The organism is Aliiroseovarius sp. F47248L (assembly GCF_023016085.1).
GTDB lineage: Bacteria > Pseudomonadota > Alphaproteobacteria > Rhodobacterales > Rhodobacteraceae > Aliiroseovarius.
Map to the genome: position 1 here is coordinate 2,763,187 of NZ_JALKBF010000001.1, position 337,712 is coordinate 3,100,898.

Annotated in this window: 341 protein-coding genes, 2 tRNA genes, 1 pseudogene and 1 riboswitch (1 of these 345 running past the window's edge); of the genes and pseudogenes, 193 read left to right on the forward strand and 151 right to left on the reverse strand. The window is 56.8% G+C overall.

From position 1 onward, the window contains the following. Both addA and trxA read left to right on the forward strand, forming a co-directional pair. Positions 1 to 1,271 carry the 3' portion of a double-strand break repair helicase AddA gene (gene addA, locus MWU51_RS13665; RefSeq protein ID WP_247037969.1) on the forward strand. The gene continues 2,101 nt to the left of window position 1, outside the view, so 1,271 of the gene's 3,372 nt are visible here — the last part of the coding sequence; the start codon falls outside the window, past its left edge; its stop codon occupies positions 1,269 to 1,271. Between the two features lie 36 nt (positions 1,272 to 1,307). Further along, positions 1,308 to 1,628, forward strand: coding sequence for a thioredoxin (gene trxA, locus MWU51_RS13670; protein ID WP_247037970.1), 321 nt, complete (start codon positions 1,308 to 1,310; stop codon positions 1,626 to 1,628). A gap of 70 nt (positions 1,629 to 1,698) precedes the next feature. Here the strand turns inward: trxA and MWU51_RS13675 are convergent, their stop codons facing one another. Continuing rightward, the gene (locus MWU51_RS13675) at positions 1,699 to 2,301 is read right to left on the reverse strand and encodes a L,D-transpeptidase (RefSeq protein WP_247037972.1); all 603 of its coding nucleotides are present in this window, start codon (positions 2,299 to 2,301) and stop codon (positions 1,699 to 1,701) included. Between the two features lie 169 nt (positions 2,302 to 2,470). Here MWU51_RS13675 and MWU51_RS13680 point away from each other — a divergent pair, with 169 nt between their 5' ends. Then, positions 2,471 to 2,965, forward strand: a complete 495-nt coding sequence (locus tag MWU51_RS13680) for a CAP domain-containing protein (RefSeq protein ID WP_247037974.1) — start codon at positions 2,471 to 2,473, stop codon at positions 2,963 to 2,965. A 19-nt stretch (positions 2,966 to 2,984) separates the two neighbouring features. Here MWU51_RS13680 and MWU51_RS13685 read toward each other — a convergent pair whose 3' ends face one another. The 5 genes from MWU51_RS13685 to MWU51_RS13705 form a co-directional block, all read right to left on the reverse strand. Beyond that, positions 2,985 to 3,479 carry a L,D-transpeptidase family protein gene (locus tag MWU51_RS13685; RefSeq protein WP_247037977.1) on the reverse strand — a complete coding sequence of 165 codons (495 nt, stop codon included), beginning with the start codon at positions 3,477 to 3,479 and terminating at the stop codon, positions 2,985 to 2,987. A gap of 106 nt (positions 3,480 to 3,585) precedes the next feature. After that, complete coding sequence (locus MWU51_RS13690; protein ID WP_247037978.1) at positions 3,586 to 4,806, reverse strand: class I SAM-dependent RNA methyltransferase; 1,221 nt, start codon at positions 4,804 to 4,806, stop codon at positions 3,586 to 3,588. Next, positions 4,803 to 5,948 carry a CCA tRNA nucleotidyltransferase gene (locus MWU51_RS13695; RefSeq protein WP_247037981.1) on the reverse strand — a complete coding sequence of 382 codons (1,146 nt, stop codon included), beginning with the start codon at positions 5,946 to 5,948 and terminating at the stop codon, positions 4,803 to 4,805. The genes MWU51_RS13690 and MWU51_RS13695 overlap by 4 nt, the downstream gene beginning before the upstream one ends. Beyond that, a complete protein-coding gene (locus tag MWU51_RS13700) occupies positions 5,945 to 6,541 on the reverse strand; it encodes a CoA pyrophosphatase (protein ID WP_247037983.1) in 597 nt (198 codons plus the stop codon). Before MWU51_RS13700 ends, MWU51_RS13695 begins: the two co-directional genes overlap by 4 nt. Next, positions 6,534 to 7,535, reverse strand: a complete 1,002-nt coding sequence (locus MWU51_RS13705) for an Hsp33 family molecular chaperone HslO (RefSeq protein ID WP_247037984.1) — start codon at positions 7,533 to 7,535, stop codon at positions 6,534 to 6,536. The genes MWU51_RS13700 and MWU51_RS13705 overlap by 8 nt, the downstream gene beginning before the upstream one ends. A 72-nt stretch (positions 7,536 to 7,607) precedes the next feature. Between MWU51_RS13705 and MWU51_RS13710 the strand changes: the two genes are divergently transcribed. Further along, complete coding sequence (locus MWU51_RS13710) at positions 7,608 to 8,051, forward strand: NUDIX hydrolase (RefSeq protein ID WP_247037986.1); 444 nt, start codon at positions 7,608 to 7,610, stop codon at positions 8,049 to 8,051. On the opposite strand, the gene MWU51_RS13715 is transcribed toward MWU51_RS13710, so the two are convergent. Further along, positions 8,030 to 9,328 (reverse strand): SpoIIE family protein phosphatase, encoded by a 1,299-nt coding sequence (locus tag MWU51_RS13715; RefSeq protein WP_247037988.1) that lies wholly within the window; start codon positions 9,326 to 9,328, stop codon positions 8,030 to 8,032. The two genes, MWU51_RS13710 and MWU51_RS13715, sit on opposite strands and share 22 nt — an antisense overlap. A gap of 151 nt (positions 9,329 to 9,479) precedes the next feature. Here MWU51_RS13715 and MWU51_RS13720 point away from each other — a divergent pair, with 151 nt between their 5' ends. After that, positions 9,480 to 9,794 (forward strand): Hpt domain-containing protein, encoded by a 315-nt coding sequence (locus tag MWU51_RS13720; protein ID WP_247037990.1) that lies wholly within the window; start codon positions 9,480 to 9,482, stop codon positions 9,792 to 9,794. On the opposite strand, the gene ilvA is transcribed toward MWU51_RS13720, so the two are convergent. Continuing rightward, positions 9,791 to 11,038 (reverse strand): threonine ammonia-lyase IlvA, encoded by a 1,248-nt coding sequence (ilvA, locus tag MWU51_RS13725; protein WP_247037992.1) that lies wholly within the window; start codon positions 11,036 to 11,038, stop codon positions 9,791 to 9,793. The two genes, MWU51_RS13720 and ilvA, sit on opposite strands and share 4 nt — an antisense overlap. A gap of 883 nt (positions 11,039 to 11,921) precedes the next feature. On the opposite strand from ilvA, the gene MWU51_RS13730 reads away from it, so the two are divergent. Continuing rightward, positions 11,922 to 13,145, forward strand: a complete 1,224-nt coding sequence (locus tag MWU51_RS13730; protein ID WP_247037994.1) for an argininosuccinate synthase — start codon at positions 11,922 to 11,924, stop codon at positions 13,143 to 13,145. Between the two features lie 77 nt (positions 13,146 to 13,222). Further along, entirely contained in the window at positions 13,223 to 13,510 is a 288-nt protein-coding gene (locus tag MWU51_RS13735; protein ID WP_247037996.1) for an SCP2 sterol-binding domain-containing protein, read from the forward strand. Here MWU51_RS13735 and MWU51_RS13740 read toward each other — a convergent pair. Beyond that, positions 13,507 to 14,394: a ribokinase gene (locus tag MWU51_RS13740; RefSeq protein WP_247037998.1), complete on the reverse strand. Its 888-nt coding sequence runs from the start codon at positions 14,392 to 14,394 to the stop codon at positions 13,507 to 13,509. The genes MWU51_RS13735 and MWU51_RS13740 overlap by 4 nt on opposite strands. Before the next feature lie 174 nt (positions 14,395 to 14,568). Here MWU51_RS13740 and MWU51_RS13745 point away from each other — a divergent pair, with 174 nt between their 5' ends. The 3 genes from MWU51_RS13745 (at position 14,569) to MWU51_RS13755 (ending at position 18,760) form a co-directional block, all read left to right on the forward strand. After that, positions 14,569 to 15,588, forward strand: a complete 1,020-nt coding sequence (locus MWU51_RS13745; protein WP_247038000.1) for an isocitrate/isopropylmalate family dehydrogenase — start codon at positions 14,569 to 14,571, stop codon at positions 15,586 to 15,588. A 65-nt stretch (positions 15,589 to 15,653) separates the two neighbouring features. Then, positions 15,654 to 16,406, forward strand: a complete 753-nt coding sequence (locus tag MWU51_RS13750; RefSeq protein WP_247038002.1) for a GNAT family N-acetyltransferase — start codon at positions 15,654 to 15,656, stop codon at positions 16,404 to 16,406. Between the two features lie 140 nt (positions 16,407 to 16,546). Beyond that, positions 16,547 to 18,760 (forward strand): NADP-dependent isocitrate dehydrogenase, encoded by a 2,214-nt coding sequence (locus MWU51_RS13755; RefSeq protein ID WP_247038004.1) that lies wholly within the window; start codon positions 16,547 to 16,549, stop codon positions 18,758 to 18,760. A gap of 62 nt (positions 18,761 to 18,822) precedes the next feature. Here the strand turns inward: MWU51_RS13755 and MWU51_RS13760 are convergent, their stop codons facing one another. Further along, on the reverse strand, positions 18,823 to 19,452 hold the full coding sequence (locus tag MWU51_RS13760) for a hypothetical protein (protein WP_247038005.1): 630 nt from the start codon (positions 19,450 to 19,452) through the stop codon (positions 18,823 to 18,825). 279 nt (positions 19,453 to 19,731) lie between these two features. Then, positions 19,732 to 21,993, reverse strand: a complete 2,262-nt coding sequence (locus MWU51_RS13765) for an NADP-dependent malic enzyme (protein WP_247038007.1) — start codon at positions 21,991 to 21,993, stop codon at positions 19,732 to 19,734. A gap of 242 nt (positions 21,994 to 22,235) precedes the next feature. Between MWU51_RS13765 and galE the strand changes: the two genes are divergently transcribed. Further along, complete coding sequence (gene galE / locus MWU51_RS13770; RefSeq protein ID WP_247038009.1) at positions 22,236 to 23,246, forward strand: UDP-glucose 4-epimerase GalE; 1,011 nt, start codon at positions 22,236 to 22,238, stop codon at positions 23,244 to 23,246. A gap of 93 nt (positions 23,247 to 23,339) precedes the next feature. Continuing rightward, the gene (mutS, locus tag MWU51_RS13775; protein ID WP_247038856.1) at positions 23,340 to 25,961 is read left to right on the forward strand and encodes a DNA mismatch repair protein MutS; all 2,622 of its coding nucleotides are present in this window, start codon (positions 23,340 to 23,342) and stop codon (positions 25,959 to 25,961) included. A gap of 39 nt (positions 25,962 to 26,000) precedes the next feature. Here the strand turns inward: mutS and MWU51_RS13780 are convergent, their stop codons facing one another. Next, positions 26,001 to 26,564 (reverse strand): nucleotide exchange factor GrpE, encoded by a 564-nt coding sequence (locus MWU51_RS13780; RefSeq protein WP_247038011.1) that lies wholly within the window; start codon positions 26,562 to 26,564, stop codon positions 26,001 to 26,003. Between the two features lie 10 nt (positions 26,565 to 26,574). Next, entirely contained in the window at positions 26,575 to 27,639 is a 1,065-nt protein-coding gene (hrcA, locus tag MWU51_RS13785) for a heat-inducible transcriptional repressor HrcA (RefSeq protein WP_247038013.1), read from the reverse strand. 72 nt (positions 27,640 to 27,711) lie between these two features. Here hrcA and rph point away from each other — a divergent pair, with 72 nt between their 5' ends. The 3 genes from rph to hemW are packed head-to-tail and all read left to right on the forward strand — an operon-like array spanning position 27,712 to position 30,180. After that, on the forward strand, positions 27,712 to 28,422 hold the full coding sequence (gene rph, locus MWU51_RS13790; protein WP_247038015.1) for a ribonuclease PH: 711 nt from the start codon (positions 27,712 to 27,714) through the stop codon (positions 28,420 to 28,422). Then, a complete protein-coding gene (rdgB, locus tag MWU51_RS13795; RefSeq protein ID WP_247038017.1) occupies positions 28,422 to 29,030 on the forward strand; it encodes an RdgB/HAM1 family non-canonical purine NTP pyrophosphatase in 609 nt (202 codons plus the stop codon). Before rph ends, rdgB begins: the two co-directional genes overlap by 1 nt. After that, a complete protein-coding gene (hemW, locus tag MWU51_RS13800) occupies positions 29,023 to 30,180 on the forward strand; it encodes a radical SAM family heme chaperone HemW (protein ID WP_247038019.1) in 1,158 nt (385 codons plus the stop codon). Before rdgB ends, hemW begins: the two co-directional genes overlap by 8 nt. Here the strand turns inward: hemW and MWU51_RS13805 are convergent. The 7 genes from MWU51_RS13805 to MWU51_RS13835 all read right to left on the reverse strand — a co-directional run bounded on the left by MWU51_RS13805 (position 30,177) and on the right by MWU51_RS13835 (position 37,543). Beyond that, entirely contained in the window at positions 30,177 to 31,058 is an 882-nt protein-coding gene (locus MWU51_RS13805; protein WP_247038021.1) for a ParB/RepB/Spo0J family partition protein, read from the reverse strand. The two genes, hemW and MWU51_RS13805, sit on opposite strands and share 4 nt — an antisense overlap. A gap of 1 nt (position 31,059) precedes the next feature. Then, positions 31,060 to 31,863, reverse strand: coding sequence for an AAA family ATPase (locus tag MWU51_RS13810; protein WP_247038023.1), 804 nt, complete (start codon positions 31,861 to 31,863; stop codon positions 31,060 to 31,062). Next, positions 31,856 to 32,476, reverse strand: coding sequence for a 16S rRNA (guanine(527)-N(7))-methyltransferase RsmG (gene rsmG / locus MWU51_RS13815; RefSeq protein WP_247038025.1), 621 nt, complete (start codon positions 32,474 to 32,476; stop codon positions 31,856 to 31,858). Before rsmG ends, MWU51_RS13810 begins: the two co-directional genes overlap by 8 nt. Beyond that, positions 32,473 to 34,341, reverse strand: coding sequence for a tRNA uridine-5-carboxymethylaminomethyl(34) synthesis enzyme MnmG (gene mnmG, locus MWU51_RS13820; protein WP_247038027.1), 1,869 nt, complete (start codon positions 34,339 to 34,341; stop codon positions 32,473 to 32,475). Before mnmG ends, rsmG begins: the two co-directional genes overlap by 4 nt. Positions 34,342 to 34,371: 30 nt before the next feature. Then, positions 34,372 to 35,661 carry a tRNA uridine-5-carboxymethylaminomethyl(34) synthesis GTPase MnmE gene (gene mnmE, locus MWU51_RS13825; RefSeq protein WP_247038029.1) on the reverse strand — a complete coding sequence of 430 codons (1,290 nt, stop codon included), beginning with the start codon at positions 35,659 to 35,661 and terminating at the stop codon, positions 34,372 to 34,374. Positions 35,662 to 35,689: 28 nt separating this feature from the next. Next, on the reverse strand, positions 35,690 to 36,961 hold the full coding sequence (gene rho / locus MWU51_RS13830; RefSeq protein ID WP_247038031.1) for a transcription termination factor Rho: 1,272 nt from the start codon (positions 36,959 to 36,961) through the stop codon (positions 35,690 to 35,692). A gap of 132 nt (positions 36,962 to 37,093) precedes the next feature. After that, positions 37,094 to 37,543 (reverse strand): CopD family protein, encoded by a 450-nt coding sequence (locus tag MWU51_RS13835; protein WP_247038033.1) that lies wholly within the window; start codon positions 37,541 to 37,543, stop codon positions 37,094 to 37,096. A 397-nt stretch (positions 37,544 to 37,940) separates the two neighbouring features. Between MWU51_RS13835 and MWU51_RS13840 the strand changes: the two genes are divergently transcribed. The 4 genes from MWU51_RS13840 to dnaQ are packed head-to-tail and all read left to right on the forward strand — an operon-like array spanning position 37,941 to position 40,693. Then, complete coding sequence (locus MWU51_RS13840; RefSeq protein WP_247038035.1) at positions 37,941 to 38,540, forward strand: Maf family nucleotide pyrophosphatase; 600 nt, start codon at positions 37,941 to 37,943, stop codon at positions 38,538 to 38,540. Further along, a complete protein-coding gene (locus MWU51_RS13845) occupies positions 38,537 to 39,373 on the forward strand; it encodes a shikimate dehydrogenase (RefSeq protein WP_247038037.1) in 837 nt (278 codons plus the stop codon). The genes MWU51_RS13840 and MWU51_RS13845 overlap by 4 nt, the downstream gene beginning before the upstream one ends. Further along, complete coding sequence (gene coaE / locus MWU51_RS13850) at positions 39,370 to 39,969, forward strand: dephospho-CoA kinase (protein WP_247038039.1); 600 nt, start codon at positions 39,370 to 39,372, stop codon at positions 39,967 to 39,969. The genes MWU51_RS13845 and coaE overlap by 4 nt, the downstream gene beginning before the upstream one ends. Beyond that, positions 39,962 to 40,693: a DNA polymerase III subunit epsilon gene (dnaQ, locus tag MWU51_RS13855; protein WP_247038041.1), complete on the forward strand. Its 732-nt coding sequence runs from the start codon at positions 39,962 to 39,964 to the stop codon at positions 40,691 to 40,693. Before coaE ends, dnaQ begins: the two co-directional genes overlap by 8 nt. 15 nt (positions 40,694 to 40,708) lie before the next feature. On the opposite strand, the gene secB is transcribed toward dnaQ, so the two are convergent. Continuing rightward, positions 40,709 to 41,200 (reverse strand): protein-export chaperone SecB, encoded by a 492-nt coding sequence (secB, locus tag MWU51_RS13860; RefSeq protein WP_247038043.1) that lies wholly within the window; start codon positions 41,198 to 41,200, stop codon positions 40,709 to 40,711. 103 nt (positions 41,201 to 41,303) lie between these two features. Between secB and idi the strand changes: the two genes are divergently transcribed. Then, on the forward strand, positions 41,304 to 41,825 hold the full coding sequence (gene idi, locus MWU51_RS13865; protein ID WP_247038045.1) for an isopentenyl-diphosphate delta-isomerase: 522 nt from the start codon (positions 41,304 to 41,306) through the stop codon (positions 41,823 to 41,825). Here the strand turns inward: idi and MWU51_RS13870 are convergent. Then, positions 41,805 to 42,308: an FxsA family protein gene (locus tag MWU51_RS13870; RefSeq protein ID WP_247038047.1), complete on the reverse strand. Its 504-nt coding sequence runs from the start codon at positions 42,306 to 42,308 to the stop codon at positions 41,805 to 41,807. The genes idi and MWU51_RS13870 overlap by 21 nt on opposite strands. Before the next feature lie 105 nt (positions 42,309 to 42,413). Between MWU51_RS13870 and MWU51_RS13875 the strand changes: the two genes are divergently transcribed. The 3 genes from MWU51_RS13875 to MWU51_RS13885 are packed head-to-tail and all read left to right on the forward strand — an operon-like array spanning position 42,414 to position 44,697. Further along, complete coding sequence (locus tag MWU51_RS13875; RefSeq protein WP_247038049.1) at positions 42,414 to 43,073, forward strand: Tim44/TimA family putative adaptor protein; 660 nt, start codon at positions 42,414 to 42,416, stop codon at positions 43,071 to 43,073. Next, a complete protein-coding gene (locus tag MWU51_RS13880) occupies positions 43,073 to 44,101 on the forward strand; it encodes a murein transglycosylase A (RefSeq protein ID WP_247038050.1) in 1,029 nt (342 codons plus the stop codon). Before MWU51_RS13875 ends, MWU51_RS13880 begins: the two co-directional genes overlap by 1 nt. 2 nt (positions 44,102 to 44,103) lie before the next feature. Next, on the forward strand, positions 44,104 to 44,697 hold the full coding sequence (locus tag MWU51_RS13885) for a Smr/MutS family protein (RefSeq protein WP_247038052.1): 594 nt from the start codon (positions 44,104 to 44,106) through the stop codon (positions 44,695 to 44,697). 3 nt (positions 44,698 to 44,700) lie between these two features. Here MWU51_RS13885 and MWU51_RS13890 read toward each other — a convergent pair whose 3' ends face one another. From MWU51_RS13890 to hslV, 3 genes are read right to left on the reverse strand one after another with little or no spacing between them, the layout of a single operon-like run. Next, positions 44,701 to 45,795, reverse strand: coding sequence for an alpha/beta fold hydrolase (locus MWU51_RS13890; protein WP_247038054.1), 1,095 nt, complete (start codon positions 45,793 to 45,795; stop codon positions 44,701 to 44,703). Between the two features lie 57 nt (positions 45,796 to 45,852). Then, positions 45,853 to 47,160: an ATP-dependent protease ATPase subunit HslU gene (gene hslU, locus MWU51_RS13895; RefSeq protein ID WP_247038056.1), complete on the reverse strand. Its 1,308-nt coding sequence runs from the start codon at positions 47,158 to 47,160 to the stop codon at positions 45,853 to 45,855. Further along, a complete protein-coding gene (gene hslV / locus MWU51_RS13900) occupies positions 47,157 to 47,714 on the reverse strand; it encodes an ATP-dependent protease subunit HslV (protein ID WP_247038058.1) in 558 nt (185 codons plus the stop codon). The genes hslU and hslV overlap by 4 nt, the downstream gene beginning before the upstream one ends. A gap of 97 nt (positions 47,715 to 47,811) precedes the next feature. Here hslV and MWU51_RS13905 point away from each other — a divergent pair, with 97 nt between their 5' ends. Then, positions 47,812 to 48,732, forward strand: a complete 921-nt coding sequence (locus tag MWU51_RS13905) for a hypothetical protein (RefSeq protein WP_247038060.1) — start codon at positions 47,812 to 47,814, stop codon at positions 48,730 to 48,732. Positions 48,733 to 48,735: 3 nt separating this feature from the next. Here the strand turns inward: MWU51_RS13905 and hemH are convergent, their stop codons facing one another. Then, the gene (gene hemH / locus MWU51_RS13910; protein WP_247038062.1) at positions 48,736 to 49,770 is read right to left on the reverse strand and encodes a ferrochelatase; all 1,035 of its coding nucleotides are present in this window, start codon (positions 49,768 to 49,770) and stop codon (positions 48,736 to 48,738) included. 51 nt (positions 49,771 to 49,821) lie between these two features. Further along, complete coding sequence (locus MWU51_RS13915) at positions 49,822 to 50,655, reverse strand: SAM-dependent methyltransferase (protein ID WP_247038064.1); 834 nt, start codon at positions 50,653 to 50,655, stop codon at positions 49,822 to 49,824. Positions 50,656 to 50,670: 15 nt separating this feature from the next. On the opposite strand from MWU51_RS13915, the gene MWU51_RS13920 reads away from it, so the two are divergent. Genes MWU51_RS13920 through MWU51_RS13940 form a run of 5 tightly spaced genes read left to right on the forward strand, consistent with a single transcriptional unit; the run spans position 50,671 to position 53,755 of the window. Then, positions 50,671 to 51,402: a ComF family protein gene (locus MWU51_RS13920; RefSeq protein WP_247038066.1), complete on the forward strand. Its 732-nt coding sequence runs from the start codon at positions 50,671 to 50,673 to the stop codon at positions 51,400 to 51,402. Positions 51,403 to 51,450: 48 nt separating this feature from the next. Further along, a complete protein-coding gene (grxC, locus tag MWU51_RS13925) occupies positions 51,451 to 51,708 on the forward strand; it encodes a glutaredoxin 3 (protein ID WP_247038068.1) in 258 nt (85 codons plus the stop codon). A gap of 3 nt (positions 51,709 to 51,711) precedes the next feature. Continuing rightward, on the forward strand, positions 51,712 to 52,530 hold the full coding sequence (locus tag MWU51_RS13930; RefSeq protein ID WP_247038070.1) for a carbon-nitrogen hydrolase family protein: 819 nt from the start codon (positions 51,712 to 51,714) through the stop codon (positions 52,528 to 52,530). Next, a complete protein-coding gene (locus MWU51_RS13935) occupies positions 52,530 to 52,976 on the forward strand; it encodes a MarR family transcriptional regulator (protein ID WP_247038858.1) in 447 nt (148 codons plus the stop codon). Before MWU51_RS13930 ends, MWU51_RS13935 begins: the two co-directional genes overlap by 1 nt. Beyond that, complete coding sequence (locus MWU51_RS13940; RefSeq protein WP_247038072.1) at positions 52,973 to 53,755, forward strand: GNAT family N-acetyltransferase; 783 nt, start codon at positions 52,973 to 52,975, stop codon at positions 53,753 to 53,755. Before MWU51_RS13935 ends, MWU51_RS13940 begins: the two co-directional genes overlap by 4 nt. Here MWU51_RS13940 and ubiG read toward each other — a convergent pair. Next, positions 53,752 to 54,504, reverse strand: a complete 753-nt coding sequence (gene ubiG, locus MWU51_RS13945) for a bifunctional 2-polyprenyl-6-hydroxyphenol methylase/3-demethylubiquinol 3-O-methyltransferase UbiG (RefSeq protein ID WP_247038074.1) — start codon at positions 54,502 to 54,504, stop codon at positions 53,752 to 53,754. The genes MWU51_RS13940 and ubiG overlap by 4 nt on opposite strands. 56 nt (positions 54,505 to 54,560) lie before the next feature. Here ubiG and pip point away from each other — a divergent pair, with 56 nt between their 5' ends. From pip to infB, 5 genes are all read left to right on the forward strand, one after another. Next, the gene (gene pip / locus MWU51_RS13950; protein ID WP_247038076.1) at positions 54,561 to 55,550 is read left to right on the forward strand and encodes a prolyl aminopeptidase; all 990 of its coding nucleotides are present in this window, start codon (positions 54,561 to 54,563) and stop codon (positions 55,548 to 55,550) included. Between the two features lie 133 nt (positions 55,551 to 55,683). Beyond that, positions 55,684 to 56,268, forward strand: a complete 585-nt coding sequence (gene rimP / locus MWU51_RS13955; RefSeq protein WP_247038078.1) for a ribosome maturation factor RimP — start codon at positions 55,684 to 55,686, stop codon at positions 56,266 to 56,268. Between the two features lie 4 nt (positions 56,269 to 56,272). After that, complete coding sequence (gene nusA / locus MWU51_RS13960; protein ID WP_247038080.1) at positions 56,273 to 57,880, forward strand: transcription termination factor NusA; 1,608 nt, start codon at positions 56,273 to 56,275, stop codon at positions 57,878 to 57,880. A gap of 22 nt (positions 57,881 to 57,902) precedes the next feature. Then, entirely contained in the window at positions 57,903 to 58,541 is a 639-nt protein-coding gene (locus tag MWU51_RS13965) for an RNA-binding protein (protein ID WP_247038082.1), read from the forward strand. Beyond that, positions 58,538 to 61,039 (forward strand): translation initiation factor IF-2, encoded by a 2,502-nt coding sequence (gene infB, locus MWU51_RS13970; RefSeq protein WP_247038084.1) that lies wholly within the window; start codon positions 58,538 to 58,540, stop codon positions 61,037 to 61,039. Before MWU51_RS13965 ends, infB begins: the two co-directional genes overlap by 4 nt. A gap of 81 nt (positions 61,040 to 61,120) precedes the next feature. Here infB and MWU51_RS13975 read toward each other — a convergent pair whose 3' ends face one another. The 4 genes from MWU51_RS13975 to MWU51_RS13990 form a co-directional block, all read right to left on the reverse strand. Further along, the gene (locus MWU51_RS13975; protein ID WP_247038086.1) at positions 61,121 to 61,264 is read right to left on the reverse strand and encodes a hypothetical protein; all 144 of its coding nucleotides are present in this window, start codon (positions 61,262 to 61,264) and stop codon (positions 61,121 to 61,123) included. Positions 61,265 to 61,353: 89 nt separating this feature from the next. Continuing rightward, a complete protein-coding gene (gene mutT / locus MWU51_RS13980; protein ID WP_247038088.1) occupies positions 61,354 to 61,752 on the reverse strand; it encodes an 8-oxo-dGTP diphosphatase MutT in 399 nt (132 codons plus the stop codon). Positions 61,753 to 61,771: 19 nt separating this feature from the next. Further along, positions 61,772 to 63,073 carry a bifunctional glutamate N-acetyltransferase/amino-acid acetyltransferase ArgJ gene (argJ, locus tag MWU51_RS13985; RefSeq protein WP_247038090.1) on the reverse strand — a complete coding sequence of 434 codons (1,302 nt, stop codon included), beginning with the start codon at positions 63,071 to 63,073 and terminating at the stop codon, positions 61,772 to 61,774. Positions 63,074 to 63,091: 18 nt separating this feature from the next. Further along, a complete protein-coding gene (locus tag MWU51_RS13990) occupies positions 63,092 to 63,988 on the reverse strand; it encodes a peptidylprolyl isomerase (RefSeq protein ID WP_247038092.1) in 897 nt (298 codons plus the stop codon). Positions 63,989 to 64,168: 180 nt separating this feature from the next. Here MWU51_RS13990 and secA point away from each other — a divergent pair, with 180 nt between their 5' ends. Together secA and MWU51_RS14000 are read left to right on the forward strand one after the other, a co-directional pair. Further along, positions 64,169 to 66,841 (forward strand): preprotein translocase subunit SecA, encoded by a 2,673-nt coding sequence (gene secA / locus MWU51_RS13995; protein ID WP_247038094.1) that lies wholly within the window; start codon positions 64,169 to 64,171, stop codon positions 66,839 to 66,841. Between the two features lie 87 nt (positions 66,842 to 66,928). Beyond that, complete coding sequence (locus MWU51_RS14000; protein ID WP_247038096.1) at positions 66,929 to 68,488, forward strand: phosphate ABC transporter substrate-binding/OmpA family protein; 1,560 nt, start codon at positions 66,929 to 66,931, stop codon at positions 68,486 to 68,488. A 2-nt stretch (positions 68,489 to 68,490) separates the two neighbouring features. Here the strand turns inward: MWU51_RS14000 and radC are convergent, their stop codons facing one another. From radC to dnaK, 3 genes are all read right to left on the reverse strand, one after another. Next, entirely contained in the window at positions 68,491 to 69,264 is a 774-nt protein-coding gene (gene radC, locus MWU51_RS14005; protein WP_247038098.1) for a DNA repair protein RadC, read from the reverse strand. Positions 69,265 to 69,316: 52 nt separating this feature from the next. Beyond that, a complete protein-coding gene (gene dnaJ, locus MWU51_RS14010) occupies positions 69,317 to 70,459 on the reverse strand; it encodes a molecular chaperone DnaJ (RefSeq protein WP_247038100.1) in 1,143 nt (380 codons plus the stop codon). A 63-nt stretch (positions 70,460 to 70,522) separates the two neighbouring features. Continuing rightward, positions 70,523 to 72,436, reverse strand: a complete 1,914-nt coding sequence (dnaK, locus tag MWU51_RS14015) for a molecular chaperone DnaK (RefSeq protein ID WP_247038102.1) — start codon at positions 72,434 to 72,436, stop codon at positions 70,523 to 70,525. 193 nt (positions 72,437 to 72,629) lie between these two features. Here dnaK and MWU51_RS14020 point away from each other — a divergent pair, with 193 nt between their 5' ends. After that, on the forward strand, positions 72,630 to 73,274 hold the full coding sequence (locus MWU51_RS14020; RefSeq protein WP_247038104.1) for an alpha-ketoglutarate-dependent dioxygenase AlkB: 645 nt from the start codon (positions 72,630 to 72,632) through the stop codon (positions 73,272 to 73,274). On the opposite strand, the gene MWU51_RS14025 is transcribed toward MWU51_RS14020, so the two are convergent. Continuing rightward, positions 73,271 to 74,092, reverse strand: coding sequence for an ABC transporter permease (locus MWU51_RS14025; RefSeq protein WP_247038106.1), 822 nt, complete (start codon positions 74,090 to 74,092; stop codon positions 73,271 to 73,273). The two genes, MWU51_RS14020 and MWU51_RS14025, sit on opposite strands and share 4 nt — an antisense overlap. 132 nt (positions 74,093 to 74,224) lie before the next feature. Here MWU51_RS14025 and cysQ point away from each other — a divergent pair, with 132 nt between their 5' ends. The 7 genes from cysQ (at position 74,225) to MWU51_RS14060 (ending at position 82,180) form a co-directional block, all read left to right on the forward strand. Continuing rightward, positions 74,225 to 75,022: a 3'(2'),5'-bisphosphate nucleotidase CysQ gene (cysQ, locus tag MWU51_RS14030; protein WP_247038108.1), complete on the forward strand. Its 798-nt coding sequence runs from the start codon at positions 74,225 to 74,227 to the stop codon at positions 75,020 to 75,022. A 3-nt stretch (positions 75,023 to 75,025) separates the two neighbouring features. Further along, the gene (locus MWU51_RS14035; RefSeq protein WP_247038109.1) at positions 75,026 to 75,829 is read left to right on the forward strand and encodes a manno-octulosonate cytidylyltransferase; all 804 of its coding nucleotides are present in this window, start codon (positions 75,026 to 75,028) and stop codon (positions 75,827 to 75,829) included. Positions 75,830 to 76,071: 242 nt separating this feature from the next. Next, positions 76,072 to 76,968 (forward strand): UTP--glucose-1-phosphate uridylyltransferase GalU, encoded by an 897-nt coding sequence (galU, locus tag MWU51_RS14040; protein WP_247038111.1) that lies wholly within the window; start codon positions 76,072 to 76,074, stop codon positions 76,966 to 76,968. A 6-nt stretch (positions 76,969 to 76,974) separates the two neighbouring features. Next, positions 76,975 to 78,012, forward strand: a complete 1,038-nt coding sequence (locus MWU51_RS14045) for a glycosyltransferase family 2 protein (RefSeq protein WP_348646743.1) — start codon at positions 76,975 to 76,977, stop codon at positions 78,010 to 78,012. Between the two features lie 40 nt (positions 78,013 to 78,052). After that, a complete protein-coding gene (locus tag MWU51_RS14050) occupies positions 78,053 to 79,063 on the forward strand; it encodes a glycosyltransferase family 2 protein (protein WP_247038113.1) in 1,011 nt (336 codons plus the stop codon). Beyond that, on the forward strand, positions 79,060 to 80,757 hold the full coding sequence (locus MWU51_RS14055) for a beta-1,6-N-acetylglucosaminyltransferase (protein WP_247038115.1): 1,698 nt from the start codon (positions 79,060 to 79,062) through the stop codon (positions 80,755 to 80,757). Before MWU51_RS14050 ends, MWU51_RS14055 begins: the two co-directional genes overlap by 4 nt. 4 nt (positions 80,758 to 80,761) lie before the next feature. Further along, entirely contained in the window at positions 80,762 to 82,180 is a 1,419-nt protein-coding gene (locus tag MWU51_RS14060; protein ID WP_247038117.1) for a sulfotransferase family 2 domain-containing protein, read from the forward strand. A gap of 7 nt (positions 82,181 to 82,187) precedes the next feature. Here the strand turns inward: MWU51_RS14060 and MWU51_RS14065 are convergent, their stop codons facing one another. From MWU51_RS14065 to MWU51_RS14105, 9 genes are all read right to left on the reverse strand, one after another. Further along, positions 82,188 to 82,652, reverse strand: coding sequence for a PTS sugar transporter subunit IIA (locus MWU51_RS14065; RefSeq protein ID WP_247038119.1), 465 nt, complete (start codon positions 82,650 to 82,652; stop codon positions 82,188 to 82,190). A gap of 38 nt (positions 82,653 to 82,690) precedes the next feature. Further along, positions 82,691 to 83,266 (reverse strand): ribosome-associated translation inhibitor RaiA, encoded by a 576-nt coding sequence (raiA, locus tag MWU51_RS14070; protein ID WP_247038120.1) that lies wholly within the window; start codon positions 83,264 to 83,266, stop codon positions 82,691 to 82,693. A gap of 246 nt (positions 83,267 to 83,512) precedes the next feature. After that, on the reverse strand, positions 83,513 to 84,274 hold the full coding sequence (gene lptB, locus MWU51_RS14075) for an LPS export ABC transporter ATP-binding protein (protein WP_091427547.1): 762 nt from the start codon (positions 84,272 to 84,274) through the stop codon (positions 83,513 to 83,515). Then, on the reverse strand, positions 84,274 to 84,768 hold the full coding sequence (locus MWU51_RS14080; RefSeq protein ID WP_247038122.1) for an LptA/OstA family protein: 495 nt from the start codon (positions 84,766 to 84,768) through the stop codon (positions 84,274 to 84,276). Before MWU51_RS14080 ends, lptB begins: the two co-directional genes overlap by 1 nt. After that, a complete protein-coding gene (locus tag MWU51_RS14085; RefSeq protein ID WP_247038125.1) occupies positions 84,768 to 85,391 on the reverse strand; it encodes a hypothetical protein in 624 nt (207 codons plus the stop codon). Before MWU51_RS14085 ends, MWU51_RS14080 begins: the two co-directional genes overlap by 1 nt. 79 nt (positions 85,392 to 85,470) lie before the next feature. Next, positions 85,471 to 86,082, reverse strand: coding sequence for a ribonuclease D (locus tag MWU51_RS14090; RefSeq protein ID WP_247038127.1), 612 nt, complete (start codon positions 86,080 to 86,082; stop codon positions 85,471 to 85,473). Between the two features lie 65 nt (positions 86,083 to 86,147). After that, complete coding sequence (locus MWU51_RS14095) at positions 86,148 to 87,017, reverse strand: DmsC/YnfH family molybdoenzyme membrane anchor subunit (RefSeq protein WP_247038129.1); 870 nt, start codon at positions 87,015 to 87,017, stop codon at positions 86,148 to 86,150. A 12-nt stretch (positions 87,018 to 87,029) separates the two neighbouring features. After that, complete coding sequence (locus MWU51_RS14100; protein WP_247038131.1) at positions 87,030 to 87,761, reverse strand: 4Fe-4S dicluster domain-containing protein; 732 nt, start codon at positions 87,759 to 87,761, stop codon at positions 87,030 to 87,032. Then, positions 87,761 to 90,586, reverse strand: a complete 2,826-nt coding sequence (locus MWU51_RS14105; protein WP_247038133.1) for a molybdopterin oxidoreductase family protein — start codon at positions 90,584 to 90,586, stop codon at positions 87,761 to 87,763. The genes MWU51_RS14100 and MWU51_RS14105 overlap by 1 nt, the downstream gene beginning before the upstream one ends. A 210-nt stretch (positions 90,587 to 90,796) precedes the next feature. On the opposite strand from MWU51_RS14105, the gene MWU51_RS14110 reads away from it, so the two are divergent. The 3 genes from MWU51_RS14110 (at position 90,797) to lpxK (ending at position 94,082) form a co-directional block, all read left to right on the forward strand. After that, positions 90,797 to 91,714: an alpha/beta hydrolase gene (locus MWU51_RS14110; RefSeq protein ID WP_247038135.1), complete on the forward strand. Its 918-nt coding sequence runs from the start codon at positions 90,797 to 90,799 to the stop codon at positions 91,712 to 91,714. A gap of 88 nt (positions 91,715 to 91,802) precedes the next feature. After that, on the forward strand, positions 91,803 to 93,077 hold the full coding sequence (locus MWU51_RS14115; RefSeq protein WP_247038137.1) for a glycosyltransferase N-terminal domain-containing protein: 1,275 nt from the start codon (positions 91,803 to 91,805) through the stop codon (positions 93,075 to 93,077). A gap of 9 nt (positions 93,078 to 93,086) precedes the next feature. Next, the gene (lpxK, locus tag MWU51_RS14120; protein WP_247038139.1) at positions 93,087 to 94,082 is read left to right on the forward strand and encodes a tetraacyldisaccharide 4'-kinase; all 996 of its coding nucleotides are present in this window, start codon (positions 93,087 to 93,089) and stop codon (positions 94,080 to 94,082) included. Between the two features lie 28 nt (positions 94,083 to 94,110). Here lpxK and MWU51_RS14125 read toward each other — a convergent pair whose 3' ends face one another. Next, positions 94,111 to 94,764: a DsbA family protein gene (locus MWU51_RS14125; protein WP_247038142.1), complete on the reverse strand. Its 654-nt coding sequence runs from the start codon at positions 94,762 to 94,764 to the stop codon at positions 94,111 to 94,113. An 8-nt stretch (positions 94,765 to 94,772) separates the two neighbouring features. After that, on the reverse strand, positions 94,773 to 95,303 hold the full coding sequence (locus tag MWU51_RS14130; RefSeq protein WP_247038144.1) for a DciA family protein: 531 nt from the start codon (positions 95,301 to 95,303) through the stop codon (positions 94,773 to 94,775). A 72-nt stretch (positions 95,304 to 95,375) separates the two neighbouring features. Between MWU51_RS14130 and mutY the strand changes: the two genes are divergently transcribed. Together mutY and MWU51_RS14140 are read left to right on the forward strand one after the other, a co-directional pair. Continuing rightward, positions 95,376 to 96,416 carry an A/G-specific adenine glycosylase gene (gene mutY / locus MWU51_RS14135; RefSeq protein WP_247038146.1) on the forward strand — a complete coding sequence of 347 codons (1,041 nt, stop codon included), beginning with the start codon at positions 95,376 to 95,378 and terminating at the stop codon, positions 96,414 to 96,416. A 54-nt stretch (positions 96,417 to 96,470) separates the two neighbouring features. Beyond that, a complete protein-coding gene (locus tag MWU51_RS14140; protein ID WP_247038148.1) occupies positions 96,471 to 97,610 on the forward strand; it encodes an alkane 1-monooxygenase in 1,140 nt (379 codons plus the stop codon). On the opposite strand, the gene MWU51_RS14145 is transcribed toward MWU51_RS14140, so the two are convergent. The 4 genes from MWU51_RS14145 to MWU51_RS14160 all read right to left on the reverse strand — a co-directional run bounded on the left by MWU51_RS14145 (position 97,607) and on the right by MWU51_RS14160 (position 100,853). Then, complete coding sequence (locus MWU51_RS14145; protein ID WP_247038150.1) at positions 97,607 to 98,230, reverse strand: glutathione S-transferase; 624 nt, start codon at positions 98,228 to 98,230, stop codon at positions 97,607 to 97,609. The genes MWU51_RS14140 and MWU51_RS14145 overlap by 4 nt on opposite strands. A gap of 174 nt (positions 98,231 to 98,404) precedes the next feature. Continuing rightward, complete coding sequence (locus MWU51_RS14150; RefSeq protein ID WP_247038152.1) at positions 98,405 to 99,505, reverse strand: site-specific DNA-methyltransferase; 1,101 nt, start codon at positions 99,503 to 99,505, stop codon at positions 98,405 to 98,407. Between the two features lie 124 nt (positions 99,506 to 99,629). After that, positions 99,630 to 100,256 carry a ribonuclease HII gene (locus MWU51_RS14155; RefSeq protein WP_247038154.1) on the reverse strand — a complete coding sequence of 209 codons (627 nt, stop codon included), beginning with the start codon at positions 100,254 to 100,256 and terminating at the stop codon, positions 99,630 to 99,632. 117 nt (positions 100,257 to 100,373) lie between these two features. Then, the gene (locus tag MWU51_RS14160; protein ID WP_247038156.1) at positions 100,374 to 100,853 is read right to left on the reverse strand and encodes a hypothetical protein; all 480 of its coding nucleotides are present in this window, start codon (positions 100,851 to 100,853) and stop codon (positions 100,374 to 100,376) included. A gap of 156 nt (positions 100,854 to 101,009) precedes the next feature. Here MWU51_RS14160 and MWU51_RS14165 point away from each other — a divergent pair, with 156 nt between their 5' ends. Together MWU51_RS14165 and MWU51_RS14170 are read left to right on the forward strand one after the other, a co-directional pair. Continuing rightward, positions 101,010 to 101,294, forward strand: a complete 285-nt coding sequence (locus tag MWU51_RS14165; RefSeq protein ID WP_247038862.1) for a hypothetical protein — start codon at positions 101,010 to 101,012, stop codon at positions 101,292 to 101,294. Next, on the forward strand, positions 101,266 to 101,970 hold the full coding sequence (locus tag MWU51_RS14170; protein WP_247038158.1) for a helix-turn-helix domain-containing protein: 705 nt from the start codon (positions 101,266 to 101,268) through the stop codon (positions 101,968 to 101,970). The genes MWU51_RS14165 and MWU51_RS14170 overlap by 29 nt, the downstream gene beginning before the upstream one ends. A gap of 360 nt (positions 101,971 to 102,330) precedes the next feature. Here the strand turns inward: MWU51_RS14170 and MWU51_RS14175 are convergent, their stop codons facing one another. Further along, positions 102,331 to 103,425 carry a tyrosine-type recombinase/integrase gene (locus MWU51_RS14175; protein WP_247038161.1) on the reverse strand — a complete coding sequence of 365 codons (1,095 nt, stop codon included), beginning with the start codon at positions 103,423 to 103,425 and terminating at the stop codon, positions 102,331 to 102,333. A gap of 367 nt (positions 103,426 to 103,792) precedes the next feature. On the opposite strand from MWU51_RS14175, the gene MWU51_RS14180 reads away from it, so the two are divergent. The 3 genes from MWU51_RS14180 to MWU51_RS14190 are packed head-to-tail and all read left to right on the forward strand — an operon-like array spanning position 103,793 to position 105,009. Then, on the forward strand, positions 103,793 to 104,215 hold the full coding sequence (locus MWU51_RS14180; RefSeq protein ID WP_058249360.1) for a helix-turn-helix domain-containing protein: 423 nt from the start codon (positions 103,793 to 103,795) through the stop codon (positions 104,213 to 104,215). A 4-nt stretch (positions 104,216 to 104,219) separates the two neighbouring features. Then, positions 104,220 to 104,516, forward strand: coding sequence for a hypothetical protein (locus MWU51_RS14185; protein ID WP_039966215.1), 297 nt, complete (start codon positions 104,220 to 104,222; stop codon positions 104,514 to 104,516). Between the two features lie 4 nt (positions 104,517 to 104,520). Further along, positions 104,521 to 105,009, forward strand: coding sequence for a hypothetical protein (locus MWU51_RS14190; protein WP_247038163.1), 489 nt, complete (start codon positions 104,521 to 104,523; stop codon positions 105,007 to 105,009). Between the two features lie 42 nt (positions 105,010 to 105,051). Here the strand turns inward: MWU51_RS14190 and MWU51_RS14195 are convergent, their stop codons facing one another. Genes MWU51_RS14195 through MWU51_RS14205 form a run of 3 tightly spaced genes read right to left on the reverse strand, consistent with a single transcriptional unit; the run spans position 105,052 to position 107,336 of the window. Continuing rightward, positions 105,052 to 106,011 carry a glutathione S-transferase C-terminal domain-containing protein gene (locus tag MWU51_RS14195; RefSeq protein WP_247038165.1) on the reverse strand — a complete coding sequence of 320 codons (960 nt, stop codon included), beginning with the start codon at positions 106,009 to 106,011 and terminating at the stop codon, positions 105,052 to 105,054. Positions 106,012 to 106,023: 12 nt separating this feature from the next. Further along, positions 106,024 to 106,845: a 4,5-DOPA dioxygenase extradiol gene (ygiD, locus tag MWU51_RS14200; protein WP_247038167.1), complete on the reverse strand. Its 822-nt coding sequence runs from the start codon at positions 106,843 to 106,845 to the stop codon at positions 106,024 to 106,026. 56 nt (positions 106,846 to 106,901) lie between these two features. After that, positions 106,902 to 107,336: a DoxX family protein gene (locus MWU51_RS14205; protein ID WP_247038169.1), complete on the reverse strand. Its 435-nt coding sequence runs from the start codon at positions 107,334 to 107,336 to the stop codon at positions 106,902 to 106,904. 136 nt (positions 107,337 to 107,472) lie between these two features. Between MWU51_RS14205 and MWU51_RS14210 the strand changes: the two genes are divergently transcribed. Further along, entirely contained in the window at positions 107,473 to 108,369 is an 897-nt protein-coding gene (locus MWU51_RS14210) for a LysR family transcriptional regulator (protein WP_247038171.1), read from the forward strand. A 405-nt stretch (positions 108,370 to 108,774) separates the two neighbouring features. Here MWU51_RS14210 and MWU51_RS14215 read toward each other — a convergent pair whose 3' ends face one another. The 7 genes from MWU51_RS14215 to MWU51_RS14245 all read right to left on the reverse strand — a co-directional run bounded on the left by MWU51_RS14215 (position 108,775) and on the right by MWU51_RS14245 (position 115,476). After that, complete coding sequence (locus MWU51_RS14215; protein WP_247038173.1) at positions 108,775 to 110,343, reverse strand: relaxase/mobilization nuclease domain-containing protein; 1,569 nt, start codon at positions 110,341 to 110,343, stop codon at positions 108,775 to 108,777. Beyond that, positions 110,340 to 110,807, reverse strand: coding sequence for a plasmid mobilization relaxosome protein MobC (locus tag MWU51_RS14220; RefSeq protein ID WP_247038175.1), 468 nt, complete (start codon positions 110,805 to 110,807; stop codon positions 110,340 to 110,342). Before MWU51_RS14220 ends, MWU51_RS14215 begins: the two co-directional genes overlap by 4 nt. Then, on the reverse strand, positions 110,804 to 111,661 hold the full coding sequence (locus MWU51_RS14225; protein ID WP_247038177.1) for a hypothetical protein: 858 nt from the start codon (positions 111,659 to 111,661) through the stop codon (positions 110,804 to 110,806). The genes MWU51_RS14220 and MWU51_RS14225 overlap by 4 nt, the downstream gene beginning before the upstream one ends. A gap of 445 nt (positions 111,662 to 112,106) precedes the next feature. Next, positions 112,107 to 112,183, reverse strand: a tRNA-Arg gene (locus MWU51_RS14230). 44 nt (positions 112,184 to 112,227) lie between these two features. Further along, on the reverse strand, positions 112,228 to 113,268 hold the full coding sequence (locus MWU51_RS14235; protein WP_247038179.1) for a LacI family DNA-binding transcriptional regulator: 1,041 nt from the start codon (positions 113,266 to 113,268) through the stop codon (positions 112,228 to 112,230). A gap of 95 nt (positions 113,269 to 113,363) precedes the next feature. After that, on the reverse strand, positions 113,364 to 114,143 hold the full coding sequence (locus MWU51_RS14240) for a 3'(2'),5'-bisphosphate nucleotidase CysQ (RefSeq protein ID WP_247038181.1): 780 nt from the start codon (positions 114,141 to 114,143) through the stop codon (positions 113,364 to 113,366). Continuing rightward, positions 114,130 to 115,476: a metallopeptidase TldD-related protein gene (locus tag MWU51_RS14245; protein ID WP_247038183.1), complete on the reverse strand. Its 1,347-nt coding sequence runs from the start codon at positions 115,474 to 115,476 to the stop codon at positions 114,130 to 114,132. The genes MWU51_RS14240 and MWU51_RS14245 overlap by 14 nt, the downstream gene beginning before the upstream one ends. Positions 115,477 to 115,607: 131 nt before the next feature. On the opposite strand from MWU51_RS14245, the gene MWU51_RS14250 reads away from it, so the two are divergent. Continuing rightward, positions 115,608 to 116,363 (forward strand): SDR family oxidoreductase, encoded by a 756-nt coding sequence (locus tag MWU51_RS14250; RefSeq protein ID WP_247038186.1) that lies wholly within the window; start codon positions 115,608 to 115,610, stop codon positions 116,361 to 116,363. Then, positions 116,360 to 116,992: an enoyl-CoA hydratase/isomerase family protein gene (locus tag MWU51_RS14255; RefSeq protein WP_247038188.1), complete on the forward strand. Its 633-nt coding sequence runs from the start codon at positions 116,360 to 116,362 to the stop codon at positions 116,990 to 116,992. Before MWU51_RS14250 ends, MWU51_RS14255 begins: the two co-directional genes overlap by 4 nt. Here the strand turns inward: MWU51_RS14255 and MWU51_RS14260 are convergent. After that, a complete protein-coding gene (locus MWU51_RS14260; RefSeq protein WP_247038190.1) occupies positions 116,989 to 117,321 on the reverse strand; it encodes an HNH endonuclease in 333 nt (110 codons plus the stop codon). The two genes, MWU51_RS14255 and MWU51_RS14260, sit on opposite strands and share 4 nt — an antisense overlap. A 45-nt stretch (positions 117,322 to 117,366) precedes the next feature. Between MWU51_RS14260 and MWU51_RS14265 the strand changes: the two genes are divergently transcribed. Together MWU51_RS14265 and MWU51_RS14270 are read left to right on the forward strand one after the other, a co-directional pair. Then, on the forward strand, positions 117,367 to 118,692 hold the full coding sequence (locus MWU51_RS14265; RefSeq protein ID WP_247038192.1) for a mechanosensitive ion channel domain-containing protein: 1,326 nt from the start codon (positions 117,367 to 117,369) through the stop codon (positions 118,690 to 118,692). Next, positions 118,689 to 119,885, forward strand: a complete 1,197-nt coding sequence (locus MWU51_RS14270) for a TIGR03862 family flavoprotein (protein WP_247038194.1) — start codon at positions 118,689 to 118,691, stop codon at positions 119,883 to 119,885. Before MWU51_RS14265 ends, MWU51_RS14270 begins: the two co-directional genes overlap by 4 nt. Here MWU51_RS14270 and MWU51_RS14275 read toward each other — a convergent pair. The 5 genes from MWU51_RS14275 to MWU51_RS14295 form a co-directional block, all read right to left on the reverse strand. Next, positions 119,861 to 120,451, reverse strand: a complete 591-nt coding sequence (locus tag MWU51_RS14275) for a glutathione S-transferase family protein (RefSeq protein ID WP_247038196.1) — start codon at positions 120,449 to 120,451, stop codon at positions 119,861 to 119,863. The two genes, MWU51_RS14270 and MWU51_RS14275, sit on opposite strands and share 25 nt — an antisense overlap. After that, a complete protein-coding gene (gene holA / locus MWU51_RS14280; protein ID WP_247038197.1) occupies positions 120,448 to 121,473 on the reverse strand; it encodes a DNA polymerase III subunit delta in 1,026 nt (341 codons plus the stop codon). The genes MWU51_RS14275 and holA overlap by 4 nt, the downstream gene beginning before the upstream one ends. Continuing rightward, positions 121,470 to 121,967: an LPS assembly lipoprotein LptE gene (lptE, locus tag MWU51_RS14285; RefSeq protein ID WP_247038199.1), complete on the reverse strand. Its 498-nt coding sequence runs from the start codon at positions 121,965 to 121,967 to the stop codon at positions 121,470 to 121,472. Before lptE ends, holA begins: the two co-directional genes overlap by 4 nt. Continuing rightward, entirely contained in the window at positions 121,954 to 124,497 is a 2,544-nt protein-coding gene (gene leuS / locus MWU51_RS14290; RefSeq protein ID WP_247038201.1) for a leucine--tRNA ligase, read from the reverse strand. Before leuS ends, lptE begins: the two co-directional genes overlap by 14 nt. A 74-nt stretch (positions 124,498 to 124,571) precedes the next feature. Next, on the reverse strand, positions 124,572 to 125,066 hold the full coding sequence (locus MWU51_RS14295; RefSeq protein WP_247038203.1) for a DUF3576 domain-containing protein: 495 nt from the start codon (positions 125,064 to 125,066) through the stop codon (positions 124,572 to 124,574). 295 nt (positions 125,067 to 125,361) lie between these two features. Between MWU51_RS14295 and MWU51_RS14300 the strand changes: the two genes are divergently transcribed. Together MWU51_RS14300 and MWU51_RS14305 are read left to right on the forward strand one after the other, a co-directional pair. Beyond that, positions 125,362 to 126,201 (forward strand): porin, encoded by an 840-nt coding sequence (locus tag MWU51_RS14300; RefSeq protein ID WP_247038205.1) that lies wholly within the window; start codon positions 125,362 to 125,364, stop codon positions 126,199 to 126,201. Between the two features lie 95 nt (positions 126,202 to 126,296). Next, positions 126,297 to 126,950: a YggS family pyridoxal phosphate-dependent enzyme gene (locus MWU51_RS14305; protein ID WP_247038207.1), complete on the forward strand. Its 654-nt coding sequence runs from the start codon at positions 126,297 to 126,299 to the stop codon at positions 126,948 to 126,950. 60 nt (positions 126,951 to 127,010) lie between these two features. Here MWU51_RS14305 and MWU51_RS14310 read toward each other — a convergent pair whose 3' ends face one another. Both MWU51_RS14310 and ribA read right to left on the reverse strand, forming a co-directional pair. Continuing rightward, on the reverse strand, positions 127,011 to 127,499 hold the full coding sequence (locus MWU51_RS14310; RefSeq protein WP_247038864.1) for a L,D-transpeptidase family protein: 489 nt from the start codon (positions 127,497 to 127,499) through the stop codon (positions 127,011 to 127,013). 17 nt (positions 127,500 to 127,516) lie between these two features. After that, entirely contained in the window at positions 127,517 to 128,596 is a 1,080-nt protein-coding gene (gene ribA / locus MWU51_RS14315) for a GTP cyclohydrolase II (protein WP_247038209.1), read from the reverse strand. A 154-nt stretch (positions 128,597 to 128,750) separates the two neighbouring features. Between ribA and MWU51_RS14320 the strand changes: the two genes are divergently transcribed. Then, a complete protein-coding gene (locus tag MWU51_RS14320) occupies positions 128,751 to 129,437 on the forward strand; it encodes a response regulator transcription factor (protein WP_247038212.1) in 687 nt (228 codons plus the stop codon). Positions 129,438 to 129,600: 163 nt separating this feature from the next. Here the strand turns inward: MWU51_RS14320 and MWU51_RS14325 are convergent, their stop codons facing one another. From MWU51_RS14325 to soxR, 3 genes are all read right to left on the reverse strand, one after another. Next, complete coding sequence (locus MWU51_RS14325; protein WP_348646744.1) at positions 129,601 to 129,972, reverse strand: 4a-hydroxytetrahydrobiopterin dehydratase; 372 nt, start codon at positions 129,970 to 129,972, stop codon at positions 129,601 to 129,603. Positions 129,973 to 130,120: 148 nt separating this feature from the next. Further along, the gene (locus tag MWU51_RS14330; protein ID WP_247038214.1) at positions 130,121 to 130,831 is read right to left on the reverse strand and encodes a VIT1/CCC1 transporter family protein; all 711 of its coding nucleotides are present in this window, start codon (positions 130,829 to 130,831) and stop codon (positions 130,121 to 130,123) included. 89 nt (positions 130,832 to 130,920) lie between these two features. Continuing rightward, positions 130,921 to 131,385 carry a redox-sensitive transcriptional activator SoxR gene (gene soxR / locus MWU51_RS14335; protein ID WP_247038216.1) on the reverse strand — a complete coding sequence of 155 codons (465 nt, stop codon included), beginning with the start codon at positions 131,383 to 131,385 and terminating at the stop codon, positions 130,921 to 130,923. Between the two features lie 78 nt (positions 131,386 to 131,463). Here soxR and MWU51_RS14340 point away from each other — a divergent pair, with 78 nt between their 5' ends. The 5 genes from MWU51_RS14340 (at position 131,464) to MWU51_RS14360 (ending at position 134,540) form a co-directional block, all read left to right on the forward strand. Then, positions 131,464 to 131,841 (forward strand): VOC family protein, encoded by a 378-nt coding sequence (locus MWU51_RS14340; RefSeq protein ID WP_247038218.1) that lies wholly within the window; start codon positions 131,464 to 131,466, stop codon positions 131,839 to 131,841. An 87-nt stretch (positions 131,842 to 131,928) separates the two neighbouring features. Next, positions 131,929 to 132,717 carry an exodeoxyribonuclease III gene (locus tag MWU51_RS14345; RefSeq protein WP_247038219.1) on the forward strand — a complete coding sequence of 263 codons (789 nt, stop codon included), beginning with the start codon at positions 131,929 to 131,931 and terminating at the stop codon, positions 132,715 to 132,717. Positions 132,718 to 132,771: 54 nt separating this feature from the next. Next, entirely contained in the window at positions 132,772 to 133,680 is a 909-nt protein-coding gene (locus MWU51_RS14350; protein WP_247038221.1) for a co-chaperone YbbN, read from the forward strand. Positions 133,681 to 133,707: 27 nt separating this feature from the next. Continuing rightward, entirely contained in the window at positions 133,708 to 134,352 is a 645-nt protein-coding gene (locus tag MWU51_RS14355) for an LON peptidase substrate-binding domain-containing protein (RefSeq protein WP_247038223.1), read from the forward strand. Beyond that, positions 134,349 to 134,540 (forward strand): Trm112 family protein, encoded by a 192-nt coding sequence (locus MWU51_RS14360; protein WP_247038225.1) that lies wholly within the window; start codon positions 134,349 to 134,351, stop codon positions 134,538 to 134,540. The genes MWU51_RS14355 and MWU51_RS14360 overlap by 4 nt, the downstream gene beginning before the upstream one ends. A 4-nt stretch (positions 134,541 to 134,544) precedes the next feature. Here the strand turns inward: MWU51_RS14360 and MWU51_RS14365 are convergent, their stop codons facing one another. Continuing rightward, a complete protein-coding gene (locus MWU51_RS14365) occupies positions 134,545 to 135,807 on the reverse strand; it encodes an FAD-dependent monooxygenase (protein ID WP_247038227.1) in 1,263 nt (420 codons plus the stop codon). 48 nt (positions 135,808 to 135,855) lie between these two features. Here MWU51_RS14365 and MWU51_RS14370 point away from each other — a divergent pair, with 48 nt between their 5' ends. The 5 genes from MWU51_RS14370 to MWU51_RS14390 all read left to right on the forward strand — a co-directional run bounded on the left by MWU51_RS14370 (position 135,856) and on the right by MWU51_RS14390 (position 142,536). Continuing rightward, complete coding sequence (locus MWU51_RS14370; RefSeq protein WP_247038229.1) at positions 135,856 to 137,184, forward strand: amidase family protein; 1,329 nt, start codon at positions 135,856 to 135,858, stop codon at positions 137,182 to 137,184. Positions 137,185 to 137,314: 130 nt separating this feature from the next. Beyond that, complete coding sequence (locus MWU51_RS14375) at positions 137,315 to 138,499, forward strand: aminotransferase class I/II-fold pyridoxal phosphate-dependent enzyme (RefSeq protein ID WP_247038231.1); 1,185 nt, start codon at positions 137,315 to 137,317, stop codon at positions 138,497 to 138,499. 12 nt (positions 138,500 to 138,511) lie between these two features. Then, a complete protein-coding gene (locus tag MWU51_RS14380) occupies positions 138,512 to 141,421 on the forward strand; it encodes a DNA translocase FtsK (protein WP_247038233.1) in 2,910 nt (969 codons plus the stop codon). A gap of 60 nt (positions 141,422 to 141,481) precedes the next feature. Continuing rightward, a complete protein-coding gene (locus MWU51_RS14385) occupies positions 141,482 to 141,829 on the forward strand; it encodes a RidA family protein (RefSeq protein WP_247038235.1) in 348 nt (115 codons plus the stop codon). Between the two features lie 104 nt (positions 141,830 to 141,933). Further along, complete coding sequence (locus tag MWU51_RS14390) at positions 141,934 to 142,536, forward strand: outer membrane lipoprotein carrier protein LolA (RefSeq protein ID WP_247038237.1); 603 nt, start codon at positions 141,934 to 141,936, stop codon at positions 142,534 to 142,536. Between the two features lie 7 nt (positions 142,537 to 142,543). On the opposite strand, the gene MWU51_RS14395 is transcribed toward MWU51_RS14390, so the two are convergent. Continuing rightward, entirely contained in the window at positions 142,544 to 143,122 is a 579-nt protein-coding gene (locus MWU51_RS14395; RefSeq protein ID WP_247038239.1) for a transglycosylase SLT domain-containing protein, read from the reverse strand. Between the two features lie 220 nt (positions 143,123 to 143,342). Between MWU51_RS14395 and hspQ the strand changes: the two genes are divergently transcribed. Then, a complete protein-coding gene (hspQ, locus tag MWU51_RS14400; RefSeq protein ID WP_247038241.1) occupies positions 143,343 to 143,669 on the forward strand; it encodes a heat shock protein HspQ in 327 nt (108 codons plus the stop codon). Between the two features lie 7 nt (positions 143,670 to 143,676). Here hspQ and MWU51_RS14405 read toward each other — a convergent pair whose 3' ends face one another. The 3 genes from MWU51_RS14405 to MWU51_RS14415 form a co-directional block, all read right to left on the reverse strand. Continuing rightward, the gene (locus tag MWU51_RS14405) at positions 143,677 to 145,263 is read right to left on the reverse strand and encodes a gamma-glutamyltransferase family protein (RefSeq protein WP_247038243.1); all 1,587 of its coding nucleotides are present in this window, start codon (positions 145,261 to 145,263) and stop codon (positions 143,677 to 143,679) included. Between the two features lie 115 nt (positions 145,264 to 145,378). Continuing rightward, positions 145,379 to 145,861, reverse strand: coding sequence for an ATP-binding protein (locus MWU51_RS14410; RefSeq protein ID WP_247038245.1), 483 nt, complete (start codon positions 145,859 to 145,861; stop codon positions 145,379 to 145,381). Positions 145,862 to 145,874: 13 nt separating this feature from the next. After that, positions 145,875 to 146,222 (reverse strand): STAS domain-containing protein, encoded by a 348-nt coding sequence (locus tag MWU51_RS14415; RefSeq protein WP_247038247.1) that lies wholly within the window; start codon positions 146,220 to 146,222, stop codon positions 145,875 to 145,877. Between the two features lie 101 nt (positions 146,223 to 146,323). Between MWU51_RS14415 and MWU51_RS14420 the strand changes: the two genes are divergently transcribed. The 12 genes from MWU51_RS14420 to MWU51_RS14475 all read left to right on the forward strand — a co-directional run bounded on the left by MWU51_RS14420 (position 146,324) and on the right by MWU51_RS14475 (position 159,068). Further along, positions 146,324 to 147,502: an acetyl-CoA C-acyltransferase gene (locus MWU51_RS14420; protein WP_247038249.1), complete on the forward strand. Its 1,179-nt coding sequence runs from the start codon at positions 146,324 to 146,326 to the stop codon at positions 147,500 to 147,502. A gap of 57 nt (positions 147,503 to 147,559) precedes the next feature. Next, complete coding sequence (locus tag MWU51_RS14425; RefSeq protein WP_247038251.1) at positions 147,560 to 148,015, forward strand: GAF domain-containing protein; 456 nt, start codon at positions 147,560 to 147,562, stop codon at positions 148,013 to 148,015. A gap of 94 nt (positions 148,016 to 148,109) precedes the next feature. After that, positions 148,110 to 148,691 carry an XRE family transcriptional regulator gene (locus MWU51_RS14430; protein WP_247038253.1) on the forward strand — a complete coding sequence of 194 codons (582 nt, stop codon included), beginning with the start codon at positions 148,110 to 148,112 and terminating at the stop codon, positions 148,689 to 148,691. A 10-nt stretch (positions 148,692 to 148,701) separates the two neighbouring features. Further along, a complete protein-coding gene (locus MWU51_RS14435; RefSeq protein ID WP_247038255.1) occupies positions 148,702 to 149,076 on the forward strand; it encodes a GFA family protein in 375 nt (124 codons plus the stop codon). A gap of 24 nt (positions 149,077 to 149,100) precedes the next feature. After that, entirely contained in the window at positions 149,101 to 151,551 is a 2,451-nt protein-coding gene (locus MWU51_RS14440; protein WP_247038257.1) for an FAD-dependent oxidoreductase, read from the forward strand. Between the two features lies 1 nt (position 151,552). Continuing rightward, positions 151,553 to 152,503, forward strand: a complete 951-nt coding sequence (locus tag MWU51_RS14445; RefSeq protein WP_247038259.1) for a helix-turn-helix domain-containing protein — start codon at positions 151,553 to 151,555, stop codon at positions 152,501 to 152,503. A gap of 89 nt (positions 152,504 to 152,592) precedes the next feature. Beyond that, positions 152,593 to 155,040 (forward strand): FAD-dependent oxidoreductase, encoded by a 2,448-nt coding sequence (locus MWU51_RS14450; RefSeq protein WP_247038261.1) that lies wholly within the window; start codon positions 152,593 to 152,595, stop codon positions 155,038 to 155,040. After that, on the forward strand, positions 155,037 to 155,588 hold the full coding sequence (locus MWU51_RS14455; RefSeq protein ID WP_247038263.1) for a GNAT family protein: 552 nt from the start codon (positions 155,037 to 155,039) through the stop codon (positions 155,586 to 155,588). The genes MWU51_RS14450 and MWU51_RS14455 overlap by 4 nt, the downstream gene beginning before the upstream one ends. A gap of 90 nt (positions 155,589 to 155,678) precedes the next feature. Beyond that, a complete protein-coding gene (gene rarD / locus MWU51_RS14460; protein ID WP_247038264.1) occupies positions 155,679 to 156,581 on the forward strand; it encodes an EamA family transporter RarD in 903 nt (300 codons plus the stop codon). Between the two features lie 38 nt (positions 156,582 to 156,619). Further along, positions 156,620 to 157,267: an RluA family pseudouridine synthase gene (locus MWU51_RS14465; protein ID WP_247038266.1), complete on the forward strand. Its 648-nt coding sequence runs from the start codon at positions 156,620 to 156,622 to the stop codon at positions 157,265 to 157,267. Positions 157,268 to 157,346: 79 nt separating this feature from the next. Continuing rightward, complete coding sequence (locus MWU51_RS14470; RefSeq protein ID WP_247038268.1) at positions 157,347 to 158,474, forward strand: beta-ketoacyl-ACP synthase III; 1,128 nt, start codon at positions 157,347 to 157,349, stop codon at positions 158,472 to 158,474. A 66-nt stretch (positions 158,475 to 158,540) separates the two neighbouring features. Continuing rightward, positions 158,541 to 159,068 carry a DUF3833 domain-containing protein gene (locus MWU51_RS14475; RefSeq protein WP_247038270.1) on the forward strand — a complete coding sequence of 176 codons (528 nt, stop codon included), beginning with the start codon at positions 158,541 to 158,543 and terminating at the stop codon, positions 159,066 to 159,068. A gap of 52 nt (positions 159,069 to 159,120) precedes the next feature. Here the strand turns inward: MWU51_RS14475 and MWU51_RS14480 are convergent, their stop codons facing one another. Further along, complete coding sequence (locus MWU51_RS14480; protein ID WP_247038271.1) at positions 159,121 to 160,560, reverse strand: aldehyde dehydrogenase family protein; 1,440 nt, start codon at positions 160,558 to 160,560, stop codon at positions 159,121 to 159,123. 190 nt (positions 160,561 to 160,750) lie between these two features. On the opposite strand from MWU51_RS14480, the gene MWU51_RS14485 reads away from it, so the two are divergent. Continuing rightward, a complete protein-coding gene (locus MWU51_RS14485; RefSeq protein WP_247038273.1) occupies positions 160,751 to 161,404 on the forward strand; it encodes a peroxiredoxin in 654 nt (217 codons plus the stop codon). On the opposite strand, the gene MWU51_RS14490 is transcribed toward MWU51_RS14485, so the two are convergent. After that, positions 161,401 to 162,000 carry a TetR/AcrR family transcriptional regulator gene (locus MWU51_RS14490; protein WP_247038275.1) on the reverse strand — a complete coding sequence of 200 codons (600 nt, stop codon included), beginning with the start codon at positions 161,998 to 162,000 and terminating at the stop codon, positions 161,401 to 161,403. The genes MWU51_RS14485 and MWU51_RS14490 overlap by 4 nt on opposite strands. 89 nt (positions 162,001 to 162,089) lie before the next feature. Between MWU51_RS14490 and MWU51_RS14495 the strand changes: the two genes are divergently transcribed. Continuing rightward, a complete protein-coding gene (locus tag MWU51_RS14495) occupies positions 162,090 to 162,467 on the forward strand; it encodes a hypothetical protein (RefSeq protein ID WP_247038277.1) in 378 nt (125 codons plus the stop codon). Positions 162,468 to 162,519: 52 nt separating this feature from the next. Here the strand turns inward: MWU51_RS14495 and MWU51_RS14500 are convergent, their stop codons facing one another. The 3 genes from MWU51_RS14500 to MWU51_RS14510 form a co-directional block, all read right to left on the reverse strand. Then, on the reverse strand, positions 162,520 to 162,714 hold the full coding sequence (locus MWU51_RS14500) for a DUF2783 domain-containing protein (RefSeq protein WP_247038280.1): 195 nt from the start codon (positions 162,712 to 162,714) through the stop codon (positions 162,520 to 162,522). Between the two features lie 5 nt (positions 162,715 to 162,719). Further along, on the reverse strand, positions 162,720 to 164,330 hold the full coding sequence (locus tag MWU51_RS14505) for an FAD-dependent oxidoreductase (RefSeq protein WP_247038282.1): 1,611 nt from the start codon (positions 164,328 to 164,330) through the stop codon (positions 162,720 to 162,722). A gap of 114 nt (positions 164,331 to 164,444) precedes the next feature. Continuing rightward, positions 164,445 to 165,395, reverse strand: coding sequence for an MBL fold metallo-hydrolase (locus tag MWU51_RS14510; protein WP_247038284.1), 951 nt, complete (start codon positions 165,393 to 165,395; stop codon positions 164,445 to 164,447). 52 nt (positions 165,396 to 165,447) lie between these two features. On the opposite strand from MWU51_RS14510, the gene MWU51_RS14515 reads away from it, so the two are divergent. Continuing rightward, a complete protein-coding gene (locus tag MWU51_RS14515) occupies positions 165,448 to 166,014 on the forward strand; it encodes a DUF2585 family protein (protein WP_247038285.1) in 567 nt (188 codons plus the stop codon). A 15-nt stretch (positions 166,015 to 166,029) separates the two neighbouring features. On the opposite strand, the gene fahA is transcribed toward MWU51_RS14515, so the two are convergent. From fahA to hmgA, 3 genes are read right to left on the reverse strand one after another with little or no spacing between them, the layout of a single operon-like run. Next, complete coding sequence (gene fahA, locus MWU51_RS14520; protein WP_247038287.1) at positions 166,030 to 167,289, reverse strand: fumarylacetoacetase; 1,260 nt, start codon at positions 167,287 to 167,289, stop codon at positions 166,030 to 166,032. A gap of 7 nt (positions 167,290 to 167,296) precedes the next feature. After that, complete coding sequence (gene maiA / locus MWU51_RS14525; protein WP_247038290.1) at positions 167,297 to 167,935, reverse strand: maleylacetoacetate isomerase; 639 nt, start codon at positions 167,933 to 167,935, stop codon at positions 167,297 to 167,299. Then, positions 167,935 to 169,287 carry a homogentisate 1,2-dioxygenase gene (gene hmgA, locus MWU51_RS14530; protein ID WP_247038292.1) on the reverse strand — a complete coding sequence of 451 codons (1,353 nt, stop codon included), beginning with the start codon at positions 169,285 to 169,287 and terminating at the stop codon, positions 167,935 to 167,937. Before hmgA ends, maiA begins: the two co-directional genes overlap by 1 nt. A gap of 194 nt (positions 169,288 to 169,481) precedes the next feature. Between hmgA and MWU51_RS14535 the strand changes: the two genes are divergently transcribed. The 11 genes from MWU51_RS14535 (at position 169,482) to MWU51_RS14585 (ending at position 183,527) form a co-directional block, all read left to right on the forward strand. Next, entirely contained in the window at positions 169,482 to 170,297 is an 816-nt protein-coding gene (locus tag MWU51_RS14535) for a flagellar motor protein MotB (protein WP_247038294.1), read from the forward strand. A gap of 122 nt (positions 170,298 to 170,419) precedes the next feature. Beyond that, positions 170,420 to 171,727 (forward strand): flagellar hook-basal body complex protein, encoded by a 1,308-nt coding sequence (locus tag MWU51_RS14540; protein ID WP_247038297.1) that lies wholly within the window; start codon positions 170,420 to 170,422, stop codon positions 171,725 to 171,727. Positions 171,728 to 171,755: 28 nt separating this feature from the next. Beyond that, positions 171,756 to 173,207: a flagellar hook-associated protein FlgK gene (gene flgK, locus MWU51_RS14545; RefSeq protein ID WP_247038299.1), complete on the forward strand. Its 1,452-nt coding sequence runs from the start codon at positions 171,756 to 171,758 to the stop codon at positions 173,205 to 173,207. A gap of 10 nt (positions 173,208 to 173,217) precedes the next feature. Continuing rightward, the gene (locus MWU51_RS14550) at positions 173,218 to 174,228 is read left to right on the forward strand and encodes a flagellin (RefSeq protein ID WP_247038301.1); all 1,011 of its coding nucleotides are present in this window, start codon (positions 173,218 to 173,220) and stop codon (positions 174,226 to 174,228) included. Next, positions 174,225 to 175,328 (forward strand): flagellar basal body P-ring protein FlgI, encoded by a 1,104-nt coding sequence (locus tag MWU51_RS14555; protein WP_247038303.1) that lies wholly within the window; start codon positions 174,225 to 174,227, stop codon positions 175,326 to 175,328. Before MWU51_RS14550 ends, MWU51_RS14555 begins: the two co-directional genes overlap by 4 nt. Positions 175,329 to 175,686: 358 nt before the next feature. Further along, positions 175,687 to 176,481, forward strand: a complete 795-nt coding sequence (locus tag MWU51_RS14560; RefSeq protein ID WP_247038305.1) for a DeoR/GlpR family DNA-binding transcription regulator — start codon at positions 175,687 to 175,689, stop codon at positions 176,479 to 176,481. Then, positions 176,475 to 177,254, forward strand: coding sequence for an inositol monophosphatase family protein (locus MWU51_RS14565; protein WP_247038307.1), 780 nt, complete (start codon positions 176,475 to 176,477; stop codon positions 177,252 to 177,254). Before MWU51_RS14560 ends, MWU51_RS14565 begins: the two co-directional genes overlap by 7 nt. A gap of 1 nt (position 177,255) precedes the next feature. After that, a complete protein-coding gene (locus MWU51_RS14570; protein WP_247038309.1) occupies positions 177,256 to 178,935 on the forward strand; it encodes a Na/Pi cotransporter family protein in 1,680 nt (559 codons plus the stop codon). A 307-nt stretch (positions 178,936 to 179,242) separates the two neighbouring features. Further along, positions 179,243 to 180,265 carry a putative 2-aminoethylphosphonate ABC transporter substrate-binding protein gene (locus MWU51_RS14575; protein WP_247038311.1) on the forward strand — a complete coding sequence of 341 codons (1,023 nt, stop codon included), beginning with the start codon at positions 179,243 to 179,245 and terminating at the stop codon, positions 180,263 to 180,265. Positions 180,266 to 180,393: 128 nt separating this feature from the next. Next, positions 180,394 to 181,509 (forward strand): putative 2-aminoethylphosphonate ABC transporter ATP-binding protein, encoded by a 1,116-nt coding sequence (locus MWU51_RS14580; RefSeq protein WP_247038312.1) that lies wholly within the window; start codon positions 180,394 to 180,396, stop codon positions 181,507 to 181,509. Beyond that, complete coding sequence (locus MWU51_RS14585; protein WP_247038315.1) at positions 181,509 to 183,527, forward strand: putative 2-aminoethylphosphonate ABC transporter permease subunit; 2,019 nt, start codon at positions 181,509 to 181,511, stop codon at positions 183,525 to 183,527. Before MWU51_RS14580 ends, MWU51_RS14585 begins: the two co-directional genes overlap by 1 nt. A 16-nt stretch (positions 183,528 to 183,543) precedes the next feature. On the opposite strand, the gene MWU51_RS14590 is transcribed toward MWU51_RS14585, so the two are convergent. Beyond that, complete coding sequence (locus MWU51_RS14590) at positions 183,544 to 184,443, reverse strand: LysR substrate-binding domain-containing protein (RefSeq protein ID WP_247038317.1); 900 nt, start codon at positions 184,441 to 184,443, stop codon at positions 183,544 to 183,546. Positions 184,444 to 184,563: 120 nt separating this feature from the next. On the opposite strand from MWU51_RS14590, the gene MWU51_RS14595 reads away from it, so the two are divergent. From MWU51_RS14595 to MWU51_RS14615, 5 genes are all read left to right on the forward strand, one after another. Next, on the forward strand, positions 184,564 to 185,751 hold the full coding sequence (locus MWU51_RS14595; RefSeq protein ID WP_247038319.1) for a 2-aminoethylphosphonate--pyruvate transaminase: 1,188 nt from the start codon (positions 184,564 to 184,566) through the stop codon (positions 185,749 to 185,751). A gap of 17 nt (positions 185,752 to 185,768) precedes the next feature. Continuing rightward, a complete protein-coding gene (phnA, locus tag MWU51_RS14600) occupies positions 185,769 to 187,013 on the forward strand; it encodes a phosphonoacetate hydrolase (RefSeq protein WP_247038322.1) in 1,245 nt (414 codons plus the stop codon). 16 nt (positions 187,014 to 187,029) lie between these two features. Further along, positions 187,030 to 188,478, forward strand: coding sequence for a phosphonoacetaldehyde dehydrogenase (gene phnY, locus MWU51_RS14605; protein WP_247038324.1), 1,449 nt, complete (start codon positions 187,030 to 187,032; stop codon positions 188,476 to 188,478). 76 nt (positions 188,479 to 188,554) lie between these two features. Continuing rightward, positions 188,555 to 189,910: an aspartate aminotransferase family protein gene (locus tag MWU51_RS14610; protein WP_247038327.1), complete on the forward strand. Its 1,356-nt coding sequence runs from the start codon at positions 188,555 to 188,557 to the stop codon at positions 189,908 to 189,910. Beyond that, entirely contained in the window at positions 189,907 to 190,746 is an 840-nt protein-coding gene (locus MWU51_RS14615; protein ID WP_247038329.1) for a DMT family transporter, read from the forward strand. The genes MWU51_RS14610 and MWU51_RS14615 overlap by 4 nt, the downstream gene beginning before the upstream one ends. An 8-nt stretch (positions 190,747 to 190,754) precedes the next feature. Here MWU51_RS14615 and MWU51_RS14620 read toward each other — a convergent pair whose 3' ends face one another. After that, a complete protein-coding gene (locus tag MWU51_RS14620) occupies positions 190,755 to 191,768 on the reverse strand; it encodes a C-terminal binding protein (protein WP_247038331.1) in 1,014 nt (337 codons plus the stop codon). Positions 191,769 to 191,929: 161 nt separating this feature from the next. On the opposite strand from MWU51_RS14620, the gene MWU51_RS14625 reads away from it, so the two are divergent. After that, positions 191,930 to 192,154, forward strand: coding sequence for a hexameric tyrosine-coordinated heme protein (locus tag MWU51_RS14625; RefSeq protein WP_247038333.1), 225 nt, complete (start codon positions 191,930 to 191,932; stop codon positions 192,152 to 192,154). A 15-nt stretch (positions 192,155 to 192,169) separates the two neighbouring features. Here MWU51_RS14625 and MWU51_RS14630 read toward each other — a convergent pair whose 3' ends face one another. Continuing rightward, positions 192,170 to 192,430, reverse strand: a complete 261-nt coding sequence (locus MWU51_RS14630; RefSeq protein ID WP_247038335.1) for a hypothetical protein — start codon at positions 192,428 to 192,430, stop codon at positions 192,170 to 192,172. 63 nt (positions 192,431 to 192,493) lie between these two features. Here MWU51_RS14630 and gph point away from each other — a divergent pair, with 63 nt between their 5' ends. The 6 genes from gph (at position 192,494) to MWU51_RS14660 (ending at position 197,564) form a co-directional block, all read left to right on the forward strand. Further along, the gene (gene gph, locus MWU51_RS14635; RefSeq protein ID WP_247038337.1) at positions 192,494 to 193,150 is read left to right on the forward strand and encodes a phosphoglycolate phosphatase; all 657 of its coding nucleotides are present in this window, start codon (positions 192,494 to 192,496) and stop codon (positions 193,148 to 193,150) included. Between the two features lie 71 nt (positions 193,151 to 193,221). Further along, positions 193,222 to 194,196, forward strand: coding sequence for a phosphate/phosphite/phosphonate ABC transporter substrate-binding protein (gene phnD / locus MWU51_RS14640; RefSeq protein WP_247038339.1), 975 nt, complete (start codon positions 193,222 to 193,224; stop codon positions 194,194 to 194,196). A 65-nt stretch (positions 194,197 to 194,261) separates the two neighbouring features. Next, complete coding sequence (gene phnC / locus MWU51_RS14645) at positions 194,262 to 195,050, forward strand: phosphonate ABC transporter ATP-binding protein (protein WP_247038341.1); 789 nt, start codon at positions 194,262 to 194,264, stop codon at positions 195,048 to 195,050. After that, entirely contained in the window at positions 195,047 to 195,859 is an 813-nt protein-coding gene (gene phnE / locus MWU51_RS14650; RefSeq protein ID WP_247038344.1) for a phosphonate ABC transporter, permease protein PhnE, read from the forward strand. Before phnC ends, phnE (MWU51_RS14650) begins: the two co-directional genes overlap by 4 nt. Then, a complete protein-coding gene (gene phnE, locus MWU51_RS14655; RefSeq protein ID WP_247038345.1) occupies positions 195,859 to 196,674 on the forward strand; it encodes a phosphonate ABC transporter, permease protein PhnE in 816 nt (271 codons plus the stop codon). The genes phnE (MWU51_RS14650) and phnE (MWU51_RS14655) overlap by 1 nt, the downstream gene beginning before the upstream one ends. Next, entirely contained in the window at positions 196,638 to 197,564 is a 927-nt protein-coding gene (locus tag MWU51_RS14660) for an HAD hydrolase-like protein (protein ID WP_247038347.1), read from the forward strand. The genes phnE (MWU51_RS14655) and MWU51_RS14660 overlap by 37 nt, the downstream gene beginning before the upstream one ends. A gap of 143 nt (positions 197,565 to 197,707) precedes the next feature. Here the strand turns inward: MWU51_RS14660 and MWU51_RS14665 are convergent. From MWU51_RS14665 to MWU51_RS14675, 3 genes are all read right to left on the reverse strand, one after another. Then, positions 197,708 to 197,784: transfer RNA gene (locus MWU51_RS14665), tRNA-Arg, on the reverse strand. A gap of 80 nt (positions 197,785 to 197,864) precedes the next feature. Further along, on the reverse strand, positions 197,865 to 198,983 hold the full coding sequence (locus MWU51_RS14670) for a CaiB/BaiF CoA-transferase family protein (protein WP_247038349.1): 1,119 nt from the start codon (positions 198,981 to 198,983) through the stop codon (positions 197,865 to 197,867). Next, positions 198,976 to 200,133 (reverse strand): acyl-CoA dehydrogenase family protein, encoded by a 1,158-nt coding sequence (locus tag MWU51_RS14675; RefSeq protein ID WP_247038350.1) that lies wholly within the window; start codon positions 200,131 to 200,133, stop codon positions 198,976 to 198,978. The genes MWU51_RS14670 and MWU51_RS14675 overlap by 8 nt, the downstream gene beginning before the upstream one ends. 214 nt (positions 200,134 to 200,347) lie before the next feature. Between MWU51_RS14675 and MWU51_RS14680 the strand changes: the two genes are divergently transcribed. Both MWU51_RS14680 and MWU51_RS14685 read left to right on the forward strand, forming a co-directional pair. Further along, positions 200,348 to 202,456: a YjbH domain-containing protein gene (locus tag MWU51_RS14680; RefSeq protein WP_247038352.1), complete on the forward strand. Its 2,109-nt coding sequence runs from the start codon at positions 200,348 to 200,350 to the stop codon at positions 202,454 to 202,456. A 2-nt stretch (positions 202,457 to 202,458) separates the two neighbouring features. Then, complete coding sequence (locus tag MWU51_RS14685; protein WP_247038354.1) at positions 202,459 to 203,193, forward strand: YjbF family lipoprotein; 735 nt, start codon at positions 202,459 to 202,461, stop codon at positions 203,191 to 203,193. Between the two features lie 16 nt (positions 203,194 to 203,209). Here the strand turns inward: MWU51_RS14685 and MWU51_RS14690 are convergent, their stop codons facing one another. From MWU51_RS14690 to MWU51_RS14700, 3 genes are all read right to left on the reverse strand, one after another. After that, a complete protein-coding gene (locus MWU51_RS14690; protein WP_247038356.1) occupies positions 203,210 to 204,643 on the reverse strand; it encodes a mannose-1-phosphate guanylyltransferase/mannose-6-phosphate isomerase in 1,434 nt (477 codons plus the stop codon). Positions 204,644 to 204,770: 127 nt separating this feature from the next. After that, on the reverse strand, positions 204,771 to 204,986 hold the full coding sequence (locus MWU51_RS14695; protein ID WP_247038358.1) for a hypothetical protein: 216 nt from the start codon (positions 204,984 to 204,986) through the stop codon (positions 204,771 to 204,773). A 158-nt stretch (positions 204,987 to 205,144) separates the two neighbouring features. Then, positions 205,145 to 205,783 carry a CAP domain-containing protein gene (locus MWU51_RS14700; RefSeq protein ID WP_247038360.1) on the reverse strand — a complete coding sequence of 213 codons (639 nt, stop codon included), beginning with the start codon at positions 205,781 to 205,783 and terminating at the stop codon, positions 205,145 to 205,147. Positions 205,784 to 205,953: 170 nt separating this feature from the next. Between MWU51_RS14700 and MWU51_RS14705 the strand changes: the two genes are divergently transcribed. The 3 genes from MWU51_RS14705 (at position 205,954) to rfbC (ending at position 208,621) form a co-directional block, all read left to right on the forward strand. After that, on the forward strand, positions 205,954 to 207,288 hold the full coding sequence (locus tag MWU51_RS14705; RefSeq protein WP_247038362.1) for a UDP-glucose/GDP-mannose dehydrogenase family protein: 1,335 nt from the start codon (positions 205,954 to 205,956) through the stop codon (positions 207,286 to 207,288). A 46-nt stretch (positions 207,289 to 207,334) separates the two neighbouring features. Then, positions 207,335 to 207,970, forward strand: coding sequence for a sugar transferase (locus MWU51_RS14710; protein ID WP_247038365.1), 636 nt, complete (start codon positions 207,335 to 207,337; stop codon positions 207,968 to 207,970). A gap of 72 nt (positions 207,971 to 208,042) precedes the next feature. Further along, positions 208,043 to 208,621, forward strand: coding sequence for a dTDP-4-dehydrorhamnose 3,5-epimerase (rfbC, locus tag MWU51_RS14715; RefSeq protein ID WP_247038367.1), 579 nt, complete (start codon positions 208,043 to 208,045; stop codon positions 208,619 to 208,621). A gap of 59 nt (positions 208,622 to 208,680) precedes the next feature. Here the strand turns inward: rfbC and MWU51_RS14720 are convergent, their stop codons facing one another. The 6 genes from MWU51_RS14720 to rfbB form a co-directional block, all read right to left on the reverse strand. Next, on the reverse strand, positions 208,681 to 209,505 hold the full coding sequence (locus MWU51_RS14720; protein WP_247038369.1) for a DUF2793 domain-containing protein: 825 nt from the start codon (positions 209,503 to 209,505) through the stop codon (positions 208,681 to 208,683). A gap of 105 nt (positions 209,506 to 209,610) precedes the next feature. Then, positions 209,611 to 213,483, reverse strand: coding sequence for a hypothetical protein (locus MWU51_RS17105; RefSeq protein ID WP_348646746.1), 3,873 nt, complete (start codon positions 213,481 to 213,483; stop codon positions 209,611 to 209,613). Between the two features lie 170 nt (positions 213,484 to 213,653). After that, positions 213,654 to 214,589, reverse strand: coding sequence for a glycosyltransferase family 2 protein (locus tag MWU51_RS14735; protein ID WP_247038371.1), 936 nt, complete (start codon positions 214,587 to 214,589; stop codon positions 213,654 to 213,656). A gap of 19 nt (positions 214,590 to 214,608) precedes the next feature. Further along, positions 214,609 to 215,487, reverse strand: coding sequence for a glucose-1-phosphate thymidylyltransferase RfbA (rfbA, locus tag MWU51_RS14740; protein WP_247038373.1), 879 nt, complete (start codon positions 215,485 to 215,487; stop codon positions 214,609 to 214,611). A 27-nt stretch (positions 215,488 to 215,514) separates the two neighbouring features. Beyond that, positions 215,515 to 216,363, reverse strand: a complete 849-nt coding sequence (gene rfbD, locus MWU51_RS14745) for a dTDP-4-dehydrorhamnose reductase (RefSeq protein WP_247038375.1) — start codon at positions 216,361 to 216,363, stop codon at positions 215,515 to 215,517. A gap of 24 nt (positions 216,364 to 216,387) precedes the next feature. After that, complete coding sequence (gene rfbB, locus MWU51_RS14750) at positions 216,388 to 217,434, reverse strand: dTDP-glucose 4,6-dehydratase (protein WP_247038377.1); 1,047 nt, start codon at positions 217,432 to 217,434, stop codon at positions 216,388 to 216,390. Positions 217,435 to 217,711: 277 nt separating this feature from the next. Between rfbB and MWU51_RS14755 the strand changes: the two genes are divergently transcribed. The 5 genes from MWU51_RS14755 (at position 217,712) to MWU51_RS14775 (ending at position 223,212) form a co-directional block, all read left to right on the forward strand. Next, positions 217,712 to 218,890, forward strand: coding sequence for a hypothetical protein (locus MWU51_RS14755; protein WP_247038379.1), 1,179 nt, complete (start codon positions 217,712 to 217,714; stop codon positions 218,888 to 218,890). 42 nt (positions 218,891 to 218,932) lie between these two features. After that, entirely contained in the window at positions 218,933 to 219,922 is a 990-nt protein-coding gene (locus tag MWU51_RS14760; RefSeq protein WP_348646747.1) for a glycosyltransferase family 2 protein, read from the forward strand. A 4-nt stretch (positions 219,923 to 219,926) separates the two neighbouring features. Further along, positions 219,927 to 221,165 carry a glycosyltransferase family 4 protein gene (locus tag MWU51_RS14765; protein WP_247038868.1) on the forward strand — a complete coding sequence of 413 codons (1,239 nt, stop codon included), beginning with the start codon at positions 219,927 to 219,929 and terminating at the stop codon, positions 221,163 to 221,165. Between the two features lie 52 nt (positions 221,166 to 221,217). Continuing rightward, the gene (locus MWU51_RS14770; RefSeq protein ID WP_247038383.1) at positions 221,218 to 222,198 is read left to right on the forward strand and encodes a hypothetical protein; all 981 of its coding nucleotides are present in this window, start codon (positions 221,218 to 221,220) and stop codon (positions 222,196 to 222,198) included. Positions 222,199 to 222,279: 81 nt separating this feature from the next. Continuing rightward, a complete protein-coding gene (locus MWU51_RS14775; protein WP_247038385.1) occupies positions 222,280 to 223,212 on the forward strand; it encodes an NAD-dependent epimerase/dehydratase family protein in 933 nt (310 codons plus the stop codon). A gap of 103 nt (positions 223,213 to 223,315) precedes the next feature. Here MWU51_RS14775 and MWU51_RS14780 read toward each other — a convergent pair whose 3' ends face one another. Continuing rightward, positions 223,316 to 224,113: an ABC transporter permease gene (locus MWU51_RS14780; RefSeq protein WP_247038387.1), complete on the reverse strand. Its 798-nt coding sequence runs from the start codon at positions 224,111 to 224,113 to the stop codon at positions 223,316 to 223,318. A gap of 130 nt (positions 224,114 to 224,243) precedes the next feature. Here MWU51_RS14780 and MWU51_RS14785 point away from each other — a divergent pair, with 130 nt between their 5' ends. The 3 genes from MWU51_RS14785 (at position 224,244) to MWU51_RS14795 (ending at position 227,488) form a co-directional block, all read left to right on the forward strand. After that, positions 224,244 to 225,524, forward strand: coding sequence for a sugar transporter (locus MWU51_RS14785; RefSeq protein ID WP_247038389.1), 1,281 nt, complete (start codon positions 224,244 to 224,246; stop codon positions 225,522 to 225,524). Further along, on the forward strand, positions 225,524 to 226,204 hold the full coding sequence (locus MWU51_RS14790) for an ABC transporter ATP-binding protein (protein WP_247038391.1): 681 nt from the start codon (positions 225,524 to 225,526) through the stop codon (positions 226,202 to 226,204). Before MWU51_RS14785 ends, MWU51_RS14790 begins: the two co-directional genes overlap by 1 nt. A 183-nt stretch (positions 226,205 to 226,387) precedes the next feature. Continuing rightward, on the forward strand, positions 226,388 to 227,488 hold the full coding sequence (locus MWU51_RS14795) for a polysaccharide biosynthesis/export family protein (RefSeq protein ID WP_247038393.1): 1,101 nt from the start codon (positions 226,388 to 226,390) through the stop codon (positions 227,486 to 227,488). Positions 227,489 to 227,534: 46 nt separating this feature from the next. On the opposite strand, the gene MWU51_RS14800 is transcribed toward MWU51_RS14795, so the two are convergent. Then, positions 227,535 to 228,443 carry a rhodanese-related sulfurtransferase gene (locus tag MWU51_RS14800; RefSeq protein ID WP_247038395.1) on the reverse strand — a complete coding sequence of 303 codons (909 nt, stop codon included), beginning with the start codon at positions 228,441 to 228,443 and terminating at the stop codon, positions 227,535 to 227,537. A 100-nt stretch (positions 228,444 to 228,543) separates the two neighbouring features. Here MWU51_RS14800 and pncA point away from each other — a divergent pair, with 100 nt between their 5' ends. The 3 genes and pseudogenes from pncA to MWU51_RS14815 all read left to right on the forward strand — a co-directional run bounded on the left by pncA (position 228,544) and on the right by MWU51_RS14815 (position 232,064). Next, positions 228,544 to 229,152 carry a bifunctional nicotinamidase/pyrazinamidase gene (gene pncA / locus MWU51_RS14805; RefSeq protein WP_247038397.1) on the forward strand — a complete coding sequence of 203 codons (609 nt, stop codon included), beginning with the start codon at positions 228,544 to 228,546 and terminating at the stop codon, positions 229,150 to 229,152. Next, positions 229,153 to 230,445 (forward strand): nicotinate phosphoribosyltransferase, encoded by a 1,293-nt coding sequence (gene pncB, locus MWU51_RS14810; protein ID WP_247038399.1) that lies wholly within the window; start codon positions 229,153 to 229,155, stop codon positions 230,443 to 230,445. Between the two features lie 100 nt (positions 230,446 to 230,545). After that, positions 230,546 to 232,064, forward strand: a pseudogene (locus MWU51_RS14815) (alpha/beta hydrolase). Positions 232,065 to 232,112: 48 nt separating this feature from the next. On the opposite strand, the gene MWU51_RS14820 reads toward MWU51_RS14815, so the two are convergent. The 8 genes from MWU51_RS14820 to MWU51_RS14855 all read right to left on the reverse strand — a co-directional run bounded on the left by MWU51_RS14820 (position 232,113) and on the right by MWU51_RS14855 (position 239,523). Beyond that, positions 232,113 to 233,054, reverse strand: coding sequence for a phosphotransferase (locus tag MWU51_RS14820; protein ID WP_247038401.1), 942 nt, complete (start codon positions 233,052 to 233,054; stop codon positions 232,113 to 232,115). Further along, positions 233,051 to 234,328 (reverse strand): aminotransferase class III-fold pyridoxal phosphate-dependent enzyme, encoded by a 1,278-nt coding sequence (locus MWU51_RS14825; protein WP_247038403.1) that lies wholly within the window; start codon positions 234,326 to 234,328, stop codon positions 233,051 to 233,053. Before MWU51_RS14825 ends, MWU51_RS14820 begins: the two co-directional genes overlap by 4 nt. Before the next feature lie 19 nt (positions 234,329 to 234,347). Next, a complete protein-coding gene (arfB, locus tag MWU51_RS14830; RefSeq protein ID WP_247038405.1) occupies positions 234,348 to 234,767 on the reverse strand; it encodes an alternative ribosome rescue aminoacyl-tRNA hydrolase ArfB in 420 nt (139 codons plus the stop codon). A gap of 286 nt (positions 234,768 to 235,053) precedes the next feature. Next, positions 235,054 to 235,674, reverse strand: a complete 621-nt coding sequence (locus MWU51_RS14835) for a queuosine precursor transporter (protein WP_247038407.1) — start codon at positions 235,672 to 235,674, stop codon at positions 235,054 to 235,056. A 72-nt stretch (positions 235,675 to 235,746) separates the two neighbouring features. Next, positions 235,747 to 236,694 (reverse strand): esterase-like activity of phytase family protein, encoded by a 948-nt coding sequence (locus MWU51_RS14840; RefSeq protein WP_247038409.1) that lies wholly within the window; start codon positions 236,692 to 236,694, stop codon positions 235,747 to 235,749. Continuing rightward, positions 236,667 to 237,512 (reverse strand): penicillin-insensitive murein endopeptidase, encoded by an 846-nt coding sequence (gene mepA / locus MWU51_RS14845; RefSeq protein WP_247038870.1) that lies wholly within the window; start codon positions 237,510 to 237,512, stop codon positions 236,667 to 236,669. Before mepA ends, MWU51_RS14840 begins: the two co-directional genes overlap by 28 nt. Positions 237,513 to 237,571: 59 nt before the next feature. Continuing rightward, positions 237,572 to 238,936 (reverse strand): MFS transporter, encoded by a 1,365-nt coding sequence (locus MWU51_RS14850; protein ID WP_247038411.1) that lies wholly within the window; start codon positions 238,934 to 238,936, stop codon positions 237,572 to 237,574. Between the two features lie 56 nt (positions 238,937 to 238,992). After that, positions 238,993 to 239,523 (reverse strand): acyl-CoA thioesterase, encoded by a 531-nt coding sequence (locus MWU51_RS14855; protein ID WP_247038413.1) that lies wholly within the window; start codon positions 239,521 to 239,523, stop codon positions 238,993 to 238,995. A 126-nt stretch (positions 239,524 to 239,649) separates the two neighbouring features. Between MWU51_RS14855 and MWU51_RS14860 the strand changes: the two genes are divergently transcribed. From MWU51_RS14860 to yaaA, 3 genes are read left to right on the forward strand one after another with little or no spacing between them, the layout of a single operon-like run. Beyond that, positions 239,650 to 239,937: a YggT family protein gene (locus MWU51_RS14860; RefSeq protein ID WP_247038415.1), complete on the forward strand. Its 288-nt coding sequence runs from the start codon at positions 239,650 to 239,652 to the stop codon at positions 239,935 to 239,937. Positions 239,938 to 239,996: 59 nt separating this feature from the next. Beyond that, positions 239,997 to 242,042, forward strand: a complete 2,046-nt coding sequence (recQ, locus tag MWU51_RS14865; protein ID WP_247038417.1) for a DNA helicase RecQ — start codon at positions 239,997 to 239,999, stop codon at positions 242,040 to 242,042. A gap of 1 nt (position 242,043) precedes the next feature. Further along, the gene (yaaA, locus tag MWU51_RS14870; protein ID WP_247038419.1) at positions 242,044 to 242,805 is read left to right on the forward strand and encodes a peroxide stress protein YaaA; all 762 of its coding nucleotides are present in this window, start codon (positions 242,044 to 242,046) and stop codon (positions 242,803 to 242,805) included. Here the strand turns inward: yaaA and MWU51_RS14875 are convergent. Together MWU51_RS14875 and MWU51_RS14880 are read right to left on the reverse strand one after the other, a co-directional pair. After that, on the reverse strand, positions 242,802 to 245,021 hold the full coding sequence (locus tag MWU51_RS14875; RefSeq protein ID WP_247038421.1) for an ATP-binding protein: 2,220 nt from the start codon (positions 245,019 to 245,021) through the stop codon (positions 242,802 to 242,804). The two genes, yaaA and MWU51_RS14875, sit on opposite strands and share 4 nt — an antisense overlap. Before the next feature lie 138 nt (positions 245,022 to 245,159). Beyond that, the gene (locus MWU51_RS14880) at positions 245,160 to 245,912 is read right to left on the reverse strand and encodes a cell cycle transcriptional regulator TrcR (RefSeq protein ID WP_247038423.1); all 753 of its coding nucleotides are present in this window, start codon (positions 245,910 to 245,912) and stop codon (positions 245,160 to 245,162) included. 148 nt (positions 245,913 to 246,060) lie between these two features. Here MWU51_RS14880 and MWU51_RS14885 point away from each other — a divergent pair, with 148 nt between their 5' ends. Together MWU51_RS14885 and MWU51_RS14890 are read left to right on the forward strand one after the other, a co-directional pair. Then, positions 246,061 to 246,702, forward strand: coding sequence for a ribonuclease T2 (locus tag MWU51_RS14885; RefSeq protein ID WP_247038425.1), 642 nt, complete (start codon positions 246,061 to 246,063; stop codon positions 246,700 to 246,702). 192 nt (positions 246,703 to 246,894) lie between these two features. Then, complete coding sequence (locus MWU51_RS14890; protein WP_247038427.1) at positions 246,895 to 247,527, forward strand: hypothetical protein; 633 nt, start codon at positions 246,895 to 246,897, stop codon at positions 247,525 to 247,527. A 97-nt stretch (positions 247,528 to 247,624) separates the two neighbouring features. On the opposite strand, the gene MWU51_RS14895 is transcribed toward MWU51_RS14890, so the two are convergent. After that, positions 247,625 to 248,611 carry an NAD(P)H-quinone oxidoreductase gene (locus MWU51_RS14895; RefSeq protein ID WP_247038429.1) on the reverse strand — a complete coding sequence of 329 codons (987 nt, stop codon included), beginning with the start codon at positions 248,609 to 248,611 and terminating at the stop codon, positions 247,625 to 247,627. Next, positions 248,604 to 249,296, reverse strand: coding sequence for a COQ9 family protein (locus MWU51_RS14900; protein WP_247038431.1), 693 nt, complete (start codon positions 249,294 to 249,296; stop codon positions 248,604 to 248,606). Before MWU51_RS14900 ends, MWU51_RS14895 begins: the two co-directional genes overlap by 8 nt. Before the next feature lie 109 nt (positions 249,297 to 249,405). On the opposite strand from MWU51_RS14900, the gene rpsU reads away from it, so the two are divergent. Then, positions 249,406 to 249,612: a 30S ribosomal protein S21 gene (gene rpsU / locus MWU51_RS14905; RefSeq protein WP_091427324.1), complete on the forward strand. Its 207-nt coding sequence runs from the start codon at positions 249,406 to 249,408 to the stop codon at positions 249,610 to 249,612. A gap of 90 nt (positions 249,613 to 249,702) precedes the next feature. Here the strand turns inward: rpsU and MWU51_RS14910 are convergent, their stop codons facing one another. The 3 genes from MWU51_RS14910 to MWU51_RS14920 are packed head-to-tail and all read right to left on the reverse strand — an operon-like array spanning position 249,703 to position 251,674. Continuing rightward, on the reverse strand, positions 249,703 to 250,620 hold the full coding sequence (locus MWU51_RS14910; RefSeq protein WP_247038433.1) for an ornithine cyclodeaminase: 918 nt from the start codon (positions 250,618 to 250,620) through the stop codon (positions 249,703 to 249,705). Then, positions 250,617 to 251,258, reverse strand: coding sequence for an HAD family phosphatase (locus tag MWU51_RS14915; protein ID WP_247038435.1), 642 nt, complete (start codon positions 251,256 to 251,258; stop codon positions 250,617 to 250,619). Before MWU51_RS14915 ends, MWU51_RS14910 begins: the two co-directional genes overlap by 4 nt. A 47-nt stretch (positions 251,259 to 251,305) precedes the next feature. Next, positions 251,306 to 251,674, reverse strand: coding sequence for a response regulator (locus tag MWU51_RS14920; protein WP_247038437.1), 369 nt, complete (start codon positions 251,672 to 251,674; stop codon positions 251,306 to 251,308). Between the two features lie 187 nt (positions 251,675 to 251,861). Between MWU51_RS14920 and MWU51_RS14925 the strand changes: the two genes are divergently transcribed. Genes MWU51_RS14925 through MWU51_RS14940 form a run of 4 tightly spaced genes read left to right on the forward strand, consistent with a single transcriptional unit; the run spans position 251,862 to position 255,321 of the window. Further along, complete coding sequence (locus tag MWU51_RS14925) at positions 251,862 to 252,233, forward strand: DUF1636 domain-containing protein (RefSeq protein ID WP_247038439.1); 372 nt, start codon at positions 251,862 to 251,864, stop codon at positions 252,231 to 252,233. Further along, on the forward strand, positions 252,230 to 253,177 hold the full coding sequence (gene cobD / locus MWU51_RS14930; RefSeq protein ID WP_247038441.1) for a threonine-phosphate decarboxylase CobD: 948 nt from the start codon (positions 252,230 to 252,232) through the stop codon (positions 253,175 to 253,177). Before MWU51_RS14925 ends, cobD begins: the two co-directional genes overlap by 4 nt. After that, on the forward strand, positions 253,174 to 254,091 hold the full coding sequence (gene cbiB / locus MWU51_RS14935) for an adenosylcobinamide-phosphate synthase CbiB (RefSeq protein WP_247038443.1): 918 nt from the start codon (positions 253,174 to 253,176) through the stop codon (positions 254,089 to 254,091). Before cobD ends, cbiB begins: the two co-directional genes overlap by 4 nt. A 45-nt stretch (positions 254,092 to 254,136) precedes the next feature. Next, positions 254,137 to 255,321, forward strand: a complete 1,185-nt coding sequence (locus MWU51_RS14940) for a lytic murein transglycosylase (protein ID WP_247038446.1) — start codon at positions 254,137 to 254,139, stop codon at positions 255,319 to 255,321. A gap of 43 nt (positions 255,322 to 255,364) precedes the next feature. Here MWU51_RS14940 and MWU51_RS14945 read toward each other — a convergent pair whose 3' ends face one another. Together MWU51_RS14945 and smc are read right to left on the reverse strand one after the other, a co-directional pair. After that, complete coding sequence (locus tag MWU51_RS14945; RefSeq protein WP_247038448.1) at positions 255,365 to 255,832, reverse strand: YbjN domain-containing protein; 468 nt, start codon at positions 255,830 to 255,832, stop codon at positions 255,365 to 255,367. Between the two features lie 63 nt (positions 255,833 to 255,895). Next, complete coding sequence (gene smc, locus MWU51_RS14950; RefSeq protein ID WP_247038872.1) at positions 255,896 to 259,351, reverse strand: chromosome segregation protein SMC; 3,456 nt, start codon at positions 259,349 to 259,351, stop codon at positions 255,896 to 255,898. Between the two features lie 203 nt (positions 259,352 to 259,554). After that, positions 259,555 to 259,755: riboswitch (cobalamin riboswitch) on the forward strand. A 32-nt stretch (positions 259,756 to 259,787) separates the two neighbouring features. Here smc and cobW point away from each other — a divergent pair. Both cobW and MWU51_RS14960 read left to right on the forward strand, forming a co-directional pair. Continuing rightward, the gene (cobW, locus tag MWU51_RS14955; RefSeq protein ID WP_247038874.1) at positions 259,788 to 260,858 is read left to right on the forward strand and encodes a cobalamin biosynthesis protein CobW; all 1,071 of its coding nucleotides are present in this window, start codon (positions 259,788 to 259,790) and stop codon (positions 260,856 to 260,858) included. Continuing rightward, the gene (locus MWU51_RS14960) at positions 260,855 to 261,307 is read left to right on the forward strand and encodes a GNAT family N-acetyltransferase (RefSeq protein ID WP_247038450.1); all 453 of its coding nucleotides are present in this window, start codon (positions 260,855 to 260,857) and stop codon (positions 261,305 to 261,307) included. The genes cobW and MWU51_RS14960 overlap by 4 nt, the downstream gene beginning before the upstream one ends. A gap of 7 nt (positions 261,308 to 261,314) precedes the next feature. Here MWU51_RS14960 and MWU51_RS14965 read toward each other — a convergent pair whose 3' ends face one another. Continuing rightward, positions 261,315 to 261,476, reverse strand: coding sequence for a hypothetical protein (locus tag MWU51_RS14965; RefSeq protein ID WP_247038451.1), 162 nt, complete (start codon positions 261,474 to 261,476; stop codon positions 261,315 to 261,317). 64 nt (positions 261,477 to 261,540) lie between these two features. On the opposite strand from MWU51_RS14965, the gene cobN reads away from it, so the two are divergent. Both cobN and MWU51_RS14975 read left to right on the forward strand, forming a co-directional pair. Continuing rightward, on the forward strand, positions 261,541 to 265,239 hold the full coding sequence (gene cobN / locus MWU51_RS14970) for a cobaltochelatase subunit CobN (RefSeq protein ID WP_247038453.1): 3,699 nt from the start codon (positions 261,541 to 261,543) through the stop codon (positions 265,237 to 265,239). Continuing rightward, the gene (locus MWU51_RS14975; protein WP_247038455.1) at positions 265,236 to 265,709 is read left to right on the forward strand and encodes a GNAT family N-acetyltransferase; all 474 of its coding nucleotides are present in this window, start codon (positions 265,236 to 265,238) and stop codon (positions 265,707 to 265,709) included. Before cobN ends, MWU51_RS14975 begins: the two co-directional genes overlap by 4 nt. Here the strand turns inward: MWU51_RS14975 and MWU51_RS14980 are convergent. Further along, complete coding sequence (locus MWU51_RS14980; RefSeq protein WP_247038457.1) at positions 265,706 to 266,020, reverse strand: hypothetical protein; 315 nt, start codon at positions 266,018 to 266,020, stop codon at positions 265,706 to 265,708. The genes MWU51_RS14975 and MWU51_RS14980 overlap by 4 nt on opposite strands. 160 nt (positions 266,021 to 266,180) lie before the next feature. Between MWU51_RS14980 and MWU51_RS14985 the strand changes: the two genes are divergently transcribed. The 3 genes from MWU51_RS14985 (at position 266,181) to MWU51_RS14995 (ending at position 268,434) form a co-directional block, all read left to right on the forward strand. After that, positions 266,181 to 267,386, forward strand: a complete 1,206-nt coding sequence (locus MWU51_RS14985; RefSeq protein ID WP_247038459.1) for a hypothetical protein — start codon at positions 266,181 to 266,183, stop codon at positions 267,384 to 267,386. Positions 267,387 to 267,493: 107 nt separating this feature from the next. Further along, positions 267,494 to 268,102: a cob(I)yrinic acid a,c-diamide adenosyltransferase gene (gene cobO, locus MWU51_RS14990; RefSeq protein WP_247038461.1), complete on the forward strand. Its 609-nt coding sequence runs from the start codon at positions 267,494 to 267,496 to the stop codon at positions 268,100 to 268,102. 20 nt (positions 268,103 to 268,122) lie between these two features. Next, on the forward strand, positions 268,123 to 268,434 hold the full coding sequence (locus tag MWU51_RS14995) for a YciI family protein (RefSeq protein ID WP_247038463.1): 312 nt from the start codon (positions 268,123 to 268,125) through the stop codon (positions 268,432 to 268,434). Positions 268,435 to 268,443: 9 nt separating this feature from the next. Here MWU51_RS14995 and MWU51_RS15000 read toward each other — a convergent pair whose 3' ends face one another. Continuing rightward, complete coding sequence (locus tag MWU51_RS15000) at positions 268,444 to 270,099, reverse strand: thiamine pyrophosphate-binding protein (protein WP_247038465.1); 1,656 nt, start codon at positions 270,097 to 270,099, stop codon at positions 268,444 to 268,446. 82 nt (positions 270,100 to 270,181) lie between these two features. On the opposite strand from MWU51_RS15000, the gene MWU51_RS15005 reads away from it, so the two are divergent. Next, positions 270,182 to 270,727 carry an NAD(P)H-dependent oxidoreductase gene (locus tag MWU51_RS15005; protein ID WP_247038467.1) on the forward strand — a complete coding sequence of 182 codons (546 nt, stop codon included), beginning with the start codon at positions 270,182 to 270,184 and terminating at the stop codon, positions 270,725 to 270,727. An 11-nt stretch (positions 270,728 to 270,738) separates the two neighbouring features. Here the strand turns inward: MWU51_RS15005 and MWU51_RS15010 are convergent, their stop codons facing one another. Next, the gene (locus MWU51_RS15010) at positions 270,739 to 271,779 is read right to left on the reverse strand and encodes an FAD-dependent oxidoreductase (protein WP_247038469.1); all 1,041 of its coding nucleotides are present in this window, start codon (positions 271,777 to 271,779) and stop codon (positions 270,739 to 270,741) included. A gap of 54 nt (positions 271,780 to 271,833) precedes the next feature. Between MWU51_RS15010 and mnmD the strand changes: the two genes are divergently transcribed. Both mnmD and MWU51_RS15020 read left to right on the forward strand, forming a co-directional pair. Beyond that, entirely contained in the window at positions 271,834 to 272,511 is a 678-nt protein-coding gene (gene mnmD / locus MWU51_RS15015) for a tRNA (5-methylaminomethyl-2-thiouridine)(34)-methyltransferase MnmD (protein ID WP_247038471.1), read from the forward strand. Between the two features lie 11 nt (positions 272,512 to 272,522). After that, entirely contained in the window at positions 272,523 to 273,395 is an 873-nt protein-coding gene (locus MWU51_RS15020; RefSeq protein ID WP_247038473.1) for a DMT family transporter, read from the forward strand. On the opposite strand, the gene MWU51_RS15025 is transcribed toward MWU51_RS15020, so the two are convergent. Continuing rightward, positions 273,385 to 275,346: a lytic transglycosylase domain-containing protein gene (locus tag MWU51_RS15025; RefSeq protein ID WP_247038475.1), complete on the reverse strand. Its 1,962-nt coding sequence runs from the start codon at positions 275,344 to 275,346 to the stop codon at positions 273,385 to 273,387. The two genes, MWU51_RS15020 and MWU51_RS15025, sit on opposite strands and share 11 nt — an antisense overlap. A gap of 141 nt (positions 275,347 to 275,487) precedes the next feature. Here MWU51_RS15025 and dapA point away from each other — a divergent pair, with 141 nt between their 5' ends. Continuing rightward, the gene (dapA, locus tag MWU51_RS15030) at positions 275,488 to 276,360 is read left to right on the forward strand and encodes a 4-hydroxy-tetrahydrodipicolinate synthase (RefSeq protein ID WP_247038477.1); all 873 of its coding nucleotides are present in this window, start codon (positions 275,488 to 275,490) and stop codon (positions 276,358 to 276,360) included. 75 nt (positions 276,361 to 276,435) lie between these two features. Next, positions 276,436 to 276,912: an SsrA-binding protein SmpB gene (gene smpB / locus MWU51_RS15035; RefSeq protein WP_242115291.1), complete on the forward strand. Its 477-nt coding sequence runs from the start codon at positions 276,436 to 276,438 to the stop codon at positions 276,910 to 276,912. A 67-nt stretch (positions 276,913 to 276,979) separates the two neighbouring features. Here smpB and MWU51_RS15040 read toward each other — a convergent pair whose 3' ends face one another. The 3 genes from MWU51_RS15040 to MWU51_RS15050 are packed head-to-tail and all read right to left on the reverse strand — an operon-like array spanning position 276,980 to position 280,238. Beyond that, the gene (locus MWU51_RS15040) at positions 276,980 to 278,740 is read right to left on the reverse strand and encodes a bifunctional molybdopterin-guanine dinucleotide biosynthesis adaptor protein MobB/molybdopterin molybdotransferase MoeA (RefSeq protein ID WP_247038479.1); all 1,761 of its coding nucleotides are present in this window, start codon (positions 278,738 to 278,740) and stop codon (positions 276,980 to 276,982) included. Further along, positions 278,737 to 279,357, reverse strand: a complete 621-nt coding sequence (mobA, locus tag MWU51_RS15045; protein WP_247038481.1) for a molybdenum cofactor guanylyltransferase MobA — start codon at positions 279,355 to 279,357, stop codon at positions 278,737 to 278,739. The genes MWU51_RS15040 and mobA overlap by 4 nt, the downstream gene beginning before the upstream one ends. Further along, positions 279,354 to 280,238 (reverse strand): formate dehydrogenase accessory sulfurtransferase FdhD, encoded by an 885-nt coding sequence (locus MWU51_RS15050; protein WP_247038483.1) that lies wholly within the window; start codon positions 280,236 to 280,238, stop codon positions 279,354 to 279,356. Before MWU51_RS15050 ends, mobA begins: the two co-directional genes overlap by 4 nt. A 53-nt stretch (positions 280,239 to 280,291) precedes the next feature. Between MWU51_RS15050 and MWU51_RS15055 the strand changes: the two genes are divergently transcribed. Beyond that, positions 280,292 to 281,008 (forward strand): AzlC family ABC transporter permease, encoded by a 717-nt coding sequence (locus MWU51_RS15055; RefSeq protein ID WP_247038485.1) that lies wholly within the window; start codon positions 280,292 to 280,294, stop codon positions 281,006 to 281,008. Beyond that, complete coding sequence (locus MWU51_RS15060; RefSeq protein WP_247038486.1) at positions 281,005 to 281,334, forward strand: AzlD domain-containing protein; 330 nt, start codon at positions 281,005 to 281,007, stop codon at positions 281,332 to 281,334. Before MWU51_RS15055 ends, MWU51_RS15060 begins: the two co-directional genes overlap by 4 nt. 9 nt (positions 281,335 to 281,343) lie before the next feature. Here MWU51_RS15060 and MWU51_RS15065 read toward each other — a convergent pair whose 3' ends face one another. The 3 genes from MWU51_RS15065 to MWU51_RS15075 all read right to left on the reverse strand — a co-directional run bounded on the left by MWU51_RS15065 (position 281,344) and on the right by MWU51_RS15075 (position 282,650). Continuing rightward, positions 281,344 to 281,940: a hypothetical protein gene (locus tag MWU51_RS15065; RefSeq protein WP_247038488.1), complete on the reverse strand. Its 597-nt coding sequence runs from the start codon at positions 281,938 to 281,940 to the stop codon at positions 281,344 to 281,346. A gap of 34 nt (positions 281,941 to 281,974) precedes the next feature. Beyond that, complete coding sequence (locus MWU51_RS15070) at positions 281,975 to 282,109, reverse strand: aa3-type cytochrome c oxidase subunit IV (RefSeq protein WP_247038490.1); 135 nt, start codon at positions 282,107 to 282,109, stop codon at positions 281,975 to 281,977. Between the two features lie 79 nt (positions 282,110 to 282,188). After that, positions 282,189 to 282,650: a DUF6173 family protein gene (locus MWU51_RS15075; RefSeq protein ID WP_247038492.1), complete on the reverse strand. Its 462-nt coding sequence runs from the start codon at positions 282,648 to 282,650 to the stop codon at positions 282,189 to 282,191. Between the two features lie 149 nt (positions 282,651 to 282,799). Here MWU51_RS15075 and MWU51_RS15080 point away from each other — a divergent pair, with 149 nt between their 5' ends. Beyond that, positions 282,800 to 283,750, forward strand: coding sequence for an NAD(P)-dependent oxidoreductase (locus MWU51_RS15080; RefSeq protein ID WP_247038494.1), 951 nt, complete (start codon positions 282,800 to 282,802; stop codon positions 283,748 to 283,750). On the opposite strand, the gene MWU51_RS15085 is transcribed toward MWU51_RS15080, so the two are convergent. Both MWU51_RS15085 and MWU51_RS15090 read right to left on the reverse strand, forming a co-directional pair. Next, positions 283,747 to 284,790 carry an MBL fold metallo-hydrolase gene (locus MWU51_RS15085; RefSeq protein WP_247038496.1) on the reverse strand — a complete coding sequence of 348 codons (1,044 nt, stop codon included), beginning with the start codon at positions 284,788 to 284,790 and terminating at the stop codon, positions 283,747 to 283,749. The two genes, MWU51_RS15080 and MWU51_RS15085, sit on opposite strands and share 4 nt — an antisense overlap. Next, positions 284,787 to 286,508, reverse strand: a complete 1,722-nt coding sequence (locus tag MWU51_RS15090; protein ID WP_247038498.1) for an acyl-CoA dehydrogenase — start codon at positions 286,506 to 286,508, stop codon at positions 284,787 to 284,789. Before MWU51_RS15090 ends, MWU51_RS15085 begins: the two co-directional genes overlap by 4 nt. A gap of 105 nt (positions 286,509 to 286,613) precedes the next feature. On the opposite strand from MWU51_RS15090, the gene MWU51_RS15095 reads away from it, so the two are divergent. Continuing rightward, complete coding sequence (locus MWU51_RS15095) at positions 286,614 to 287,570, forward strand: L-threonylcarbamoyladenylate synthase (protein ID WP_247038501.1); 957 nt, start codon at positions 286,614 to 286,616, stop codon at positions 287,568 to 287,570. A 7-nt stretch (positions 287,571 to 287,577) separates the two neighbouring features. On the opposite strand, the gene MWU51_RS15100 is transcribed toward MWU51_RS15095, so the two are convergent. Next, a complete protein-coding gene (locus tag MWU51_RS15100; protein WP_247038502.1) occupies positions 287,578 to 288,156 on the reverse strand; it encodes a YqgE/AlgH family protein in 579 nt (192 codons plus the stop codon). Between the two features lie 121 nt (positions 288,157 to 288,277). Between MWU51_RS15100 and MWU51_RS15105 the strand changes: the two genes are divergently transcribed. The 10 genes from MWU51_RS15105 to MWU51_RS15150 all read left to right on the forward strand — a co-directional run bounded on the left by MWU51_RS15105 (position 288,278) and on the right by MWU51_RS15150 (position 297,903). Continuing rightward, on the forward strand, positions 288,278 to 289,099 hold the full coding sequence (locus tag MWU51_RS15105; RefSeq protein ID WP_247038504.1) for a protein-disulfide reductase DsbD domain-containing protein: 822 nt from the start codon (positions 288,278 to 288,280) through the stop codon (positions 289,097 to 289,099). 233 nt (positions 289,100 to 289,332) lie between these two features. Then, complete coding sequence (locus tag MWU51_RS15110; protein WP_247038506.1) at positions 289,333 to 289,560, forward strand: DUF6732 family protein; 228 nt, start codon at positions 289,333 to 289,335, stop codon at positions 289,558 to 289,560. 3 nt (positions 289,561 to 289,563) lie between these two features. Next, positions 289,564 to 290,787, forward strand: coding sequence for a sirohydrochlorin chelatase (locus tag MWU51_RS15115; RefSeq protein ID WP_247038508.1), 1,224 nt, complete (start codon positions 289,564 to 289,566; stop codon positions 290,785 to 290,787). Further along, complete coding sequence (locus MWU51_RS15120; RefSeq protein WP_247038510.1) at positions 290,784 to 291,476, forward strand: precorrin-8X methylmutase; 693 nt, start codon at positions 290,784 to 290,786, stop codon at positions 291,474 to 291,476. The genes MWU51_RS15115 and MWU51_RS15120 overlap by 4 nt, the downstream gene beginning before the upstream one ends. Further along, the gene (gene cbiE / locus MWU51_RS15125) at positions 291,473 to 292,672 is read left to right on the forward strand and encodes a precorrin-6y C5,15-methyltransferase (decarboxylating) subunit CbiE (RefSeq protein ID WP_247038513.1); all 1,200 of its coding nucleotides are present in this window, start codon (positions 291,473 to 291,475) and stop codon (positions 292,670 to 292,672) included. The genes MWU51_RS15120 and cbiE overlap by 4 nt, the downstream gene beginning before the upstream one ends. Next, positions 292,669 to 293,370 (forward strand): precorrin-2 C(20)-methyltransferase, encoded by a 702-nt coding sequence (gene cobI, locus MWU51_RS15130; RefSeq protein ID WP_247038515.1) that lies wholly within the window; start codon positions 292,669 to 292,671, stop codon positions 293,368 to 293,370. The genes cbiE and cobI overlap by 4 nt, the downstream gene beginning before the upstream one ends. Then, positions 293,361 to 295,160: a precorrin-3B C(17)-methyltransferase gene (gene cobJ, locus MWU51_RS15135; protein WP_247038517.1), complete on the forward strand. Its 1,800-nt coding sequence runs from the start codon at positions 293,361 to 293,363 to the stop codon at positions 295,158 to 295,160. Before cobI ends, cobJ begins: the two co-directional genes overlap by 10 nt. After that, complete coding sequence (gene cobM / locus MWU51_RS15140) at positions 295,157 to 295,948, forward strand: precorrin-4 C(11)-methyltransferase (protein WP_247038519.1); 792 nt, start codon at positions 295,157 to 295,159, stop codon at positions 295,946 to 295,948. Before cobJ ends, cobM begins: the two co-directional genes overlap by 4 nt. A 59-nt stretch (positions 295,949 to 296,007) precedes the next feature. After that, positions 296,008 to 297,471, forward strand: a complete 1,464-nt coding sequence (locus MWU51_RS15145; RefSeq protein ID WP_247038521.1) for a deoxyribodipyrimidine photo-lyase — start codon at positions 296,008 to 296,010, stop codon at positions 297,469 to 297,471. A 75-nt stretch (positions 297,472 to 297,546) separates the two neighbouring features. Next, positions 297,547 to 297,903: a hypothetical protein gene (locus MWU51_RS15150; RefSeq protein ID WP_247038523.1), complete on the forward strand. Its 357-nt coding sequence runs from the start codon at positions 297,547 to 297,549 to the stop codon at positions 297,901 to 297,903. A gap of 17 nt (positions 297,904 to 297,920) precedes the next feature. Here MWU51_RS15150 and MWU51_RS15155 read toward each other — a convergent pair whose 3' ends face one another. Continuing rightward, positions 297,921 to 298,472, reverse strand: coding sequence for a L,D-transpeptidase family protein (locus MWU51_RS15155; RefSeq protein WP_247038525.1), 552 nt, complete (start codon positions 298,470 to 298,472; stop codon positions 297,921 to 297,923). A gap of 78 nt (positions 298,473 to 298,550) precedes the next feature. Beyond that, positions 298,551 to 299,723, reverse strand: a complete 1,173-nt coding sequence (locus MWU51_RS15160) for a MalY/PatB family protein (RefSeq protein WP_247038527.1) — start codon at positions 299,721 to 299,723, stop codon at positions 298,551 to 298,553. A gap of 138 nt (positions 299,724 to 299,861) precedes the next feature. Between MWU51_RS15160 and def (MWU51_RS15165) the strand changes: the two genes are divergently transcribed. The 5 genes from def (MWU51_RS15165) to MWU51_RS15185 all read left to right on the forward strand — a co-directional run bounded on the left by def (MWU51_RS15165) (position 299,862) and on the right by MWU51_RS15185 (position 302,815). Further along, complete coding sequence (gene def, locus MWU51_RS15165) at positions 299,862 to 300,383, forward strand: peptide deformylase (protein WP_247038529.1); 522 nt, start codon at positions 299,862 to 299,864, stop codon at positions 300,381 to 300,383. Then, positions 300,380 to 300,877, forward strand: coding sequence for a peptide deformylase (gene def / locus MWU51_RS15170; RefSeq protein ID WP_247038531.1), 498 nt, complete (start codon positions 300,380 to 300,382; stop codon positions 300,875 to 300,877). The genes def (MWU51_RS15165) and def (MWU51_RS15170) overlap by 4 nt, the downstream gene beginning before the upstream one ends. After that, positions 300,874 to 301,773: a methionyl-tRNA formyltransferase gene (fmt, locus tag MWU51_RS15175; RefSeq protein ID WP_247038534.1), complete on the forward strand. Its 900-nt coding sequence runs from the start codon at positions 300,874 to 300,876 to the stop codon at positions 301,771 to 301,773. Before def (MWU51_RS15170) ends, fmt begins: the two co-directional genes overlap by 4 nt. Positions 301,774 to 301,811: 38 nt before the next feature. Then, the gene (locus MWU51_RS15180) at positions 301,812 to 302,051 is read left to right on the forward strand and encodes a GlsB/YeaQ/YmgE family stress response membrane protein (RefSeq protein ID WP_247038536.1); all 240 of its coding nucleotides are present in this window, start codon (positions 301,812 to 301,814) and stop codon (positions 302,049 to 302,051) included. 101 nt (positions 302,052 to 302,152) lie between these two features. Further along, positions 302,153 to 302,815: a hypothetical protein gene (locus MWU51_RS15185; RefSeq protein ID WP_247038538.1), complete on the forward strand. Its 663-nt coding sequence runs from the start codon at positions 302,153 to 302,155 to the stop codon at positions 302,813 to 302,815. 6 nt (positions 302,816 to 302,821) lie between these two features. Here the strand turns inward: MWU51_RS15185 and rnhA are convergent, their stop codons facing one another. From rnhA to MWU51_RS15205, 4 genes are all read right to left on the reverse strand, one after another. Then, positions 302,822 to 303,274 (reverse strand): ribonuclease HI, encoded by a 453-nt coding sequence (gene rnhA, locus MWU51_RS15190; protein WP_247038540.1) that lies wholly within the window; start codon positions 303,272 to 303,274, stop codon positions 302,822 to 302,824. Continuing rightward, positions 303,267 to 303,887 (reverse strand): glutathione S-transferase family protein, encoded by a 621-nt coding sequence (locus tag MWU51_RS15195; RefSeq protein WP_247038542.1) that lies wholly within the window; start codon positions 303,885 to 303,887, stop codon positions 303,267 to 303,269. Before MWU51_RS15195 ends, rnhA begins: the two co-directional genes overlap by 8 nt. Before the next feature lie 27 nt (positions 303,888 to 303,914). Further along, entirely contained in the window at positions 303,915 to 304,865 is a 951-nt protein-coding gene (gene ispH / locus MWU51_RS15200; RefSeq protein ID WP_247038544.1) for a 4-hydroxy-3-methylbut-2-enyl diphosphate reductase, read from the reverse strand. 128 nt (positions 304,866 to 304,993) lie between these two features. Continuing rightward, on the reverse strand, positions 304,994 to 305,554 hold the full coding sequence (locus MWU51_RS15205; protein ID WP_247038546.1) for an NYN domain-containing protein: 561 nt from the start codon (positions 305,552 to 305,554) through the stop codon (positions 304,994 to 304,996). Between the two features lie 100 nt (positions 305,555 to 305,654). On the opposite strand from MWU51_RS15205, the gene folK reads away from it, so the two are divergent. The 11 genes from folK to recO all read left to right on the forward strand — a co-directional run bounded on the left by folK (position 305,655) and on the right by recO (position 314,384). After that, positions 305,655 to 306,251, forward strand: coding sequence for a 2-amino-4-hydroxy-6-hydroxymethyldihydropteridine diphosphokinase (gene folK / locus MWU51_RS15210; protein WP_247038548.1), 597 nt, complete (start codon positions 305,655 to 305,657; stop codon positions 306,249 to 306,251). A gap of 84 nt (positions 306,252 to 306,335) precedes the next feature. Further along, on the forward strand, positions 306,336 to 306,692 hold the full coding sequence (gene rpoZ, locus MWU51_RS15215) for a DNA-directed RNA polymerase subunit omega (protein ID WP_091428052.1): 357 nt from the start codon (positions 306,336 to 306,338) through the stop codon (positions 306,690 to 306,692). Positions 306,693 to 306,725: 33 nt separating this feature from the next. Next, entirely contained in the window at positions 306,726 to 308,864 is a 2,139-nt protein-coding gene (locus MWU51_RS15220; RefSeq protein WP_247038550.1) for a bifunctional (p)ppGpp synthetase/guanosine-3',5'-bis(diphosphate) 3'-pyrophosphohydrolase, read from the forward strand. Positions 308,865 to 308,894: 30 nt separating this feature from the next. Beyond that, positions 308,895 to 309,542: a DUF2062 domain-containing protein gene (locus MWU51_RS15225; protein WP_247038552.1), complete on the forward strand. Its 648-nt coding sequence runs from the start codon at positions 308,895 to 308,897 to the stop codon at positions 309,540 to 309,542. A gap of 43 nt (positions 309,543 to 309,585) precedes the next feature. Next, a complete protein-coding gene (locus tag MWU51_RS15230; protein WP_247038555.1) occupies positions 309,586 to 310,338 on the forward strand; it encodes a pyridoxine 5'-phosphate synthase in 753 nt (250 codons plus the stop codon). 31 nt (positions 310,339 to 310,369) lie between these two features. Continuing rightward, positions 310,370 to 310,783, forward strand: a complete 414-nt coding sequence (gene acpS / locus MWU51_RS15235; protein WP_247038557.1) for a holo-ACP synthase — start codon at positions 310,370 to 310,372, stop codon at positions 310,781 to 310,783. A gap of 109 nt (positions 310,784 to 310,892) precedes the next feature. Beyond that, complete coding sequence (gene lepB / locus MWU51_RS15240) at positions 310,893 to 311,672, forward strand: signal peptidase I (protein ID WP_247038876.1); 780 nt, start codon at positions 310,893 to 310,895, stop codon at positions 311,670 to 311,672. Then, the gene (gene rnc / locus MWU51_RS15245) at positions 311,669 to 312,355 is read left to right on the forward strand and encodes a ribonuclease III (RefSeq protein WP_247038559.1); all 687 of its coding nucleotides are present in this window, start codon (positions 311,669 to 311,671) and stop codon (positions 312,353 to 312,355) included. The genes lepB and rnc overlap by 4 nt, the downstream gene beginning before the upstream one ends. Beyond that, complete coding sequence (gene era, locus MWU51_RS15250; RefSeq protein WP_247038561.1) at positions 312,352 to 313,269, forward strand: GTPase Era; 918 nt, start codon at positions 312,352 to 312,354, stop codon at positions 313,267 to 313,269. The genes rnc and era overlap by 4 nt, the downstream gene beginning before the upstream one ends. Then, positions 313,266 to 313,598 carry a DUF1491 family protein gene (locus MWU51_RS15255; protein ID WP_247038563.1) on the forward strand — a complete coding sequence of 111 codons (333 nt, stop codon included), beginning with the start codon at positions 313,266 to 313,268 and terminating at the stop codon, positions 313,596 to 313,598. Before era ends, MWU51_RS15255 begins: the two co-directional genes overlap by 4 nt. A 54-nt stretch (positions 313,599 to 313,652) precedes the next feature. Beyond that, positions 313,653 to 314,384: a DNA repair protein RecO gene (gene recO / locus MWU51_RS15260; protein WP_247038565.1), complete on the forward strand. Its 732-nt coding sequence runs from the start codon at positions 313,653 to 313,655 to the stop codon at positions 314,382 to 314,384. A gap of 10 nt (positions 314,385 to 314,394) precedes the next feature. Here the strand turns inward: recO and MWU51_RS15265 are convergent, their stop codons facing one another. From MWU51_RS15265 to MWU51_RS15275, 3 genes are all read right to left on the reverse strand, one after another. Next, positions 314,395 to 314,793 (reverse strand): META domain-containing protein, encoded by a 399-nt coding sequence (locus tag MWU51_RS15265; RefSeq protein ID WP_247038566.1) that lies wholly within the window; start codon positions 314,791 to 314,793, stop codon positions 314,395 to 314,397. A gap of 40 nt (positions 314,794 to 314,833) precedes the next feature. Then, a complete protein-coding gene (locus MWU51_RS15270; protein ID WP_247038568.1) occupies positions 314,834 to 315,373 on the reverse strand; it encodes a TetR/AcrR family transcriptional regulator in 540 nt (179 codons plus the stop codon). 132 nt (positions 315,374 to 315,505) lie between these two features. Beyond that, the gene (locus MWU51_RS15275) at positions 315,506 to 317,155 is read right to left on the reverse strand and encodes an acyl-CoA dehydrogenase family protein (protein ID WP_247038570.1); all 1,650 of its coding nucleotides are present in this window, start codon (positions 317,153 to 317,155) and stop codon (positions 315,506 to 315,508) included. 202 nt (positions 317,156 to 317,357) lie between these two features. On the opposite strand from MWU51_RS15275, the gene MWU51_RS15280 reads away from it, so the two are divergent. After that, the gene (locus MWU51_RS15280) at positions 317,358 to 318,125 is read left to right on the forward strand and encodes a sulfite exporter TauE/SafE family protein (RefSeq protein WP_247038572.1); all 768 of its coding nucleotides are present in this window, start codon (positions 317,358 to 317,360) and stop codon (positions 318,123 to 318,125) included. A 60-nt stretch (positions 318,126 to 318,185) separates the two neighbouring features. Here the strand turns inward: MWU51_RS15280 and MWU51_RS15285 are convergent, their stop codons facing one another. Beyond that, positions 318,186 to 319,784: a phosphoenolpyruvate carboxykinase gene (locus MWU51_RS15285; RefSeq protein ID WP_247038574.1), complete on the reverse strand. Its 1,599-nt coding sequence runs from the start codon at positions 319,782 to 319,784 to the stop codon at positions 318,186 to 318,188. Between the two features lie 361 nt (positions 319,785 to 320,145). Between MWU51_RS15285 and MWU51_RS15290 the strand changes: the two genes are divergently transcribed. From MWU51_RS15290 to MWU51_RS15320, 7 genes are read left to right on the forward strand one after another with little or no spacing between them, the layout of a single operon-like run. Then, entirely contained in the window at positions 320,146 to 320,850 is a 705-nt protein-coding gene (locus tag MWU51_RS15290) for a response regulator transcription factor (protein ID WP_247038576.1), read from the forward strand. Between the two features lie 20 nt (positions 320,851 to 320,870). After that, entirely contained in the window at positions 320,871 to 322,649 is a 1,779-nt protein-coding gene (locus MWU51_RS15295; RefSeq protein ID WP_247038878.1) for a sensor histidine kinase, read from the forward strand. Beyond that, the gene (locus MWU51_RS15300; protein WP_247038578.1) at positions 322,646 to 323,095 is read left to right on the forward strand and encodes a serine kinase; all 450 of its coding nucleotides are present in this window, start codon (positions 322,646 to 322,648) and stop codon (positions 323,093 to 323,095) included. Before MWU51_RS15295 ends, MWU51_RS15300 begins: the two co-directional genes overlap by 4 nt. A gap of 9 nt (positions 323,096 to 323,104) precedes the next feature. After that, a complete protein-coding gene (gene rapZ / locus MWU51_RS15305; protein WP_247038580.1) occupies positions 323,105 to 324,013 on the forward strand; it encodes an RNase adapter RapZ in 909 nt (302 codons plus the stop codon). 5 nt (positions 324,014 to 324,018) lie between these two features. Then, the gene (locus MWU51_RS15310; protein ID WP_247038583.1) at positions 324,019 to 324,414 is read left to right on the forward strand and encodes a PTS fructose transporter subunit IIA; all 396 of its coding nucleotides are present in this window, start codon (positions 324,019 to 324,021) and stop codon (positions 324,412 to 324,414) included. Between the two features lie 3 nt (positions 324,415 to 324,417). Further along, a complete protein-coding gene (locus tag MWU51_RS15315; protein WP_247038585.1) occupies positions 324,418 to 324,690 on the forward strand; it encodes an HPr family phosphocarrier protein in 273 nt (90 codons plus the stop codon). A gap of 21 nt (positions 324,691 to 324,711) precedes the next feature. Continuing rightward, positions 324,712 to 325,611, forward strand: coding sequence for a lysophospholipid acyltransferase family protein (locus MWU51_RS15320; RefSeq protein WP_247038587.1), 900 nt, complete (start codon positions 324,712 to 324,714; stop codon positions 325,609 to 325,611). A gap of 18 nt (positions 325,612 to 325,629) precedes the next feature. Here MWU51_RS15320 and MWU51_RS15325 read toward each other — a convergent pair whose 3' ends face one another. Continuing rightward, positions 325,630 to 326,505: a 3-hydroxybutyryl-CoA dehydrogenase gene (locus MWU51_RS15325; protein WP_247038589.1), complete on the reverse strand. Its 876-nt coding sequence runs from the start codon at positions 326,503 to 326,505 to the stop codon at positions 325,630 to 325,632. A gap of 160 nt (positions 326,506 to 326,665) precedes the next feature. On the opposite strand from MWU51_RS15325, the gene MWU51_RS15330 reads away from it, so the two are divergent. After that, a complete protein-coding gene (locus tag MWU51_RS15330; protein WP_247038591.1) occupies positions 326,666 to 327,493 on the forward strand; it encodes a DUF6473 family protein in 828 nt (275 codons plus the stop codon). Positions 327,494 to 327,551: 58 nt separating this feature from the next. On the opposite strand, the gene MWU51_RS15335 is transcribed toward MWU51_RS15330, so the two are convergent. Together MWU51_RS15335 and MWU51_RS15340 are read right to left on the reverse strand one after the other, a co-directional pair. Next, positions 327,552 to 328,478, reverse strand: a complete 927-nt coding sequence (locus tag MWU51_RS15335; RefSeq protein WP_247038593.1) for an FAD-binding protein — start codon at positions 328,476 to 328,478, stop codon at positions 327,552 to 327,554. Next, a complete protein-coding gene (locus MWU51_RS15340) occupies positions 328,478 to 329,236 on the reverse strand; it encodes an electron transfer flavoprotein subunit beta/FixA family protein (RefSeq protein WP_247038595.1) in 759 nt (252 codons plus the stop codon). Before MWU51_RS15340 ends, MWU51_RS15335 begins: the two co-directional genes overlap by 1 nt. A 238-nt stretch (positions 329,237 to 329,474) precedes the next feature. Between MWU51_RS15340 and MWU51_RS15345 the strand changes: the two genes are divergently transcribed. After that, a complete protein-coding gene (locus MWU51_RS15345) occupies positions 329,475 to 329,948 on the forward strand; it encodes a GyrI-like domain-containing protein (RefSeq protein WP_247038597.1) in 474 nt (157 codons plus the stop codon). A 14-nt stretch (positions 329,949 to 329,962) separates the two neighbouring features. Here MWU51_RS15345 and MWU51_RS15350 read toward each other — a convergent pair whose 3' ends face one another. The 4 genes from MWU51_RS15350 to MWU51_RS17155 all read right to left on the reverse strand — a co-directional run bounded on the left by MWU51_RS15350 (position 329,963) and on the right by MWU51_RS17155 (position 332,368). After that, complete coding sequence (locus MWU51_RS15350; protein ID WP_247038599.1) at positions 329,963 to 330,535, reverse strand: cob(I)yrinic acid a,c-diamide adenosyltransferase; 573 nt, start codon at positions 330,533 to 330,535, stop codon at positions 329,963 to 329,965. Beyond that, complete coding sequence (locus MWU51_RS15355) at positions 330,535 to 330,741, reverse strand: twin transmembrane helix small protein (RefSeq protein WP_247038601.1); 207 nt, start codon at positions 330,739 to 330,741, stop codon at positions 330,535 to 330,537. Before MWU51_RS15355 ends, MWU51_RS15350 begins: the two co-directional genes overlap by 1 nt. A 73-nt stretch (positions 330,742 to 330,814) precedes the next feature. After that, complete coding sequence (locus MWU51_RS15360) at positions 330,815 to 331,651, reverse strand: SDR family NAD(P)-dependent oxidoreductase (protein ID WP_247038603.1); 837 nt, start codon at positions 331,649 to 331,651, stop codon at positions 330,815 to 330,817. A 123-nt stretch (positions 331,652 to 331,774) separates the two neighbouring features. Further along, on the reverse strand, positions 331,775 to 332,368 hold the full coding sequence (locus tag MWU51_RS17155; RefSeq protein WP_247038605.1) for an SH3 domain-containing protein: 594 nt from the start codon (positions 332,366 to 332,368) through the stop codon (positions 331,775 to 331,777). A 233-nt stretch (positions 332,369 to 332,601) separates the two neighbouring features. On the opposite strand from MWU51_RS17155, the gene parC reads away from it, so the two are divergent. The 4 genes from parC to MWU51_RS15385 form a co-directional block, all read left to right on the forward strand. Next, complete coding sequence (gene parC / locus MWU51_RS15370) at positions 332,602 to 334,935, forward strand: DNA topoisomerase IV subunit A (protein ID WP_247038607.1); 2,334 nt, start codon at positions 332,602 to 332,604, stop codon at positions 334,933 to 334,935. 3 nt (positions 334,936 to 334,938) lie between these two features. Continuing rightward, entirely contained in the window at positions 334,939 to 336,114 is a 1,176-nt protein-coding gene (locus MWU51_RS15375) for a DUF898 family protein (protein ID WP_247038609.1), read from the forward strand. Next, on the forward strand, positions 336,111 to 337,286 hold the full coding sequence (locus MWU51_RS15380) for a M48 family metallopeptidase (RefSeq protein ID WP_247038611.1): 1,176 nt from the start codon (positions 336,111 to 336,113) through the stop codon (positions 337,284 to 337,286). Before MWU51_RS15375 ends, MWU51_RS15380 begins: the two co-directional genes overlap by 4 nt. 172 nt (positions 337,287 to 337,458) lie before the next feature. Then, the coding region (locus MWU51_RS15385; RefSeq protein WP_247038613.1) for a GTP-binding protein at positions 337,459 to 337,712 on the forward strand (254 nt) is incomplete at its 3' end.

Below are 337,712 nucleotides of genomic sequence, written 5' to 3' on the forward strand. Positions count from 1 at the left end.
GCCGTCAAAAGTTTCTGGCGCGACTGGGGCAAGAGGCTGAAGACGGAATCGACGCCTTGTTGGCGCAGGCCATCGGCTATGAACGATCCGGCACACCCAGCCTGACTGGATTTTTGACCTGGCTTCAAACCGATGAAGTCACAATCAAACGCCAGATGGATTCTGTGGGGCAACAGGTTCGGGTGATGACCATCCATGGGTCCAAAGGGTTAGAAGCCCCAATTGTGATTCTGCCTGATTTGGCCCAGCAAAGGGCGTCATCGATGCCCGCTGTTGCCAAGCTCTCTGATGGTCAGGCGATCTTTTCCCCCAAACAAGAAAACCGAACCGAAGCGATCGAGGCTGTTGCACGCGACTTAAAGGATGCCGAGATCGAAGAGCGCGCTCGACTGCTCTATGTCGCGATGACACGGGCAGAACGTTGGTTGATTCTGGCCGCGGCAGGGGCCATTGGAAAGCCCGACTCCGATGTCTGGTATCGCATCTGTGAAGGCGCAATGACCAAAGCGGCAAGTGTTGATTGCGACTTTCCCACAGGGCCGGGCAAGCGATTTGCGGCAGGCAATTGGCCCGAGCCGACCGTCAACCAAACGCCTGAGCACAAGGATATCACATCCGACTTGCCAGGCTGGTTGACGTCGCGGGTGGACACACCTGTGCTTTCAGCCAAGCCGATCTCGCCCTCCGATCTGGGCGGGGCAAAGACTCTTGCCGGTGAAGACGCTTTTGGCAATGCCGATGACGCAAAGACGCGTGGGCGGCAGATACATCTATTGCTGGAACATCTACCGGGCATTCCGACGTCCCGTTGGAAGGGCACGGCCCGGTTTCTGCTTGGGTCGGGTGACGACCGTGCCTCAGATGCTGAGCAATCTGTGCTTCTTGATGAGGCGGCTGGCGTGCTAACCGCCCCTGAGTTGGCCCCGATCTTCGCCCGTGCCGATTTGGCCGAAGTTCCCGTCACCGCCACGCTTCCACAGTTCCCCGAACGTGTCCTTCATGGGGTAATTGACCGGTTGATAATCTCTGATGATGAGGTGCTGGCGGTGGATTTCAAAACCAACCGCGTTGTGCCCGCATCACCCGAGGACACGCCTAATGGGCTGCTGCGACAGTTGGGGGCATATCGGGCCGTACTTCGCCAGATTTACCCCGATAGAAATGTCAGCACGGCGATCCTGTGGACACAAAGCCGTGAGTTGATGCGTTTCGAGAATGCATTGGTGGATGCGGCTTTCAGGCATCTTGACGCAACCCGTCTGCCTACCTAGGTTCACCACAACATATAGTTTTCAGGAGAACACAACATGGCAACTGTAGCTGTCACCGATGCCACATTCGAGCAAGAAGTTCGCCAAGCGGATCTTCCTGTGATCGTCGATTTCTGGGCCGAATGGTGCGGTCCCTGCAAGCAGATCGGGCCAGCTTTGGAGGAGCTGTCGGCTGAATACGAAGGCAAGGTCAAGATCGTGAAAGTTAATGTCGACGAGAACCCGAATTCGCCCGCACAAATGGGTGTTCGTGGCATCCCGGCCCTGTTCATGTTCAAGGACGGTCAAGTCGTATCGAACAAAGTCGGCGCCGCGCCAAAAGCAGCACTGCAGTCGTGGATCGACGAAAGCGTCTGATTTTCACGCTTGGATCAAAAAAGCCCCGCAAGGTCTGCGGGGCTTTTTCTTTGTCGAGTTCAAACCTGACTCAGATCAACAGAACTTGCGTGCCATTCCTGGCATAGCCAAACAGCTCGGCAATATGCCGGTTGTAAAGCCCGATGCATCCGTTCGACGACTGCCGCCCGATCTTGCGCGTGTCATGCGTGCCGTGGATGCGATAGTATTGCCAGCTTAGATACAATGCGTGCGTGCCCAGCGGGTTGTCCGGCCCCGGTCCCACAAAGGGTGGCCATTCCGGGTTTCGTTTCCGCATCGCCGGGGTTGGCGCCCAGGACGGGCCTTCAACCTTGCGAATGACGCTGGTACGTCCACGGCGGGTCAGGTCTTCTGTCAGCGGCACCGAGGTCGGGAACAGTCGATAGATCGACTGATCTTCGGACCAGTAGTGCAAACAACGCGAGCTGATATCGACCAAGATGGCCCCATTGCGCGTGTTGCTGAAGTAAGGTTGCCAGTTCAGGGCCCGAAAGCTTGAAACGTTGCGTTTCACAACTTCGGTCAGGTCACGTTCGCCCTGCGTCGTGTTTTCAAACTGCGCAAGAGCAGGCGTCGCCAGGCCGCTTGCTGCAGCAATCGTTCCACCAAGGAACGCGCGCCTGCCAAGCTGGGCTTCCGGTGTCTTCCGCATTACTAAGTCTCCAATATTCACTTGTATCGCCGATATATATTGCTTCTGAGCATCAGTCGCAATTCAAACGGATGTTATCGGCTTAATCTCGCAAAGCCGTCATTTGCTACTTGCTAATACTCACGATAGAACGGCACAGATACAATGCTTTTTGGATGAGAGACAGACAATGCGCGTGTTTTTGATGGCAGTTGCCGCTGTTGCGGCCCTTTCTGCGTGTGCTCCGGGTACAGGCGGCACCGGTGGTGGCGTCAACATCTATCGAATCTCGTCTGGTCAGACGTCAAAGGTTCAATATCGGATGCTGGACAGCATCAACCAGCTGCGTCAGGCCGCCGGTGCCCAACCGGTGAAGCTTAATTCACAGCTGAACGCGGCCGCACTGACCCATGCGCGCGATATGTCGGTGCAGAACCGGCCGTGGCACTTCGGGTCTGATGGGTCGTCCCCGATCGACCGCGCCCGCCGTGCGGGATATTCAGGCGCCTATTTAGGTGAAAACATCTCGGAAACTTTTGAGACCGAGCTGCAGACTTTGTCAGCCTGGATGAACAAGCCTGACACGCGCCGGATCATTCTTGACCCACGCGCCCGCGAGCTTGGCTTCGCGTGGCTGCAAGAGCGGAATGGCAAGATTTGGTGGGTCATGGAGATGGGTGGTTAATCCAACTGCCCGTCCACCCTTACGGGTTGATATCAATCACAGTTCCCAATCGGACCATCGTGAAAATCTCGCGCATCTCGTGATTCTTGACCGAAATGCAGCCAGCCGTCCAATCGTCACGCTTCGGGTCTTGAGGGCGTCTGTCACCGTGGATGAAAATCTCTCCTCCCGGCTTGCGCCCGACGGACCGGGCATGCTCCACATCCTGCCGGTTAGGATAGGACACACCGATTGACAGATAGAAGGCGCTTTTCGGGTTGCGCCGGTCAATGACATAGCGCCCCTCGGGCGTCTTGCCATCGCCTTCGTATTTCTTGCGACCCTCGGGCGCAAAACCCAGCCGAATGCGATAGGTTTTCAGGATCTCGGTGCCATGCATCAGATACATTTTACGCGCACCTTTGTTGACGATGATCTGTGTCACCTCCGGCCCGTCATACTTGTATCTTTTCGGGCCGCACGAGGCGACAAAGACCAAGGACAGGACGGTAAGGATCGTTAATACGGCTCTCATTTGGTGTCCCACGCTGCTCGCTTTTTTGCGATTATGGTAGATTAGATTGATCACAACACAAGTGAATTTGCCGTGTAATCACCCTATCGGCGAATCCCTGAATATTTCACGCTTTGGTAAAACTAGCGACCTGTTCGGTGTGTGTAGACCAGCGGAATTGGTCAACAACTTGCACCCAGTCCAACTGATAACCCGCATCCACCAAGGTTTTAGCGTCTCGCGCAAACGTCTGCGCGTTACATGACACCATGGCGATTCGCTTTATCTCGGATGCAGCAAGATGCTTGATCTGCGCTTCGGCGCCCGCGCGGGGTGGATCAATGACAGCAGCATCGAAGCGCGCCAGATCTTCGGCCATTAATGGATTGCGAAACAGATCTCGCACTTCAGCCGAAACATGACGCAGCCCCTGCGCCTGACGCCACCCAAGGGATAGCGCATCCGTCATTGCGGCGTGACCCTCGACTGCGTGTACTTCGGCTGCTTGCGCCAGAGGGAGGGTAAAAGTGCCACAACCGGCAAATAGGTCGATCACCGAACGAGCGCTGCCCACGACCTCGCGTACGCCGTCCAACAAGGCTGCCTCACCCTCGCGTGTGGCTTGCAGGAACGCACCGGGAGGCGGCACAACTGCTGTACTGCCAAACATTTGGATGGGTGGCGTTTCGGTGGCAATCTTTTCGCCGTTCCAGGTCAGACGTGCAAAGCCAAATTCGTGAAGAGCCTGTGCCAAATCAGTCTCTAATCCACGGTCAAACGGCTTACCCTCCGTAACCGACACATCCAACCCCGCAATAGATTGCACAACATTGATCGACAGTTCACCTTTGCGCGATGCACCAAGCATGGTCAGCGCGCCCAAAGCCGGCAGGGCTGCAAGAATATCTGAGTGCACAAGTTGGCAGTTGGTAATCTGGGAGATGGTATCTGACCGGCGCCCATGAAACCCGACAATAGCGCCTTTCTTGCCGCGTTTACCCGACAGAACTGCCCGGCGGCGTGATCTGGCAGGCGACGTTATAATTGGCCTAAATTCGGGCATCAGATCGTGGGCGTCCAACGCGGATTTGACCACACTAACCTTCCAGTCTGCCACGAACTGATCCGTGGCATGCAGCAAAGCACACCCTCCGCACGCGTTGTAATGTGGGCATGGCGCTTTGACCCGGTCAGGTGAGGGCGTCACGATACGCGGCGCCACAATACGCCCGTCCACATTATCGCCCGAGATTTCTTCGCCGGGCAAGCAGCGGGGTGCAAAGACCGGACCGGGCGCAACGCCGTCGCCCAGATGGCCCAATCGCTCGATCACATAGGTTTGCGTCACGACAACAAGTCCTTTCGTTGCAATGTGAAGCCCGACGCGATCCACAGACTTTCCAATCGCCGCAACTCAGCGCCCAGCGCGGGGCCAGAATATATGGGAAGCAAATCGTCAGGTTGAACCGGGAACACGGCATTCGCACCTTCTTCGATCTCGGGCCAAACACTCTCGTCAACCTCACCACCCATCAGCGCAGAACGCAAAAGCACTACGTCTGCGGCGAGGTCTGCCCCATGACGATAGGCCAGCTCGCCCGCCCCCTCCACCGACCCCATCGCATGACGCATCAACTCAAGTTGCTTGCGGTCACGCTTGGACAGTCGAAAACGGTCTGCGACATCGACACCGCCCAATATAGCAAGACGGCGCAGCGGATCAGGTGTGCGCTGCCCCTCCAGATGAACCAAAACCGGCAATGCGCGGGAGTCTGCACCGGGCAGGAGCGCAGCCAGAACGCCGATTTGTGCCATCGTACCAACCGCCGTTGAGGGATCGGGGGCCGCTAACAGCTTCAGCATCTCGACACCAACGCGCTCCCGCGATAGCGTCTCTAACCCATCCATATTTGCCCCAATAGCCGTTAATGCGTCTGCATCCATTCCACCCGCAGCATCGCCATACCAAGCGTGGAAGCGAAAGAAGCGCAGGATCCGCAAGTAGTCTTCACGGATGCGGTCGCCGGGATCATCTATGAATCGCACACGGCGTGCTTTCAAATCTGGCAAGCCGCCCAGCGGATCAATGACCTGACCATCCGGCGCAGCGTACAGCGCGTTCATCGTGAAATCGCGCCGATGCGCGTCATCTTCAAGCCTGTCGGAATAGGCGACCACCGCACGCCGACCATCGGTTTCAACATCCTTACGGAACGTCGTAACCTCCAGCCCTTGCCCATCAGCCACCACAGTGATGGTTCCGTGATCAATGCCTGTCGGGACCGCGCGCGCGCCTGCACCTTCGGCGATTTTCATCACCTGTTCCGGTCGCGCATCCGTGGATAGGTCCAGATCCGAAATGGGTGCCCCCAGCAGATCGTTGCGGACGCAACCGCCCACAAAATAAACTTGGTGTCCAGCTTGCGCGATCATCTTGCATACGGCCTGGGCGGCAGGCGTCGTGATCCAATCTCCGGTGATGCGGGTCATTGTGGCAACCTTTCGGCAAGGGCACGCAGCATCCGCGCCGTCGCCCCCCAGATATAGTAGGGTCCGTAGGGCACAGTTTCATACATCCGCATATTCCCCTGCCACATCCGCCCCTGATGGACATAATTGGCAAGGTTAGAGACATGTTTGAACGGGACGGTGAAGACCTCCTCCACCTCGCCAAGCTCAGCGACGATGTCGAAAGGTTTTGGAACGAAGCCAACCACCGGGGTGACTGTGAAGCCGGTCACCGTTTCGTGTGGCGGCATCTGCCCGATCAGATCAACCTGCTCTGGCGGCAACCCAATCTCTTCATGCGCCTCGCGCAGGGCTGCGGCAACCTCATCTTCGTCACCCGGATCGACTTTGCCACCCGGAAAGGCGATTTGCCCCGGATGGTGCTTTAGGGCCGAGGACCGTTTGGTCAGGATAAGCTGCAGCTCGTCCCCTGATTGGATCAGTGGCACCAAAACACCTGCAGGCCGAAGCTTGCGATTTTTTGGCCGTTGAATATCCGGGTTCAGATCAAAATCCGAACTGCCACTGCCGGATTTGGCAACGGCTTTCCGGACTTTATCCAAGATATCAGTCACTGTTGCTGCTCGGATCAATTGCATCTTTGCCCAGCGTGGCTGGATCAAGGTCATAATGCGCGCCACAGAATTGGCAATCTGCGGTGACGCGCCCATCATCGGTGGTCATGTGTCCAAGATCACGAGCAGAGTAGATCGACAGGCTTTCGCGCACCCGGTCTTCTGAGCATGGGCAGCCAAAACTGATAGCCTGCGGATCAAAGACGCGCGGCGTCTCTTCGTGAAACAACCGCACCAACAGGTCGGTAGGTTGGACGGATGGCCCGACCAGCTCCAACTCTTCCACAGAACTCAGCAAAATATTCGCGCGGTTCCAGTTTTCTGCATCATCATCCGACAACAGATCATTGGCGGACAACAGCCCACCTTCGCCGGACCCACCTTCGCCCGTCACCTGCGAAGAGGCTTTGGGCATATGCTGCAACATGATCCCGCCTGCCCGCCAGCTTTCAGTGCCGCCCGTCCAGGTCGATTTTCCGAAAGTCAGGTGAAACCGCGTCGGCAACTGCTCGGACTGGGCAAAATAGGCTTGCGCGCAATCTGACAGTGACTGACCAGCAATCGGCGTCATCCCTGTATAGGGCTTCTGCTTGCTGCCCTGATGGATCAAAACAGCAAAATACCCCTTGCCGATCTGCGGAAAGCCCGGCGCATCCGATTGCAGCCGATCTTCGTCAAAGCTGGCATAGGCACGGATTTTGGCGGGATCACCTTCTTTTTCAGGTGCATAGTAATCGGTGGCAATCAGCCGGGCTGGACCGTCACCGCGCACTTGCAATGACAGCTTCCACTGCATCTTGATGGTCTGCCCAATCAGCGCAGTCAGCATGGCAGCTTCAGCGACCAACGCTTCAATCGCCGGTGGGTATTTATGTTGCAACAGAATGGTGTCCAGCGTGCCGTCCAGCCGCAAGACCCGCCCGCGAATGTCGCTGCGATCCAGTTGAAAGGGCAGGATGGTGTCATCCCAGGCGATTTGGGTTCCAAGGGTCATGGGGTTTCCTATCGGCGTTCAGCTTGGCATACCGCGTCTATATGGTGTCGGCAACCGAAGGGAAAAGGGCAGATGCGCAGATTTGGCAGGCAGCGGGAACAGGGTCGCAGATACGTGCTGCGGCCGGGCGCATATGCCGTTCTGATTCGTGGCCAAGACATGCTGATTACCCATCAGGCCGCGCCGTTCAACGAATTCCAGCTTCCCGGCGGTGGGATTGATCCGGGTGAATCCGGAATCGTGGCGCTATATCGTGAAGTGATGGAAGAAACGGGGTGGAAGATCGCCGCACCGAAACGACTGGGGGCGTATCGCCGGTTCAGTTATATGCCTGAATACGATCTGTGGGCCGAAAAAGTCTGCCACATCTTCACAGCTCGCCCAGTCCGACGGATCAGCGCGCCGTTAGAACCAGACCATCAAGCCATCTGGACCGATGTCGATACAGCCCTGCGCATTCTGTGCAACGAAGGCGATCGTCATTTTCTCCGCAATCACCTGCGATTGGGCTTGTAAGTGACCATCACGCAAGACAGATCATCACCCAGATCCTGCCCACCCGAAAACGCATCAAGATCCCAGACCAGCGCGTCAAACAAGGTCTCGTTCGTCAGCGCGCTGTTTTTCCTAAGAATGTCCGCAAATCCGGCCTCATCCAGCATAGTGCCAGTGTTGTCCGCACATTCGGTAAAGCCGTCCGAATAAAAAATCAGCCGCTCGCCGGGAGAAAGCGTCAGTTGCTGCCGATCAAATTGTGCATCTGTGATCAGTCCAATCGGCATCCCGCCGTTACCAAAGTAACGTACCTTGTTTTCGGTCGACAAACGCACGGCATTCGGATGACCGCATTGTGACAGTTCGACTGCGCCGGTGTTCAGGTCGAGATATCCGAACAGCATCGTAAAGTAGTGTTCAGACCGTAGGTCATTCAGCAGCAGTTTGTTCAGATCTTTGGCAACAACTTCGGGAGGGCGGCAGCGGTAGTCGCCGCCCGTCCCCCGTTCTAACGCGATGTTATGAGTAGGCGATCCGTCCGAGAAGTAAGACGCCAAACGCGCGGTCAGCAACGCAGATGCGATCCCATGCCCGGACACATCGATGGAATAGAATGCAAGCGTGTCGGGGCCGGCATCGAAAAATCCGACAAGATCACCGCCTACATGGCCACAGGGCTTCAACATCAATGACACTTCAGCCGACCCGAAATCGCGATATTTTTCACGCACCAGAGATTGCTGCATCTTGCGCGCTTCGACCAGATCGCGGTCCAACGAATCATACAATGCTTGAATTTCTGCTAGGGTCGATGTGACCAGCCGGTTCTTATCTTGCAGCTCCCGCTCCATCGACAGGATACGGCCACCTGCATTGATGCGCGCACGCAGTTCGTCCGGGTTTACGGGTTTAGCAAGGAAATCATCTGCCCCAACATCTAACCCCTGCGCCACAGCACCTTTATCTGTCTTGGAGGTCAGCAAAATGAAGTAGACATATCCCCCCCGTGGCATCTGCCGAAATGCGGCGCATAGCTCAAGCCCATCCATCCCTGGCATCATCCAGTCGCTGAGAATAAGGTCAAAATGGTCATGCCGGAGGATCTCCAGCGCTTCGTCTCCGGTTCCGGCTTCGGTCACATCATACCCTTGGCGGGTCAGGGACGAGGTCAGTATTCGACGCTGAGCACGGCTGTCGTCGACCACCAAAATCCGGCGCACCGGGTTCTCGACCACCTGAACAGGGGCCGCGGTTGGAGTTGGTTCATCACACCTTAGATATGCATTTGCGGCGCTCACACTTATATCCCGACCTAGGATTCTCTCTGTCAGAAATGGTTAGTGCTCATGTTTTAACAGCCATTTAACGGGAAAGCTTTATGCGTTCTTTGAAGCTTACTGCTTGTTAACCAGCCACGCGTAGTCTGCACAGATTAGGAAGGAGGTCTTGATGATCAACTGGACCCGCGTGAATGAGTTAAAGGCCGAAATCGGGGAGGATGACTTCGCCGAGGTGGCTGATCTATTTCTGGAAGAGGTGGAAGAGGTGATTTGCCGTCTGAAATCCACGCCAAAACCGGATTTATTCGAGCAGGACATGCATTTTCTGAAAAGCTCGTCATTGAATTTGGGATTTGATCAGCTGTCAAAACTGTGTGGCGAGGGCGAGCGGGAAGCGGCGGCTGGCAACTATGACGCTGTCCCATTGACCCCTGTATTTCAAACCTATGATGCGTCGAAACGGGCCTTTTTAAGCGGTGGTTAAAGCACGAATTCCGCGATGGTTTCGTCATTAGTGATATCAGAATAGACGAAGCCACCCGCGTCCAGTTGGGCATAGAGTGTTTCGAAGTTTTCGGGTTTACGGGTTTCGATACCAATAAGCACCGACCCGAAATTTCGCGCGCTTTTCTTCATGTATTCAAACCGTGCAATATCGTCCTCTGGCCCTAACGCCTCCAGAAAATCTCTAAGCGCACCCGGGCGCTGAGGAAGTCGCAGCAAGAAGTACTTTTTCAGGCCAGCATATCGTTGACTGCGCTCTTTCACCTCGGGCAAACGTTCGAAATCAAAGTTACCGCCTGAGGTCACGCAGACCACAGTTTTACCTTTCACTTCGTCACGCAGATCCTTCAATGCATCTATCGACAAAGCACCGGCGGGTTCCAACACCACGCCTTCGACGTTCAGCATTTGAAGTATCGTTGAACAGATGCGGTCTTCAGGCACTGTCAGAACATGATCAGTCGGAGTGGGTTTTAGCGCGTCAAATGTCAGCCGACCAATTTGGGCAACAGCGGCACCATCGACAAAATTGTTAACCCGATCCAGCTTGATCGGGACACCTGCTTGCAGCGCTGCGGTCAGGCTGGCAGCCCCGGCAGGTTCCACATATCTGATGCGTGTTTGGGGTGAAGCATCATGCAGATATTGGGTGACGCCAGCCGACAAACCACCACCGCCAACCGGCAACAACACCAAATCTGGCAAGCTTGACAGTTGTTCTACAATTTCAGCCGCAACGCTTGCCTGACCTTCGATCACATCAAGGTCGTCAAACGGCGACAGAAAATGCCCACCCGCGTCAGAGCAGAACCGCATCGCTTCGGCCAGAGTGTTGTCAAAATAGTCACCAACAAGGCGGATCTCGACATTATCGCCACCGAATATGCGCGTCTTGTCAATCTTCTGTTGTGGCGTCGTGACGGGCATGAAGATCACGCCGTTTACACCAAAATGGCGGCAAACAAACGCCACACCCTGCGCGTGATTTCCAGCCGATGCGCAAACAAACACATTCGTCTCGGGGGTCTTCGCCAAGACCTTAGCCATCGCATTCAGCGCACCGCGAATCTTATAGCTGCGCACCGGGCTAAGATCCTCGCGTTTCAACCAGATATCGGCCCCGTAAAGCTCGGACAGGTGATCGTTCCGCTGCAAGGGTGTTGCAGGAAACAGCGTGCGCATCAAGTGTTCGGCGCTGTGGGCTTTATCTGTAAACTTGGTCATTCAGTATGTCTGGATCACCCACCGACTATTGGCAAGGCTGATCCAGTGGCGACGCCTTGGAGGTGACAGCTTTCGCCCTTCGATGTAGTGACCGTAAATCGTGGTCACCAAGCTGATCGAAACGATCGAGAGGATCCGTTGGGCAATCATCATCAAGGGCAGCAAGAACATTGCGGCAAAAGCGGTCAGGAAACCCCAAAGAATAGCCTGGTATCGCCCTGACGGATCCTTGGGTCACGTTCCAAGCCGCTGAAAGGTCATGCCGCTACCCCAATGAGGGCGACACAAGCATCGGTGCAAGGCACGTCAAATCGACAATGGCCGCGAAAAAGCAGATGAAGAAGACGATAGCAACCAGAGTGATCTGCCCCGGGGCCGAGTCCGGGTTTTCACTTTACTGTAAGGTTTGTAGCAACAACGACCCAAACACTATTGCACCTGCTGGGAACAAAAAATGTCGGCCGCGGTTGGGACAAAAGCCGAAATCACATAACTGTTGGAGTTCGATCCGCGGAAACTTGGATCCAAGCCGTTACCAGCATGGTGATCAAGCCCAGCACGAGTTGAAAAATCACGCTGCCTTCTGTCTCGAATAACATAATATCCTGTGAGTTAGCCGTTGCCTAAAACGATTTGGCGGTCTTCAGTATCATCAGAACGACAAAGATCCGCATCGCGGCTCCCCATTTTCGTTCGACCATTCCGAAGGAAGGTTTCAACAAAGTGCAACTCTTATTCTCACTACCTCAAGCAGGTTTTTGTCAATCAAGCACATCTTTTTCGGCTCAGTAACACAATCGAAAACACAAACAAACTAATGCAAAACTTGCCCTAGGTTAAGAAACCCGATAAGCGCGCAGCGATATCTTCGAAAGGGAAAACAATGTCTGCGCCCAAGAAAGTTGTCCTGGCCTATTCCGGTGGTCTTGATACTTCGATTATTCTGAAATGGCTGCAAACCGAATATGGTTGCGAGGTGATCACCTTCACCGCTGACCTTGGTCAGGGTGAGGAACTGGACCCTGCCCGTAAAAAGGCTGAGATGCTGGGTATCAAGCCGGAAAACATTCATATAGAAGACCTGCGCGAAGAGTTTGTGCGGGACTATGTGTTCCCGATGTTTCGTGCAAATGCGCAGTACGAGGGGTTGTATTTGCTTGGCACCTCGATCGCACGCCCGTTGATCTCCAAGCGGCTGGTCGAAATTGCTGAAGAGCACGGCGCCGACGCGGTAAGCCATGGTGCCACCGGCAAAGGCAACGATCAGGTTCGGTTCGAACTGGCAGCCTATGCGCTCAACCCAGAAATTAAGGTGATTGCCCCATGGCGTGAATGGGATCTTGGCTCGCGGACCCGTCTTCTGGAGTTTGCCGAGCAGCATCAGATTCCGGTGGCAAAAGACAAGCGTGGCGAAGCGCCTTTCTCGGTTGATGCGAACCTTCTGCACACCTCGTCCGAAGGCAAGATCCTGGAAGACCCTGCCGAAGATGCGCCCGATTATGTTTACCAACGCACCGTGCACCCCGAAGACGCGCCTGACACGCCCGAGTTTATCGAAATTGGCTTTGAAAAAGGCGATGCGGTGTCGATCAACGGTGTGGACATGTCGCCCGCAACGGTCCTGACCGAACTGAACGAATACGGTCGCAAGCACGGCATTGGCCGTCTTGATCTGGTCGAAGGACGTTATGTCGGGATGAAATCGCGTGGAATCTATGAAACGCCCGGTGGCACCATTCTTTTGGACGCCCACCGCGGGATTGAATCGATCACCATGGACCGCGGTGCCATGCACCTGAAAGATGAGTTAATGCCGAAATACGCCGAGTTGATCTATAATGGCTACTGGTTCAGTCCTGAACGCGAGATGCTGCAAGCGGCCATTGACGCCAGCCAAGATCACGTGACCGGCACGGTTCGCATGAAGCTTTACAAAGGCCTTGCCCGCGTTGTGGGCCGTTGGTCGGATCATTCGCTTTACTCAGAGGAGCACGTTACGTTCGAGGAAGATATGGGCGCCTATGATCAGAAAGACGCCGCAGGTTTCATCCAGTTGAACGCGCTGCGTTTGAAACTGATCGCAATGCGCAACCGCCGTTTCAAGTAACCTCGCGCTACGTCATAGTAGACCGAAACTAAACGCCCCCGTATCAATCGGGGGCGTTTTTTTGTTTGGAGACCCTGATGCCACTGACCCCGATTGCCGAAAAGATCAAGCGCGGCCTGAAGAAGCGTCCCTTCGACGAAAGTCTGAAGCTTGATTGTGGTGATGATGGTGTCATCGTGTTGCAAGACGGCGCATTGTTGCGCGACAACATTGACACTACCTGCACGATCTCGATGACCCGTGACAATCTTGAAAAGCTTATGGCAGGGAAGCTCAACCCGGTCAGCGCCTTTGCGATGGGTAAGATTAAAGTATCCGGCGACGTTTCGATAGCAATGCGACTGGGGCAATTACTGAAAGGTTAATCAGAGCCTACTGCCGTCAAAAACGCATTAACTTCGGTCCAGCTTGGCATCGCACCTGCAGTGCCTTGGCGCGTGACCTGAATGGCTGATGCGGCTGATCCAAACTGGATGGCATCAGCGATGGTCATACCCCGATCCAAGGCAGCGACGGTGTTACCGATGAAACAATCACCCGCACCTGTAGTATCAACCGGATCGACTTTGAACGCGTCAACCGAGATGCTTTCCCCAGCCGCACCAATCCGCCACACCGCGCCATTCGCGCCTTTTGTGATCAGAAGATTGGGCACATCAAAGTCTTCGACTGCAGCGCCCAGCGCTTTGGAAAGCTGTTGCGCCTCAACCTCGTTCACGACGAGAAGATCAACGACCGGCAACATCTGGATCGCACGGGGCGCATCAAACGGGGCGGCGGAATAGACCACGAACATACCAAGCGCGCGGGCGGTTTGGGCAGCCTCAAGCGTCAGACCGGTTTCATTTTGCAAGATAAGATAGTCGCCCGGCCTGGCATCGCTAAGCGCTTCGTCGACTTGCGCCCCTGACACCTGTGAATTTGCGCCGGAATAGAGAATGATTAAATTCTCACCATCCGTATCAATACAGATGTTCGCGTGTCCGGTGGCCTCGGATACAGTGTTAACGTTCTCAGTATCGACACCCGCGTCAGACAGCTGAGCCTTGCACCATTGGCCTTCCGCACCGACCGCACCGATATGGCGGACCTGCGCGCCTGCGCGTGCAGCGGCGATGGACTGATTCGCGCCTTTCCCCCCCAACCCAACGCGATAGGACAAAGACGCAAGAGTTTCACCAGGGGTCGGCAGGTGATCCACTTCATAGAAGTGATCGATGTTAATGGAACCCAGATTAAAAATTGCCAATACGCCCTCCCGTTTTAGCACAGCCTATTGCGCTGGACAGCGATCACAAGGGAAAGCTAGGCTGGTCAACAGATACCCAGTGTTTATTCGGGAATATGAATTTGACTTTCTACTTGTATTCCATTGTATACCGTTTAAGTGAGCACTGAACGCGCCCTTAGCCTGGAGGCAACCATGACCACCAAGATCCAAGCAACTCTGATTCCCGGCGACGGTATCGGACCTGAAATCACCAAAGCCGTGACCGCCATTCTTGACCATATGGGCAGCCCATTCGAATGGGACGTGCAGCAAGCTGGTATGGCTGGCATCGACGCATCTGGCGATCCGCTCCCGCAAGACACCATTGACAGTATCCGCCGCACCAAACTGGCGCTGAAGGGTCCGTTGACCACTCCGGTCGGCGGTGGCTTCAAATCGATCAACCTGCAACTTCGCCAAGAGTTTGAGCTGTTCGCGAATGTGCGCCCCACCAAAACCATCAAGACCGATGGACGCTATGACAACATCGATATGGTGATCTTCCGCGAAAACCTGGAAGGGTATTACATCGCTGACGAAGGCTATCTGGAACATAACGGCGACCCGCAGGGCAAGGTTTATTCTACTGGTTATAACACCAAAGACGAAGCGCGCCGGATCACCCGCGCGGCGTTTGAATACGCTGTCGCCAACGGGCGCAAGAAGGTCACCATCGTGCACAAGGCCAACATTCTGAAACTGCTGTCCGGCATGTTTCTGGAGGAAGCGCGCGAGGTGGCGAAGGAATACGAGGGCCGCGTGGAGGTTGATGAACGCATCGTTGATGCCTGCGCGATGCAGATGGTGATGTATCCCGAAGCGTTTGACGTGATCGTCACCACCAACCTGTTTGGCGACATCCTATCAGACCTCGCCGCCGGTCTGGTCGGCGGTCTGGGCTTAGCCCCCGGCGCCAATATCGGCAAAGACGCTGCGATTTTCGAGGCGGTCCACGGCTCTGCCCCCGACATTGCCGGTCAGCAGAAAGCAAACCCCTGCGCCTTCCTGATGGCCGCTGGTCTGATGTTGGAACATGTGGGCCTGAATGCCGACGCAAACCGTCTGAAAAAAGCCGTGATAGAGACTGTTCAAGCCAAGGACCGCGTGACCCCGGATCTGGGCGGCACGGGTAACACCATGTCGATTGCCGATGCAATTATGGACCGTCTTTAAGCGCAATTGACGCGCCTCAAAGACAGCAAATCCCAAACATGCGAGCCTGCAAGAAGGAGGCTCGCATGACCGAACTGATCAGCGTGACAAATGACACCGTCGAGAAACACGGCTTTTTCTGCAAGATGAGCGCGCGCAAGACCAGCGCGTGGAAGCGGAAGCGCGCATGGCTGGCTGACCGGTTTTCAGAAGGGCTGCAACTGCGCCTGCTGGGTGACGGCGAGCGCGGATTTGTCGAATTCATCCCGGCCAAATACGCTTGGCGCGGTATCGATAACGCCGATGATCTGGTCGCCATCCATTGCCTTTGGGTTGTCGGCAAAAGCAAGGGCAAAGGCCACGCGAAGCGGCTGCTCGACGAGGTTGAGGCATGGGCGAAAGACAACGGCTATCGCGGCGTGACCACGCTGACCCGAACTGGGAACTGGCTGATCGACAAGAAAATACTCGCGGGACGTGGCTATACCTCGGTCGATCAGGCGGACCCCGATTTTGACCTGATGCTGAACTCATTTGAAGATAACCCAGCGCCTCGCATAGTTGGTCACTTTGACGAAAAAGCCGCATCCTGCGGTTCCGGCCTGACCGTGTTTCACAGCGCGCAATGCCCGTATCTGGAAGACGCTGTCTGCAACGCAAAAGATGCGGCAGACGAAGCCGGACTACCATTTCAAGCCATCGAACTCACCACCGCTGAGGAGCTTCGGAAGAAAGCCCCCAACCCCTATGTCGTGTTTTCCATCGTCCATGACGGACGCGAGATCGCCAGCCACTACCTGCTGAAAAAACAGATCATGCCGATGCTTGCGTTATCATAGCCGAAATCCGCCCCCTACTCCCGCAAGCCCCTTTGTTTTCGTGGCAATCTTGTGTATGTGGGTGGGGAAATTTCACCAATCACCGCATCGGGGCGCTGTCCCTTCGGTGAAGCCTTCCGCGAAAAAAGAGGTGTCCTGACATGACCGATACATCGCAACCAGACATTCTGTATACCATCGTAGACGAAGCGCCCGAGCTGGCCAGCGCCTCGTTCCTGCCGATCATCAAGCGTTTTGCGTCGGCGGCCGGTGTGACCGTCGGCACCAAAGACATCTCGCTTGCCGCGCGCATCATCTCGGCGTTCCCGGAATACCTGACCGAAGCCCAGCGCCAACCCGATGACCTTGCAGAGCTTGGAAAGCTGGTGAAAACGCCAGACGCGAACGTAATCAAGCTGCCCAACATCTCGGCCTCGGTCCCGCAGCTTGTTGCCGCAGTCGAGGAGCTTCAGGCACAAGGCTATGCCCTGCCCGACTATCCCGAAGAACCCAAAACCGACGACGAAAAGGCCATCCGCGCGCGCTATGATGCGATCAAGGGATCTGCCGTGAACCCGGTTCTGCGCGAAGGCAACTCAGACCGCCGCGCGGCCAAGGCGGTAAAGAACTTTGCCCAGAACAACCCGCACTCGATGGGCGATTGGTCGTCAGACAGCAAGACCAAGGTTTCGTCCATGCCGGACAACGATTTCTATGCCAATGAGAAATCGGCCACCATCACCGCCGATCAGGCAGGTAACGCAAAGATCGAGTTTGTCGGCAAGGATGGCAGCGTTACGGTTCTGAAGGACGGCTGGACGCTGGACGAAGGCACCATCGCGGACGCCACCTTCATGTCAGCCCGCGCGCTGGGCGCCTTCCTGGCGGACGCGATCGAGGACACCAAGAAAGACGGCACCATGTTCTCGCTTCACATGAAGGCGACCATGATGAAGGTCTCGGACCCGATCATCTTCGGTCACGCGGTGAAAGCTTGGCTGGCCCCGGTGTTCGAAAAATTCGGCGACAAGCTGGAGGCGCTGGGCGTCAACCCGAACTCCGGCATGGGCGACCTGCTGGAACGTGTCGAAGGCGACGCCGAGATCATGTCCGCCATCGACGCCCTGACTGCTGAGCGTCCCGCCATGTATATGGTCGACAGTGATAAAGGCATCACCAACCTGCATGTGCCGTCGGACGTAATCATCGACGCCTCAATGCCCGCCGTGATCCGCGCGGGCGGCAAGGGTTGGGACGCGGCTGGCAAGAAAGGCGACACCAATTGCGTGATCCCCGACCGCTGCTACGCGACCGTCTATGACGAGACGATCAACTTCTTCAAGGAAAACGGCAAGCTGGACGTGACCACCGCAGGCGCCGTTGCAAATGTGGGTTTGATGGCGCAGAAAGCCGAGGAATACGGCTCGCACCCCACCACGTTCGAGGCGCCTGCCGATGGCACCATCCGCATCGTATTGGCAAGCGGCGACACGCTGCATTCGCATGACGTTGAGGCCGGTGATATCTGGCGCGCTTGCACCGTGAAGAAGGCTCCGATTGAAAACTGGATCGAGCTTGCGATGGACCGTCAGCGCCTGACCGGTTCGGAAGCGATCTTCTGGCTGGACGCGAACCGCGCCCATGACGCCGAGCTGATCAAATATGTGAAGCCAGCGCTTGAAAAAGCCGGTGTGGCGGACAAGTTCCAGATCATGGCGCCGCGCGAAGCGACCCGCCAATCACTGGAAACCATCACGGCGGGCAAGGATTCGATTGCCATCACCGGCAACGTGCTGCGCGACTATCTGACCGACCTGTTCCCAATTTTGGAGCTTGGCACCTCGGCCAAGATGCTGTCGATCGTGAAACTGATGCAGGGCGGCGGGCTGTTTGAAACAGGTGCCGGTGGCTCTGCCCCCAAGCACGTTCAGCAGTTGGTCGAAGAAAACCACCTGCGCTGGGATTCGATGGGTGAGTTCTGCGCGCTTGGCGAAAGTCTGAATTTCCTTGCTGACGCAAAAGGCAACGCCAAAGCCGGTGTTCTGGGTCGGGCGGCCGAAGATGCCACGCAGGGTATTCTGGACAACAACCGCTCTCCCTCGCGCAAAGTGGGTGAGCCGGACAACCGCGACAGCCACTATTGGTTTGCGCGTTACTGGGCCGAAGCACTGGCTGCGCAAACAGTCGACGCCGAGATTGCGGCTGAGTTTGCACCGGTGGCAAAAGCTCTGGCCGATGGTGAAAGTACCATCTTGGCTGAAATCGCAGCCGCCCAAGGCCCAGCGGCTGACATCGGGGGTTATTACCATCCGAGCGTCGAGAAGAAAGCAAAGGTGATGCGGCCCAGCGCGACGCTGAATGCCATCATCGGCTAACGTTACTGACAAAAATATAAATGCACCCCGTCATTTTGTGGCGGGGTGTTTTCTTTTCTCTATCAGTCCTGGGTCAGCACGTTGGCGCGCAGTAGCTCATCACGATCAGGAAACCAAATGGACCTGTTCGGACTATCGTAGATGCGGGCCGCAAATCCTTCGGTGACGCCCTGCTGAACAAAAAAGGACCTATCGCGCTCCTGCTCGTTTTCGATATCGAACTGCGGCAGTTTGGCTGCGTCCATTAACGCGTAGCCATGAAAGCCCAACTGCGCACCTGAATCAGCGGTGCGTCTTGTCCCGGCTATAAAAACGATCGTGCAGGCCGAGCTGCAATTTTCACCCACATGAGTATCTAACTGGGCTGAAATGATCAGTTTTGCCAACCCTCGTGCCTCGAATATATTGCCGCCAGAGCTGTTTAGGTGAAAAGTGTTAAGACCTTTATCGTCACTCAGTATTGACGCCATCCGCTTGGTGACACCATGGGTCAACGTGCCATTGAACATTACTGCATTCTGGGTCTTGTCGACGGTCAGTTCATATTGCGCGGCGCGCATCCGGTCCATCTTTGCTGAATACAGTTCTTCTTCTGGTAGGGCATTGGCAGCCAGCACCAAACCCCACCACTGCGCCAACATCACCGAAATGGCAACAATCAATGCGATAATTCCACCCCACAGCGGCAGCATCGAGCTGGACCCTGACAGGTTATGTTCTGCCGCCCGAAAGTACCCGACAGACTGCCAGATCAGAATAGTCAGATCGCCGGCAATCGCAGCGAACAGAAAAGCTTTGGGCAAAGGTTGCGCCCAAGTCAGCAAGGCAAGGGAGCCAAAGACACACAGGCGCAACAGAACCCCGCTTACCCAGAACGATTGGTTCAGGGGGTGTTGTCCGCGCCAATGGGTCGTCAGATATCTCATGCCCCACGATAAGGGCACGAGACAAAGACGGTCAAATTGCGGATCCTAGCTTTCGCCCAACCGTGCTGCCGCCAACACCGCCATGTTCAGAATATCATTCGACGTCGAGTTAGTTGAACAAATCTGGATCGGCTGATCAATGCCCGACAGGATCGGGCCAATCACCGTCGCGCCTGCCATTTCCTGCATCAGCTTGACCGAGATCGATGCCGAATGCCGCGCTGGAACCACCAAAACATTCGCAGGGCCCGACAGGCGGCAGAACGGATATTGCGCCAACACATCGGCGTTCAGAGCGACATCGGCGGTCATCTCGCCGTCAAACTCGAAATCAACGCCACGCTTCTCCAGAATCGCAGGCGCTTCGTGCATTTTTTCAGCCCGCTCCGACACCGGATAGCCGAAGGTCGAGAAGCTGACGAAGGCCACGCGTGGCTCAAGCCCCAGACCGCGCGCCACAGCGGCGGCACGCTCGGCGATATTTGCCAAGTCGTCCGCTTCGGGCCATTCATGGACCAGCGTATCGGCAATTAGAACGATCCGTCCTTTGTTCAATACAGCGGTGACGCCTGCGGCGCCATCCGTGGCGCGGGCGTCAAAAACGTGGTTGATCCGATCCAAAATATAGGCCGACTTACGTGTGGCCCCGGTGATCAATCCATCCCCATGGCCATGCGCCAGCATCAGAGAGGCAAAGACATGCCGGTCACGCGCGGCCAGCCGGTGAATGTCATGGCGGTCAAAGCCGTTGCGCTGCAAGCGCTCATACAAAAAGTCTTTATACTGATCCATATGGTCGGTGTTCGCGGCATTGACCACACGCAGCTCGCGCACTGCATCCCCCAGCCCCTCGGCCTCCAGCTTTGCTTTCACATCCTCTTCTCGGCCAACCACCAACGCGCGGCCATAGCCGTTACGCTGATATTGAACCGCTGCCCGCAGCACCTGTGGTGTATCGCCTTCAGCAAACACCATTGTCGCCTGATTCTTGCGCGCCCGTGCTGTGATCCCGCGCAGGATCGAGGCGGTCGGATCCATTCGCGCCTTGAGGCTTTGTTCATAGCCATCCATGTCGATGATTGGTCGGCGCGCAACGCCCGTGTCCATCCCAGCACGTGCAACCGCAGGCGGCACGACATAGATCAAGCGCGGATCAAAAGGCGTAGGGATGATGTAATCGCGCCCGAAGGTCAGCTTCTTACCGTAAGCCATCGCAACTTCGTCCGGCACATCTTCGCGCGCAAGCTCGGCCAGCGCGCGGGCGCAAGCGATCTTCATTTCATCGTTGATGGCCCGTGCGTTGATGTCTAACGCACCGCGAAACAAGTATGGAAAGCCCAACACGTTGTTCACTTGGTTGGGGTAGTCCGACCGGCCGGTGGCAACGATCGCGTCATTGCGCACCTCATGCGCCTCTTCCGGCGTGATTTCGGGATCCGGGTTGGCCATCGCGAAAATTACCGGATTATCAGCCATCGAGGCGACCATATCCTGCGTCACAGCCCCCTTGACCGAAACGCCAAGGAACACATCTGCGCCGCTCATCACCTCTTCCAGTGTGCGCAGGTCGGTATTGGCGGCGTGGGCGGATTTCCATTGGTTCATGCCATCCTTGCGGCCCTGATAGATAACGCCTTTCGTGTCGCAAACGATGCAATTGTCATGCTTTGCGCCCATCGCTTTGATCAATTCGATACAGGCGATCCCAGCCGCTCCGGCCCCGTTCAATACGATCCGGCAATCTTCGATTTTCTTGCCGGAAAGATGCAGTGCGTTCATCAGACCTGCCGCGCAGATCACCGCCGTGCCATGCTGGTCGTCATGAAAGACGGGAATGTCCATTTCTTCTTTCAAGCGCTGCTCGATAATGAAACATTCGGGCGCTTTGATGTCCTCAAGGTTGATGCCGCCAAAGGTCGGACCCATCAGTTTCACGGCGTTGATGAAGGCCTCGGGATCTTCGGTATCCAACTCAATATCAATCGAGTTCACGTCGGCAAAGCGCTTGAATAGAACGGCCTTGCCTTCCATCACAGGTTTCGACGCCAGCGCACCAAGGTTGCCCAACCCCAGAACCGCCGTCCCGTTCGAGATCACAGCCACCAGATTGCCCTTGTTTGTATAGTCATACGCCGTCTGTGGATCAGCGGCGATCGACTCGCATGGCACAGCAACACCGGGGCTGTAGGCCAGTGACAAATCACGTTGCGTAGTCATCGGAACCGAGGGGGTAACCTCAAACTTGCCGGGCATAGGGTCCAGATGGAAGGCAAGCGCCTCTTCCGAAGTGATTTTAGCTTTGGGCATTGGGGCGGCCTTTGTTAAATGATCGTTGTCGGGCAAAGCCTTACAGGGCGTTGGCAGCGGCCTCAACCACTATTGGCGAAATTTTATGTCTTCTGTGTTATTTTTTACGTAATTTTAATGCGCGAAAAGTGCCAGCAGCCGCAACAACAGGAATTTCGACTTGCTCCTAGCGTCGACATCATTCGCTCGTGCTTTTTGGCCCGATCCGGCCTATACCTCGGCCAAGGGTCAAGAGGTTTCACGTGGCACAAAAGATCTTACTCACAGGCGGTGCGGGGTTCATTGGATCTCATACATATGTCGCGCTGAAAAATGCGGGCTTTGATGCGGTCATCCTGGACAACTTTTCAAACGCGCGGCGCGATGTAACGGACCGGCTAGAGGTAATCACCGGCACGCCCGTAACCTGCATTGAAGGTGATGTACTGAGCGAGTCATTGCTGGACCGTATTTTCGCCGATCACGACATCGCCGCTGTCATTCACTTCGCGGCACAGAAGGCGGTGGGGGAAAGTGTCGAAAAGCCGCTGGAATATCTGAATACCAACATAGCCGGGCTGTATGCCCTGCTAAGGTCGATGCGGCGCGCCGAAGTGTTCAGGTTGGTCTTTTCGTCTTCGGCCACGGTCTATGGCCAACCCGACCATCTGCCGGTCAACGAGACCGCGGGGCGCAGTTTCAATAACCCCTATGGCTTTACCAAGCTGGTCTGCGAACAATCGTTAGAACAGATCGCCGCATCAGATGACCGCTGGGCCTTTGGGGTGTTGCGCTATTTTAATCCGGTGGGCGCACATGAAACCGGCCTGATCGGCGAAGACCCAAATGACATTCCGAACAACCTTGTCCCCTATATCGCCAAGGTCGCGACCGGAGAGTTGGCTCGGCTTTCCGTCTGGGGCAACGATTACGACACGCCTGACGGCACCGGCATTCGCGACTATATCCATGTGATGGATTTGGCGAAAGGCCATGTGCAATCACTTGATGCGCTGCTGACGTCGGGAGCGGGGCACGTGGTAAATCTTGGCACCGGTACCGGTTACTCAGTGCTTGAGGTGTTGCAAGCCTATGAACGAGCCTGTGGCCACACGCTACCTTACCGGATCGCGCCGCGCCGCGCCGGCGATGTCGCCTGTGTTTACGGTGATACCCGGTTGGCCAAACAAATCCTGGGTTTCAAGGCGGAATTGGGTCTGGATGAGATGTGCGCGTCAAGCTGGAACTGGGTCGCGCGTCGCAAAAACACCTGATGCCCCTTTCGTCCGGGAAGTGAAGGCCATAGTCTGTCGCAAACCGGATCAGGGGGATCGAAGGTGAGCGATAAGACGGCCAAAGTCACGCCGATGATGGCGCAGTTTCTTGAGATCAAGAAAGGCTATCCCGACGCGCTTCTGTTCTATCGCATGGGCGACTTTTACGAGCTGTTCTTCGACGACGCCGTTGCCGCCGCCGCCGCGCTGGACATCGCACTGACCAAGCGCGGCAAGCATCTGGACCAGGACATTCCGATGTGCGGCGTGCCTGTTCATTCTGCCGAAGGTTATCTTCTGACCCTGATCCGCAAAGGGTTCCGCGTCGCCGTTTGCGAACAGATGGAAAACCCGGCCGAGGCCAAGAAGCGTGGCGCAAAATCCGTGGTGAAGCGTGACGTTGTTCGGCTGGTCACACCCGGCACATTGACCGAGGAAAGCCTGCTGGACGCACGCCGCCATAACTTCCTCGCAGCTTATAACGAAGTGCGCGATGACGCAGCGCTGGCGTGGGTCGATATCTCGACGGGTGCGTTTCGCGTGATGCCCTGCAATCGCACGCGACTGTCCCCCGAACTGGCCCGTTTGGCCCCGCGCGAATTGGTGGTCTGTGACGATCTCAGCGCGGAATTGGATGAATTAGTCTCTGAATCCGGCGCGGCTGGCACCGATTTGGGGCGGGCAGCCTTCGACAGCACCAGCGCGGAAAAACGTCTGTTGGAGCTGTTCAAGGTCGGATCCCTGGACGCCTTTGGCACCTTCTCTCGTGCCGAGATTGGCGCGATGGGCGCCATCGTCGAATACCTCGACATCACGCAGAAAGGGAAACTGCCGCTGCTGCGTCCTCCGGTTCGCGAAATGGCACATGGCACGATGCAAATCGACGCCGCCACCCGGCGCAATCTGGAGCTGACTCACAGCTTGTCCGGCGGGCGGGACGGGTCGCTGTTGTCCGTGGTCGACCGGACCGCGACGGCAGGTGGCGGCCGGCTGCTGGAGCGGCGACTGTCCAGCCCCTCTTGCGATCTGGCGGAGATCCGTGCGCGGCTGGATGGCGTGACATTCTTCAAAGAGGCATCTCGGTTGACCGAAGATGTCCGGGCCGCGCTGCGCAAGGTGCCCGACATCGACCGCGCCTTGTCGCGCCTTGGATTGGATCGTGGCGGTCCACGCGATCTGGTCGCAATTCGCAGCGGGGTCGCCGCGGCGGCAGACATCGCCACGATGCTTTCGGATCAGGATTTGCCCGACAATCTTTCCGGCGCAGCAAGCGCGCTGACCGGGCATGACGCACTATCTCACCTTTTGAATGAGGCCCTGGTCACAGAGCCGCCCCTTCTGGTCCGCGACGGCGGGTTCATCGCGCCGGGGTACGACCCTGATCTGGACGAAGCGCGTCAACTTCGCGACGAGGGGCGCGGCGTGATCGCGGGTATGCAGGCGCAATATGCGGAACATACCGGCATCAGCAGTCTGAAGATCAAGCACAACAATGTGCTTGGCTATTTCATCGAGACAACCGCCACCCACGCGCAGAAGATGCTCGGCGCGCCACTGTCAGAACACTATATTCATCGTCAAACCACCGCCAATGCGGTGCGGTTCACCACGGTCGCGCTCAGCGATATGGAAACCAAAATTCTGAACGCAGGAAATCGGGCGCTGGAGATCGAAAAGCGTCTCTATTCGACCTTGGTTGCGGAAGTATTGACCCAAGCCACCGAGATCGCGAACACCGCCCGCGCCTTGGCTGAGCTGGATGTGGCGGCAGGTTTTGCAACGCTCGCTCGGTCTGAAAACTGGACCGCGCCGAAAGTGGATGACAGCCGCGTCTTCGATGTGCAGGCCGGGCGCCACCCCGTGGTCGAAGCCGCATTGAAGCGGTCCGGCGATCCATTCGTCGCCAATGATTGTCGTTTGTCCGACGGTGAGCGAGATGCCGATATCTGGCTGCTGACCGGTCCCAATATGGCCGGTAAGTCGACCTTTCTACGGCAGAACGCATTGATCGCCCTATTGGGACAGAGCGGCAGTTATGTACCTGCGAAGTCTGCCCATATTGGCATTGTGTCACAATTGTTCAGCCGCGTTGGTGCATCGGACGACTTGGCACGCGGGCGCTCGACCTTCATGGTGGAAATGGTTGAAACCGCCGCAATTCTGAACCAAGCCAACGACAGGGCGCTGGTCATACTGGACGAAATCGGACGCGGCACCGCTACCTATGACGGCTTGTCGATTGCCTGGGCCACGCTGGAACATCTGCACGATGTAAACCAATGTCGTGCCCTGTTCGCCACACATTATCACGAGATGACGCAGCTTGCCGCCAAGCTGGAAGGCGTGGAAAACGCAACAATCGCCGTGAAAGAGTGGGAGGGCGACGTCGTCTTCCTGCACGAGGTGCGCAAAGGCGCGGCGGACCGGTCCTATGGGGTTCAGGTCGCCAAGTTGGCCGGCCTGCCAGACAGCGTAATCGCCCGCGCCAACACGGTTCTGGAGGCGCTGGAAAAAGGCGAGCGCGAAGGCACCGGGCAAAAGGCCGTGATCGACGATCTTCCCTTGTTTGCGGCCACACCCGCTCCGGTGCAAACCGTCGCATGTGGCCCGTCAGACGTCGAGCTGACCCTGGCCGACATTCAACCCGACGGGCTAAGCCCGATAGAGGCGTTGAACCTGCTTTATCAGCTTAAGGAAAAACTAGGCGGCCAATAGAAAACGCCACCGTTTCCAGGGGCGTTCTGTTTGGCTTGTTTATTTCGGCGTCGACGAAACGCCCACCTGCGCGGGGCGCAGTAGACGATCATGCAGCATGAAGCCTTCGCCCATCACCTGAATGATATCACCGGCCTTGGAGCCGGGCACCGGGGCTTCGAACATCGCCTCATGCACTTCAGGGTCGAACTTTTCACCAATCTCAGGTGACAACAGGCGAATGCCGTGTTTCTCAAAAATGTTCAAAAGCGACCGCATCGTCAGCTCGACACCTTCGACCAGCGCCTTGGCACCATCACCCGCATCGCCTGCAGCCTCTAGCGCGCGCTTCATGTTGTCGTACACAGGCAGCATATCGCGTGCCAGCTTCGATCCACCATACTGCTCGGCTTCGCGGCGATCACGTTCGCCACGCTTGCGGGTATTCTCGGCATCCGCCAAAGCCCGCATGAAACGGTCCTTGAATTCATCCCGTTCGGCGCGCAAGGCGGCCAGCTCGTCAACCGGGTCTTCCTCGGTCAAATCAATCTCTACTTCCTCGGTCATCAGCTCTTCGATTGCCGTTTCCAAGTTCTCTACTGCATCATTCTTTGCGTCAGCCATCTCTTCGCCTCTACCTTCGATCCGAGATCATCTTGCCGATCAATTGCGCGGTGTAATCAACGATGGGCACAATCCGCCCATAGTTCAATCGTGTGGGCCCGATGACCCCAACCGCACCAATGATCTTTCGATCAGCGTTCATATATGGTGAAACCACCAAAGAGGAACCCGAAAGTGAGAAAAGTTTGTTCTCAGACCCAATAAAAATGCGAACTCCTTCGCCCTGATCGGCCAATTCAAGGAATTCTGCGATGTCGCGCTTGCGTTCAAGGTCGTCAAACAGGGTTTTGATCTTCTCAAGATCGGCAGCCTCGGCATCTTCCGCCAACAGATTCGACCGCCCTCGCACGATCAAACGCTCGTAAGGTTGGCCTTCATTCTCCCACAACGCCGCACCGCTTTCGACAAGATCCTGCGCCAGAACGTCCAATTCCTGCCGTCGCTTCTTGATCTCTCGCGTCACAATGGTCTGAAGCTCTGAAATCGTGCGGCCTTCGGCCAGAGCATTCAGAAAATTCGCAGCTTCGCGCATGGAGGATGGGGTTTGCCCGGTCGGCGGGGTGAACACGCGGTTTTCGACATGCCCATCAGCAAACACCAGCACCACCAAGGCGCGGTCAGCACCCAGCGATACAAACTCAATATGCTTGATCGGGGCTTCATGCTTTGGTGTTAGAACCAGACTGGCCCCAGCGGTGATCCCAGACAGCGCAGATCCAACACGATCCATCATATTATTGATATTATTGTCTGTTTTTCCCACTGTTTCATCAATCTTCTGACGGTCGCCCTGATCCAGATTAGACACTTCCAGCAGCCCATCCACGAACATGCGCAGGCCAAGTTCGGTCGGGATGCGCCCAGCCGAGACATGCGGGCTGTCCAAAAGCCCCATAAATTCGAGGTCCTGCATCACGTTGCGAATGGTCGCCGCGCTGACTTTTTCAGTCAGCGCACGAGTCAGCGTGCGCGAGCCCACAGGCGCCCCCGTGCTCAGGTAGCTTTCGACAACGCTTCGAAACACTTCGCGTGAGCGGGCGTTCATATCGTTCATCAGTTCGTGACGGTCTTCCATACGCAATCGCCTTGCCTTTTCGCCAGAGCCATGGGTATCACGCCTTTGAACATGAAACAAAGGGGGAAGCCCATGCGCCCGTCAGGTCGGAATCTAGATCAAATGCGCCCGATTTCAATTGAGACCGGGATCACAAAGCACGCAGAGGGGTCCTGCATGATCCGCATTGGCGACACCCATGTGTTATGCACCGCATCCCTTGAAGAGCGTGTGCCGCCTTTTCTGCGCAATTCCGGAAAGGGCTGGGTGACGGCAGAATACGGAATGCTGCCACGGTCCACTGGGTCGCGGATGCGTCGCGAAGCTGCCTCTGGCAAGCAAGGCGGACGCACGGTTGAAATTCAGCGCCTGATCGGCCGGTCGCTGCGCGCGGGCATCGACCTTGTGGCCTTGGGTGAACGCCAGATCACCGTCGATTGCGATGTCATACAAGCCGATGGCGGCACCCGCTGCGCTGCGATCACCGGTGGTTGGGTTGCGCTGCGGCTGGCGGTTAACAAGCTGCTGAAAGCCACGGACATCTCCACCGATCCACTAATGGATCCGGTCGCCGCGGTATCTTGCGGCATTTATGCAGGTCAGCCGGTGCTGGATCTAGACTATCCCGAAGATTCAGAAGCTGGCGTGGACGGCAATTTTGTCCTCTGCGGCCCGAAACTGATCGAGGTTCAGATGTCTGCCGAGGGCTCCACCTTCACCCGCGATCAGATGAACGAGCTGATGGATCTCGCTGACAAAGGTGTATCCGAACTGGTTGTGGCTCAGCTTGAGGCAACCGCCTAATGCGCAAGTTCGACCGCGATCAACTGGTCATTGCCACCCATAACGAAGGCAAGCTGCGCGAGATTTCCGCCTTGCTAGAGCCTTTTGGCGTGTCCGTGACCTCTGCCGCCGAGCTTGGATTGGACGAGCCAGAAGAGACCGAGGATACGTTTGTAGGAAATGCCCGGATCAAGGCGCATTTTGCGGCAAAAGCCTCTGGCCTGCCCGCGCTATCTGATGACAGCGGTATCGTGGTCGATGCGCTGGAGGGTGCACCTGGCGTTTACACTGCAGATTGGGCTGAAACACCCAATGGCCGCGACTTTCCGATGGCGATGCAAAAGACATGGACGCTTCTAGAAGAAAAGAATGCCCCTCACCCGCGCAAGGCAAAATTTTGCGCCACCCTATGTCTGGCATGGCCCGACGGGCATGATGAAGTATTCGAAGGGAGCGTTGTCGGTCGTCTAACTTGGCCCATGCGCGGCAATCTAGGTTTTGGCTATGATCCGATCTTCATTCCCGATGGTCACGACATCACGTTCGGCGAAATGGATCCGGCAAAGAAACACAAGATGAGCCACCGCGCCGACGCCTTCGCCAAGCTTGTGCGGGGCGCTTTTGCTTGAGAATTGGCAGATCGGGGGTTTCGGGCTTTATGTCCACTGGCCCTTCTGCCAATCCAAATGTCCGTATTGCGACTTCAACAGCCATGTCGTGGCGTCGATAGATCACGATGCTTGGCTTGAAGCCTATATTGCCGAAATCGACCGCTACGGAGCGGATACGCCTGACCGCGTTCTCAGCTCAATATATTTCGGCGGAGGCACGCCCAGCTTGATGGCCCCTGCGACCGTGGGCGCGATCATCAATCGCGCGGCACAGCACTGGACCTTCGCCAATAATATCGAGATCACGCTAGAGGCCAATCCCGGCTCAATCGAGGCGCAGAACTTTGCGGGTTACAAGTCGGCTGGCGTTAATCGGATTTCTATTGGCGTTCAGGCTTTAAATGATCCTGACCTGAAGCAGTTGGGGCGGTTGCATTCGGTGGATGAAGCCAAAAAGGCTCTAACTCTGGCGAAATCACTGTTTGACCGGGTAAGCTTCGATCTGATTTATGCCCGTCAGGATCAGACATTGTCCGCGTGGCAGTCCGAGCTTGAAGAAGCATTAAGTTATGATCCTGATCATCTGTCACTTTATCAACTGACCGTCGAGCCGGGAACAGCTTTTGGTGCGCGATTTGAGGCGGGAAAGCTGCGCGGGTTGCCCGAAGAAGATCTGGCAACGGACATGTATTTCCTGACGCAAACCTTGTGTGATGCCGCCGGACTGCCCGCTTACGAGATTTCGAACCACGCGAAACCCGGACAGGAAAGCCAGCACAATCGAATCTACTGGCAGTCTGGCGATTGGGTTGGCATTGGGCCCGGCGCACATGGGCGATTGACGCTGGCAGGCACGCGGTATTCCACGGAAACTGCACTTGCTCCGGCAGGTTGGCTTTCGGCATCAGCATCAGGTCAAGGTGAAAGCCAGCGCGCCGCCCTTCCCCGCGACGAGCAGATCACCGAGTTTTTGCTGATGGGGCTTAGAACGGTGGACGGGTTAGACCTGCGTCGTTTGAATACGCAACTTGGCTTCACCCCAAATAGTAACAAAGTCAATGACTTAACTGATATTGGTCTGATCTGTATCGAAGACCAGCGATTAAAGGCGACCGACAAGGGTCGCCCAGTTTTGAACGGCATCCTTCGTGAGCTTATCCCCGACTAGGACGACAGCTTTCCGCACAAAGTATCTAGGTCGTCCAGCGAACCATAGCGCACCGTTACAGTTCCGCTTTCCCCACTTGTGGCGTGATCAATCTGAACTTTCATTCCCAAGGCGGCAGACAAATCACCCTCAAGCGCGCGGGTGTCGGCATCCTTCTGGGTTTTTTGTCGCGGCGATCTGGGCGCGGTTGGTTTGGGCGACTTTGCCAATGCCTCGGCTGCCCTGACTGACAACCCTTTGGCGATGATCTGGCGCGCCAGGTCGATCGGATTCTCTGCCGTCACCAAGGTTCGTGCGTGACCCGCACTTAGTTTACCGTCCCGAACAAAATCCTGCACTTCGTCGGGCAGATTCAGCAACCGCAGCAAGTTGGCGATATGGCTACGGCTTTTCCCAAGTGCTTCTGACACTTTCTCTTGCGTATGGCCGAAGCGGTTCATCAGATCGCGATAGCCTGCGGCCTCTTCAATCGCGTTCAGATCGGCACGTTGAATGTTTTCGATAATCGCAACTTCCAACGCCTCTGTATCGCTATATTCACGAACGATAACAGGGAGTTCGTGAAGTTGAGCCATCTGGGACGCGCGCCAGCGGCGTTCACCGGCCACAATCTCGTATTCACCATCCGCACCGGGCTTGGGGCGCACGATAAGGGGTTGGATCACACCCTTCTCGCGGATCGACGCCGCCAGATCGTTCAGTTGTTCTTCGGTGAATTGACGCCGGGGCTGTTCAGGGTTCGGCGTGATTTTTTCGACCGGCACAACCAGATCGGCGCGACGTGCGGTCTGCGTGCTTGGCGTTTCTTCTGCCGTCACATCGGCCATCAGCGCAGACAAGCCGCGACCCAGGCCACGTTGTTTTTGATTCTTGCTCATCTTAGCCTCTTCTATTGCGTATGGAGAGTTCGGACGCCAGTTCGCGGTAAGCTTGGCTGCCCTTTGACATCGGATCATACATCAACACCGGCAATGCAAAAGATGGCGCTTCACTTACGCGGACATTGCGCGGGATCATGGTGTCGAAGACAAGCTCACCCAGGTTGCCGCGCGCGTCTGCTTCGACCTGGCGCGACAGGTTGTTCCGGGTGTCGAACATGGTCAGCACGATCCCCTCGATTCGAAGTCCGGCATTGGCGGTCTGGCGCACTTCACGAATGGTTAGCATCAGTTGCGAAAGGCCTTCCAGTGCAAAAAATTCGCTTTGAAGCGGGATCAAAACACTGTCTGCGGCGACCAGCGCGTTTACGGTCAGTAGGTTCAGCGACGGCGGACAGTCGATCAGAATGTAATCCAGTTCCAACTGACCTAATCCCGTCGCACGCACCGCGTCATGCAGCAAATGACTGCGCTTTTCGTTCGAGACCAATTCTATATCCGCCGATGACAGATCAGTGGTCGCCGGGGCTATATACAGGTTCTCGACATCGGTTTCTTGCAAGACTTCGGTCAGCGGCGCTTCTTCCAACAAAAGGTCGTATGTTGTGAGTTTTCGATCCGCGACCTCAACACCTAGTCCGGTAGAGGCGTTTCCTTGTGGATCAAGGTCAATCAACAGCACCCGATTTCCTGCTTCGGCAAGCGCGGCGCCTAGGTTAATTGTGGTCGTCGTTTTTCCGACCCCGCCTTTTTGATTGGTGATCGCAATGATCTTGGGGCCATGGCCATTGATGATATCAGGCACGTCTTAGATCTCCGATCTTCAAAACAACGGCGTTCGGGTTGGTGTTGCTGGGGTATGTATCAAGTTCAAACCGCCATTTTTCAAGGGCTTCTTCGACCTCGGCGCTGTAATTTTCGCCTTTCAAGAAGATCGCAATTCCACCCGCCTTCAAGTGCTGATCAGCGAAGCCCAGCAGATTGGTCAACGAAGCCAGCGCTCTGGCAGACACCACATCTGCCTCAAGCGGTGCAACTGCTTCGATTCGTTTGGAAATTATAGTGGCATTGGCGCCAGTCTCGCGCACAACTGTTCGAAGGAACGTGGCTTTTCGCAGGTCGCTTTCAATACAGATCGTGTTCCGATCAGGATCAGCTTCCTGCGCCAAAATGGCCATGATCAACCCGGGGAAGCCACCTCCCGTTCCCATATCACACCAGGTCGCGACACTTGGCTGCGACAGGCGGAATATCTGCGCCGAATCTTGAAAATGGCGGGTCCACAATGAGGATAGCGTTGATGGAGAAACAAGGTTTATAGCAGGGTTCCACTTTTCAAGTAAAGCTGCATAGATGTTCAGCCGCTCCGTTGTTTCACGTGAAACATCAAGCCCAACGCGCGCTTCTTGGTTCATCATGCTGAACGCTTCCGGCTTGCACGACGCAGCCTGGCCAAAATCAACGTCAGCGCCGCCGGCGTCATTCCCTCGACCCGGCCTGCCTGCGCCAGCGTTCTGGGGCGCGCCAAGGTCAGCTTGCTGGCTAGCTCGTTTGAAAGCCCTTCCATCTCGTCATACCGGAAATCTTCCGGAATACGCTGCGCCTCATCTCGCAGCAGTGCCTCGATATCCCGCGCTTGACGCTCAATATAATTGGCATACATCGCGTCGCGCGAAATTTGCGTCTGTATCTCACTGGGCACATCAGCAAAAGATGCGTCCAGTTCAGTGATCATCTCATAATCTACTGTTGGAAAGGCAAGAAGCTCGAATGCTGTGCGCTTGGTGCCGTCCTTGCGCACTGTTAACCCCAGCTTTTCCAGATCTTGCGGCGTAAAGGTTCGATCGGTCAGTGCAGCCTTTGCGCGCGCAAGCCCTTCTGCCTTGTTTTCAAAGGCTTTCCGCCGCACACCCCCAACACAGCCCAAGGTTATGCCGAGAGGTGTCAGGCGCTGGTCAGCGTTGTCAGCCCGCAAAGATAGCCGATATTCTGCACGCGATGTGAACATGCGGTAAGGTTCAGTTACGCCGCGGGTGGTCAGATCATCCACCATCACACCCATATAGGAATTTGAGCGGGAGAAAATAACCGGATCGCGGTCCAGAGCAGACAGCGCGGCGTTTAACCCCGCAATCAAACCTTGTGCGGCTGCTTCCTCATACCCCGTTGTCCCGTTGATTTGGCCGGCCAGATACAACCCCGGCACATCGCGAAGGCGCAAAGTTTCGGTCAGCGATCGGGGATCCACATAGTCGTATTCAATTGCATAACCCGGCTGCAAAATCTCGGCCTGCTCCAACCCAACGATCGAGTGGACATAAGCCTTCTGCACCTCGATCGGTAAGGATGTGCTAATTCCGTTCGGGTAGACGGTGTGATCGTCCAGCCCCTCCGGCTCCAGGAATATCTGGTGTGATTCCTTGTCAGCGAACCGGACAATTTTGTCTTCGATCGAGGGGCAATAGCGCGGACCAACCCCGTCGATATGCCCGCCATACATTGCGGACCGCTCTAGATTTTCACGGATGATTTCATGGGTTTGCCTATTTGTATGGGTGATTCCACAGGAAATCTGTCGCGCCTCGGGTTTGGTGTTCAGGAACGAAAAAACGACCGGGTCCTCATCACCCGGTTGGCTGTCTAGGATGTCCCAGTTAATTGTGCGGCCATCCAGACGCGGCGGTGTTCCGGTCTTAAGCCGCCCCAGTGGCAGGCCAAAGCTGTCGATTCTTTCGGCAAGCTTCACAGATGGCCGATCTCCCATCCGTCCACCTTCACTACGCTTGTCCCCTACGTGAATAATGCCTCGCAGAAACGTGCCTGTGGTCAGAATGACCGCATGCGCCGTGAGGGCGCTACGGTCCTGCAAAACCACGCCGCTAACGCGCTGACCGTCCATGACCAAATCCGTCGTTTCGCCTTCAATCACGGACAGGTTGGCAGTTTTTGCAATCTCGTCCTGCATCGCGGCGCGATAAAGCTTCCGATCCGCTTGCGCGCGCGGCCCTTGAACCGCTGGACCTTTACGCCGATTTAACAGCCGGAACTGAATGCCTGCAAAGTCTGCAACTCGACCCATCAAGCCATCTAGCGCATCGATCTCTCGCACCAAATGGCCTTTACCCAGACCACCAATAGCTGGATTACAGGACATAACGCCAAGATCGCTTTTGCGCAGTGTAATCAAGGCGGTTCGCGCGCCAAGGCGAGCTGATGCATGTGCTGCATCCGCACCTGCATGGCCTCCGCCAACAACAATCACATCAAAATCCAAATGTTTCACGTGAAACACTCCATGTCCTAAATCCAGCCGTCACTTCCCAAGACAAAAGCTTGCAAAGATTTCGTCCAACAGATGCTCTACATCGACACGGCCAACCAAACTATCAAGGGCACGAATGGCTGCACGAATTTCTTCCGCTGAAAACTCGGCCCGATCTGGTCCGTGTTGTAGCTCGATTCGAGCATCTTCCAAAGCGCCAAGCGCGCGCTCCATTGCAATCCTGTGCCGCGCTCGCGTTGCAATACCAGCCCCTTTTACCCGGTCTTCCAACACATTGCCAATTCGAGCCACCAGCTTATCAACGCCCTGTCCGGTGACACCAGAGACCGCAAGATCTTCGGTTGAACGTAAATCAGCCTTACCAAGAACCACGAGATCGTCCGCACTTGGTTTCAGCGGCATGATCTCGTCAATCTCCGACTTCAGAAAAATTCGCAGATCAGCCGCCCTTGCCCGCGAAAGCGCCCGTTCAACACCAATGGCTTCAACCGCATCTTGCGCCTCTCGAAGTCCAGCCGTGTCCAGAACGGTTACAGGCAAACCTGACAGCTCCATCTGTACCTCGATCACGTCGCGTGTGGTGCCAGCCACCTCGGAGGTAATAGCGGCATCCCTTCCAGCAAGAGCGTTCAAAAGGGTTGATTTGCCTGCATTCGGTGCCCCGACAATCGCTACTTCAAACCCGTCACGGATTCGTTCGGCAATGCTAGTTCCAGCGGTTTCGGACCGCAATCTGGTTAGCACACCCTCCAGCAAAGCCTCAACTTCAGGCGAGACATCAACGGGCACATCTTCGTCGGCAAAATCAATAGTCGCTTCCAGCAACGCCGCGGCTCTGATCAGATCGCGGCGCCACCCTTCAGCCAAACCACCCAACGCGCCGGACAGGATGTTAAACGCCTGCCGCCGCTGCGCTTCGGTTTCAGCGTCCAGAAGATCGGCAAGCCCTTCGACCTGCGCCAGATCCAGACGTTCGTTCTCAAGCGCCCGGCGCGTGAACTCGCCAGGTTCCGCCATGCGAAGATTGGGATAGTTTGACAGCTCATCCAACACCGCACGCACCACGGCGGTGGACCCATGAAGCTGGAACTCCACCACCGGTTCGCCGGTAAAACTGGCACCATCATCAAAGCAAAGCACAAGGGCTTCATCCAAGACACGCCCGTCCGCCGTTTTCAGGTTTCGCAACCCAGCCTTTCGGATCATTGGCAGACCACCAGCCATACCCTGCGCAGCCGAAAACGCATGTGGCCCGGAAATCCGGACCACGGCGACACCCGATTTGCCACGGGCACTGGCTAGAGAATAGATCGTATCCATTATTAACCCATTGTATTTTAACAATAAGTTATGTGTTCATCGAATCGAAGAACTCACCGTTTGTTTTGGTTTGCTTGAGTTTTGAGATCAGAAACTCGATCGCATCCGTGGTGCCCATCGGGTTCAAAATCCGACGCAGGACATAGGTCTTTTGCAGGTCCTTCGCATCCACCAACAGCTCTTCTTTCCGTGTGCCGGATTTCAGGATATCGATGGCCGGGAAGACGCGTTTGTCAGCGACCTTGCGATCCAGAACAATCTCGGAGTTACCGGTGCCCTTGAATTCTTCAAAGATCACTTCGTCCATCCGCGAACCGGTGTCGATCAGCGCAGTTGAGATGATGGTCAGCGAACCACCTTCCTCGATGTTCCGGGCAGCACCAAAGAAGCGCTTCGGGCGTTGCAGGGCGTTGGCATCCACGCCGCCGGTCAGAACCTTACCCGACGACGGCACGGTGGTGTTGAAGGCACGCCCCAGACGCGTGATCGAGTCGAGCAGGATCACAACGTCGCGTTTGTGTTCGACCAGTCGCTTGGCTTTCTCGATCACCATTTCGGCCACGGCCACGTGACGGGTCGCGGGCTCATCGAAAGTCGAGGATACCACCTCGCCCTTCACAGATCGCTGCATATCCGTAACCTCTTCCGGCCGTTCGTCGATCAGAAGAACGATCAGATAGCATTCTGGATGATTGGTTTCGATGGAATGAGCAATGTTTTGCAGCAGCACCGTTTTACCCGTCCGCGGCGGGGCGACAATCAGCGCCCGCTGACCTTTACCGATTGGCGACACAAGGTCGATGATCCGGGCGGACCGATCCTTGATGGTCGGGTCTTCGATCTCCATCTTCAGGCGCTCGTCGGGATAAAGCGGCGTCAGGTTATCAAAAGCAACTTTGTGCTTGGCTAGCTCGGGATCACCAAAGTTAATCTTCTCGACCTTGGTGATGGCAAAATAGTTTTCGTTTTCACCCGGGGCTTGAATGATGCCCTCAATCGTATCCCCTGTGCGCAGAGAATACTGACGGATCACATCCGGCGACACATAGATGTCGTCCGGACCGGACAGGTAGTTCGCCTCGGGCGAGCGCAGGAAGCCGAAGCCGTCTTGCACGACCTCAAGCACGCCGTCGCCACCGATGATCCATTCATCATCCGCCAGCTCTTTCAGGATCGAGAACATCATCTCGCCCTTGCGCATGGTGGACGCGTTTTCGATCTCAAGCTCTTCAGCCATGTTCACAAGCTCTTTCGGGCTCTTGGCTTTCAGATCAGCAAGGTTCAGACGGTTATCGGACATGGGAATACTCTGGGATTGCCTCAGGACGGCATGCGCGCGGCATTGCGGTCAAAGTAGGAATGGGAAACATACACGGCCGGACGGCCAGCGTTAAGGGTCACATAAGACGGATCGCCTTATGAGTCAACGATCCTAAAATTTCATCACGACCGAGAAGACAATGATCAACATCAGGATCGTCGGAAATTCATTCATCATTCGATAGCGACGGCCTGTCAGCGCATTGGTTCCAGAAATAAATTCTTTGCGCCGCGCCCCCAGCCACATGTGAAACCATGTCATAAGAATAACCGACAAGCCTTTGGTCCATGGCCAGATCATTGACCAATCAACAATGCCGGGTGTGAAGACAAGCAATAGACCAAACAGCCAGGTGCTGATCATTGACGGGTTCATGATCGCCTTCAGCAGACGACGCTCCATTGTCTGAAACAGACCATCGGTTTCATTGCCTGATCCGACAATCTCGACATGATAGACAAACAATCGTGGTAGATAGAAAAGCCCAGCCATCCATGCGATCACGGACACGATATGAAGCGATTTCGTCCAAGGGTAAATATCTGCCAGAAATTCGCCCATTCTTAGCACTCCTATTCACACGGGTCCGGTCTGCCCTTCTTAAAATAATAAAGAAGAAGAAAGAAAGATGATGTTTATGTAGGGGCTGTGCATAATGGGGATTATTAGGTTGTCCCGGCTCTTATGAACAGGTGGATAAGAGGAGATCGGTTTAAGGGAAGAACGGTGTAACACACTATTTAATAGCGTGAATCCTGAAAACAATCTGGGGATAACCGATAGGACAAAAAGCAAGGGTGGGCGAAAAACCTCACTCATTCAAAAACCGCTTTCCACAGTGGAGGAAACTCGAAAACTGTCTTAGGAAAGAGGTAAGTTTTCCAGTGGTGCGTTCAGGGTCGCGTTATTCGATCTTCCGAACACCGGAACAAACAGAGTTTTTCCACAGGGTTATCAAATGGCCTTTTCTCTGATCTTGGCGTCGGCTTCGGAAATTCGGGCGCAATTGCTGCGCAATGCCGGGGTGGGGATTGATATACAGCCTGCACGGATCGACGAAGAAACAATCCGCGCATCGTTAAAAGCTGACGGGGCAAGCCCACGCGATCTGGCCGATGCGCTTGCCGAATTCAAGGCCCGTAAGATCAGCGAGAAAAACCCAGGTCGTCTGGTTCTGGGCTGCGATCAAATTGCCGAACTTGGGGGCGAGGTCTTGTCCAAGCCGCAGACCGAAGAGGACGCGAAAGCGCAACTTGCCAAGATGTCGGGTCAGACTCATCGTTTGTTGTCAGCGGCCGTTCTGTATCAGGACGGAAAAGCGATATGGCGTCATGTGGGTGTGGTGCGATTGCGAATGCGAGAGCTATCACAGGACTACATTGACAATTATGTGCCCCGCAATTGGAACAGCATCCGCCACTCTGTCGGGGCCTACAAGCTGGAAGAAGAAGGTGTTCGTCTGTTTGCCAAGGTGGATGGCGACTATTTTAATGTTCTGGGGTTGCCGCTGTCAGAGCTGCTGTCATACCTGATCTTGCGAGGAGATCTTGAAATATGAGTGAACGACGTATTCCATTGGCAGGCGTGATCGGTGACCCGATCGAACATTCTTTGTCGCCGCGCCTGCATGGTCATTGGCTGCGGACGAAAGCCATACCGGGATACTACATCCCGATGCGCGTCAGTAACGAAGATTTCGCGCATGTTATTCGAACCCTTCCCAAGGCAGGGTTTGTCGGTGTGAACGTGACGATACCCCACAAGGAAACGGCGTTGAACATGGCGGATACGGTGACAGACCGTGCTGCGCTGATTGGCGCTGCCAACACACTGATCTTTCGGTCTGATGGAAAGATTTATGCGGATAATACAGATGGCTACGGATTTACCGAGAACTTGCGCCAAGGGGCGTCGGACTGGGCACCAGAAACCGGGCCAGCTGCCGTGTTCGGCGCTGGTGGGGCTGCGCGTGCTGTCATCGCATCATTGATCGAGGTCGGAGCACCCGAGATCCGCTTGGCAAACCGTACGCGTGCCCGGTCCGATGCGCTGCGGGCCGAGTTTGGAAACCGGATCAAGGTGTTCGACTGGCTGCAAGCCGGCAACATGCTGGATGATGCCATGACTGTGGTGAACACCACATCGCTTGGAATGGTGAATAAACCAGATTTCCGCGTGCCATTGGATGGATTTAATCCCAAAGCCGTGGTCACGGATTTGGTTTACACGCCGTTGCGCACGCATTTTCTGGAGGAAGCCGCGAAGGCAGGATGTGTGACTGTTGATGGGCTTGGAATGCTATTGCATCAGGCTGTCCCGGGGTTCGAGCGATGGTTTGGACTGCGGCCCGAAGTTGACGATGCGCTGCGCAACGCAGTTCTTGGCATATGAGCAACCCGTTCATCATCGGTCTGACAGGGTCGATTGGCATGGGTAAATCGACCACTGCGACCATGTTTGCGGAAGAAGGTGTGCCAGTCTGGGATGCTGATGCAGCGGTTCATCGAATTTACGCACCCGGCGGGGCTGCTGTTGAGCCATTGCGCGCCATATACCCTGACGCGATTGTTGGCGGGGCGGTGGACAGGAATATTCTGAAAGACTGGATCGGAAAGGATCCCAGCGCGCTTAAGCAGATCGAAGCGGTTGTGCACCCTCTTGTCGCGCAGGACCGCGCGGATTTTATTGCCGGCTCTGATGCACCAATCGTGGTGCTTGATATTCCCCTGCTGTTTGAGACCGGCGCAGATGATCGGATGGACTTGGTCGTTGTCGTCTCTGCCCCTGCCGATTTGCAGCGTGCGCGGGTTTTGGCGCGCGGGACCATGAGCACTGAACAGTTCAACACAATCCTTGCAAAACAGATGCCGGATGCGGAAAAACGAAAGCGCGCGGATGTGGTGATCCCAACGGAAACCATGGACGATGCGCGAACCGCCGTGAGAGCGGTCGTCACCCAAGTGAAGGAGCGTTTATCCCATGCGTGAGATTGTGCTGGATACAGAAACCACGGGGTTTGATCCGGATGGCGGCGACCGGATCGTCGAAATCGGGTGTCTTGAACTGTATAATCACATGCCCACGGGCAAGACGTTTCACCAATATATCAACCCGGAACGCGACATGCCGGACGAAGCGTTTGGGGTGCACGGGATCGGCCCCGACCTGCTTCTGAGCCCGCGCGCAGCGCAGGCCGGTGAGGTGACGTTGAAAGATAAACCAGTGTTCAAACTGGTCGGGCAGGCCTTTCTGGATTTCATCGGCGACGCACGTCTGGTCATCCACAATGCCAGCTTTGACATGAAGTTTCTGAATGCCGAGCTGAAATGGATGGGCTTGCCATTGATCCCGTGGGAGCAGGCCACCGACACGCTGGCCATCGCCCGCAAGAAATTTCCGGGCGCCCCGGCTTCGCTGGACGCGCTGTGTCGCCGGTTTGGCATCGACAATTCATCGCGCACCCTGCACGGCGCGTTGCTGGACAGTGAAATACTGGCCGAGGTGTATCTGGAGCTGATCGGTGGGCGGCAGCCTGACCTTGTGCTGGCCCCCGATCAGGGTGCCGCGTCCGAGGCGGGGGGAAATGGCGCGTGGCGTCCAACGCAGCGCCCGACGCCCCTGCCCAGCCGGGTCAGCAAAGAAGAAGCCGCCGCCCATGACGCTTTCATTGAAAAGCTGGGCGACGGTGCTGTTTGGAAAACCTATCGCTAGGTGAAGCAGCTTGGGTCAGTTGACCTTTGCATCGCCTTGTTCAGCGGCAACGCGGCGCTCGATCTCGTGGCGATACAGCGCAAGGAAATCGACAGTATCCAGGTTCAGCGACGGGAAGCCGCCATCACGGGTCACGTCCGCCACGATGCGACGCACGAAGGGGAACAACATGCGGGGGCATTCGATCATCAGGAAGGGGTGCATCTGATCTTCGGGCACGTTTTCGACCTGAAAGATTCCGGCATATTCCAGTTCCATCAGGAACAATTGTTCGCCACCGTTCTTGTTCTTCGACCCGATCGTGTATTTCGAGATCACTTCGAACTGGTTGTCAGTCGGGCGCTTTTTGGCGTCCAGTGCGACTTCGACATTAATGTCGGGCTGAACTTCACCCTGGACACCCTTTTGAGCCAAAATATTCTCAAACGACATGTCGCGGATGAATTGGCCAAGAACCTGCATCTTGGGTTGGACAGGGGCGGTTTGTGCTTTGGCTTCCTCGGCCATGATCTTCTCCTTCGGGAAAAACTGTTGGCATGTGCTTACCACCTTGACCCGGCACCCTCAACAAGGGGTTTTCCAACGCCCGGTTTGGCGCTATCTGGGCGCTATGACTGATATGATCCCCGCCTGGATAAACGGCACCTTGACCCCGGTTGATAAACTTCAGGCCCATGTGGATGGCGTGAAGCACAAAGCCGTGTCGGTGTTTTTGTTTCACGCGGACAAGGTATTGATCCAGCAACGGGCGGCAGGAAAGTATCACACGCCTAACAAATGGGCGAACAGTTGCTGCACCCATCCGCATTGGGATGAAGATCCGCGCGATTGTGCGATCCGGCGGCTTGAAGAAGAGCTGGGGATTACTGGTGTTCAACCGAAATGGGTGGAAAAGTTGGAATATCGCGCCGATGTGGGCGGCGGGCTGATCGAACATGAGGTGGTCGATATGTTCGTCATTCACGCCGATGAAGTGCCACAGATCACCCTGAACCCATCAGAGGTGCAGGCAATCCAATGGCTGGACCGATCAACGCTAGAAAACAAAATCGTCCAAGCCCCCAACGATTTTACCCCGTGGCTGAAAATCTATATGTCCAAGTATGCAAGCTCAGTGTTTGGTCCAGCCTGATGGGCCTTCAACACCCGGATGTGTCGGACGTTTTTCAGGCGTTACATCGGTAAAATCCCCGTCGATCACCTCATCGTCCGGGTGATGCGGGCGCTGAGGATGCTGCTGCCCCTGTTGCCCCATCGAGAAAGTTTGAACCTGAATGCGGGACCGTGCCCAGTTGTAAACCCCGCGGCGAACGGCCGGGATCAGCAACGCAAACCCCACGAAATCGGTGAAGAAACCAGGTGTCAAAAGCAACGCGCCGGAAAACAGGATCATCGCGCCATGGGCCAATGGCTCGGTTGGATCGTTTAATTGACCGAAGCTTTCACGCAGTTGTGACAAGGCCAAAGCCCCCTGCGCGCGCATCAATTGCGTGCCGACGACGGCGGTCAATACAACGATTGCGAGCGTTGGCCACAAGCCAATTGCGCCCCCAACCTGAATGAACAGGGCGATCTCGATCAGCGGAACCGCGATGAACAGCGCAAAAAGCCACATTGGGCATGTCTCCTTTTCATTTCGAACGGTGGACTTGGCCCCGCTCAGCACCTACATATGTCTCCGGTTGCCGCGTTTCCATATCGCGCTTGAAAAGAGGTATAAATGAGCTCATCCCTGATCCAGCTTCTGGTGCTTGCCGGAATTGCCCTGTTTCTGATTTTGCGCCTGCGCGATGTGCTTGGCACGCGGGAAGGGTTCGAAAAGCCTGTGGTGACACGAAACGATGATCGCCGCCTTGGCCGCGATCAGCTTGAAGTGATCGAAGGCGGACCCGACAGCGACATCACCGACCACGTTCCCGAAGGCAGCGCCGCCGCGCAAGCGTTGGCCGCGATGAAGGGCGCAGAGCCGTCCTTTAATGTCAGCGAGTTTCTGGGCGGTGCGCGCGGCGCATACGAGATGATCCTGATGGGGTTCGAAGCCGGCGATCTGGCGCAGATTAAACCATTCCTCGCCGACGATGTGTATGAAACATTCGCATCCGTGATCGAGGCGCGCGAAAAGAAGGGTCTGTCTGTTGACGCCAAATTCGTAGGTCTGCGCGAGCTGAAACTGGTCGATGCCGAGTTCAACCCGGACACGAACGAAGGCGAAGTGACCGTGCGATTTATCGGTGAATTGACCTCGGTTGTGCGCGACAAGGGTGGCGACATCATCGAAGGCAACCCTAACGAAGTGAAGCGCCAGAAAGATGTCTGGACATTTGCCCGCATTATGGGGTCGGACAATCCAAACTGGCAGCTGGTCGCCACGGGTGGATGATGTTTCGGGGGCTGGCATTTGCGCTGGCCCTTTTGGGCACGCCCGCTTTTGCAGGGTTGGATGACGCCGACATCACAATTCTTTCGTTCGACGAGTTGAACGGCTGGGACCGCGACAACCATCAAGAGGCGCTGGCTGTGTTTCTGGACACCTGTCGCGATCTGGATGACCCCCAATGGCGACCAATTTGTGCGCTGGCAGCGCAGCAGGACGACGGCAAAACCTTTTTCGAGCTGTTCTTTCGCCCTGTCCTGATCCGGGATGGCAATGACCCATTGTTCACCGCCTATTATGAGCCGGAAATCCGCGGCTCACGTACGCAGTCGCTCAGATATCGCTATCCCGTATATCGAAAACCGCCAGAGCTGAAATCGGGTGATGTCTGGTTGTCGCGCCGTGAGATCGAAGATGGCGGCGCACTTCAGGGCCGTGGGCTTGAAATCGCTTGGGTTGAAGACCCGGTCGAGCTTCAATTTCTGCAAATTCAGGGGTCCGGACGGATTCGGCTTGCTGAAGGCGGCACCATTCGACTGGGTTATGGTGGTTCCAACGGGCACAGCTTCATGTCACTGGGCAACGAGCTTGTGCGGCAGGGAATTTATAACGAACACCAGGTTTCCCAAAAGGTCATTCAGAACTGGGTGAAACGCAATCCCGAGGCGGGGCGCGAACTGCTCTTGTCAAACCCGTCCTATGTGTTTTTCCGGCTGATCGGTAAGGTGTCAGCACACAAGGGTCCGCTGGGCGCGATGAACCGGTCGATCACCGCGCACCGGTCTGTCGCGGTTGATCCGAAATACACTGCACTGGGCGCACCGGTCTGGTTAGAGAAGAAAGGCAAAGAGCCATTCAATCGCCTGATGATCGCCCAAGATACGGGATCACGGGTCAAGGGCGCACAGCGCGCCGATATTTTCTGGGGCACCGGTGCGCACGCGGGGCGTCTGGCTGGCCAGATCCGCGATGATGGCCGGATGGTCGTACTGCTGCCGATCCAGCGTGCTTTTGCCATGCTGCCCGAGAACTAGGAATGGCCCGCCGCCCCAGACATCTGAGCGCCGAAGACAAAGCGCTTTGGAAAAAGGTGGCGGACAGCACCGAGCGGATGCACGCTGCCCGTCCGCTGGTCGAATTGCCTGCGGCAAACTCGCCTTTGACGAAAAAACCGCAGCCGAAAGCGTGCCACCCGGCGTTTCAAGTTGGGCAGAACACCAAGCCAAACGCCCTGCCCCATGATCTTGCACCGTCCTTATCCAACAGCGTTGCCAGCCAGCCTGTGTCGATGGATCGCAAGACATTCGGCAAGATGAAAAAGGGGCGCTTGTCGCCCGAATCGCGGATTGACTTGCACGGAATGACCATCGCGCAAGCGCATCCCGTTCTGATACGGTTCATACTTGATGCGGCCGCTGCCGATCGCAGGTTGGTTCTGGTGATTACTGGCAAGGGTAAGCATCGTGACGATGGCGGGCCTATTCCGGTGCGGCACGGCGTGTTGCGTCATCAGGTGCCGCACTGGCTGAACACTATGCCGCTAAAGCAGTATGTTTTGCAAATAACCGAGGCGCATTTGAAGCATGGCGGTCAGGGGGCGTACTACGTCTATCTGCGCAGACGCCGCTGATCGCTATTGCGTAATGGGTGTCACAATCAGGCGCGTCGCATTTTGCACCACCAAGACAGTGCCGGGGATGAGCCCAACACGTGTGGATGGATCGCCCCCATAGGCTGCACCAAGGTCCGGTACTTTCTGCAACAGGCGCAGGAAGGACGGCGAAGCCAGGGCAGTTGCGTGGTCGATCTTGCCATCGCTAAATGCGGAAATATCGACCATGGTCACATCAAGCGCGGCCAGCTTCTGCACATCGGTTGTGTTGCCCAAGCGCGCGGTTTGTCCGGTCAGACTGGCCGACAGACGCAGCGCGATGTCGCGAGTTGAAGAGAAAATGTAAAACGGCTGCGGCAGTTTGCCGATCCGATCAGCCTGAGCGCGGAAGACGTCAATATCAATGTCGGGCGAGATCAGAATAACGCCACTGATCTTGCGCAATCCATTTTGGCCATCGGCGATGGTCATCTGGCGCATCGTTTCCATCGCCAGTAGTGCACCCATCGAATGCCCGACCAGCAGAATCTCGTCTGCGCCAGCTTCCGAAACCGCCCGGATCGTCGCCTCCAACCCGTCGCGCGCAATCAGCATCGAGTCACGGTCATACCCATAGCCCAAAGGATGCCCGGCGCTGGGCCAGGAATAATGAACGGGCAGGAACGGCAAATCCAGATCTTCGGAAATCTGCGCAAACCGATACAACCCCTCTGCAAAGTTGTTGTTGAAGCCGTGCACGAAAATAATGGCCGTGCGCTGTTCGGCCCGTCTGTGCGCAAGCTCGCCGCGCAGCGCGGTTCGGAAATCACCTTGTGTAGTCAGGGGCAAAAAGCTGTCCAACAGAAAATGCGTTGACGGGTCGGGTGTTTTGCGTCGCGGCCATTCGATGCTTCCCGGCTCACGGTCGCGCGGAACCGAAACGTCGTAGCGACCGAAGACCAAGTCGCGACTGCGGTTGCCGCTTGGAAAACCTTGCTCGTCCATTTCGCGCGTCGTGCCGACATAGATACGCTGTAAATCGCCGATTTTTGCCGCGCCTTCAAATAGCGTGATCTTCCCGCGCGGCGCACAGGAGGCAAGCAGCAAGACAATGACAAGGTGATGAACAATACGCACGTGTGGCTCCTCGGGTTCCGCCCTTGGATACCCGAGGATTTGATGTCTGCATAGACATCAAAGCATGTAGCGGCTCACATCTGTGGCGGTCATCAGCTCACCAAGGTTTTGATCCACGAAAGCCTTGTCGACCACGACCTTGTCGCCAGCGCGGTCCGGCGCGGTGAAGCTCAGTTCTTCGAACACACGTTCAAGCACGGTGTAAAGCCGCCGCGCACCAATGTTTTCGACACTTTGGTTCACCTCGGCCGCTATGCTGGCCAGTGCGGCAATGCCGTTCTCAGTGAACTCGACCGTCACCTCTTCGGTGTCCATAAGTGCCGTGTATTGTCGTGTCAGCGCATTGTCTGTTTCTGTCAGAATACGCACGAAATCTTCTTCCGTCAGCGCACGAAGCTCGACGCGAATAGGCAGGCGACCCTGAAGCTCGGGCAGCAAGTCCGAGGGCTTGGCGACATGAAATGCGCCAGAAGCAATGAACAGGATATGATCGGTTTTCACCGCGCCATGCTTGGTGGAAACAGTCGTGCCTTCGATCAGCGGCAGCAGATCGCGCTGCACACCCTCGCGGCTGACATCGGCTCCACGCGCGTCCGATTTCGCACAAACTTTGTCGATCTCGTCCAGAAAGACGATGCCATTTTGCTCTACTGATTCCAGCGCGGCGCGGGTAACGGTTTCATCGTCCAGCAACTTATCTGCCTCGTCCGAGATCAGAATGTCATAGCTGTCGCGAACGGTCATCTTCTTCTTCACGGTGCGCTGGCCGAACGCCTTTCCGAACATGTCGCCCAGATTCAGCATTCCCATGCCTTGTCCCGGCTGGCCGGGCACATCGAGCATTTGCATCGGGTTCGAACTGTCTGCAATCTCCAGTTCGACCTCGTGGTCGTCCAGCTCGCCTGAATGCAGCTTTTTGCGGAACATCTCGCGCGTGTTTTCGCGCGCGTCAGTGCCGGCAATGGCCTCGATTACCCGATCTTCGGCAGCAGCTTCGGCGCGGGCTTTCACGTCCTCGCGCATGTGTTCGCGGGTTTGCATGATCGCCGCGTCCACCAGATCACGCACGATCTGCTCAACATCGCGCCCGACATAGCCGACCTCGGTAAACTTCGTCGCTTCTACCTTGATGAAAGGTGCGCGGGCAAGCTTGGCCAGGCGGCGGCTGATTTCGGTCTTGCCGACTCCGGTGGGGCCGATCATCAGGATGTTCTTGGGGTAAACCTCGTCGCGCAGATCATCGGTCAATTGCCTGCGCCGCCAACGGTTGCGCAGCGCCACGGCGACCGCGCGCTTGGCGTCTTTTTGCCCGATGATATAGCGATCCAGCTCGCTGACGATTTCGCGGGGGGTCAGGTCGGTCATGCGCTGATCTCCTCAACTGTCAGGTTGCCGTTGGTGTAAACGCAGATGTCAGCGGCAATTGCCATCGCCTTGCGCGCCAGGGCTTCTGCATCCAGATCGGTTTCCATCAGACCCCGCGCCGCGGCTAGCGCAAAGTTGCCACCTGATCCGATCGCGGCCACGTCATGCTCCGGTTCCAGCACGTCGCCCGCGCCAGTGATCACAAGAAGCTCTTTGCCGTCTGTCACGATCAGCATGGCTTCGAGCTTTTGCAGATATTTGTCCGTGCGCCAGTCTTTCGCAAGCTCGACAGAGGCGCGGGCAAGCTGCCCCGGTGTCGCCTCAAGCTTCTTTTCCAAACGTTCCAGCAAAGTGAAGGCATCCGCGGTGGATCCGGCAAACCCCGCGACCACATCAAACCCGCCCGGTGACAATTTACGCACCTTGCGCGCCGTGCCTTTGATGACGGTCTGGCCAAGACTAACCTGTCCGTCGCCTGCTATTACCACTTTGCCACCCCTACGCACGCCAATGATCGTTGTGCCGTGCCAACCGGGAAAATCCGTTTCTGCCATGTTGCCTCCGTTAATCTTCACCCTATATGGACGCGGGTGGCAGGTCAGACAAGCACCCCGGCTTGTTCTTCTCCAGATCGGGGGCTAGCGTGCGAGCATGTCGGTTGCCAAAATCCTCCGTGTCTATCTTGATCCCGAGCCGCTGCAACGCGCCCGGAATGGTAAGTTTAACGTGGTCAATAAGATTGCAGTCGCGTTGGAGAACCGCGGGTTTCGGATCGAATACCGCAAGAATAGTGACTTGGAGCGTTTGGCATCCGCCGCCCGCAATGGCTATGCGCTGTTTCTGATGGACGATCCGCTGCACGCCAACGCATTGACCTTGCGGCGCAGCTATTTCTATCCGTTCTGGCGGATAGAGGCCACGGCCAAGCGTTGGGAGTTCGAGGTTGCAGAGAAGGATTTTGACCCCAACGTGATTAATCCCGATGTTGCCCGAGATTGGGCAGACAATTGGCGCAAGTGGTTGTTCAAGGGTGCCGCGTCACGAGTGACACGTGACGGTCCGATCTACATCCCGTTGCAAGGACGGCTGCTACAGCAGCGCAGTTTTCAGGCCGCCAGCCCGGTTGAGATGTTGACCCAGGTGGCGACCTGTTTTCCCGATACACCTATTCTTGCGACCCTTCACCCTGCCGAGGTTTACACCCAGGCCGAACACAAGGCGCTGAACGATCTTGTGTCGCGCTACCCGAGCATCATGCTCGCGACCGGGCAGATGAACGATGCCCTTGCCAGATGCCGTTTCGTGGTGACACAAAACTCATCCGCCGCATTGTTCGGGTTCTTCTTTGGAAAGCCTGCCGTGTTGTTCAGCCGGATCGATTTCCATCACGTTGCCGCCAATGTGCACCCGCTTGGCGTGCAAGGGGCGTTTGATGCGGTCCAAACCATGAGGCCGGACTTCGACCGCTATCTTTATTGGTTCACGATGCTGAACGCGATTAAGGCGGATGCCGAGGATTGCGAGGATCAGATCCTGCGCATCCTGCGAAAACGCGGTTGGCAGGTGGATTAGAGACTATTCCAACCACCCGGCCAGGTTTCGTTCCGCCACACCCATCAGCGCCGCGATATGTGCGTCGTCGTCGTTCAGGCAGGGGATGTAGGTGAAGCTCTCGCCCCCTGCCTCGACAAACGCTTCCTGGATTTCTTCCTGGATCTCCTCAAGCGTCTCGATGCAATCGGCCGAGAAGGCCGGGGCGATCACCGCGATGTTCTTCTTGCCGGCCTTGGCCAGCCGTGCGACCTCTTCCACCGTATAGGGCTTCAACCATTCTTCCGGCCCAAAGACCGATTGGAACGTTGTGGTGATGTCGTCATCATTCCAGCCCAGCCGCTCTTTCAGCAAGCGCGTGCTTTTCTGGCATTGGCAATGATACGGATCGCCCTGTTGCAGATAGCGTTCCGGCATTCCGTGATAGGATACGACCAGCAGATCGGGCTTCTTTTCCATCGCCGCATATCCGCGTTCTACTGACTGGGCCAGCGCGTCGATATAGGCGGGGTCGTCGAAATAGGGCGGGATCGTGCGGCTGGCGGGTTGCCATGTTTCGTCCATCAGGGCGCGGAAGAACTGGTCGTTCGCGGTGCCCATCGTGGCGCCCGCGTATTGTGGATACAGCGGGAAGAACAGGATGCGATCACAGCCCGCAGCCACCATATCCTGCACCTTCGACTTGGTCGATGGGTTGCCATAGCGCATACAGAAATCAGTGACTATTTCTGTGCCAAACCGCTTTTCTAACCCGGCGCGCAGCTTGATAATCTGTTGCTTGGTGATCGTCATCAGGGGGCTTTCGCCCTGTTCTTCGTTCCAGATCGACTTATACGCTTCGCCTGATGAAAAGGGGCGTTTGGTTAGAATGATTCCTTGCAAGATCGGCTGCCATTTCCACGCGGGATAGTCGATCACGCGCTTGTCTGACAGAAACTCATTCAGATAGCGGCGCATCGACCAATAATCATAACCATCTGGCGTGCCGAGGTTGGCAAACAGAACGCCGACCTTGCGGGCAGGCAGTGTGGGGTGGTCAGCTGGCTTCTTCATGATCATGTCTACGCTCCGTTTCTCACCTTGGATCAATCGCGGGCTGAGGAAGAGGTGTCAATCGGTCAATTTGGTCTCGTCCGTGCCCAACGCATCGGCCAGCCGCGCGGCGGCGGATCCGGGGCGTAGCGGTTTAGGCTGGCTGTCATCGGGCGCCCAGCCGGTCAGAAAGACCAGATCGAAGCTGGCGGACACACGTCCATCTTCTGCCCCGAAGTGTTGGGCATACCGATCATTGACTATGGTAAGGAAGCTTCGCGACAGCGGCTTTAGCAGTCTCTGATCCAGCGCATTTCGCTCTCCCATCAGGCGCAGATCGCGGATCAGGGCGGTGGCATCGGGATATGTGACTTGGCGCAGATCGCTATCGGCCACAGGCAGCGCGAAGCCTGCACGTTGCAGCAATGCGCCAAGATCGCGAATTTCACCCATCGGCAGGATACGGGGGGACAGGCCGCCCGTCATTTCGATCTCGACTTCGGCCAGCACGGCGCGCAGTTCGGCCAGGGTCTGGCCGCCAAACAGCACGCCAAGGAACAGCCCATCTGGCACCAGCGCGCGTTTGGCCTGAATCAATTGCCCGACCGGATCATTTGCCCAATGCAGCGAAAGACCGTGGATCACCAGATCATGTGCGCCGACTTCAAGGTCGATCGTATCGTTATCTTCTACTACTTTGGCCTCGGGGAAGGCACGTCCCCAGGTTTCCGGAAAACCTGTCACGACAGCGGGTTTGGTAAACGTTCTGTTAACCTCTGTCAGGCGATCCTTAACCTCATCCGCCGCGAGGTTTTGCAAAAACAACCCGTCCAGCGTGGCGCGACTGCGATTGCGGGCAAGCTGAGCAGGATCGGTCAATCGGGGCGGAGAATTGGGATCGGTCTGTATCATGGGCGCGGACCATAGATGGAAGGTTGGAAAATGCAATCGGCGCTTGGCGTTCTGTATCCTCCGCAATGCGTCAGTTGCGATGCACCCACGGACGCTAATTTTGCGCTCTGCGGTCAATGCTGGCGCGAGACTCCGTTTGTTGAAGGTCTGGTCTGTGATCTCTGTGGCGATCCCCTGCCTGGTGAGGATGACGGAACGCCAGCCCATTGCGACGCGTGTCTCGCTGCAAACCGGCCTTGGCAACAGGGTCGGGCCGCGATGGTCTATGATGGTAACGCGCGGCGATTGGTTCTGGCCTTGAAGCACGGCGATCGGCCTGAACTTGCCCGTGCCGCTGCCCCTTGGCTGGTCCGTTCTGCGATCCCTTTAACCTGTCCCGACACCCTGATCGTGCCGATGCCGATCCATTGGACGCGGCTGTTGCGACGGCGATACAATCAATCAGCCGAGCTTGCTCGGTTTCTGGCGCGGGCTTTAAATATCAAGCACATCCCTGATGCGCTTCAGCGGACAAAGCGGACACGCCCTCATGACGGAATGGATATCGACGCACGGTTCGCCAACATGCAGGGGGCAATCGGTCCGCACCCAAAGCGGGGTGGCTCACTTGCTGGGCGAAAGGTGCTTTTGTTGGATGATGTCATGACGTCGGGGGCCAGTTTTGATGCCGCCACGCGCGCCTGTTTTGCAGCGGGCGCGGATCACGTAAATGTGCTTACCCTTGCCCGCGTGACACGGGGCGCATAGGTTTCGGACGTTCTGGCCGCCCTGGCCTGTCATGATACGGAGCCACCCATGCAGTCTGTCACCATTTATACCTCGCAACTTTGCGGATATTGCCACGCGGCTAAGCGTCTTTTGAACAGTAAAGACGTGTCATTTGACGAGATTGACGTGATGATGAACCCGGACAAGCGGCAAGAGATGATGCAGCGGGCAAATGGCCGGCACACGGTGCCACAGGTCTTCGTCGGAGACACACATGTGGGCGGATATGACGATCTGGCAGCGTTGGAGCGTCAGGGTAAACTTGACCCTTTGCTGGCGGGTTAGTGCATGAAGACAGCTCTTATCCAGTTCACAGCAGGCGAGGATCCGGACACGAACCTGACGACGGTGCGCCGCATGGTTCGTGACTCCGTCGAGGCTGGAGCCGAGTTTGTTTTGACGCCAGAGGTCAGCAATATCTTGTCCACCAGCCGCAAATACCAGGCACAAGTTTTGCACAAAGAGGCGGATGATCCGTTTCTGAACACGATGCGGGATGATGCCGCCGCGCTGGGCATATGGCTTCTGATCGGGTCGCTCGCACTGAAAACCGGCGATGCTGACGGTTGCTTTGCCAACCGGTCGTTCCTGATCACGCCTGAGGGCAAGATCGCCGCGCGATATGATAAGATCCACATGTTCGATGTCGAAATTGACGCGACCGAATCCTATCGCGAAAGCGCTGCCTTTCGCCCCGGCGCGCGTGCGGTTTTGGCAGACACGCCTTTTGGCAAGATCGGGTTGTCCATCTGCTACGATATGCGCTTTCCACATCTGTTTCGCAGGCTCGCCAAAGCAGGCGCGACCATCATCACCGCGCCTGCCGCGTTTTCGCCTGTCACCGGCAAGGCGCATTGGGAAAGTCTGCTGCGGGCCCGCGCGATTGAAAATGGTGTGTTCATTCTGGCCCCAGCGCAATGCGGACAAAACGGGCCGAAGCGTGCGACGCATGGGCATTCTTTGATTGTTTCGCCCTGGGGCGAGGTTCTGGCCGATGGCGGGAATGAGCCTGGCATCACAATGGTTGATCTTGACCTTGAGGACGTGGGAAGGTCGCGCCGACGCGTGCCGTCGCTTGACCATGATCGTGAATTTGAGGGCCCATGATGTCAGAAAGCTCGGTTGATACCCTTTCGGTCGCCCTGTTCAGTGAAATGTTCATGGCCGACCAACTGGCGCGCAACCGCCTGTCAAAGGCGCTGCCCAAGGGGATGGAGCTGAGCCATTTCTCTGTGCTGAACCATCTAGCGCGGCTGAACGAAGAAAAAAGCCCGGCACAGTTGGCAAAGGCTTTTCATGTGACGCGTGGTGCAATGACCAACACGCTGAACAAGCTGGAATGGGCAGGGCATGTGCATATCCGTCCGGACTGGGACGATGCGCGGCGCAAATTCGTGACGATCTCGCCCTCGGGCCGCGCCGCGCGGGATGCGGCGCTTCATGCGATTACACCGATCATCGGCAACATGGTCACGAAGATTGGCACAGACAGGGTGCGCAATGCCTTGCCGGTCCTGCGCGAGATGCGCCAGTTGCTCAGTGATATCGAATGAAGTCGCTTGAGTTTGCCACCGACCTTTTGGTTCAGGCGGGTCAAACCAATGTAGCGCACTATGATGATCGTATCGTGCAGACCACCCCGGATGAGCCGAATTTCTGGTTTGGCAATCGTGTGATCTTCTGCGAACCGCCAACAGATGCAAACGCGTTGATCGAGCAGTTCTCTGCGGATGTTCCTTCTGCTCATCATATTTGTATTGGGTGGGATATCCCAAACCTGCCGCGTGACAGTGTTGCAAAGGTGTTCGACGGATCAGGGCTGCGCATCGAACAATCTGACACTTTGGCTTTATGCGGTGATCTGAACCGGGCGCAAACCCCTGATGGTCTGACAATACGCCCGCTGACCAGCGCCAAAGACTGGGCACAGAGCGCGGCGATTTCAAAGGTCGATCTGATCAAGGACGGCGCACCCGTGCGCGGCATGGACAACTATCTTCGCCAGAAAACCCTTTCTCGCCGAACGCAAATCTCCAATGGTCTTGGGCAGTGGTTCGGTGCATTCGACGATGATCGGCTGGTCGGGGATATGGGGATCTTTCACGATGACAAACTAATCCGCTATCAATCGGTCCAGACGCATGAAAACTATCGGCGGCGCGGGGTATGTTCGGCGCTGTTGTGTGCCAGTCTGGATTGGGCTAGGGCGCGCGCGTCGAAGGCACTGCCTGTCATTGTCGCCCATTCAGACAGTGATGCTGGGCGGCTGTATCGCCGCGCGGGGTTTGAATTGGCTGAAACGACGATGAGCGTTTATCGACCGCCGCATTAAGCCTTTGGCTTCACGCTTGCCATCGCATAGTTGACCGTCAGGTCGCGGTCCGAGATTGACCAGCTCCACCCTAGCGGGTTGAACACCATTCCTTTGCGGTCAACCTCGGTCAGTCCCGCCTTGGCGATCAGATCAGCCAGTTCATCCGGGGTGATGAATTTCGACCATTCATGCGTGCCCTTGGGCAGCCAGCGCATGACATGTTCTGCCCCCACGATGGCAACCATAAAGCTTTTTGGATTGCGATTGATTGTCGATGCGATCATCAATCCGCCCGGTTTCAGCAGCTTCCGGCAGGCAGTCAAATAGGCCAGCGGGTCGGCCACATGTTCGACCACTTCCATATTCAGAATCACGTCAAACTGCTCGCCTGCATCGGCCAGCGCCTCGGCGGTGGTGTGGCGATAATCTATGTCCAGCCCCATCTGTTCGGCGTGAACCTGAGCAACCGGAATATTACCCGCAGCCGCGTCTGCGCCGACAACTTCGGCCCCCAAGCGGGCCATTGGTTCAGACAGCAGCCCCCCGCCGCAGCCGATATCCAGAATTCGCAGGCCCTTGAAGGGCTTAATCTCGACCAAATCGCGACCAAATTCGGCAGCAATCTGGTTCGTGATGTAATCCAGACGCACCGGGTTCATCATGTGCAATGGCTTGAACTTGCCGGTCGGATCCCACCATTCGGCAGCCATGGCTTCGAATTTGGCAACTTCGGCGGGGTCAACGGTGGTTTGGGTGTCAGCACTCATCAAGGGCGACTTTCTTTCTGTTGGCGGGCGCGGCCGTGTCAATATATAGATGACATATGGACAAGGCCGCAGGAAAAAACAACGCCACGCCCCGGCTACACCCCCCGATCGACCCGTTTGATCGGCGTATGCTGGATGTGGGTGATGGGCACCGGATCTATGTCGAACAAAGCGGCAATCCGCACGGCATCCCCGTCGTTGTGTTTCATGGCGGGCCGGGGGGTGGATCGTCGCCTGCGATGCGGCGGTTTTTCAACCCAGAGGATTATCGTATCATCCTGTTTGATCAGCGCGGCTGTGGTCGTTCGCGCCCCCATGCCAGCATCGAGGCTAACACCACATGGCATCTTGTTCAGGATATCGAACATATCCGACTGACCCTTGGTATTGATCGCTGGGTCGTGTTCGGTGGTTCTTGGGGCGCAACGCTGGCGTTGATCTATGCGCAATCGCACCCATCCCGCGTGGCGTGGCTGGTGTTGCGCGGTGTGTTCATGGCAACGCAGGCCGAACTGACGTGGTTCTATGGTGGCGGCGCTGGGCGGTTTTGGCCCGAATTGTGGGAACGCTTCGAAAGTCTGATTCCCGAAGACGAGAGACACGACATGATCGCTGCCTATAACCGGCGTCTGTTTTCGGGTAAGTCGGGAGAAGAGGCGCGGTATGCCAAGGCTTGGACCGGCTGGGAAAACGCGCTGGCGTCGATCAACAACACCGGCACGATGATCGACAGCCCAGCGGACTACGCCCGCGCCTTCGCCCGGCTGGAAAACCACTATTTCACCCACGGCGCGTTTCTTGAGGCGGATGGCCAGATATTACGAGATTTGCCCAAGATCGCGCATATTCCCGGCACCATAGTGCAGGGTCGGCATGACATGATTTGCCCGCCGACCACCGCCTGGCAGCTTCATCAGCGCTGGCCGTCCTCGGACCTTCGTATGATCCATATGGCAGGCCATGCGCTGTCCGAGCGCGGCATCGCAGATGAATTGGTCCGCACGATGGAGAAACTGGCCCGACAGCGCGATACATTGGGGGCGTAGCAGACTCAGCTTGCATCCCGCCTATAACTGACCTATATCCCCTTTCAACAGCGGCGCTTCGGCCTCCACCCCCGAAGTTCCACCGGAAATTCCGACGGGCCCGCTGGCCCGTTTTTTTGTTTTGGAGATGCGTGTGAGCAACCTTGTTGCCAAAGCAGCCATAGACCGGCGTCTTGCCGAGATCGTCCAGCCCGTGATCGAAGGGATGGGATTTGAACTTGTGCGCCTGCGTCTGATGGGCGGCAAGACACCCACTTTGCAGATTATGGCTGAACGGCCCGATGGCGGGATCGAAGTCGATGAATGTGCCGATATTTCCACTGCCGTCAGCGCGTTGCTGGATGTCGAAGACCCGATTGAGGATAACTATACACTCGAAGTCGGCTCGCCCGGTATTGATCGCCCCCTTACCCGCCTGAAAGATTTTGCGGATTGGAGCGGTTATATTGCCAAGATCGAAACATCCGAACTGATCGACGGCCGCAAGCGCTTCAAGGGCGAATTGGCGGGTGTTGACGGCAATGACGTGCTGATCGAGATTGAGAATAAAGGTGAAACAGTCACCATTGGGCTTGATTTTGATTGGCTGTCAGAGGCCAAGCTGGTCTTGACAGATGACCTTATTCGCAAAGTTCTGAACCAGCGCAAAGACATGGGTCAGATCGACGAAACGCAATTTGACGAAATTCAAGAAATAACCGGTTCCGAGGAGGACTGAACCCATGGCAATTACTTCTGCAAACCAGTTGGAGCTGCTCCAGACCGCCGAGGCCGTCGCGCGTGAAAAGATGATCGACCCGGCGCTGGTCATCGAAGCGATGGAAGAAAGCCTCGCGCGTGCCGCCAAGTCGCGTTACGGCGCCGAAATGGATATCCGGGTGGCCATCGACCGCAAGACGGGCCGCGCCACCTTCACCCGCGTGCGCACCGTTGTTGAAGACGAAGATCTTGAGAACTATCAAGCCGAATTCACCGTCGATCAGGCCAAACAGTACATGGACGATCCCAAGGTCGGTGACACATTCGTTGAAGAAGTGCCGCCGGTTGAAATGGGCCGGATTGCTGCTCAGTCCGCCAAGCAGGTGATCTTGCAGAAGGTTCGCGAAGCCGAGCGTGATCGCCAGTATGAAGAGTTCAAGGACCGCGCAGGCACCATCATCAACGGTCAGGTCAAACGCGAAGAATATGGCAACGTCATCGTCGACGTGGGCACAGGCGAAGCCATCCTGCGCCGGAACGAGAAGATCGGCCGTGAAGCCTATCGCCCGAATGATCGCATCCGCTGCTACATCAAGGATGTGCGCCGCGAAGCCCGTGGCCCGCAGATTTTCCTCAGCCGCACCGCGCCGGAATTCATGGCCGAGCTATTCAAGATGGAAGTGCCTGAAATCTATGATGGCATCATCGAGATCAAGGCAGTCGCGCGTGACCCCGGTTCGCGTGCCAAAATTGCCGTGATTTCCTATGACGGTTCGATTGATCCTGTGGGTGCCTGCGTCGGTATGCGCGGTTCGCGCGTACAGGCCGTTGTTAACGAGCTTCAGGGCGAAAAGATCGACATCATTCCGTGGAACGAAGACCAGCCGACATTCCTTGTGAACGCGCTTCAGCCTGCTGAGGTTTCAAAAGTTGTTCTGGACGAAGAGGCGGGCAAGATCGAAGTTGTTGTGCCGGACGAGCAATTGTCGCTGGCCATTGGTCGCCGCGGTCAGAACGTGCGTTTGGCCTCGCAGTTGACGGGTCTGGACATCGACATCATGACCGAGGCCGAAGAATCCGAGCGTCGTCAGGCCGAATTCGCCGAGCGCACCAAGCTGTTCATGGACACGCTGGATCTGGATGAATTCTTCGCACAGCTTCTTGTTTCTGAAGGGTTTGCAAACCTGGAAGAGGTTGCTTATGTGGAAGTTGACGAACTGTTGGTGATCGACGGTGTCGATGACGCCACTGCGGAAGAGCTTCAGGCCCGCGCCCGTGACTATCTGGAAGCACAGAATGCCAAGGCGCTGGAGAACGCCCGCGCATTGGGTGTTGAAGACAGCCTGATCGCTTTTGAAGGTTTGACACCTCAGATGGTCGAAGCCTTGGCCGAGGATGGCGTGAAGTCTTTGGAAGATTTCGCGACCTGTGCGGACTGGGAATTGGCTGGTGGTTGGACGACTGTCGATGGCGAGCGGTCCAAAGACGATGGCTCGCTTGAAAAATTCGGCGTCACGCTGGAGCAGGCACAAGATATGGTGATGACCGCCCGCATCCTTTTGGGTTGGGTGGATCCAGCTGATCTTGAGACCGATGAAGCGGAAGAAGAAACCGAGGAGGCTGAGGCCTGATCTCAGGTCTCAGAGGCGGCGCATGACGCGCGGTGGTCAAAACAAACGGCCGGAGGAGCCGGAACGGCGCTGTATCGCGACCGGAGAAACCCAGCCAAAAGCCGGGATGATCCGATTTGTCGTGGGGCCAGACGGGTCGGTTGTGCCGGATCTTCTGGGCAAGCTGCCCGGACGAGGAATCTGGGTGTCTGCAGACCGCGCCGCACTGACGAAGGCCGCAACCAAGGGGCTGTTTTCCCGCGCGGCGAAACAGCAGGTGACGGTACCCAGTGATTTGCTGCCGATGCTTGAGAAGGGTCTGGCGGCACGCGTGGTCCACCTGATCAGCCTTGCGCGTAAAGCAGGGGGTGCGGTCGCTGGGTTTGAGAAGGTGAAAGACTGGCTGGTTAAAGAACAGGCAGCGGTCTTGATCCAGGCGTCGGATGGTTCCGAGCGGGGCAAATCAAAGCTTCGCCCACCGCCCGGCTACGACCGGTTCTTTACCTGCCTGACGGCGGATGAGCTGGGAATGGCCTTCGGGCGTGAAAATGTGATACATGGCGCGCTTGCGTCTGGTGGTTTGGCATCCCGTGTTGTAGAGGAAGCCAAGAAACTACAAGCGATGCGCGTGCAAGATAGCGACGGTGGCAACGGTCACCGGAAAGGTACGAAGACCAGATGAGCGATAATGACGGCAAAAAGACCCTTGGACTGCGCGGCGGTGGACGCCCCGGTCAGGTGAAGCAAAGCTTTAGCCACGGGCGGACGAAGAACGTCGTGGTCGAAACGAAACGCAAGCGCGTTGTCGTACCCAAGCCGGGTGCGGCATCGGGTTCTGGTGCGACCTCTCCTGCGGCGGGCGATCCGAAGAAACGCCCCGCCGGCATTTCGGATGCTGAGCTGGAGCGTCGCATGAAAGCATTGCAGGCCGCCAAGGCCCGCGAAACAGAAGAAGCAGAAACTCGCGCTGCTGAAGAAAAAGCGCGTGAGGAAGAGCGCAATCGCCGCCGCGAAGAGGCTGAAGCCAAAGAACGCGAAGAGCGTGAGCGCGAAGAAGCTCTGAAAGCAAAGGCTGAAGAGGAAGAACGCAAGAAGCGCGATGCCGAGGAAGCCAAGAAGACCGCAAAACAGCCTGCGCCTGCCGCAGATCCTGCCGCCGCCCAAGCCGCCGAACAGCGTGGCGCCGGGAAAGCACCGTCAGGTCCGCGTAAGAAAGATGACCGTGGTGCAGCCGCAGATCGTCAGAACCGCAACACCAAGGGTGCCGCACGTGACGATGGTCGCCGTTCTGGCAAGCTGACGCTGAACCAAGCCCTGCGTGGCGGTGGTGATCGCCACCGCTCGGTCGCCTCGATGCGCCGCAAGCAGGAGCGCGCGCGTCAAAAGGCAATGGGTGAACAGGTTGATCGGGAAAAGGTCATTCGTGATGTTCAATTGCCCGAAGCCATCGTCGTGTCCGAGCTTGCCGTCCGCATGGCCGAACGTGTCGCGGATGTCGTTAAGTCGCTGATGAACATGGGCATGATGGTCACACAGAATCAATCGATTGACGCGGATACCGCCGAACTGATCATCGAAGAGTTTGGCCACAAGGTCGTGCGCGTGTCGGATGCAGATGTTGAAGACGTGATTGATCAGGTCGAGGACAAGGAAGAAGACCTTGTTGATCGCCCGCCGGTCATCACCATCATGGGTCACGTTGACCACGGTAAGACTTCGCTTCTGGATGCGATCCGGAACGCCAAGGTGACAGCCGGCGAAGCCGGTGGGATCACCCAGCATATCGGGGCCTATCAGGTCAAAACCGATAGCGGCGCGGTGCTGTCTTTCCTGGATACGCCCGGCCACGCTGCCTTTACGTCGATGCGTGCCCGTGGGGCACAGGTTACCGATATCGTAGTGCTGGTTGTGGCTGCCGATGATGCGGTCATGCCGCAGACCATCGAAGCGATAAACCACGCCAAGGCTGCCGAAGTGCCGATGATTGTGGCAATCAACAAGTGTGACAAACCCGCTGCCAATCCTGATCAGGTGCGCACAGAGCTTTTGCAACACGAAGTGATCGTTGAGAAGATGTCAGGCGACGTTCAAGACGTCGAAGTGTCGGCCATCACCGGGCAAGGTCTGGATGAACTGCTGGAAGCCATCGCGCTTCAGGCTGAAATCCTTGAACTGAAGGCCAACCCGAACCGCGCCGCTTCTGGTGCCGTGATCGAAGCACAGCTTGACGTGGGCCGTGGCCCAGTTGCTACCGTACTGGTGCAGAACGGTACGCTGAAGCAGGGCGATATCTTCGTCGTGGGCGAGCAATACGGTAAAGTTCGTGCATTGGTAAACGATCAGGGTGACCGCGTTACCGAAGCCGGGCCGTCTGTTCCGGTCGAAGTGCTTGGCCTGAACGGCACGCCCGAAGCAGGTGACGTTCTGAACGTCGTGGACACCGAAGCGCAGGCTCGCGAAATCGCTGAATATCGCGAACAGGCCGCCAAGGACAAGCGCGCCGCAGCAGGTGCCGCGACCACGCTGGAACAGATGATGGCAAAAGCTAAGGCCGACGAAGACGTCGCCGAGCTGCCCATTCTGGTCAAAGCCGATGTTCAAGGCTCTGCCGAAGCCATCGTTCAGGCGATGGAGAAGATCGGCAACGAAGAAGTGCGCGTGCGCGTCCTGCACTATGGTGTGGGCGCGATCACGGAATCCGATATCGGCCTGGCAGAAGCATCGGGTGCTCCGGTAATCGGCTTTAATGTCCGTGCGAACGCATCGGCGCGTAATTCGGCCAACCAGAAGGGTGTCGAAATCCGCTATTATTCGATCATCTACGATCTTGTGGATGACGTGAAAGCAGCGGCGTCGGGTCTTTTGTCCGCCGAGGTGCGAGAGAACTTCATCGGCTATGCCGAGATTCGCGAAGTGTTCAAAGTGTCTGGCGTCGGCAAAGTTGCCGGTTGTCTGGTCACCGAAGGTGTTGCGCGTCGTTCTGCTGGTGTGCGTTTGCTGCGTGACAACGTGGTGATCCACGAAGGTACGCTGAAAACACTGAAGCGCTTCAAGGACGAAGTGAAAGAAGTGCAGTCAGGTCAGGAGTGCGGGATGGCGTTTGAAAACTATGACGATATCCGCCCGAATGATGTGATCGAGATCTTCGAACGGGAAGAAGTCGAGCGCACGCTGGACTAGCACCCACCAGTACCAGAATGTAACAAAGGGGACGGTTTGCCGTCCCCTTTTCGTTTGCCAACAAGCAAATTTATTGGTGGATCAAGCGGCCGCCTTGCGCTGCTCGACCGGGCGACCGGAAAACAGACGGTCTTCCACCTGAACGACGATACGTCCATCTGAAAGGTCGCGCACATACTGACCCTGAACCATTACACAACTTCCAAGCACAATCGTCCGCAGCATCTGAATTCTCCCAATTCACAGGCATAGATTCGACGCAACCATAGCAGGTATTTCGCAGTTGGACACATTTTCGTTATAAACTGCGCGGTTTATAGCCAGTCCCGCAAAACAGGGATCAGAGGCAGATCGGCTGGTGGCATCGGATAATCACGTAATTGGTTAACACGCGCCCAGCTAAGGGATTGACCTTCCTGCGGTTTTGGCTGGCCATCCCACTTGCGACAGGCAAAGACGGGCATCAATAGATGGAAGTCTTCATAGCTGTGGCTAGCGAAGGTCAAAGGCGCAAGGCATGACGCCCAGGTGTTGATATCAAGCTCTTCTTTCAGCTCGCGGATCAGCGCATGTTCGGGTGTTTCGCCGGGTTCGACCTTGCCGCCGGGAAATTCCCACAGACCTGCCATGGATTTTCCCTCAGGTCGCTGAGCCAGCAAAACCCGCCCATCACGGTCGATCAGCGCAACGGCTGAGACAAGAACAACCTTCATTCTGCGCCCCTGCTTCGCTTTATGACCGATAGTCGGCGTTGATCTGGATGTAGCCATGCGTCAAATCGCATGTCCAGACAGACGATGCGCCGTCACCAACACCCAAATCGACGGTGATAACAAGATCGTCTCGCTTCATATAGTCCGCGCCATCCTCTTCGCGGTATTGCGGCGAGACCCAGCCTTTTTCCGCGACCAGAACGTCGCCAAACCGGATCGCCAATTTGTCTCGTTCGGCATAGGCGCCGGATTTTCCGATTGCCATGACCACCCTGCCCCAATTGGGATCTTCGCCTGCGATCGCTGTCTTCACCAAAGGAGAATTGGCAATCGCAAGGGCATGAGTGCGGGCGTCTGAATCGGATTTCGCACCCGTAACGCGCACTTCTACAAACTTGGTTGCGCCTTCACCGTCGCGCACCACCTGATGTGCCAGATCCAGCATCACGCCATGCAGGGCAGATCGAAAAGCCTGATTGTCTTTCGCGACTTCGATATCTGAGGCACCCGTCGCCGCCAGCAAAAGCGAGTCGGACGTAGACGTATCGCTGTCGACCGTGATGCAGTTGAATGTTGTTTCCGTCAGGTCTGACAGCATAGATTGCAAATCATCCTGAGCCACCTTGGCGTCGGTAAAGATAAACACCAGCATCGTTGCCATGTCTGGTGCGATCATGCCCGAACCTTTGGCAATACCGGCTATGTGAACGGTCTGATCACCGATCTTGACCTCGGCCTTGGCGCCTTTGGCGAAAGTGTCTGTGGTGCGGATGGCTTGTGCGGCCAATTCCAACCCATCGGGCACTAGCGTGCCTTTCAATTCGTCAATCCGTGCCAGGATGCGATCATGCGGCAGCGGCACGCCAATAACACCTGTTGAGGCGGTATAGACCCTGTTTTTTGGCACAGACAGCGCCTTGGCAACTTCGCTCGTGATGGCGTTAACCGAACCGTCACCTGCGGCACCCGTAAACGCATTCGAATTACCGGCATTGACCAAAATGGCGGCACCGTCGGCGGCATCCGACCCGAGTTTGGATTGGCAGTCCAAAACAGGGGCTGACCGGGTGACCGATTTGGTAAAAACACCTGCGATGGTGGTGCCGGGTTGCAATTCGGCCAGCATGACATCCAGTCGATCCGCGTATTTCACCCCCGCTTTGACTGCCGAAAACCTTGCACCCGCAACCACGGGCAGATCCGGGAAGGATTTCGGCGCCAACGGCGCGACGGAGTGGGTATGTGTCTGAGCCGCCTTTAACTGCGCTTTAAGCGTCTTCAGCTTGGCCTTCAGTTTCTTGATCTTTGCAGTCTTTCCCATACCCGCATCCTTTGTGGATTATTGGTCCAAAAGCGTCATATCACGCAATTTTGCCGGGTCGATCCCCTCAAGCGCAATGCGGTCAATTTTCGCAGCATCCAGAAGCGCCTTAAGGGCAGTTTCGACAGCGTCGTTTTCAACTTTGATGGTCAGTTCGCTGCGTACATCGTCCAGCGTCGGCGCGCCTTTCATACGGATTTCGTTCAGCTTGATTACATGCCAGCCAAACTGGGTCTGAACGGGGTCCGAGATGGCACCGGCTTCCATTCCCATCACCGCATCTTCGAAAGGTTTGACCATCATACCGGCACTAAACCAGCCTAAATCGCCACCACCGGGGCCAGATGGGCCCGTGGAGTGTTCTTTCGCCAGTTCAGCGAAATCCGCACCGCCGCTCAGTTCTTCGATTAGTTCTTTCGCCTTGTCTTCGGTCTCGACAAGGATGTGTGCTGCGCTGAATTCCTGCGTCGGCTCTGCGTCCGCATATTCTGCGTCATAGGCGGCTTGCAGCGCTTCGTCAGTAACGGCGCTTTCCATCACCTCTTCCACTTTGTCATTGGCAGCCATTTCACGACGCTGGTTTTCCAGGCGAATTTCCGCACGGTGGCTGAGTTCTCCCATCGCCTGCCCCAAAACCGCCTGTTGGATCAGTTGCTCGACAATGCCCGGCAGAAGAACATCATCCGGCAGTTGCTGAAACTGTTCCGGAAGGCTGGCCCGTGCAGCGACCAGATGTGCCATTGTGATGTCTTCGCCGTTGACGGTCGCGACCACGGTATCACCTGTCACGTCAATCATTTCGACCGCTGGCTTTTCAGTTTGCGCCTCGGTTGTACTGGTATCTTGGGCGCTCAGCGGAAATGCCAGACCAACAGACAAGGCGGTGGTCAGAAAAAGAGCGTTGCGTTTCAACATGTTTTTATCCTTAAAGCGGGCCGGTTTCCCCGGCAACATTGACAGTTTTACACCCGACGCTTACATCGCTTGAAGGCTTGAGAGCGCTGGTTCTTGAGCCCCTAGATAGGGGGCTGGACAGGGACGGGCAAGTTCCCTCTGGTCACACCAGCGTCAGAACCGCATTGAGGCAAGAATAACATGCTTGGAAAAATCGCGCGTAAGGTCTTTGGCACTCCCAATGACCGAATGATCAAAGCGACCCGCCCGATCGTCGAAAAAATCAACGCGCTTGAGGATGAGTATGCCGCCCTGACGGATGAGGGCATCATCACCAAGACTGAAGAACTCAAAAAACGCATCGCGGACGGTGAGAAGCTGGACGCGATCCTGCCTGAAGCCTTCGCCAACTGTCGCGAGGCTGCGAAACGTGCGCTGGGCCTGCGTGCGTTTGACACACAGCTGATCGGCGGCATCTTCCTGCACCGCGGCAACATTGCCGAAATGAAAACCGGTGAAGGTAAAACACTGGTTGCGACCTTCCCCGCCTATCTGAATGCACTGTCGGGTGAGGGCGTGCATATCGTCACGGTAAACGATTATCTGGCCAAACGTGACGCAGAATGGATGAGTAAGGTCTATGGCGCGCTGGGGCTGACCACCGGTGTCGTCTATCCGCATCAGCCGGATGACGAGAAACGCGCGGCTTACGCCTGCGATGTGACCTATGCGACCAACAATGAGCTTGGATTCGATTATCTGCGCGACAATATGAAATCCGAGCTAAAAGACATGTATCAGCGTGGCCATAACTTCGCGATTGTGGACGAGGTCGATTCGATCCTGATCGACGAAGCGCGAACCCCTCTGATTATTTCCGGCCCGTCGGAAGATCGATCAGAACTATATGTCACTATCGACAAACTGATTCCCGAACTGACCGAAGAACATTACACGATTGACGAAAAGAACCGTGGCGCCACTTTTTCCGAAGAAGGCAACGAGTTTCTCGAAGAAATCCTGCATGCCCATGGCTTGCTGCCGGAAGGCCAATCGCTTTACGACCCAGAAAGCACCACCATTGTTCACCACGTCAACCAAGGCTTGCGCGCGCACAAACTGTTTCAGCGCGACAAAGACTATATCGTTCGCGATGGCGAGGTTGTGCTGATCGACGAATTTACCGGACGCATGATGGCGGGTCGCCGCCTGTCCGAAGGTCTGCACCAGGCCATTGAAGCCAAGGAAGGCTGCAAGACGCAGCCTGAGAATGTGACACTGGCCTCGGTGACGTTCCAGAACTATTTCCGTTTGTATAATAAGCTATCCGGTATGACCGGCACAGCGCTGACCGAAGCCGACGAGTTCGACGAAATCTATAAGCTGGGCGTGGTCGAAATTCCGACCAACCGGCCCATCGCACGTGTGGACGATCACGATGCGGTCTACCGCACAACAGCCGAGAAATATGCCGCTGTTGTCGAAGAAATTCGTACGGCTAATGAGAAAGGCCAGCCCATGCTGGTCGGCACCACCTCGATTGAAAAATCGGAGGAGCTGTCCAAGCTTCTGACCGAAGCTGGCATCAAGCATGACGTCCTGAACGCGCGCCAGCACGAGCGCGAAGCGCAGATTGTGGCTGATGCGGGTAAATTGGGGTCTGTGACCATCGCCACGAACATGGCCGGGCGTGGGACCGACATCAAACTTGGTGGCAACGTCGAATTCAAAGTGATGGAGGCCATTGCCGCCGATCCCGACGGCAACCCCGATGAAATCCGCGCCAAGATTGAAGCCGCCCACGAGGCGGATGAGCAAGCTGTTAAAGACGCCGGCGGTCTGTTCGTTCTGGCTACCGAACGGCATGAAAGCCGCCGGATCGACAATCAGCTGCGCGGCCGGTCCGGTCGTCAGGGTGACCCCGGTCGGTCGTCCTTCTTCCTGTCATTGGAAGATGACTTGATGCGCATTTTCGGATCCGAACGGCTGGAAAAAGTGCTGTCCACTCTTGGAATGAAAGAAGGCGAGGCGATCATTCACCCATGGGTGAACAAATCGCTGGAGCGCGCGCAGGCCAAGGTCGAAGGCCGCAACTTCGATATTCGTAAGCAGCTTCTGAAATTCGATGACGTGATGAATGATCAGCGGAAAGCGATCTTTGGTCAGCGTCTGGAAATCATGGAAGCCGAAGACCTGTCCGAGATCGTAGGCGATATGCGTCATCAGGTCATCGACGATCTGGTCGATGTTCACATGCCGCCGAAATCTTATGCCGATCAATGGGATACCGCAGGCTTGCAGGCGGCCGTGATCGAGAATCTGGGCTTCGAAGCCCCGGTGATCGACTGGGCCGCAGAAGAAGGCGTGGACGACGACAGCATTCGCGAACGGCTTTATAACGCTTCGGATGAGTTCATGGCGAAAAAGGCCGCAGATTTCGGGCCGGAGACCATGCGCTCGATCGAGAAGCAGTTGGTGTTGCAAACCATTGACAGCAAATGGCGCGAGCATCTTCTGACGCTGGATCACCTGCGCTCGGTTGTTGGGTTCCGTGGATATGCTCAACGCGACCCGTTGAACGAATACAAGAACGAAGCGTTCCAACTGTTTGAGAGTATGCTTGATAGCCTGCGCTCTGATGTGACCAATAAACTTGCTCAGATTCGCCCGATGTCCGAAGCCGAGCAGCAAGCGATGATGCAGCAAATGATCCAACAACAGCAGGCACTGGCGCAGGCTGCAGACAATGCGCAGGATGCCAAGGACGGGTTTGATGAATCCAATCCGGCCAGTTGGGGCAACCCGTCGCGCAACGATCCCTGCCCTTGCGGATCGGGCAAGAAGTTCAAACATTGTCACGGTCGGCTGGCCTGATCGGACACGCTGACAATATCAGTGGTTGAAATCCGACGCGCCAATCCGGATGATTGCGCAAGGGGGTTGCACGGGTTGGGGGGCGCCATGAACATTTTGCGCGCGGTCATCGCGATGGCAATTGTGATGCTGGCAACCGGCCATGCAGCTTTGGCTGACGACGTGACGCTGACCTCACGCGATGGCGCGATCGAGCTGACGGGCACTCTTCTGACCTTCGACGGCGAGTTTTACCGCGTAGATACCGAATTCGGTATTCTGACGGTCGATAGCTCTGGCGTCACCTGCGAAGGGCCCGGGTGTCCCAGCCTTGGCCCGTTTGTGGCTGAGCTGACCATCTCGGGCGCGTACACGATGGGTGAAGTGCTGTTCCCGGCCCTGGTTGAAGGCTTCGCGCTGCGTGAAGGCTATGCGCTTAAACGCGAAGAGGTGTTGGGTGTCGGCACACTTTATACGTTGTATGATGGGGCATCTGGGCAGGAACAGGCACGCATAACGATCAAGCTGACCACAAGCGCGGAGGGGTTTGCCGACCTTTTGGGGCAGCAAGCCGACATGGTTCTGTCGATGCGACAAGCGTCTACCCGCGAACGCAGCATGGCGCGCGAGGCCGGGCTTGGCGATCTAAAAATCGCACGGCAAAGTCGGGTGATCGCGTTGGATGCGCTGGTGCCGGTGGTGTCGCCGGGCAATCCGGTGACCAAGCTGTCGATCGCGCAACTGGCCGCGATCTACGCCGGCAAGATCAGGAATTGGAGCGAGCTTGGTGGCGAAGATGCCCCTATCACACCCTATCTGATGGACATCGAAGAAGGTTTTGGTCCCGCCTTCATGCAGCAGGTCATCGCCGCAAGCGGTGTTAGCCTGTCGGACCGCGTGCGTTTCCATCCATCGACCAAGGCGTTGAACGATGCCATCGCACGCGATCCGTTTGGCATCGCAATCACGTCCTTCATGCGCCCCGGCAATGGCGAGGTGGTTCAACTGTCTGGCACCTGTGGCTTTCGTGTGCAGGCATCGGCCCGGTCAATCAAGTCGGAAGATTATCCACTGACCATGCCAATGTACCTGTATCTTCCAGAAAGGCGTCTACCACTTCTGGCGCGCGAGTTCCTTTCCTATCTTCGTACGGACAGTGCACAGTTCGTGACTCGCCGGGCCGGGTTTGTCGATCAGGCGCTGACACGTATTCCAATACAGCATCAGGGGGATCGTATGGCCAATGCCATCTCAGCGGCGGGGGACGAAGTGGCATTGGATGAGCTGAAGCGCATGGTGAACATATTTGACGGCAAAGATCGCATGTCGATCAGTTTCCGGTTTGAAGGGGGTTCAACCCGGTTGGATGCGCCCTCCCGCTCCAACGTTGCGTTGCTGGCCAAGGCCTTGGAAAGTGGTCGTTTTGACGGGCATCAGATGGTGTTTGTCGGATTCTCTGATGGACAGGGCGCAGCGGAACAAAACCTTGATCTGGCCCTTAAACGCGCCACGGCCGTGCGTAAGCAGGTCTTGACGCAGCTAGAGGCTTTCGACGACACCCGCGTTGATCTTCAGGTCGATGCGTTTGGTGAAGCGATGCCCATGGCCTGTGACGACAGCGCATGGGGGCGCAGCGTCAATCGCCGGGTCGAAATCTGGGTCGACTGATCTTAAAGATATCCCGACCCGCGAAAGCTGAGCTCTGTCGATTTTCCGATGATCAGATGGTCATGCAGTGTCAGACCAAGCGCGGTTGCCGCGTCGTTCACCTGCTGGGTCATTTGAATATCGCTATCAGATGGCGTGGGATCGCCCGAAGGGTGATTGTGCACAAGGATGATTGCCGATGCATTCAGTTCCAGCGCCCTCTTAACAACCTCGCGCGGATAAACCGGCACGTGATCCACGGTGCCCTGCCCCTGTGCCTCGTCCGCGATCAGAACGTTTTTACGATCAAGAAACAGAACCCGAAACTGTTCGGTGTCACGATGGGCCATGGTTGTGTGGCAATAATCCAGCACCGCGTCCCAAGATGAAATCACATGCCGCTGAATGACACGACTGCGTGCCATGCGTTGGGCGGCGGCTTCGACGATCTTTAATTCGGTGATCACTGCATCACCAATCCCCGGTATATCGCGCAGGCGCTGCACGGGGGCGGTCACCACGCGGTTGAAATCGCCGAATGTGTCCAGCAAGCAGCGTGCCAGCGGCTTCACATCCCGTCGCGGAATGGCGCGGAACAGCACAAGTTCCAGCATTTCATAATCCGGCATGGCCTGCGCCCCGCCGGCCATAAACCGGTCGCGCAGGCGTTTGCGGTGATCCTTGATGTAAGATGGCAGCTTGCCGTCCTTCACCGCCACTGGAAGCACCGGCGCTTCGTCTGTGTCAAACAGCGCCTGGGGCATTTCATCGAATTGGAATTGTCTGCTCTCGGTCATGAGAGCAGACTGCACCAAAAGTGGTGAATGAAAGGTTAACAGCCTTTAGTTGCTAGCCCTTCATGCTGTCCCAGAAACTCTTCACTTTGGTAAAGAAAGACGAGCTTTCCGGGTTGTTCTCTTCCGACAGTTTTTCGAAATCGCGCAACAGCTCTTTTTGCTTCGTGGTCAGGTTCACCGGTGTTTCCACCGCAAGCTCGATATACATATCGCCACGCGGTCCGCCTCGTAGGCCCGGCATACCTTTCGACCGCAGACGCATCTGCCGCCCCGACTGACTACCCGCCGGGATTTTCACACGCGACCGGCCGCCGTCGATGGTCGGCACTTCGATGTCACCGCCCAGCGCCGCAGAGGCCATTGAAACAGGCACACGGCAGTGAAGGTGCGGGCCTTCGCGGTCGAAAATTGGATGCTCGGCCACCTCGATGAAGATATACAAATCACCCGTCGGTCCACCGCGCAGTCCGGCCTCGCCTTCGCCAGACAGGCGGATGCGCGTGCCGGTTTCAACACCTGCCGGAATGTTCACGGACAGCGAGCGTTCTTTATGCTTTCGACCCGCGCCACCGCAGCTTTTGCAGGGATTCTGGATCTTCTGGCCAGTGCCCTGACAGTTCGGACAGGTGCGCTCAACGGTAAAGAAGCCTTGCTGTGCACGCACCTTGCCCATGCCAGAGCAGGTCGGACATACAGTCGGTTCAGCCCCGGCCTCGGCACCGGTGCCACTGCATTCGTCACAAGAAACCGAGGTCGGCACATTGATCGTTTTCTGAAGACCAGCAAACGCCTCTTCCAGAGTTACACGCAGATTATAGCGCAGGTCAGACCCACGCTGCGCACGTGCACCGCCGCCGCGTCCACCACCCATGAAATCGCCGAACAAGTCGTCGAACACATCGGAAAACGCGCTGGCGAAATCGCCGTTGCCGCCGGGATGTCCGCCACCGGGACGACCGCCCATACCACCGTCGAAGGCGGCATGACCAAACCGGTCATAGGCGGCTTTCTTATCGGCGTCCTTCAGAACGTCGTAAGCCTCGTTCGCTTCTTTGAACTGGGCTTCGGCGTCGGGGTTGTCCGAATTGCGATCGGGGTGAAGCTCTTTCGCCTTCTTGCGATAAGCCTTCTTCAGATCTTCCGCAGACGCGCCCTTCGACACTCCGAGAACTTCATAATAATCACGCTTTGACATGGAAGTCTCCCTTTGGGAGGGGGCAGGGCCGCAAGGGCAGCCCCGCCCGTTACCTATTCAGACTTAACGCTTGTTTTCGTCGTCAAGGTCTTCGAAGTCGGCGTCGACAATGTCGTCATCCACCGCCGAAGGGCCATCGGCGTCTTCGGATTCTTCGCCAGCCGCTTCTTCCTGCTGCGACTTGTAGATCGCTTCACCCAGCTTCATGGCCGCTTCGGTGACGTTCTGGATGCCCGACTTGATCTTGTCGGCATTGTCTTCTTCCATCACGTCCTTCAGGGCGGCAATGGCCAGCTCGATCGCTTCGATCGTGGTCGGGTCGACCTTGTCGTTATGCTCTTCCATCGCCTTTTCGGTCGAATGGATCAGGCTTTCGGCCTGGTTCTTGGCTTCGACAAGCTCTTTGCGCTCTTTATCAGCCTCGGCATTGGCTTCGGCGTCTTTCACCATGTTCTCGATGTCCTCATCCGAGAGGCCACCCGAGGCTTGAATGGTGATTTTCTGCTCTTTGCCGGTGCCCTTGTCCTTGGCGCCCACTTCAACGATGCCGTTGGCGTCGATGTCGAAGGTCACCTCGATCTGCGGCATACCGCGCGGTGCGGGCGGGATGTCTTCCAGGTTGAATTGGCCCAAGATCTTGTTGTCAGCAGCCATTTCACGCTCACCCTGGAACACGCGCAAGGTCACGGCGTTCTGGTTGTCTTCCGCGGTTGAGAAGATCTGCGACTTCTTGGTCGGGATCGTCGTGTTGCGGTCGATCAGGCGGGTAAACACACCACCCAGCGTTTCGATGCCCAGCGACAGAGGCGTTACGTCCAGAAGAACAACGTCTTTCACGTCACCTTGCAGAACACCTGCTTGAATGGCGGCACCCATGGCCACAACTTCGTCAGGGTTCACACCCTTGTGGGGTTCCTTGCCGAAGAATTTGGACACTTCTTCGATGACTTTCGGCATACGGGTCATACCACCGACCAGAACCACCTCGTCGATGTCGTCTTTCGACAGGCCAGCGTCTTTCAACGCAGCTTGGCAAGGCTTCATCGAGCGTTTGATAAGATCCGATACAAGGCTTTCCAACTTGGCGCGGGTCAGCTTCATAACCATGTGCAACGGCGCACCATCCGACCCCATAGAGATGAAGGGTTGGTTGATTTCCGTCTGCGACGAGCTGGACAGCTCGATCTTGGCTTTCTCGGCGGCTTCTTTCAGGCGTTGCAGGGCCATCTTGTCTTTCGACAGATCAACCTGATTTTCCTTTTTGAACTCATCGACCAGATACTGGACGATGCGCATGTCGAAGTCTTCACCACCAAGGAATGTGTCGCCGTTGGTCGATTTCACTTCGAACAGGCCGTCGTCAATTTCCAGAATGGTCACGTCGAATGTACCGCCGCCAAGGTCGTAGACCGCGATGGTGTGTGTTTCAGACTTGTCCAGACCGTATGCCAGTGCGGCAGCCGTTGGCTCGTTGATGATGCGCAGCACTTCAAGGCCAGCAATCTTGCCGGCGTCCTTTGTGGCCTGACGCTGAGCGTCGTTGAAATAGGCAGGAACGGTGATGACGGCCTGCGTCACTTCTTCACCCAGATAGCTTTCCGCCGTCTCTTTCATCTTACCCAGAATAAAGGCCGAGATCTGCGAGGGCGAATATTTTTGCCCGGCAGCTTCAACCCATGCGTCACCGTTGCCGCCATCGACAATGGCGTAGGGGACCAGCTTTTTATCTTTCTCGACAGCCGGGTCCTGCATGTTACGGCCAATCAGGCGCTTCACAGCAAAAACCGTGTTGTCGGGGTTGGTCACAGCTTGACGTTTTGCCGACTGACCAACAAGGCGTTCGTCGTCCTTAAAGGCGACGATCGAAGGCGTTGTGCGTGCGCCCTCTGCGTTTTCGATGACCCGCGGTTGCGAGCCGTCCATGATGGCAACACAAGAGTTGGTGGTGCCGAGGTCGATACCGATGACTTTAGCCATGCTCAAAATCCTCTCTTAGGCGATGTTGTGGGAGCCGACCTTGCAAAGCATCGGCCCCTGATCCCAGATTTCTGACCGAATGGGCGTGCCCCAATCCGGCGTCTCGGGGTATATAAGTAGGGGGAATGGGGCCTGCAAGCGTTCAAGGGGGTGAGAATGCGTAAAAAAACGAGTCATTTTCGGGGTTTTGACCATGATTGCGCATGACATACCTCCAATGGATCTGGCTGGGGCTAGGCTTTATAAGGAGAAGCTGGATCGCGCGGCACAAGAGGCGCTGGTCGTCGCGCTTCGAGATGTTGTGTCTGTTGCACCGTTTTTCCATCCTGAAACGCGGTGGGGCAAGAAGATGTCAGTGCGAATGACATCCGCGGGACGGCTGGGTTGGGTGTCGGATCGGCGGGGCTATCGTTATGAGCCGCATCATCCGACTGGAGCAGAATGGCCAGCTATTCCCGACGCTGTGTTGGATGTTTGGCGCGATGTTGCTGGGACAGAGCGGCTCCCCGACTGTTGTTTGATCAACTATTATGGCGATGGCGCGCGGATGGGGTTGCACCAAGACCGGGACGAGGGTGATTTCTCGTTTCCAGTCGTGTCCATCAGTCTTGGTGACGATGCGTTGTTTCGGGTTGGTGGGATCGAGCGGCAAGGGCCGACCCAGTCCGCGTGGCTTGGGTCTGGTGACGTGCTGGTGCTGGATGGTCCGTCGCGGCTTGCCTATCATGGGATTGACCGTCTGCGCTTTGGGTCTTCCGACCTCTTGCGTGATCATGGGCGGATCAACCTGACGCTTCGGGTCGTGGATGTCCCGCCGGCCAGAGAGACGGGTGCTTAGCGCCGGGCATCCCAGCTTGCTGACACGTATTTCCGGCTATAGCTGTCGCCCATTAGGCCAAGAAAGGCCAGCACGATGGATACGATCAGTGGATACTGCCAGTTGGAGTAATGCGGGAAATAGTTGATGAAGGTATATCCGCGCGCCTGATCAATAATGTGAAACAGTGGGTTCCACGAAAACATGGCCAGCATGAAGAAGGGAAGAGTATTTGCGACAAACATCTTGCCTGACGCAAACATGTTCACCCGCATATACAAGGTTGTGGCTACCCGCGTGAACTGGGGAAACCAAGGTTTCAGTGCCATGAATACAATGCCGACTGCGACACCATTAAACCAACCCAACAACAGCATCATGGATGCACCACTAGGGTCGTGAACTTTCACCGGGTTAAACGCCAGGCTGTATACCGTCAGCACGACGACGATGGACAGGATTTGCAGGTAAAGTGATGACAGGGCGGCTGCGGTGATAGATACGAGTGTATTCATCGGCCCATGTAGCATCATGGTCGATGTAGGTCCGGCCGAGGTTGCTACTGCCTTCATGGTCTTAATGTTCGTCATGAATATGAAAACGCCCGACATAATGTAGAGCAGAAAGTCCCCCCGAATGGCAGCCGTTCGCAGGCCAAGCACGCTCATCAACACAAAAAAGACGGCAACCATCAGAAGTGATTGTAGGATATTGATCAGCAGGCCAATAACGGCGTTGGGATGCGACTTTCGAAGATCATAGACCGTCGCGTGATAAATCACAGACACCATCGAAGCAGCAGCCTGAAACCGGGTTCTGTTCACTTTCACTTCAAACATGGCGCTGCCTTTTTGCCTGCCGTGGGGGGATTCTCGCAGGGAAATCTTGCTGTTCCTTTACCCAAACATCATAAGTGGGCGAAATTATGTAATCAACTGGACCGCGTGACGTGGCGGGTTAGGAGTATCGCCTTGGATTTTGACCGTTTGGAAAGCGTCATGCGCAAACTGGCGCTTGAAGCTGGTGATGTGATTATGGAGATCTATGGCTCAGATGATTTCGACGTCCGGTCGAAATCCGACGACAGCCCGGTGACGGCTGCCGACGAAGCAGCTGACGCGGTGATCTCGGCCGGGCTGCGTGACGCTTTTCCTGACGTGCTGTTGGTGACAGAAGAACAGGCTGACAGTCATGGCCAACAAGCCAGCGAGTTTCTGATCGTCGATCCATTGGACGGCACAAAAGAGTTCATCCACCGGCGCGGCGATTTCACCGTGAATATTGCCTATGTCGTGGATGGCACTCCCATTCGGGGTGTCGTTTATGCCCCTGCGAAGGGTCGCATTTTCTTCACCCGCTCAGATGGCAAAAGCGTCGAAGAGCAAGGCCCGTTCGACAAGGGTGTGGTTGGAGACCTGTCACTCATTTCCGTCTCAAACCCTGACAATCAAGCATTGATGATCGTGGCGTCCAAGTCGCACCGCGATCAGGCCACGGATGATTACATTGGCAAATACGCCGTGAATGACATGCGGTCGGCGGGAAGTTCGCTGAAGTTCTGTCTGGTCGCAACCGGCGAGGCGGATCTTTATCCCCGGGTGGGTCGCACGATGGAATGGGACACGGCTGCCGGTCATGCCGTGCTGAAAGGCGCAGGAGGGGATGTTGTGCGCTTCGACGACCACACACCGCTAACCTATGGTAAACAAGACTATGCCAACCCGTTTTTCATCGCCTACGCGCCCGGAGTAAACCTGAAGAAAGCCTGATGAATGAGTGTTCTGATCGTCATACCGGCACGCTTCGCATCGGTCCGCTTTCCCGGAAAGGCGCTGGTGCCCCTGCGCGGGGCAACTGGGCAAAAAAAGTCACTGATCCAGCGCAGTTGGGATGCCGCCCAAGCTGTGAGCGACGTCGACCGCGTCGTCGTGGCAACAGATGACAGCCGTATTCGGGCTGAGGCGGAAGGCTTTGGGGCCGAAGTTGTGATGACATCTTCGGCTTGTCGTAACGGGACTGAACGCTGCGCCGAGGCGCTGGACGCGCTGGGCGGTGGGTATGACATCGTTGTGAACCTGCAAGGCGATGCACCGCTGACGCCCCCTTGGTTTGTCGAAGCCTTGATCGACGCCCTGACCGCCCATCCAATTGCTGAAATGGCCACTCCGGTTCTGCGATGTGATGGTCGTGCGCTTAGCGGGTTTCTGGATGACCGTCGTGCAGGGCGGGTCGGGGGAACCACTGCGGCCTTCGGGGCCGAGGGTAAGGCGCTGTATTTCTCGAAAGAGGTCATCCCCTATACCGTAGATGACAAATGGGACGATCAGGCCGCGACACCGGTGTTTCATCATGTGGGCGTCTATGCTTACCGTCCTGCGGCATTGGCAGCCTATGCGCGCTGGACTCCCGGACCGTTGGAGCAATTGGAAGGATTGGAACAGCTTCGCTTTCTTGAACGGGACCATCCTGTTCAATGCGTCGAAGTCGACGCACGCGGTCGGCAGTTCTGGGAAGTGAACAACCCTGAAGATGTTGAAAGAATCGAAAGTATCCTGAATGACCTTGGCATGGCGTAGGATGCAAAATTTTGCTTCTGACTTCACTTATATAACGGGCGACCCACCGCGCCTATTCGCGGAATAATGGAATTGCCTTGAGAAAAGTCGTCGATTGACCCAGTATCGTGAACAATTGCCATGAAGTTGTCAGATTTTCCGCCCATTAGTGCACGGTATATTGTTTAAGCCTTCACAGGTAATGTAATTGTTGGCCTTCCAAATTTTTATTCAGGCGGATCGGCCACAACAGAGGTGTTTGTATGACGCACAAGAAAGTCACCAAGGCCATTTTTCCGGTTGCCGGGTTGGGAACGCGATTTCTGCCCGCTACGAAATCAATTCCAAAAGAGATTATGACGCTGGTTGACCGTCCGCTGATCCAATACGCGATCGATGAAGCACGGGCAGCTGGGATCAAGGAATTCATTTTCGTCACCTCGCGCGGCAAAGGCGCGCTAGAGGATTATTTCGATAACTCCCCGGTTCTGGAACAAGAGCTGCGCAGGAAGGGCAAGGATGCCCTGCTTGAGATTCTCAAGGACACCAACATGGAAAGCGGCGCGATCGCTTACATGCGTCAGCACAAGGCGCTGGGCTTGGGGCATGCGGTCTGGTGTGCACGTCGCCTGATCGCCAACGAGCCGTTCGCGGTTATCTTGCCCGATGACGTGATCGCTGCTGAAAAACCCTGCCTGCAACAGATGGTCGAAGCCTATAACGAAACCGGCGGCTGTATGGTGGCAGCTATGGAAGTGCCAGCCGAGAAAGCCAGCGCATATGGCGTTCTTGATGTGAAACAGGATATGGGGGCCATGGTCTCGGTTAAGGGGATGGTCGAAAAGCCGTCTGTCGAGGAAGCACCTTCAAACTTGGCGGTAATTGGGCGCTATATCCTGACCCCTGACGTGCTGCGTAGCCTGAACAAGATGAAAAGCGGTGCTGGCGGTGAAATTCAACTGACAGACGCCATCGCCTCGGAAATCGAGCAAGGGCGCGACGTGTTTGGATACCGGTTCCGCGGCCAGCGGTTTGATTGCGGCTCCAAGGCAGGATTCTTGCAGGCAACTGTTGCCTTTGGCATGGCCCGCGAAGAGCTTCGGGAAGAGTTTTCCTGCTATCTTCATGACATCGTGGCGCAACAAAAGGCGGCCGAGTAACCCTCGGTGCGCGATGCCGGATCGGATCTGTGGTCGGCCTATCGTATGCGGTGGAAACGTCGGCGATTGATCTGGCGATCCATTCGGTCGCGCCAAGATCTTGTGACGGTGGTCGACCGCACGGACCGAATTGATCCCGGTGATGTTCTGGCGTTCACAACAGCACGCAATGAAATCACCCGACTGCCGCACTTTCTGGCGCATTACCGCGCGCTGGGTGTAAGTCATTTCCTGTTCGTCCTGAACAACAGCGATGATCCGTCAGAAGCCTTTTTGGCAGATCAGCCTGACGTTTCCTTGTGGCGCACTAGTGCCAGCTACAAGGCGTCGCGCTTCGGGGTCGACTGGACCACATGGCTTCAGTTTCGCCATGGCCATCGCCGCTGGTGCTTGACTGTGGATGTGGACGAGCTGCTGATCTATCCCCATTGCGACACCCGATCCCTGACAGACCTGACTGCGCATCTGGCGCAATCCGGCGCGACGGCGATGGGGGCTTTGATGCTGGACATGTTTCCAAAGGGACCGCTAGACCAGCCGACATATACACCGGGTCAGAATCCGATTAGGACCTTGCCGTATTTTGATGCGGGCCGCTATCGAGCGCAGCGGCAATCTCCGGCACAGAATTTGTGGTTGCAGGGCGGGCCACGTGACCGCGTTTTCTTCGCAGACCAGCCCGCCCGCGCGCCCACGCTGAACAAGCTGCCGCTCGTGCGCTGGAATCGGCGTTTCGCCTATATGAACTCGACCCATTCAATGCTTCCACCACGTTTGAACCTCGAATGGGATGGGCCAGCGCACCTGTCGGGTGACAACCGTCTTTCCGGTGCGTTGTTACACACGAAATTCCTGCCGGACGTCGCAACCCGATCGCGGGAAGAGAAGGCGCGGCAGGAACATTTTGGCCAGCCTGAAGACTTTAACGCCTATTACGACTGGCTCTCATCCGCGCCCGACCTGTGGCACGACGGGGCGGTGGCATATCAGGACTGGCGTCAGTTGCTGGAAATGGGGCTTATTTCTGATGGCGGCTGGGCATAAACCAGTGTTAGCGTGACACCGGTCAGAAACGAGGAATACGTTGAGCGTTTGGACATCATACCGACTGCGGCTAAAACGCAAGCAATGCCAAATCCGGGCATTTCGCAAGCGGCGTGAGCTGACCGAGATTGCCAATCGGGCCGGGGCCATCAAACAAAACGACATTCTCTGCTTCACGACGATCCGCAACGAATGTATCCGACTTCCCTATTTTTTGAACTACTATCGCGACCTTGGCGTGAACCATTTCCTTTTTGTCGATAACGGCTCTACGGATGGCGGCTCAGAATATCTGGCCGACCAACCGGACGTCTCGCTCTGGTCCACGGATGCAAGTTACAAGAACGCCAATTTCGGGGTGAACTGGACTGGGTGGTTGCAACGTAAATATGCCCACGGGCATTGGTCGCTGGTGGTCGATCCTGACGAATTTCTAGTCTATCCCTTCTGCGATACGAGGCCGCTTCGGGCGCTGACGGATTGGCTGGATACATCGGGCGTCAGATCCTTTGGCGTCATGCTTTTAGACATGTATCCGAAAGGTCCGATGCACAGTCTCAGTTATGCAGCCGGGCAAAACCCATTTGAACTTGCGGACTGGTTTGACAGTGGCAATTACACCATCAGCAAAAATCTAAAATACGGCAACTTGTGGATACAGGGTGGTCCGCGTGCGCGCGCTTTCTTTCGAGATGATCCCGAAAAAGCACCTGCCCTGAACAAGATCCCTTTGGTGAAATGGAGCCGAAACTATTCATATGTCAGCTCGACCCACGCGCTTTTGCCGCGCGGCTTGAACCTAGTCTATGACCAATGGGGCGGCGAGAAAGCCTCGGGCTGTTTATTACATGCAAAGTTTTTGGACACCTTCAGGGAAAAGTCGATCGAGGAACTGACGCGCGGCCAGCACTATGCCAACAGTCACGAATATCGCGCCTATCACGATGGCACCAATGAAGACACCGACCTGTGGTGCGACTGGAGCGAGAAGTACATGAATTGGCGCCAGCTTGAGATGCTGGGCCTGATGTCGAAAGGAAACTGGGCATGAGCCTTGGGATCGTCATGTTGGTGCACGACGCGCTTGATCGCGCCGAACAACTGGTGCGCCACTGGTCGACGCATGGCTGCCCCGTCGTCGTGCATGTCGATGCACATGTGACGCAAGAAGACTTCTCGAATTTTACAGGTGCACTTAGTGATTTAAGCAACGTTCGGTTCTGCAGGCGGCGTCATTGCAAATGGGGCACATGGTCATTGGTGGCGGCCAGTCAAACAGCTTCTGAAGCTATGTTAGAGACGTTTCCGGACGTGCAGCACGTATTGCTCGCATCGGGAAGTTGTCTACCGCTGCGTCCGATCTCCGAGATGCGCTCATATCTCAACAATCGCCCACAAACCGACTTTATCGAAAGCGTCACGACCGAGGACGTGCCGTGGACCATCGGCGGCCTGGACATTGAAAGGTTCACGCTTCGGTTCCCGTTCTCATGGAAACGTCAGCGCCGTCTGTTTGACGCATATGTCAGCATTCAACGCCGGCTTGGCGTTAAACGGGACATCCCTGACGGGCTTATACCCCATCTGGGCAGCCAGTGGTGGTGCCTGACGCGGGCCACCCTGTCGGCGATCCTGAACGATCCGCTCCGGTCTGCAAATGATCGGTACTTCCGGCAGGTGTGGATCCCTGATGAAAGCTACTATCAGACCCTCGCGCGCCGTCATTCATCCCGGATCGAAAGCCGGTCACTGACCCTGTCGAAGTTCGATTTTCAGGGCAAGCCACATGTGTTTTATGACGACCATCTGCAACTGTTACGACGATCTGATTGCTTTGTAGCCCGTAAGGCGTGGCGTTATGCCGGCAAGCTATATGATAGCTTTCTCTCCGAGCAGCCAAGTGTCATGACTGGCGCAGAACCAAATCCAGGCAAAATCGATCGGATTTTCACCAAAGCCATCGAAAGACGTACCAAAGGTCGACCCGGTCTCTATATGCCAAGCCGGTTCCCTCGCCCTGGCCATGAAGGCAACATGACCGCCGCGCGCTATACAGTTCTGGAAGGATTTACCGAGCTGTTCGAAGGATTTGACGAATGGCTGACAAGCACCGTAAACGCCCGCGTTCACGGTCACCTTTTTGCCGAAGACAAGGTACATTTCGCGGGCGGGGTGCAGGATTTCTTTGGTGCGCTGACGGATTCGGCGAGCCTGCGTGACTATAATCCCAAAGCATTTCTGACCAATCTGATTTGGAACACACGCGGAGAGCGTCAGTGTTTTCAGTACGGGCCGCGAGACAACCAAGATCTGTCCTGGGACATCGCCAAGGACTCAAACGCACGTATCTATGTTGTGTCCGGGGCTTGGGCAGTGCCGCTGTTTCAATCGAACCGCAACTTCTCGGATATTCGAGGCGAGGCGGCACGATTGCAAAGGATTGAAAGCGAACACCTGACCGCGTTGCGGTCAAGTTATGCGCGTGCGCGCACGCAAATCTGGTCTCTTGCCGATTTTGTGCTAAACCCATCCGAAGTCCTGCAAAGCGTGGTGGAAGACATCGGTCCGCAAAAGACAGGTGCTTTGACGAGCCTGCCAAAAATGAAACCACTTCAAGGTTTTGGTCAGTTTCTTCAGGATCTCAAGAATCAAGGCATGCACCCCTATTTAATGGGCGATTTCCCGGCAAGGCATGACCTTGTGCCCACCACCCGCATCTCACGCAAACCCTATCTGGTGAAGTGATCTTATGACTGGTCCTTTTGATTCCTTCGTCATTTTCGCCGAGATGCGCACAGGCTCAAACTTTCTGGAAAGCAATCTAGATCAGTTCCCCGGCCTTCAGTGCTATGGCGAGGCGTTCAACCCCTATTTCATGGTGTCGCCGCAGACAGAAGAATTGTTTGGAATCACCGTGGCAATGCGGGATGCCAACCCCATGCTTCTGCTGGAACGTATGAAATCTGAAACCGAGGGTCTGCCCGGCTTTCGCTTCTTTCACGACCATGACCCGCGAATGTTCAATGCGCTGATCGACGATCCGCGCTGCGCCAAGATCATTCTGACGCGCAACCCGGTCGAGGCCTATGTGTCGCGCAGGATCGCGATGGCAACCGACCAATGGCAGCTGAGCGATCAGAGCGATGCCCGTAAGGAAAGGGCACGTTTCATTCCGGACGATTTCGAGAAGCTGTTCTATCGGTTCAAGAGCTTTCAGCTAAAGGTCAAGGATCGCCTGCAAAGATCGGGACAAACTGCTTTCTATATCGACTATGAAGAAGTGCAGAATCTAAGCGTGGTCAATGGCTTGGCAAAATATCTTGGTGAGAAGACCGAGATCGCAAACTTCGCCAGCACCTTTAAGAAACAGAATCCGGAACCTTTGTCCGACAAGGTGCAGAACTTAGAGTTACTGGCCGCAACCGTTGCACGGATTGATGTCTTTGATCTGCATAGAATACCGAACTTTGAACCCGGTCGCCCCCCCGCCATGAAATCCTATATGGCGTCGGATGAATTGCAGTTGGTATTCTTGCCGATTGCCGGCGGACCTTCAGATCAGGTGACAGAATGGATGGAGGCGGCCGGCCCTCTGACCCACGATTTCTCGCAAAAGGCTCTGCGGCAATGGAAACGGCGGCATAAGGCACATCGCAGCTTCACCGTATTACGGCACCCGGTGGCGCGGCTGCATTCGGTGTTTTGCGACCTTGTGACTCTTCAAGAAGATGACCCAGATTGGGATCTGAAGCACAGCTTGCGACACAATTATGGGGTGGCGCTGCCCACCACCGTCGATACGCCGTGGGCGCTGACAGAACATCAATCGGCGTTTGCGCAGTTCATTGCGTTTGTCGCCAAGACGCTCAGCGGTCAGACGTCGATTGGTGTCGATCCGCGCTGGGCATCGCAAACGGCAGTTGTTAACGGGTTTGCCGGATTTTCCCTGCCTGATCATATTCTGCGCGAGGATCAGCTTGCGGCTGGGCTAAGCCAGATGCTGACCGAGGTGCAGGCGGACGTTAAGCCTGCATTGCCTGCGCCGATCTCAGACGGACCGTTTTCGTTGGCTCAGGTCTATTCAGACAAGATCGAAACGGTGGTGCGCAAAGCGTATCAACGGGACTATATGATGTTTGGATTTGGACCCTGGAGCGCGTTGGACTAAGACGCAATCACGCCGCTTTGTTCGTCAGGCTTTCGGTCAATAGCGCGTGAAGGGTTGCAGCCTCGGAATTAGCGCGCAGTTTGGCACAGATCGAGGCATCGCGCATGGTGCGCGACACCAAAGCAAGGGCTTTCAGGTGGTCGACACCGGAATCTTCTGGTGCAAACAGGGCAAAAACCAGATCGACGGGCTGTTTGTCCACAGCCCCGAAATCAAAGGGTTTCTCCACGCGCATGAAGCAGCCGACAACTTTGTCCAGCCCGTGCAGGCGAGCATGCGGCAAAGCCACCCCACGGCCCACACCAGTGGGCCCCAGGGTTTCGCGTTGCTGAAGCGCGGTGAACGCCTCGCCACCATTGATGCCGTAACATTCCATCACCACGTCCCCAAGATCCTGAAACAGGCGTTTCTTGGACGACACGGTCGAAACGACCTTAACGGCCGACGGCTTGAGGATGCTCGAAAGTTCCATCGCCAACAACTTTCCCCACCCACCAACGGGCGGGAGGCTTACACTGCGTTTTTGGGATCGATCCAGCCCACATTACCGTCTTCACGGCGGTAGACCACATTCATCCCCTCGGTTTTCTCGTTGCGGAAAACCAGAACGGGTGCATGTGCCAACTCCATCTGCATGACCGCTTCGCCGACTGAAAGCGATGGAATTTGAGTTTCCATCTCGGCGATGATCATGGGTTGGAGTGAGGCATCGTCTGCTTCGTCCTGACCTTCTTCTGAGGCGAGGATATACGAGGACCCGCCGAAAACTTCAACCGGGTCTACACGGTCCTTGTGGTGATCTTTCAATCGACGCTTGTAGCGACGCAACTGCTTTTCCATTTTGTCAGCGCAATTGTCGAAAGCAGCATATATTTCGGTGGCAACCCCTTTGGCTTGCGCGGTCAATCCGGTGGACAGATGCACGATGGTTTCACACACATATTCATGTGCGCTTTTCGAAAAGATTACCTGGGCCCGCGTTGGGCGTTCAGCGTATTTTTGAACGACACCACCCAGTTCATCTTTCACGTGAACCTGAAGGGCATCACCGATGTCGATTTGCTTTCCACTGATTTGATATTGCATCCATACCTCCTATGGTATTGCAGGCCTCAAAAATGCCTTTCTCGGACGAGAGAAGGCGAATTCCTATTTAAATTACATAATGTTGTGAGTGCTTTGAACAACCTTACCCGTCCAAATTTATTTGGACGATCCGCCATGCATATCCCGTGTTCGGGGGGGCAGGAACGAAGGATCAGGTTGTCTTGCATTATCTTCATTTGGCGACGAGTCGATGGGACTTGTCAACCATATCAAACTGCGACGGACTTATTTGATCGAGAAATTTTGACCCAGATAAACCCGTCGGACATTCTCATCGCGGATCACCTCATCGGTGGTACCGCTCATCAACACATGGCCATCATGCAGAATATAGGCGCGGTCCACGATTTCCAGCGTTTCACGCACATTGTGGTCTGTGATCAAAACGCCGATGCCACGATCCTTGAGTTCGTGGACCAAAGATCTGATTTCGCCTACGGCAATTGGATCGACGCCCGCAAAGGGTTCGTCGAGCAAAAGATATTTGGGATTCGAGGCCAAAAGACGGGCGATTTCGACGCGTCGCCGTTCACCCCCGGACAAGGCCAATGCGGGTGCGCGTCGCAGGTGGCTTATCGAGAACTCGTTCAGCAGTTCTTCCAGCCTTTCGCGCCGTTTGTGACGGTCGGGGGTCGAGATTTCCAGAATCGAGAGGATATTATCCTCGACCGACATACCGCGAAAAATCGACATCTCTTGTGGAAGATAGCCGATGCCGTATTTCGCCCGGCGATACATCGGCAGAAGCGTCACGTCACGCCCGTCAATCAGAACCTGACCCGCTTCGGGCGTGATCAAACCAGCAATGGCGTAAAAGGTCGTCGTTTTGCCACAGCCGTTCGGGCCAAGCAGGGCGACGACTTCACCCCGGTGGAGTTCTAGATTCACTTCGCGGATAACCGGCTTTTTGCGATAGCTTTTACGCAATCCGATAATGCGCAGACCGGCATCGCCATTTTCGACGGTCAGATCGGGAGTGTCTGACATCAATCAGCCCCTGTCTGGATGATAGACTTCACACGCCCGTCCATCGTTCCGGTGCCGGATTGAAGATTGACGGTCAGTTTCTCGGATGCCAACGCGTTCTGCCCCTGTGTCAGGATTACGTCGCCAGTCATCACGATAACGCCGCTGGAAATCGTATAAATCGCCTCGCGCGCTTCCGCTGCTTCGGCGCCATTCACAAGGGTGACACCATCGGAAGCGAGCAGACGAGAAATCTCACCGGTGGTGTCGGCTCCGGTCGCATATTCGACCCTAACTCTGCCCGCGGAAAGACGCATATCGCCCTGCCCGATCTGGACATTGCCACTGAACGTGGCTGATCCGTCCGATTGATCGACCTGCAACTGATCTGCCGAAATCTCGACTGGAAGAGTGCTGTCATGTTTCAGACCCCCAAAGGCGACCTGAGCCTGCGCATGGGCCGCGATCGGCAAGCCAAGCGTAACTATACAGGCCGCAATACGCGCAGATCTCATCACTTGTAAGTCCCCTCTGTCTTGGGATCGTATATCAGTTTTACGCCCCCCTTGAAAACAAGAAGATAGGTGTCGCTTCCCTCACCTTCGCGCGTGATCTCGGCTTGCCCCGCAGTTAGATGCCCCATCGGGCCGTCCGCTTCCACCGGGCCAATCGTCTTGGCCGAGGTCGCATCCATCGCCGTCGACAGACCGTTTGTGGCAATGTGATAGTTGGTTGACGTCACCAATGTGACGCCGCCCGACAGTTCAACAATGTTCGTGCTGCCATTGATAAGGGCTTTTGAGGCGTTGATATCAACCGCCCCGCCATCCGGAGTTTCGATCCGTGCCGCCAACCCATCGGCATTGAATACATTTGTCTGCTCCGGATCGGGCACCGCGCTTGTGGCTGAAAATGTGATTGCCGCACCATCTTCAGTCACGCTGGAAAACCGCGGGCTGTCGATGCGTTGATCGCCTGTCAGTTCTTCCAAATTGACGCGTGCATAGGTCAGTGACGTTGTTGGATCGACGGATTTTGAGATCAGGAACATCGTCGACAACAACGCAAGCGCGCTGACCGGCAGAAGAACTTTCAGCCAGGCGATGAAGCGCGAATATTGGTTGTCGGACCGGAGCATATGTCCTCGGTTGTTTTGTCTGTAGTTGTATCTAAGCACCAACCGGCCCGATCCAAGGACGGGGACAGTATAGAACGTATTAGTGAGCGAAAATATCGATCTCGGGCCAACCAGCCAGATCCAGTTGTGCGCGCATCGGCAGGAAGTCGAAACAGGCTTGCGCCATCTCGGTCCGGCCTTCGCGATCCAGCCGCTGGTTCAACTCCTCGCGCAGTCGGTGCAGATAAAGGACATCCGACGCGGCATAGTCCAACTGGGCGGCGGTCAGCTCTTCCGCGCCCCAATCGCTCATCTGTTGTTGCTTTGAGATATCGATCTTCAACAACTGCTCCAGCAGATTTTTCAGCCCGTGACGGTCAGTATAGGTGCGGATCAGTTTTGATGCGATCTTGGTGCAATAGACCGGGGCCGTGACCACACCAAACGCGTTCAGAAGGGCAGCGATGTCGAAGCGACCGAAATGAAACAGTTTCAACACTTCGGGATCCGCCAACATCCGCTCAAGGTTTGGGGCGCTGGTCTGACCCTTCTCGACCTGCACCAAATGCGCGTCGCCATCACCAGATGACATCTGCACCACACACAGGCGGTCGCGATGTGGGTTCAGCCCCATCGTCTCGCAGTCAATAGCGACAACTGGCCCAAGGTCCAGCCCGTCAGGAAGGTCACGTTTGTAAAGATGGTTGGCCATATCCGCCCTCATTCTTCGTTTCCCCTCTGATAGGCGCAGAGGGGGCCGGGTTCAATGAAAAGGGATCATTTGCCGTGATACAGGCCCACAACATGCTCTGCTTCGGCGAAGAACAGCCAGCGCCCGACCGTTGCGCCAACCAGATGTAAAGCCAGCGCCAGAAAAGCGGTCATGTGGCCGGGTGGCGTCAGCAGCAGGATGACGAAAGGCAGTACGCCCGCCAACGCCAGCGTGATCCATCTGAGTTTTTCCGCGTGTTTGCGTCCAACGCGATACACCATCTCGTCCACAACATAGTTGCGTGCGGTGTGGCCACTTTCCAGTAACCGAACTTCCCCCAGATGGGCCAACCCGGTCGCATCACTGGTTGTCCCACGAGCGTTGGCCCGCTTGTCCCCGATCTGCCAAGCGGTAAACAAGACAAGTGTCAGCGCAAGTAGCAGCCAGCCTGCGATCTTCACCTCACCCGCCAACAGTGCCCCGCCGCCCAACGCATGTAGCAGGAATATCACCGGAGTCAGCGGCTGGTTCCAACGCGGAATGGTCTTGAGCTGGGTATAAATCATCGAAGTTGTGAAAACAGTGACCAGTGCTAAAATTGACCCTATTGAACCAGAAATCGCCATGTCTGCGCCAAGGAAGATGCGCAGAACGGCAACCAGCGCGAACAGGATAAGCGTGACAATCGCCGCAATCCCTTCACGGCTCAGCCAGCTTGTCCGCCATTGGCTAAGCGCATAGATCGCATTCTTCTTATTGCCCAGATGAAAGGTCGAGGCCAGCAGCCCGGCACAAGACAGCGCATAGGCAATCGTGAAAAACGCGAACGCGGTCCCACCGCTGACATCCGGCACGCCCAGCCCCAGCCAAAAGAACAGGCCAAACCCAAGCCCTGACAGCGTGGTGAAAATGATAACACTGGGTGCGGGATGCATCCGTTTCCTCCGTCAGAGCTTTTCGAGCGCTTTATCAAGCCAGCCAAGGAACCCTTGCGGCTCGTCTGCGATCACCTCAAGCGGTTGCGTGTTCAGCGTGTCTTTGGGGCGCGGCGGCAGATACTTGTTCACAGGCTTGGTGCCTAGGTCCGGCATGAGGTCGTAACCACCACGATCTGCAACGAGCTTTGACACATCGCTGTTCGGGTCGCCAAGATCCCCGAAATGCCGCGCGCCAGAGGGACAGGTGCGCACGCAGGCCGGCACGCGGTCTTCTTCCGGCAGGTTTTCGTTGTAGATCCGATCTACGCACAGGGTGCATTTCTTCATGATCCCGGCATCGCGGTCCAACTCCCGCGCGCCATAGGGGCAGGCCCAGGCGCAGAGGCCGCAACCGATGCAGCGATCTTCATTGACCAAAACGATCCCGTCCTCGGATCTTTTATAGCTAGCCCCGGTTGGGCAGACAGTCACGCAGGGCGCATCGTCACAATGCAGGCAGGATCGCGGCATGTGGACGGTTTGGGCAGGCTGTCCCTCAGTCTGCGCTTCATAGGAGAACACCCGGTTCAAAAAAGTGCCGCCGGGGTCCGCGCCGTAAGGGTCCGTATCCGACAACGGCGCGCCATAGTTCTGTGTGTTCCAGCCCTTGCAGGCGGTCACACAGCCATGGCAGCCAACGCAGGTATCCAGATCAATCACCAGTCCCAGTTTCCTGTCGGTCTTTTCAGGAAGTGCAGTCATTAAATCTTCCTTTTCACGATCCTCGGCCCTTTGCCAACGGGCGAGGTGATCGGCGGATGCGCAGGCTGGCTTTCTGCTGGTTTAGGGTCTGCTCTTTCGATCTTCACACGCAGATCAAACCAAGCGGCCTGCCCCGTTACGGGGTCCGAGTTTGCCCAGCGCAACCCGTCGCCTTTCGGCGGCTGAAGTTCGTGAATCAGGTGGTTTAGAAGGAAACCTTCGGTCGCTTCCGGCGCGTCGTTATCCAGCGCCCAAGTGCCTTTACGCTTGCCGATGGCATTCCATGTCCAGACCGTCTTAGGGTTCAGGGCCGCGTGATGGGCGACTGGCACGGTGATTGATCCGTGGGCAGATGTGACGTGCGCATAATCGCCATCTTTGAACCCGTGCTGCTGCCAAAGATCGGTCGGTAGATAGAGGAAATTCTTTCCCGTGATCTGCCGAAGCCACGCGTTCTGCGAGCCCCAGGAATGATACATATGCATCGGTCGTTGGGTTAGGGCGTGGATCGGATATTTATCCGCGTCGACATTCGTATCCTCAAAAGGTGGATACCAGATCGGCAGGGGGTCCATCGTCTGCGCGATCCGGGCGCGCAGGTGCTCGGGTGGTTGAATGTCGCCATGCCCTTCGGCGGCAAGTTGGAACTTGCGCATCGGTTCGACATAGAGGTTGAACACATAAGGCGCTTCGGCGTCGAAAATCCCACGCTCTACCGCCCATTCCTGATAGGCCTTGTTCCATGGTTTATAAAACCGCGCCTCGTCGGAAATGTGATCGACCCAGAAACCACCATTTTCGATGTATCGGTCGATTTGGGCTGGATTAGGCTCTCCCCTGCCCATTCCCTGCCCGTCCTTTCCGCGCCACCCAGCCAGCGGTCCTACACCGGGTCTGCGTTCGTGGTTGACCAGATAGTCGGCATAATCTTCAAATTTTGCCGATCCGTCTTCGGTCACAAATCCCGGCAGGCCAAGCTTCGCCCCAAGCTGGATCAACACGGTCTGGAATCCACGCACATCGCGGTCGGGCTCAACCACCGGCCAGCGGATTGCATCGGCGGCGCCGTCGGCCTCGCAGATCGGGCGGTCCAGAAGGCTGATGCAATCGTGACGTTCAAGATAGGTCGTATCGGGCAGAATCAGATCGGCATAGGCCACCATTTCCGAGCTGTAGGCGTCTGAGTAGATGATGTGCGGGATCACGTAGTCGCCGTTCTCATCCGTTTCTGTCAGCATCCCGATGACCTCGGTCGAGTTCATCGACGAGTTCCACGCCATGTTGGCCATATACATGAACAGCGTGTCGATCTTGTAGGGGTCGCCAGCATGGGCGTTCGAGATCACCATATGCATCAACCCATGCGCCGACATCGGGTTTTCCCAGGTGAACGCCTTGTCGATGCGTTTGGCGTTGCCGTCTCCGTCCAACAACAAATGCTCCGGCCCCATCGGATAACCCAGGTGCGGTCCATCAAGCGGCTGGCCGGGGTTCACGCCAGCATGCGGTCTTGGATGTGCCTCGGGAGGCTTCGGATAAGGCGGTTTGAACCGGAACCCGCCCGGCACTTCGACCGAGCCGAGCAAGATCTGCAGCATGTGCAACGCGCGGCAGGTCTGGAACCCGTTTGAGTGCGCCGAGATACCGCGCATCGCGTGAAAACTGACCGGCCGGCCGATCATCTTGTCATGCTTTTGCCCCTTCCAGTCGGTCCAAGGCTGGTCGAGCACAATCTCTTCCTCGAACGCCACCCGCGCCAATTCTGCCGCGATCGAACGGATGCGATCAGCCGCGATGCCTGTCTGCTCGGCGACCGCTTCGGGGGCGTAATCATCCAACAGATAACGTTCGGCGAGAAGTTGAAAAACGGGGCGATGACTTACACCTGCATGGCGGTATTTTCCCGCCAGATCAGGCATAATGCCGGGCGCGTCGTAATCGGCAAGTTTGCCTGTGTCGCGGCAAAGGACTTGTGGTTTACCAGTCTCACCACGTAGAAAAAGGCCGTTTTCAGGTGAGTTAGGCTCTCCATTCACGATAAAACCAGCATTGGTGTAGCGCGACAAATAGCCTAGATCTACCTTCCCAGCCCGCAGCAATTCGTGGACCAACGCAAGGATGAACAGCCCATCAGTCCCCGGCGTGATGCCAACCCAATCATCTGCAATCGCGTTATATCCCGACCGGATCGGGTTCACGCCAATCACCCGCGCGCCGCGCTCTTTCAGCTTGCCCAATCCAATCTTGATCGGGTTGCTGTCGTGATCTTCGGCCACGCCGAACAGCATGAACAGCTTGGTGCGATCCCAGTCCGGTTGGCCAAACTCCCAAAACGCACCGCCCATGGTATAGATGCCCGCCGCCGCCATGTTGACCGAGCAAAATCCCCCATGCGCTGCGTAATTTGGCGTGCCGTAAGCCTGCGCGAACCATGAGGTGAAGCTTTGGCTTTGGTCGCGCCCGGTGAAAAACGCCATGCGCTTGGGATCTGTTTCGCGCAATGGACCAAGCCAGCCGGCAGCAATCTCCAGTGCTTCGTCCCAACTGATCTCCACAAACTCGCCTGATCCGCGCGGACCAACCTGCTTCAGGGGCGCGCGCAGCCGCGAGGGCGCATAGTGCTGCATGATCCCCGCAGACCCTTTGCCACACAGCACACCCTTGTTCACCGGATGATCGCGGTTGCCTTCGATATAGGCCACCTGCCCGTCCTTCATATGCACGTTGATCCCGCAACGGCAGGCGCACATGTAACACGTCGTCTTGCGCACCTCGTCCGATACGGGTGGCGAAGTGTCAATCTGAAGGTCTTCCGGTTTATTCATTTACCTGTTCGCCCTGTCGCGACGTCTTTTCGATGAAGGCATCTATTGGCGAACCGAGATGTTCGCTTGGGTGTTGCGGTTTCAAGAACCAAACAGTCAGATCGTTGCTCCGGTAGGTCCAGATGGCGATGGGTTTATGGCCAGTCAAGGTCTTGACGTTCAGTTTCGAGTTCCTTGTCAGCGCAGATACAGAAGCGTAGCTTTCTGGTCATGGATTACAACACGCTTATCGACGCTGAAACTTGGGCTTTCATACAGGAAACGGAGAGCTATTATCCGCCCGACACAATTTCGGCGGATGTCTTGCGCCAACGCGAGATTTATAATCACATGTGTCGCACTTTTTTTAATGGCTATCCAGATGGTGTGATGGCGCGAGAGGATCGAGTCGAGAGCATTCCTTTGCGCATCTATGAATGCGGGTCGCATACTGTCACGCTAATCTATTTTCATGGCGGAGGTTTCGTTGTCGGCGGTCTGGATAGCCACGACGATGTCTGCGCCGAAATATGCGCGCGCGCCGGTGTCCGCGTGGTCAGCGTCGACTATCGCCTCTGCCCTGAACATCCGCACCCTGCTGCGTTTCAAGATGCGCGCGAAGCCGCGCAATATGTGGCTCTAACATGGCCCGGGCTGCAACTTATTGCCGGAGACAGTGCGGGCGGCAATCTGGCGGCCGCCGTGGCCCAGACAAGCCGTGGATCGCTGCAATTTGCCGGGCAGGTGCTGATTTATCCGGGATTGGGGGGCGACATGACGCGTGGGTCATATCTTGATCATGCTCAAGCGCCGATGCTGACATTGGATGATCTGAAATTCTATGAAGCGATGCGTTGTGAAGGGCCAAAGCCACCAAACGATCCTACAGCTGCACCGCTTCTGGCGACTGACTTTGCAGGCCTGCCCCCGACCGTGATTTTCACTGCCGAATGCGATCTACTGGCTGACGATGGGCGGAACTACCGCGACGCAATCCAAACCGCCGGGGGCAAAGCGCAATGGATCAACGAGACGGGATTGGTTCATGGATATTTGCGGGCACGTCATAGCGTTCAACGCGCGCAGGCCAGTTTCGATCGTATCGTCGCCGCAACAAAGATGCTCGCAGCAGGCGAATGGCGCGACTGACACTTCCCTCATTACCGAAATTACCATAGTCTAGACGTATAAAAATGCGAGCGGACAACGCATCGCGGAATGAGGAAGTGCAGAAAGAATGCCGCCCATTGGGATTTCATTGTTCCGGGGCCTGCAAAACATGCAGGGCACCGCGGGGCTTGAGCGTCGTTTGCGGCGCGGTGTCGAAGACGGCACTGAACACCCGACGCGCGGGGCTGAACGGTTGGGCCGAGGGTATGCCAAGCGTCCGGATGGTGCGCTGGCATGGATCCACCTGAAAAACTCTGAGGGGTTAGAGAAAGTTCTGGGATTGGTGGAGCATTTCAAAGCCGATCACGATGATCTGGCCGTTCTGATCACCACCACTCACCATGATGACAGCCCGCCAGATGGATCAGATTTCATCCATCAATACGCGCCCTATTCGGCTTCTGCACCCGTCACAGCTTTTCTGGATCACTGGCGTCCGGATGTTCTGTTGTGGATGGATGACAAGCTGGATGTGACTTTATTGCCTGCCGTTTTTGACCGCGGGATACCGGCGCATTGGGTCAATGCACATGTTCCCAAAGAGGTGCAAAACCAATGGCGATGGTTGCCGGGTTCGATAAAGTCACTGGTTAATGGATTTGACACTATCCTGGCGGAAAACGAAACAGCGGCGCGTGAATTGCATCGGTTTGGCGCGTTGAAGAATCGGGTTGTAACATCAGGTCCGTTACAGATTCAGGTGGTACCGCCTAGTTGCAATATGACTGAACGGGATGCGATCGCTGCGTCACTGGCGGCACGCCCTGTCTGGTTGGCGTCCGGGGTATGTGAGGTCGAGGAACAGACGCTTCTAGACACCCACAAACATCTCGTGCGCAAATCGCATCGGTTGTTACTGATTATTGAGCCGCGCGAAGTGGATCGCGGATTAGAACTCGCTGCCGAACTGGAAGCAGACGGGTGGGGCGTTGCTTGCCGATCGCGCGACGACGAGCCGACGCCAGATGTACAGATTTTTATTGCAGACCAGCAGGGCGAGTCTGGATTGTGGATGCACCTTGCACCGATCACCTATGCAGGAGGCAGTATGGGAGTGGGCACGGAGCTGAACCCGCTTCAACCCGCCGCGTTGGGATCGGTTGTCTTGTTTGGCCCGAAGGTGAATGGGTTTTTCGAATCGTATCGACGACTGGAAACCGCGGGGGCTGCAACCAAGATCAGTGACGGAGCCAGCCTGACTAAAGCGGTTGAACACCTTTTGTCACCCGAAGAAGCCGCCAATATGGCAATGGCTGCTTGGGATGTCACAACCAGCGGGGCCGAGGTTAGTGACCTTTTACGCAGCAAGCTGATCGATGCGCTGGAACAGCGCCCGCGATAGGGGAGTGTCATGAAAACACCCCGGTTCTGGTTCACGTCACCCCTGCGGCCCGATTGGCGCGCGCGTGTTCTGGCACCGCTTGGCTGGATCTACGCCACCGGAACCGCACGGCGTGTCGCCGAGAATGATGGCTATCTTGCGCGCGTTCCTGTGATTTGTATTGGCAACATTAATGCAGGTGGAACGGGCAAGACACCGACCACGATTGCTTTGGCACAACGGTTGCTGGCACGCGGGCTTGATGTTCACATTGTATCGCGCGGGCATAGAGGCTCCGTCGCAGGCCCGGTTCTGGTGGAAGAGCGGGCGCATAGAGCAACAGACGTCGGCGACGAGCCGTTGCTGATGGCCGCGTTCACCAAGGTTTGGGTAGCACGTGACCGGGCGGTGGGTGTGAAAGCAGCCGAAGCTGCCGGTGCCGATGTGATCCTGATGGATGATGGGTTTCAGAACCCCTCGGTCCGGAAAACCTTGTCGATTGTGGTGGTCGATGCGGTGAAGGGCTTCGGCAATGCAAGGTGCATCCCCGCAGGTCCCTTACGCGAGCCCGTGGCTGAAGGCCTGCGCCGTGCCAATCTTCTTCTGTCCATCGGTCCTGATGGAGCGCAGATGCGGTTTTTGGAAGCGTGGAAAGACGCAATTCCGTGCCCGCACGTGACAGGCCAATTGGTGCCGCTTCAAACAGGCATGGATTGGCAGGGAATGAAGGTTCTGGCTTTTGCAGGTATCGGCCTGCCTGAAAAATTCTTTGCGACCGTCAAAGCCCTGGGTGCCGATTTGCTTCGCGCTGAGGCTCTGGCGGATCATCAACCCCTGACCGACGCGCTAATGAAGCGGTTGCAGATCGAAGCCAAGGCACTCGGCGCTCAACTTGTTACGACCGAGAAAGATGCTGTGCGTCTGCCAGATTCCTTCAAACGGCAGGTATTGACCGTTCCCGTTCGACTGGAGCTGTCAGACTGGTCATCGATTGATGCAGAATTGAAGCGAATTGGACTGGGCTAGAGCCTATATGAGGCCCTAACCCGCTTGATCAGCTTTCCAGCTTTTCGTCAATCAACTTGGCAAAATCGTCATACGACATGTTGGAATAGGTCTCACCGTCGATGACGAAAGACGGGGTGGCGTTGATCTCGTCCGCTGTGGCGTTTTTCTGATAAGCGGCAACCATGCTTTGGGCCATTGCTTCATCTTGCAGGCAAGCGTCCATTTGTTCGTCATTCATGCCTGCGGTGCGGCCAATCTTGCGCAGGTTGTCCAGAATGTTGCTGGGATCGCCATCTCCAATCCATTCTTTCTGCCCGGAATAGATCAGGTTGGTCAGGCCGAAGTACCGATCGTCACCGCCGCAGCGGGCAATCATGCCAGCCCAAAGACCAAAGCGGTCAAAATACACCTCGCGGTGAACGAACTGAATTTTGCCAGTGTCGATATAGTTCTTCTTCAGATCCTTGAAGACCGTGTCGTGGAAATTGGCACAGTGCGGGCAAGTGAACGAGGCATATTCGATCACCGTAAGCGGTGCGTTTTCATCGCCCAAGATCATGTCAGGGGCCAGTTCAACATCAGCGTCTTGTGCCTCGGCAATCGTAACACCGGGAACCGAGCCGTTGTTCTGGCTCATGTAATATGCGCCGCCGCCGATCAGCAGAAGGGCCGCAAGCAGGATGGGAAGGATTCGGGTCATGATATGTGTCAGCCTCTATCGTGTTTCTGTTTGGTCAGCACGTTGCGTGCCAGTGTTTCAAGTGCATCGCGCAAGCCGGCATCCGTGACGTCAGCCGTCACCTCGGCGGCGCGCGCGTTGGTTTTTTCGTCGATCACCGGCGCCTTTTTCGGTGCAGAAGTAAATTGCGCCTGTCCTTCGGCAAAGCCTATCGGAGCAGTTTGGGTGATCCTTATCCGCGCAATGGCGTTATATCCATAGACGGCGTTCACCTTTTCGCGCAGCGTCTCTTTCTGCATTTCCAGCATTGGAGCCTGCGCACCGGTGGTCAGCACCGTCAGTGTCGCCCCCATGCCGCCGCGCGCATATGACACCTCGACCGGTTTGGCGATGGTCGCAGTGGCATCGCCTACAATCTCTGCCCAATGGGTCAGAACACGCGTCACAGCAAATCCGCGCACTTCGCTGGTCTTGCGAATGCGTGTCGACAAAAGGCTCGAGGTCCTCTCAAACCCTTTTCTGCGGCGTTGCTTATCTTTTGGTTGACTCACGTCTGGCATACCCCGGTTTTGCCCCTATTCTATGCGGTTGAGGATGCTATGCCAGTGCAAAGCACTGATAGGGGATAACACTTGTGTGACGCGCCGAAACCCGCTGATCTTTTGACTTGGTATGATTGCCATGCCCGCGAATTGCCGTGGCGTGTCAGTCCTTCGGATCGGGCGGCAGGCGTAGTGCCCAACCCCTATGCCGTGTGGCTTTCCGAGATCATGTTGCAACAAACGACCGTTGCAGCAGTAAGAGACTATTTCACCCGATTCATGGCCCTTTGGCCCACTGTCGAAGCTTTGGCAGACGCCGATGATGACCGTGTTATGGGTGAATGGGCGGGGCTTGGGTACTATGCCCGTGCGCGCAATCTGCTGAAATGCGCGCGGACGATCACCCATCTGGGCGGGTTTCCCCGGACGCGGGCCGAGCTTGAGAAGCTGCCTGGTATCGGCCCATACACATCCGCTGCGATTTCCGCGATCGCCTTTGATCTGCCGGAAACCGTGGTGGACGGAAATGTCGAACGGGTGATGGCACGAGTGTTTCAGATCGAAACGCCGCTGACGGATGCAAAACCTCAGTTGAAGGAATGTGCTGCCAGTTTGACCCCAGACACGCGGCCAGGTGATTATGCGCAAGCGGTGATGGATTTGGGGGCCACGATTTGCACCCCCAAGTCGCCCGCCTGTGGGATTTGTCCTTGGAGCGCGAATTGTAAGGCACGACGGGCAGGGGTGCAGACCTCGCTACCCGCCCGTAAACCGAAAACTCCTAAGCCCACGCGTTATGGAATCGTCTACTTAGTTCGACGCGCGGATGGCGCTTGGCTGGTCGAGCGGCGACCGGAGCGGGGATTGCTGGGAGGGATGCTGGGTTGGCCGGGGGCTGAGTGGGGCGACACAGCCATCGAAGCCGCGCCATTGCAGGCAAATTGGAACGATCCGGGAGTCGAAGTGCGTCATACATTCACGCATTTTCACCTGAGGCTGTCGCTGCGCGTGGCTAGGGTTTCCAACACCACGCAGGTGCAAACCGGATCATTTCAGAACATCCGCCCCTCGGATCTGCCGACCGTCATGCGCAAGGCATATGACGTTGCGAAAGCCGCGTTGCCGGATTGAGCCATTCAGCCAGGCGGTTTATACCTTTGACCGGGAACAAAGAAGGACGTCACCATGGTTCCATCGTCAACGATTTCCCGGTTCCGAAACGCGGCCCCATTCGGAGTTTCACTTTTTCTGCCCGTTCTCGTCTGCATCGCGGCTGCGAAGGGCGGGTGGTATCTGCTTTTGCCCCCGCTGGGGACATGGTGGTTTTACGCGGTTTTGGATGCAGCCGTCGGCCGCTACACAGAGAATGCAGACCCTAACACGGCCGAAAGTGATCTTTTCTGGTATCGATTTATCACGCTGATCTGGTTCCCCATTCAGTTCGTCATGATATTTGGGATGATCTGGTATGTGACCGGAGCCGACCATCTGTCGCTGCTTGAAAAGTTCTTTGTTTTCTTCGGCGTGGGTGTGCTGTCGGGATCAATTGGCATTGTTTATGCGCATGAGTTGATGCATCAATCCAACCGATTGGAGCGGTGGCTGGCCGATCTGTTGTTGGCCACCGTCCTTTACAGCCATTTCCGCACCGAACACCTTTTGGTACATCACCCCTATGTTGGCACCACACGTGATGCCGTGACGGCCCGGTACAATGAAGGGTTTCACCGCTACTTCTTCCGAGTACTACGACAAACACCAGGGTCAGCATGGCGTGCGGAAAAGGCGATGCTGGCGCGGCGCGGACTGTCTGCGTTGGATGGGTCGAACCCGTTCTGGCGATACGGCGCTCTGCAACTGATCTGCTGTATTTTTTCGGTGTTGATCGGTGGCTGGCTCGGACTGGCATTGTTTGCCTATCAGGCGTTCATCGCCATCTGGCAGTTGGAGCTGACGAACTATGTTGAACATTACGGGTTAACCCGCAAGCATCTGGGTGACGGCAAATACGAACGTGTGATGCCGCATCACAGCTGGAATGCCGATCACCGGGCTTCGAATTGGTTGCTGATCAACCTGCAACGCCATTCCGATCATCACTATAAGCCCGCGCGTCGGTTTCCGCTGTTGCAAACCTATGCCGATAGCGAAGCACCGCAGTTGCCGTTTGGTTATCCGGTAATGACGGTTGCCGCATTGATCCCGCCTGTGTGGCGGCGGGTGATGAACCCGCGCGTGCGCGCATGGCGCAAGCTACATTATCCAGAGATCACGGATTGGAGCGCTTACAAGGCTGGCACCCTGCCACCGCCGGGCGTGCACTAGGGGAAGGTTGTTGGTGCGTCGCCAGTTTTCCATGGCGGATATTTCTGCATTACGTTGGCAAGTCGGTCGCTGGCTAGAAATTTCTCTAGCCAGGCCGAAACGCGCGGTGTCGCTTCGGCTTCGAAGCGCGGCTTGTCAATCATTGCGAACTGTCGAATGAAGGGCAGGGTGGCGAAATCTGCCAGTGTCGGACGGTTGCCAAACAGCCAGCCGCCGCCAAGTTGCGTCTCAAGCACGGCCAGAATTTTCATTGCTTCGGCGCGCGTGACTTCCGGGTCGCTGTCCGGGTGACGCACGGCGTATTTCGTCTGATCCAGCGCACGCTTGAACGGACCGTCAAAGATGTCGATCTGGTCAAACCCTGCGCTCGGCATATCGCAAAGCGCATCGGGGTCATTTTGCGCCAAAGCCCAACGCATGATGTCAAAGCTTTCGTCCAGCACGCTATCGGCAGTCACCAGACACGGCACAGTCGCGGTGGGCGAGGCGTCCAGAAACGCCTGTGGCTTGTCGCGCAACAAAATTTCGCGCAGCTCGACCTGCACACCGCTGCTGGCGATGGCAAGGCGTGCGCGGATGGCATAGGGGCAACGGCGGAAGGAATAAAGGATTGGCAACATAGCCTATTCCTGCCTGAAATGGGGCAGGGGGTGCAAGTGGGTGGCGATCACCAACGAAAAAAAGCCCCACCCTTCGCAGGGCGGGGTCAGTTAGAGTGCCATGGAACAGACCACAGGCACCGGCGGTACACCGAGTTGCGGGCGCATATGTCTGTGCCCGCAGAAATTCTTGGATTAGTTCATTTCCGCGCGAATTTGTTGGCGCAGTAGGTCGATGGGGACTTTCTTTCCGTCTTGCTTGAAGAACCAATAAGTCCAGCCATTGCAGCTTGGCGCGCTTTCCAGCGCTGCACCAACCTGATGGATTGAGCCGCGCGCCTCGCCGGAAATCAACGTGCCATCAGCGCGGACTTTGGCGGTTTTGCCGCGCGGGCTGGTCAGAACTTCGCCGGGGCGCAACATGCCACGTTCGACCAGCTGGCCAAAAGGCACGCGCGGCTCGGCGCGTTTGGATGGTGTGGTGGTCAGCGCCTCTTTATCAAACTTGCGGACCTTCGCGATACGTTTCTCGGCCACTTTGCGATAAGCCGCTTCCCGTTCGATCCCGATGAAATCGCGGCCCAGCATCTTGGCTACAGCCCCCGTAGTGCCAGTGCCAAAGAACGGGTCAAGGATCACATCACCGGGATTGGTGGAGCCGACCAGAACGCGGTGCAGCAGGCTTTCCGGCTTCTGAGTCGGATGCGCCTTGTCGCCATTTTCGTCTTTCAGACGCTCATGCCCGGTGCAGATCGGCAGGACCCAATCGGACCGCATCTGTATGCCTTCGTTCAGCGCCTTCAGGGCTTCGTAGTTGAACGTGTATTTCGCGCCCTCGGATTTCGAGGCCCAAATCATGGTTTCATGCGCGTTCGTAAAGCGCTTACCGCGGAAGTTCGGCATCGGGTTCGATTTGCGCCAGACCACGTCGTTCAGGATCCAGTAACCCTGGTTCTGAAGCTCCGCCCCCATGCGAAACACATTGTGATACGAACCGATCACCCAGATCGCGCCATCGGGTTTCAGGATACGGCGCGCGGCTTTCAGCCAGGCGCGGGTGAACTGATCATAGGCTTTGAAGCTGTCAAATTGATCCCAATCGTCATCAACGGCATCTACCTTGGAGTTGTCGGGGCGGTGCAGCTCGCCTTTTAGCTGCAAATTGTAGGGCGGGTCGGCAAAAATAAGATCGACCGAGTTTTCTGGCAGACTGTTCATCACCTTGATGCAGTCACCGTCAATAATCTGGTTCAGCGGCAGGTCTACAGCCGCTTTTGTTGTGGTTTTCGTTTTCATTTCTGCCTCATGTACCCGGCGCATTTTGCGCTTATCGGTGGCGCATTGTTGCGCTCGTTTTGATGAGGTCAGCATGAGTCAAAGGCGATTCGCCGTCAAATTCTTTTTTGAATCAGTCACTTACTTATTTATCTTGATACAAGATGTTGTGCACCGGCTTGAACGAACGTCTATGGTGTGGGGTCACACCAAGATTTTGAAGCGCCAACCTGTGGCTTTTTGATGGGTATCCCGCGTTCGTCTCCCAGCCATAGCCGGGAAACTGTTGCGCCAAATCCACCATGATCCGGTCGCGAGTGATTTTGGCGACGATAGAGGCGGCGGAAATCGACACAGACCGCGCGTCCCCTTTCACGATTGTTTCTGATGACAGGGTCAGCCCGCGCGGCGTCATATTGCCGTCAATCAGCACGTGGTCGGGCGAGGCGGTCAGCCCGGCAACTGCGCGTTCCATCGCCAGATGACTGGCGCGCAGAATGTTCAGTTCATCAATCTCCTCGACCGTTGCATGGGCGATCGACACGTCGGCGCAGTTCAGAATGATGTCATACAGAGCTTCCCGTTTCTTGGCGGTCAAAGCCTTGGAATCATTCAACCCACCGGGAATGATGGCTGGGTCCAACACTACAGCCGCTGCCGTGACAGGTCCGGCCAGCGGACCGCGCCCGACTTCGTCCACACCGGCGATACGGGCAAGTCCGCGTTTCATCGCGGCAGTTTCGAAGCTGAAGTCAGGCACGGGTTTGATCATGCCCCTGCGTCGCCGATCACACGCCTGCCCGCAAGCAAAAAAGGCGAGAGCCGAAGCTCTCGCAAGTTTGGCGGTGCGATGGGTTAGGGGACGCCGCACCGCTGCTCGATGTTCTGATCAATATGTCGTCTTGGTGCGGTAGCCGTGATTGTTCAGACAGCCCTGGCGATAAATCTTGCGGGCAACATAGGTGCCGTTCTTGTTGCGCGCGACGATGGTGTCCTTGCAAGCGCGCGGAAGGTCAGATGCATGCGAGAAATTCCGTTTCAGACATTTCGGCGCAAAGAACCTTTGCTTACCTTGTTGCGTTTTGTACTTTTTCAGGCAATGCGCGGGCAGTTGCAGATGTTTCGGCACCTTATGCACACGCTTGTGCGGCCGACGCGGTTTATAGTTGTCATCCTTCCTGTCTTCCTGACCGGACAGGAGCACTCCAAGTGTCGCGATTCCCAGCAACAGGCCCAGCACTGCCGCCGTGTCATCGTGGTCGTTTCGATTTCCCCAGTCGTTGGCGGAAACCGGCGTGACTGACAGCGCCATCGCCAGCGTGGCACTGAGCGCGAATTTCAAAGTTGAAGCGATTGAGAGGGATTTCATCTGATGTCCTTTCGGCAGTGCATCCGTGGGGACGCGTGGAAGATGCACCAATCTTGGGATGTCTCTCGAAAGTCAGGCAATAACGCCCCATTGTTATGACCTATCACTGGCTTTGATATTGAATATCCTGCCGGCGACCCGCATGGTTTGAGCATGATGAAACATATCCTTCTTACCCTTGCGCTTTCTGCCTATGCTCTGCCGTCACAGGCTGGGTGCTATGCTGATTACAAAGCGAAACAGGACGACCCGCTCAGGCTGCACTACGGCGTGATCGAGCTACCGGACGATGCCTGCAACAACCGACAGGCTGCCACGCGTCAAGTGCAGCATCGCCTTGAAAACGAGGGGTGGCAGCTTTTGAAGATTCAATCCATCTTCAACGAGACTGGACTTACCGAAAGGAAAGAAAGTGCCGGAGAGTTCTTCCTTCGCTTCTGATGCTCGGCGGGTCTCGAACCGGGTGGTTGTGGCTGGCATTGCTGTGATCGTCGGGATTCTTCTGATCGCTGCCATCGTGCTGTTCATGACGCTGCCGGACGCCAATGCATTCAATGCAAGAGTCGAGCAGATATTCGTCGAAAACGACGGTCTGACGTCGGGGGCGGAAATCAAGCTTCTAGAGATCTTGGCTCAATCGGGCACCGCCTTCGCCGATACGCTAACCAGCTATCGCATGGTAATTTTCGTGCTGCTGGTCTTTGCCACCGCGCTGCTGGTCGCCGCGCTGGTCTTTTTACTGACCATCATTGGCCTAAACCGCCGCATGGGCGAGATTGAACGCGCGGGCATTCAGGTCAACTCGCTGTTGATCAGCCGCGAGGAACGCACCGTTTATCTGAACAACATGGAATTTTCGCTAACTGAAGCCGCGATTGAAACCCTCTCGGCCCTTGCCGAAGCAAGGATGGACGAAGAGGTTTTGTCGGGGTCCGAACTTGAGGGGCTGATTTCCGGTCGCGATCCTGCCGATTGCGACGAAGCCGCCGGTGCCACCCGCATCAAACGCCTGCGCGACGCGTTGGGCAATCAGCTGATGAGCGAACTGCTGGTTAAAACCATCGCCCGCCGAGGCTACATGCTGTCCATCGACAAAGATGTAATCCGGATGATCTGAAGGGGTGGCGACCCCGGCAGGATTCGAACCTGCAACCTGCCCCTTAGGAGGGATGCGTTCATAGCGCTATTCCTTTTGTGATTTCTTACTGTTGGGTGTTTGTACAGCGTCATCCGGTACGTGGTTTGTACGAAAACGGGCCCTGATGTCNCCCCGAAATACGCACAAACGTGCGAATTTTGTACAGGTTTTGTACGAGAAATCGGCCGTTTCAGCCGATTTCGCCGCGAAAGCGCATGGGACTTTTTGCACGCTTCCGCACAACGTCCTGTAAATAAGCCATATTTTTCAGGCAGTTTTGGCGACCCCGGCAGGATTCGAACCTGCAACCTGCCCCTTAGGAGGGATGCGTTCATAGCGCTATTCCTTTTGTGATTTCTTACTGTTGGGTGTTTGTACAGCGTCATCCGGTACGTGGTTTGTACGAAAACGGGCCCTGATGTCGGCCTCGTCGGTCTCCGCGTGAGCATAGATTCGCATGGGCAAATTGGGGTCTGACCAGCGGCCAGCTTTGGCTGCAGTAACCGGATCGACGCCCTGACGGACGACCAATTCGGTGAAGAACCCGTGCCGCCCTGCTGGGTGGGCTGAAAGATACGGGATGCCCGCGCGCTTGCAGATCGTCTTCCAGCGCGTGTTGTAACCGGTGGAACTGCCATAGCCAAAAACGCGCGCCTTCATGAGCTTGCCGGTCTTGCGATTTTTGGGGCGTTTAGGCGGCAGTGCAAGCAGCTCGTCCATCATCTGAGGTGAGACGGTGATCCAACTTTCCGGATGGCCCTTCTGCGCTTTCACTCGGACTTTGTTCTCGTGCGGCCTTAGGTCATCAGGCTCCAACGAAACGGCCTGATCAATTCGCGCAGCCGTCTCAAACATAAAACGGACCAGCGCGGCGTTATACGGATCTGCGGCACGGCAAAACGCCTCGATCCATACCTTGTCAGCCGGTGTGCGCTCGACGCGGCTGAGTTTCCCGCGCCGCTTGTCCTGCGCGATCCGCTCGAACTTGTCGTAGGGCTTAACGCGGATCAGCGGCGTGCCTTCCAGCTCGTGCGCGTTGTTGATCACCGCACTCGCGGGCGTCACGATTTCGCGCCACCAAGTATCGGTCGATGCTTTAGGTTTCAGCTTTGGTCCAAGGCTCTTCAATAGCGCACCAGAAATCGCGCCTAGCGACAGATCGCCGATTGCTTCGACAATCGGGATCAACTGCTTCGCCGCTTTGGGGGACGCGTTGTAGAGCATGATTGCATCAGAGAACGTCTTGCTCGGTTCGTCGCCCACGACATAGCGACGGATCTGCCGTTCAGTCTCATGGTTTATCCAGTCCCGTGCGCCCTCTTCTGTAGATGCCTTAGTGCTTCGCCGGTATGGGCCGGCGATTGGCCTGCCGTTGTATTCAATCCACCCCTTGGCCCAGTAGACACGGCCCCTCTTGTAAATTTGGAGCGGCATGACTGGCCTCCTTCAAAAATCGTATCAATTTGCGCGGGCGTGATGAGCATAGTCCGCCCAAGGCGATAAAAGGCGCCGGTCTCATTGGCGCGTTCACGCAAAGTGCGTTCTGAAATATCGATCCCCATCCCGGCCATAACTTCGACCCACTGCGCGGGTGTTTTTCCAAGCCCCAGGATCTGAGAGCTTTCTGAATAGTTGGTCTCTGCCATTTCAGTTGTCCTTGTCCGCGTAAGTTGAATCGGCGACACGCATGGAATCGCTTGTTCTGCACCTTCTGACGTGGTCAGATGGATCAAACCGTAAATATGCGTCATTTTGTGCTATGTTTATACAAAATTGCGCACTCGTCAATTGGGAAACTTGCATGGTGCGAGATGATGCTGAATTGTTTGCAGAGATTGGCGCTCGCCTCGCGATCTGTCGCAATGAGATAGGCGTCTCGCAGGCCGCTATGGCTGAAGCTATTGGCGTGTCACATCGTGCCTATCACAGCTACGAAAAGGGCAAACGCGGCGTCCCGGTCGAGGCCCTCGTCAAGATGCAAAGCCGCTACGATGTTGACGTCGCTTGGCTACTGCTCGGCACCAAATCCATTCGGGCTGGGCATGATTTCGAGGCCCTCAAACACATCGAAAGCTCGCTGGATAAGCACCTCACCGACGAGGGCATAAAAGTCAAAAGCGAGAAGCGCGGGGCCATCGTCGCGCGCTGGTATCAATCGCAAGTCGAAGGCCGTGAAGTGACGGATGATGACGTGCACACATGGATCGAGCTGGTAAGGGAGTAATCTGGTGAACAAGGCAAGCAAACGCTGGAACATGTTGCGACATTCAGTCTTGGAGCGCACCCGCCGTGAGGTGATCGAACCCTTTGGGCCGCTTTACCTGATCTTCCTGGGAACCAGCGTGTTCTACCTGATTGGCTTGGGTCGACTATCACTGGCACAACAGACCGCCGAATACTCGGTTTTGGCCACCATCATGATTTTCGCAATCGCTGCAGCGGGCTTGGCACTTCCATTTTTGACAGGTGCGGTGCTGACCCTACGCGCGGCCGATCGAAAATTGGAACGCCTACAACGCAGGTGATCCGATGGCTTTCGGCATCTTCATCCACCGCAGCGACTCGATCTACGACGATATTCCCTCGGAGCGGTATCAGTTTCCCAAGCAATACCTCTCGCGTGCCCATCAGTGCGAAGGGGATTGGATCGTCTACCTGGAGCCAAGCAAGGTCAAAGAGACCAAAGGGTATTTTGCTGTCGCCAAAGTGCAGGAAATCATTCCGGATCCTAGGAAGCCCGACATGTTCTTGGCGGTCATCGAGCCAGGAACGTATCTTGATTTCGGCGACCCTGTTTCATTCCGAGACGAGAACTCAGTCATCGAAAGAGGATTGCTGAACGATCAAGGCAAGATATCCGGACGCGCGCAAGCCGCGGTCAGAACCCTTTCAGCTGAAGACTTTGCCCGAATAGTCGAACGTGGCCTTGGACGAGATGAGGACATCCTGCCTCGCGTGGGCGACACGATGCAGATGCCAGGATTTCAAGATGCTCAAACCGATAGACCGCGACAATAGAGGGCTTTTTTGTCAGCGATTACGGCGCCAAATGCCCCTGGGCTACGCGGCCAGCAACCGGTCGATATGCTCTGGTCCAGTTGGCCTTATGCCGTTCGGGTTCAGCGCCTTGATCGAGTAGTAGCCGCGGGTGATGTGGTCCATGTTCACGGTCCCGGCGACGCCCGGGATTGCGAGGATCCGCTCCATGTAGGCGGACAGGCGTGGGTAGTCCTTGATCTGTTTCCGGTTGGTCTTGAACAGCCCGTGATAGGCTGCGTCGAAGCGGATCAGAGTGACGAAGGTGCGGATGTCGGTCTCGGTCAGGCGGTCGCCGAACAGGAAATCGCCCGTCAGTCGCTCTTCGAGTTCGTCAAGCATCGCGAACACGTCGGTCACCGCTTCGTCATGGGCCTCTTGCGAAGTGGCAAAGCCGGCCTTGTACACGCCGTTGTTGAGCATGTTGTAAATGCGCGGGATTAGCGCGTCGATATCCGCGGCCAGATCGTCCGGATAAAGGCGCAGGTTGGATGGCACGATCTGCTCGAACGCGGTGTCGAACATGCGCAGGATATCGGCGCTCTCGTTGTTCACCATCACGTCCCGCTTCATGTCCCACAGCACCGGCACGGTGGCGCGGCCGGTATAGTTGGCATCGGCGCGGGTGTAGAGTTCGTGCATATATCGGGCCCCGAACAGCGGGTCCTCATAGGCGCCGGGATAGCCTCCGAACTGCCAGCCCTGAGCGGTCAGAGTCGGGTTTACCACGGTCACCGGGATCACCTTGTCCAGTCCCTTGAGCGTCCGGGCGATCAGCGTGCGCGACGCCCAGGGGCAGATCAGCGCGACGTAGAGCCGGTAGCGACCGGGTTCGGCCGCAAAGCCGCCCTCGCCGGTCGGGCCGGGGCGGCCGTCCGGCGTGATCCAGTTGCGAAAGCCCGAGACCTGGCGGACGAACCGTCCCTTATCGTCGGCCTTTTGCACCGGTTGCCAGTCTTCAATCCATTTTCCATCTTTAAGCATTTCGGGAGCTCCTCAAGCAGTGTGGAACACGAAGGACCGCATCGAGACCGAGCCGAGGTCGATGCTGTCGGTCATGAAAGTCAGCGCGTCGCGCATGTCTGCGGCGCCGGCGATAGTCAAGGCGGGCAGATAATGATCGACCGTCGGATGCGCTTTCCGCAGCAGCGCGCCGAGCGCTTCCCGGTCCGCCAGCGCGGCGAAATCGCGGTCGGCGAGGCGGTCGGCGAAGAGCCCGTCGAACTCCAGCGCAAAGTCCATCGGCCTTCCGCCGGGGCGCATGGCGCGCAAGTTGTGCACCACGTTGCCGGAGCCAAGGATCAGCACGCCGCGGTCCCGCAGTTCCGAGAGTGTCCGGCCGACTTCCAGCTGGTGTTCCAACCCGCGTTCCATGTCGATGGAGACCTGGAAGACCGGTACATCCGCCTCGGGATAAAGGAACTTCAGCACCGCCCAGGCGCCGTGATCCAGCCCCCAGGTGTCGTCCTCCTGCGCCCGGTGCGAGGCCAGCAGCGTCACCACCTCGCGGGCAAGATCAGGCTGGCCCCTGGCGGGATATTGCTCGGCATAGAGCGCCTCGGGGAAGCCGTAGAAATCATGGATCGTACGCGGCATGGCGGAGACATCGACCAAGGTGGTGTCCTTGGTCATCCAGTGCGCCGAGACCACGAGGATTGCCTTGGGGCGCGGCAAGCTCTGACCAAGGTCGATCCAGGCGCGGGCATAGGCGGTGTCTTCGATGGCGTTCATCGGGCTGCCGTGACCGAGAAAGACCAGCGGCATGCGGTCCGACGGCGCAAAGCTGTCGCGAAGGGTTTGAAGGCTGTGGGTCTGCATGACACGTCTCCTGATATGAGACCGGGCCGCGGTAGTGCGGCCCGGCCCTGCGGCGATCAGGCGAAGCGGCCGAGCTGTTTTTCAAGCACCGGCAGGCGCAGCGCGTAGGCTCCGGCGCCAAGTATCAGGATGGCACCCTGCACCACCGCCCAGAACAGCGGGTATTCCCAGCCGCCGCCCTCTCTCGAGAAGGCCCAACCATTCCCGCCATGGACCCAGACCGCGCCGAGCAGAACAGCGATCAGCGGGACCGAGACGGCGCGCACGCCAACGCCAAGGATCAGGGCGAGACCGCCGCCGAGTTCGGCGAGAATGGTCAGGTAGGCAAAGAAACCAGGCAGGCCCAGGCTTTCAAAGTAGCCGACGGTGCCGGGGATGGTGAAGACGCTGACCTTCATCCAGCCATGGGCGAGAAAGGCCACGCCGCTGGTCAGGCGCAGGGCGAGGGCTGCGTAATCGGCGTTGGTTTTGGGGGTCGCATCAATGGTCATGATCGTCATTCCTTTGAGTTGGCAAGGCCCGCTTGAAGCGCGGCTCTGATGTCATGCGGCATAGTTAAGGCTTGCCGGCCATCAACAAAATGGCGATGTTGTGGAATGACTATCCTCAAAACGTTCGCAATTATCCATGGACCTCGTCGATGAACTCAAGGCCTTTGTGGCCACGGCCCAGACCGGATCCTTCACCGCTGCGGCGGATCAGCTTGGCGTGTCGAACCGGCTGACCTCGAAATACGTGGCTGCGCTGGAGGATCGGCTGGGCGTTCGCCTGCTGCAACGCACCACGCGCCGAGTGGGGCTGACACCGGCGGGCCAGGATTTGCTGGCGCGCGCCCCGGCGATGCTGGACGATCTGGATGACCTGCTGGCCGAGGTGTCGGAAGGATCCCGGGGCTTGTCCGGCGTGATCCGTATTTCCGCGCCGGCGACCTTTGGCGAGGTATACGTTGTCGACATGCTTGCCCGTTTTGGCGCCGCGCACCCCGGGCTGACCCTCGATCTGAGGCTGAGCGACCGCTACGTGGACCTCGCCAGCGAGGGAATCGATGTGGCCTTTCGCATTGGCAAGACCGACATGCTGTCGCTCAAGGTCCGCAAGCTGGGATCTTTCAGAAGCATGGTGGTCGCCAGTCCCGAATATATCGACTCACAAGGGATGCCGGAAACACCCGCAGAGCTGGCAGACCATGCCTGCATCGTGGACACCAACCGCCGCGCCGCGCATCGCTGGGTCTTCAGGAACGGTACAGAGGAGGCCATTGCCCATGTGCAGGGTCGGTTCCACGTCAACTCGGCCCGGGCCGCCGCTGAACTGGCCGTGCGCGGCATGGGCATCGCCTATGCGCCGCGTTTCGCTCTCGCAGCGGCGCTGGACTCCGGTGCATTGGTCCCAGTGTTGACAGCCCATGACGGCGAAACCGGACCAGTTGCCGCTGTCTATCTAGAAGGCCGCGCACTGCCCCGCAAAGTGCGCGCACTGATCGAGTTCGCAGCGGAGGACATCCGAACGGCGGATATCCTTTGACGACATCCAGCAGCCGAACACTCCAGACGCCGATTCATAGTTTGTCGGGCAAACTGTGGCAGCGAGTTCCGAGCAGTGCCGGATCTCTTGGGGCAGGAAAACCAACGTTCGATCCCGGTCCCATCATCCAGTTTGGCCTCTCGTTAGTTTCTCGAAGGAGTTGCGGCGCAGCAACGTCACGTCAGAAACGGCGGGTGCAGTGATCCACAGATACCGGCCGTTGGTGCGCAACGCAGAAAAAGCCAAAATGGGCTCTTTCAAGCTCTTCGCTGCATTCTACATGAACTTCCGGTTTATCCGCATGCCCACCCAGCAAAGAAATCGCAGACGTGTGGTGAATTGCTGCAGAACGAATCTAAGATTCCCGCTGCAGACCCTCGAACCACGCCAACATTTGCAGTTAGATCAAAGCGAGTGGCCCGCGCTGCGGTGGCTATCTCTCGCGTCTAACTCTCGTTCAGCCGCTTCTCGGCGTCTTTCGCTAGTTTCCAGCTGGTCTCTAATCCCGCTTGAAGCGTCTCGTAAGTCTGCTCCTCGCGCAGCAAGTCGGCCAATGTGTTTACGGACGTGAGATGTGATTTCATCAATAGCGCCACGCAGTGCGCCAAGCCATTCACCTTGCTTTCGATCCTGCTGGTCGAGCGTTTCTCCAAGGCGTGCAATTCCTTGGCTGAGCTCTCGCAGGCCGTCACCAACCGTTCGACGGATGCGAGCAATTCGCGCTCCAAAGCTGTCAGGGGTGTTATCGGTGGAATGGTCATCTAAGGCTCCTTGATCTCGATACAGATGATGGGCCGTTGCGCCATCGTGCAGGTCTTCAACTCCGTCCGGTCGGGGTCCAGCGTCACCCATGTCTGCCCCGCCTGTTCGATCCGCGTCATACCCATCTGCGTTAGCTCCGAGCGCGTGATCAAACCCGTCCAAAACCAACTCGCCATCAGCACTGTCGCGATCCAGGTTGAGACCATCCCCACGATCACCCAAGGTGAGATCGTCAACCAGCGCCTGATCGTCTCGCTCCGCCTCTCCAACTCGCTCTTGCTGTCGCTCAGAAAGAACCTGATATCGGTCTCGATTGTATGCAGCGCGCTGGTCGCAATGCTGCTGAAATCGCTCCTGAAGCTCTCCAGTTGAGATGCCATCAAGGCGGCGTGGTCGCTCCGGATCGTCTCCAGGTCCGCGTTCAATTTCTCGGCGAGGCGGTTCGGCTTGCCAGTCGTCATGGAAAATCTCTCCTTTCAAGCGCCAGCGCTCACCGGTGTCGGGGTCTTTGGCAGTGATGTAATTTTTGGTGGCACGGGGGATCTCGAATCCCGCGTCAGTGAGTGCGTCGATCATGCTGGCTCGGTCAGTAATGGTGCCGACGCTGATCTGATCGAGGATCCAATCGTGCAGCGCCTCGCGCCCCTGTGCGCGGGTTGGGGCCTCAATCGTCGCCCTTACCTCCCGTGCGCGTTCTGGCTCCAAAGGGTCTGCCCAACCGTGGGTCTTGTTCATCAAATCGCGGAGGCTGGAAAAGGCGTTCTCATGGCCTGGCGGAGCGATGTTCAACGCCTTGCCCATGCTCAGCTCAAGGCGTGGCGTGCAGAAGTGCAGCTCGACATTGCCTTCATGCGAGTGGCGCACCCAAAGGCAATCGTATTGATCCCTGTCCAGCCCAGCAAAGGCCAGAGCCTCAAATAGCTCAATGGCCTCTTGCTGTGCGTCGGGACTGGGATCATCGCTATCGGCAAAGCTGATCACGCCTGCGGTGTAGCTCCACTTGTTGGGGCTCGCATCGATCAGGTCACGGGTCTGGTCTGGATTACCGTGCAGTACCTCGGGCAGCGGGTCGCGGATCTTGGTTTGCGGCTGGCCGGTGTCGTCGCGGATGAGGTTGCGGTTCTCGTCATAGGCAAGAACTTCACGCGCTGTCAGGTAGTCGACGGGGGCCGCACCGCCACCAGTGCCCGTGGCGAAGAACGAGATGATCATTCGCCGCCTGTGTGTGCCGCCACGATCTGCGCCATCTGCCGCTCGATGACCACCAGCTGCGCCGCGACCTTGAGCGCATCGATCTGGCTCGCACTGCCGGATTTGACCGCGCCGTTGATCCAGCGGGAGAGCTGGTTGAGGTTGCCGCCGACACGGGCAATTGCAAAGGTCAGCTTAGGATCAACACGGGGGGCGGGCTTGCGCCGACGTGCCTCGACCAGCCCCAAGGCCTCTCGCATCAGCGTGGCATTGGGCAGGCCAGCGGCGCACGCTTTGGCCACAAGCGCTGCCTTTTCGGACGGTGTGCATCGAAAGATCACGCTCTCGGAAAGGCCCTCTTTGACGCCGCTTGCGCGCGTCTGGTTGGGGTTTGAAGGGGAGGCTTGCCGCCCCTCACAAGTCCCGCCGATGTAATCGGTGGGTAACCTTGCTCTCTGCTCTTTGTGGGGATCAGTTGCGTTCATGATCTCAGCCCTGCGGCCTCGATTTCGGCGGGGCTGACCAGGTTTGCAGCTAGCAAGGCGGTCACTTGGCCGGGCGTGATGTGACGGCACAGTGGATGGCGATCTGTGACCCATTCGGCCAAGCCTTTCAGCAACTCGGCCTCTTTGGCCTTGCCCGCTTCTCGTGCCTCCTCAACGTCGTGAAGATATTTCAACCAACGGCCAGAGGTGAACCAGTTGTCGGAGAAGCACACCTTGGATCGGGTGAAACCTTCGCTCTCACTCGCATAGGCCCGCACGGCGCCCTCAAGGTCTTTGGCGTCCACACCATCGGCCAGCGCCTGGCGGATTTGTGAAACGCAGACCGCTTTGCCGCGAACGCGATCCTCGGGATAGGCGGACAAAATCTTTTCAGAGACTTCGTCCTCCGCCGCCGCCTTCGCGTGCGAAGGATTTGGTTTTTGATATGGTTTATATCTGTTCTTATAGGATTTGCCCTCAGGGGCAGATGGCTTGCCCTCAGGGGCAAATGCATCATTTTCCCTTTCGGTCGGATCGATTTGCCCATTTGGGCAAATGGAGTTGCCCAGGGCATACCAACAGGTCCGATCATAACGATCATCGCTGAAATTGCCCTTGATGATCAGCTCTGCACTGACCAGCTTTTCGAGCGCTGATCGGATCTGCTTCTCGCTCAGATAGGGGAACAACTCTCCGAAGGCAGAGATCGAATTGTAGGTCCAATACCGCCCGTCGCGAAGGTTGCGACGATTGGCTTGGTTCTTCTCGATCCAGAAGGTGATGTTCTGGAAAATCACCGCTGCATTGAGACCCACACGTCCGGCGATTTTGGGATCAAAGCTATGGCGGCTCATGATTGGCCCCCGAAATACGCACAAACGTGCGAATTTTGTACAGGTTTTGTACGAGAAATCGGCCGTTTCAGCCGATTTCGCCGCGAAAGCGCATGGGACTTTTTGCACGCTTCCGCACAACGTCCTGTAAATAAGCCATATTTTTCAGGCAGTTTTGGCGACCCCGGCAGGATTCGAACCTGCAACCTGCCCCTTAGGAGGGATGCGTTCATAGCGCTATTCCTTTTGTGATTTCTTACTGTTGGGTGTTTGTACAGCGTCATCCGGTACGTGGTTTGTACGAAAACGGGCCCTGATGTCGGCCTCGTCGGTCTCCGCGTGAGCATAGATTCGCATGGGCAAATTNAATCGGCCGTTTCAGCCGATTTCGCCGCGAAAGCGCATGGGACTTTTTGCACGCTTCCGCACAACGTCCTGTAAATAAGCCATATTTTTCAGGCAGTTTTGGCGACCCCGGCAGGATTCGAACCTGCAACCTGCCCCTTAGGAGGGGGCTGCTCTATCCAGTTGAGCCACGGGGTCGTATGGGTGGAATAGTGTCAGGTCACGGGCTTGTCCAGCCAAGCCTACTTACGCCTGAGCGTGTCGCCGGGCTGAATTTTTGGGGTCAGCTCGATACGCTCTCCACCACCACCTGCGCCATCTTCGGCGCTGCGTTCGGCGATGATGCGGGCGGCTGCGCGGCCAATCTCCGCACGGCAAGCGTCCATAGTGGCAAGTTGGCGGGGCAGGCCGTCCAATAGCTCTACCCCGTTGAATCCGGCAAGCCCGATTTGCCCGGGTACGCTGATCCCCTGATCCAGACAATACAGCAATCCGCCTGCCCCGATCATATCGTTGGAATAATACAGAAAATCTATCTCGGGCGTGCGTTTCAGCATCGCTTCGGTCATTTCGCGCCCCTTGGCCAGCGCCGATCCGCCCTCATAAAACTCCCGATCAACGATTTCGACGCCTTCTTTGGCCAGCGCTTCGGTGAACCCTTCAAACCGTTTACGGGCGCGGTGATCCAGCGGCATTTTGGTGCCAAGGAAGCCAATATTGCGATAGCCTGCTTTCAGGATCGCATTGGCCATCTTTCGGCCTGCCCGTCGGTGCGAAATTCCGACACAAGCGTCGATCGCCTGACCGTCTGTGTCCATGATCTCGACCACCGGAATGCCAGCGGCCTTCAGCATCGCCTTGGACGCGTCGGAATGTTCAAGCCCCGCGATGATCACGCCGGACGGACGCCAGGACAGCATCTCATACAGCACTTTTTCCTCGCGCTCGGGCTTGTAGTTCGTAACACCCACAACTGGTTGCAGAGGCGTTTCGTCCAGCACCTCGTTGATGCCGGTCATGACCTCGGGAAACACCATGTTGCTGAGCGAGGGGATGATGACCGCAACCAGATTGACCCGTTGCGAGGCCAAGGCGCCTGCGATCTTGTTCGGCACATAGCCCAGATCTTTGGCCGCCTCCAACACCCGCTCGCGGGTGGTTTGGCTGACATCGCCACGGTTTCGCAACACCCGGCTGACCGTCATTTCACTAACGCCGGAAGCCTCTGACACGTCACGAAGGGTAAGGGGACGGCGATTTCGGGATGGGGCTGTGTCTGTCACGAAGGCATCCTTGCAAATAAGTGGATGCACTTATGTTAGCGATAAAGTTTTTCTTGGCAATGACCTCTTTTCACACCGATGTTAGCCTAACATCGCTATGCCAGACGGGTCAGCAGCGCGTCGTGAATAATCGCACCACCGGCGACCATGCCGGAAAGCTGCGGGACGGGGTTGTTGAAACGCGGGGGCTGACGTGTGCGGTCGCTGACAGCGCCGCCGGCTTCTTCGACGATAAGGCTGCCGGCCGCAACGTCCCATTCCCATGTGGGATGCAAGGTCATCATCGCGTCAAACCGGCCTTCCCCCACCAGCGACAAGCGATAGGCAAGCGATGACCGGAACTTGCGTGAGATGGGTGGAACGGTAGCGTTGATCCAACGCGATGGAACGAAATTGGGTTTTGCGGCCAGAACGGTCGCCCCCTCAAGCTCTGTGCGCTTGCTGACCTCCAGAGGTTGGTGGTTCAGCGTGGCGCCAAAGCCGCGCGCAGCGGCATAGAGCTTATCGCGTAGCGGAAGATAAACCACTGCGGCTTCCACCCGTCCTTTGCGGGCGATAGCAAGTGAATGTGCCCACGTGGTAGATCCTTCGATGAAAGATCGCGTACCGTCGATGGGATCGACGATGAACACGTGCTCGGCAGACAGCCGTTCTGCACCATCCTCTGTCTCTTCCGACAACCAGCCATAGCCAGGCCGCGCGGCGGTTAGTTCTTCGCGCAGCATCTGGTCCACCGCCAGATCGGCCTCGGTCACGGGGCCTTGGCCGCCGGGTTTGTCCCAGCGATCTGCGAACCCATGGAAATAGCGTGCGGCGATCTTGCCTGCGTCCTGCGCGGCGTCGATCAGCAGGGACAGGTCATCAGTCTCCGGCAATGGTCATTCCTTCGACCAGCAAGCTGGGAACCATGCGGCTCAGGTGGGCCTCGGCGTCGTTGGCGGGAATGATCCGGCGCAGCATGTCCCGCAGATTGCCCGCAATGGTGCATTCATTGACCGGATAGGCGATCTGGCCGTTTTCGACCCAGAAACCTGATGCGCCGCGTGAGTAATCGCCTGTTGTCGGATTGATGGTCGAGCCGATCATCGAGGTGACGAGCAAACCGGTTCCCATCTGCGCCGTCAAGTCCATTTTGGTCGATTTGCCTTGTGTTAGGGTCACATTCGAGATTGAGGGCGACGGCGGTGATGATGTGCCTCGCGATGCGCTGGCTGTGCTGTTCAGGCCCAATTTGTTGGCCGTTGCAATGTCCAGCGTCCACCCGGTCAACGTGCCGTTGTCAATGATCTTGCGGACCCGTGTGGCCAGCCCTTCTCCGTCGAAAGGACGCGAACCCGATATGCGCGGGCGGTGTGGGTCTTCGATCAGGTCAATGCCGTCGGGCAAGACCTGCTCGCCCAACGCGTCGCGCAGCCAGGATGAACCGCGGGCGATCATGGCACCGTTGACCGCCGACAAAAGATGTCCGATCAGCGACGAGGAAATCCGCTCGTCATAGAGAACCGGAAAGGCTCCGGTTGGGGGTTTTCGTGCGCCCGCGCGCTGCACCGTGCGCCGCCCGGCCTTCGTGCCAACCTCGACCGCCGAAGGAAGATCGGCCTGAAAACTGCGCATTTCGCCGGCATAGTCACGCTCCATCGTGGCCCCTTCGCCAGTGATTGCAACGGTAGAAATGGCGCGATGGGTGCGCCCGTATCCGCCGGAAAACCCGTTGCTTGTCGCCAGATGGAATTGGTGTCGCCCATATCCGGCAGAACTGCTGGATACCTGCGTCACACCTTCGACCGCCAGCGCAGCGGCCTCTGCTTCGGCAGCATCGCGTTCCAGATCAGCCGGGTCGGGTTCGGCCGTCGGGTCTTGCAGGTCCAACGCAGCCAGATCCCAGTCGCTGGCCAGCATCTCGGCTGTGGCCTGCGCAATATTGGGATCTTCCGGGGCTTCCTTGGCCATCGCGACTGCGCGTTCCGCCATGGTCTGAATGGTTTGCGTCGAAATGTCCGATGCGGAAACACAGGCTTGCCGCTGCCCAACCAGAACGCGCAGACCGATATCGATGTCCTCTGATCGCTCGGCATGTTCCAGTTTCCCGTGCAACACGTCGATCGACACCGATGTCCCGTCAACCGCGAGCGCATCCGCCCCATCGGCCCCGGCCTTCTGGGCGGCGTCCAGCAACTGCTGTGTCAGATCGTCAAGCGTATTTGTCATGTCGGTCCCTTTCCCGGTCGTGTCCCTGAGGTAACGTCAGGGGCGCGTGGTCGCAAGACGTGACTCTGGCCTAAACCACTTTGCTGGGCTAGCACTTAGGGGACAGCACTTAGGGGACAGGAGGAGTGACGATGACAGACATGACCGGAAAAACCGTATTGATTACCGGTGCCAGCCGCGGGATCGGCGAGGCCGCCGCCCATATCTTTGCCCAGGCCGGGGCCAATGTCGTGCTGACGGCGCGTGGGAAATCCCAGATCGACGCGATTGCTGCCGCAATTGGCGACCGCGCCCTCGCGGTGCGATGTGACGTATCAAAATGGGAGGATGTGAAATCTGCCGTTGACGCGGCGGTCGCCAGATTCGGCAATGTCGATGTCTTGATAAACAACGCAGGCGTGATCGAACCGATTGGACCATTGATAGACTCTAATCCGGCCGAATGGGGTCATGTGATCGACGTGAACCTGAAGGGTGTCTATTATGGTATCCGGGCAGTGATGCCGATCATGGCGGCGCAAGGCGGTGGGTCAGTACTGACCATCAGCTCGGGTGCCGCGCATAACGCGCTGGAAGGCTGGGCGCATTACTGTGCGTCGAAGGCAGGCGTGCATATGTTGAACAAGGCGCTGCATCGGGAGGGCGCGGGCAAGGGCATCCGCGCAATCGGCCTGTCGCCAGGCACCGTTGCCACCCAGATGCAACGCGAGATCAAAGGGTCGGGTATCAACGCGGTTGCCCAGCTTTCATGGTCCGAACACATCCCGCCAGAATGGGTCGCCCGCGCGCTGTTGTGGATGTGCACCGAGGATGCAGACGATTTCCTTGGCGAAGAAATCTCGCTGAGGGACGAAGGCATTCGCGAGCGTGCGCAGGTTCGTAGATGATCGACCTCGAAAAGCAGGATGGGGTCTGGATTGTGACCCTAAACCGCCCTGAAAAGGCTAATTCTTTAACGAAGGCGATGCTGGAAGAACTGGCGCAGATCGCCATGGATGCGGCGGGCGAGGCGCGGGTTCTGATTCTGACCGGGACGGGAAAGGTGTTTTCAGCGGGCGCAGATCTGGGCGAAGCCCGCGCAGGTCTTGCCGTAGACGGCGTTTGGGAGCGTCTATCCAATGCGGTCTCGGCGGCGCCGTGCCTGACCATTGCGGCCCTGAACGGGACTTTGGCAGGCGGTGCGTTCGGTATGGCGCTGGCCTGTGACATCCGCATCGCAGTACCCGAGGCGTCATTTTTCTATCCCGTGATGAAGTTGGGCTTTCTTCCGCAACCGTCTGACCCACGTCGCATGGTGGGGCTGATTGGACCAGCACGCACCAAAATCATCCTGATGTCGGGGCAGAAGGTACAAGCCAGCGAAGCGTTGCAATGGGGGCTTGTGGACCGTTTGGCCCCGCGCGACACATTGATAGATGTAGCTTTGGACCTTGCCGATGCTCCGCGTGCTCAGCAGGCAGAACATGTTGCCGAGATGAAGCGGATGATTCCAAAGATAGGCTCTGATACGCCTTAACTTCGTCCCCGGCGGCGACGCGTGCCTTTTGTTACCGCATAGAAGTCGGGCGGCCGTTTGGCCACCCAGGTGATAAACCGTGCCAATGCCGGATAGGATCGTAGCGCCGCAACGGTGTTGAACTGGCGCGCGAGTTCGGCCTCGCTCAGTTCAAGATGGATCTGATTGTGGCAAATCTGATGTAAAAGTACTGTCGGGCCGCCTTTACCACCCCTAAGCTTAGGCACGAGGTGATGCCGACTTTGCGCCACGACAGGTGGAATCGGCCTGCTACATAACGCGCAGATCGGCACAGAATCCTTGCCCTTTGAAGCCAGATCGCTATCCATGCCGGATAGTTTTGCACACTTCCCCGTTTTGGCAAGAGGACACGCATGGAGAACCGCCCGGAAATTCTGGATCAGGCCATCGGCTATTTCAATCAAGCGTGGGAGCTTGCTGAAGGGTGGCTTTTATCACCGGCTGCGTGGTCTCAGTTCGGCTTGCTGGTGGTCGCCTATCTGGCGGCGCATTTGGTTGCCCGTAAACTATCCCCTGTCATCACGCGATTGCTGTCCCCCGCTGGCAGTGCAAAGAGCTTGCTGTCGAAGGCTCGGTTGTTCCTTCTGATTTTCCTGCCGCTGACTCTGCCACTTCTGGCATGGGCGTTTACCGGGATCGGTGAACAGGTTACGCGGTCGTTGTTCGGATCTGGCGCAGTGATCGCGTTTGGTAAACGCGTTTTTTTGTTTCTTGCGATACGCGCACTTGTGAAGCAGGTCCTGAAGGATCCGTTCCTGAAGCTGCTGGGGCGGTATGTGCTGATCCCTGTGGCAGGGCTCTACGTGCTTGGGTTGCTTGAACCGGTCACGACGAAGTTGGAAGAAACCATTGTGCCGCTGGGCAATATGAGCTTCTCGCTTTTGTTTGCATTAAAATTTGTCGTGATCAGTGGCGCAATTTTCTGGCTCGGACGCTGGTCGAATGACCAGACACGACAAGCCATCAAGAAACAGAAAGAGATGCGCCCAGCCACGCGTGAACTGGCTGCCAAGGCGGCCGAGATCGCAATCTTCGGCGTCGCCTTCCTGATTCTGATGAACATCATGGGTATCAACCTGACCTCGCTTGCGGTTCTGGGTGGTGCAATTGGCGTTGGGTTGGGTTTCGGACTGCAACAAATCGCGTCAAATTTCATCTCGGGCGTCATCCTTCTGTTGGAAGGTCAGGCGACCGTTGGCGACTACGTTGAGCTTGACGGTGGCGAGGCGGGCACGATTGTCAAGATGACGGCCCGCGCCGCCATATTAGAGACGTATGATGGCCGTTGGATTGTTGTTCCGAACGAGCATTTCATCACCACCCGTGTCGTCAATTATTCGGATGCGGGTAGCGCAAACCGGTACGAAGCGCCGTTCTCGGTCAGCTATGATTCCGATATCGAGGCGATCCCCGAGCTGATTGAAAAGGCAGTGGCTGAGCTTGATTTCGTTCTGACCGGCACCGAGGAACAAGATCCCGACTGCGAGTTGCGCGCCTTTGGTGACAGTGGTGTGGATTTTGCGGTGGAGTTTTGGGTGAACGGCATCGACGATGGGCGCAACAAGTTTACACCGCGTGTCATGATGCAGGTCTGGAAAACGCTTAAGGCCAACAACATCGAAATCCCCTATCCGCATCGCGTGGTCGAGATGAAAGCGTCTGCCCAGGACACCGCGTGACACAGGCCTTGGTCATCGGTGCCGGACCTGCGGGCTTGATGGCGGCAGGTGAACTGGCGCGGGCTGGGCTATCTATGACGATTGCAGACGCCAAACCTTCACCAGCGCGGAAGTTCCTGATGGCTGGTAAATCCGGGCTGAACCTGACGAAAGCCGAACCTCTGGATGAATTCTTGAGCCAGATTCTAGGGCCGGAACACCTTCGCGAAATCGTCGCGGATTTCGGACCCAAGGCCGTTCAAAACTGGGCGCGTGAATTGGGGCAAGATGTGTTTACCGGATCATCGGGGCGCGTCTTTCCCAAGGCGATGAAGGCCTCGCCCCTTTTGCGCGCGTGGTTGGCCGAGTTGGACAGTCTGGGTGTTCAGATAAGACGGGGCTGGTATTGGACCGGGATCGACGGGCGTGACATGAAGTTCGTAACTCCCGATGGCGATCAGACGCTTCGCCCGGATGTGACCGTTCTGGCGCTGGGTGGGGGTAGTTGGTCACGCTTGGGGTCTGACGGCAAATGGGTCTCTATTCTGGCAGAAAACGGTGTCACCTGCACTTCGTTCTTACCGTCAAACATGGGTTTCGTGGTGAATTGGTCAGACCACATGCAGCGTCATTTCGGGGTTCCGATCAAACCCGTGCGCCTGCATGTGGGCGATATGTCGGTGGTGGGAGAGTTCGTTGTCTCCTCCCACGGCATCGAAGGGTCAGCCGTCTATGCCGTCAGTCGGGAAGTGAGGAACGGGGCGGCGTTGACCGTCGACCTGACACCAGACCGAAGCGAGGCGGATGTAAAGAACCGTTTGGCAAAACCGCGTGGAAAAGCCAGCCTGACAAACCACTTGCGCAAAACCTTGAAGCTGGACCCTGCCAAGATCGCGTTGTTGCAGGAGTTTGGCCGTCCTTTGCCAACAGACACGAAGGTGTTGGCTAAATTGATCAAGGTACTGCCAATCCGACATCAAGGCCCGCGCCCGATCGACGAAGCGATTTCAACCGCAGGCGGCCTGTCATTCGATGCGTTGGATAACGGATTGATGATTAAGGCGCTGCCCGGTGTCTTTGCCGCGGGCGAGATGTTGGACTGGGATGCGCCAACAGGCGGATATCTTTTGACGACCTGTCTGGCGACGGGGCGATACGCCGGACGGGCGGCAGCAAATTGGGCGCAGAATCAGATGGCAGAGACCCGCAGATAAGCCGGTCGGTTTCGCAACGGTTTTGCATAGGCGCGGAAGGCGGCGTTTTCTAATGGGAATCCTGCAGCGATGGCCCAGCTTCCGCAATGTGTGGCCAGAATGTCGGGTACCGTCATTTGATCGCCCATCAGAAAGGGCGTGTCACCTTTGCGACGCATCAGTTCATCAATCGCGCGTGCAAACTCCCATTTCAGGCTCTGTTTCACCTCGGGAACGCGTTTTTCTTCGGGCAGGACAAATGTATGGCGGGCGGCAGTCCAGAGGCTTGCGTCCATTTCATCCAGAATGAAGTGGGTGAAGCCGTCCTGCCGCGCACGGTCAAGCGTGCCAGTGGGATAGGACAACGCGCCGTGTTTGTCGGCCAGATATTGCATGATCGCTGTGCTGTCGGTCAGGGCGGCATCGCCGTCCAGCAGCACAGGAACCTTTCCTGCGGGGTTGAATTTGCGCAATGCGTCAGATTGCGGAGGGTGCGTCAGGCGGTCATAGTTTTGCCCGAGCTCCTCTAACATCCATAAAACGCGGAAGGTGCGGGTCACGGTCGGCCCGATCACGGTGTAAGTCATCTTTTTCCTCCCAGCATGGCCAAGCGTATCAAGGTGCGTTCCATCAGTGCCATCACTGGCGCTTTCTGGGCTGACCGCAAAGTCAGGTCGGTTTCCACCAGAATTTCCAGCGCCTGTTCCAAGCGTCGCAACCCCCATTGCTGGGCTTGCCGCACCATGCGGTCGCGGCTTTTGAAATGCACCGGGGGGCGCAAACGGTTGATGCCTTGGGCTGGTCCGGCCGGGTCGGCGCAGGCTGCATGCAGCGCGCGGAAATGACGGGTGGTATTGATACACAGGCCAACCGGATCGACCCCTTGCGCCTGCAATCGCACCAGAACAGGCCCTATTTCACCTGAACGCCCCTCAGCGGTGGCATGAAGCAGTTGATCCAGACCGGCCTCGGTCGAGGTGGGTGCGACTGCCTGAACGTCCTCGGGGGTAACGGGTGTCGGATCGCCCAACTTATAAAGCCCAAGTTTTTCGACGGTCTGTCGGAAATCACCTGGATCCAGATCGCGCGACAATCCCGTCAGGTCAGTCATCGCCGCAGATGATATGTCCGAGACCCCGGCGCGCTTCAGGTCAGCGTCAATCTCGTCTCGTGTCGGCGGGTCATCGTATATCCCGACCGCATAGGCATTGGGGTGTGTTTCAAAAAGCTTGCGCAGCGCACCACGGTTTTTCAGGTTGCCCGCGGTGATGACAAGTTGCGCGTCGCCATCCTGCCAATCCTCAAGTGCGGCGGTGATGACGCTGGCTGTGGATTCGGTCGCGTCCTCGACAAAGGCAACGCGGGGACCGGGGAAGAAGCTTTGCGACTTGATGGCGTCGGACAGCACTGCTGGATCTTTGCGCAAATCGCCTGCTGCGATCCGGGACAGGCGCATTTCTTCTTCGCCCTGTGGGCCGATCAGGTTGGCAATTAATTCTTGCCGTTTTAGGGCCACGCGCATCGCGTCGGAGCCAAAAATTAAAACGCCGGTGCGACTGGGATCAGGCTTGGCAAAATACTTTACGGCGTCGCGCGGCGCGAGCTTCATGAGTCCCAACCTGCGAACGTGGCGGTGAATCGCGTGACCATCATATCGGCGAGTGACACCATCAAGCGCCGATTTGCATCCCGTTCAACTGATGCCGTCGACACGGTTGAGCCTTCGGTGGAATAGGACGCGAAGCTTGACAGGCTGCCACTTTCCACCACGTCGCCCGTTGCGACTGACGTGACGGAAAACTCAATCGCACCAAGGATTTGGGTGCGAGTGATTTCTTGCCTTGGGGTCACACCGACATCCTCAGATCGGGTGGTGATGGTATAGCTCAGCTTGTACGGGGCTGATAGGTTGCGGCCCAAACGTTCTTCCAGGCGTTTTACCAATTCATAGCTGTTGGCGTCAGAAGGCGCGGCCACGGTCACAGCACCGCGCAGACCATCCGCCGACCCACCTGGTGCATAGACCGGAGAGAATCCGCAGGCGGACAGCGCCGCCGAGGCGACCAGTGAGGTCAGGATAAATCGACGATTAGACCACGACATTCACGATGCGCCCCGGAACCACGATGACTTTCTTGGGCAACTTTCCATCAAGCGCCCTGATCACAGCATCCTCGGCCAGCGCCAGTTTTTCAACCTCGGCCTTGTCCATATCCTTCGGCACGCTGATTTCTGCGCGCCGCTTGCCGTTGATCTGGATGGGCAGGGTGACTGTGTCGTCGACCAGCATCGCCTCGTCCGCTTTGGGCCATGGGGCTTGGGCCGCCAGCCCTTCTCCACCCAGCATTTGCCAGATTTCTTCCGACAGGTGCGGGGTCATCGGGCTCATCAACTGGGCCAGTGCGCGCATTGCTTGTTTCTGGGCCTTACCGCCAGCTTTCGACTTCGCGATGGCGTTCTGAAAGGCGTAAAGCTTGGCGATGGCGGCGTTGAATCCGAAGCTTTCAATGCCCATGGTCACGTCGTGGATCGCCTTGTGCATGGCACGCAGAAGATCAGCATCGTCGCCGTCGGCATCGTCCATTTCCGCGATCTTGGTGGCGGTGGCGTGGACGCGAGCCAAGTGCTTGGCTGCGGCTTCCGCACCCGAGGCCGTCCATTCCACATCGCGTTCGGGGGGCGAATCGCTCAGCACGAACCAGCGCGCGGTGTCGGCCCCGAAGGATGAGATGATCTGAGCTGGATCAACCACGTTCTTCTTGGATTTCGACATTTTGGCCGAAGGGATGACCTCGACCTCGGTCCCGCAGGCCCCAAGGCGCGCACCGCTTTCGGTCCACTCGATGTCTTCGGGCAAGTGATACACAGGCCGGTCGTTTTCATCGCGCGTGACATAGATCTCATGTGTGACCATGCCTTGGGTGAACAATGCGTTGAACGGCTCGATCGCTTTGTCGGGTAGATGGCCGCAGATGTTCATCGCGCGGGCGAAGAAGCGGGAATAGAGCAGGTGCAGGATCGCGTGTTCGATGCCGCCGATATACTGGTCGACATTCATCCAATAGGACGCGTCGTCCATATCCGTGGGCGTGTCGGCATTCGGAGACGTGAAGCGCGCGAAATACCAGGACGAATCGACAAACGTGTCCATCGTGTCGGTTTCGCGCTGGGCAGGCTTGCCGCAGGACGGACATTTGCAGTTGCGCCAGGTGGAGTGACGGTCCAGCGGGTTGCCGGGTACGTCGAAGGTGACGTCCTCGGGCAGTTTGATCGGCAGATTCTCTTTCTTTTCAGGGACAACGCCGCAATCGGGGCAATGAACGACAGGGATCGGGCACCCCCAATAGCGTTGGCGGCTCAGCCCCCAGTCGCGCAGGCGGAATTTCTCGACCCCTGTGCCCCAGCCAGCCTTTTCGGCAAAACTGATCGTCGCCTCAATCGCCTCGTCACCCGTGGCCTCGTCCAATCCGGCGAAATGATTGATCCACTTCACTTTTTCCGTCTTAGGCGGCACGAAGGCTTCTTTTTTGACGGGTGAGGGGTCTACCAGCGACAGGAACGTGTCGATCACCGGCAAGTCATACTTGCGGCAGAAGTCCAGATCCCGCTGGTCATGGGCCGGGCAGGCGAAGATCGCGCCGGTGCCGTAATCCATCAGGATGAAGTTGGCGATCCAGACCGGCAGTTCCCAGTTTGGGTCCAGCGGGTGTATCACGCGGAGGCCGGTGTCGTAGCCCAGCTTCTCGGCGGTTTCGATGGCTTCTTCCGTGGTGCCGCCCTTGCGCATGTCGGCGAGTTTGGCGGCAATCTCGGGGCTCTCGACCTCAAGTGCCTTGGAAATGGGGTGGTCGGGCGAGATACCGATGAAGGACGCGCCCATCAGCGTGTCGGGGCGGGTCGTGTAAACCTCAATCTCGCCACCATCCACACGTTCAAAGCTGAATTGCAGACCTTGCGAGCGGCCAATCCAGTTGGCCTGCATGGTGCGCACCTTCTCTGGCCAGTTGTCCAGCCCGTCCAGCGCCTCCAGCAACTCGCCGGAATAATCCGAGATCTTGAAGAACCATTGCGTCAGGTCGCGACGTTCGACCGGGGCACCGGATCTCCATCCGCAGCCGTCAATCACCTGTTCATTGGCCAGAACGGTCATATCGACCGGATCCCAGTTCACCGTGGCGTTCTTGCGGTAAACCAGCCCGCGCTCCATGAAATCAATGAACATCGACTGCTGCTGGCCGTAATATTCCGGGTCGCAGGTGGCAAATTCGCGGCTCCAGTCAATCGACAGGCCCAACGGCTTCATCTGGCCCTTCATCGTCTTGATGTTGTCATAGGTCCACGTGCCCGGGTGGCCACCTTGTGCCATCGCGGCGTTTTCCGCAGGCATCCCGAACGCATCCCATCCCATCGGGTGCAACACACTGAAACCACAGGATGATTTGTAACGTGAGATCACGTCGCCCATGGTGTAGTTGCGCACGTGACCCATATGAATCCGGCCCGACGGATAAGGAAACATCTCTAGCACATAATACTTGGGGCGCGTTTCATCGCGCTTGGCGGTGAAAATTCCGGCCTTGTCCCAGGCTTCTTGCCATTTCGGTTCGATATCGGCGGCTGTGTATCGCGACATGCGGCTTGGTCCTTGATGTAGAAACGCCGGGCAACTGGCCCGGCGCTTGTCTTATTCCTATGGTCGATCCGGGTCTAGAGGTTGCCGTCACGAATCCGCAGCTGGCGCGCGCGGGTCAGGATCGCATCCTCGACCTTGCGCACGGCTTCGGCGCTTGCGGGGCCGGAGCTGGTATAAAGCGCAACTGACAACGACCGCGCATCCAACGCGGGGTCGCGCACATAAACGGTGGCTTTATGGGCGGTGCCGCCACCGGGCGGGCGACCAAAGCCAAAGACGATAATGCCCGAGAACGGGTCAGCGGCCTGAACGGGCATGAAGCTCAGCACATCCAGCGAGGCATTCCAGATATACCGGTTAACCTCGACCGTGGTGTTGGGATCATCCACATTTGCAAACAGATCCCAGATCGTCTCACGCCGTTCTTCTGCCTGAGGTGAATGCTGAACCGTGTTGCCTTGTTTCTGGCCACCGCCGAATCCCAAGGATCCGCTGCCGCCACCACAGGCCGACAGCCCCAGTACACCAATCAATGAAATCCCGAATGCGACCGACCTGAAGATGCGCATAAAAAAGCCCCGTTTCCTCAATTTCCTCTTGTTAGTATATAAGGCCATACGGGCGGGCAAGCGTTTTCCCAACCAGAGCTTTTGTGGGCCAAGACGCTGGAAAAGAGCGGGAATACTGTGATCCCGAAGCAGCGGTCTGAGAAACTGTGGCATAGAAGCACCAATTTCAGCCGCAATCCGATTTCTGGTTTCGCATTTCTTGCAAACACCGGCGGAAAGGTAGATTGAACCATCATACTCAATTCGGATTTCCCTGAATTGAGGTGCACTATTGAAACACATGAGGGAAAACGAAATGAAAAAGATTCTTCTCGCATCGTCCGCACTGGTTGCTTCGGCTGGCTTTGCCGCCGCTGACATCAGCTTCTCGGGCGAAGCCGGTATCGGCTTTAAATACATGGACGTTGCTGTTGGTGACGACTGGACGCTGGACCACTACCTGACTCTGTCGGTTGCAATGACCGGTGAAACCGATGGCGGCCTGGGCTTCGGCGCAGAAGTTGACATCACCTCGACCGCTGGTGGCGGCGCAGTTGACGATTCTTCGGCTTACATCGAAGGCGGCTTCGGCAAGTTCTCGGTCGGCGCTGTTGGTTCGGCTGTTGATGCAAAACTGGGTCTGTCGGACATCGGTTACGGCGGTATCGGCACCGACAACCTTGCAGAAACTCTGGTCGACATTGCTGACCAAGGTAACATGATGTACGAAGGCACCTTTGGTGACTTCGGGATCGCAGTTTCGCACGACTTCAACGGCACCGACATCACGTCGATCGCAGCCACCTACTCGATGGGTGACTTCAACGTTGGTCTGGGTTACGACGATTGGGGTGTTGTGAACGCCAGCACGTACCACGTGAAAGCCGGCGCTAACATCGCTGACTTCTCGGTCAACGCTCTGTATTCGCGCAACAGCGACATCGACACCACAGCTTACGGTATCCACGGTGCTTACACCATGGGCGCAGTTGTTGTAAGCGCAGCTTACTCGAAGCTTGAAGTTGGTGCAGCTTCGACTGATGCATACGGTCTGGGTGTTGCATACGACCTGGGTGGCGGCGCGACCTTCAAAGCCGGTGTTGGCGAAGTTGGCGGCGCGACCAAAGCCGACCTCGGCATCATCATGCTGTTCTAATCCTAACGGATTATTGAATAGGGAAGAGCGGGCCTTGTGCCCGCTCTTTTCTTTTGGGACACCTGTGTTTGAAAGTTCTAGCTACAAGGTGACCCATGCCACTTTCCGACATTCAGGATCGCATTGCCAAGGAAGAGGCTCGCGTTGGCCGTGCGCCCGGTTCGACCAAACTGATCGCCGTGTCCAAGGTTCAACCTCTGGAACGCGTAGTCGCGGTTCTGCAAGAAGGCCACCGTGTCTTTGGTGAAAACAAGGTGCAAGAGGCCGCCGGCAAGTGGCCGGATCTGAAAGAGCGGTTCGATGGTGTCGAGCTGCATCTGATCGGTCCGCTGCAATCCAACAAGACCCGTCAGGCGATGGGCTTGTTCGATTTGATCCATTCCGTCGACCGTCCCAAATTGGCCCGCGCCATTGCCCGTATAGCGGAAGAAGAAGGCCATTGTCCGAAGCTGTTTGTTCAGGTGAACACCGGCGAGGAGCCCCAGAAAGCAGGTATCCTGCCCGACGATCTGGATGATTTCGTCAGCGAATGTCGTGATCTGGGCCTGCCAATCATCGGTCTGATGTGCATTCCGCCGGTGGAAGAAGAGCCGACCTTGCATTTCGCTGTGCTGGCCAAGATGGCCAAACGCAATGGGTTGGAACAATTGTCGATGGGTATGAGCAGTGATTTTGAGCGTGCGATAGCTCAAGGTGCGACCCATGTGCGTGTCGGATCCGCAATTTTTGGTGAACGGGACTACGGTTAGGGGCCTTGCCCCTCGCGGCATAGCCGCTCACCCCAGGATATTGTGGGACAAGAAAAAGGTCTAGCGGACAATAATGCGGCTGTGGGGCGTCCAGTGAGACAGAATCCAACGCAAGTCTTTGGGGGCGAAGGCCAGACACCCGGCTGTCGGATGCCGTGGTTTGCGCCATTGGTGGATGAAGATTGCAGAACCTTTGCCCGGTTTGGCATCGGGCCAATTCCAGTCGCTGATCAACACCACGTCGTAAAGCCGGGCGGTCATACGTAGCTTTTCGTGGCTGAATGGATGGTTGTAGGACGACAAGCCGTGATTATAGGCCGGGTCGGTCGGATCATCGGACCAGACGTCCCGCGGGCCAATTGGATCTAGGGAAAGCGGCGTGTCAGGTGCTTTCGTTCGGTCCGCACGATAGCGACCACCAACGATCCACCACACCCCGCGCGGAGTGGCTAAATCGCCTTCGTGTTTGTCATTCGTCATGCCGCCGCGTCCTATGGCGATGGGGAGTTGTCGCCCCATAAAGTGTGCGCGCCAGCGAGTGACGACCATGTCCGTGCGTCGCGGGATCACAGGAAATGTCCGGATTTACGGGCCTTGGTGGCGAGATATGCTTTGTTGTGGGTACTTTTCCCAACCTTCAACGGCACCCGATCTGTCACCTGAATGCCCGCTTCGTTCATCATTGCGACCTTGCGCGGGTTGTTGGTCATCAAGCGCACCGAGGAAAACCCCAATGACTTCAAGATCATCGCACCGATGCGGAAATCCCGTTCGTCATCTTCGAAGCCCAGGCGGTGGTTGGCTTCCACCGTGTCAAATCCCTGATCTTGTAGAGAATAGGCGCGCATTTTATTCGCCAATCCGATGCCGCGACCTTCCTGATTCAGATAAAGCAACACTCCGTGCCCGTCTTGTCCGATCATGTTCAAAGCCGTGTGTAGCTGCGGGCCACAGTCGCACTTCAGGCTGCTCAGTACATCGCCCGTGAAACAGGCCGAATGCAACCGTGCCAGCACTGGTAAGTCGCGCGACGGGCAGCCAATTTCAACCGCATAGTGCTCTTCGCTGCCGTCATCTGGGCGGAAAATATGCAGGCGTCCGGCTTCGCTGACGGTCAGGGGCAAACGCGCATGGACGACAGGAGCAAGGGAGAGGACATCAATCATTTCCTTGTCCAGCGAGACATGAGTCAGGTTCTTTGCAGAGGCAATTTCAGGTGTGTTAGTGACTTCGATCACGACTGTCGCTGGCAGGAGGCGCGCAGATTTGCAAAGTGCAATAGATTGCGCTTCAAGCCCGTCTTCACCACCGCGAAGGGTGCGAAATGGTCCCTTCATGGGGTGGGCAAGATCATCCGCAGGATCGGCGACCGAAGAAATCCAATCAGTTCCGGCATCGCGCGGAAGTTCGATTCGAGCCACGAGGTTGGAATAGGCGCGCGCTTTCAGCGTGTCCGCCCGCCGAGGCGTGATGGCCACAACTGGAGCGCCCAGAGCGCGCATTTCGTTTAAACGTCCGGATGACAGTGTTTCAGCCGCCGCAACCAGCACAGCACGGCCATCACACGTCAAAACCACCGGCACCCCCATGCGCAAATCGGCGCGTGCGCGGGCCAGAAGCTCGGTCTGATTTGGGGCAAGTGTCATTGGCATCCTTTCACGTCTCATACCTAGGACGAACTGTCACGATATGAAACATTTACCGGTGAAATGACACGAGGCCGTGAGACTTCTGTTGCAAATCTTGCCAATCGCGTGAGGGGGTAACATCTGTTTTATCAGCACGACAGAGGAGGGCGACATGTCCACGCTGAAAAAAATACTGCTGGTTGATGACGATGAGGATCTGCGCGACGCGTTGGCCGAACAGCTTCTAATGACCGAGGATTTCGATGTGTTCGAGGCGGGCAATGGGGCCGAGGCGCTGACCAAGTCGAAGGAGGCCATCTATGACCTCGTGATCCTTGATGTGGGCCTGCCGGATACGGATGGCCGCGAGCTATGTCGCGTGATGCGCAAGCAGGGGGTTAAGTGTCCAATCCTGATGCTGACCGGCCATGACACGGATGCCGACACCATTTTGGGTCTTGATGCGGGTGCCAATGACTATGTATCGAAGCCTTTCAAATTCCCGGTGCTTCTGGCCCGTATTCGCGCCCAATTGCGCCAGCATGAGCAAAGCGAAGATGCGGTGTTCCAGCTTGGGCCGTACACGTTTAAGCCGTCGATGAAGATGCTTATTACCGAGGAAGACCGGAAGGTTCGTCTGACCGAGAAAGAGACGAACATTCTAAAGTTTCTCTATCGCTCAAACGACGGTGTGGTGGCGCGCGATGTGCTGCTGCACGAGGTCTGGGGCTATAACGCCGGGGTCACAACCCACACGTTAGAGACACATATTTACCGCCTGCGCCAAAAGATTGAGCCTGATCCGTCAAACGCGCGGTTGCTGGTGACGGAAAGCGGCGGGTATCGGTTGAACGCCTAGAGTTCCCTCGTGTCCGGGGTTACGGGCACATTCCTCCCTGATGGACTGGCCGGGCCTTCGTGCCCGGTCTTTTTTGGCTGGCCGCATAGCGGACAAGTAGCTCCCCGGACTATTAAATGCGAGCGCGATGCTGCTTCGCTCGATCGGTTCTTGAGAGGCTTTTTTAACGTCGCGCGTCCGGACCACATAAACAAGCAATTGGCTCGGAAATATCCGATTGATAGCTTACTGGGGTCGAAGCAGCTGCAAGTGCGTCCATCTTCTTCGCCAGTTTAATATCCAAGTTCGTTAGACCGTCGGCGTCGTGCGTCACTAAAGTGACGTCAACAGTTCGATAGACATTGAGCCATTCCGGGTGATGGTTCCACTTCTCACACCAAATCGCGACGCGGGACATCCAACCCCAAGCCTCTACAAAATTAGAGAAAATATACACCTTCCGGATTGCATCACGGTCCGCGACCGCTCCCCAACCGACCTCTCCCAACGGGATGAGATGTTCGTGACGTTCTTCGGGTGTCAAAGTATCTGCCATTTTCAGCTTCCTCCACTCAAAGAGTATAACTCGCCGAACGGCCGACGGATATCTGTGTCTGTTCCGGGCTCTGCGCCTACGTTCATTCAGGAAACACGATATTGTTTTAACTCCGACCTGACTGTCGTGTCCCAAAGGGCTTGTCACCTCAAACATTAAACAACATGCCCACCCCATACGCCAAGCCCGCCGCCGCGCCTCCAATCAACATGGTCTCAAATGCGGATCGCCACCATGGGCTAAGGGACCAGTGGCTTTTCAGGGCACCGATTGAAAAGAAGCTGGCCATGGTCATCCAAGCCGAGATGGTGAAGGCACTGTCGAGCTTTAGGATGAACGGCAGAAGTGGAATCATGCCGGCCACAAGGAAAGACAAGAAGGTGGTCATTGCCGCGCGCATGGGGTGCGGGTCGATGCCGCCCAAACCGTATTCTCCATCCATCATCAGGTTGATCCAGCGTTCTTTGTCTTGTGTCACTGCGTCTGTCGCGTCGTCCAAAATGCGGTCACTTAGCCCTTTTTGCGCAAGGATTTCACGCACTTCGAGCCATTCGCCTTTCGGGTGGATCCGGATGTGTTCTTCTTCGATCTTGCGGATGCGACGATAGTTGTCCTGCTCGGCTTTGGTGCCGGAATAGGCAGCAGCAGCCATAGAAAACCCATCGGCCAGCACATTGGCCAAACCCAGAACGACAATGATGAATGGTGACAGTCCAGCCCCCGCCACACCGGCCACAATGGCGAAGGTCGTGACCGACCCATCAATGGCCCCATAGACTGCATCGCGCAGCACCCCTTTGCCCGGGGGCGCGCCAATTCGGGCGGTGATTTCCTGTGGGCTGTGACCGTGATCGGACATGGCTGACCTCCGTTGAGGTCAGTTTGCAGCTTGGGGCAATTGCTCGCCTTAAGGCAGATCAAAGCGTACGCGGCCCAACAGAACGACGCTTAGTCTTCTGGTCGAACCGCCTCATCCCCCAGCAAATACCTTGGCCCGGCGCCATTCTCAGCAGCCACATCGTCTGGGTTGTATAGCGCGCAGCGGTCCAATGACAGGCAGCCACAACCAATGCACCCGTCCAGCTTGTCACGCAGGCGGGTCAGCGCCGCGATCTGGTCATCGAGTTCTGCGCGAAAATCCTGTGAAATCGCGGTCCAGTCTTTTGCAGTGGGCGTCCGTCCTCGGGGCAGGCGGCCCAGAACTTCGCGAATGCGATCGAGGGTAAAGCCAAACTTCTGCGCGATCATGACAAAGCTCAACCTGCGGATGTCGGATCGCAGAAATCGCCGTTGCCCACCCGCGTTACGTTCGGGTGCGACCAGCCCCTGGGTTTCGTAATACCGGATCGCGGACACGGCCAGTCCGGTGCGGTTTGCCAAGGTTCCGATGGAAATTTCGTTTCTACGTTCCATATTTCCTCAAAAAAGCTTGAGCTAAAGTTAGCTTTAGGAATTATCAACCGAGTCGCAACGAAGATCAAGGAGGCCAAAATGGCAAATCTAGAGCATGTGAATGTGACTGTAAGCGATCCAAAGGCGACAGCCGCTTGGTTGGGCGCCGTGTTTGATTGGAAAATCCGTTGGGAAGGCGATGCGATGTCGGGCGGGCATACCGCCCATGTGGGCGATGACAGCAGCTATGTGGCTCTATACACGCCCAATCGGGTTATCAACGACCCTCAGCATTCCTATACGACCCGCGCTGGTTTGAACCATGTGGGGGTGACGGTGGATGATATCGATGCGGTTGAAACGCGGGTGAAGGCGGCCGGGTTCACACCGCATAATCATGGGGATTACGAACCCGGGCGGCGCTTCTATTTTGACGATCATGATGGCGTTGAATGGGAAGTGGTATCCTACAACTGATGAAACGGGGCGGGGTAAACTCGCCCCTGTTCACTTTTTGCCCCATCCTCTATGGTCGCCCTAAATGCGCGTTCACCGGAGGATAACATGAGCTTCACCCTGGCCACTTGGAACATCAACTCGGTCCGACTGCGCGAGCCGATCGTGCAGAAGCTTTTGGCCGAAGAAGGCCCCGATGTGCTGTGCCTTCAGGAATGCAAAAGCCCGGTCGAAAAGATCCCTATGGAAGGCTTTGCCGCTCTTGGGTACACCCATATGGTGGCGCGTGGGCAGAAGGGTTACAACGGCGTCGCAATCCTGTCGCGCCTGCCGATGAAAGAAGTGGTGAGCTTTGATTTTGCCGGTCTTGACCATGCCCGTCACATCGCGGGGCAATTGGAAAACGGTGCCACGATCCACAATTTCTATGTGCCTGCAGGTGGTGACGTCCCAGACCGCGATGTGAACGAGAAGTTTGGTCAAAAACTCGACTATCTGACCGACATGCGCGACCAGTTCTTTGCAGAGAAACCGAGTAAATCCATTCTTGTGGGAGATCTGAACATTGCCCCACGCGAAGACGATGTTTGGTCTCACAAGCAGCTTCTGAAAGTGGTCAGCCACACGCCGGTCGAGGTCGAGGCGCTGGCGCAGGTGCAGGACGCCGCGAAATGGGTCGATATCACCCGCCAAGACATCCCCGAAGGGCAGCTTTATTCATGGTGGAGCTATCGCGCGAAGGATTGGAGTGCTGCAGACAAGGGGCGTCGGCTTGACCACATCTGGGCCACGCCAGACATTTCGAACGCAGGTCATGCGTCGCGCGTCTTGCGCGATGCACGCGGGTGGGAGAAGCCGTCGGATCACGCACCGGTCTTTGCGACTTTCGACCTTTAAAACCGTCAGGGCAGGGGGCATATAAGCCTCAACGCATTTGAAGGAGCTTGAGCAATGGAACTCGAACTGGGTGGCGCACCGGCCACAGCTGATCTGATCAAGGATGTCGGCGAGGCGACCTTCATGCAGGATGTGGTCGAAGCCTCGCAAGAGGTGCCGGTCATTGTCGACTTCTGGGCACCGTGGTGTGGCCCCTGCAAACAACTTGGCCCTGCATTGGAAGCCGCCGTGACCGAAGCGGGCGGCAGGGTGCGCATGGTCAAGGTAAATGTTGACGAAAACCAGATGATCGCAGGCCAATTGCGTGTGCAGTCGATCCCAACCGTCTATGCATTTTGGCAAGGCCAACCTGCTGATGGGTTTCAGGGCGCGCTGCCAGCGTCCGAAGTGAAAGAGTTCGTCAATCGTGTTGCGGCTTTAGGTGGCGACGCGGATAACGGACTGGCAGATGCCATTGCCGCCGCCGATGAGATGCTGGAAGCTGGTTCAGTTGAGGACGCAGCCCAAACTTATGCCGCCATTCTTGAAGAAGACCCCAACAATGCCGCTGCTTTTGGCGGATTGGCGCGTGCGCATCTTGCAAAAGGCAATGCGGACGAGGCCGAGGCCGTTCTGAATGGTGCCCCTGCAGAAATCTCGGACGCGCCGGAATTGGAAGCCGTTCGGGCAAAGATCGAACTGGCACGTCAGGCAGAAAGCGCAGGGCCGGTTGCCGAACTGCGTGCCGCTGTAGACGCAAATCCAGACGACCACCAATCCCGGTTTGATCTGGCTGTCGCTTTGAATGCATCCGGTGATGTGCAGGCAGCCGTCGATGAACTGTTGGAGCTTTTCCGCAGGGATAGAGACTGGAACGATGCTGCTGCCAAGGCGCAGCTGTTCACAATTTTCGATGCACTGGATGCGAAAGATCCCATTGCGTTGACTGGCCGGCGCAAGTTGTCGTCGATGATCTTTGTGTGATCGGTCAAGCCGCGTTAGAGTGGTCTTATGATCTCTGCCGCTGACCTGCCAGATTTTCTGCCTCTTTTCCCGTTGCCGGGTGCGCTGTTGTTGCCGCGCGGTCGGTTGCCCCTGCATGTGTTTGAACCGCGATATCTTGCGATGTTCGATGATGCGTTGAAGACGCCCGAGCGTTTGATCGGGATGATCCAGCCCATGGGCGACAACGATCAGGATGCGGCCCGGTTACACGCTATCGGGTGTGCTGGACGCATCACCTCGTTCACCGAAACCGAGGATGGGCGTTATATGATCACGCTGACCGGCATTTCGCGCTTTCGCCTTGGCGCGGTGCAGGAGGGGTTCACGCCCTATCTGCGCACTGAAGCCGGTTGGCGCAGTTTTGATCGCGATCTTGGCCAACCCGAACATGATCCAGATTTGGACCGAGACGCATTTTTCAAGCTGCTTGAGCGGTATTTCGAACTGGAAGAGCTGCAAACTGATTGGGACAGTCTGCAAACCGCGGAAGACGAGTTGATGATCAACGCCCTGTCGATGTTGTGTCCGTTTGATCCTGAAGATAAGCAGGCGTTGCTTGTGGCGCCGTCCCTGAGCACCCGCCGCGAGACCTTGGTCACGTTGATGGAATTTTCCCTGCGCCAAGGTGTGGGTAAGGAGAAAGTGCAATGACTGAGGCGCCCACCACAGAATTTGACCGCCGCATGATCGAAGCGCTGGTTTGTCCCGTTACACAAACGGTGCTGCGCTATGATGCTGAAAAACAAGAGCTTGTATCGAAAGCGGCGCGCCTGGCGTTTCCGATCCGAGGCGGTATTCCGGTGATGTTGGTGGACGAAGCGCGCAAGATCGAAGACTGACGCACTAGATCTGGCGACCTTGCAGCAATCGCGGCAGATCGCCGGTCAGACCGGCCGCTTCACGAATAAATCCCCGGCGCAGACCCGGCATCGCATTCACAACACCCAACCCCAGATCGCGCACCGTTCGCAAAATCGGGTTGTCATTTGAAAACAGACGGTTGGTGGCTTCCGTCACGGCCACCATCTGGGCCACATCAAACCGGCGCCACTGCTGATATCGTTCCAGCACATCAAGACGACCGATGTCCTCACCACGACGGCGGGCATGGGTCAGCACTTCGGCCAGCGCGGCCACATCTTTTAGGCCTGCGTTCAAACCTTGCCCCGCAATCGGGTGCAAACCGTGCGCTGCATCGCCCACCAGCGCCAGACGTTCTGCGAAAAAGGTATTCGCGACGGTCAGGTTCAAGGGATACGTAAATCGCTTGCCCGCAAGGCTGATCTGGCCAAGGAACGACCCGAAGCGAGGGCGCAGCTCCTCAAGATACCCGTCATCTTCCAGCGCATGAATGCGGGCAGCTTCCGCATGGGTTTCGGTCCATACAATCGAACTTTGATTGCCTGGCAGCGGCAAAATAGCCAGCGGGCCAGAAGGCATAAAGAACTGATGCGCTGCCCCGCGATGCGGCAGCTCATGGTCGATCGCACACACCAGCGAGGTTTGCCCGTAATCGTGTCCAAACCGCCCGATACCAGCCCGTTCCGCTGTGCCGGACCGCCGTCCGTCACACCCAACGACAATGCACCCCGATAGGCGTTTGCCCGAGGCGAGCGTCAGCGCGACCGTGGCCGGTCCGATCATTTGTTCGACCACAGTTTCTTGATCCAGAAGGGTCACTTTCGGATGGGCTTCGACGGCGTCGATCAGGGCGCGTGACAGGAATCGGTCTTCGACCATGTATCCCATTGGACCTTCGTCGATCTCGGCGTGATCGAACTCTAACACAAACGGGCCGGGGCCTTCGCCCGGCCGACCGTCCGAGATGCGAATATCCAGCAAGGGTTGAGCATTGGGTGCAACCGTGGGCCAGACGCCTATGGCTGACAAAAGCCGTTGCGACGCGAGTGCCAACGCATAGCCGCGCCCGTCAAAATCATCACCAGCACGCGCATCTTTAGGCAGCGCGTCGATAATGGTGACGGTAAAGCCAGTATCGGCCAACGCAAGCGCCAAAGCCGGGCCATTCAATCCTCCACCTACGATCAGAATATCGGCATCAAGTTTCATATTGCCTTTTTGAACCCGTTGACGGGGATTGTCCATGTGCGCAACCGCCGCTACCGTCTCCATCATGCAGGACGGGAGGGATTGATGAACAACCAGTGGCTGACCATGAGCATGGGCGATCTGGGGCGGGGGATCAGTGTGGGCGACATAGACCCTGTTGCGCTGACTGAAACCTATCTGGGCGCGATCAAAGCGCATAAATTTCAAGATCGCATCTATGCGCGACTTACCGAATCCCGTGCACTGGCCGAAGCAGAGGCCGCGTCAAAGCGGGCTGCGTCTGGGCATCGTCTGGGCTTGCTGGACGGGGTGCCGATCAGTTGGAAAGACTTGTTTGATACGGCTGGTGTTGCGACCGAAGCGGGGTCCGCGCTGTTGAAGGACCGCGTGCCGAAACGCGATGCCGAGGTTTTGCGCAATGCCACCGCGCAGGGACTTGTCTGCCTTGGCAAAACACACATGAGCGAGCTTGCCTTCTCGGGCCTTGGATTGAACCCTGTGACGGCGACCAGCCCTTGCGTGAACGACTATGACGCGGTTTCTGGCGGGTCCAGCTCAGGTGCGGCGACCTCGGTGGCGTTCGGTTTAGCAGCTGGGGCGGTGGGGTCTGATACGGGTGGATCGGTGCGCATTCCAGCGGCTTGGAATGACCTTGTGGGGTTGAAAACCACCTCGGGTCGGGTGTCATCAAAGGGTGTTGTGCCCCTAGCGGCGCGGTTCGATACGGTGGGGCCGCTGTGCCGCACTGTGGAAGATACCGCACTGATGCTGGCCGTGATGGAGGGCCGGATTGCTGTGGATCTGCGAGGTGCCAGTTTAAAAGGCACTCGTCTGTTGGTTTTGGAAAACGGGCTGCAGGGCGCGCGTGGTGACCCGTCCGCCGGGTTCGAAAGCGCCATAGGGCGCCTGATGGACGGGGGGGCCGTGGTTCGTCGCGCTCATTCAGCTATTGTGGACGAAGCGCTCGCCATGTCCGGCGTGTTGTTCACAACCGAGGCATACGCCACATGGCAAGACGAGATCGAAGCGCGCCCGGACTTGATGTTTTCCGAAGTTCTTGAACGATTTCGCGCGGGCGGGCAGTTCTCTGGCGCGGAGTATGTTCGGGCGTGGCAACGGCTGGACCAGATCCGTGATGAGTATCACGCCGCGATTGCCGGTTATGACGCCGTAGTGATGCCGACTTCGCCCATCATGCCGCCCATTGTTGAGCGTCTGCTGGAAGATCATCACTATTACGTCGAAGAAAACCTGTGGGCGCTGCGCAATACCCGCATCGGTAATCTGATGGGGTCCTGTGGCCTGAGCCTGCCAACGGGCTTGCCATCCACCGGGATAATGCTGTTGGGCGCACCTATGGCCGAGGAACGATTGTTGCGATTGGGGGCGGCAGCCGAGGCCGTGTTGGCCTAAAAGCCACAACCGTATGTCACAACCACCGAAAATCGCGGCGTTTTTCTGGACCCGCCACAGATTGCGAGCTATCCTTGGTTCAAACGGGGCGAAATGATCCCGAGATCTGAGGCAGTATAGTGACGTTCCAATGACGTTTCCCGAGCGGTATTCCAGCTTGCCCGAGTATGCATTTCCGCGCCTGCGGAGCCTTCTTGACGCCCATAAACCGGGCGGCGAGGTGATGCATATGACCATTGGCGAGCCGAAGCATCCATTCCCCGAATGGCTGCCGCAGGTTATTTCCCAACATACTGAAGAATTTGGAAAATATCCGCCGAATGACGGGTCAATCGAGCTTTTGCAAGCTATCGCAGGCTGGCTGTCGCGCCGTTATGGGGTTCAGATGGACCCGACAACACAAGTCATGGCGCTGAACGGTACACGGGAAGGCTTATTCAACGCGCTTCTGGCGCTTTGCCCGGAACAGACGGCGCAGGGGCAGCAGCCCGTCGTTCTGATCCCGAACCCGTTTTATCAAGTCTATGCGGTTGCGGCGGCGACGGTCGGGGCAGAACCGGTTTTCCTGTCCACATCGGCTGCAACCGGGTTTTTGCCGGACTATTCGCAACTGTCGCCGGATATTCTGAACAGGACCGAGGTGGCCTATATCTGTTCGCCGACCAATCCGCAGGGCGCGGTGGCGGATCGGGACTACTGGGCGAACCTGATCGCCTTGGCCGAAAAATACGACTTTCAGATCTTCGCGGACGAATGTTATTCGGAAATCTACCGTGACACACCGCCCCCTGGCGCACTTGAGGTGGCCCGCGAAGGCGGTGCCGATCCGGATCGCGTTGTGGTGTTTCATTCGCTGTCAAAACGGTCGAACCTGCCCGGCCTTCGGTCGGGGTTCATTGCAGGCGGGACGGACAGCATCCGCCGCGTGCGGCAGTTGCGCGCTTATGCTGGTGCGCCGCTGCCCTTGCCCCTGCAACGTGTGGCGGAACGCGCTTGGGCGGATGAGGCGCATGTGTCTGAGAACCGCGCGCTGTATCAAGAGAAATACGCGCTGGCGGACGAGGTTTTTGCTGGCGTCGATGGCTACCAAGGGCCGGATGCTGGATTTTTCCTGTGGCTGCCAGTTGAAGATGGCGAAGCTGCGGCGATGAAACTTTGGACCGAGACCGGCGTGCGGGTTCTGCCTGGCGCGTATCTGTCGCGGGACGTGAATAATCAAAACCCCGGCAAGGGGTACATACGGGTCGCCATGGTGGCCCCAAAACAAGAAATGCAGCGCGGATTAGTTCAGATCCGCGACTGTCTCTTTAAGTAAGGACGTGGTGGTATGGCGTATCAGGCGAAACAACGGGATCCCATCTTTGACAGCAACACGCAGGCTGTGATCGAACGACGTGGGAAAGAGCTTCTGGGGCTGGGACTGATCGCCCTTGGCGTTATCGTGGCGTTGATCCTTGGCAGCTATTCGCCCGAAGATCCCGGTTGGATGTCGGCCACCGATACGCCCGCCCAAAACGCGCTGGGTCGCGTCGGTGCCTTTATCGCTTCGCCGCTGGCGGTTATTTCCGGGTTGGGGGCATGGTCGCTTTCACTGATCCTTGTTGTTTGGGGACTGCGTTTGACCTTCCATATCGGTCAGGATCGCGTCTTTGGTCGGATGATATTTGCCCCGATCGCTGTGGCTCTATGTTCGATCTATGCCTCGACATTGGTGCCGGGGACAGGCTGGACCCACTCGTTCGGGCTGGGTGGCCTGTTTGGGGATACCGTATTGGGGGCATTGTTGGCCGGGTTGCCGGTGGGCGCTGGTCTTGGTTTGAAAGTGATGTCAGTCGTGTCGGCCATCGCAGCCCTGTTGGCGGTGTTGTTCGTCATCGGAGCGGACCGGTTCGAATTACAGCGCTTTGGCCATTTCCTGATGGTCGGCATCGTGATGAGCTATGCAGGTGTTGTGTCGCTTTTGGGTAAGGGCGCGAAAGGGGCTGCACAGGGTGCCGCCGCGACGGCCCGCCAGATGCAAGCGCGGCAAGCCGCCCGCAAGGAAGAACGTCTTGCCGAAACACAGGCCGAAGAATTCTTTGATGAGGAATTCACCGCCCCGCCGCCCCTGCGCGCGGCCCGTGTGATGCGCCCCGAACCGTCGTTGCATGGTTCCGTTGATGATCAGGGTGTGGTGATCGAAAACGCCGCGCCCGCCCCCACCAAACCGGGGCTGTTGAACGCACTGTTCCGTCGAACCCCTGATCCTGAGCCGGAACTGGTCGAGCACCCCACCTTTGATGGTGACATTCCCGAAGGGTTGGGGGGAGAAGATCGCATCCGTGCCAAGATCGCATCGGCTCTGAAAAACCGGGCACATCAGCCATCTTTGGGTGATCCGATGCGGGCTGAACCTCCGCTGGCGCGCGCTGTTGCCCGCCATCGTCGCAGTCCAGATCCCATGATCCTGAATGTGGCACCGCCAGTGGACCCCTCGTCGGCTCAAGCCGATGCTGAAATGGTGGCCGCGCCTGAACTGGTCGAAGAAGACGACATGGTCGTTGAAGATCTGATGGCACCAGATGCCGCCCTATCCGAGCCGCGCGTGTATACACCGGCACATGCAGGGCTGTCGCAACCTGCCAAGAAAGTTGTGCAGCATCCGGCACCAAAGCCCGTACAGCCGTCGACCCGTGCGAAAGCCGAGGCGCAACCGTCTCTGAGTTTCGAAGAAACACATCCGGGCTATGAGCTTCCGCCGCTGAACCTGCTGGCAAATCCGATCACGATCGAGCGTCACCACCTGTCAGACGAAGCTCTGGAAGAAAATGCGCGTATGCTTGAAACCGTGCTGGATGACTATGGCGTCAAAGGCGAGATCGTATCGGTGCGCCCTGGCCCCGTTGTTACAATGTACGAATTGGAACCTGCACCGGGTTTGAAAGCCAGCCGTGTCATTGGCTTGGCCGATGACATCGCACGCTCGATGGCGGCACTGTCGGCGCGTGTTTCAACCGTGCCGGGCCGGTCTGTGATCGGGATCGAACTGCCCAACGAAAAACGTGAAATGGTGTCGTTTCGCGAAATCCTGTCGACCCGTGATTTCGGTGACGGCAATCATGGTCTGCCGTTGGCTCTGGGTAAGGATATCGGCGGCGACCCGATTGTCGCGAACCTGGCCAAGATGCCTCACCTGCTGATTGCAGGGACTACCGGTTCGGGTAAGTCCGTGGCGATCAACACGATGATCCTTTCGCTTCTTTATCGTCTGACGCCGGAAGAATGTCGGATGATCATGATTGACCCGAAGATGCTGGAACTCAGCGTTTACGATGGCATTCCGCACCTGCTGTCACCCGTTGTGACCGACCCGAAAAAGGCGGTTGTGGCTCTGAAATGGGTCGTGGGCGAGATGGAAGACCGGTATCGCAAGATGTCCAAGATGGGCGTGCGGAATATCGAAGGTTACAATGGCCGTGTCGCCGACACGCTTGCCAAGGGCGAGATGTTCGAACGCACCGTGCAAACGGGGTTCGATGACGATACCGGAGAGCCTATCTTCGAGAGCGAAGAGTTCGCGCCCGAAAAGCTGCCCTATATCGTGGTCGTGGTGGACGAGATGGCCGACCTAATGATGGTCGCCGGTAAGGAAATCGAAGCGTGTATTCAGCGGCTTGCCCAGATGGCGCGGGCGTCCGGCATCCACTTGATCATGGCGACGCAACGTCCGTCGGTTGACGTGATCACCGGCACGATCAAGGCGAACTTCCCGACCCGTATCAGCTTTCAGGTCACGTCGAAAATCGATAGCCGTACCATTCTGGGTGAGCAGGGGGCTGAACAGCTTCTGGGCATGGGCGACATGCTTTACATGGCGGGCGGGTCGAAAATCACACGTGTGCACGGTCCCTTCGTATCCGACGAAGAGGTCGAGGAAATCGTTACCTATCTGAAAGGTTTCGGAGCACCGGAATATGTCGGTGGGGTCGTGGATGGCCCATCGGACGATAAAGCCGACAACATCGACGCGGTGCTGGGCTTGAACACAGGTGGCAACACCACCGGTGAAGATGCGCAATACGATCAGGCGGTGGCGATCGTGATTAAGGATCGCAAATGTTCGACGTCCTACATCCAGCGCAAACTGGGCATCGGCTATAACAAGGCCGCGCGTCTGGTCGAGCAAATGGAAGACGAAGGCCTTGTGTCTGCGTCGAACCATGTTGGCAAGCGCGAAATTCTGATCCCCGAACAATAAAGTCCAACGCATTCACATGGGTGGATGCGCTGTCAAAAAAGTCAAACATTGAGGCTAAGAATGATTCAACGACGCCATACGACTGACCGGATGAGCCAGAGCGTGACCCATAAAGGGGTCGTCTATTTGGCTGGACAAGTGGGCAATGCGGGGGACAGCGTGGCTGACCAGACGCACGAATGTCTGGCCCGTGTCGAAAATCTGCTGAACGAAGCGGGATCTTCCACGAAACACATGCTGCAGGCAGTGATTTGGTTGGCAGATATGAAAGATTTCGCCGAAATGAATGCGGTCTGGGATGCTTGGGTGCCGAAGGGTCACGCGCCCGCCCGCGCCACTGGATCGGCTGAGTTGGCCACTCCTGACTACAAGGTCGAAGTCATCGTGACGGCCGCTGTCGCGGAATAACACTTTGAATTGAGCGGCATGTTATCGCCTATCACCTTCTGATTGGGCTTAATCTTCCCATATGTAACGGGATAGAGTGCGCCCGATCAGTAAAGGTAAGATGAATGAGCCCTTTTCGAATGACGATTGCCGCTGTGGCAATGGCCGTAAGCGCGGCACCTGCGATGGCGGAAAAGCTGTCGCTGAACGCGATCTCGCAATATCTGAACGGGCTGGACACCGCCAAGGCCTCGTTTACGCAGATCAATGATGACGGCACGATCTCGACCGGCACGATTTACCTGAAACGTCCGGGTAGAGCGCGGTTTGAATATAACCCGCCCACCGACGCGCTGGTAGTGGCGGGCGGATCTCAGGTCGCAATCTTCGACGGAAAATCCAATGCCGGGCCGCAGCAATACCCCTTGAAGCGCACACCGCTGAACCTGATCCTGGAGCGAAATGTGAACCTAAACCAGGCACAGATGGTGAAGGGGCACGGGTATGACGGCACCGCGACGACGGTGTTGGCGCAAGACCCACAGAACCCCGAAATCGGTACGATCGAACTGAAATTCACCGCCAACCCGACCGAGCTGCGTCAGTGGATCATCACCGACAATGCCGGATCAAAAACCACGGTCATTCTGGGTGAGATGACGAAAGGCGCGCCGCTGCGAAGCTCGCTGTTTTCAATTACAGCAGCGATCAAGCAGCGGTCACGCTAACGCTGGTTCAGCGCCGGCAGCTTGCCAATTGGTGCTGATAGAGAATGGCGCGGGCTTGCACTTCGGACGCGATCCGGAGCAGCCACGACTTCGAGTTGTGGCTGCCGCGCAAATACCCTGAACGCCCTTCGTGGTAAGCCAGATACTGGTTGCGCGCGTCGGTCAGGGGGATCCCTGTCTTGGCGCGCGTCTCATTCATGTACCAGCCCATGAAATCCGTGGCGTCCTTGATGTCTGTGCGCCGTGCGCCGCGTCCGCCTTCGTCTCGCTGGTATTCTTTCCACGTCGCATCCAGAACCTGCGCATAACCATAGGCCGAGCTTTGCCGCCCCATGGGCAACACGCCAAGGGCGTATTTCATCGGCGTACGGGCATCCCGGATAAACTTGGATTCCTGATAAATCATCGCCATCTGAACCGGCACGGGAACTTTCCATTTCCGTTCAGTGCGTTTCATGGCCCGATAGATTTTCGGGCGCTGCTTGATAATACTGCACGCATTGTCCAGATTCCGTGGCGCCTGGGAGTCACCCCCACAAGACGCCAGAAAAACCAGTATCAATGCCGCGCGAAGAAGTCTGCTCATCTGCCTCTCGCAATCTTTTGTTTTTTGGAACTATAGCTGAAACTGTTGGGGCTGGGAATTCCAAGATTGCCATATTTTTACGATCAGCAGCGACCCGCGCAAGTTGGTCAGAATGGTTTGTTGGCTCAGAGAATACACAATCTGTTTCGCAAAAAACGGGGCTGCTTCCATAGACAAACACCCCTCTGAGGCGCTAATTAAAAGTTAGGAGCTTTAATAAATGTTAAAGACGCGCGCCAAATACTCTCTCGGGCAAATTGTCCGTCACCGGAAGCATCCCTTCCGTGGTGTTGTGTTTGATGTGGACGCCATGTTCTCGAATACCGAGGAATGGTACGATGCCATCCCCGAGGATAGCCGCCCCCAAAAAGATCAACCTTTTTATCACCTACTCGCGGAAAATGACCAAAGCTACTATGTTGCTTATGTGTCCGAGCAGAACCTGATTGCTGACTATTCCGGTGAGCCTGTTGGCCATCCCGATGTGCCCGAATTTTTTGGGGATCTGGAAGATGGGCAATATCCGCTGCACGTTCAGTTAAACTGAAAGCGCGCTAGTATCCGATTGCACAACCGTCTTTGCGGGGATCGGACGCCCCTATCAGAACGCCGCGTTCATGATCTACGCGAATGGCCTGTCCGCCACCGATTGGTGTGTCGGATACGGTGATACTGTGCCCCATTTCACCGAGTTTCGCCTGTACATCGGGGTCATAGCCACGTTCAATTCGTAAAACGCCCTGATCCGCAAAACTGCGCGGGGCGTCGATGGCGGTTTGGACGTCCATCCCATAATCCACCATATTGCTTAGAAAACGCACATGACCGTTGGGTTGATATGCTCCGCCCATAACGCCAAATGGCATCGTGACCATACCGTTTTCGCGCAGCATTCCGGGGATGATCGTGTGCATGGGGCGCTTGGTGCCACCTGCTTCATTAGGGTGTCCTTCGGTCAGGTTGAAACCGGCACCACGGTTCTGAAACAGGATGCCATACTTGTCCGACGCCAGCCCCGATCCGAAGGAATGGAAGATCGAATAGATCAGCGATACAGCCATCCGGTCGCGATCCACTACCGTCAGATAGACCGTATCGCGATGCACAGCTTCGCTGAGCCGCGTCGCCGACGGCATGGCTTGGCGCGGATTGATCAGCGCCGCCAGTTGATTGGCAGTGGTCTGTGACAGCATATGTTCCAGCCGCACGGTCTTGTCCGGATCGGCGATGATCCGGTTGCGGGCATCATATGCAAGTTTGGTGGCTTCTGCTTCGATATGGGCACGATCAACTCCCAATGGATCAAGCGCGGTCAAATCAAAACACGACAGGATATTCGCCAACAGGATGGCCGTGGCCCCCTGCCCGTTGGGTGGGTGTTCGACAAGATCAACACCCTTGTAAGTGCCGGAAATCGGATCGGTATAGAAAGCGTGCGGCTTTTCGAAATCGTCCAATTCATGGGCTCCACCCAGTGCTTTCAAGCTGTTAACCATGTCTTCGGCCACGTCGCCTGCGTAGAAACCGGCGCGACCGTCTTTGGCGATGGCGCGAAGGGCTTTGGCTTGCATGGGCGCGCGGAAAACGTCACCGACCTGTGGTGCCGCTCCGTTTTGAAGGTAAAAACTCCGCGCTGTGCCGGAAAGCAGGGCATCGCGGTCTGCTATTGTCCAATCCAACGCGACACGCGGCGCTACTGGAACGCCGGTTTCGGCATAGTGGATGGCCGGGGTGAGCGTTTCAGCAAGCGACAATCGGCCCCAATCTTCTGACAATGTGCAAAACGCGTCAACAGCGCCGGGGATCGTCACCGCATGAATGGAACGTTCCGGTATTTGGGTTAGCCCACTATCGCGCAACGCGTCTGCAGAAAATCTCGCAGGCGCGCGTCCTGATCCGTTCAACGCGATAATGTCTTTCTGACCCGGCGCATCCAACAGGACGAAACAATCCCCGCCGATCCCGGTCATCTGCGGCTCGCAAATTCCCAGAAGCACCCCGGCAGCAATCGCGGCGTCGACAGCATTTCCCCCGGATTCCAAAATGCGTACTGCTACCTGTGCAGCCAAGGGATGCGACGTGGCGCAAACTCCGTTTGTGGCAAAAACGGGTGACCGCCCGGGCAGATGGAAGTCTCGCATAGACCCTCTCTTAGTCGCTTTTGCGAAGACTAGGAGGTGACGCAGCACTTGCCAAGACGCAGATTGGCGGCTCTCATGTGGGCGTTTGTAAAATTTGAGCGAAAGATCTGGATGGTCAGCTTATCTGCGTGTCGGCAAGGGCAATTGTGAAATTCAGCCTGTTCCTGACATCGCTGCGTACATAGTGCAGATCCTGTGTCAAATCTTGAATCAGGGACCAACCAAACCCGCCTTCGGGCAGGTCTTCAAGTGGGCCGCTCAAAGTGTGCCTTGTATGCTCTGGAAGATTGCCTTTTGGAAGGGGAACCCCATCATCGAGAACCGTGAAACAAAGGTTGTCCGACATACGCTTCACGCGTAATTCGATGACACCACTCTTGTGGTGAGCATATGCGTGCTCCACCACATTGTTCAGAACTTCCGCCAGTACAATTTCGATAATACCCTGTTCATCGATCGTCAGATTCAGGCGGGCAAGACCCGTCATTGAGGCTTGCAGCGCACGGCGCACAGCCATTGGACGAGCGGGGAAGACAAGATTCATTTCGTCCGTTTCCGGCGTTAGTGCCGATTTATGTCGGTGATTGGCCTGCCCCATAAAGCAAAGCGCCTCAGCCGACATCTGCGACAGGGCCGCCCAAAGCGGTATCAATAGCGGCGTGGATCGTGAACACCGTATCCATGCGGGTCAGTTTGAACACCTTTTGCACAGTTCCGGACAGACCAGCCAATTCAAACGATTTTGTAGAACCGACCTGCTTCATGGCCGCAACAATCGCGCCAAGCCCGCTGGAGTCAATGAAATCGACCTTGGCCATATCCACGATGATGCGGTTTGGTCCACCGTCGGTCAGTTCGCGCATTCGATCTTTGAAACTGATCGCAATGGCAGCGTCGATCCTGTTTTCGCCAACAGTGATCACCCGCGCGTCGGCGGTATCAACATGAGCAAGTTCCAATTGTATTCTCCTTCCCGAGATTGGTAGAACTACAGTCTAGACGGCGATCGTTACCATTCGGTAAGCGTGGTCAGGAATTTGCAAAAGGGATGGAGTGGACGATGAAGAATGTCGTAATTGCTGGTGCCGCGCGCACACCGATGGCTGGATTTCAGGGTGCGTTCTCAGGTGTCACGGCCGCTGAATTGGGGGGCGCTGCCATCAAGGCGGCGTTGGGGGATGCTGGCGCTTCTGCCACTCAGATTCAGGAGCTTCTGATGGGTTGCGTTCTGCCTGCCGGGCAGGGTCAAGCGCCCGCGCGCCAAGCAGGTTTCGCGGCCGGTCTTGGCAAAGAGGTTCCTGCGACCACGCTGAATAAGATGTGTGGGTCGGGGATGAAAACCACGATGATTGCGTTCGATCAGGTTGCTTTGGGAAGCACGGACATCATGGTCGCAGGCGGCATGGAAAGCATGACCGAAGCGCCGTATCTTTTGCCGAAAATGCGAGGCGGAGCGCGCATTGGACATGGCACCGTCATCGACCACATGTTTCTGGATGGGCTTGAGGATGCCTATGACAAGGGTCGCCTGATGGGGACGTTTGCAGAAGACTGCGCCGAAAGCTTCCAGTTCACCCGCGAGGCACAGGATGAATATGCGCTGAAATCGCTGTCAAACGCGCTGGATGCGCAAAAGTTTGGTGCGTTCGAAGGAGAAATTGCCGCTGTGACGGTCAAGACCCGCAAGGGTGATGTCGTTGTTGCCGAGGATGAACAGCCCGGCAATGCCCGCCCAGAAAAGATTCCAACGCTGAAACCTGCCTTTCGCAAAGACGGCACGGTCACGCCGGCCAACAGCTCCTCGATTTCCGACGGGGCTGCGGCACTGGTCGTCGCGTCCGAGGATGCCGCCAAGGCCAACGGTCTGAAGATCCGCGCCCGCATTCTGGGGCATGCCAGCCACGCTCAGGAACCCAACCTTTTCCCGACCGCCCCGGTGCCAGCCGCCAAGAAGCTGTTGGACCGGTTGGGGTGGACCACGGATGACGTCGATCTGTGGGAAGTGAACGAAGCTTTCGCCGTCGTGCCGATGGCGTTCATGCATGAGTTCGGTCTGCCGCGCGACAAGGTAAACGTGAACGGCGGGGCCTGCGCGCTGGGCCACCCGATCGGAGCCTCGGGCGCGCGGATCATCGTGACTTTGCTGAACGCGTTGGAAAAACGCGGGCTCAAACGAGGGATCGCTGCGATCTGCATCGGTGGTGGTGAAGGGACAGCCATTGCGATTGAACGCGCCTGATCGCGAGAATATAGAACAAGGGCGCGGTTATGCGCGCCCTTTTATGTTGGAGAACCCATGGCGCGCGTCGATTACAATGACCTGTCGCAGGTGATCGCCTCCCTGACTGAAGGCGAGACGGATGATGTTGCCTTAATGGCCTCATTGGCCTGCGAGGTGCATCACGCGGACGACCGGTTCGACTGGACGGGTTTTTACCGTGTAACAGAGCCTGATATGTTGAAAATCGGCCCCTATCAGGGTGGGCACGGCTGCTTGCGAGTTCCGTTTTCGCGTGGGGTCTGTGGCGCAGCGGCGCGCACGGGGCAGGCACAATTGGTGCCGGATGTCGATGCGTTTCCCGGTCATATCGCCTGTGCCTCGTCAACGCGGTCCGAACTGGTGCTGCCGGTCTGGAACAAAGCAGGCGATCTGATTGCGGTCTTCGACATCGACAGCAATCAGCCCGACGCGTTCACGCAAGAGGATGCGGATCAGCTGGCCGCGATCCTGAACGCCACCTTCGCACAGTAAGCGACGTTGAACATTCCACTTGCGTCGAATCATGTCTTAGACTCATCGTGAAAAAAGACGTGAAAATTTCACGTATAGTTTCAATCTGTGAGGGATGTTCAGGGTGCTGCACAGCGATCCCGCCTCAATCGGAAGCCTTGGCGCGGATATCCGCGCCCTGCGCAAGTCGCGCGGATTGACGCTGACCCAGTTGGCAGTGGCACTTGGCCGGTCTGTTGGTTGGCTTAGTCAGGTTGAACGGGACAAATCGGACCCTTCGATTTCGGACCTGCGCATGATTGCTCAGGCGTTGGGCGTGCAGATGTCCTTGTTGTTTGCACATACATCCGCCTTGGCAGATGAGCAGGGATATGTCGTGCGTGCGGGAGCGCGCCGCCCGATGGGGTCTGGCGATGAGGGGCTGATTGAAGAACTGCTTTCGCCGGACCTGACGGATGATTTTGAAGTGATTCACTCCACGTTCGAACCCCGCTCGAAAATGCAGGCGCCAGCGTTTCGTCCAACACAAGAGCTTGGCTATGTAGTGTCTGGAAAGCTTGATCTGACGATCGGCGGCCGACGTTTCACGGTCGCGCGTGGCGACAGTTTTCGTATTCGCAACGAGTTGCACGAATGGGCAAATCCCTATGACGAACCTGCCACCGCAATCTGGGTCATCGCCCCGCCGGTTTATTGAGGAGATCGCCATGCTCAAAGGAAGCTGCCTTTGCGGCAATATACAATTCGAAACGTCCGCGAAGCCGAACGGCATTTCGATGTGTCACTGCGGTCAGTGCCGCAAACAATCCGGCGGCATCTGGTCGTCTGCCTATGTGCCGGAACGCGACCTGACAATCACTGGTGACGTGTCCTGGTATGCGGCCAGCCCCACGGCCAAGCGCGGCTTCTGCGCGTTCTGCGGGTCGTTTCTGTTCTGGAAAGCCCATGATGAAGACACGATCAGTTTCTCGTTGGGTGCCATCGACGGCCCAACCGGTCTGAAGCTGGAAAAGCACATCTTTGTTGCCGACAAAGGCGACTATTACGACATCACAGACGGCCTGCCGCAAAGCGCGCAGTGACACCCTAAATAGACGGAGCCCAAAATGTCTGATTTCCCCACCAAAGCCCGCGTCGTCATCATCGGCGGTGGTGTCGTTGGCGCCTCGTCGCTGTATCACCTTGCCAAGAAGGGTTGGACTGACTGCGTTCTGCTGGAAAAGAACGAGCTGACGGCGGGGTCTACATGGCACGCGGCGGGCAATGTTCCGACCTTCTCAACCTCATGGGCGATCATGAACATGCAGCGCTATTCGACCGAGCTTTACGCGCGGTTGGGGGACGAGGTGGATTATCCGATGAACTACCACGTCACCGGGTCGATCCGTTTGGCGCATACGAAGGAACGGATGCAGGAGTTTCAGCGTGCAGCCTCGATGGGTCGTTATCAGGGCATGGATATCGAGATCCTGACCCCGGATGAAACCAAGGCGCGATATCCGTTTCTTGAAACACACGACCTTGTGGGCTCGCTGTACGATCCTCATGACGGTGACATTGACCCGGCGCAGTTGACACAGGCTCTGGCAAAAGGCGCGCGGGATATGGGGGCTAAGATTGTGCGGTTTTGTCCAGCGGAAGGCGTGACCCAGCACGACGACGGCACGTGGACGGTGCACACCGAAAAGGGCGACATCGCCTGCGATTGTGTGGTGAATGCGGCCGGTTACTATGCCCAACGCGTGGGCGAGTGGTTCAAGCCCTTCGGCGGGCGCACCGTGCCGATGATGGTGATGAGCCATCAATACCTGTTGTCTGAGGAAATCACCGAAATAGAGACGTATACAAAGGAAACCGGGAAGAAGCTGCCTTTGCTGCGGGATGTGGATGTGTCGTATTATCTGCGGCAGGAAAAGCACGGCTTCAACCTTGGCCCATATGAGCCCAACTGTCGGGCACATTGGGACACGGCGGCCGATCCGATGCCCGACGATTTCAGCTTCCAACTTTGGAATGACGATCTGGATCGGATCGAGGATATCGTGACCGACGCTATGGAGCGTGTGCCCGCGCTCGCCACCGCTGGCGTGTCACGTGTGATCAACGGCCCGATCCCTTATGCCCCTGATGGTCTGCCCCTGATCGGCCCCATGCCCGGCGTGAAGAACGCGTTTGAGGCCTGTGTATTCACCTTCGGGATCGCGCAGGGTGGTGGTGCTGGGAAGGTGCTGGCGGAATGGATCGTCGACGGGGCGACCGAATGGGATATGTGGGCGTGTGATCCGCGCCGTTACACCGACTATACCGATCACGACTACTGCGTGCAGAAAGGGATGGAGGTCTACGGCAACGAATACGCCATGCATTTCCCCCGCCACGAATGGCCCGCCGCGCGCGACAGGAAACTGTCGCCTGTGCATGACAAGGTAATCGCCGCTGGTGGCGTCATGGGTGTCTATAACGGCTGGGAACGCGCGAATTGGTATGCGAAGCCCGGTGATGATACCTCGCTTGAGGCCACGCAAACATGGGGCCGCTCAGGTCCGTGGGAGCAACGTATCCGCGAAGAATGCGAGGCCGTTCGTGACGGTGTGGGCGTGCTGGACCTGCCGGGGTTTTCGCGCTTCAACCTGTCGGGCGTTGGCGCCGCGGAATGGCTGCACGGCATGTGCACCGGGGGCTTGCCTAAAGTGGGGCGGATGAACCTGCTGTATTTCGCTGATGCCCGTGGCCGCATCCTGACCGAGATGTCGTGTATGCGTCATGCGGACGACTTCTTTACCCTGATCACCGCCGCCACGGCGCAATGGCATGACTTCGAAGTGCTGGCCCGCGCGTTGCCTGCAGGACTTAGCCTGACGGACCATACCAGAGACTATTCCACCCTGATTGTCACCGGACCCAAAGCGCGTGACCTGTTCGAAGGTCTGGGAACCACGGCTGATCTGACCGCGCCTTGGCTGTCGCATCAGCCCGCGACGGTGGCTGGGGTCGACTGCGCCCTCGCGCGGGTCAGTTTTGCCGGGGAACTGGGCTGGGAAATCCACGCCGAGAACGCCAGCATCCCCACGCTTTACGATGCAGTGATCGGCGCGGGCGCCAAGCCCTTCGGCATGTATGCGCTGGACAGTTTGCGGCTTGAGAAAGGGTATCGCGCGTGGAAAGGCGACCTGTCCACCGACTACACCATGTTCGAAGGTGGGCTGGATCGTTTCGTGCGTTTGGACAAGCCGCAGGACTTCCCAGGTAAAGCGGCGTTGCAGGCGGAAGCACAGGCGGGACCGAAGAAGCGATTTGTTACCCTGATCGTTGACGCAGGCGATGCGGATGCGCCTTTTATGTCGTGCATTTGGCGTGACGGTCAGATTGTCGGGGAAACCACGTCAGGCGGCTGGGGCTATAGAGTGAATGCCTCGATCGCGCTGGGCATGGTGCGGGCTGATCTGGCGACCCCCGGCAGCCAACTCGAGGTCGAGATTTACGGCGAACGACGCCCCGCTATCGTGCAGCCCGACCAACCGCTGTGGGACCCTGCCAATGAACGGCTGCGGGGGTGATATGCCGAATTCGCCTGTTCAGGTCGATATTCTGGTCGCAGACGGTTTCGTTCTAACCGAATTCACTGCCGTCGTAGAGCTGTTGCGAACCGCCAATCGAGTGACAGCGAAAGAATCTTTTCGCTGGCGCTGGTTGTCTAAGCGCGGCGGGCCGATCACTTGTCGAGCAGGCATCACAATCGACACGCATCCGTTCGATTCCAAACATACGGCGCAGTATGCTTTTGTGCTTGGGAATTCTGATCCCGATGCGCCTGATCTGTCACTACGGCGTGAGATTAAAGCCTATCAATGGGCCGGTACACGCGTCATCCTGCTGTCAGAAGCGGCAAGCCGCTATATCGCCGAGACGGGTGAGCAACTGATGAGCCACACCACCCATTGGGAAAACCGCGCACTTCTAAACGAACGCGGCACTCCTGGAATGGGGTCCTATGCTTTGGTGGCGGATGATGGGCAGATTACCACGAGCGCCGGAATGGGGGCGACCTATGATTTAGTGCTGGGGATGCTTGGAGGCCATATCAGCGCCGCCGCTGTGGCCACTGTCGCCGACATTTTTCTGCACGAAACAATACGAACTTCATCCACACTTCAGCCCTTCGGCGGCAAGGAACTGTCACGCAGCGGCAATCGTCCGCTCGATCAGTGTATCGAGCTGATGCAGACAAACCTGGAAGAACCTTTGCGGATATCCGAGCTTGCAGGTTTTCTGAATATCTCGGAGCGTTCACTGGAGCGTCAGTTTCGCAAGCATTTCGGCACCACACCCAACACCTATTATCGCGAGCTGCGGTTAAACCAAGCCAATACGTTACTGCTGAAAACGTCGATGAGTGTGCGTGAAATTGGGCTGGCATGCGGGTTTGCCAATGGCTTCTCAACCCTGTTCGGACAGCACTTCGGGATTACACCCACCGCCCTTAGGCGCACGCGAGCCCCCGCAGGATGACAGATTCCCGACAGTGGTGACGGATTGAAAAGGTTTCGGGGCCAGTGATCATGCAACCGTCAGCCCAAACCCACATGGAGTGAAAGATCATGAGCCTTCCCAAACATGCCCGTGTTGTCATCATTGGTGGCGGCGTCATCGGATGTTCCGTTGCCTATCACCTCGCCAAGCTGGGGTGGACAGACGTGGTACTTCTGGAGCGCAAGCAACTGACATCGGGCACTACGTGGCATGCAGCCGGCCTGATCGGTCAACTGCGGACCTCATCAAACATGACCAAGCTCGCCAAATACTCGGCGGATTTGTATCTGGGGCTGGAGGATGAAACTGGCGTGGCGACGGGAATGCGGCAATGTGGCTCGGTCTCGGTCGCGCTGACGGATGAGCGTAAGGAAGAGCTTTATCGCAGCGCCGCCATGGCCCGTGCGTTTGGTGTTCCTTGCGAAGAACTGTCGCCTGCTGAGGTGAAAGAGCGATATGAGCATATCAATCTGGAGGGCGTCACTGGCGGTATCTGGTTGCCCACCGATGGGCAGGCTGACCCCGCCAACATCGCGCTGGCGTTGGCCAAAGGTGCGCGACAAAACGGTGTAGTGATTAAAGAGCGGACGAAGGTCACCGGCATCACCCGGGACGGCCGCAGGGTGACAGGTGTCAATTGGGTATCTGATGATGGGTCAGATCAAGGCACCATTGCTTGCGACATGATCGTAAACTGTGCAGGCATGTGGGGGCATGAGGTCGGCAAGATGGCGGGTGTGAACGTGCCGCTGCATGCATGCGAGCATTTCTATATCGTCACCGAAGGCATAAAAGGACTGACCCAAATGCCGGTGCTGCGGGTGCCTGACGAATGCGCCTACTACAAGGAAGACGCCGGAAAAATCTTGCTGGGTGCGTTTGAATCCAACGCCAAACCTTGGGCGATGGACGGCATTCCTGACAGTTTTGAATTTGACCAGCTGCCCGAAGATTTCGATCATTTCGAACCCATTCTGGAAGCCGCCTGCAATCGGATGCCGATGCTGGCCGAGGCGGGTATTCACACCTTCTTCAACGGACCCGAAAGCTTTACGCCCGACGATGCCTATCACCTTGGCCTGGCACCAGAGATGGACAATGTCTGGGTGGCCGCAGGTTTCAATTCGATCGGCATTCAGTCTGCAGGCGGGGCAGGCATGGCCTTGTCGCGATGGATGGACAGTGGCGAAAAGCCCTTTGACCTGGGCGATGTGGACATCAGCCGGATGCAGCCGTTCCAAGGCAACAAGCACTACCTTTATGAGCGCTCGAAAGAAACTCTGGGCCTGCTTTATGCCGACCACTTCCCCTTCCGCCAAAAGGCCACTGCACGCGGGGTGCGGAGAACGCCGTTCCACCAGCACTTGTTGGATCGGGGTGCCGTCATGGGCGAAACCGCTGGGTGGGAACGGGCAAACTGGTTTGCCCGCGATGGGCAGGTGGGGGGATACGAATACACCTGGGGCCGCCCAAACTGGTTCGACAACGCCGCTGCCGAACACAAGGCGGTGCGTGAAAAGGTTGGTATGTATGATATGTCATCCTTTGGAAAGATCCGTGTCGAAGGCTCGGATGCCGAGGCGTTTTTGAACCGGGTATGCGGCGCCGACATGTCGGTGCCCGCGGGAAAGATCGTATATACCCAGTTCCTGAACGCACGAGCCGGAATTGAAGCTGATGTAACCGTCACGCGCCTGTCGGAAACCGCATACCTTGTCGTCACACCGTCCGGCACCCGTCTGACGGATGAGACATGGATGCGCCGCCATGTGGGTGACGCGCGTGTGGTTATCACCGATGTGACGGCAGGTGAGGGTGTACTGGCCGTGATGGGGCCCAATTCCCGCGCTTTACTGCAACGTATCAGCCCAGCAGACTTCAGCAACGACACAAACCCGTTTGGGACCGCGCAAGAGATCGAACTGGGCATGGGTCTGGCCCGCGCTCATCGTGTTTCATATGTGGGCGAGCTAGGGTGGGAAATCTATGTATCTTCCGATATGGCCGCTCATGCGTTCGAGACGATTTTTGAAGCAGGGCGGGACATGGGGCTGACGCTGTGCGGCATGCATATGATGGACAGTTGCCGGATCGAAAAAGCGTATCGACATTTCGGTCATGACATCACGTGTGAAGACCACGTGCTTGAAGCAGGGTTGGGATTTGCAGTCAAAACTGACAAATCTGACTTCATCGGGCGCGATGCGGTATTGGCAAAGAAAGAAGAAGGTCTGTCACAGCGCCTAGTTCAGTTTAAGCTGACCGACCCCGAGCCGCTGCTCTATCACAATGAACCGCTGTTCCGGGATGGTGAGATTGTGGGCTATCTTAGCTCTGGAAGCTACGGCCACCATCTAGGGGCAGCGATCGGCATGGGGTATGTGCCTTGCAAAGGTGAAACCGCTGCCGAGGTTTTGGCCTCAAGCTATGAAATTGACGTCGCGGGCACGCGAGTTAGCGCCAAGGCGTCGCTGAAGCCAATGTATGATCCGAAGTCAGAGCGGGTTCGCGTATGAGATTTGATGACCAGCCAGGGTTGGAAGGTGAAACAATCGCATTGCGCGGGATGCTTGAAAGCGACCGCGCAATGCTGGCAATCGCGGCCAAGGACCCAAAAACATGGGCAGGCCATCCGGTGCGTGACCGACATAACGCCAAAGTCTTTAACCCCTATTTTGATTTCCTGCTGTGCGCTGGTGGCACCTGCGTAGTAACCGACAAGAACAGTGGCAACCTGATCGGTTGTTCGCGCTACTATGTCGGACCTGATGCGCCGAACGACATCGCGATTGGGTTCACATTTCTGAACCATCTCTATTGGGGCGGCGTGACAAATTTCGAGATGAAAACGCTGATGTTGGATCATGCATTCGAGTCGTTTGAACGAGTCTGGTTTCACATTGACCCATCCAGTATTCGGTCGCAAAAAGCGACAGAGAAGTTGGGTGCGATACTCTTGGCGAAAAGGAAATTGGACCTGATCGGAGCGGGGAAAGAGGCGCCTTGGCTTAGTTACGAGCTGGTTAAAGATGCCTGGATGCGTGTCAAAGCGGCAAAGCAATGATTCATCACGTTTCGTTATGAAAATGCGCACAGAAATCCCGCTATCGCTTCCTGCCTCAACTGCCTTACAAGCAAGAGGAAGGAGCGCGCGATGACGGATCTCAGCAGGCCAAAAAACGAAGACACCCCGAAAGGGCTGGGGTTGGCGATTTCAGCCTATTTCCTGTGGGGATTTCTTCCGCTTTACATGAAGGCCGTGTCTCATATGCCCGCGATTGAAGTCGTGGCGCACCGCGTCATCTGGTCGGTGCCTGTGGCGGGGGTTATTCTGATTGCGTCCGGTCGTACCCGTGCCTTGCGCGAAGCGATTGCCAATCCGCGGATGTTGCTTCTGGCAGTACTGACCGCTGGATTGATTTCGGTAAACTGGGGCATCTACGTCTGGGCAATCGCGCACGAACAGACCCTAGAAGCCGCGCTGGGCTATTATATTAACCCATTGTTTTCGATTTTTCTCGGAACGGTCTTGCTGGGCGAACGAATGAACCGCGCGCAGATGGTTGCCGTGGCGTTAGCCTTTATCGCGGTCGTGATCCTGACGCTTGACGCGGGCAGACTGCCGGTGGTGGCAATTGGCCTGACTCTGACATGGGGGTTTTATGCGCTGTGCAAGAAATCCCTGCCCATTGGCCCCAATCAGGGCTTTTTGCTCGAGGTGCTGATCTTGTTGATCCCCGCGCTGGTATGTATGGCGTGGCTGACCGCGCAGGGGCAAAGCCATTTCCTGCTTACCGGTTTGGACACCGCACTTTTGCTGGGCTGCGGCGTGGTGACGGCGGTTCCCTTGATGCTCTATGCCAATGGCGCGAAGCTTTTGCGGCTGTCGACCATCGCGATCCTGCAATACATCGCACCAACGATGATCTTTCTGGTTGCGGTCTTCGTGTTTGACGAGCCGTTCGTCGGGGCCAAGCGGATCGCCTTTCCGCTGATCTGGCTGGCGTTGGTGATCTATACCACCACAATGCTGCGTGGGATGCGTCGCCGCCACTGACTCTTGTCGGCAGCCGTCACACAGGCTATCCCGCGCGCATGTCTGACGAATATCTGCCACCCGATGACCCGCTAGTGATCGTCCATCAAGATCACGAGCTTTTGTTGGTCGACAAACCTGCAGGGCTGTTGTCCGTGCCGGGCAAGGGCGAACATCTGGCCGATTGCCTGATTGCGCGTATTCAGGCGGTGTTTCCCGACGCGCTTCTGGTGCATCGGCTGGATCGGGACACATCGGGCATTATGGTGTTTGCGATGACCCCACACGCCCAACGGCACTTGGGCCTTCAGTTTGAAAAGCGGCAAGTGAAAAAAGTTTATGTCGCCCGCGTTTGGGGGCATGTGCCAGAGCGTGAGGGCATCGTTGATCTGCCGCTGATTGTTGATTGGCCAAATCGCCCCAAGCAACACGTGGATTTCGAGAACGGAAAGCCCGCGATCACCAATTGGAAGGTTCTGAAATACGAGGATGACGCCACGCGCATGCGGCTGTTCCCCCAAACTGGGCGCAGCCATCAGTTGCGGGTTCATATGAAGGAAATCGGCCACTCCATCCTAGGCGACCCATTCTATGCTGAAGGCGAGGCACGCAATGCTCCGCGCTTGATGCTACACGCCGAAAGCCTGCGTGTGCGGCACCCGGATGGCGGAAAAGGGCTGACCTTCAAGGCCAAATGCCCTTTCTGATGGGTATGACCTAGAGTCAGTTCCCCTTGTCGCCCGCATCGCTTCCTGATTGACTGGCCCAACGTTTGAGGAGTCCCACATGATCCAGCCTGTCATTTCTGGCACCGGGGTGTTCACACCCGCACAAACCATCACCAATGCCGAGCTTGTCGAAGCGTTTAACGCTTATGCTGACAAGCAGAATGCCGAACATGCAGATGCCATTGCTGCGGGTGAGGCTCAGCCGATTGGGCATTCCAGTGAAGATTTCATTGTCTCGGCCTCGGGCATCCACCAGCGTTATGTCATGGACAAGATCGGTGTGCTGGATCCAGACATCATGCACCCGACGCTGCGCGAACGCAGGGATGATGAACCCGGCATCATGACCGAGATGGGTGTGGATGCCTGTAAAAAGGCGCTGGTACTGGCGGGACGCACAGCAGACGAAGTTGACCTGATCATCTGTGCTGCGTCGAACCATGAACGCGCCTATCCCGCAATTGCGATTGAAATCCAAGAGGCACTTGGCGCGGGTGGGTTTGGGTTCGATATGAACGTCGCCTGTTCTTCGGCCACTTTCGGCATTCAGGCCGCCGCCGACATGATCCGGTCGGGGTCGGTCAAACGCGCGTTGGTGGTGAATCCCGAGATCTGTTCGGCGCATCTGGAATGGCGCGACCGCGATTGCCATTTCATCTTTGGCGATGTGGCCACCGCCACCCTGATCGAACGGAAAGAGGACGCCAAGGGCGACCATTTCGACATCTTGTCGACCCGCTGCCTGACCCAGTTTTCCAACAACATCCGCAACAACAACGGTTTCCTGCGTCGCACGCGCGAGGCAGGCGAAGACCTGCCGGATCGTCGTGACATGCAGTTTATGCAGAACGGGCGCAAAGTGTTCAAGGAAGTGCTGCCGATCGTGTCGAAGCACATTCTGGACCATATCGGCGACATCGGCGTCACGCCCGATGACTTGAAACGCCTCTGGCTGCATCAGGCCAATAAGACCATGAATGATTTCATCGGCAAGAAGGTTCTGGGCCGCACACCGGAAGAAGGTGAACAGCCCAATATCCTGCAAGACTATGCCAACACGTCCTCGGCCGGGTCGATCATCGCGTTCTCGAAATACTCGGACGACCTGGCGCCGGGGGATACCGGGGTGATCTGTTCCTTCGGCGCGGGGTATTCGGTCGGGTCGGTGGTGGTGCGACGCGCCTGACGGCGCAAAGTGATCCAAAGCGGTTCTTTCGGCGTATCAATTAAGTAACAACGCGCTGGGGATGATATGAAACTGAGACTTTCCGCTTTGGCCTTTGCGCTTTTGATTGGCTGTAGTGGCGCACCTGATCTGGATGATCCCAAGCTTAGCACCCGAAATTTGAACCTTGAAGAGTTCTTTCAGGGTAAAACTGTCGCCCATGGGCAGTTTCAAGACCTGTTCGGCAATGTAAAGCGACGCTTTGAAGTTGATATCAATGGCACGTGGGATGGGCAGACCCTGACGCTGGTCGAGGATTTCATCTATGCCGATGGTAGCACCGAGCAGCGCATCTGGACCTTAAACAAAACAGGTGACGATACATGGTCTGGCACCGCGCCCGGCGTGATTGGACAGGCAACCGGTGAAGAGCGTGGCGATACGTTTAACTGGACCTATCGCATCGACCTGCCCGGTCGGGACGGAAAAACCACCCGTGTCGATTTTGATGACTGGATGTGGTTGTTATCTGATGATCGTGTGTTGAACCGAGCCTATGTGAAGAAATTTGGGATCACGGTGGGTGAGGCCATCATCGTGTTTGAAAAACGCTGACCCACAAAAAAGGCCCGCAGATCGCGGGCCTTTCGAGTTGTATGTCTTCGGATCAGTCGTTCGACCAGCCCGACACGGCTTTGACCTCAAGGAAATCCTCGATCCCCAGAACGCCGCCCTCGCGCCCGTTGCCGGACTGCTTATAGCCACCGAAAGGCGAGCCTGCGGCGCGGGATGTGCCGTTCATTTCGACCATGCCGGACCGCATCTTACGGGCCACGCGATTGGCGCGCTGGCCGTCCTGTGTCTGGACATAGTTGGTCAAGCCATAAACGGTGTCGTTGGCGATCTCGATGGCGTCCTCTTCGGTGTCGAAGGGAATCATCGCCATCACCGGGCCGAAGATTTCTTCGCGGGCGATGGTCATCTGGTTGTTTACGTCCGCAAAGACTGTCGGTTTCACATAGTAGCCCTTGTTCAAACCCTCAGGGCGACCAGTACCGCCAGCGATCAGGCGCGCCCCTTCGTCGATGCCAGCCTGGATCAGGTCCTGGATCTTGTTCCACTGGGCTTCGCTGACCACGGGGCCGATATGACGGCCTTCCTGATTGGCGGGGCCAACCTGAACCTTCTCGGCGGCTTCGCGCGCGGTTTCGATAGCTTGTTCATAGACGCCGCGTTGTACCAACACCCGCGACGGAGCGTTGCAGCTTTGACCGGTGTTTTGCATCATGTGCATCACGCCCCGTTTCACTGCCTTATCGTCAGCATCGTCAAAGATGATGTTGGCACCTTTGCCGCCCAGTTCTAGAGACACGCGCTTGAGCGTATCGGCGGCAGCTTTCGAAATGGCAATGCCTGCGCGCGTCGAACCGGTGAAGCTTACCATGTCCACATCGGGATGGGTGGACAGTTGCGTGCCGACGCCCATGCCGTCGCCGTTCACCATGTTATAGACACCAGCGGGGAAGCCCGCTTCGTCCACAATCTCGCTCCAGACGATCGAGGAGAGCGGTGCGATTTCGGAAGGTTTCAAAACCATGGTGCATCCTGCCGCCATCGCCGCCACGACCTTCAGCGAAACCTGATTCATCGGCCAGTTCCACGGCGTGATCAGCGCGCATACGCCAATGGGTTCATAGAGAAGACGATCATTCGGCGCATGAGCACCCAACATCTTGTCGAATTCGAAATCCTTGAACGCCGTGATGAAGTTCTGGATGTGCCACGTGCCCGATCCAGCCTGCGCGGTGCGGGCCAGATCAATCGGGGCACCCATTTCCACGCTCATCGCTTCGGCCAGATCGTCCGAGCGCTTCTGATAGACATTCAGAAGGGTTTCGATCAGCGCCAGACGGTCTTCTTTCTTTGAGAAGCCCCAATCGACAAAAGCCGCTTTGGCCGCAGCGACGGCAGCGTCGGTGTCTGCTTGATCGCCCAGCGAAATGACCGCGCAAACCTCTTCGGTCGACGGGTCGATGACATTCAGGTCTTTGGGCGCGGCGGGTGCCACCCATTGGCCGTTGATATAGAAGTCGCGTTTTTCGATCATTCCAGTCTCCTTGGTCGGATTTGCCTGCACTCTGGCACCGGGAATTGTCCGGCGCAACCCACGGAAACAAGATTTGATCAAATTATGGGGGTGCGACGATTTAATTGCGCCTTATCCCGCTCAGGGTCTTTAAAAAAGCGAAACAGGCCGTAACTCTATGACAAGCAAACACCTGGACAGGAGAGACCACATGGGACTTCGCATAAACGACACCGTGCCAAATTTTACAGCGGAAACGGATCAGGGAAAAATCAAATTTCACGACTGGATTGGTGATGAATGGGCCATCTTGTTTTCCCACCCCAAAGATTACACCCCCGTCTGCACGACCGAGTTCGGCGCAGTTGCCCAGCTTGCGGATGAATGGGAGAAACGTGGCACCAAAGTGATCGGTCTGTCCGTGGACAGTGCTGCTGAACATGTTAGCTGGAAAAAAGATATCGAGGGCTATTCGGGCGCTAAGGCCAGCTTCCCGATCATTGCCGACGAAGATCTGGCTGTGTCCAAGATGTTCGACATGTTGCCCGCTGATGCCTATCTGCCCGACGGACGCACAGCGGCTGATTCCGCATCTGTCCGGTCTGTGTTCATCATCTCGCCTGACAAAAAGGTGCAGCTGATCATGACCTATCCGATGTCAGTGGGTCGCAACTTTGCCGAAGTGCTGCGCGCACTGGATGGTCTTCAAGCCACCTTTGGCACCCCGATCGCCACACCTGCCAACTGGGTCAAAGGGCAGGACGTGATTGTTGCGTTGTCGTTGAGTGACGACGAAGCAAAAGCCAAATTTGGTGATGTCGATATCAAACTGCCTTATCTACGCACCACGGCTGACCCAAGCTAAGGCGCCAACAAGATATGAAAACGCGCGAGTGTCTGGCTCGCGCGTCTTTCGATTTCCACTAACGACGGTGCTGCGACCTGACCGATGGCGCGTCTGATCTGCAGGTCGCCTACCAGAAGATCCAGAAACAGTGAAACTGCGTCGTCGGTAGTTTCGAACATTAGTTCACCTTCGTCCTTTGCCCGCTCAAGCGTTTCGGCAATCAGCGGCGCAATTGTGTTACGACCAGATTTCATGATTGCCTGACCAAGAATGCCGGAGCTATCTGCCGCAGCAGCCCGGTTTAAAGCGATGGCCTGATCGCTGACAAGAACACCAAGCAAAGCGGGAGCAATACGGGCGAGTATCTGTGACGGCGTCGTTTTTGTGCGCAGATGTTCTTCCAACATTGACTTCAGGTCGGCCGCGTTGCGCGCCACCAAAGCACTAAACAAACCAGTCTTATCCCCATACCAGCGATACAGAGTCTCGTTCGAGGCTTTGGCCTGCTTGGCGATCGCGAGCATTGATGCGCCTGCAAACCCCTTGTCTTCCAAGACGCGATAGGCGGCCAGTTCGATCTGTTTTTGCCGCTTGGTTCGGGTGTCATCTTTCATGATGGCTCACTTTTCTGTTGACCAGAGCCGTACACATGAATACGGATATAGGCAAGCGTACACATAATTACGGATAAGGAGTCGCTAAAATGCTGACCCGACCTACTGAAACCGCTGTTGCAGGGCTTGTCATGCTGATCATCTTGCAGGCCATTATGCTAATGTCATTGTTTGCAGGTCTTGCGCCGCATCCACCCGCGAAGATCCCTCTGGGCGGCATCGCGCCAATACTCGCTGTAAGCTTTGCTGTTGCGTCTGCGGCAATTATCCTTGGGCCGGTTTCGTCAGGGGCAGGGCGAGCTTTTGCCTTGCTCGCCGTGGTAATCGCGTTGTTGTCATTCGGGCCGCAAAAATTCGTTGATGGTCAGTTCGCACTTATCTGGCCCGCTGTTATTCTGGGTCAGATTTCAGCGATTATGGTTCTGATCGGTATATTTGTGAAACCCGTGCAAAAGCCTGTGAGGTAAACCAAAAAGCCCGACTTGATCGCCGGGTTGCCTGCACTTTGTGTAACCAGTTCTAATCAGGTAACCCTGCAGCATTCACCGCCTGGCTTAGCACGTCACGGTCGCCAATATGGTTGGCTAGAATCAGAATCAAGCGCGCGTTCAAGGCATCGCTGTCATCTTTCGACAAACCTTCATGGGCGGCCAGAAGCTCTGCGTAGAAATCATCAGCGCGGTTGATGTTCGGTGTCAGGATAAGTTCAGTCATTTCGGTTACTCCTTCCCCGTCGCACGACGAATTGCGGCGCGGAACAGATTTTCATCAAAGCTGGGGCGGCGGGCGGCGACGTGCTGGTCGGGCCGGATCAGATACACTGCGCTGGGCGCGTGGCCCAGATAGCGTTCATTCAACGCCCCGGTTTTATCGTCCCTAACGGACAGCGCCAGACGTTCGACCGTAATCCCACCTTCTTCGATGACATCCGGTGCGTCAGCGTCGATGGTGAGCAAAGTGAATTTATTACCTAGTTTCGGCAACAGGTACTCATCCCCTAACGGCACATCAGGACAAGGTGAACCGGGACGTGTTTTGATTGGCCCGTCCAGAGCGTCGGCGGAATTCAACGGTGAGCCATCATAGGTACAGGGAACCGACAGTCGGCCCGAATTTACCAAAGGACGGGCAAACTCGTAATGCTCGGCCAAATCCAGAACGGAGTCGCGAAGCAGGAGACTCATCTCGGATTTTGGGGTGATGAAATCGGTCGAGCGGGTCGAATTCAGGATGTTTTCATCCGCGCCATGGATACGTTCAATGTCATAGCTGTCCAGCAATGCTTCATCAGCCTTGCCGTCGATCACCAGTTTCAGTTTCCAACCAAGGTTGTCGGTGTCTTGCAGGCCCGAGTTCGCACCCCTTGCGCCGAAGGGCGATACTTGGTGCGCGGCATCACCTGCGAACAGCACGTGGCCATAGCGGAACTTCTCCATCCGGCGGCACTGGAATGTATAGATCGAGACCCATTCAAGCTCAAAGTCCACGTCGTCGCCCAGCATGGCTTTTAAGCGCGGGATCACATTTTCGGGTTTCTTTTCTTCGTCTTTGTCGATGTCCCAACCCAGTTGCAGGTCAATGCGCCACACGCCATCGGGTTGCTTGTGTAGAAGGGCGGACTGGCCGCGGTTGAAGGGCGGGTCGAACCAGAACCAACGCTCGGTGGGGAAATCTGCCTCCATGATTACGTCGGCGATCAGAAAGTTGTCTTCAAACACGCGTCCGACGAAATCCAGACCCAGCATCTGCCGCGTCGGAGAGCCAGCACCATCGCAAGCGATCAGCCAATCGGCTTCAATGTTGTATGATCCTTCCGGGGTATCGATTTCCAGCGTCGCGTGGGTCGGATGGGTGCCAATGGCCGTGACTTTGTTGGCGCCACGAATTTCGATAGGTGCGCCTTCGGCCTCCAATTCGCGCACGCGATTTACCAGGTATTCCTCGAAATAGTATTGCTGAAGATTGATAAACGCCGGACGCTGGTGACCTTTCTCGGGCAGAAGCTCGAACTTATAGACCTCGCGATCGTCAAAGAATACCTTGCCGACATCCCATTTGACACCCTTGTCGACCATGGCTTGACCACATCCGAGCCGATCAAGGATTTCCAGCGGTCGCTTGGCAAAACAGATCGCACGCGAGCCGAAGCTGACCTTATCGTTTTCATCTACGATAACGACTTTCACCCCCTGTTGGGCGAGGTCAATCCCCATGCCAAGCCCAACGGGTCCGGCACCGATAATCACCACCGGATGGCGTACGGACGCTGATGCGTCCTGATCGGGGCTGCGCTGATAGGAATAAAGCGGGACTTCGAAAATCTTGTTCATGCGGTTCTCCTCCGGCTGGCGATGGTCGCCGATACGCATTGTAGCGAATTTCGTTGCGAAAGCTACGAAACGGAAAGGGATGCGCTGATTTGCGTCACCACACCCCGGCAAGTTTTAACCTTGCAAGGCTTCCCACATCTCAAGATCGCGCTGGGCGGTCCAGATGCGGGGCGTGTCAATGCCACGTGCTTCGTCATAGGCGCGGGCGACGTTGAAGGGCAGGCAATGCTCATAGATCGCGTAGTCCGCAAACTTAGGGTCACATTCGGCGCGCACGGCATCCCATGCTTCCTTCAGCGAACCACCACGCGCAGCCACTTTGGCGGCAGGGGCGTAGGTGCTGTAGACAAAGTCGCGGGTACTTTCGATGGCGCGGTCGACGGCGTCCGTGCCGATCAGTGCACCGCCACGACCTGGCGCAATCGCGTCCACGTCGAAGGCGGCGATGTTGTCGAGCGTGTCGCCCCAATCACTGAAATGACCGTCCCCGCAATAACAAGCCGAGTGATCTTCTACGATGTCACCAGTAAACATGACGTTCTGATCCGGCACATGAATAACGATGTCCCCAGCGGTGTGGGCGCGGCCAAGATGCATCAAATCAATGCGGCGGCTACCCAAATAGACGGTCATATCATCCGAGAATGTGGTGGTTGGGAAGGTCAGGCCCGGGATGCTTTCGTGCCCTTCAAACAGACGCGGGAAGCGTTGGAATTCGCTGTCCCAGTCTTCTTGACCACGCTCAACAACCATCGCGCGGGCGGTGTCGCCCATGATGATCTGATCCGCGCCATAGGCTGACACGCCCAATACGCGCACCGCGTGATAGTGGGTCAACACTACATGGCTGATTGGTTTATCAGTTACCGAACGCACACATTCGATGACCTTGTTGGCCAACCGTGGGGTGGCCTGGGCCTCAACGATCATGACGCTGTCGTCGCCAATGATCACGCCCGAGTTCGGGTCACCCTCGGCGGTGAAGGCGTAAAGCCCGTCGCCAATCTCATCAAAGGTGATTTTCTTTTCCGTCATGTCGCCTTGCGACGCGAATGCCTTTGCCATGGTCCGGTTTTCCTTTCTGGACAGGGGTGGGGGATCGTGATTCCCTCACCTCATGTTTGATCGTCGATATCTGCCCTATTGGGCCGTTGCTTTTGTCACCATCGCTACGCTTGTTACGCTGCTGGCGATGGGTCGGAATATCTCATGCCCCTGCGGTTACACATTGCTTTGGTATGCAGGTGATGACAGCGGGCAAGGGTCGCAGCATTTGATGGACTGGTATACACCAAGCCATCTGATCCACGGATTTCTTTTCTATGGCGCGACCTTCCTGTTGATGCGCCGTTTTGCCCTTGGTTGGCGGCTTCTGGTCGCCACCATCGTTGAAGGCGCGTGGGAGGTGGCCGAGAACACCGAGGCCGTCATCAATCGCTACCGCGAATTTACCGTATCCGGTGAATACTGGGGCGATAGCGTGGTAAATTCCGCCGTCGATCTTGGTGCCATGTTCCTGGGATTCTGGCTGGCCCTTCGTCTGCCCATCTGGATCAGCATTCTGATCATCGTGGGCTTTGAGGTGCTGACCACATTCCTGATCCGCGATGGGTTGGCGTTGAACATCATCATGCTGCTGGTGCCATCCGAGGCGATCCTCGAATGGCAAAGCGCAGGGGGTTGATGCCCAGAGCCCCATTTACTTCGGCCAGTTGACGGCGGGAAGGATCTTGCCAACGCAGTCGCCAAACCCGATTTGGAAGCCGTCGCCTTTGGCCGCGCCGCGCAGAGTCAGCGTGTCGCCGTCTTCGATAAACGTGCGAGTTTCCCCGGTGTCCAGCGTGAAGGGCTCGCGGCCCGCCCAGCTCATCTCCATCAGTGAACCATATTCCGTCTTGGTCGGGCCAGAGATCGTGCCAGAGCCAAGAAGATCGCCCACGTTCATTCCGCAGCCGCCAATCGCGTGGTGGCACAGTTGCTCAGCGGCCGAATAATACATGCGGGTGTAGTTGGTTTCGCCAACAACGCTGGCTTTGTTTGCGCCTTCGGGCTGCATCAGCACTTGCAGCGAGATGTCGTAAAGCCCGTCCTTCGACCCATCGAGATAGGGCAGAAGTTCCTTTTCCCGCTTGGGTGTCGGCGCGCGAAACTCCTCCAGCGCGGCAGCAGTGACGATCCATGGGCTGATCGAGGTGCCAAACGCCTTGCCCTGGAACGGGCCGAGTGGCTGGTATTCCCAACCCTGAATGTCGCGGGCGGACCAGTCGTTCAGAAGGACATAGCCGAAGATCATATCGTCGGCCTCGTCCACCGTTATGGGTTGGCCAAACTCGCAAGGCTTGCCGACGATGGCCCCCATCTCAAGTTCAATGTCCAGACGCATCGAGGGGCCAAAGCTGGGCATTTCTGCATCCGGCGCTTTGCGTTGGCCGTTCGGGCGGTGGATCGGGGTTCCCGAGATCACAACCGACGACGCACGGCCGTTATAACCAATCGGAATGTGCAGCCAGTTGGCCGGCAAGTCGGGCGAGCCACGCAGGATCGCGCCCATATTCGCCGCGTGCTGACGACCGGCATAGAAGTCGGTGTATTCCGACACAAGGAACGGCATATGCAGGTCCGCGTCAGCCTGTTTGACCAACAGTGGTTCGACTGCCGCGCGCTCTGATGAGCCTTCGCGCAGCAGTTGTTCCATACGGGTGCGTAAGGCAGACCAAGCGTCTGACCCCTGCTCCATCAACTCGTTCCAGAACGGGACGTCGAAGACGGGGTCGTCGCTAATTTCGATCAGGCCAGCCTCTTCTGCTGCGGCCACATCAAAGATCATATCCCCGATGGCAACACCGCAACGCGGTTCGTCATCTCCGACCGAGAAGACGCCATAGGGCAGGTTGTTCAACGGGAAAGGTGTGTCGGCGGAATTTGCGCTCTCCACCCAGGATTTCTTTAGTTTGCTCATGTGGTCCTCACTCAGCGTCAGGCTGCGCCTCGGGCCGGGCATCGGCGAAGGCAGGCAGGGTCAGGCAGGTTTCTTCGATCTCGGTCAAGCGGGGATAGAGGGTCAGGTCCAACCCCCAGCGCCGTGCGTTGTAATATTGCGCGACAAGGCAGATATCCGCCAGTGACGGCGTGCCGCCAAAGGAAAAGCGCGTATCCTTGCGCACCATCTGTTCCAGCGCCGCAAAGCCCCTGTCCATCCAATGGCACATCCACGCTTTCTTGTCTTCAGGTCCAGCGCCGAAAGTGTCGCCCAGATGGGCCACGACACGCAAGTTGTTCACCGGGTGAATATCCATCGCGACAACATGAGCGGCAGCAAGCACATGCGCGCGCTCAACCGGGTCAGGCGGAAGCAACGCGGGGTCGGGCTGCAGCGCCTCTAGATAGTCGATGATGGCCAAGGATTGCGTCAGCACAGTTCCGTCATCCAACACCAGCGTCGGCACCAGATGGGCGGGGTTCATTTCAACATACGCTGGCGAATGTTGCTGCCCGCCATCCTTCACCAGATGAACGGACTCAAGATCCACGTTGATCCCTTTTAGGTTCAACGCAATGCGCACACGGTAAGCCGCGGTGGACCGCCAATAGGTATAAAGCTTCATTATTTCTTACCGGGCGTGCCGTCGAACTTCTTCTCAAGGCTCTCCCAGCAGTCGATGTAATCATCCTGCAAGGGGGCCTCGTTCGCGGCGAAGGCGGTCAGGTGTTGGGGGAAGCGGGTTTCGAACATAAAGGACATTGTGTTTTCCAGCTTCTCGGGGCCGAGGTTCGAATTCGACGCACCCTCGAACGCATCACGGTCTGGCCCGTGCGGCAGCATCATGTTGTGCAAGCTCACGCCGCCCGGAACGAAGCCCTGCGGTTTCGCGTCATACTGACCATAGATGTTACCCATCAGCTCGGACATGATGTTCTTGTGATACCACGGGGGGCGGAAGGTGTTTTCCGCCACCATCCAGCGGTCGCGGAACAGAACGAAGTCGATATTCGCCGTGCCGGGTTGACCAGACGGCGCGGTGAGGACGGTGAAGATTGAGGGGTCGGGGTGATCAAACAGGATCGCGCCAACCGGGCAATAGGTGTTCAGGTCGTACTTATAGGGCGTGTAATTTCCGTGCCATGCGACCACGTCCAAAGGAGACTGGCCGATTTCGGTCTTGTGGAACTGTCCGCACCATTTGATGGTGATGGTTGATGGCACTTCGCGGTCTTCAAACGCTGCGACGGGGGCTTTGAAGTCTCGCGGATTGGCCATGCAGTTTGCGCCGATGGGCCCGCGCCCAGGCAATTCGAACTTCTGGCCATAGTTTTCGCAAACGAAGCCGCGCGCAGGGCCTTCCAGCAACTCGACCCGATAAACAAGGCCGCGCGGAATGATGCCGATTTCTTGCGGAGCAAGGTCGATCACGCCCAGTTCCGTATAGAACCGCAGCTTGCCTTCCTGCGGCACAACCAGAAGCTCGCTGTCAGCTGAGAAGAAATAGTCGTCGACCATGGATTCCGTCACCAGATAGACGTGGCTCGCCATACCTACTTGCGTGTTCACATCACCCGCCGTGGTCATCGTGCGCATACCGGTGATCCAGTTCAGACCCTCGGCGGTGGGCACGGGGTCCCAGCGATATTGACCCAGCGAAATCACGTCCGGGTCCACATGCGGCGCGGATTTCCAGTAAGGTACGTCGATCTTCGTGTAGCGTGCGGAATGCTTCACTGCCGGTCGGATGCGGTAACACCACGTCCGTTCAGGCGGGTTGGCCGTGAATGCGGTACCGGACAGTTGCTCGCCATACAAGCCATACTCGCATTTCTGCGGGCTGTTCATCCCCTGCGGTAACGCGCCGGGCAGAGCTTCGGTTTCGAAATCATTCGCCCATCCGGGCATGTAATGTGTTTCAGTGCCGACCAAGGACACCGCGCGCGTCATTTCGCGCCCAGAGCTGTGCTGGTTCATCTTAAGCCTCGTTTCAACACCCCTTGCAGGGCCAATCCTGTTTGCCCCGCAATGGTATCGTTGCGATTGAAATGAAGTCAAGGAAAAGCGACATTTCACAGGTGAAGTAATAAATTTCTAACAAATTGAAAGGTTAAGCCTGTATAAACTTCGGCTCGCTATCACTGATTCCGGGTGAAGAATGAGGTGGTGAGATGCGCGCTAACGCAAATGCGCCAGTGATCATCAAGAGGGTGAAGAAGGTCAGCGGTGGCGGACACCACGGCGGAGCATGGAAAGTGGCCTATGCCGATTTCGTGACCGCCATGATGGCATTCTTTCTTTTGATGTGGCTGTTGAACGCAACAACGGAAAAACAACGCAAGGGGATTGCGGACTACTTTAATCCAACCATCCCGATTACACGTGTGTCGGGCGGCGGCGAAGGATCGTTCGGCGGCGACAGTGTCTTTGTTGAAGAAACCCTGTCGCAATCTGGAAACGGCGGCATACCGCGCGACCCCGGCCCACCAGAAGGAGGAGCGGATGATGCCGCCGCGGAAAATGCGCGGTTGGAAGAGTTGGAAGAGATGCTGTTTGCCAGAGGTGGCGAAAGCATGGCCAGCGATGGGATCGCACGCCACATCGTGACCCGCGTCACCGATGAAGGTCTGCTGGTTGAGTTGTTTGACCTGGACGGTGCGCCGTTATTCGAGCCAAACACAACAACTCCGACGACGGTTCTGTCCGAACTGACCGAATTGATTGCGCGCGTATTTGCACTCGTTGAAAATGGCGTTGCGATTGAAGGCCATGTCGCCACGCAGCCGGTTGTCGTCATCGAAAACACAGCTTGGACACTGTCGACCGGGCGCGCAACCCAACTGCGAAAAATGTTTGAAGACAGCGCTTTGGCGCCAGAACGTATCGCACGCGTGACGGGTCATGCCGATCGTGAACCAGCAATCGGGAATGCCATGGCCATACGCAACAACCGGATTGAGCTGATCTTGCTGCGCACTGGACGCTGACGCTGGCGGGTCTGTTCTGCAAAAACAGAATTGACTTCAATTTTAGGTGTTAGCCGCCTGTTAAGATCAGGCCTCTATGGATGAAGATCGACAAAGAGGTAGAAGCAGCAGAAAGGCGCACCATGACGATTTCCTCCTCACTCAGTGCCGGCGTCGCCGGATTGAATGCTCATGCAACCAAACTGGCTACGATTTCGGACAACATCGCGAATTCTTCGACTTTCGGATACAAGCGTGCCACGGCAGATTTTCAGAATCTGGTGATCGGTGGGCTGGCCGGGGCAGGCACCTATTCGGCAGGCGGGGTGCGCACCACAACTCAGCGTTTGATTGATGAACACGGGCCGCTCATTTCGACTTCAAACCCGATGGATATCGCGATCAGCGGCCGTGGCATGTTGCCCGTAACGCAAGAGGTGTATCGCGAAGCCAATCCCGGCGAACGTCCGATGATGATGACCACGACCGGGTCGTTTCGCACAGATTCCGAAGGTGTTCTGAAAACCGAAACCGGGTTGGTTCTTCTGGGCTGGCCCGCGGATGCAGACGGGAACGTCGCGACCTATCCTCGCGATACCGGCGTAGGATTGGAACCGGTTGTCATCAACGCCAACCAAACAGCGGGTGATCCGACCACCACGATGAAGCTTGGCGTCAATCTGCCCGCAGTGGAAACCGAGGCTGGATCAGCCGGAGCCACGCGCCCCCTGTCGGTGGAGTATTTCGGCAACCTTGGCACTTCTGAAACGCTAGATTTCTCGTTCACACCGGTCGTTCCGGCAAGCGGATCGTCCAATCAATGGACAATGGTTATCACTGACAGCGCTTCAGGTGGAGCAACTGTTGGAGAATACACGCTGACGTTTGACGATTCACGGACGGATGGCGGCTCTCTCGCTTCTGTCGCCATCGTATCTGGTGGTGCCTACAACGCAACAAACGGGACACTTGATTTGACCGTCGCGGGTGGACCGCTTTCGCTGACCATCGGTAAAATTGGTGATCCAAACGGCCTGACGCAGTTATCAGACAGCTTTGCACCTGTGGCGATCACCAAGAATGGCTCGCCCGTGGGCAATCTGACGGCAGTTCAGATCGACGAGCATGGATATATCAAAGCGACCTATGACACCGGCTTCATTCGCACGATTTATCAAGTGCCTTTGGTGGATGTTCCAAATCCGAACGGACTAATCTCAATCTCAAACCAGGCCTATCAGGTGTCTCCGGATAGCGGCTCTTTCTTCATGTGGGATGCCGGTGACGGTCCAACCGGCGAGGTCGTGGGCTTTGCGCGTGAGGGGTCAACAACCGACGTCGCGGGTGAATTGACCAGCCTGATCCAGACGCAGCGGGCTTATAGCTCGAACGCCAAAGTCATTCAGACAGTGGATGAGATGCTGCAAGAAACCACCAATATCAAGCGCTGATAAACGAGGTAAAATCAGAGACTGACACATGAGCATTACCGGCGCCTTCTCAAACGCCCTTTCAGGGCTAACAGCCTCGTCGCGCGCGGCCGAGCTTGTCTCATCCAATGTCGCCAACGCGATGACCGAAGGCTATGGCACCAGATCGCTGGAACTGTCAACCCGAACGCCGGGCAGCGCTGGTGTCCGGGTCGAAGCTGTTCTAAGGCAAGTGGATGAAGTGCTTATCGGCGACCGCCGTCTTGCTGATGCAGCGGCGGGATACCACGGCGCGCAACAACAGTTTCTGATGGAACTGGAGCAGATGCTGGGGACTCCCAACCAGCCCAGATCTTTATCCGGTCGCATGGCACAGTTCGAGGCATCTCTGGTTGAAGCGGCAGCCCGACCGGATAGCCAAACGCGCCAGTCGGTGGTGTTAAGTGCGGCCTACAGTCTGACCACACATCTGAATGTCACATCGGATCACATCCAAAGCGCGCGATCGGATGCAGATCAAGCAATCGCGGGAATGGTGGAAACACTCAACGCAGGGTTGGAAGATGTTCAGGCGCTGAACGTGAAGATACAAACGGCGCAGTCTCGTGGCGATGATGCGTCCGGGTTAATGGATTTGCGACAGCAGAAAATTGACACGCTGTCTCCGATTGTGCCGTTAAAGCAGTTACCGCGGGAAAATGGGGCGGTCGCGCTGATAACAACAGGTGGCGCCGTATTGCTGGACGGTAAGGCCGCAAAACTGGACTTCACGCCCGTTAATATGATTGTGCCAGAAATGACGCTGTCAGGTGGTGCCCTATCGGGTCTGTTGTTGAACGGACTACCCATCGAAACTAGTGATGATCGCAGCCTCATTGCGGGCGGCGCTCTGTCAGGTCAATTTACTGTGCGCGATCAGATCGCCGTTACCGCACAGGAGCGGTTAGACGGCTTTGCACGGGATTTTATTGAGCGCTTCCAAGATCCCGCACTTGATACAACTCGCGCATCCGGCGCCCCGGGTTTATTCACAGATGCGGGGTCCGCCTTTGCGGCAACCGATGAAGTCGCGCTGTCAGCACGTATTTCAGTTAATGCTTCCGTCGATCCAGAAAAAGGTGGCGCATTGTGGCGCTTGCGCGACGGGCTTGGTGCCGCTGCGCAAGGAAATGCTGGCGACTCTGGGTTGCTGAACGGGCTTATCGATACCTTAGGAACGTTTCGGTCACCAGTTTCCGGCGGATTTTCCACAGTTTCGCAGACCGCAGCCGGATTGGCATCCGAACTGCTGTCGAGCGTGAGTTCAGATCGGCTTATGGCGGAAACCCATCTTGGATTTGCTGCGTCCCAACAGCAAGCACTGCGCCAGATGGAACTTTCTCAAGGCGTTGATACAGACGCCCAAATGCAGAAGCTGATGCAGATCGAACAAGCGTATGCCGCCAACGCTCGCGTTATTTCGACCGCTGATGAAATGATCCAGACTTTGCTGGCAATCTAGGAGAGATGACATGACAATTGCAGGCTATGGTGATCTCGCCAGTGCGTTCCAAACCCGCCACCTAACAGCGCAGATGAAGCAGGACATGGCACGTCTTGGGCAGGAGTTGTCGACCGGTCGCAAGGCGAGTTTGGCGAGCCATATTTCAGGGGATTTTGGCCCTGTGGCAGGCCTTGAGCATAGCCTTAAACTGCAATCCGCCTATGCGCAGAGCGTCAATGAAGCTGCGATAGTTCTGGCTGGTGCCCAAACCGTTCTGGGCAACGTCCAAGATCAAGCCGAGACACTGTCCGGCAACTTGCATCTTGCAATCAGTTCCCAGAATGCAGGATTGCTGCATACCACTGGGGTCGATGCGCGGGAACGGTTTGCGTCGGTGGTTTCGAGTCTGAACACAAGTCTCGGCGGACGAACGCTTTTTGCAGGGACGGCAACAGATGGACCGGCTCTGGCAGACGCCGACGCAATCTTATCAGACATAATGACCGCGATCTCTGGGGAAACCACAGCTGCTGGTGTCGCGGATCAGATCGACGATTGGTTCAAAACGTCGGGCGGCGGATTCGACATATCAGGCTATCAGGGTTCCAACCAAGACCTGGGGCCGTTTCGATTGAGCGATGGAGAAGTGGCGACGCTGTCTATCAAGGCAAACAATGCTGAAATACGCGATGTGTTGGCCGCCTTCGCTAAATCGGCGGTCATCGCTGAAGGGGCGTTGGCGGGCGATGCTGAGGCCCAGAAAGAGCTTTTGACGCGATCATCAAACGATCTTCTAAGCGTGATAGATGATCTGACCAGTATTCGGACGGGTGTTGGTCGCGTTGAGGCACGTATTGAAGAGAAAGCTGCGAGCAACGCTGCAGAAAAATCGGCGCTTGAGTTGTCATACAATCGGCTGACCGCAGCTGATCCGTTTGAGACGGCAACAGCATTGCAGGCGCTCTATGACCAGATGGAAAGCCTTTATACTGTGACCGCTCGCCTCTCAAACCTGAGCTTTGCGGATTATATGCGATGACCCGGCTTTTCATCTTCATGATCACAATGCTGTTTTCCATGTCCACCGCACAGGCGAATTCCGTGCGCATCAAGGATCTTGTGGAGTTTGATGGGGTGCGTGGCAACGATCTGGTAGGTTATGGGCTTGTAGTTGGTTTGAACGGCACCGGCGACGGCATTCGCAATGCGCCTTTCACCGAAGACATTATGTCAAACATTCTGGAGCGATTGGGCGTCAACATCACGGGCGAGCAGTTCCGTCCAAAGAACGTGGCCGCCGTTTTCGTCACCGCGGCCTTGCCGCCCTTCGCCCGCGCCGGATCGCGAATTGATGTGACGGTATCGGCTATCGGCGACGCGAAGAGTCTTTTGGGTGGTACGCTTATCATGACCCCACTGAATGCAGCGGATGGCGAAATTTATGCCGTTGGTCAGGGCACTATCATCGCCGGTGGCGCTGTTGTTGAAGGTGACGCAGGAAAGGTCACGCAAGGCGTTCCGACAAGTGGCGTCATTCCAAATGGCGCGCGTGTTGAGCAAGAGATCGACTTTGATTTTACTAAGCTGAAATCTATCCGGCTTGCGCTCAGAACACCGGACTTTACCACGGCAGAACGCATCGAACGTGCGATCAATGCAAAGTTTGATCGCGTTGTATCGCGGATGTTGGATAGCGGTACAGTGGTCGTCGATATCAGCGCCACACGCGCAATCTCGCCCGCCCATGCCATTGGCACCATCGAAAATCTAGGCGTTGAACCTGAACGCAAAGCCAAGGTCGTCATAGATCAGCGGTCGGGCACCATCGTTATGGGCTCGGACGTGCGGATCAGTCGGGTTGCAGTCTCGCAAGGCAATCTGACGCTTCGGATTCAGGAAGCGCCAGTTGTCGTGCAGCCCAACCCGTTCTCGAATGGAGAACCGATCTTGGTGCCACGAACCAATGTTGGTCTTGAAGAAGAGCCAGGTATCGGCTTGGCCGAGGTGGATGGAGGAGCTTCACTATCGGACGTGATCGCTGGGCTTAATGCGCTAGGGGTCGCACCGCGAGATCTTATCGACATTCTCAAAAGCATCAAAGCCGCAGGTGCGCTCCACGCTGATTTTGTGGTCCGCTGATTTACTTCTACAGGTGTGGTTATCCGACCGAAACGAATACATGGCAGTTGCGTGTGACAACGCGCGCGCCGTGCTTTGTAAGTAAAAGACCACACGGCACCACGTATCATTAGCATTCGCGACTGCCTCTGGTCAGCCGATCGGGAAAACAGGGCGATGAACACAATTTTTTACTCGTTAGCGGCACGCGGCTTCGACCACCTGTTACCATGTTGCGCAAAGCAAAATCCCTGTTTCTTTTGATCGCCTTTCTGGTTTGAGCTTGTATTTCTCTTCAATTCGGGCATAAATCCACAAAACTGTGAGAAATTGTGGCAATACCCGGAAGTCCGGCCCGACCACATATTTGGGGGCTGATGTGACAAGTGAGGCAAAACATTCCTATCGCGAGCTGGAATTGCTCGATGCCATTCGCAGGGTTGGGGGGTTCGCCAAAAACTCAGATCTTGCGAGTGCGCTGAATGTTTCGGAAGAAACCGTACGTCGCACGATCAAAGCCTTGTCAAAGACGGGATCGGTCGCACGGGTTCATGGTGGCGCCTATCTTGTCGGAACCCAGAGTGACCCGAGCTTTTTCCAGCGGATCGAACAATATGCGCGAGAGAAGCGCGCTGTCGCGCAAACCCTTGTGCGCGAGATTGAAGACGGTATGACTTTGTTTCTGGATGTCGGTAGCACCACTGCATTCGTCGCAGAGGAATTGCGCACCCGTGGCAATCTTTCAGTAACGACAAACTCGGTTCAGGTTGCGCAAACCCTGGTGGGCCACAACGACAATCATGTCTATCTTTTGGGCGGAGAAATGCATGTCGACGAACTGGGTGCATTCGGTCATGTGGCTGAACAACAGGCGCGACAGTTCTGTTATGATTTGTCCGTTCTTAGCGCCGACGCGCTGCACATCAAGCGCGGCTTTCTTTATTTGAACAGGACGGAAGCGGACTTGGCGTCCGTGGTGATCGACTGTTCGGATGCTGCAGTTGTGGCAATGACTCATCACAAATTTGGATCGAAAGCGCCCCATCAGGGATTTACGCCGCAAAACATTGATCGGATGATCGTAGATCAGGTGCCGGAGCCTGAATTGGCGCGACAGTTGGACAAGTGGGACATAAGAATTAGGGCGGTACATCCCGAGATCGTGCAATGCTGACGGAGGCTGAAACCATTGTCGCTCATGCCAATCGCATTGCCGATCTGGCAGGTAGTTCCGCGATGGCCTATTTTCGCCATCTGTTGGAGATCGATCTGAAAGACGATGAAAGCCCCGTCACCCAGGCTGACCGTGGAGTTGAGCTGTGCGTTCGCGCATACCTTGAGCAGCATTTTCCCGAAGATGGAATTCTGGGCGAAGAGTTCGGCCAATCTGACCTGACCTGTGACCATGTCTGGAGCATTGATCCAATTGACGGCACGCGGTCTTTCCTGTCCGGCCACCCAATGTTCGGCTTTCTACTGGCTCGGCTGCATATGGGTGTGCCCACCATTGGTGTGATCGGAATGCCTGCGCTAAACGAAACGATGATTGGCGTGCGGGGTGGCTCTGCGATGCTGAACGGCGACAGGGTTTGTGTCTCGTCGCAGACTTCGCTGGATCAGGCCATTCTGTATATCAACGAAGCCGAGAAGATGTTTGCCCTGCAACCTCAGACCTTTAGCGGTCTTTTGTCCGCAGGTCAGACGAGGCGGTTTGGCTATGACTGTTATCCTCATGCTCTGGTTGCCATGGGGCATGTCGATGCAGTGGTGGACTGGGATTTGCAGCCCTATGACTATTTGCCATTGGTCCCTGTGATTGAGGCGGCGGGGGGCATTATCACCGACTGGAACGGACAGCCGTTGGCCTTGTCGTCCGGCACGTCCGGCGTCGTGACGGCCGCAACCGCCGATCTTCATGCCGAGCTTTTGCATCTGGTGGGGTCGTAGAATGGCCATTGTGAGTTTTGTCATTAGCCTTGCGGGTGCCACAATGCTGTTGTTGTTCGCGGTGCGAATGGTGCGCACCGGGATCGAACGCAGTTTTGGCGCATCGTTTCAACGGTTGCTGACGGACAATCGCAGTCTGATCGGTTCCAGCGCAACCGGCGTTTTCCTGGCGATTGTTTTACAAAGCTCAGCGGCGGTGGCGCTGTTGGCGACTGGGTTTGCGGCGAGCGGCTATCTGGCCTTTCCAACCGGGCTTGCGATTGTGTTGGGTGGCGATCTGGGATCGGCGCTTATCATTCAGATTTTGTCGTTCAAGCTGGATTGGCTGGTGCCTTTGTTACTTGCCGTCGGCGGTTGGTTGTTTGTGAAAGTCGAAAGCAAGAAAGGCCGTCAGTTTGGCCGTATTCTGATGGGTGTCGCATTTATCCTGATTTCACTGCAGTTTCTGCGTGAAGCTGTAGCACCAATTAGCGACAGCGCATTCCTTCCAGCAGTGTCCGGGTATTTAGCGCGTGATTTCGTGACGGCCTTCATCGTTGGCGCCGCCTTGGCATTCGTCATGCACTCTAGTGTTGCCGCCATCCTGATGTGCGTGACGCTGGTCCAAATCGGGGCCATCCCGTTTGCCGCCGCGCTGTCGCTTTTGTTGGGGGCAAACATGGGCAGCGCGTTCATTCCGATCTGGCTGACCCGTGGAATGCCGGCTGTCGGACGACGTATTCCGTTTGCAAATCTGATGCTGCGCGGCAGCTGGGCTTTGATTGTCCTACTGGTCGTAAACTTGTTGTATGATCCTGAACACCTGCTTTTTGTCGGCCCGGGGCAATCACTGATTTACGCCCATATCGGGTTCAATCTGTCTTTACTGGTGTTAGCGTTGCCATTCTGCGGCCTGATCGAAGGGCCCATTGTGCAGGTGTTTCCGAAATACTCGGGCAATTCGGCAGCCGGATCAGAACAGCCGGTCAGCGCGTTAGACCCATCCGCGCTTGATACGCCGCAACAGGCCATTGCCAGTCTGAAACGAGAGTTGCTGCGAATGATTGGACAGGTCGAACGGATGTTCCACACCGTCCCCCAGCTTTATGAAGCAACAGACACATCGGTGTTGCGCGCAACTCGCGCGAAGGATGATGAGGTGAACGATACACTTTCGGGCATCCGATCCTATGTGGCGACAATGCCGCAGGACACCTATTCCAAAGCGGATACCAAAACGGTTCGCGGGTTGATGGAATATGCGATCCGACTTGAAGCCGCAGGTGATGTGATCGCGATGAAGTTGACCTCGGTCGCGAAAGAAAAGCTGGATGGCCACCTGAGCTTTTCAGAGGAAGGTTGGGCCGAGCTTCGGCGAATGTATGAAGCGGTTTGCGCGAACTTCCATCTGGCCAGTAATGTGCTTGTCTCGGACGATCTGGAAAGCGCACGATTGCTTGTGGTTGAGAAAGCCGATTTTAAGCGAGCCGAGCGCAAAAGCCGAAAATACCATTTAGCCCGCTTGCAAAATGGCCGTGTCGAAAGCTTCGAAACCAGCGACATCCATTTGGAAACCCTGCGTGCCCTGCGTGATATCAACAACCACATCGCTGCGATCGCCTATCCGATCCTTTATCGGAATGGCCAGCTTCTGGAAACACGTCTGATCGAAGATTTGGACGGCAAGGAAGTGAGCGACTGATGCCGAGTAAATCAAGCGATTGTTGGGGTAAGGTTAGTTACCGGCGAATGCCGCCCGGACTGTCACAATACATTGATAAAATTGTGTCACGAGGCGCAGGGCACGACCCGCGTTGCAACGCGTTTTTAAAAAACAAAGGTCGCGCACCAAGCGTCTGCGCTTGGTTTTAGCATAGGTCAGGCCAATCATATGGTAGGTATAATCGATTTTTCTTGTCGTCAGAACCTGCCAAACTGGCTTGAAAAAGGATGGCGAGGAAGTTGATCGCTCCCGTCACGACAACAGAAGATCAACAGAGGAGAAAACAATGAAACACACAGCGAAAAGACTTGCGTCCTTTCTGGCTGGCGTTGCCTTTGCGACGGTCGCAGTCGCAGAGACCGAGCTGACAGTCTATACAGCCGTAGAAGCTGAAGATCTGGCCCGCTACGCCGAGACGTTCAATCAAAGCCACCCTGACATTAAGATCAACTGGGTGCGCGACTCTACCGGCATTATCACCGCAAAACTGTTGGCCGAGCGTGACAACCCGCAAGCCGATGTGATCTGGGGGCTGGCGGCCACATCACTTCTGCTGCTGAAATCCGAAGGTATGTTGGAGCCGTACGCCCCGGCTGGAGTAGAAAGCCTTGATCCGAAATTTGTCGATGGGGACAACCCGCCCGCTTGGGTTGGCATGGACGCCTGGGTCGCTTCGGTCTGCTATAACACAGTCGAGGCTGAAAAGCTTGGGCTGACACCGCCTACATCATGGAAGGACCTGACCGATCCCATGTATGCGGGCCATGTGATCATGCCAAACCCGAATTCCTCGGGCACAGGTTTCCTGGACGTGTCCAGCTGGTTGCAATTGTTTGGTGAAGAAGGCGGTTGGGAGTACATGGACGCGCTGCATGAAAACATCGCGCGTTACACTCACTCGGGATCGAAACCCTGCAAGCTGGCGGCATCGGGTGAGATCCCGATTGGCATTTCGTTTGCGTTCCGTGGTGCAAAGTCGAAAGCGGACGGCGCACCCTTGGAAATCATTGTTCCGTCCGAGGGTGTTGGTTGGGATATGGAAGCCACGGCAATCGTCGCAGGCACGGCCAATCTTGAAGCGGCACAGACACTGGTTGATTTCACCGTCACCAAAGAAGCCAATGAGATGTACAATACTGGCTATGCCGTCGTCGCCTATCCTGGCGTGGCCAAGCCGGTTGAGCACTTCCCCGATGGTTTGCTGGACGCAATGATCGAAAATGATTTCGAGTTTGCGGCGAACAATCGCGCCGCTATTCTTGAGGAATGGCAGAGCCGCTACGACGGCAAGTCCGAACCTAAATCCTAAGCGAAGTGAGCGGGGGACACGTCCTGTTTCCTGCTTTCACCCGCACCCCTTCCAGAACTGACACACGCGCCCGGCCGCGACCGGACAGATTTGGCCGTGAGCCAACGGAAAAATGTAAGGAAAAGCCCGTGATACAAGACACTGCTTTAGGTCAGAAAACCTATCTCAGCATCGATAAGCTATGGAAAGCTTTTGGAACATTCCTTGCGCTGAAAGACATTTCGCTGGATATCAACGAAGGTGAGTTTGTTTGCTTTCTTGGCCCGTCGGGCTGCGGCAAGACAACTTTACTTAGGGCCATCGCAGGGCTTGATCTGCAAACGAAGGGAACTGTCATGCAGGACGGCAAGGATGTCTCGAACTTGCCCCCTTCGGAACGTGATTTTGGCATCGTGTTCCAGTCCTACGCCTTGTTTCCCAACCTGACGATTGAGAAGAATATTGCGTTCGGACTGGAAAACACCGGTCGCAGCAAATCCGAGATTGCCGTGCGCGTCAGCGAATTGCTGGAACTGGTCGGCCTGCCCGAGCAAGGCCGAAAATACCCCGCGCAACTGTCTGGCGGACAACAGCAGCGGATCGCACTTGCCCGTGCGATTGCCACCAATCCGGGTCTATTGCTGCTAGACGAACCTCTGTCGGCTCTGGACGCCAAGGTGCGCGTCCACCTGCGCCATGAAATCAAAGAGCTTCAGCGCAAGCTGGGTGTGACCACCGTCATGGTGACACACGATCAGGAAGAAGCCTTGGCGATGGCTGACCGGATCGTGGTGATGAACCATGGCGTGATCGAACAGGTCGGATCGCCCACCGAAATCTATCGCGAACCGGTAAATCTGTTCGTCGCTGACTTCATTGGCGAGATGAACCAAATCGCCTCAATGGTCACCAAAGGCGGACGACTTAGCGTTGGTGAAAAGACATTTGCTTGCCATGAGCACAGCTTCGGTGATGGTACTCCTGTCATTGCTGCCATTCGTCCCGAAGACGTTATCCCACACGAAGACGGTTATAGCGCTGATGACCCGAACCGGAACTGCATCGACGTGATGTTGCATGAAATGGAGTTCCTTGGGTCGTTCTGGCGCTGCCGCCTACGTAATGAACGGTTCGGCCAATCTGAATTGATTGCTGACTTTTCGATCAACGCCGTGCGTCGGCTTGGGTTGGGCCAAGGCCGCAAAATGGTCATCGAACTACCGACCGATCGCTTGATGGCCTTTGACCGTCCGGAGGCAAATTGATGGCTGACGCGACCGATTATTCACAACTGCCTGATGGCCCGACCATCAAAGGCAAGCTGAGCCGCGATGACATCATGATGCGTGGAGGGATGCTGGTCATCGCCCTGTATTTGATCATCACGTTGGCGTTTCCACTATATGCCATGCTGTCGAAGTCGTTTTCCACCTATCGGTTCGAGCTGTCCCAATATGAATTCCAGATCAGCGACGAGGATGGTGTATTTGACGGCACCGTCCTGAACGGTGCTGAACTGAACCAACAAACCGGCGCGATTGACGAGCTTGATCTCAGCGCCGGATCGGACGGGCGTATTGGCGTGACCGGCCTATTCCCGGACTTCAGTTTCCGCAGCCCAGTTTTGTATCAGATCCGAAACACCAGTGATACGGGGCGGTTTCTGGTCGGGTCCACGCTTCAGGATGGCACTGACTGGGTGACCTTGGACAGCAACACGTTCCGGCGGGTGCAGCTTCGACCAGTGAAATCAACGGGGTTCGACAACTTCGTCAACTATTTCTCGACGCCAGCACTGTTCAATTCGATCAAAAACTCGCTGTGGATCGCGGTGGTCAGCACCATCGTGACCGTGATCCTGGCGTTCTGGTTCGCCTATGCGCTGAACCGCAGCTGCATGCGATACAAGGGCGTATTCCGACTGATCGCCATGGCACCCATCCTTGTGCCGTCGCTGTTGCCCGGCATCGCGCTTGTCTATCTGTTCGGCAACCAAGGCATGATCAAGGAGCTTCTGTTTGGGGCCAGCATCTATGGCCCGATCGGGATTGTCATCGGATCGATCTTCTTCACCTTCCCGCATGCGTTTATCATCATCTCGACCGCGTTGGCGATTTCGGACGCGCGCCTTTACGAGGCGGCGGCCAGTTTGCGAGCGACACGCTGGCGCACATTTTGGACCGTTACTATCCCCGGAGCACGCTATGGCCTGATCTCGGCGGCGTTTGTGGTGTTCAACCTTGTAATCACAGATTTCGGCTTGCCAAAGGTTATCGGCGGGCAGTTCAACGTACTTGCAGTGGATATCTATAAACAGGTGATCGGCCAGCAGAATTTTGAGATGGGTGCGGTGGTGTCCGTGGTTCTGGTGATCCCTGCGATCTTTGCCTTCGCCATCGATCGGTTGGTCCAGTCAAAGCAAGTGGCGTTGCTGTCGGCGCGTTCGGTCCCCTATCAGCCGCAACCCGACAAGCGTACTGACACGATCTCGTTCATCTATTGCGCCTTTGTCGGACTGTTCATCGTCGGTATTCTGGCAGTCTGTCAATTCGCAGCCCTCATCAAGTTCTGGCCTTATGACCTGAGCCTGAGCCTGAACAACTATCAGTTCGACAAAATGGATGGTGGCGGCTGGGGGTCGTATTACAACTCGATCAAGCTTGGCTTGCTGACTGCAGTGTTTGGAACGGCCATCGTTTTCTTCGGTGCTTATCTGGTCGAGAAGACAAACGGTTTCAGAACCGGTCGTGCGTTATTCCAAATGTTTGCGATGCTGCCAATGGCTATTCCGGGCATGGTGTTAGGCCTGGCCTACATCTTTTTCTTCAACAATCCGTCTAACCCGCTGAATGCGATTTACGGAACCATGGCGATCCTGGTGATCTGTTCGGTGACCCATTTCTACACCGTGTCTCACCTGACCGCGGTGACTGCATTGAAGCAGATGGATCGCGAGTTTGAATCGGTCTCGGCATCCTTGAAACAGCCCACGATGAAGCTCTTCAGCCGGGTGACCGTGCCGGTGTGCCTGCCGTCGATCCTGGACATCTCGATCTATCTGTTCGTCAACGCTATGACGACGGTGTCAGCGGTGGTGTTCCTGTATTCGCCCAAGACATCGCTGGCGTCGATTGCGGTTCTGAACATGGATGACGCCGGGGATATTGCCCCAGCGGCAGCGATGGGAATGATGATCTTCTACACCAACGCGGCGGCGCGGATCATTCACCTGATTGTATCCAAGGGTGTTTTGACGCGCACGCAGGCGTGGCGGACACGCTGATCACCCGCTGAGAAGATCAAGAGGCGCTGGCCTGACCGCCGGCGCTTTTTTCTTGTTGGGCATTTCGCGCGAACTCCATGAAGGCGCGGATCACTTTGACATCGCGCCGTTGCGCCAGATGCACCAAGGTCTCGCTCATCTCGATATCCGCGTCGACAAGCTGGATCTGAACCAGCCGGTCGTCATGCCCGTATTCGGCCAGCGAAACGAACCCGATCCCGGCGCCCGAGGCCACGACCTCACGCACCGCTTCGCGTCCTTCGGCCACGATGGCGGGGGTCAGCGTCAGCCCCTTTTTCTTTGCGCGTTCTTCCAGCTTCTGGCGGGTCTTGGAGCCCTGTTCGCGAAAGATCAGCGGCAGGTCTGGCAGGTCTTGCAGGCTGAGCGACCGCCGTTTGGCCAGCGATGATCCGCGTGCAGCAAAGGCCGTGATCTTTGTGGTGCCAAGGTTCAGCGCCTCCATATCGTTTCCGGGTGTCAGGCTGCCGACGATGCCGATCTCGGCGTTATAGGCGCGCAGGTCTTCCAGAATCTCCTCGGTGTTGCCTGTGCGCAATGTGACCGAAATATCGGGATATCGTTTGCGGAAATCGCCGAGGAAGTGGGTGATGTGATGGGCACTGTCGGCAATGATACGTAGTTCACCTTCAATCGCGGCACTGGTCGAGGACATGTAGTCTTCGATCTGCTGCTCGATCTCGAAATACTGCTTGGTATAGAGGAAAAGCTGCGCGCCTTCCTCGGTCAGTCGCACCCGCTTGCGTTCGCGGTGAAACAGAAGCGTATCGTGATCCTGCTCCAGCTTTTTCACCTGTTCCGAGATGGCGGGCTGGGTCAGGTAAAGTGCTTCGGCGGCACGGGAAAAACCACCCAGAAGGGCAACATGGTGAAAGGCTTTTAACTGGCTGTGGCGCATGGGTTTTCCGGTCAGTCCTTTGCATAAGCAGATCTTATGCTTTGATCGTTAATTGCAATTTCACATATAGGTCAAACTGCTGCAATGCTGTTCTTGCGTTCCCCTTTTCGGAGACAAGACATGACCGCCGCAGACCTCAAAATCGAACCGCCGCGTTTGGGCGAGCCGTATCTTCTGACCCCCGGTCCCTTGACCACCTCTTACGCCGTGAAAGAGGCGATGCTGCGCGACTGGGGCAGCTGGGATGACGACTTCCGCGCCATGACCCGCGAGATGCGCCAGCGCCTACTGGCGCTTTTGGGCGACGGGTCCGATGAATTCGACTGCGTGCCGATGCAGGGCAGCGGAACGTTCTCGGTCGAAGCGATGCTGGCGTCCTTTATCCCGCGCGATGGCAAGGCGCTCGTGCTGGCCAACGGTGCCTATGGGATGCGGTCGGCGCAGACGCTGGAGTATTTAGGGCGCGATCATATCGTGCTGAACAAGGGTGATTACTTGCCGCCCCGCGGTGACGAGGTGGCGCAAATCCTGGCCGACGACCCGGCGATCAGTCATGTCGTTGCAATCCACTGCGAAACCAGTTCCGGCATACTGAACCCGGTGGAGGAGATTTCCAAGGCTGTTTATGCCGCCGGGCGCAAATTGTTGATCGACTCGATGTCTGCCTTCGGCGCGATCGAATTGAAGGTTGCGGATATCCGCTATGAAGCGATGGTGTCCTCAGCCAACAAGTGTATCGAAGGGGCGCCGGGGTTTGGCTTCATCATCGCGCGCAAGTCCGAGCTTGAGACCGCGAAAGGCAACAGTCACTCGCTGAGCCTCGATGTCCATGCGCAATGGGCGCATATGAACAAAACCGGGCAATGGCGGTTCACTCCACCCACCCATGTGGTCGCCGCCTTTCTTGAGGCGTTGCGCGGGCACGAAGCCGAAGGTGGCGTTGCCGGGCGCGGCGGACGTTACACCCGCAACCGCGATGTCATGGTCGATGGTATGCGAGAGCTCGGGTTCGAAACCTTACTGAAAGATCGCTGGCTGTCACCGATCATCGTGACCTTCTTCTGCCCGGCGGATGAAAACTTCGTCTTTGACCGCTTCTATGAGCTTATGAAAGACAAGGGGTTTATCATCTATCCCGGCAAGCTGACCGTTGTGGACAGTTTCCGCGTGGGTTGCATCGGTCAGATGGATGAAAACGTCATGCGGCAGGTCGTGACCGCCGCCAAAGAAACACTGGATGAGATGGGCGTTCAGAACGCGGCGCCCCCTGCCATTGCACTTGAAGAACGCGCCAAGCTGGCCGCCTGAATACGAAGGAAGACTTAATGACCATTCACTCTCCTGTTGTTGCGAACGGGCGCGCTTATTCTGCTCCGAAGACCTGTGCGATTGCGATCTGCCTTGATGGGTGCGAGCCGGAATATCTGGACAAGGCCATTGCCGATGGGTTGATGCCGACGCTGAAGCGGATGCGGGCCGAAGGCACGGACCGGCTGGCGCATTCGGTGATCCCGTCCTTCACCAACCCCAACAACCTGTCGATTGCCACCGGGCGCCCGCCGGTCGTGCACGGGATTTGCGGCAACTATCTGTACGAGCCGGAAACCGGGGAAGAGGTGATGATGAACGACGTGCGCTTCCTGCGCGCGCCGACGGTGTTCAAGGCGTTCCATGATGCGGGCGCCCGCGTGGCGATTGTCACGGCAAAGGACAAGCTGCGCGCGCTTCTGGGGGCAGGTCTGACGTTTGACGATGACCGCGCCAAGTGCTTTTCGGCCGAGAAATCCGACACCTCCACCCAGGAAGAACACGGCCAGGGCGCCGCCAGCAAATGGCTAGGCATGGCGCAGCCCGAGGTCTATTCGGCCGAGCTGTCCGAATTCGTCTTTGCCGCCGGCGTCAAGCTTCTGCGGGAATGGAAACCGGACGTGATGTATCTGACCACCACCGATTACGTGCAGCACAAATACGCCCCCGATCAGGCCGAGGCGAAAGCGTTTTACGAGATGTTCGACACATACCTGACCGAACTGGACGCGATGGGGGCTGCGATTGTCGTGACCGCAGATCATGGCATGAAGCCCAAGCACCATGCCGACGGCTCGCCCTCGGTCGTCTATGTGCAGGACTTGCTGGATGACTGGTTGGGCGAAGCCGCCGCGCGTCTAATCCTGCCGATCACCGACCCTTACGTGGTGCACCACGGCGCGCTCGGTTCATTTGCCACCGCCTATCTGCCTGACAGCGCGGACCATGAGGTCATCATGGCCAAGCTGCGCGCAACCGACGGGATCACCGATGTGCTGACCAACGCCGAAGCGGTTGCGCGCTTTGAATTGCCCGCAGACCGGATCGGTGACATCGTGTTGGTATCGGGCGAAAACATCTGCATAGGCACGTCCGAACACCGCCACGATTTGGCGGCATTGAACGAACCCTTGCGAAGCCACGGTGGTCTGACCGAACAAGAGGTGCCCTTTATCTGCAACCGCGTTCTACCCTTACCAGAACGCCCCGTGCTGAGGAATTTCGACGCGTTCTTCTATGCCACGCAGGCGGCGGCACTTTGATATGAAGGATACCGTAATGAACAAGGACGACATCCGTCACGAAGGCATGCGTATCGGCGGCAAGATCGTGTTCACCGACGATGTGGTCGAGGTGAGGTACCCCTATACAGACGAGGTGATCGGCACGGTGCCTGCTGGTCAAGCCGAACACGCCCGCCGCGCATTCGAAATTGCTGCGAACTACAAGTCAAAGCTGTCGCGCTATGAGCGGTCACAAATCCTGCAACGCGCGGGAGAGCTGATTGGCGAGCGTCGCGAGTTTCTGGCCAAATGGCTGGTGTTGGAGCTTGGCATTTGCCACCAGCACGCCATTTACGAAACCAAGCGGGCGCAGGATGTCTATCAATTCGCCGCCGCACAGGCGCTGAATGATGATGGCGAGATTTTTTCGTGTGATCTGACCCATAACGGGAAAGAGCGCAAGATTTTCACCAAGCGGGAGCCGGTGAAAGCGATCAGCGCGATCACACCATTCAATCATCCGCTGAATATGGTCAGCCACAAGATTGCGCCCTCGATCGCAACCAACAACTGCATGGTGTGCAAGCCGACGGAATTGACGCCTCTGACGGCGATAGCGCTGGCCGATATCCTCTATGAGGCGGGCCTGCCGCCCGAGATGTTCCAAGTCGTCACCGGCTGGCCGCAGGACATCGGGGAAGAGATGATCGTCAACGACAACATCGACATCATTACCTTCACGGGTGGTGTGCCGGTGGGCAAGATGATCGCCGAAAAGGCGGCCTACAAACGGCAGGCGCTGGAGCTTGGCGGCAACGATCCCTTGATTATCTGCAATGATCTGAACGACGCCGATTTGGACAAGGCCGCGACCATCGCGGTGGCGGGGGCCACAGGCAACTCCGGTCAGCGTTGCACCGCAATTAAACGTATTCTCGTGCAAGAAAGCGTGGCTGACAGGTTCGTGCCGCTGGTGCTGGAGAAAGCCAAGAAGATTAAATTCGGCGATCCGCAAGACCCGGACACGGAACTGGGCTGCGTGATCCATGCGCAGGCTGCAGAGCTTTTCGAAAAACGCGTATTCATGGCCGAAAAGGATGGTGCCGAAATCCTGTATCACCCCGGTCGCGACGGCGCGCTTCTGCCACCCATCGTGGTGGACCACGTGCCCCATGACAGCGAGCTGGTGATGGAGGAAACTTTCGGCCCAATCATCCCGGTCGTCCGTGTGCCCGATGATGATGATGAGGTTATGCGGATCTCGAATTCGACCCAGTTTGGCCTGTCGTCGGGTGTCTGCACCAATGATCTAAACCGGGCGATTGCTTATATCAATGGGCTTGACGTGGGCACCTGCAACATTTGGGAACAGCCGGGCTACCGGATTGAAACCTCGCCCTTTGGCGGCATCAAAGACAGCGGCAATGCCGTGAAGGAAGGCGTCACCGAAGCAATGAAGTTCTTCACCAACGTCAAAACATATTCGCTACCCTGGCCAAGCTAAGATGTGCCGCGGCCACTTCCCCTCCCTGACTGCGAGGCCCGGTTTCCGGGTCTCGCCTTTTTTTGATTGAGCTGACATGAATACCAAGATCGTTCACACCGAAGGCGAATCCAACACGTCAGACGCCCGGCAGTCTTGGTTGAAGAAATCCATTGGCCCGAACTCTGCTCCGCTTCTAAAACGCGACGCCAAGGCGTTCATGCACCAAAGTCTCTCCAGCCCGTGTGTCAGCACCATTGCCAAGGCGGACGGTATCTGGATCGAGGATGCGGATGGTCGCAAGTTTATGGATTTTCATGGAAATTCTGTGCACCATATCGGCTATGGTCACCCCAAACTGATTGCTGCGATCAAGGCGCAACTGGATGATCTGCCCTTTGCCCCGCGCCGCTTCACCAACGATCCGGCGGTCGAATTGGCTGAAAAGCTGGCCGCGATTGCGCCCGGCGATCTGGGCAAGGTTCTGTTCACCACCGGCGGTTCAGACGCCAATGAGGTGGCGTTGAAAATCGCCCGCGCAGCGACGGGGCGGTTCAAGACCATCTCGTTCTGGGATGCGTTTCATGGGGCAGGTATGGGGGCTGCCAGCGTGGGCGGCGAGGCGACGTTCCGCAGCCACATCGCGGGGCCGCTTCTGTCGGGCACTGAGCACGTCGCACCCTTCGCCTGCTACCGCTGCCCATACAATCACGAAAGCCCTGACACCTGCGGATTGGCCTGCGCCAAGATGGTCGAGTATGTGTTGGAACGCGAAGGCGATGTGGCGGCGGTGATCGCTGAACCCATGCGTGCGGTGCCGTATGTTCCGCCCCCCGGTTTCTGGAAATCTGTGCGCGAGGCGTGCAACCGCCACGGCGCGCTGCTGATCATGGATGAAATCCCGACCGGGCTGGGCAAGACGGGCAAAATGTTCGCGTTTGAACATGACGAGATCATCCCCGACATCGTCACCATGGGCAAAGCGCTGGGTGGTGGCATTCTTCCGATTGCCGCTTGCGTGGCTCGCAAAGAATTGGATGTATGCGGAGACTTTGCCATCGGGCATTACACGCACGAGAAGAACCCGGTTACATCCCGCGCCGCCCTGACCACCATCGAGATCATTGAGGAAGAAGGATTGGTCGCCCGATCTGCTGAGCTTGGCACCCACGCGATGCAGGTGCTTCGGGATCGCCTGCAAGATGTCCAGATTGTCGGGGACATTCGTGGTCGCGGCCTGATTTTCGGCGTCGAAATCGTCGAGGATCGGACCTTGAAAACCCCCGGCAACGCGCGGGCCGAGCGGATCTATTACGCCTGTCTGGACGCCGGTCTGAGCTTCAAGATCAGCCAAGGCTGCGTGTTGACCCTGTCGCCGCCCCTGACCATCGCGCGTGACGATTTGGACCGCGCGCTGGATATCGTGGTGACGGCCATCAAAGACGCGGCATGACCGCTCAGGTCGCCTTGATCGTCCTCTCGGCGGCCTTCCTGCATGCGCTGTGGAATGCGCTCGTGAAAGGGGCAGGGGATAGGGTGATCATGTTGGGTATGATTGCCTTGGGGCATGTGGCATTTGCCTTGACCTTCATCGCGTTCGTGCCCTTCCCGGACCCGTCGGCATGGCCCTTTATTGTCGCGTCCATCGCGATCCACTGGCTGTATTTCTACTTCCTGAACGTCGCCTATCGTCTGGGTGATCTGAGTTTCATCTATCCCGTGGCGCGCGGCTTTGCCCCGGTTCTTGTCGCCTTGGGCGCTCAGTTCTGGGTGGGCGAAACGCTTCCGCTTCAAGCATGGATTGGCATCTTCAGCGTCTCGGCAGGGATCATGTTTCTGGCCCAAGGCGCGTTTGGTAGTGCCATGTCCCGAAATGCACTTCTGGCCGCCTTGGCGATTGGCGGCACGGTGGTGGCCTATACGCTGGTCGACGGGTTCGGAGTGCGAACCTCTGGCCACGCGTTGGGCTATATCGGCTGGCTGTTCCTGTCGAAACTCCTGATCGTCCTGTTCCTGTTTCCATCCCGTATGGACCGGCTGCGCGCACAACCGCCCAGAACTTTGCTGATCGGGTTCATGGGGGGCGTCGTGTCTGGCACAGCCTATGCGCTGGTGCTTTATGCCAAGACCATCGCGCCGCTGGGCATCGTGTCCGCGCTGCGCGAAACGTCGGTGATCTTCGCCGCCTTAATCGGTGTGCTCTGGTTCGGCGAAGGGCCGAGGGCCCGGCGACTTTTGTCGGCTGCGGCGGTCGGGGCTGGTATCATCTGCATCGGGCTGGTGCGGTAACCCGCGTCCTAATCGGCAAAAACCACGCCCTTGGTTTGAGCGCGCAGACGGGGGTCGTGGGATTTGATCAGCACATCGCGCCCTTCCAAAACCTCATGACAGCGGGCGAGTGTTTCTTCCTCCAACCGCTGCATCGCGTCCTCGGTATAGAAGGTCAGATGCGGTGACAGGATGACGTTGGGGTGGTCATAAAGCGCGCTCATTAGGTGACCGGTGCGGGTCAGGGGTTCTTGGCTGAACACGTCCAGCCCGGCCCCGGCAATCCTGCCTTCGCGGATCGCTTGGACAAGGGCCGCCTCGTCCACAATAGCGCCGCGCGAGACATTGATCAGGAAGGCCGATGGCTTCATTGCCTGCAGCTCCGCCTCGCCAATCATACCGCGCGTGTCGTCATTCAGGACCGCGTGGATGGTGACGAAATCGCTTTGCGCCATCAAGTCCTGCAGGTGTTCCACCTTGGTGACGCCCAGAGCGGCCATTTCCTCGGCAGATGTATGCGGGCTGTAGGCGATCACCTTCGCGCGAAACCCCAATCCGGCCATACGTGCCATGCTGCGTCCGATTTTGCCCAAACCGATAATCCCGACCGTCTTGCTGGCAATGTCTGAACCCAACCACCTCGGTTCGGGCCATGCCCAACCCTGCGAACTCATATGAGTGTTCAACGCAGTCAGTTTCTTGGCCAGTGCGATCAAAAGTGCAAACGCCCCTTCTGCGACAGTTTCTTCCGCATATTCCGGTACGTTCACCACAGCGATGCCCGCCTTGATTGCGGCAGGAATGTCGATGGCGTCAATCCCCACGCCATATTTGACGATGCCTTTCAGTTGGGGTGCGTTTTCAATCACCTGTTGTGTGATTGGCGTGTAGCACATCAAGATCAGGTCAGCGTCGCGCGTCGCCTCTAGCAGCACGTCTTCTGAGATACCGTCGGGCAGCAGAACCAAATCATGTCCGGCGGCTTTCAACGCAGCATCCAGGTTAGGTGTCCGAAGCTCGCTGTCTGTGCGCACGATTTTCATGGGGTGTTCCTGTTCTGTTGAACGTCTTGAAAAGGCTATCGGTTGTTGCGCCACGATGCCATTGCGAACGTGCATCTGTCGCCGGATGAGGAGAGGTGTTGCTTTGTCGGCGCGGTGGCCACAAACTATGGGTGAACAAAGCCAACTTGAAAGGATCTGTCATGTCTTCGTGGCTTCCGTCGCTGATCACAGAAACTCCGGAAAAAGGTTATGAACTGGCCGTCAAACTGTCGCGCGTCGCGGTCAAGATGACCCAACCTGATGACGATGCCCGCAGTCGGATGCGCCCTGAATATGCAGAAGATGCCGAGGCATTGATTGCAGTAAGCCACGTGGTGGCAACCCATTTTGCCACCGTAGCTGCAGCCAACAACTACTGGCGGTAAACACGCGGCGTAGGATCAAACCAAATTCTTGAACCTTGCCGTCGGATCGGCGCTGACAAGCGTATCGCTGGCAAGGTCAATGGTTTCTGCGATCATGGCGCGCGAAAATGGTGCGACGACAGGAAAACACGGCCCATCATTATCCTGAAGGCGGGCGGTTTCGTTCACCAAGGATGGCACGCTGTCTTGCCAGGGCTGACCCTGTCGCAGTCCAAACGCTTCGACCGTCTTGCCCGATCGCAGATACGTCTTGAACCCAAGGTAACTTGAACGCATATGTTTCCACACATACAAAACGCCTTTGAATCTAGACGCTACCAAATGTGTTAGAGCCTTTTCATGACGAAACCAGACGCAATTATTTTTGACCTAGACGGGACACTTGTTCATTCGGCGCCCGACCTGCATGCCGCTTTGAATGTGGCGTTGGTTGCGCTTGGCCGTTCTTCGCTTGATCTTGCGACAGCGACATCTTTTGTCGGTCACGGTGTCGAAAAGTTGGTTGAACACGCGCTGACCGCGACCGGAGGATTTGACGTAGACTTGTACGAAAAGGCGCTGGGGCTTTTTCTTGAAAGCTATGAACGGAATATGACGACCCTGACACGCCCGTATCCAGGGGTCGTTAAGCGTCTGTCGTCTTTGAAAGCAGAGGGCATCCCCTTGGGGATCTGCACCAATAAGCCGACCGAACCGGCGCAGAAGATCTGCGACGATCTTGGTCTGACGCAGTTTTTTACTGTGATTGCGGGATCAGAACCTAACGTTCCCAAGAAGCCGTCTGCTGTCCCGCTACATTACTGCATTGCACGTCTTGGTGCGCGGGCTGAAAGGTCGCTTTATGTCGGTGATAGCCGTGTTGATTTTGAAACCGCGCGCAACGCAGGCGTTCCCTTTCAATTGTTTTCCGAAGGCTACCTGAACGGTGAAACACTTGACCTTGAAGCCGCCGCCCGGTTCAGCGATTGGCGGGCAATCAGCTTTCTTGTGCGCTGACGATATCGGATTATTCACTTGATCGCTTGTAAGGTTCCGCTCTAGCCTCGCCGTCTAGGGAGGAAAATAATATGAAAGTAATGACAACACTTCTGTCTGGTGCGGCTTTGGCCTTCGCGCTTTCGCTGGCTGGACCTGCTGCTGCGCAGGACTGTCCACGCGGCACGCTGGACGAGCGATTCTGCGATGTGGATGGCGATCTTTTGGCGGATACGCCCACTGATCCGGCAGAGCAACTGGATCCGGATACCCTGATTTTCGCATACACGCCGGTTGAAGATCCGGCCGTTTATAAAGAGGCTTGGTCTGATTTTCTGGCGCATCTGGAAGCTGAAACCGGAAAATCGGTTGTGTTCTTCCCAGTGCAAAGCAACGCGGCACAGATCGAAGCCATGCGGTCCGGTCGTCTGCATATCGCGGGCTTTAACACCGGATCGAACCCGTTGGCTGTGAACTGTGCAGGCTTTAATCCCTTTACCATCATGGCGTCACTGGACGGCAATTTTGGGTATGAGATGGAGATCATCACATATCCGGGTTCGGGCATCGAAAAAGTTGAGGACATAAAAGGCAAGCAACTGGCCTTCACATCGCCCACGTCAAATTCAGGGTTCAAAGCGCCATCGGCGATCTTGAAAAGCGATTTTGACCTGTTGCCCGAACGTGATTTTGAACCTGTATATTCAGGTAAGCACGACAACTCGATCCTTGGGGTGGCAAACAAAGACTATATGGCGGCGTCTATCGCCAACTCGGTCAAGTCGCGAATGATTTTGCGCGATGTCATCAAGGAAGACGATGTCAAAGTGATTTATAAATCGCAAACATTCCCGACGACGGGTTTTGGGACGGTCTATAACCTGAAGCCGGAGTTGAAAGAAAAGATCCGCAACGCGTTCTTCAATTTCGAATGGGAGGGAACAACCCTTCAGGCAGAGTTCGAAAAATCGAATGAAGGCCAGTTCCTTGAGATGACCTATAAGGAATTTTGGGACGTCATCCGAAAAATTGATGCAGCAAATGGCGTGAGCTATACTTGCGAATAAGCATTGTAGGGGCGGACCTATGGGTTCGCCCCTTCCAACAACAAAACTGGGGCGGGGAGGCTTTCATGCTACGGCTTGAGAAGCTCGTGAAGACATATAAAACCGGGGATCAAGCCCTGAAAGCGGTCGATCTGGATATTCCAGAAGGGCAGGTTCTGGCATTGATCGGGCCGTCCGGTGCAGGGAAATCAACGTTAATCCGTTGTATCAATCGCTTGGTCGAACCGACGTCGGGCAAGGTGTATCTTGCAGGAACGGAATTAACCGGATTGTCATCCGGCGCCCTGCGCAAAGAACGTCGCCGCATGGGTATGATTTTTCAGGAATATGCACTGGTTGAGCGGCTGACCGTGATGGAAAATGTCCTGTCAGGGCGCTTGGGCTATGTCGGCTTCTGGCGCAGCTTCTTGCGCAAATATCCACAATCTGACGTGGACGAGGCGTTTCGCCTTCTTGATCGCGTCGGGCTTGCCCATATGGCCGACAAACGTGCGGACGAATTGTCGGGTGGCCAACGCCAGCGCGTCGGTATTTGCCGTGCCTTGATCCAAAACCCAGCACTTTTGTTGGTTGATGAACCAACCGCATCACTCGACCCGAAAACATCACGCCAGATCATGCGCCTGATCTGCGAGCTGTGCAAAGAACGCGGATTGGCGGCGATCATCAATATTCACGATGTTGCATTGGCTCAGATGTTTGTGCAGCGGGTCATCGGCTTGCGTTTTGGCGCAATTGAGTTTGACGGACCGCCCGAAGGTCTTACGCCAGATGTTCTAACGACGATCTATGGTGAAGAAGACTGGGAAGCCACGATTGAAACAGTAGATGACGAAGACGAGGCCGTCGCATGAGCTCGGAACTTGACGTCCTTATCGGAAAACCCTGGAAGAAAAAGTCGTTCGTTCAACGCGCTTGGTTGCGGTGGTTGTTGGTCATCGGGTTCGTGGCCTATTTGATCGCGGCCTTTATGACGATCGACGTAAACTGGTCGCGGGTTTACGAGGGGTTGGAGCGGGGCAAGCAATTCGTTCTGGCCTTCACCAGCCCTGATTTCACATCGCGATCAGGCGACATATGGGATGGCATGCTGGAAAGCATCATCATGACGGTGGCGTCATCCGTGGTCGGCATCGCGATATCGATCCCCATTGCCCTTGGGGCTGCACGCAACGTGGCGCCGTTGCCGATCTATTTCGTGTGTCGCGGGATTATCGCAGTGTCGCGCGCCTTGCAGGAAATTATCGTCGCAATTCTGTTGGTTGCAATTTTTGGATTCGGGCCACTTGCCGGGTTCCTGACCCTAAGTTTTGCCACCATTGGTTTCCTGTCCAAATTGCTTGCCGAAGACATTGAAAGCATGGACCGCGTGCAAGCCGAGGCGATTAAGGCATCAGGGGCGAAGTGGATGCAATGGATCAACTATGGTGTGCAGCCACAGGTCATGCCGCGCCTTATCGGGCTTTCAATGTACCGGTTGGATATTAACTTCCGCGAAAGCGCCATTCTGGGGCTGGTTGGTGCGGGCGGCATCGGGGCAACACTAAACACCGCGTTTGATCGTTATGAATACGACACGGCAGCTGCCATTTTGCTGATCATCATCGTGATCGTGATGGCATTGGAATACATGTCCGGCATTATCCGAGCGAGGGTTCAGTAATGCCAGTAATTGAACAGAATGAACTGAAGCTGTGGCAGCGTCGCACAGGGCGCGAAAGCCTGTTTCACTGGGTGCTGTGGCTGACAGGTGTGGCGATCTTTGCCTATTGTTGGCAACAGATTTCGTCTGCGACAACTTGGTTTTTCGTATGGGATGCCCCGCGAATTGCCAACGATATCTGGACGCGGGCGACACCTCCCAAGTGGTCCTATATCTCGCAATTGGGCAAACCCATCTGGGACACGCTGAACATTGCGACACTGGGCACGATTATCGCCTTGATCCTAGCGGTGCCGGTGGCCTTTGCCGCTGCTCGTAACACCACGCCATCCAAGTTGATTATCAGACCGATTGCCTTGCTGATCATCGTGTCGACACGCTCGATCAACTCTTTGATTTGGGCACTGCTGCTGATCGCAATCATCGGGCCGGGTGTGTTCGCAGGCGTGGTGGCCATTGCGATCCGATCCATCGGGTTCTGCGCAAAACTTCTTTATGAAGCGATAGAAGAGATCGACGAAACGCAGGTCGAAGCGATCACTGCCACTGGTGCAAGTCGCTGGCAGGTCATGGCATATGGGATTGTCCCACAAATCCTGCCAGCATTCGCAGGGATTGCCGTGTTTCGTTGGGACATCAATATTCGCGAAAGCACCGTGCTGGGATTGGTTGGTGCCGGCGGGATCGGGTTGCAACTATCGTCGTCGTTGAACGTGCTGGCCTGGCCGCAAGTTTCGTTGATCCTGTTGGTTATCTTGCTGGCCGTGGTGATCTCTGAATGGGTATCGGCCAAAGTGCGGGGCGCAATCATTTGAAAATGCCCGAGGCTTTTGCGGCCTATGAAGCCGTGCGGCACCGTTTGCCCTTGGCGAAAACCAGGGGTGCGTGTCTTCGGTTGCCTGATCTTGACGCTCTAGCGGATGATTTCGACACGTTCCTTCTGGACGCCTTTGGCGTTCTGAACATCGGCGAAACGGCGATTGAAGGCGTTCCCGAACGTGTTTCGGGTCTGCAAATGGCAGGGAAACGTGTGGTCGTGGTTTCCAATGCGGCTGGATATCCCCACTCGACCTTGATGAAGAAATACAAACGGCTTGGGTATAACTTCGCGCCAGAGGATGTCATCACCAGCCGAAAGACATTGCTGCATGCGGCGGCGTCAGAACCCGACAGGCATTGGGGCTTGATCGCGCAAGAAAGCTTTGGTCGAGAGGGGGTTGGGCATTTGGACACAACCTTTTTATCCGATGATGCGCGGGAGTATGACGCGGTTGATGGTTTCTTAATGTTGGGAAGCTCCAACTGGACTGAAGAACGACAAACTCTTTTGGAAGACTCACTGGCGCGTACGGCGCGACCGGTATTGGTGGGAAATCCCGATATTGTTGCGCCAAGAGAGCACGGATTTTCAACCGAACCCGGTCACTTCGCACATCGGCTTGCGGACCGCGTTGGAATTGAACCCCACTTCTTTGGCAAACCGTTCGCAAATATTTACGACTTGGCGTTTGCGCAAATTGATAGGTGCGATCCAGAACGCACCCTGATGGTTGGCGACAGTCTACACACGGATATTCTTGGTGCACAGACTGCAGGCGTGAAGTCTGCACTGATTGCTGGCTACGGGTTTTTCGACGGTTATGACACGCGCCAACCAATTGCAGCGTCGGGCATCTATCCGGATTTCATTTTAGATCGACCTTAGGCCCAATCTAGTGTCTTATCGATTGCTGGGTTCTCGTGCCGCCCTTGCAACCAGAATGAACGGCCAAATATGTTCAACCCTTAACAGCACTTCATTTAGTTGGCGCTGTCGATCAATTTAAGTCACGATTGTCAGGTGGGAAGTGGCGCTCTGGGGAGGATTCGAACCCCCGACCCCTTGATTCGTAGTCAAGTACTCTATCCAGCTGAGCTACCAGAGCGCGGTAGGCGGGGATTTAGCGGTCCAGCGCGGGGTTTGCAAGGGGCAAATTGGGAAAAGCAGAAGTCTTTTGCTCGGCATTCAGGCCATTCCGTGCTTATGTTCCGGCCACCGAACCAGCACATCCCGGATCGCGAGCGGAGCGCGTTCATCGCCTGCGCGTGCTTGTGCCGTACCTCGTAGGAGTTTCGGGGCCGCGTCGGGCTGTGACACATCGCCGAGGGTAGCGAAACTGTTGCGGGCGCGGTTATGCGGATGGTTGGGCGCTTCCTGCAAGGACAGCACCGGGGCACAGCAGGCGTCGGTACCCTCTAGCAGCGCAGCCCATTCATCGCGGGATTTCTGTTTGAACCGTTCAGCGAAGCGGGCGCGCAACACCGGCCAACCCTCGACATCCATTTGAAGGGGTAGGTCTGAATCATCTAACCCCAGCCGTGTCAGAAGCTCGGTATAAAATTTCGCCTCGAGAGCGCCGACAGACATATGCCCGCCACAGGCACATTCATAGACGGTGTAGAAGGGCGCGCCGCCGTCCAGCAGGTTCGCCTCGCGCGCATCTGCCCAGATGCCTGCGCCGTGCATGGAGTAGATCATCGCCATCAGATGTACGGTGCCGTCGGTGATCGCGGCGTCCACCACATCGCCCTTGCCGGTTTCCCGTGCAGCGTGCAGGGCCGCGAGCATCCCGGCCACCAGATACATGCCCCCACCGCCGAAATCGCCCAGCAGGTTCAGGGGCGGCACGGGATGGACACCACCGATGGCATGCAGCGCCCCGGTGATCGAGATGTAGTTGATGTCATGCCCCGCCGCCTGTGCCAGCGGGCCGGACTGCCCCCAACCGGTCATCCGCCCATAGATCAGGCGCGGGTTGCTGTTCGCGAAAACCTCGGGTCCAAGACCCAACCGCTCCATCACGCCGGGGCGCATCCCTTCGATCAGCATGTCAGCGCGGTTGATCAGCACCCGCGCGGTATCGCGGTCGGTGGCATCCTTCAGGTCCAGCTCGACAAAGCCGCGCCCCCGGTTCAGCACGTCCACCTTCTGCGGGATCAAGGGTTTCAGGTTCGGGCGCTGGATGCGCACCACGTCGGCCCCCATGTCGGCCAGCCACATCGCAGCAAAGGGTGTCGGGCCAAGGCCTTGAATCTCGATTACCTTCAGGCCATGCAGCGGTCCGACTGCGGGGCGTTCAGACATCAATCGACCGTGCGATCAGCTCTTTCATGATCTCGTTTGTACCGCCATAGATCATCTGCACCCGGGCATCCGCATAGAGCCGAGAGATGGGGTATTCCATCATGTAGCCATAGCCGCCGAACAGTTGCAGGCATTCGTGCATCACCTCGTTCTGCACCTCGCTGCCCCAGTATTTCGCCATCGAGGCGGTGGGCGCGTCCAGTGTCCCGTCGATCAGCCGGGCGATGCCGTCATTGACGAAACTGCGCAGAACCTCGGCTTTGGTCTTACATTCGGCCAACTTGAAGCGCGTGTTCTGAAAATCCATCACACGTTGTCCGAAAGCCTTGCGGTCCCGAGTATAAGCGATGGTCTGCTCCAGTGCGAAATCAATCGCGCCTAGGGCCTGAATGGCGATCAACAGCCGCTCCCACGGCAGTTGTTTCATTAGTTGATAGAAGCCTTGGCCTTCTTCGGTGCCCAACAGGTTGGTCTGGGGGACTTTAACATCTTCATAGAACAACTCGGACGTGTCATTGGCCTTCATGCCCAGCTTTTTCAGGTTCTGGCCGCGCTTGAAGCCTTCGCATTGGTCCGGTTCGACCACGATCAGGGACACGCCTTTCGAGCCTGCCTCCGGGTCGGTTTTGCAAACGGTGATGATCAAGTCGGCAGTTTGCCCGTTGGTGATGAAAATCTTCGATCCGTTGATCTTGTATTGGTTGCCGTCCTTGTCGGCACGGGTGCGCACGGCTTGCAAGTCTGACCCGGTGCCTGGTTCGGTCATCGCAATCGCGCCGACGATCTCGCCCGAGGCAAGACCGGGCAGCCAGCGCGCCTTTTGTTCTTCCGTGCCGTAGGCGGTGATGTAATGCACCACGATGGATTGGATGCCATACCCCCAGCCGCAATCGCCCGTGCGGGTCTGTTCATAAATGACGACGCTTTCAAACCCCATGTCACCGCCCGCACCGCCGAAATCTTCGGGGATGGCGCCACCCATGATCCCGGCCTGTCCGGCAGTGCGCCAGAAGTCGCGGTCAACGATGCCCTGATCGACCCAGCGTTCGATATTGGGCGTCAACTCATCTGCAAAAAAGCGGTTGGTCATATCAGCGAACATGCGGTGTTCGTCGCTGACCCATGCTGCGGAAGGGGTGAAAAGTGTCATGATCGGCTCCGACATCTAAGGGCTTTAACCAACTATAACCGACCATGTTTTGTTAAGGCTGGTAACGTCGCGTTACAAAGGCTAGACGAGCCGGAGGATCATTTGTGCAATTGCGCGACAATCCACTGCAAACCGCTGTTCGGTGTCGGTTTTAGGTGATTTGTCCGCGAGGATCGCGTATTTGAACAAAAAAAGATGTTGAACGGAGATGGCAGTGAGCATTTCTCGGGTAGAGTTACGTAAACTTGCAGCCTTTGGTATTGCAGCGGCAACAGCAACACCTGCTGTGGCCGAGGTCGGCACGTTGACCAATAGCTATACGATTTACGGTACGCCCGGTTTGATCGCGATGCCAACCGCCGAAGCTGCTGCTGACAGCGAACTGGCATTCACCTATTCGCAGTTTGGACCGAACGCGAACGGCACACTGAGTTTTCAAATCACGCCCCGCCTTTCGGGCAGTTTCCGTTATGCCAAAATCGCCGATTTCCACCCCGTCGTTGGGGACTATTTCGACCGGAGCTTCGATGTCCGTTATCGCGTTCTGAACGAAAGCAAATACTTCCCCGCCGTATCCGTTGGGATTCGCGATTTCATCGGTACGGGTATCTATTCCAGCGAGTATATTGTTGCCACCAAAACCATCGGCGACCGTCTGCGTATCACAGGTGGTCTGGGCTGGGGCCGTATGGGCAGCTACAAACCAATTGGTGCGACAGGGTCGCGACCCGCGTGGAACATTGGCCAAGGTGGCACGCTGAATACTAGCCAATGGTTCAAGGGCGATTTAGCGCCTTTTGCCGGTGTGTCTTATAAGGTCAACGATAAACTGACCGTGAAGGCTGAATACAGTTCTGATGCTTTTGTTCAGGAGGTGGCGGCAGGAATAATGGAGCACAAGTCTCCGTTCAACTTCGCCGTGGATTATCAAGTGTCTCCTGCTATTCACCTGAACGCGTTTTACCTTGCCGGAGATACGATCGGGGCGAATATTGTTATCCGCCTGAACCCGCGTCAGCCCATTGCCCGGTCAGGGAACGAGCGCGCGCCTTTGCCAGTCAAGCCACGACCCTCGCGCAGCAACACCGACGCATGGAGTACCGGGTGGATTTCTGATCCAACCAACGAAATCGGCATTCGCAATGCTGTTGGGGATGCGTTGAACAAAAATGGGATCAGCCTGCAATCCCTTGCATTGGGCGCAACACGGGCCGAGTTGAAGGTCGACAACCGAAAATACTATTCTCCGGCGCAAGCTGTTGGGCGCACCGCACGGATCTTGACTCACGCGTTGCCGCCTTCGATTGAGACGTTTGTGATAACGCTGGTGGACAAGGGTATTCCGCTATCCACGGTCACCATGCGACGCAGCGACATCGAGAAGCTGGAGCACGCCCCCGCAGTTGATATGTTCCAGCGCGCTTCCATCGGCGAAGCCACGCCGCGCGCCGTTCGCAATTCTGAATTGGCCTATCCCGATAGCCGGTTCCGTTGGGGCTTAGCCCCATATATGGGGCTAAGCTTCTTTGACCCGACAAGTCCAATCCGGGCCGATTTCGGATTGAAGCTCAGTGGTTCATACGAGGTTGCGCCGAATATATTCCTGGCCGGCTCGATTTCGAAAAGTATCTGGGGCAATCTGGATGACGATACGAATGGAAGTTCCTCGGCACTGCCGCCTGTGCGGACACAAGCCGGGCGCTATGCTGCCGAAGGCGATCCCGCGATCTCTCACTTGACGGCAAGCATGTATGGCCGTCCGGGTAAGCATCTCTACAGCCGCGTTACCGTTGGCTACCTTGAGAAGATGTTTGGTGGTGTTTCGGCCGAAGTTTTGTGGAAACCGGTCGATAGCCAGCTAGCCGTGGGTGCAGAAGTGGCCTGGGTAAAGCAACGCGCATTTGATCAGCTGTTCGGCTTCCAAGATTACAGCATCTTAACTGGGCACGTGTCCGCGTACTACGATTTCGGAAACGGGTTCACAGGCCAACTCGATGTGGGTCGTTATCTGGCAGGTGACTACGGTGCGACTTTGTCCATCGACAGAACCTTCGACAACGGGTGGAAAATTGGTGGCTTTGTGACCAAGACGAACGTTTCGGCCGAGGATTTTGGTGAAGGATCGTTTGACAAAGGTATCCGTCTTACAATCCCGTTCGAATGGGCGTTTGGCACCCCGTCGCGCGGCGCATCCAACGCAGAACTACGATCCCTGTCACGCGATGGCGGCGCGCGTCTGGAAGTGGACGGTCGCCTGTTTGAATGGGTCGACGAAGGTCACGGAGATGCCTTGGCATCGCGCTGGGGCAAGTTCTGGAGATGAGCGTGAAATACCGTTTCACCAGACGCGCGATGCGCGTCGCCGGGTGCGTGTTGGCCACTTCGCTTGTGTTGAGCGGATGTGGGTCTGACACGGAATCTGTTGAGTTACCTAAAATTACCGCCAGTCTTTTGAAAAGCTCGGGCAAACAGTTGGGTAAGAAACTTGGCGGCGGGAAAGACGCTAAGCCAAACGCGACGACGCCCGCGGCGGCTGATCCAAATGCCATTGTGGCCAAGGCTTTGTCGGCAACAAAAGGGCCAATCGCGCTGGTCGTTCGGATCGAAACCAAAGCGGTTTTGGCGATCAGTCCGGTCGGACGGAATGGCGACTACGTAACGTGGGGCAGCGCCCCGGGGCAGGGTCTGACTTTCCAACGCGGAGTATTGGCGAATACGCGGGGTCTTGGTGAAGACCTGATGGCATCGCGCATCGACACCGCGGTGTCGGCCATTACTGGTCGTCGGAGTGCCACCTACAAGCGGGAGCACACCTATCTCGGCAATCTAGGCCAAAGCACTAGCCTTATCGTGGAGTGTGCATTGTCACGCGGCAAGACAGAGCGTGTCAGCTTGGGTGCGATCAATGCGGATGCCGTGATCATGAAGGAAAGTTGCAAGCGTGGTGAGATTGCGTTCAACAACCTCTATTGGGTTGATGGCAATGGTCGTGTCCTGAAATCCAGCCAATGGGTTGGTCAAAGGATCGGCAGTCTGGCTATTCAGAACCTGCGCCTGTAATCCGCGCAGAGATCGTCTAGCTTCGCGCATATGCGTCTTCGTATCTGACTATATCATCCTCGCCCAGATAGGGGCCGGTCTGCACCTCGATCAAAACTGCATCAGTAAAACTATTGTTTTCCAGCCGATGCACCTCGCCTTTGGGGACATATGCGGATTGGTTGGCCGATAGATCAAGTGTTTGATTTCCGATGGTTACGCTGGCGGATCCTTCAACCACCACCCAGTGTTCGGCGCGATGCGTATGGGATTGCAGGGATAAAACACCCCTTGGATGCACGGTGATCAGTTTAACTTTGAAGCCCGGACCAGAGACAAGCTCCTCAAACCAGCCCCAAGGTCTGAAATCCTGAGGCCGGATCATCGCCTGCGGAATGTTTAGCGATTTCAAGTAGCTAACCACCGATCCGATCTCGTCCGAGCGGTTCCGATCGGCGATCAGCACCGCATCTTTCATGGCAACCGCCACCAGATCACGCAACCCTAGGCCAACAATCGTTTGATCGGCGCTTTCGGACATCAGAAAACTGTTTTCACAATCTAGACCGTGTGCATTTCCGATCGTCACCAAGCCGTTCTGAGTTGAACCTGCCCGGCATTCTTCACGCCAAAAACCTTGCCAGCTGCCCAGATCAGACCAGTGCCCGTCGAAAGGTACGGCGCAGATATTGTCGGCATGTTCCATTACTGCATAATCCAAGGATATATCGGGCAATGCCAGCCATGCATCTTCTTCAAGACGGGTAAATCCAAGGTCGAGCGTGTTTCCGGCAAGCGCTTTTTCAACATGTGAAACTATGACCGGTGCATGTCGTGCGAACGCGGCTTGCATGTCCGTGGTACGGAACAGAAAGATACCTGCATTCCAAAGGTGGCGCCCGCTGGATATCATTCGTGCGGCGGTCGGCAGGTCCGGTTTTTCGGTGAAGGAAAGGACAGGCGATGGCTGATCGCTGTCATCGATATCACTGCTAAGCTCAAGATATCCATACCCGGTTTCGGGTCGGTCTGGTTTGATCCCGAACGTCAACAGTTTGCCAGACATGGCGGCGGGGATTCCCTTTTCGATTGCTGTGGCGAGCTCGGTGCGATCAGAAATCAAGTGATCCGAAGGCGCGACGATGCACAGTGACGCGGGACTTCTGTCGGCTTGCACATTCACCGCTGCCAAAACAGCGCCAGCGGTATTTCGCGAGCAGGGCTCGAGCAATATCAGTTCAGGTAGAGTGCCGACCTCTCCCATTTGCTCGACCACGTGAAAGCGATATTCCTCGTTCGTGACGATGATAGGGCGGGTGAAACAAGGAAGTTGAAAGCGCTGTACGGTTTGTTGAAACAAACTTGGCGCATCGCCGATCTTCAAAAATTGTTTGGGGAAGCTCTCACGAGATATTGGCCAAAGGCGCGATCCAACGCCGCCTGCCAAAATGATCGGCGTGACTTTTTGCAATTCGAAGCGCCCTTCGCACCATTAGGTGTTTTTCATCCGATGGTAGAATCATGGCCTCTTAAAACAAAAACGGCAAGCCCATAGAGCTTGCCGTTTCAGATTGATTGCTTCTTTCGAAGCGATCAAATTAGTTCGATGTGTCGGTCGAGTCGTCCGAAGCAGCGATGATGCCAGCTACGACAGCCAGGCCCAGCAGAGCCAGACCGGTGTTGCCCAGCGAGCTACCAGCTTCTTCGACAACAACAACTTCTTCTTCAACAACTGCGTCGCCGTATGCGCCAGCGAAAGCAGGTGCGGACAGAGCGATCATGCCAGCAGCGGCAAGGGTCATCACTTTTTTCATGTTTCATACTCCATAATTAATTAGCGGGCAGCGCCGATTTAGCGAGCCGTCCATATTTGTTTTGCATACCACGAACGCTATTGGAAGTCTGTTCTTGCATTCGATACCCCGTACACGCAGAACTTCGCCACCCTGTGGCAGCGATGCAATAGTCCCCATTATCCGGCGAAGATATGGGTAAGGAATACCGAACCACAGTACTTCGATGCGGGCTGAACGCCGGCACCTACACCGCTGTAGCGAAGGTTTTTACGAAGAATGTTCTTTCTATGTCCGGGTGATTCCATCCATTTTCGAACAATCAGGTTGGCCAGACTGTTGTAGCTGTGGCGACCGATCCTGCGACCGCCATTGGTGGTAAAGTGACATTGTTCAGACGAGCGAATCATGAACCTGCTGCCGTCGATACCATAAAGATGGACCCATCCAATGTTCTCGGCCCCTGTGCGAAACTTAACGCCAGATGCCCGCAGTCGGTCGGTAAGCGACCGATTGAACGATCCACTGGCTTTGTGGCTGAGTTTCTGACTGCGCGCCATCCACTGCGAATGCCGCGCCGCCTGCTTTCGCAGACCCGATGCCGTGGTCAGGGCTGGAAGGCCGCGTCGACAGCGTTCGGCGTTCACTCGTGCAACAACCGCCTTGTCAAGCAATCCTTGATTTAACCCTTTGTTCGGGATAGCTTTTTCCGCACCTGAAGCTTTTGCCACAGTGCAGGCGGCAGCCGCTGTTCCGGGCAGTGTGGCAAGCGACAGAAGCGCCGCGACGCTGAGTGTTTTTAGTGCATTTCCAAGCATGATTCGGTCCTAAACATCCGGTTCCACCCCGAAGCGTGCAAACTTGCCATGGCATAGGCGTGACGGGAATAGGGCGATGTCTGGATGGGCGAAGGTTCGCCGTCCGTTGACAGTGTTTGCGTGATGCATCATCCCGTCGTAGATTATTTGAAAAAAGAGGTTTCGAGCTAATGAAAATTGCAATGATCGGCACCGGGTATGTGGGTCTGGTCTCTGGCGTTTGTTTTTCAGATTTTGGACATGAAGTTGTTTGCGTGGACAAAGATCCCGCGAAAATCAAAATGCTTGAAGCTGGGCAAGTCCCGATCTACGAACCGGGGCTTGAAGATCTGATGGCAAAAAACGTCGCCGCTGGGCGACTTTCTTTCACCCAGAATCTGAAAGAAGCGGTGCAGGGTGCCAAAGCAATTTTTATTGCAGTCGGCACGCCAACTCGGCGCGGTGATGGACATGCAGACCTGACTTTTGTCTATGCCGCCGCAGAAGAGATTGCTGATTCGCTTGAAGATTATGCCGTTGTCGTTACGAAATCGACCGTTCCGGTGGGCACCAATCGCAAGGTGAAGCAGATTATTCAGAAGTCCCATCCCGACCTCGATTTCGATGTGGCGTCGAACCCGGAGTTTCTGCGCGAAGGCGCAGCGATTGATGATTTCATGCGGCCAGATCGTGTGGTCGTCGGCGTGCAGAATGAACGCGCCACCGACATCATGGCTGAGATCTATCGACCCCTCTTTTTACGCGATTTCCCGATTGTTACGACAGATCTGGAAAGCGCCGAGATGATCAAATACGCGGCCAACGCTTTCTTGGCGACGAAGATTACGTTTGTGAACGAGATCGCTGCACTTTGTGAGCGTGTCGGCGCGGATGTCAAACAGGTCTCAAAAGGGATCGGGCTGGATGGACGGATCGGAAACAAGTTCCTGCACGCGGGCCCTGGTTATGGCGGCAGTTGTTTCCCGAAGGACACGAAGGCGCTGGCCCGGATTGGACAAGAAGCCGGAATGCCCATGCAGATCACCGAAACGGTGATCACAGTTAATGACGAAACCAAACGCCGCATGGTCGATAAGATCACTGATCTGTGCGACGGATCGGTGTCGGGTAAAACGATCGCCGTGTTGGGTGTGACCTTCAAACCCAACACAGATGATATGCGCGATGCCCCTAGCTTGACCATTGTTCCGGCATTGATCGGCGGCGGTGCGAAAGTCCGCGTGGTTGACCCGCAAGGGTTAAGCGAAGGAGAAGCACTTTTGCCGGGTGCACATTGGTTTGAAGATGCGTATAAGGCTGCTCAGAATGCGGATGCTGTTGTGATCCTGACCGAATGGAACGAGTTTCGAGCCTTGGATTTGAAACGTCTTGCTCGACGTATGGAAACGGCCAGAATGGCTGATTTGCGCAACATCTATTCGCCGAAAGATGCAAAGAAGGCCGGTTTTGTCTCGTATTGCGCTGTTGGGCGGCGCGGTTTTGGGCCGGATGGTTGGGATGGTTGAAGTTTCGTATTCTAAAGTCGAACTGAATGAGCGGAAAGAACTGGGGATGAAGCGCCTCTTCGATATAGGTCTTGCATTGGTTCTTTGTATCCCCGTCATTCCGACGCTTGTGGTGTTATATGTAATTGTGACACTGCGCGACGGTCGGCCTTTTGTCTATCGGTCGGAACGGAATGTAACTTTTGACAAGACGTTTGACTTGTTAAAAATCCGCACCATGCGCACCGTGCCGGATCACGAGAATGTCGGCATCACAGGCGGTCATAAACAGAACCGTATCACGCCAATGGGAAAATTCTTGCGTGCGCGCCGATTGGACGAACTGCCCCAGATCTGGAACGTGTTGAAAGGTGAGATGAGCTTTGTTGGCCCCCGTCCGCCCGAGCCGCGCTATGTTCAGGCTCGACCTGATATCTATAAGCAGGTTTTGCTGGATCGCCCTGGAATCACAGGTCTGGCGTCAATTATTTTTCATAGCCACGAAGAAAAAATGCTTACAGCCTGCAAATCCTTGAAAGAGGCCGAGCGCGTCTATCTAAGACGTTGTGTTCCGCGGAAGGCTGCGCTGGATCATATCTATCATGTCAACAAGTCGCTGCGGCTGGATTTGTATATTCTATACCTGACCGCCGCGAAGCTGTTCCCGTTGCCCGGTCGTCGCGCGAAACGCATTCGCGGTTAAGCAGTTTCGAACCTCCGATTTGTTCGACGATTTACCATACCGAACCGCCCAAAACCTGATGGAGCCAGATCTGTGAAAGTAGAAAAGACCAAGCTTGAGGGTTGTGTGATCGTGACGCCAGCGCGCCATGGTGACAATCGCGGGTTCTTCAGCGAAACCTTCTCGACCCGCGCGATGGAACAGGCGGGCCTTCCCAGTGAATTTGTTCAGGACAACTTGTCCCGGTCCGCTACCAAGGGAACGGTCCGTGGTTTGCACTGCCAAGCTCCTCCACATGCGCAAGCTAAACTGGTGCGCTGTCTGCGCGGCGCCATTCTGGATGTTGCGGTCGATGTCCGCCACGGTTCGCCCACCTATGGCGAATGGGTTGCGGTCGAGCTGTCCGACGATAATGGGGCAGCGCTGTTGGTGCCCACAGGGTTTCTGCACGGCTTCGTTACTCTGACCGACGGTGTGGATGTGTTCTATAAATGCTCGGACCATTATGCGCCTGAGACCGAGATGTCGGTGCGATTTGACGACCCTGACATCGGTATTGACTGGGGTATATCCTCGGATCAGGCGACGTTGAGCGGTAAGGACGGCGAAGCGGCATCCATGGCCGCGTTTGTTACACCCTTTGGTCTGGATGGTGGGCCGCGTACCTCATAAGCAATCGCCCACAGACAGAATCCGCGGGCGATGTTTCCTAAGCGTAAATTGCGTTCTGATCAGATGGCGGTTCCATCGCTGATCTTCAGCCAAGATGCTCCGTCGCAATAGGCCAGCTGTGCCCCGCCTACAGCATCCGAGACAAAGGCGATGCCGCCTGCCCCAATGCTGGCTGCTGTGGGCAGGCTAGCACTTGGTGTTGGTGTCAGACGCATGATGCCATCTACATCCAGCTTTGCGGCAGGGGTCTTGCCGATCCCAACATCACCTGCACCAGTCGCGACGATCGCATCGTTCCAGATGCTTCCATCGGCGCTGGTTTTAACGTGAAAATCGTCGTCTCCGGTCAGTCCAAATTCAGCCCGTCCAGACCAGTTGGACTGAAATAACAGCGACGCCGTATCGCCCATTGCTGCCTTGTTGATTTTCAACTGATGAGACGTGCCGTTATGCGACAGCAAACTCGCGTCAGCCGCAACAGCCAGTTTATTGGTGGCATCTGCAGTTGTATTTACGCCAACCAGATCAAGGTTGTTGGTCGTTGGCGCCGTATCGACCCATTGACTGCCGTCAAACCGCAGTTGTTGAGCGGTTGCTGTAACATCTGCACGCCAGCCGCTCTGCGGGGCAATAAATTGCCAAACACCATCCTGAAGCCATGAGATTGTCCGATCCTGTCCAGCCCAATCCCCTGTTGCACCGACGGGCACGATGTGTCGGTCACCTTCGACTGCGGCGGGGGGTGGGCTAATCGTATCGGCGGTTAAGACCGACAACTGGACCAATATGTCCAAAATGCGCAGTGCTTCATTATGGGTTACATGCTTCTGCGCCTGCGCAACTTGGATCAGGGGAAGGGAAAGAATGGGCGAACTGTCGGGCATATCGGATACTCCGTTGCGAATATTACTTCCGACGATTGATCCTGTGATAAGATTAAAGAGTATTGATCCGGGCGTACGCTTTATATGTAAGGAAGGGTCTAAGAATTAGAGCCACAAAACAGCATCTTGCAGCACATCCAACGAAGTCACGCCTTGGATCAACAGCGTATTGCCATCCCCGAAATCAAAAAACGCTCCCTCGCTTGTGATCTCTGCATATGACAAAGGTTTAGCATCAGCAGCCAGTGAATCGGCGGCGAGTTTGCTTGTGATTTTGAGGGTGTCGTAGTTCGCATCAAAGTCGCCAATACGATCATTTCCTTTGGTGAATACGAACGTGTCCGAACCGGACCCGCCATACAGCACATCGTTGCCGGCACCGCTGTTCAGGTGGTCATTGCCTGTGCCGCCCCACAGGAAGTCGTCGCCAGTATTTCCGAACAGCCAGTCATTATCGGCATCTCCTGCCAAATAATCGTTGCCCTGACCACCACGCAGGACGTCGTTTCCACGCGATCCATGCAGCTTGTTGTCATTGCTATCGCCATAAAAAATGTCGCCAAACCGAGTTCCGTGAAGAACTTCGATGTCGTGGAATTCATCGCCTGCCATGCTGCCGCCGCCGATGCCTGCATACAGCCAGACCCGAGCGGCAGAGTGTTCCCAAGTCATGACCACACTGTCTTGGCCGGACCCCCCGTAATACTTGTCACGTCCCGGACCGGCGATCATCCGATCATCTCCCCCTTGACCGAACAAAGCATCATTACCTCCACGCCCATTTAGCAAATCGTTGCCGTCACCCCCATAGATCGTATTTGACGCCCCGTTCCCAAACAATTGATCACCACTTGAACTTCCGATGATGCTCTCAAAAGATGAAATCTTGTCTGAATGCGCTGCACCCCAGGTTCGGTTTGTCGCGATATCCACACCGACTGCCTGCGTGAAGCTGGCATAGCTCAAGGTGTCCCATCCGGCCCCACCATCCAACCGATCTCCGCCCGGTCCCCCATCAAGGGTGTCATTGCCAGACTGGCCCAGTAGCGTATCGGAGGAGTCTCCTCCAAAGAGCACATCATGACCAGCGCCTCCAAGCAGATAGTCATAGCCGCTGTCGCCATACAAAGTATCGTTGCCCCAGAAACCCTTAAGTATGTCATTGCCACCATCTCCGATGATCGTATCGGCTGACAAGGATCCTATAACCTGATCATTTCCCGGTCCGCCAATGACGGTTTCGATTGAGCGATAAGAATGGCCAGCTGCGGAATATCCTCCCTTTCCGCTCGCAAGATTGACGTAGACCCGCCAGGTTTCTGACGCGTAACTGATCGTGTCTAAACCATCCCCACCGTCAAATAGACTTCGACAATCGCTGCTGTAGAACAAGTCGTCGCCGTCGTCACCGTAAAGTAAGTTCTGGCCAGTACCACCAATTATCACGTCGTCTCCGGCACCTCCGCGAATAAGATCGTTTCCTCCGCCGCCATCAATTGTATCGTTACCATCCTCTCCAAACAGGTGGTTAACCTCATTATTCCCTATGATTTCATCATCATGATTGCTTCCAAAGAAGTTCTCTATCGACAGAAATGAATCACCCGCTGCCGATCCTGTTGCCGAATTTGCTTGAAGGTTCACACCTAAGCCTGTGCTAGCGCGGCGATAGTCAGCGGTGTCTTGACCTTCCCCCCCGTCCAGTAGATCTGCACCGGCACCACCTTCCAGAACATCATCGCCCATACCACCAAAGAGATTGTCATTATCGTCTCCACCGAACAGCTGATCAGACCCAAGTCCTCCACGTAAAACGTCTTGGCCACCAAAGCCTTCGATAATATCAGAGCCAGCACCACCCATGATGACATTCGCTGACTGATCACCGGCTAAGTAGTCATTGTGTATCGATCCGGTCAGGCCCTCAAATCCTGATAGGACGTCACCAAGCGCGCCTAGATCAGTTATGCCGGAAAGAAGCGAGACCGAAATACCTTGGATTGCGTCAGAATAATCCGCCGTATCGAAACCCTCGCCACCGATTAAGACGTCAGCACCATACCCCCCACGAAGGACGTCATCTCCTTCACCGCCTTCAAGTGTATCGTCACCCCCAAAACCGACTATGATATCGTCACCGTCGCCACCCAAAATCAAGTTCGCAATATTGTCTCCACCCAACGTGTCATCAAATTGGGTGCCGATTATGTTCTCAATGGAGAGATAGATATCTCCAGCAGCCGCGCCTCTATTGTTATTGCTGAGCATGTCCACAATCGCACCGTAAGTGCCGGCTGCATAGGAAACAGTGTCTGATCCATCGCCACCGTTGAAAACGTCAGCGCCAGGTGACATCAACATAAGGTCATCGCCGCCCAACCCATTCAGTGTTTCCGTGCCCTCATTACCCTGAAGAACATCTGCTAACTCGGTTCCGTTCAGGGTTTCCGGGATGTGTTGAAATCCGCTTGGTGGTCGGTTAAGCGCCAAGCTGGTTTGGGTCGAGAAATGTGATGCATTCAAACTGCCGCCACCTTCGCGATAAACGTCCAGAATTTCGTTCCTATAGATGATTTTCGCGCCCCAGGACATTGGCTGTACTGTCACATAGCTCATGTCATAAAGCATGAAGTACCCCGATAAATCCAACCGGTCTAAGCCAGGTTGGAAATCGGTGATTGTGTCTGGCATGTCATCTGCGGTTAGGACGAAGACGTCAGCACCGGACCCGCCGGATATCGTGTCAATCCCACTTCCATCAAGCAGAATATCATCTCCACCAAGCCCAAGAATTGTATCGTTTCCGTTTGCGCCGGAAATGATGTCATTGGAGCCGGTACCCGACAGTGTTTCACTGCCGTTGCCCCCTGAGAGGGATCGGCCAATCGATCCAGGGTCGACGTTTAGAATGGTTATACCTGTCTCGGTCTCACTGGTCGCATAGATTTGAATTTTTCCGCCCACATAGCTCGCTGTAAGAGAAGCAATGTTCTGCAATGATGTTGAGTTGGTGTCTGAGATCGTATCCAGAAGTATAAGTGTGCCGCCGGGGGCAAGTGTGAATAAGGAAAGGCCGTCATCGGCGCCTCCCGCAACAATGTACAACTGATCCTCGACTTGCACTGACGCGACTTCAGTCAGGCTGTTAAGTCGCGTCCATTTATTATCGATGACATGATCGACTGGTCGCAGGGTGCCGTCGTTAGCCACCTCCAACACGGTCAGGGAAGATGACCCCGCGCTGGCAACGACAGTGTAGTGAGTGCCAGCCACGTGTCCGGTCACAAGTTCGGTTGGTGTATTGATCGGGAGAAACTCGTCAGCAGTCAGGCTGGTGACCTCATGCGCGGTGCCGAGATCGTCAAGCCGATAGCTAACGATGGCCTGATCCTTTTGATGTGCGGCGATCAGAACGGTTTCATCCAACATCGAAATAGAAGCGAAATCGACGATGTTGGCGGTGTTACTTCCGGTGAAAGTGGAATCGCCGTCAATAAAGGAGAGGGTGGCGTTGTCACCAAGTATGTAGTGATTAAATCCATCGCTGGTGGCGTTTGCGGCATAGATATGAGTGCCACCGTCCAGCGTCACAGAAGTAAGGGCAGACAAGTTGCCGACGCCACCGATCCCCCAAGCCAGTGGAAGAGAATTGCCGAGCGCCCCAGAAGACGTCAGCGAAAATCCATCCAAGGTCCAGTCATAGGATCCGTATGAAACAAAATGATTCTGACCGCCGAAGTGAACGAATTCAATCTGCGCTGAAGGAGATGCCATATTGGAATAGGAATATGCTGTCTGACCAACAAGTGTTGTTGCCCCGTTGCCAGCGACGGAAAAAACCATCGCGCCACCGCCCATTCCAGTTGTCGTGTAAAGAAGGCTGGCTCCTCCACTTTCGACAACCGCCATGTCCGAGATGTTGGCAGCATATCCCAATCCGGGGCCGGAAATGACCCCGGTGAACGTAAAAACAGTCACCCTAGACCCCAATTTTCACCCTACAACAAATGTGCAAGATTAGGGTGCCAAACTCGACTTAATGACTCCTATACGAAACAAGGCGGCGATAAGAAATACGCTTACAGTTTATCGTTAAGCGATTGAAACGGACTTTCACGAAGTCTGGGTCATGCACGATTACAGGGCCGTCAAATACGACGTGCAAGTGCTGCAAACCATAAAGCTGCAGTGCTCGCGCGAGTTTGGCGATACAGTCGAAGCTGCTTCATACTGCGCATACGCTGTAAGACTGGCAAATCATGAAGGCGCGCAAATTCATCCAGAATGTGCTGATTTTCAGCGGTGAAGCGATGTGATGATTGCCGCATTGCCGCTACATTGATCTTATTCCACTGGGTGTAAGTCCCGCTGAGCAGCATTGCCATACGCTTCAGTTTTGCGCGTTTACTGTCGTTCGCACCAATTTGATTGACGGAATGCTGGCGGTAGAGAAGAGCCGGCTCATCGTCGTGACACAGATGCCCACCTGCACCCGAGACGATCTGATAAGCCCACCAGTCATGAATAACGACCTCTTCGACTTCCTGAGCGGCCTCGGCAAGCAGTTTAGCCCCGATTTTATTCACAACGATTGTGTTTCCTGCCGCTACATTCTGGACAAGGGCGTTACGGAAGCTCAGGGGAAGCGGGCGCGGGGCCGAGACGCGTTTTCCACCCAGTTGTTCGTCGGTAATCCAAGTGCGTGCGCAGAAAAGTGCGGGTTGATCATCATTTATGGCGTTTAGCCTGTTCACCGCCCGTTCAAGTTTGCTGGGTAGCCAAACATCATCCTGATCACTGAACGCCGCCCAATCACCGTCCTCTGTATGATCTGATAAGCGCCTGACCAATGACATGAAATTCTCGGCCGCCCCAGAGCGTGGACCGTCAAGAACCGTAACGCGGTGCCCCAGTTTGTTAAATCTGTCCAAGACGTCGCGTGTATCATCGGTTGAGCCATCGTCACTTGCCAGTATTGACCAGTTCGCATGAGTTTGCGCGCTAATGCTTTGAAGCTGCTCTTCCAAGTTTGCCGAACCATTATATGTGGCCAGCAGGATTTTGATATGTGGATTGGCGGACATCAGGTCGGTCGATTCCGGTCTATATCTGCTCGGCCAGCTTCAAGAGGTAGCGGCCATAGTTGTTTTTCGCAAAAAGCTCCGCCCGCCGGATCAGATCATCTGCTGTGATCCATCCGTTTGAATACGCGATCTCTTCCAAACACCCGACTTGTTGACCCTGACGCTTTTCAAGCGTTCGTACGAAATTGCCGGCATCTAGCAGACTGCCGTGCGTTCCAGTATCTAGCCAGGCGTATCCGCGCCCCATAAGCTGGACTTGCAGATTGTCTTCGATCAGATAGCTTTCCAACAGGGTCGTGATCTCAAGCTCTCCGCGTTCTGATGGCTGCACTTGGCGCGCTCGCTCGGGTGCTGAGCCATCCAGAAAATAAAGTCCGGTTACGGCGTAGTTTGATGCTGGTTTTGTTGGTTTTTCAATTATAGAGTCAACTTTCCCGCTACCGTCGAATCCTACGACGCCATAGCGTTCAGGGTCGGCAACCTGATATCCGAAAACTGTTCCGCCTTTGGTTTGTTGGCTGGCGTCCACAAGCATTTCCTGAAGGCCGTGACCAAAGAAAATGTTGTCACCCAACACCAAAGTCGAGGCTGCACCATTCAGAAATTCTTCAGCCAAGATAAATGCTTGCGCCAGACCGTCGGGAGACGGTTGTTCGATATAAGCAAACCGCATGCCCCATTGACTTCCATCACCAAGCAACCGTTCGAATTGTTCTTTGTCATGTGGAGTAGTGATAATGGCAACTTCGCGGATGCCGGATAACATCAGAACGCTTAGTGGATAGTAAATCATTGGCTTGTCATAGATCGGGAGCAGTTGCTTCGAGACGCCCATAGTGATTGGAAAAAGCCGTGTTCCTGATCCACCCGCAAGAATAATTCCCTTTCGGTCCGCCATAATTCGATCCTCTATCCCTTCGCAGATTCAGGTTTTGATCCCCAAATCCTTTAAAACGTCTACCAAGCCCAAATTCCAATCGGGACACTTAATACCGAAATCACGCTCGATATCCAGACAATCCATACGAGAATTCAACGGTCTTTTTGCAGGTGTTGGATAATCCTTGGTGGGAATCCCTATCAGATGGACCTTCCGCCCAGCCTGCGCAAAAATCTCGGATGCAAAATCACACCAACTTGTGACCGGCGTTCCGGCAAAGTGATAGGTGCCGCCAATCTGGCCGGACACCATAGCTTCGGCCATGATCAGGAGCGCGCGCGCTATGTCAGCGGCCGGGGTTGGGCCTCCTATTTGATCAGAGACAATGCTAAGTTCGTTGGTTTGATCGGCCAGGCGGAGCATCGTTTTTACAAAGTTATTGCCGTGTGCTGAAAAAACCCAGCTGGTCCGCAAAATCACATGGTTGCCGCCTGCGGCACGCACTCCTTCTTCTCCCAGCAGCTTTGAACGCCCATAGGCATTGCAAGGTGCGACTGAATCCTGCGGCTTCGAGAAATTCTGCCCTTCGCCGCTAAACACATAGTCGGTAGAAACATGCAGAAACGGGATGCGACTTTCAGCGGCTGCCTGCGCCATGGCGGTTGGTGCTGAACCGTTGACGGTATTTGCCAATCCCACTTCATCTTCAGCCTTGTCGACGGCTGTGTAGGCTGCTGCATTGATCACAACATCTGGCTGTATTTCCTTGATTATTGACGCGCATCGTTCAGGGTCTGACAGATCAGAATCCTGGCGCCCCAGGGCAGTTACACTTGCCTGGCGCGAAATCTCGGTGGCAACTTGACCAGATTTTCCAAATACGAGCACGTGCATACATAGCCCTCCACTCAGCCCAAATCAGACAGTTCCCAAACGTTTACCTACGCCATCCCGATCCTGAAGAGCACGCCACCAGCTTTCATTTTCAAGATACCATTCAACGGTTTTGCGAAGTCCTTCTTCGACAGTTACCGATGGCTTCCAACCAAGCTCGGATCGGATTCTTGTCGGATCGATCGCATACCGAGCGTCATGTCCGGGGCGGTCCTGGACGAATGTGATCAGGTCTGCATAGCTACCTTCGGAGCGTGGTCGAAATTCGTCAAGAATATTGCAAAGGGTCTGGACCAGTTCCAGATTGGTGCGCTCGTTCTCGCCCCCGATGTTGTATGAGGCTCCAACCTTGCCGTTCTTGAGCGCAACAAGAAGCGCATCAGCGTGGTCTTCAACAAACAACCAGTCCCGAATGTTCTTTCCATCGCCGTAGATTGGCAAGGGTTCGCCAGCCAACGCCTTGATGATAATGACAGGGACCAATTTCTCGGGAAAATGGAACGGGCCGTAATTGTTTGAGCAGTTGGTAAGAACAACTGGCAAATTGTAGGTCTCATGCCATGCGCGAACCAGATGATCCGATGCTGCTTTCGACGCAGAATATGGGCTGCGCGGGTCATATGGCGTTGTCTCCGTAAACTGCACAGTGGGATCCGAAGGAAGCGATCCAAAAACTTCATCAGTTGAAATATGGTGAAAGCGGAAACTCTCAGGGCAGCCTTTGTCCAACCAATATTTGCGCGCTGCTTCAAGCATATTAAACGTGCCGCTGATATTGGTTTCGATGAAATCGCCGGGGCCATCAATAGACCGATCGACATGGCTTTCGGCCGCCAGGTGCATGACCGCATCCGGCTGGTGTGTTTCAAACACCTTATCAACCGCGGCACGATCGCGGATATCGACATGTTCGAAATGATAAAGCGGGCTTTCTGCGACGCTGGCAACGTTATCCAAGCAGGCGGCATAGGTAAGTGCATCCAGATTGATGACTTCGTATCCCTGCGAAACGGCACGGCGAACAACAGCTGATCCAATGAAGCCCGCGCCCCCGGTGACAAGCAGTTTCATCTCAAAATCCTTCTTTGCGGTCTCAATACACGAACGAAAACTTGGCCCAGTTTATCGGCGGTTTGTTGCAACTCATCTGTTACCCGCCAGTGACCGATGACCAACAACAACGCTCTTCTGCCAAAAGAAGCCGCATTGCACCAGCCTAAACCTGTCGCGTTTACGCCCAGTTCTTGCGCATGCACGACATCATCCGATGGTTTGCACGCATAGAGTCATTGTTTCCGGGGGGTCATTGCGATACCAGAGCGCTGACTTTGTCAAAACAGAGAACAGCATGGAAAACGAAGGCGACATTCAACCGAGCAGCAAGCCGGTTCTTGCGACCAAAACCAAGAACGCCACGATCAGAGCGACCGAGGCGTCTGCTCACCCGACGCAGCGCACGATTGTGATTTTGGGAGTCGAACGCGGCGGAACGTCGATGGTTGCAGGCGTGATCCGTGCGTTGGGCGTCGATCTGGGAAAAGCTGCAGGCCTTAACCATGAAGATCCCTGGTTTCTTTCTGATGACCCGGAGGTTTTGAAAGACCGCGTCGCAAAACGCAACGAGACCGCCGATGTCTGGGGCTTTAAAATGCCCAAGGCAGTCAAACAACTGGAATTCTGGGATAAAACTCTGCGTAATCCCGTCTATATTATCGTCTATCGAAACCCGCTGGCGATTGCAGACAGTTGGGTTCAGCGTGGAACTGGAACTCTGCTTGGGGCTTTGAAGCGAATTCGAGAGTATCACTCCGCAGCCCTCAATTTTCTTGAGGCCACCCAATCACCTGTGCTTATGGTGAATTACGAACGTGCGGTACAAGATGAAATGTCCGGCCGCGCGCTCGTCCAGGAACTTTCGTCATTTTTAGAGCTGAGTGCATCGCCAGATCAAGAAAAGGCCGCTCTTGGGATGATTACCGGAGATGGCGGTGGTTATGTGGATCTGCCGGAGACTTATTTTGCGATGCAAAGAGCGGAAAAGGCTGCCACAACAAGTGAGATAGCAACGAGGCCAAAGGGCGACAAAACATTGCAAGTTGGTGAATGGTTCGATCAAACCAAGCCAAGTATGCTTGCGCCGTATCTTACATGTGCAGTGGGCAAACCGTTTCCAAAGTTCATACGTCTCGAATGTGATTTCCAGCCTGGCGATAACTTTGAACAGGAACACGATACGATGTTCATGTTTTATGGGGTTGAAGGCCAACAACAAATTCTCGGCCCCAAAGAACTTGATTTGAAGCCCGGACAAAATTTTTTTGATGTCGAGACAAGCGGAAAAGTGACCGAAATAGCATTCAAGTCCTCTAAAACCCCGAGTCGCTATCAACTGGATGTTCGCGTTCTGGAAGCTGTCGTCAATATCGTAGAAGATGATCGAAGATGGGCAACCCCAGCGAAAAGCAAAGCCACAGTTGGGCGGTTCAAGAAGCTGAAGATGCGCTTTGCTCAAATGCTTAAAGGTTAACCCCATTAGTCTGTACATCAACAAGTCAAACTGGACATTAATGTGACCGAGTCCAACCTCAGCCAATTTGTATCAGGCCCTAACAGTGTCTCGATCAATATACCTGTTAAAAACGGGCTTCCACATTTCAAAGACGTTTGTGAAATGCTCGCTGTTCAGGACTATGATGGCCCGTTCGAAGTGATTTGCGTCGACAGTGGGTCGACCGATGGGTCAGACAGCTTAGCAGAAGCCCAAGGATTCCGCGTTGTCAGGATCGATGGCAAGGATTTCGGGCACGGCAAGACACGGAATTACAGTGCCAGCCTGAGCAAAGCGGACTACCTCGTCTTTATCACCCATGACGCAATTCCTAACGACGCGCGATGGTTGTCCGAGTTGATTGCCCCAATGCGCGAAGATACCCGGATCGCAGGTGTGTTTTCGCGTCACATTGCCCACGGCGATGCAGACCCTTTCGTAGAGTGGGAACTGGAGCAGCATTTCAAAGGTCTTGCTGATTTTCCCGTGGTCGAAATCACGAACCGTACAGAATATGATGCCAACCAAGGGTTGCGGCAAATATTTCATTTTTATTCAGATAATGCGTCCGCGATGCCGCGCCGGATCTGGGAGCAGCATCCATACCCAGATGTTCAGTTCGCTGAAGATCAGATCTGGGCGAAAGAGATCGTCGAAGCCGGGTATCGCAAGGCCTTCGCCTTCGATTCTGTGGTGCGCCATTCACACAGCTTTGGCCCTTTTGAAACCCTGCAACGAAGTTTTGATGAATCCCGCGCATTTAGAAAGTTGTTCGGCTATCGACTCAGTGGTTCGCCTGCGCATGTTTTAAAAAGCGCGGCCTATCTGATGAAGCGTGACATTGGCCTTGCACTGCGAAACGGGTGGTGGAGAACCCACCCTAGTAAAACTTGCTCGCGGTTGTTTGAAGCAATCACTCGTCCACTTGGGCACTATTTGGGTGCGCGGGATCGTTTGCCGGACTTCATGACACGACACCTGTCGCGCGACGACTGGATAAGGAGCCTTTGACTTGGTGAATATACGAAGCGCAGCAGGTAAATTTGCGCGAATTGCAAAGCAGCATGGCATCCGAAGTGCAGTGCTGGCCACGCATCGTAGGTTGGTACACGGATCAAGTGGCTTGCCCTTGGGCGCGAGTGGGAAGATCGATTTCATAACCCACTATGATCGTATCTTGGGCCAAGAGCATGGTCAGGCTATTGATCTGTCTGAAATTGAAGACAACATAGTTCAGTGGGTGATACCCAACTTCGGTTTCGGGTCTGGTGGTCATCTGAACATTTTCCGGTTCATAAATATGTTGGCCGATCGTGGGTTCAAGCAACGATTGGTGATCCTTCCACCATATGGTTGGGTAAATCCCGATGCTGCACGCGCAGCCATTAAGGAATGGTATTTTCCGGTAAAGGCCGAAATTGCGTTAGGCGTAGAAGGTTTTCAGCCAGCGGCAGTAACCTTCGCCACTGGTTGGCAAACGGCATATTGGGTCTCCAAGCACAGAGCGTCTCGAGATAAGTTCTATTTTGTTCAGGATTTTGAACCTTACTTCTTCCCCGTGTCTTCTGAATACGCAATGAGCGAAAACACTTACAAGCTTGGTTTGAAGGCCATTACGGCGGGGTCATGGCTTTCCGAAAAGCTATCATCGGAATACGGAATGAAATGCGGAGCAGTTTCATTCGGTGTCGAGAATGATTTTTACTATCCGCGCCCTGCAAAAGACCGACAAACCTTCAACATCCTGTTTTATTCTCGACATGTAACACCCCGGCGGTTCTTCGAGATTGGGTTGGCTGCTCTTTCGCGAGTTTGCGCTGCTAATCCGAACGTATGCGTCCATTTCGTCGGCGGCGATGTGAGCGGCGTTGATATTCCATTTCCACATGTCAATTGTGGAGAGCAGAAGCTGGAGGCTTTGCCCGATATGTATTCGCAAAGCGATTTGGCGCTGGTTCTTTCAGGGACAAACTTGTCATTACTTCCATTGGAAATCGCGGCCTGTGGCTGTCCAGTCATTATGAATGACTCGCTTTCGGCACGTTGGTTGTTGCCGGAGGACGCCGCGTCTTATGCACCGATTGAGCCTGACCTGATGGCCAAGGAAATTCTTCGATTGATTGACAATCCAGATATACGCGAGCGCAAAGCCGAACGGGCGCGTGAAATTGCTGTCGCTTCCAGCTGGGAAGCCGAGGGAGATCGGTTTGTCGAGCTGCTTGATCAACTGCGCACGAAGGGTGGGAGTGCCTGATTTGTCCAAAAAGTTAGCATTGGTTGTTGGGATGCATAGATCTGGCACGTCGATGACGATGCAGGCTTTGGCAGCCATTGGCGCGAAAGCTGGCGGCGCGATGATTGCCGGGGATGACCACAATAAGAAGGGGTATTGGGAGGCAGCGGAAGTTGTTGCTTTTCACGATGCATTGTTGAACGAACTGGGTCGCAGTTGGGGAACACCTGAACATGTGATCCCTACACCTGAAAGTTGGTTTTCAAGCCCGGCAGCAAAAAAAGCAAAATCGAAGGTTGTCGAAATTATACGGAATCGTATGTCCGGCCTTTCTGACGGTGAAATTCTGGCGATCAAAGATCCCCGAATGTCTTTGTTTTTGCCCTTGTGGATAGGTGCAGCACAAGAGCTCTCGATGCACCCACTAGTTACGGTTTGTCTGCGACATCCGGAATCTGTGTCAAAGAGTCTACAAAAGCGCGACCAGACCAGCCGCGAAATGTGTCACTCTATGTGGCTTACATATACCGTGACGAGCCTTGCATATGCGCGCGACGTGCCGATTTTTCTCAGTCGATATCAAGACTGGCATGAAGACAACGCAGCTAACCTGAAACGCCTTTCCTTGTTTGTGGGGGTGGAAAATCTGCCATCTGAAAACCCTTACGATCGCGGTATGGCCAACAGTATGGAAACCGGCCCCACGGGCAACACATTGGTCGACGGTTGGTGGAGCAAATTGGCTGGACTGCCGCATGGCGGAGTCTTGTCTGAACAGATATTTGAGCGTGCACAATTGCATGTGAACAGTTCGCAACAAATGCTTAGTCTGGCCTCTGCTATAAGGGCCGAGATTGGTGACACACCTACATATATCGCAAAGCGAGACCTTGAATCCTACCGGGCTGGTTTTGAAGATCTTCTGGAAAAACACAAACTGCTGGGTCAGGAACGCGATGCCCTTGCCGCCCGGGCATTCGAGCTTCACGACGAGTACATGAAAGTCCCCCGTATTATTCGCCGTATCACGCATCGTCGCAAAACCCCCGGTTGACACAGACGGTACGTTGAAGCGTTACTTTGAACGACGGCCAAATCTGAGGATGGTCGTCATGAAACCCTACAGGTGAGGCGTATGACGACATCCACAGTATTGGTTATCGGGGGAAGCGGATTTATTGGAAAAAATCTGGTCGCTCAACTCCTAAAGGAAGATGTACAAGTTCGATCGCTCGACCTTGGGCCAAGCGGAATTTCCGACGAACGATTGTCGAGCTGGTCAGGCAGCTTTCTACAACAAGAACTATTGAATGAGGTCATGACAGGTGTGGATACGGTCTATCACTTGGCAGCCACAGCGATGCCGCGCGAAGCAAATCTAAACCCACATCGAGATTGCCTTGATAATGTTGGCGGAACGTTGGGTGTTTTGGAAACAGCGCTTTCAGCAGGCGTCAAGCGAGTCGTATTCTCATCATCTGGAGGTACGGTTTATGGGCCAACTGAAGTTGTGCCGATCAACGAAGACCACCCGACACATCCGATCAATGCGTATGGGGTGTCCAAGCTGGCATGTGAAAAATACCTGCGGCTATATAATGGGAGGGCCGGGAAAGACGGGCCGTTATCAACCATCTCTCTGAGGATTGCTAATCCATATGGCTTGCAGCAAAACATCCGCAAGGCCCAGGGTGCTCTTACAACGTTTTGTGCACGTGCAGCCGTTGATGAAGCCATCACGATTTGGGGTGATGGAGAGGTTCAGCGTGATTTTATACATGTAAAGGACGTAGCGCGCGCGCTCTGCCTGGCTGGACAGTCCGAAGTTTCAGGGCAGGAGATAAACATTGGTTCTGGAAAAGGAACATCGCTTAACGCACTGATTGCCGAGATCGAAGGCGTGCTTGGTCATTCGGTTAAGTGCGAGTATCTTCCTGCTCGCTCAATCGACGTGAAGCGCAATTATCTTGACACATCAAAGGCAAAGAATCTGCTGAATTGGCAGCCCGAAGTAAATCTTCGCGACGGTATTCAAGAGCTTCTGGATGGGTTTGGCAAGAAGTCCTGAAACCAATGGACGCAGTTGATAGGCCGTATCCACATTAGTTCGACTGAGCCTTCTGAAATGGAAGATGTTCGATAATGGGTGCCTGAAGATCCCGATATCGTTATTATTGGTTGTTCAAAATTTCGCGATGATATCGGCCGAGGAAGACCAGCCCAAGAAACATCAGAACCATTGAGATGCCGTAGACGTACATGTTATCGACCCAAGTGGCATCATATGTTGCGTAAAAGCCTTTCCTCATCTCTCCAATTACGTGGATCAATGGATTGTACCAAAGGTAGTCCCTGAACGGTTGAGGCAGGGATTCTGGAATGAAGAAAATCGATGAGATAATGAACAAGGGGCGGTTAACAATTCCCCAAACCTTTTCCCAGAGCGGGAATTTAGACAGCACAAAACAATTAAACACACCCACACCAAGACCTAGCGCAAGCGCCATACAGAGCGCATTCACGATGGATGGATAATGCAGAATATTCCCTGTTTCAAAGAAGGTCATGATGCTGAAAATCAGTAGGTAGAAAACCATAAGATGCGTCAGCCCATTCAACAAGAACCGGCCTATGATCGCGTCCAAATATGTAACTGACGGATAAAACAGCAGTGGCCGTGAAAAGCGAATTGACTGGCTGATCTTGTTCGCAAGATCAGAGTACATCATGAATGGCAAAAAACCTGTCGCATAGAACAACGGAAAGTTGTTACCAAGAGCAGGAGATGCAAACGCGAGCGAGAATGCGAGCGTCATGATAGCCAATCCGCCGATCGGCTCAAGTACCGCCCAAACATACCCGCCTGGCGATCGCCCGTGAGTTGTCGCCATCTCGCGCAAGATCAATGCGATGATTGTTCGCCAAGTTTTATAGCTGCGTGCGTGCAGCCCTTTTGCCGTAAAGCTCATGTCTTCTGTTGCACGGAAAGGTAGATGTTTCGCAAGCAGAAAATCTACTCATCTTCGGTCGCGGCAACCCTTTCGCGCGCTGCTAGATCGGTGTAAGAACAAAAACTGTCTGACTACATTGGATATGACCTTGAGCGATACGAAGTCAAAGCCTGAGTTGCCTGAAGGCTCTCAGCACACAAAGCCGAAGCAGGATAATGATCCGGCATCTGAAAATTCAGCTGATAAACCGGCAAGTGTGGACACGCAGCCGCCAGAAAAAAAGATGCAATCAAAGCCTGTGAAACAGAAGCCGATGGCGCAGGCAGCGAAGCTCAGATCGCGCCATCGCCGTTTGATTATCAGTTTCTTTGTGGCCGTTCTGGCACCGCTGATTGTTGCGGCGTGGTACATGTACACCCGAGCGCAAGATCAATATGTCTCATATGTCGCATTTGCCGTTCGATCCGAAGATGTAAGCTCAAATCTTGACCTGTTCGGCGGAATCGGTGCTCTTGGGTCAGGAACGTCCGAAGACACTGATATTTTGTATGAATTTATTCAAAGCCGCGAACTGGTTCGATCCGCAGATTCGGAATTGGACCTCCGCAAGATCTATTCAGAGACCTACGGGATTGATCCCGTATTTTCGTTCAATCGGGATGGAACCATCGAAGATTTGGCTTCCTATTGGAAGAATATGGTCAAAATTTTTTATGATAGTGGAACTGGTTTGATCGAACTCCGGGTTCACGCGTTCAATCCAGATGACGCTAAGAAAGTGTCCGAATACATCTTCACCAGAAGTTCAGCAATGATCAACGAGCTGAGTGCCATCGCACGAGAAGACGCAACTCGTTATGCACGCGAGGAGCTAGACAGATCAGTCGCACGTCTTCGCGCCGCACGGCAGGCAGTTACAGAGTTCAGATCGCGTAATCAGATTGTCGACCCAGCCGCCGAAATTGGCGCTCAGACCGGGTTGCTGACAGCGTTGGAAACAAAGTTGTCCGATGCGCTCATCACATTTGATCTGCTAAAAGACAGCGCCGGTGAAAATGACCCGCGACTTGAGCAGGCTGTGCTTCGCATTGAGGTTATCAGGCAACGGATCGATGAAGAACGACAGAAGTTCACCAGCAGCGATTCAGAAGGAAAGAACTATTCGACACTTGTCGGCGAATACGAAGGGCTGGCCGTGGACCGCGAGTTTGCCGAGCAGGCCTATCTGGCTGCCCTTGCGTCGTATGATTCCGCTCTAATAGAAGCGCAGCGAAAAAGCCGATATCTGGCTGCATATATCAAGCCGACACTTGCCGAACGTCCAGAATACCCCAAACGCATGATCGTCGTCGCACTAATAGGTGGTTTCTTATTCTTTGCGTGGTCGATTGGTGCTTTGATCTACTATGCGATCAAGGATCGCCGCTGATGATTGAAATCCGCGACCTGTGGAAATCCTATCATGTGAAAGGGCAGGCCAAGATCGTTGCACGGGGCCTCAACCTATTGTTCCCATCACGTGGGTCGGTTGGGTTGTTCGGACGCAACGGTGCAGGAAAATCTACCTTGCTACGAATGATCTCGGGGTCCGAAGATCCGGATAGTGGAGATATCGTTTCTGACGGGACGGTTTCCTGGCCGGTCGGTTTTGCTGGAAGCTTTCACGGAGAGCTGACGGGTGCGCAAAATGTAAGGTTTGTTGGCAGGGTCTACGGTGTCGATACGGATGATCTGGTCGAATATGTGCAGGACTTTGCCGGATTGGGCCCGCATTTTCACGCCCCATTCCGCACCTATTCGTCAGGGATGAGGTCGCGACTGGCTTTCGGATTGTCTATGGGGATCAAGTTTGACACTTATTTGGTAGATGAGGTCACGTCAGTCGGTGATGCCGCGTTTAGGGAACGCAGCACCGGCCTACTGCAGGAACGCATCAACGAAAGTGCAGCCATCATTGTTTCGCACTCGATGCCATTGATGAAGAAACTGTGTGACAAAGGTATCGTCATGATTGACGGGCAAGCAAAGTTTTTTGACGATATCGATGAAGCGATTGAAACGCATGAAACCGCGATGAAAGGGATAAAGCCAGACTGGGTCGAAGTCTGACTTTTGTCGTGGAAGATGAACCATTCGCGATGAGCGAATATCCAGTTTTGGATTGTCGATGTCGGCCAGCATTAATCTGTTTCTAAGGGATGAGGTACTTACATCTTGTTCTGGCTCCTAAGAAACAATAGGGTCTCGCTCAATGAATGATCGACAGATCGAGCTGTTTTAAGGGCTTTCTACATGCGTTTTGTGATGATCGCGGCTTCAATGATTGTGTTGGCAAGCTGTGGTTTGCCGCGTGGCGGTGCTATTCAAAGCGAAGTTATTGGCAAAGAAGCGCAGGAAAGCGCGGAATTTGCAGTCTATCGAGTGTCGCGAGAAACACTGTCGACAATTTCGCGTTGGCCACAACCATCGACGACGTCATCTTGTGCTTGGCCAGGAAAAGGTCGCCCGGCAGCAGACAAGCCAATTCGCCCATTTGACCGCGTCGATGTTGTGGTTTGGGATAGCGAAGAAAATTCGCTTCTGTCTTCAGCGGGCCAGAACACTGTCCGAATGCAGGACATGCAGGTTTCTTCCGGCGGTACGATATTCTTGCCTTTTGTGGGAACAGTCCATATCGCAGGTCTCCCGCACGCAGCGGCCCGCACGCGCGTACAACGCAAGTATGAAGAAGTGATCCCAAGTGCACAGGTGCAGCTAAACATTCAACAAGGGACACGCGGGACGATTTCGATGGTTTCCGGGGTGACCCGGCCTGGGCCCATTCTGGTCGATGATCCCAATTTTACTGTGCTCAATGCGATCTCTGCTGCAGGTGGGCCTTCGGCTCAGATTCCAAACCCCCAACTCAAACTGATCCGAGGGAGCAAGACGTATTGCCGACCCCTCGAAACCGTCGTCAGCAATCCAGCTTATGACACGTTGCTTCTTCCGGGTGACAAGGTAGCAGTCGAAAATGATGAACGCTATTTCCGTTCCCTCGGAGCAGCGAGCCGTGAAGCGATTGTGCCGTTCGACAAGCCCAGCATCTCTGCTCTTGATGCTATGTCATTGATTGGCGGATTGTCAGATCTTCGTGCCAACCCAAAAGGTATTCTTGTTCTTCGTGAATACCCTCAAAATGCTGTACGTTCTGATACTTCGGGGCCAAGAAATGCACGTAGCGTGTTCGTGATTGATCTAACGTCAGCAGATGGCCTGTTCAGCGCTGGAAAGTTCGATATTCAGCATCAGGACACCGTTCTGGTCACGGAAAGCTCAGTGGCGTCGGCAACGCTGCTTTTCACTCTGATCAAGCAGATGACAGGCGCGGCGTTTGATGTCAGAAGGCTCTGATAAAAACCGTTTCGGTATCGCACTTTAAGATTGGGACGTGGAGACGCTAGGTTTCCCGACCCAAATGGCGTTCTCCGCGCGCGCGGGCCAAAGCCATTTGTTTCTGCCGCTCTCTGAACCGGTCGCGCCGGGCTTCATCGTATTCGTCGATGCACTGGTGGCAACTGACGCCGTCCTCGTATTCCGGGCGGTCTTTGTCTCCGGGTAGGATTGGTCGGCGGCAGGCATGGCACAATTCGTGCGGACCCTCAGCCAGACCATGTTCGACAGACACGCGATTATCAAACACAAAGCATGCACCGTCCCATTTGCTGTCTTGGGCAGGCACGTCTTCAAGATACTGAAGGATGCCACCCTTCAGGTGATAGACATCCTCGACACCCTGACTGATCAGGAAATTGGTCGATTTCTCGCAGCGAATGCCACCGGTGCAGAACATTGCGACCCTTTTGTTGTGGAACCGGTCCTTGTTCTGCGCCCACCAATCCGGGAAATCGCGGAAGGTTTTTGTTTTTGGATCAACGGCACCCTCAAACGTGCCGATCGCGACCTCGTAATCATTTCGGGTGTCGATCACCACCACATCATCCTGGCTGATCAGGTCGTTCCAATCCTCGGGCATCACGTAATGCCCAACCGAGGCGCGCGGGTCCACGTCCGGCACACCCATGGTCACGATCTCTTTCTTCAGCCGCACCTTCATTTTGCCGAACGGCTGATCCTTTGCCGTCGACTCTTTCCAAGCCAGATCTGCGCAACCGGGCAGGGCGCGGATATGGGTCAGAATCGCGTCAATACCCGCACGCGAACCGGCAATCGTGCCGTTGATGCCTTCCTGCGCCAACAGAAGCGATCCCGAGATCCCTTCGCGCTGTGCAACGTCCAGCAATGGTGCCTGTAAGGCTGCCGGATTGTCGAAACGGGTGAAGTGATAGAGTGCTGCAATCGTATACATAGTGGCGGCATACGCCCCTATTTTCAAAGGATCAAGTCTGCCAATTGCTTGACCCCCCCGGATGCGATCCTTACCCATTGAGTTTCAAGGAGGAACGCCCATGCGTGACGCAGACGAAGCCCTGATCGTGATCGACGTACAAAACGACTTCTGCCCCGGTGGTGCGCTGGCGGTGGCGCATGGGGACGAGATCATCCCGCTGATCAACGAAATATTGCCTTATTTTCCTGTGAAAGTCTTCACACAGGACTGGCATCCGGCGGGGCACAGCTCTTTCGCGTCTTCGCATGATGGGAAAGATCCTTATCAGACCACCGAACTGCCGTATGGCACCCAAGTGCTGTGGCCTGATCACTGCATTCAGGGCAGCATCGGGGCCAAGTTTCACGACCATCTGCATCGCGATAGAGCTGATCTGATCATTCGAAAAGGGTTCCGGCCCGAGATCGACAGCTATTCCGCCTTCTTTGAAAACGACCGGACCACACCGACGGGGCTAGAGGGTTATCTGCGCACACGTGGCGTCGAAAAGTTAACACTTGCCGGTTTGGCTACGGATTTCTGTGTGGCCTATTCGGCCATTGACGGGGCGCGGCTGGGCTTTGACGTGACGGTGCTTGAACGCGCGTGTCGTGCGATTGACCTTGACGGCTCACTGAATGCCGCCCGCGCCGACATGCGTGCGGCGGGCGTAACGTTGGAGGCATAGATGCCCGATATTGCAAGCCGGGTTTATAATCACCACTGGAAGATTGACCCCATCGTGCGGTCGTTGATCGACACGGATTTCTATAAACTTCTGATGTGCCAATCAGTGTTTCGCAACAAGCCCGACACCAATGTCACCTTCAGTCTGATCAACCGTACCAAGTCGGTGCCACTGGCCGACCTGATCGACGAAGGGGAATTGCGCGAACAGTTGGACCACATCCGGTCCCTCAGCCTGTCGCGCGGCGAAAGCACATGGCTGCGGGGTAACACCTTTTATGGCAAACGGCAGATGTTTCGGTCGGACTTTATGGAGTGGTTCGAAGGCATGCGCCTGCCGCCCTACCACCTTGAACGCGTCGGCGATCAGTATGAGTTGACCTTCGATGGCTCATGGCCCGAAGTCATGCTGTGGGAAATCCCGGCGCTCGCCGTGTTGATGGAACTGCGCGGTCGCGCCGTCCTGCGCGACATGGGGAAGTTCGAGCTTCAGGTGCTCTATGCCCGCGCCATGACGCGCATCTGGGAAAAGATCGAACGCCTGCGCGAATTGGATGGGCTGCGCCTTGCCGATTTCGGCACCCGCCGTCGACATTCCTATCTGTGGCAGGATTGGTGCGTGCAGGCGATGATCGAGGGGTTGGGCGATCGCTTCATCGGCACGTCGAACTGCTCGATCGCCATGAAACGCGACATTGAAGCGATCGGCACCAATGCCCACGAACTGCCCATGGTCTATGCCGCACTGGCCAAGGACGACGCCGAACTGGCCCGAGCGCCCTATGATGTGTTGGCGGATTGGCAAGAGGAACACGACGGCAACCTGCGCATCATTCTGCCCGACACCTATGGCACCAAGGGCTTTCTGGACAACGCACCCGATTGGCTGGCCGGTTGGACCGGCATTCGCGTCGACAGCGGAGACCCCGCGACAGGCGCCGAGACCGCCATCAACTGGTGGACATCCCGCGGAGAGGACCCGACCCAGAAAATGGTCATCTTCTCGGACGGTCTGGACACCGACAAAATCATCGAACTGCACCAACAATTCGCAGGCCGCGTCCGCACCAGCTTCGGCTGGGGCACGCTGCTGACGAATGATTTCCGAGACCTCGTCCCCGATAACGCCCTCGCCCCGTTCTCACTGGTCTGTAAGGCGGTCGAAGCGAACGGAAACCCCACGGTGAAACTATCCGACAACCCGAACAAGGCGATGGGGCCGGAGGATGAGATTGCGCGGTATAAGCGCGTGTTTGGGGTGGGCGAGCAGGTCGGGATGGAGGTTGTGGTTTAAGAGATATAACCTTTTGGTTGTATAGTTATTGCTATCAATAAACCAATCGTCGATGTTGATCATAACGAGAGTAGTGTGGTTTTGAATTGAGCATTTGCTGATGGCTAACGAATGGGATGTGAAATGGCTGGCAGAAGGTGTAAGTAAATGGAACCTTCGTCGAAGGCGTGTTGACTTTGTGCCAGATCTGTCGGGAATTCGTTTTTTCGAACAACTCCCCCGCGATTTCCGCGATCAACCGAAAACGTCGCGAACATTTGAGAATATTGACCTCTCGAATGCTAACTTGGCTAGAGCAGACCTATCAGATATGAATTTCGCCCGTGCAAATTTCACCGGTGCGAACTTGCTTGAGGCGGACTTGTCCAAATCCAACTTTGAGAATGCAAAGTTCAAACGTGCAAATCTTACCGGCGTCGATGGAACCAGGGCTCTATTTGGAAATGCGGTCTTTGAGGAAGTCGACCTAACCGAGACTAAACTAAAAGAAACAGAGTTTGTAGGCGCGATATTCATTGGAAGCTCACTTTCAGAGAAGCAAAGAGCAGTGATTTCCAATCAACGTTTTAGCGAATATCCGTCAGTGGCAGCATATCACGCAGCCCAAAGGACTATCGCTAGGCCCCTGAAGGATACGTTGGCGGCGCGCGAGCAAATTCGAAGTATAGATGACAGGACTCGGAAGGCGAAATACGATGTGTTTTACGGAACAACGCGTAGTCCACGATACGAGCGTGGGGCCTTGGTGGGGTTTGACAACGAGAAGAACGCAGCCACTAGTCTCGGGCTTTGCGAAGTGATTGTTCCAGAAACGGGCAGTCTAGGTTCAATCGGTTCGCGGCTATGGAAGAAACTGCGCAATAAAAAAGAACCTAGATTGACAGTCGATAGCTACATTGAACTCAACGACACATTGTTCTGGTCGCACCTTATTAGCACCGCCGATAAAATGAGGGAGAAAGCACGACCAACGATTTTTGTACACGGTTATAACACTACATTCGAACAGGCGGTTTTGCGCGCCGCGCAAATTGGCCACCATCTGGGCATCGGCCAAGGTATTGGGCTATTCTGCAGATGAAGCATCGGTTGAGCACAGCAAATACGCGCTGGCGGATTTTATCGAGAATCATGTCATTCATGTAGGCGACCTAGGTGTCAATCTGATCGCACATAGCATGGGCTGTCGATGTCTGCTTGGTGCGCTAGAGCAGTTGGCCGTGAAGAATTCAACGGCACTCCAGAGTGTTAAACAGATTATCCTAGCTGCAGCGGATGTAGACACGAACCTGATGCCGCACCTTGCGCCGCATTTGGTAGAACATTCTGAAAGAACTACGTCCTATGTTTCCGACAAAGACAAAGCGTTGCAATTGTCTGCTTGGCTTCATAAATTCCCAAGAGTTGGGATCACTCCACCAACCTATATTTTCACGGGTATGGATACGGTGGTTGTAAGCGACCTCGAATTGGACGATTTTGTTTCTCACGCCTATGTTTCGAACAATCGCATTATTTTAAGTGATATGTTTTCTATTCTTAAACATGGACATGCACCCGCTGATCGCCATGGACTAGTGTCTGTATCTGGTGACTATCATTGGCGGATTCGAAGGTAGGGATTGCTACTCCCATTCGACCGTTAAGCCGCACCCGCTGAACACCCCTCACCCCCCAAGCACCCTCCGTGCCGCCGTCACCGCTTTCCGCGTATAACTCACCACCTCCGGCCCGGTCGGATCATAGCGCGGCACCGCCCAGCCCATGGACGCAAAACGGCGGATCATGATGAACAGGGGGAGCAGGTCTTCCGCCTCCTGGCTTAACGCGCGGTGGGCGCGGTATCCGGCCAGGGCGGCGGTGCGGATCGCCTCATACGCGGGTTCGTCCTCGTTCTGCGTCATCATCACCGCCAAATCATAAAGCCGGAAGCCAAAGCCCGCGTCGTCGAAGTCGATCAGTGTCAGCTCTCCGTTATGGACGAAGATGTTTTCGCGCAGCGCATCTGCGTGAATCAGGCCGAAATCGGCGCCGTTCTCAAGGAAAACCGTGGCCCTGTCATGCGCCACGGCGCGCGCGCGTTGGATCAGGGCGTAGTCGTCATCGCTCAACGCCGGGCATTCCCAGAACCGGCCCCAGAACGGATTGTCGCCCAGAAGGCCGGGAATGTCCCAGCGGTGGCGGGAGAAGTTCGTGGGCAAGGTCAAGGCGTCGGTCAGGTTGTGCAGCTTGGCGATCTCGGCCCCGACCTTGTGATACAGCGCGACCTGTTCGGCCTTGCTGCCCGGCAACGGCACGCCACCTTCGCCAATCGGCGCGCCGTCGACCCAACTGACCATGGTGGCAATCTGACCTTCGCCCAGGTCGGCAACCATGTCACCCATCAGGGTTGGGATCGGCGCGGGCACGCTCATTCCAGCAGCATCCAGCGCGGCCATCCAGTCCAGTTCCGACCGGATCGCATCGGCGCTTTGATATCCCGGACGATGAAGGCGCAACGCGGCGGGGTGGCCATTCACAAGCACCTCGTGCACCACGTTTTCGCGATCCTTGATCATGCGGATGTCGGTCGCGCCCCATGCCGCCAACGCCCGTTCCAGCGCGCTCATGCGGGCAGCGCCTTCAGCGCCGCATCCAGCGTTTCCACCAACAAGTCAGCCTGTGCGCGATCAAAGCACATGGGTGGGCGGATCTTGATACCATGGTAGTGACGCCCGACCGAATGCAGAAGCACTCCGCGATTGCGCATCTCGTCCACCAGTTGGGCGCAGAAAGGCGCGGCGGCTTTGGTGTCGCCATCGCGGGCGAACTCGACCCCCAGAAACATCCCCGCCCCGCGCACATCGGCGATCATCGGGTGGTCAAGCCCCTTGAGAAGCCCCAAAGCATAATCACCCGCATCGCGGGCGTTTTCGACCAGCTTTTCCTCGTCCAACACTTCAAGCACGGCCATTGCAGCGGCTGCAGACACCGGATTGCCGCCGAATGTGTTGAAGTAGCCAAACCGGGTGCGGAACTCGGCCATGATCTCGGGCCGGGTGACGACGGCGGCGACCGGGTGGCCGTTGCCCATTGGCTTGCCCATTGTGACGATGTCCGGCGTCAGTCCAATCCGCTGGTGGCCCCAGAAATGACGGCCCGTGCGGCCAAAGCCCGGCTGCACCTCGTCCGCGATGATGGTGCCGCCAGCGCGACGCACAACCTCGACGGTCGGGTCAAGGAAGCCGCTGGGCAGATCCGGGAAGCCTTCGTTGGCAAAGAACGGACACAGAATGAGGGTGCCAAAGCCATGACCTTCAGCCTCCAGCGCGTCGATAGCTTTCTGTATTTCTGCAGCAAATCCCTTTGATTGCGCCTCGGCGCTGCCGCCCAATGGTGCCAGCGCGTCCGGCGAGGGCACCTTTTTCACCCATTCAACCGCGCCTCCAATGGGTGTTTTCTTGGCCGACAGATGCGACACCAGATCGGTGTTCCCGTGATAGGTGTTGTCGGTGCAGATGATCCCCGTCTTGCCGGTCACTGCGCGGCCCATGCGCAGGGCAATGTCATTGGCTTCGGACCCGGTGCAGACCATGATCATGGTATCCAGATCGTGATCCATGGTGCCGGTCAGGCGTTCGGCATAGTCCAGTATCCCGTCGTGCAAATAACGGGTGTGAGTGTTCAGGGTGGCCGCCTGCCGCGTGATCGCCTCGACCACCTTCGGATGGGCGTGGCCCACATGCGGAACGTTGTTGTAGCAATCCAGAAACTGGTTTCCGTCCGTGTCCCACAACCATGCTCCTTCACCGCGCACAATGTGGACCGGATCGCTGTAAAAGGTCGTCATGTTGGGACCAAGAAGCCGCTCGCGACGTTTCAGAAGGGTGGAAGTGTCCGACATTGGTGTGGCTCCGCTGAGATTAGTCTTCATTGATGCGTCCGCGCAGGGCTTTAATCTGACCGCGCCTTGTTTTTGCTTCCAGTCGCCGCTTTTTCGATCCCAACGTAGGCTTGGTCGCAATGCGCCGCTTGGGAGCAACCAAAGCGCGCCGGATCATTTCGACAAGGCGATTTTGAGCGATCTCGCGGTTGCGCGCCTGGCTGCGCGTGTCTTCTGCCCGGATCACAATTGCGCCGTCCTGGGACCATTTTCGCCCGGCGATGCGTTTCAGCCGGGTCTTTACGGGTTGTGTCAGATTGGGTGATCTGGCGGCCTCAAAACGCAGCTCGACGGCTGTGGATACCTTGTTCACGTTCTGCCCGCCGGGGCCGGAACTGCGGGTGAAGCTTTCACTTAACTCCCAATCTTGCAGGATGATATTATCGGTCACGCGGATCATGGCCGCAACTTAGCGAATTGGATCCAAAACGGAAATCCCGGAAATGGCAAAAGAAAAGGGCCGCCCGCTTTGGGACGACCCTTTCGAGAATTAAGGAGGTGGGACCGGTTAGACCGTCAAGAGAGGGTCAATAAGATCCGCATTCCTCACCGGGGGCTGCCCCGGAAAGTCGCGACCTAGATTGTCCCGGCACCTCGCTCCGTTGTATCTCTTGACATGGACACCTCCTTTCTCGCTGTTGCTATATCTAGGAGGTTGCCACAGATTTTGCGTTTGTCAAAACTTTTCACGCAGGATTTGGTGAAAGTTTCGTAACGATGAGGCGAAATGGAACCAGTGCGACCAGTGCAATCGCCATTTTTACCAGCCAATCAGCCACCGCAAGCGAGATCCAAAGCGGGGCATCCGGGCCGCTGCCAAGCATCGGCAGAAGCTCGTTTGCCCAGCCAACATCATTGCCGGGTTCAAGGAACATAAGACTGGCCGAAAAGGCGATGGTGAAGAAGATCGCCGTGTCCACTGTGCCGCCGATGATGGTGCTGGCCACAGGTGCACGCCACCATTTTCCGCTCCGCAGTCGATCAAAGATGGCAACGTCCAGAAGTTGCGCGGTCAGGAATGCAAGGCCAGAAGCCACCGCGATGCGCAAGGTTACCAGCGGTCCGAATTCACCAATGATCTGCGTGCCGATGAAGCTGCAAATCACGCCGGTGACGAAACCTGCAAAGACAACCTTGCGTGCAGCCGATGGGCCATAGACGCGGTTCATCACATCGGTGACAAGAAAGGCGAAGGGATAGGTAAAGGCACCCCAGGTCAGCCATTGGCCGAACAAATGTTGCACCAGAATGTTTGACGCCACCACAATGGCGGCCATGGCGATCACGCCAGGAAGGATACGGGTCATGTTGTTGGTCCGTTTTTGCAAGGTTGCGGAGACTTGGCTCCCATCTGACGGGAACGGACTGCATTTAGCGGCTCAATCGCCAGTGATCAAGAGTTCTGTTTTCAAACCTGCCCCATCGGGAACGACATATTCGACAATTTCTGTAACCTGAAAAAACTTGAAATTGTCGTCAGACACCATGGTCAGGCGGATTAACCCATCCTGATCCTGCCAGACTGCCAGCCCCTCAAGATTGTCATGTGCGCCAACTTCGGTCTGAAGCAAGATGGTTTCGTTTGTCAGGTTGTCTTGAGTCATGTCGAACCGGCGAACACGGTTGGTGAAGCCGAAAATGCTGCTCAAGTGGCGCTCTAAAACATAAAGGCGTCCGTCAGGCCCGACATCTGCCCCAACAGGCACATAAGGCCGGTATCGGGGAAGGGTGAATGGCTTTTCCCAAGTCGTCGCCCCCGGTCGCAGGCGATATACTGGGTGTGGGTTTTTTTGACTTCCGTTCCCTTCGGGGATCACAAGAATCGTGCCGTCAGGCTGCACGGCAAGCGCCTCGAGCGCCGAGTTGGCAACCATCTTTTTGGTTGCCGGGTTTTTTGGCAGGTCACGACCTTTCTCCTGCCCGGTCTTGTACTGAACGATGCGGTGGCGAATTTCGAAACTTACATAGACTGTGCCATCAGGTGCTACCGCCAGACCTTCACTATCCGTCCAAATGCCTTTGAGCGGGTCGCCGCGCGGTGAAGTCAACTTCTTCAGCGGCCCGTGTGCGACCTTCTTGATCATTCCGTTCTTGCGCACAAATTTACCGTGCGTGATATGCCCTCGATCGGTCAGCGCGACAAAGGTTTCGCCATCGTCGCTGACCTCAATCGCCGAAAATCCGCCAAACGCCGCATCATCCCCGCCATACCATCGGGTTGCCGACACCAGTTTGGCCTCGGATACCGTCTGTGCACCGAGGTCAACGGTGTAGACACCGATAAGTATTGCCAGCGCCCCTAGCGCGACGACAAGACGGAGCGACATTGTTTCGGTAGATCAGCAAGCGTCAAAGGCCCGCGCGGTTTGCTTGGTTTCGGCGGTTTGGGCGGTGGCGGTTTGGGATGCAGGATGTCATTGACCCAGTTCACCGCATCCTGACAGCCATCACCGGGCGGCGGGGGCGCTTGATTGACACATCCGCGCATTCCTTTTGGACATCTCAGGCGAACATGGAAATGATAGTGGTGCCCATACCATGGGCGGATTTTCCTCAGCCAATTGCGGTTGCCCTTTTCGTCCTTACACATCTGAACCTTTGCGCCGGGAAAGACGAATATCCGCGCCACGCGCTTGTCTTTGGCGGCGGCCTTCAGAATCTCATGATGGGCACGGGTCCAAGATTTGTTGACAAACGCACCCTTGGCACGCCGCAACGAAATGGACGAGATGCTTTCGCGTTGGTTGGCCGACAGGTTCAGGCGCTTAGCGGGAAGCATCCAAATGTCTGCGTCCAGCCCGATCTGGTGGGATCGGTGGCCGGTTAGCATCGGACCGCCACGCGGTTGACTGAGATCGCCAACATAGAGACCGTTCCAACCCGGTTGCTTTGCTGCTTTGCGCGACAAATCCTTGATGAAATCAATCAGCTCTGGGTGTCCCCAGTTGCGATTGCGAGACAAGCGCATGGCCTGCCATGTGGGTCCGGTTTGTGCAAGCTGTTCGCCCCCGGCCAAACATCCCTTGGCATAAGACCCAAAGGGTGCGGATTGCTGGGCAGAGCCTGATCGCTTCGCGCCAAACAACTGCTTTGCCGGGGTTTCGGCCAATGCGTTAACCGGGGCCGCCATCGCTCCCGCCAGCATCAGCGCGCCGATCAGAAGTGAACCACGAATGTACTTTCCAACCATACTTTTGTCGCCTCTCACTGCTCACCCTCTGGTTTAACCCAGATCAAAAGGAAAAGCCCTAATGCAAACAACCCGATCAGCGGAGACACGCCGAGTCGTGCACTGCCCGTCATCGTTGTGAACCATGCGATCAAAGCAGGGGCCATGAACGCTGTGGCGCGCCCCGACAGACCGTACAGCCCGAAGCTTTCGGTCGGGGCCAGGGGATCAGCATGGCGCACCATCATTGATCGGCTGGCTGATTGCAGCGTGCCGCCCATACCTCCGATCAGCATGCCGCAGCCAAAGAAAATGATGTCTGGGATGTTTGATCCATCGGGGAGCGTGATGCCAAAAATGGACTCGCGCGTCATGTTCACAATCAGAAAACAGACCGCCATTAGAACGAGGATGGATCCGATGATCACCGGCTTGGGGCCGCGCTTTCGGTCAACCCGCCCGCCCAACCAGCTGAATCCTGCGGCGGCAAGACCCGAGATGATGCCAAAGACACCGATCAGGACAATCGACCAGTTCAGAACGAGGCTCGCATAAACCCCACCAAACCCATAAAGGCCATTCAATGCGTCGCGATAGAACATCGAGCTGCCAAGATAGGCCGCAAGGCTTTTCTTGTTCTTCAGTCCCCGAATGGTCCGGCCAAGAATAGCGAAAGCGCCAGAAAGACTGTATTTTGCTGCAGGTCTGGGAAGGTCTTTCACCCACAGCGCATAGGGGATCATGAAAATCATGAACCACACGGCGACAAATGGGCCGACAATCCGTGTCCCTTCACGCGCTTCGGCATCCAGCAGGCCTAAACCGGGGGGCAGCCCGATCAACGTCCTGCCGCTGGGCTGTTCGACAAACAGGGTCAGCATGATCGCCAATGCCACCAAGCCTCCGATGTATCCGAAAGCGAAGCCAGAGCCCGAAATCTCACCAACCTGATCCTGATCAGCAAGGCTGGGCAGTTGCGAATTGGTGAAAACCAAAGCGAATTCGGCCCCGATGAAACCCAGGGCAAACATTAACATCATGGCCCATAAGTTTGATCCATCTGGTTGGGTCCACCACAATGATCCTGCGCCGATGACATACAGCAGGCTGAAGACCGCAACCCATGGACGGACCCGCCCGGCGGTGTCTGCCAGCGCGCCCATGATCGGCGCGCCAAAGCCGACGATCAGGCCAGCCGCCGCCAAGCCCCACGACCAGATACTTTGCGCTTTCGCATCTGCGGCTTGCTCGACCAACCCTTGCCCCATGAAATACTCGGTGGCGATGGCGGCGAAAAACGGGCCAAAAATGAAGGTAAGAAGCAGAGTGTGATAGGGTTGACTGGCCCAATCGAACCAAAACCAGCCCCATATTCGCTTGCGCGTTGAAATCTCTGCCATGCCTGCTCCCTGTTTCCGATGATCAAACAGCGAAACCAGCGCGCGGGCAAGGGGTGTCATGCCTCGGGTGGCCAGGGTCGCTGAGCCTCGGCGTCGATCCACGCTTGCACCCATTGCGGCAATACAGGCAGCGGTCCGTCATAGCCCAATGCCTCAACCACGCGAGCGGTGGGCACGATCCCATTGCGATCTGTTACCGCCGATCGATAGACGATCTGGTTCGCGCATTCGCCACCCAGCCACATGCTTTGTTCGATATAAATAAACCGGTCACCCCAACCCACCACACGGCTGCGCATTTCGATGCGAACAAAGGTGCGCACCCGCTTGCGATACCTCACAGAAGCGCCTGCCATGGTCAGACCCCAGCGATTCTTGATCAACATTCGGCTCAGACCGGTGCGTCCCGCCAATGGAATGCGTCCGAGGTCATAGAGCGTCAGCGTGCGCCCGTTGTTCAACTCGCGCCACAGGTCGATATCCCACGGCCAGCACATGTGATGGCTGACATGCGTGCCGGTGATCGGCAGGGGTTTGGCCCTAGCGTTGATGATCAGCTCTTTGAACATGCGAATGAACGGATACATGGAGGCTCCTTCTGGTTGTGTTTGACCTGCCCATGAGTCCTAGAAACGTCAACCGAAACCACGCGTCACCCTTGCCCTACCCAGTAACCTTCCCTAGATGGAACGGACAACCCGAAAGGAGCCCTTATGCAGTCGCTGTTTCAAATCCTGATGCTGATCGTGGATATCGCCTGGTTTATCCTGATCGCGCATATCGTGATGTCGTGGCTGATTAATTTTCAGGTGCTGAACCTGCGGCAACATATTGTGGCACAAGTCTGGTACGGGCTGAACCGGCTGCTGGAACCTGTCTATTCCCGTATTCGGACCTTCCTGCCGCAGATGGGCGGATTGGACTTTGCACCATTGGTTGCCCTGATCGCACTTTATGCGATCCGGATCATTCTGATCAACAACGCGTCGGCATTTTACTAAGCCCCTTGTCCCTAGCGGTCGCACATGGGATTGTGCTCTCAAAACACCGAGCAGCACACATGCCCCGTGATCTGGACCTTCTGAAATCCGTTTTCGGTTTCGATGAATTTCGCCCCGGACAGGCCGAGATTGTCGACGCCGTTTCGCGTGGCGAAAACACCTTGGCCATCATGCCGACCGGCGGCGGCAAGTCGCTGTGCTATCAATTGCCCGCCTTGCTTCGTGAGGGTGTTACTGTCGTGATTTCCCCGCTGATTGCCCTGATGCGCGATCAGGTGCGCGGGCTTCAGGCGGCGGGTGTGAATGCTGGTGCGCTGACCTCGGGCAATACGCAGGAGGAAACCGACGCGGTGTTCGAGGCGCTGGCGCAGGGTGCGCTCAAGCTACTTTACATGGCGCCGGAACGGTTGGCATCTGGTGGCACGTTGAACCTGTTGCGCAACGCAGGCGTGACCTTGATCGCTGTGGACGAGGCGCATTGCGTCAGCCAATGGGGCCATGATTTCCGCCCGGACTACCTCAGGATCGGAGAGCTGCGGCGCGCCCTGAATGTGCCCCTTGCTGCCTTCACCGCGACGGCAGACGAAGAAACCCGCGTCGAAATCATCCAAAAACTGTTTGACGATGCGACGCCACGCAGCTTTCTGCATGGCTTCGACCGCCCCAACATCCACCTTGCCTTCGCCGCCAAGGACATCCCCCGCACTCAGATTCTGAACTTCGCTGCGGCCCGCAAAGGGCAGTCGGGTATCGTCTATTCTGCCACCCGCGCCCGAACCGAAACGCTGGCTAAGGCGCTGCAAGACGCAGGCCACCCCGCGGTTCATTATCACGGCGGCATGGACGCCGATGACCGGCGCGAGGTCGAGCGCAAGTTTCAGCAAGAGGACGGGTTGATCGTTGTCGCGACAGTCGCCTTCGGCATGGGCGTCGACAAACCCGATATTCGTTGGGTTGCCCATTCCGACCTGCCTAAATCGATCGAGTCATATTACCAGGAAATCGGTCGCGCCGGTCGGGACGGTGCGCCCGCCGATACCCTGACCCTGTTTGGTGCGGATGATATTCGGTTGCGGCGGTCACAGATCGACGAAGGTCTGGCCCCGCCCGAACGGCGCGCGGCCGATCACGGCCGCCTGAATGCCCTTTTGGGTCTGGCTGAAGCGCATGGATGCCGCCGCAAACAGCTTCTGGCATATTTCGGTGAAGACACCACACCGTGCGGAAACTGCGATCTGTGTTCGACGCCGCCAGACCTGTTTGACGGCACCGTGGATGTCATGAAGGCGCTGTCGGCCATATTGCGTACTGGTGAGTATTTTGGCTCGGGCCATCTGATAGATATCTTGCGTGGCAATGTTACGGATCGTATTCGTGACAGAGGTCATGACGGTCTGCCAACATTCGGCGTTGGAAAGGATCACGACAAGCGCCTGTGGCAGGCGATTTTCCGACAGATGCTGGGGCTGGATCTGGTGCGGCCTGACCCAGAGCGTCACGGTGCGCTGCGGATCACCGAAAAGGCTCACCCGGTGTTGCGGGGCAAAGCGCAGGTCGAACTGCGGCGTGACACGCTGAAATCAGGGAACCGCCGGCCAGCGGCAAAAATGATGGTTGCGGAGGAGGACGCCCCGCTTTTGTCTGCCTTAAAGGCAAAGCGTCGCGCCCTTGCTGAAGCTGCTCGCGTCCCTGCCTATGTCGTATTCAATGACCGCACACTGATCGAGATGGCCGAAAAACGGCCCGTGGATCTGGATGAAATGGCGCGCATCGGCGGTGTCGGTGCCAAGAAGCTGGAAAGCTATGGTCGTGCGTTTCTTGAGGTGATCAATGGCGATACGCCTGATCTTCATCCGCACCGGCGCAAGCTGGCGGGGCGCGCAGCTGGGGGTCTGTTCGACCAGTTGCAAGTCGTCGCGACTGATCTGGCACGGGGAGAGGACGGCACCGGAAAACATCTGAGTGTAACCGCCACCACTTTGCGCCAAATTGCCGAACGCAAGCCGACGACGATCAGTGGTCTGGGCCGCATTCAAGGGATGGGTGACCAGAAGGTCGAGCGATTTGGCGCTGCTTTTATCGACGTGCTGACGGAAGGGAAATGACATGTTGGTTGTCGTGTCGCCAGCCAAACGGCTGGACGAAAAACCTGCAAAAAGGACAGACGGGACACGTCCTGTTTTTCAGGATAGGGCAGAGGTTCTTGCCGGGACAGCGCGCAAGCTGTCGAGCAAGGATCTGGAGCGCCTAATGCACATCTCACCCGCGTTGGGCGCACTGAATGTCGAGAGGTTCACAGCCTTTGGCAGCGGGACGGGCGAAAAGCCCGCGATCGAGTTGTTCGCAGGCGATACCTATTCTGGGTTGGATGCGGCCAGCCTTGACGACGATGAACTGCGTTATGCGCAGGAACACTTGTGCATTCTGTCGGGACTTTACGGCCTGTTGCGTCCTAAGGATCAGATAGCTCCGCACCGGCTAGAGATGGGCACGCGGATGAAAAACCAGAAAGGCAAAAACCTTTATGAGTTTTGGGCTGACAATATCGCAAACGAACTGAACCAGCGAGCGGAGGACACATCCAGCGATATCCTCGTCAACTGCGCCTCGGTCGAGTATTTCTCAGCGGTTGATCGGGACGTGCTTGGTTTGCGGGTCATCACACCGCAGTTTCTGGAGATGAAATCGGGCAAACCCAAAGTGGTCAGCTTCTTCGCCAAGAAGGCACGCGGATCCATGGCACGGTTCATTGTGCAAAACCGTGTGCGTGACGCTGAAACCCTGAAACACTTTGATCTGGGTGGATACAAATATCAGCCCGACATCAGTGAAGGCGACACATTGGTCTTTTTGCGTGACGAAACCTAGCAGCAGCTTCCCGGCAGCGGGCATCGTGCGTCGTCCGGGCAATGTGTCAGAATTTCGTGCAGGATTTCGGGTTTTTTCAGCGGTTTGGTCAAATGCTGATCAAGCCCATGTGCAAGGATGTCGCGATCGTCACCGGTCAAAGCATGTGCCGTCAGTGCGACAACGCGGGTCCGGGGCAAACCTTGATCTTGTTCAAGCATTCGAATGCGCCGTGTGGCCTCTTTTCCATCGACCTCGGGCATCGAGATATCCATGAAGATGATGTCGGGTTGGAGCCTCAGAAAAGCTTCGACCGCTTCTATGCCGTTGCCGACAAAGTGAAGGTCGATGTCCAGATCTTTCAGCAGCTTCGTAAAGACCAACTGGTTGGTCTTGTTGTCCTCAGCCGCAAGAACGCGCATTCGTCGAAGGTCTGATCTTTCCAATGCGGTCAACAGCAAAGGCGTGTCATTGCCAACCTTTGCCACCAAGGGCACGGGGTCTGTGGGCCGGCTGCCTATCTGATTGATGATCTCAAACACCGTGTTTCGGGTCAGGGGCAATTGCAAAACGCGCGTAGCGCTGGCGATGTTGTTGCTCTGTTTTACGGTCGTCGAATTGGGCGCGGTCAAAAAGATGATCGGTGCGGTTGGGTTCTGTGCACGCAACATCTGAACGAATGGTATTCCATCCTGCGTGTGCGCTTTGGCGCTTTGTTCGTCGACCAGAATTAAGGCGGCCCCCTGCACGGATGCTTTGGATGGGCTGAGCGGGTCATATAGTTTGGTGCGCAATCCTGTCGCTTCGAACCGTTTCTCAAGCACAACTCGGTTCAGGCGGTCTTCCATCGCTATGACCACCCATCCGGCGTTTCGGGATAGCTGTGGTGGCTCGGTGGTTTCTATGACAGGAAGCGCTATGTGAAATCCGAAGCATGACCCGACACCTTCCTGACTGTCGACCCAGATTTCACCGCCCATCAGTTCTACCAACTGAGAAGTGATGGCAAGGCCAAGTCCTGTCCCCTCAAACTTACGATTGCGTTCCGTGTCGACCTGGTTGAACTCGCCAAAGATATGGCCTTGCATGTCTTCGGGAATACCTATGCCGCTGTCTTCGACCGTGACGTGAACCTGTTGTGTTTCGCTATCACTTAACGGTAGCCCAACGGCGCGTACCAATACATGCCCTTCGGAAGTAAATTTGACGGCGTTTCCGATCAAGTTTGTCAGAATCTGACGTATCCGCACGACGTCACCAACGAATTTTGACGGCATGAACAAATCAAAATCCACGATCAACCGAATGCCTTTTTCCTGCACCGCAGGCTGCAACAGTGTCACGACGTCCAGAATCACACGCTCCAGATCAAATTCTTCAAGTTGCAATGTCAGTTTGGCGGCTTCGATCTTCGAATAATCGAGCACGTCATTGATGATGGTCAGTAACGCTTCGCCTGATTGGCGGATTGTGTCTACATACAGGCGCTGTTCGTCATCCAAGTCGCCTTCGGCCATGATCTCTGCCATCGAAACCACACCGTTCATCGGTGTGCGAATCTCATGGCTCATATTGGCAAGAAAGGTTGATTTCGCACGGTTGGCCGCCTCTGCCCGGTGGCGCGCATCTCTCAATTCGGCTTGATATTTAATCGTCTCGGTAATGTTAAGGCCCAGGCTGACCATATCGCCATCGCGCGAGCGTCGGTCGACCATTTTGATATGGGTTCCGTCCCACAGGCGCAAAACAACAGGATCGCGTGACGGAGCACGCCATCGGGCCAGCATCATGTCGCGCCAGGCAAGAGGTCGCATATCGCCGATGTCGACAATCCCCTCATCGGTCGCGATATGCAATATCTCGGTATAAGGGATGCCGGGGACCACGCAGCTTAACCCGTCAAACGGTTCTAGATAGGCGCTGTTGGCGGCAATCATCCTGTCCGATTGATCAAAAACGGCAAACCCATCTTCGATGGTTTCCAGCGAATCCCACAACCGCCGCTTCGCGATCACCACTTCTTCATTGGCTTTCTCGAGATCTGCGCGAACCTGTGAGTTCTCGCCCTTGATCTCTTCGACCGCGACGCGTGTTTCGATGATCTCGTCCGACAAACTCAACGCGTGTTGTGAAAGAACGCGATTCGCATTTGTCAGCTCTGCCTGTTTCTGCGCTAGAAGACGTTCAGCGGCCATTCTGGCGCGCCGTTCCTGTGCAAGAATATCTTCGATTTTCATCCCCGGTTCTCCGAGTCACCTGTTCCGTAAGGCACAGCATCATCGAACAGGGTGAACAGGGTCTTAACGGAGGATCAGAAAAACGAAGTTCAATAAAGCCCCGGCATCAGGCCGGGGCTTTGATCGATCCGGGAGGGATCATTTTTTGTCGTCGTCGTCGTCATCGTCATCATTGTCCGGCAAATTGAAGAAGCTGTCCGCATCGGGCAATGCGTCTTCTTTCTCATCATCGGGTGCGCCAGACAGCGTGAACGTCTCAAGCCCCTCGATGGCGCTGGGAATCTTGGGCTCTGGGTCCATTCCAAGGCTTTGCTCGGTCGACACCAGCTTGCGACGCTCGTCATCAGACATCACGCCGCCTTCCTTCGCCTTTTTGGCAGCGGCTTTCTGCACCGCCAAGTCCAGTTCGCTTTGCTTGCAGAGGCCCAAGGCCACTGGGTCAATCGGTTCCATATTCTGGATATTCCAGTGGGTGCGCTCGCGGATAGACTGAATGGTTGGCTTGGTGGTACCCACCAGTTTCGAGATTTGGCTATCGGCCAGTTCCGGGTGGAACTTTACCAGCCACAAGATCGAATTCGGACGGTCCTGACGCTTGGACAGCGGAGTATAACGCGGGCCGCGGCGCTTTTCTTCGCCCGACGCTGCCGCATAAAACTTCTGCTTCAGCTTGTGCAGCGGGTCTTTCTCGGCCTTCTCGATTTCGCTTGCGTCCAGTTGGTTATTTGCCACCGGATCGAACCCTTTAACGCCGGTCGCCACATCGCCATCAGCAATGCCCTGAACTTCCAGCTCGTGCAGGCCACAGAAATCGGCGATCTGCTTGAAGCTGATCGTCGTGTTGTCCACCAGCCAAACGGCGGTAGCCTTTGCCATGATCAGTTTGCTCATCTGAACACTCCTTCGAAATTGACCCCGGATACAACTTTCCCGCGCCCTGGCTGGGCTGCCTGTGTCGCGGGGACATTATCAGGCCGGTTTCCGTTGTCGGGGAACTTGAGGCCTATATAAGGGGGAAGAAGGAAAGAGGGAAGGCAAAATGCGACAGGTTCTAATCGGTGGCATTCTCTGGCTGGTTTCGGCGTTCGCAGTATGGGCGGATGGCGAGCAGGCCGGCGACTTTGATTATTACGTCTTGTCGCTCAGTTGGTCGCCCAACTGGTGCGCTGTCGAAGGCGATGCGCGCGGATCCGAACAGTGCGACCCCGACCGCGATCTGGGTTGGGTTGTGCATGGGCTGTGGCCGCAATTTGAGCAAGGCTGGCCAAGCTATTGCCGCACATCCGCACGCGCGCCGTCCCGCAGCCTGACCAACGCGCAGGCGGACATTTTCGGTACCGGCGGAGCTGCGTGGTATCAGTGGAAAAAACATGGAGTCTGCGCCGGGTATGAGGCTGCAGAATACTACGACCTGGCCCGGCGAGCGTATGACATGGTGAACCGCCCCGCGGTGCTGCGCAAACTGACGGATCCCGTTCGCCTGCCCGCGTCCGTGGTGGAGGAAGCTTTCCTGCAAGCCAACCCTGACTGGCACCCCGACATGCTGACTATCACCTGCAAGGGCGACCGCATTCAAGAGGCGCGCCTGTGCCTGACGAAGGATCTTGAGCCAAGAGTATGCGCGCGGGATGTTCGCACGGATTGCCGGGCGGGGAAGGCGTTGCTGGAGCCGGTGCGGTAGGGGGTGGGCGTTAAGAGCGGAGTTTGATCTGAAGTCGGGATTGAGTCCAGAGCCGACGATGAAAGGCTAAGCATACAAGAATCAATTCACTAACCGATGGTGCAAGTGGGTCGACATCGGATAACTGCCTCATCAGATTGCCAGAACGGCTAGCTACGACTAATCTACCGTTGAAGAAACAGTGAGGCACAAATGGCAGAAAGCGAGCACGCAATCGCCTCCAAATACAATGGGTCTTCCCGCTCGGACATAAACCGAGCTTCTGGAGCAGCGCTTCACCAATATGCGCACTTAGAGACTCAATTGGACGGAATCTTCGAGTTTGCGGTTGGTGCAAGAGATGCTGGGTTTGTGAACCATAAGAGAGTTTTGGTAGCAAATTTTGCGTTTGCAAAAATATTCAACCCAGACGTAAAAATGCAAGTTATTCGCATGTGTTTAGACACCTATTTGACTGATATTTCTCCGGAATTTTCTAAATCGCTTATAAAAGAGTACAAGGCGCTGACAAAAGTAAGAAACCTAATTGCTCATGGAACCGTATACGTATCAAACTTCGATAGCATTGAGAGGCACTGCTTGGTTACGCCTCGCGGTGGAATAAAGGAGAATTCCCTTTTCCCAGAAAGCCTCGACGAGTTCATTAAGCGCGCACAATTCTCCTTTTATCTTTTTGTCATAGTGCGTGACAAAATGCTTGGCCAAGAATCCAAATGGCTAAAATCTGGCGACCGCGATGTGGTCTTTGATGGGAAGGTTGTCTATCCGCCGCCAAAAACGCACCCGATCATGTCTGTCTGGAATGGCCCTTCCACACCCGCCTGATCATCTCTTTTGATAATCAAGGAGCAATTCGTCCTGTGGCAGCTTCGTCCCGCATACCGGCCATTCGGAAACACACAGGTCAAGCCGAGCATAACCCCTAAGCCCCAACCTCCAACACAATCTTCCCGATATGCTGGCTGGTCTCCATCCTTGCATGTGCCTTCGCGGCGTCCTCCAGCAGGAAGGTCTGGTCCATCACCGGGTCGACGCGGCCGGCATCCAGCAGGGGCCAGACCTTGTCGGCCAGTTCCTTGGCAATGCGGGCTTTGGCAAGGTCGGATTGCGGGCGCAGGGTTGAGCCGGTGATTGTCAGGCGTTTGGCCATGATCATGGCGAAGTTGACCTCGGCCTTGGGGCCGGACAGGAAGGCGATGTGGACCATGCGGCCCTCGGTGGCCAGGCACTTGATGTTGCGCGCGATATAGTCGCCGCCCACCATGTCGAGGATCAGGTTCGGGCCGCCCTCAACCTTCATCACCTCAACGAAATCTTCGGTCTTGTAGTTGATGGCGCGCTCGGCCCCCAGATCACGGCAGACAGCGCATTTTTCATTCGTTCCAGCCGTGGTAAACACCCGCGCACCGAATGCGTTGGCCAGTTGGATTGCGGTTGTGCCGATACCGGAACTGCCGCCATGCACAAGGAAACGCTCGCCCGCTTGCAGCCCGCCGCGCATGAAGACGTTGGACCAGACGGTGAAGAAGGTTTCCGGCAGGCAAGCGGCCTCTTTCATGCCCATACCGTCGGGTACGCGCAGGGCGTGGGCGGCGGGCGTTGTCACGTACTCGGCGTAGCCGCCACCGGGCAGAAGCGCGCAGACCTTGTCGCCCACGGCCCATTGGGTCACGCCTTCGCCTACCGCCACAACCTCGCCCGAAGTTTCAAGGCCGGGTAGGGGGCTGGCGGTTGGGGGCGGTGCGTATGATCCTGCCCGTTGTAGCGCATCCGGGCGGTTGACGCCCGCAAAGGCCACACGGATCAGTATGTCACCGGGGCCGGGTGTCGGGATCGGCTGTTCAGACAGTTGCAGAACCTCGGGCCCACCGGGTTCCGTGATCTCGATTGCGCGCATGGTGTCAGTCATTCTTTGCCCCTGTGTCTTCCGGTTCCCAACGTCCCGGGTAATTCGGATTGGGTCCCCCCGGCGCCTTGATCGAGTCCAGTATCTTACCCGGCCCGGACATGAACGCCTTGTAAAGCGCGCTGTCGCGGGCTTGGCCCTTGATCTTCTCAATCTGCATCACATCGTCAATGCGGCGATCCAGAAAGGCCCAAGTGGCCTCGTTCCCTTCGCTTTCATCGCCCAGCCAGAACAACACGACGGATGAATAGACCGCCGACAGCGTGGCGCGTTTCGTGTACCAGTTCAGGTCGGTCGATTTGTCGCCCAAGGTTTCCCAGATCAAGCCGCAAGTCTGCCAAAGCGCGGCAGCACCGTCGCCTGCATTTTGAGGAAAGGCAAAGAACGCCATGCCTTTGCGTACAAGCTCCTTATCGGCAACCTCTAACCGATAGCGCACACCGGCCGCGATTCGGTCGCGAAACCGCATACCATCCAGGTCGGCGGCTTTCAGACGGGCCGCCATGTCGGCATCCCCTTTGCGGTGATACGCCAGCGCCAGATCCAGCGCGCCGCGCGGAAAAATCGAGCGGGCTTCGGCCTCAGTCATGTCGCAATCCTGTGCGGATGCGATCAGGGTGGCATCGCTCCACCCATCAAAGGGGACATGGGCGATGGCTGCGTCAAGCAATCGGTCTTTGTCGGTCATAGTGGGTTCCTCGTATGTGAGGTGAAACTGGACAAGTGGCGGAATGGCTGCTAAAGCGGCGCTTCCTGCAATTCTGCAAACTCTAACTTAGAAAGGTGGTGACAACCACATGCAGGTTTCGGTACGCGATAACAACGTAGACCAAGCGCTTCGTGCGCTGAAGAAGAAACTTCAGCGTGAAGGTGTCTTCCGCGAAATGAAGCTTCGGCAACATTTCGAGAAGCCCTCCGAGAAAAAAGCGCGCGAGAAGGCGGAAGCTATTCGCCGTCAGCGTAAGCTGGCTCGGAAGAAAGCACAACGCGAAGGTATGATGTAAGTCATCCCCAAGCGACCCGGTGGGTGGGTTGTCAACCGCTCGCCAAAAACGACCCCCGCAGCAGCCGCTTCGGGGGTTTGTTTTTTAAGGCTATTGCTCCGCGCGCCACGCATCCAGAATGTATCGGCTGGTCATAAGATCCAGATGTGCCCCGCCGCCGTTCTTATAAAGCGTGATATCGTCGAGTTGGCGGTCGAACACGCCGTCCTTGTGGTCGTAAAGATCGCCCTGCACGTCATCCCGCACAATTACGCCACGCGCCAGCGGGTCCTTGAATTCACCAATATGGTCCAACACAGTTTCACGGCTATCCACAAACAGGCGCGCCCGGGTCAAAGCCGTGTCATCGGCTTCGCGCATGTCCGGTCGATAGGCGCCGATCAGGTCCAGATGCTGCCCCGGTTGCAACCAGTCGCCCTTGATAAGCGGATTAATGGTCATGGTTGCTGAAGTGATGATGTCCGCTTGTGCCAAGCCGTCCTCAAGCGAAGCGACAATTTCGGTCTTGTCGCATTCATCTGCAAACTTCTGTGCGCCTTCGGGGCTGCGATTCCAAATCAGGAACCGAGCATCGGGAAACAGCGCGCCATAGGCGTCACGCAGGTTGCTCCCGACAGTGCCCGCGCCAACGATCAGGATCACCTTGCTGTCGGGCCGCGCCAGCAGTCGCGCGCCCAGCACACTATCACCGGCGGTCTTCCATTTGGTGACCAAATGGAAATCAACAATTGCATCCAGCAACCCGGTGACATCGTCATAAAGGTTCACTGCCCCGTGGATCATCGGCTCGCCCCGCGCGGGGTTGCCGGGCATGATGTTAGCAGTCTTCACCGCAATCCCCAGCCCGTCGATCCATGCCGAACGGGTCAGCATCGTATCTTCGCCACGATACAGGAACGTGTCGCCGATTTCGGCTTTGGGGCGGGTGTGACCTGCAAGCAGCGCGTCGGTCAGTGCGCGCCAATCCAGATGGGCTTCGGCCTCGAAGGGGATCATGGCGGGTGTCACAGGTCGGCCTCTTCTATCAGTTCACGCGCGATCAGGTGATCAGCCCATTTTCGGGCCGAGGTAAAGTGATGTGTCTGCCAGCCGCGCGCATCTGCGGTGGCAATGTTCTCGGCCCGGTCATCGACGAACAGCAACGCTTGCGGGGTATGCCCGCAATCAGCTTCCAGCATGCCGTAAATCTGCGCATCGGGTTTTGCCACGCCCATATGCCCCGACAGATAGCGGCGGTCGAACTCTGACAGGAATCCGAACTTCTCTTTGGCCAGCACGAAGGGCTCGCGGCCGAAATTCGACAGCGCAAAAACGGGATATCCGCGCCGCTTCAGCGCGCGCAGGGTCTGCACCGACAGGTCGATGGCAGGCTGTGCCATGTCAAGCCAACGGTCATGCCACCAACGGATTTCCTCACGATATTCGGGGTTTGCTTTGGCGAAATCATAGATGGTCTGTCGAAATGCCCCGCCACGATCAACCAGATCATTCATCGCATGCAGATCAAGACTTTCAAACATCTGTAGACGGCGCTCACGTCCGATCCACTGGTCATATAGGTCTTCTGGTTGCCAGCGGATCAACACGTTTCCGATGTCGAACACGACGGCACCTATGGTCTGGGGGGATGCAGTATCTTTGATCATGTCCAGACCCTAGCGAAGCCTGTTCACGGCGCAAGCGGCTTTGCATGCTATCTGTTGTCTGCGGCCCCGTGGAAGGCGATGACATTGACCAGATCCTCAGACGGGATATCTGCCGACACACAGGCATGGGCATTGGTGGTAAGATTGAAAATTGACCCGTCCGAGAAGAACGTGCTTGCGGTCACAAAGACCACGCGTGCTTGGGGCAAGCGAAAGGCCACATAATCGGCAAGCGCAATGCTTTTCCTATCATCAAATGCAGCGTTCAGGACGACGACATCAAAACGTTGACACTCCAAAAGATCGATAGCGTGGGCCGCGTCGCAGGCGCATTCAACATCTATCTGTTGCCGCAGCAAGTGGCTGGCCCAAAGTTTAGCCAGCTCGAGGTTGGTTTCGACGATTAGCACCCTCATCTTATGCACTCCACCTTTCAGGATCGCATGAACAAGCGTGCATATCTACGACGAAGCACGGAAAAGGTTAATGGCCAAAGTGCTGTGCCGCTGAAAGGATGCCGTGCCCGATGCACCAGATGCCGCATCCGCCATTGTGTTTCGTCTGATTTTCCGGTTCAAACCCCAGCAGGACAAGGAGCGCGACATGACCACCTGGATCACAATCTGTGACACATGCAAACGCGAAGGCTGGGATGCGACTCGCAACCCGCTGACGGATGGCGAGGTTTTGGCCGCCTTGATCGAAGAGCGCGCGTTAGACACGGTGATCAGAACCCGCCGAGTGTCGTGCCTGATGGGGTGTGATAACAGCTGTAATGTGGCCATTCAGGCAGATGGCAAGCTGTCCTACACATTGGGCAAGTTCGATCCGACGGACGAGGCCGCACAGGGTGTGGTTGACTATGCCAAGGCCCATGCCGACAGCGCATCGGGGCAGGTGCCTTATCGCGAATGGCCGCAAGCGGTGAAGGGACATTTCGTGACGCGCCATATGCCATTGCCCGACGACGAATGATCCAGATCGGATCGATACGCGATCATGGCGGCGGGCTGGATGCGGCTATGGCCCAGTATGGTGGCGCGCGCGCAGATTGGCTGGACCTGTCCACGGGGATCAACCCCGTGCCGTATCCAGTGGGCGATGTGCCGTCTTATGCATGGGAAAGCCTGCCGGACAAAGCTGCGTTTGAGAAACTAGAGGATGCTGCCCGCCAGTTCTGGTCGGTTCCCAAGGAAGCGGCAGTCCTGGCCGCTCCCGGTGCCTCGGCCTTGATCGCGCGCATACCGTCCCTATGCCCGGCCGGTCAGGTTGTGATCCCCAGCCCGACCTACAATGAACATGCCGCTGCTTTTCGGGCAGAGGGGTGGGCAGTTTCCGAAGAGGGACGTGCCGACGCCTGTGTGATGGTTCACCCGAACAATCCCGACGGTCATCTGTGGGCGCAAGCTGACATTGATCGGTCCATGACCGTGATTGATGAAAGCTTCTGCGATGTAACGCCTGGTGCAAGCCATATTCACGCTGCCACGAAACCCGGCGTCCTGATCCTGAAGAGTTTCGGTAAGTTCTGGGGCTTGGCCGGGCTGCGGCTTGGTTTTGTGATTGGCGATCCTGTTCTGATAGCCCGTCTGAAAGAATCCATCGGACCTTGGCAGGTGTCAGGTCCAGCGCTTGCCATCGGTGCGCAGGCTTTGTCGGATCTGAACTGGGTCAAGGACACCCGGAATCGTCTTGCCGCCGACACCGCACGGCTGGACGCTTTGATGACGGGCAGTGGTGCCACTTTGGTCGGTGGAACTACTTTGTTCCGCCTTTTTGATGTCGACAATTCAGCGGCGTGGCAGCAGCGTTTGGCCAAGCAACATATCTGGTCACGGATCTTTCCGTATTCCGACCGGTGGCTAAGGCTGGGACTGCCACCGACCCGCGGTTGGTCACAATTGGAAAGCGCATTATGAGTGCGCCTCTGATCCTTGCCCTCGCCCTCCTACTGGATGCCTTGTTTGGTGAACCGGAATGGCTGTGGAAACGTGTGCCGCACCCCGCTGTCCTGATGGGGCGGGCGATCGACTGGCTGGATGAAACCTTCAACAAGGGTGACAAGCCAATGGCCAACGGGGCGCTGGGAATGCTCGCTCTCTGTGTGATTGCAGCAATGATTGGCTGGATCATTCAAGATGTGTCTTTCGGTGGAGTGCTAGAGGTGATCGTGGTCGCCATCTTGCTGGCGCAAAAATCGCTGTCGCAGCATGTGCAGGCAGTGGCGGATGCGTTGCGGCAATCTGTCGAACAAGGTCGCAGCGCGGTTAGCCAAATTGTGGGGCGGGACTCGGCCCAGATGGATGGCCCCGCCATATCCCGAAGTGCCATTGAAAGCGCGGCAGAAAACTTTTCGGACGGTGTCGTGGCGCCCGCTTTCTGGTTTCTGGTCGCAGGCGTGCCGGGCATCCTGATCTACAAACTGGTCAATACGGCCGACAGCATGATCGGCTATCGCACCCCGCGCCACGAGGCGTTCGGAAAATTTGCCGCCCGGCTGGACGATGTGATGAACTGGATACCCGCACGCATGTCGGCACTGCTGTTCATGGCCAGTCGCCGTGTCTGGAAGGCTTGGCGTGTGATCCTTCGCGATGCGCCCTTGCACCGGTCCCCGAATGCAGGGTGGCCCGAAGCCGCGATGGCCGCGACGCTGGGCGTGGCCCTGTCCGGCCCGCGATCATATGAGGGTGAGATGCGGAATTTCCCATGGGTCAATGCAGAAGGCGCACGCGACATCGGCCCAAAAGAAATCGACCAGTCCGTTGACCTGTTGTGGTCCGGTTGGCTGTTGATGTTCGGTTTAGTGATACTGCTTGTGGTTGTCACCTAGGGTCATTCAGGTAACGTGCACCCAAGTCCCAAACGAGGTTGCACCATGCACAAGATTCTGACCGGCGCCACATTGGCGATTGTTCTAAGCGCCGCGCCGTCCTTTGCCCAGATTGTGAAATGTGGTGGAGGGTTCAATGAATTCACTGCTGCGATGAAAGCCGAAGCGATCAATCGCGGGCATTCACGATCGACGGTCGATGCTTTCTTTGCGTCCGCCCGGCAGGACCCGGCCACCATCAAGGCGGATCGGGCACAGGGTATTTTTCAACGGCCCTTTATTGATTTTTCGCGTCGCCTGATCAGCAATGACCGGATGGCGCGGGGCAAGTCGATGATGAAGAGATACGACAGTGTGTTTGACAAGATGGAGCAGACCTACGGTGTCAGTCGGGGCGTCCTAACAGCGTTCTGGGCGTTTGAAACCGACTATGGCGCAGTGCAGGGGGATTTCAACACGCTGAATTCGCTTATGTCACTGTCGCATGACTGCCGTCGCCCCGAACTGTTTCAACCACAAGTCTTTGCCGCGTTGCAGCTTTTCGAAAAGGGCAGCTTCAACCCCAAGACTTCGAAAGGGGCTTGGGCGGGCGAGATTGGCATGGTGCAGATGCTGCCAGGCGACATTATCGAAGCGGGCGTGGACGCCGATGGTAATGGCTCGGTTGATCTGCGCACATCTCCCGCGGATGCTCTTTTGTCAGGGGCAAATATGCTGCGCAAGCTGGGTTGGCGCGCGGGCGAGCCCTGGTTGCAAGAAGTGACCGTTCCTCAAGATCTTGACTGGTCGAAAACCGGGCTGAACACGAAGCTCAGCGTTGCAGAGTGGGTGGGTCTTGGCGTGAAGCCGCGCGATGGGTCGTTTGGCGCGTCCGACCTACCCGCGTCGATCCTTCTGCCGCAGGGGCGCAAAGGGCCAGCCTTCATGGCCTATCCGAATTTCAACGTGTATTTCGAATGGAACAAAAGCTTTGTCTATGTGACTACCGCTGCCTATTTCGCGACACGGTTGGAGGGGGCGCCGGTATACAATGCGGGTAACCCGGATCCGGCGTTCTCGGGCCAACAGATGAAAGCGCTTCAGGAAAAGCTACAAGCGCGTGGGCACGATGTGGGCAAGGTCGATGGCATCTTGGGGGCAATGACCCGTGCCGCAATTCAGAAAGAACAGATCAGACTTGGCTTGCCTGCTGACGCATGGCCGACTGCGCAGTTGCTGAAAGCGCTGTGATTTCTGTTGCCGATACAAAGGGAAAGCAGGGCCGGGAAAACGATCAAGAAAGCTCGGCTTCGAAGCTTTCAACCAGCTCGGTCCAGATGTCGAACATCTCGTCAAAATCGCCTGAATCGACACCGGCGTTCCCAGTGTAAATATCGTACTCCAGCTTTTTTCGCCCGTCGGCATCCTGATACACACGACCATAGCGTTGATCTGCATTCCAAGTATTCAATGCCTCGGGTGAGATTTCGTTTTCGGCGGTGTAGCCAGCATAGAACTGAATCGAATTGCAGTTGGTGTTGTCAGAGCAGCCATAAAAGAAGATGGCGAAAGTCGTGCCATAATACTGAAGTTCGATCATAGGATCGCCGACGCTGTCTTCGGTCAGCGTGGCAGGGGCGCCAATATCTTGAAAATAGGACAGAACGGTTTGCGGATCAGACGCTTTGATTGGGTCAGAAAGAGCGCTGGTCGCCAGACCCCTCGCTAACACGAAGGACGATGCAAATGTTTGAAAAATCATGAATTTACTCCCGCTCTATTTTCATGATCCTAAAAGAGATCGACAGATCACGCAACGCGTCGATCAGGCAACCAAAGCTTCGGCTTTTTTCAGGTCGACACTGACCAGCTGGCTGACACCCATTTCGGCCATGGTCACGCCGAAAAGCCGATCCATGCGCGCCATGGTGACAGCATGGTGAGTGATGATCAGGAAGCGGGTGTCGGTGCGACGGGTCATTTCATCCAGCAGGTCACAGAATCGCGTGACGTTTGCGTCGTCCAGTGGCGCGTCGACTTCGTCCAGCACACAAATTGGTGCGGGGTTGGCCAAGAACACAGCGAAGATCAGCGCCAGCGCGGTCAGCGTCTGCTCGCCGCCTGACAACAGGCTGAGGGTCGATAGTTTCTTGCCCGGTGGCTGGCACATGATCTCCAACCCGGCGTCAAGCGGGTCGTCGCTTTCGACCAGAACCAGCTTGGCTTCGCCGCCACCAAACAGATGTTTGAACAGGTTGCCGAAGCTGTCATTCACCTGCTCAAACGCGGTCAGCAGCCGTTCGCGACCTTCCTTGTTCAGGCTGGCAATGCCGCTGCGCAGCTTCTTGATCGCCTCTTCCAGATCGGTCTTTTCTTTTAGCAGCGTGTCGTGTTCTTCCTGAACTTCCTTCGCGTCTTCTTCGGCACGCAGGTTTACCGCCCCCAACGAATCGCGCTGGCGTTTCAGGCGGTTGACGTCATGTTCGATCTGCTCCGATGACGGCATCTTGTCAGGATCGGCATCCAGATTTTCCAGAAGCGCATCGGGCGTGGTTTCCATGTCTTCGGCGATCCGTTCAACTGCATAGGTGACGGTTTCGCGGGCGGCATCTGTGCGGGCTTCGGCACGGGCACGTGCTTCGCGTGCCTCGCCTGCAGCGCGTTCGGCATCCCGTTCGGCATTGGTCGCTTCACGTTCTGCGGTTTCCGCCTCGGCCAGCTTGTCGGCGGATGCTTTGCGACGGGTTTCAGCTTCGCCGATCGCGTCTGCCAACTCGTCCCGTTTGGCGGCCAAGGCATCTGGGGCTGCACTGGCTTCGTCCAGTTCGGCTTCGCTGTCTGCCTTGCGTTGATCCAACTCGGCGATCCGTTTACCCGCCGTTTCAAGGCGATGTTTCCAGCCCGAGACTTCTTTGGTGATTTCCTGACTCCGACGGGTCCGGGCCTCTCCTTCACGCCGCAATTCGTCATGAGCCGAGCGTTTGGTCATCATCGTCATGCGCGCGGCTTCGACCGCCATCTTGACGTCCTCGACCTGCGCCCGCGCCGCATCCAGATCGCCCAGATCGGCCATGCCGCGTTCGGCTTCGATCAACCGCTGACGCGCGCCCATGGTTTCCTCTTCATGGCGTTTCAGCGCCATGCTTAGATTTTCCAGCTTGCCGCCCGCGATGTTGCGATCCGCTTCGGCACGCGACAAGGCGCGGTTGGCATCTGCCATGGCACGGTCCGCATCGCGGCGTACGTCCCGTGCATGCTTGTCAGCCTCGGTTGTTTCAACCAGTCGCGCCTTAAGCGTTTCATGCGCAGACCGCGCGCCATCTGCGCGGGCTGATGCATCTTCAAGGTCTTGTTTCAGCTCTTGCAACCGGTTCAGTTGCTCAAGGCGTAGGGCTGCCGTTGACGGTTGATCTTCTGCACCGGCGCGGAACCCATCCCAGCGCCACAGATCCCCTTCCATTGAGACCAGCCGCTGGCCAGGCTTCAACTGGGCCTGCAAACGCGTGGCTTCTTCGGTTTTGACCAGACCAATCTGGCTCATCCGGCGGGCCAAAACTTCGGGTACGGTTACATAGTTTGACAGTGCGCTGACCCCGTCGGGCAACGATTGCGCCTGTGCATAAGCCGGAAGTGAGGCCCAACCAGACGGCGCATCCCCATCAACCGCGGGTGCGCGCAAGTCATCGGCCAAGGCCGCGCCAAGTGCTTTCTCATATCCCGCCTTCACCCGCAGATCGTCCAGAACCTGACCACCTTCGGACGCATCGCGTTTCACCAGTCGTGCCAATGCCTGAACTTCGGCGTGCAGTGCGTTTACTTCACCTTCAGCAGCCGAGCGGGCGGCGCGAGCGTCGGCTTCGCGGGCCTGAGCATCCGCACGTGCATCGTCGGCGGCAGCCAAGGCTGCTTCGGCGTCTTCGGCGGCTTTGGCGGCGGTGGCCTCGGCGGTCTTGGCGGTGTCATGGTCCACGCCGGCCTTATCCAGCGCGGCTTTTGCCTCGTCCATCGCGGTGCGGGCGCGTTCGGCCTCGGCTTCACTTTTTTCCAGCGATTTTCGGCTGTCGTCCAGCAAGCGGTGGGCCGATTGGTAACGGGCCGACAGGCGGGCCACATCTTCGGTCAGTTGCGACAGGTCGCCTTCGCGTTCCTGCAAGATCGCCGCACTGTCGCGGGCATCGGCGTTTGCTGCCTCGACCGCCGCATCGTGCCCGTCAGAGGCCTTCGCAATCTGCGCCTGTTCCCATTCCAACCGCTCGATCGTCTCACCCGCGTCCTTGTTCAGCCCGCTTTCCCGTTCCATATCGCGTGTCAGCTGCTCAATTCGTGCGGTCAGCGTTTCGATGCGCTGTCGGGCCTGTGCCTCTTGATCTGACAACTGGTCACGCTGCACCTGAAGGCGCTGCAAAATCGCGGCGGCGACAGCCTCTTCCTCGCGCAGGGGGGGAAGGCGATCCTCGGCCACTTGCCGGGCTTTGGTGGCAGCGCGTGACGCGCCTTCGGCAGCGGCCGCGGCTTTCACACGTTCGGTCAGTTGGGCTTCCGCCTCGGCGCGGGCGCCGTCCGCTTCTTTCCAGCGGCGATACAACAGCAACCCTTCGGCGCGGCGCAGATCGTCCCCGATGGTGCGATACCGGGCCGCTTGCCGCGCTTGCCGGGCCAGTTGCCCTAGTTGCGAGGCCAGTTGCTCGATCACATCATCGACACGCGAAAGGTTTGTTTCGGTGCCCTTCAGCTTCAACTCGGCTTCGTGCCGCCGTTGATAAAGGCCCGAGATCCCGGCTGCTTCTTCCAGAATACGCCGCCGCGATTTGGGTTTGGCGTTGATCAGTTCGCTGATCTGCCCCTGCCGTACCAGCGCAGGCGAATGCGCGCCTGTGGACGCATCGGCGAACAGCATCTGCACATCGCGTGCGCGCACGTCCTTGGTATTGACCTTATAGGCCGACCCCGCATCGCGAGTGATCCGACGCACGATCTCAAGGTTATCGTTGTCATTGAACCCGGACGGGGCTAGCCGCTCGCTGTTGTCCAGAAGCAGCGCGACTTCGGCAAAGTTGCGGGCGGGTCGGGACGCGGCGCCGGCGAAGATCACATCTTCCATCCCGCCGCCCCGCATCGCGGTGGGGCGGTTTTCGCCCATCACCCAGCGCAGGGCTTCCAGCAGGTTCGATTTCCCGCAGCCGTTTGGCCCGACCACGCCTGTCAACCCGTCCGCGATCACCAGATCGGTCGGGTCCACAAAGCTTTTGAAGCCATTCAGTCGGAGTTTCGAAAACCGCAAGCGGCCTGCCTCATCTTTTGATTCTTCTTGAATACGGAGTTTTCCGGCGGAATTGGGGTGAGTCAACGGCAGACGTCGATATGTGGGTGTATTTCGCGGGTTATCCACAAGATATTGCACCTGACTGCGTCGTGTCGCCCATCGTTTGCCGTCAAACCTACCCATCGGGTCGGTTTCCGTCTTGACCCCGCCAAGCCCGACGCGGCAAACAAGTCCGGCATGGTTCCCATTGGGACATGAGGGAATGCAGCGGAGGCGACCCAATCCGGGGCCTGATGCTGCAGCCGCCCCCGCGACTGTAAGCGGAGAGCACCTGCACAATGCCACTGGCCAGATAGGCTGGGAAGGCGGCAGGGGCCTCGACCCGCGAAGCCAGGAGACCTGCCATGCAAGAAACGCAACTCACCCGTCGGGGAGACGGGGTATGGAGGACAAGATGCAAGCAAAGATACCTGCCACCGTCGTCACGGGCTTTCTGGGCGCGGGCAAGACCACGCTGATCCGTCACATGTTGGACAACGCGAACGGCAAGCGCATTGCGCTGATTATCAACGAATTTGGCGATCTGGGCGTGGATGGGGACATCCTGAAAGGGTGCGGGGACGAAACTTGCACCGAGGATGACATTATGGAGCTGTCGAACGGCTGCATTTGTTGCACGGTGGCCGAGGATTTCATTCCGACCTTGGAAAAGCTGCTGGACCGCGATCTACCGCCTGATCACATCGTGATCGAGACCTCGGGGCTGGCCTTGCCGCAGCCCCTCATCCGTGCATTTCAATGGCCTGAAATCTCGACGCGCGTGACGGTGGATGGTGTGGTCACAGTGGTGGACGGAAAAGCCGTGGCAGACGGCCAATTTGCGTCGAACCTTGCCGCAGTCGAAGCGCAGCGCAAGATGGATGACAACCTTGACCACGAAACACCGTTGTCAGAACTGTTCGCCGATCAGGTGGCCTGTGCAGACATGATCGTCGTGAACAAATCTGACTTGCTGGGCGAGGATGAGGCCCAAGCATTGGTGGGCAAGCTGTCCGGCGATGCGCGAAAGGGTGTGCAGGTCGTGCGCACGTCGATGGGTGTTTTGCCGGTCGAGGTATTGCTGGGTCAGGGTGTCGGTGCCGAAGATGACATGGACTCGCGCCTGTCACTACACGAGCAGGGGCATCAAGATGATCACCATGATCACGACGATGACCACCACCATCATCATGACCACGACCATGATGCGTTCGAAAGCTTTGTTGTGACGCGGACCGAAATCGCCGATCCGGGAGCGTTTGCCGAGCAAGTCGCTCAAACGATCCGTGACCATAACATCCTGCGCCTGAAAGGCTTTGCCGCCGTTTCAGGCAAACCGATGCGCCTGACCTTGCAGGCGGTTGGTCCACGTGTCGATACGTATTATGACCAGCCCTTCGGCACGCAGCCACGCGAAACACGTCTGGTGGTCATCGGCCAGTCCGGGCTGGACCGTATTGCCATTGAAAAGGCCTTGGTCGCATGACCATCAACGTCACCCCCGGCGATCCCCGCGATCCGGGGGCAACGGCTCTGCTTCAGCAAAGTCATGCGCTGATGGAAGAATTATTCCCGCCCGAGGATAATTTCTATCTGGACATCGACGACCTCTGCGTGCCCGAAATCACTTTCTTCGTGGCGCGCGAGGAGGGCCGCGTGCTGGGCACCGGCGCCCTGGCCGACAAGGGAGCCTATGGCGAAGTGAAGTCGATGTTCGTCGCGCCGGACGCGCGCGGCAAAGGCGTGGGCGAGGCGCTGCTGGCGCGGATCGAAGAGACAGCCTGCCAAAAGGGTCTGGCCGCCCTGAAATTGGAAACCGGCAATGTGCTTCATGCCGCGCACCGGCTGTACCAGCGCGCCGGGTTCAGCATTTGCGGGCCGTTTGGGGATTACCCCGAGGCCAACAGCTCAATCTTCATGGAGAAGGCGCTGTGACCAACGCTCAGCCTTTCTTTGCCTCAGCGGCGGCTTTCATCCGGGCCAGCAGCGCCGCTTTGTCGTCCTTGCGGTTCAGCGGGTTCTTCTCGGTGCCACGGGCGTTATGTTCGGCGTGGCGCGGGGTGCCTTTGGCGGGCTTAGGCGCGCCGGCTGCTTTATAGTCCATCGTTCTACCTTGATCGGGCATGAGTTTGCCCGGTCACATAACACCAATTCGCAAAGGGCGCGACATGCATCTTCTGGCCGCCACACCCGGTTCTATCGACGACGGAAAGGAACCCGTTGATCTGGGGCAAACGCCTGCCGACGTGGTGTTCATCTCGGCCGCAGATACGGAATTGGCGGGTCTGTCGCAGGCGCGCGTTGAAATGGCCGATCCACCCGGATTGCGTCTGGCCAACATGATGCATCTGGCGCACCCGATGTCGGTTGATCTGCATATCGACAATTGCGCGACCAAATCCAAATTGGTGATCGCCCGCGTGCTGGGCGGTGTCGGGTATTGGAAATACGGGGCCGAACAATACGCGGCGCATTTGCGCGATGCGGGTGTCCCGCTCGCGCTGTTGCCCGGTGACGACAAGCCGGATGCGGAATTGCGGGCGTTGTCTACGGTTTCGGATGAGGATTATGACGCGCTTTGGGCCTATCTGGTCGAAGGTGGGCCGGAAAACGCGGTGGGGTTCCTGAACTACACGCGCGCCATGCTGGATGGTGGCGAAAAGCCCGAAGCCGCGCGCCCCTTGCTGCGAGCTGGCGTCTATTGGCCCGGCGCAGGGGTCGCCGATCTGGACTCGACGCGGGCGGAATGGACCGATGGTGCCTCCGTGGTGCCGATTGTGTTCTACCGTGCGCTGGTGCAGGGGGCCGGGCTGAACCCGATCAACCGATTGGTGAAGGCGCTGCTCAGGCAGGGTCTGAACCCTCTGCCCGTGTTTGTCGCGTCGCTGAAAGACCCAGTGTCGGTCGCGACGATGGAGCATTTGTTCACCGAGGCCGCCCCGTCAGTGATCCTGAACTGCACATCATTCGCGGTCGGATCACCGCATGAGGGCGAGCATCAGTCAGGGGTATCGAACCCTTTCCAGATGCCTTGGTGCCAAGCTGCGACAGTCTTTCAGGTCGTTCTAGCCGGGTCGAGCGAAGACGCGTGGGAAGAGGGTCTGACCGGCCTGTCTGCCCGCGATATCGCGATGAATGTGGCCCTGCCCGAGGTGGACGGGCGCATCCTGTCCCGTGCAATCAGCTTCAAGGGCGAAGCGTTCTTTGACGACGCCACCGAATGCCCCATCGCCACTTATCGCGCGCGGGGCGACCGAGTGCAGTTCGTGGCCGATCTGGCGGCAAGCTGGGCCAAGCTGCGACGGGCTGACCCAGCCGATCGGCGCGTGGCGCTGATCATGGCGAACTATCCCAACAAGGACGGACGACTGGCCAATGGCGTTGGGCTGGACACACCCGCCGCGGTTGTGCACGCGCTGGGCCTTTTGGAAACCAACGGCTATCGTGTCACTGGTGCCCCCGCTAACAGCGATGCCTTGATGCAGGCCGTGATGAATGGGCCGACCAACTGGCTGACTGACCGGGCCGCGCGCTCGGGCGGTGTGACCCTGTCGATGGCGGACTATCAGATCAGCTATGGCCAACTGCCATGGGCACTGCGCGAAGCGATTGAAACGCGCTGGGGCAAGCCTGAAGCCGATCCGTTCTATACCCCCGGTTCGGTCGATTGCGGATCATTTGCTCTGTCGGTTCTGGAATACGGCAATGTGGTCGTCGGGGTGCAGCCTGCGCGTGGTTATAACATTGACCCGACGGATACCTATCACAGCCCCGACCTTGTGCCGCCGCACAACTACCTCGCGTTCTATTTCTGGCTGCGCCACACCTTTGGGGCGCATGCGATTGTGCATATGGGCAAACATGGGAACCTTGAATGGTTGCCGGGGAAATCCGTGGCCCTGTCTGGTGAATGCTGGCCCGAAGCTGTGCTTGGCCCGACACCGAATATCTATCCATTCATCGTCAACGATCCGGGTGAAGGCACGCAAGCCAAGCGCCGGTCGCAAGCGGTGATTATCGACCACCTGACTCCGCCACTTACACGCGCAGAGACCTATGGCCCGCTGCGCGATCTGGAAGCGCTGGTGGATGAGTATTACGAAGCTGCCGGGGTTGACCCCCGCCGGATTGAATATCTGCGCCGCGAGATTCTGACGCTGTCCTCGGCCACCGGGCTGGACGTCGATGTCGGTATGGCAGGGGATGACGAAGATCAGGATCTTGCCAAGCTCGACGCCTATCTGTGCGAATTGAAAGAGGCGCAGATCCGTGATGGTCTGCATATATTCGGCCAGTCGCCGGAAGGCCGATTGGAGCGGGATCTTGTGCAAGCACTCGTGCGGGTGCCGCGCGGAACGGGCGAGGACGGTGATGCGTCGCTGATCCGGGCTTTGGCGATGGATTTGGGGTTGGATTTTGACCCGCTGGATTGCGACATGGCCGCGCCTTGGGATGGACCGCGCTCCGAGGCTTTGATCGGTGAAAGCACATGGCGCAGCCACGGCGATACCGTCGAACGTTTGGAAGAACTGGCATCGCGTATGCTCGACGGCGAAGCAAGCGCTCCGGGGGATGCCAGTGCAGCCGTTTTGAAAGAGATTTCTGTGCGCGTGCGCCCCAATGTGGCAGCCTGTGGCCCCAGCGAAGAATCGGGGCTTCTCACCGCCCTTGCAGGGCAATTCGTCGCCCCCGCGCCATCCGGCGCGCCAACCCGCGGACGGTTGGATACACTGCCGACAGGCCGCAACTTCTATTCGGTCGATAGCCGCGCCGTCCCCACTCCGACCGCATGGGCGCTGGGCTGGAAATCAGCAAGCCTTTTGATCGAGAAACACCTGCAGACCCATGGCGACTGGCCGCGCGCGATGCTGGTCACGGCTTGGGGAACCGCAAATATGCGGACGGGCGGGGATGACATCGCACAAGCACTGGCGCTGATGGGCGTGAAGCCAAAATGGGACGGCGCCAACCGTCGCGTGACATGGTTCGAGGTGATCCCGGCCACTGCGCTGGGCCGCCCGCGCGTGGACGTGACCTTGCGCGTGTCTGGATTCTTCCGCGATGCGTTCCCGCAGCTTATATCGCTGGTCGACAGCGCCGCACGCGCTGTGCAGGCGCTGGAGGAACCGGAAGACGTTAACCCCGCCGCCGCGCGGGTTCGGGCAGGTGAGGATGTGCACCGCGTCTATGGTTCGAAACCCGGCGCCTACGGAGCCGGTCTTCAGGCGTTGATTGACGAGCGGCTCTGGGCGAATAAGGCCGATCTGGCCGATGCCTATCTGGAATGGGGCGGTTACGCCTATGGTGCGGGCAGCGAAGGTGCGCGTGACCGCGAAGGGTTCGAGGCGCGATTGGGCCAGGTCGAAGCCATCGTGCAGAACCAAGACAACCGCGAACACGACCTTCTGGACAGCGACGATTACTACCAGTTCGAAGGCGGTGCGGCGGCGGCGGTATCAACCCTGCAAGGGCGCGACCGACCGATCTATCACAACGACCACTCCCGCCCTGAACGCCCCGTCATTCGCACACTGGATGACGAGATTGGGCGCGTGGTGCGGTCACGTGTCGTGAACCCGAAATGGATCGATGGGGTGAAGCGCCACGGCTACAAAGGTGCATTCGAAATCGCGGCGACCGTGGACTATATGTTTGCCTTTGCCGCCACCACTGGGGCTGTGAAAGGACACCATTTCGATCTGATCTATTCAGCTTTCATCGACGATAATGACACGCGGGAGTTCATCGACGAAAACAACGCGCCCGCCCTGAAGGAAATCGCCGAACGCCTGACGGAAGCGATCGAACGCGGGTTGTGGATGCCCCGGTCCAACTCGGCACGAGCGCGGCTGGATGCGCTTAGATGAAACCCCACAAGATATCGCCCGACGAAGACACTGCGCCGATCCTTGCGCTGCTACATCGGGCATTTGCTGGGATGGAAGGGCGCATTGATCCCCCCAGTTCGCTGCACCGTCTGACCAATGCCGGGATCGCAAAACAAGTACGCGACGGAGAGGTTTGGGTCATCGGCGACACAGCTTGCGTGTTCCTGACGCCCCTTCCGGATGCAACGCCCCCCGCGCTTTACATCGGGAAGCTGGCGGTTGATCCCTCCGCTCGTGGGCTGGGATTGGCGCGAACTCTGATGACGCTGGTCGAAAGACGGGCGAAAGCCTTGGGGTTTGAGCAACTGGTTTTGCAGACCCGTGTCGAACTCGTCGAAAATCACGCGATCTTCAAGAAACTTGGGTTCGTTAAAACCGCTGAAATTGTGCATCCCGGATATGATCGTCCAACGTCATACCGGTTCGAGAAAACCCTGCGTGGGCGCTAGCTACAATCAATCTCGGCCCGCTGGATGGCTTGATCGCCAGACAGAGACCCCTCGACGACATTGCAACCGGTAGCCTGTTCAATCGCGGTTTTGGCACGGGCGAGGACGACGGGAATGCGTGGCAGGGCTTCGAAGCTCGTGCGATAGACTTCGACCCAGTTTTCGCGCCGATGGATCGAGAAGGTCGATCCTTCCACAGTCTCCCGTTTGACAGACGTATCTGCCGACATGAATTGCGGGCTGGGGTTGTCGCAGGCGGCAACAAGCAGACCTGCTGCCAGTATGGCTGGGTAGAAACGGATAGGCTTCACACTGTCACTCCTGTTTTGGGCAGATTGCGCTTGGATGGTTAACAACCGGTTAACACTCAAGGGAGCTCAGGTGCGACAACATGTTCACCGCTTTTGCTTGTCTTGGAGTACACCTGTCTCTAATAATATTCACAAATATGAATATGAATGGAGAGATCCAATGCAAGTCAATCGCCCAGCGGACAAGTATTCGCCGCTCTATTTTCTGGCGTCTGTCGGCGCCGGTGGCCTAACGGTTACGTTCTTCATGTATCTGATGTTCTGGGTGCCCCACAAAGGTCGCCCCGTGCCTGTTTTCGAGGACATTTTCGCAGCGCTTGGCTCGGGATCGCTTGGTCTGAAGATCGCCATTGCTGTCGCGTTGGCCGGTATTGCAACCTTTGTGTTTCTGAACATGAAATATCTGGTGTGGAACCTCAAAGCGTTCGCGGCTTTTCGCAAGACGGACGCCTATGAGACGTTGAAGAATTCAAATGCCGAGACCACCATTCTGGCCATGCCGCTTGCCCTTGCGATGAGCGTGAACGCGCTGTTCATCGTCGGCTTGGTGTTCGTGCCGGGCCTGTGGTCGATCGTCGAATACCTGTTCCCTTTCGCGATGGCGGCGTTTCTGGCCATCGGCATTCAGGCGCTGATCTATATCGGTGATTTCCTTGGGCGGGTGCTGACAAAAGGGGGCGTCTTCGATGTCACCGCACATAACAGCTTTGCCCAGATGCTGCCGGCCTTTGCACTTTCGATGATCGCGGTCGGTTTCTCGGCGCCTGCTGCGATGAGCACAAACTCGGTCGTCGTCGGTGTCTCTCTGGTTGGGTCCACATTCTTCGGGATGGCGTCAATCATCTATGGTGCGCTGGCCTTGTTCACGGCATTCAGTTCGATGCTGCACTACGGCACGTCGAAAGAAACCGCGCCGACGCTTCTGATCGTGATCCCGCTGATGACTGTTCTTGGCATCATGGCCTTGCGCCAGAGCCACGGCCTGCACGCCACCTTTGATGCGCATGTCACCGCTGGGGAAACCATGGTCTTCTTGGCCCGGTTGCTGACCATTCAGGTGCTGTTCGGTCTGATGGGTCTGGTTGTCTTGGCCCGCCATGGATACTGGAAAAGCTACGTTCTTGGCAGTGAAACCTCGCCGGGATCCTATGCGCTGGTCTGCCCCGGTGTAGCCTTGTCGGTGCTGACGCAGTTCTTCGTGAATGCTGGGTTGGTGCAAGCGGGCGTGGTGGACAAGTACTCGGTGATCTACTGGATTGTGACGGCGATCGCGATTGCCTTCCAGTTTGCCATGGTTGCCATGGTCTTCCGCCTGAACAAGCAGCATTTCGGGCGCGCGACACCACAGGCTGTGCCTGCTGAGTGACCTAAATTCCGCAGAAAATTTTGGGGGCGTGCCAGAACGGCGCGCCCTCTCTTGCATCTGGGCCTTATGACCCGCACAGTGATGGATAAGCAATTCATGAGGACACCATGACCGTAGATCCCGACCGCCACGCCTCGAAGATGGCCAAGAAGAAAGCCGCCCGCGATAAGATCATGGCGACCAAGACCGACAAAAAGGGCTTGATCATCGTCCATACCGGCAAAGGCAAAGGCAAAAGCTCGGCCGCGTTCGGAATGATCTTCCGCTGCATCGCGGCTGGAATGAAAAGTGCCGTGGTGCAGTTCATCAAGGGCGGAATGGATTGCGGCGAACGTGATCTGATCAATGCCAAGTTTGGCGATATTTGCGAATTCCACACGATGGGCGAGGGCTTTACCTGGGAAACCCAGGATCGCACGCGCGACATCGAAATGGCCCAAGCGGCGTGGGAGAAGTCGAAAGAACTGATCCGCGATGCCACAAACACCATGGTTTTGCTGGACGAGATCAACATCGCTATCCGCTACGACTATGTCGATGTGAACGAGGTGGTCAAATTCCTTGTGGAAGAAAAACCCGAGATGACTCACGTGGTTCTGACCGGGCGTAATGCTGCAGACGAGTTGATAGAAATCGCCGATCTGGTGACCGAGATGGAGCTGATCAAGCACCCGTTCCGGTCGGGCATCAAGGCGCAACAAGGGGTCGAATTCTAGACCTCCAAGGAGGACGACAGATGCCCAAATTCTATATCGCCTATCACGAACCGCGCGACGTGCCTGACGACAAGAAGGCCGACATGCAGGCCGCATATAAAGCATGGATATCCAAGTATTCCGACGCTTTCGTTATGCCGGAAACGCCCTTCAAGGCGCAATGGACCGTGGATGGTGACGGTGCGCGCGAAGGGTTCAAACAGCCGATGATGGGCTTTTGCATCATCGAAGCGGCCGACGCAGATGCGGCGCTGGCGATCGCCAGTGAGAATTCTTTCCTTCAGATGGGCACCATTCATCTGGCAGAAATGATGGAGATGCCGGGCGACTGACCACCCGCGTCAACTCTTCCGCCCGATATCTCGCAAGTCGTCCAGTGTCATGCTGGGTGTGGCGACCTGCGGGTCAAGAACCAGCTCGATCACCGCCAATCTGTCAGCGGCTTGGGCGCGGGCAAACGCATCGGCAAAATCTGCACCATCGGTTACGGACTCGCCATGCCCGCCGTAAGCCTTTGCAAGGGCGGCGAAATCGGGGTTGGCCATGTCGGTGCCGGATACACGCCCCGGATAGGTGCGTTCCTGATGCATCCTGATCGTGCCGTATCGACCATTGTTGGCAATAATCGCGATCGGTTTCGCACCATGCTGCATTGCAGTCGACATTTCGTTCAGGGTCATCTGAAACTCACCATCTCCCAGCCACGCCACGACGGTGCAATCGGGGTGTTCAAGACTGGCGGCGACCGCGGCGGGAAACCCATATCCCATTGACCCGGAGGTCGGTGCAAGTTGCGTTCTATGCTGTTTGAAGCTGAAGTAACGATGCAGCCAAGTCGCGTAGTTTCCAGCCCCATTTGTGACGATGGCATTGTCGGGAAGATTTTTGGAGAGCCAAAGAACGACCTCCTCCATCTTCACATCGCCCGGCGTGATGACGGGTTCTTGAAACGCCTCATAGTCCCGACGTGCGGATCGGGTCCAGTCTGCCCAGCGGGGCGTGGCTGTTCCGTTGGTGCGCACAAGGGCAGCCAGCGCCTCTGGCCCGGTTGCAACCAGCCCCAGATCGGCGTGATAGACACGCCCCAACTCGTCGGGGTCGGGATAGACATGTACGATCCGTTTGCCAGTGGCGGCGGGATTCAGAATTTCGTATCCGCCGGTCACACTATCACCCAGGCGTGATCCCAGCACGATCAGTGTGTCGGCATCGCACATACGCGCGCCCAGTTTCGGGTTCATGCCTACCCCAGGGTCGCCAACATAGTTCGGGTGGCGGTTGTCCATGAAGTCTTGTCGGCGGAAAGTACAGGCGACAGGCAAGTCATGCGCCTCGGCAAAGCGGGCAAGGTTATAAGCGGCGTCTTGGGTCCAGCCCGGCCCACCCGCGATCACCAAAGGGGCTTGCGCGTCCGCCAATATTGCGGTGATCGCTTGTGCGTCCTCTGCGGTGACATGCCCGTTCGTGCGCGCCATGGCGGGGCGATCCGGCACATCGACGCGGGCGCTCAGCATATCCTCGGGCAGGGCCACCACCACCGGGCCGGGGCGGCCTGATCGGGCCATGTGAAAGGCACGCGCCAGATACTCAGGCAGCCGCTCGGTCTGGTCCACTTCGCAGGCCCATTTGGCCAGCGTGCCGAAAACAGCGCGATAATCGACTTCCTGAAACGCCTCGCGGTCACGATGGCCGCGCGCGATCTGACCGACAAAAACCACCATAGGTGTGCTGTCCTGCTGGGCAACGTGGATGCCGGACGCGGCGTTGGTTGCCCCGGGACCTCGGGTAACGAACAAAACACCTGGTTCCCCGGTCAGTTTGCCATGCGCTTCGGCCATCATCGCCGCGCCGCCTTCCTGACGACAAACGACGTTCTCGATTCCACTGTCGTGCAGCCCGTCCAACGCCGCCAGAAAGCTTTCACCAGGGACCGAGAACACGCGGCGCACGCCTTCGGTTTTCAGGTGATCGACCAGTATCTGTCCGCCATGCCGCATGGTTGCGTCCCTTTTCTCTTTTCAGCCGTTGACCTTACCCATCCAACACCGCACTTTTACGGACGCGAAACAGGAGGCTGAATTGTCCAAACACCGATTGCTTGGCATGTCCGGATCATTGCGTAAAGACGCAACGAACCGGTTTTTGATCCGAAATGCCGCGCGCCTGTATGGCGACGCCGAGTTTACCGAAGCTGATCTTGATCTGCCGCTTTACAATGCCGACGACGAAGACGCGCAAGGTGCCCCTGACAGCGTGGTCCGACTGGCCGGGCAAATCGCGGTGGCGGATGCCGTCGTCATCTCTACGCCCGAGTATAACAGTATGCTTTCTGGTGTGTTAAAAAACGCGCTAGATTGGGTCAGTCGCGTGAAACCCTTACCATGGACAGATAAGCCGGTTGCCGTGGTGTCCGCCGCAGCCGGTCGGTCGGGAGGTGTGCGTGCACAAAACTCGCTGGTGTTGGCGATTATGCCTTTCCAGCCGCGCCTGATCACCGGTCCATCCGTGGCCATTGCGGGCAGCCGTCAGGAATTTGACGATGACGGGAAGTTAAAAAGCGAACGCTACGAAGCCACCCTGCAAACCCTGATGAACAAACTGCGGACGGAAGTTGAGCGGGAATAGGCTGCTTGCTGTTATAGACTTGCTTCGACCCTGAACGCATTGGGGATCGTATCGCACCCATCTAACACCAGATCGGCCATAACCTCGCCGACCTTCGGCCCCATGCCGAAGCCGATCTTGAAACCACCGTTGGCGATGAAGTGATCTGGCCTGCCGGGATAGTGCCCCAGCATTGGTGCGCGTGACTTCGCGCGTGGGCGCACCCCGGCCCAGCGTTCGATTACTGGGGCCTCAGCGATGGCGGGGCACACTTCACGCGCACGCGCGATCACATCGTCAAGTGCCGCGTCGCAGCCTGAAGGATCTTCAAACTCACGTTCACTGGTCGATCCGATGGCCACCGTGCCATTGGCATGGGGGATAATATGTAGCGTATCGGCGAATAACTGCGGCAGGTCAGCGGCGCCGTGGCGCAGCAGGGCGCTTTGACCTTTCACGCCGTTGCCTACGGGCTTGCCCAACTCATGCGACAGCGCCAGCAATCCCTGCCAGCCGGTCGCCCAGACGATGCGGCCTTCTTCGCGCCCTTCACCCACGACCTCGCCACCCTTGGCGCACACTGCGTCTGCAATTGCCTTTGAAGCCAGTCGCGGGTTCATGCGCGCGGTCAGCGTGTCGTGGATCAAGTATCCGGTCGGGCTGTCAGGTGCCCATCCTGCAAAGTCGGTGACGGGCCGAACGTCCCACACCGCCTTCCCCTGCCACAAACTCGCGGCCTCGGCCTTTCGGTCGCGGGCAAGGGTCAGGGCGCGGTCGTCCGCGATGGGTTGCAGGCGCCCTGTGCGCCCATAACCGGACGACAGACCAGACACCGACTCGACCTTGGCCCAGTAATCTTCCGCCATGATCAGGCTGTCGAACTGAAAGGCTTTCTTGGCATTCCAGCGTTCGGGAACATGGGGTGCCAGTGCGCCCACAAGCCCGCCAGATGACCCGGCCCCAACGCCGTTCGGGTCGATCACCCGCACCTTTGCGCCGCGCGCCGCACAACTCCACGCAACAGACAGGCCGAAAATGCCTGCGCCGTAAATGGTCACATCCATGATTGCCAAAGCATCGGTCCTTCTTCATGGTCACGCGCGTTGGGCCGAGTTCTAGGGCAAGTCATGGCAAAGAACCAGACCGCAGACATCTTGTGGAAAGAAGGCGGCGTGCCAGTGGCGACGCGGTTTGATGACCCGTATTTCTCGCTGGAAGACGGGCTGGCCGAGACGCGTCATGTGTTCTTGGACGGAAACGACCTGCCAGCCCGGTTCGCAGCGGGGTTTCACATGGCCGAACTGGGCTTTGGCACAGGGTTGAACATGCTGGCGACGTTTTTGACGTGGCGGGAAGTAGGTTCGCCTGACGGCGTCCGCTTCACCTCGTTCGAAGCCTTTCCGATGACGGTGGACGACATCACCAAAGCGTTGGACGCCTTTCCGGAGGCGCGCGCCGTTGCAACGCCATTCCTATCGGCATGGCGTGATGGCGCGCGCGTGTTCGATCTGGACGGCTTTACGGTCGAGGTGATCATTGGTGATGCCCGCCAGACATTGGCCGCGTGGCAAGACAAGGCCGATGCGTGGTTTCTGGATGGCTTCTCGCCCGCCAAGAACCCCGAGCTTTGGGGCGATGACCTGATGATGCAGGTTGGTGCGCATACCGCCCCTGACGGCACATTCGCGACCTATACCGCCGCCGGTTTCGTGCGCCGCGCGCTGGACGCCGCAGGCTTTGACGTGGAACGCTCGCCGGGATACGGGCGCAAGCGGCATATGAGCCGCGGCACCCTACGCCCCTGAGGAGCCATCAGATGGATCAGAACACCCGAGCCGGTATCCTGCTGATGATTGGTGCGACCTTCGTTTTCGCCATGCAGGACGGCATTTCACGCCATCTTGGCGGCGCATATAACGTTTGGATGATCGTGATGATCCGATATTGGTTCTTCGCGGCCTTCGTCATCTGGCTGACCCGCCGAAATGGCGGTCTAAGGAAAGCCCTGCGACCCGCCCGCCCGTATCTGCAAGTCTTTCGCGGCGCGCTTCTGGCACTGGAAATCTGCGTAACGGTTTTGTCTTTCGTGCTTCTGGGACTGGTGGAAAGCCACGCGATTTTCGCCTGCTACCCGTTGCTTGTCGCGGCATTCTCCGGCCCGGTGCTGGGCGAAACAGTTGGTTGGCGACGCTGGCTGGCGATTGGCATCGGGTTCATCGGCATCCTCGTGATCCTGCAACCCGGCGTCGGAGTGTTCGCCCCCGAGGCCATCGTGCCCCTTATCGGGGCGCTGATGTTCGCGCTTTATGGGCTACTGACCCGGCTAGCCGCAAAAACCGACAGCACCCAGACCAGTTTTTTCTGGACCGGCATCGTCGGCGCGGTGGTGATGACCGTCATCGGTGCGTCGTTCTGGGAACCGATGATCGCGCGCGATTGGGGCTGGATGGCGCTTCTGTGCGTGACCGGCGTGCTGGGGCATTGGCTATTGATCAAATGCTATGAATTTGCCGAGGCCAGCGTGGTGCAACCCTTCGCCTATCTGCAACTCGTTTTCGTTTCGATCCTTGGCGTATCCCTGTTCGGCGAGGAACTTCGCATGAACGTGGTGATCGGCGCGGCCATCGTGGTCGGCGCGGGGATCTTCACCCTGATCCGCAGCCGACGCGCGACCCGGCCTATTGTTTAAGCTCTTTCGACAGGGACAAGGGTTCTGTCTTGCCGGTCAACCGCGCGCGATAAACAGGCAGGCTTTCCGCCACCCGCATGACGTAGTTTCGCGTCTCGCGGAACGGAATGTGCTCGATCCAGTCGATGATGTCAGTTGAACTGGCGCGCACATCGCCGAGTTGTTCGGTCCAACGTGTCGCGCGGGTCGGCCCTGCGTTGTAAGCCACCGAGACAAGCACCGGGTTCATTCCGAAATCCTCGATCAACTTGGCAAGGTATTCCGACCCCAGGCGCGTGTTATATTCCGGGTCGGTGATCAGGCGTGATTTTGAATAGGGCATGTCCAGACGCTTGGCCATGTCCGACGCGGTACCGGGCATAAGCTGCATCAAGCCACGCGCGCCCACACCGGACATCACACTTGGATCGAATTCGCTTTCGCGCCGCGCTATGGCAAGCTCAAGCGCGCGGGGCACGGTTCGATTGCCGCGCCCGATATCCGGCGTCGGATAATAGGGGCGCGGAATGGTCAGGCCGACACGTGCGGCTTGTTTGGCGATCATGACCTGTAGATGCGGCGCGTTCACGCTTTCAGCCCAAGCGCCAAGCTGACCAATTTCTTCACGGGTCAGGCTTTCTGCCAGATGCACAGCAAAACGTTCGGCCCAGTATCGCTCGTCAGCGGCCTGCAGCAGTCGCGCGGCCTCCATCACTGATCCTCCCCAGAACCGCGACTGATCAAACGGCGGGAAAGGTTCGTTTCCGGTTAAAGTTGGATCCATGGGCATATCGGCTTTTTCCGCCGCAAGAAGACCGTAAAAGCTGGTCTGATACTCGCCTCCCAATTGATAGGCGGCCTTGGCGGCTACCGCATCGCCGGACGCTTCATAGGCCCGCCCCAGCCAATAACCCGCGCGCCCCATGCTGATTGGCGTGTCAACGGCTAAACGAAAGGCTTGAAAATGCTCTAGCGCCGTAACCGGGTCGTTCATTTTGCGCAGAGCAACGTAACCAGCGATCCATTCAAGGTCGTTCTGATCCGACCCACCGGTCAGATGATGAAATGATGCCAGTTGATAAGCTTGCTGCGCTTTGCCTTCACGCATCGACCACCGGGCCAGCACGCGGCGCCAACTGGCCCAGCGTTGCGGTTGCCCCAGTGATGCAACGCTATTTGAACGCGCAAGGATCAAGTCGATCGCATCTTGGTTGCGCCCCTTCGACGCCCGCCACAGGAAGCGCTCATAAGCCAGCCCCGCATCGTCCGCGAGTTCTGATGGCACGGCGGCAATCAGCGCATCAACACCGTCATTTTTCTTGCGCAGTGCCAAACGGGCCTTGGCCAACGCCTGCTGACCCTTGCTGACCAAGGGCAGCATCCGGGTCGCCTCGTTGGTATCGCCGCGCCATAACAGGGTGTCGAGCCTGCTCCAGTGGTGGGGCTTCAGTGTGTCGCCATAGCGCGAGACGAAAGCTTCATGCTCGTCCTGGTCCATCGACAGTGTGGTCCATGCCAGTACAATCTGGGCACGCGCTTCTTCTTCTCTGCCGGTTGCGGTCAGCGCTTCGGCTTGTCGCAAAGCCCCCCGGCCGGTCTGTGGCGGCTCTGACTTGAAAAAGCCCAGAACCTTCTCGGGATCATACCGGTGCGGAATGTTTTCTTCGGATTGTTTGCGCAGGTATTTCAGACCAGGCCAGTCGGGATGTTTGGCCAAAAAGGCGCGGGTCTCTTCGAAGCTGCCTTCGCCAAGGCGCAGTCGGTGCCATTCAACAATATCGCGCACCAGCGGACCACCGGATTGGGCCTCGGAAATCGCCGACGACCAGTTGTCCGACCGTGCATGGTGCACCGCCTGTTTCAACGCATTGACCGCACCTGATTCTTGCGCCGACGCGCTGGTTTGCACTGCAAACAAGGGCAACAACGACAGGGACATCGCCCCGATTGTGTGTTTTAAAAACCTGCTCATATGGAAAAACTAGTAATGGCCGCCGGATACGCAACACACAAACTTGGCATTTGTGCTGAACCCGGCTAGTTTCCGCCGCGTTTGCGGTCGCGAGTCAGTTTGCACCGCTTGAAACCTGAAACAACATATTTGGAGCGTGTCATGTTCAAAGGATCTCTTCCTGCCCTGGTCACGCCGTTCAAGGACGGCGCAGTGGATTTCGACGCGCTTAAACGCTTGGTCGAATGGCATATTTCCGAAGGTTCGCACGGCTTGGTGCCAGTGGGAACAACCGGAGAAAGCCCGACGCTGAGCCATCAGGAACACGAACAGGTGGTCGAGGCGGTTGTGACAGCCGTTGCGGGCCGTGTACCCGTAATCGCCGGGGCTGGGTCGAACAGCACGGCCGAAAGCCTGCGTCTGGTGAAGCACGCCAAAGCTGTGGGTGCGGATGCCGCGTTGGTTGTCACGCCATATTACAACAAGCCCACACAGGCGGGGATGATCGCGCACTATTCGGTACTGGCCGAGGTTGGTATTCCGATCATCATTTACAATATCCCGCCGCGTTCGGTGGTGGACATGTCGCCAGCGACGATGGGCGAACTGGCCAAGCTGGACATGATTGTTGGCGTCAAGGATTCATCCGCCGATCCGGGCCGGGTTGCCATGCAGCGCATGACCTGCGGCAAGGATTTCATTCAACTGTGCGCCGAAGATCCGGCGGCGGTTGGTTACAATGCCATGGGCGGGGTCGGTTGCATTTCCGTCACCGCAAACGTCGCGCCGAAACTGTGCAGCCAGGTGCAAGCGGCGACACTGGCGGGAGATTTCGCCAAGGCGCTTGAATTATCCGACAAGCTGATGCCGCTGCACCGCGCGATCTTCCTTGAACCCGGTGTGGCCGGTGCGAAGTATGCGATGTCACGACTGAGCCTTTGTGATGGCGAACTGCGCTTGCCAATGGTCGAGGTGACCGATGGCACCAAAGCACAAATCGACGATGCCCTGCGTCAGGCAGGTTTACTGAACTGATCAAAACAGCCCGGTCGTCTGTGAATTGAGTTGGCCGGGCTGGACAGCGCCCGACCGAACGCCTACATCCGCGTCATGGCCAAGACGAAAGATGACCCCAACTACAAGGTAATCGCCGAGAACCGGCGGGCGCGGTATGATTACGCGATCGAGGAAGATGTCGAATGCGGCATCGTTCTGATGGGGTCCGAGGTCAAATCCCTGCGTCAAGGCAGCTCCAATATCGCCGAAAGCTATGCGGCGGTGGAAGATGGCGAACTTTACCTGACCAACGCCTATATTGCGCCCTATAAGCAGGCCGTGACCTGGGGCCATCTTGAGCGTCGCAAGCGCAAGCTGCTGGCGTCAAAGCGCGAGATTGCGAAGATGTGGAACGCGACCCAGCGCAAGGGCATGACCCTTGTGCCGCTGGTGATGTATTTCAATCACAAGGGTCTGGTAAAGATCAAGATCGGCATCGCAAAGGGCAAAAAGGCCCATGACAAGCGCGCGACCGAGGCGAAGCGCGATTGGGGCCGCCAGAAACAGCGGTTGTTGCGGCACGGGGATTAAGGGGCGTTGCCCCTCAGCGCGGACGTGCATTCACCCTAGGATATTTTAGGCCAGAAGAAACAGTGGGTCAGGTCAGGCCGAAGCCTGTGTAGGGCAGGAAGCGCACGGGTGTACCGGGGGTGATCTTAAGCGCCTCGTCTGGCAGTTCGACCAGTCCGGTGGCCCAGCTGAGGCCGGAGATGCGGCCTGAGCCTTCGGATTTGAACACCTCTGCATGGCCGTCCTTGTTCAAGCGCGCGCGCAGGTATTCGCGGCGTCCGGCTTTCTTTGATTTCGAGAATGCGGCGGGCAGGTCAAAGGCTTGTGGGGTGAGCCACGGGCCCCCCGCGAGTTTCGAGAAAGCCGGACGGGCGAAGATCAATGTGGTGATCAGGGCTGCGACCGGATTGCCGGGCAGGCCGAAGACGGGCGTGCCGTTCCATTGGGCAAGTGCCAGCGGGCGGCCCGGTTTGATGGCGATGCGCCAATGGTGCAGCGATCCGGTCTGTTCAAGCAGGGCCGAGACATGATCTTCGTCGCCCGCCGATGCGCCGCCAGAGGTCAGGATGACATCGGCTTTTGTTGCGGCATCGTCAAAGGCTTGGCGCAGCTTGTCCCGATCATCTGCGACATGGCCCAGATCGACAGGCAGGTAGCCCCAGTTTTCCGCCAGCGACAGCAGCATGGGGCGATTGGCGTCATAAGTGCGGGCGACATCCAGCGTTGTGCCCGGCTCGGCCAACTCGTCGCCGGTGGACAGGACGCCGACGCGCAGGCGGGCGTGGACCTCTGCGTCCGCGATGCCGAGCGCTGACAGAAGCGCCACATCCGGCGCGCGCATCTTGTGACCTGCGGGCAGGGCGAGCTTGCCCGCTGCCACGTCTTCGCCAGCGGCGCGGGCGTTTGCGCCGGGTTTCACGCCGGCCGGGAAGCTGATGATCGAGCCGTCAACTTGCACATCTTCCTGCATGACCACCGTATCGACCCCGTCGGGCAGCAAAGCGCCTGTCAGGATGCGGATGGCGTGGCCCATCGGCACGGTGCCTGAAAAAGGTGTGCCCGCCGCAGCACGGCCATCGACAAGGGGAACTTTAATATTGTCGCCATCGGGAAGGCCCGCATAGGCGAAGCCATATCCGTCGACCGCCGCGTTGGCGCCGGGGGGATTGGCGCGGGCGGCCATATGGTCCGAGGCCAGGATACGGTCGCGGGCATCTGCCACCGGGATCATTTCGGTGCCGGTGATCGGGGACAGGCGGCTTTCCAGCGTCTCAAGCGCCTCATCAACTGGGGTCCAATTCACACCGGGCGGCAAGGCGAAACAATCATTTGCCAGCTTGGGCGCGCTGCGAGGGGTCATGCCGGTCGCAACTTCGATGAACGCTGCGATTGCATCTGTGTCATCAAGGTCAAATACCGGCAGGCCGAGCGCGGGTAGGGGCGTGTCGCTGGCCACCGCACGGATGGTATGGTTCTTCGGGGCTAAGAGCGCCTCGCCTGCCGATGCGCGGTGGGCCTCGATTTTCGGATGAGGCGCGGATTTGAACCCTTCGACCAGCACCAGATCGCAAGGCGTCAGGCGGGCGATCAGATCGGTAAGGCGTGGTTCATCCGTTTCCCGCAGTTCGTGCAGGATCGAGACGCGCGCGGACGAGGCCAACACCACTTCTTGCGCACCAGCTTCGCGGTGGCGATGGGTGTCGGTGCCGGGACGTTCCAGATCGACACTGTGATGGGTGTGTTTCAGGGTCGAAACCCGCAAGCCCTTGGCAGCGAAATGGGCCACCAACCGTTCCATCAACCCGGTTTTGCCGGAGTTCTTCCAGCCTGTGATGCCAAAGATTTTCAAGGTGCGGACTCCAACAGGGATTGTGCGCGGGTAAGGTCTTGGGGGGTGTTCACGTTGAAAAACGGGTCGAACGGGTCGGGGGCAAAGACGGCCTGCGCCGCGCCGTGCCGCTCGGTCCACTGGACCACTTTGCGCAGCCCGTCTCCAATGGCCGCGCGCAGGTCATCGCGCAAGCTGACGTCCCACAACCCGAAAGTCGGTTGACGCATTGGGCCGCGTTCCGGGTCAAGCGTGGCGGCAAGGGCAATGGGGGCGTGGGCGTCATGGGCCGCCTGCGTCAGCTGATCGACAAGATCGCGTGGAAAAAACGGCGTGTCGGCGGCGACCGAGACAACATGGGTCGCGCCCTGCGCCGCTGCCCAATCCAACCCCGCAAGCACACCGGCCAAAGGCCCGGCGAAACCGTCGATGCTGTCAGGCACAACCGGTAGGCCTAGTTCGGCGAACCGCGAAGGGTCGCCGTTGGCGTTCAGGGCCATCGCGCCTACCTGCGGCGCCAGCCGGTCGATAACTTGCGAAAGAAGCGTTCCATCCCCCAAAGGAAGCAACCCCTTGTCGCCGCCGCCCATCCGCGTTGCAAGCCCCCCGGCTAGGATGATCCCGTCGGGTTTGGTCATTCACCAGCCCCCTTTCGGCGGTGCTTGCGGTCTTCGTGGATCACGTGGGCGGGGTCCGTGTCGCGGATCAGGCGGTCTTCGCCGGACAGGCAGGTGAACCGTTGGCCGCGCATCCGCCCGATCAGGGTCAGGCCGATCTCGCGCGCAATCTCGACCCCCCAAGCGGTAAAGCCGGAGCGAGAAACCAAAATCGGAATGCCCATCTGTGCGGTCTTGATCACCATCTCAGATGTCAGGCGACCCGTCGTATACAGGATCTTGTCGGCACCCGTGACGCCTTCGGACAGCATCCAGCCCGCCACCTTGTCGACGGCGTTGTGGCGGCCCACATCCTCCATATAGACCAGCGGGCGGCCTTCCTGGCACAGGACCGTACCGTGAATGGCACCAGCTTCAAGGTAAAGCGACGGGGTGCGGTTGATCTTCTGTGCCAGCGTGTAAAGCCACGAGGTTTTCAGCGGCGCGGGGGGCAGGGTCAACCCCTCCAGCCCCTCCATCATGTCACCAAAAACGGTGCCGACAGCACAGCCGGACGTGCGCGTTTTGCGGGCCAGCTTATCCTCGTAATCCGTTTCGATTTCTGTGCGGACTACGACAGTGTCGATGTCTTCGTCATAATCTACTCCGGTGATCTGATCTGTGTCCGACAACATGCCCTGATTGCGCAGAAACCCAAGCGCCAGATATTCAGGATAATCTCCGATGGTCATCGCGGTGACAATCTCGCGTTTGTTCAGGAAAATTGTCAGCGGGCGCTCTTCTACGACAGACGTTCGGATGGGTATACCTGCTTCATCATGGCCAGCGACTGTCCGTGTCAGACTTAGGTCGGCAGGGGTAGGCGCGATCAGATAGTCGGAAAGATTGTCTTTGGTGGCCAATTGAAACTCCTGCCATGACGCCGTAAGCGTAGTGCGCAACTTAGGACCCGAATATGACTTCGTCCAACCCCAAAAGACACTTCCTGCGCGGTGTGCGTGATGCGTTGCCGTTTATTCTGGTGATCGTTCCGTTCGGCGCGTTGTTCGGCGTGGTGGCAACCGAAGCCGGTTTGAACTTGGTCGAGGTGATGAGCTTTTCGGTGCTGGTGATCGCGGGCGCTGCACAGTTCACCGCCGTTCAGTTAATGACCGAGAACGCGCCGACAATCATCGTGATCCTGACAGCACTGGCGGTGAACCTGCGTATGGCAATGTATAGCGCCTCTTTGACCCCATATTTGGGGCAGGCGCCATTATGGAAGCGCGCACTTGTCGCTTATTTTATGGTTGATCAGGCCTACGCCCTGTCGCAGATCAAGTTCGAGATGGAGCGTGATCTAACGGTCTCTGAACGCATCTCTTACTACGTCGGCACGGTCGCACCTCTGGCACCATTGTGGTATGTCGCAACCTATGTGGGGGCGGTGGCGGGCGCGCAGGTTCCGCCTTCGCTTGCGCTGGATTTCGCGCTGCCGATCACCTTTCTTGCAATGATTGCGCCCGCATTGCGCAGCTTGGCGCATGTGGCCGCAGCGACGACATCTGTTATTCTGGCGCTTTTGATGACTTGGATGCCTTATGGTTCGGGCCTGCTTGTGGCGGCCATCGGCGCGATGATTGTAGGGGCGCAAACCGAACTCCTGATGGCAAGAAAGGCAGAGGTGGAATGAGCGTTGATCACACCACGATCTGGATTGTCATTTTTGCGCTGGCAATCGGCAGTTTTCTGATCCGGTTCAGCTTTCTGGGAATTGTCGGTGATCGTCCGATGCCAGAATGGTTGCTGCGCCACCTGCGCTATACACCTGTTGCGGTGCTGCCAGGACTGGTCGCCCCGCTGGTTCTGTGGCCTGCCGCGACAGACGGGATACCTGACCCGGCGCGCCTGTCGGCGGCGCTGGTCACATTGTCCGTTGGGTATTTCAGCCGCAATGTTCTGGCGGCGATCTTGTCCGGCGCGGCCACGCTTTATGCTCTTCTCTACGTGCTGGGATAGGCGTGCGGATCAAATGCCGCGCGTCAGAATCTCGCCGTTTTCTTCCGGATCGTCGTCATAGAACTTTCGTTCGGTCACACCGGGCAGAGCGCCAAACTGTTTCATGATTTTCTTTGGAAACATCGAGGGCGAGATGGATTGGAACCCCGGCAAACTGCGCAGGATAGCTCCAACCGACGTGGCGCATTGCGCCTTGGGAACCGCGCCATAGCGTTCTACGGCACGGATTGCCATTTCTGCAACTTGCGGACTGACCACGATGTCCTGTTGCACGACGTGATAGGTGATGCGGGCGTGGTAATCGATATAGAAATCGACAGCCTTGTCCGTCATCCCATAATGGACATCGTACCTTTCGGGCAAGTTGGGATGGTGCCACGTGCCAGCTGGATCAAAGATCAGGCGCTCGGAACCGTTGATCAAAAGTGATGAATGCGCACCTGCTCCGGATTTGTTTGAAACCACGGTAAACAGAGTGATCTTGGTCGGCCCACCATGACGATACTTTGCACGCGCCACAGCTTCGTCGCTTGCCCAGACGTTATCTGCGCCACCGCAGGCCGCAAGTGTCAGCAAAAGCGACACAGCCATGATCAATCGCAACATTGGGAAATCCTTACTACACCGACAGGTCGTGATTTCAGGCGTTGAACATCGCCAGCAGGATCAGAACCACCAAAAAGGCGATGACTGCACGGGCCGAGATTTTTACGAACCCTTCAAAGGTTTTCTCGTGTGTGCCGGTGTCCATCGTGCCGTGTACGTGATCTTCCATGGTTTGTTTTCCTGTTCAAAACTGTGTTGGTGTTCCGAATAACCGATTTGAAACCGCCTGTCACGAGCCGGATTGCACGTTACGCTTCTGCGTCGTTACCCTCTTCTAGCTCGGCAGCCAGCTGAAACCCGATGCGATTGGGGGCTTCGCTTTCCACCAGTTTGGGTAAGGCGCGCAGCATTACCGAAAGTTGACTGACATGCTGGATAAGCTGTGTTTTCATGCCTTCTCCGTCCGACCCATAGAAGGTCAACACATCAGGATCGAAATAGCCGATCCCCTCAATCCGAAGCACACCGGCGTCGCCACCGGTAAAGCCCATCGCGATTTCATGTTCGTTGTCCAACTGCTCTTCGAAATTCTTGATATAGAGGATCAGCCGCTCATAAGCCCATTCCGCTGGGCTTTTCTGTTCCAGCGGCGTTTCGGCAACTTTCTTGGGCAAGGGTTTGTCATCAACGACAACCGGACCATCCTCACTGCATTTTGCGGTGCGCGCGCGGGGCGGGTTGGAACGGGTTGTCTGCTTTTTCTTCGCCATCTGGCCTCACAACGATCTACAGTTCTCTGAGTCCTTTGTGGCACAAGCAAACAATGGCGTCACGTGACGATCACGAGAGCAGGTGCATCTTGCTTTCGGGGGAGAATGCTGGGCTTGATCGGGGGCTCAGGGATAGTGGAGGGACTACTATGAAAATCGGTTTCGTCGGTTTGGGGAATGTTGGTGGGAAACTGGCAGGCAGCTTGCTGCGCAACGGCAAAGATATAACGGTGCTTGATCTAAACCCAGAGCTTGTCGCGAATTTTGTCTCACGCGGGGCAAGGTCGGCGGACGATCCTGCCGGCTTGATGCAAAACTGCGATATCGTCATCACTTGCCTGCCGTCGCCTGCTGCTTCGGATGCTGTGGTTAGCCAAATGCTGGATCACGTGCGACCCGGCAAAATCTGGCTGGAAATGTCCACCACTGACGAGGCTGAAGTCAAACGCTTGGGCGCCGAGGTGATCGCGCGCGGCGGTGATGCGGTCGATTGCCCGGTGTCGGGCGGATGCCACCGGGCAGACACCGGCAATATCTCGATCTTTGCAGGCTGTGACCGGGCGACGTTTGAACGGGTGCTGCCCCTTCTAACCACGATGGGGCGGCGCATTTTGCACACTGGCCCGCTTGGCTCGGCCTCGGTTCTGAAGGTTATGACAAATTACTTGGCAACTGCCAATTTGCTGACGTGCTGCGAAGCGATGGTGACGATGAAAGCCGCCGGCCTTGATCTTGCGACAACCTATGAGGCGATCAAAATCTCGTCTGGCACCTCGTTCGTGCATGAAACAGAAAGTCAGGTGATCCTGAACGGATCACGCGACATTTCCTTCACCATGGATCTTGTGAAAAAGGACATCGGCTTGTTTCAGGCCATCGCTGATCGGGCAGGCGTGCCGCTCGAAATATCACCTTTGATGGTTAAGATTTTCAACGACGGCATCGCGCGCTACGGCGATCGTGCGCAATCAGACGACATCATTCGCAGACTGGAAGAGGCGACAGGGCTGGACATCACCGCCCCCGGTTTCCCCGCCGAGATGGTCGATGATGAGCCAGAGGAACCGGGACACGAAGTGGTGCCGCGTGGGCGCAGCTAGGCATTTTGCCACAGCCACGCGCCATCTTCGCGACGCGTGCGGGTGACGCGGCCTTCGTGCAGCAGATGGTTTAGATGGCCCACAGCCTCGACGAGGGCCAGCCCATATTCACCGCCTGAAATTTCACGCTTGAACAGGGGCGGGAAACAGTCGCCAGCCACATGGGGTTCGGTCAGAAACTCCTCCAGCCGGTCCAATGCGTGGTGATGGTTGCCAATCAATTGGCGCATCCGGGTGGGCAGACCGGTGAAGGGCAGCTTGTGCCCGGGCAGAACCAGTTGATCAGGCGTCGCATAGTGCGACAGGCGTTCGCAGGCTTCCAGCCAATCACCAACCGGGTCAGCCGCGGGTTCGGTGGCATAGACTCCAAGATTCGGGCTGATCGTGGCTAGTAGCTGATCACCGCCAATGACAAGCGCGCCATCAGTGGACCACAGCGTCGCGTGTTCTGGCGCGTGCCCATTGCCAATGCGCACATCCCAATCGCGCCCGCCAAAGTGAATGCGGTTGCCTTCTTTGATTCGCTTAAAGCCCAGCGGCATGTCGGCGACGATGTCGGCATAGTTGAAGGGCCGTTCGGTCAGCCGTTTCTCGTAAACGTCCCGCGCCATGCCCGCCGCGCGCCAGTAAGCCAGCGTTTCATCCACTGGCACCATCTGTTCATCCAGCAACAACATACGCGCAAAGAGCCACGCGGTACGCGTTGTGATCAATTCCGCGCCGTGGTCACGCTGGAACCAACCTGCCAGCCCGACGTGATCAGGGTGGTGGTGGGTCACGATCACCCGCACAATGCGTTTCCCGCCCAACGGGCCTGCAAGCAATTTTCCCCAGATTTGGCGGGTTCGTCTGCTGTCAAAGCCGGTATCAACAATTGTCCAGCCTTCGGGGTCTTCGAAAGCAAAGACATTCACGTGATCCAACGCCATCGGCAGGGGCAGGCGCATCCACAGAGCGCCCGTTGCCACTTCTACGACTTCGCCTTCGCCCGGAGCATCCGGGAAGGGGAAGCGCAGGGTGCTTGGCGTCGGTTCGTTCACGACGCCAGGTCTTCCGGGCTAAGCGTGTAAAGCCCTGCCGCCCCTGTGCGGGCTTGCACAAGATGCGCTGTATGTTCCGGCAGCAAGCGATTGATGTAGAAGCGTGCAAGTTCCGACCGTGGCCCCATGCCACCTTCGGCAATCGCTGCGCGGAGGTGGAAATGTGCCCCCACAACTCGGGCGAACCCCATCAGGAAAGGAACCGCTCCGGCAAAACGGTCCTGCATATCGGTTTGTTCAACCATCCATTCGATTGTTTCGCGCAGATCTTCAGCGGCAGACCAGACAGCTTCGGTCATTTTGGGAAACTCGGCGCGGGCGGCTTCGGCCTGCGCTTCGATCTCGTCCAGCAGGCGGAAGGCGGCCTCGCCCCCGTCCATCATCTTGCGGCCGACAAGGTCCATCGCCTGAATGCCGTTCGTGCCCTCATAAATCGCGGTCACGCGCACGTCGCGGGAATGCTGAGCAGCACCGGTTTCTTCGATGAACCCCATGCCGCCATGCACCTGAACGCCAAGATGGCTGACCAGCATCCCGACCTCGGTGCCATACGCTTTGACGATGGGGGTCAGAAGGGCGGCGCGCGCCTTCCATTCCTCGTCGCCTGTCGCGCGGGCCATATCAATTGCAAGCGCAAGCGACATCGCCATTGATCGTGCGGCAAACAGCTCGGTCCGCATCTGGGTCAGCATGCGGCGCACATCGGCAAAGTCGATGATCGCACCGGTTCCTTCGTCCCCCAAGGGGGTGCGGCCCTGTTTGCGTTCCATCGCATAGGCCAGTGCTTCCTGATAGGCACGTTCGCCCACGCCGTAACCTTGCACGCCCACACCCATGCGGGCGTTGTTCATCATGGTGAACATCGCGGCCATGCCCTTGTGCGGCTCGCCGACCATCCAGCCTTTGGCCCCTTCGAAGGACATCACGGCGGTGGGGCTGCCATGCAGGCCCATCTTGTGTTCAAGGCTGACGACGCGCAGGCTGTTTGGCTCGCCCGGGTTGCCGTCAGCATCGGGGATCAGTTTGGGGACCATAAACAGGCTGATGCCCTTTGTGCCCGGCGCACCGTCGGGCAGACGGGCCAACACCAAGTGGCAGACATTCCCGGTGATGTCGTTGTCGCCCCACGAGATAAAGATCTTCTGCCCGGTGATCGCATAGGTGCCATCGCCGTTATCTTCGGCCTTGGTGGACAGCGCGCCCACATCTGACCCAGCCTGCGGTTCGGTCAGGTTCATCGTGCCCGCCCATTCACCACTGATCAACTTGGGCAGATACAGGTCTTTCAACGCGTCCGACGCGTGATGCTCCAATGCCTCGATCTGGCCTTGCGTCATCAAGGGGCAGAGTTGCAGCGACAGGCAACTGGCCGACATCATGTCATTCACGGCGGTTTGCAGGGTCAAGGGCAAGCCCATGCCGCCAAATTCGGGGTCAGCCGCCATGCCGATCCAGCCGCCATCCGCGATTGCCTTGTAGCCATCGGCAAACCCCGGTGACGTCCGCACCACGCCGTTTTCCAGCACAGCCGGGGTCAGATCGCCATTGCGGTTCAGAGGGGCAAGAATGTCCTCGCACATCTTACCGGCTTCGGTCAAAACGGCCATCGCCACATCGGGTGTGGCATCTGCAAACAGCTCGGTTTCGGGAAGCTGGTCATAGCCGATGACATGATCAAACAGGAACTGAAAATCGTCGGTTGTCGCGCGGTAGGTCATGGAAGTCCTCGGCAAATCTCTTGGCATCTGGGCAATAGGCCCTTAACTGGGCCCTTATACTTCCTTACTGAAGGTCAGTGGGGTGGCAAAGGAAAACGCAGCGTCATGAATGCGGACAGCTTGGAAACGGAAACATTGAAGGCGGACACAGCCGGGATCGCGCAAGCGGCAGAGCTGTTGCGCGCGGGCGCACTTGTGTCCTTCCCGACCGAGACGGTCTATGGGCTGGGCGCAGACGCCACGAACGACCACGCTGTTGCGCGGATATTCGAAGCCAAGGGCCGCCCTCAATTCAATCCGCTGATCGTGCATGTGCCGTCGCTTGAGGCGGTGAGAGACATCGCAACGCTAGATGGTGCAGCCCTTGATCTGGCGCAGGCGTTCTGGCCGGGGCCATTAACGTTGGTGTTGCCGCTAAAACCTGACGGCCCGTTGTCGGCCTTGGTCTCTGCTGGCCTGCCCACCGTCGCGGTTCGCGTGCCAGCCGATTCGCTGGCGACGAAATTGCTCAGGGTTGCGGGCGTCCCTGTCGCCGCTCCGTCTGCCAATCCATCAGGTCGCATCAGCCCTTCGACCGCTCGGCATGTGCTGGACGGCCTGTCAGGCCGGATCGAGGCGGTGCTGGACGGCGGTCCTTGCGAAGTCGGGCTGGAAAGCACGATCGTCGGGTTCGATCCCGCCCCGGTTTTGTTGCGCCCCGGCGGCCTGCCTGTCGAGGCGATCGAGGCAGCCCTTGGCGGCGCCATCGCCACCCGTCAGATCAACGCAGGGATCAATGCGCCCGGTCAGCTATCCTCGCACTATGCGCCGGACGCGGCGTTGCGCCTGAACGCCGAAACCGCTCGGCCCAACGAACGCCTGCTGGGTTTCGGGCATGTCGAGGCCGACCTGAACCTGTCCCCATCCGGCGATCTGGTCGAGGCGGCGGCCAACCTGTTTCGGTATTTGCACCAATTGGACGCCGAAGGGGATGCGCCGATTGCAGTGTCACCAATCCCTGATCACGGGATGGGCCGGGCGATCAACGACCGTTTGCGCCGGGCGGCAGCCCCTCGCGACTAGGGTGCGATTAGGCGTGCCCGCCTTCTGCCGACAGAAGCAGCGGGTCGATCCCCAGCTTCGCCAACGCAGCCTTCCATTTTCCTTCGCTGTCATCAGAGAAAACGATCGCCTCTTCCGCGTCGCAGGTTAGCCAGGCGTTTTGTTGGATTTCGGCTTCCAATTGCCCCGGCGACCAGCCCGCATATCCAAGTGCCGCCAGCGTGTTTTCGGGGCCATTACCATTGGCCATAGCCTCAAGAATATCGCGTGTTGCAGTCATCGAAAACGCATCATCCACTTTCAAAGTTGAGGCATCGTTGTCGTATTCCCCGGAATGCAAAACAAACCCCCGCCCGCCCTCGACAGGCCCTCCAAAAAACACATGCGCAGCTTTGGTCACGGCGCTTGCATCAATGTCCAGTTGCGCAAGAATATCGCCAAGCGAAACATCTGGTGCAGGCTTATTGACGATCAGCCCCATTGCGCCCTCAGGCGAATGGGCACACATGAAGACAACCGAATGTTCAAACCGTGGATCGCCCATGCCTGGCATCGCGATCAGGAGTTTGCCACTCAGGTCCATCGTGGTGTTGTCATCTACACTCATACCTTCAGCAAACCGCCGCGGATCGGGAAAGGCAAGACACAATGGCCGGAAAAGGTAACGATCTCTCCCCGAAAAGTGATTTCACATTACAGGTTCCACACCTATGTATCGGAGCATGAGCATGAAATCCGCCATATCCGCTGCCCTCGTTGCACTTGCTGCCTTCATCACACCCGCGTTTTCGGGCAGTGGGATGCCTCCTGCCCCTGAAGATGTGGTCAAGATCGATGTCCTGCCCGGTTGGCGGGATGCACAGGGTCATCACGTGGCGGCGTTGCGGATTCAGTTGGCAGACGGCTGGAAAACCTATTGGCGCGCACCGGGCGAAGCTGGAATCCCTCCCAGTCTGAATTGGCAAGGGTCAGGAAATCTGGCTGCTGTGAAATTTCACTGGCCGGTGCCTGAAGTGTTTCAAACCAGCGGTATGCAAACCATCGGCTATGCGCATGAATTGGTATTGCCAATGACGCTTGTGCCCAAGACAGAAGGCAAGCCTATTTCGCTTTCAGGTAACGTCAATCTGGGCGTATGTCTGGATGTCTGTATGCCGATGGACGCAAAGATTTCAGTCGAACTGCCAGCGCAAGGCGGCGGATCGAAAGCCCCGATCAAACAGGCGCTCCGCGCACGGCCGGATACGGCGCAAGAAGCTGGGCTGAAACGCGCCGTTTGCGAGGTTGAGCCCACAAAAAAAGGGTTGCGCGTCACCGTGAAGATCGAAATGCCTCAGCTTGGCCCGAACGAAGTGGTGGTGGTTGAAACGGCTGATCCATCCGTCTGGGTGTCGGAACGCGCAACCAAGCGGCAAGGCCGCGCTTTGACCACGGTGGCCGATCTTGTGTCCAGTTCCGGCAAACCCTTTCTGCTGAATCGGTCAAATCTGCGTATGACCGTTCTGTCGGCGGGGCGCGGAGTGGATATTCGCGGCTGCACAGGCAGCTGACCCCCGACACACAGAATCGACGAACAAGTGGCCATTGGTCGCCCTTGCACCCCATCGTGCCGCCTTTCCCGTTGCGAACCCTCTTTCCTGTGCCTATACGGATCAGCGACGAAGCCCATTGGGCCAGAGAGGTTGGCTGCCGATGATCGACCCGAATCGGGGATCGGATGCAGCGTCGTCGATGACAAGGGACAGCCTCTTTGCGCCCAGATTATGCGTGAAAGGATGTCTGTATGACCCGTCTGATACTTCTTGCCCTTGGCCTGCTGGCTGGCCCCGCCATCGCCCATCCCGGTCATATCGGAGAGATCGCGGGGCATGGTCATGTCGGCGGTATGATCCTGATCGGACTTGCCGCGGCCATCGGTCTTTGGGCGGCGCTGAAGGGCTCGAAGGGGACACAGGCGCAACCCGAGGATGACAGCGAAGACGCTGACACTGAAGAACCGCAGGAGGCATAATCCATGTCGAAGATTGGTGTGATGATCTGCGGGCATGGCTCGCGCAGCCAGGACGCGGTGGATCAGTTTGCCGTCTTAGCCGAGAAACTGCCCGCTTTGCTGCCGAAAGACTGGATGACCGATTATGGCTATCTGGAGTTTGCCAACCCGGTAATCCGCGACGGGCTGGATCGTCTGCGTGATGCAGGATGTGATCGCATCTTGGCCGTGCCGGGGATGCTGTTCGCGGCAATGCACACGAAAAATGACATTCCGACCGTCCTGAACACCTATGCCAAGAAGCATGGGATCGAAGTCAGTTATGGGCGCGAGCTGGGCGTGGACCCGAAGATGATCGCGGCGGCGGGTGACCGGGTGCGCCAAGCGGTTGATCGGGCCAATGCCGACCATGGCGAAGTGCCGCTGGAAGACACCTGCCTTGTCGTCATCGGGCGGGGCGCTTCAGACCCCGATGCTAACGGCAACGTCGCCAAAGTGGCGCGTTTGCTGCAAGAAGGTCTGGGCTTTGGGTGGTTGGAAGTCGGCTATTCCGGCGTGACCTTCCCGCTGGTTGAACCCTGCCTGAATCACGTGGTCAAGCTGGGCTACAAGCGGGTCGTGGTGTTCCCCTATTTCCTGTTCTCGGGCATCCTGATCGACCGGATCTATGGTTTCACCGACAAGGTCGCCGCCGCCCATCCCGAGATCGAATTCGTGAAGGCCGGGTATCTGAACGACCACCCCAAGGTGCTTGAGACCTTCGCCGAGCGGATCACTGAACAGCTTGGCACCGTTCCGCCGCCCAACTGCGGCACTTGTGGCTATCGCACTCAGGTTCTGGCGCTGGACGAAGGCGAAGACCGCACCATTCCGGTGGAAGACCGCGCCAAGCACCCGGCCTATGCCGACGTGCCGCCGCCCACCTGCGTGATGTGCAAATACCGGGTCGAGGTGCTGGGGTTTGAAGCCGAAGTCGGCGCCATTCAGGAAAGCCACCATCACCATGTCGAAGGGCAGGGGGCGTCTGCACCGGGGTCGAACGTGGCCGATTGTTCGTTCTGCGACACCTTCTGCACCGGCGAATGCCGGCTGTATATGGGGCATCACCATCATCATGACCACAGTCACGTTCATGATCACGACCACGGTCACGAACATCATCATCACGGTCATCACCATGATCACGTGCATGCCGAATATCCCCATGCAAAACATCCGCATGGACCTGAATCGGCCCGTTCGAAATGAGCGAAGGCGGCCGCTCTTCGGGCCCCAACGGGGCCGCTCCTTCGTGCCCGGCGCTCAGGTATGAGCGCGACCCGTCCGCCATCTATGCGCAGTCCTTCGCGACCCTGCGCAAAGAGGCGCGGTTGGACCGCTTTCCCGGCGGCATGGCGGCCCTTGCGACCCGTGTAATCCACGCCTGCGGCATGGTCGAAGTTGCAGATCGACTGGCCTTTTCTGCGAACGCCTATGAAACAGGTCACGCTGCTCTTAAGGCCGGTGCGCCTGTGTTTTGCGATTGCGAGATGGTCGGGGCGGGCATCATTCGCCGCTATCTGCCATCGGAAAACGATGTGATTGTCACGTTGAACGATCCGTCTGTGCCGGAACTGGCGAAGTCCATCGGCAACACACGCTCCGCCGCCGCGGTCGAGCTGTGGTTGGACCGTCTGGAAGGCGCGGTGGTCGCTGTGGGGAACGCGCCAACAGCCCTGTTCCACCTGCTTGAGCTGATCGATGCAGGTGCACCCAAACCTGCCGTGATCCTTGGCTTTCCGGTCGGGTTTGTGGGCGCTGCGGAAAGCAAGGCGGAACTGGCAAACAACCCGCGCGGCTGCGAATTTGTCGCCCTGCGTGGGCGGCGTGGTGGGTCTGCCATTGCCTCTGCTGCCGTCAACGCGTTGGCCGCCGGACTGCCGGAGGAGCGCGCATGACAACCCCTTGGCTACATATTGTCGGGATCGGAGAAGACGGCATCGCCGGGCTGACCCCCGCCACCCGCGCGGTTGTTGACGCCGCCGAGGTGATCGTGGGCGGCGCGCGCCACCACGACCTGATCGAAGGCGATGCCGAGCGACTGGCCTGGCCCTCGCCGTTTGACAGCCTGATAGACGAGTTGACGAAGCGCAACGGCAAACGGGTCGTTGTCTTGGCAACCGGCGATCCGCTTTGGTATTCGGTCGGTGCGAAAATTGGCCGTCATATCGACCCGGCGCAGATCGTTTACCACCCGCAAGTGGGCGCATTCCAACTGGCCGCCGCGCGCATGGGCTGGTCGATGGCGGACTTGGAGACGCTGACCGTGCATGGCCGCCCGGTTGAGCAGATGATCGCTTTCATCCAGCCCGACATCCGGCTTCTTGTTCTGACCACCGGCTCGGAAACGCCGGGCCAGATCGCCCGCTTCCTAACCGAACGTGGCTTCGGCAAATCGCGCATGACCGTGCTGGCCCATATGGGCGGCAAGGACGAAGCGCGCTTTGATGGCATTGCCGAAAGCTGGAACCACGCCGTGCCAGAGTTCAACACGCTGGCCGTTGAATGCGTCGCCGCGCCGGACGCCGCCCTTCTGCCGCGTGTGCCGGGCTTGGCTGACAAGCTGTTTCAAAGCGACGGCACCATGACCAAGCAAGAGGTCCGCGCTATTACACTGGCAAAGCTCATGCCGATGCGCGGGGCGCTTTTGTGGGACATCGGCACTGGATGCGGGTCGATTGCCATCGAATGGATGCGTGGCGCGCGCTATGCCCGTGCCATCGGGATCGAACCGCGCGCGGATCGCCGGGCCATGGCTGCCGCAAACGCCTTGGCGCTGGGCGTGCCGAAGCTGGATTTGGTCGAAGGTGAAGTGCCCGCCGCGCTGGACGGTTTGGAAGCGCCCGATGCGATCTTCATTGGTGGCGGATTGTCGGAACAGGTATTCGATGCCGCTTGGGCCGAGTTGAAACCCTTGGGGCGACTGGTCGCGAACGCTGTCACCATCGAAAGCGAGATGTGTCTTACCGCCCTGCACCAAAAACATGGGGGTCAACTGGTGAAGCTGTCCGTTGAACGCGCCGAGCCACTCGGGCCTCATTCCGGTTGGAAACCCCTGCGTCCCGTCACACAGTGGAGCCTGATCAAAAGATGAGCGGAACGCTTTACGGTGTGGGCCTTGGACCGGGTGATCCCGACCTGATGACGCTCAAGGCCGCGCGGCTGATCGGGGCTGCCAAAGTGGTTGCCTATCCGACGCTGGAGGGTGGCGACAGTTTTGCCCGTTCCATCGCTGCACATCTGATCGCCAAGGATGCGGATGAAATCGCGATGGACATCCCGATGACCGTCGAGCGTGCCCCTGCCCAGAAAGCCTATGACGTGGGCGCCGCCAAGATCGCCGCACGACTTGAGGCCGGGGATGACGTGGTCGTCCTGTGCGAAGGCGACCCGTTTTTCTATGGATCCTTCATGTATTTGTTTGCGCGGCTGGCCGATCGGTTCCAAACCGAGATCGTGCCGGGCGTCACGTCTGTCACCGCTTGTGCCGCACGGGCCCGCAGCCCGCTTGTCGCCCGTAACGAACGCCTGACCGTTCTGCCCGGCCCGCTGCCCGAAGACGAGTTGCGCGCCCGTATCGAAGGGGCCGAAAGCGTGGCGATCATGAAGGTCGGGCGTCACCTGCCCAAGATCCGCGGTGTGATCGAAACGTTGGGTCTGGTCGACAAGGCCACCTATGTCGAACGTGCCTCGCTGCCCGAAGAGGTCGTGCTGCCCCTGGCCGACGCCCCTGACAAAGCCCCCTATTTCTCGATGATCCTTCTTGCGAAAGGAAATGATCCATGGCTGTGACGCCCGTTGTAATCTGCCTGAACAGATCGGGCGAAGATCTGGCCCATCGGGTCGCCGAGCTGTTGGGCGCGCAGGTGCACGGGCGCGAGGGGCGGGTCAATCAGGCCGATGCCTTCTTCCCCAATGCGCTGGATCACGCACGGATGCTGTTTGCGGCGGGCACGCCCATTGTCGGCGTCTGCGCGGCGGGCATCCTGATTCGTGCGGTTGCGCCGCTTCTGGCCGACAAGACGACCGAGCCGCCCGTCGTGTCGGTGGCCGATGACGGATCGGTCGTCGTGCCGCTTTTGGGCGGGCATCGCGGCGCCAACCGTCTGGCCAGCCGGATCGCGACCGAGATCGGAGCAACCGCCGCCGTCACCACGGCGGGCGACGTGTCGTTGGGCGTCGCGTTGGACGAACCGCCCTTGGGTTATCGCCTTGCCAACCCCGCAGACGCAAAAGAGGCGATGGCAGAGCTGCTTTCGGGCGCGGGTGTCTCGATCACCGGCAAGAACATCTTTGATATCGAGGACACCGGCGGAGCGGTCGAACTGGCCGTCACCGACGCTCCGGTCGACACCGGCCCAACCCGGCTCGCCTATCACCCGCAACGCTTTGCGCTGGGCGTGGGCTGTGCGCGGGGGGCCGACCCGGACGAGCTTTGGGAAAACGTATCGGCGCAGCTTGGCGCGGCCAATATTGCACCAGGCGCGATTGCCTGCGTGACCTCGCTGGACCTGAAGGCGGATGAACCTGCGATGAACGCATTGGCCGCCCGACTGGACGTGCCATTCCGCGTGTTCACCGCGCAGGAGCTTGAGACCGAAACCCCGCGTCTGGCCAACCCGTCCGACGTGGTGTTTGCCGAAGTGGGATGCCACGGCGTGTCCGAGGGCGCGGCGCTGGCTGCCGCCGGACCAGGGGCCGAACTGGTCGTGCCGAAGGTGAAAACCGCCAACACCACCTGCGCCATCGCCCGCGCACCTGAGCCCATTACTGATATGCGCGGCCGGTCGCGCGGCAAGCTGTCGATCGTCTCCATTGGACCGGGTCAGCACACATGGCGCACGCCCGAGGCCAGCCGCCTTCTGCAAGAGGCCGAGGAGCTTGTGGGATACGGTCTCTATATCGACCTGATCGGCCCGCTGGCGGCAGGCAAGACCCGCTCGGAATTCCCACTGGGTGGCGAGGAAGACCGCTGCCGTTATGCGCTGGAGCAAGCAGGCAAGGGCAGAAACGTGGCGCTGGTCTGTTCGGGCGATGCGGGCATCTATGCGATGGGGGCGTTGGTTTACGAACTGCTCGACCGCAGCGCGGATGAGAAGGGCGTCAGCGACGCCGCGCGTCGGGTCGAAGTTGTCTCGACCCCCGGTGTGTCCGCCCTGCAAGGGGCCGCCGCGCGGGCTGGCGCGCCTTTGGGCCATGACTTCTGCGCCATTTCGCTCAGCGACCTCTTGACCCACCGCGAAGACATCGTGAAACGCCTGCACGCTGCCGCCGAAGGCGATTTCGTCATCGCCTTCTACAACCCCGTGTCCAAGAAACGCCGCACCCTGCTGGCCGAGGCACGCGATATCCTGCTGACCCACCGCCCGGCAGACACGCCGGTGATGCTGGCATCCAATCTGGGTCGTCCCACGGAACACATTCGCTATCGCAAACTGTCCGAGCTTGAAGTGGACGAGGTCGATATGCTGACCGTGGTTCTGGTCGGATCGTCCAACTCTCGCCTTGCGCAGTTGGGCGAAGGCCCCCGCATGTTCACCCCGCGCGGCTATGCCCGCCGCATTGACGGAGACCTGTCATGACTGTCTATTTCATCGGCGCCGGTCCCGGCGATCCGGAACTTTTAACCCTGAAAGCGCAGCGTGTGATCGGCGAATGCCCGGTTTGCCTTTACGCAGGTTCCTTGGTGCCGCCCGAGGTCGTCGCCTGTGCTCCCGAAGGGGCCAAGGTGATGGACACCGCCGCGATGACGCTGGACGACACCCATGCCGAGATTGTCGCCGCCCACACGCGCGGGCAGGACGTGGCGCGGGTGCATTCCGGCGATCCGTCGCTGTATGGCGCGATTGCCGAACAGATCCGACGTCTGAACGCCGACGGGATCGACTATCAGGTCATCCCCGGCGTGCCTGCCTATGCGGCTGCCGCTGCCGCTCTGGGGCAGGAATTGACCATCCCTGAGATCGCTCAATCCATCGTGCTGACGCGGATGTCGATGCAATCCACCTCGATGCCCGAAGGCGAAACGCTTGAGAATTTTGCCAAGACCGGCGCGACGCTCGCCATCCACCTTGCCGTGCGCAACATGCGCGAGATTGAGCGTGTGTTGACCCCCTACTACGGCGCGGATTGCCCCGTGGTCGTGGCCTATCGGGTCGGCTGGCCGGACGAGATGTTCATTCGCGGCACCGTCGCGGATATTCGCAAGAAAGTGCGCGCCGAAAAGATCACTCGCACCGCGCTGATCCTTGTCGGTCCTGCGCTGGACCGTGGACGCGATTTTAAGGATTCGGCGCTGTATGATCCGGCCAAACCGCATGTGCTGCGTCCGGTTGTCGGCGTTGATTTGGTCGAAGATCACAATACCTGATCCATTTGATGCTTCGATGCGTATTGTTCTCATGACGGAACCAGGCACGAGGTGATGGGATGAGCGCAAAAGAAACTGCGTTATTGTTGTTTCGCGATGATCTGCGGCTGTTGGATCACCCCGCGCTGACCGCTGCCGCGCAATCGGGCCATTGCCTGACCTGTGCGTTCATTCTGGACCCGGATGCGCCTTACGCGCCCGGTGGTGCGCGGCGCTGGTGGCTTCACCATGCGTTGGACTCGCTGGCAAAGCAGTTGGCTGACCTCGGTGGGCAACTGGTGTTGCGCACAGGTGCGACGGCCGATGTATTGGCTGATCTGCGCAAGGAGACAGGCGCGACCCATATCTATTGGTGCCGACGCTACACCCCCGACGAGGTCGCCGCCGACACCGCGTTAAAGGCCGATCTGACCGCACAAGGCTGCACCGTGCACAGCCATCCCGGCAGATACCTGCTGGAGCCATGGCGGGTCACGACCAAATCCGGCACGCCGTTTAAGGTGTTCTCCCCCTTCTGGCGCGCCTGCCGAGAAGAAATCCGCACCGCGGGGCTTGGCGACCCGTTGCCGGTGCCGAAGGACATCACGTTCGCCGATGAAGTCGCTTCCGTCTCGCTTGATGAATTCGACCTGTTGCCCAAAGCGCCCAATTGGGCCGAAGGGTTCACACCGCTGTGGCAGCCCGGAGAAGAGGGCGCGCTGGACCGGCTGGATGCATTTCTGGAAGAGGGCGCGCAAGGTTATGCCAAGGGGCGCGACTTCCCGGCAGAACCGCATACTTCGCGCCTGTCGCCTTTCTTGCAATCCGGCAACATAAGCCCTCGTCAGATTTGGGCGGCGTTGGACCGTGCCGAGCATTTGGGCCAGATGTTAGGCCGTGACGCCGAGAAGTTCCGCGCCGAACTGGGCTGGCGCGATTTCGCGGCCTATCTGCTGTTTCACAACCGCGATTTCGAGGACACCGAGTTTCAGCCCAAATTTCGCGACTTCCCATGGCGCTATGACACGAACGATCTAAACGTATGGCAAAAAGGCCAGACCGGGTATCCGATCGTCGATGCAGGCATGCGGGAGCTTTGGCAAACCGGATACATGCACAACCGTGTGCGCATGGTGGTCGCTTCGTTTCTGGTGAAACATCTGCGGATCGACTGGCGTGCGGGGCGTGATTGGTTCTGGGACACACTCGTGGATGGTGATCTGGCTTCGAACGCGGCCAGTTGGCAGTGGGTGGCGGGTTGCGGCGCCGATGCCGCGCCGTATTTCCGCGTATTCAATCCGATGACGCAGGCTGAAAAATTTGACCCAGACGGGGCCTATATCCGTCAATACGTGCCTGAAATCGCAAGCCTGCCGGACAAATTTCTGGCGACACCTTGGACAGCCCCGGCGGAAGTGCTTGCTGATGCCGGCGTCGTTCTTGGCAGAACCTATCCACAGCCCATAGTTGATCACGCGACCGCCCGAAACGCAGCGCTGGAGGTGTTTAAGTCCCTGTCGAATCCATCAACGGACACCGATTGACCGACCATCAGATGGAAACCTTCACTTGACCGTTCCACTTTCCATGCCATCATGTGCGGGGTTTGGAGGTGGAACATGCTGGAATTTTTGCCAAAAGAGGTGCGCGAAGGGCTGGACGCTGCGCGCAAGAAAGACCTCAAGAAGAAAAGCAAACTTCGGATACGCGTCAACGAAGAGGTATTTCCGATTCTGGACTTTTGGGATGGCGGTTTTTCCCTCGACGCAGAACGTGCCCCGCATTTACGCGGGCTTGTTGACCTCTATGACGGGTCGCGCCACCTTTATCAGTGCCTGATCATTGCGTCCGAAGAAGAGGACGGACAGATGAAATACGAATTCAAATGGCGGGCAGAGGCGCATGACAAAGCGCCCCTAGATTTTGCGCGGGAAGAAAACGCCCCGGTCGCGCTGATTGAAGAGCATATATCGTGACGTTGTAAGCAGCCGCTTCAAGGCCGGATTTCCACCGGCGTTCCAACTGGGGTGACGGACCACAGCTCTTCGATCTCGGTGTTAGACAGCGCGATGCAGCCATCGGTCCAATCCATCATGATCGGTTCAGGTTTTTTTCGCCTGTTAGGCTGGCCATGGATGAATATATCACCGCCCGGATCGACACCCTCTTCCAAGGCGCGGGCACGATCCTCTGCCAAGGGATAATCGATGCCCAACGACAGATGAAAGGCACTTTGATCGTTGCGACGATCTATTCTGAACAAGCCTTCCGGGGTTTTGCCGTCCCCCTCAAGCTTTTTGTCGCCCTCCGGCGCGAAGCCCAGCGCAATTTGATAGGTGCGCACGGGTATATCGTCTTGAAGCAGCACCATCCGCCGTTCTGCTTTCTCGATCACAATGCGGTCAATCTGGCCGACGATCGGCTCCAGTGTTGCGGGGGGCGCTGGAGGGGTGTAGCGGTCCCAAAGGATGAAGCCCAATACCCCGACAAGAGCCAGAAGCGAAAGCCGTGAAAAGAACTGTGCCAATCCATTCATGTCGCGCATTTGTGCCAAGCGCGCCATGTGTTCAAGGAAGAACGTGAGTTGAGATTCGCGTTAGGCGGTTCTCTGCCGGTTCAAATGCTATTGCAGGTCGCTGAATGCCCGCTTCATACGCACCACCGCTTCTTCCACCCGCGCGCCTTGGGTGGCGAGGTTGAATCGCTGGAACCCATCGCCACCGGTGCCGAAGGCTGGGCCGGGGCTGACTGCGATCTTGGCATCATCGCGAATGCGGGTCTCAACCTCTTCATGCGACATGCCTGTGCCTGAAAAGTTGACCCAAGCCAGATATGTGGATTGCAGGGGCATGGATGACACGCCCGGAATGCTGTTGATGCCTTCGTCGAACAGGGCTTTGTTGCGCGCCAGATGGGCGATCTGTTCATCCACCCAAACCGCCCCTTCGGGCGAATAGGCTGCGGTGATCATCGCCACGGCCAACATGCCGGGTGCATAGTCCAGCTTGTTAAGCTGGTTGTGCATCTCGGCCCGAAGCCTGCTGTCGGGAATGATCATGTTGCCGGTGCGTTGACCGGCGATGTTGAAGGTCTTGGATGGGGCGGTCAGCGTCACCAACCGCGACCGCGCATCAGGCGCGGCGACGGCCATCGGGACGAAGGTGTTTCCGGGATAAACCAGATCGTGGTGGATTTCATCTGACACCAGCAACAACTCGTTACGGTCAGCAAATTCCGCAACAGCGCGGAGTTCGTTTTCAGTCCAGACCCGGCCCGAAGGGTTTTGCGGCGAACACCACAGAAGTATCTTTTCGTTGCCTGTCAGGCGCGATTGCGCGTCGTCCAGATCAAGCTCGTATCCGTCCCCGCTTAAGGTCAGCGGACATTCCACCACCTCGCGGTTGTTCTTCCGGACTTTATGCGCGAATTCATGATAGACGGGTGTGAAGATCACGATACCATCGCCCGGTTCGCTCCAGACATTCAGGCACAGAGCAATCGCGTTGCCCAACCCCTGACTGGTCAAGACCCAATTCGGGTCGACATCCCAGCCGTGCCGGGTCTTCATCCACCATGCGACGGCGTTCAGATACTCGGGATATTCCCAGGAATACCCAAAGACACCGTGGTCGGCGGCACGCTTTACCGCGTCAATTACACATGGGGCTGTGGGGTAGTCGCTGTCCGCGGTCCACATGGCCAACCCGTCTTCAGGGGATACGCCAAACAACTTCTCCATCTTGTCCCATTTGGACGATTTGGTGCCGCGACGGTCGATGATCTTGTCAAAACTCATGGGGTCTCCTTTCTGGTGGCACGGTAGCGGTTTGGATGTAAGGTGCAAGCCGTGTTGCGTCATGTGCGACAAGAGGTTTCACCGCTTCGTTCTGACGCAACCATTGCGCAGCGAGCGCTCATCCCCTAAATCCACCGCATGAGTATTAAACCGATCCTTATTCACCCCGATCCGCGCCTGAAGAAAGTCGCGGAGGCGGTGCCAGATTTGTCCGACGAGCTGCGCCAATTGGCCGACGACATGCTGGAAACCATGTATGACGCGCCGGGCATCGGTTTGGCCGCGCCGCAGGTGGGCGTGTTAACGCGCCTGATCGTTATGGATTGCGTGCGCGAGGATGATGAGCCTCCTCAACCAGTGATCATGTTCAACCCCGAGGTCATTCTGTCGTCCGACGATCTGAACACTTACGAGGAAGGCTGTTTGTCGATCCCCGACCAATATGCCGAGGTGACGCGCCCGAAAGAGGTTTCGGTCCGCTGGGTTGACTGCGACGGCAACGTGCAGGAACGTGATTTCGACGGGCTGTGGGCGACCTGCGTGCAGCACGAGATCGACCACCTGAACGGCAAGCTGTTCATCGACTATCTGAAACCGCTGAAGCGGCAGATGATCACGCGAAAGATGCAAAAGCTGAAACGTGAAATGGCGCGGATGTGACCCATCGCCCGTTTCTGAGATATCCGCATAAATGCCTGCGCACCGCGGCTGATCCAGTGACCGAGGTGACGGATGACACCCGCGCGATATGGGACGAGATGATCGAGGCGATGGACGCCATGCCGGGCGTTGGTCTGGCGGCCCCTCAGTTGGGGATCATGCAGCGTCTGGCGGTCGTCGATGCGTCGGACGAACGGGGCAAGGCGGTCCGGATGGCGAACCCGGAAATCCTGCACCGCTCGATCGAATTTCGCGACCATGAAGAAGCCAGCCCGAACCTGCCCGGTGTCTCGGCTGTCATAAGCCGCCCGCGCGCGGTAACGGTGCGATTTCTTAACCAGGATGGTGCAGAGCAGGAACAGGATTTCGTCGGGATCTGGGCCACTTCGGTTCAGCACCAGATCGACCATCTGAACGGGCGGATGTATTTTGACAAACTGTCAAAGGTGAAGCGCGATATGCTGATCAAGAAGGCAAGGAAACTGGCGCGATGAGGCTGGCTTTCATGGGCTCGCCCGATTTCTCGGTGCCGGTGCTGAACGCGCTGGTCAAGGCCGGGCACGACATCGTCGCCGTCTATTGCCAGCCACCCCGGCCCGCCGGGCGCGGCAAGAAGGATCGTCCCGGTCCGGTTCATGCCCGGGCCGCGGAACTGGGGCTTCTGGTGCGCCATCCGGTGTCGTTGAAGGATGCCGATGAGCAGGCGGCGTTCGCCGCGTTGAATGCTGATGTCGCGGTGGTCGTGGCCTATGGCCTGATCCTGCCGCAAGCGGTTCTTGATGCGCCCAAGCATGGGTGTCTGAATATCCACGCCTCGCTTCTGCCCCGTTGGCGCGGCGCGGCGCCGATCCATCGGGCGATCATGGCGGGGGATGCTGAGACCGGCGTTTGCATCATGCAGATGGAGGCGGGGTTGGATACCGGCCCGGTTCTGCTGCGCGAGGCGACACCGATTGATGCCCAGGAAACCACCGCTCAACTCCATGATCGCCTGTCTGATATGGGTGCGCGTCTGATTGTGCAGGCGCTGAACTACTTGCCCGACCTGACCCCAGTGCCCCAGCCTGACGAGGGCGTCACATATGCCCACAAGATCGACAAGGCTGAGGCCCAAATCGACTGGACTCGCCCGGCCATCGAAGTCGATCGCCTGATCCGAGGGCTGTCCCCGTTTCCCGGTGCGAAATGCGATTTGGGGGGCGAGCAGGTGAAGCTGCTGGCCTCGCGCATTGCGGATGGCTCGGGGGCGCCCGGCCAGGTGCTGGACGGTCTGACCATCGCTTGCGGTGAAGGAGCTGTCGAAATCCTTCGCGCCCAACGTCCCGGCAAACGTGCGATGGAGGCCGAGGATTTCCTGCGGGGTTTTGACCTGCCCGACGTGGTGAAATAGCCCTTACAATCCGGGCCGCGCCGCCCCATATTCCATTCATGCCAGTTATATTGCTGATCATCTTCGGCGCAGCCGCCGGTTTCCTTGCGACACGGATCATGGATTTGCGTACCGATGTGCCGACCACCATCGCCATTGGTGTCGCCGGGGCGCTGATCGGTGGATTTGTCCTGCGGTCGATTGCGATGATCGGGGGTTTGGCTTTCGGCTTTGTTGGTGCGGTTGTGGGTTCGATACTCCTGATCTGGATATGGCAAAAATACAAGGGCCGAAGGTAGCGCACTGCCGACAAGGGTGCTGAGGGGTTTCGCCGCGAAACGCCTTGTTTTTAAATGCTTTCTTAAGCTTTGGTTAACCAATCACAGCCAATCTGGAGATCATGGCATTCCGATTTCTCATTTATGTTCTGGCGATGCTGTTTGCGTCCGGTGACCTTGCCCACGCAGGTGCATGGCCGCGTGACAAAGGCGATACGTTCGTATCCGGGCAGGTGCGGCAGGATGCCGATACTCTGGATGACGCCCCGGTTGCCAGTGTCTATGGTGAATACGGTTTAACGAGTCGTTGGACCGTTGGCGGCAAGCTGGACTATGCGCTTGCCACCAAGAATGTCACTCAGATCAAGGCGTTTGCACGATGGCATTTTGCAGATAACGGCGGGCCATGGAAAAGGGCGATCAGTCTTGCCATAGAGGAGACCGCAGAGGATCCAAATGTCTCGCCTTCGTTTCATCTGGGGCGGCGGATCGACACCACGTTTGGCCCCGGTTGGCTGGATGCAGAATTGACTGCGACGATGTCGATCCTTGATGCACAGGTTGACTATAGCGCGTTTGCGCTGGTCGGCGTGAAACCAAACCCGCGTTTGATGATCATGGTGGCGCTGGATATCACCACGATAGACGCCGGTGCGCAGATCGACCTGATCCCGTCAGTTGCGTGGGAAATCAAGCAGGGCAAGCATCTACAGCTTGAATGGACCTATGGTCTTGATGGTGCGGTCAAGCACGAAGTCGCGGCTGGGATCTGGCTTGAATTCTGATCCAGATCAGTCCTTGAACGGTGCCATCCCGGCGCGGGCCAGTTCGTCGGCACGTTCGTTTTCGGGGTGGCCAGCATGGCCCTTGACCCATTGCCACGTCACTTGATGGCGGGCCTGAGCCTCGTCCAACCGCTGCCAAAGTTCGACATTCTTCACGGGTTTCTTGGATGACGTCCGCCACCCGTTCCGCTTCCACCCATGTATCCACCCGGTCACGCCATTCTTCACATAGGCGCTGTCGGTGACGACCGTGATCGCGCACGGTTTGCCAAGGGTTTCCAGTGCCATGATGGCAGCCATCAACTCCATCTGGTTGTTGGTGGTTTCGGCCGCGCCACCTTTCAATTCACGCTCTTTGATCACGGCACCGTTTTCATGGGCTTGCAGTAGAGCCCCCCAACCGCCGGGGCCGGGATTGCCGGAACACGCGCCGTCGGTGAATGCGAAAAACTCAGCCATGGGCCGGACCTGTCAGCGGCTCGAAACCGGGCAGCGCACCAGTCCGATTCAGCCAGTCGCGTATTGCGGAGAAGGGCGACAGATCAAACCCGCCCCGATCTTCGGCCGTGTGGGTGTAGGAATAGAGCGCGATATCCGCGATGGTCGGTGTGTCGCCTGCGAACCAGTCCTGCCCCTGCAGCCCGTGTTCCATCAGGTCCAGAATGCTGTTCCCCGACACCAGCAACTCTTCCAGAAGCTCTGGCGTCGCCTCGTCCGCCAGATGGGGATAGCTCCGCAAAGATGCGCGCACCGCGATGACAGGTTCATGGCGGTTCTGTTCAAAAAACATCCACGACAGCATACGAGCCTGGTCCAACGGATCGTTTGGAATCCATGATGTGCCGCTGGCCAGATACCACAAGATGGCATTGCTTTCGCTAAGCACCTCGCCCGTTTCCAAATGCAGCGCGGGCACTTTGCCCAAGGGCAGTTTGCCTTCGGTCTTCGCGGTCTGTAGTTCGGGTGATTGGGATTCACAGGGGATGTGATGATATGGCCGACCCAGCAACGCCAAAAGCAGCCGCACCTTATAGCTGTTGCCGGAACTGGGCATGGAATAGAGGGTCAGCATTTGCGAGGTCCTAAGATCGGCAAGGGGTCAGGCGGGTTCACGCAACACGCGCGGCACTTTGAATTCGACATTCTCTTGTGCGGTCTCCACCCGTTCGACAGTGACGTCATAGCGGTCACGAAATGCGTCAATGACCTCGTCGACCAGAACCTGCGGGGCGGACGCTCCGGCGGTCAGGCCAACCGATTTGATGCCTTCGATGGCGCGCCAGTCAATCTCACTTGCCCGCTGCACAAGCATGGCATAGCTGCACCCGTTGGCGCGGGCCACCTCGACCAATCGGCGCGAGTTCGAGCTGTTGGGCGCACCGATGACCAGAAGCGCGTCGACCTTGGGGGCTACCGCCTTTACAGCCTCTTGCCGGTTGGTGGTCGCATAGCAAATGTCTTCTTTATGTGGGCCAACGATCTGCGGGAAGCGAGCGCGCAAGGCGTCAACCACACCAGCGGTGTCATCGACAGACAGGGTGGTCTGGGTGATATAGGCAAGTTGTGCGGGATCGCGCGGGGCTAGGGTGGCCACATCTTCGGCGGTTTCGACCAACAGCACCTCGCCTTCGGGCAGTTGTCCCATCGTGCCGATGGTTTCCGGGTGACCCGCATGACCGATCATGACCATTTGCAAGCCGTTCTGGTGGTGGCGCTCGGCCTCGATATGCACTTTGGAGACAAGCGGGCAGGTGGCGTCGACAAACACCATCTCTCGGCGGCTGGCTTCGGCGGGCACGGCCTTGGCAACACCGTGGGCCGAGAAGATGACGGGGCGATCATCAGGCACTTCGTCCAGTTCCTCGACAAAGACGGCCCCTTTGGCGCGCAGCCCATCGACGACGAATTTGTTATGCACAATCTCGTGGCGCACATAGATCGGCGGGCCCCATTTTTCGATCGCCATTTCGACGATCTTGATGGCGCGATCCACACCCGCGCAGAACCCGTTCGGCGCGGCAAGGTAAAGTGTAAGAGCGGGCTTGGTCATGGCATCCTCCGATGCGGGGAGGGGTACGCATTTTACGCGGCAAGGTCCAGTCGGAAGCGGTACCAGACACGGAAATGTAAAAGGCCGGGATCGTGCCCCGGCCTTTTAGGTTCGTTCAAATGACTGGTTCAGTCCTCGGACCGTTCGGGCCGGTCAAACTCGCGTGGGGGGCGTCCGATCACGTCTTTCAGCTCTTCCAGCTCGATGAAATTGTCGGCCTGTCGGCGCAGTTCGTCAGCGATCATCGGGGGTTGGCTGCGGATGGTCGATACCACGGAAACGCGGACACCCTGACGTTGCATTGCTTCGATCAGCGGGCGAAAATCGCCATCGCCGGAGAACAGGACCGCGTGGTCGATATGGGGTGCAAGTTCCAGCGCATCGACGGTAAGTTCGATGTCCATGTTGCCTTTGACCTTCCGCCGACCCATTGAATCAGTGTATTCCTTGGCCGGCTTGGTCACCATCGAGAAGCCGTTGTAATTCAACCAGTCCACCAGTGGGCGGATCGGCGAATATTCCTCGTTTTCCAGAAGGGCCGTGTAATAAAACGCGCGAAGGAGCTTGCCCCGTCGCATGAATTCCTGGCGAAGTAGTTTGTAGTCGATGTCGAAACCCAGCGATTTGGCGGCCGCGTAAAGGTTCGAACCATCAATGAACAGCGCAAGCCGTTCGTCCCGATAGAACATAATAATTCCTTTCCAATTCGCTTCGCCGAACAATCCCGTGAGTGGTAATAAAGAAATCAATCAACGAAGAAACACATTTGCAATCTAGGGAAACCATACGGTGCCGCAAGCAATTAATTCACATGTAACCTGTCCAAAAGTGCTGGTTTCATTAGGAAGTAACGCGACGTCAAGGCGGCGAGAGTCAGCGAATATTATACACGATGCGGTTGAACATCTGGCAGCACGAAAATTTAGAATCACCAGCGTCAGTCGATATTATAGCACGCCTTGCTTTCCAGCCGGTGCTGGTCCCGATTTTGTGAATGCAGCCGTCGGAATCGATACAGACCTTTCACCAAACGATCTGTTGTCTGCGCTGCATCAGATTGAAGCAAAGTTTGGCCGCGAACGGCCATCACGTTGGGCTCCGCGCACTTTGGATCTGGACCTGATTGCTTATGGTGACCAGATTTTGCCCAACGAATCCGTGCTGACACACTGGATGAGCTTGCAGCTGGCGGAGCAGAAGGTTCTGGCCCCCGAGCAACTGATCCTGCCTCATCCGCGGATGCACGAGCGCGCGTTTGTGCTGATTCCCCTTGCCGATATTGCCCCCGATTGGTGTCACCCGCTGATTGGCAAGACAGTGAAGGAGATGGTTGATGACCTGCCTGATGAAGAAAAAAAGGGCGTTTCACCCTATTTGTTCCCGTAGATCTGGCCTGTTTTTGCTTGTAACCCGCGGGCAACGGCCCTAGATAGGCGTTTCACATCCCCTTGCAAGGAATGGAGTTTGATCATGGCCCGCGTGACGGTTGAAGATTGCGTAGATAAAGTCCCGAACAGGTTTGAGCTTGTAATGCTCGCCTCGCATCGTGCCCGAGAGATTTCGGCCGGTGGCCAGATCACGGTCGACCGCGACAATGACAAGAACCCTGTCGTTGCGCTGCGCGAGATTGCGGATGAAACGCAAACCGCCGACGAACTGCGCGAGCGTATGATCGAAAGCCATCAGACCCAGATTGAAGTTGACGAGCCTGAAGAAGACAGCATGGCTCTGTTGATGGGGGCTGAAGCTGCTGACAAGCCGGCCGAGGATGATCTGTCCGAAGAAAAGCTTCTGCGTGCTTTGATGGAAGCGCAAGGCCAGGGCTAACGGATCAAAGATCCCCGCGGGGTGGCGGACCGGATGAACGACCTTCCAGATCTTGACCTTGATCTTGATGGGCTGATCGAACGGATCCGCCGCTATAACCCCAAATCCAATCACGAATTGATCCGCGCGGCGTATGAATACGGCGCGCGTATGCACGATGGACAGACCCGCCATTCTGGCGAGCCTTACTTCACCCATCCCTTTGCTGTTGCCGAAATTCTGGCGGATATGCAGCTGGATGATGCCACGATTATCACCGCACTTTTGCATGACACGATCGAAGACACCCGGTCGACCTATTCGGAAGTGACCAAGATTTTCGGGGTCGAGGTGGCAGAGCTGGTCGATGGTGTGACCAAGCTGACCAATCTTCAGCTCAGTTCGTCCGAGACCAAACAGGCCGAAAACTTCCGCAAGCTGTTCATGGCGATGTCCAAGGATCTGCGGGTGATCCTGGTCAAGCTGGCGGACCGACTTCACAACATGCGCACGATCCGCGCCATGCGGCCCGACAAGCAGATTCAGAAATCGCGCGAAACCATGGACATCTATGCCCCGTTGGCGGGTCGCATGGGGATGCAGTGGATGCGCGAGGAATTGGAAGATCTGGCGTTTCGCGTGTTGAACCCCGAGGCGCGGAACTCGATCATGCGGCGGTTTCTGCGGTTGCAGAAGGAAAGCGGTGATGTGATCGAAAAGATCACCGGCGACATCCGGTTGGAGCTGGACAAGGCAAACATCACCGCCGAGGTGTTCGGGCGCGCCAAGAAGCCGTTTTCGATCTGGCGCAAGATGCAGGAAAAGAACCAGAGCTTCTCGCGCCTGTCGGACACCTATGGATTTCGGATTATCACAGATAGCGAAGCAGACTGCTATCGCGTGCTTGGCGTGATCCACCAACGCTGGCGCGCCATTCCGGGCCGGTTCAAGGATTACATCAGCCAGCCAAAATCAAACGGCTACCGCTCGATCCATACGACTGTATCGGGTCGCGATGGCAAAAGGGTTGAAGTTCAAATTCGCACCCATGCCATGCATGATGTAGCCGAGGCAGGCGTCGCCGCGCACTGGTCATACAAGGACGGCGTGCGGGCCGAAAACCCGTTCGCGGTTGATCCAGCCAAGTGGATTTCATCGCTGACCGAGCGGTTTGAAGCTGCTGAGGATCACGACGAGTTTCTGGAACACGTGAAGCTTGAAATGTATCAGGATCAAGTGTTCTGCTTCACCCCGAAAGGCGAGGTGGTGAAGCTGCCGCGGGGGGCGACGCCTTTGGATTTCGCCTATGCGATCCACACGCGGATCGGGGACAGTTGTGTCGGGGCCAAGGTCGACGGCATTCGCGTGCCGCTTTGGACCCGTATCAAAAACGGCCAGTCGGTCGAGATCATGACCGCAGAAGGGCAAAGCCCGCAAGCCACTTGGATCGACATCGTCGTGACAGGCCGCGCAAAGGCGGCCATTCGAAAAAGCCTGCGTAGCGTGGACCGTGAACGGTTCGTGCGATTGGGTCGCGAGCTTGCGCGCGTCGCGTTTGAACATGTTGGCCGCAAAGCGACCGAAAAGGCGCTGGCGACCGCGGCCAAACAACTGCGTCTGGATGACGTCGACGAATTGCTGGCGCGAATGGGATCGGCCGAGCTACAGGCGCGCGATGTCATTGCAGCACTGTATCCGGAAAGTGTTGAGGCCGAAGCCGAGGTTGATGGCGATTCGGTGGTGGTTGGTCTTGAAACCGGGCAGGATTTTGCCCGCGCGCAGTGTTGCCAACCCGTGCCCGGCGAACGCATTGTCGGGATCACCTATCGCGGTAAGGGTGTGATGGTCCACACCATCGACTGCGATGCTCTGGCCGATGTGGCCGAGGACAGCTCCCGATGGGTCGATCTTCATTGGCATTCCGGTCAGCACCCGGCGATTCATACGGTCAGCATTAACCTGACCATTTCGAACGATGCGGGTGTTCTGGGGCGGATTTGCTCGCTGATTGGTGAGCAGAAGGCCAATATCTCGGATCTGAAGTTTCTGGACCGAAAACCTGATTTCTACCGCCTACTTGTTGATGTAGATTTGCGCGATATTGAACATTTGCATGCCATTATGCTGACATTAGAAGCAGATAGTGATGTTGCCGATGTTCACCGACATAGGGACATCGCCCGTAAACCGTAGCCTGCCAATTTCGGCCGAAAGGGACCATCCGTGTTCAAGAGAAATCCGCGCTCATACCTGCGTATCATTGCGGAATTCTTCTATCCACGGGGCGGATGGTATCGGGCGTCGCAATATGTGATCCACCGCATTCGGCGTTTGCCCGATCCGGCGCACCGGATTTCGCGTGGGATTGCAGCGGGTGTTTTTGCCTCGTTCACGCCATTTTTCGGGCTTCACTTTCTGACCGCTGCCTGTTTGTCGTGGATCATTCGCGGCAACGTGTTGGCGTCATTGCTGGCAACCTTTGTCGGCAACCCGATAACCTTCCCGCTGATTGCGGAGCTTTCGGTCAATCTGGGCAACGCAATGCTGGGCCAGCCTTCAAGCGTGCATTTGCCTGAAATTGCCGCTCAGTTCGCGGCGGCCACGTCTGATTTCTGGTTGAACATGAAAGCGCCGTTTACCGATCACGTGGTCGACTGGTCGCGGATGTCGGCGTTTTTTCATCGGGTTTTCCTGCCCTATCTGGTGGGCTGCATCATTCCCGGCATTGTGGCTGGCACCATCGGGTATGCGTTGTCCAACCCTGTGATCCATGCCTATCAGCGACGTCGCATCAAGAAGTTGAAAGAGCGGTATGACAAGCGTCTGAAAGCCGGACGAGACAAGGCTGGCGAAGCAAAGGAAAAACCGTAAGACTTGGCGCGCCAACAGATTGCATTGAACAAAGGGGCGTGACATGGCCAACCAGACGAAAAAACTGCGCTTGGGCGTGAATATTGATCACGTGGCGACAGTGCGAAACGCGCGTGGCTCGGCGTATCCCGATCCTGTGCGTGCGGCCCTTCTGGCCGAACAGGCCGGGGCCGATGGCATCACCGCGCATCTGCGCGAAGATCGGCGGCACATTCTGGATGACGATATCGACCGGCTTATGGCCGAACTGTCGGTGCCCTTGAATTTCGAATGCGCCGCAACGGACGAAATGCTGGACATCGCGTTGCGCCACAAGCCCCATGCGGTGTGCCTTGTGCCGGAAAAACGAGAAGAGCTGACCACCGAAGGCGGGCTTGAGGTCGCACGGCAGGACAACAAACTTGCCGAATATATCACCCCGCTCAGGGACGCCGGTTGTCGCGTGTCGCTGTTCGTCGCGGCCGACCCTGTGCAGATCGAAGCCTCCGCGCGGGTGGGGGCTGCGGTGGTCGAGTTGCACACTGGTGCCTATTGCGATCTGCACGCCGAAGGCCGGTTTGACGAACGTGATGCCGAGCTTGCGCGTTTGCGCGACGGGGCGGCGCTGGCGCATTCGCTGGGGCTTGAGGTGCATGCAGGTCACGGATTGACCTATGACACCGTGAAGCCAATCGCCGAAATGCCGGAAGTGGTCGAGTTGAACATCGGACATTTCCTGATTGGCGAGGCAATCTTTCGCGGCCTGACTGACGCCATGGCTGAAATGCGCGGCCTGATGGATGAGGCGCGGGGATGAAACGTTCGCCGCGCCCGCGTCGGAGGTCTTGATGATCCTTGGCATTGGCACCGATCTTGCAAATATCGAGCGCATCCAGGGAACGCTGGAACGTTTTGGCGACAGATTCCGCAAACGTGTGTTCACCGAGACGGAGCTGGGAAAAGCCGCCCGCCGCCGGGATGAAGCCGGAACTTTGGCCAAGCGCTGGGCGGCGAAAGAAGCGTGTTCCAAAGCTTTGGGCACCGGGCTAGCCATGGGGATCTCGTGGCGCGACATGGCGGTCAGTAACCTGCGCACGGGCCAACCCGTAATGACCGTGACAGGTTGGGCCGCCGACCGGCTTGCCGAGATGACGCCAGACAGGCACGAGGCGATCATTCACGTGACGTTGACCGATGATCACCCATGGGCGCAGGCCTTTGTGGTGATCGAAGCGCGACCGGTGGAAAAGCCGTCAGCTTAACGCGGCAGCGCCTCCTCAAAACTTGACACTTCCCGCGCATCCGCCCATATCGCCACACATCCCCAATGGGCTGGCAACGATCAGTCCGATGAAAGAGGCAGACGTGAACATGGCAGAAAAGAAACAAGATGGCATCTTGGAAACGATCAAAACGATCTTCTGGGCGCTGATCATCGCCGGTGTGTTCCGCACGCTATTCTTCCAGCCGTTCTGGATCCCCACCGGGTCGATGAAAGATACGTTGCTGATCGGTGACTTTCTGTTCGTGAACAAGATGGCTTATGGCTATTCACGCCATTCCTGCCCGTTCTCGTCCTGCCCCATCTCGGGTCGCCTGCTGGGGTCCGAGCCCGAGCGTGGCGATGTCGTGGTGTTCCGCCACCCGTCACTTGGCACCGACTATGTGAAACGCCTGATCGGGCTGCCGGGTGACAAAATTCAGGTCAAAAACGGCATTCTGTTCATCAACGGTGAAGAAGCCAAACAGGTGCCCGACGGCACGTTCGAGGAAATCAAACAGGCGCAGGGACGTTTTGCGACCTTCCCGCAATGTTCCAATAGCCCGGTCGGGCAGGGTGGAATCTGCATCAAAGAAAAAGCCATTGAAACACTGCCCAATGGTGTCTCTCACTCGGTTCTGAACGTTCGCAACACGCGTCTGGACAACACCAATGTGTTCACGGTGCCGGATGGCGAGTATTTCTTCATGGGTGACAACCGCGACAACTCGACAGACAGCCGCGTCAGCCCGAATGCTGGTGGTGTGGGCTTTGTGCCTGCAGAATACCTGCTGGGTCGCGCGGATCGCATCATGTTCTCGGCAGCAGGCAAACGGTTGTTCTTCTTTTGGACGTGGCGCTCTGACCGGTTCTTCAAGGCGATCGAGTGAAGCTGTCCAGCGATCTTCAAGCCTTTCAAGGCCGTATCGGGCATGTGTTTAACGATCCCGAACTGTTGATCCGCGCGCTGACACACGGGTCGTTTTCATCGGCCACACGACCTGACAACCAAAGGCTGGAATTTCTGGGCGACCGGGTGCTTGGCCTTGTGATGTCTGAGAAATTGTTGCGCGACGACCCCGACGCGCCCGAAGGCACGTTGGCCCCGCGCTACAACGCGCTGGTGCGCAAAGAAACCTGCGCGGATGTGGCACGGCAGGTAGACATCGGCGCGGTGCTGAAACTGGGCCGGTCCGAGATGAAGACCGGCGGGCGGCGCAAGCAAGCCCTGTTGGGTGACGCGATGGAAGCCGTGATTGCTGCGGTCTATCTGGATGCCGGGCTGGATCAGGCGAGTGAGATGATCCTAACGCTGTGGGGCGACCGGATCGACAAGGTCGAAGATGACGCACGTGACCCCAAGACCGCATTGCAGGAATGGGCGCAAGCGCGCAAGATGCCCCCACCGACATATATAGAAACCGCGCGCGAAGGGCCGGACCACGCGCCGGTGTTTACGATCAAGGCCGAACTGTCGAACGGACGTTCTGCTAATGCCACGGCAAATTCAAAACGCGCTGCCGAGCAAGCGGCCGCCCGCACGCTGCTGAAGCAGTTGGAGAGCAAGACATGACAGACCAACCGCATCGCGCCGGATTCGTCGCCCTGATTGGGGAACCCAATGCCGGGAAGTCGACACTGACGAACCTGATGGTCGGGGCCAAGGTCTCGATCGTGACGCATAAGGTGCAGACGACGCGCGCCCGCATCCGGGGTGTAGCGATCGAGGGCGACACCCAGATCGTGTTTGTGGATACGCCGGGCCTGTTCCAACCGCGCCGCCGACTGGACCGCGCGATGGTTGCCGCTGCGTGGGGCGGGGCAGCCGATGCCGATATAACCGTGCTTCTGGTCGAAGCCCATCGCGGTGTGACCGAAGGTGTTGAGCGTATTCTGGAAGGCCTAGAAGAGATGGGCAAAGGCCGCACCGTCGCCCTTGCCATCAACAAGATCGACAAGGTGAAGGCCGAGGTGCTGCTGGCTTTGGCCAAGGATCTGAACGATCGTTATGATTTTGCCGAAACCTTCATGATCTCGGCCGAGAAGGGGCATGGGGTGCCTGCCTTGCGCACGTGGCTGGCAGAACATTTGCCGAAGGGGCCATGGCTTTATCCCGAGGACCAGATTGCCGATCTGCCCATGCGCATGATCGCCGCCGAAATGACGCGCGAGAAGCTGACCCTGCGCCTGCACCAGGAGTTGCCCTATCAGCTGACGGTCGAGACCGAGAACTGGGAAGAGCGCAAGGATGGGTCGGCCCGTGTGGACCAGATTATCTACGTTGCGCGGGACGGTCATAAGGGAATCATTCTGGGCAAGAAGGGCGAGACGATCAAAGCCGTCAGCCAATCTGCCCGCGCCGAGTTGGAAGAGTTCATGGGGCGTAAGATCCACTTGTTTTTGCAAGTGAAAGTGCGACCGAACTGGCTGGACGAAAAAGAGCGTTACTCTGAGATGGGACTTGATTTCAAGGACGGTAACGCTTGACGCGGCTGACCGCCGATCTGTGGGTCGCGGCCTATCTGACGCGGTTGCGCCTGTCTGACATACCGGCCTTTATCACCCGCAAGGGCGACGCCACGGCGGGTGCTGTTCTGGTGAAGATGAACACACTGGACGGGCAGGCGGTGGCGTATCAGCGCAGTTTCGATCTGATGACCGGAGACCGTTGCTGGGTTGCTTTGGCTGAAGGTGACGAAAGCGACGTTGACGCGGTGCTGGAGCGACAGAAAGGCTTTGATCCCGATCTATGGGTGATCGAGGTTGAGGATCGCAACGGGCGGCATCTGTTGGACGAACCGGGTTTGTCGGACTGATCCCATTGCCAACAGCGACTTGCCCGCTAGTCTGACTGCAGGAGGGTGACAGGCATGGATTGGCGGGATCAGGGCGCGCTTTTGTCTGTGCGCAAACACGGCGAAACCTCGGTAATCATTGATGTGTTCACCGAAAAGCACGGCCGCCATGCAGGCGTGGTGCGTGGCGGCACCAGCCGCAAGATCGCTCCAATTTTGCAGCCCGGCGCGCAACTGGATGTCGCATGGCGGGCGCGGCTGGAAGAACATATTGGCAGCTACACCGTCGAACCCTTGCGCAGCCGTGCGACGGTCTTGTCGGATCGTACCGCTCTGGCTGGTTTGAACGCGGTCACGTCGCTTTTGACGTTTTCCTTGCCTGAGCGCGAACCACATCCGCAGCTTTATCAGCGAACGCAGGCGATGCTCGACCTGCTGGGAACGAACGAGGCATGGCCGACAGCCTATCTGAAATGGGAGTTGGCGTTGCTGGATGATCTGGGCTTCGGGCTGGATCTGGCATCTTGCGCTGTCACCGGATCGATGGAGGATCTAGCCTATGTATCCCCCAAAACCGGACGCGCTGTGTCGGCAGAAGCAGCGGGTGAATGGGCGGACCGCTTGCTGCCCTTGCCGCCCGAACTGTTGGGGGCAGGCAGTGGCGCACACAAAAATGTACTGGCTGGGCTTCAGACAACCGGCTTTTTCCTAACGCGTTGGTTGGCACATGCCTTGGGTGACAAACCCTTACCTGAACCACGCGCGCGCCTAATTGACCGCCTGAAGCGCGAGGCGTTACCGGGGTGAAGAAAGTCGGTCAGCGTTGAGCCAAGAACACCATCTGCCGACCAGCTTCGTTCGACATGATCAACATGTCGCCTTGCGCCTCGATCTGGCGCATCTGCGTCAGCGCGGTGAAATAGCGGCTTTCTTTGTCCAAGGCGTCGCAGGCCATACGGGTCGCGGCGATGGGGCCAATTTCAAACCACGGGTATGGAGCTTTTTGCTCGCTTGAATATCTGTTGCAGGGCGCTTGTCCGACAATCTGTCCTTGATCCGGGAAAGAGATCGTTGCGTCGGCGTCGAAGGGTTTGCGATCAATCTCAAGCAGCTTCCACACGGCCTTTCGGTCCGCATAGCCCGAAATCGTTTCATCCTTGCATCCCATCAAGACAAGGGACGCGAGCGCGGCGGTGATGAGCAATGACTGTTTCATGCGCATAACTTACGCCTGAAGCGTCGAATTGCCAACGTGATTAAGCGTCGCGCAAAGCAAGAATTGCAGCCATAAGGGTAGACATGGCGTTTTTATTGCCTGTGGCATCGGTTGCGGATAGTGCGTCCATTCCCACAAACGAACTGTAAATAATCCGCGCGAAATCGGGATTTGTCAGATCCAGTTCGCTTAAGATTTCCTCTAGCATTGCGATCCGTTTTTGATCAACACGCTGTACATAGTCCGCCGCCAATGACTCACTATATGCCCACGCACGGATTGCAGTTTCTGGCAGGCCACGTTTGGCCTTCGGATCGCTTGAAGCCGCCATGTCACCGAGTTGATAAAGCCGTTTGACCGGATCGTCACCTTCCGAGAGCGCGTACGTGATTGCGGCAAGTGCCTCGTCTTCCCAGGTTGAAAGAAGCCGTTTGTGGAAATCAGGAACATCCTTGAAATGCCAGTAAAAAGAACCCTTTGTCGTTCCCAGGGCGCGGGCCAGCGGCTCGGCTTTCAAGGCCTGGGGGCCCTTTGATGTCAGGGCTGCCAGCCCTGCCTTGATCCAGTCATCCGCCTTCAAGCGCGGTTTCTTTACGGGCATATTCCGGTCCAATGATATGCATACGATAGCGTATGGTGAATTGAGTCGCATGAAAAACATACGCTACCGTATGTATGCCTGCAACCCAACTCACACGCTCATGTCCCGGTGTTAGCCCAACAGGCGACGTGCAATCACCTGTGCCTGAATTTCAGCCGCGCCTTCAAAGATGTTCAGGATGCGGGCGTCACACAAAACGCGGCTGATTTGATATTCCAGCGCGAAACCGTTGCCGCCGTGAATTTGCAGTGCGTTGTCAGCGCAAGACCACGCCACGCGTGCGCCAAGCAGCTTTGCCATCCCGGCTTCCAGGTCGCAGCGTTGGTCGTGGTCTTTTTCCCATGCCGAGAAATAGGTCAGTTGCCGTGCCACCATGATCTCGACCGCCATCATCGCCAGCTTGTTGGCGACGCGCGGGAAGTTGATCAGGGACTTACCGAACTGCTTGCGGTCCTCGGCGTATTGCATCCCGATTTCCAGCGCATTCTGGGCCACGCCGATGGCACGGGCGGCGGTTTGGATGCGCGCGGCTTCGAATGTTTTCATGAGTTGTTTGAAGCCTTGACCTTCTTCGCCGCCAAGCAAGTTTTCGCCTTTGACCTTGAACCCATCGAACCCAAGTTCGAATTCCTTCATACCGCGATAGCCCAGCACTTCGATCTCGCCGCCCGTCATACCTTCGGTGGGGAAAGGGTTGTCGTCGTCGCCGGGTTGTTTTTCAGCCAGGAACATCGACAGGCCACGGTGATCGGTGGACGCGGGATCAGTGCGCGCCAGAAGCGTCATCACATGGGTGCGTGCGGCGTGGGTGATCCAGGTTTTGTTGCCCGTCACCTCGTAATCGCCATCGGCGTTCTTGACCGCGCGGGTGCGCAGGCTGCCAAGGTCGGATCCGGTGTTGGGTTCGGTAAACACAGCGGTGGGCAGGATCTCGGCTGACGAGATTTTCGGCAACCAGTGTTCTTTTTGCGCGTCTGTGCCGCCGGCAAGGATAAGTTCTGCCGCGATCTCGGACCGGGTGCCCAGCGAGCCGACCCCGATATAGCCGCGGCTGAGTTCTTCAGATACGACCACCATCGACGCTTTTGACAAGCCCATACCACCGTATTCCTCGGGTATGGTCAGGCCAAAGACGCCCATTTCGGCCAGTTCCTCAAGAATTTCCATTGGGATGTATTCATCCTTCAGGTGCCATTCATGCGCGTTGGGAACGACGCGGTCATCGGCATAGCGACGGAAGGTTTCGCGGATCATTTCAAGTTCATCATCCAGCCCTGACGCGCCAAAAGTGGCGTGGCCAGCATTGTCGCGCATCAGGGCAACCAGACGTGAGCGGGCGGCTTGGTTGTTGCCTTGGGCGATCAATGCGTTGATCGCATTTGTGTCCAGCGCGGATGCGTCAATACCCATATCCGACAGGCGCGCCATCTCGTTTTGGCTCATCATGATTCCGCCCTTGATCTGGGCGAGGTATTCGCCGAAGGCGATTTGCAGGATCAGTTTCTCCATCTCGCCCAGCTTCCCGTCGTCATTCAGACGACCGGCCCAGGCGTTCATCTGACGTAGGCTTTCGGTATAGGTGGCAAGCCATGACAGGGCATGGGCGGCGGACTGATGTTCTTCCAGTTTTGCGCCCGAGATCCGATCACCTTCTGTCACCATATCGCGGACGGATGCCTTGGCCGCGTCAAACACGGTTTCGACCGGCGCCAGGGCGTCAGCGGAAAGGGTCAAAAGATTGTCGATCAGAGCGCCTGTCATCACTGTCTCCTGTCACAGTCTAAGCCGGGATTCGGCTGGGTCTTTCGCGTCTGCAGAGAAATAATCACTTTGCAGGTGCAGCGCAATTAAAATACGCCAGATATGGTTAAAACGAACAAAAGTGACGCAGTAATTTACCTGCTGCACCACCGTTCGGGCTTCGATAGAAAGAAGGGAACGCGCATATCGTTACGGAAACACATTGGGACTATTGACCGAAATACCGCAGTTGACTCTGCTTCTTGCCGCATTTGTCGCCGTGTTTGCCGGGTTCGTAAAGGGGGCTGTCGGATTTGGAATGCCCCTTATCATGATCTCGGGTCTGGCCACCATGCTTCCAGCTGAACAAGCCTTGGCAGCGTTGATCGTGCCGACCGTGGTGACAAACGGGTATCAGGCGTTCAGGCAAGGGATATTGGCCGCGTGGCAGGCGGTGGGAAAGTTTCGTGTCTTTCTGATCGCGCTTTTGATCTGTCTCACCCTCAGCGCCCAGCTTGTGACGGTGCTGTCTCAAGCCGCGTTGTTCATTTTAATCGGCGTGCCGGTGGTGGCGTTCTGCTTGATGCAACTGAGCGGGTGGAAACCCATGCTTCACCCCGAGCATCGCAAGCGGGATGAAAGTTTGATCGGTGCCTTCGCAGGCCTGTCGGGTGGGTTGTCCGGGGTCTGGGGGCCGCCGACCATCGCCTATCTGACCGCCATCGATACGCCGAAGTCCGAACAGATGCGGGTGCAGGGGGTGATCTATGGCGTCGGTGCTATTGCGCTTTTTGCAGCGCATATCAAGTCCGGGGTTCTGAATGCACACACATTTCCCATGTCGATTTCCATGCTGTTTCCTGCCCTGATCGGGATGGCGCTTGGCGGCGTGTTTCACGACCGTATGCCTCAGGCGACGTTCAAACGGGTAACGTTGATCGTGCTGACGGTTGCGGGTCTGAACCTGATCCGCCGGGGGCTGTGGGGCTAAGTTGAATGCAAAACGCACCCCGGAAACCGAGGCGCGTTTCTAAGCATTCTGTGCCGCAGATCAGCCGATGGCGACGGCTTTCACGTCGTCGTCAATATCGGCCTCATACTGAACGAAGTTCTTGGCAAACATGTCGACCAGTTTCTGAGCTTGCGCATCATAGGCGGCGGCGTCCTGCCATGTGCGGCGGGGGTTCAGAAGCAGGTCTGGCACGCCTTCCACAGTTACCGGCACTTCGAAGCCGAAATTGTCGTCCTTTCGGAATTCCGAGTTCGCAAGCGATCCGTCCAGTGCGGCGGTCAGAAGCGCGCGCGTCGCGCGGATCGGCATCCGCGACCCGGTGCCGTACGCGCCACCGGTCCAGCCGGTATTGACCAGCCAGCAGGTTGCACCATGCTTGGCGATCTTGTCACGCAGCAGTGCGCCATATTCAGCGGGACGGCGCGGCATGAAGGGCGCACCGAAACAGGTCGAGAAGGTGGGTTCCGGTTCGGTCACACCCTTTTCAGTGCCCGCCACTTTCGACGTGAAACCCGACAGGAAGTGGTACATCGCCTGTGCCGGTGTCAGCCGCGCAATCGGCGGCAGGACGCCAAACGCATCACAGGTCAGCATGATAATGTTCTTCGGATGCCCGCCCACGGCGGTTTTCGACGCGTTCGCGATATAGTGCAGCGGATAGGCGCAACGCATGTTCGCGGTCAGGCTGTCATCTTCGAAATCCAACTTCTTGGTTTCTTCGTCATAGACCATGTTTTCGATGACGGTCGCGAACTTCGTGGTGGTGGCATAGATTTCCGGCTCGGCCTCGGCCGACAGGTTGATGGTCTTGGCATAGCAACCACCCTCGAAGTTGAAGGTGCCAGTGTCCGACCAGCCATGTTCGTCATCGCCAATCAGCGTGCGCTCGGGATCTGCAGACAGGGTCGTCTTGCCGGTGCCTGACAGGCCGAAGAAAATCGCCGTGTCGACGGGGTTTCCAGTGGCGTGGTTGGCCGAGCAATGCATCGGCATCACGCCTTTTTCCGGCAGGATGTAGTTGAGCAGTGTGAAAACCGACTTTTTGTTTTCACCCGCATATTCAGTGCCGCCGATCAGGATGATCTTGCGATCAAAGTTCAGTGCGATGACGGTTTCCGACCGACACCCGTGTCGCTTGGCGTCCGCCTTGAAAGAGGGGCAGTTGATGATTGTGAATTCGGGGTCGAACTCATCCAGTTCTTCGCGGTCGGGGCGGCGCAGCATGTGTCGAATGAACAGGTTGTGCCAAGCCAATTCGGTCACAAGACGTACGTCCAGCCGATAGGCCGGGTCTGCCCCGCCGAACAAGTCTTGCACGTAGTAATCCTTGCCCTTCATGTGCTCGAGCATGTCGTCATAAAGGGTGTCGAATTTGGCCGGGTCCATCGGTGGGTTGTTTTCCCACCATATATGCGGCTCGACGCTGGGGGTTTTGACAACAAACTTGTCCAAGGGCGACCGGCCCGTATGTTTGCCGGTCGTGACCAGGAAGGCGCCGCCTTGGCCCAGGCTTCCCTCGCCACGCGCAAGCGCGGCTTCGATCAGATCAGGCTCCATTAAGTTGTAATAGACATTGCCCAGCCCCTTGATGCCTTGATCTTCCAAGCGGCGTTCTGGGTTCACCCGTCCAGTGGTCATATTTTGCTCCTGTCGCCGGTCCGTCATTTACCAACGTATTTAGGGTTCACATGAGACCGCGTGACACCCGCCACGCGCGCCAACCCTCATGTGAACGAGGGCCGGTAATCGCGCTATAGCATGGAGGCTTTCAAATGGAACAGGTCGCTTTAACGCAGTTAGCGCAACCAAGTGCTTGTTTGCGCAATCATGTTGCGCGCAGAGCCGTTGCAAAGTGCGGTAAATTCGCCAGCATTTTGATCAATTCACGCGGCAGACAGGCGCGTATCCTCTCGATTCGCAGTTACATATTGATTCGCCAGACCGAAAACAGGACAATGGCGCAAAACAAAATAAACATGAGCAGTGTAAGGAGACCCCTATGTCGAGAATCGCTTTGGTGGACGATGACAGGAACATCCTGACTTCCGTCGCGATCACTCTCGAGGCCGAGGGCTTCGAAGTTGAAACCTATAATGATGGCCAAAGCGCGCTTGACGCGTTTATGCAGCGCCTGCCCGATATGGCGGTTCTGGACATCAAGATGCCCCGGATGGATGGGATGGACCTGTTGCAGCGTTTGCGGCAGAAAACCAAGACCATGCCGGTGATTTTCCTGACCTCGAAAGACGATGAGATCGACGAGGTTCTGGGTCTTCGCATGGGCGCAGACGACTATGTAACCAAACCGTTCAGCCAGCGACTTCTGGTGGAGCGCATTCGCGCACTGTTACGACGGCAGGAAGTGATCGCCAAGGATGACGCCGGCGATGTTGAAGAAAGCAAATCGCTGGTTCGCGGTGAGTTGACGATGGACCCTTTGCGCCATGCCGTTACGTGGAAAGGCAATGATGTATCCCTGACCGTGACCGAGTTTTTGTTGCTTCAGGCATTGGCTCAGCGTCCCGGCTTTGTCAAAAGCCGTGATCAGTTGATGGATGTCGCCTATGACGATCAGGTCTATGTCGATGATCGCACCATCGACAGTCATATCAAACGGCTGCGCAAGAAAATGCGGACGGCAGATGACGATTTCTCGGCAATCGAAACGCTGTATGGCATCGGTTACCGGTATAACGAGGAATAACGCCGCGTGCGTTGGACAAGATGGTGACAAAGGTGAAGGACACCAAAGCCACAACCCGAAGCGATCTTGTTCTGGGTGAAGATTGGGTCTCGCCAAGTGGTGAGATGGATTTTGAACTGCGCGACAAGCGGGCGCAGCGCGGGCTGATTTCGATCAATCGGTCACCGCTGGCGCGCAAGATCATCACGTTCAATTTGCTTGGGCTTGTCGTCCTTGTGGCGGGGGTTCTGTATCTGAATCCGTTTCGTGACAGTTTGCTGATCCAGCGTGAACGCGGATTGATCGTAGAGGCTGAACTGATCGCCGATGTGTTCGAAGCCCAGCTTGAACAGGCCATTGAAAACCAATCGAATACATCGCCCGATCTTCTGGATGCGCCTGCCCCAGAAGGAGAAGTGGCGCCAGAGGTCGTGGTGCCTGTCGCGCCTGACTTCGCTGAAACACTGTCTGATTTGCAGCTACCAGTAGGCTTGGAAGTCTTTGTCTTCGACGCAAACGAGGCGCTATTGGCGCGATCCGTCGGAGTTCCGCCCGCCGCGCCAACCCCGGTCGACGGATTGAGGCGTCAGGTCGGGTCGACCATTATCACGGACCTTTTGAATGCCGTATGGGAAGGTGTGTCCGGTATTGTCGCCAAGGGTGATGGACAGTCCCTGCCATTGGACACCGAGGTGATGGCGCGGACGCTGTATCCTGGTGCCATGAACGGTGCGACGCGCGTATCCAATGGTGTCGATGAAAACGGCGGCACGGTTTTTTCCGTGGCGACGCCGATCTTGCAAAACGGTGTTCCGGCGGGTGTGGTGGCCATTACCAGTGCTGCTGGCGAATTGGACCTTCTGGTGCGAGCTGAGCGCGAGCAGTTGTTGCAGATGTTCGTGATCGCGATCCTTGTGTCGATCGGGCTGAGCCTTGTACTGGCCTCGACCATCGCCAACCCGCTCTCTGATCTTGCCGCCGCCGCCGAATTGGGTCGGGACAAGGATCACAACAGCGTTCGGACCGGTCGGGTTCGCATCCCGGACCTGACGGCGCGCCCTGACGAAATCGGCCGCCTGTCTGGCGCGCTGCGCGGAATGGTGGCTGCACTGTATGACCGAATTGATTCCAACGAACAGTTCGCCGCCGATGTGGCGCACGAGATCAAAAACCCACTGGCCAGTCTGCGATCGGCTATTGGCACGCTGCGTCTGGCCAAGAAAGACGAACATCGCGGCAAGTTGTTGGATGTGATCGATCACGATGTGCGCCGGTTGGATCGTTTGGTCAGCGATATTTCGAATGCATCCCGGCTGGACAGCGAGTTGGTGAAGGAAGAGGAAGAAGAGTTCAACCTTCTGAAGATGCTTCGTAACTTGACTGAGTATTTGGGCAATGAAGGCAGCGACAAAGGTGTCGAATTCATCACCGATCTGCCACCTGATCCGATTTTCATTCGCGGGTTGGAAGCCCGTCTGGCACAGGTTTTCGTGAACCTGATCACCAATGCGCTTAGCTTCTGCGACGAAGGCGATGCAATTCGTGTCTGGGTGCGACGGCGCGAAAACCGTGTGCTTGTGGTGATTGAGGATACCGGCCCCGGAATCCCCGAGCAGGCGTTGAACAAGATTTTTAAACGCTTCTATTCCGAACGCCCCGAAAGCCAGTTTGGCAACAATTCAGGACTTGGACTGGCGATTTCAAAGCAGATCGTCGAAGCCCATGGCGGCGTGATCTGGGCCGAAAACATTCGCCCGACCGATGCGGATGTAACCTCTGATCCACTAGGCGCACGCTTCGTTGTTGGCCTTCCAGTGTGATCGAAGAAGGGTCTACGCAGCCGCTAGGTTGTCACGCGACGACGATTGCCGTTGGTGATGCGGCGGCGATGTTTGTCGGTCCGTCGGGGTCGGGGAAGTCGTCGCTGGCGCTTCAGATGATCGGGCTGGGGGCGAAGCTGATCTCGGATGACTATAGCCGGATCGATGTGAGGGAAGCGGGTGTGTTCGTTCTGGCCCCTGACCGCCTGCAAGGCGTGATTGAGGCGCGCGGCGTCGGTTTGATCAATGTCCCATGGAAAGCATCGGCGCGACTTCAACTGGTCGTTGATATGACTAGAGATGAGGCGGAGCGACACCCCGGATCACGGCGGCTCACAAATATTGGCGGTTGCGATATCGACCTTGTTTTGCGGGTTGACGCGCCTTACTTCGCATGTGCGCTATACCACCTGTTGAAATCCGGTAGGTATGACGAAACAAGCTAGGTAATGAAGATGACTGACGATAAAACCAACACGGGACAGAAAGTGGTTCTGGTCACCGGCCCTTCCGGCGCCGGACGAACCACGGCCATCCGTGTGCTGGAAGACATCGGCTATGAGGTCATCGACAATTTGCCGCTGTCGTTGATTGGCCGGGTTCTTGGTGGCCCTGCTTTGGATCACCCGCTGGCGCTGGGCGTCGACGTGCGCAACCGCGACTTCTCGACCGAGATGATGTTGCAGGTGATCGAAGATCTGCGCGAAGATGATCGCCATGCTGTCGAGGTGCTGTATCTGGATTGTTCGCGAGATGTTTTGATCCGCCGCTATTCGGAAACCCGGCGCCGCCACCCGCTTGCACCTGCAGAAACACCAGATCACGGCATCACCCGCGAGATAGAGCTTCTGGCACCTGTGCGTGGGCGCGCGGATGTTCTGATCGACACGTCAGACCTGTCGCCGCATGACCTGAAAGAAGAGCTTATGCGATGGCTGTCTCAGTCAGGTGCGGAGAACCTGGCGGTGTCCGTTCATTCGTTTTCATACAAGCGTGGGGTGCCGCGTGGGCTTGATATGGTGCTGGACGCGCGGTTCCTGCGCAATCCGCATTGGGAGCCGACGCTTAGATCGCTGGATGGGCGTTCTAATGACGTTGCAGACTATGTTGCCAAGGATCCGCGGTTTGACGAGTTCTTCACCCGTGTTGCCGAGCTGGTCGAGTTTCTGATACCTGCTTACGGCGACGAAGGGAAATCGCATCTAGCCATTGGTTTTGGGTGTACCGGAGGGCAACACCGATCGGTTGCCCTGACGGAAAGATTGGCGAAGACGCTTGCAGACAAGGGTTGGCAAGTGTCAATTAGACATCGGGAATTGGAACGTCGAGCCGATGCGGGGCCGACGTCGAAGCAGTTGGGGTAACGAGCGTGATCGGCATCGTGATCGTCGCGCATGGCGGACTTGCAAGGGAATACCTTGCCGCTGTCGAACATGTTGTCGGCAAACAACCCGGTGTGCGTGCCATCTCGACCGATGCTGAATGCGATCGGGCCAACAAACAATCTGAAATTGCAACCGCCGCGGATGCCGTCGACGAGGGTGATGGCGTTGTGGTGGTGGTCGATATGTTCGGCGGTTCGCCCGCCAACCTGTCGCTTCCTGCGTGCTGCAAAGCCGACCGGAAGATCCTGTATGGGGCCAACCTGCCCATGTTGGTAAAGTTGGCCAAGACCCGACATCTGCCGATTGAAATGTCCACAAGTAAGGCACTTGCAGCCGGACGGAAATACATCGACTGTATTGATGGTATACAGGAGTTGTAGTGTATGAGCACGAGCCGCGAATTGGAAATCATCAACGTCAAAGGACTGCACGCCCGTGCATCGGCCAAATTCGTTGATACAGTCGAAAACCATGACGCGACCGCGCGCGTATCCAAAGACGGCATTGATGCCGAGGGGGATTCGATCATGGGCCTGTTGATGCTTGCAGCATCGCAGGGCACCAAGATTCACGTCGAAACCTCGGGTCCGCAGGCGACCGAGCTGATGACGGCACTGGCCGAACTGGTTGAAGACAAGTTCGGCGAAGGTATGTAGGGCGCGTGTCGCGGGTTCAATATGGGACAAGACGTCGTGAATAACGCAGACAGCGATATGGTCGAAAGCAGTCAGGAAGGCCTGTCCCACGATCAGTATGACCGTCGCAACCTGACCTATGCCAATTCCCTGAACAATCCGATCCAGTCCTATGTCATCCGGGTCGTGGAATGGTTCACTGGCAAAATCTCGATCCTGAGGATGGTCAGAAAGCTGGAAAAGCGGGGCGCACCGAAGGGGCAAGCGTTCTGGGGTGCGTGTCTGGACGTGATGGGTATTCGTGTCGAAACACCTGACGATCAGCTGCGAAATATTCCACCCGAAGGCCCCGTAATAGCGGTTGCCAATCACCCGCACGGATTGGTGGACGGGATGGTATTGGCCGAACTGATTGGACGTCGTCGTCAGGATTACCGCATCCTCAGCCGCTCGGTTTTAGATGGGTTGGATGAGGTGGCATCGTCCTACATGATTCCTGTGCCGTTTCCGCACGATCCGGAAGCCCAGCAAAAGATGGTCGAAATGCGCGCCCAGACCATGGCGCATCTGAAAGCCGGTGGGCTTGTTACGTTGTTTCCATCTGGTGTTGTTGCATCGTCGGACACCCTGTTTGGTCCGGCGATAGAGCGGGAATGGAATGTTTTTACCGCGCAACTGATCCGGCGGTCGGGCGCCAAAGTGGTGCCGATCTATTTCCCAGGGTCCAATTCGCGCTGGTATCAGATGGCCAACCGGCTGTCAGCCACGATGCGACAGGCCTTGTTGCTGCACGAGATCGTCAGAAGCTGCAACCGCCCGCAAAAGCCGGTGATTGGGCCGGTGCTGTCGGGTGTGGAAATGGAACGGCTGCACACAGACCCGCGTGGCTTCATGGGATGGCTGCGCACCCATACTCTGGCGTTAGGAAAGCCACGCGACTAGTCGAGTCGCCACCACACGTCACCGTGTGGGAACGGGTGTTTCACCACGATAGTCATAAAACCCACGTTTGGATTTCCGACCAAGCCAGCCAGCTTCGACATATTTGGTCAAAAGCGGACAGGGGCGGTATTTCGTATCCGCCAATCCGTCATGCAGCACGTTCATGATTGCAAGGCAGGTGTCCAATCCAATGAAATCCGCCAGTTCCAGCGGTCCCATCGGATGGTTCGCACCAAGTTTCAACGAGGTGTCGATGCTTTTGACCGAGCCCACACCTTCGTAAAGCGTATACACCGCTTCGTTGATCATCGGCATAAGGATGCGGTTGACGATGAATGCGGGAAAATCCTCGGCGCTGGCGGCGGTTTTGCCAAGCCGGTCCACGACATCATGGCAAGTCTTGAACGTTTCCTGATCCGTCGCGATACCGCGGATCAGTTCAACAAGCTGCATCACCGGAACCGGGTTCATGAAGTGAAACCCCATAAACCGTTCCGGACGGTCTGTGCCGCTAGCCAGTCGCGTGATCGAGATGGACGAGGTGTTCGAGGTCAGAATGGTGTCCGGTTTCAGATGCGGCAAAAGCCCATCAAAAATTTTCTTCTTCAGAGCTTCATTTTCGGTCGCGGCCTCGATGATCAAATCGGTTGCACCGATGTCTGGCAGCTTCATGGTGGTCGAGATCAGGCCCAACGCCTTGTCCCGATCCTCGGATGAGATCGCCTCGCGAGCGACCTGCCGCTCCATGTTCTTTGCAATGCGCGCCATGGCCGCATCCAGACTGTCCTGACTGATGTCGTTCAGACGGACTTCGTAACCGGCCAAAGCCATAACATGCGCGATGCCGTTGCCCATCTGTCCGGCACCCACAATGCCAATCGTCTCGATGCTCATCTGATCCCTTTCGTTGTCTTGCGCCAGAGTATGCGGCTGCGCGTCGGGGGCGCAAGGGTTAAGCGCGCCCTAAGAAAATTAGCTGCATTTGAGGATTAGCCAAATGAAAACCAGTTTATGAGAATCATCGTCTCGGGTGAATAATATTGGAGTGGGTGGAATGGCTTACGATACCATGGGCAAGGGTCCCTTGAACTATCAGCTGTGCAGATACGGGACGTCAAAAATCCTGTTTCGTGGACCGAAAAAAAAGCTGGCGGCGCCGTACATCGCGGTTCTGGGTGGGACCGAGACTTTTGGAAAGTATCTTTCGCATCCCTATCCTGAATTGTTGCAATTGGAACTTGGAACACAAGTCGTGAATTTCGGCTGCCAGAACGCGGGAGTGGACGCGTTTTTGCATGATCATGGGCTGTTGACTCTTGGCAATCGGGCGAAAGCCACCGTGCTGCAAGTGCCCGGCGCGCACAACATGTCGAACCGGTTCTATTCAGTTCATCCGCGACGCAATGACAGGTTTTTGCGTGGCTCGAACCTGTTGAAGGAACTGTATGGCGAGGTTGATTTGACCGAGTTCAGTTTTACCCGCCATCTTCTGACGGCTCTGCACGATGTCTCGGCCGACAGGTTCGTAAAGATCGTGGAAGAGCTGCGAACGGCGTGGGTTGCACGGATGAAACTGCTGATCGCAAAGCTGGAATGCGAGATCGTGCTGCTGTGGTTGGCCGACCATCCGATCAGCGAAGGCGCGCAGGGTGGGATCAATGGGTCAGATCCATTATTTGTTGATCAGGACATGATGCAGGCTATCGCGCCCTTTGTAGCCGAAGTCGTCGAAGTCGCGGTATCCCCTCAGCAGCAGGAGGATGGGCGGCGTGGATTGGTTTATGCTGATATGGAGGAGCCGACTACGCGTGATATGCTGGGTTCGATCGCGCATCGAAGAACCAGCCGGGCCCTACATGACGCGATTGATCGTCTTCGGTAGGGGGACGAAAAAGGCCCACCAAGATGGCGGGCCTTGATCAATTCAGGTTGTTTTGGCGTCAGAGTTTTTCGGTCAGTGCAGGCACGGCGTCGAACAGGTCGGCAACCAAACCGAAATCGGCCACTTGGAAGATCGGGGCCTCTTCGTCCTTGTTGATTGCGACGATTATCTTCGAGTCCTTCATCCCAGCCAAGTGCTGAATGGCGCCTGAGATGCCGACGGCGATATACAGGTCCGGGGCGACGACCTTGCCGGTCTGGCCCACCTGCCAATCGTTCGGGGCATAGCCCGAATCGACCGCCGCGCGCGAGGCACCAACGGCCGCACCCAGCTTGTCGGCCAGTTTCTCGATCAACGCGAAGTCGTCTTCGGAACCCACGCCACGGCCACCGGACACGACAACGCCAGCCGACGTCAGCTCGGGCCGGTCGCTTTCGGCAACCTTGTCTTCGACCCATTCCGACAGGCCGGGGTTGTCCGCAGCCGATACTGTCTCAACCGAAGCCGAACCACCTTCACCAGCCGCATCAAAGGTCGAAGTGCGGAAGGTTATGACCTTCTTAGCATCTGACGATTTAACGGTCTGAACGGCGTTACCAGCATAGATCGGGCGCTCAAACGTGTTGGCATCCACCACACCGGACGCGTCCGAGATCACCATAACGTCCAACAACGCGGCCACGCGGGGCATCACGTTTTTGGCGTCGGTGGTGGCGGGCGCAACGATGTGCTCGTAATCGCCTGCCAACGACACGATCAGCGCTGCGGTTGATTCTGCCAGACGATGACCCAGCGAGGGATCCTCGGCGACCAGCACCTTCGACACACCGTCGATTTTCGCGGCAGCGTCCCCGGCCGCGGCGGCAGAAGCACCAGCCGCCAGAACGGTCACGTCACCCAGCGCTTTCGCGGCGGTGACAGCCTTGGCGGTGGCGTCCATCGCCAGTTCGCCGTTGTTGACTTCTGCGAGAAGAAGAACAGCCATTATACAGCCCCCACTTCTTTAAGTTTCTCTACCAGCTCGTCGACCGAACCCACGATGATGCCGGCGGCACGCGCGGCAGGTTCAGCGGTCGAAACGATCTCAAGGCGCGGCGTGACATCGACGCCGTAATCGGCGGCGGTTTTTTCGTCCAGCGGCTTTTTCTTCGCCTTCATGATGTTGGGCAGCGAAGCATAGCGCGGTTCGTTCAGGCGAAGGTCGACGGTGACGATGGTCGGCATCGAGACCTTGATGGTCTGCAAACCGCCATCCACTTCGCGAGTCACAACGGCCTTGTCGCCCTCAATGTCCAGCTCAGAGGCGAACGTGCCTTGCGACCAACCCAGCAGGGCTGACAGCATCTGTCCGGTGGCGTTCATGTCATTGTCGATGGCTTGCTTGCCGGCCAGAACCAGGTTCGGTTGTTCTTCTTCAACAACCTTCGCCAGAATCTTGGCGACGGCCAGCGGTTCGATGTCGTTATGAACATCGTCAGCGGCAACCACCAGAATGGCGCGGTCAGCACCCATCGCCAGCGCGGTGCGCAGGGTTTCCTGGGCTTGCTTTACGCCGATCGACACGACGACGATCTCTTCAGCCTTGCCGGCTTCTTTCAGTCGGATGGCTTCTTCGACGGCAATCTCGTCAAAGGGGTTCATCGACATTTTTACGTTTGCAAGATCGACACCGGATCCGTCCGCTTTCACACGAACCTTCACGTTGTAGTCGATCACCCGCTTCACAGGCACAAGCACCTTCATTGGCGTGTCTCTCCCAATTAGGCCCCGGATGGGGCGGTCTCAGTTCCCCTCCCGTTTACCGGGTCGAGGGCGCTGAAAACAGCGCAAAATCGTCACGTTCTGTCCAAAGGACGCCGCGTTTTTTGCTTTTGACGGGGATTCGTTACAAGAATGTTTCTGCTGTGCGGCTATCAGGACCTTTTGCGTCACTATGGGAACGAAGTGCATATTGACGGGGAATCGGTAAGGAGCGTTCAAAATGCAGACAGAAATGAAACCACTTGAGGTCGTAGATGCGCCGATGCGGACCGTAGTAGGTACGACAAAAACCTATGACATGCAATCTCGCACGGCCATTCCGGCGCAATGGCAAGCGTTTTTCCAAGCGGACCACCAGATTGAACAAAGCGTCGCAGGCGCAATGTACGGGATTTGTGCCGACTCAGATTCCACCGGCACCTTTCAATATACTGTCGGACAGGAAGTGACTAACCGGTCTGCAACGTTGGCGCCTGACCTGTGCAAAGTGGAATTGTCGGAAGGGCGATATGCCGTGCGTCGGGCTTTTGGTCCTATGAGCGAGCTGCCCCAAGTCTTCGACCTTGTTTTTAACAAGGATTTGCCAGCCAAAGGGCTAAAACAACGCGACGGCGCCTGCTTCGAACGCTACCCTGATGATTCACGCAACAGCGCAGACGTGATGGCCTATGAAATCTGGGTTCCGGTTCAGTGAAGCGGCAAAGCGACTTAGCGGTTCGCCCCCGGTACCCAAAGGACGTCTGACCTGCCGTCGTCATTTGCGATACGTGCAGCGACAAAACACCAGTCCGAAAGGCGGTTCAGGTATTTGATTGCGGCAGGGTTCACGTCTTCCTGCGAGGCCAGTTCTGTGGCCAAGCGTTCAGCGCGGCGAGACACAGTGCGTGAAAGGTGCAGATGGGCAGACAGGGCTGACCCACCGGGCAGGATAAAGCTGCGCAGCGGCTCCAGCGCCTTGTTCATCGTGTCAATTTCGGCCTCCAACCGGTCAACTTGTTCCTGCGCCATACGCAGGGGCGGGTGTTCAGCCTCGGCATCCTTTGCCATTTCAGGGCGGCAGAGGTCGGCGCCAAGATCGAACAGGTCGTTCTGGATGCGCGCAAGGGCACCATCAATGTCACCATCGGCATGCTGTCTGGCCAGCCCGATCGTGGCATTGGTTTCGTCCACGGTGCCATAGGCCTCGACGCGCAACGAATGTTTGGCCACCCGCGATCCATCGCCCAGTGCGGTTTCACCTTTGTCACCCGTACGGGTATAGATTTTATTCAGAACAACCATTAGCTGTTACCTCCGCGCAGCCAGACAAACAAAAGGATCAGTGCGATGGCAATGGCCTGCGCCGCGACGCGCCACCGCATCATCTTGTTCGAGTATTTCCGCGACGTCTCGCCGCCGATGCCGAATGATCCGATGCCCAACATCAGAACGATAACCACGGCGCCACAGGCCACTGCGACAAGTACAAATAGCGGGTCGTCAAACATGAGGTTTCCTCGGTTTCAGTTCTTGATCAGATAGCCCTGCAAGGTGAAAATTGCGAGGGGCAATCGGTTGAGGCTAACCATTCGGTGTCAAACGGTCCCCCATCCGTGTCGACAGAAGACGCCGGGCAATCCCTGCGATACGCGTCGCGGTGGTGACGTAATAGCGCGGTTGGGGTTTGTGGCTTTCCAATGCATGTATCAACTTATCCGTGACGGCAGAAGGCGGCAGTTCGAACCGATCGGGCGTACCGCTGTCATCATACAGCCGTTCGCGCAGCTTGCGATACAACCCGGCACGCGGGCTGTTTTCCCAGTCAATCCAGCGTTCGAAATGCGGTTGTGCATTCTGGCGGATCTTCGTAGTGATCGGACCGGGCTGGATCAGGATCACCTTGATCTTCGTGCCCCGCATCTCAAGCCGCAAGGTGTCGGTCAGGCCCTCTAGCGCAAATTTTGATGCCACATAAGCGCCGCGCCATGGCATTGCGGCAAAACCCAGAACGGAGGAATTGTTCACGATGCGCCCATGGCCTTGTGCCCGCATGATGGGCAGGACCAGACGCGTCAGGTGGTGATAGCCAAACAGGTTCGTTTCAAAGATAAATCGCAACGCGTCGGTGGGCAGGTCTTCGACAGCGCCGGGGATGGCGAAGGCGCCGTTGTTGAACAGCGCATCCAGTGTACCGCCAGTGCGGGCGGTGACTTCCGCGATGGCGGCGTCCATGCTGGCTTCGTCCGCGTGATCCAACAGGAAGCTTTCCAGACCTTCGGCGCGCAGACGCTCGCAATCTGCTTCCTTTCGGCAAGTGGCAAAGACTCGCCAGCCGCGCTTGGCCAACGCATGGGCCGCGACATATCCGATACCGGATGAGCAACCGGTTATCAGAATGGATTTTTTCGTGGTGGTCATTTGGCGATCCCTGTTCTGCGCAGACAGCACTAAGTCGGGAGAGCAGGGTGGGGTCAATAAAAAACGACGCGAGCCAGTGATCGGTCGCGTCGTGATTGCAGACTTTTAGCTTTTGGGACGCGGCTAAAGTTGCGGCACCAGGAATTTCGACGACATAAAGCCGCGAACGCCGGTGTCGATCACTTTAATCTGGCTCCAACCGCTGTCGGTGGTGCCCATGTGATACACCTCGGTCCCGCGGGTCAGCTTTGCGACGACGCCATGGCTGGTTGATGGTCCAGCGCGCATATTTACCGTCGAGCCGCTAACGAAGACGGTTGGAAATGCTTCGGTAGCCAGGTTCGCAGCTGCGGGCGTCGGTGTGGCGATTTTCGATGCCATCTGCCGCGCCGCCGCTTCTGCCAATTCAGCAGGTGATTGCGGTGTCGATGCACTTGCCAGCGTGACAGGAATGGCCATCAATCGCGCCGGGGTTGCCGCGTCCGGTTCTGCAACGGTGGTCGCCGCGTTTGCTGTTGCAATGATCTCACCTTCTGCGGTTTCAGGTGATGCTGAAATTCCCAGATCAGGTGACGCGGACACCGGTACAATCGTATCCTGTGCGATGGTCGGTTCGCGCCCAATACGATCTACGGGCAGATCGCTATCCCGTCCGAAATGGACCATCGCGACGCCAAGCACCCCGATCGTCAGGCAGCTAAGTTTAATAATTCCCACAATTTTCCCCTTTAACCATTTACTTGTGACGAGATCTTTTTGATCTTCTGTTCAACTAATGAATGCTGACCCCTGCGCAGTTCCAAATGCCGGCCCCCACCGACAGGATTGAAACAGGAGTTCGTCTTTCTGGTGTAAAATGAACACCGTGTCATGCAAAATATCAGGGGAAAGATCGTTATCCTTTCCCACAGTAGCTTTACCCTTCCCACAGCACTCGATACACAACAATTATGAACGATTTGACCGATGACAGCAATAAAAAGTCCCTTTCCGTGTCCGAGCCTTTGCGCCGGGCGATTGGGGATCGTTATCTGACCTATGCTCTGTCGACCATTATGCACCGGGCCTTGCCCGACGCGCGCGATGGTTTGAAACCGGTGCACCGTCGCATCCTTTACGCGATGTCGCGGCTAAAGCTGGCATCCGGTGGCAAGTTCCTGAAATCGGCAAAGATTTCCGGCGATACGATGGGGGATTTCCACCCCCACGGCGACGCTGCGATCTATGACGCGATGGCGCGTTTGGCACAGGATTTCGCAGTGCGTTATCCGCTTGTCGACGGGCAGGGCAACTTCGGCAATATCGACGGGGATAACCCTGCGGCAAGCCGTTACACAGAGGCGCGGATGACCTTCGTCGCCGAGGCGATGTTGAACGGGTTGGACGAAAACGCCGTCGATTTTCGCGACAATTATGACGGTCGTCTGACCGAACCGGTGGTTTTGCCCGCCGAATTTCCGAATCTGTTGGCCAATGGCTCGTCCGGGATTGCGGTGGGTATGGCCACCAACATTCCGCCGCATAATATCGCCGAACTGATCGACGCCTGTTTGCATCTGATCAAAGTGCCCGATGCGCGCGATGATACGCTTCTGAACTATGTGCCGGGTCCCGATTTCCCGACCGGTGGCGTGATTGTCGAGCCGCGCGAAAATATTGCGCAAGCCTACCGCACCGGGCGCGGGTCGTTCCGTCTGCGCTGCAAATGGGAGGTCGAGGATCTGGGCCGCGGTCAGTGGCAGATCGTCGTGACCGAGATTCCGTATCAGGTTCAGAAATCCAAACTGATCGAGAAGATTGCCGAGTTGATCCAGACCAAGAAGGTCCCGATTCTTGGCGATATTCGCGATGAAAGTGCCGATGACGTTCGGATCGTGCTGGAGCCGAAATCCAAGAACGTGGATGCAGAGCTTCTGATGAACCTGATGTTCCGCAACTCGGACCTTGAGACGCGGTTCAGCCTGAATATGAACGTGCTGATCGATGGTGTGACGCCCAAAGTGTGCTCGATGAAAGAGGTGCTGCGCGCGTTTCTTGATCATCGTCGCGACGTGCTTCTGCGTCGCTCGCGCCACCGGATGGAGAAGATCGACCACCGGCTTGAAGTGTTGGAAGGTTTTATCGTTGCCTTCCTGAACCTTGATCGCGTGATCGACATCATCCGGTATGATGACGACCCGAAAGCCGCGTTGATGCGTGAAGACTGGGGCCGCGATCATGTCCGCGCTATGAACGAGGCGGATTATGTCAGCCCCGCGCTTGGCGAAGGCGAATTGTCTGAGGTTCAGGTTGATGCGATCCTGAACATGCGCCTGCGCAGCTTGCGCCGCCTTGAGGAAATAGAACTGGTGCGCGAGCGTGACGCACTGATGGAAGAACGCGCGGGGCTTGAGGATTTGCTGGACAGCGAGACCCTGCAATGGGCTAGGATTTCCGACCAGTTGAAAGAAACCAAGAAGCTGTTTGGCAAGGATTACGAAGGCGGTGCCCGCCGCACCCAGTTTGCCGAAGCGGGTGAAGTCGAAGACGTGCCGCTGGAAGCGATGATCGAGAAAGAACCGATCACCGTTGTCTGCTCGCAGATGGGCTGGATTCGCGCCATGTCGGGTCATATCGACCTGTCGCGCGAGTTGAAGTTCCGCGACGGTGATGCTCCACGCTTCGTGTTCCACGCGGAAACCACGGACAAGCTGCTAGTCTTCGATTCGAACGGCAAATTCTTCACGCTGTCGGCAGCAAACTTGCCGGGCGGGCGGGGCATGGGCGAACCTCTGCGTCTGATGGTTGATCTGCCGAACGAGGCCGAGATCGTCGATCTGTTCATTCACCAGCCGGGACGACGACTGCTTGTCGCCTCGACCGAAGGGAACGGGTTTGTCGTCAACGAAGATGATGTTCTGGCACAGACCAAGAACGGCAAGCAGGTGCTTAATGTGGGCGATGCCCGCGCCAAGATATGCAAGCCGGTCGAAGGCGATCATGTCGCGATCGTGTCTGAAAACCGCAAGTTGCTGGTGTTCCCGGTCGCTGAGATAAACGAAATGACGCGCGGCAAAGGTGTGCGGCTTCAGAAATACCACAGCGCACGCGGAAAGCAGGGTGTGCTTGAACTGGACGGTGGATTGTCAGACCTCAAAACCTTTGACTTTGAAGTTGGTCTGTCATGGCCTGCCACAGGCGACCGAACCCGGACCGAGGCGGACATGTCGCCGTGGCTGGGCAAACGCGCAGGCGTTGGTAAAACCCCGCCGCATGGCTTCCCACGTGATAACAAGTTTGACTGACCTATGCCGCCTGCCAGTCTGAGCATCACCTATTCCGGGCGCAAAGGCCCCATGCTGGGGCTGGCGCTCAGAACCGGCATTTTGACCATTCTGACGCTTGGCTTTTATCGGTTCTGGGCCAAAACCCGACTGCGCCGGTATTATTGGAGCGCCATCCGCCCCGGTGGAATTCCCTTGGAATATGTGGGTGACCCGCTGGAAAAGCTTCTGGGATTTCTGGTCGCTGTGGTGTTCATGGCGTTCTACATCGGGGTGGTGAACCTGCTTCTGATGTATGTCAGTTTTGCGCTGCTCAATGGCAATGTTGCGGCCTATCTTCTCAGCCTTGCGGGTTTGGCTCCCATCGTTTTTTTCGCGCAGTATCGTGCCCGCCGATATATCTTGGCGCGCACCCGTTGGCGGGGCATCCGCTTCGGCTTGGAGCCGGGCGCATGGGGATATGCGTGGCGGGCCATGGTGCATTGGGGGCTTGCCATTCTGACACTTGGGCTGGTCTGGCCAATGACCACACTTTGGCTTGAAAAATACAGAACCAACCACACCTATTTCGGCGATCTGGCCTTCGTGCAAGGCGGGGGGCGCGGGATGTTGTTTGGGGCGATGAAACACATCTATTACCCGCTTGGCTTGTCCGCGATTGCCGCAGGGATGGCTGCCGCGTTTGAAAACCCGGCTTGGATTGCAGCATTCGTGCTGACAGTGCCGTGGTTTGTCTATGGTTTGGCTTACTGGCGTGCTGACAGTTTCAAACGCATGACCGAGACGAAAGAGCTGGGCGCCATGCGATTTCGCACAGCCCCACGACCTTGGACCATCGTCGGCATTTATGCGCTGGGCTGGTTTTTGATTTATTTGGTCTTCACGGGATTAGCGCTCATCGGCACCGGGATTGTTCTGGCGGCGGTTGGCGGTGTGGGATTTGATATCGAGAACCCCGAGCAATTTGAAACATTGTTGGCTGCGGGCACCCCCATTCTGGTCTTTGTATACTTCGCGATCTTTCTGGGATATCGCGCCATGACACACGCGTGGATCACCTTGCCCATTGCAGCTCATTTCGCAGAGGTGACGCAAATCCTGAACGCCGAGGATTTGCACCAGATATCTCAACGCGACCGGGATGAGTTTGCCGAGGCGGAAGGATTTGCCGAAGCATTGGATGTGGGGGCGGCGATTTGACCGAAACACAATCTCACGCCCCCACGTTTGCGGATTTTGTTGCGGGTGAGCGCGCCGTCCTAACGCGCGTGTCGGTGCGTTTACTGGCTGATGGGCTTGAGCTTGTGCAGCCGAATGGTCACTCTATGATCTGGCGCTGGGCGGAATTGCGAGCCGAACCCGATCAAGCCGACAAGGACGTGCTGGTGATCAGCCGGTCCGGCGATAAAGTGGCACGGCTTTATCTTCGCGATAAGAATGTTGAGGCGCAGCTTCGAAGCAGCGCGCCACATCTGAAAGAACGCGACCGGGCGATTTCGATTTCCAAGCTGATGGCGTGGGCTGGTGGCGCTGCAGCGTCCGTCGCAGCAATCATATTCTTGCTTGTCCCGATGATGGCCGCACAATTGGCCGTCATGTTGCCGCCTGAGGGCGAAAAGGCATTGGGGGACACCACATTTGAACAGATTCGATATGCGTTGGACGAAACAGGACTGGTTGGAACCCCTATCTGTGAGGCGCCCGTCGGGAATGCTGCCATGCGGGCCATGTATGATCGGCTGAACCCCTCTTCCGATCTGCCTTATGACATACAGATTCACATTCTGGATCACGACATGGTCAACGCGTTTGCCCTTCCGGGCGGGCGCATTGTGTTTTTCCGAGGGTTGATCGAACAGGCCGAAAACCCGGAAGAGATTGCTGCTGTTCTGGCCCATGAAGTCGGCCATGTCGTTAATCGTGACCCGACCCGCGATGCGCTTAGGTCGGCTGGATCGCTGGGTGTTCTTGGTCTGCTATTTGGTGATTTTGCGGGCGGGACGATTGCGCTTTTTCTGGCCAATCAGCTGATCAATGCGTCCTACAGCCAAACGGCCGAGGCTAAGGCAGATGACTATGCCCATGAATTGTTAGATGGCGCAGGCGTGTCGCCCGCGGCGTTGGGTACGATGTTTGAACGGTTGGTGGCAGAGCATGGCGACGCCGAGGGGATCGTGGCGCATTTCATGTCGCATCCACAGATGGGCAAACGGATTGCTGCGGCGCAGGCGGCGGTTGTGGAAAGCCGGACCTACGGATCTGTGCTTGATGCCAGCGCTTGGCGCTCCCTTCAAACGGTTTGCGATGGCTCATCGGCGTTGCAAGCTGACGAAGGTTTGCCAGACAAGAAGGCTTGGCCGGGCGACGACTAGGCCGATGTTAAAAGGTCTTGCGACGCCTCGGGGATTCCCAAATGAAACAATCGCGCCTTTCCGACCAATGCAAGCTACGGAAGCCTTGATTTTCCCGCCGTGAACGAGTAGTCAGCGCGCGATATTGAACCCGGGTTCGGCGAAACCCCATCAGACACAAGGCTTATGGCACATGGCTAAGGAAAAGTTTGAACGCTCTAAACCGCACGTCAACATCGGCACGATTGGCCACGTTGACCACGGCAAGACGACACTGACGGCTGCGATCACCAAGTATTTTGGTGATTTCAAGGCGTATGATCAGATTGACGGCGCGCCGGAAGAGAAAGCACGTGGTATCACGATCTCGACCGCCCACGTTGAGTATGAGACCGACGCGCGTCACTACGCCCATGTCGACTGCCCCGGCCACGCTGACTATGTGAA

Excerpts from the sequence above, each read along its gene's own strand:
- trxA (WP_247037970.1), top strand. The coding sequence starts at position 1,308 with ATGGCAACTGTAGCTGTCACCGATGCCACATTCGAGCAAGAAGTTCGC.
- MWU51_RS13675 (WP_247037972.1), bottom strand. The coding sequence starts at position 2,301 with ATGCGGAAGACACCGGAAGCCCAGCTTGGCAGGCGCGCGTTCCTTGGT.
- MWU51_RS13680 (WP_247037974.1), top strand. The coding sequence starts at position 2,471 with ATGCGCGTGTTTTTGATGGCAGTTGCCGCTGTTGCGGCCCTTTCTGCG.
- MWU51_RS13685 (WP_247037977.1), bottom strand. The coding sequence starts at position 3,479 with ATGAGAGCCGTATTAACGATCCTTACCGTCCTGTCCTTGGTCTTTGTC.
- MWU51_RS13695 (WP_247037981.1), bottom strand. The coding sequence starts at position 5,948 with ATGACCCGCATCACCGGAGATTGGATCACGACGCCTGCCGCCCAGGCC.
- MWU51_RS13705 (WP_247037984.1), bottom strand. The coding sequence starts at position 7,535 with ATGACCCTTGGAACCCAAATCGCCTGGGATGACACCATCCTGCCCTTT.
- MWU51_RS13710 (WP_247037986.1), top strand. The coding sequence starts at position 7,608 with ATGCGCAGATTTGGCAGGCAGCGGGAACAGGGTCGCAGATACGTGCTG.
- MWU51_RS13720 (WP_247037990.1), top strand. The coding sequence starts at position 9,480 with ATGATCAACTGGACCCGCGTGAATGAGTTAAAGGCCGAAATCGGGGAG.
- ilvA (WP_247037992.1), bottom strand. The coding sequence starts at position 11,038 with ATGACCAAGTTTACAGATAAAGCCCACAGCGCCGAACACTTGATGCGC.
- MWU51_RS13730 (WP_247037994.1), top strand. The coding sequence starts at position 11,922 with ATGTCTGCGCCCAAGAAAGTTGTCCTGGCCTATTCCGGTGGTCTTGAT.
- MWU51_RS13735 (WP_247037996.1), top strand. The coding sequence starts at position 13,223 with ATGCCACTGACCCCGATTGCCGAAAAGATCAAGCGCGGCCTGAAGAAG.
- MWU51_RS13745 (WP_247038000.1), top strand. The coding sequence starts at position 14,569 with ATGACCACCAAGATCCAAGCAACTCTGATTCCCGGCGACGGTATCGGA.
- MWU51_RS13750 (WP_247038002.1), top strand. The coding sequence starts at position 15,654 with ATGACCGAACTGATCAGCGTGACAAATGACACCGTCGAGAAACACGGC.
- MWU51_RS13755 (WP_247038004.1), top strand. The coding sequence starts at position 16,547 with ATGACCGATACATCGCAACCAGACATTCTGTATACCATCGTAGACGAA.
- MWU51_RS13760 (WP_247038005.1), bottom strand. The coding sequence starts at position 19,452 with ATGCTGCCGCTGTGGGGTGGAATTATCGCATTGATTGTTGCCATTTCG.
- MWU51_RS13765 (WP_247038007.1), bottom strand. The coding sequence starts at position 21,993 with ATGCCCAAAGCTAAAATCACTTCGGAAGAGGCGCTTGCCTTCCATCTG.
- mutS (WP_247038856.1), top strand. The coding sequence starts at position 23,340 with ATGATGGCGCAGTTTCTTGAGATCAAGAAAGGCTATCCCGACGCGCTT.
- MWU51_RS13780 (WP_247038011.1), bottom strand. The coding sequence starts at position 26,564 with ATGGCTGACGCAAAGAATGATGCAGTAGAGAACTTGGAAACGGCAATC.
- hrcA (WP_247038013.1), bottom strand. The coding sequence starts at position 27,639 with ATGGAAGACCGTCACGAACTGATGAACGATATGAACGCCCGCTCACGC.
- rph (WP_247038015.1), top strand. The coding sequence starts at position 27,712 with ATGCGCCCGTCAGGTCGGAATCTAGATCAAATGCGCCCGATTTCAATT.
- rdgB (WP_247038017.1), top strand. The coding sequence starts at position 28,422 with ATGCGCAAGTTCGACCGCGATCAACTGGTCATTGCCACCCATAACGAA.
- MWU51_RS13805 (WP_247038021.1), bottom strand. The coding sequence starts at position 31,058 with ATGAGCAAGAATCAAAAACAACGTGGCCTGGGTCGCGGCTTGTCTGCG.
- rsmG (WP_247038025.1), bottom strand. The coding sequence starts at position 32,476 with ATGATGAACCAAGAAGCGCGCGTTGGGCTTGATGTTTCACGTGAAACA.
- mnmE (WP_247038029.1), bottom strand. The coding sequence starts at position 35,661 with ATGGATACGATCTATTCTCTAGCCAGTGCCCGTGGCAAATCGGGTGTC.
- rho (WP_247038031.1), bottom strand. The coding sequence starts at position 36,961 with ATGTCCGATAACCGTCTGAACCTTGCTGATCTGAAAGCCAAGAGCCCG.
- MWU51_RS13835 (WP_247038033.1), bottom strand. The coding sequence starts at position 37,543 with ATGGGCGAATTTCTGGCAGATATTTACCCTTGGACGAAATCGCTTCAT.
- MWU51_RS13840 (WP_247038035.1), top strand. The coding sequence starts at position 37,941 with ATGGCCTTTTCTCTGATCTTGGCGTCGGCTTCGGAAATTCGGGCGCAA.
- MWU51_RS13845 (WP_247038037.1), top strand. The coding sequence starts at position 38,537 with ATGAGTGAACGACGTATTCCATTGGCAGGCGTGATCGGTGACCCGATC.
- coaE (WP_247038039.1), top strand. The coding sequence starts at position 39,370 with ATGAGCAACCCGTTCATCATCGGTCTGACAGGGTCGATTGGCATGGGT.
- dnaQ (WP_247038041.1), top strand. The coding sequence starts at position 39,962 with ATGCGTGAGATTGTGCTGGATACAGAAACCACGGGGTTTGATCCGGAT.
- secB (WP_247038043.1), bottom strand. The coding sequence starts at position 41,200 with ATGGCCGAGGAAGCCAAAGCACAAACCGCCCCTGTCCAACCCAAGATG.
- idi (WP_247038045.1), top strand. The coding sequence starts at position 41,304 with ATGACTGATATGATCCCCGCCTGGATAAACGGCACCTTGACCCCGGTT.
- MWU51_RS13870 (WP_247038047.1), bottom strand. The coding sequence starts at position 42,308 with ATGTGGCTTTTTGCGCTGTTCATCGCGGTTCCGCTGATCGAGATCGCC.
- MWU51_RS13875 (WP_247038049.1), top strand. The coding sequence starts at position 42,414 with ATGAGCTCATCCCTGATCCAGCTTCTGGTGCTTGCCGGAATTGCCCTG.
- MWU51_RS13880 (WP_247038050.1), top strand. The coding sequence starts at position 43,073 with ATGTTTCGGGGGCTGGCATTTGCGCTGGCCCTTTTGGGCACGCCCGCT.
- MWU51_RS13885 (WP_247038052.1), top strand. The coding sequence starts at position 44,104 with ATGGCCCGCCGCCCCAGACATCTGAGCGCCGAAGACAAAGCGCTTTGG.
- hslU (WP_247038056.1), bottom strand. The coding sequence starts at position 47,160 with ATGACCGACCTGACCCCCCGCGAAATCGTCAGCGAGCTGGATCGCTAT.
- hslV (WP_247038058.1), bottom strand. The coding sequence starts at position 47,714 with ATGGCAGAAACGGATTTTCCCGGTTGGCACGGCACAACGATCATTGGC.
- MWU51_RS13905 (WP_247038060.1), top strand. The coding sequence starts at position 47,812 with ATGTCGGTTGCCAAAATCCTCCGTGTCTATCTTGATCCCGAGCCGCTG.
- hemH (WP_247038062.1), bottom strand. The coding sequence starts at position 49,770 with ATGATCATGAAGAAGCCAGCTGACCACCCCACACTGCCTGCCCGCAAG.
- MWU51_RS13915 (WP_247038064.1), bottom strand. The coding sequence starts at position 50,655 with ATGATACAGACCGATCCCAATTCTCCGCCCCGATTGACCGATCCTGCT.
- MWU51_RS13920 (WP_247038066.1), top strand. The coding sequence starts at position 50,671 with ATGGAAGGTTGGAAAATGCAATCGGCGCTTGGCGTTCTGTATCCTCCG.
- grxC (WP_247038068.1), top strand. The coding sequence starts at position 51,451 with ATGCAGTCTGTCACCATTTATACCTCGCAACTTTGCGGATATTGCCAC.
- MWU51_RS13930 (WP_247038070.1), top strand. The coding sequence starts at position 51,712 with ATGAAGACAGCTCTTATCCAGTTCACAGCAGGCGAGGATCCGGACACG.
- MWU51_RS13935 (WP_247038858.1), top strand. The coding sequence starts at position 52,530 with ATGTCAGAAAGCTCGGTTGATACCCTTTCGGTCGCCCTGTTCAGTGAA.
- MWU51_RS13940 (WP_247038072.1), top strand. The coding sequence starts at position 52,973 with ATGAAGTCGCTTGAGTTTGCCACCGACCTTTTGGTTCAGGCGGGTCAA.
- ubiG (WP_247038074.1), bottom strand. The coding sequence starts at position 54,504 with ATGAGTGCTGACACCCAAACCACCGTTGACCCCGCCGAAGTTGCCAAA.
- pip (WP_247038076.1), top strand. The coding sequence starts at position 54,561 with ATGGACAAGGCCGCAGGAAAAAACAACGCCACGCCCCGGCTACACCCC.
- nusA (WP_247038080.1), top strand. The coding sequence starts at position 56,273 with ATGGCAATTACTTCTGCAAACCAGTTGGAGCTGCTCCAGACCGCCGAG.
- MWU51_RS13965 (WP_247038082.1), top strand. The coding sequence starts at position 57,903 with ATGACGCGCGGTGGTCAAAACAAACGGCCGGAGGAGCCGGAACGGCGC.
- infB (WP_247038084.1), top strand. The coding sequence starts at position 58,538 with ATGAGCGATAATGACGGCAAAAAGACCCTTGGACTGCGCGGCGGTGGA.
- MWU51_RS13975 (WP_247038086.1), bottom strand. The coding sequence starts at position 61,264 with ATGCTGCGGACGATTGTGCTTGGAAGTTGTGTAATGGTTCAGGGTCAG.
- mutT (WP_247038088.1), bottom strand. The coding sequence starts at position 61,752 with ATGAAGGTTGTTCTTGTCTCAGCCGTTGCGCTGATCGACCGTGATGGG.
- argJ (WP_247038090.1), bottom strand. The coding sequence starts at position 63,073 with ATGGGAAAGACTGCAAAGATCAAGAAACTGAAGGCCAAGCTGAAGACG.
- MWU51_RS13990 (WP_247038092.1), bottom strand. The coding sequence starts at position 63,988 with ATGTTGAAACGCAACGCTCTTTTTCTGACCACCGCCTTGTCTGTTGGT.
- secA (WP_247038094.1), top strand. The coding sequence starts at position 64,169 with ATGCTTGGAAAAATCGCGCGTAAGGTCTTTGGCACTCCCAATGACCGA.
- MWU51_RS14000 (WP_247038096.1), top strand. The coding sequence starts at position 66,929 with ATGAACATTTTGCGCGCGGTCATCGCGATGGCAATTGTGATGCTGGCA.
- radC (WP_247038098.1), bottom strand. The coding sequence starts at position 69,264 with ATGACCGAGAGCAGACAATTCCAATTCGATGAAATGCCCCAGGCGCTG.
- dnaJ (WP_247038100.1), bottom strand. The coding sequence starts at position 70,459 with ATGTCAAAGCGTGATTATTATGAAGTTCTCGGAGTGTCGAAGGGCGCG.
- dnaK (WP_247038102.1), bottom strand. The coding sequence starts at position 72,436 with ATGGCTAAAGTCATCGGTATCGACCTCGGCACCACCAACTCTTGTGTT.
- MWU51_RS14020 (WP_247038104.1), top strand. The coding sequence starts at position 72,630 with ATGATTGCGCATGACATACCTCCAATGGATCTGGCTGGGGCTAGGCTT.
- MWU51_RS14025 (WP_247038106.1), bottom strand. The coding sequence starts at position 74,092 with ATGTTTGAAGTGAAAGTGAACAGAACCCGGTTTCAGGCTGCTGCTTCG.
- MWU51_RS14035 (WP_247038109.1), top strand. The coding sequence starts at position 75,026 with ATGAGTGTTCTGATCGTCATACCGGCACGCTTCGCATCGGTCCGCTTT.
- galU (WP_247038111.1), top strand. The coding sequence starts at position 76,072 with ATGACGCACAAGAAAGTCACCAAGGCCATTTTTCCGGTTGCCGGGTTG.
- MWU51_RS14055 (WP_247038115.1), top strand. The coding sequence starts at position 79,060 with ATGAGCCTTGGGATCGTCATGTTGGTGCACGACGCGCTTGATCGCGCC.
- MWU51_RS14060 (WP_247038117.1), top strand. The coding sequence starts at position 80,762 with ATGACTGGTCCTTTTGATTCCTTCGTCATTTTCGCCGAGATGCGCACA.
- MWU51_RS14065 (WP_247038119.1), bottom strand. The coding sequence starts at position 82,652 with ATGGAACTTTCGAGCATCCTCAAGCCGTCGGCCGTTAAGGTCGTTTCG.
- raiA (WP_247038120.1), bottom strand. The coding sequence starts at position 83,266 with ATGCAATATCAAATCAGTGGAAAGCAAATCGACATCGGTGATGCCCTT.
- lptB (WP_091427547.1), bottom strand. The coding sequence starts at position 84,274 with ATGTCAGACACTCCCGATCTGACCGTCGAAAATGGCGATGCCGGTCTG.
- MWU51_RS14080 (WP_247038122.1), bottom strand. The coding sequence starts at position 84,768 with ATGAGATCTGCGCGTATTGCGGCCTGTATAGTTACGCTTGGCTTGCCG.
- MWU51_RS14085 (WP_247038125.1), bottom strand. The coding sequence starts at position 85,391 with ATGCTCCGGTCCGACAACCAATATTCGCGCTTCATCGCCTGGCTGAAA.
- MWU51_RS14090 (WP_247038127.1), bottom strand. The coding sequence starts at position 86,082 with ATGGCCAACCATCTTTACAAACGTGACCTTCCTGACGGGCTGGACCTT.
- MWU51_RS14095 (WP_247038129.1), bottom strand. The coding sequence starts at position 87,017 with ATGCATCCCGCACCCAGTGTTATCATTTTCACCACGCTGTCAGGGCTT.
- MWU51_RS14100 (WP_247038131.1), bottom strand. The coding sequence starts at position 87,761 with ATGACTGCACTTCCTGAAAAGACCGACAGGAAACTGGGACTGGTGATT.
- MWU51_RS14105 (WP_247038133.1), bottom strand. The coding sequence starts at position 90,586 with ATGAATAAACCGGAAGACCTTCAGATTGACACTTCGCCACCCGTATCG.
- MWU51_RS14110 (WP_247038135.1), top strand. The coding sequence starts at position 90,797 with ATGGATTACAACACGCTTATCGACGCTGAAACTTGGGCTTTCATACAG.
- MWU51_RS14115 (WP_247038137.1), top strand. The coding sequence starts at position 91,803 with ATGCCGCCCATTGGGATTTCATTGTTCCGGGGCCTGCAAAACATGCAG.
- lpxK (WP_247038139.1), top strand. The coding sequence starts at position 93,087 with ATGAAAACACCCCGGTTCTGGTTCACGTCACCCCTGCGGCCCGATTGG.
- MWU51_RS14125 (WP_247038142.1), bottom strand. The coding sequence starts at position 94,764 with ATGACCCGAATCCTTCCCATCCTGCTTGCGGCCCTTCTGCTGATCGGC.
- MWU51_RS14130 (WP_247038144.1), bottom strand. The coding sequence starts at position 95,303 with ATGCCAGACGTGAGTCAACCAAAAGATAAGCAACGCCGCAGAAAAGGG.
- MWU51_RS14140 (WP_247038148.1), top strand. The coding sequence starts at position 96,471 with ATGGTTCCATCGTCAACGATTTCCCGGTTCCGAAACGCGGCCCCATTC.
- MWU51_RS14145 (WP_247038150.1), bottom strand. The coding sequence starts at position 98,230 with ATGTTGCCAATCCTTTATTCCTTCCGCCGTTGCCCCTATGCCATCCGC.
- MWU51_RS14150 (WP_247038152.1), bottom strand. The coding sequence starts at position 99,505 with ATGAAAACGAAAACCACAACAAAAGCGGCTGTAGACCTGCCGCTGAAC.
- MWU51_RS14155 (WP_247038154.1), bottom strand. The coding sequence starts at position 100,256 with ATGATCAAACCCGTGCCTGACTTCAGCTTCGAAACTGCCGCGATGAAA.
- MWU51_RS14160 (WP_247038156.1), bottom strand. The coding sequence starts at position 100,853 with ATGAAATCCCTCTCAATCGCTTCAACTTTGAAATTCGCGCTCAGTGCC.
- MWU51_RS14165 (WP_247038862.1), top strand. The coding sequence starts at position 101,010 with ATGAAACATATCCTTCTTACCCTTGCGCTTTCTGCCTATGCTCTGCCG.
- MWU51_RS14175 (WP_247038161.1), bottom strand. The coding sequence starts at position 103,425 with ATGCCGCTCCAAATTTACAAGAGGGGCCGTGTCTACTGGGCCAAGGGG.
- MWU51_RS14180 (WP_058249360.1), top strand. The coding sequence starts at position 103,793 with ATGGTGCGAGATGATGCTGAATTGTTTGCAGAGATTGGCGCTCGCCTC.
- MWU51_RS14190 (WP_247038163.1), top strand. The coding sequence starts at position 104,521 with ATGGCTTTCGGCATCTTCATCCACCGCAGCGACTCGATCTACGACGAT.
- MWU51_RS14195 (WP_247038165.1), bottom strand. The coding sequence starts at position 106,011 with ATGCTTAAAGATGGAAAATGGATTGAAGACTGGCAACCGGTGCAAAAG.
- ygiD (WP_247038167.1), bottom strand. The coding sequence starts at position 106,845 with ATGCAGACCCACAGCCTTCAAACCCTTCGCGACAGCTTTGCGCCGTCG.
- MWU51_RS14205 (WP_247038169.1), bottom strand. The coding sequence starts at position 107,336 with ATGACCATTGATGCGACCCCCAAAACCAACGCCGATTACGCAGCCCTC.
- MWU51_RS14210 (WP_247038171.1), top strand. The coding sequence starts at position 107,473 with ATGGACCTCGTCGATGAACTCAAGGCCTTTGTGGCCACGGCCCAGACC.
- MWU51_RS14215 (WP_247038173.1), bottom strand. The coding sequence starts at position 110,343 with ATGATCATCTCGTTCTTCGCCACGGGCACTGGTGGCGGTGCGGCCCCC.
- MWU51_RS14220 (WP_247038175.1), bottom strand. The coding sequence starts at position 110,807 with ATGAACGCAACTGATCCCCACAAAGAGCAGAGAGCAAGGTTACCCACC.
- MWU51_RS14225 (WP_247038177.1), bottom strand. The coding sequence starts at position 111,661 with ATGAGCCGCCATAGCTTTGATCCCAAAATCGCCGGACGTGTGGGTCTC.
- MWU51_RS14245 (WP_247038183.1), bottom strand. The coding sequence starts at position 115,476 with ATGACAAATACGCTTGACGATCTGACACAGCAGTTGCTGGACGCCGCC.
- MWU51_RS14250 (WP_247038186.1), top strand. The coding sequence starts at position 115,608 with ATGACAGACATGACCGGAAAAACCGTATTGATTACCGGTGCCAGCCGC.
- MWU51_RS14255 (WP_247038188.1), top strand. The coding sequence starts at position 116,360 with ATGATCGACCTCGAAAAGCAGGATGGGGTCTGGATTGTGACCCTAAAC.
- MWU51_RS14260 (WP_247038190.1), bottom strand. The coding sequence starts at position 117,321 with ATGGATAGCGATCTGGCTTCAAAGGGCAAGGATTCTGTGCCGATCTGC.
- MWU51_RS14265 (WP_247038192.1), top strand. The coding sequence starts at position 117,367 with ATGGAGAACCGCCCGGAAATTCTGGATCAGGCCATCGGCTATTTCAAT.
- MWU51_RS14275 (WP_247038196.1), bottom strand. The coding sequence starts at position 120,451 with ATGACTTACACCGTGATCGGGCCGACCGTGACCCGCACCTTCCGCGTT.
- holA (WP_247038197.1), bottom strand. The coding sequence starts at position 121,473 with ATGAAGCTCGCGCCGCGCGACGCCGTAAAGTATTTTGCCAAGCCTGAT.
- lptE (WP_247038199.1), bottom strand. The coding sequence starts at position 121,967 with ATGTCGTGGTCTAATCGTCGATTTATCCTGACCTCACTGGTCGCCTCG.
- leuS (WP_247038201.1), bottom strand. The coding sequence starts at position 124,497 with ATGTCGCGATACACAGCCGCCGATATCGAACCGAAATGGCAAGAAGCC.
- MWU51_RS14295 (WP_247038203.1), bottom strand. The coding sequence starts at position 125,066 with ATGCGCATCTTCAGGTCGGTCGCATTCGGGATTTCATTGATTGGTGTA.
- MWU51_RS14300 (WP_247038205.1), top strand. The coding sequence starts at position 125,362 with ATGAAAAAGATTCTTCTCGCATCGTCCGCACTGGTTGCTTCGGCTGGC.
- MWU51_RS14305 (WP_247038207.1), top strand. The coding sequence starts at position 126,297 with ATGCCACTTTCCGACATTCAGGATCGCATTGCCAAGGAAGAGGCTCGC.
- MWU51_RS14310 (WP_247038864.1), bottom strand. The coding sequence starts at position 127,499 with ATGGTCGTCACTCGCTGGCGCGCACACTTTATGGGGCGACAACTCCCC.
- ribA (WP_247038209.1), bottom strand. The coding sequence starts at position 128,596 with ATGACACTTGCCCCAAATCAGACCGAGCTTCTGGCCCGCGCACGCGCC.
- MWU51_RS14320 (WP_247038212.1), top strand. The coding sequence starts at position 128,751 with ATGTCCACGCTGAAAAAAATACTGCTGGTTGATGACGATGAGGATCTG.
- MWU51_RS14325 (WP_348646744.1), bottom strand. The coding sequence starts at position 129,972 with ATGGCAGATACTTTGACACCCGAAGAACGTCACGAACATCTCATCCCG.
- MWU51_RS14330 (WP_247038214.1), bottom strand. The coding sequence starts at position 130,831 with ATGTCCGATCACGGTCACAGCCCACAGGAAATCACCGCCCGAATTGGC.
- soxR (WP_247038216.1), bottom strand. The coding sequence starts at position 131,385 with ATGGAACGTAGAAACGAAATTTCCATCGGAACCTTGGCAAACCGCACC.
- MWU51_RS14340 (WP_247038218.1), top strand. The coding sequence starts at position 131,464 with ATGGCAAATCTAGAGCATGTGAATGTGACTGTAAGCGATCCAAAGGCG.
- MWU51_RS14345 (WP_247038219.1), top strand. The coding sequence starts at position 131,929 with ATGAGCTTCACCCTGGCCACTTGGAACATCAACTCGGTCCGACTGCGC.
- MWU51_RS14350 (WP_247038221.1), top strand. The coding sequence starts at position 132,772 with ATGGAACTCGAACTGGGTGGCGCACCGGCCACAGCTGATCTGATCAAG.
- MWU51_RS14355 (WP_247038223.1), top strand. The coding sequence starts at position 133,708 with ATGATCTCTGCCGCTGACCTGCCAGATTTTCTGCCTCTTTTCCCGTTG.
- MWU51_RS14360 (WP_247038225.1), top strand. The coding sequence starts at position 134,349 with ATGACTGAGGCGCCCACCACAGAATTTGACCGCCGCATGATCGAAGCG.
- MWU51_RS14365 (WP_247038227.1), bottom strand. The coding sequence starts at position 135,807 with ATGGACAATCCCCGTCAACGGGTTCAAAAAGGCAATATGAAACTTGAT.
- MWU51_RS14370 (WP_247038229.1), top strand. The coding sequence starts at position 135,856 with ATGAACAACCAGTGGCTGACCATGAGCATGGGCGATCTGGGGCGGGGG.
- MWU51_RS14375 (WP_247038231.1), top strand. The coding sequence starts at position 137,315 with ATGACGTTTCCCGAGCGGTATTCCAGCTTGCCCGAGTATGCATTTCCG.
- MWU51_RS14380 (WP_247038233.1), top strand. The coding sequence starts at position 138,512 with ATGGCGTATCAGGCGAAACAACGGGATCCCATCTTTGACAGCAACACG.
- MWU51_RS14385 (WP_247038235.1), top strand. The coding sequence starts at position 141,482 with ATGATTCAACGACGCCATACGACTGACCGGATGAGCCAGAGCGTGACC.
- MWU51_RS14390 (WP_247038237.1), top strand. The coding sequence starts at position 141,934 with ATGAGCCCTTTTCGAATGACGATTGCCGCTGTGGCAATGGCCGTAAGC.
- MWU51_RS14395 (WP_247038239.1), bottom strand. The coding sequence starts at position 143,122 with ATGAGCAGACTTCTTCGCGCGGCATTGATACTGGTTTTTCTGGCGTCT.
- hspQ (WP_247038241.1), top strand. The coding sequence starts at position 143,343 with ATGTTAAAGACGCGCGCCAAATACTCTCTCGGGCAAATTGTCCGTCAC.
- MWU51_RS14405 (WP_247038243.1), bottom strand. The coding sequence starts at position 145,263 with ATGCGAGACTTCCATCTGCCCGGGCGGTCACCCGTTTTTGCCACAAAC.
- MWU51_RS14410 (WP_247038245.1), bottom strand. The coding sequence starts at position 145,861 with ATGGGGCAGGCCAATCACCGACATAAATCGGCACTAACGCCGGAAACG.
- MWU51_RS14420 (WP_247038249.1), top strand. The coding sequence starts at position 146,324 with ATGAAGAATGTCGTAATTGCTGGTGCCGCGCGCACACCGATGGCTGGA.
- MWU51_RS14425 (WP_247038251.1), top strand. The coding sequence starts at position 147,560 with ATGGCGCGCGTCGATTACAATGACCTGTCGCAGGTGATCGCCTCCCTG.
- MWU51_RS14430 (WP_247038253.1), top strand. The coding sequence starts at position 148,110 with ATGTTCAGGGTGCTGCACAGCGATCCCGCCTCAATCGGAAGCCTTGGC.
- MWU51_RS14435 (WP_247038255.1), top strand. The coding sequence starts at position 148,702 with ATGCTCAAAGGAAGCTGCCTTTGCGGCAATATACAATTCGAAACGTCC.
- MWU51_RS14440 (WP_247038257.1), top strand. The coding sequence starts at position 149,101 with ATGTCTGATTTCCCCACCAAAGCCCGCGTCGTCATCATCGGCGGTGGT.
- MWU51_RS14445 (WP_247038259.1), top strand. The coding sequence starts at position 151,553 with ATGCCGAATTCGCCTGTTCAGGTCGATATTCTGGTCGCAGACGGTTTC.
- MWU51_RS14450 (WP_247038261.1), top strand. The coding sequence starts at position 152,593 with ATGAGCCTTCCCAAACATGCCCGTGTTGTCATCATTGGTGGCGGCGTC.
- MWU51_RS14455 (WP_247038263.1), top strand. The coding sequence starts at position 155,037 with ATGAGATTTGATGACCAGCCAGGGTTGGAAGGTGAAACAATCGCATTG.
- rarD (WP_247038264.1), top strand. The coding sequence starts at position 155,679 with ATGACGGATCTCAGCAGGCCAAAAAACGAAGACACCCCGAAAGGGCTG.
- MWU51_RS14465 (WP_247038266.1), top strand. The coding sequence starts at position 156,620 with ATGTCTGACGAATATCTGCCACCCGATGACCCGCTAGTGATCGTCCAT.
- MWU51_RS14470 (WP_247038268.1), top strand. The coding sequence starts at position 157,347 with ATGATCCAGCCTGTCATTTCTGGCACCGGGGTGTTCACACCCGCACAA.
- MWU51_RS14475 (WP_247038270.1), top strand. The coding sequence starts at position 158,541 with ATGAAACTGAGACTTTCCGCTTTGGCCTTTGCGCTTTTGATTGGCTGT.
- MWU51_RS14480 (WP_247038271.1), bottom strand. The coding sequence starts at position 160,560 with ATGATCGAAAAACGCGACTTCTATATCAACGGCCAATGGGTGGCACCC.
- MWU51_RS14485 (WP_247038273.1), top strand. The coding sequence starts at position 160,751 with ATGGGACTTCGCATAAACGACACCGTGCCAAATTTTACAGCGGAAACG.
- MWU51_RS14490 (WP_247038275.1), bottom strand. The coding sequence starts at position 162,000 with ATGAAAGATGACACCCGAACCAAGCGGCAAAAACAGATCGAACTGGCC.
- MWU51_RS14495 (WP_247038277.1), top strand. The coding sequence starts at position 162,090 with ATGCTGACCCGACCTACTGAAACCGCTGTTGCAGGGCTTGTCATGCTG.
- MWU51_RS14500 (WP_247038280.1), bottom strand. The coding sequence starts at position 162,714 with ATGACTGAACTTATCCTGACACCGAACATCAACCGCGCTGATGATTTC.
- MWU51_RS14505 (WP_247038282.1), bottom strand. The coding sequence starts at position 164,330 with ATGAACAAGATTTTCGAAGTCCCGCTTTATTCCTATCAGCGCAGCCCC.
- MWU51_RS14510 (WP_247038284.1), bottom strand. The coding sequence starts at position 165,395 with ATGGCAAAGGCATTCGCGTCGCAAGGCGACATGACGGAAAAGAAAATC.
- MWU51_RS14515 (WP_247038285.1), top strand. The coding sequence starts at position 165,448 with ATGTTTGATCGTCGATATCTGCCCTATTGGGCCGTTGCTTTTGTCACC.
- fahA (WP_247038287.1), bottom strand. The coding sequence starts at position 167,289 with ATGAGCAAACTAAAGAAATCCTGGGTGGAGAGCGCAAATTCCGCCGAC.
- maiA (WP_247038290.1), bottom strand. The coding sequence starts at position 167,935 with ATGAAGCTTTATACCTATTGGCGGTCCACCGCGGCTTACCGTGTGCGC.
- hmgA (WP_247038292.1), bottom strand. The coding sequence starts at position 169,287 with ATGAACCAGCACAGCTCTGGGCGCGAAATGACGCGCGCGGTGTCCTTG.
- MWU51_RS14535 (WP_247038294.1), top strand. The coding sequence starts at position 169,482 with ATGCGCGCTAACGCAAATGCGCCAGTGATCATCAAGAGGGTGAAGAAG.
- MWU51_RS14540 (WP_247038297.1), top strand. The coding sequence starts at position 170,420 with ATGACGATTTCCTCCTCACTCAGTGCCGGCGTCGCCGGATTGAATGCT.
- flgK (WP_247038299.1), top strand. The coding sequence starts at position 171,756 with ATGAGCATTACCGGCGCCTTCTCAAACGCCCTTTCAGGGCTAACAGCC.
- MWU51_RS14550 (WP_247038301.1), top strand. The coding sequence starts at position 173,218 with ATGACAATTGCAGGCTATGGTGATCTCGCCAGTGCGTTCCAAACCCGC.
- MWU51_RS14555 (WP_247038303.1), top strand. The coding sequence starts at position 174,225 with ATGACCCGGCTTTTCATCTTCATGATCACAATGCTGTTTTCCATGTCC.
- MWU51_RS14565 (WP_247038307.1), top strand. The coding sequence starts at position 176,475 with ATGCTGACGGAGGCTGAAACCATTGTCGCTCATGCCAATCGCATTGCC.
- MWU51_RS14570 (WP_247038309.1), top strand. The coding sequence starts at position 177,256 with ATGGCCATTGTGAGTTTTGTCATTAGCCTTGCGGGTGCCACAATGCTG.
- MWU51_RS14575 (WP_247038311.1), top strand. The coding sequence starts at position 179,243 with ATGAAACACACAGCGAAAAGACTTGCGTCCTTTCTGGCTGGCGTTGCC.
- MWU51_RS14585 (WP_247038315.1), top strand. The coding sequence starts at position 181,509 with ATGGCTGACGCGACCGATTATTCACAACTGCCTGATGGCCCGACCATC.
- MWU51_RS14590 (WP_247038317.1), bottom strand. The coding sequence starts at position 184,443 with ATGCGCCACAGCCAGTTAAAAGCCTTTCACCATGTTGCCCTTCTGGGT.
- MWU51_RS14595 (WP_247038319.1), top strand. The coding sequence starts at position 184,564 with ATGACCGCCGCAGACCTCAAAATCGAACCGCCGCGTTTGGGCGAGCCG.
- phnA (WP_247038322.1), top strand. The coding sequence starts at position 185,769 with ATGACCATTCACTCTCCTGTTGTTGCGAACGGGCGCGCTTATTCTGCT.
- phnY (WP_247038324.1), top strand. The coding sequence starts at position 187,030 with ATGAACAAGGACGACATCCGTCACGAAGGCATGCGTATCGGCGGCAAG.
- MWU51_RS14610 (WP_247038327.1), top strand. The coding sequence starts at position 188,555 with ATGAATACCAAGATCGTTCACACCGAAGGCGAATCCAACACGTCAGAC.
- MWU51_RS14615 (WP_247038329.1), top strand. The coding sequence starts at position 189,907 with ATGACCGCTCAGGTCGCCTTGATCGTCCTCTCGGCGGCCTTCCTGCAT.
- MWU51_RS14620 (WP_247038331.1), bottom strand. The coding sequence starts at position 191,768 with ATGAAAATCGTGCGCACAGACAGCGAGCTTCGGACACCTAACCTGGAT.
- MWU51_RS14625 (WP_247038333.1), top strand. The coding sequence starts at position 191,930 with ATGTCTTCGTGGCTTCCGTCGCTGATCACAGAAACTCCGGAAAAAGGT.
- MWU51_RS14630 (WP_247038335.1), bottom strand. The coding sequence starts at position 192,430 with ATGCGTTCAAGTTACCTTGGGTTCAAGACGTATCTGCGATCGGGCAAG.
- gph (WP_247038337.1), top strand. The coding sequence starts at position 192,494 with ATGACGAAACCAGACGCAATTATTTTTGACCTAGACGGGACACTTGTT.
- phnD (WP_247038339.1), top strand. The coding sequence starts at position 193,222 with ATGAAAGTAATGACAACACTTCTGTCTGGTGCGGCTTTGGCCTTCGCG.
- phnC (WP_247038341.1), top strand. The coding sequence starts at position 194,262 with ATGCTACGGCTTGAGAAGCTCGTGAAGACATATAAAACCGGGGATCAA.
- phnE (WP_247038344.1), top strand. The coding sequence starts at position 195,047 with ATGAGCTCGGAACTTGACGTCCTTATCGGAAAACCCTGGAAGAAAAAG.
- phnE (WP_247038345.1), top strand. The coding sequence starts at position 195,859 with ATGCCAGTAATTGAACAGAATGAACTGAAGCTGTGGCAGCGTCGCACA.
- MWU51_RS14660 (WP_247038347.1), top strand. The coding sequence starts at position 196,638 with ATGGGTATCGGCCAAAGTGCGGGGCGCAATCATTTGAAAATGCCCGAG.
- MWU51_RS14670 (WP_247038349.1), bottom strand. The coding sequence starts at position 198,983 with ATGTCTGAACGCCCCGCAGTCGGACCGCTGCATGGCCTGAAGGTAATC.
- MWU51_RS14675 (WP_247038350.1), bottom strand. The coding sequence starts at position 200,133 with ATGACACTTTTCACCCCTTCCGCAGCATGGGTCAGCGACGAACACCGC.
- MWU51_RS14695 (WP_247038358.1), bottom strand. The coding sequence starts at position 204,986 with ATGAAAAAAGTGATGACCCTTGCCGCTGCTGGCATGATCGCTCTGTCC.
- MWU51_RS14700 (WP_247038360.1), bottom strand. The coding sequence starts at position 205,783 with ATGCTTGGAAATGCACTAAAAACACTCAGCGTCGCGGCGCTTCTGTCG.
- MWU51_RS14705 (WP_247038362.1), top strand. The coding sequence starts at position 205,954 with ATGAAAATTGCAATGATCGGCACCGGGTATGTGGGTCTGGTCTCTGGC.
- MWU51_RS14710 (WP_247038365.1), top strand. The coding sequence starts at position 207,335 with ATGAAGCGCCTCTTCGATATAGGTCTTGCATTGGTTCTTTGTATCCCC.
- MWU51_RS14720 (WP_247038369.1), bottom strand. The coding sequence starts at position 209,505 with ATGCCCGACAGTTCGCCCATTCTTTCCCTTCCCCTGATCCAAGTTGCG.
- MWU51_RS14735 (WP_247038371.1), bottom strand. The coding sequence starts at position 214,589 with ATGTCCGCCAATCCACATATCAAAATCCTGCTGGCCACATATAATGGT.
- rfbA (WP_247038373.1), bottom strand. The coding sequence starts at position 215,487 with ATGGCGGACCGAAAGGGAATTATTCTTGCGGGTGGATCAGGAACACGG.
- rfbD (WP_247038375.1), bottom strand. The coding sequence starts at position 216,363 with ATGCACGTGCTCGTATTTGGAAAATCTGGTCAAGTTGCCACCGAGATT.
- rfbB (WP_247038377.1), bottom strand. The coding sequence starts at position 217,434 with ATGAAACTGCTTGTCACCGGGGGCGCGGGCTTCATTGGATCAGCTGTT.
- MWU51_RS14755 (WP_247038379.1), top strand. The coding sequence starts at position 217,712 with ATGGAAAACGAAGGCGACATTCAACCGAGCAGCAAGCCGGTTCTTGCG.
- MWU51_RS14770 (WP_247038383.1), top strand. The coding sequence starts at position 221,218 with ATGACGATGCAGGCTTTGGCAGCCATTGGCGCGAAAGCTGGCGGCGCG.
- MWU51_RS14775 (WP_247038385.1), top strand. The coding sequence starts at position 222,280 with ATGACGACATCCACAGTATTGGTTATCGGGGGAAGCGGATTTATTGGA.
- MWU51_RS14780 (WP_247038387.1), bottom strand. The coding sequence starts at position 224,113 with ATGAGCTTTACGGCAAAAGGGCTGCACGCACGCAGCTATAAAACTTGG.
- MWU51_RS14790 (WP_247038391.1), top strand. The coding sequence starts at position 225,524 with ATGATTGAAATCCGCGACCTGTGGAAATCCTATCATGTGAAAGGGCAG.
- MWU51_RS14795 (WP_247038393.1), top strand. The coding sequence starts at position 226,388 with ATGCGTTTTGTGATGATCGCGGCTTCAATGATTGTGTTGGCAAGCTGT.
- MWU51_RS14800 (WP_247038395.1), bottom strand. The coding sequence starts at position 228,443 with ATGTATACGATTGCAGCACTCTATCACTTCACCCGTTTCGACAATCCG.
- pncA (WP_247038397.1), top strand. The coding sequence starts at position 228,544 with ATGCGTGACGCAGACGAAGCCCTGATCGTGATCGACGTACAAAACGAC.
- pncB (WP_247038399.1), top strand. The coding sequence starts at position 229,153 with ATGCCCGATATTGCAAGCCGGGTTTATAATCACCACTGGAAGATTGAC.
- MWU51_RS14820 (WP_247038401.1), bottom strand. The coding sequence starts at position 233,054 with ATGAGCGCGCTGGAACGGGCGTTGGCGGCATGGGGCGCGACCGACATC.
- MWU51_RS14825 (WP_247038403.1), bottom strand. The coding sequence starts at position 234,328 with ATGTCGGACACTTCCACCCTTCTGAAACGTCGCGAGCGGCTTCTTGGT.
- arfB (WP_247038405.1), bottom strand. The coding sequence starts at position 234,767 with ATGATCCGCGTGACCGATAATATCATCCTGCAAGATTGGGAGTTAAGT.
- MWU51_RS14835 (WP_247038407.1), bottom strand. The coding sequence starts at position 235,674 with ATGACCCGTATCCTTCCTGGCGTGATCGCCATGGCCGCCATTGTGGTG.
- MWU51_RS14840 (WP_247038409.1), bottom strand. The coding sequence starts at position 236,694 with ATGTCGCTCCGTCTTGTCGTCGCGCTAGGGGCGCTGGCAATACTTATC.
- mepA (WP_247038870.1), bottom strand. The coding sequence starts at position 237,512 with ATGCTGGCGGGAGCGATGGCGGCCCCGGTTAACGCATTGGCCGAAACC.
- MWU51_RS14850 (WP_247038411.1), bottom strand. The coding sequence starts at position 238,936 with ATGGCAGAGATTTCAACGCGCAAGCGAATATGGGGCTGGTTTTGGTTC.
- MWU51_RS14855 (WP_247038413.1), bottom strand. The coding sequence starts at position 239,523 with ATGTATCCGTTCATTCGCATGTTCAAAGAGCTGATCATCAACGCTAGG.
- MWU51_RS14860 (WP_247038415.1), top strand. The coding sequence starts at position 239,650 with ATGCAGTCGCTGTTTCAAATCCTGATGCTGATCGTGGATATCGCCTGG.
- recQ (WP_247038417.1), top strand. The coding sequence starts at position 239,997 with ATGCCCCGTGATCTGGACCTTCTGAAATCCGTTTTCGGTTTCGATGAA.
- yaaA (WP_247038419.1), top strand. The coding sequence starts at position 242,044 with ATGTTGGTTGTCGTGTCGCCAGCCAAACGGCTGGACGAAAAACCTGCA.
- MWU51_RS14875 (WP_247038421.1), bottom strand. The coding sequence starts at position 245,021 with ATGAAAATCGAAGATATTCTTGCACAGGAACGGCGCGCCAGAATGGCC.
- MWU51_RS14880 (WP_247038423.1), bottom strand. The coding sequence starts at position 245,912 with ATGAGCAAACTGATCATGGCAAAGGCTACCGCCGTTTGGCTGGTGGAC.
- MWU51_RS14885 (WP_247038425.1), top strand. The coding sequence starts at position 246,061 with ATGCGACAGGTTCTAATCGGTGGCATTCTCTGGCTGGTTTCGGCGTTC.
- MWU51_RS14890 (WP_247038427.1), top strand. The coding sequence starts at position 246,895 with ATGGCAGAAAGCGAGCACGCAATCGCCTCCAAATACAATGGGTCTTCC.
- MWU51_RS14895 (WP_247038429.1), bottom strand. The coding sequence starts at position 248,611 with ATGACTGACACCATGCGCGCAATCGAGATCACGGAACCCGGTGGGCCC.
- MWU51_RS14900 (WP_247038431.1), bottom strand. The coding sequence starts at position 249,296 with ATGACCGACAAAGACCGATTGCTTGACGCAGCCATCGCCCATGTCCCC.
- rpsU (WP_091427324.1), top strand. The coding sequence starts at position 249,406 with ATGCAGGTTTCGGTACGCGATAACAACGTAGACCAAGCGCTTCGTGCG.
- MWU51_RS14915 (WP_247038435.1), bottom strand. The coding sequence starts at position 251,258 with ATGATCAAAGATACTGCATCCCCCCAGACCATAGGTGCCGTCGTGTTC.
- MWU51_RS14920 (WP_247038437.1), bottom strand. The coding sequence starts at position 251,674 with ATGAGGGTGCTAATCGTCGAAACCAACCTCGAGCTGGCTAAACTTTGG.
- MWU51_RS14925 (WP_247038439.1), top strand. The coding sequence starts at position 251,862 with ATGACCACCTGGATCACAATCTGTGACACATGCAAACGCGAAGGCTGG.
- cobD (WP_247038441.1), top strand. The coding sequence starts at position 252,230 with ATGATCCAGATCGGATCGATACGCGATCATGGCGGCGGGCTGGATGCG.
- cbiB (WP_247038443.1), top strand. The coding sequence starts at position 253,174 with ATGAGTGCGCCTCTGATCCTTGCCCTCGCCCTCCTACTGGATGCCTTG.
- MWU51_RS14940 (WP_247038446.1), top strand. The coding sequence starts at position 254,137 with ATGCACAAGATTCTGACCGGCGCCACATTGGCGATTGTTCTAAGCGCC.
- MWU51_RS14945 (WP_247038448.1), bottom strand. The coding sequence starts at position 255,832 with ATGATTTTTCAAACATTTGCATCGTCCTTCGTGTTAGCGAGGGGTCTG.
- cobW (WP_247038874.1), top strand. The coding sequence starts at position 259,788 with ATGCAAGCAAAGATACCTGCCACCGTCGTCACGGGCTTTCTGGGCGCG.
- MWU51_RS14960 (WP_247038450.1), top strand. The coding sequence starts at position 260,855 with ATGACCATCAACGTCACCCCCGGCGATCCCCGCGATCCGGGGGCAACG.
- MWU51_RS14965 (WP_247038451.1), bottom strand. The coding sequence starts at position 261,476 with ATGGACTATAAAGCAGCCGGCGCGCCTAAGCCCGCCAAAGGCACCCCG.
- cobN (WP_247038453.1), top strand. The coding sequence starts at position 261,541 with ATGCATCTTCTGGCCGCCACACCCGGTTCTATCGACGACGGAAAGGAA.
- MWU51_RS14975 (WP_247038455.1), top strand. The coding sequence starts at position 265,236 with ATGAAACCCCACAAGATATCGCCCGACGAAGACACTGCGCCGATCCTT.
- MWU51_RS14985 (WP_247038459.1), top strand. The coding sequence starts at position 266,181 with ATGCAAGTCAATCGCCCAGCGGACAAGTATTCGCCGCTCTATTTTCTG.
- cobO (WP_247038461.1), top strand. The coding sequence starts at position 267,494 with ATGACCGTAGATCCCGACCGCCACGCCTCGAAGATGGCCAAGAAGAAA.
- MWU51_RS14995 (WP_247038463.1), top strand. The coding sequence starts at position 268,123 with ATGCCCAAATTCTATATCGCCTATCACGAACCGCGCGACGTGCCTGAC.
- MWU51_RS15000 (WP_247038465.1), bottom strand. The coding sequence starts at position 270,099 with ATGCGGCATGGCGGACAGATACTGGTCGATCACCTGAAAACCGAAGGC.
- mnmD (WP_247038471.1), top strand. The coding sequence starts at position 271,834 with ATGGCAAAGAACCAGACCGCAGACATCTTGTGGAAAGAAGGCGGCGTG.
- MWU51_RS15020 (WP_247038473.1), top strand. The coding sequence starts at position 272,523 with ATGGATCAGAACACCCGAGCCGGTATCCTGCTGATGATTGGTGCGACC.
- MWU51_RS15025 (WP_247038475.1), bottom strand. The coding sequence starts at position 275,346 with ATGAGCAGGTTTTTAAAACACACAATCGGGGCGATGTCCCTGTCGTTG.
- dapA (WP_247038477.1), top strand. The coding sequence starts at position 275,488 with ATGTTCAAAGGATCTCTTCCTGCCCTGGTCACGCCGTTCAAGGACGGC.
- smpB (WP_242115291.1), top strand. The coding sequence starts at position 276,436 with ATGGCCAAGACGAAAGATGACCCCAACTACAAGGTAATCGCCGAGAAC.
- mobA (WP_247038481.1), bottom strand. The coding sequence starts at position 279,357 with ATGACCAAACCCGACGGGATCATCCTAGCCGGGGGGCTTGCAACGCGG.
- MWU51_RS15055 (WP_247038485.1), top strand. The coding sequence starts at position 280,292 with ATGACTTCGTCCAACCCCAAAAGACACTTCCTGCGCGGTGTGCGTGAT.
- MWU51_RS15060 (WP_247038486.1), top strand. The coding sequence starts at position 281,005 with ATGAGCGTTGATCACACCACGATCTGGATTGTCATTTTTGCGCTGGCA.
- MWU51_RS15065 (WP_247038488.1), bottom strand. The coding sequence starts at position 281,940 with ATGTTGCGATTGATCATGGCTGTGTCGCTTTTGCTGACACTTGCGGCC.
- MWU51_RS15070 (WP_247038490.1), bottom strand. The coding sequence starts at position 282,109 with ATGGAAGATCACGTACACGGCACGATGGACACCGGCACACACGAGAAA.
- MWU51_RS15075 (WP_247038492.1), bottom strand. The coding sequence starts at position 282,650 with ATGGCGAAGAAAAAGCAGACAACCCGTTCCAACCCGCCCCGCGCGCGC.
- MWU51_RS15080 (WP_247038494.1), top strand. The coding sequence starts at position 282,800 with ATGAAAATCGGTTTCGTCGGTTTGGGGAATGTTGGTGGGAAACTGGCA.
- MWU51_RS15090 (WP_247038498.1), bottom strand. The coding sequence starts at position 286,508 with ATGACCTACCGCGCGACAACCGACGATTTTCAGTTCCTGTTTGATCAT.
- MWU51_RS15095 (WP_247038501.1), top strand. The coding sequence starts at position 286,614 with ATGAATGCGGACAGCTTGGAAACGGAAACATTGAAGGCGGACACAGCC.
- MWU51_RS15100 (WP_247038502.1), bottom strand. The coding sequence starts at position 288,156 with ATGAGTGTAGATGACAACACCACGATGGACCTGAGTGGCAAACTCCTG.
- MWU51_RS15105 (WP_247038504.1), top strand. The coding sequence starts at position 288,278 with ATGAAATCCGCCATATCCGCTGCCCTCGTTGCACTTGCTGCCTTCATC.
- MWU51_RS15110 (WP_247038506.1), top strand. The coding sequence starts at position 289,333 with ATGACCCGTCTGATACTTCTTGCCCTTGGCCTGCTGGCTGGCCCCGCC.
- MWU51_RS15115 (WP_247038508.1), top strand. The coding sequence starts at position 289,564 with ATGTCGAAGATTGGTGTGATGATCTGCGGGCATGGCTCGCGCAGCCAG.
- MWU51_RS15120 (WP_247038510.1), top strand. The coding sequence starts at position 290,784 with ATGAGCGAAGGCGGCCGCTCTTCGGGCCCCAACGGGGCCGCTCCTTCG.
- cbiE (WP_247038513.1), top strand. The coding sequence starts at position 291,473 with ATGACAACCCCTTGGCTACATATTGTCGGGATCGGAGAAGACGGCATC.
- cobI (WP_247038515.1), top strand. The coding sequence starts at position 292,669 with ATGAGCGGAACGCTTTACGGTGTGGGCCTTGGACCGGGTGATCCCGAC.
- cobJ (WP_247038517.1), top strand. The coding sequence starts at position 293,361 with ATGGCTGTGACGCCCGTTGTAATCTGCCTGAACAGATCGGGCGAAGAT.
- cobM (WP_247038519.1), top strand. The coding sequence starts at position 295,157 with ATGACTGTCTATTTCATCGGCGCCGGTCCCGGCGATCCGGAACTTTTA.
- MWU51_RS15145 (WP_247038521.1), top strand. The coding sequence starts at position 296,008 with ATGAGCGCAAAAGAAACTGCGTTATTGTTGTTTCGCGATGATCTGCGG.
- MWU51_RS15150 (WP_247038523.1), top strand. The coding sequence starts at position 297,547 with ATGCTGGAATTTTTGCCAAAAGAGGTGCGCGAAGGGCTGGACGCTGCG.
- MWU51_RS15155 (WP_247038525.1), bottom strand. The coding sequence starts at position 298,472 with ATGCGCGACATGAATGGATTGGCACAGTTCTTTTCACGGCTTTCGCTT.
- MWU51_RS15160 (WP_247038527.1), bottom strand. The coding sequence starts at position 299,723 with ATGAGTTTTGACAAGATCATCGACCGTCGCGGCACCAAATCGTCCAAA.
- def (WP_247038529.1), top strand. The coding sequence starts at position 299,862 with ATGAGTATTAAACCGATCCTTATTCACCCCGATCCGCGCCTGAAGAAA.
- fmt (WP_247038534.1), top strand. The coding sequence starts at position 300,874 with ATGAGGCTGGCTTTCATGGGCTCGCCCGATTTCTCGGTGCCGGTGCTG.
- MWU51_RS15180 (WP_247038536.1), top strand. The coding sequence starts at position 301,812 with ATGCCAGTTATATTGCTGATCATCTTCGGCGCAGCCGCCGGTTTCCTT.
- MWU51_RS15185 (WP_247038538.1), top strand. The coding sequence starts at position 302,153 with ATGGCATTCCGATTTCTCATTTATGTTCTGGCGATGCTGTTTGCGTCC.
- rnhA (WP_247038540.1), bottom strand. The coding sequence starts at position 303,274 with ATGGCTGAGTTTTTCGCATTCACCGACGGCGCGTGTTCCGGCAATCCC.
- MWU51_RS15195 (WP_247038542.1), bottom strand. The coding sequence starts at position 303,887 with ATGCTGACCCTCTATTCCATGCCCAGTTCCGGCAACAGCTATAAGGTG.
- ispH (WP_247038544.1), bottom strand. The coding sequence starts at position 304,865 with ATGACCAAGCCCGCTCTTACACTTTACCTTGCCGCGCCGAACGGGTTC.
- MWU51_RS15205 (WP_247038546.1), bottom strand. The coding sequence starts at position 305,554 with ATGTTCTATCGGGACGAACGGCTTGCGCTGTTCATTGATGGTTCGAAC.
- rpoZ (WP_091428052.1), top strand. The coding sequence starts at position 306,336 with ATGGCCCGCGTGACGGTTGAAGATTGCGTAGATAAAGTCCCGAACAGG.
- MWU51_RS15220 (WP_247038550.1), top strand. The coding sequence starts at position 306,726 with ATGAACGACCTTCCAGATCTTGACCTTGATCTTGATGGGCTGATCGAA.
- MWU51_RS15230 (WP_247038555.1), top strand. The coding sequence starts at position 309,586 with ATGGCCAACCAGACGAAAAAACTGCGCTTGGGCGTGAATATTGATCAC.
- acpS (WP_247038557.1), top strand. The coding sequence starts at position 310,370 with ATGATCCTTGGCATTGGCACCGATCTTGCAAATATCGAGCGCATCCAG.
- lepB (WP_247038876.1), top strand. The coding sequence starts at position 310,893 with ATGGCAGAAAAGAAACAAGATGGCATCTTGGAAACGATCAAAACGATC.
- era (WP_247038561.1), top strand. The coding sequence starts at position 312,352 with ATGACAGACCAACCGCATCGCGCCGGATTCGTCGCCCTGATTGGGGAA.
- recO (WP_247038565.1), top strand. The coding sequence starts at position 313,653 with ATGGATTGGCGGGATCAGGGCGCGCTTTTGTCTGTGCGCAAACACGGC.
- MWU51_RS15265 (WP_247038566.1), bottom strand. The coding sequence starts at position 314,793 with ATGAAACAGTCATTGCTCATCACCGCCGCGCTCGCGTCCCTTGTCTTG.
- MWU51_RS15275 (WP_247038570.1), bottom strand. The coding sequence starts at position 317,155 with ATGACAGGCGCTCTGATCGACAATCTTTTGACCCTTTCCGCTGACGCC.
- MWU51_RS15285 (WP_247038574.1), bottom strand. The coding sequence starts at position 319,784 with ATGACCACTGGACGGGTGAACCCAGAACGCCGCTTGGAAGATCAAGGC.
- MWU51_RS15290 (WP_247038576.1), top strand. The coding sequence starts at position 320,146 with ATGTCGAGAATCGCTTTGGTGGACGATGACAGGAACATCCTGACTTCC.
- MWU51_RS15295 (WP_247038878.1), top strand. The coding sequence starts at position 320,871 with ATGGTGACAAAGGTGAAGGACACCAAAGCCACAACCCGAAGCGATCTT.
- rapZ (WP_247038580.1), top strand. The coding sequence starts at position 323,105 with ATGACTGACGATAAAACCAACACGGGACAGAAAGTGGTTCTGGTCACC.
- MWU51_RS15315 (WP_247038585.1), top strand. The coding sequence starts at position 324,418 with ATGAGCACGAGCCGCGAATTGGAAATCATCAACGTCAAAGGACTGCAC.
- MWU51_RS15320 (WP_247038587.1), top strand. The coding sequence starts at position 324,712 with ATGGGACAAGACGTCGTGAATAACGCAGACAGCGATATGGTCGAAAGC.
- MWU51_RS15325 (WP_247038589.1), bottom strand. The coding sequence starts at position 326,505 with ATGAGCATCGAGACGATTGGCATTGTGGGTGCCGGACAGATGGGCAAC.
- MWU51_RS15330 (WP_247038591.1), top strand. The coding sequence starts at position 326,666 with ATGGCTTACGATACCATGGGCAAGGGTCCCTTGAACTATCAGCTGTGC.
- MWU51_RS15335 (WP_247038593.1), bottom strand. The coding sequence starts at position 328,478 with ATGGCTGTTCTTCTTCTCGCAGAAGTCAACAACGGCGAACTGGCGATG.
- MWU51_RS15340 (WP_247038595.1), bottom strand. The coding sequence starts at position 329,236 with ATGAAGGTGCTTGTGCCTGTGAAGCGGGTGATCGACTACAACGTGAAG.
- MWU51_RS15345 (WP_247038597.1), top strand. The coding sequence starts at position 329,475 with ATGCAGACAGAAATGAAACCACTTGAGGTCGTAGATGCGCCGATGCGG.
- MWU51_RS15350 (WP_247038599.1), bottom strand. The coding sequence starts at position 330,535 with ATGGTTGTTCTGAATAAAATCTATACCCGTACGGGTGACAAAGGTGAA.
- MWU51_RS15355 (WP_247038601.1), bottom strand. The coding sequence starts at position 330,741 with ATGTTTGACGACCCGCTATTTGTACTTGTCGCAGTGGCCTGTGGCGCC.
- MWU51_RS15360 (WP_247038603.1), bottom strand. The coding sequence starts at position 331,651 with ATGACCACCACGAAAAAATCCATTCTGATAACCGGTTGCTCATCCGGT.
- parC (WP_247038607.1), top strand. The coding sequence starts at position 332,602 with ATGAACGATTTGACCGATGACAGCAATAAAAAGTCCCTTTCCGTGTCC.
- MWU51_RS15375 (WP_247038609.1), top strand. The coding sequence starts at position 334,939 with ATGCCGCCTGCCAGTCTGAGCATCACCTATTCCGGGCGCAAAGGCCCC.